This is a genomic window from Methanobrevibacter sp. V14, from assembly GCF_963082475.1.
In the GTDB taxonomy this organism is placed as follows: domain Archaea; phylum Methanobacteriota; class Methanobacteria; order Methanobacteriales; family Methanobacteriaceae; genus Methanocatella.
Map to the genome: position 1 here is coordinate 1 of NZ_CAUJAM010000006.1, position 384,479 is coordinate 384,479.

The 384,479-nt window shown below is 30.9% G+C and carries 384 protein-coding genes, 4 tRNA genes and 12 pseudogenes; 248 read left to right on the forward strand and 152 right to left on the reverse strand.

What is annotated here, in order from left to right; all coding sequences use genetic code 11:
• The 3 genes from Q9968_RS02020 to Q9968_RS02030 all read right to left on the reverse strand — a co-directional run.
• On the reverse strand, positions 1–1,348 hold a 1,348-nt coding region (locus Q9968_RS02020; RefSeq protein WP_305512981.1), incomplete at its 3' end, for a hypothetical protein.
• Between the two features lie 85 nt (positions 1,349–1,433).
• Positions 1,434–2,921, reverse strand: coding sequence for a hypothetical protein (locus Q9968_RS02025; RefSeq protein ID WP_305512983.1), 1,488 nt, complete (start codon positions 2,919–2,921; stop codon positions 1,434–1,436).
• Between the two features lie 432 nt (positions 2,922–3,353).
• The gene (locus Q9968_RS02030; RefSeq protein WP_305512985.1) at positions 3,354–3,827 is read right to left on the reverse strand and encodes a transposase; all 474 of its coding nucleotides are present in this window, start codon (positions 3,825–3,827) and stop codon (positions 3,354–3,356) included.
• 79 nt (positions 3,828–3,906) lie between these two features.
• Between Q9968_RS02030 and Q9968_RS02035 the strand changes: the two genes are divergently transcribed.
• The 13 genes and pseudogenes from Q9968_RS02035 to Q9968_RS02100 all read left to right on the forward strand — a co-directional run bounded on the left by Q9968_RS02035 (position 3,907) and on the right by Q9968_RS02100 (position 20,664).
• Positions 3,907–5,142: a uracil-xanthine permease family protein gene (locus Q9968_RS02035; RefSeq protein ID WP_305512986.1), complete on the forward strand. Its 1,236-nt coding sequence runs from the start codon at positions 3,907–3,909 to the stop codon at positions 5,140–5,142.
• Positions 5,143–5,673: 531 nt separating this feature from the next.
• On the forward strand, positions 5,674–6,636 hold the full coding sequence (locus tag Q9968_RS02040) for a class I SAM-dependent methyltransferase (protein ID WP_342765940.1): 963 nt from the start codon (positions 5,674–5,676) through the stop codon (positions 6,634–6,636).
• Positions 6,637–7,112: 476 nt separating this feature from the next.
• Positions 7,113–7,814, forward strand: coding sequence for a type II CAAX prenyl endopeptidase Rce1 family protein (locus Q9968_RS02045; protein WP_305512990.1), 702 nt, complete (start codon positions 7,113–7,115; stop codon positions 7,812–7,814).
• A 91-nt stretch (positions 7,815–7,905) separates the two neighbouring features.
• Positions 7,906–8,725: pseudogene (locus Q9968_RS02050) on the forward strand (nicotianamine synthase family protein).
• A gap of 676 nt (positions 8,726–9,401) precedes the next feature.
• Positions 9,402–9,926 carry a nitroreductase family protein gene (locus Q9968_RS02055; protein ID WP_305512994.1) on the forward strand — a complete coding sequence of 175 codons (525 nt, stop codon included), beginning with the start codon at positions 9,402–9,404 and terminating at the stop codon, positions 9,924–9,926.
• 176 nt (positions 9,927–10,102) lie between these two features.
• Complete coding sequence (locus Q9968_RS02060) at positions 10,103–11,992, forward strand: BspA family leucine-rich repeat surface protein (protein WP_305512996.1); 1,890 nt, start codon at positions 10,103–10,105, stop codon at positions 11,990–11,992.
• A 108-nt stretch (positions 11,993–12,100) separates the two neighbouring features.
• A complete protein-coding gene (gene mch, locus Q9968_RS02065) occupies positions 12,101–13,072 on the forward strand; it encodes a methenyltetrahydromethanopterin cyclohydrolase (RefSeq protein WP_305512998.1) in 972 nt (323 codons plus the stop codon).
• A gap of 157 nt (positions 13,073–13,229) precedes the next feature.
• Positions 13,230–14,009 carry a DUF4013 domain-containing protein gene (locus tag Q9968_RS02070; protein ID WP_305513000.1) on the forward strand — a complete coding sequence of 260 codons (780 nt, stop codon included), beginning with the start codon at positions 13,230–13,232 and terminating at the stop codon, positions 14,007–14,009.
• A gap of 111 nt (positions 14,010–14,120) precedes the next feature.
• Complete coding sequence (gene rbr, locus Q9968_RS02075; RefSeq protein WP_305513002.1) at positions 14,121–14,666, forward strand: rubrerythrin; 546 nt, start codon at positions 14,121–14,123, stop codon at positions 14,664–14,666.
• Positions 14,667–14,720: 54 nt separating this feature from the next.
• Entirely contained in the window at positions 14,721–15,053 is a 333-nt protein-coding gene (locus tag Q9968_RS02080; protein WP_305513004.1) for a hypothetical protein, read from the forward strand.
• Positions 15,054–15,171: 118 nt separating this feature from the next.
• Positions 15,172–15,717, forward strand: coding sequence for a rubrerythrin (rbr, locus tag Q9968_RS02085; protein WP_305513006.1), 546 nt, complete (start codon positions 15,172–15,174; stop codon positions 15,715–15,717).
• 113 nt (positions 15,718–15,830) lie between these two features.
• Positions 15,831–17,236 (forward strand): annotated as a pseudogene (locus Q9968_RS09650) (nicotinate phosphoribosyltransferase).
• 200 nt (positions 17,237–17,436) lie between these two features.
• Positions 17,437–20,664: a C1 family peptidase gene (locus tag Q9968_RS02100; protein WP_305513009.1), complete on the forward strand. Its 3,228-nt coding sequence runs from the start codon at positions 17,437–17,439 to the stop codon at positions 20,662–20,664.
• Positions 20,665–20,915: 251 nt separating this feature from the next.
• On the opposite strand, the gene Q9968_RS02105 is transcribed toward Q9968_RS02100, so the two are convergent.
• From Q9968_RS02105 to Q9968_RS02115, 3 genes are all read right to left on the reverse strand, one after another.
• Positions 20,916–21,614 carry a thymidylate synthase gene (locus tag Q9968_RS02105; RefSeq protein WP_305513011.1) on the reverse strand — a complete coding sequence of 233 codons (699 nt, stop codon included), beginning with the start codon at positions 21,612–21,614 and terminating at the stop codon, positions 20,916–20,918.
• A 224-nt stretch (positions 21,615–21,838) separates the two neighbouring features.
• A complete protein-coding gene (locus Q9968_RS02110) occupies positions 21,839–21,976 on the reverse strand; it encodes a hypothetical protein (RefSeq protein WP_305513013.1) in 138 nt (45 codons plus the stop codon).
• A 23-nt stretch (positions 21,977–21,999) separates the two neighbouring features.
• On the reverse strand, positions 22,000–22,185 hold the full coding sequence (locus Q9968_RS02115) for a hypothetical protein (RefSeq protein ID WP_305513015.1): 186 nt from the start codon (positions 22,183–22,185) through the stop codon (positions 22,000–22,002).
• 581 nt (positions 22,186–22,766) lie between these two features.
• Between Q9968_RS02115 and Q9968_RS02120 the strand changes: the two genes are divergently transcribed.
• The 15 genes from Q9968_RS02120 to Q9968_RS02190 all read left to right on the forward strand — a co-directional run bounded on the left by Q9968_RS02120 (position 22,767) and on the right by Q9968_RS02190 (position 39,127).
• Positions 22,767–23,339, forward strand: coding sequence for a helix-turn-helix domain-containing protein (locus Q9968_RS02120; RefSeq protein ID WP_305513017.1), 573 nt, complete (start codon positions 22,767–22,769; stop codon positions 23,337–23,339).
• A 157-nt stretch (positions 23,340–23,496) separates the two neighbouring features.
• Complete coding sequence (locus tag Q9968_RS02125; protein WP_305513019.1) at positions 23,497–25,161, forward strand: AMP-binding protein; 1,665 nt, start codon at positions 23,497–23,499, stop codon at positions 25,159–25,161.
• Positions 25,162–25,510: 349 nt separating this feature from the next.
• Entirely contained in the window at positions 25,511–26,032 is a 522-nt protein-coding gene (locus Q9968_RS02130; protein ID WP_305513021.1) for a hypothetical protein, read from the forward strand.
• A gap of 102 nt (positions 26,033–26,134) precedes the next feature.
• A complete protein-coding gene (locus Q9968_RS02135; RefSeq protein WP_305513022.1) occupies positions 26,135–26,494 on the forward strand; it encodes a hypothetical protein in 360 nt (119 codons plus the stop codon).
• A 457-nt stretch (positions 26,495–26,951) separates the two neighbouring features.
• Positions 26,952–27,275 carry a hypothetical protein gene (locus Q9968_RS02140; protein WP_305513024.1) on the forward strand — a complete coding sequence of 108 codons (324 nt, stop codon included), beginning with the start codon at positions 26,952–26,954 and terminating at the stop codon, positions 27,273–27,275.
• A complete protein-coding gene (locus Q9968_RS02145) occupies positions 27,272–27,799 on the forward strand; it encodes a hypothetical protein (RefSeq protein ID WP_305513025.1) in 528 nt (175 codons plus the stop codon). The genes Q9968_RS02140 and Q9968_RS02145 overlap by 4 nt, the downstream gene beginning before the upstream one ends.
• Positions 27,800–27,854: 55 nt before the next feature.
• A complete protein-coding gene (locus tag Q9968_RS02150) occupies positions 27,855–31,451 on the forward strand; it encodes an ATP-dependent DNA helicase (RefSeq protein WP_305513028.1) in 3,597 nt (1,198 codons plus the stop codon).
• A gap of 154 nt (positions 31,452–31,605) precedes the next feature.
• Positions 31,606–34,164: a transglutaminase domain-containing protein gene (locus Q9968_RS02155; protein ID WP_305513030.1), complete on the forward strand. Its 2,559-nt coding sequence runs from the start codon at positions 31,606–31,608 to the stop codon at positions 34,162–34,164.
• 67 nt (positions 34,165–34,231) lie between these two features.
• Positions 34,232–34,651: a thioredoxin family protein gene (locus Q9968_RS02160; protein ID WP_305513032.1), complete on the forward strand. Its 420-nt coding sequence runs from the start codon at positions 34,232–34,234 to the stop codon at positions 34,649–34,651.
• Entirely contained in the window at positions 34,652–35,251 is a 600-nt protein-coding gene (locus tag Q9968_RS02165) for a cytochrome c biogenesis CcdA family protein (RefSeq protein ID WP_305513034.1), read from the forward strand.
• Positions 35,252–36,011: 760 nt separating this feature from the next.
• The gene (locus Q9968_RS02170) at positions 36,012–37,460 is read left to right on the forward strand and encodes an NAD(P)/FAD-dependent oxidoreductase (protein WP_305513036.1); all 1,449 of its coding nucleotides are present in this window, start codon (positions 36,012–36,014) and stop codon (positions 37,458–37,460) included.
• Positions 37,461–37,469: 9 nt separating this feature from the next.
• The gene (locus tag Q9968_RS02175) at positions 37,470–38,192 is read left to right on the forward strand and encodes a hypothetical protein (RefSeq protein WP_305513037.1); all 723 of its coding nucleotides are present in this window, start codon (positions 37,470–37,472) and stop codon (positions 38,190–38,192) included.
• Between the two features lie 136 nt (positions 38,193–38,328).
• Positions 38,329–38,766, forward strand: coding sequence for a hypothetical protein (locus tag Q9968_RS02180; RefSeq protein ID WP_305513039.1), 438 nt, complete (start codon positions 38,329–38,331; stop codon positions 38,764–38,766).
• Between the two features lie 10 nt (positions 38,767–38,776).
• Positions 38,777–38,941, forward strand: coding sequence for a hypothetical protein (locus Q9968_RS02185; RefSeq protein WP_305513044.1), 165 nt, complete (start codon positions 38,777–38,779; stop codon positions 38,939–38,941).
• A gap of 27 nt (positions 38,942–38,968) precedes the next feature.
• Complete coding sequence (locus Q9968_RS02190; RefSeq protein WP_305513045.1) at positions 38,969–39,127, forward strand: hypothetical protein; 159 nt, start codon at positions 38,969–38,971, stop codon at positions 39,125–39,127.
• A gap of 13 nt (positions 39,128–39,140) precedes the next feature.
• Here Q9968_RS02190 and Q9968_RS02195 read toward each other — a convergent pair whose 3' ends face one another.
• Both Q9968_RS02195 and Q9968_RS02200 read right to left on the reverse strand, forming a co-directional pair.
• Positions 39,141–40,100, reverse strand: coding sequence for a PLP-dependent cysteine synthase family protein (locus Q9968_RS02195; protein WP_305513046.1), 960 nt, complete (start codon positions 40,098–40,100; stop codon positions 39,141–39,143).
• A 358-nt stretch (positions 40,101–40,458) separates the two neighbouring features.
• The gene (locus Q9968_RS02200; RefSeq protein WP_305513047.1) at positions 40,459–41,238 is read right to left on the reverse strand and encodes a class I SAM-dependent methyltransferase; all 780 of its coding nucleotides are present in this window, start codon (positions 41,236–41,238) and stop codon (positions 40,459–40,461) included.
• A gap of 291 nt (positions 41,239–41,529) precedes the next feature.
• On the opposite strand from Q9968_RS02200, the gene Q9968_RS02205 reads away from it, so the two are divergent.
• From Q9968_RS02205 to Q9968_RS02265, 13 genes are all read left to right on the forward strand, one after another.
• Positions 41,530–42,375 carry a pyridoxamine kinase gene (locus tag Q9968_RS02205; protein WP_305513048.1) on the forward strand — a complete coding sequence of 282 codons (846 nt, stop codon included), beginning with the start codon at positions 41,530–41,532 and terminating at the stop codon, positions 42,373–42,375.
• A 205-nt stretch (positions 42,376–42,580) separates the two neighbouring features.
• The gene (gene surE / locus Q9968_RS02210; RefSeq protein ID WP_305513050.1) at positions 42,581–43,396 is read left to right on the forward strand and encodes a 5'/3'-nucleotidase SurE; all 816 of its coding nucleotides are present in this window, start codon (positions 42,581–42,583) and stop codon (positions 43,394–43,396) included.
• 354 nt (positions 43,397–43,750) lie between these two features.
• Complete coding sequence (locus Q9968_RS02215; RefSeq protein ID WP_305513052.1) at positions 43,751–44,581, forward strand: hypothetical protein; 831 nt, start codon at positions 43,751–43,753, stop codon at positions 44,579–44,581.
• A gap of 696 nt (positions 44,582–45,277) precedes the next feature.
• Positions 45,278–46,108 carry an amino acid ABC transporter substrate-binding protein gene (locus Q9968_RS02220; RefSeq protein WP_305513054.1) on the forward strand — a complete coding sequence of 277 codons (831 nt, stop codon included), beginning with the start codon at positions 45,278–45,280 and terminating at the stop codon, positions 46,106–46,108.
• A gap of 31 nt (positions 46,109–46,139) precedes the next feature.
• Positions 46,140–46,790 (forward strand): amino acid ABC transporter permease, encoded by a 651-nt coding sequence (locus tag Q9968_RS02225; protein WP_305513056.1) that lies wholly within the window; start codon positions 46,140–46,142, stop codon positions 46,788–46,790.
• Between the two features lie 8 nt (positions 46,791–46,798).
• Complete coding sequence (locus Q9968_RS02230; RefSeq protein ID WP_305513058.1) at positions 46,799–47,482, forward strand: amino acid ABC transporter ATP-binding protein; 684 nt, start codon at positions 46,799–46,801, stop codon at positions 47,480–47,482.
• A gap of 160 nt (positions 47,483–47,642) precedes the next feature.
• Complete coding sequence (locus tag Q9968_RS02235) at positions 47,643–48,287, forward strand: zinc ribbon domain-containing protein (protein ID WP_305513060.1); 645 nt, start codon at positions 47,643–47,645, stop codon at positions 48,285–48,287.
• A gap of 285 nt (positions 48,288–48,572) precedes the next feature.
• Positions 48,573–49,622: a glycosyltransferase family 2 protein gene (locus tag Q9968_RS02240; RefSeq protein WP_305513062.1), complete on the forward strand. Its 1,050-nt coding sequence runs from the start codon at positions 48,573–48,575 to the stop codon at positions 49,620–49,622.
• Positions 49,623–50,080: 458 nt separating this feature from the next.
• Entirely contained in the window at positions 50,081–51,373 is a 1,293-nt protein-coding gene (locus Q9968_RS02245) for a UDP-glucose/GDP-mannose dehydrogenase family protein (protein ID WP_305513064.1), read from the forward strand.
• Between the two features lie 96 nt (positions 51,374–51,469).
• Positions 51,470–52,183 carry a glycosyltransferase family 2 protein gene (locus tag Q9968_RS02250; RefSeq protein WP_305513066.1) on the forward strand — a complete coding sequence of 238 codons (714 nt, stop codon included), beginning with the start codon at positions 51,470–51,472 and terminating at the stop codon, positions 52,181–52,183.
• Positions 52,184–52,721: 538 nt separating this feature from the next.
• Entirely contained in the window at positions 52,722–52,874 is a 153-nt protein-coding gene (locus Q9968_RS02255) for a hypothetical protein (protein WP_305513068.1), read from the forward strand.
• Positions 52,875–54,072: 1,198 nt separating this feature from the next.
• Positions 54,073–54,348, forward strand: a complete 276-nt coding sequence (locus Q9968_RS02260; protein WP_305513070.1) for a hypothetical protein — start codon at positions 54,073–54,075, stop codon at positions 54,346–54,348.
• Between the two features lie 14 nt (positions 54,349–54,362).
• A complete protein-coding gene (locus Q9968_RS02265) occupies positions 54,363–55,100 on the forward strand; it encodes an adenosylcobinamide amidohydrolase (RefSeq protein ID WP_305513072.1) in 738 nt (245 codons plus the stop codon).
• Here Q9968_RS02265 and Q9968_RS02270 read toward each other — a convergent pair.
• Complete coding sequence (locus Q9968_RS02270) at positions 55,084–55,305, reverse strand: exodeoxyribonuclease VII small subunit (protein ID WP_305513074.1); 222 nt, start codon at positions 55,303–55,305, stop codon at positions 55,084–55,086. The genes Q9968_RS02265 and Q9968_RS02270 overlap by 17 nt on opposite strands.
• Entirely contained in the window at positions 55,305–56,696 is a 1,392-nt protein-coding gene (gene xseA, locus Q9968_RS02275) for an exodeoxyribonuclease VII large subunit (protein ID WP_305513076.1), read from the reverse strand. Before xseA ends, Q9968_RS02270 begins: the two co-directional genes overlap by 1 nt.
• A gap of 172 nt (positions 56,697–56,868) precedes the next feature.
• On the opposite strand from xseA, the gene Q9968_RS02280 reads away from it, so the two are divergent.
• Together Q9968_RS02280 and pyrE are read left to right on the forward strand one after the other, a co-directional pair.
• A complete protein-coding gene (locus tag Q9968_RS02280; protein WP_342765941.1) occupies positions 56,869–57,045 on the forward strand; it encodes a PRC-barrel domain-containing protein in 177 nt (58 codons plus the stop codon).
• Positions 57,045–57,569 carry an orotate phosphoribosyltransferase gene (gene pyrE / locus Q9968_RS02285; RefSeq protein WP_305513080.1) on the forward strand — a complete coding sequence of 175 codons (525 nt, stop codon included), beginning with the start codon at positions 57,045–57,047 and terminating at the stop codon, positions 57,567–57,569. Before Q9968_RS02280 ends, pyrE begins: the two co-directional genes overlap by 1 nt.
• Positions 57,570–57,586: 17 nt before the next feature.
• Here pyrE and Q9968_RS02290 read toward each other — a convergent pair whose 3' ends face one another.
• Genes Q9968_RS02290 through Q9968_RS02310 form a run of 5 tightly spaced genes read right to left on the reverse strand, consistent with a single transcriptional unit; the run spans position 57,587 to position 60,011 of the window.
• Positions 57,587–58,093, reverse strand: coding sequence for a molybdenum cofactor biosynthesis protein B (locus Q9968_RS02290; RefSeq protein WP_305513082.1), 507 nt, complete (start codon positions 58,091–58,093; stop codon positions 57,587–57,589).
• Positions 58,094–58,104: 11 nt separating this feature from the next.
• Entirely contained in the window at positions 58,105–58,410 is a 306-nt protein-coding gene (locus tag Q9968_RS02295; RefSeq protein ID WP_305513084.1) for a winged helix-turn-helix domain-containing protein, read from the reverse strand.
• 22 nt (positions 58,411–58,432) lie between these two features.
• Positions 58,433–58,651, reverse strand: a complete 219-nt coding sequence (locus Q9968_RS02300) for a transcriptional regulator FilR1 domain-containing protein (RefSeq protein ID WP_305513086.1) — start codon at positions 58,649–58,651, stop codon at positions 58,433–58,435.
• A 5-nt stretch (positions 58,652–58,656) separates the two neighbouring features.
• A complete protein-coding gene (locus Q9968_RS02305) occupies positions 58,657–59,223 on the reverse strand; it encodes a winged helix-turn-helix domain-containing protein (protein ID WP_305513088.1) in 567 nt (188 codons plus the stop codon).
• Positions 59,220–60,011, reverse strand: coding sequence for a winged helix-turn-helix domain-containing protein (locus tag Q9968_RS02310; protein ID WP_305513089.1), 792 nt, complete (start codon positions 60,009–60,011; stop codon positions 59,220–59,222). Before Q9968_RS02310 ends, Q9968_RS02305 begins: the two co-directional genes overlap by 4 nt.
• Positions 60,012–60,230: 219 nt before the next feature.
• On the opposite strand from Q9968_RS02310, the gene Q9968_RS02315 reads away from it, so the two are divergent.
• Genes Q9968_RS02315 through Q9968_RS02325 form a run of 3 tightly spaced genes read left to right on the forward strand, consistent with a single transcriptional unit; the run spans position 60,231 to position 62,841 of the window.
• The gene (locus Q9968_RS02315) at positions 60,231–60,737 is read left to right on the forward strand and encodes a ribonuclease VapC (RefSeq protein ID WP_305513091.1); all 507 of its coding nucleotides are present in this window, start codon (positions 60,231–60,233) and stop codon (positions 60,735–60,737) included.
• On the forward strand, positions 60,734–61,849 hold the full coding sequence (locus Q9968_RS02320) for a DUF2117 domain-containing protein (RefSeq protein WP_305513093.1): 1,116 nt from the start codon (positions 60,734–60,736) through the stop codon (positions 61,847–61,849). The genes Q9968_RS02315 and Q9968_RS02320 overlap by 4 nt, the downstream gene beginning before the upstream one ends.
• Before the next feature lie 14 nt (positions 61,850–61,863).
• On the forward strand, positions 61,864–62,841 hold the full coding sequence (locus Q9968_RS02325) for a methanogenesis marker 2 protein (protein WP_305513095.1): 978 nt from the start codon (positions 61,864–61,866) through the stop codon (positions 62,839–62,841).
• A gap of 45 nt (positions 62,842–62,886) precedes the next feature.
• Here Q9968_RS02325 and Q9968_RS02330 read toward each other — a convergent pair whose 3' ends face one another.
• Together Q9968_RS02330 and Q9968_RS02335 are read right to left on the reverse strand one after the other, a co-directional pair.
• On the reverse strand, positions 62,887–63,615 hold the full coding sequence (locus Q9968_RS02330) for a thermonuclease family protein (protein WP_305513097.1): 729 nt from the start codon (positions 63,613–63,615) through the stop codon (positions 62,887–62,889).
• Positions 63,612–67,256, reverse strand: a complete 3,645-nt coding sequence (locus Q9968_RS02335) for a hypothetical protein (RefSeq protein WP_305513098.1) — start codon at positions 67,254–67,256, stop codon at positions 63,612–63,614. Before Q9968_RS02335 ends, Q9968_RS02330 begins: the two co-directional genes overlap by 4 nt.
• Positions 67,257–67,899: 643 nt before the next feature.
• Here Q9968_RS02335 and Q9968_RS02340 point away from each other — a divergent pair.
• Both Q9968_RS02340 and Q9968_RS02345 read left to right on the forward strand, forming a co-directional pair.
• Positions 67,900–68,466, forward strand: a complete 567-nt coding sequence (locus Q9968_RS02340) for a hypothetical protein (protein ID WP_305513099.1) — start codon at positions 67,900–67,902, stop codon at positions 68,464–68,466.
• Positions 68,467–68,501: 35 nt separating this feature from the next.
• Positions 68,502–69,104, forward strand: coding sequence for a hypothetical protein (locus tag Q9968_RS02345; protein ID WP_305513101.1), 603 nt, complete (start codon positions 68,502–68,504; stop codon positions 69,102–69,104).
• On the opposite strand, the gene ung is transcribed toward Q9968_RS02345, so the two are convergent.
• The 8 genes from ung to Q9968_RS02385 form a co-directional block, all read right to left on the reverse strand.
• Entirely contained in the window at positions 69,101–69,760 is a 660-nt protein-coding gene (gene ung, locus Q9968_RS02350) for a uracil-DNA glycosylase (RefSeq protein WP_305513102.1), read from the reverse strand. The two genes, Q9968_RS02345 and ung, sit on opposite strands and share 4 nt — an antisense overlap.
• Positions 69,761–69,772: 12 nt before the next feature.
• Positions 69,773–70,243: a pyridoxamine 5'-phosphate oxidase family protein gene (locus tag Q9968_RS02355; protein ID WP_305513104.1), complete on the reverse strand. Its 471-nt coding sequence runs from the start codon at positions 70,241–70,243 to the stop codon at positions 69,773–69,775.
• A 15-nt stretch (positions 70,244–70,258) separates the two neighbouring features.
• Positions 70,259–70,702 carry a hypothetical protein gene (locus Q9968_RS02360; RefSeq protein WP_305513106.1) on the reverse strand — a complete coding sequence of 148 codons (444 nt, stop codon included), beginning with the start codon at positions 70,700–70,702 and terminating at the stop codon, positions 70,259–70,261.
• 1 nt (position 70,703) lies between these two features.
• Positions 70,704–71,846, reverse strand: coding sequence for a toxic anion resistance protein (locus Q9968_RS02365; protein ID WP_305513108.1), 1,143 nt, complete (start codon positions 71,844–71,846; stop codon positions 70,704–70,706).
• Between the two features lie 12 nt (positions 71,847–71,858).
• The gene (locus Q9968_RS02370) at positions 71,859–72,434 is read right to left on the reverse strand and encodes a zinc-ribbon domain-containing protein (RefSeq protein WP_305513110.1); all 576 of its coding nucleotides are present in this window, start codon (positions 72,432–72,434) and stop codon (positions 71,859–71,861) included.
• 8 nt (positions 72,435–72,442) lie between these two features.
• Complete coding sequence (locus tag Q9968_RS02375; protein ID WP_305513112.1) at positions 72,443–73,345, reverse strand: hypothetical protein; 903 nt, start codon at positions 73,343–73,345, stop codon at positions 72,443–72,445.
• Positions 73,346–73,420: 75 nt separating this feature from the next.
• Positions 73,421–73,861 (reverse strand): D-aminoacyl-tRNA deacylase, encoded by a 441-nt coding sequence (gene dtd, locus Q9968_RS02380; protein WP_305513114.1) that lies wholly within the window; start codon positions 73,859–73,861, stop codon positions 73,421–73,423.
• Complete coding sequence (locus Q9968_RS02385) at positions 73,862–74,818, reverse strand: malate dehydrogenase (protein WP_305513116.1); 957 nt, start codon at positions 74,816–74,818, stop codon at positions 73,862–73,864.
• 166 nt (positions 74,819–74,984) lie between these two features.
• Here Q9968_RS02385 and Q9968_RS02390 point away from each other — a divergent pair, with 166 nt between their 5' ends.
• On the forward strand, positions 74,985–75,629 hold the full coding sequence (locus Q9968_RS02390; protein ID WP_305513118.1) for a hypothetical protein: 645 nt from the start codon (positions 74,985–74,987) through the stop codon (positions 75,627–75,629).
• A 24-nt stretch (positions 75,630–75,653) separates the two neighbouring features.
• Here Q9968_RS02390 and Q9968_RS02395 read toward each other — a convergent pair whose 3' ends face one another.
• Positions 75,654–75,914, reverse strand: coding sequence for a zinc ribbon domain-containing protein (locus Q9968_RS02395; RefSeq protein WP_305513120.1), 261 nt, complete (start codon positions 75,912–75,914; stop codon positions 75,654–75,656).
• 78 nt (positions 75,915–75,992) lie between these two features.
• On the opposite strand from Q9968_RS02395, the gene Q9968_RS02400 reads away from it, so the two are divergent.
• Positions 75,993–76,790 carry an amidohydrolase family protein gene (locus tag Q9968_RS02400; RefSeq protein WP_305513122.1) on the forward strand — a complete coding sequence of 266 codons (798 nt, stop codon included), beginning with the start codon at positions 75,993–75,995 and terminating at the stop codon, positions 76,788–76,790.
• A gap of 230 nt (positions 76,791–77,020) precedes the next feature.
• On the opposite strand, the pseudogene Q9968_RS02405 reads toward Q9968_RS02400, so the two are convergent.
• Positions 77,021–77,338 (reverse strand): annotated as a pseudogene (locus Q9968_RS02405) (NUDIX domain-containing protein); the annotation flags it as partial.
• 80 nt (positions 77,339–77,418) lie between these two features.
• On the opposite strand from Q9968_RS02405, the gene Q9968_RS02410 reads away from it, so the two are divergent.
• Positions 77,419–79,107, forward strand: coding sequence for a hypothetical protein (locus Q9968_RS02410; protein ID WP_305513124.1), 1,689 nt, complete (start codon positions 77,419–77,421; stop codon positions 79,105–79,107).
• A 1,006-nt stretch (positions 79,108–80,113) separates the two neighbouring features.
• Entirely contained in the window at positions 80,114–80,314 is a 201-nt protein-coding gene (locus tag Q9968_RS02415; protein ID WP_305513126.1) for a hypothetical protein, read from the forward strand.
• Between the two features lie 208 nt (positions 80,315–80,522).
• Here Q9968_RS02415 and Q9968_RS02420 read toward each other — a convergent pair whose 3' ends face one another.
• The 4 genes from Q9968_RS02420 to Q9968_RS02435 all read right to left on the reverse strand — a co-directional run bounded on the left by Q9968_RS02420 (position 80,523) and on the right by Q9968_RS02435 (position 81,988).
• Positions 80,523–81,029 (reverse strand): transposase, encoded by a 507-nt coding sequence (locus Q9968_RS02420; protein WP_305513128.1) that lies wholly within the window; start codon positions 81,027–81,029, stop codon positions 80,523–80,525.
• A 21-nt stretch (positions 81,030–81,050) separates the two neighbouring features.
• On the reverse strand, positions 81,051–81,374 hold the full coding sequence (locus Q9968_RS02425) for a transposase (protein ID WP_305513130.1): 324 nt from the start codon (positions 81,372–81,374) through the stop codon (positions 81,051–81,053).
• The gene (locus tag Q9968_RS02430) at positions 81,347–81,499 is read right to left on the reverse strand and encodes a hypothetical protein (protein WP_305513132.1); all 153 of its coding nucleotides are present in this window, start codon (positions 81,497–81,499) and stop codon (positions 81,347–81,349) included. Before Q9968_RS02430 ends, Q9968_RS02425 begins: the two co-directional genes overlap by 28 nt.
• Before the next feature lie 117 nt (positions 81,500–81,616).
• Positions 81,617–81,988 carry a transposase gene (locus Q9968_RS02435; RefSeq protein ID WP_305513134.1) on the reverse strand — a complete coding sequence of 124 codons (372 nt, stop codon included), beginning with the start codon at positions 81,986–81,988 and terminating at the stop codon, positions 81,617–81,619.
• A gap of 1,320 nt (positions 81,989–83,308) precedes the next feature.
• On the opposite strand from Q9968_RS02435, the gene Q9968_RS02440 reads away from it, so the two are divergent.
• From Q9968_RS02440 to Q9968_RS02515, 16 genes are all read left to right on the forward strand, one after another.
• A complete protein-coding gene (locus Q9968_RS02440; protein WP_305513136.1) occupies positions 83,309–91,981 on the forward strand; it encodes an Ig-like domain repeat protein in 8,673 nt (2,890 codons plus the stop codon).
• Positions 91,982–92,174: 193 nt separating this feature from the next.
• Entirely contained in the window at positions 92,175–94,361 is a 2,187-nt protein-coding gene (locus tag Q9968_RS02445; protein WP_305513138.1) for a right-handed parallel beta-helix repeat-containing protein, read from the forward strand.
• Positions 94,362–94,505: 144 nt separating this feature from the next.
• On the forward strand, positions 94,506–99,674 hold the full coding sequence (locus Q9968_RS02450; protein ID WP_305513140.1) for an Ig-like domain repeat protein: 5,169 nt from the start codon (positions 94,506–94,508) through the stop codon (positions 99,672–99,674).
• Between the two features lie 202 nt (positions 99,675–99,876).
• Positions 99,877–100,290 (forward strand): DUF371 domain-containing protein, encoded by a 414-nt coding sequence (locus Q9968_RS02455; RefSeq protein ID WP_305513142.1) that lies wholly within the window; start codon positions 99,877–99,879, stop codon positions 100,288–100,290.
• Positions 100,291–100,348: 58 nt separating this feature from the next.
• A tRNA-Leu gene (locus Q9968_RS02460) sits at positions 100,349–100,432 on the forward strand.
• 242 nt (positions 100,433–100,674) lie between these two features.
• Positions 100,675–103,113 carry a hypothetical protein gene (locus Q9968_RS02465; protein WP_305513144.1) on the forward strand — a complete coding sequence of 813 codons (2,439 nt, stop codon included), beginning with the start codon at positions 100,675–100,677 and terminating at the stop codon, positions 103,111–103,113.
• Positions 103,114–103,209: 96 nt separating this feature from the next.
• Positions 103,210–104,061, forward strand: a complete 852-nt coding sequence (gene galU, locus Q9968_RS02470; protein WP_305513145.1) for a UTP--glucose-1-phosphate uridylyltransferase GalU — start codon at positions 103,210–103,212, stop codon at positions 104,059–104,061.
• Between the two features lie 2 nt (positions 104,062–104,063).
• Positions 104,064–105,032, forward strand: coding sequence for an NAD(P)-dependent oxidoreductase (locus tag Q9968_RS02475; RefSeq protein WP_305513147.1), 969 nt, complete (start codon positions 104,064–104,066; stop codon positions 105,030–105,032).
• A gap of 1 nt (position 105,033) precedes the next feature.
• Positions 105,034–105,714, forward strand: coding sequence for a glycosyltransferase family 2 protein (locus Q9968_RS02480; protein ID WP_305513149.1), 681 nt, complete (start codon positions 105,034–105,036; stop codon positions 105,712–105,714).
• Positions 105,715–105,716: 2 nt separating this feature from the next.
• Complete coding sequence (locus Q9968_RS02485) at positions 105,717–106,937, forward strand: aldo/keto reductase (protein WP_305513151.1); 1,221 nt, start codon at positions 105,717–105,719, stop codon at positions 106,935–106,937.
• Between the two features lie 58 nt (positions 106,938–106,995).
• Positions 106,996–107,205: a TIGR04165 family Cys-rich peptide gene (locus Q9968_RS02490; RefSeq protein ID WP_305513153.1), complete on the forward strand. Its 210-nt coding sequence runs from the start codon at positions 106,996–106,998 to the stop codon at positions 107,203–107,205.
• 2 nt (positions 107,206–107,207) lie between these two features.
• On the forward strand, positions 107,208–108,335 hold the full coding sequence (locus Q9968_RS02495) for a TIGR04083 family peptide-modifying radical SAM enzyme (protein ID WP_305513155.1): 1,128 nt from the start codon (positions 107,208–107,210) through the stop codon (positions 108,333–108,335).
• 801 nt (positions 108,336–109,136) lie between these two features.
• Entirely contained in the window at positions 109,137–111,185 is a 2,049-nt protein-coding gene (locus tag Q9968_RS02500; RefSeq protein ID WP_305513156.1) for a cation-translocating P-type ATPase, read from the forward strand.
• 148 nt (positions 111,186–111,333) lie between these two features.
• A complete protein-coding gene (locus Q9968_RS02505; RefSeq protein WP_305513158.1) occupies positions 111,334–112,236 on the forward strand; it encodes a CBS domain-containing protein in 903 nt (300 codons plus the stop codon).
• 8 nt (positions 112,237–112,244) lie between these two features.
• Positions 112,245–113,168, forward strand: a complete 924-nt coding sequence (locus Q9968_RS02510) for a deoxyhypusine synthase (RefSeq protein ID WP_305513161.1) — start codon at positions 112,245–112,247, stop codon at positions 113,166–113,168.
• On the forward strand, positions 113,169–113,696 hold the full coding sequence (locus tag Q9968_RS02515) for a hypothetical protein (RefSeq protein WP_305513163.1): 528 nt from the start codon (positions 113,169–113,171) through the stop codon (positions 113,694–113,696). It abuts the gene before it with no gap.
• A gap of 45 nt (positions 113,697–113,741) precedes the next feature.
• Here the strand turns inward: Q9968_RS02515 and Q9968_RS02520 are convergent, their stop codons facing one another.
• From Q9968_RS02520 to Q9968_RS02550, 7 genes are all read right to left on the reverse strand, one after another.
• Positions 113,742–113,957 carry a DUF5654 family protein gene (locus Q9968_RS02520; protein WP_305513165.1) on the reverse strand — a complete coding sequence of 72 codons (216 nt, stop codon included), beginning with the start codon at positions 113,955–113,957 and terminating at the stop codon, positions 113,742–113,744.
• A gap of 105 nt (positions 113,958–114,062) precedes the next feature.
• Entirely contained in the window at positions 114,063–114,716 is a 654-nt protein-coding gene (pyrF, locus tag Q9968_RS02525; RefSeq protein ID WP_305513167.1) for an orotidine-5'-phosphate decarboxylase, read from the reverse strand.
• Between the two features lie 190 nt (positions 114,717–114,906).
• Positions 114,907–115,905 (reverse strand): GGGtGRT protein, encoded by a 999-nt coding sequence (locus Q9968_RS02530; protein WP_305513169.1) that lies wholly within the window; start codon positions 115,903–115,905, stop codon positions 114,907–114,909.
• 1 nt (position 115,906) lies between these two features.
• Positions 115,907–116,599, reverse strand: a complete 693-nt coding sequence (locus tag Q9968_RS02535) for a hypothetical protein (RefSeq protein WP_342765942.1) — start codon at positions 116,597–116,599, stop codon at positions 115,907–115,909.
• A gap of 249 nt (positions 116,600–116,848) precedes the next feature.
• Complete coding sequence (locus Q9968_RS02540; RefSeq protein WP_305513173.1) at positions 116,849–117,088, reverse strand: 4Fe-4S binding protein; 240 nt, start codon at positions 117,086–117,088, stop codon at positions 116,849–116,851.
• 54 nt (positions 117,089–117,142) lie between these two features.
• On the reverse strand, positions 117,143–118,108 hold the full coding sequence (locus Q9968_RS02545; RefSeq protein ID WP_305513175.1) for an alpha/beta hydrolase: 966 nt from the start codon (positions 118,106–118,108) through the stop codon (positions 117,143–117,145).
• 92 nt (positions 118,109–118,200) lie between these two features.
• Positions 118,201–118,743 carry a flavodoxin family protein gene (locus Q9968_RS02550; RefSeq protein ID WP_305513177.1) on the reverse strand — a complete coding sequence of 181 codons (543 nt, stop codon included), beginning with the start codon at positions 118,741–118,743 and terminating at the stop codon, positions 118,201–118,203.
• 353 nt (positions 118,744–119,096) lie between these two features.
• Here Q9968_RS02550 and Q9968_RS02555 point away from each other — a divergent pair, with 353 nt between their 5' ends.
• On the forward strand, positions 119,097–119,804 hold the full coding sequence (locus tag Q9968_RS02555; protein ID WP_305513179.1) for a PD-(D/E)XK nuclease family protein: 708 nt from the start codon (positions 119,097–119,099) through the stop codon (positions 119,802–119,804).
• A gap of 97 nt (positions 119,805–119,901) precedes the next feature.
• On the opposite strand, the gene Q9968_RS02560 is transcribed toward Q9968_RS02555, so the two are convergent.
• From Q9968_RS02560 to Q9968_RS02575, 4 genes are all read right to left on the reverse strand, one after another.
• Positions 119,902–120,597 (reverse strand): class I SAM-dependent methyltransferase, encoded by a 696-nt coding sequence (locus Q9968_RS02560; protein ID WP_305513181.1) that lies wholly within the window; start codon positions 120,595–120,597, stop codon positions 119,902–119,904.
• Positions 120,594–121,079 carry an isoprenylcysteine carboxylmethyltransferase family protein gene (locus Q9968_RS02565; RefSeq protein WP_305513183.1) on the reverse strand — a complete coding sequence of 162 codons (486 nt, stop codon included), beginning with the start codon at positions 121,077–121,079 and terminating at the stop codon, positions 120,594–120,596. The genes Q9968_RS02560 and Q9968_RS02565 overlap by 4 nt, the downstream gene beginning before the upstream one ends.
• A 67-nt stretch (positions 121,080–121,146) precedes the next feature.
• Positions 121,147–122,883 carry a Na+/H+ antiporter NhaC family protein gene (locus tag Q9968_RS02570; protein ID WP_305513185.1) on the reverse strand — a complete coding sequence of 579 codons (1,737 nt, stop codon included), beginning with the start codon at positions 122,881–122,883 and terminating at the stop codon, positions 121,147–121,149.
• 197 nt (positions 122,884–123,080) lie between these two features.
• Positions 123,081–124,523 (reverse strand): GNAT family N-acetyltransferase, encoded by a 1,443-nt coding sequence (locus Q9968_RS02575; protein WP_305513187.1) that lies wholly within the window; start codon positions 124,521–124,523, stop codon positions 123,081–123,083.
• Positions 124,524–125,274: 751 nt separating this feature from the next.
• On the opposite strand from Q9968_RS02575, the gene Q9968_RS02580 reads away from it, so the two are divergent.
• Genes Q9968_RS02580 through Q9968_RS02590 form a run of 3 tightly spaced genes read left to right on the forward strand, consistent with a single transcriptional unit; the run spans position 125,275 to position 126,828 of the window.
• On the forward strand, positions 125,275–126,258 hold the full coding sequence (locus Q9968_RS02580; RefSeq protein WP_305513189.1) for a beta-ribofuranosylaminobenzene 5'-phosphate synthase: 984 nt from the start codon (positions 125,275–125,277) through the stop codon (positions 126,256–126,258).
• A 37-nt stretch (positions 126,259–126,295) separates the two neighbouring features.
• Positions 126,296–126,496 carry an RNase H family protein gene (locus Q9968_RS02585; protein WP_305513190.1) on the forward strand — a complete coding sequence of 67 codons (201 nt, stop codon included), beginning with the start codon at positions 126,296–126,298 and terminating at the stop codon, positions 126,494–126,496.
• Between the two features lie 20 nt (positions 126,497–126,516).
• Positions 126,517–126,828, forward strand: coding sequence for an RNase H family protein (locus Q9968_RS02590; protein WP_305513192.1), 312 nt, complete (start codon positions 126,517–126,519; stop codon positions 126,826–126,828).
• Between the two features lie 342 nt (positions 126,829–127,170).
• Here the strand turns inward: Q9968_RS02590 and Q9968_RS02595 are convergent, their stop codons facing one another.
• From Q9968_RS02595 to Q9968_RS02660, 14 genes are all read right to left on the reverse strand, one after another.
• The gene (locus tag Q9968_RS02595; RefSeq protein ID WP_305513194.1) at positions 127,171–127,602 is read right to left on the reverse strand and encodes an acetolactate synthase; all 432 of its coding nucleotides are present in this window, start codon (positions 127,600–127,602) and stop codon (positions 127,171–127,173) included.
• An 8-nt stretch (positions 127,603–127,610) separates the two neighbouring features.
• A complete protein-coding gene (locus tag Q9968_RS02600; RefSeq protein ID WP_305513688.1) occupies positions 127,611–128,882 on the reverse strand; it encodes a phenylacetate--CoA ligase family protein in 1,272 nt (423 codons plus the stop codon).
• An 868-nt stretch (positions 128,883–129,750) separates the two neighbouring features.
• A complete protein-coding gene (locus Q9968_RS02605) occupies positions 129,751–130,236 on the reverse strand; it encodes a hypothetical protein (RefSeq protein ID WP_305513196.1) in 486 nt (161 codons plus the stop codon).
• Between the two features lie 13 nt (positions 130,237–130,249).
• Positions 130,250–130,933, reverse strand: coding sequence for an NADPH-dependent F420 reductase (npdG, locus tag Q9968_RS02610; RefSeq protein ID WP_305513198.1), 684 nt, complete (start codon positions 130,931–130,933; stop codon positions 130,250–130,252).
• A gap of 9 nt (positions 130,934–130,942) precedes the next feature.
• Positions 130,943–131,494: a DUF2284 domain-containing protein gene (locus tag Q9968_RS02615; protein ID WP_305513200.1), complete on the reverse strand. Its 552-nt coding sequence runs from the start codon at positions 131,492–131,494 to the stop codon at positions 130,943–130,945.
• A 220-nt stretch (positions 131,495–131,714) separates the two neighbouring features.
• A complete protein-coding gene (locus Q9968_RS02620) occupies positions 131,715–131,945 on the reverse strand; it encodes a hypothetical protein (RefSeq protein WP_305513202.1) in 231 nt (76 codons plus the stop codon).
• Positions 131,946–132,052: 107 nt separating this feature from the next.
• On the reverse strand, positions 132,053–133,405 hold the full coding sequence (gene cca / locus Q9968_RS02625) for a CCA tRNA nucleotidyltransferase (protein WP_305513203.1): 1,353 nt from the start codon (positions 133,403–133,405) through the stop codon (positions 132,053–132,055).
• A gap of 4 nt (positions 133,406–133,409) precedes the next feature.
• Positions 133,410–133,967: an RNA 2',3'-cyclic phosphodiesterase gene (gene thpR, locus Q9968_RS02630; RefSeq protein WP_305513205.1), complete on the reverse strand. Its 558-nt coding sequence runs from the start codon at positions 133,965–133,967 to the stop codon at positions 133,410–133,412.
• Positions 133,968–133,975: 8 nt separating this feature from the next.
• A complete protein-coding gene (locus Q9968_RS02635; protein WP_305513207.1) occupies positions 133,976–135,106 on the reverse strand; it encodes a 3-dehydroquinate synthase II in 1,131 nt (376 codons plus the stop codon).
• A 9-nt stretch (positions 135,107–135,115) separates the two neighbouring features.
• Positions 135,116–135,907: a 2-amino-3,7-dideoxy-D-threo-hept-6-ulosonate synthase gene (locus tag Q9968_RS02640; protein WP_305513209.1), complete on the reverse strand. Its 792-nt coding sequence runs from the start codon at positions 135,905–135,907 to the stop codon at positions 135,116–135,118.
• Between the two features lie 188 nt (positions 135,908–136,095).
• Positions 136,096–136,602, reverse strand: coding sequence for a class I SAM-dependent methyltransferase (locus Q9968_RS02645; protein WP_305513210.1), 507 nt, complete (start codon positions 136,600–136,602; stop codon positions 136,096–136,098).
• Positions 136,595–137,440: a pantoate kinase gene (locus tag Q9968_RS02650; RefSeq protein WP_305513212.1), complete on the reverse strand. Its 846-nt coding sequence runs from the start codon at positions 137,438–137,440 to the stop codon at positions 136,595–136,597. Before Q9968_RS02650 ends, Q9968_RS02645 begins: the two co-directional genes overlap by 8 nt.
• Before the next feature lie 63 nt (positions 137,441–137,503).
• Positions 137,504–138,010, reverse strand: coding sequence for a flavodoxin (locus Q9968_RS02655; protein WP_305513214.1), 507 nt, complete (start codon positions 138,008–138,010; stop codon positions 137,504–137,506).
• Between the two features lie 297 nt (positions 138,011–138,307).
• Positions 138,308–139,531 (reverse strand): FprA family A-type flavoprotein, encoded by a 1,224-nt coding sequence (locus tag Q9968_RS02660; RefSeq protein ID WP_305513216.1) that lies wholly within the window; start codon positions 139,529–139,531, stop codon positions 138,308–138,310.
• 62 nt (positions 139,532–139,593) lie between these two features.
• On the opposite strand from Q9968_RS02660, the gene Q9968_RS02665 reads away from it, so the two are divergent.
• On the forward strand, positions 139,594–140,259 hold the full coding sequence (locus Q9968_RS02665) for a histidinol phosphate phosphatase domain-containing protein (RefSeq protein WP_305513217.1): 666 nt from the start codon (positions 139,594–139,596) through the stop codon (positions 140,257–140,259).
• The gene (locus Q9968_RS02670) at positions 140,256–140,723 is read left to right on the forward strand and encodes a DUF2115 family protein (protein WP_305513219.1); all 468 of its coding nucleotides are present in this window, start codon (positions 140,256–140,258) and stop codon (positions 140,721–140,723) included. Before Q9968_RS02665 ends, Q9968_RS02670 begins: the two co-directional genes overlap by 4 nt.
• Here the strand turns inward: Q9968_RS02670 and Q9968_RS02675 are convergent.
• From Q9968_RS02675 to Q9968_RS02690, 4 genes are all read right to left on the reverse strand, one after another.
• The gene (locus Q9968_RS02675) at positions 140,704–141,675 is read right to left on the reverse strand and encodes a glycosyltransferase family 2 protein (RefSeq protein ID WP_305513220.1); all 972 of its coding nucleotides are present in this window, start codon (positions 141,673–141,675) and stop codon (positions 140,704–140,706) included. The genes Q9968_RS02670 and Q9968_RS02675 overlap by 20 nt on opposite strands.
• Positions 141,676–141,923: 248 nt before the next feature.
• Positions 141,924–143,054 (reverse strand): glycosyltransferase, encoded by a 1,131-nt coding sequence (locus Q9968_RS02680; protein WP_305513222.1) that lies wholly within the window; start codon positions 143,052–143,054, stop codon positions 141,924–141,926.
• A gap of 863 nt (positions 143,055–143,917) precedes the next feature.
• Positions 143,918–144,886, reverse strand: a complete 969-nt coding sequence (locus Q9968_RS02685) for a glycosyltransferase (RefSeq protein WP_305513224.1) — start codon at positions 144,884–144,886, stop codon at positions 143,918–143,920.
• A 332-nt stretch (positions 144,887–145,218) separates the two neighbouring features.
• Positions 145,219–147,585 (reverse strand): CDP-glycerol glycerophosphotransferase family protein, encoded by a 2,367-nt coding sequence (locus Q9968_RS02690; protein ID WP_305513226.1) that lies wholly within the window; start codon positions 147,583–147,585, stop codon positions 145,219–145,221.
• Positions 147,586–147,762: 177 nt separating this feature from the next.
• Here Q9968_RS02690 and Q9968_RS02695 point away from each other — a divergent pair, with 177 nt between their 5' ends.
• The 9 genes from Q9968_RS02695 (at position 147,763) to Q9968_RS02735 (ending at position 155,231) form a co-directional block, all read left to right on the forward strand.
• Entirely contained in the window at positions 147,763–148,878 is a 1,116-nt protein-coding gene (locus Q9968_RS02695) for an ABC transporter substrate-binding protein (RefSeq protein ID WP_305513228.1), read from the forward strand.
• 22 nt (positions 148,879–148,900) lie between these two features.
• Positions 148,901–149,362 (forward strand): methyltransferase dimerization domain-containing protein, encoded by a 462-nt coding sequence (locus tag Q9968_RS02700; RefSeq protein ID WP_305513230.1) that lies wholly within the window; start codon positions 148,901–148,903, stop codon positions 149,360–149,362.
• Positions 149,320–149,469, forward strand: coding sequence for a hypothetical protein (locus Q9968_RS02705; protein ID WP_305513231.1), 150 nt, complete (start codon positions 149,320–149,322; stop codon positions 149,467–149,469). The genes Q9968_RS02700 and Q9968_RS02705 overlap by 43 nt, the downstream gene beginning before the upstream one ends.
• Before the next feature lie 196 nt (positions 149,470–149,665).
• Positions 149,666–149,947 (forward strand): hypothetical protein, encoded by a 282-nt coding sequence (locus Q9968_RS02710; protein WP_305513232.1) that lies wholly within the window; start codon positions 149,666–149,668, stop codon positions 149,945–149,947.
• Between the two features lie 75 nt (positions 149,948–150,022).
• Positions 150,023–150,994, forward strand: a complete 972-nt coding sequence (locus tag Q9968_RS02715; RefSeq protein WP_305513234.1) for an iron ABC transporter permease — start codon at positions 150,023–150,025, stop codon at positions 150,992–150,994.
• A gap of 8 nt (positions 150,995–151,002) precedes the next feature.
• The gene (locus Q9968_RS02720; protein ID WP_305513235.1) at positions 151,003–151,761 is read left to right on the forward strand and encodes an ABC transporter ATP-binding protein; all 759 of its coding nucleotides are present in this window, start codon (positions 151,003–151,005) and stop codon (positions 151,759–151,761) included.
• Positions 151,762–151,998: 237 nt separating this feature from the next.
• Positions 151,999–152,253 carry a TfoX/Sxy family protein gene (locus tag Q9968_RS02725; RefSeq protein ID WP_305513237.1) on the forward strand — a complete coding sequence of 85 codons (255 nt, stop codon included), beginning with the start codon at positions 151,999–152,001 and terminating at the stop codon, positions 152,251–152,253.
• 294 nt (positions 152,254–152,547) lie between these two features.
• Positions 152,548–153,018 carry a flavodoxin gene (locus Q9968_RS02730; protein ID WP_305513238.1) on the forward strand — a complete coding sequence of 157 codons (471 nt, stop codon included), beginning with the start codon at positions 152,548–152,550 and terminating at the stop codon, positions 153,016–153,018.
• A 725-nt stretch (positions 153,019–153,743) separates the two neighbouring features.
• Positions 153,744–155,231: a sodium-dependent transporter gene (locus tag Q9968_RS02735; RefSeq protein WP_305513240.1), complete on the forward strand. Its 1,488-nt coding sequence runs from the start codon at positions 153,744–153,746 to the stop codon at positions 155,229–155,231.
• On the opposite strand, the gene Q9968_RS02740 is transcribed toward Q9968_RS02735, so the two are convergent.
• A complete protein-coding gene (locus Q9968_RS02740; protein ID WP_305513241.1) occupies positions 155,228–155,431 on the reverse strand; it encodes a hypothetical protein in 204 nt (67 codons plus the stop codon). The genes Q9968_RS02735 and Q9968_RS02740 overlap by 4 nt on opposite strands.
• 96 nt (positions 155,432–155,527) lie before the next feature.
• Between Q9968_RS02740 and Q9968_RS02745 the strand changes: the two genes are divergently transcribed.
• The 8 genes from Q9968_RS02745 (at position 155,528) to Q9968_RS02780 (ending at position 162,645) form a co-directional block, all read left to right on the forward strand.
• Positions 155,528–155,902: a flagellar protein, FliL gene (locus tag Q9968_RS02745; protein WP_305513243.1), complete on the forward strand. Its 375-nt coding sequence runs from the start codon at positions 155,528–155,530 to the stop codon at positions 155,900–155,902.
• A 1-nt stretch (position 155,903) separates the two neighbouring features.
• Complete coding sequence (locus Q9968_RS02750; protein WP_305513244.1) at positions 155,904–156,191, forward strand: hypothetical protein; 288 nt, start codon at positions 155,904–155,906, stop codon at positions 156,189–156,191.
• A 76-nt stretch (positions 156,192–156,267) separates the two neighbouring features.
• Positions 156,268–156,996 carry a phosphoribosylaminoimidazolesuccinocarboxamide synthase gene (purC, locus tag Q9968_RS02755; protein ID WP_305513246.1) on the forward strand — a complete coding sequence of 243 codons (729 nt, stop codon included), beginning with the start codon at positions 156,268–156,270 and terminating at the stop codon, positions 156,994–156,996.
• A complete protein-coding gene (gene purS / locus Q9968_RS02760) occupies positions 156,996–157,262 on the forward strand; it encodes a phosphoribosylformylglycinamidine synthase subunit PurS (protein WP_305513248.1) in 267 nt (88 codons plus the stop codon). Before purC ends, purS begins: the two co-directional genes overlap by 1 nt.
• A gap of 8 nt (positions 157,263–157,270) precedes the next feature.
• On the forward strand, positions 157,271–157,915 hold the full coding sequence (gene purQ, locus Q9968_RS02765; protein ID WP_305513250.1) for a phosphoribosylformylglycinamidine synthase subunit PurQ: 645 nt from the start codon (positions 157,271–157,273) through the stop codon (positions 157,913–157,915).
• A 9-nt stretch (positions 157,916–157,924) separates the two neighbouring features.
• Positions 157,925–158,641 carry a uroporphyrinogen-III C-methyltransferase gene (gene cobA, locus Q9968_RS02770; RefSeq protein ID WP_305513252.1) on the forward strand — a complete coding sequence of 239 codons (717 nt, stop codon included), beginning with the start codon at positions 157,925–157,927 and terminating at the stop codon, positions 158,639–158,641.
• 5 nt (positions 158,642–158,646) lie between these two features.
• On the forward strand, positions 158,647–160,431 hold the full coding sequence (glmS, locus tag Q9968_RS02775; RefSeq protein WP_305513256.1) for a glutamine--fructose-6-phosphate transaminase (isomerizing): 1,785 nt from the start codon (positions 158,647–158,649) through the stop codon (positions 160,429–160,431).
• A gap of 345 nt (positions 160,432–160,776) precedes the next feature.
• A complete protein-coding gene (locus Q9968_RS02780; protein ID WP_305513259.1) occupies positions 160,777–162,645 on the forward strand; it encodes a hypothetical protein in 1,869 nt (622 codons plus the stop codon).
• Here the strand turns inward: Q9968_RS02780 and Q9968_RS02785 are convergent.
• The gene (locus Q9968_RS02785; protein ID WP_305513261.1) at positions 162,642–163,850 is read right to left on the reverse strand and encodes an MnmC family methyltransferase; all 1,209 of its coding nucleotides are present in this window, start codon (positions 163,848–163,850) and stop codon (positions 162,642–162,644) included. The two genes, Q9968_RS02780 and Q9968_RS02785, sit on opposite strands and share 4 nt — an antisense overlap.
• Before the next feature lie 1,045 nt (positions 163,851–164,895).
• On the opposite strand from Q9968_RS02785, the gene Q9968_RS02790 reads away from it, so the two are divergent.
• The 8 genes from Q9968_RS02790 to Q9968_RS02825 all read left to right on the forward strand — a co-directional run bounded on the left by Q9968_RS02790 (position 164,896) and on the right by Q9968_RS02825 (position 171,909).
• Positions 164,896–165,576: a hypothetical protein gene (locus Q9968_RS02790; protein ID WP_305513263.1), complete on the forward strand. Its 681-nt coding sequence runs from the start codon at positions 164,896–164,898 to the stop codon at positions 165,574–165,576.
• A gap of 156 nt (positions 165,577–165,732) precedes the next feature.
• A complete protein-coding gene (gene tgtA / locus Q9968_RS02795) occupies positions 165,733–167,712 on the forward strand; it encodes a tRNA guanosine(15) transglycosylase TgtA (protein WP_305513265.1) in 1,980 nt (659 codons plus the stop codon).
• A 4-nt stretch (positions 167,713–167,716) separates the two neighbouring features.
• Positions 167,717–168,388: a class I SAM-dependent methyltransferase gene (locus Q9968_RS02800; protein WP_305513267.1), complete on the forward strand. Its 672-nt coding sequence runs from the start codon at positions 167,717–167,719 to the stop codon at positions 168,386–168,388.
• Between the two features lie 76 nt (positions 168,389–168,464).
• A tRNA-Gly gene (locus Q9968_RS02805) sits at positions 168,465–168,538 on the forward strand.
• A gap of 9 nt (positions 168,539–168,547) precedes the next feature.
• Positions 168,548–168,621 (forward strand) — tRNA-Gly (locus Q9968_RS02810).
• 132 nt (positions 168,622–168,753) lie between these two features.
• Entirely contained in the window at positions 168,754–169,791 is a 1,038-nt protein-coding gene (locus Q9968_RS02815) for a hydroxymethylglutaryl-CoA synthase (RefSeq protein ID WP_305513269.1), read from the forward strand.
• Between the two features lie 12 nt (positions 169,792–169,803).
• Positions 169,804–170,961 (forward strand): thiolase domain-containing protein, encoded by a 1,158-nt coding sequence (locus Q9968_RS02820; protein WP_305513271.1) that lies wholly within the window; start codon positions 169,804–169,806, stop codon positions 170,959–170,961.
• Positions 170,962–170,985: 24 nt separating this feature from the next.
• Complete coding sequence (locus Q9968_RS02825; protein WP_305513273.1) at positions 170,986–171,909, forward strand: DUF1848 domain-containing protein; 924 nt, start codon at positions 170,986–170,988, stop codon at positions 171,907–171,909.
• 40 nt (positions 171,910–171,949) lie between these two features.
• Here the strand turns inward: Q9968_RS02825 and rhuM are convergent, their stop codons facing one another.
• The 13 genes from rhuM to Q9968_RS02890 form a co-directional block, all read right to left on the reverse strand.
• Positions 171,950–172,993, reverse strand: coding sequence for a RhuM family protein (gene rhuM / locus Q9968_RS02830; RefSeq protein ID WP_305513275.1), 1,044 nt, complete (start codon positions 172,991–172,993; stop codon positions 171,950–171,952).
• Between the two features lie 28 nt (positions 172,994–173,021).
• Complete coding sequence (locus Q9968_RS02835) at positions 173,022–175,124, reverse strand: DUF1565 domain-containing protein (protein WP_305513276.1); 2,103 nt, start codon at positions 175,122–175,124, stop codon at positions 173,022–173,024.
• Between the two features lie 316 nt (positions 175,125–175,440).
• The gene (locus Q9968_RS02840; protein ID WP_305513278.1) at positions 175,441–175,932 is read right to left on the reverse strand and encodes a hypothetical protein; all 492 of its coding nucleotides are present in this window, start codon (positions 175,930–175,932) and stop codon (positions 175,441–175,443) included.
• A 155-nt stretch (positions 175,933–176,087) separates the two neighbouring features.
• Positions 176,088–178,676 carry a DUF5814 domain-containing protein gene (locus Q9968_RS02845; RefSeq protein ID WP_305513279.1) on the reverse strand — a complete coding sequence of 863 codons (2,589 nt, stop codon included), beginning with the start codon at positions 178,674–178,676 and terminating at the stop codon, positions 176,088–176,090.
• Positions 178,677–178,731: 55 nt separating this feature from the next.
• Positions 178,732–179,550, reverse strand: coding sequence for a DUF368 domain-containing protein (locus Q9968_RS02850; protein WP_305513690.1), 819 nt, complete (start codon positions 179,548–179,550; stop codon positions 178,732–178,734).
• 131 nt (positions 179,551–179,681) lie between these two features.
• Entirely contained in the window at positions 179,682–180,455 is a 774-nt protein-coding gene (locus Q9968_RS02855; protein WP_305513281.1) for an MIP/aquaporin family protein, read from the reverse strand.
• Positions 180,456–180,464: 9 nt separating this feature from the next.
• On the reverse strand, positions 180,465–181,964 hold the full coding sequence (locus Q9968_RS02860) for a DUF2193 domain-containing protein (RefSeq protein WP_305513282.1): 1,500 nt from the start codon (positions 181,962–181,964) through the stop codon (positions 180,465–180,467).
• Between the two features lie 210 nt (positions 181,965–182,174).
• A complete protein-coding gene (locus Q9968_RS02865) occupies positions 182,175–182,513 on the reverse strand; it encodes a P-II family nitrogen regulator (protein ID WP_305513283.1) in 339 nt (112 codons plus the stop codon).
• A gap of 16 nt (positions 182,514–182,529) precedes the next feature.
• On the reverse strand, positions 182,530–183,741 hold the full coding sequence (locus tag Q9968_RS02870; protein ID WP_305513692.1) for an ammonium transporter: 1,212 nt from the start codon (positions 183,739–183,741) through the stop codon (positions 182,530–182,532).
• A gap of 119 nt (positions 183,742–183,860) precedes the next feature.
• Positions 183,861–186,749: an excinuclease ABC subunit UvrA gene (uvrA, locus tag Q9968_RS02875; RefSeq protein ID WP_305513285.1), complete on the reverse strand. Its 2,889-nt coding sequence runs from the start codon at positions 186,747–186,749 to the stop codon at positions 183,861–183,863.
• A 232-nt stretch (positions 186,750–186,981) separates the two neighbouring features.
• Positions 186,982–188,946 (reverse strand): excinuclease ABC subunit UvrB, encoded by a 1,965-nt coding sequence (gene uvrB, locus Q9968_RS02880; protein WP_305513287.1) that lies wholly within the window; start codon positions 188,944–188,946, stop codon positions 186,982–186,984.
• Positions 188,947–188,950: 4 nt separating this feature from the next.
• The gene (locus tag Q9968_RS02885) at positions 188,951–189,241 is read right to left on the reverse strand and encodes a hypothetical protein (protein ID WP_305513289.1); all 291 of its coding nucleotides are present in this window, start codon (positions 189,239–189,241) and stop codon (positions 188,951–188,953) included.
• 1 nt (position 189,242) lies between these two features.
• Positions 189,243–190,157, reverse strand: a complete 915-nt coding sequence (locus Q9968_RS02890; protein ID WP_305513291.1) for a ribose-phosphate diphosphokinase — start codon at positions 190,155–190,157, stop codon at positions 189,243–189,245.
• 89 nt (positions 190,158–190,246) lie between these two features.
• Between Q9968_RS02890 and Q9968_RS02895 the strand changes: the two genes are divergently transcribed.
• Entirely contained in the window at positions 190,247–190,759 is a 513-nt protein-coding gene (locus tag Q9968_RS02895) for a hypothetical protein (RefSeq protein WP_305513293.1), read from the forward strand.
• 10 nt (positions 190,760–190,769) lie between these two features.
• Here Q9968_RS02895 and Q9968_RS02900 read toward each other — a convergent pair whose 3' ends face one another.
• Both Q9968_RS02900 and Q9968_RS02905 read right to left on the reverse strand, forming a co-directional pair.
• Positions 190,770–191,138, reverse strand: a complete 369-nt coding sequence (locus Q9968_RS02900) for a zinc ribbon domain-containing protein (RefSeq protein ID WP_305513294.1) — start codon at positions 191,136–191,138, stop codon at positions 190,770–190,772.
• Between the two features lie 30 nt (positions 191,139–191,168).
• Complete coding sequence (locus Q9968_RS02905) at positions 191,169–191,678, reverse strand: GNAT family N-acetyltransferase (RefSeq protein WP_305513296.1); 510 nt, start codon at positions 191,676–191,678, stop codon at positions 191,169–191,171.
• A gap of 79 nt (positions 191,679–191,757) precedes the next feature.
• On the opposite strand from Q9968_RS02905, the gene Q9968_RS02910 reads away from it, so the two are divergent.
• Together Q9968_RS02910 and Q9968_RS02915 are read left to right on the forward strand one after the other, a co-directional pair.
• Complete coding sequence (locus tag Q9968_RS02910; RefSeq protein ID WP_305513298.1) at positions 191,758–192,663, forward strand: ADP-ribosylglycohydrolase family protein; 906 nt, start codon at positions 191,758–191,760, stop codon at positions 192,661–192,663.
• Positions 192,650–193,132, forward strand: coding sequence for a hypothetical protein (locus Q9968_RS02915; RefSeq protein ID WP_305513300.1), 483 nt, complete (start codon positions 192,650–192,652; stop codon positions 193,130–193,132). Before Q9968_RS02910 ends, Q9968_RS02915 begins: the two co-directional genes overlap by 14 nt.
• On the opposite strand, the gene Q9968_RS02920 is transcribed toward Q9968_RS02915, so the two are convergent.
• Both Q9968_RS02920 and lonB read right to left on the reverse strand, forming a co-directional pair.
• On the reverse strand, positions 193,122–194,552 hold the full coding sequence (locus Q9968_RS02920; RefSeq protein ID WP_305513301.1) for a Mur ligase family protein: 1,431 nt from the start codon (positions 194,550–194,552) through the stop codon (positions 193,122–193,124). The genes Q9968_RS02915 and Q9968_RS02920 overlap by 11 nt on opposite strands.
• Before the next feature lie 220 nt (positions 194,553–194,772).
• Positions 194,773–196,752, reverse strand: coding sequence for an ATP-dependent protease LonB (gene lonB, locus Q9968_RS02925; RefSeq protein WP_305513303.1), 1,980 nt, complete (start codon positions 196,750–196,752; stop codon positions 194,773–194,775).
• 343 nt (positions 196,753–197,095) lie between these two features.
• Here lonB and Q9968_RS02930 point away from each other — a divergent pair, with 343 nt between their 5' ends.
• Complete coding sequence (locus Q9968_RS02930; RefSeq protein ID WP_305513305.1) at positions 197,096–197,575, forward strand: hypothetical protein; 480 nt, start codon at positions 197,096–197,098, stop codon at positions 197,573–197,575.
• A gap of 210 nt (positions 197,576–197,785) precedes the next feature.
• On the opposite strand, the pseudogene Q9968_RS09655 reads toward Q9968_RS02930, so the two are convergent.
• Positions 197,786–199,074 (reverse strand): annotated as a pseudogene (locus tag Q9968_RS09655) (DUF4143 domain-containing protein).
• 577 nt (positions 199,075–199,651) lie between these two features.
• On the opposite strand from Q9968_RS09655, the gene cobQ reads away from it, so the two are divergent.
• Both cobQ and Q9968_RS02950 read left to right on the forward strand, forming a co-directional pair.
• The gene (gene cobQ, locus Q9968_RS02945) at positions 199,652–201,187 is read left to right on the forward strand and encodes a cobyric acid synthase CobQ (RefSeq protein ID WP_305513311.1); all 1,536 of its coding nucleotides are present in this window, start codon (positions 199,652–199,654) and stop codon (positions 201,185–201,187) included.
• 97 nt (positions 201,188–201,284) lie between these two features.
• Positions 201,285–201,527 carry a hypothetical protein gene (locus Q9968_RS02950; RefSeq protein ID WP_305513313.1) on the forward strand — a complete coding sequence of 81 codons (243 nt, stop codon included), beginning with the start codon at positions 201,285–201,287 and terminating at the stop codon, positions 201,525–201,527.
• Between the two features lie 405 nt (positions 201,528–201,932).
• Here the strand turns inward: Q9968_RS02950 and Q9968_RS02955 are convergent.
• The 5 genes and pseudogenes from Q9968_RS02955 to Q9968_RS02975 all read right to left on the reverse strand — a co-directional run bounded on the left by Q9968_RS02955 (position 201,933) and on the right by Q9968_RS02975 (position 206,232).
• Positions 201,933–203,131, reverse strand: a pseudogene (locus Q9968_RS02955) (ATP-binding protein).
• A complete protein-coding gene (locus Q9968_RS02960) occupies positions 203,125–203,700 on the reverse strand; it encodes a hypothetical protein (RefSeq protein WP_305513315.1) in 576 nt (191 codons plus the stop codon). The pseudogene Q9968_RS02955 and the gene Q9968_RS02960 overlap by 7 nt, the downstream one beginning before the upstream one ends.
• Positions 203,697–204,293: a DUF6891 domain-containing protein gene (locus Q9968_RS02965; RefSeq protein ID WP_305513316.1), complete on the reverse strand. Its 597-nt coding sequence runs from the start codon at positions 204,291–204,293 to the stop codon at positions 203,697–203,699. The genes Q9968_RS02960 and Q9968_RS02965 overlap by 4 nt, the downstream gene beginning before the upstream one ends.
• 4 nt (positions 204,294–204,297) lie before the next feature.
• Complete coding sequence (locus Q9968_RS02970; RefSeq protein WP_305513318.1) at positions 204,298–204,990, reverse strand: DUF6882 domain-containing protein; 693 nt, start codon at positions 204,988–204,990, stop codon at positions 204,298–204,300.
• A gap of 9 nt (positions 204,991–204,999) precedes the next feature.
• Positions 205,000–206,232 carry an LL-diaminopimelate aminotransferase gene (locus Q9968_RS02975; protein WP_305513319.1) on the reverse strand — a complete coding sequence of 411 codons (1,233 nt, stop codon included), beginning with the start codon at positions 206,230–206,232 and terminating at the stop codon, positions 205,000–205,002.
• A 302-nt stretch (positions 206,233–206,534) separates the two neighbouring features.
• Here Q9968_RS02975 and Q9968_RS02980 point away from each other — a divergent pair, with 302 nt between their 5' ends.
• Positions 206,535–208,013, forward strand: coding sequence for an ATPase (locus Q9968_RS02980; RefSeq protein ID WP_305513321.1), 1,479 nt, complete (start codon positions 206,535–206,537; stop codon positions 208,011–208,013).
• 13 nt (positions 208,014–208,026) lie between these two features.
• On the opposite strand, the gene Q9968_RS02985 is transcribed toward Q9968_RS02980, so the two are convergent.
• Positions 208,027–208,494 (reverse strand): hypothetical protein, encoded by a 468-nt coding sequence (locus Q9968_RS02985; protein WP_305513323.1) that lies wholly within the window; start codon positions 208,492–208,494, stop codon positions 208,027–208,029.
• A 9-nt stretch (positions 208,495–208,503) separates the two neighbouring features.
• A complete protein-coding gene (locus Q9968_RS02990; RefSeq protein ID WP_305513324.1) occupies positions 208,504–210,174 on the reverse strand; it encodes a glutamate--tRNA ligase in 1,671 nt (556 codons plus the stop codon).
• Positions 210,175–210,273: 99 nt separating this feature from the next.
• Between Q9968_RS02990 and Q9968_RS03000 the strand changes: the two are divergent.
• Together Q9968_RS03000 and Q9968_RS03005 are read left to right on the forward strand one after the other, a co-directional pair.
• Positions 210,274–211,280 (forward strand): annotated as a pseudogene (locus tag Q9968_RS03000) (aldo/keto reductase).
• On the forward strand, positions 211,277–212,104 hold the full coding sequence (locus Q9968_RS03005) for a class I SAM-dependent methyltransferase (protein WP_305513329.1): 828 nt from the start codon (positions 211,277–211,279) through the stop codon (positions 212,102–212,104). Before Q9968_RS03000 ends, Q9968_RS03005 begins: the two are co-directional and overlap by 4 nt.
• Here the strand turns inward: Q9968_RS03005 and Q9968_RS03010 are convergent.
• The 3 genes from Q9968_RS03010 to hcp all read right to left on the reverse strand — a co-directional run bounded on the left by Q9968_RS03010 (position 212,101) and on the right by hcp (position 213,923).
• On the reverse strand, positions 212,101–212,217 hold the full coding sequence (locus tag Q9968_RS03010) for a rubredoxin-like domain-containing protein (RefSeq protein WP_305513331.1): 117 nt from the start codon (positions 212,215–212,217) through the stop codon (positions 212,101–212,103). The two genes, Q9968_RS03005 and Q9968_RS03010, sit on opposite strands and share 4 nt — an antisense overlap.
• A gap of 66 nt (positions 212,218–212,283) precedes the next feature.
• On the reverse strand, positions 212,284–212,613 hold the full coding sequence (locus Q9968_RS03015; protein WP_305513694.1) for a cupin domain-containing protein: 330 nt from the start codon (positions 212,611–212,613) through the stop codon (positions 212,284–212,286).
• Positions 212,613–213,923, reverse strand: coding sequence for a hydroxylamine reductase (gene hcp, locus Q9968_RS03020; protein ID WP_305513336.1), 1,311 nt, complete (start codon positions 213,921–213,923; stop codon positions 212,613–212,615). The genes Q9968_RS03015 and hcp overlap by 1 nt, the downstream gene beginning before the upstream one ends.
• 118 nt (positions 213,924–214,041) lie before the next feature.
• Between hcp and Q9968_RS03025 the strand changes: the two genes are divergently transcribed.
• Entirely contained in the window at positions 214,042–214,818 is a 777-nt protein-coding gene (locus Q9968_RS03025; RefSeq protein ID WP_305513338.1) for a TrmB family transcriptional regulator, read from the forward strand.
• A 7-nt stretch (positions 214,819–214,825) separates the two neighbouring features.
• Here the strand turns inward: Q9968_RS03025 and Q9968_RS03030 are convergent, their stop codons facing one another.
• On the reverse strand, positions 214,826–216,331 hold the full coding sequence (locus tag Q9968_RS03030; protein ID WP_305513340.1) for a putative glycoside hydrolase: 1,506 nt from the start codon (positions 216,329–216,331) through the stop codon (positions 214,826–214,828).
• 1,443 nt (positions 216,332–217,774) lie between these two features.
• Between Q9968_RS03030 and mcrB the strand changes: the two genes are divergently transcribed.
• The 4 genes from mcrB to mcrA are packed head-to-tail and all read left to right on the forward strand — an operon-like array spanning position 217,775 to position 222,083.
• Positions 217,775–219,106, forward strand: a complete 1,332-nt coding sequence (gene mcrB, locus Q9968_RS03035; protein ID WP_305513342.1) for a coenzyme-B sulfoethylthiotransferase subunit beta — start codon at positions 217,775–217,777, stop codon at positions 219,104–219,106.
• A 10-nt stretch (positions 219,107–219,116) separates the two neighbouring features.
• Positions 219,117–219,611, forward strand: coding sequence for a methyl-coenzyme M reductase operon protein D (gene mcrD, locus Q9968_RS03040; protein ID WP_305513344.1), 495 nt, complete (start codon positions 219,117–219,119; stop codon positions 219,609–219,611).
• Between the two features lie 17 nt (positions 219,612–219,628).
• Positions 219,629–220,423: a coenzyme-B sulfoethylthiotransferase subunit gamma gene (gene mcrG, locus Q9968_RS03045; protein ID WP_305513347.1), complete on the forward strand. Its 795-nt coding sequence runs from the start codon at positions 219,629–219,631 to the stop codon at positions 220,421–220,423.
• Positions 220,424–220,430: 7 nt separating this feature from the next.
• Entirely contained in the window at positions 220,431–222,083 is a 1,653-nt protein-coding gene (mcrA, locus tag Q9968_RS03050) for a coenzyme-B sulfoethylthiotransferase subunit alpha (RefSeq protein WP_305513696.1), read from the forward strand.
• A gap of 636 nt (positions 222,084–222,719) precedes the next feature.
• Here mcrA and Q9968_RS03055 read toward each other — a convergent pair.
• From Q9968_RS03055 to Q9968_RS03175, 25 genes are all read right to left on the reverse strand, one after another.
• Positions 222,720–223,124 carry a hydrogenase iron-sulfur subunit gene (locus tag Q9968_RS03055; protein WP_305513349.1) on the reverse strand — a complete coding sequence of 135 codons (405 nt, stop codon included), beginning with the start codon at positions 223,122–223,124 and terminating at the stop codon, positions 222,720–222,722.
• 14 nt (positions 223,125–223,138) lie between these two features.
• Positions 223,139–224,278: a Coenzyme F420 hydrogenase/dehydrogenase, beta subunit C-terminal domain gene (locus tag Q9968_RS03060; RefSeq protein WP_305513351.1), complete on the reverse strand. Its 1,140-nt coding sequence runs from the start codon at positions 224,276–224,278 to the stop codon at positions 223,139–223,141.
• Between the two features lie 9 nt (positions 224,279–224,287).
• Positions 224,288–224,878, reverse strand: coding sequence for a molybdopterin-dependent oxidoreductase (locus tag Q9968_RS03065; RefSeq protein WP_305513354.1), 591 nt, complete (start codon positions 224,876–224,878; stop codon positions 224,288–224,290).
• Positions 224,879–225,183: 305 nt separating this feature from the next.
• Positions 225,184–225,318, reverse strand: coding sequence for a hypothetical protein (locus Q9968_RS03070; protein ID WP_305513356.1), 135 nt, complete (start codon positions 225,316–225,318; stop codon positions 225,184–225,186).
• Positions 225,319–225,505: 187 nt separating this feature from the next.
• On the reverse strand, positions 225,506–225,697 hold the full coding sequence (locus Q9968_RS03075) for a hypothetical protein (RefSeq protein ID WP_305513358.1): 192 nt from the start codon (positions 225,695–225,697) through the stop codon (positions 225,506–225,508).
• Positions 225,698–226,177: 480 nt separating this feature from the next.
• Positions 226,178–226,963, reverse strand: coding sequence for an ADP-ribosylglycohydrolase family protein (locus Q9968_RS03080; RefSeq protein ID WP_305513359.1), 786 nt, complete (start codon positions 226,961–226,963; stop codon positions 226,178–226,180).
• Positions 226,964–227,200: 237 nt separating this feature from the next.
• Positions 227,201–228,181 (reverse strand): short chain isoprenyl diphosphate synthase IdsA, encoded by a 981-nt coding sequence (gene idsA, locus Q9968_RS03085; protein ID WP_305513361.1) that lies wholly within the window; start codon positions 228,179–228,181, stop codon positions 227,201–227,203.
• Positions 228,182–228,193: 12 nt separating this feature from the next.
• Complete coding sequence (locus tag Q9968_RS03090; RefSeq protein WP_305513363.1) at positions 228,194–229,537, reverse strand: RNase J family beta-CASP ribonuclease; 1,344 nt, start codon at positions 229,535–229,537, stop codon at positions 228,194–228,196.
• 3 nt (positions 229,538–229,540) lie between these two features.
• Positions 229,541–230,587 carry a type 2 isopentenyl-diphosphate Delta-isomerase gene (fni, locus tag Q9968_RS03095; protein ID WP_305513364.1) on the reverse strand — a complete coding sequence of 349 codons (1,047 nt, stop codon included), beginning with the start codon at positions 230,585–230,587 and terminating at the stop codon, positions 229,541–229,543.
• 3 nt (positions 230,588–230,590) lie between these two features.
• Entirely contained in the window at positions 230,591–231,391 is an 801-nt protein-coding gene (locus Q9968_RS03100) for an isopentenyl phosphate kinase (RefSeq protein ID WP_305513365.1), read from the reverse strand.
• Positions 231,392–231,395: 4 nt separating this feature from the next.
• Positions 231,396–232,358, reverse strand: a complete 963-nt coding sequence (mvk, locus tag Q9968_RS03105) for a mevalonate kinase (RefSeq protein ID WP_305513367.1) — start codon at positions 232,356–232,358, stop codon at positions 231,396–231,398.
• A gap of 9 nt (positions 232,359–232,367) precedes the next feature.
• Positions 232,368–233,216, reverse strand: a complete 849-nt coding sequence (locus Q9968_RS03110) for an MEMO1 family protein (protein WP_305513369.1) — start codon at positions 233,214–233,216, stop codon at positions 232,368–232,370.
• 9 nt (positions 233,217–233,225) lie between these two features.
• On the reverse strand, positions 233,226–233,828 hold the full coding sequence (rpsB, locus tag Q9968_RS03115; RefSeq protein WP_305513371.1) for a 30S ribosomal protein S2: 603 nt from the start codon (positions 233,826–233,828) through the stop codon (positions 233,226–233,228).
• Between the two features lie 15 nt (positions 233,829–233,843).
• Positions 233,844–234,038 (reverse strand): 4Fe-4S binding protein, encoded by a 195-nt coding sequence (locus Q9968_RS03120; RefSeq protein WP_305513373.1) that lies wholly within the window; start codon positions 234,036–234,038, stop codon positions 233,844–233,846.
• Between the two features lie 22 nt (positions 234,039–234,060).
• A complete protein-coding gene (eno, locus tag Q9968_RS03125; RefSeq protein WP_305513376.1) occupies positions 234,061–235,305 on the reverse strand; it encodes a phosphopyruvate hydratase in 1,245 nt (414 codons plus the stop codon).
• 131 nt (positions 235,306–235,436) lie between these two features.
• On the reverse strand, positions 235,437–235,634 hold the full coding sequence (locus tag Q9968_RS03130) for a DNA-directed RNA polymerase subunit K (protein WP_305513378.1): 198 nt from the start codon (positions 235,632–235,634) through the stop codon (positions 235,437–235,439).
• A 61-nt stretch (positions 235,635–235,695) separates the two neighbouring features.
• The gene (locus Q9968_RS03135; RefSeq protein WP_305513380.1) at positions 235,696–235,866 is read right to left on the reverse strand and encodes a DNA-directed RNA polymerase subunit N; all 171 of its coding nucleotides are present in this window, start codon (positions 235,864–235,866) and stop codon (positions 235,696–235,698) included.
• Between the two features lie 47 nt (positions 235,867–235,913).
• Entirely contained in the window at positions 235,914–236,315 is a 402-nt protein-coding gene (locus Q9968_RS03140) for a 30S ribosomal protein S9 (RefSeq protein WP_296784186.1), read from the reverse strand.
• Between the two features lie 17 nt (positions 236,316–236,332).
• Positions 236,333–236,755, reverse strand: coding sequence for a 50S ribosomal protein L13 (locus Q9968_RS03145; protein WP_305513698.1), 423 nt, complete (start codon positions 236,753–236,755; stop codon positions 236,333–236,335).
• 15 nt (positions 236,756–236,770) lie between these two features.
• On the reverse strand, positions 236,771–237,136 hold the full coding sequence (locus Q9968_RS03150) for a 50S ribosomal protein L18e (RefSeq protein ID WP_305513385.1): 366 nt from the start codon (positions 237,134–237,136) through the stop codon (positions 236,771–236,773).
• A 2-nt stretch (positions 237,137–237,138) separates the two neighbouring features.
• Positions 237,139–237,939: a DNA-directed RNA polymerase subunit D gene (locus Q9968_RS03155; protein ID WP_305513387.1), complete on the reverse strand. Its 801-nt coding sequence runs from the start codon at positions 237,937–237,939 to the stop codon at positions 237,139–237,141.
• A gap of 15 nt (positions 237,940–237,954) precedes the next feature.
• Positions 237,955–238,347 (reverse strand): 30S ribosomal protein S11, encoded by a 393-nt coding sequence (locus Q9968_RS03160; protein ID WP_305513389.1) that lies wholly within the window; start codon positions 238,345–238,347, stop codon positions 237,955–237,957.
• 11 nt (positions 238,348–238,358) lie between these two features.
• Positions 238,359–238,898 (reverse strand): 30S ribosomal protein S4, encoded by a 540-nt coding sequence (locus Q9968_RS03165; RefSeq protein ID WP_305513391.1) that lies wholly within the window; start codon positions 238,896–238,898, stop codon positions 238,359–238,361.
• Between the two features lie 60 nt (positions 238,899–238,958).
• A complete protein-coding gene (locus tag Q9968_RS03170) occupies positions 238,959–239,408 on the reverse strand; it encodes a 30S ribosomal protein S13 (protein WP_305513393.1) in 450 nt (149 codons plus the stop codon).
• A 184-nt stretch (positions 239,409–239,592) separates the two neighbouring features.
• Positions 239,593–239,677 (reverse strand) — tRNA-Ser (locus Q9968_RS03175).
• Positions 239,678–239,888: 211 nt separating this feature from the next.
• Here Q9968_RS03175 and Q9968_RS03180 point away from each other — a divergent pair.
• Positions 239,889–240,443 (forward strand): LemA family protein, encoded by a 555-nt coding sequence (locus Q9968_RS03180; protein ID WP_305513395.1) that lies wholly within the window; start codon positions 239,889–239,891, stop codon positions 240,441–240,443.
• A gap of 14 nt (positions 240,444–240,457) precedes the next feature.
• The gene (locus Q9968_RS03185; RefSeq protein WP_305513396.1) at positions 240,458–242,224 is read left to right on the forward strand and encodes a DUF2207 domain-containing protein; all 1,767 of its coding nucleotides are present in this window, start codon (positions 240,458–240,460) and stop codon (positions 242,222–242,224) included.
• 207 nt (positions 242,225–242,431) lie between these two features.
• Here the strand turns inward: Q9968_RS03185 and Q9968_RS03190 are convergent, their stop codons facing one another.
• The 3 genes from Q9968_RS03190 to Q9968_RS03200 form a co-directional block, all read right to left on the reverse strand.
• Positions 242,432–243,394 (reverse strand): RNA-guided pseudouridylation complex pseudouridine synthase subunit Cbf5, encoded by a 963-nt coding sequence (locus Q9968_RS03190; RefSeq protein ID WP_305513398.1) that lies wholly within the window; start codon positions 243,392–243,394, stop codon positions 242,432–242,434.
• Between the two features lie 602 nt (positions 243,395–243,996).
• Positions 243,997–244,464 (reverse strand): hypothetical protein, encoded by a 468-nt coding sequence (locus tag Q9968_RS03195; protein WP_305513400.1) that lies wholly within the window; start codon positions 244,462–244,464, stop codon positions 243,997–243,999.
• Positions 244,465–244,543: 79 nt separating this feature from the next.
• On the reverse strand, positions 244,544–244,711 hold the full coding sequence (locus Q9968_RS03200) for a hypothetical protein (RefSeq protein WP_305513402.1): 168 nt from the start codon (positions 244,709–244,711) through the stop codon (positions 244,544–244,546).
• Between the two features lie 118 nt (positions 244,712–244,829).
• Here Q9968_RS03200 and Q9968_RS03205 point away from each other — a divergent pair, with 118 nt between their 5' ends.
• The gene (locus Q9968_RS03205; protein ID WP_305513404.1) at positions 244,830–245,225 is read left to right on the forward strand and encodes a hypothetical protein; all 396 of its coding nucleotides are present in this window, start codon (positions 244,830–244,832) and stop codon (positions 245,223–245,225) included.
• Here the strand turns inward: Q9968_RS03205 and Q9968_RS03210 are convergent.
• Together Q9968_RS03210 and Q9968_RS03215 are read right to left on the reverse strand one after the other, a co-directional pair.
• The gene (locus Q9968_RS03210; RefSeq protein ID WP_305513700.1) at positions 245,217–246,185 is read right to left on the reverse strand and encodes an Mrp/NBP35 family ATP-binding protein; all 969 of its coding nucleotides are present in this window, start codon (positions 246,183–246,185) and stop codon (positions 245,217–245,219) included. The genes Q9968_RS03205 and Q9968_RS03210 overlap by 9 nt on opposite strands.
• Positions 246,186–246,205: 20 nt before the next feature.
• On the reverse strand, positions 246,206–247,537 hold the full coding sequence (locus tag Q9968_RS03215; RefSeq protein ID WP_305513406.1) for an FAD-dependent oxidoreductase: 1,332 nt from the start codon (positions 247,535–247,537) through the stop codon (positions 246,206–246,208).
• 73 nt (positions 247,538–247,610) lie between these two features.
• Between Q9968_RS03215 and Q9968_RS03220 the strand changes: the two genes are divergently transcribed.
• Positions 247,611–248,243 carry a CatA-like O-acetyltransferase gene (locus Q9968_RS03220; protein WP_305513408.1) on the forward strand — a complete coding sequence of 211 codons (633 nt, stop codon included), beginning with the start codon at positions 247,611–247,613 and terminating at the stop codon, positions 248,241–248,243.
• Positions 248,244–248,429: 186 nt separating this feature from the next.
• Here the strand turns inward: Q9968_RS03220 and Q9968_RS03225 are convergent, their stop codons facing one another.
• The 5 genes and pseudogenes from Q9968_RS03225 to Q9968_RS03245 all read right to left on the reverse strand — a co-directional run.
• Complete coding sequence (locus Q9968_RS03225; protein WP_305513410.1) at positions 248,430–249,167, reverse strand: class I SAM-dependent methyltransferase; 738 nt, start codon at positions 249,165–249,167, stop codon at positions 248,430–248,432.
• A gap of 98 nt (positions 249,168–249,265) precedes the next feature.
• Complete coding sequence (gene radA / locus Q9968_RS03230) at positions 249,266–250,318, reverse strand: DNA repair and recombination protein RadA (protein WP_305513702.1); 1,053 nt, start codon at positions 250,316–250,318, stop codon at positions 249,266–249,268.
• Between the two features lie 28 nt (positions 250,319–250,346).
• The gene (locus Q9968_RS03235; RefSeq protein ID WP_305513412.1) at positions 250,347–252,014 is read right to left on the reverse strand and encodes an OB-fold nucleic acid binding domain-containing protein; all 1,668 of its coding nucleotides are present in this window, start codon (positions 252,012–252,014) and stop codon (positions 250,347–250,349) included.
• 36 nt (positions 252,015–252,050) lie between these two features.
• A pseudogene (locus Q9968_RS03240) lies at positions 252,051–252,907 on the reverse strand (glycosyltransferase family 2 protein).
• A gap of 167 nt (positions 252,908–253,074) precedes the next feature.
• Positions 253,075–253,596: pseudogene (locus Q9968_RS03245) on the reverse strand (glycosyltransferase family 2 protein); the annotation flags it as partial.
• A 104-nt stretch (positions 253,597–253,700) separates the two neighbouring features.
• Here Q9968_RS03245 and hemB point away from each other — a divergent pair.
• The 5 genes from hemB (at position 253,701) to Q9968_RS03270 (ending at position 258,521) form a co-directional block, all read left to right on the forward strand.
• A complete protein-coding gene (gene hemB / locus Q9968_RS03250; RefSeq protein ID WP_305513413.1) occupies positions 253,701–254,705 on the forward strand; it encodes a porphobilinogen synthase in 1,005 nt (334 codons plus the stop codon).
• Positions 254,702–255,580, forward strand: coding sequence for a triphosphoribosyl-dephospho-CoA synthase (locus tag Q9968_RS03255; RefSeq protein WP_305513415.1), 879 nt, complete (start codon positions 254,702–254,704; stop codon positions 255,578–255,580). Before hemB ends, Q9968_RS03255 begins: the two co-directional genes overlap by 4 nt.
• Before the next feature lie 150 nt (positions 255,581–255,730).
• Entirely contained in the window at positions 255,731–256,114 is a 384-nt protein-coding gene (locus Q9968_RS03260; RefSeq protein ID WP_305513417.1) for a putative zinc-binding protein, read from the forward strand.
• Positions 256,115–256,206: 92 nt separating this feature from the next.
• Positions 256,207–257,748: a phenylalanine--tRNA ligase subunit alpha gene (locus Q9968_RS03265; protein WP_305513419.1), complete on the forward strand. Its 1,542-nt coding sequence runs from the start codon at positions 256,207–256,209 to the stop codon at positions 257,746–257,748.
• On the forward strand, positions 257,748–258,521 hold the full coding sequence (locus Q9968_RS03270; protein ID WP_305513420.1) for an exodeoxyribonuclease III: 774 nt from the start codon (positions 257,748–257,750) through the stop codon (positions 258,519–258,521). The genes Q9968_RS03265 and Q9968_RS03270 overlap by 1 nt, the downstream gene beginning before the upstream one ends.
• A gap of 10 nt (positions 258,522–258,531) precedes the next feature.
• On the opposite strand, the gene Q9968_RS03275 is transcribed toward Q9968_RS03270, so the two are convergent.
• Positions 258,532–259,227, reverse strand: coding sequence for a TIGR02253 family HAD-type hydrolase (locus Q9968_RS03275; RefSeq protein WP_305513422.1), 696 nt, complete (start codon positions 259,225–259,227; stop codon positions 258,532–258,534).
• Between the two features lie 36 nt (positions 259,228–259,263).
• Positions 259,264–259,947, reverse strand: a complete 684-nt coding sequence (locus tag Q9968_RS03280; protein ID WP_305513424.1) for a DNA polymerase domain-containing protein — start codon at positions 259,945–259,947, stop codon at positions 259,264–259,266.
• A 187-nt stretch (positions 259,948–260,134) separates the two neighbouring features.
• On the opposite strand from Q9968_RS03280, the gene Q9968_RS03285 reads away from it, so the two are divergent.
• The 7 genes from Q9968_RS03285 (at position 260,135) to Q9968_RS03315 (ending at position 264,122) form a co-directional block, all read left to right on the forward strand.
• Positions 260,135–260,482, forward strand: a complete 348-nt coding sequence (locus tag Q9968_RS03285; protein WP_305513426.1) for a hypothetical protein — start codon at positions 260,135–260,137, stop codon at positions 260,480–260,482.
• Positions 260,483–260,838: 356 nt separating this feature from the next.
• Complete coding sequence (locus tag Q9968_RS03290) at positions 260,839–261,114, forward strand: hypothetical protein (protein ID WP_305513428.1); 276 nt, start codon at positions 260,839–260,841, stop codon at positions 261,112–261,114.
• Between the two features lie 17 nt (positions 261,115–261,131).
• Positions 261,132–261,371 (forward strand): hypothetical protein, encoded by a 240-nt coding sequence (locus Q9968_RS03295; protein ID WP_305513430.1) that lies wholly within the window; start codon positions 261,132–261,134, stop codon positions 261,369–261,371.
• A gap of 192 nt (positions 261,372–261,563) precedes the next feature.
• A complete protein-coding gene (locus tag Q9968_RS03300; RefSeq protein WP_305513432.1) occupies positions 261,564–261,938 on the forward strand; it encodes a 30S ribosomal protein S8e in 375 nt (124 codons plus the stop codon).
• A 99-nt stretch (positions 261,939–262,037) separates the two neighbouring features.
• Complete coding sequence (gene hypE / locus Q9968_RS03305) at positions 262,038–263,057, forward strand: hydrogenase expression/formation protein HypE (protein ID WP_305513433.1); 1,020 nt, start codon at positions 262,038–262,040, stop codon at positions 263,055–263,057.
• Between the two features lie 9 nt (positions 263,058–263,066).
• Positions 263,067–263,468, forward strand: coding sequence for an RDD family protein (locus tag Q9968_RS03310; protein WP_305513435.1), 402 nt, complete (start codon positions 263,067–263,069; stop codon positions 263,466–263,468).
• A 15-nt stretch (positions 263,469–263,483) separates the two neighbouring features.
• Positions 263,484–264,122: a hypothetical protein gene (locus tag Q9968_RS03315; protein WP_305513437.1), complete on the forward strand. Its 639-nt coding sequence runs from the start codon at positions 263,484–263,486 to the stop codon at positions 264,120–264,122.
• On the opposite strand, the gene Q9968_RS03320 is transcribed toward Q9968_RS03315, so the two are convergent.
• Positions 264,123–264,587 (reverse strand): thermonuclease family protein, encoded by a 465-nt coding sequence (locus tag Q9968_RS03320; protein ID WP_305513438.1) that lies wholly within the window; start codon positions 264,585–264,587, stop codon positions 264,123–264,125. It abuts the gene before it with no gap.
• 111 nt (positions 264,588–264,698) lie between these two features.
• On the opposite strand from Q9968_RS03320, the gene Q9968_RS03325 reads away from it, so the two are divergent.
• Positions 264,699–265,559 (forward strand): radical SAM protein, encoded by an 861-nt coding sequence (locus tag Q9968_RS03325; RefSeq protein ID WP_305513440.1) that lies wholly within the window; start codon positions 264,699–264,701, stop codon positions 265,557–265,559.
• 35 nt (positions 265,560–265,594) lie between these two features.
• Positions 265,595–266,869: a DEAD/DEAH box helicase gene (locus tag Q9968_RS03330; protein WP_305513441.1), complete on the forward strand. Its 1,275-nt coding sequence runs from the start codon at positions 265,595–265,597 to the stop codon at positions 266,867–266,869.
• Here Q9968_RS03330 and Q9968_RS03335 read toward each other — a convergent pair whose 3' ends face one another.
• From Q9968_RS03335 to Q9968_RS03355, 5 genes are all read right to left on the reverse strand, one after another.
• Positions 266,870–267,673 (reverse strand): winged helix-turn-helix transcriptional regulator, encoded by an 804-nt coding sequence (locus tag Q9968_RS03335; RefSeq protein ID WP_305513706.1) that lies wholly within the window; start codon positions 267,671–267,673, stop codon positions 266,870–266,872.
• A 61-nt stretch (positions 267,674–267,734) separates the two neighbouring features.
• Positions 267,735–269,144, reverse strand: coding sequence for a single-stranded-DNA-specific exonuclease RecJ (gene recJ / locus Q9968_RS03340; protein ID WP_305513707.1), 1,410 nt, complete (start codon positions 269,142–269,144; stop codon positions 267,735–267,737).
• Positions 269,145–269,146: 2 nt separating this feature from the next.
• A complete protein-coding gene (locus Q9968_RS03345; protein WP_305513443.1) occupies positions 269,147–269,416 on the reverse strand; it encodes a signal recognition particle subunit SRP19/SEC65 family protein in 270 nt (89 codons plus the stop codon).
• An 8-nt stretch (positions 269,417–269,424) separates the two neighbouring features.
• Positions 269,425–270,519: a UDP-galactopyranose mutase gene (gene glf, locus Q9968_RS03350; protein WP_305513445.1), complete on the reverse strand. Its 1,095-nt coding sequence runs from the start codon at positions 270,517–270,519 to the stop codon at positions 269,425–269,427.
• A 3-nt stretch (positions 270,520–270,522) separates the two neighbouring features.
• Positions 270,523–271,287 (reverse strand): uroporphyrinogen-III synthase, encoded by a 765-nt coding sequence (locus tag Q9968_RS03355; protein ID WP_305513447.1) that lies wholly within the window; start codon positions 271,285–271,287, stop codon positions 270,523–270,525.
• Between the two features lie 316 nt (positions 271,288–271,603).
• On the opposite strand from Q9968_RS03355, the gene rplJ reads away from it, so the two are divergent.
• The 3 genes from rplJ to mfnA all read left to right on the forward strand — a co-directional run bounded on the left by rplJ (position 271,604) and on the right by mfnA (position 275,745).
• A complete protein-coding gene (gene rplJ, locus Q9968_RS03360; protein WP_305513449.1) occupies positions 271,604–272,086 on the forward strand; it encodes a 50S ribosomal protein L16 in 483 nt (160 codons plus the stop codon).
• 164 nt (positions 272,087–272,250) lie between these two features.
• The gene (gene ppsA / locus Q9968_RS03365; protein WP_305513451.1) at positions 272,251–274,533 is read left to right on the forward strand and encodes a phosphoenolpyruvate synthase; all 2,283 of its coding nucleotides are present in this window, start codon (positions 272,251–272,253) and stop codon (positions 274,531–274,533) included.
• A 54-nt stretch (positions 274,534–274,587) separates the two neighbouring features.
• Positions 274,588–275,745, forward strand: a complete 1,158-nt coding sequence (mfnA, locus tag Q9968_RS03370) for a tyrosine decarboxylase MfnA (RefSeq protein WP_305513453.1) — start codon at positions 274,588–274,590, stop codon at positions 275,743–275,745.
• Here mfnA and Q9968_RS03375 read toward each other — a convergent pair.
• Genes Q9968_RS03375 through Q9968_RS03390 form a run of 4 tightly spaced genes read right to left on the reverse strand, consistent with a single transcriptional unit; the run spans position 275,742 to position 278,798 of the window.
• Positions 275,742–276,113, reverse strand: a complete 372-nt coding sequence (locus Q9968_RS03375) for a dihydroneopterin aldolase family protein (RefSeq protein ID WP_305513709.1) — start codon at positions 276,111–276,113, stop codon at positions 275,742–275,744. The two genes, mfnA and Q9968_RS03375, sit on opposite strands and share 4 nt — an antisense overlap.
• The gene (locus Q9968_RS03380; protein WP_305513455.1) at positions 276,113–276,832 is read right to left on the reverse strand and encodes a sortase; all 720 of its coding nucleotides are present in this window, start codon (positions 276,830–276,832) and stop codon (positions 276,113–276,115) included. The genes Q9968_RS03375 and Q9968_RS03380 overlap by 1 nt, the downstream gene beginning before the upstream one ends.
• Before the next feature lie 36 nt (positions 276,833–276,868).
• Positions 276,869–278,044: a DUF515 domain-containing protein gene (locus Q9968_RS03385; RefSeq protein WP_305513457.1), complete on the reverse strand. Its 1,176-nt coding sequence runs from the start codon at positions 278,042–278,044 to the stop codon at positions 276,869–276,871.
• A gap of 58 nt (positions 278,045–278,102) precedes the next feature.
• The gene (locus Q9968_RS03390; protein ID WP_305513459.1) at positions 278,103–278,798 is read right to left on the reverse strand and encodes an archaetidylserine synthase; all 696 of its coding nucleotides are present in this window, start codon (positions 278,796–278,798) and stop codon (positions 278,103–278,105) included.
• A gap of 385 nt (positions 278,799–279,183) precedes the next feature.
• Here Q9968_RS03390 and Q9968_RS03395 point away from each other — a divergent pair, with 385 nt between their 5' ends.
• The 26 genes and pseudogenes from Q9968_RS03395 to Q9968_RS03520 all read left to right on the forward strand — a co-directional run bounded on the left by Q9968_RS03395 (position 279,184) and on the right by Q9968_RS03520 (position 299,470).
• A complete protein-coding gene (locus Q9968_RS03395; RefSeq protein ID WP_305513461.1) occupies positions 279,184–279,822 on the forward strand; it encodes a hypothetical protein in 639 nt (212 codons plus the stop codon).
• A gap of 2 nt (positions 279,823–279,824) precedes the next feature.
• Positions 279,825–280,898: a rod shape-determining protein gene (locus tag Q9968_RS03400; RefSeq protein WP_305513463.1), complete on the forward strand. Its 1,074-nt coding sequence runs from the start codon at positions 279,825–279,827 to the stop codon at positions 280,896–280,898.
• A 46-nt stretch (positions 280,899–280,944) separates the two neighbouring features.
• Positions 280,945–281,559 (forward strand): ribonuclease HII, encoded by a 615-nt coding sequence (gene rnhB, locus Q9968_RS03405; protein ID WP_305513711.1) that lies wholly within the window; start codon positions 280,945–280,947, stop codon positions 281,557–281,559.
• A 136-nt stretch (positions 281,560–281,695) separates the two neighbouring features.
• Positions 281,696–282,535: a MotA/TolQ/ExbB proton channel family protein gene (locus Q9968_RS03410; RefSeq protein WP_305513465.1), complete on the forward strand. Its 840-nt coding sequence runs from the start codon at positions 281,696–281,698 to the stop codon at positions 282,533–282,535.
• Positions 282,536–282,543: 8 nt separating this feature from the next.
• Positions 282,544–282,957, forward strand: a complete 414-nt coding sequence (locus Q9968_RS03415) for a biopolymer transporter ExbD (RefSeq protein WP_305513467.1) — start codon at positions 282,544–282,546, stop codon at positions 282,955–282,957.
• Between the two features lie 13 nt (positions 282,958–282,970).
• Positions 282,971–283,597 carry an IMP cyclohydrolase gene (locus Q9968_RS03420; protein WP_305513469.1) on the forward strand — a complete coding sequence of 209 codons (627 nt, stop codon included), beginning with the start codon at positions 282,971–282,973 and terminating at the stop codon, positions 283,595–283,597.
• A 26-nt stretch (positions 283,598–283,623) separates the two neighbouring features.
• Complete coding sequence (locus Q9968_RS03425; RefSeq protein ID WP_305513474.1) at positions 283,624–284,397, forward strand: coenzyme F420-0:L-glutamate ligase; 774 nt, start codon at positions 283,624–283,626, stop codon at positions 284,395–284,397.
• 8 nt (positions 284,398–284,405) lie between these two features.
• Positions 284,406–285,311, forward strand: coding sequence for a 2-phospho-L-lactate transferase (gene cofD / locus Q9968_RS03430; RefSeq protein WP_305513476.1), 906 nt, complete (start codon positions 284,406–284,408; stop codon positions 285,309–285,311).
• A 17-nt stretch (positions 285,312–285,328) separates the two neighbouring features.
• Positions 285,329–286,090, forward strand: coding sequence for a GTP cyclohydrolase III (locus Q9968_RS03435; protein ID WP_305513478.1), 762 nt, complete (start codon positions 285,329–285,331; stop codon positions 286,088–286,090).
• 31 nt (positions 286,091–286,121) lie between these two features.
• Complete coding sequence (locus tag Q9968_RS03440) at positions 286,122–286,832, forward strand: tRNA-dihydrouridine synthase (RefSeq protein ID WP_342765943.1); 711 nt, start codon at positions 286,122–286,124, stop codon at positions 286,830–286,832.
• Between the two features lie 73 nt (positions 286,833–286,905).
• Positions 286,906–288,504 carry a methyl coenzyme M reductase system, component A2 gene (gene atwA / locus Q9968_RS03445; protein ID WP_305513482.1) on the forward strand — a complete coding sequence of 533 codons (1,599 nt, stop codon included), beginning with the start codon at positions 286,906–286,908 and terminating at the stop codon, positions 288,502–288,504.
• Between the two features lie 199 nt (positions 288,505–288,703).
• Positions 288,704–290,194: an IS1182 family transposase gene (locus Q9968_RS03450; protein WP_305513484.1), complete on the forward strand. Its 1,491-nt coding sequence runs from the start codon at positions 288,704–288,706 to the stop codon at positions 290,192–290,194.
• 191 nt (positions 290,195–290,385) lie between these two features.
• The gene (gene ribC, locus Q9968_RS03455) at positions 290,386–290,844 is read left to right on the forward strand and encodes a riboflavin synthase (protein ID WP_305513486.1); all 459 of its coding nucleotides are present in this window, start codon (positions 290,386–290,388) and stop codon (positions 290,842–290,844) included.
• 11 nt (positions 290,845–290,855) lie between these two features.
• A complete protein-coding gene (locus Q9968_RS03460) occupies positions 290,856–291,560 on the forward strand; it encodes a glycosyltransferase family 2 protein (protein ID WP_305513488.1) in 705 nt (234 codons plus the stop codon).
• Positions 291,561–291,569: 9 nt separating this feature from the next.
• A pseudogene (locus Q9968_RS03465) lies at positions 291,570–291,919 on the forward strand (DUF2304 family protein).
• Positions 291,919–292,590, forward strand: coding sequence for a (Fe-S)-binding protein (locus tag Q9968_RS03470; RefSeq protein WP_305513490.1), 672 nt, complete (start codon positions 291,919–291,921; stop codon positions 292,588–292,590). Before Q9968_RS03465 ends, Q9968_RS03470 begins: the two are co-directional and overlap by 1 nt.
• Complete coding sequence (locus tag Q9968_RS03475) at positions 292,577–293,770, forward strand: LUD domain-containing protein (protein WP_305513492.1); 1,194 nt, start codon at positions 292,577–292,579, stop codon at positions 293,768–293,770. Before Q9968_RS03470 ends, Q9968_RS03475 begins: the two co-directional genes overlap by 14 nt.
• 122 nt (positions 293,771–293,892) lie before the next feature.
• The gene (locus Q9968_RS03480; RefSeq protein WP_305513494.1) at positions 293,893–294,606 is read left to right on the forward strand and encodes a (5-formylfuran-3-yl)methyl phosphate synthase; all 714 of its coding nucleotides are present in this window, start codon (positions 293,893–293,895) and stop codon (positions 294,604–294,606) included.
• Between the two features lie 14 nt (positions 294,607–294,620).
• The gene (gene guaB, locus Q9968_RS03485; protein ID WP_305513496.1) at positions 294,621–296,105 is read left to right on the forward strand and encodes an IMP dehydrogenase; all 1,485 of its coding nucleotides are present in this window, start codon (positions 294,621–294,623) and stop codon (positions 296,103–296,105) included.
• A 222-nt stretch (positions 296,106–296,327) separates the two neighbouring features.
• Entirely contained in the window at positions 296,328–296,597 is a 270-nt protein-coding gene (rpl37A, locus tag Q9968_RS03490; protein WP_292874571.1) for a 50S ribosomal protein L37Ae, read from the forward strand.
• A gap of 3 nt (positions 296,598–296,600) precedes the next feature.
• Positions 296,601–296,732, forward strand: coding sequence for a DNA-directed RNA polymerase subunit P (locus tag Q9968_RS03495; protein WP_292608962.1), 132 nt, complete (start codon positions 296,601–296,603; stop codon positions 296,730–296,732).
• Between the two features lie 42 nt (positions 296,733–296,774).
• Positions 296,775–297,260: a Brix domain-containing protein gene (locus Q9968_RS03500; protein WP_305513503.1), complete on the forward strand. Its 486-nt coding sequence runs from the start codon at positions 296,775–296,777 to the stop codon at positions 297,258–297,260.
• Complete coding sequence (locus Q9968_RS03505) at positions 297,253–297,519, forward strand: KEOPS complex subunit Pcc1 (RefSeq protein ID WP_305513505.1); 267 nt, start codon at positions 297,253–297,255, stop codon at positions 297,517–297,519. Before Q9968_RS03500 ends, Q9968_RS03505 begins: the two co-directional genes overlap by 8 nt.
• Positions 297,520–297,546: 27 nt before the next feature.
• On the forward strand, positions 297,547–297,894 hold the full coding sequence (locus tag Q9968_RS03510; protein ID WP_305513507.1) for a prefoldin subunit beta: 348 nt from the start codon (positions 297,547–297,549) through the stop codon (positions 297,892–297,894).
• Between the two features lie 30 nt (positions 297,895–297,924).
• Positions 297,925–298,209 (forward strand): DUF3194 domain-containing protein, encoded by a 285-nt coding sequence (locus Q9968_RS03515; protein WP_305513508.1) that lies wholly within the window; start codon positions 297,925–297,927, stop codon positions 298,207–298,209.
• Positions 298,210–298,780: 571 nt separating this feature from the next.
• On the forward strand, positions 298,781–299,470 hold the full coding sequence (locus tag Q9968_RS03520) for a HisA/HisF family protein (protein WP_305513510.1): 690 nt from the start codon (positions 298,781–298,783) through the stop codon (positions 299,468–299,470).
• Here Q9968_RS03520 and Q9968_RS03525 read toward each other — a convergent pair.
• Complete coding sequence (locus Q9968_RS03525) at positions 299,462–299,641, reverse strand: hypothetical protein (protein ID WP_305513512.1); 180 nt, start codon at positions 299,639–299,641, stop codon at positions 299,462–299,464. The genes Q9968_RS03520 and Q9968_RS03525 overlap by 9 nt on opposite strands.
• A gap of 375 nt (positions 299,642–300,016) precedes the next feature.
• Positions 300,017–300,151 carry a hypothetical protein gene (locus Q9968_RS03530; RefSeq protein WP_305513513.1) on the reverse strand — a complete coding sequence of 45 codons (135 nt, stop codon included), beginning with the start codon at positions 300,149–300,151 and terminating at the stop codon, positions 300,017–300,019.
• A 267-nt stretch (positions 300,152–300,418) separates the two neighbouring features.
• On the opposite strand from Q9968_RS03530, the gene Q9968_RS03535 reads away from it, so the two are divergent.
• The 4 genes from Q9968_RS03535 (at position 300,419) to Q9968_RS03550 (ending at position 311,047) form a co-directional block, all read left to right on the forward strand.
• Positions 300,419–301,228, forward strand: a complete 810-nt coding sequence (locus Q9968_RS03535; RefSeq protein WP_305513515.1) for a PfkB family carbohydrate kinase — start codon at positions 300,419–300,421, stop codon at positions 301,226–301,228.
• A gap of 333 nt (positions 301,229–301,561) precedes the next feature.
• Positions 301,562–308,641 carry a DUF3320 domain-containing protein gene (locus Q9968_RS03540; RefSeq protein WP_305513517.1) on the forward strand — a complete coding sequence of 2,360 codons (7,080 nt, stop codon included), beginning with the start codon at positions 301,562–301,564 and terminating at the stop codon, positions 308,639–308,641.
• 9 nt (positions 308,642–308,650) lie between these two features.
• On the forward strand, positions 308,651–310,402 hold the full coding sequence (gene uvrC / locus Q9968_RS03545) for an excinuclease ABC subunit UvrC (protein WP_305513519.1): 1,752 nt from the start codon (positions 308,651–308,653) through the stop codon (positions 310,400–310,402).
• A gap of 102 nt (positions 310,403–310,504) precedes the next feature.
• Positions 310,505–311,047 (forward strand): zinc ribbon domain-containing protein, encoded by a 543-nt coding sequence (locus Q9968_RS03550; protein WP_305513520.1) that lies wholly within the window; start codon positions 310,505–310,507, stop codon positions 311,045–311,047.
• On the opposite strand, the gene Q9968_RS03555 is transcribed toward Q9968_RS03550, so the two are convergent.
• A complete protein-coding gene (locus Q9968_RS03555) occupies positions 311,044–311,340 on the reverse strand; it encodes a hypothetical protein (RefSeq protein ID WP_305513521.1) in 297 nt (98 codons plus the stop codon). The two genes, Q9968_RS03550 and Q9968_RS03555, sit on opposite strands and share 4 nt — an antisense overlap.
• 84 nt (positions 311,341–311,424) lie before the next feature.
• Here Q9968_RS03555 and Q9968_RS03560 point away from each other — a divergent pair, with 84 nt between their 5' ends.
• The 28 genes from Q9968_RS03560 to Q9968_RS03695 all read left to right on the forward strand — a co-directional run bounded on the left by Q9968_RS03560 (position 311,425) and on the right by Q9968_RS03695 (position 335,930).
• Entirely contained in the window at positions 311,425–313,128 is a 1,704-nt protein-coding gene (locus Q9968_RS03560; RefSeq protein WP_305513522.1) for an ATP-binding cassette domain-containing protein, read from the forward strand.
• A gap of 3 nt (positions 313,129–313,131) precedes the next feature.
• Positions 313,132–313,557 (forward strand): universal stress protein, encoded by a 426-nt coding sequence (locus Q9968_RS03565; protein ID WP_305513523.1) that lies wholly within the window; start codon positions 313,132–313,134, stop codon positions 313,555–313,557.
• A 124-nt stretch (positions 313,558–313,681) separates the two neighbouring features.
• Positions 313,682–313,849 carry a 4Fe-4S binding protein gene (locus Q9968_RS03570; RefSeq protein ID WP_305513524.1) on the forward strand — a complete coding sequence of 56 codons (168 nt, stop codon included), beginning with the start codon at positions 313,682–313,684 and terminating at the stop codon, positions 313,847–313,849.
• 2 nt (positions 313,850–313,851) lie between these two features.
• Positions 313,852–315,030 carry an NAD(P)/FAD-dependent oxidoreductase gene (locus Q9968_RS03575; protein WP_305513526.1) on the forward strand — a complete coding sequence of 393 codons (1,179 nt, stop codon included), beginning with the start codon at positions 313,852–313,854 and terminating at the stop codon, positions 315,028–315,030.
• Between the two features lie 8 nt (positions 315,031–315,038).
• A complete protein-coding gene (gene galE, locus Q9968_RS03580; protein WP_305513528.1) occupies positions 315,039–316,007 on the forward strand; it encodes a UDP-glucose 4-epimerase GalE in 969 nt (322 codons plus the stop codon).
• 10 nt (positions 316,008–316,017) lie between these two features.
• Positions 316,018–316,908: a hypothetical protein gene (locus Q9968_RS03585; protein WP_305513530.1), complete on the forward strand. Its 891-nt coding sequence runs from the start codon at positions 316,018–316,020 to the stop codon at positions 316,906–316,908.
• Positions 316,909–316,972: 64 nt separating this feature from the next.
• Positions 316,973–318,394, forward strand: coding sequence for an amidophosphoribosyltransferase (gene purF / locus Q9968_RS03590; protein WP_305513532.1), 1,422 nt, complete (start codon positions 316,973–316,975; stop codon positions 318,392–318,394).
• Positions 318,395–318,400: 6 nt separating this feature from the next.
• Positions 318,401–319,636, forward strand: a complete 1,236-nt coding sequence (locus Q9968_RS03595; protein WP_305513534.1) for a peptidase U32 family protein — start codon at positions 318,401–318,403, stop codon at positions 319,634–319,636.
• Between the two features lie 13 nt (positions 319,637–319,649).
• A complete protein-coding gene (locus tag Q9968_RS03600) occupies positions 319,650–320,144 on the forward strand; it encodes a CDP-alcohol phosphatidyltransferase family protein (protein WP_305513536.1) in 495 nt (164 codons plus the stop codon).
• Positions 320,144–320,941, forward strand: coding sequence for a Ni-sirohydrochlorin a,c-diamide reductive cyclase ATP-dependent reductase subunit (cfbC, locus tag Q9968_RS03605; protein ID WP_305513537.1), 798 nt, complete (start codon positions 320,144–320,146; stop codon positions 320,939–320,941). Before Q9968_RS03600 ends, cfbC begins: the two co-directional genes overlap by 1 nt.
• Positions 320,942–320,993: 52 nt before the next feature.
• Complete coding sequence (locus Q9968_RS03610) at positions 320,994–321,494, forward strand: hypothetical protein (protein WP_305513538.1); 501 nt, start codon at positions 320,994–320,996, stop codon at positions 321,492–321,494.
• The gene (locus tag Q9968_RS03615) at positions 321,491–323,098 is read left to right on the forward strand and encodes an FAD-binding protein (protein WP_305513540.1); all 1,608 of its coding nucleotides are present in this window, start codon (positions 321,491–321,493) and stop codon (positions 323,096–323,098) included. The genes Q9968_RS03610 and Q9968_RS03615 overlap by 4 nt, the downstream gene beginning before the upstream one ends.
• Positions 323,091–323,765 carry a 2Fe-2S iron-sulfur cluster-binding protein gene (locus tag Q9968_RS03620; protein WP_305513541.1) on the forward strand — a complete coding sequence of 225 codons (675 nt, stop codon included), beginning with the start codon at positions 323,091–323,093 and terminating at the stop codon, positions 323,763–323,765. Before Q9968_RS03615 ends, Q9968_RS03620 begins: the two co-directional genes overlap by 8 nt.
• 82 nt (positions 323,766–323,847) lie before the next feature.
• Positions 323,848–324,330, forward strand: coding sequence for a methylated-DNA--[protein]-cysteine S-methyltransferase (locus tag Q9968_RS03625; protein ID WP_305513542.1), 483 nt, complete (start codon positions 323,848–323,850; stop codon positions 324,328–324,330).
• 146 nt (positions 324,331–324,476) lie between these two features.
• Positions 324,477–324,698: an HAD family hydrolase gene (locus Q9968_RS03630; protein WP_305513544.1), complete on the forward strand. Its 222-nt coding sequence runs from the start codon at positions 324,477–324,479 to the stop codon at positions 324,696–324,698.
• A 4-nt stretch (positions 324,699–324,702) separates the two neighbouring features.
• Positions 324,703–325,119 carry an HAD family hydrolase gene (locus Q9968_RS03635; protein WP_305513712.1) on the forward strand — a complete coding sequence of 139 codons (417 nt, stop codon included), beginning with the start codon at positions 324,703–324,705 and terminating at the stop codon, positions 325,117–325,119.
• Between the two features lie 75 nt (positions 325,120–325,194).
• Complete coding sequence (locus tag Q9968_RS03640) at positions 325,195–325,575, forward strand: arsenate reductase family protein (protein WP_305513546.1); 381 nt, start codon at positions 325,195–325,197, stop codon at positions 325,573–325,575.
• Between the two features lie 348 nt (positions 325,576–325,923).
• Positions 325,924–327,201 (forward strand): serine--tRNA ligase, encoded by a 1,278-nt coding sequence (gene serS / locus Q9968_RS03645; RefSeq protein ID WP_305513547.1) that lies wholly within the window; start codon positions 325,924–325,926, stop codon positions 327,199–327,201.
• 235 nt (positions 327,202–327,436) lie between these two features.
• On the forward strand, positions 327,437–328,984 hold the full coding sequence (locus Q9968_RS03650) for a methanogenesis marker 3 protein (RefSeq protein WP_305513549.1): 1,548 nt from the start codon (positions 327,437–327,439) through the stop codon (positions 328,982–328,984).
• Positions 328,956–329,426, forward strand: a complete 471-nt coding sequence (locus tag Q9968_RS03655) for a methanogenesis marker 6 protein (RefSeq protein WP_305513551.1) — start codon at positions 328,956–328,958, stop codon at positions 329,424–329,426. Before Q9968_RS03650 ends, Q9968_RS03655 begins: the two co-directional genes overlap by 29 nt.
• An 8-nt stretch (positions 329,427–329,434) precedes the next feature.
• Positions 329,435–329,893, forward strand: coding sequence for a methanogenesis marker 5 protein (locus Q9968_RS03660; RefSeq protein ID WP_305513552.1), 459 nt, complete (start codon positions 329,435–329,437; stop codon positions 329,891–329,893).
• On the forward strand, positions 329,894–331,135 hold the full coding sequence (locus Q9968_RS03665) for a methanogenesis marker 15 protein (protein WP_305513554.1): 1,242 nt from the start codon (positions 329,894–329,896) through the stop codon (positions 331,133–331,135). It abuts the gene before it with no gap.
• 18 nt (positions 331,136–331,153) lie between these two features.
• A complete protein-coding gene (locus Q9968_RS03670; RefSeq protein WP_305513556.1) occupies positions 331,154–331,714 on the forward strand; it encodes a methanogenesis marker 17 protein in 561 nt (186 codons plus the stop codon).
• 66 nt (positions 331,715–331,780) lie between these two features.
• The gene (locus tag Q9968_RS03675) at positions 331,781–332,647 is read left to right on the forward strand and encodes a radical SAM protein (RefSeq protein ID WP_305513558.1); all 867 of its coding nucleotides are present in this window, start codon (positions 331,781–331,783) and stop codon (positions 332,645–332,647) included.
• Positions 332,648–332,749: 102 nt separating this feature from the next.
• Positions 332,750–333,244: a metallophosphoesterase gene (locus tag Q9968_RS03680; protein ID WP_305513560.1), complete on the forward strand. Its 495-nt coding sequence runs from the start codon at positions 332,750–332,752 to the stop codon at positions 333,242–333,244.
• Positions 333,245–333,251: 7 nt separating this feature from the next.
• Positions 333,252–334,172, forward strand: coding sequence for a manganese-dependent inorganic pyrophosphatase (locus Q9968_RS03685; RefSeq protein WP_305513561.1), 921 nt, complete (start codon positions 333,252–333,254; stop codon positions 334,170–334,172).
• 236 nt (positions 334,173–334,408) lie between these two features.
• Positions 334,409–335,338: an S-methyl-5-thioribose-1-phosphate isomerase gene (gene mtnA / locus Q9968_RS03690; RefSeq protein ID WP_305513563.1), complete on the forward strand. Its 930-nt coding sequence runs from the start codon at positions 334,409–334,411 to the stop codon at positions 335,336–335,338.
• Between the two features lie 331 nt (positions 335,339–335,669).
• A complete protein-coding gene (locus tag Q9968_RS03695; protein WP_305513565.1) occupies positions 335,670–335,930 on the forward strand; it encodes a hypothetical protein in 261 nt (86 codons plus the stop codon).
• Between the two features lies 1 nt (position 335,931).
• Here the strand turns inward: Q9968_RS03695 and Q9968_RS03700 are convergent, their stop codons facing one another.
• Positions 335,932–336,966, reverse strand: a complete 1,035-nt coding sequence (locus Q9968_RS03700) for a class I SAM-dependent methyltransferase family protein (RefSeq protein ID WP_305513566.1) — start codon at positions 336,964–336,966, stop codon at positions 335,932–335,934.
• 314 nt (positions 336,967–337,280) lie between these two features.
• Here Q9968_RS03700 and dph5 point away from each other — a divergent pair, with 314 nt between their 5' ends.
• From dph5 to Q9968_RS03720, 4 genes are all read left to right on the forward strand, one after another.
• Positions 337,281–338,072 carry a diphthine synthase gene (dph5, locus tag Q9968_RS03705; protein ID WP_305513568.1) on the forward strand — a complete coding sequence of 264 codons (792 nt, stop codon included), beginning with the start codon at positions 337,281–337,283 and terminating at the stop codon, positions 338,070–338,072.
• A gap of 781 nt (positions 338,073–338,853) precedes the next feature.
• Positions 338,854–339,009, forward strand: coding sequence for a hypothetical protein (locus Q9968_RS03710; protein WP_305513570.1), 156 nt, complete (start codon positions 338,854–338,856; stop codon positions 339,007–339,009).
• Between the two features lie 80 nt (positions 339,010–339,089).
• The gene (locus Q9968_RS03715; protein ID WP_305513571.1) at positions 339,090–340,010 is read left to right on the forward strand and encodes a hypothetical protein; all 921 of its coding nucleotides are present in this window, start codon (positions 339,090–339,092) and stop codon (positions 340,008–340,010) included.
• Positions 340,007–340,429, forward strand: coding sequence for a hypothetical protein (locus tag Q9968_RS03720; RefSeq protein WP_305513573.1), 423 nt, complete (start codon positions 340,007–340,009; stop codon positions 340,427–340,429). The genes Q9968_RS03715 and Q9968_RS03720 overlap by 4 nt, the downstream gene beginning before the upstream one ends.
• Here Q9968_RS03720 and Q9968_RS03725 read toward each other — a convergent pair.
• Positions 340,421–341,164, reverse strand: a complete 744-nt coding sequence (locus tag Q9968_RS03725; RefSeq protein ID WP_305513575.1) for an archaeosine tRNA-ribosyltransferase — start codon at positions 341,162–341,164, stop codon at positions 340,421–340,423. The genes Q9968_RS03720 and Q9968_RS03725 overlap by 9 nt on opposite strands.
• Positions 341,165–341,346: 182 nt before the next feature.
• Here Q9968_RS03725 and hdrC point away from each other — a divergent pair, with 182 nt between their 5' ends.
• The 7 genes and pseudogenes from hdrC to Q9968_RS03760 form a co-directional block, all read left to right on the forward strand.
• Positions 341,347–342,309 carry a CoB--CoM heterodisulfide reductase subunit C gene (gene hdrC, locus Q9968_RS03730; RefSeq protein ID WP_305513577.1) on the forward strand — a complete coding sequence of 321 codons (963 nt, stop codon included), beginning with the start codon at positions 341,347–341,349 and terminating at the stop codon, positions 342,307–342,309.
• A gap of 22 nt (positions 342,310–342,331) precedes the next feature.
• Positions 342,332–343,228 carry a CoB--CoM heterodisulfide reductase subunit B gene (gene hdrB / locus Q9968_RS03735; protein ID WP_305513579.1) on the forward strand — a complete coding sequence of 299 codons (897 nt, stop codon included), beginning with the start codon at positions 342,332–342,334 and terminating at the stop codon, positions 343,226–343,228.
• 189 nt (positions 343,229–343,417) lie between these two features.
• Positions 343,418–343,684: a DUF749 domain-containing protein gene (locus Q9968_RS03740; RefSeq protein ID WP_305513581.1), complete on the forward strand. Its 267-nt coding sequence runs from the start codon at positions 343,418–343,420 to the stop codon at positions 343,682–343,684.
• Positions 343,681–344,208 carry a DUF2096 domain-containing protein gene (locus Q9968_RS03745; RefSeq protein ID WP_305513583.1) on the forward strand — a complete coding sequence of 176 codons (528 nt, stop codon included), beginning with the start codon at positions 343,681–343,683 and terminating at the stop codon, positions 344,206–344,208. Before Q9968_RS03740 ends, Q9968_RS03745 begins: the two co-directional genes overlap by 4 nt.
• A gap of 12 nt (positions 344,209–344,220) precedes the next feature.
• Entirely contained in the window at positions 344,221–344,910 is a 690-nt protein-coding gene (locus tag Q9968_RS03750; RefSeq protein WP_305513585.1) for a metallophosphoesterase, read from the forward strand.
• A 102-nt stretch (positions 344,911–345,012) separates the two neighbouring features.
• The gene (locus Q9968_RS03755) at positions 345,013–345,903 is read left to right on the forward strand and encodes a 2-phosphoglycerate kinase (RefSeq protein ID WP_305513587.1); all 891 of its coding nucleotides are present in this window, start codon (positions 345,013–345,015) and stop codon (positions 345,901–345,903) included.
• Position 345,904: 1 nt separating this feature from the next.
• Positions 345,905–346,072, forward strand: a pseudogene (locus Q9968_RS03760) (CBS domain-containing protein); the annotation flags it as partial.
• On the opposite strand, the gene Q9968_RS03765 reads toward Q9968_RS03760, so the two are convergent.
• The 3 genes from Q9968_RS03765 to Q9968_RS03775 are packed head-to-tail and all read right to left on the reverse strand — an operon-like array spanning position 345,992 to position 349,445.
• On the reverse strand, positions 345,992–346,720 hold the full coding sequence (locus Q9968_RS03765; protein WP_342765939.1) for a cation diffusion facilitator family transporter: 729 nt from the start codon (positions 346,718–346,720) through the stop codon (positions 345,992–345,994). The pseudogene Q9968_RS03760 and the gene Q9968_RS03765 overlap by 81 nt on opposite strands.
• A complete protein-coding gene (locus Q9968_RS03770; RefSeq protein WP_305513591.1) occupies positions 346,713–347,831 on the reverse strand; it encodes a pyridoxal phosphate-dependent aminotransferase in 1,119 nt (372 codons plus the stop codon). Before Q9968_RS03770 ends, Q9968_RS03765 begins: the two co-directional genes overlap by 8 nt.
• A 60-nt stretch (positions 347,832–347,891) precedes the next feature.
• The gene (locus Q9968_RS03775) at positions 347,892–349,445 is read right to left on the reverse strand and encodes a radical SAM protein (RefSeq protein ID WP_305513593.1); all 1,554 of its coding nucleotides are present in this window, start codon (positions 349,443–349,445) and stop codon (positions 347,892–347,894) included.
• A 472-nt stretch (positions 349,446–349,917) separates the two neighbouring features.
• Between Q9968_RS03775 and Q9968_RS03780 the strand changes: the two genes are divergently transcribed.
• From Q9968_RS03780 to fwdF, 6 genes are all read left to right on the forward strand, one after another.
• Positions 349,918–351,738 carry an Ig-like domain repeat protein gene (locus tag Q9968_RS03780; protein ID WP_305513595.1) on the forward strand — a complete coding sequence of 607 codons (1,821 nt, stop codon included), beginning with the start codon at positions 349,918–349,920 and terminating at the stop codon, positions 351,736–351,738.
• Positions 351,739–351,970: 232 nt separating this feature from the next.
• Positions 351,971–352,099: a hypothetical protein gene (locus Q9968_RS03785; RefSeq protein ID WP_305513597.1), complete on the forward strand. Its 129-nt coding sequence runs from the start codon at positions 351,971–351,973 to the stop codon at positions 352,097–352,099.
• A 126-nt stretch (positions 352,100–352,225) separates the two neighbouring features.
• Positions 352,226–352,864 (forward strand): transglutaminase domain-containing protein, encoded by a 639-nt coding sequence (locus Q9968_RS03790; protein ID WP_305513599.1) that lies wholly within the window; start codon positions 352,226–352,228, stop codon positions 352,862–352,864.
• A gap of 239 nt (positions 352,865–353,103) precedes the next feature.
• Positions 353,104–353,562 (forward strand): phosphopantetheine adenylyltransferase, encoded by a 459-nt coding sequence (locus Q9968_RS03795; RefSeq protein WP_305513601.1) that lies wholly within the window; start codon positions 353,104–353,106, stop codon positions 353,560–353,562.
• Between the two features lie 87 nt (positions 353,563–353,649).
• Entirely contained in the window at positions 353,650–353,841 is a 192-nt protein-coding gene (locus Q9968_RS03800) for a 4Fe-4S binding protein (RefSeq protein WP_305513602.1), read from the forward strand.
• An 8-nt stretch (positions 353,842–353,849) separates the two neighbouring features.
• Positions 353,850–354,860: a tungsten-dependent formylmethanofuran dehydrogenase subunit FwdF gene (gene fwdF / locus Q9968_RS03805; RefSeq protein ID WP_305513604.1), complete on the forward strand. Its 1,011-nt coding sequence runs from the start codon at positions 353,850–353,852 to the stop codon at positions 354,858–354,860.
• Positions 354,861–354,879: 19 nt separating this feature from the next.
• On the opposite strand, the gene Q9968_RS03810 is transcribed toward fwdF, so the two are convergent.
• Positions 354,880–355,062 (reverse strand): class III signal peptide-containing protein, encoded by a 183-nt coding sequence (locus Q9968_RS03810; RefSeq protein ID WP_305513606.1) that lies wholly within the window; start codon positions 355,060–355,062, stop codon positions 354,880–354,882.
• Entirely contained in the window at positions 355,055–355,261 is a 207-nt protein-coding gene (locus Q9968_RS03815) for a class III signal peptide-containing protein (RefSeq protein WP_305513608.1), read from the reverse strand. Before Q9968_RS03815 ends, Q9968_RS03810 begins: the two co-directional genes overlap by 8 nt.
• Before the next feature lie 184 nt (positions 355,262–355,445).
• Between Q9968_RS03815 and Q9968_RS03820 the strand changes: the two genes are divergently transcribed.
• The gene (locus Q9968_RS03820) at positions 355,446–356,612 is read left to right on the forward strand and encodes a hypothetical protein (protein ID WP_305513610.1); all 1,167 of its coding nucleotides are present in this window, start codon (positions 355,446–355,448) and stop codon (positions 356,610–356,612) included.
• A complete protein-coding gene (locus tag Q9968_RS03825) occupies positions 356,612–357,331 on the forward strand; it encodes a metal-dependent hydrolase (RefSeq protein WP_305513612.1) in 720 nt (239 codons plus the stop codon). The genes Q9968_RS03820 and Q9968_RS03825 overlap by 1 nt, the downstream gene beginning before the upstream one ends.
• Here the strand turns inward: Q9968_RS03825 and rqcH are convergent.
• A complete protein-coding gene (gene rqcH / locus Q9968_RS03830; protein WP_305513614.1) occupies positions 357,306–359,333 on the reverse strand; it encodes a ribosome rescue protein RqcH in 2,028 nt (675 codons plus the stop codon). The two genes, Q9968_RS03825 and rqcH, sit on opposite strands and share 26 nt — an antisense overlap.
• Before the next feature lie 84 nt (positions 359,334–359,417).
• On the opposite strand from rqcH, the gene Q9968_RS03835 reads away from it, so the two are divergent.
• Entirely contained in the window at positions 359,418–359,690 is a 273-nt protein-coding gene (locus Q9968_RS03835) for a hypothetical protein (protein ID WP_305513619.1), read from the forward strand.
• On the opposite strand, the gene Q9968_RS03840 is transcribed toward Q9968_RS03835, so the two are convergent.
• Positions 359,685–361,505: a DUF2070 family protein gene (locus Q9968_RS03840; RefSeq protein WP_305513621.1), complete on the reverse strand. Its 1,821-nt coding sequence runs from the start codon at positions 361,503–361,505 to the stop codon at positions 359,685–359,687. The genes Q9968_RS03835 and Q9968_RS03840 overlap by 6 nt on opposite strands.
• Positions 361,506–361,613: 108 nt before the next feature.
• Here Q9968_RS03840 and Q9968_RS03845 point away from each other — a divergent pair, with 108 nt between their 5' ends.
• The 3 genes and pseudogenes from Q9968_RS03845 to Q9968_RS03855 all read left to right on the forward strand — a co-directional run bounded on the left by Q9968_RS03845 (position 361,614) and on the right by Q9968_RS03855 (position 363,702).
• Entirely contained in the window at positions 361,614–362,135 is a 522-nt protein-coding gene (locus Q9968_RS03845; protein WP_305513623.1) for a FumA C-terminus/TtdB family hydratase beta subunit, read from the forward strand.
• 89 nt (positions 362,136–362,224) lie between these two features.
• Positions 362,225–362,554 carry a hypothetical protein gene (locus Q9968_RS03850; RefSeq protein WP_305513624.1) on the forward strand — a complete coding sequence of 110 codons (330 nt, stop codon included), beginning with the start codon at positions 362,225–362,227 and terminating at the stop codon, positions 362,552–362,554.
• A pseudogene (locus Q9968_RS03855) lies at positions 362,555–363,702 on the forward strand (TIGR03576 family pyridoxal phosphate-dependent enzyme).
• On the opposite strand, the gene Q9968_RS03860 reads toward Q9968_RS03855, so the two are convergent.
• Together Q9968_RS03860 and Q9968_RS03865 are read right to left on the reverse strand one after the other, a co-directional pair.
• Entirely contained in the window at positions 363,699–364,616 is a 918-nt protein-coding gene (locus tag Q9968_RS03860; RefSeq protein ID WP_305513625.1) for a biotin--[acetyl-CoA-carboxylase] ligase, read from the reverse strand. The pseudogene Q9968_RS03855 and the gene Q9968_RS03860 sit on opposite strands and share 4 nt — an antisense overlap.
• 21 nt (positions 364,617–364,637) lie before the next feature.
• Positions 364,638–366,128, reverse strand: a complete 1,491-nt coding sequence (locus Q9968_RS03865; RefSeq protein WP_305513627.1) for an acetyl-CoA carboxylase biotin carboxylase subunit — start codon at positions 366,126–366,128, stop codon at positions 364,638–364,640.
• A gap of 67 nt (positions 366,129–366,195) precedes the next feature.
• Here Q9968_RS03865 and Q9968_RS03870 point away from each other — a divergent pair.
• The 33 genes and pseudogenes from Q9968_RS03870 (at position 366,196) to Q9968_RS04030 (ending at position 384,340) form a co-directional block, all read left to right on the forward strand.
• Positions 366,196–366,827: pseudogene (locus Q9968_RS03870) on the forward strand (METTL5 family protein).
• Between the two features lie 230 nt (positions 366,828–367,057).
• Complete coding sequence (locus tag Q9968_RS03875; RefSeq protein ID WP_305513629.1) at positions 367,058–367,885, forward strand: putative RNA uridine N3 methyltransferase; 828 nt, start codon at positions 367,058–367,060, stop codon at positions 367,883–367,885.
• A 330-nt stretch (positions 367,886–368,215) separates the two neighbouring features.
• On the forward strand, positions 368,216–369,226 hold the full coding sequence (gene rpl3p / locus Q9968_RS03880; protein ID WP_305513630.1) for a 50S ribosomal protein L3: 1,011 nt from the start codon (positions 368,216–368,218) through the stop codon (positions 369,224–369,226).
• Between the two features lie 2 nt (positions 369,227–369,228).
• Entirely contained in the window at positions 369,229–369,993 is a 765-nt protein-coding gene (rpl4p, locus tag Q9968_RS03885; protein ID WP_305513632.1) for a 50S ribosomal protein L4, read from the forward strand.
• Between the two features lie 23 nt (positions 369,994–370,016).
• Complete coding sequence (locus tag Q9968_RS03890; protein WP_305513634.1) at positions 370,017–370,277, forward strand: 50S ribosomal protein L23; 261 nt, start codon at positions 370,017–370,019, stop codon at positions 370,275–370,277.
• A gap of 13 nt (positions 370,278–370,290) precedes the next feature.
• Positions 370,291–371,016 (forward strand): 50S ribosomal protein L2, encoded by a 726-nt coding sequence (locus tag Q9968_RS03895; protein WP_305513636.1) that lies wholly within the window; start codon positions 370,291–370,293, stop codon positions 371,014–371,016.
• Positions 371,017–371,031: 15 nt separating this feature from the next.
• Positions 371,032–371,442 (forward strand): 30S ribosomal protein S19, encoded by a 411-nt coding sequence (gene rpsS / locus Q9968_RS03900; RefSeq protein ID WP_305513638.1) that lies wholly within the window; start codon positions 371,032–371,034, stop codon positions 371,440–371,442.
• Positions 371,443–371,454: 12 nt separating this feature from the next.
• Entirely contained in the window at positions 371,455–371,919 is a 465-nt protein-coding gene (locus Q9968_RS03905; RefSeq protein WP_305513640.1) for a 50S ribosomal protein L22, read from the forward strand.
• The gene (locus Q9968_RS03910; protein WP_305513642.1) at positions 371,919–372,680 is read left to right on the forward strand and encodes a 30S ribosomal protein S3; all 762 of its coding nucleotides are present in this window, start codon (positions 371,919–371,921) and stop codon (positions 372,678–372,680) included. Before Q9968_RS03905 ends, Q9968_RS03910 begins: the two co-directional genes overlap by 1 nt.
• Before the next feature lie 27 nt (positions 372,681–372,707).
• Complete coding sequence (gene rpmC, locus Q9968_RS03915; RefSeq protein WP_305513644.1) at positions 372,708–372,914, forward strand: 50S ribosomal protein L29; 207 nt, start codon at positions 372,708–372,710, stop codon at positions 372,912–372,914.
• A complete protein-coding gene (gene yciH, locus Q9968_RS03920; protein WP_305513646.1) occupies positions 372,915–373,253 on the forward strand; it encodes a stress response translation initiation inhibitor YciH in 339 nt (112 codons plus the stop codon).
• A gap of 84 nt (positions 373,254–373,337) precedes the next feature.
• Positions 373,338–373,616: a ribonuclease P protein subunit gene (locus Q9968_RS03925; RefSeq protein WP_305513648.1), complete on the forward strand. Its 279-nt coding sequence runs from the start codon at positions 373,338–373,340 to the stop codon at positions 373,614–373,616.
• 11 nt (positions 373,617–373,627) lie between these two features.
• Complete coding sequence (locus tag Q9968_RS03930) at positions 373,628–373,945, forward strand: 30S ribosomal protein S17 (protein ID WP_305513650.1); 318 nt, start codon at positions 373,628–373,630, stop codon at positions 373,943–373,945.
• Positions 373,946–373,950: 5 nt separating this feature from the next.
• On the forward strand, positions 373,951–374,349 hold the full coding sequence (locus Q9968_RS03935) for a 50S ribosomal protein L14 (RefSeq protein WP_292740338.1): 399 nt from the start codon (positions 373,951–373,953) through the stop codon (positions 374,347–374,349).
• Positions 374,350–374,358: 9 nt separating this feature from the next.
• Positions 374,359–374,709 (forward strand): 50S ribosomal protein L24, encoded by a 351-nt coding sequence (gene rplX, locus Q9968_RS03940; protein ID WP_305513654.1) that lies wholly within the window; start codon positions 374,359–374,361, stop codon positions 374,707–374,709.
• 1 nt (position 374,710) lies between these two features.
• Complete coding sequence (locus Q9968_RS03945; protein WP_305513656.1) at positions 374,711–375,439, forward strand: 30S ribosomal protein S4e; 729 nt, start codon at positions 374,711–374,713, stop codon at positions 375,437–375,439.
• Positions 375,436–375,948, forward strand: a complete 513-nt coding sequence (locus Q9968_RS03950; protein ID WP_305513658.1) for a 50S ribosomal protein L5 — start codon at positions 375,436–375,438, stop codon at positions 375,946–375,948. The genes Q9968_RS03945 and Q9968_RS03950 overlap by 4 nt, the downstream gene beginning before the upstream one ends.
• Before the next feature lie 9 nt (positions 375,949–375,957).
• The gene (locus Q9968_RS03955) at positions 375,958–376,101 is read left to right on the forward strand and encodes a 30S ribosomal protein S14 (protein ID WP_292608552.1); all 144 of its coding nucleotides are present in this window, start codon (positions 375,958–375,960) and stop codon (positions 376,099–376,101) included.
• 11 nt (positions 376,102–376,112) lie between these two features.
• Entirely contained in the window at positions 376,113–376,505 is a 393-nt protein-coding gene (locus Q9968_RS03960) for a 30S ribosomal protein S8 (protein ID WP_305513661.1), read from the forward strand.
• An 8-nt stretch (positions 376,506–376,513) separates the two neighbouring features.
• Positions 376,514–377,050 (forward strand): 50S ribosomal protein L6, encoded by a 537-nt coding sequence (locus Q9968_RS03965; RefSeq protein ID WP_305513663.1) that lies wholly within the window; start codon positions 376,514–376,516, stop codon positions 377,048–377,050.
• A gap of 11 nt (positions 377,051–377,061) precedes the next feature.
• A complete protein-coding gene (locus Q9968_RS03970) occupies positions 377,062–377,391 on the forward strand; it encodes a 50S ribosomal protein L32e (RefSeq protein WP_305513666.1) in 330 nt (109 codons plus the stop codon).
• A 103-nt stretch (positions 377,392–377,494) separates the two neighbouring features.
• Positions 377,495–377,950: a 50S ribosomal protein L19e gene (locus Q9968_RS03975; protein ID WP_305513668.1), complete on the forward strand. Its 456-nt coding sequence runs from the start codon at positions 377,495–377,497 to the stop codon at positions 377,948–377,950.
• A 2-nt stretch (positions 377,951–377,952) separates the two neighbouring features.
• Complete coding sequence (locus tag Q9968_RS03980) at positions 377,953–378,534, forward strand: 50S ribosomal protein L18 (protein WP_305513670.1); 582 nt, start codon at positions 377,953–377,955, stop codon at positions 378,532–378,534.
• 2 nt (positions 378,535–378,536) lie between these two features.
• On the forward strand, positions 378,537–379,178 hold the full coding sequence (gene rpsE / locus Q9968_RS03985) for a 30S ribosomal protein S5 (protein WP_305513671.1): 642 nt from the start codon (positions 378,537–378,539) through the stop codon (positions 379,176–379,178).
• 11 nt (positions 379,179–379,189) lie between these two features.
• Positions 379,190–379,648: a 50S ribosomal protein L30 gene (locus Q9968_RS03990; protein ID WP_305513672.1), complete on the forward strand. Its 459-nt coding sequence runs from the start codon at positions 379,190–379,192 to the stop codon at positions 379,646–379,648.
• Positions 379,649–379,663: 15 nt separating this feature from the next.
• Entirely contained in the window at positions 379,664–380,101 is a 438-nt protein-coding gene (locus Q9968_RS03995; protein ID WP_305513674.1) for an uL15m family ribosomal protein, read from the forward strand.
• A gap of 23 nt (positions 380,102–380,124) precedes the next feature.
• On the forward strand, positions 380,125–381,486 hold the full coding sequence (gene secY, locus Q9968_RS04000; RefSeq protein ID WP_305513676.1) for a preprotein translocase subunit SecY: 1,362 nt from the start codon (positions 380,125–380,127) through the stop codon (positions 381,484–381,486).
• A gap of 36 nt (positions 381,487–381,522) precedes the next feature.
• Positions 381,523–382,080 (forward strand): adenylate kinase, encoded by a 558-nt coding sequence (locus tag Q9968_RS04005; protein WP_305513678.1) that lies wholly within the window; start codon positions 381,523–381,525, stop codon positions 382,078–382,080.
• Between the two features lie 8 nt (positions 382,081–382,088).
• Complete coding sequence (locus tag Q9968_RS04010; protein ID WP_305513680.1) at positions 382,089–382,664, forward strand: DUF106 domain-containing protein; 576 nt, start codon at positions 382,089–382,091, stop codon at positions 382,662–382,664.
• A 108-nt stretch (positions 382,665–382,772) separates the two neighbouring features.
• Positions 382,773–383,039: a 50S ribosomal protein L34e gene (locus Q9968_RS04015; RefSeq protein WP_305513681.1), complete on the forward strand. Its 267-nt coding sequence runs from the start codon at positions 382,773–382,775 to the stop codon at positions 383,037–383,039.
• Positions 383,039–383,560, forward strand: a complete 522-nt coding sequence (gene cmk / locus Q9968_RS04020; protein ID WP_305513682.1) for a (d)CMP kinase — start codon at positions 383,039–383,041, stop codon at positions 383,558–383,560. The genes Q9968_RS04015 and cmk overlap by 1 nt, the downstream gene beginning before the upstream one ends.
• The gene (locus Q9968_RS04025) at positions 383,561–383,728 is read left to right on the forward strand and encodes a 50S ribosomal protein L14e (protein ID WP_305513684.1); all 168 of its coding nucleotides are present in this window, start codon (positions 383,561–383,563) and stop codon (positions 383,726–383,728) included.
• A gap of 165 nt (positions 383,729–383,893) precedes the next feature.
• The gene (locus Q9968_RS04030) at positions 383,894–384,340 is read left to right on the forward strand and encodes a helix-turn-helix domain-containing protein (protein WP_305513686.1); all 447 of its coding nucleotides are present in this window, start codon (positions 383,894–383,896) and stop codon (positions 384,338–384,340) included.
• Positions 384,341–384,479: the final 139 nt, after the last annotated feature.

The following is a 384,479-nucleotide window of genomic DNA, read 5'->3' on the forward strand; positions in this document are numbered from 1 at the left end:
CATCAAGTATAATATAAACAAATGAGCTAGAATTATTAACATCAACACTATAAGTCTTATTGAATTTATCATTATAAACAACAATAGATACACTACCATTAACTATTTGTGAAAAATTACCACAAATCTTCTCTTCATCACCATAATAAATACTAACGGGATTCAACATAATATTAGTAGTGTTAAAAGCTAATTCAATTAATTCGAAATTTAATAATGCATTTATTTTATGTTCTGTTGAATTACTAGTGTAAATAGTTCTAAAAGTACCATTAACTAAAGTTACATTTTCACAAATACTACCTGTAGTTGAAGTTAATTTAACAGTCATTGGATTGAAGTTTTCCATTCCATCACTATCATTAGTACCATTCCAAGTTAACCTACCAACAATTTCATACTTATTATCACCTAAATAGTTCTCACACACAGAAAATATAGCATACCTTGAAATAGGAATATCAACGTTAATATAATGACCATTAGGAAGAACTGCATCATGTGAAATAACATATGGAGGAAGATTATTTTGACCAAACCAAACACTATCCATTAAAATATCACAAGGGACAGAAATAGTGGATGCTAACATAGAACCTGTATAATTAAAATTACAATATTTAAATCTGTGAATAGTATTCTTTGCAAATCCATTATGATAATAAAAAAGCTTAAATGAATGGACATCGAAATAACAATTATTAAAATATGAATCATATCTCGAACCACAAATACCACTTAACTGACCATAATTTACAAATGAACAATTATTATATATTCCAGAATTAGCCATGCCACCAAATGGTAAAAACCAACATACCTCATCATAATTGGGTATTGTATAGTTAATTCCATCAAAAATTATGTTAGATATAGTGTAATTCACATTATTATAAGTTGAATCTAATGATTCATAATAATCATAGTCATTATAAAAATTTTTAATAATTACTTTACCATTAATGCCTTTAACATTTAGATTTGGTGTATCAAATTTTAAGTAATGTTTAAATGTGTAGGTTCCATTGAAAATTTTGACTGTAACTTTTTCTTTACCACTTACATTATCACATGCTAATTTCAATGTAGCAAATGGATTGTCATAAGACCCATTTCCATTTTCTGTCTTATTTTGACCAACATAAATCACATAACCCTCATCATCATCTGATAATATTTCAGGATTACTATTTTTCAAATAACTATTATCTAATTCATTTGAAGCATCTTTAACCTTATCAATATCATTTAAAGAATCATGTATTTCGTTGTTAATATTATTGTTAAAATTCAATGTATCATTACTTAATTCAGTAGCTGCAATTGCATTAATTGATAAAAAAATCATTGAAATTAACAATAAAATCAGTAAATATTTCTTATTAAACATATTATCAAGTATATTAATTCGATTTCTACAAAATTTTAAATTTTTATGTATTGTTGCTAACTACGACATTAGATGGTGCAGATACGGCATTATTACCAGTATTAGTATTATTTCCATGTGTTGCAATTAAATTATTATACCTAACAAAGCCAGAAACAAAATTACTATTAATTAAATAAATTGCATAATCCGCATTAACTACAGTGACATTATTATGATGAATATTATAATAATGATACTTTGGAGTAGATTGAGCATAGCTAATACCAAATGCATAGTTACCTGCAGCATAAGGTGCAATATTATTTACAAATATTTTGTTGCTATATACTACTGCATTAGTATCTTGTAGTTCCATTCCAGATACAAGTGACCATGGATCACTTCCAGCCTTACCAGTTACATTAATCTTATTACCGTATACTGTTAAATATGTATCACCATTATAGTTTTGGGAATAAATTCCTAAGTTAGGACCTTTATTTTTTGTAGTTAAAGTGTTATTAGATACAACAACACCAGTATAAGAACCAGTTAGTTGTATACAGTAAGCTGCTCCAGTACCGTTACCGCTATAAGTTCCACCTGAATTATTACCATTCATATTTACAGTATTGTTGTTAATAATCGTATTATTGCATCTGTAAACATCAATTCCATAGATATAACTGTATTGGTTATCTTGAGTTATAATGTCACTTTCATAGATTCTATTGTCTTCGACTTTGACATTATTAGAATCTGCAATCATTACCGCATCTAATGTAGGGAAGCTACCAACACGACGATTAGCTGTTATAGTTAAATTGTTTCTTTTAAAGTTTAAGTTATTACAATTTTGTATTGCCACACCCGCTACATAATCAGCTGAAATACCTGGATTACTCCAACTTACAGTTTTTAAAGGTAATGTTGCAATAATATTATTCCAATCAATTATTAAATTTTTACTATTTATAGCTTTAATTGCATAATTATAGTTTGCAGCATTATCATATGCACAGGCGTAGGTAATAGTTGTATGTGAAATTTTCACATTATTTGAATTTACCACATTAATTGCATAACAATCTGCATTGTTAGGTGCATTGAAAACAAAGTTTCCACCATCTAATTTTACACCACTAGTTAACATGTCAAAACCAATATTGTTAAATGTTGCATTATAAGCTTTTAAATAAACATTTTGGTTAATTTTAAAATTACCAAAAGGTTTTAAATTAAAATCTCCAACAAAATTTAAATTATTTTGTGAAGTTGTATAACCATTACTATCAAAGAAATTTCCATAGTTATCGTTTGTAACATTAACATAGGTTACTAATGGCATTACATTAACAGAATAATTCTGATAATCCATATTTTTTCGTTCAACCTTATCTACTGAAACTGAAACATCACCCTCTTCAATGACTGTTCCATCATCAGGTACGGCAATATCATTTACATCTGTTGCACTAGATGCACTAATACAACAAAGTAAAATACCTAATATTGCTAAATATAATACTATTTTATTTTTATTTAGCATTTATATCATACTCCTAATTTTTTGTTAAATGCAAATTTTTTTCTAAAAATCTGTAAAAAAACACATATTTATTCAAAAAGAATTCAAATACTAATTTTCAAATAAATAATATTTTATTTCTTTTTATTTTGAATAAACATAAATTTAAATAAAGATATTTATAAATTATTTAAATTAAATTTATTATAAATAAATCTTATTTACAAAAATATTTTTAATTTTCACATATATAAATTTTCCTAAAAGAGGATCATATTATAAACAAAATGCTATTTATTTTATTAATGATTTTTTTAATTCAATGAACTTTATTCATGGAAATAATACTTTTAGAGTCGATTTATTATGATAATAAAAAAAGTTAAAAATGAATAAGAATCTCTTTTTTAGTATTGCTATTATAAAACTTTAATTAGCAATTATAGTGTATTACTAAATATTTATACCTAGATATTCTTTGACCCAGTTTTTGTAGAATGATGTTAAATCAACTATTTTGTAGTATTCTCGTTTAAATATTTCTATTAATTCATTTAAATTTTTATATATTGATTTATATATTGTAGACTTAATTTTACGCCATACATCTTCGATTGGATTTAAATCGGGACAGTATGGTTGTAAAAATATTAAGTTTATATTTAATATTTCGCATGCTTTTTCAACGATTTTAGCATGATGTATTCTTGCATTATCTAAAATAATGTTTATTTTCTTTTCTTTTGAGTTTATTTCAGTTATTTTGGGATTTAATAGATTATTTAATAATCTGGATCTTTTTTCATGCCATATTTTTCTGGAGTTGTTATTGTCTTCTTTATTGCAGATTTTTTGAATTTTTTCAATGGATGTTTGTTGTGAATTGTCATTATATAGTTCATTATTGATTTTATTAATTAAATCCATTTTATTTAGTGATTTAGAGGATAAATAGTTTTTTTATTTCGTCAATTTAAAATACAATATTGAAGACAAACCTCCAAAGATGGAAATGTTTCTTTATGGTATTCAGTGGCTTGCAGTTACAATGCCTATAATATTGATAATTGGAAATGTGGTAGGTAATATAATTCCAGGTACAAATACAGTATTTTATATTCAAAGCTTATTTTTAATGATCGGTCTTGCACTGTTACTACAAATAAGTTTTGGGCATAAACTTCCAACTATTTTAGGTCCTGCAACTGTATTATTGATAGCGGTTCTTGCAACAATGGATCAAGGAATGGGGTCAATAAATTTTTCATTTGTAATAGGTGGTGTCCTTTTATCTATCCTAGCTTTTACTGGAGCAATTAAACATATTCAAAAGCTTTTTACATCTAGAGTCATAATTGTTATACTGCTTTTAATAGCTTTTACGTTAACTCCAACTATTTTAAATCTGATTTTAGTTGATAATGGTGTGTCCTCATCATTAAATTATGTTTTTGTTCTAGCAAGTTTAGTTATAGTTTTAATTGTAAGCAGACATTTAAAAGGTTTGTGGAACTCAACACTCCCATTATGGATAATGTTATTCGGAAGTGCAGTTTATTACTTGATTTTCAATCCAACAAATTTTGGAAATCTAAATCTTTCGCTAATAGCTGTTCCAAATATACATCCTAACTTAGCGGTTCCAGATATTGGAATAATTTTAGCTTTTATTATCTGCTTTTTAGCTTTAACTATAAATGATATTGGTTCAATACAAAGTATAGGTTCTATTGTTAATCTTTCTGAAATGGAGAAAAGAATAAAAAATGGGCTGGGAGTTACAGGTATAATGAATGTTTTTTCAGGAATTATAGGAGTTATTGGTCCGGTGAATTATTCAATGACTCCTGGAGTAATAGCTGCAACCAGCTGCTCATCAAGATATCCTCTTTATATAACTGGAACTGCACTGATCTTAATTGCTTTTTCACCATTTTTAGTGGCTGCAATAAGTTTAATACCTTCACCAATTATTTCAGTGGTCTTGATATATATTATGACTGCACAAATTGGAGCGGCTATTCTTTTAGCTAAAGAAAATAATTCTTTCATTGACATGGACGATGGAATAATTGTTGGCTTGCCTATAATTTTAGCTACCATCATTACTTTCTTACCTGACACATTAACAAGTCAATTGCCATTGTTAGTACGTCCATTATTATGTAATGCATTTGTTATGGGCGTGATTTTTGTTTTGTTATTGGAACATTTTGTATTTAAAAATCAGAACAATAATTAATTGATTTAGCATCATTATCACTGATTTTGGAAGCTATAAAAACAATGAAATGGATTTGGTAGTCATGGTTTTGGAAAAATTACTTTAATCCCACTTCAAAACTAATATTAAAATTCAATTTTTATATTTTCCGTCATTAATCCAAAAACAAATCGTGTACAGGAGTTATTAAATATTAATGCTTCTTCATCTTCACTAGCTCCCATAAGTATGCTAGTTAGATTTTCATGCCCTAAATACTGTGGGCATCATTTATTCCTTTATATCGATATTCATGTTGTGCATCTCTTTATTTTACCATGATTTTTAATTTAGTCTATTCAATGAGGATACAATTAAACAATACCTGTATCGGATTTGGACATCTTTTAGATTATGCAATTAGATAATCTGTGCTGATTGTTATTTTAAGAATCCAAATGAAGAATTTTATAGAATATAGCAAATATTTTTATATGATGAAATTAAATTTAGGTATACCTAAATATCGATGGTGATTTTAATGGATGAAAATATTAAAAAACTGGTCAAATATTCCTATTTGAATATGTATTCTCATGTTTTAATAGCGCATTAGATTTGAATTTATTTTCAAATTTAAAAGATTTCAAAACTAGTAGCCAAATAGCTAAAATGATGGATCTGCATGAGGACAATACAAAATATTTCCTAAATGCATTATACAGTATGGATTTTATAACTAAAAATGATGACAAATATAAAAATACTAACGCTACATCAAAATATCTTATTGAAGACAGTCCATATTATATGGGCAACTTAATAAAAATTTTTTCCAAATTAAATGATTTTTCTAATGTAGATATTCAAAATCTAGTTAAAAATGGCCCCGATGAAAATTTTCAGTCTGGAGATGACGTTTCATTTGAGGAATTTTATAATGAGTTAAAGGATTCAGAAACAGGAATTCGTCAAGTTGAAATAATAGACATTGTAAAAAATCTTGAGGAATATCCAAAAATAAAAAATATACTTGATTTAGGATGTGGAGCTGGACTTTTAGGTTTGGCAGTTGTAGCATCAAGAGAAGACATTACAGCTACATTATTTGACATGCCGCCGATGGCTAGTTTAATAGAGGAATGCATATCTGAAAATAATCTTGAAGACAGAGCTGAAATAAAACTTGGAGATTATACAACAGATGATATAGGTTCTAATTATGATTTAATATTTGCAATTAATACATTAAGCCTTGCTAAAAGCGACATGGAATCAATTATCAAAAAAATTCATGATAGCTTAAATGATGGTGGAGTATTTATTGCAATTTCAGATGAAGTAGAAAGTGATTTTTCAAAACCTAAAGAAATAATTGTATCCTGGCTTCCATATGTCCTTAATGGAATGAATTATTATTTGATAAAGGATCACGTCAGGAATATTGCATTAGATGTTGGGTTTGAAGAGATTAAAGTTGAAGAAAGATTTTTGTCTTCAGGACCTATGAGAATAAATATATTTAAAAAATAATGCAAAATATCATTAGACTAAATTGAACCCTTCAATTGTAAATACTAATTTCATTGTTTAAGGATTTTCAACTTAGTTGGTTAGTTTCACGAGTTTTTGAAATTATTTGTACTTCTTGCTAACTCATTATTCAGTAGCAAGTTAATAGGTATTTTTGGGTTTTCAATTTCAATTATTTCGTTGCTGGTTCTATATAAACAAGTAGGAATTATAAAATTAAACCTTGCAGAAACCATGTTAAAATTTAGAGGAGTATCCGAATTTTTAGTTTGTTTTATTTATATAATCATTTATTTAAATATTGTTTAAATTGTTCAATGAATTCATTTGTTGATTTTTGTATAAAATAGTTTTTTTTAATTCTTGCATTTTCGTAAATATGAACTTTTCTTTTTCATCAATCTTGTTTATTTTACCTCATATTAAAATACAACTTCAATATAAAATAATATTAACAATAAATTGATGTGAATATAATGAGTGAATATTTTAAATTTGAAAATAATAAAAGAGATTTTCCTTACTATAAGCATAATCCAGAACTTTCAAAAACAGCTTGGTTTGTATTATTATTAATGGTTCCTGTTTCATTTTTAGTTTATACTCTGCTCAGCGAAAAATCGGAAATTATTGGAAGTTTAGCATTTTGTTTAGTTTTATTAATACCTTTAATGTATTATTCCAAATGGGATTTTTCTTTAATGTTTTATAAGCCAACAAAAAGTGAAATTAAACTTGCTTTTCTCCTTTTTATTGGTTATTTAATTTATGCAACAGTTGTTGGAGAAATTTTAGAACTTTTAATCCATACCCCCTCAGTTGTTGGTGGGGATTCTGCTGTTGTAAACTTAGAAACATTTAGTTCATTAATCTTCTCAATGATGGCTGAAGAATTAGTTAAATTTATCCCATTCATGTTTTTTATGAGATTTATCTTCAAATATAGTCATAATCGTAAATTATCCGTAATCATATCTATGATTATTGTTTTAATATTTTTTGGATTGCTACATTATGATCCTGCTACAACATCATTGATTTCTATATTATTAATTCAGGGGCTGGGTTCTATATTTGAGTTATACGGTTATATTAAAACTAAAAACATATTAGTTTCATATTTAAGTCATCTTTTAACTGATGGGGTGATTTTTTTATTAATATTGATAGGAGTTTAAAAGATTATTTAAATATATTGTTGTGATGAGAGTTAAGATTATAAACTCAAGTTATCAAATATTACAATAAAGTTTATATTTTGGTGATATGATGAGTTGTTATAAATATTGGGGCAAACTTGAAGAAATTGCTGATAAATTATCATCATGGTGATTTAGATAAATATGGTGATTCTGCATTAGACAATGTGGATATTAATGATATTATTGAAATTTTAGATGATGTTGAAATCATTGCTCATGACAGAACAATAGATTTTGATTCTGCAAAGCACATTCTTGATGATGAAAAGATGAATAAAGCTTTAAAATTAATTAGAAAATTTTATGTTTATATTGGTGCAAGACTTGAAACAGAAAATGCATTGGAAATTTTAAAATCTGAAAATGTTGATGAGACTTTAGATTCATTTCAATTCTATGATCGTTATGTTGGACTATTAAATAATGAAAGTCAATTAGCTAAATTTAATGAAAATAAAACATTTGTATTTTTAGGGTCTGGTCCTCTTCCAATAACTTTAATCATGTTTAATAAATTATTTGGATGCAAATGTATCGGAATTGAACAGCAAGAAAATGTTGCCGAACTTTCAAGAAAAGTTTTAAAGAAATTAGGACTTGAAAATGAAATTGAAATTGTAGTTGGGGATGAAACTGTCATCAAATCATTAGAATATGATATTTTAATGGTTGCCGCTTTAGCTGAACCAAAAGAAAGAGTATTTTCAAATATCTGGCAATATGTCGATGAAGGAACTCCTGTTATTTATAGAACTTATACTGGAATGAGAGCGATTTTATATTCTCCGGTTTTAGATAAGGATACAAGAGGATTCCATAAAGAAGTAATGATACTTCCAACAGGCAATACAAATAACACTTCTGTTTTAATTAGAAAAATTCTTTAGTAGTTCTGTCCAATGACTGATTTTTTAAAATTTGTGATGGTTTATTTAATGTTCGAAGTGCTTACACTTAAAATAGTACACTTCGAAAATATATTTTCCATAAATTGGTATTCTTTTAATGATATTTTGATGGAAAAGTCGGTTAATTATTAATGGTTTTTACGTAAATGTATTGTTTTTACTTGTGTTGATCTTAATTTAAATAAGTGTTGCATTTATTTTTCATGTATTTTCATATGTTACATGCAGGTCACCTAAACCAATGGTGTGTTTTCCATTATTATTTTGCTTTTAAAACATTCCAAAAATCAAGAACCTAATCCTAATCCTCCATATTAATTAAACCTGTTTTCAGAAGGATTAATTTTTCTTGTTTTTTTTATTTTGTTGAAATATCTGTGGATTTTGTACAAACTTTGTGACAATTAAATGTTTGGTTTTGTTTAGTATTTTAGGTGTTTTGATATTATGAAAGTTTTATGGATTATATTTTATTCCTTTTAAAAATTTAAATATTATTAATGGTATAATTTACTGTGAGGTTTTTTGTCTGTAATTTTTGTTTGACTTTTTAAGAACATTAGGTTTCATTGATTTTTAATATTTTTTTAAATGACAAAATGTATCCTCAAAAAGCATTGAAAGTAGAACAAATATTGCCATATTAGGTGATTAAATGAGTGTAATTTTTAAAAGACAGAGTATTCGAAAATTTAAAGATGAGCCGGTTGAAAAGGACAAAATTATCAAATTATTAAAAGCGGGTATGCAAGCACCTTCAGCTTGTAATCAGCAGGCTTGGGAATTCATCGTTGTTTCAAAACTGGAAGATAAGATAGCTATTTCTGCCATGCATCAGTTTGCAAAACCTGCAGCTAATGCTTCACATTTAATCATCACTGTAGGTAATTTAAATAAAGCCAAAATTGTTAGAATGGTAGAACAGGATCTTGGAGCATGTAATGAAAATATTTTACTTCAAGCAACTCATGAAGGTTTAGGTGCTGTTTGGTTAGGTTTCCATCCAATTGAAGAACGTACATTAAAATTAAAAGAATATTTAAATATTCCTGATTACTGCATTCCATTTTCTGTAATTTGTGTGGGATATCCTGTTTGTGAAAGCGATATAAAACTTAGATATGATGAATCTAAGGTTCATTATGATAAATATTGGGATGGTGTTCATGATAACTTGTAGTGTTTGCGGACATTTAAATGACCCTTCAAGTGGTATGTGAAGAATGTGGGTCTGATTTATCAGATAGTCCGGATTTATTTGATTATGACGATATGTATTATGATGATTAAGCTTTTTTATTTGAATATTTTATATACTTTGTAATACATATTATTTTTTATAATTGGGGGGTTAATATGGCTAAGATTCACTTATATGATTTTGAACATTTCAACACTACTACAAGCAGTATTTACGAATTAGGGGAGTTTAATACACTTATTATTCTTAAAAATGGTGTAAATTTAACTAGTTGGGATGATGTTGAAAATAAGGAAGAAATTGTATATGTCAGTGAAGATTTGTTCGGTATAACCTCACTTGAAGGAAGATATGAAGGTTTAAAAAATTTAAAGGCTATTGTTACAATAGGTGTCGGGTATGTTGAAAGCTTAAAAAAAATGTTTGCTGGTTGTGAATCATTACAGGAAATCTCTTCACTTGGTTCATGGGATGTTTCAGGTGTTAGGGATGTTAGTTTCATGTTTGAAGACTGCAAAAGTTTGGAAGATATTTCTGCTTTGGTAAATTGGGATTTGTCGCATGTAGAAGATGCTTCTAACATGTTTTCTGGATGCGGCAGATTAACAGACATTACAGCTCTTGCAAATTGGAATGTATCTAATGTAAGACATATGTCTCGCATGTTTGCTGATTGCAGTAATTTAGTTAGTGTCTCTGCATTGTCTACATGGGATGTTAGCAAGGTAAGTGAAATGTATTATTTATTTGCTTATTGTGCTAAATTAAGGGATATTTCAGGACTGTCTTCATGGGATGTTAGTAATGTTTTGGACATGGGATGTTTATTTGATTTTTGCACATCTTTAGAAGATATTTCTCCTATTGCAAATTGGAACTTATCAAATGTATTCAATATAACTGCATTATTCAGGGGATGTAGTAGCTTAAAGGATATTTCACCATTATCTAATTGGGATTTAACTATCATGCATAGAAATTCGGCTCTTCTTGCAGTATTTTCCCATTGCATTTCTCTTAAAAATATTTCTCCTTTGAAAAATTGGGATGTTTCAGGTATAGCTCGCATGAGTGGTCTTTTTGAAGGTTGTATTTCTCTTAAAAATATTTCTCCTTTGAAGAATTGGGATGTTTCCAATGTTGTTTCTCTGGATTATTTATTTAGGGATTGTAATGCTTTAATGAATATTTCTCCTTTGAAAAATTGGGATGTTTCTAATGTTGAATATATGAGGGGAATGTTTGATAGCTGCATTTCTTTAGTAGATATTTCATCATTAAGTAAATGGGATGTTTCTAATGTTAAAGCTATGAATAAAATGTTTTATGGTTGTTCTTCACTTGTTGATGTTTCTAGTTTAAATGATTGGAAAGTAGCATATGGCACTTCAATCACATCTATTTTTAATAATTGCGGAGCTATTGAAAAGTATCCTGACTGGTTTAAGACGGAAATGATTAAGAATATTGAGGAATTCGACAATAAATCTAAACTTATCAATAGTTTAGATGAATCGTTTTTTAAAAAGTTCAATTTAAATGATTTTGATGAAAAAACCCAATTATATTTAGTTGAATTTCTAACTAATCAATCAATTCTAGCATTCATTGGTGATAGGTCTGAATACAGGTCGGTTCAGGAACTTGCAGTTGAAAAAATAACCGATGAAGTTGTATTGGCAAGTATTGCTATTCACAATCACAATTATGATGTTTTACCTGGGGAGGGCAATTCAAATTATAAATTCCATTTCTACAATAGAGAAAACGCATTGATAAAAATTAAAAATAAGGTCATGCTTGTTAAGGTTGCCTGTGAAGTACCGCACATCCTTGACAATATGGATCACATTGTAAAATTCATTGATTTAGAAAAAGAATGGGCAGATATTGTTATTAATGCTAAATGTGATGATGTTCGTTTGTTTGCTATGAGGCATATTAAAACAGACAATGCTCTTTTAAGAATTATTGATAAAAGTCAAGATAAAGGAATTGTAAAAATCGCCAAAGTAGTAAGAGAAATCAATGCCTCAAAACAATGATTTAATCTATTTTATTAAGATTCATTTAGGCAAATATAAATAATAATAAAAATAAATTTTTACTCAATAACTTAATATTTAAGTTAAATTTTTTTAGAGGTTAAAACTATGGTAAGTGTAAACTTAGAAGCTAAAAAAACCGTAGATGTAATGATTGAAAAAGCAGATGAAATAAACATCGCTGTTGCAACTTTAAAAAATGGTGCTACAGTTCTTGATTGTGGTGTTAATGTAGATGGAAGTTTTAAAGCCGGAGAACTTTATACTAAAGTTTGTCTTGGTGGAGTTGCCGATGTTGGAATTTCAATTCCTGGAGATTTATCTGAAAAATTCGCACTTCCTTCAGTAAAAATTAAAACTGACTCACCTTCTATTTCAACCTTAGGTTCTCAAAAAGCGGGCTGGTCTGTTTCTGTGGGTGATTTCTTTGCATTAGGTTCAGGACCTGCAAGGGCAATCGCTTTAAAACCAGCAGAAACTTATGAGGAAATTGGTTATGATGACAAAGATGCAGAATTAGCAATTTTAACTCTTGAAGCTGATGTATTGCCAGGTGAAGATGTTGCTCAATATATTGCTGATGAATGTGATGTTAATGTTAAAAATGTTTACTTGCTTGTAGCTCCTACTTCTTCTCTTGTTGGATCTATTCAAATTTCAGGCAGAGTAGTTGAAAACGGAACTTACAAAATGTTGGAAGCTATTAAATTTGATGTAACTAAAGTAAAACATGCAGCAGGTATTGCACCAATAGCACCAATTGACCCAAACGGATTAAAAGCAATGGGTAAAACAAATGATGCAGTATTGTTCGGTGGAAGAACCTATTACTATATTGAATCTGATGAAAATGATGATATTGCTGATGTGGCAGCTAAATTACCATCTTCTGCAGCTGATGGGTATGGCAAACCGTTCTTCGACGTATTTAAAGAAGCTGAATTTGACTTCTATAAAATCGATAAAGGAATGTTTGCTCCTGCTGAAGTAGTAATTAATGATTTAACTACTGGTAAAATTTACAAAGAAGGTTTTGTTAACGTGGATTTGCTTAAAAAATCCTTTGGGGTAGATGGATAATTTTTCATCTATTTTTTTTAATAAACATTTTAATGTTAATTTTGTATTACATTTTTTAAACAATTTATTCATTGTTTATTTTTCTTCACTATTTTAGAAACTATCTATAATTTATATAAAACTAGAATAAAATTTATAATATTTAATGGTGAATATTATGGAAATATTTGAAATTTTAAAAAATTCTATTAGATATCCATTTACAGACATTAAAACATTTTTAATTATTGGTGTGCTATTTTTTGCGAGTTTTATTTCTAATTTTCCCGGCACATTTCTTAAAAATGAGTTTATGGTTATAGTTGGAGGTATTGTTTCATTAATAATTACAATAATTGTTATTGGTTATGAATTAGATGTTTTAAAATTTGGTATTGAGTTAAAAGATGAATTACCTTCTATTGATATTAAAAGAAATCTTAAAAATGGAATTAAATTGTTTATTGTAGATATTATATATTATTTTATTCCACTGGTTGTTATTACCATAGCATTATTTATTTTCACTGGAATTGCTGCAACAAAGGTGACTAATCTGGAGTTTGTAGGTAATGTAACTCCTGTTGATTTGTTAAATACTATTTTAACACCAGATTTTGCTGCATCTATAATTATTGTTGCTATTGTTTTAATAATAATGTGTATAATGTTTTCATTATTGGCATTAATGGGACAATCTAGACTGGCAAAAACAGGCAGTATTGATGATGCAATACGTTTTGGTAAATCTTATAGGGATTTAAAAGAAATTGGTGTTGGAAAAACATTAGCTTTAATAATTTTGCTATATATTTTAATATTGGTTATTTTTTTAATAATGGCAGTTATCAGTTTGATTCCAGTTATTGGTATAATTATAGCATTTATTGTTGGCGATACATTTATTGCATTTGTACAATATAGGGCATTTGGTTTATTATACTCAGAAATAGCTTAATTTTTAAGCTATTTTTTATTTTTTTTAGGTTTGCCTAAAATTATGTTCATTTTTTTTAAAAAAGTTTTTAAATAATGAAACTAATATCATATATTATTGGAGATGTATATCATGACTGATTTAAAAGGTACTCAAACTGAAAAAAATTTGGAATACGCATTTGCTGGTGAGTCTCAAGCTCACACAAAATATCAATACTTTGCTAATAAAGCAAAAGAGGAAGGATATGTTCAAATCCATGATATTTTCATGGAAACTTCTAAAAATGAAAGGGAACATGCTAAAATCTGGTTCAAATTATTACACGATGAAAAAATTCCAGACACAATAGCTAACCTCAATGCAGCAGCAGATGGTGAAAACGAAGAATGGACTTCAATGTACAAAGGATTTGCAGAAACCGCTAAAGAAGAAGGTTTCCCAATGATTGCATTCTTATTTGAAAAGGTTGGAGCAATCGAAAAAGAACATGAAGAGAGATACAGAACATTACTTGCTAATGTAGAAAACAATTCTGTATTTGAAAAAGAAGAAGAAATTGAATGGAAATGTGAAAATTGTGGATTTGTTTTCAAAGGTCCTAATGCGCCTGAAAAATGTCCAGTTTGCGGATTTCCAAAAGCACACTTTGAAGAAAGAGCTACTAACTTTAAATAAGTGCTCTACTTTTTTTTATTTTTTTTAGATATTTATCATCTATTCGGTGATTAAATGAATAAGATGGTTGTATTTTTCATCAAACACCCTAATCATCCAGATGTATCAATTAAAGGATTAATTGATGGGGATTACTTATTAGATGAAGAAGCTATGCAATATGCAGGTGGAATTATTCAATATTATCAAGGAGATAATCTTAGATGGGATTTTCCAGTTAATCCATTTATGAAAAACTCTATTAAATGGAATGATTTTGAGGAATTAAAAGGAATTATCTCAAGAGATGAGAAATCTTTTGCTTTCATGGTATTTGAAGGTGATGAGAATGTATCTAATTTTGGTAATGATGAAATGATAATTGAAAGAGAAGTCATTACTTGGTGATTTTAGAGTAGAAGAGTCTTCATTGTTTAATTATTTAGTTGTGACTAAATTTTTTGCACAGTAAAAGGCAATATTTAAATATTATATTAAAAATAAAATTACTAACGGAGATGTTATTATGGCAGATTTAAAAGGAAGTAAAACTGAAGAAAATTTAAAAACTGCACTTGCAGGAGAATCTCAGGCACGTGTAAAATATGAATTTTATGCTTCTCAAGCTAAAAAAGATGGTTATGTTGAAATTAAAGAAATTTTCCAAGAATCATCTGACAATGAAAAAGAACATGCAAAAATTTGGTTTAAATTATTAAACGGTGGAAAAGTGCCGGACACTGAAACCAATCTCGCAGATGCGGCAGCGGGTGAACATGAAGAATGGACTTCAATGTACAAAGGATTTGCTGAAACCGCACGTGAAGAAGGTTTAGAGGATATTGCAGATTTATTTGATGCAGCCGGTGCAACTGAAAAAGCACACGAAGAAAGATATAATGCATTATCCTCTAAAATCAAAGCAGGTAAAGTATTTAAAAAAGATGAAGAAATTGCATGGAAATGTAATAATTGTGGATACATCCATTATGGAAAGGAAGCTCCAGAAGTATGTCCATTATGTGATCACCCACAAGCACACTTTAGAAAACAGGATACTAGTTATATCTAAATCTTTTTTTCTATTTTCTTTTTTTTTATTAACCGTCCCTCACCAATTTTAAAACAACTTTTTAGTTAAATATATATTTCATAATAATCTAATAACCTTTTAAAAGTGATATTATGATTGAAAACAATATTTGCCTTTTAACAGATAGTTATAAAGTAACTCATCACTATTTCTACCCAGAATGTACTGAAAAAATGTATTCCTATCTTGAAAGTAGATTAGGTGCTGAATTTAATAAAACTATCTTTTATGGGCTTCAATATATAATTAAAAAGTATTTGGAAGGTCAAATTGTTACACAAGAAAAAATTGATGAAGCAGATAAATTAATCACCGCTCATATTGGTGATGATATTTTCAATAAAAAAGGTTGGGAGTATATTCTTGATAACTGTGATGGTAATTTGCCTATTGAAATCAAAGCAGTAGCTGAAGGAACACCTGTTGAGGTAGGCAATGTTTTAATGACTATTGAAAACACTGATAAAAAATCTTTTTGGTTAGTAAATTATCTTGAATCATTATTATTGTAAGTTTGGTATCCATCAACAGTTGCAACATTGTCTGCGGAGGTTCGTAAATTATGTACTTTTTATTTAAATGTTACAGGTTCTAGCTTGGACAATTTAAATTTTATGTTGCATGATTTTGGATATAGGGGAGCTACATCTACTGAATCATCACGATTAGCTGGTTCTGCTCATTTATTGAGTTTTTCTGGAACTGATACTATTCCAGCATTAGCAATCCCCGATAACTATTACAATGATCCAGATGTATATGGTTTCAGTGTTCAAGCAACAGAACATAGTGTCATGAATTCTCTTGGTCCTGATGGTGAATTAACACAGGTTCTTAATGTGATTGATAATGTTAAAGATGGAATCTTATCTATGGTTATTGATTCTTATAATTATAAGAATTTTTTAACTCAGGCGGGAATTAAAGGTTCTATTTTAAATAATGCCATCAATAATTTCTTAAAAATCAAAGGCAATAAAATAGTTTTCAGACCGGACAGTGGAGAACCGGTATCTACAACTATTGATTGTTTAAATATCTTGGAGAAAGTTTTGGATCTCATTTGACAGATAAAGGATATAAGGTATTCGATGCCAATATTGGACTGTTATGGGGTGATGGACTGGACTATCATAAAATCCGTGATATACTATTCGCCATGAAAACTAATGGATGGGCGGCTGAAAATATTATATTTGGAATGGGTGGTGGATTACATACTTCTGTTAATCGTGATACTCAGAGAAACGCTTTTAAATGTTCCGCTCAATTATGCAATGGTGAATGGAAGGATATATTTAAAAACCCATTAGACTCAAGCAAAAAGTCTAAAACAGGTGGATTCAAATTAATAAATGAAAATAATTCATTTAAAACTATTCCAATTGATAATGATGGTGAAAACATGTTGCGCACTGTTTTTAGAAATGGGGAACTATTAATTGAGGATAAATTTTCATATATTAAAGATAGAACGTTAAATTATTCGAGCAGGTAGTTATTCTTCATATTTCAGGTTCTGCCAAATAGTGGAAGGATTATACATATTTATTGATTGATGATGAATTTAACTTCATTAATCAAATTCTTTTTTTTTCAAACCAACATTATTTATATTATAGTAAACTTAAATACAAATACTTTACACATTTTACCAAGTTTTTGTGTTTAATTTGGTATAATGGAGGAAATTATTATATGAAATTTAAATTTATAGCGATTATATCAATATTTATATGTTTATTAATTCTAATTCCATCAAGCTTTGCAGTTGATAATGAAACAAATAATAATGGGGGTAATGTTTTAACCGCAGATTACTATTTTAATGCAAATATCGAAAATGACACTGGAAATGGAACTGCAGATAACCCTTACAAAAATTTGAATTATTATAACCTTAAAGATGATTCAATTATTCATTTAGCTAGTGGTACGTATGATTTTAATGGCCACAAAACAATTAGAAATGTAACGATTATTGGTGAAAATGCAAGTACAACATTTGTTAAAAATGCAATGTTTATCTCTTCAACTTCATTAGCTATTTATAATGTCACGTTTGTTTCATCAACTATTATTAGTAAAGTTAATTTTACAGCCGTCAATACAGTATTTAGGGACTCATCATCTACAAATGGTGGTGCAATCAGTTCTAATGGCAATGTTAATTTGGATAGTTGTAGTTTTATAAACAATACAGCTAAATTTGGTGGGGCAATTTATATTAAAGGTGGTGTTTTGAATATTTCAAATTCTGAATTTATTAACAATAGTGCAACACTTTTCGGAGGAGCTATAATTTCTATAAGTTCAAATTCATCTTTAAGTAACATATCTTTTAAAAATAACAAAGCTGGTTATTATGGTGGTGCAATATATTCGCTGTACTCTTTATTTAACCTAACCAATTCTTATTTGGATAATAATTCTGCAAAAGAAGGGGGAGCATTGTTCATTGATGATGCGGATTCATGTCATATTTACTTAAATACATTTTCAAACAATAATGCAAGTACTGTTGGAGCTATCTATTCAATATCTAACAATGTTGTAAGTTCTCTTGAAAATGGCAATACATTTATTAATAACTTCGGTTATTTTGCAAATGATGTTTTTGAAACTGATACTCCAAATATGACAATTTCTAATGGAGAATATCTTTTAGTTTATTGTAATTCAACATATAATGGTCATTTGCCAAGAAGTTATAATCTAAAAACTTTAGGTTACGTAACTCCAGTTAAAGATCAAAAGACTGGAGGTAACTGTTGGGCATTTGCAACATTAGCCGCACTAGAATCATGTATCCTAAAAGCATCAAACGTTACTTATGATTTGTCTGAAGAGAATATGAAGAATTTAATGTCATATTATTCAGATTATGGTTGGGATATGAAGCCTAATAATGGCGGATTTGATGATATGGGTGTTGGTTATCTTGTAAGTTGGTTAGGTCCTGTAAATGAAAGTGATGATATTTATAATCCTTCAGGATTCTTATCACCAGTATTAAATAGTTTTTATCATATTCAGAATGTCCTGTATTTGTCAAGAAGTTCATATACTGATAATAATGCAATAAAAATGGCTATTATGAATTATGGTGCTGTTGCAACAAGTATTCATTGGAATGGTTTTTATGTAAATAATACTAATCACTATTATTATGGATCTTCAGGTGCAAATCATGCTATAACTATTGTTGGATGGGATGATAACTATTCTAAATATAATTTTAAAACTGCCCCGCCGGGTGATGGAGCATGGATAATTAAAAATAGTTGGGGGACTGATTCTGGAGATAAGGGATATTATTATGTTTCTTATTATGATACCAAATGTGCTCAACCTGGAAGAGTGGATATCACTTATACTTTTATTTTAAATGACACTATTAAATATGATAAAAATTATCAATATGATATTCCTGGAAAAACTGACTACTTCTTAAACTCCTCAAGCACTATTTGGTATAAAAATAAATTCACTGCAACTGATTATGAGTATTTAGCGGCTGTTTCAACTTATTTCAAAAGGGTAACTAATTATACATTTTATATTTATGTTAATAATGTTTTAAAGCATGCACAAAGTGGAATTTCTAATATGGGTTATTATACTTTGAATTTAAATCAATTTGTATCACTTAGTAAGGGAGATATTTTTGAAGTTGTCTTTAAAATTACTGTAGATGGCGAAGCGGAGTTTCCTATATCCGAAGCCGTTTCTTTAAATAAAGTATTATATTCAAAAAACACCTCATTTTTAAGCTATGATGGGAAAAACTGGGTAGATATATTTAATTTAACTTGGAATTACTCATCTCATACTTATACCTCACAAGTAGCTTGTATTAAAGCATTCACTGTGTTAAATCTTATAAACACTACAACTAATTTAATTGTTAATATTTCTGGTGATAATTTTTATATTGCAGCAAATGTTTTAAATCAATATAACCGACCAGTAACTGGTGGAAATGTCACATTTAACATTAATGGAGTGGAATATGAAGTTCCAGTGGTAAATGGATTTGCCGTTCTTAATCTATCCAAACCTCCTTTGGAGGTCAATATTACTGCCATTTATGAAAATAATGGTTATATCTCATCAGATGATAATGATAACTTTGTGATTAATTTTTTAAATACTACAATTTCTTTAATATCCAATCATTATAATCCTGTCAATATTACTTTTACAGTTTTAGACCAAAATGGGGATTTAGTTAATGCAGGTAATGTTACTATTAAAATTGATTCTAAAGAGTATACTGTTAAGGTATTTAATGGTACTGCTAGTTTAAATCATGTTTTTGAAACTTTTGGACTACATAATGTTTCAGCTATTTATAATGGGGCATATGCTTATAATTCATCAAGTATTAGTTCAAATGTCACTGTTTATTCATCAATAATTTCACAAGATGAAGTCAAAACTTTAAATTCACAATATATATTTCAATTACTTGATAGATATAGTGTTCCTTTAAATAATGCTAAGGTATCTGTTATTATTAATTCTAAGTATTATCATCTGGGCACTGATGGAAATGGAATTGTTAGGTTAACTATTGGTTTAATTCCTAATAATTATGTTATCCATATTATCAATCCAGCTACTGGAGAGATTAAAACTCAAAATATTAAAGTTGTAGCTAGAATAACCGAAAATGCATATTTAAAAATGTATTATGGGGAAGGTAAATATTATAAAGTTAAAGTTGCAGATGATAATGGAAAGGTTGCAGCAGGTGTTAAGGTAAAATTCAGCATAAATGGAAGAACCTATACTAAAAAAACTAATAGTAATGGCTATGCATCACTTAAAATATCTATAAATCCTGGAAAATATACTATCAAAACTACTTATAGGGTTATTGTGTTTCAATACAATCAATGTCAAAACCACCATAATCACTAAGGATCAGAGTGTTAAAAAAGGTGAAACCTTAAAATTCAAAGTTAAACTTTTAAACAAAAAGGCAAAATCCTGAAAAAGAAAATGTCAAAATAAATTTTAAGGGGAAAACCTATAAAGTAAAAACTAATTCTAAAGGAATAGCTACTTTAAAAATTAAAATCAAATATAAAATTGGAAAATATAATATTAAAACTAAATATGAAAGTTTAATAGTTAAAACAAGATAAAAATTAAAAATAAGGTTTCAAACCTTATTTATTTGTTTTAATTAATTTACGAGCTGCTTTTAAATCAGTATTATATATGTGGCCTGAGGTTGAGTGGTAGTGAACTCCACTGAAGTTTAATTTTTCACTCATAATTTCTTTGTTTACTTCATCTTTCATTTTAATTCCCAAATAGGCGATGAAAAACATGTTGGAGTAAAAAGCACCAAAAATATCATTACTTCTAAATAAACAATGGATGGTTAATTCCTTATTTCGAACAATACATTGTAAAAATTGAAGGCATGGGATATCTTCTCTGTCTGCATCTAAGTGTGGGTCAATTGTAACTGCAACTGCACGATTTGAACCGGTGGCAGTTAAAATTCTTTCTTTCATGGTATTGAATTGGTCAATATCAAAATGAGCAAAAATCCTGTTTGGATAAGTATAAACAAATCCTTGGTCATCTGGATTTTCTGCTGATTTAACATATTCGTATAGTGCATCGCTTTTAATTGGGCAAGCATCAATATCAAATTTCCCGGATTTAATATCTGCTAACATCATGTCGGTTGTGTAATGTTGATATTTTGCTTTGTATTTTAAGTTTAACGGGTCATCAATGATGTAAAAGTTCCCTAAACTTTCAATCAAATGATGATTTGAATCTTTGTATGTTTCTTTTCCAGTTTTTAAGATTTTATCAACAAAATCTAGGTAGCATTGATTAATACTTAACATATAAAACAGTCCTTAAAATTATTTAAAGTTTTGTTTGTATTAATATATATTTTTAATTAATAAATAAATCCTATTAAAATTAATAGTTGATGTACTTAATACTATTTCAAAGTTAGTATTTTTATTTTAAATGCTGTTAACCCAATTGTAGCTATTGTAATTTCAATACTTTCAATATTGACTATACTTTTAGTTGGTCATTAAATTGATAATCTGCAAAGTTATCATTCATCTATTTTTTTAATAATTTTTGCAGGAACACAGCCAACAATACTATTGGATGGAACATCATTAGTTACAACAGCTCCAGCAGCAACAACAGAATTTTCACCAACTCTCACTCCCTGGAGGAATTGTGACATTAGAACCTACCACACATGATTTTCTAAATGAATTGGAGCAGGTAGAAGATTGGCATGTTTTTTGGGTTTAATTCATAATTTAATGTTAAAAGACAAACATTATGTCCAATAAGAACCTCATCACCAATATAAATTCCGCCTTGATCTTGCATAGAACAATTTGAATTAATAAAAACATCACATCCTATGTGGATATTTTTACCACCCATTTTTTTACTAATAAGTCAAATAATTTTTTTAGGTCTATTTGTTGAATCCTGGGAGGTTATATTTTCTGGAATTCATATGAGGATGGTCTTTTTCAACTTTGGCAACTTGACTAAAATCAGATCAAACAATTTTATTTTAAATAATTATTAAATGAAATATGGATTATGTATAAATTTCTATTAAAAATAATAAGGTTGGATAATCCAAACCTTATTTTTCCTCATTTACTAATATAGATTTTTCTACATAATGAATTGTAAAGAAACGGGGAAGATTCTCTACATTAATTCATTAATCCTCAAAGTATATATTATTTTTCTTTTATTTAAATCCAATATTTTCTTTTAAAGTCAATTCAATAGACGTGTGGCATTTAATATTGGCAATTGTATATTTGTATGAAATTCAAATCTTTTTTATCTGATCATGTTTCTATTCAAGTTTTTATATTATTTTTTTAATCAAAAATTAAAATTTTTAATTAAAATGCTTGAATTCAGATACTTTTAAATATATTATTAATGATAATTATACATACTTAAATATTTTTAAGTGAAAAAATCCAAAAAGTGAGAAAAATATGACAAACGAAGATTTTGCACAAAAAATCAAAGATATTAGAACTAGACAAGACATGTCTATAGATGAACTTGCTGAGACAAGTGGGGTAAAACTTGAAGTTTTACAAGCCATGGAAGAGGGAGAAGTAATTCCATCCCTTACACCATTAACTAAAATGGCAAGGGCATTAGGTGTACGTTTAGGAACATTTTTAGATGATACTCCTGAACTTGGCCCTGTTATAACTCGTGGTGGAAAAACCGAAAATTCATTATTCTTTTCCGGCAGGGAAGATGTTACAAATGCAACTAATTTAGAATTCCACTCTTTAGGGGCAGGTAAGATTGATAGAAACATTGATCCATTCTTAATTGATATTGAATATGAAGAAGGAGAAAAGGAACTGTCCTCTCACGAAGGTGAAGAATTCATTTATGTTTTAGAAGGGGAAATTGAAGTCATCTATGGTAAAGACACTTTTACAATTGGTGAAGGCGACACAATATTTTATGACTCAGTAGTGCCGCATCACCTTCATGCAAGTGATAAAAATAAAGCTAAAATACTCGCTGTATTATATACACCGTATTAAGGAGAATGAAAAAATGAATAAAATAACTTATAGGCCAAAAATTGATAGATTTTTCACAGCTAGTTTGGATTTGAGCTTAAAAAGATTGCAATTGAGGTTGCATTAATGAATTGTATTTTGGTTAGTTATTTTATTAAATAAATTTTGAGGTGAAAATATGAGCGAATTATTTACAGAACTGTCATTAGGCAAGTTCTTTGAATCAATGGTTGAAAAACAACCAGATCATGAATTCATTGTTTATCCAGATAGAAATTTAAGATTTACTTATAAAGAATTTGATGAAAGGGTGGATAATCTAGCAAAAGGAATGCTGGCTATTGGAATTGAAAAAGGTGACCATGTTGGTATTTGGGCTAAAAACGTCCCTGAATGGTTAACTTATATGTTTGCAACTGCTAAAATTGGAGCAACTATTGTAACGGTCAATACTGCTTACCAATCACATGAATTAGAATATGTGATTAAACAATCAGATATGAAAGCATTAGCTATGACTGAAACATTTAGAGATACAAATTATTTTGATATTATACATGAACTTGTACCTGAGATGAAAACTTGTGCTCGTGGAAGGTTAGTTGCTGAAAAATTCCCACATTTAAAATTTTTATTCCATGTAGGTCAAGAAAAACACCGTGGAATGTATAATACTAATGAATTATTATTGCTTGGAATGAATTATGATGAAGAAAAGTTCCAATGTGTTAAAGATTCTGTTTCCCAGCATGACGTAATAAATATGCAATATACTTCCGGTACAGAAGGATTTCCTAAAGGAGTAATGCTTACTTCTCGCAATATTGTAAATGATGGATATTATATTGGAGAAAACATGAATTACACTAACAAAGACCGTTTACTCTTACAGGTACCTTTATTCCATTGTTTTGGAACTGTGCTTGGGGTAATGGCTGTCATAACTCATGGTTCAACAATGGTTGTTCTTGAAGAGTATGATCCATTACTTGCTATTTCATCAATTCAAAAAGAAAAATGCACATCAATTTATGGGGTTCCTACAATGTTTATTGGAATGATGAACCATCCAATGTTTGACATGTTTGACATGTCTTCATTACGTACAGGTATTATGGCTGGTTCAACTTGTCCTGTTGAAACAATGAAAGATGCTATTGAAAAAATGAATATGAAAGAGATTACAAGTGTATATGGGCTTACTGAAGCGGCACCGGGTTTTACACAAACTAATGCTTCTGATTCATTTGAGAAAAAAATCAACACTGTTGGTCGCAAATTCCCTAATATTGAAGTTAAGATAGTTGATCCGGATACTGGTGAAGAGTTAGGGCCTGGTCAAAAAGGAGAGATCATGTGTAGAGGTTTCAATGTTATGAAAGGATATTATAATATGCCTGAAAAAACCGCCGAGACAATTGAGCCTGATGGATGGTTACACTCAGGAGACCTTGCAATAGTTGATGAAGAGGGATATTATTCTATTGTAGGCCGTATTAAAGACATGATTATTCGTGGTGGGGAAAATATTTATCCCCGTGAAATAGAAGAATTCCTATTCACTCATGATTGTGTTCAAGATGTTCAAGTAGCTGGAATTCCTGATGAGAAATATGGTGAAATAGTTGGTGCTTTTATTATTAAAGATGATGGCTTTGATGATGTTACTGAAGCGGATATTCGTGATTTCTGTATTGGGTCTATTGCAAGGTATAAAGTTCCTAAATATGTATTCTTTGTTGATGAATTCCCGCTTACAACTAGTGGCAAAATTCAAAAATACAAATTAGGAGATTTAGGTCTTGAACTGTTAGATGAAAGGCGCAAAAATGGAGAATTATAATTCTCCCATATTATCTTTTTTTAATTTACCTCAATTTTGGGTCATAAAAACAAAAACTTTATATATTATATGAAAATAATATGTAAATGTACTTTGAATTATTGATATACATAAAGACCATACCATTATATTAAATTTCAAATTAAAATCTATATGAACTTCTCAAACATTAGGGGTTGATAAAATGACACCACAAGTTAAATTAACTGCATACTGGAATGCAGTATTCTTTTAGATTTATTTATAGTTACTTAGTTTATATTTAGCTAATTCTAGACTAGTGACTATTATTATTCAGCCAAGGATTTAATCCTAAAACTTATAACCTATCATCATTTAGAGGAATAAAATGGAAATTAAGAAAAATTGTACTATAAATGTTAAAAAGACAGTTGAAAACTCAGTATGTGGAAATGATGAATTTCATTTCTTTGTAGATGAACTCACATCAAATAATTACATGCCGACTTATGCAGGTATGGCAGATGAAAAGTATGATTTTGATGAAATGAATGTGAACTTCTTTGAATTTTTGAATCGCAAAATCAATGAAGATGGAGCATACATTCGTCTTGTATATGCTACTGCTTGTAAAATTGATGGTGAGGCTGTATTTGAACTAGAGTATGGTGGAACCAGTGAAAAATTTAAAACAAGTGACATTGATAAAGTATTGGTATTTGAATTTGCAGATTTTGGTATAAAAGTTAAAGGAAATGAAATAACTTTTGGAGCTACAATTGATGGAGATTGTTGTCATACTCCTTACTTTGCTGAATTTGGATCCAGTAAAGCAAGTGAGGAATTTATATCACTTGAAAATCCTTTAAACAGAAGAATTATTGAGATTATGAGGGAAATGATTAAATGATTGTCAGAATATAACTGTTTTCATTGATTTTCTTATCACTAATACTTAAACTTTAATTTAGATGATATGCTCATGTAATGCTAATAATTTAAAGAGGTTTCAATGAAGCTTGATTTGTTTAAATATTCAGAAGAGGTTGTTGAATTTTTAAATGTTGAGACATTAAGAAAAATTGATTATGGAATCTTGGACTTATCAAAAATCAAGAATTCTGAACTGAAAGAAATTTTTCTATATTATGAAGAACTTCTCACATTGGAATTAAAATTTAATTATATGGATAATGATACGGGAATATTTAGAGTTCGTATAATTGGAGATGTGTATTGTTATGAGGAATCTGCCTATGTAATAAAAGCAGATTCTCTTGTTGAGTTAAAAAAATTAGTATTGGAGGAGAATAGGATATGGTATGTATTTGATGATATTTCAGCTAGTAAATTAGCAAAATCTCATCAATAATACTTTTATTTGGATTAATTGAATTTAGAGAGCATTATTTAAAATAATTATGATGGCCGATGTTTGTTTATTGTATTCATTTTCTATTTACCTATAATTTTTTATTTAAATATCTTAATTATAGGATTCAATTCAGTATTTATCAAAAAAATAGCACTACACCTATATTAAACTAATATATCTTCCACCAGACTCTCCAACTTAAATCCAATCGAACAAATATGGAGACAAATAAAAAGAAAAATAAAACATTATTGCCTAGAATCTAAAGGATATTTGCAAAATTAACTATTACAACACATGTTGAGTCGATTTCAAAACAGAAGTTCATTACAAATGGCTCGAAACATTTATGCCGAAAGTTTGATAATTAACTATAAAAACATATTCACTTTGATTTTTAAAAAATTCGGCTCCCTAAATTATTTATCTTATTTTAGATAAATTATAAACAAATATGATTAATGAAGTTATTATAAATAGATTAGATGAACTTATAGGTGATTATGATACTCCTTTTTTTAATTACTTGCTTTATTCTTATGATTTAAGTTTAAACGAATGTGAACTTATTATTGAAGAGTTAAAAAGTGATATTGACTCTAATAAATTTGTTTCAGACAATATTGTAGCTACATTAGATGATTACTTTAACAGGAGAGTTACAAGTTTAGAAAAACAAGATAAAATTGAGTATTTATCTAAACTCCTCCAGAAAGACAGTCCATTTTATATCAAATGCCTGAAAAATATGATCTTTCGGATGAAGATGTTAATTTGATTTATTCTAGGGTTGAATCTAAAATTTATGATGATAATATTAGTGATTTTGAAATTAAAAGGTATTTGGAGTATTATTTTGATAATTCAGTTAAGCAAGTTTCATATCTCAATGAATTAGATAATATTGTAGGAAGGGATTATGATACTTTATTAATAAGCAGGGTTAAAAAGAAATATCCGATTTTACAGGACAGGGACATTGTTGGAATTATTTTCAATATTCATGGGGAAATAATTGAAGCTAAAGAATTTAAAAAAGGTATTAAACATGAATTTAAACGTCAATGCTTACTTAAAAGTGAAGATAAAAAGGCTAAATGTCGTTTAAATTTAAATAAATTTGTTGAGGGTAGTGGGGATTCATTTTCTAAATTAATCGAATTTAAAAAACTTTCTAAAAAAGACGGCATGATTATTGTATCTCAAATAGAAGAGGATATTTCAAAAGGATTGATTCAGCCTGAATGGATTGATAGTGTTTTTATAACTAAATGTTTTAATGATTATAATGAGAGAGAGTAGTGTTTTTACTTTTCTTAAACCTAAATTTAAGAAGTTGTATGACTTGTGCAGTGTCATGGAAAAATTGATTGTAGTTAAAAAATACAAACTAGCTATGGCTACGGCTAAAGTTATTTTAGATTTATTTTGCAGACAAACTAAAAAGGAACTTGTCTTTACTATTGATGTTTTCAACGACCCTTCTTTAACATTAACACTAAATGATATTGAAAGTGTTCATAAAATATTATTTGAATATATCTATGAAGATTATTTCGTTGGTTTTGAAGAGTTTTTACAAGTTGACTATGAGTTCGATTTCACATTTTTAGGTCATAATCCAAAAATAACAAATGAAGATATTTATTTGATATTTGATAGTCTTGAAGTAGACTCCATCATGCCTTCATTGATTAATCAGGAAGGTGACGATTTAATACTGATTGAAGATTTGTCCCCTAAGGATAAAGTGGATGTTTTAAACTTGGTTGAAGGCAATTTAAATAATTTTATTAATGAAAACATTTTAAATCTTAAATTGTTTGATAGTGAAGGAAATCTCCTTTCACATAATCTAAATTTTCAGGCTGTTAAAAAAACAGATAAGTGTATTGTTCGTGAAATCCCACCGTTAGTTGAATTGGATGATTATCAAAAAGAAGCTGTTGAGTATATTGGAAAACCTTTACTAATTAATGCAGGTCCTGGAGCTGGAAAAACACGTGTAATTATTGAAAGAGTATTGTATTTAATTGAAAATGGAGCAGTTCCCGAATCGATTCTTGTAATTACATTTACAAATAAAGCCGCTGAAGAATTGAGGGAACGCTTTAAAAAGGACACAAAATTAGAAGTAAATATCATTAACAAGATGAGAATAAGTACAATTCATAGTTTTTGCAGATCAATATTATCTGATTTCTGCGATATTCCATATAATTTACTTAAAAGGGAATCTGAGAGGAATTTATTTTTCAACAAACACAGAACCGACTTAGGTTTTAAGGGCAAGTCATTTTTAAGAAATCATGAATCAGGCCAGGTTCTTAAAAAATATGATGAATATGCATTATTTGAAATTGACTCTGATGCCTTAATTGACTATATTGAGTCAAAATATCAAATTGATGGAGAATATCTGACATATATTGATGAATTTTATAAAACTCACCCAAGTAATCAATATCCTTCTAAAAAAGAAATCAAATCATTAGGTTTTCAATGTGATGTTTACAAGGCAAGGTATCTGCAAATTGCAAAATCATACAGTGATTGGATCGAGCTAATGGAGAGGGAACATGTCTGTGATCAAAATTATCTGCTTGTTAAGGCATTGAAAATTTTATCTAATAAAAATAATTTAAAGCAAGTACAGTATCGCAATGTGTTAATTGATGAGTTTCAAGATACTGATGCTATTCAAATGCAGATTTTTGAACTTTTACGGGACATATCTGACACATTCACTGTTGTAGGCGATGAAGACCAAAGTATTTATTCATTTAGAGCAGCCAGTCCTCAATTTTTCAATGATTATTCAAGAAGTGATGAATTTGAAAATAAGATTCTCGTAAACAACTACCGTTCTACCTCTGATATTGTCGAGTTTAATGAGAAGTATATAACTGAAAAGCGTGTAAGTCCAAAGAGCTTGAAAACGGATAATAAATCTAAAATGCCTGTTTACATGCTTGAAAATACTCGCGATGAAGAGGAATATAAAGGAATAGCATATATTATTAAAAACTTAAAAAGTTCAGGTAAGATATCTAAATATAGTGATGTTTGTGTTCTTTTTAGAAGCCATAAAGATAAAAAAGATATTTTGGAAGAATTTGAAAAAGAGAAAATTCCATATTATCTTAAAGGAATTAATGATTTAATTTACCAGGATGAGGTAAAAGCGATTCTAGCTTTATTTTGGTATATGCTACCATTCAATCCAACTCGTATTGCTTATTATGGTGATGGAGGGCAATGGATTAACTTATCATCATTTACAGATAAATATTATGATTCGTCAAAGATATTTAAACTATCTAATAAGACCCAGGAAATTTTAAATGACATTGAGTTAAAATACCATGCCAATGTGGTTAATTTTAAAAATAACTTTAAACCATTGGTTTCATCATCAAAATCAGTTTCAATAATGGATGTTGTTCGTGATTATTCAGATGAGGATTTGGAGGAAATATTTAAAAAAGTTGGAGTTGCTGATTTAAGCAGTTGTTCTCGCGAGGAACTAAAAGCTATTGGAATTGATGATGAACATGATTTGGATTTTTTTGTTTCTTTAAATGATTTAAAATCATCAATTAAGGAAGCCCGATTAACCTCTCTTCAGATATTTTATGAACTGCTAAAAACAACTGGTTATATGGATGAATTGCTCACCAGAAGTGATTTTGAAGCTAAAAAAGCTACACTTAACTTATCATTAATTTCTGAAATAATCTCTGATTATGAAAATATTATGGGAAAATACGATTTAATTGGTCTATTTAATTATATTTACCGTTCACTTAAGTATTATTCTTGTCCGATTAACGAAGAGGAAGACAATTCAAAAAAAGTTCATATAATGACAGTTCACAAAGCTAAAGGTTTGGAATATCCAGTTGTAATAACTGCATCTATTAAAGATAGAAGTTTTCCATTAAAATTTTCAGCTCAGAGAAAATCGCATATTTATAATAATTATCCGGTTTATCCAACACCTAATAGATTCTTAAAATATAAAATATCCGAAGATAAAGAGCCTTTTGAATTTGATCATGAAGAAGAACGTGTTGTTTATGTAGCCAATACTCGTGCTGAGGAATTATTGATTTTATCAACAGTACTTCCAAGAACAGGTAGTGAGATGCCTATGGTTTTAAGAGATTTTGAAAAGGATTTAGTAAAAATAGAACCATCTGATGTTTTTGACATGAAAAAAATAACTTCTCACATGCTAAGGGATACAAAATTGTTTAACCAAATTGAATTTGAAAACATTCTGGATGATTATCTGGTCTGTCCTTTGAAATACAATCTTGAAAATAACTTGAAGTTTAAAAATCCAAAGAACATTAATAAGTTCATTGATTCAAAGCTTAAAATAATCGTAAATCGATTGCACAATGATAAACTTGTAACTGACTGGGATAGGGAAAGTATAGAAAATCTCATCTCGAAGGTAATCGAATCATATTCTTTTGCTTCAGGTAAAGGCAATTTAAAAAAATTATTCAGTAATTTTGCTGATTACTGGAAAGAGTATGGTGAAAACTTTGAAGCGGTTAACACTTCCTATCCTGTTAGTTTAGAAGTTAATGGATATGATATTAATGGAGTAATTGATTTAATTATTAATGATGGTGATGGTGTGAGTTTAGTTCATTTTATTCGCACACGTGATGATATTAGAAACTACCATTCATTTTACATGGAATTATTAAGCTATTATGCATTGGCTTTAAGTGAAAGGGAAGATGTTTGTGTTGAAAATTTGATTTTATATGTGTTAGATGAAGGAAAACTGTATGAAGAAGAGTATGTTAAAAATGAGTTTATTTTAGAGTATTTAAGTAGTGTAGTGGATAAAATATCAAAAGATAAGTACTCAAAATTTACAACAAATTGTCATTCCTGTGAATTTAATGGATTATTATGCCAATTTGAAAAATAGTTAAATATCTTAATTACCTAAATTAAATTTATGAATATCCAAGAAAGAATTTTAAGTCTAAACCAGGAATATACTCATGAAATTGTTGATATAAAGGATTTGTTATTAACGGTAAAATATTTTGAACAATAAAATATTGCTCACTTCGATTTTTGTGCTGATTACAGCATTATCTATTGGTTCAATATATGGAAGTGATGTAAATACTACAGATTCTTATACTACCAATCTAAATGACAGTTATTCACAAGAATTAACTGTTGAGGCATATGAATCTGCCGTTGATAATGATACATCCGGTGATGTATTACAATCCGATACTTCAAGTAATTTATCAACTAACACTGAGAACAGTAATGTTTTGACAAGTGGTGATAATGATTCATCTATTGATGTGTCTAAAACAGTCATTTCTAAAGATGTTACTAAATATTATAAGGGAAGCACTAAATATACTGCAACATTCCTAGATGCTGATGGAATTGCATTAAAGAATGTCAATGTTAAAATTACGGTGAATAAGGTTATATATAATAAAAAAACTGATAATAATGGTGTGGCTTCCATAGATATTAATCTTAAGCCCGGAACATACAAAGTTGTTGCTTCAAATCCAACAACTGGCTATAATTTAACCACTACTTTTAAAATATTGCCTACAATTACTGCAGATAATGTTTACAAAGTTTATTTAGACAGTAAGAAATTCACTGCTAAATTTTACAAAAGTAATGGTGACGTATTAGCTAAAAAGTATATCAGATTTGAGATTAATGGTAAAAAATACAACGTAAAAACAGATAGTAAGGGAATAGCTAAATTATCATTAAAATATCTTAAAAAAGGAACTTATAAAATTAAGGTTTACAATAGGGATGGATTGTCTATAACTAAAAATGTTAAAGTTATCAAATCAGCAAAAACATCCTTAACCACGAAAACTTATACTTTCCTTAAAAAGGATTCTAAAAAAATTAAAGTGAAATTGCGGGATAACTATGGTTATGAACTAAAGGGTAAGGTTGTTAAGTTTAAAATAAATGGTAAAACCTACACGGATAAAACCAATAAATATGGTGATGCTGAAATTAAACTACCTTCTTCCATTGGTTCTGGTGCATATACTATTAAGTATAAATTTTCAAAATCTGGATATTATAAAGGATCTAGTGCTAAAAACAAGGTTTATATTTTACCAAGTAAAACACCTACTTTCACGATTAAAAGTGCAAGAACATTTGGCCATGGTGCAAGAACTCCATTTAAAGTTGCTTTAACTTCTGGAAGTGTTCCACTTGTTAAAAAAACTGTCATAATTTCTGTAAATAATAATTCATATACAAAAACGACAGACAGTAACGGAATTGTTTCACTTCCGATTAATTTGGCTATTGGTAAATATACAATATATTACACTAATAAGGCTGATTCTAAAGTTAATGCAAAAACCGGATCTGCAACTATAGATGTAGTTGAAAGATGCGCTACTTCTATGTCTTGGAAAAGTCCTAATTCATTTTATCAAGGTACAAAAAGTTGTAAAATATTGTTACTTGACTCTAAGGGTAAAGCTCTTTCAGGTGAAATTGTTAAATTAACTGTAAATTCAAAAACTTATAGTGCTAGGACTTCTTCAGGAGGTTATGCAACATTTAGTATAAGTTTTGCAATTGGTAATTACACTGCTTCATATAGCTTTGATGGGAATGATATGTCAGCTCCAAGTTCAGGTACAACTAGTCTTGTAGTGAAAAAGATATCATCAGTATCTGTTGCTAACATTGTTAAATCAGCAGCTAGTTTAAAATCTTATTATGAACACAATAAGAAATTACCGAGTACGGTTAAATCTGGTGGAATTACTTTTACAGTTCCTGAATTCTTATATTTGATGAATAAAGCCATTTGTCAATTAGGCAATTCTAATAAAAATGATATTGCATATATCAGTAATGTTAATGCACCTGCCTCTCCATTAGGTGACGAAATAAATTCGCAAAGTTTATCTAAAGCTAATTTTTTAAAGGTAGCTAATAATGTTGTAAATTATATAACTGATAATAAACAAGCACCTAATTTTGCTTCATCTGCTGTTGGTAAAATAATATATGATGAATTGGTCGAATCTTCTGCTAGAATTTTAACATTTTATGGAAGCAATAATCGTTTACCAAATTATGTTACAATTAGTTATACTACAGGCGGATCTTCTAGTTCACAATCTGGCACTGGTTTAAATGAGATAAATACTGAAACTAGTTTAAGCAAATATCTTAAGTCAACTACACATTGTGAAGTTGATAATCCAACCATTAAAAAATTAGTAAAGTCTTTAACTAGTGGTCTATCAAGCACTTCAGATAAAGCTGAGGCAATATTTAATTATGTCAAAAAAACAATTTCCTATAGTTTCTATTATAATACTAAATATGGAGCTGTTAAAACATTGAAATTTAAGACAGGAAACTGTGTAGATCACTCACATTTACTTGTAGCAATGTTTAGGACTGCTGATATACATGCTAGATACGTTCATGGTACATGTAAATTCTCAAGCGGAAGTACATTTGGACATGTATGGACTCAAGTGTTAATTGATGGTAAATGGACTGTTGCTGATGCAACAAGTTCAAGAAATTCTTTAGGAAGTATTTCTAATTGGAATACCAAATCATTTAAATTAAAAGGTATTTATACCGGTATCGAATTCTAAATTTACTTTTTTTTCTTTTTATTTTTTTTATATATCATTTAAATAATATTAATGAACATTATTAAACATGAAACATTTAAAATACTTATTGGCAGCCATATTGCTTTTATCTGTACTAATCATATTTGTTAGTGTAGGTGATAATCAAAGTAGTAATGATTTAAATATTACAGATAATGTTACGCAAGCTTTAAAGGATGCTAAATTGCAAAATAAATCAGTAATGTTAGTTTTTAGTCAGGATAATTGTTATTACTGTGATTTGTTTAAAGATGAGGTTTTAGCAAATTCAGATGTTCAAAAACAATTAAATGAAAAGTATATTGTTGTTGAAGCTGATATAAACAAACAAGCATTTCTTGCCAGTCAGTATCATGTATATGGAACTCCATCTACTGTTATTTTAGACAGTAATGGTGATGAACTTTATAGAATTCAGGGTTATGTTTCACTTAATCAATTTTTAGATGATTTAAGGGAGATTTAAATGGAAATTCTTCCATTGATTTCATTTACCACAGGAGTAATATCAATATTGACTCCCTGTATTCTGCCAATTTTACCGATTTTTGTAAGTGTCAGTCTTAATTTAAGAACAAAGGACATTTTATCTTTTCTATTTGGTTTTATAAGTATATTTATAGCAATAATTTTTTTAACCGGATTTTTCACATCACTGATATATTCATATATTTCGTATGTTAGAGTTATTTCAGCTATTGTGCTGTTAATGGCTGGGATTTTGATGTTGTTTGATTATTCGTTTAATTTAAAATCAAAACAAACTAATAATTCATTTTTCCTTGGTGTTTTAACATCTATTGCATGGGCGCCATGTTATGGCGGATATCTGATATCTTTAATTTCATTACTTGTAAGTTCTGCTGATGTTTTTTATGTTGTATTGAATCTTATTGTATACACCATAGGTTTTGCTGTGACATTATTAGTTTTAAGTTATCTAATTTCAAAAATAGATTTGGAAAAGTTGATTTCAAAAACAAGGCATATTCCAAAAATATTTGCCATACTTATTATTGTTGGATCAGTTTATCTGTTATATAATTCGTTAATTGTATTTTTTTAGATATTTTAGGCAATAAAACCGAATAATTATTTTGTTTTATCAAATCAGTTCTCTGAGATAGTTTTCAGGCATAATATGCAACGTCGGATAATCTCTATTTTTTCACTATTCCCTATTTTAATTGGATAAGTAAGTATATATATTTCAATAAATATAATATATGTTATATTTTATTAGAGGTGAAATCATGGACAATATGGCTGAAGCAAGAAAAAAAATGCATGAAGTTGAGAAAAAAGAGAGGAAGAAAAAAATCTAAAACTAAAAAAATTAGAAATTTCTTTTTCGGATGTTGTAGAAACAAATAATTTTTCATTGGAAAATTTGGTTTATGCCAAAATTTTTCTAATCTATTTTTAACATTGTAGAAATCCTATGGAAATTTTTGTTTGTTTTATCTTAATAATCATTTTAAGAGATTTGTTCTTATTTTTAGCATGTTTCCATTAATATTATTTTTCACTTGAACTTTTGCTTTCGCGGAAATTTTTTCATAAAATGTGTGTAATCTCGGTGTGCTATTGCATAATTTCAAGAAATATGCTGTAATTTATCCCTCATAAAAATGGAAGTCAGGAATAAAACTATTATTTTAATGAATCAATTTTTACATTATCCTTAATGTTTTGAAAATAAATAGTATTTATTAAAATGTGAATGTATGGGTTTATCTGTGAACTTATTTCTGATAAAAAAAACTATATTTTCAGATATAATTTTATATCATTTTTGACAGATTATAGATTTAGAGGTTATAATTATGAATTATGATGTTATTTATATTGGAAGTGGAAATGCAGCTTGGCAAGGCGGTCGTTTTCTAAGAAAAGCCGGACTTAAAGTTTTAATCATTGAAGAAAGTTTATATGGAGGGACATGTGCAAATAGAGGTTGCAACTCAAAAGCCATTATAGATTCGCCATATGAAATAAAAGCACTAGCAGATAATTTTGAAGGTTATGGAAAAGCAGGCAACTTTGAGGTTAACTGGCAGGATTTAATGAAATTAAAACGTAAAAAAATAGCCGGCATGTCAATATTTCTAGATAATAAATTCGATGAATATGATCTTGATGTAGCCCATGGGAAAGGTATTATTGTAGATGAGCATACTGTAAAAGTAGGCAATAAAGAATTTACAACAGATAAAATTGTAATAGCAACCGGATTAAAACCCATAATTCCAGATATTCCCGGAAAAGAATATTTGCATGACAGCAATGATTATTTGGATATAGAAGAGCTTCCAAAACATGCAATAATTATTGGCGCCGGTTTTGTTGGAATGGAGTTCGCATCAATTATGGCGGAAGCCGGACTTAGTGCTGATGTAATAATTAGAGGGGATATGGCCTTAAAATACTTCCACCAACCATATGTACAAAAGGTTATTGAAATTCTAAAGGAGAAAAATATTCGTTTCCACTTTAGAGAAAATGTTTCAGAAATAATAAGTAATGTTGAAATTGAAAATCCTGAAGCTAAATTATTAAATGTTACAAGTGCAATGAATTCAGATGAATTCTTAAGAGATCCTGAAGCTAAAATTGATAATGTTGCTTATGAAAATGGATTTACTGTTAACTGTGAAAGTGGATTAAGCTTAACTGGAGATTATGTAATCTCTGCAATAGGCAGAACTCCTAATGTGGAAGATATAGGTCTTGAAAATGTCGGACTGACTTATAAGGGAAGTGGAATTAAGGTAAATGGACACTTGCAAACTGAAGTGCCAAATATATATGCCGCAGGGGACGTTGCAGATGCAAATGTTGCTAAGCTCGTAACCGTTGCAATACATCAGTCTAAATATCTTGCAAAGGAACTGCTGGGTGAAGCTGATGACATTACATATCCTGTAATTCCTGCAGTAGCATACACCATTCCTAGAATTGGAACTGTTGGAGTGCCGGCTTATGTCGGCGAGGAAAGTGATGACTATGAAGTTCACACAATAAAATATGGAAGATCATACTCACCAGTTCTTAAAAACGATTCAACCGCTGAAGCTAAGGTGATTGTTGATAAGGACTTGCAAATTGTAGGTGCTGAAGTATATTCTGCTGAAGCTGAAAACATAGTTAATATGTTTGCATTTATTATTAACAAGAAAATAACCTTGGAAGAGCTTGATTATATGATTTACGCATTTCCTTCAAGTAGTTCTGTATGTTTATATAAATTACACAATATTCATTATGATTTATAGTTGTTGGATATGAAAAAAGAATATATAATTATTACAATACTGATAGTTATAATCTTAATATTTTGTCTGCTCATTATCACTACTCTTAATAATCAATCAAATTCAAATGGTAAATCCTATAGGGAAACTATAGCGAATAATTCAGATGAACCTGGCAGCGTTGAAGTAATAAAAAATATAGGCAATCCAAATTCTAAGAAAATAGCTTATGTGGTTGGAATGCACCCATTAGAACATCTAACCCATGAAACATTAGTTGAAATACTTCCAAATATGTCCAATCTTAATTATTGTTATGATATTTATGTTATTAATATAACGGAAGATGTTGGCTATTATGGTGATGGGCTGGATAATTATGAAAATCCAGGTAGACAAAACGGGCAAAATTTGGCTTATAAATATGTATATCCAGAAATTGTAAATGGCGATTATGAATTGGCTGTTGATGTTCATTCAAATATTGGAGCATACGATTTTAAAACATTTGTATTTTGTCCACTGAAAGAATGTATGGGTGCGGAATATGCAGATAATGTTTCTCAAAACTGTGAAAATATTACATATTATGCTCCACAATCAACAACCAGCGGATCTTATTTAACTATTCCATTGAATGAAAATGGAATACCTGCATTTTACTTTGAAGAATATAGCTTTGCCCCTCAATATGAAAAAGATAGGCATATGTTAGAATTAATAAATGCAGTGGATAATTTAAACCTTAATTAGGATAATATGGATGGAACTGCTAAACGATTAACACTTGGAAAAACATGTTAGATGATGTAAACATATCCTTGGAACACCTCAAATAGCCAAAAATGCAATAATGAATTAAATTTTGAAATATTTTTAGTTGATTGCAATGAAGAGGAAAAAACAATCTCCTAACAGGGACAATACCTATCAATCTAGATTAAACTTTTCAAAAACCTCAAACTTGAATCAATTGATAGCGGAACAAAAATTCAGCAAAGCGTTGAACCTGATAGATGAAATTCTTAAAATTGAAAATGATTATAAAAACTGGAATCTCAAAGCAATAATTCTAGATAATTTATCGAGATATGATGAGTCAATTGAATGTTATGATAAATCATTAATGTTGCATGAATGTGATGAAGTAAAAACAAATAAAGCAAATACATTATATAAATATGCTAAAGTCAGCTATTTTCCAGATGCTGAATATGAAAAGGCCCTAGATTTGATCAATAAATCATTGGAAATACATCCTGAAGGTGAAGATTTAAGTGAATTTTATTTTTTAAAGGCGGAGATCTTAGAAGATTTATGGAGCTAGAAGATATTATTTGATTGCTTTTAAGGAATTTGATAAACTAAAAGAGCTGGAAAATCAAATCGAATATTTAAATAACACGACAGATACTTTGATAAATATTACTGGAAGCTATTTTTATAATTTTACACCTTCAGAAGGCCTTGTTGTTAGTTTGGTTATAGAAGAGGATAATTAACATGATGGTGATGCAATTGCCGTTTGTTTGGATGGTGAAAAAATAGGTTATGTTGCTAACAGCGATTATACATTAATGAGAGGTGCTAAAAGTGCATCTCAAATTAAAAATAAGGTAAATGAAGGTAGAAAAGCAAAAGTATTATTTGTTTTTCTAGAAGAGTATGTTGTTGCTAAAATTATTTAATCTAGCAAAGTGTTCAAATTACTTCAAAATCAATTAGCCTTATTCTATTTGAAATTAATTCCGGATTATCATCAATTTCTTCAGATAATTTAGTGGTAATGTATTTTTTGTTGTCATCTGGAAAAACAGTAGCCATGGTCATATCATCATTATCCATTAATACTCCAGCTAAAAAATTAGCTCCACTGGAAATGCCAATTCCCAAGCCAAATTCTTTAGCTAATCTTTTAGACATATTAATAGCATCATAATCATGAATTAAAACAATATCATCAATTAAATCTTTATCAACTATTCTTGGAATAAAATCATCACCAATGCCTTCAATTAAATGATTCCCCTTTTCCATTCCCATCTTAAGGATTGATAATGTAGAAGGTTCTAGGGCGAACACTTTAGCGTTAGGATTATGCTCTTTGATTCTTTTTCCAATTCCCATAAGTGTTCCACCAGTTCCAATGCCTGATATAAAAGCGTTTACTTCAGGGATAGCATCAGTTATTTCCTGACCGGTTGTTTCATATTGAGCTTCAATATTTAATTCATTATCAAATTGAAGAGGTCTATATGCATTTGTTTCTTTTGCAAACTTGTCAACAAGTTCAAGAGCTTTTTTAAATCCACCTTCATCTCTGGATACAAGATGAACCTGAGCACCATACATTTCAATAAGTTTTCTTCTCTCAATTGATACCCAATCAGGCATGAAAATATGAACTTCATGGCCAAAAAGAGCGCCAATAGCACTGAAAGCAATACCTGTATTTCCACTGGTAACTTCAATTATTGATTGGCCATCAACTAAATTGCCGATTTCTTTTTCTTTTTCAATAATGTATAATGCAATTCTGTCTTTTATACTTCCAGAATAATTGTAGAATTCAAGTTTAGTGTAAATACTGCTTAATCTGCCTTCATATTCATAATTGATTTTTATCAGTGGCGTATTGCCAACTAACTTTCCGATATTCATAACTCTCATCCAGTTTAATAATAAAATAATCTATTGCTATTTATGTAGATGGCCTATAAAATACTTTTTTATTCATTATTTGGAGTTATTTGAAGGAAGTGTTTAATTTGTCCCAATATCATTTAGTTATGATTATTTCAACACAATTAAAGAATTTGAAAAAGCATTTTTTAAGATAATGCAGAAATGGAACCTATTTTCATTAGGACAATCATTTATACAACAGAATTAGATTTAAAAACTACTACATAATATTCATTTAAAAAAAGAATTGGATTAAAACACAACCGGTTCCGGCTAAACTGAGTTTAACAAAATTTTTCTAAAAAATACTGAATAATTGTTTTAAAACAATCATTCATTTTTCTAAAACAGCAATATAATCCATTTTTCTTCTTAAAAATGGTAACCAAGAAACTAACCTGATTATTGGTTTATATTTATCCATTCCTTCAAACAAATTCACATCACGAATCCATTTAAAGTTAGAATTAATATTCAGCAATTCAGAACCTTCAGCAACACCCCACATATATTCAGAATCGGTTTGTTCAAATGATTTAGCCATGTTTTCAAGACAAACCGGAGGCATTATTTCAGCATATATTGTGCAATGTCTGAAATTGTCAGATATTATTTTTAACATATTTGAAATATCATTCTCTTGCAGATACATGGTTAGGCCTTCAATTATTATTAAAACATTGCCGCTTTCTATTCTAATATCATTGGGCCAGCTAGGATCCATTGCAGAGTATGCAAGAGTTTTAACTCTTTCACTATCCCTTATATATTTAAGCCGTAAATTAGCTGAGTTTTCTAAATCAATATTATACCATCTTATTAAACCGTTATCGATTCTATCGAATCTTGTATCCATTCCAGAGGCAATATTGATAATTGTTGAGTGTGGATGTGTTCCAATGTAGTCAGATACCATTTCATCAAGCAATATTGTTCTTGCTATTACGTCATATTTCATAAATCTGTCGTTGTCGGCCAGTGTAAAATCATAATCGATTTTTGATACTACTTCTATTGCTTTTCTGTCGTAAAACTTATGGTTCTTTTCTTTTGAATGCTGTGCTTTTGCAAATAATGTTAAAAACATGGTTTTTTCTACGCCTTCTAAATTCATAATTTTACCTCCTTGTTATTTTGGGTCATATAATAGTATATTTAAATACTATATAAATATTTAGGCATACCTAAATTTTCATAATGCTTAGGACAATAAAATTACAATGGATATTCTTATCAGCAATATTAACAATTAATGTTTTAAAATACTGTCTCCAATTTAATAACACTGTTTTTTTTATAATCGCTTTAATAATTCTTTTTATAAAAATAAAATTAAAAATATATATAGTAAAAGGAAAATAAAAGTATATTACCAATAAAATTAAAAATATTTTAAGGTTAGAAAATGAGGGATAATATAAAAATTTTAACTATACAGGACATATCTTGTTTTGGACAGTGCTCAATAACAGTTGCACTACCTATTGTTTCTGCTTTCGGAATAGAAACTGCTATTCTTCCATCTGCAGTTTTATCTACACACACATCCGGTTTTACAGGATATACAGTTAGAGATTTAACAGAAGATCTCCCAAATATCAAAAAACATTGGGAAAGTGAAGGGATCTATTTTGATGCCATATACACAGGATTTATTGCATCAGCAGAACAATTAGATTATATTAAAGACATTATTGATTCTAGATTAAAACCTGACGGACTCGTGTTTGTTGATCCGGCTATGGCTGACCATGGTGAATTTTATAATGGTTTTGACCAAGATTTTGCAGATAAAATGGCTGAACTTTGTAAATTAGGTGATTATATACTTCCAAACACTACTGAAGCCTGTTATATATTGCATAAACCTTGGAAAGAAGAATTTTCACATGATGAAATGTTGGAAATGGCAAATGAGCTTTCTGATTTTACAAAAAGACATGTTATTCTAAAAGGGGATACTCATAAAGAAGATGAACTAGGAATGGTTATCCTTGATAAAAAAGAACTTAGTTGTGAAATGGTGTATAATGAAAAAATAGATTATGTATCCCATGGAACTGGGGACGTATTCGCTTCATCTTTTGTAGGATCAACAATGATAGGTAAATCTCCAGCTTCAGCAGCAAAAATAGCTGGTGAATTTACTAAACTATCTATTGAAAAAACAATAGGTGATGAAAATCATACCTATGGAGTTAAATTTGAACAAGCAATTCCAAGGTTATATGAATTGTTAAAATCATTTTAGAATTGTTTAATTATAAAAATAGCAATTAAATCTCTAATTAACTATTAGAGATTAAATTTTTATAATTCACGCTAAAAAAGAGTTATTTCAGCATCACTAAACAGGAAAATTTGAATTAAAGTCTGTTAATTCGGCTCCAATAAAAAATAATTTTTTTAACTATAAAATTAAATATAATATTAATACAATTTAAGGTTTTGATATTATGAATATTTTAATATCTAATGATGATGGTATTTTCGCACCAGGGATACTGGCTGCAAAGCAAGCTGTTGAAGATATAGCCAATGTTGTGGTTGTAGCTCCCGATAAAAATAACAGCAGTGTCGGTCGTCGTCTAACATTATTTAAACATTTAAAAATTAATTCCTGCAAACTTGATGATGGTAGTTTGGCTTATTCTGTTTCAGGTAGTCCCGCTGATTGTGTTATTGTTGGTTCAGATTATGTAATGAACGAAAAGCCTGATTTGGTTATAACGGGAATTAATGCTGGAATTAATATAAGTTGCGATATTACTTCATCAGGTACAGTTTGCGCTGCTTTAGAAGCAGTTAGTTTAGGCATTCCTGCAATTGCAACTTCATTATTCATAGATCCTAAAACATCATATAAGAAAGATATGAATGGTGAATGGTATGTGGATTATGATTTTACTTTAGCAAAGAAAGTTCTCCATGATTTAGTTTTAAAAATAATTAATGACGGATTTCCAAAAGAAGTTGATTTGTTTAACTTAAATGTGCCAACAAATTATGAATCGGAAAGTGTTAAAATTACACATTTAGCTCCTAAAATGCTTAATAAAAATGTTATAGATAATAATGATAAGGAAAAAGCGGAAATATTTAATTATCCATTGGAAGAGAATCAAAAAAACGACGATTTAATCATGATTACTTCTGGTCTTGTTAAAGAATATGATGAAAATAGTGATGGGTATGCATTAATAGTTGAAAAAAGACCAAGTTTGACTCCCCTTAATGTTAATATGACTTATCAAGATTTAAAAGATTGGTAAATAATTAAATTTATGGGATTTTAACACAAATATTCTATTTATAAAACTTTCAACACAAATGCTATTGAAAATTGCATTTCATAAATCAATTTACAGACAAAAATATAATAAATATAAACAATAAAATCGAAAAAAACCTTCTTGAAAAACCTACCGAAACCATTAAGAAATTATTTCTTTGTCTATGGATTCTGGATTGGCGTGTTATAGACTCCTAGATCTCATTAGTAGTTGACAGTTCCAATCATTCCGGTATCTGTCTAAATCATCATCAATTATTCCATAAAATTATATTGTGTGTGGCATTCCTTAGACGCTATGAAAAAATAGCCAATGAAAATCAAACTAAAGAAATTGACAGATGAAATTCAACTAAAAGAAGAGATTATAAAAATTCAGATTTTTAAAAAGAGAGATAATAACGAAGATAACTCTTCAGCATATTTCATTGCTGAGTATTTGGTTTATTTATTTGCTGATAAGGTAATTTTTACAAATGAAAATCAAAGAAAAATAATGTTAAATCAGTTTCCAATTGATGTAAAAAATCTTGTTTTAAATAAAAGTGAAGTAAGGATGCATCCTACGCTGCCAAATAAATATTATCAAATTACTGAATCAAATTTAAAATTAGATGATAACTATATAAATATTGCTTATTTTGGTAAGGATTATTATTCAAAAAGACATTTTGAAAGTTTATTTTATGCTGTTGGTGCTTTAAATCATAAATTTAAGTACAGAATTAATGTTTATTTATATTTATCTGAAGAAAAACTTTTAGATAGGTTACTGCCTTCAGATAACTTTATTATAAAAAAACCCCTCGATTATCTTGAATTTTTAAATGTAACAACCAAATATGATGTTTTGATTGTAAATGATATAAATACCAATGATAATTTTGAACTAAATCCTTATTTGCCTTCTAAGCTTTCAGATTATCTTGGTTCTGGAAGCGATATATGGGCATTATATGAGGATAGAAGTGTACTTTCAGAGTTTAATTTAAAGTATAAATCAAATATTAATGATTATGATGCTTGTTTAACCCAATTAGTTAAAATTCTTGATGATTATGGATTTAAAGATGAGAATTATTCCATTAATCAAAATTATCTAAATAATCGATTAACATTTTCAATGAATTGTACGAAAATGAATATAATTCCAAACGTGATTTAAAACGTAAAGTTAAAAAACTTAAAAAAGAAAATAAAGAATTTAAATCATCTAATATTGGTAAAATAAGCAAAGCTTTAGGAATCTTATAAAATAATTTCATCATGTTAAATGTGTGAAACTTCTCTTTATGAGGATTAAAATATCTGAGAACATGTTTATATTCTAGGTAATCAAAGTTTTTGCGATAATTGAAATAAATTGTATTAACGGTTCAACAGATAATCCAATGATTTTTATAATAGTTTAGAATGAGTTTATTTTCTTAAATTGTGCAAATATTAATTTATATCAAATTAACTTCAGATGATTGTTGTTTTAAAAAAGCTAGAAATCAATATTCAAATTTAGAGATTAAAATGAAAAACTGTTAAAAAACATGCTTTAACGGGATATAATCATGTTTTAAAATCAGATGATTGTTGTGAATAGTTAATTAATGACTGTAAATTAAAAATTTCAAAAGAAAAAGAAGAATAAGAAATTAATAAATGAAAATAAAAAATCGAAACAAATTAATGAAAATATTTTATTGTCTTCAAGTTGTAAGATAACAAAACCATTTAGATTTTTAAAAAATATTAAAAAGTAATAATTCATTTTGAACATTAAATAATTAAATTAATATATTTAATTAAATAAAATTAATATTAGTAGATATTTTCTACTGTATAGTTATAACTATTTTGGTGTTTAAAAATGAAAAAGATAGGTATTATATTTGCTTTAGTATTGGTAGCTTTCTTAGTTATGGGTACTGCAAGCGCTGGTTTATTTGACTTTTTGGGTGGAGATGATGCATCTAGTGATGCTTCTGCTAATGATGATAAAACTTTCATTGTTGGTTTTGATGCGGAATTCCCTCCATATGGATTTAAAGACGATAGTGGAAACTACACTGGTTTCGACTTAGACTTGGCAAAAGAAGTTTGTAAAAGAAACAATTGGACATTCAAAGCTCAACCTGTTGATTGGGATGCAAAAGATGCAGAATTAGAATCTGGTTCTATTGACTGTATTTGGAACGGATTCACTATTGATGGAAGGGAAAATGATTACCTTTGGTCTGACCCTTATTTTGACAACAAACAAATTTTTGTTGTAAAATCTGATTCCGGAATTAAAACTATTTCTGATTTAGAAGGTAAAACTGTTGAAACACAAAAAGATTCCTCCGCACTTGCTGCTCTTCAAGGAGATAACAAAACTATTGCAGATACTTTTGCGACCTTAACTGAAGTAGCTGATTATAATACTGCATTTATGGATTTAGAATCTGGTGCATGTAATGCAGTTGCTATGGATATTGGTGTTGCAGAGTATGATATCAAAAACAAAAAAAATCCAGATGATTTTTCTATATTGGATGAGCATATCACAACTGAAAAATATGGTATCGGATTTAAAAAAGGAAATGACGATTTAAAAAATCAAGTACAGGAAACATTGAATGATATGTTTGAAGACGGTACTGTTTTAAAAATCGCTCAAAAATACGGTATTTCTGAAGATGCTTTAATCCAACCATAAATTATTAGTTTGAGAGGGGAGAATTAGTTATATGATATTAGGTAATGTAATTGCCCAATTACTTGGAGGTTTGGTTACCTCAGTTGAAATATTTTTACTTACATTATTATTCTCTCTTCCTCTGGGTTTAGTTGTAGCCGGAGGAAGAATGAGTAAGTTTGGACCACTTAGATGGTTAATGAAGATATATATTTCAATAATGAGAGGTACACCTTTAATGTTACAATTAATTGTTGTATTTTTTGCACCATATTATGTATTTAGTTGGAGTCTTTCTGCTGACTATAGGTTTATATCAGTTATTATTGCATTCACAATTAATTATGCTGCTTATTTTGCTGAAATCTATAGGGGAGGAATTGAATCTATTAACAGTGGTCAATATGAGGCTGCACAAGTACTTGGTTATTCAAAATTAGAAACATTTTTTATAATTATCATGCCTCAAGTATTTAAGGTAATTCTTCCTTCCGTAACTAATGAAGTAATTACACTTGTAAAAGACACTTCACTATCATTTGTAATTGCAATACCAGAAATGTTTACAGTTGCAAAACAAATTGCAGCTGCTGATGCTTCAATTGCAGCATTGCTAGTTGCAGGTATTTTTTATTATGTATTTAATGTTGTAGTTGCATTTGCAATGGAATATCTTGAAAAAAGAATGGATTATTATGAATAGGCGATATTATGAGTTTACTGGAAATTAAAAATCTTAAAAAAAGCTTTGATGATAATGTTGTTTTAAAAGATATTTCATTAAGCGTAGAAAAAGGTGAAGTTTTAGCAATAATTGGTCCATCAGGTTCAGGCAAATCAACATTACTTAGATGCATCACTGACTTAGAACAAGAGGATAGTGGGGATATAAGATTTGATGGAACTTTCGGTTTAGTTTTCCAAAATTTTAATTTGTTTCCACACCATTCTGTAATAAAAAACATTACTAATGCACCATTAAGAGTTCAAAAAAGAGATAAAAAAGAAGTTTATGCCTCTGCAAGAGATTTACTTAAAAAAATGGATTTGGAAGATAAGGAATATGCTTATCCATGTGAGTTATCCGGAGGTCAGCAACAGCGTGTTTCTATTGCAAGAGCACTTGCAATGAATCCAGATATTTTATTCTTTGATGAACCAACATCAGCATTGGATCCTGAATTAACTGGTGAAATTTTAACTGTTATTCGCAATCTTGCCGCTGAACATATGACAATGGTAATTGTTACTCACGAAATGGCTTTTGCTCGTAAAGTTGCTGATAATATTATTTTTATGGACGACGGAGTCATTGTTGAGCAAGGCACTCCTGAAGAAGTATTTTCATCTGATAATTTGAGGATGAAAGAATTTTTAGGAAAATTCTATGATTAAATCATTTATTTAATCTTTTAACTCTTTTTTTACCTTCACTTTTTTTTTGAATTCCTAGCTGAATTGATTTTAATTTCTAGATTTGAATTCAATTACATAACTTTATTAAATATTGTTACTAAAATATTATTATCTAATTAATTTCATTGGTGATAATATCATGCGTTGTCCTAAATGTGATAGTGAAAATAATGATGGTGCTAAATTTTGTAAGAAATGTGGAACTCCTCTTAAGAAGAAGGCTATTAATCATGAAAACATGATTAATTCAATGAATAATAACTCCGGTAATGATAACACTACTAAATATGTTATTGTTGCATTAATTGTTGTAGCTATAGTTCTTGCTGGGGCTTTTGTTTATGTTTATGGATTTGGAGATAACTCTCAAGATGATTTTAAGCCAATAGCTAAAAATAATAATTCTGGTCATGTTTCAGATGATGATTCTGAAAAAACTTCTTCTCAATCCAGTTCTTCTTCTATGAGTATTTTGGGTGGAATTTTTGAAACAGGTGGTGGTCTTAACGATTTAACTTATGCCAGTATTTATGTTGGTCCGCAACACTCTGGCGAGAAAGTGGTAATTCAGATTTTCTACTCTCGTGACGGATCTACTTTAAATGATGGAAATATGGTTCCAAAAACTGTTGATTCTTCAGGATATATTAATGTAAGAAGTGCGGATGCATATAAATACTTCCCGGATTATGCTGAAATTAATTTATATGATGAAGGTGGAACTAAATTATTAGATTCGCAAAGTGTAAATTTATCTCCAGAAAGCGGTACACAGACTTTCTAATTTTTTTTAGAAGTCTTAACTCTTTTTTGGAGTGTCTATCAAATTAATTATTTTGAATTTCAGTATTATTTTTTGAGGTTTATAATAATGTCAACAGTTTTTAGTTAAAATTTTTGATAACAATTTAAATGATTATTTTGATTAAATCATACATAACAATTATTTTTATTTGTAGTTGGTTATGTTATTAATTAAATTCCTTATTTTAATAAATATCTAGTTATCGTTAGTTTATTATTTATGTTTTGAAAATAAAATAAAATTATAAGAATTATATGGTGTATAATGAGCTTAGATAAAAAACCTTTAGTCAGTATTATTGTTCCTGTTTATAATGCTGAAGAATATCTCGAAGAGAGTTTGGATTGTTTAGTTAATCAAACACTTGAAAATATTGAGATAATTTGTATTAATGATGCTTCTAGTGATGGATGTCTTGAAATTCTTGAAGAATATGCTTTAAATGATTCAAGAATTAAAATTTTAAATAATGAAACTAGTTTAGGACCATCTATTTGTCGCAATATGGGTTTGGATATTGTATCTGGTGAATATATTGCATTTTATGATTCAGATGATGCTATTGATTTAGATGCCTATGAAAAATTATACAATTTTTCAGAAAAATATAATCATGATTTTGTTGTATTTAATGCAATAAGAACTAATGATAATGGTAGGCAATTTCCAAGTGTTTTACACTCAAAATCAATCACAGGTGAAACTTTTATAAAAACAAACATCTTAGAACATGAAGAGTTGGTTTATGATACTACTTCATGGAATAAATTTATTAATAGAAACTTTTTTGAAAAATATGATTTTAGATTTGCTGAAGGAAGGGTATATCAGGACATATTATTTTCTATGCAACTGTTCTGTTCAAGTGAATGTATAGGAATTTATCCTGAAGTTGTGTATTACTGGAGAATTCGTGGTAAAAACAGTAAATCAATTACTCAAACAGTATATGATACAAAAAATTTACATGATCGTATTTTTATTATATCCAATACCATACAAGTTATTAAATCAAATGAAAAATATTTGCCATTATTGGATCCGTTATATGTTAAATTAGTTGAAATTGATGTCTTACAGTTTATAAAAGAATTAGATAGATGTAATGATGAATTTACTGATATCATGTTTGGTGAAGTTAAATCATTTGTCGAATCGTTGCCTTCACATGTTTTTAATACAATTAGTGAAGAAGACATGGTCAAATATGATTTATTCTTAAATGATTGTAGGGATAGTTTAAAATTCATTGCGAATAAACAAAGACAAGATAAGATTGAGAATCGAAAAATAAGTCTGAGAAAAGAAAATTAGAAAATAAAGTTACTAAATTAAAAAACAAAAACAAGAAACTAAAAATAAAAAATGAAGATTTAAAACAAGATTTGGAGTATTTAAAAACTCCATATGGTTGGGTCAAGCATAAGATTAAAAAACTTATTTTAAAAATTTACTAATTTTATTTTTCAAAGTTTTATCTCATTTTTCTATGTGAGTTTTACTGCTTTTTCTGTTGAGTTGCTTTTGTGAAGTGAGGATTTTATCATAAAATGATGCATTTCACATCCAAATTAGGATATTTTTTCATAAATATCTTGAGAAATGTCAGTATATTGTCTACAAGATTGCTTCTGAATCTTTTTTTGTTTTATTACAATAGTCATGAATATGTTTCTGTAAATTTTTATAATTTCACAAATTAATATTAACTTATTTATAAGTTAAAAAACTTATTATTAATATTGAGTTTTTTATATTGAATGGTGAAGTTAATGAATATTACTGTTATTGGAACAGGTTATGTTGGGCTTGTAACTGGGGCATGTTTTTCAAAAATGGGAAATAAAGTTTTTTGTGTTGATGTTGATGAATCTAAAATTGAAGGATTGAAAAATGGGATTTTACCGATTTTTGAACCTAATCTCGGAACATTAATTAAAAGCGGGCAAGAAAAAGGAGATTTAATATTTACAACACAAATTAAAGAAGCGCTTGATGAAAGTGATATTATTTTCATCGTTGTCGGAACTCCAATGACTGAAGATGGATCAGCTAATTTAGACTATATTTTCTCAGCGGCATCCGATATAGCCAATAATATTTCCCATGATTCATTAGTTGTTATTAAATCAACGGTTCCAATAGGTACCTGTTTTAAAGTTAAAGAATACATTGATGATATTTTAGCGAAGAAGAATTCCCGAGTTAAAATCGAAATCGCTTCTAATCCTGAATTTTTAAAAGAAGGAAGGGCTATCGAAGATTGCATGCATCCTGATCGTGTAGTGATTGGTGCTGAAAATTATGAAGTTTTTGAAACTTTAAAAGATTTATACTCCTCTTTTATTTTTAACCATGATCGTTTTATCTTAATGGACATTAAATCCTCTGAAATGACAAAATATGTTGCTAATGCAATGCTTGCAACTAAAATTTCATTAATGAATGAAATAGCTAATATTTGTGAAGTTACTGGAGCAAATATCCAGCAAATACGTCTTGGAATAGGTTCAGATAAACGTATTGGGTATGATTTTATTTATGCAGGTTGCGGATATGGAGGAAGTTGTTTTCCAAAAGATGTGCAAGCTTTAAGAAATACTGCTCAAGTTCATGGTTATGAACCAAGGATATTGTCAAATGTTGAAGAGGTTAATTTAAAACAAAAAAAGGTATTAGCAAACAAGGTAGTTGGTAGGTTTGGCAGTAATTTAAATGGACTTACTTTTGGAATTTGGGGATTGTCATTTAAACCTGAAACTGATGATGTACGTGAAGCTACATCACTTGTAGTAATTACTTCACTTATTGACAGTGGTGCAAAAATTAAAACATATGATCCTGAAGCTATGATGGAGTTTAAAAGAACGATTGAGGATAAGTATTTGGATTCAATAGAATTCTGTAAAAATCGTTATGATGCAGTTGAAAATTGTGATGCATTAATCTTGATTACTGAATGGAAAGAATTTAGAAATCCTGATTTTGAGTTATTATCTGATAAATTAAATGAAAAAGTCATATTTGATGGTAGAAATATTTATGATAAAAAAATAAGTAATTAGGATTCGAATTATTCCAAATTGGTTGTTAATTTTTATTTTTGAAAACATGTTTGATTAAAATTTTAAAAAATAATTAGTAGTTAATTAGGTGATTAAATGGTGGAAGTTTCTGTAATTATTCCTGTTTATAACTCTGAAAATTATTTAGATGAATGTTTAGACAGTGTTATTAATCAAACATTTAAAGATATTGAAATAATATGTATTAATGACGGGTCAGCTGATACGTCTTTAGAAATTTTAGAGAAATATGAAAAATTAGATAATAGGATGTCTGTGTTTACACAAGAAAATAGTGGCCAATCAGTTGCTCGCAATAACGGAATAAAAAAATCTAAAGGTAAATATATTTATTTTATGGATTCTGATGATTATTTAGAATTAAATGCACTTGAAGAAATTTATAATATTTCTGAGAAAAACAATCTGGAGTTATTGATATTTAAAATGATTAATTTCAATGATGGAAGTAACAAGAAGTTCACTTCTAGATATTATGAAATGAATTCTTTAAGCCATTTAGATGGTAAAATATTTAATTATGCAGATATTGGTGAAAATGCACTTGATTTTGCTGTTTCCCCTCCAGGTAAACTCTTTAAAAAAACATTGATTGAAAATATTCAATTTCCAGAAAATTTAATTTTTGAAGATAATTTGTTTTTTGCTAAAGCTATGATAAATGCTAATCGTGTATCATTCTATGATAACCATCTGTATAACAGAAGAATTAGAAAGGATTCTACAACTCAGGTCAAGGATATTAGATTTTCAGATTCTATTGTTATAACTAATAAAATAATTGACTAGCTAAAGAACATGGAATTTATAATGATTTTAAATTTGGTCTTGCTAAAAAAAGATTGATAAAGCTTTTTTAAGATATTCTATGGTGGATGAAGAATTTAAAGAAGAATTTTCAAAATAGTTAATGTCGATTTTAAATCATATGAAGAGGAATATGAAAATAAAATTTTTAATGATGGATTTGATAATAGACTTAAATATGTTTTCAGAAGTTTTATTTCATCAAATAATCATGAAGAATTGACTTAAAAATGAAATCTTGATTTGAAAAGAATATCAAAAAAATTAAAAGAAAATAAAAAGTTAAAGAAAGAATTAAAAGATATAAATGAAGATATAAATTCATCTGCAAGTTTAAAAATTAAAAATCTTTAAGAAATATTTTAAATTTGTTTAAATAACGGATAAATATTTTCAATTTTAAATATGATTTATTTTAAATGATTTATATATTTTGGAGATATAATGAATTTTGATGATTGAATTTGACTAAAAAGGATAGCTTATACTTAATGTTTGTATTTTTATTTTCCATTGATTAATGTATATTAAAACTAGGTATGTCATGTCTGGAGGATTGATTTATCCAGATAAAGCACATTATTTAATGAATGCTTTACTTTATAGTGGATTAGACTATTATAATATTGTAAATCACTATGATTTATTTTTAAGTCCAGTTATTGCATTTTAACATCCATATTATTTAGATTAGGCATAGTTAACAATTAGCTATTTCATTAGTATCATCATTTTTTGCATTATTTGGTTTTTTAGGATTATATATTTTACTAAGATATAGGTTTAACTTTATTGTCTTTAACTGGAGTTATTATTTACGGTAGCCTATCTGAACTTTTGATAATTGTCCACTGATTATTAGATGTTCCAGCTATTTCTATTTCTATTTTAATTCTATTTGGAATAATGCTATTGATAAGAATTCAAAATATTTTATCATAGCGTTTCCATTATTTATCCTAGGTTTTTTACAAGGTATACTGTTTATATTTATGCTTCCGACATATTCTTGTATTATGTTATAAAAAGAGATTTCCTTGAAAATTTAGAAGATGTATTATATAATAAATCAGACTTTTGTAAAAGTAAAAAATTATCTAACAAGTAAAGAATTTAAACATATTTTATTATCACTTATTTTAGGTGCTATTTAACTGTTTTAATTTGTAAATTTTTGATTTTTGATTTTGGCAGTTCTTTAATATTTCTTGATAGATTTCATTCAGCAACTAATATTGATATAAGGTTATATGTTATTTATGATAAATTATTTTATGTTATTAATTTTTCACAAATTTTATTTAGGGATTATCGTCGTTTGGATGGAACTTTAAATTTTGTATTGTATTTTATCATTGGTTGCGGATGCTTATTTAAATTGGTTAATGTATTTAAAATCGTAAGTATTATTTTAAATCAGAAATACCTATTTCAAACATAATGCTTATAAAAAATTTATTAAAAATCTCATTGGTAATATTAATGATTTTTGCATTTTTTGCATTTAAAGTACTTTCTAACCATTTGATTACAAATATTTGTTTTTTGGTTTCATGCGCAATATTTTATTCTTTAATTAGAGAATCAAATTTGATGATGATAAAATGGCATTAAATATCCTATTTTTTGCATATTTTGTTATAAATCTCATTTTTATAGCTATACTTCCCACAAAAACGCTTAGATATTCATTACCATTATTGCCTCCTTTAATTTATTTTATTATTTATGGTCTTGAAGAAATTTTAGATATTTTAACTAATTTAAGTATATTTAAAAATAAATCTTATAGAAAGTCTTTAATATCTAAAATTATAATAGTGTTTTTGATTTCACTTTTCATGATATCTGCCTTTTCATTTAGTTCACATATGAAGATACAAGAATGCCATAATGATTTAGTTGATGTGACAGATTATATTATTGAAAATGATGATGATTATCACAATGAATCATTTGGATCTAATAACCGTGATTATAGAATAATTAAATGGTATTTGAAGGATAATGTCACGTTTGATGATAATTATACGGCATTCGATTCAAGTAATATATCTTATGTTATCTCGAATTCTACAGTTGAATTAGAGAATTATACTGAACTTTATAATAAAGGAATGTATCATGTTTATTATAGACTGCTTTAATTACATTAGCTGATATGAAAAATGTAAGTATTGTCACTAAAAAATTTAAAAATCTAGAAGTTACTGCAATTACAACTGCGGGAGTTAGAACAAATGCTTCAAGGGCAGGAGATAAGGCATCATATTGGGAAGATTGCGGCGAATTTCACTTCGGAACAATTAATATTATTTTATTAACAAATGCATACCTTGAAAAATCAGTGCTGACAGAAGCATTCATGACAGTAACAGAAGCAAAAACCGTTGCACTAAATAATTTAAAGATCCCGTCACAATACTCAAATGGATTTGCAACAGGAACTGGAACTGACGGTGTTGCAATATTTTCAAATAAAGATTCAGATAATTTATTGACCAATGCCGGAAAACACTCTAAACTTGGAGAGTTAATTGGAAAGTCAGTAATTGAATCTGTTACAAAAGCCATTGAAAAACAGGTTTGGTTGTCAAACAAATCCCAATCAAATGCATTAGTTCGTTTAAATAGGTATGCCTTAGATATAAATGAGTTTTACGATAATTTAGATTATGATAAATTCGAATTTATTAGTAAATTAAGAATTGATGCTCGAAATCAGAAAAATGTAGCTATTGCATCTTCAATTTTAAATTTATTCGATGAAGTTCAATGCAATTTAATTAAAAAGGAGGATGCATTTGATTTAGCATCCCAAATAAAAGAAAAATGTGATAGTTATCCAATAAAAACGTTATTGGAGTATTGGATTAACTACTTTATTCACAAGAGTTAAATTCAGCGAGATTGCCATTGTCCTGAACAATTTTTGCAATTGATTCTTCAGCAACTTCTAATCTTTCATTACAAACTTTAACTAAATCCATTGCATTTTTGAACTCTTCAATTGCATCGTCTAGAGGAACATCTCCATTTTCTAGTTTGTTAACGATTTCTTCTAATTTGTCTAAACTTTCTTCAAAACTTAAATTTTCTTCCATTATATCACCTTTGTATTTACAAGTCCGTCTTCAAATTCAATATCAACTTCATCTCCAACTTTAACATCTTTAGCTGAAGAAATAACATTATCTTCAGCTTTAGCTATTGCATAGCCTCTTTTCAATGTTAAAAGGGGGTTTAAAATTTCTAATTTTTTAATATTTTTTAAGCATGAATCTTTTTTCTTTCTAGTTATCTCATTTGGATTTTTTAGAATGTGGGAGTTTTCTAATCTAAATAATCTGTTTTTGTTTTCAGTGACGATTTTGTTGGATGTAATATTTAATCTGTTAACTACATTATTTAGGTTGATTCTTTTAAATTTATACATTGATTCAGGGTTTCTAAAAATAGGGGAGTTTTCTAGTCTAATTAGTTCATTTTTGTTTTTTGCAACAATGTTTTTCGATGAAAAACTTAATTTATCTACTAAATTATCTAAAATCATTTCTTGAATTTCATAAATTGACTCTGGATTTTTAAAAATATTTTTCTGTGAAATATGAGTTAATTTAGTTCTATTTAATGTTAATTTATTTTTAATGGATTTATTAACTCTTTTATTCAGTTGTGCTATTTTGTATTCAACTTCCATTAGTTCTGGCACTGCAAGATCTGCCGCCGCCGTTGGTGTTGGAGCTCTCAGGTCAGCTACAAAATCAGATATGGTAAAGTCAGTTTCATGACCCACTGCACTTATAACTGGAATATTGCATGCATAAATTGCCCGTGCAACTTCTTCTTCATTAAATGGCCATAAATCTTCAATACTCCCTCCGCCACGACCTACAATTAGTGTGTCTAAATTAAATTTCTGCGCATGCTTGATTTGCCTTACAATTTGACCGGCCGCTTGGTCTCCTTGAACTAATGTGGAAAATACTAAAATTTCACAAATAGGATATTTTCTGTTTATGGTAGTTATAATGTCTTTAACTGCCGCTCCGGTTTTTGCCGTGATGACTCCAATCCGTTTAGGATATTTTGGTATTTCTTTTTTCACAGTATCGTCAAATAAACCTTCTTTATTAAGTTTTTTCTTCAATTGTTCAAAAGCTATATGTAACTCTCCAACTCCGTCTTCAGTAATTTTTGTGGCATACAGTTGATATCTTCCATTCTTTTCGTAGACTTCAATTTTACCTTTAATAATTACTTTCATACCATTTTCAGGTTGGAATTTAAGAAAGCGATCTTTATTGAATTTGTATATTGCTCCGTCTATCTGACTTTCTTCATCTTTTAGAGTAAAATAGCTATGTCCCCTATAAGAATCTTTATAATTGGAAAGTTCTCCTTTTATGAGGATATTTTTCAAATTGGAATCCATTTTTAGCTTTCGGTTTATGTAAGAATTAATCTCAGATACTGTGAATGTTTTTTCTTCCATATGTTCACCTTGAAATTAATATTGTTATTATATTGTTTGTATTTAATACATTTTTCCTTTTTTTTAGAAACAATTAATTAATATTAAAAACTACCTAATATTAAAAAGGTGTTTTTTTATGAGAATTAAAGATGAATTGTTTGGTAAAGAAGTTCTCGATTGTGATATTTAAATTGTTGGAAAAGTGTCTGATGTTGTTTTTGATAAAGATACATTTGAAATTACAGATTTAGTGCTTAAAAAAACGGGTTTTTCAGAACAAATTAAATCCAGTGAAAATATGGTTCCAATGGAACTTGTAAAGGTCATTGGTGATAAAATTTTACTTAAGGGTGAAGATGATTTATAATGGCTTCAAATGATTATTTAATTGAATTATTAAAGGAAAATAAAGTATTTCTTGAAGGAGATTTTACTTTATCTTCTGGAAAGAAAAGTGATTACTATATTAATATGAAAAAAGCCATTACTGAACCTGAAATCTTATTCACTATCTCAAAATTAATAACTGAAAAGATTGATGGTGAAAATATTGATAAGGTTGCAGGTCCTGCATTGGGAGCAGTTCCAATAGCTACTGCAGTATCTTTAGAGTCCAAATTGCCATTGTTAATGATTCGCAAAGAAAAGAAAGGTTATGGTACTTCTAAACTTATTGAAGGTGAGTTAAACGAGGGTGATAAGGTTATTGTTGTTGAAGATGTTTCAACTACGGGTGGATCACTTCTAAAAGCAATTAAAGCTATTCATGAAAATGGAGGTAATGTTGTTAGGGCATTTGTTGTAGTGGATAGACAAGAAGGCGCTATTGAAGAATTTGAAAAAGCAGGAATTACATTAGAACCTTTAATAAGTGTTGACGAATTCTTTTAAAAAAATAAAGTTCATCATTATTTTTTCAAATGATGAACAAAATGAGGCAATTCCTCTATAATTAAATTTAATGCTGTTTTGACAGCATTTGGAGAACCGGGCATGGAGAATATAATTGTTTTTTTATAAACTCCTGCAGTTGCTCTTGAAAGAAGAGCTGCAGAACCAATTTCTTCAAAAGATTTGGTCCTAAAAAGCTCTCCAAATCCATCTATTTTTTTCTCAAAAAGTGATTCTACTGTTTCAACAGTGATGTCACGAGTATTTAAGCCCGTTCCACCAGTTGTTAGAATAACATCAATTCCATTTGAAATCATATTCTCTATGGTGTTTATCAAATCATCAGCTTCATCGGGAATCAATTTCTTAGATTTTAATGTGTATCTGGCCTCAATTTCCTCAGCTATTAATTTGCCTGATAAATCCAATTTTTCTGATTTTCTACTGTCACTAAGGGTGATTATTCCACATGATAATTCCTTAGACGCTTCTTTTTGATGTTGTGCAGATGTTTCACTTTTCATTTTCAAACCTTTTATATTTGCATTTTTTGCTTAATGGTATAGTATTCATCAATATATTTAATTAACTTGTCGGTAGGGTGGAAGTAAAAAGCTTTGCCAATTTCATTTTTTGTTATAAACTCATATTCTTTCATAATGTTTGTATGATGGATTATTGTGTTATAATCTAAATTGAGTTTGTTTGACAATTGATTGGCATTATGTGGTTTAACCAATATTTCATCAATTATTCTAATTGTTGTTCTTCCGCCATTTCGACCCATTAATAGTATTGATAGTTCTTTGTTTTCTTGCGATATCATTTTTTCATTGTTCATTACTCACCCTCTGTTTTAGTTATTAAATGAAATTTAAAAGGGTTGTTGCCCATTTAATAGCATTGTCGTCTTTTGCAACCAATATTTGTGAATCATCATAATGGCCATCATTAAAGAATAACGTCAATGTCATAAAATCATCCGAACATGTTAAAAATATTTTCAATTCTTCATCAATGCATTTTATGCTAACTTTTTCATTTTTCAAGATAGATTCACTTAAAATATCATTTTTCTTCATGGAATTCAATATTTTTTATTAATTATCAAATTCAAACTATCTAATTTATCTTTTCTTAAAAGTTCTATAAAATACTTTAAGTGATTCTCAGAATAAATTGGTAAAATTATATCTAAATTTTTTGTATTGGAAATTAGATTTATGTATGTATTAAATGCATTTGATAGATTTGTTGTTGTTGAATTAACATATTCGGCATCTTTTAGGAGGTAAATATTTTTTAACAGGTCTTCTGGAAGCTGTGAGATGTCATGGCTATTCCAGAAGGTTTTATTTTTATTCACTGAATTCCAATTTTCAATAAGTTTTATCATGTTGGTCGATAATAAAAAACCATTGGAAGTCAATTCATATGACTTCTGAAATTTTTTAACTAAATTTATTGTTTCAAGTTCTTTTAGGCCATGCAATATTGTTGCTGAAGGTTTTTTAAGTTCATTTCTTAATTCTTCAAGTTTTTTCGGGTGTTTGTAAAGACTTAGAAGTAATTTTGATCTCATTTTCGATGTTAGAATATATTTGATCCCGCTAAATTCTTCTGTTAATTCTTGTTTGGTTTCAGCACTGGTCATTTCACCACCTCTTTTTTCACATATTCAAATAACTCTTTAGCCCAATTATATGATTTCTGATTTTCTGAAATTAAAATCCGATTTTGATCAAAACTGCCGTCGTTTTTAAACAATCCTAAACTAATGTTTTCATCACAAAGGGTTAAATATAAGTTTAAATTGCCTTTATAATTGTAAACTTTTAATTTTCCTACTCTAATGGATTTTTTCCTAATTTTTTCATCAATTTTCAAAATGAACTCTTTAAAAATACATTTTGGAATTATTAATTCAACAGACCCTTGATTTTTTAACACAATTTCCATCAATTTCGGATATTCAGGATGTAAGTATGGGAAAATGGCTTGAATATTGCTGGATTGGATTATCTGCTTTTTAATGGTATTGTGGGTTTTAAATATATCTAGGGATGTTGTTTCGATAATTTCGGAATTATTCAGATTGCTAATATTTTTTATAGATTCAATGCTTAGTTGATTAAGATTATGTTTGTTCCAGAATGCGTCATAATTATAAATCAAATCTACACTTTGTTTAAATTCCATGATTGAGTTGAAGTAAACTTCAGTCATTGGATTTACATGATACTTTTTGTCTATTTTTGTAATGTAGTCTTTTTTCTCTAATTTTCCAAGATTGCTTGAAACAGAGCTATAAGTTATTTTAGTCTTTTTAACAATGCCTTTTACATTATTTGGGTTTTTATATAATTCACTTAAGATTTTTAAGCGAATTTCAGATTTTGCAAGAAATTTAATGTCATTATTAATTTCATTTGTGCTATCCATCTTTTTATCCTCCGTATTTTTTTCAAATCTCGATGAATTTTCAGGTACTATTAAATTTATCATTGGAATTTAAATATTTTTTTCTATAAACTTACAATAACTCTTAAAAAGTTATTCTAAATGTTTTCAGTAACTTTTCAATAAGTCTTCGGTATCTATTCAGTACTTGCATGATGAAATTCTTAAGTTTTATTAATTTGTAAATTCAAATATACCCACATGGAAATTTGTTATATTTTAGATGCATCAGCTTTTATAAATGGATTTAAAATGCTTTCTAATAATAATTTCACTGTTCCCGAAATTACTGCTGAAATTAAAGATTTTGAATCAAGACTAGTCTTTGATATGGCATGTGATGAGGGTAAATTGATTATTCAGGATGCGGATTCTAGTTATGTTAGTGAAGTCGAAAGAATCATATCTTCCTCAGGGGATGTTTTAAGATTATCTCTGCCGGATAAAAAACTGATTGCGTTGGCCGATATGTTGTCTCAACAGGGGAAAAATGTGAAAGTTATTAGTGATGATTATACAATTCAAAATACTTTAAAAATCATGAACATTCCCTATTCCAGCATAATGACTGATGGAATCAAAGGAGTGTACAATTGGAAGAAGGTTTGTCAAGGTTGTAAGAAAGAATATGATGAAGATTATATATTTGATGATTGTGAAATCTGCGGATCTAAAATTTATGAAAAACGGGTTAAGGTGGATAAATGAGAATTGGTGTAGTTGTCCATGGACCTAATATAATTGATTCGGGGTATGCTTTAAAGTTAATTGATATTCTTAAAGGTTATGGTAATGTTAAAGCACGACTTGGTGGGACTATGGGCAGAACTGCCGTTATTGATGCAAGTTTGGAAGATGTTATCGATATTTCCTGTAAACTAGTTCCTAGTGATTCGTTAAAAATATTTCATGATGATGATGTTGATGTAATTTTTTTACTTAATTATGGAAAATCTGATGTAACCGGTCAGGTTTTCGGATATAAAGTTTATAGTCATTATGTTAATAAAATACCTGATGACAATATTCCAATAATTCAAATTGAACGTCCTGGCGAAGCCGATGGCAGTATTATTCCATGGAACCATAATTTGGGCATTGTTAAAGATTTATCTTCAAAGTTAAGTTTGGATATTGTGTCCCCGAAGGAAGTTTATGAACGCCATATTAAACAAGATAATGAAGGTATAAATCAACGTGTTGTTCATGGGGTTAGTCCTGGCGAAAATATAATGGTTAATAGTGTTGTTATTGGTAAAACTAACTCTGATAAATTAGTATTGATTGCAAAAGATAATCATATTGTTGATATAATTGGTGGAGAGCTTAAAAGCCATGGACTGGAAAAATTAGGTGAAGTTAATCTTGACAAGGCAATTATTAAAACTGGACTTTTGAGGCATGTTAAAGTAACTCCAAGGGTTATTGCTCGTGACAAATCCAAGGATTTCAAAGTAACATTTCTTGATCATGCTGGGGAGGATGTTTATCAATTTAAAGATTCCAATCTTGTTATAACTGTTGGTGATGATACAACATTAATATCTTCAGACATTCTTTATAGATTTGATATACCTGTAATTGGAATTACTGATGGAGATTTAGATAAGGTTGTCGAAAAGGGATTTAAAGTTAAAAACTCTATAATATTTGAAGTTGAAAGTGGTTTTGATGATGTCTGTGGTCAAAATATTAAAAAAGAAATATTCGGAGACAATGTGGAGGTATTTGATTTTAAAAATATTGATGAAGTAAAAGTCAGGATTGAAGAAACAATAAAAAATATTAACTGCAAATATAATATTAAATATATCAATTAAACTTTGGAAGTGGAATGTTGGATTTTAAAAATCTCGTAAAGGAAATTCAAGAATTTAAAGGAGTGTCACGTAAAAGCTCAATAGATAATGTAATATCTATTTTAAAAGAATCTTATAATGTTTCTGGAGATGTTGTAATAGATATTGGGGATGATGCTTCAGCTATTGATATTGGAAACAATCAAGTACTTCTTATCGCTGCTGATGGAATATGGGGAGACATAATGAATTTAAATCCTTATTGGGCAGGATATTGTTCAGTACTTGTTAATGTAAATGATATTGCAGCAATGGGTGGAAAACCCCTTGCAATGGTTAATATAATGTCAATAAGCAATGATGAGATTTATGAAGATTTATTAAATGGAATCAAAGAGGGTTGTTTAAAATTTGGTGTTCCAATGGTTGGAGGACACTTGCATCCTGATGGTGATGTGGACTCTTTAGGTGTTGCAATTGTGGGCATTGCTCAAAAAAATAAAATTATAACAAGTTTTGGAGCAGAAGTTGGAGATAAAGTGCTTGTTGCAATTGACCTTGACGGCAAACCTCATGAAATGTTTAGTTTAAATTGGGATACTACTTACGATAAAGATCCGCAACTTGTTCAGGACCAAATTACAGCAGTCCGATACTTGGCTGAACATGATTATATTAAATCCGGTAAGGATATTTCTAATCCTGGAATATTGGGAACTCTTGAAATGCTTTTAGAAACTTCCAATAAAGGAGCTGTTGTTAATTTGGAGGATATTCCTAGAAATGAAAGTGTTGAATGGGTGGATTGGCTTAGGTCATATCCGGGTTCTGGTTTTGTTTTCACAACAAGTGAGGATAAATGTGATTATATAATAGGATATTTGTCCAAATATTCCATCGAAACAGCAGTAGTTGGTGAAATTATTGATTCAAATTCACTTTATTTGAATTATCAATCCAAACAAGAAGAAATATTTAATCGGGAAAAGAATCCAGTATTTATATTTAAATGAGTTTATACATTGAATTTAGCAAGAATTATTTTAAAGAAGTAACAGTTAAGGATTGCAAACCTTACATGGCTGATATCCTTGACTTATTGCATCATTTCTACTGTCAAAACTAACTTTATTATGTTCAGATATTTTTTGAGCCCATCTACAGCCAGCTTCGTGGAATTTTCCAGTATTTACATTAGCAACATAATTTCCACTATCTGAACCGGAGTCAGAACCGATATTTGCAGGGGTATTGTATGAATTCGGAATATGTGTCATGTTATTTGCCCAATCATAGGGATAAAATTCACTTGGTGGTATGTACATCACTTCTGCAAGCCCTTCTTTTAAAAGCATTTCATTAACATTTTTGCCGTCAACAATAACCACGCCTAATGTTCTGCCATATTTGTCTGAGTGTTTTGAATCATCAACATCGATTCCAACTTCCTTGTTTAAGCATAATTTTTGAACAAAATTTTTAGAAGTGATATATCCTTCAACACCTCGCTCGGGAGTATTAACTCCTACAAAACGGATCTTTTTGCCATTGTCTAAATATATGGTATCTCCATCAACTACTTTAGTGCAAACTCCACGTTCTTCAACATTGCATTCGGTGTCGTTGTATTCATTTAAAATATCGGATGCTAATAGATTTGAGTATTTGGAGCTTGGAATATTGTGTGTAAAACCAGTTCCAGTATATGCATTAGCTATTGACATTGCTCCAACTATAATAATCAAAATAACTAGTAAAGAGAAAACCTGCTTTTTTGTAATTTTCATAGTTTTTTTCCCTCCTTGTTATTAACATTATAACTTTGTGTTGCTAATATTGGATTACCTGTAGTTTTTTCAACATTATGTTCTTTTACAATAGGATCTTTAGGATTTTTAGGAGTTTTATTATTACTTTCATTTTTGTGTTTTTTTACAACTTGTGTAGTGTTGTTAACAGTTTTGTTTCCTGTTTCGTTACTGCCTGCCATTATAATATTGGTGAAGTTTCCAGTTTTTGTTGTTTTAAAGAAGATTGTGAAATTTGCGGATTCACCTACATTTAAAATTTTGTTGTAAATAAATTTGTTTCCTATTTTTGTCCATTTTGATCCTTTAAAGGAATCATATTTAAGTCCTTTGTAATTTTTTTCGATTATGAATATTTTGGTTAGTTTGTAGTCTCCGGTGTTGCGTACAACGATTGTAAAACTACATTTTTGTCCTACAGTTACGATTTGGGTGTTGGATAATTTAATAACACTTAGTTTAGGAGTGAATACTTTGGTTGTGTTGTTTGTAGTGCTGTTTGGTGTTTCGTTGGAACCTACGACTACTATGTTTGTGAAGTTACCTGTTTTTATTGTTTTAAATTTAACAATGAAACTGGCTGATTCTCCTATGTCTAAGATTTTGTTGTAAATAAATTTGTTTCCTGATTTTGTCCAATCAGCTCCAATAAAGGAATCATATTTGAGGCCATCATATTTAGTCTCATAAACAAAAACACCGTTTAGTTTACAGTCTCCTGTGTTGGTGACTTTGATTGTGAAGCCTACATAATCGCCAGCAAAAACAATGGGATTATTGGTTAATTTAATTACTTTAATATTAGGTTTATAAACTGTTGTGTTGTTTGTACTGTTGGATAATGTGATATTGTCAAATCCAGAGCTAACGTTGTTTATTAAAGTTCCATTTTGCACAGCTTTGAATAATAGGATTATAGATACGCTTTGACCAGCTTTTAATGGGTTGTTTAAAATCCATTTTTTATGTGTTGCATCATAAGTCCAATTGCCCACAACATTTTTCCAACCATAATAGACAAGACCATTACTATAATCATTATCTTGTATAAAAGCATTGTTAATACTTTCATTGCCTGTATTTTTTAGTGTTATTTTAAATTCGACAATTTGGTTGATTAATACACTTTGGTTTAATGTTTCTTTTGTAAGGTTTTCTGTGATATTAAGGGATCTGAATTTAAATAATACTAAATTTTGCCATAATGATGGTGTGATTAATGATGAGAAATCATAAAAGATTATTGATCTGTTATCTAAAAGTTTAGAAGCATTTTTATTAGGAACTCTCATTCCAGACTCATATAATGCTAAAACTTTTTTAACAATTGTGTTGTTGGAATTTCTAAAATTACCATCAGTAAATTCCCAAACAGCATTATTTAAACCAGTGCCATTTAAGTCTTGTTCTTTGTTTACAAAAGTATAAATCAATATTTTAAGATATTCACTAACATCTTCACCAGTTAATTGATTAAGTGCTAAACTAAGATTATTTAATAAATAGACATAATCTGGGAAGTTTAATGTTCTTTGTAAACAATATCCTTTTAACCCTTCTTTTAAATCAACTAAATAAGTAACATTATTAACATGTTCCACTTTTACTGTAGTAGTGTTAATATCTTCTATTTGATTAGGAGTTAAAGTATTATTGCTTTGATTTAATTCATTTAATACATAAATTTCTTTATTTTTTAATGCATTATTGTTTTTAAACTTATTGTTTTTAATAGTAGCATTTTCAGCATAGATAATTCCATATCCTTTAGAGGTGTTGTTTTCTAAATTACTATTGGTTAAAACTAAATTTCCACTAATGATTGCAGATCCATCGTAGGCATTGTTGTTAGTGAAATTAGATTTATTAATAGTAGCATTGACATAACTAAATAATCCTCCTCCATTTACTGCAGTGTTTGATTCAAAATTGGATTCTTTTATATCTGCATTAGATCCAACAAAAACACCACCACCAGCGTATTTTGCAGAATTATTGATAAAGTTATCATTTTCTGAATTTAACACATCTGCATAAATTCCACCACCATGGTAAATTACCTTGTTGTTAGTGAAGTTATTATTCTTAGAATTTAATTTTGGAGAATATACTGCTCCAGCATATTCTGCACTATTATTATTGAAATTAGAATTATTAGCGATAATTTCATTATAAGCACTTATTGCTCCACCTAAGCTTTTTGCATGATTATTTATAAAATTGGAGTTATCAACTTCAACATCTCTTACAGAAAAGATTGCTCCACCTTCCTCATCAGTAGCAGAGTTGTTAGTAAAAGTTGAATTATTAACAACACTTTTTTTATTGGAGTATATTGCACCTCCATTGCCAGCAACATTGTTGGTGAAATTTGAATTATTAATTTTGACTTCTGATTGTGCATGTACTGCTCCACCACTACCTGATGTAGCAGAGTTGTTGTTGAAGTTTGAATTAACAATTTCAATACTGATTCTAGCATATGCTGCTCCAGCGCTATTTGATGTAGCAGAGTTATTAGTAAAGTTTGAATTAAATATGCGACCAGTGTCATATGATGCAATAGCTCCACCATCGCTGTTTGCTTTATTACCAATAAATTCAGAATTGTTAATTAAGTATTCAACATTGGAATATATTGCTCCTCCACCGTTTATTGAAGTATTATTAACAAAAACAGAATTATTTACAGTAGTATTTTTAGCATATGAAACTCCACCTTGACCTTTTATAGATGTATTATTAGTAAAAATAGAATCAGATATGATTAAATTATAATAAGCTCTTATAGCTCCACCTGAACCATCTGCAACGTTATTGGTGAAATTAGAATGAGTAATACGAATATTATCTGCCAGTACTGCTCCACCATTATCTTCATTTGCATAATTATTTATAAAACTTGTATTAGATATATTCAAATTTCCAGATCTGAGGTATATTGCCCCACCTGAACCATCTGCACTATTATTAAAAAATTTACAATTAATTATAGTAAGATTTCCTGAATTAAAAGATATTGCTCCTCCATTTCCAGTAGTTTTTCCATTTATAAATGTTAAACCATTTATAATAATATTTTTATTATAACCTATTGAAAATACTCTATTTATGCCATTAGCATTGATTATTGCACTTCCACCATTTATAGCCTGTAGAACTAAATTTTTATTTATATTAATATTCTCAAGAATATAAGTTCCATCAAGGAAATAAATTTTATCATTATCATGAGCAATTGAGTATGCATTAGTCCAATTTGTTGGATCACTACTAGACGAACCAGTACCGTTACCATTAGAACTAATATAAAATGTATTGCCTGATCTTGATGGACCTGATTTTAACATTTTATTAATACTATGCTCAATAGTGTTTGTTGAATCATTTTCAAAAGAGGCTGTTTTATTATTAAGAATAGCATTTTCATTAGTATTTATGATGTTTTCACTTGGGTCAGTACCAATATCAGATGTTTTATCAACACTGCCGCTATTGAATCCATCATCATGAATATTACTAATAGCATCATTAGAATTTAGATTATTATCTTCCATCATCACAGTATCATCTGTGTCTAATGCAGATACTGAAGAAATGGTTAAAAATAATGAAAGCATTAATAGTAATATAATTATTTTTTCTTCTTTTTTTTAACTCCTTATTTTTTAGATAGGAATTTCATATACATTTAATTTTAAATAAATCAATGGTGATTCTGTCTAAATTCTTAAAATAAATTTAGCTTAATCCAATTAGACTTATTCTTAAATATATAATATACTACCTTTCTCTAAATTATATTTAAATTGCAAATGAGAAACTATATTTTTAGTAAAATATATTATTCATTTCAACCTAAAGATTTCTCTATGTTAATAATTGATATTAACATATTACAATCTTAGATTTAAACAAAAAACAATTTATTTAAATCATGTTCATTATTATATAAATAATATATATATAAAATTTTTGTTTAATTAATACTCATTTAAAAACTTGTGGGATTTGAATTTTATATATTCAATATATCATAAAATATAATTTAGAATTTTATGTTTAAAAAATAATATGATAATATATTTAATAATTATAATTATAATCTAATATTTAAATAAAATTAGAAAAATCAACTGATAATCTAAAAATATTCATACTTCACTTAAATGAATCCAATATCAAAACAAAAAAATATCCCCATGTTTCCAAAAGAACATGATTTAACAAATTATTTAAATATTTAAAATAAATTAAAAAAATATGGAAATTACAGCTAGTAAAATGAAAAAATCAATTAAAAGGATATATGAAAAACTTGATAAAGTCTCTCCTGTTAATTTTGACTGCGGAAAATTATGTGGGGAAATATGCTGTGTTTATGATTCAGAAGACTATAGAAACGAAGAACTAGCTTTATATCTGCTTCCTGGTGAAGAATTGATGTATGAAGATAGCTCTGATTTTGACCTGTATTATATTGATTCATCTGAAATTAAATATCCCCATTCCTGGAAAGGCAAAATTTATTTAGTTAAATGTAGAAATCCTCCAAAATGTGATAGATCAATTAGACCAATTCAATGTAGAACATTTCCATTAATACCTCACTTAGATAAAAATGGTGTTTTTCACTTAATTTTTGATGACAGCGAATTTCCATACAAATGCCCTATTGTTAATGGTCATATTAAACTAAATGAGGAGTTCATCCAAACTACTTATGAAATATGGACAATGGTTATGGCAAACCCCCTAGTTTATGATTTAGTTGATATGGACTCAAGAATGAGAGATAATAGAAAAACCGATTATGATATTGTTATCTAAAAATATTTTATACAGAATAATCATAAATTGTTATCATGTTTCGAAGAATCTTAATTTTTCTTTTAGTATTATTCATATTAATGAATGCAGTTAGTGCAATTGATTCATCAAATTGGACAACCTCGACTGTCGGATATGAGGAATTTAAAATACCTCCAAAATATGAAAATCCTTATAGCAGTGACTTTAATATGTATGAATACAGCGAAGATATTGATGAATTTACAATAAGATATGTTAACCCCTCAATAATGGAGTTATATGGATATTTCCTTGAACATAACCATGCACAAAAAGTAAAAGTAGATGGCCGTGATGCAGTTCATTTCACTAACTATGACCGGCATGATGGAAAAAATAATTCAAAATTATGGTTTTCAGCAGGTGAAGAGTTCTATTATATTACATGGAGAGGAACTAACATTACAAAAACCGTTGAAGAAGTAGTTAAAAGCGTTTCTGATTCAAAATATTCTCATGATGAGTTTTATGATATTTTAAACAAAGAATATCAAAACTACAAAATTGTACATGGAATTGAATCACAAAGAAACGACTATCCACGCAGTGGTTATAATGAACATCATTCTTTTATATCTGTTGGAAATAACGGAATTAATTTTGGAGTAATGACTTAAAGCTCCCAATTAATTTCATCTACGTCATTTTCACTTAAAAATTCGTTAGCTAACTTAAAATGATTAGACCCAAAAAATCCACGTCTTGCAGAAAATGGAGAGGGATGTGAAGTTATCAAAACTAAATGATTTGAGTTAGTTATTAATTCCTTTTTCCTTTCAGCTTGTTTTCCCCATAATAAAAATACAATAGGTTGTGTTTGTTTATTTAATATTTTAATTACATTATCAGTAAATGTTTGCCATCCGCATTCACTATGGGAGTTAGCATTACCCTCTTCAACTGTCAAAACAGTATTTAGTAAAAAAACCCCTTGTTTTGCCCAGGATTCCAAGCAACCAGATTCAGGAATCGGACAATTATATTCAGCATTGATTTCTTTAAAAATATTTTTAAGAGATCTTGGAATTGGCCTGCCCTTTGGTGTTGAGAAAGCAAGACCGTGAGCTTGACCTGCTTCATGATATGGGTCTTGCCCTAAAACAACCACTTTAACATTACTAAGTGGAGTTAGTTTAAAAGCATTGAAAATCTCATCATATGGAGGATAAATGCTTTTATTTGAATATTCACTATCAACAAAGTATTTAATATTTTTAAAATATTCTTTTTTAAATTCATCATCTAAAACCAAATCCCAATCATTTCCAATCATAATAAACCCCGTTTAATTTTCTTCAACTATTTTACCGCTCATATGCTCAATAGTAATTTCAAAGACTTCAGTTTTATCCAATAGTCTTCTGATTTCATCAGCAGTTTCTTCATGTGCCTTGTTGAATTTATCTCCAAGACAGGTTAATTTTTCAATTTTTTCATCATTATCCTTCAATATTCTGACTCTTCCAAAGACAATAACGCTTTTAAATGTATAAGACCAGCAATCATCATTTAAAACTCCATTGTTCACAACACAATAGGAAACTTTATCACAATGCCTTATAGCATCATTTTTATGTCCTTCCATAGCCCCATGGAAGTATATTTTACCATCAACATATACATGACTCATAGGAACTGCATAAGGATAATCATAATCACCTAAAAGAGCCAATACTCCACGAGGTTGATTAGTTAATATTTCAATGCATTCACTTTCTGTGATCTCTTGACCTTTTCTTCTCATTTTTCTAAACATGACATCCTCTAAAATTCATAAAATAGCACTGATTGCAAATATTAAAAATATTATAATAACACATAAGCAACATGAAAATATAGTAGAATAATTATTGTTTCCTTTAGTTTTATTTGGATTTTTTAACTCAGTTGGATTTAATGCATATTTTTCATTATTATCATATACATTCCAAAGTTTAATCGCAACCCAAAATGACCTTATAATTCCAACAAACATAATCAAAAAAGCAAATAGGAATACCTCATAAATTGGATTTGCAGTGAAATATGGTGGCAATTCATAAATTACTAGATAAATAACATGGAAAAACCATGGCATTTCATAGATTATTCCTTCAATAATCCAATTCTTATTATTATGCTTGGAGCCTATGTAAATAAATCCAAAACCATTTATAAACATTATAAATGAAAGAATAACCCACCACGATTTTAAAAATTTTTCGAATATATTCATATTATTCAATTAAATTATTATTAGATATCTCAATTTTCTCAACGACTTTTTGACCCTCCTGAGCCATGTCTCTAAACATATTTATTGTTTCCTTCATTTGAGGTAATGCTTGAACTTTATAAGTACTTACATCATTAATAGCTTGAATAGCTTCTGCAAAAGAAGTTTTTAGAACTTCAGGTGAAATCATAGTCTCAGCACTGTGTTTTTGAATTTCACTTCCTTGTTCTTTAAGCATATGTGAAGTTGATTCAATGATATTTTCAGTTGTTTGATTTAAAATATTGATTTTATCCATAACAATTTTCTGGTCATATAATGCGCTTGCAACCATAACACCAGTTCTTAAAGCTGAAATGGTTACATTTTTAGCACGGTTGACTCCACGAATCAATTCTTTATTGTTACGTCTTATAACATTTAAAGAAACAATGCCCTGTTGGTTTACAACAATCATTTGCTGCATATCCATAATCCTCTGTCTTAATGGGAATAATATTTCTTCACGAACAAATGCAATTTTATCTTCTGATACTCCTTCAATTTCAGCAGTTTGAATTTGAGCTTCGATTGATTGGTCCATTTGCTTACCAAGTTCAATATCAGCAAGTAATTTATTTGTAACTTCTCTTAAATAATTTTCTTCATTTAAAAGGGTAGTGTTGTCATTTTGTAATACTTTACTGCTTTTATCAAGAGATTCTACAATTTCAGAAATTGCAACTTCCGCTTTTTGGTATTTTGCAAAGTATTTTCTAACTGGGTTCATGAAATTACTTAAAACACCTTTTTTAGCAAAATCAACTTTACTTGGATCTAAATCTTTCATTTGTTTATTAAGTTCCAATAATTGATCTCCAATATTGTCAGCATCTTTTCCACCTTTTGTTAAATCAACAAATCTTGTTGATAGCATTTCATTGTGTGAAGCAGATCTTGACATTTCATTTAAACCAAAATTATCTAATGGTTTTAAAATACTTTCTCTTGCTTGAGGATTGTCTAAGTCTGTTTCAAATATTGCTCCTGCATTATCATTTGCTTGTTTTTTAAGATTAGAATTTTCTAATTTTCCTTTTTCTTCATTTAAAGAAATTTCTACATCTTGTTTTATTCCATCTACATCAAGTGAGAATTCAGCCATTTTTATCACCTACTAATTTAAAAAATCTATACTATTCTTATCAACTTTTTCTCTAAAAGTATCAATAACTTTACCATCTTTAATAATTTCTACAGTCACATGGTCAGGATTAGGCAATTTATAGGTTGTATAATATCCAAAACTAATTGAAAACTCAGATTCATAATAAATATTTTCTAAAGTTTCTATATCATGACCAATTTCCGTATCATTTGAATCATAATACGAAGTTTTTACATTATATCCATCAATATCATCTGGAACACTATTAAATATAGCATTAGCATATAATGTGTAGCTTGCCTTTGAATCACTGTCATTATTATCCCATCCGCCAACTTCAGTTACTGTTAAATCAACATGACCAACATCCTGATTATCATGGTCATCTACATCTGCAAATGAAGTTAAAATAAGTATTCCACCAATAACCAAAACAATAGCGATTAAGATAATAAATATTGAACCATTTGAAAACAAATTAGAATTGAATTTACTTTGCTCATCATCCATACTATATCCGCAATCCATGCAGAATTTTGCATCTTCAGGCAATTGTTTTCCGCATTTTGGACAATTTTTAGTCATATCATCACCTAATACTCTTTGACAGAATCTATTAAAATTTCCATATCATCTAATAAATCATCAACATCATCTTTTGAGTTTTCATCAGAACTGATATTAATAACCAATTCATTTGTCAAATCTTCAATTTGATTGATGATTCTTTTCATAGCATCAATTTTATTATTAATTTCACCCCTAACTCTTGGAGTATCTTCTGCAGCAAAATTAATAATATTTAATGCAGCATTTGATTGAATATTAAATAACTTTTCACAATTATCAATAATTCTGATAAATTTGTCATGAGTAATTTGAGGAGGTTCAAATCGTTTTTTAATTAAATTGCGAACAACATCCTGTTTGACACTAAATAAAACATTCAAATTACTAATTTCATTTTCATATTCTTTAAGAGATTCAAGTCCAACAATTTCATCCACTTCAATTTTATTCGTATCTTTTTTATATGTCTTAGAAGTTGAAGCAATGCCTTTGGTTTGAGCTTCCACATATTTATCTAATTTAAAAATATGATATAAATAGATTAAAGGGATAATAAATAGAATAAGTAAAATTGCCATTAATATTGCATTTTTTGCGAATATAATGGAAATACTTACACAAATTAAAATTACATAATATAATCCTAAAATCCAAGGAATACTCTCATGTAAGTATAATACATCTTGAGTATCACCAAAACTTCTTTTAAGTCTTACTTGTGAAGCCGCTTTTGATAGTGGAGCATATTGTAAAATTTCATCGTCTGTTAAAATACCTTTTTTTGGCTCAACAGTTAATCTAACGTCAGACAAGGTTTCACTATATTTAATCGGTTTTCCATAACTATCATAAGCTTTCAATCCTTCAAACTTTAAAGGCGAAGTTAATCTTTTAATTTCACTTGATTTTGGTGTTTCACTTGTCATTGAATTTTACGTCCATGATTATATAAATTAATATATTGAAATAAATGTTCTTAAATATTTGTATTTAATTTGTTACTAATTAAATTCTTTTTCTAAAAGAATGGTGACAGGACCATTATTTGATAAATTAATTTTCATAAATTCCCCAAACATGCCCGTTTCAACACCGATTAATTCACTACATCTATCTGTGAAGTAATCAAATAGTTCCGTTGCCTTATCAGATGAGAGAGCCTTATGAAAAGAAGGCCTATTTTTCTTTGTATAAGCATATAAAGTAAATTGTGGTACCAATAAAACTTTACCTCCAATATCCATGACAGATTTGTTCATTTTACCATGTTCATCCTCAAAAATTCTTAATTTAGCCAGTTTGCGAGCTAAATAATCAGCTTCCCTAGTGGTATCCATATCACCGAAACCCACTAAAACCATTAAACCTTCATCAATTTCGCCAACTATTTTCCCCTCAACTTCCACACTGGCTGAAGTAACTCTTTGAACAACAAGTTTCACTCAATCACCTAAATCAAGCTCTTTTAAAACTTCACATGTTGCATCTCTAACCGTATGTGCCGCTTCATAAAACTCTTTTTTCTCAATGTCGTTCATGTGAATTTGAACAATAAGAGCAACTCCGTTTTTAGTAATAACCGCCGGAACACCTAAAGATACATCTTCAACCATTTCAATTTCACCGTCTAAAAAGCTGCTAACTGTTAAAACTCTATGAGAATCAGTGATAATAGTTGACATTAAATTTGAAATAGCAAAAGCAGGACCATATTCTGTTGCTCCTTTTTTAGAAATAATTGTATTTCCAGCACGTTTTAGCTGGTCTACAAGTCCCGTAATGTCCAGATTAACATATTCAACGAAATATTTAAGTGGAATACCTCCAATGGTTGTTGAGCTTAAAAGTGGAACCATATGATCCCCATGTTCTCCAATAACCCTAGTGTGGACTTCAGAACTGTTAATATCTATTTGTCTTGAGAAATAATTTTTTAATCTTAAAGAATCTAAGTGGTTTCCGACACCAATAACTTTACTCTTTTTAAATCCGGATGCTTTAAGTGCAATTGTTGTCATGACATCAACAGGATTTGTTGCAACCAGTATTATAGACTCTGGAGAATATTCCGCTATTTTTTTAGCATAATACTTAACGATTTTTGCATTTGGAATAGCAAGGTCTAATCTTTTCATTCCTTTTTCCCTATGAATTCCAGCTGCAATCAATACAATGACCGAACCAGCAATGTCATTAAAATCTGATGATGGGGTTAGCTTACAATCAATATCACGGGCAGCTAATGCATCATACATATCATAGGTTTCCCCTTTTGCTCTTTCAAGACTTTCAGGCCTTGAAAACATGACAATTTCATCAACTGTGTCTTCACGTGCAAGAGTAAATGCAACATTTTTACCTATAACTCCAGTTGACCCTAAAATACTTACTTTAACCATATTGTTATATCTGTTTTCAATATAAAAATAGCTTACTAAAATTTAAAATGATTATTGAACTAAATAAAATAACTTAAAATTAATAAAAATATTAAATTTAATTGACAATGATAAAATTCATTCATTCTACAATAGATTTATATTATTTTAAAATTTAAATAACAACATGGCAGATGAAGATTTGAAACTTGAAACAAAATGCTATGACACTAATGAGTACGGTTATCTTTACGGATTAAATAAAAGAACACCTGACGAAGAATTTGAAAAAGTAAAACCCTATTTCAGAAAATTTAAAAGAAATGACTTTGTAGAAGGCAATGTAGAAGTAACTGGAAGGCCTGAAGGATGGAGATGTCTTGAAAAGAATGTGTCAAAAGTTGAAGAAATTCTTGGAATAACAAACACTTTAGAAAAAAGACAAAATAAAGTAAAAGAAGCATTTAAAGATCCGATTAAAAAAGTAAACCTAATTGATCAATCTTACGAATGGTTAAAAATGTTATTTGAAAAAAGCGGAACAAGACCTGAACAAGACTTATCCAGACTGGCAGTTCACTCTACTAAGATATATGACCCTCAGGATAGTTTTAAAAATGGAGCTAGTGAAGGTGAATTATTCATATACACACCTCATGGCATGTGGTATATAATAAATAATTGTGGAAAATATGCAGATAAATCCCTAAATAATGTTCAAACACCCCAAGGTGGAGCAGTAGGTCATAGATTAATGTATGATGATTTAATTGACAGGCTAATTAGAATATACAGTAAAGAAAACTTGTATTCTGGTGAAAAATTGTATTAACGGTTGATACTCATCTAAATAGTATTATCTAACAAATATAAAATACACCAATATAATAAATAATCCTACACCGACAACTACAGACAAAACCCAATTAAAAAATGAATAAATTAATGCTGCAATTAAAAAAATAATTAAATAGGCAAAAGTCGCAACATTGCTCCTATGATAAATAGAATTGATTCTTTTTACAGAGCGGTTATCCAATTTAGCACCACAATTACTGCAAACAGTCTCCTGAGGTGAAATAATCTTATTGCAATTTGGACATCTATCAACTTTCATGTTAATTAATATATACATTTATACAAATAAATATTTTAGTTATAAACAAGTAAAATTATCTTAAGGTGGTTAAATAATATGAAAAAAATAGTAAACGCACATTGTCATATTTACCCAGAAAAAATAGCAGATAAAGCAGTGAGGGGAATCAGAGAGTTTTATGATTTAGATATGTCATTAAACGGTAAAGTAGATGGTTTACTAGAGGATGGGGCAAAAGTTGGAGTAACCCATTATTTAGTTCATTCTGTTGCAACAACCCCAAAACAAGTTAAATCTATTAATGAATTTATAGCTGAATCAGTTAACAAACATCCTGACAAATTCATTGGATTTGGAACCTTACACCCAGATAGTGAAGATTTACAGGGAGATTTTGATTATTTAATAGAATTAGGCTTAAAAGGTGTTAAACTTCATCCGGATTTTCAATTATTCGCTATGGATGAAGACCGTGCATTTAAAATAGGTGAGATAATTGACAAAGCCAATGTGCCTATGCTTGTTCACTGCGGAGATTTTAGATATAATTACTCAAATCCTGAACAGATTAAAGCATTTTTAGAAAAATTTCCAAACATAACATTCATTGGAGCTCATTTTGCAGGTTGGAGTATTTGGAAAGAAGCAACTGCAAAATTAGCCGGTACGCCTAATTTATATGTTGATTTAAGTTCAAGCTTATATAATTTAACATCAACTGAAGCGGTTGATTTAATCCATGCATATGGAAGTGAAAAAGTACTTTGGGGTACTGATTATCCAATGTGGGACTCTGCAAGTGAAATGGAATACTTTAATAAACTTGATTTAACTGATAAAGAAAAATCACAAATTTTATTTGAAAACGCCTCAAGGATATTAGATATTGATTAAATTTTTTATTTTATAAAATTAAGTTAATAGAAATTCGATAATAAAGATTATTTTAGTACACATATTATCAAACAAAAAAAATCATGAAATAATTGAGAAAATTATATGTTCAATTATGTATTAATCTAAACAACCTATTAGAATTACTTTTATAAATTAATGGGAAAATTTCCATAATTTAATTATAAACAACCTTAATATATTTTGTTTTCTCATGAAAAATAATTTCATCATTTTTTAAATGCATTTACAGCAGGAGGAGTTAGTAAATCATTTTCAATCATTTCGTTAATTTCATCCCTACTAAACCACCCATGCTTATCATGCTCTTTACTAATAGTAACTTCATCACTTTGGCATGTTACTTTCATAATCAACTGGATTGATTTAACTTCTTCATTGGTTTTACATGCAGTATAATCATTTCTAACAACATTATATAATGAATCTACATCAATTTCCAAACCTGTTTCTTCTAGGTATTCCCTTTTTAAAGCATCATCAAAAAATTCACACTTTTTAACTTTACCGCCTGGAATTTCCCATTTACCTGCATCATGAACTGAATGAGATAAAGGAGTATGGTGGGAAAATTATAACTTTTAGTGGTAAGTTCACTGACAAAGGTGTGATTACTATTGATTCTCCTAATACTAAGATTACTGGTAGAAATACATTGTTTAACAATACAGTTTTTAATATAAAAGCTAATGGTGTGTTGTTAACTAATTTAAATTTTGTTTTAAATAAGGAATTTAGTGATAATGATTATGCGGGTGTATTAATTAATGGGGATAATGTCACTGTTTATAATGTTAATATTGATTATCATGTGCCTAAAAATATCACTGGGTTTGGAATTTATTCAAATGGATTAAATAGAGATTTATTTAATGTTAAATTAGTTAATAATACTGTTAAGATGTATGGTAATGCATTAAAAGAAGGTTATAATTATGGTGTTGTTTTAACTAATACTCGTGATGCTATTGTTTCGGGTAATACAATTGATTGTTCTCTTCCTTTGAGGGCAGTTAATTGGATGGCTGAAATTTATGGTGGAATTAGTATGGATTCAGTAGCCGCATTTGCTGCGGATTCCTGTCATGGTTTAAGACTATCTAATAATTATATTCGTTGTGTTGTTAATGGTTTTGCTCAAGGAGAACCTACATTAGATGCTGTATTAATTTATGCATGCCATAACTCAACAATAGAAAATAATAAAATTATTGAAAATGATTACATTACAAAGAAAGGTGATGTTAATTATTTGTATGGTTTAGATTTGTATTTATCTAATAATGTTGTAATTTATGGTAATAATATTCATATTCGCACAACTGGTGGTAAAGAGGCGCAGGGTACTGCTTATCCGATTCAAGTAACTGGTCAAGCTGAAAATATCCTAATTGCATTTAATAATATTAGTAGTTATTGTAATGGTCCGAATATTGGGATTTATTCTCAAAATTATTATGGTAAAACTCAAATTGATATTATTAGTAATTTTATTAATGTTACTGGATTTGCTAGTAAACATAGTTGGGCTTTAGTTGCTGGAATTGAAGTACAAGATTCTAATGATAAAATTATGAATAATACTATCATTGTTAGTACTGTAAATAAGTTTGAGAAAGGTTTTAATGTTTATGGTGTGAGTTATTCTCAAAAAACTAATGGTAATCATAAATATAATATTCAATATAATAATGTTTCAATTAATGGTGATTATGCTGTTGCACTTAAAGGTGGTAGTGGATCAACTGTTAGTGATTCCATTGTTGCTAATAATATATTGAATGGTAGAAAATATGGCGGTAATCGTGCAGTAACTATTATTGGCGGTACTGGAAATCTAGTTATGAATAATACTGATGGTTCCAAACCTGTTCGTAAAATGAGTAGTAATGAATATCCTAATAGTTTGAAAAATTATTTAAATAGTCCTTTTAAAGGAAATGGTTTAGGATTAGGTTGGTTAGATAATGGGGGTAATTCTTTTACTGGAAATAATAGCCATAAAACTGATGTTATTGGAAATAACCTAAATCATAGTAATTCACAATTACATAATGGTGATTTAAATTCAACACATTATTCTCATGGTTCTTCAAATATGGATATTGCTAGCGCTTCTTTATCTTCTAGTGGCGCAGGTTTCGGTGGCCAAGTTGATTCTAATAATCAAAAATCATATGAAGTGACCAAAAATATTGAAACAGAAAATACAAATTACATTCAAATTACTGCAATGATTGTAGTTATATTAGTATTACTAATTATGGGATATAGAATCAAAGAACGCAAGAAATAAGATTGCTAAAAATTAATTAAACTAAATTTAAACAAAAAACAAGCATAATGTCTTGTTTTTTGTAAACTTTTTTTACAGATATTTTAAAAACTTGTTTTATTTAATAATTATCAAATTTTTAATATTTACCTTTATTTTTTATAATTAATATGGATTTGTCATTTTGTTAGTTGGGATTTTATTTTTTTCATCCAGCCATTTTTTCTGTTGGATATCTGATTAAATACTCCATTTTTAGTCCTATATCATTTTTTCTCAGCTTTTGGTAGTGTTGTGTGGAAGTACATTTCAGAATTATTGTTAGTTCTTGTTAATTTTCCTTTAAATTCCTTTTTAAGGAACCATAGGAATTTTTTGATATTCTGGGAAAAAATCTTTTATTAAGTAATTTTTTAGAACTTTGCAGTACTATCAAGTTAAGAGATTTTTCTGATTTTTGTTTTTTGTTAATTTTTGTTTATTTTACTTATATCTATGTATTATTATTTTAATTTTATTTTATTGGGTGTTAATTTATTTATATCTATTTTTAAGTATTATTTATAGTTAATATTATATATTATTTAATTATAAAGTATTATTATCTAATAAAATTATTTTTTTTATTTGAGAATTGTTGTTTTTGGGTGGTGATCTTTGATGGTTTTTGAATATGAATTTTCAAATTTTTTTTTAGCAAATTTTATAATAATTATTGTTGATGAAAAAATATTATATTAAGTGATAATGCTTTTGTTCGTAGTGGAAAATGGAGTTTAGAAACTGCAATTAAATTTCCTTTATTTAATCGTAAGAAAACAAAATTTAATGAAGTTAATAAGGTATTTAAGGAGTCAAACAGGTGATTATTCTTATGAAGATAACAGGTTCTGGTGTTTGTGATAGAATGCAATATAATTAACCCTAAAGTCTATTATAGACATGAATGACGGAGTTATGATGGAAATATACAACAATGTAGAAGAAATGGAAACTTTTAAAGGATTTTCATGTTTTTTGGCAACAGATGGATCCTTATGTTGAAATTCCTGATCATCCACAAGCACGTGAAGAAATGGGAGTTCCACCAAATAATGAAGTTGAAACATTTGCTGCAAATGCAAGAATCTCTTGCACAGTCGATACAAAAATGGACTTTGTAATATCATCAATAATTGAAAATCAAACCGTAAATGAAATAACATTTAGCATTAAGACACTTAGATGATGTAAAAAACAAAATTAATATGAATAATGTAATCACATGCTATTGATAGATTACTTATATATTCCACAGAAAATCATGTTAAAAACAAAAAAAACATTTGAATTCATACTATTTAATCCGTGGAAAAACAAGTACATGAGTGTTGGCAGAAATTATTAGATTTTGAACATTTTTCATTTTATCCTTTAGCTTTTTTTCAATATTTTTTTTAAGTTAGTGATATGAACTTTATTGCACTAATGACTGAATGTAAATCCATTTTATTCTCTTTAATAAGATTAAACAATCTTATTAGGTTGTATGATGCTACGATTGTGAACATTTGGTTTTGTACTCTTTTTAAACCAACTATTGGAAGATAATCATAGTTGTAAATTCTTTTGAAAGTTCCGTTATGTGCTTCTACAGTCTTTGAACGTAATTTATAGTCTTTTATTCCATCTTTAGTAGACATTAATCTTTCAACTTTGTATGTAACTTCGTGGACGTACCTTGTTATTGCTCTATGGTTGGTTGTATAGCATTTCACTTTATATTTGTAATTTTTGCAGGCTAGGTAGTTTGAATAGACTAATTTGATTTTATTTCCTCCTCCTTTTTTTTGTGGGGCAGGATATGCTCCATCAAGAGTTAATTCTTCATTATTGGGACAAATAAAAACATTTTTATATTCCTCAAAAACAAAATAATCTATAGCAAATGGATTGTCAGGCATATTACCTGAATTCTCTCTATTTTACTGTTTTGTTGGAATTAAAGCAGTTATACCTAATTCCTCGAGATATTGTAAATTTGCTAGTGTTGAATAGATTGTATCCGCGCTAATTTTTGTGGGTTGTAATTTTAGATTAACGAGGATTTGATTCATTAATGCAGGAATTTGATAATGATCCGTAGGATTTTGAACTGCATTAACTCCACATATTAACTTCGATTTCGTATCAGTTCCCAATTGAATATTAAATGAAAATTTAGGATACTTTTGTCCATTATCTTTAACTTTCATCAGTCGAGCATCATGATCATTCAAAGCTAACGATACCTGTCCAGAATAGTCCAACAACTGCCACCAATAAAAAAAAGAATTTCAACTTTTTCTTTATCTGATTTTGATTTATCATCTAAAAATTTTCGTACGGTTCTTCTAAGCTTTTTAATTTCATCTTTTGTTAATTCTTCGACCAAATAATGCTTTATTAATAAAATAATATCTTTTTCTTTGATTATATTGAATGAAGAATTGTAAGCATTTTTTTTATTGTTCCATCAATTGCAATATGTTCAAAATCAGTTAATCCAATTCTATTGGCTACAATCAGAATAAAACTCATAATTAATTGGTAAATTTGTTGAAAAATACTTACAATAATCTCGTATTGTTCTGTCACTTGGTTCTATAAAATGTGAAATTAAATTATACAAATAATTGTACTTTGCATTATAAGCTAACTCCACAGTGCTTGTTATTTTATTAATATATCCATAAAAAATTAGTTTTATCATATCTTTGAGGTCAAAAGGTGGTTTTCCAACATTGGAAATTTTTCGTTTGATTTTAAAGAAATTAAACGCACCATCAACGATTGTTGATGCAAGATACATAAGTTGAAATTCATCTTCCATTTCTTCAATTTCCCTACTTTTTTCGCTCAAAATATAGTTATCCAAAATCATATCAATTAAAAACTCCTATATTAAATTAAATAATTATAGAATTAACTATAATTAATTATATATTAGTTATTTCTAATATAAATAGATTTAAATAACTTATAGCTAGAATAATAAGTAATAAAGTATCAAAATTAAATATTAATAATTTTTACAAATAATTAGATTAAAATACTCATAATTATAAGGCCAATATAAAAAAAGTATGAATTTATGGAAAAAAATTTTCACGAATTAAAATTGAACAAAGTTTAATAAAAATAGGAAAATAGGTTAAAAATTAAATAATATTTAAATCTCAATAATTTCTGCCAACACTCTACATTCAAAAAAAAGACAACAAAAAAATGGGCATGGAGAAAAAAATCATGATAATATTAGGATATAAGCTTGTAATAATGCAAAAATAAAAAAAATTTCCACGACGAAGAACTAAAAAAAATTGCAAGAAAGGGTGTCCGCCAAAAATCTAAAATTAATTTTTGAAACTGATTAAAACTACTTCAATTCAAAAACAAAGAAAAATTTGCATCAAAAAAATTACTTTTGGCGAACACCCGAAAACAAAAAAAGGTATTCAAGTTCAGAATTAATTAAAGTAAAATTAAAAACTGGAGAAACAGAAAATACTATTTAACCAATTTTACCAAAAGAAATCGCAACATCCGAAGAATTAAAGCATATTAATAATGGTGAAAGATGGAAAGTAGAAACCGATTATGACATGTTTAAAAAAAACAAATTATACATTGAAAAATTCAGTGGAAGAAGACTAACCATAATGGAACAAGACTTTTACAGCCACATATTCCTACTAAACCTACTAATAGGAATAAAAAACTATGCAGAACTAAAAAAATAACAAGAAAACCAAAAGAAACAGCAAAATACGCCTACAAATACCACTCCAATATCAACACACTCATCGGAGAAATCAAAGACCAACTACCAAGACTCCTAACAAACAACCAAGACGAAATACAACAAGTAATAAAAGAAATAATGGAAATCGGCTCAAAAGAACTTGTAGCAACGAAAATACCTGCACAAACAAATGTAGAAAGAGATAAAGATAAAAATTGGAACAAAAATTGTAAAACAAGCAAAAGCCAGGGATTTTAAAAATCTAAAAAACCTTAACTTGATAGTATTGCTTTTTAGACACTTTCAAAAACTTAGGTGATTTCACTTTAAACAAGTCTTTTACTAAAAACTTTTTCCTGATATTTGGCTTTATTTTTATAATTTAAAGCATATAAAGCTCAGTTTAATTTTTCTTATGTGGGCTTCATAATTTTTAAAATCATTGAATCGAGTGATTGGATGAAAAGTTTGGATAAAAATACGTTTATTTGTATGGTTCTATTCGTATTGATGGTATTTTGCATCGGTACGGTTAGTGCAGAAGATATTACGCACGATACTAACTTAACCAGTGATTATAGTGGGGAAGTTGTAAGTGCGAGTGGAGACACTATCTATGTTGATAGTTCTTCAACAAGTAATGATGAACAAGGGACTGAGGATAATCCTTATAAAACCATTTCTGCTGCTGTTAACTCGGATAAAGTTACTGGTGGGGAAACTATTTTTATAAAAAATGGATTATACTCCGAAAATGTTGTAGTTTCTCCAAAAAAAAGCATGTCTTTTGTTGGTGAAAGCCAAGAAGGTGTAATAATTACTTCTAATTCTTCTAATGCAGGTATTTTTAAAATATCTGAGAATGGAATTGCTCTTTCATTTAAAAATTTAACATTTAAGGATGTAAATGCAGGTAAATTTAATCTTCCTATGAGAATTGGTGGAAACCAAGACTTATATATGGGGGATTGTTCTTTTATTGATTGCTCTAGTAAATTTGGCGCATTCCAAATATATACTTCAGCTGCTGCAACCATTGAAAACATAAAAATACTTAATTTCAAATCTAGCGCCACAGCTGGAACTGGGGGTATTTATTTAACTGGTAATGGTGTTTATAATCTTAAAAATATTTTAATTGATAATTCTACATATTCGGGATCTAGTGGCCAAATGCAGGGAATTGTTTATTTATATGGTAGTGGATCATCCATACCAACCGCATACTTCTCTAATCTTACAATTTCAAATTGTAATGTCATATCAAATTCGATTATTAGATCTTCAGGCAATCTTAATATTAAAAATTCAAGAATTGTTAATAATTCTGTATTGAAGAATTCAAATGGTGCTGCTGGGGATGGAATTTTTTATGATACTCATTCTATAAACATTACAACTTCAGTAATTGCAAACAATTCCTGTCCTAAAATTGCATTATATAAAACGCCTGATAAAGAGTTTACTATGAACTACTGTAACATTAGGGGCAATACTTACGGTACCGGATTTGCTGATGGGGGAGACTATGATGTAAATTATAATTATTGGGGATCTAATAGTTTGCCTGATGGTGTGGTTGCTGATGTTTGGGTTATTGATAACGATGGCACTTACCAATTAAGTAATGGTGAAGATTTAACAGTTGAAATTCCGGAACTTTATAATGCACCTCCTTCCGTAATAATTCATGTTGATGCTATTGCTGGTGATGATACTAATAACGGTAGTGCTGCTGCTCCAGTTAAAACCATAGCAAAAGCTGTAGAATTAGCTCAAGGAGAAGGAAAAAGTGGTAAAATTATTGTTAATGCAGGTACTTATGCTGTAAACAATATTCAAACTACTGCTGCATTATACATATCTTCTAATGGCACTGTCATCTTTGATGGTAAAGGAGGTAGGGCATTATATGTAAAATCTGGTAATTTACATATTTCTGGAATTACATTCACTAATTGTAATGAGTCTAATTCAGGTTCCATTATTCGTATGGATACTAATGCGACTTTAATTGCTGATAATTGTATTTTCACTAAAAATGGTGGTGAAACATATCGCCAATCATTGATATATGTAGATGGTGCTGATTTAACTGTAACTAATTCTGTATTTAGTGACAATGCCGCTCATAAAACTTCTACTAGTTATGGCAGTATTTATGTCAAAAATCAGGGTAAGTTACATGTGGATAATTGTAACTTTACTGATAATTTCTTAAAATATGGGTTATATATTTCAAGTTCCAATGCTGAAGTTTATAATTCAAACTTCTTTAGAAATAAAGGTACTTCCTCAAGTGGAAGTGCGGGTATTGGTATTTATGTAAGTGGTACTTCTTCTGCTTATTCTACAGGAAAATCAGGCAAGGCTATTGTTAAAAATTGTAGTTTTATAAATAACACTGCCATCTCTGGAACTTATTATGGAGGTAAAGGCGGGGCTATTTACGTAAACAATAATGCTTCTATGGATATTGATGGATGTTACTTTGAAAACAATGTTGCTCTTACTGGTGGGGGACCTGGTCAAGGTGGTGCAATTTATGCTTCTGCTGGTGCAATATCTGTTAATAATTCTGTATTCAAAAACAATGTTGCCGATAATGGTTCTGAAATCTATTTAAAATATCATGTTAGTAATTCCTCTAATCCTTTGTCTGCTGCTGGATTGAATAAACTAAACATTACTAATTCCATTATCCTCAGTGACGTAAATGGAGCAATTTATGCCGATAATAAATCATACGTTGCAGATGTTAATGAAAACTTCTGGGGAACCAATGTCGAACCTAGTGATAAGGTATCCGATAATATTGATATTGGAAATTGGATAGCATTAACTGCTAATATTAATCCGGCTGATGCTCAAATTGGTGATGAAGTGACAATTAATGCTGCTTTCAGTTCTTTAGTATATGCTGATGGTAGTGTTGTTAATTATAATAGGGTATTGCCTGATGGTTTAAAGGTAACATTCACTTCTAGTAGCGGTAACTTAAATGAAGAGGTCGATGTTGCAAATGGTGAAGCTTCTACAACTTACACAATTGATGCAAATGATAAGTATATTACCGCTTCGTATAAAGATGCTGTTGCAAAAATTCCATTGGGCACTGAATTTGTTTATGTATCTCCTGATGGTAGCGATGCTAATTTAGGTAGTGAAGCAGAACCTGTTGCAACCTTGGCACATGCTATTGAAATTTCTTCAAAAGGAAAAATCATTGTTTTAGCAGGCACCTATAAAACCGGCAACTTAGGATATATAAGTGAAAACTTAACTATAATTGGTGTTGGTAATGTAATATTTGATGGTGAAAATGCCAACAGGATATTATACTTTGGAGCTGATGCTAAGGGTTTCATAGCTAATGTTACCTTTGCAAATGGGTATGTTACCGGTGAAAGTGGTGCATTAATTGGAAATGCAGGAAACTTAACTATTGAAAATTGTACTTTTGCTAATTCCACTTCCGCTAAAAACGGTGGTGCAATTTACAACGCAGGTATTTTAACTATCAGGAATTCAATATTTGAAAACAACAAAGCTAAGGAAAATGGAGGTGCAATATTCACTCAAAATGCAGGAATAGGTGTAACTCCTGAATTAATAATTGAAGGTACTGTATTTAGTAATAATAGTGCTGTAGGTACAGGCAATTTCGGCGGAGGAGCCATTTTCGTACAACAGGCTAAGAATAATTTATTAATTTCTAACTCCAACTTCACTTCAAACCATGTTGAAAGATCAGGAGGTGGGGCTATTGAAATAGTAAACACCAATAAAGCCAATATTACTTCATGCAACTTTGTTTCTAACACTGCTAAAGGTGAAGATGCTTCAAGTAATCATGGTGGAGCAGCGATAAGTTTTGTTGGTTCATATGAGGATATTAAAGAAACCTTAACAGTTTATAACTCATTATTTGAAAATAACTCTGTTGAAGGTCTTGGTGGTGGAGCCATTTATGTCAGGGCTGCTACTGCGAATATTGCAAATTCCGTATTCATCAATAACTTGGATAATTCAAATTATACAATTTATTCAAGAGTAACTAGTTATACTACTCCTAAAGTAACTGCAAATGATAACTGGTGGGGAACTAACGATTCACCTAAAGGATTTGTTTCAGATAAAGTAACTTTAAACAGATGGGCTATTTTAACAGTTTCAAATGATACTGAAATTGTGGCTGGTGAAAATGTAACAATTACTGCCAATATCAATTCATACAATAATGGAGTTGCTGTTGGAGAATTGGAAAACCCAATTTGCATACCTCGTGATGTAACTATTTCAACATCTAATGGCGATATTAAAGGTAAATTAGAATCCGGTGAATTCAGCTATGTTTATAATGTTCCTTTAACCCTAAAATATATTAAAGTCACTGTCGATAATCAAAGTGAAATGATATACTTGATATCTTCCACTATTAATGTTAAGTTAGAAAATATCACTGTTAAAAAAGGGGATAGGCCAACTTATGTAATTAATGTAACTGATGATGGCGGAACAATCGTAAATCAAGGCAATATAGAATTATTCATTAATAACATCTCTTTTGCCAATTTAACAGTTGCAAATGGTATTGCAAAGGGCAAATTTGTTATTTCGTTAGATGAAGGTACTTATGATGTGGTTGCTAAATACAGGGATAATGGAGGATTATTTGAAGAAAACTTCGGAACAGGTTCTATAAAAGTCAGCGGAAACAATAACAATATTTACGTATCTAACTTCTTCGACTTCTTTGATGAAGATGGATACATGTACACTGATATTCCATTCAATTCTTTAACTTTCAGGGACACATTCAATGCTAAAGATTTAGGAATTAATAAAATAACATTCACAGCACCAATGACATTTAATAATTATGGTAAATTGGGCATATTTAATAATATTACTTTTGATGTTGTATCTCAGGATATTACATTAAGGGATCTTACTTTAATCCTTAATAATGGAATTTCTGGTTCTGCTATTTATGTTGCTGGAGATGATGTAAGTTTAAATGCATTAAAAATTAATTATGAAACTGTTGCAAATAGTGAAGCATATGGAATATTTGCTAATGGTGTAGATAACTTAACCGTATCCGGAATAGTCATTGACATTGTTAGTAATTCTATTGGAAGTGTTGGTTATCACCAATATGCTATTAAAGTTCGTGATTCAACCAATGTTGTTGTAACTGGTGGAAACATAAATGCTAATTTGCCTGCTTGTGATGTGGATTACGAAGAATCCGGCATTGATGCTGATTTAGTTTTAGCTATTGGTATTCAAGGCAGTGAAAATGTAACAATTGCTAATGCAAGAATAAATACTAATGTAATTGGTGCTTATGGAAGTTACCCAACACTTGATTCTATCATGGCTAAGGATGTAACTAATTTATTAATTAGTAAAAACACTATTGCTCAAACCGATTTCATAACTACCGGTGCAGGTTACTCTAATGTTGTAGATTTATACACTTGTAACGATGCTCAAATAATGGGCAACAACATTTTAGTTAACTCCACTGCAGGTACAAACGGTGCAGGCACTGCTTATCCAATTCAATTAACTGGTCCGTACAAAGGTCTTTTAGTTGACGGAAATACTTTAACCGCAATTAGTCGCGGTCCTACTTTAGGTATTTACTCACAAAACTATTATGGTGCATCTTATATTACTGTAACCAATAACTTAATTAATGTAACTGGTTTAGCAACTAATACTAGTTCCTGGTCTTTAGTTTCAGGAATAGAACTCCAAGATACTCTTGCTAAAGTATACAATAACACAGTTTACTCTCAAAGCATTGGTGATTATTATGAAAATAATTATTTATATGGTATAAGCTATGCTCAGAATATAAATGGGAATCATTCATTTGATATTAGGGATAATCAAATATTCACTAAAGGTAAATATTCAGTATATCTATTAAATGCTATTAATTCTAATGTAACCACTAACAATTTGCATGGTCATGAATTATGGGGCGATTCAGCTGCAACTATTGTGTCTGGTAATGGAAATGTTATTAAAAACAATTACCCTCCATATCTGGCTGAAATAATTATTGATGTTCCAAATGTATTTGCAGGATATGATGCTACCATTGTTGTATCTGTTACAAATGCTACTGGAGGTAATGTAACTATCAAAGTAAATAATAAAGAATTTAAAGATTTGCCACTTATTAATGGAAAAGTATCACAATTGGTTGAATTTGCTGATTTAATTGATGTTAACAATGTAACTGTTACTTATAATGGTAGTGAATTGGTTAATGCTGGTGAAGCCAATACTACTTTCAGACTTTTAGACGGAGTCATTACCAATTCCACATTCTTCAACTACTTTGATGAAAATGGATACTTATTGCCTACTCCTGAAGGAGCTACTTTAGACTTCCGGGGACCATTTATAGGTAATACTTACTCAGTATACATTAACTCACCTGTAAATGTTATTTCATCTACTGGGGATGCTGTATTTGACAGTGGAGTAAATCCTGGTAACTGGGTAAAATTCAATGTTGTTGAGGGTGCAAACCACACTAATATCACAGGCATTAGCATTATTAACGGCGATCTATTCATCAAAGGCGCTTCTTACGTAACTGTTGATGATATCTATATGAAAGCTAATATGAGCGGTGTTGGCGCAGGTACAGGATTCTTGTCCATACACTCTAATGCCTACTACACTACCGTTAAAAATTCAAAATTTGAAAACGGCGGCACTGGCTCAAGCTGTGTTGTTTTAGGTAAAGGCGGCAAATATGCAACATTTGACAATAATGAGTTCTTAATTACTGGATCTTCTGGTAATGTATTGTCTTCCAACATATTTGTGGGATCTGGAGAAATTCCTCAATTTGTAAACTACACCAACAACATAATCAACTCCCAAGTTCCCGCTTCCCCATTCATGTACGGAATTACTGTATGCGGACAAGGCAACATTATTGAAAATAACAGCATATTGAACTTTAAAGGCAATGCAATTGTCAATCAATGGGGCGCTACTTCAACCGAAAACATATACAGAAACAACACCATTACCGGCGGAGGATCAATGAGTGTCGGCACTTACAGTTTAGTAGAAAATAACAATATTGCCGAAGGAGCTTTAACTGCAACCGAAGGATGTACTTTAACTGGAAATACCGTTAACTCATTAGCAATTAATGGTAAAAATGTTGTTGCATCCAAAAACACTATTCTGACTACTGTAAATGTTGGATCTGCTGCTAAAAACACAACATTCACAGAAAATAATGTATCAGATCTTGTAACTGTAAACTCAAATGACAATATAATTACTGGAAACTTCATTAATTCTACTACAACAGAATATGCTATAGATCTTAAATCTACTACTAATAACACTGTAGTTAATAACATATTACACTCTAGTGCTTTAACTGGAAATTCTGCTGTAACTTATCAAAATGTGAATAACACAGTTAAAAATAATTTCCCAATTGACCCTAAATTAAGTATTCAGGTTGAGAATATTCTCGTTGGTCAAAATGCAGAAATCCACATTAAATCTGGTGAAAATATATCAATTGCTGTTGAAGTAATTTTAGATGGTAAAAAATACTCTCTTAATCTTGTAAATGGTGAAGCTATATTAATTGTATCTGGATTAAATGCTAATACTTATACTGTATCTGCATACTCTGAAGGTAATTTATTCTATATGCATTCTAATTGCTCTAATCAATTCACTGTTGATAAATTAGCACCTGATGTAAATGTTGCTATTGGTGAAATAAAACTTGGTGAAGACGTTATTGTGTCTATTAACATTCCTCATGCTACTGGCAATGTTAATGTTATTGTTGATGGTGTTGGAGTGGTTGTTTCTTTAGATGTGAATGGAAATGCTACATATACTATTGATAGTATTTCTGTTGGAAATCATAGTGTTGTTGTTGCATATCTTGGTGATAATCATTATCTTCCTAAGGTAGAAAGTATTCATTTCAATGTTTCAAAAGAAATTCCTGAAGTAAATATCATGGTGCCTGGGGATATTAAGGTTGGTGAAGATGTGAAGGTAACTGTTAATATTCCTCATGCTACTGGCAATGTTAGTATTATTGTTGATGGTGTTGGAGTGGTTGTTTCTTTAGATGTGAATGGAAATGCTACATATACTATTGATAGTATTTCTGCTGGAAATCACAGTATCGTTGTGATTTACTCTGGTGATGAAAAACATGATTCAGTTTACAAAGCAACTTCAATCTTTTTAGAAGAATTCAGCACTAAATTTGATAATATCACTGTTGAATGTGGTAAAATAACTGCTACTTTACTTGTTAGTACTGGTGAATCTATTGCAAATGCTGCTATTTCATATACTATTGATGGTGTAAAGTATACTACTACAACCGATGAAAAAGGTACTTTTGCAATTTCTAATGTTACTGATAAATTAGTATGTATTAATTATGAAGGGGGAGATGCTTTGCTTGGATGCAATATCTCAATTTCATTAAAGAATATGGCTAAAGTAACTGATTCTAGTGTGATTACTTCTGAAGATTACACTCAATACTCTTGTGAAGCCATAACTGGTGAAAAAGGAGGATACTACTCACTGCGTCTCACTGATCCTAGTGGCAATCCATTAGTAAACAAATCAGTTGGTATTGGATACAATGGTATATTGGCTTGGTACACTACTGATGAAAATGGTACTGTCAATAAATTAATTGGTTTGCAAAATGCTGGAGTATACACATTTGCATCTGCATTTTTAGGTGATGAAGACAATAATGCTTCATTTGCGGTAAATAGAATTATTATTGTTAAAAAACCTACCTACATTAAAGCATCTTCAAAAGCATACAAAGCAACTGCAAAAACCAAAAAATACAAAGTAACACTTTCGACTGTCAAAAACATTGACGGTAAAATGTATTTAGCTGCTGGTAAGAAGATAACTTTAAAAGTTAACGGTAAAATATACACCGCTAAGACTAATGCGAAAGGTCAAGCAACATTTAAACTTAAACTTACCAAAAAAGGTAAATACACAGCTAAGATTTCTTATGCTGGGCAATACTTGTTGTATGAGGCATCTAGTACAAATGCAAAAATAACAATTAAATAGAAGAGTATTTCACTCTTCTAATTATTTCTTTTTTTATACTCAAATTTAATTAATTTTAAAGATAACTTTATAAACTAATTTTTATATATACTCTATTGCCTTTAAGTGATTTTTAAAAATATATTTTTAAAATCTCTGAAAAAGTAAAACTTTTGAAGGGGTGAAAAATATAGGTTTAAATTGGAAATTGATATTGGGATTAATAATTATATATGGTGTTCTGAGTATTTCTTCACTTTCAGCTACTGAAATTGATGATAATTCATCATTAGAAGGAGTAAGCATTGAAAAAGTTTCAACTATTGCTAATGGCACTGTATTAAATTCTATTGATGAAGAAATTCCCGATGAACCTGATTTGGTAGTTGATGATACCGTATATGTCACATCAAAGAATATTGATGATTATTTTGATAGTGGTGTTTTAAAATCAAGATTTAATGGCAAAACAGTAATTTTTGCTGAGAATTTTGAAAATTTAGGTAAATTAACAATTAATGCAGAAAATGTAACTATTAAAGGTATGGGATATTCCTTAAAAAATTGCGTATTTAATTTAGAAGCAAAAAATATTACTTTGTCTGATTTAAATATCGATCTTGATAGTGAATTTGCAAATAATGATTATGCGGGTGTTTTAGTTTATTCAGATTATGCAAATTTGATTAATCTTAATATTAATTATGTTGTTCCGACTAATGTTCAAGCATATGGTGTTTATGTAGAAGGAATAGGCAACAGAGCTGTTAAAAATCTTCGCATGATTAATTGCAGCATTAATTTTGAAGGACATAATAATAATGTAAAGGTTTATAATTGTGCTTTAAAAATAGTAGATTGTGATAATGCTTTAGTTGCAAATAACACGATTTCATCAGCTTTGCCTCTTAAAGATATTATATTTGGCGCAAATGGTGCAGAACTTGCTTCTGATTTAGTATTGACTGTTGGAATTGGCGGATGTGATAACCTAACATTTGTAGGAAATAAGTTAATATCTGAAGTTAATAAACGCCCTCAATGTGCATATCCATCTTTAGATACAATGTTAATATCTAAGTCTCATAATTCATTAATAGCTAATAACTCTATCTACATGTCTGACTTTTTAACATTTCCGGGAGTAGATAATTATCTTTATGGATTGGATATTTATAATTTGGAAAATCTGACAGTTATTGGTAATAATATTTCAATTATCACAACTGGAGGTAAGTTAGCTGCTGGTACTGCATATCCGATTCAAATCACAGGTCCTATTGCTAATGTAAATATAACTCATAATGATTTGTATTCATTTTCCAATGGTCCAAACATTGGTGTTTATTCACAAAACTTCTATGGTGCAACTTCATTATCAATTACATACAATAAAATCAATGTAACAGGTTTAGCAGGTACACATGAATGGGCTTTAGTGGCAGGTATTGAATCACAAGATACTCACTCTATAATTCAACATAATATAATTGAAGTTCACAGTGTTGGTGATGTTTCAATTAATGATAATTTATATGGGGTTAGTTATCATCAAAGTACTTCTGGAGACCACCAATATGATATTCAAAACAATACTGTATTCAGTGATGGTTATTATTCAGTTAATTTATTAAGTTCTGTTAATTCAACAGTAGCTAATAATTTATTAGTAACTTATAATCCTAAGGCAAATAACACCAATGGATATAAATATGGAGATTTGTCCGCTCATAAAAATATGGAATTTTACAATAATCCGGTAATTTCCGCATTTAATTATTTTGCTAATCATGAAAATAATGTTGATAACGGAGAGGAATTTAATTATAATCCAACTAATAATAATGATATTTCAAATAATATTGACGGCAGTCAAATTTCCAGTGATGAAGATACAAATAATCATCATTACAATCCTTTAATTCCGGGATCTTCTAATCAATCTGGAAGTCATGAGGGTGAAGAAGGTTGGGTGATACCTATTGAGGAAAATGGCAATAATCAACACAATGGCGAGTCTCAGGGTAATAATGATGGAAATGGGAATTCTACCAAGACTATCATGTCTTTAAAGGAATTGATTATGAACTATATTAACTCCAATACTCAAAGTGGTAAAGTTAACAACACTTCCTATAATGGTCATAAGGTTAATGCTGATTCAAATAATTCTGATGATTCCCCATCCGATTCCGGAAGTGAATCAATTGCAAGTCAATCTAAATCAACCAAAAGTGTTGATGAATCTTCAACTGGCGAGTCTTCAAGTGTCAGTAAAAAGATTTACGAAATTGATGAGAAAAACGAGATAAATAAATTTATTCCATCAGTATTTTTCATTATACCTATGCTGATATTATTTGTTATTGGACTTAGACGGAAAAAATTAAATTTTAAATAAAATTAGTCATTTTTGACTGATTTTCTCTTTTTTTTATTTTTAATTTTTATGATACTTTTAAATACCTTGTTATTATATAACTATATCTATCAACGATAAATTATAATTTATAAAGTTAAAATTAAAATAAATGAGGTATTTAATTTGAAATTTAATAAATTGGTATTAATAACTTTCATTGTTTTAGTTTTATTAACAATATCTGCTGTAAGTGCAAATAATGTTAATGTTAATCAAACAGAGGATAGTTTAGACCTTTTAGGTGAAAATCAAAATTCTATTTATGTTGATGCCATATTTGGGTTGGATTCAAATAATGGATTTTCAAATGAATCTTCTGTTAAAACAATCTCCAAGGCTATTTCAATATCCGGTGGTGATGACAATATTTATTTAGCTGACGGAACTTATAGTGGTTTGGAAAATACTAGGTTGAACATTACCAAATCTTTAAATTTCATAGGTTCTGGAAACACGATTATTGATGGGAAAAATAAAAACTATTTATTTATTGTTTCAGATAATATAACTGTCACATTTAAAAATATACAGTTCGTTAATGCTTATAAATCTCCAAATTCTTATTCTGTGCATTATAATCATCAGGTTTATGGGGCAGCTATTGACATTAAAAATTCAAATGTGGTAATTGATAATTGTACCTTTAAAAATAATGTCTTATATTATGATACAATTGACGAGAGTATTTACGGTGGGGCAATTAGTAATTTTGGTGATTTGACTATATTGAATTCTTATTTTGAAAATAATACTGCATTATCTACATCAGGATTATTGTCATATGGCGGTTGTGTTTATAATAAAGGAAGATTATTAATCAACAGTTCAGTTTTAAATAAATCAAAAAGCGTTGATTTTGGTTATGGTGCAGGTATTGGTAACGATGGATATGCTGTCATTGATTCAAGTGTCATTACAAACTCCTACACTGCTCAAGAATGTAAGGGTTCGGCTATTTATAATGCCGGAGAATTAATCTTGACGAATTCGAAAATAGAAAATAATCATATTAAAAGAGCAAGCTTCGACACCATGTTTGGTTCTATTTATAACTCAGGAAACTTTACAGCATATGGCAACATATTTAGAAATAATACTGCACATTATCAAACACCAATGTCAGCATATAAAGGATCTCCTAACATATACAATTGTGGAAATTTAAATTTAACTTATAATGCATTTACGGATAATTTAGGATTTGAAGGCATCTCACAAGATGTTTATATTTATTCTGGTGATGAGTTATGCCTTGATTATAATTGGTGGGGTACAAATGAAAATCCATTCACTGATTTAAATAGAATTAATGTTGACTTAGTTAATTCTTGGTTAATATTTAATTTAATACCGGATTATACAAAACTTGACATTGGAGATGATGTTGAAATTTCTGCATTCTGGTCAAGTAGCAGTAATGTTTTGCCTAAAATTGAGTTATTGCCTATATTTAACGTGACTTTCATGCCGGATAACATTGTAAAAGCATTGACCGGTGGTGAAACCTCATTCATATTCAATCACAGTCAAGTTAAAAGTTCATGGATTGTTACCGCAAGCATAGGGTCTTTTTCTCAAGGCGTAATTGTTGATGTTGGTAAAATTTACACTGATGTAAACATTGCCAGCGATAATAATATAACTTATGGTGATGATTTAAACATTAATATTGAAGTTACCAGTCATGATTCAAGTGTTGTAGAGGGCAATGTCTCTGTAATTATTAATGATAATGTATATACAGTTAGTTTAACAAATGGAAAAGCCAACATCACTGTTTCAAATTTAGTTCCGGGAAAGCATATTGTTAAGGTAAGATATAATGGAAATGACGATTATTTTAAGGCATTTAACAATGAAACAGTTAATGTTGAAAAACAAGATGTTAACATGTCCCTAACAATTCCGGAAATATATATTGATCAAAAAGGAAGGGTGATAGTTACATTACTTCCAAAAGGGGTTCAAGGTCAGGCTTTTTTGTATATTAACGGAGTTCGCAAAAAAATAGTTTATCTATACAATGGCAACACTACTATTTCATTAAGCAACTTTGCTGAAGGGGAATACAACATCACTGTTGAATTTGTTGAAACCATGTATTATAAATCGTTTAATGCAAGTGGTGTTTTAAAAGTCAATAAATATGTTTCAGCTTTAAATCTAAGTGTTGAAGATGTTTATGTCGGTGAAAACGTCACAATTAAAGTCATAGTTTCACCAGATTCACTAAGGGGTGAAGCGACTTTAATAATAAATAATTTTAATACAACAATTAATTTGGATAATGCAACAACCACGGTTAGTTTATCAAATCTTACAGGTGGAACTTATAATGTGATGGTTTTATTTAAGGGTGATTCAAAATATTACCCATCTAATGCTTCAGCAACATTTAAAGTATTAAAAGCAAATTCCAGTTTAAACGTGAAGCTAAATTATGATGAAAATAAATTAAATGGAACAATAACTGTTGAATGTATTCCAAATAATTGCACTGGAGTCGTGGGAGTTTATATTAACTATAAAGAATACAGATTAAACCTTACAGGTGGAAAAGCTACATTCAATGTTAATTATTATAAGGGAACCAATTATATCTATGTTTATTATGATGGTGATAAGTATCACTATGGTTGTAACTGGAATACCACAATTGGCGTGGCTGATGAGTTTGTATTTATAGGAAAAAACGTCACCGGATGGCAATATAATGATTTTAATTATACGGTAAGATTGCTGGAAGTAAATGGTGTTCCTTTACCAAGCAGAACTCTAACAATTACTTTTGAAGGCAAATCTTATAATGTTACCACTAATAGCCATGGATTTGCAGAGTTTAACTTGAATTTGCCTAGTGGGGAATATAGTATAGCTACAACTTATAAAAACACAACAATTTATAATACCATAACTGTAAAGGACATTAAATTTAATTTAACTAGTAAAAATATAATCTATGGTGAAAATGGAGAGTTTAAAGCCAGTTTTGATGAAGGAATCTCAGGTAAAGTTAATTTCATAATAGATGGCATTTTAAATGTCAGTGTAAATATTGTAAATAAAACTGCCGTATTTAATTTATCCGGAATTGATGCAGGTTCATACACTCTTAAAGCTATTTATACAAATGATTTATTTAGTTCAAATGAAGTTTTAACTACTTTCATAGTTAAAAAGGCAGACGCTAGTTATAATTTAGTTGCAAATGATGTAACTCCTGAAATGGATCAAATCATTTCATTAAGTAATCTTGGAAATGCTACAGGCGAAATAACATTCGTTGTTAATGGGACAGTTTATAGAGAATATATTAATAACTCACAGGTTTCTATAAAATTGTCTGGTCTTCAAAAGGGTAATTACTCATTTGTAATTAGTTATGGGGGAGATAAAAATTACAATAATTTCACCATATCCTCAGTATTTTATGTAAAATCTTCTTATTCTAATGTTGTTTTAAAAATTAACAATGCTCATTATGGTGAAAATTTAGCTGCAATAGTTATTTTAGATACAAATGCAACTGGAACTGTGAGATTTAGTGTGGGACATTTAATTAAAGATGTTGAAATCAAAAATGGAATTGCAAAATGGAGCTTCACGGGATTAAATGCAGGAAAATATAATATATCTGCAAATTATTTGGGAAATCATTATTATATATCTTCAGCCAATGTTACCTCATTTGAAGTTCAAAAAGCAAATTCAACAATTGTTTTATATACTAAAGGAGCATATTTAGGAGAAAATATCAGAATCTATGCTAATTTAAGCACTAATGCAACAGGTGTTGTTAGTTTTAGTATGTTGGGATATTATACTCCAAGAGATAAGGTGATTGTTGATTCAACTGCAAACTGGTATATTTCACCTTTAAAAACCGGTTCATACACTGTAATTGCAAAATACAAGGGAGATTCTAATTATTGCCCATCAAATACTACATTTATTTTAAACATTACTCAGAAAAAAGCTATTTTGAATGTTTCAATAAATGATGTTGGATTAAACGATAGGATAATTGCAAAAATTACATTAGTGTCAAGTGAAGGTGAAAAGTTAAATGCAACAATTAAACTAATTGTTAACTCAAAATCTTACTCTGTTACAATTAGAAATGGTGCATTAACATTTGTAATTGGCAAATTAAATGAGGGCAGTTATACATATAGCGGGACTTTTGAAGGTGATGATAATTATTCTTCAAGTTACTGTGAGGGCAATTTTGAAGTGAGTGACAATTTATTAGACGTTAATGTCACGGTTAGCGATATTGAAATGTTTTATAAAGGTAGTGAAAAATTAACTATTTCTCTTGTATCCGCTAAGGGAAAGGTTTTAAGTGGAGAGAATGTTTTTGTAATCATTAATAATAAAAATTATAAACTCACAACAGATGTTTCTGGAAAAGCTTATTTAATTTTAAATTTGACATCCGGAAATTACACAGCATATGTTTATTTCAATGAAACTACTAAGTACAAATCTGCAAATGCCAGTGCAAATGTCATGATATTCCCAACTGTTGAAGGAATTGATGTTGTTAAGCTATATGGAAGTGGAACACAATATTTTGCCGTATTTTGTGATTCAAATGGGAAGGTTCTAGCGAATACCAAAGTTACTTTTAAAATTGGCACCAAAACGTTTACCACAAAAACATTGCCAAATGGTATTTCCAGATTAAATATTAATTTTGCTCCTGGAAGTTACATAATATCAACTGTAAATCCGGTTACCGGTGAAAAGGTTACTAATAAAATATTTATCTATAATTATTTGGTGGAAAATAAGGACATAATCCAATATTGGGGTGCTAAAAAAGTTTATAAGGTGCGTGCTTATGGTCATGATGGCAAACATGTTGGTGCTGGAGTTTGTGTGAAAATTAAAGTAGGTGGAAAAACTTATAATGTTAAAACTGATAAAAAGGGTTATGCTTCTCTAGTAATTAATTTAAAGGTTGGTTTACATACTATTAAATCTACTTATAATAAATATTCAGTATCCAATAAAATCATGGTCAAATCAATCATAATCACTGATAATTTCAAAGTTAAAAAAGGTAAAAAAATTAAGTATGCAGTCAAATTAGTTAATAAAAAAGGCAAAATCCTTAAAGGTAAAAAGATTACTTTTAAATTCAAAGGCAAAAAATACACTTCTAAAACTAATAAGAAAGGAAATGCTATAATTGTCCTTAATATACCATATAAAGTTGGTAATTATAAAATAGTATATAAATATGGCAAATTTAAAATAGCTAAGACCATTAAAGTTATAAATTAAGTTTTGTTAAAATTTTTCATTTTTATTTTTCCATGGTAGATTAACTCTATGCTATGTCCCATTTTTTTCAATAATGTTTTATTTAATTAAAAATACATATTTTTATTTTATATTTTTCATCAAAAACTATTAAAATAATCAACTGAATTTTTAAGCATTCAGTAGGAAAAATTTTATTAGTTTTTCTAACCAATTATTAATCATGATTGTCAAACTTAAAAGTAAAGGTCACAAAAATGTAACTTCACTTCACAAATCTACTTTTGAGATAACAAAAGATGCTGAAATTGGTCCGACTGCAGATTGTATTATTGGCACTGGTGCAGATAGTTCAATGTTGAACTTCCCACAGGAGTTTAAGGATAAAATAGCTAACTCCAATACTAAAATTAAAGTTATATTGGATACAGAAAACGGTCATGATGAAATAAATGGATATGGTCATGAAGATTTAACATTAACTCATCAGACGGATATTGTTTGTAGAACCAGTGATTATACATGCTCACGTACATTGATGATTAGAGCCGATAAAGCGGCATGTGATCTTGATAGCAACTTAATTGAAGATTTAAAAAATGAGAAAATTATGGAAATTTCCATAATATTAATTTAAAATCGTTAAGTTTATATAACTTAATAAACATAATTTTTAATAACTACTTTTGTTTTATGCGGGGGTGGTCGAGCGGTCAAAGGCGCTAGGTTGAGGGCCTAGTGGGTCAGTCCCTTCGCGGGTTCAAGTCCCGTCCCCCGCACTACTTGAACTTATTTTTCGGATCTTTCAAAAACTTAGGTTATTTAAATATCTGCAAGTTTTTTATTAAAACTTTTTCTTTGGAGTTATTTTTATAATTTAAAGCTAATTAATCAGTTGTTTTGAAAATTTTAAAGGAATAGATTAATCGAAAAAACTATTTATCACACAAGTTTTTGAAAGAGACAACATTTATATTATGATTTAATCAAATATACTTTATATATTTTTAAAGGTGATACTTTGTATAAAAAATTAACATTTGTTCTAGCAGTAGTGTCTTTAATATTAATTTGCGCTCCGATTATTAGTGCTGATGAGTTGAATACTACTGATTTTAATGAGTTAGATAGTCAAATTAATCTTGCTCCTGAAAATAACACTTTAATTTTAGAAAAAGATTATCGGTTAACCAATACTTCCCAAAAACATATTGTAATTGAGAAATCGATTACTATTGATGGGAATAATCATACAATTGATGCTCCCGATGTTTCAAGAGTATTTTGGGTTAAAGCAGATAATGTGGTAATCAAAAACATTAACTTTGTCAATTCAAAAGCAGATGGCCTTGCAGGTGGAGTTATTTCTTGGTGGGGGGATAATGGAATACTTGCAAACTGTAATTTCACCAATAACTCTGCTGTATCTGGTGGTGGAGCAGTTTATTGGGGTGGAACCAATGGTGTCATTACCGATTGTAATTTTAAAAACAACTCTGCTGTTACTGGTGCGGATTTAAGCTTGACTTGTGGTGAAGGATTTGATCCTCATCAAATTCACATTGCGACTGTAAACAATGACGGTGGAGCAATATGTTTAAAGGGGAAAAATATTTCAATCAATCATTGTAATTTTGAAAATAATCGCTGCGGATTTTCAGGAGGAGCCATTTCAGTTAAATTTGCTCGCAATATTAAAATTTTAAATTCCAAATTTGAAAACAATAGCTGTGGGGATTTTGGCGGTGCAATAGACTTAAATTCTGATAAAGCGATTATATGCAATTCTACTTTTACAAATAACTCTCCAAAGGATTTATTCAACAACTGTGTGAATACCTCAATTGTTTATTGTAATAAGTTGGCTGTTGACACACGGTATGAAATTAATTATGCTGATTCATTTGACGTGTTAGCTCGGTTAATTGATAATACTCCTGAAGGAGGTATTTTAACACTAACAAATGATTATCAATACGTTGACGGTGCAAATAAAGGTATTTTAATAAACAAATCAATCACTATTGATGGCAATGGCTATACTTTGAATGGTAATCACCTGTCAAGAATTTTTAATATTACTGCCTGTGATGTGGTAATTAGAAATATTAACTTTATTAATGGCAATGCCTATGGAAAATACTATATAAAGTATGTCGGAGGCGGAGCAATCTATTGGAATGGAGCAAATGGAGTTATGGAAAATTGTAACTTCACTGGCAACACTGGACAGGGAATAGAAGATGACCCATTTGTTGAGGATAAAAAATACATCGATAAAAATGGAATTATTGTCCATATACATATTCAGAGACCAGTAGGTGCAAAAACCAATGAAGGTGGAGCTATTGTTTGGAATGGTACAAACGGCACTGTTTTTAAATGTATTTTTACAAACAATAATGTTGGTTATCCTAACAGTGGTGGAGCAATCTGTTGGAGAGGTGATTTTGGCAGAATTTTAGAAAGTCAATTTTATTACAACCATGCTTGGAGTGGAGCTGCAGTCTCTTGGTTTGGGGATAACGGCACAATTCGATTTTCAAAATTCTTCAATGCAGGTTCAATTTTTTCAAAAGACTTAATATGGTTAGGTAAGAATGGAAACATATCCTATTCATTTTTAATATCTTCTAATGGTATAAATTCAATTTATGGAGATGTAGTTGCTGACTATAATTTCTGGGGAGATATATTGGGAAATGCTCCTATTTCTAAAATTGATAATTTAAAAAATTGGATCGTTTTGAATGTGACATATGATAAAGGATTTATAACTAAAGGTAAAACTGTTGTGGTTAATGGAAGCTTTTTGCTTTATGAAAACGGTTCTTTTTCAAATTTTACTGTATTTGATACTCCAAATGCCGTATCTATAAAAGCCAATCAGGACGGTTTTATAAAGGTTGTTTATAAGGATGGTAAAATCACAGTCAGAATTGTTCCAAAGACAAAAATTGTATCTGGGAACCTAAAAAAATATTATAAGCAATCTAGGCATTTTAAAATTCGTGTTTATGGAGCGGATGGAAAATTGGCCATTGGCAAATATGTTAAATTTACACTAAACAGGGAAACTTATAAGGTTAAAACTGATAAAAAAGGTTATGCAACTTTAAAATTAAACTTAAAACCTGGAAAATATAAAATCACTACTCAATTTGCCAATGTTAAAGTCAAAAATAAGATAACTGTTAAAACCACTTTGATAACTAAAGATATTTTCAAAAAAGTTAAGAAATCAGCAGAATTCAAGGTTAAGGTTCTAAATTTTAAGGATAAAAAATCTTCCACTCAATTAGTTAAAGTCAAATTCAAGGGCAAACTCTATAAAATAAAAACCAATAAAAAAGGAGTAGCCATATTTAAACTACCTAAAAATCTTAAAGTTGGAAAATACACTATTAAAACCATGCATGATGGTTTAACAAATAAAAACAGAATTATAGTTAAAAAATAACTATAATTTACTATTTTTTATACTTTCTTTTTTCATAACTTATTTATCTTATTAAATTAAAATCTATAGATAATTAAACTTTATATGGTGATAATTATGAAAGCTGTAATTCCCGCAGCAGGTTTTGGAACTAGATTTTTACCTGCTACAAAGGCACAACCTAAGGAAATGTTGCCAGTTTATGACAAACCCACTATTCAGTATGTTATTGAAGAAGCAGTAGCTTCAGGTATTGATGATATTTTAATAGTAACAGGTAGAAACAAACGTTCAATTGAAGACCACTTCGACAAATCATTTGAACTTGAGCAAACCCTTCAAAGCGCAGGTAAAGATGACCGTTTAAAGCAAGTTCGAGCCATAACTGATTTGGCGGATATTTGTTATGTAAGGCAAAAGGAACAAAGGGGTCTTGGAGATGCTATTTACTGTGCTAAAAAACATGTCGGTGGCGAACCATTCGCAGTACTTTTAGGAGATTCAATTACTAAAGGTCCAACTCCATGCACCAAACAATTAATGGACGTTCATGAAAAATACGGCGCTTCAGCTATTTCCCTTGAAGCTGTACCAAAAGAAAAAGTGGAAAGATATGGCATCATTAAAGGAAGGGAAGTTGAAGATAATGTTTATAATATTGAACAATTAGTGGAAAAGCCATTAGCTCATCAAGCACCATCTAATCTTGCTATTATGGGGCGTTATGTTTTGACACCGGATATTTTTGATAAAATCGATGAAACTGAACCTGGCGTTGGTGGTGAAATCCAGTTAACTGATGCACTTCAAAAATTAGACGCTATTTATGGTGTAACCTTTGAAGGAAAGACTTATGATATTGGTAATAGATTCGAATGGCTAAAAACTTCTATTGAATTTGCAATGTATGATCCGGAATCTAAAGAGGATCTGATTAATTACATGAAAGAAATGATAAATGAGGAGTGAATATGGAAACTCAAAGAATTTTAGTAACTGGAGGAAGTGGGTTTATCGGAACAAACCTTTGTAATGAACTTAGAAGTCGAGGTCATGAAGTTTTGGCTGTAGATTTACTTCACCATGAAGGTGAAGCTGATTTATACTCTGATTCTTATTCGGATTATGTAAGGGGAGATGTGAGGAATTATCGTCAAATGGAACGAATTTTTGAGGATAATGATAAATTTGATTATGTTTACCACTTAGCAGCTGAATACGGCAGATGGAACGGTGAGGGATATTACGAAAACCTTTGGGAAACCAATGTAGTTGGTTTAAAAAACATGATTAAACTTCAAGAAAAATTAGGATTTAGAATGATTTCTTTTTCCTCAGCTGAAGTGTATGGGGATTATGAAGGAATTATGAGTGAAGATGTCATGGAAAACATACCTATTTCCCAAACTTACCAAATGAATGATTATGCTATTTCAAAATGGGCTGGAGAGTTAATGTGTATGAATTCAGCTACTATGTTTGGAACTGAAACAGTACGTGTAAGGCCGGTTAATTGTTATGGTCCTCATGAAGCTTATTCTCCATATAAGGGTTTTATCCCAATTTTTATTTATAAAGCTTTACATGGGCTTCCTTATTCTGTTCACATGGGTCATAAAAGAATCATCGATTATGTTGAAGATACTGTAAGAACTTTTGCAAATATTGTTGATAATTTTATTCCTGGGGAAGTTTACAATGTTGGAAGTAAACAAGAATGGGAAAGGGATATCAAACAATACTCTGATATGGTTTTGGATGCTGTTGGTGTTGATGATTCATTAGTTGCTTATACTCCTGCTGAAGAATTCACAACAAAAGTTAAAACTATTGATTTTTCAAAAGCTATTCGTGATTTAAAACACAATCCTCAAGTTCCACCTGAAGAAGGTATTAAAAGAACTGTTGAATGGATGAAATTTTATTATAGAATAGAATAAAATGAAAACCATTGTTGTTATTCCTGCATTTAATGAGCAGGCAACTATTGGAGGTGTTGTTGAGAAATCACTCCAATATGCTGATGATGTTTTAGTAGTTGATGATGGAAGTAAGGACAATACTTCTGAAATAGCTAAAAATGCTGGTGCATCTATTATAAAACATCCTACTAATTTTGGAAAAGGTGTTGCACTTAAAGATGCTTTTAACAATGTCGATGGCTATGATGTTGTTGTAACTATTGATGGTGATGGACAACATAATCCAGAGGAAATACCTGATTTAGTTAAGCCTATTTTAGAAGGCCGTGCTGATTTTGTAAATGGCAGTAGGTATATTGACGGATTTGAAGAAAATACTCCGGCTTATAGGCGTGTAGGTCAAAGAGTATTGGATATTGCTACTAATGTTACGGCGGGAACTAGTGTAACTGATTCACAAAGTGGATTTAGAGCATTTCGGGGCAATACTATTTTTTGCTATAAATTTAGAGATCCCGGTTTTGGAATAGAAAGTGAAATGATTGCTGATGCAGCTGAAAATAATTTAAGGATTCTTGAAGTTCCGATAACAGTTAAGTATGATGTTGAAAACTCATCTACTAAAGGGCCGGTCAGTCATGGTGTAGGCGTACTTTTAAAAATTGTTAAAGATAAATTTATTAGGATAACTAAAAGATAACTATGCAGAATAGAATTATTCTAAAGACAGGTGAAGAAATTTCCCCATTGGGATTTGGAGCTATGAGATTGCCATTAAAACATGGTAAAATTGACAGGACTAAAGCAAAAGGATTGATTTATCAGGCTATTGATAGGGGAGTTAATTTTATAGATACTGCTTATTTATATGGGGATAGTGAAAGCTTTTTAGGTGAAATTCTCACTGACGAGCATGCTGATGTTAAAATTTCCACAAAATTGCCTACAATCAATGTTAGAAAATACGAGGATATGGAGAAATTTTTAGAAGAACAGCTTGATCGCCTTCAGAGGGATTGTATTGATTATTATTTTATTCATGCAGTTGATTTAAAGGTTGTTAATAGATTACTTAAAAAAGATTTATTTAAATTTATTTCTAAAGCTAAAAGGGAAGGTAAAATAAAATATGTCGGTTTTTCATATCACGGTCCAAAAGAAGAATTCCCATTAATTGTTGATGGTTTTGACTGGGATGCTGTAATGGTTCAGTATAATTACTTTGATGAGGATATCCAAGCCGGCATGGAAGGAATCGAGCATGCTGCATCAAAAGGATTGGGAATTTTTGTAATGGAGCCATTGAAAGGCGGAATTTTAGCTGGAAAAATGCCTGCTGAAGCTGAAGAAATATTTAAAAAGGCAAACCCTAATAAAAGTAATGCTGAATGGGCTTTAGAATGGGTTTTGAATAATCGCAATGTTACTTGCGTGCTGTCTGGAATGAATAGTTCTGAGCAAATTGAAGAGAATTTAAAAGTAGCCGATAATACTCCTCCATTATCTATGAGTTTTGAGGATATGGAAACAGTCGAACTTGTTAAAAGAGTAATGAGAAATTCTTTAAGGATTAATTGTTCAATATGCGGATATTGTATGCCCTGTCCTAGAGGAGTCAATATTCCTGAATGCATGAAAATTTACAATGAAAAATATCTATTTGGCCATAAAGGATTAATCAATCAGTCTTTCCTTGACTATTATCAGTATGTTGGAGGAATCATGGGAAATGCAGGCAATGCGGGTAAATGTAATGGCTGTGGAAAATGTCTAAGGAAATGTCCTCAAAAATTAGACATTATAAAGGAGCTTAAAAAAGTTGAAAAGGAATTTGAATTTCCCGGAAGCAAATTTGCACTTTCTTTTGTAATGAATGTTGGGTTTCCGATTTATAAACATGTAATTAAATTTTTAAATCGTTAATTTCATTTTTATATAAAGTTATATATTTTAAAAATAAAAGTATTATTAAGGTGGAAAAATGAAACTCGAGGAATTATTGGCACCATGTCCTAAATGTGGTTCAAAGGATAAGATTGCTCACAGAAAATTATTAGATAATCACAGGGCTCATGCTGAGATGGATACTGTAAAATGTGAAGAATGTGGTTACATATTTTTCGTAAATGATGAAATGGATCCTGATGAAAAGAAAAAGTTATTAATGGAATTAAATAAAATTTACGGATAAAAATGACATTTCATGTAATGGTTATTCCTACCCTTAACTGTCCATCAAGATGCAAATATTGCTGGGGTTCTGAACATAAAAAAGAAATGATGGATACTGCAATTATTGACCAAATTGCTGATTGGTTAGTTGATTTTAGGGATGATAAAGTTCATTTCACATTCCATGGTGGAGAACCTCTCCTTGCAGGTTATGACTTTTATGAATATGCTTTAGAAAAACTTTCAAGCTTGGATAATTTTGAAGGATTTTCTCTTCAAAGCAATATTTGGCTTTTGACAGAGGAGTTAATTGATTTATTCCTTAGATACAATGTAGTTGTAAGTACAAGTATTGACGGGCCAAAGGAAATTAATGATTTTCAAAGGGGAGTAGGTTACTATGATAAAACTATGCATAATTATGAATTAGCTAAAAGCAAAGGTTTAATCATTAACTTTGTCTTAACAGTAACTGATTATTCTAAAGACTTCTCTGATGAATTATATGATTTTTTCAAAGGAGAAAAAATGAATTTAAAGATTCATGCCGCATTACCTTCTCTAAGGAGAGATAATGCAGATCCATGGGCACTTGATCAGGAGGAACATGGAAAGCTCTTAATCGATTGGTTGGATAAATACCTTTATGACTTAGATAAATTTACAATAATGGATTTGGATCATATCTGCAGAAGCTCACTTAGAAGAAGAGGTACTTTATGCACTTTCGCTGATTGTATTGGAACTACACTGGCTGTAGGTTTTGACGGTTCAATTTATCCTTGCTATCGTTTTGTGGGAATGCTGGAGTATGTTTTAGGCAATGTTGCCACAAATCCTAGTTTCGATGATTTAAAGTCATCAGATGCATGGGCAAAACTTCAGGAATTCAGAGAATATGTTGATGAAAACTGTAAAAAATGCAGGCATGTTAAATATTGTGAAGGGGGATGTCCTTACAATGCTATTGTTGCATATCAAACTCCACAGGCTGTTGACCCTCAATGCACCGCATATAAAATGATTTTCAATGATGTTTCTAAAAGAATGAATAAAGAATTTGCTCGTTCTGCTTTTGGAATGGGAGCTCCGTCTCCTAGAAAAAAAGGAGGTGCATTCAGTATAATGGATTTGGCAATGAAACCTTAATTATTCTATTAGATTAAACTTTTCTTTGAGCTTTGTTTTTTCATGTTGAAGTGTTGTGCTTCTACTATAGTTGAATCTTCTTTTTATTACAAATACTGTGTGTTCTACATTTATCTTTCTTGCATATGACCTTCCAGAAGGTTGTGCTATTTAGCATATAATGTCCGGTTTTCGCAATTTTTTTAAAAGTATTTGGTCAAATGCATCTGTTTTTCATTTATGCATTATATTAGGTTTTTTCTGAATCAGATGATATGTCTGATAATATATAATGTGATTTATATGATTTTAATTGTCTCATGGATGGTATTGTGCATTGTATTTTGGATATTTATTCGCTGCTTAATTTATCATTCTTGTGTCGGATATTCTTAAGAAGAATTTCTGGATTGCTGTAATGGGAGTAGCTTCGTAAGTTTCAAAAATCTGGTTATTTTATCTTAAACTTCCAAAATTTTTATTATTTCAATATAAACGATTTATTGGCATTAGATTATTAAAGTTGCCTTCATATAAATAAAAGTTTTAAATGAAAAATTATTTAAAGTGAAATCACACAAGTTTTTGAAAGAGTCATGATTTCTACAAGGTCAAACTTTATATATTCCTTTTTTTATAATTAATAATAGTAATACTGAGTATTTAAATAAATTCAAAAAAAGTAATACTTTTTGGCTGTGAGTAATTACTTTTTGATTTTTTTAATTGTTTCCTTATTGGTGGGGTTACCTTTAAAAAATTTTAAGTAATACTGAGTATTTAAATAAATTCAAAAAAAGTAATACTAAAGAGGGTGTTAATGTGATTGATGAAATAACAGATTTATTATTTGGATTAAATATGACTATTATTTCAGGTATATTTCTATTGATTGCAATTGTTTTCATGATTTTTGGAATTGACACACCAGTTTACTTAAACCCGGCATGGGGAACAGTAATTATAAGTGGTATTCCAATGTTACTTTTAGCTTTAACAAGATTAATCCGTGAAAGATGGATTTCTTCAGCATTACTTATTGCAATAGCTATGGTAGCTTCACTTTTCATTGGTGAAATATTTGCAGCCGGAGAAGTTGCTTGGATTATGGCATTAGGAGCATTATTAGAAGATTGGACTGTTAAAAGAGCTAAAAAAGGTTTAAGGAATCTTATTGATTTAACTCCGCAAACAGGTAGGAAAATTGTTGGGGGAGTTGAAAAAGTTGTTCCTGTTGAAGATATAAAAATTGGGGATACTTTAAGAATACTTCCTGGTGAAAGTGTACCTGTTGATGGGGAGATAATAAATGGCGCTTCTTCACTTGACCAATCAATTATGACTGGAGAATCTTTACCGATTGATAAGGGAATGGGTGATGAAGTATTTTGTGGAACCATGAATATGTATGGAGCTATTGATATTGAAGCTACAAGTTTAGGTGAAAATTCATCACTTCAAAAATTAATTGATCTTGTAAAATCTGCTGATGAAAAACAAGCTCCAACCCAAAGAATTGCAGATAAATGGGCAACTTGGTTAGTTCCTGTTGCATTAATGATAGCTATTGTTGCATGGTTGGCAACTGGCAATATTGAAAGGGGAGTGACTGTTTTAGTAGTATTCTGTCCATGTGCACTGATACTTGCTACACCAACAGCAATCATGGCCGCTATTGGTCAGGCAACAAAATATGGGGTATTAATAAAGTCTGGTGAAGCTTTAGAAACCTTAGGTGGATTAAATACTTTGGTATTCGATAAAACTGGTACTTTAACTTATGGGGATTTGGAAGTTTCTGATGTTATATCTGTAAATGTTGATTTAAATGAATTTGATTTGCTTAAGATTGCTGCATCATGTGAGAAATTAAGTGAGCATCCATTAGCTAAAGCAGTTGTCAATAAGGCTCATGAAGCGAAAATTGATATTGAAGAGCCCCAAAGCTTTAAAATGTATCCTGGAAAGGGTGTTGCATGTCTAAATTCTTACGGCAGTATATATGCTGGAAACTCCAAATTCTTATTGGAAAATAAAATCGATGTTGATGTGGATAGTTATTTGGATGCACTAAAAAACGAAGGGAAAGCTTCAATTATCATTGCATTAAATGGCCAAATTGTTGGATTAATTGGTTTGTCTGATGTAATTCGTGAAGATTCTAAAAGCATGATTGATAAGTTACATGAATTAGGTACTGAAACTGTAGTGCTTACAGGAGATAATGCGGAAACTGCTAATTATTTTGCTTCACAGGTGGGAATTGGTAAAGTTTATGGAAATTTACTTCCAGAAGAAAAACTTGAATGGATTGAAAAACTTAAAAGTGAAGATAAAAAAGTCTGCATGATTGGTGACGGTGTTAATGATGCACCTGCACTTAAAACTGCTGATGTAAGTGTAGCTATGGGGTCTGTTGGAAGTGATGTAGCTATTGAAGCAGCAGATATTGCTCTTTTAGGTGATGATATAGGAAAAATCTCCTATCTTAAAAAGTTGTCCAATTCCACATTATTTACAATTAAGGTAAATATTGCACTTTCAATGACAATTAATGCATTGGCAATTATATGCTCTATTCTTGGTTTGCTGAATCCAGTTACAGGAGCAATTGTTCACAATGCAGGGTCATGTCTTGTAGTTTTAAATGCAGCATTGTTGTATGACAGGCATTTTGATGATTCAATTAAAAAAATCGATTCAGAAAATGTAGAACATAATCATTATCACTATCACAATGATGGTGAGCACACTCATTCTCATGAAGGTATTGAGATATTGGATGAAATTAAAACTGAAAATGGAATAAAACATATGCATTTTCATAAACATGCTTTAAACAGAGAAAGTTGTGAATTATATCACAACTAATTTTTATTTTTTATACTTTTTTACATATTTTATTATTTTTTTTATTAATTGTTCATTTGTAAAATTTAAATATCATTATAATTCATTAACATTTATAAAGTATGCTTAACATAAATAGTTACATTATTTTATTTAATGGGGATAAAACATGTTAACATCTGTTCAAAAAGAAATTTTACAAACATTAATTAATTTATATCAATCTTCTAAGGGTAAGTCTATTAAGGGTGAAGATATTGCAGAAGTTATGAGTAGGAATCCAGGTACGATTCGCAACCAGATGCAATCTTTAAGAAGTTTAAGTTTAGTTAAAGGAGTTCCCGGTCCCAGAGGAGGATATAAGCCAACAATTGAGGCATATCATGCTTTAAATATTTCAGTTTCTGATAATGATTCTACTGTTCCTATTTATATAAATGGTGAAAGATTGGATGATATTTCTGTTGCCAAAATCGAGTTTACAAGTATCCCTCAACCTACCGAATGTGAAGCCGCAATAAAAGTTTTAGGAAGTATTAAGGACTTGCATTTGGGGGATGAAATAAGAATCGGCCCCACACCTGTTAATAACTTAGGGGTACTAGGTACAATCGTCGGTAGAGATGATATGGACAATATCTTGTTGGTTGATACAACAACCATAAGAAGCATCCCTAAATTAACTGTTGGAGATATTGCAAGTCGTAGTGTAATCTCATTCACTGTAGATTGCTCTATTAAAGATGCGGCGAAAAAATTATCTGAAAATAAAATTGATGGCGCACCGGTTATTAAAGACGATAAGGTAGTGGGCGTGTTTACTTTAACTGATTTGGTAAATGCAATAGCTAATGATGAAGAAGAGAGTACTGTTGGTGATTTGATGTCAACAAATGTAGTTATTGTTAATGAAAATTTAAAGATAGCAAATGCTATTGAGGTAATGCTTAAAAAATCTATTTCTAGATTAATCATCGCCGATAATAATCAGGTTTTACTCGGAATTGTCACAAGAACAGATTTAATTGACAGCATAACAAATTTAAAACAATTTCCAATTATTACTAATTAAGTGATTTAATGAAAGTTAACCAAATAAATGTTGCTCAAGATATGAAAATATCTGATTTAATTAGCCAATTTGATAAATCCGGTGTTTTAGGTGCAGGCAGAGTTGGAAGAGCTTGTAATATTTTAACCGATATGATTCAAGATGATGAAATGAAGGTATTCATGAGTCTTGGAGGTCCTTTAATTCCTGGAGGCATGAGAAATATTGTAACTCAAATGATTCGTGAAGGGCATGTTGATTTAATTGTATCTAGTGGAGCAAATATTACTCATGATTTGCTTGAAGCTTTTGGAGGAGCACATTATCGCCATGAAGGAAAAGACGATGAAGAGTTAAATGAAGAGGGTATCGGAAGAATTGCCGATATTAATGTCGGATCCGATGATTTCACTGTTTTTGAAAGTGAAATAATTAAGATATTTGATAATATATCCTCTACTAAAAGCCATATTTCAATTCAGGAAATGCTCTATGAAATCGGATTATTAATAAATGATAATTCTTCATTTGTCGCAACCGCTGCAGAAAATAAAATTCCTATTTTCGCTCCGGGTTTGATTGATTCTATGATGGGTTTGCAATTATGGATATTTAATCAGGATCATGACTTTGTAGTTGATGCGGTTGCCGATATGCATTATTTGTCGGATATTGTTTTCGAAGCTCCTAAAGTTGGAGCAATCCTTTTAGGGGGAGGTCTTACTAAACACTACACCTTGGCATCTAATGTTATAAAAGGCGGTTTGGATGCTGCTATTCAAATTACAATGGACAGACCAGAAGCGGGTAGTTTGGGAGGTGCTCCTCTTGAAGAAGCCAAATCATGGGCTAAGGCAAGATGTGGTTCTAGTCTAGCAAGTGTTGTTGGAGATGTAACTGTAATTTTCCCATTAATATATGCAGCGGCCTTAGATAAAATTTCAAGTGATTAAATGAGTTATATTATTTTAGCAATTTTATTCTTGTTATCCGGATTTTTCATGAAATATTCAGATGATTTATTTGATGTAAATCATGATGTATTGTTAGCCAGTGTCTATGGCATATTATGTGGTTTGGTTTCAGCTTTTGCAACTGTAAGTGATGCTGGATCAGCTTACGTGTTTATGGCGATTCTGATAGGTAATTTAATCGCCTTTAAAGTTGATGGCATTCATCATATTATTACACTTATTGTATTTATAATAATTTGTCTGATATGTGGAATTCCAGATTTAAGTTTAGTTATTTTATTAACTTGTATTCTAGCGGCACTTTCAGATGAAGTAGGTCATGAAACTATTTCTAAAATCTCAGATAATGTTTTTTTAAATCTATTTTTTGAATATAGATTTGTAATGAAAATAATAATATTTCTACTTGGAGTTTTCGGAGCATTTGATATTTCAGTATTTATTTACTTCATATTCTTTGAAGTGGCTTATGAAATTGCAGCGATTGTTTTTGAAAATTTAAATTAAAAAAAGTTAAAAAAGGAATTAAAAAAATTAATTTATAATTCTTATTTATTCAATTTCAATACCCATTCTACCAGCTACTCTTGCGAGTAATATGGTAATAATTACCGCTACAATAGTCACTACAATAGCATAAGTGAATAAACTTGGAAGAGCATCTCCAGCTCCGATAACGGATTCAATTAATTTTTGAATTGCTTCATTCCATGCTAAACCTGCAACGAATGCAAATGCAGTAGTAATTAAAGTAAGAATGGTTTCCATAATTAATTTTCCTACTTCTGATGCCGTATTTCTGCCTCCATTTAATAATTTTTTATAAAGTTCTAAAGAACATTAATACTTTTATTTTTCTTAATTAAAATAGGTTTACTTTTGTTCAAGTGATTTAATTAAATTTTCACATGCAAGTTTCGGATTGTCTGATTCATATATGCTTCTTCCAACGATTATTGCATTTGAATATTCTAATGTTTTTTTGCCGTCCCCTCCTTGTTTTCCAACACCTGGTGAGATTATATATGCATCTTTTCCAACAATATTTCTAATGTCGGATAAACGATCTAGTCTTGTAGCAGGCGCAACATAATTTTTAATTCCCATTTTCACACCCATTTTAGCTATTTCATCGGCATTTTTTTGTAAAAACATTATAGCACCTGGATGAGACATTTCTGTTAATAAAAATAACTCTTTTTCGTGTTTTTCTGCCATATCCAAACATGCCTGGACACTATCTTTTCCAACAAATCCATGGCAAATTATTGCATCGGCTCCTGCTTTAAATGTTTCGTCGCATATTTTTGAGTTTGTTGCATTGATATCGGCTACTTTAAAATCACATATCACTTTAAATCCAAATTTATCTTTTAATTTAGTGATTATTTCAAGTCCTTCAGCAAGTGCTAGTGGGTAACCAACTTTAATGGTGTCAATATGGTCTTTAACATTGCCACAAATTTTTATTGCATCTCTTTCATTCATTACATCAAGAGCCAAAATTAAGTTATTTTTTATAATCATAGTATCAGCTTTCTTTTTTTTAACTAATAATTTTTTAAGTTCGCCTAATTTTTCTTAAATTATTAAACAATATATTTATATGTAATAAGTAATAAAATATTGTTATTATACTCACAAATTCCTCTTGCAGTTAAACCCCACATTATGCTCATAAAATCACCAAAAAGTAAATTTAAGAGAATTTATCCTCTTATTTCATTGATTTTTCAATAGCCACTGCAACAGCTACGGATGCCCCCACCATTGGGTTGTTACCCATTCCAATTAATCCCATCATTTCCACATGGGCAGGAACTGATGAGGAACCAGCAAATTGAGCATCTGAATGCATACGACCTAAAGTATCAGTCATACCATATGAAGCAGGTCCGGCCGCCATATTATCTGGGTGTAATGTTCTACCAGTCCCTCCACCTGAAGCAACTGAGAAGTATTTTTTACCTTGTAATATACATTCTTTTTTGTATGTTCCTGCCACCGGATGTTGGAAACGAGTTGGGTTAGTTGAGTTGCCTGTGATAGATACATCCACACCTTCCAAATGCATAATGGCTACACCTTCACGTACATCATCAGCACCATAACATCTTACTTTTGCTCTTTCACCATCAGAATATGCTTTTTCTTTAACGACTTTTACTTCTCCTGTGAAATAATCAAATTCAGTTCCAACATGAGTGAATCCGTTAATTCTTGAAATAATTAATGCAGCATCTTTTCCAAGACCGTTTAATATAACCCTTAATGGTTTTTCTCTAACTTCATTTGCTGAGTTTGCAATACCTATTGCTCCTTCAGCAGCTGCAAAACTTTCATGTCCTGCTAAAAAAGCAAAACATTTACTTTCATCACTTAATAACATGGAAGCTAAGTTACCATGACCTAAACCTACCTGCCTATCATCAGCGACACTTCCAGGAATACCAAATGCTTGTAAACCTTCACCAATAGCTTTAGCAGCATCAGATGCTTTCACATAACCTTGTTTAATAGCTATTGCTGCCCCAAGTGTATATGCCCAACATGCATTTTCAAAACAAATAGGTTGAACACCTTTTACAATATTATACGGGTCAAAACCTTTGTCAAGACATATTTGTTTTGCATCTTGAAGGTCTTTAATAGCATATTTTTCAAGTACAAGAGTGATTTGGTTGATTCTCCTTTCATAACTTTCAAATAAACTCATATTATTCACTCCTCGGATCTATTTTTCTAACTGCATAGTCAAATCTACCATATTGACCCGTTGCTTTTTCAATAGCTTCCATTGGATTAACACCCTCTTTAATGGAATCTAACATTACTCCTAAGTTAATATATTTATAACCTATGATTTCATCATCTTCATCAAGACCAATTTCAGTAATATAACCTTCCGTAAGTTCTAAATATCTCGGACCTTTTGCTTTTGTTGAGTAAATTGTTCCAACCTGACTTCTGTGACCTTTTCCTAAATCTTCAAGTCCAGCACCAATCTGAAGTCCGCCTTCTGAGAACGCAGATTGAGTTCTTCCATAAACAATTTGTAAGAATAATTCACGCATTGCTGTGTTAATTGCATCACAAACAAGGTCAGTGTTTAATGCTTCGAGGATGGTTTTTCCAACAAGTATTTCACCAGCCATTGCTGCTGAGTGTGTCATTCCAGAACAACCTAATGTTTCAACCAATGCCTCTTCAATAATCCCTTCTTTAACATTTAAAGTCAATTTACAACATCCCTGTTGCGGTGCACACCATCCAATTCCATGAGTAAAACCAGAAATATCTCCAATTTGTTTTGCTTTTACCCATTTTCCTTCTTCAGGTATTGGAGCAGGGTCGTGATTTGCACCTTTTCTTACAGGACACATATTTTCAATTTCAGTTGAATATATCATCATTTTTCTCCAAAATTTTTTATTAATATAATTATATTTGTTTTTTTATTTAGTATTTTTGCAAAATAACCGATTTAAGAAAAATACTAATGTAGGACGGAGTATGGATGTGGCATTTCTAAATTAATTGATAAAGCAAATGTTGGAATAAATGCCAGACCTTAAGGTCATCTAAGCTAATTCAATCAGATAATTATCATGTTAAAAATTGAATATATCTTAATTAATCCCAGAAATAGCTAAAAAATATTAATTAATAGTAATGCACTCATTTGGACAAATTGCCATGCATATTTTACAGTTCTTACATACTCTGGAGTCACGAACAGAACAGGCATTCTTATTTATTTGTAAAACATTATTTGGACAAGCGATTGCACACTTTTCACAAGCATCACAATCCTCCATTCTAATATTAATATGGCAATCCTCAATTACTTCTTCCTTTTTACTCTCTTTACCTCTCTTAAAAAATGAACCTAAACCCATATTAAATAATATCTCAAAAGTAATATAAAAAAATAGTAGTTAGTTAAAAACTAGCTACAAATATTTATTGTAAAACTCTGCAATTTTGTCAAATGGAATTACATCAGTTTTATAGTACAAATCAGTGTGAACCGCATTTGGGATAATCATTAATTCTTTATTGTCTCCAGTTAATTTAGCAAATTCGTCTTCTGAGAAATACCTAGAATGCGCTTTTTCACCATGAATCATCAAAACAGGAGATCGAATCTCATCTGAATATGCAATTATCGGTTGGGATATAAAGGACATGCAGCCAATAACATTCCATCCGTCGTTTGAACCAGGAGATCTTGGATGATATCCTAACTCAATATAGTAATCATGATAATCTTTTGCAAATTTCGGCATATCATCAGTTACTTCTTTTACAACTCCACCTATTCTTGTATACTCACCATTTTTAAAGTCTTCAGTTCTTTGATTGTTCAGGGCTACTTTCATTTCATATCTTGCATCAGCATTATCCGCCTCATCATAATATCCTTTTGCAATTTGGCGAGTCATGTTATACATGGTTGAAGTTACAGTTGCCTTAACACGAGTATCTAGACTTGCAGCATTTAAAGCCATTCCACCCCATCCACAGATTCCACAAATGCCAATTCTTTCGGCATCAACATCACCATTTGTAGCTAAAAAGTCTATTGCAGCCTGGAAATCTTCAGTGTTGATATCCGGAGACGCCATGAAGCGTGGTTCGCCTCCGCTTTCACCTGTAAATGATGGATCAAATGCAATGGTTAAAAATCCCATTTCGGCTAATTTTTGTGCATATAATCCTGAAACCTGTTCTTTAACAGCACCAAATGGTCCGGAACATGCAATTGCTGGTAATTTAGAATCATTATCTAATGGTTTGTATAAATCAGCAGCCAATTCAATACCGTATCTATTTTTGAATGACACCTTCTCATGACATACATTTTCAGATTTAGGAAACACCTTATCCCATATGTTAGTTAATTTCAATTCTGTCATATCATCAACCACAATTTAATAGTTAATAACTAGTTATAGAAATAACAATATAAATAATGTTGTATTCTACAACAAAAAATAGTAAATCAGGTTTAAAATTTTAAACCTAATTCGTAAGCTTCTTTTAATTTATCAGGTTGTTCGCTAGCAACAATACCTGCAGGGCCTGCACTACCGGCATCTACATGACCTATAACATCATATCCCATAAATGTAAATGGTGAAAACTTTGTAAGTTCAATATAATCAGCATAGGTTCCTTCCGGTTGATTTTCAGTAAAGATCAATGCAGCTTTACCTGATAAACTTTTATTAGGGTTTTGACCAATTGCATAAAATCTATCAATGATAAGTTTACCTTGTGCTGTCATTTGACCGTAATAGATTGGTGTTGAAAATATTACGCCATCTGCAGCTGCTAATTCATCAATAATCTTGTTTCCATCATCTCCACGTACACATTCCAGGTTTTCAGCGCAGTGCATACATGCTTTACAAGGTGCAATTTCACATTTTTCCAAGTAATATTTAACTACATCTCCACCATTTTCCTCAATACCCTTAATCATTTCGTCCATTAATACATCGCAGTTTCCATCTACACGAGGACTTGCTTGAAGTGCTATAATTTTCATTTTTTAACTACTCTCCTAAAAATTATGATTAATACTATATACTTTAAAATTTAAATAAGTTATTATTCAAGTGATTAATGTTTAAAATATCTGCAATCGTAGCTGTTTATAATGTTGATAAATATTTAAATGAGTGTAGACAGCATTTTAAATGAAACATTTGAAGATATGAATCATTGTTTAGATAGCTCAACTGATATAACTTAAATGCTCTAAATGAATAAAAAGAGATTATCTTAAAGTAAAGACATGGAGAAATGATTCTTATTTTAAAACATAGTTTAACTGTGCAATAATCAGAAGTTCGAATCGTGTCTTGATAGCTATTCTAAAAGATTAAGGAAAAAATTACTATGAAATTATCAAAATCAAAGATTAATACTTATTTAAAATGCCCTCTTGAGTTTAAATTCCAATACATTGATGGAATAGAGGTTGAACCTAATAAATACATGGCATTGGGAACAGATGTTCACCTAATCGCTGAAACTTTTGCTGATAGATTTGGAGATAATCTCGATAATGTTAATATTGAAAATGAATTATATAAAATAGCTCATGAAATAAATTTAAATTATGATTTAGATAATCATATCGAAAATTTGGGCTCATTTTTTAAAGAAGTATTTGTTGATGGCAATTATAAACTTTACAGCCAAGAAGACTATTTGATTGATGAAACTCATCGTTTTTCAGGAATATGTGACATAATTCTTGAAGATGAAAATGGAGATTTAGTAGTGATTGATTATAAAACTAGTAATTCTAATTCTTTTTCTAAATATAGGCGTGAATTATGTTATTACAAATTACTTGTAGAAAATGTTTATGAAAAAAATGTTGCTACTGTAGGAGTGTTTTTTACTAAAAACGGTCGTTTAAGACTGCTTGATGTTTGTGATGAAGAAAATAAACGTAAATTTTTACATTCACGTGAAATCGCTGAAGCCATTGATACCTTTTATCATGTAAGATGTGAAGTGAATAAAGGTAATTTTTATCCTAAACAACAATTTTTATGCAAATATTGTACTTATAAACATATCTGCGAGAAATATTAACAGTTATAACTTTAAATGCAATATAATATCTTACCTGTGCAATATGCATGCAGAAGACATCTTTCGATGGTTATCTGAATAGATTTAATTCAATATTTCACTTTCTTGCAACCACACTCATCCATTCGACAAATCTGTCTGAAAATGAAAAATGGCCATAATCATCAGCAATCCGTTTAGTTTCACCATTAGATTTTACAATCTCTTGTTTATTTTTTGCATCCCTTAAATATACTATAATTTCACTATAGTCATTATTATGTAGATATTTATTTAATTGCCTGTCATTATAGGCAGTCATATTAATTAATTTTTCAAATATCTTCATGATTAGATTATCTGATCCATTAGATTCAAGCACTATTAGAAATATTCCTCCCGGTTTGAGGATTCTTTTTACCTCATTAAATGATTTTTCAATTTCCGGCCAAAAATAAACAGTTTCGAATGCGGTTATAATATCAAATGTATTATCCTCAAAAGGCAAACATGCAACATTGCCTTCAAGAACTTCAACTTTACCCTGTTTGATATAGTCATCATTAACTTCACGTGACAATTTTACACTTTCAATACTGTAATCAACACCATAAACCTTTTTAGCATTTTTAGCCATACGATTTATATTTATTCCACCACCACATCCAATATCTAAGATTAGATCTTCTGGTTGAATATCTAGGTGTTTTAAACCCCATAAAGCAACAGGAGTGTGTTCTTTATTCATGGATCTTAACTGAAAATTACCAAGTTTTCCTTTTGGTTTTCTCATATTTTCAAAAATACCCATCATTTCACCATTTTCGGAATGAATCTATTAACATTTTTTGAATAATCGAGGTAATCCTGACCATATACGGAAATCAACATTTTTTCTTCAGTATTCTTCAATACAACTGAAAAAAATACCCAGTATACTATAGGTAAGACAAATAGGTAAATATTATTTGAAATTAAAATTAATCCTGTTGCAAAATATAAAAAAGCAGCATAAATAGGATGTCTAACAATTCCATAAACACCAGTAGTTACCAATATAGTGGATTTTATTTTATGATAAATGCTTGATGTAACTGCACTAATCCAATATACAGCACCATTGATAATAATTAAAAACCCTAAAATCATCAATAACCAATTTAAAGAGATTATTTCATATTTGGGAATGAAATTATAAAAATTAAGAACAAATATTAAAATAACTGTAACCATGACTGGAGTAACCATAAGTGGTCCAATACCAAAAACAGACATATGCTTATTATTATCAATCATGATAATAATATTATCAATAAGAATATAAATATTTTGTTACACCTAAAAATTAAAAAAAATAATGAAGCTATTGGGAGGCTTCCTCAACTTCATCAAAATCTACTTTTTCCCCAAGGAATCTAAGACCAACAAACATTACTATAACACCTAATGGAATACAAATGTACCAAGGTACACCTAATCCTGCTGGAATGTAACCAATAAATAAAGATAAAATAGCTACAAATATCGCATAGTAAATTTGTGTTTGAACATGGTCAATATGGTTACAACTAGTACCCATAGAAGATAGGATTGTTGTATCTGAAATTGGAGAGCAGTGATCTCCGAAAATAGCACCTGTTAATACTCCACTTGTACAAACAATTGTAAAGCTCATGTCACCAGTACTTACAGCCCATCCTAATGGAATAGCTAATGGCATTAAAATACTCATAGTACCATAAGCAGTACCTGTTGCAAATGAAATTAAAGCACCTAAAACGAAAATTAATGCAGGTACGATAAATGTAGGAATCGTATCACTTAGAACACCAACTAAATAATCAGCAGTTCCAACTTCACCAATTACTCCCCCTAAAGACCAAGCAAGAAGTAAGATTACACCTGTGATAACGATGGTTTTCATACCTCCAATCCATTCAGAAATTGCATCTTCAATTGTTAATATTTGTTCACCAACAGCCATTACAATCGCAACGATAGATGCTAAAAGTGCTGCTTGGAATAAAGCTACAGAAGCATCAGAAGCAGATAATGCCTCAAAAATACCATTAAATGATAATGGAGAGTTATGCATTAAATTAATAAGTGCTTGATCTTTACCAGCTAAAATAGAAGTGTATCCACTCCAGTAAAATGCGATTAATGCTCCAATAATTAATGTTCCAATAGGAATAATCGCATTCCATATTGATAATTTAATTCCCTCAACAGGTTTAACTTGATCAAAACCAGGTGCCTCCGGAACAATTATTTCTTCATCATCTTTTCTGGAACGAGCTTTTTGTTCTGCTTTTTTCATTGGGCCGAATTCATATAATGTTAATGCAGATATTACAATGAAAAGTAAAATAAAAATATTATAGAATCTATATGGAATTGTTTGTAAGAATATTCCAAACCCAGTTACGTTAGTTGCTCCAACAGATTTAAAACCAGCTGCAATTAAACTAATCTCTAAACCGATCCAAGTAGAAATGATTGCAATACCAGCTACAGGAGCAGCAGTTGCATCTACAACAAATGCTAATTTTTCTCTAGATACTTTAAGTTTATCCATTACAGGTCTCATAATAGGTCCGACAATTAAAGAATTTGCATAATCATCAAAGAACACACATAATCCTAAAATCCAAGTAAATAATTGAGCTTTTCTTGGAGTGTTAGCTCTTTTAGCAAAGGCATCTGCAAGAGCTTTTGCTCCACCCATCTTTGTAATCAATTGAATAACTCCTCCAATAAGTAAACATTGAAGAATAATACCTGCATTCCAAGGATCAGCCATACAAGAAATAACTTGAGAACCTAATTTTAAAAATGCATTAATTATTGTCGAAATAATGTTCAAATCATTACTACATAACATAAATTCTCCAATGAAAACACCAATGAAAAGAGATAAAACTGTTTCTTTTGTTATGAATGCCAAAATAATAGCAACAAGAGGAGGCAATAACGTTAATATGCCTAATCTAACAGAATTATCTGCACCAGCAGGGGTTTGAGAAATTAATAATGACAATACAAAGAGGGCAATAATTGAAACAGCTGCAATTAAACCTAATCTCATATTATTATTCATTTATTATCACACCATTTTCCTATACATTTATTAAAATAATTAATTTAAATTAACATAATTATGTACAGACTAATATTGTTTTTAATAGTATAAAAATATTATATACCTGATAATGATAAAAATCTATAAAAAAGTAGTTTTTTAACTAAAAGTGCTGTTAAAAGTATAATTTTATAATAATGATCATGGTTTATTTATTATTCATGTTTAATTTCATCAATTATCTCTAAAATATAGTCTTCATCACCATATTGCTTTAAAAAATTTAAACATATATCTTTAGGATTTAAATGAGAATGTTCGTAGAAATAACTCTCAAAATCAGTGTAATTAATAATATCCATATGATATTTCTCCCAAAAATGAAGCGGATGTGAATTTAAAAACTCATAACCTTTATTGGTTATTGAATCCTGATTAAAATAATTATTTGAATTTAATATGTGCTTTAAAGTATTATAATTAATGTTATATGTAGTTTCGATTGTATAAATAGAATACTTTAAATCAATCCCCTCATCAACTGACCTTAAAAATTTATATGCAATGAATCGGATATCCTCTCTAAAATCATTTTTTTGAGTGTTGATTGACTTAAATAAATTTTTCTGCATTTCATCAGGATCATAGTCCAAATTAATACCGCAAAAGTGACAGAATTTATCATGGCTGTCAATCGGCATGCTACAATATGAACAAATATCCTCATGGGAAGTTATTGTAGGTTCATGGTTTTCATTAAATAAATAAGCCAATCTGATCAGCAATGAATCATTTAATATCATTCCACTTTCATACTCCTCTTTTATCTGATTTTTAATTTCGAATGCCTTACTGCGAGTTACATGAGCATCATCGATTAAAGATTCAATATAAAAAGAAAATTCACCTTCACCGCCAATCACATCTTCCAAAGACAATTTAACAATTGGAAGGTTATCCTCCAAATCCAAGATAATATTCATCAGTTCAACATCTTGATTTTTAAATAATTGAGTGATTTCACGAAAATAATCATCATCAATATTGTTCCTATTATCAAGACAATCATAATTAACAATATCATAGTTTAAAGGGGCGCTGTAAGCAATATGGGATTTATCAATGTCTAAAATATGAATACTTCCACATATACTTAAATCATAGAAATGAGTTGATAACTCATCATTATCATAATCAAAATTTGAATATACATGATCTCCTGGAATAACAAATTCAATAGCGCTTGCAACAATATTTTCATTAATTTTACTTGCAAATCCATACTTGATTAACAATTCAACAACCAATCGAGTTGGTTCCATAATACTGGGTTTGTTATGTTCCACCATGGTGTTTTCAAGCTCATTTAAAAAGATATGATTGCCTCTAAATTCTGGCAGGACATATACATTATTCAATGCTGCAGTTATAAATTCTCTTGAAAAGTCATAAGAACAGAATCCGACAACTTTATTGTCATAAACTAATTCTTTAAAAAGATTGCACTCCCTATATTTTAAAATTAAATCCTCGTGTTCCATAGAGTCTAAGAGATATTTGTAATACTTTTGTAAAATTTCACAAATATCCAAGGCATTTTCGCTCAAAAATACATTTTGAGTATTATCCTCTTTTATAATATAATCAATTTTGTTCATATTAAAAACCTTCAGGAAAAGTATTATAAATTGGATCAAGAAGAAGATTTGGAATTGGGCGATGAATCTGGAAAAATTAGTGTTCCTGAATCATATTAACAAACAAAGAAAAATTCCAAAAAAAAGACAGTAAGAGAAAATCAATAAAAAAAATCCTTTGAAAAAATGATGGAGACCAAAGATAAATTGAGAGCTTTAAGTAAAAAAAACCTCTTAAAACAATCCAGAAGAAAAATCCTGAAAAAAAAATTTACAAAAAAGCTTGAAAACACTCGAAGAAAAGCTTAAAGAATCCTGGAAAAAATGATGTAATTAAGTATAAATGACCCAGATTCAAATCTTAAAATAAACTCCAATTGAAACCGGAGTTTTTAGTTAGTTCCTGTGTATTAACGAACTTGAAATATTTCTTAATTGTTTTTAAAAATAGCTAAAAATAATCAGGATAGTCTAAAATTTAAAATTGTGGATTTAAAAAATAAATGAGAATATTTAATTCTCCTTGTTTAAATTGAAATAATTAATGCAAGAATTAATGGTATAATTAAGGTTATATAAGCCACTAAAATCACTACATCAATGTCGTTTAAATTTTTAGGAATATTATCTTCAATATTCATAATTCTAATTTCTCATAAGTAGTATAAAATATTTTTTATTTTTCTTAAAGTTCAATTGAAATATTTAAAAAGTATATATAAATTCAAATACAAATATTAAAAAAGACATTATTAATTGAGGAAGTGAAAAAATGATAATTAAAGCACCTTCAAGAATACATATGTCCCTTATTGATATGAATGGGTCATATAGAAGAGTCGATGGTGGTATTGGGCTTGCTTTACAAGAGCCGCAATTCATCTTAGAAATTCAAAAAACAGAAAGCGGTGTAACACTTGAATTTTCAGATGAGGTTACAGATGAAGAAGCAATCGAAGAATGTAGAATAAAAATCCCTGAAGCGGCTAAAGCGGCTATGGATTATTTCAATATCGATTCTGGATTCCATTTTATCGTACATCAAACATATCCTCCACATTCTGGTTTTGGAAGTGGAACCCAAATTTCTATTTCAGCTGCTCATTTGATTACTGAAACTATGGGTATTGAAGTAGAAAGTCGTGAATTAAGCAGTATTGTTGGAAGAGGAGGAACCTCTGGTATTGGTACTTATACTCATGATTTAGGAGGATTTATTCTAGATGGTGGGCACAGTAAAGAAGAAAAACCATTGTTTTTACCATCTGGTGCATCTGAAGCAAAACCAGCAACTTTAATTGCAAGATATGACTTTCCTGAAGAATGGAACATTTTAATAGCTATTCCTGAAATTGAAAAACATATGGAAGGGGATGATGAAGTAGATGTTTTCCAAACTTATTGCCCTCTTCCAAAAGAGGAAGTAGAACAAGTATCTCACTTAATTTTAATGAATCTTGTTCCATTTATGATCGAAAAAGATATTAAAAACTTTGGTTGGTCTATAAGTCAACTTCAAAATGTAGGTTTTAATAAATTGGAACATTCTCTTGATGATAGTTACTTGCCTACAATGAAAGCTATTGAAGATGCCGGCGCATACGGTGTAGGAATTAGCTCATTTGGTCCGGTTTTATATACTATTTTTGATGAATCAAATGAATTCATTGTAGAAAAGACCAGAGAAATCATCGGGGATAATGGTACTGTATTTGTCACTAAAGCTCAAAATCATGGATTTGTTATTGAAAAATAACATTTCTAAACTTTTTTTATTTTAAGGAGAACCGTTTATGGATTGTTATGCTTATTATACTGATGGTGCTGCAACAATGAAGAATAAAAATGGCAAATATCTTCGTGAAGCTGGTGGTTGGGCATTTATTTTACTAAAAAATGGTAAAGAAGTATCAAGACAATCTGGGGGTTGTCCATTAACTACTAACAATGAAATGGAATTATATGCAATTTATGCTTCAATGAGAGATTTTTAGATAATTCTAATTATGGTGATTTGGTCGAAATTTATTCTGATTCTTCATATTGTATAGATATTTTTACAAAATGGGCTGTAAACTGGCAGAAAAAGGGTTGGACGAAATCTGATAATAAACCTATTAAAAATTTAGAGATTATTAAAGAAATTTGGGATTTAATGGCAGATATTGGTTCTAATTTGACTTTTAAAAAAGTAAAAGGTCATTCTAATAATAAATTAAATAATATGGTCGATAAACTTGCTGTTGGAGCTAAAAAAATAGCGAAAAATACAGGAAAAACAATTGGTTATAATAAAAAACCAGATAAATTACTTGGAAATAAATAAAATTAATCTATAAAATTGGAATCAAGAGAATATGTTAAATTCCATTTTTTTTTAGATTTATATATCTTAATGAGCTTATATTTCAAATCCTCTAATATCGCAACAATCTTTTTGAGGGCATATACGAAGAATGGATGAAAAGCGTAATATCTCTAATAAAGGATATTCGACAAAATAAACTATTATGGAAGTACAAAACTTTAAAACAAAGAATCTACTCAATGATGCACTATAATAATATTTACAAAACAATCCAAGTATTTTAAATGAAGTCTAAAGGGGTTTGTTTTTCAATATTTTTTAAAAGAATAAGGAATTTTAAAAAAAGAAGAGGTATGAAGCTTATAATTTATAAACTTCTTGAGCCGGTACGATTTTAATGTTATTTTCCGTTAAAATGGAAATTAATTTATCAATATTATCAGCATGTAATAATAAAATGGCCTTATTGGATTTATCATGTGAAAATGCATAAAGGTATTCTAAATCAATTGAATTTTCTTTAATAATTTCCAGGATGCTGGCTAAACCTCCTGGTGCATCATTCATTTCAACTCCAATGATTTCAGTTATTTTAACTAAAAAGTTATTTTCTTCAAGAGCTTGTTTACCTTTTTCTGGATTGTCAACAACAAGTCTTAAAATTCCAAATTCAGAAGTATCTGCCATGCACATTGCTCTAATATTAACATTTGCAACAGTTAACACTTCTAAAGGTTTTGATAAACTTCCCATTTTATTTTGTAAAAATATTGATAATTGTTTGATTTTCATATTATCACCTAATGCAAGTTTCTTTTATCAATTACTCTTTTTGCTTTACCTTCAAATCTTGGTAAGGTTTTTGGTTCTACTAATGTTATTTTCATTCTGATTCCTGTTTCATTTTCTATCGATTTAGCGATTTTTGTTTGAATTGCCATCATTTCTTTAACACCATCAAAGAAAATATCTTTTGATGCTTCTACTTTAACTTCGATTTCATCTAATGTTTCAGGTCTTGTAACTATAATCATATAATGAGGCTCTGCATCACCAACTTTAAGCAATGCTTTTTCAATTTGTGATGGGAAAATAGCTACTCCTTTAACTTTAATCATATCGTCAGATCTGCCGGTAATTCTATTTATTCTTCCATGTGTTCTTCCACATCCACATTTTTCATAAGTAATTTTAGTTAAATCTTTAGTTCTAAATCTAATAACAGGCATTCCTTCACGTTCAAGATTAGTTAAAACTAATTCTCCAGGTTGATTTTCTCCTAAAACTTTTTCAGTGTTGGGATCAATAATTTCTGGATAGTAAATATCTTCCGCAACATGTAAACCTTCTTGTTGACTGCATTCTACTCCAACGCCAGGTCCCATGAGTTCAGTTAAACCATAGATGTTGTATGCTTTTGCACCGAAGAGTTCTTCTACTCTTTGCCTTATCTCTTCAGTCCATCCTTCAGCTCCAAATCCAATAGCTTTAATGCCTAGTTCTTTTGGGTCAATTCCATCTTCAAGGGCAACTTCAGCAAGGTGGATTCCATAGGATGGTGTAAAAATTAAACCTGTTGTTCCAAAATCGCTCATAATTTCAATTTGTCTGCGAGTTTGTCCTGTTGAAATTGGAATAATTGCTGCTCCGACCTTGTGTGAACCGTAGTGAACTCCAAAACCTCCGGTAAACATTCCATATCCGTGAGTATTTTGTAAAATATCATTTTCACCAATGCCCATCATGGTAAGTCCGCGAGCAATGGTTTCAGCCCAGGTATCTAAATCTTTTTCTGTGTAGCCTGAAACTACAGGTTTGCCGGTTGTACCTGAAGAGGAATGTAGTTCTTTAATTTCACTCATGTCTACTGCAAAAAGTCCAAATGGATAACTTTCCCTTAAATCATCTTTTGTTATATATGGTATTTTTTCAATATCTTTTAAAGTTTGAATATCTTCAGGATAAACTTCTGCTTCACTGTATTTCTTGTTATAGTATGGTATTTTTTCAAATGCTCTTTTTACAGTCGCTTTAAGTTTTTTTAATTGTAATTCTTCAAGATCCTGTCTAATATTTCTATTTGAATTTTTTAAATGTAATGCACTACCTCCAGAAGGAGATATTCCATTTTTAAATGTTATTCCTGATATATTTACATTATTTGCAGATACTGACCAAATACTATATCTATTTGTACCATCCATTATAACTTCTTCACCATTGTATGCTAAGATATTTACAGCTTTATTGATATCTATATTAATATTAGAATTAAAACTAAACCATTTATAATCATTATACGTTCCACCCATAAAGTAAATAGTATCTCCATTACTCGCCCTTTTTAATGCATATTCTAATGTAACAAAAGGATGATGAAATGAACCAAATTGAGGTTCAGGACGATCATGACCATTAAGACTAACATACCAAGTGTTTCCAACTCGAAGTATATCATCAATTGAAGATGCCCCTAAAATGTTGTTTTTATTTATAGTATTATAATTTGAAGAGGAATTATTAAAATATTCATGAGTATTTAAATTATCTTCACTATCAGCAAACATATTCTCACCAATAACACTCTCATTTTGTGGAAAATCGACATTTACACTTCCATCAGATGTTAAATTGTCACCTAATTCAACAGCAACAACAGAATTAATTGACATGAACACTATGAAAAGTACTGAAATAAACACTACGACCCTTTTGTTTTTATTCACATTTTCACCCCCTTTTATATCAATTCGTTTAAAATAGGATATTAATTTTATAATTTACATTATAAAAAAATATCAATATAATTTTTATTAACAAAATATATATGATTACCTAAATTAGGCTCATTGGCACTTTCAAAATATTAATTGATGAATTATTGAAATCACATAAAATTTTGAAAAAATCAGTTTACAGCAACATCATATTTCAATGAACTTAAAAATTACAAAAATTTATTTCATCAAAAATCTTCTGTAAGTATTTCTTTTTAAAAACAAACACTCTTTTATTAGCTAATTTTTTACTATTTGGTTGAGGAATTTTTTCATTTAACCTAGAAGCTCCTAAATACTTAGTATCTCCTTCAGTTAACAAATGAACTTCCCCATCATCAATAGCTTTTTTAATAATAGTATAATCATCAAAAAAAATATCAAAATCGTTACTTAAGTAATAAATTCCCGAATCAGCAATTATATTATCTTCGCCATACAAAACAATTAAAATAGCTTCACGATTAAATAATTGAGAAAAAGAAATTAAGTTAAAAAAGTCAATGTCGGCTATTTTAAATTTATCTTGAGGATAATGTCTACCGCAGTGTTTAGTTGAGTATTTTAATGGTGCAACAAAAAAAGTTATGGATTCATTCAAGGTGACTTCATTAATATTTTTACCAATGACTGCCTCAAATGAATTCATTTTAATCAAATTATTATCTATCTAAAGCTGGAATACCAGTAATTCTTAAACCACCATAATGAGATTTGTATTTAATGTTTAATCCAATTAACAATGGTGTAATTTTTTCAATAATTCTGGCTTTTTCCAACATTCCTGTATCAATTGTTTTAATTCCTGGGATTTTATCGATAATTTCAGCAGCTGTTGCTTTTGCTTCTGCATCATCACCTGCAATTAAACAGTCACAATCTATTTCTTCTGGGATATTTGAGAGGTGAGAGTTTGAAATATTACAGAATGCACAGATTACTTTTGCACCAGTTCCTTCTAAAAGTTTAGCTGTTCTTTCAGCAGCAGAACCTTCCATCAAATCAACAAATCTAAATGGTTTTCCACCAATTGCTGTTTCTAAAGGTACCGTCGCATCCATTACTATTTTATCTGTACAAAATTCTTTTATGCTTTCAACAGTTGGTTTTTGTGCAGCTAATGGTACTGTGAGTATTAAAATATCTCCTTCTTTTGCAGCATCTTCATTTGCCATACCAATCATGTTTAAATCATAGTCCGATAAATCCTCTTTTGCTTTTGCAACCACATCTAATGCTTTTTCTTCTTTTCTAGAACCTACAATCACATCAACACCAGCAATAGCTAATCTTTCTACAATTCCAAGACCTTGTGGCCCAGTTCCTCCAATTACACTTACCTTCATTTTAATCACCTATTTTTTATCATAAAGCAGGCCACCAACGAATATCAAATATTCAGGTAGCCTACCTTCATGAGCATAAATAATTTTATATCCAAAAATATCCTCAACAGTTTTATCTACGTCCCCTCCTAATGCCTCTATTGGATATCTCATTTTAAGAGGCATTTTACATTGCATTCCAAATTCTCTTGTGCATCTCATGCAAAGAGTACATTTTCCCAAAAATAAACCCATTGAATCCTCATCTTCTAAAGCATAAATATCATTCATTAATCTGACTTTAAATCGCTCAAATCTCTTTAAAACCATTTTTAATTGGTCATCAGTGAATGTGGCTTCAAGTTCATCAGCTGAAAATTCAATTTTAAAAGCAATTAATTTAAGTTTATTATATGAATGCCAAAGCTCATCTACATCAAAATCAAATGGAGGATAACTCCAATTATATCCAAGCATCTCTTGCTCTTCCATGCATAATTTTGAAAATTTTTCAAAATCCACATATTTTTCATAATACTCCTCAACATCCACATCGGCCATGAGCTTTTTTATCTCTGACATGATTATCTATCTCTACATTGAATATAATAAAACTTTCTATAATAGTTATTATGCAACGGGAATAATTTTTAAATTTAAATTAAGATTTATTGATTAGCAACTATTAATTAATAAAAATTATCCATTTATTACACGATTTATTCCAATTTTTTAGAATTGTACTTTAATGATTTATTAGTGTCATTAAGTGATTGCTTTAAAGTGGTTACAATTGCATTTCTTAGCTCATCACTAAAATCAATGCAGTTTCCTCCCTAAATTCACAGATTTTTGATATTTTATTATCTTCTAAATATTTAATATATTCCTCCCATTCGCTGGCTATTTCATCAATGAATATCTTAACATCAAGAATTTTATCATTTAATTCGTTTGCTTTTTTGAAAGCTTCTTTTTCAATGTCTTTTAAGTCATTTTCATTCCATTCATATAAATATGTTTTCTCAGCCATAATATCACTTTAGGTATGCATAAATAATAATTATAAATTAATAGTATATAAATCAAATATAAAAAATTAAATAAGTTAGTAATAATGATAGGTAAGTCCGGCTTACTTTACCGCACAATATATTGACCCGGATTTAGAAAATCATCTAAAAATTCCAAATCAACCTCATCAATATCAATAAACTCGTAAGTGTTTATAATATTATTTTTAAGGTTTTTGCCAACCTTTATCAACCCAATATGATCTTCTGTAAAAATATGAGAAATCAAATCTTTTGCATAGACAAATTCCCTTTTTTGAGTGTGAACTAAAAAATCGCCTTGAACATAGCAGTTTTCACGGCCATATTTTTTAGTGAAATTTTCACAAGCACGAGTAATAAAAACTTTTGGCCCAATATTGACTTTAACATTGTTTAGTCTAGAAGAAGCCATCTCTAAAAGAATTATGCAAGTTGTAAGCTCATCACTCCAGTAATCAGCTTTAAATACATTGAATTCCTCATGATTTAATTTCCTCTCCAGTGCCTGACAGGTTTTTCTAAGCTGAGGATGCAATGTATCCAGGGGAATATCTGGAATATTAAATCTGAATGCAATCAATTCGCCATTTCTAGATTTGAATTCATTTAAAATACCTTCCTTATTTAAAGATTTATTTAATGGATAGAAATAATCCTTTTTATTATCAGAAAATATATAATTTCTTGCCGATTGGATAAATTCAGCCATTTTGTCCAATCTTAAAGAAGCACCAACATTCCTATTCTTATCAGTTGGATCGATGACAATTAAATGATCCTTGAAATTACCAGAAGTTCCATAACCTTCTAAATCAATGCTTTGACCAAAACGCCATTTAATGGCTGCATTTAAACAGCTTTCAAAGTCCCCATAATGGATTATTAACAATTCACATAAATAACCTGCGAATCCTCCGACTTTAAACTCAGATCCATAAGTTCCAGTCATTGCCATGAAGCGTTTAAGTAATAAAACCTCATCTTCCTGAGATTTCTCCAAATGGTCTTTGACATAGAGAGTATGCAAAATGCTTCTATCAACCGCTGATTTAAGCTGATTGCCATTTTCAATTTTATAACATGGCACAATATCAACTTCACAATCCTCAATGCAGGTTGTAACATAAGGATGTGAAGCAAAATGATGATTTGGACGAGTATTGAAATAATCACAGCATTTATGTGCTAAATCAAGACCTGTTTCTTTTAAATATTTCTTATCAGCACCCAATGGAAAGGCTATGAAAATATCAATGTCAGATTTACCTTTAAGAGCAGTATTTTTAGCAACGGATCCTACAAGAGTTACTTTTGCATCAATACCTTCCCTATCACATATATCCTGTATGAAATTCATTATTTTCAATGATACATTATTAATATGTTGTTTTTCATCAACTGTTGGCTTAATATCTTTCAGAATATCATCATAATCCATATAATCACAATTCAAATATTTCCATATCTTCATATATCGGTCCAGAGGGTGTTAATGTGGATTTTTTAAAAGAAATGTGTGTCACTTCCATCTCACCAATTTCAAAATCCCCATACTTTTCAATGATTGATTTGACCTTATTTTTATTTTTAGAAGATTTCATTCGCCCAATTGTTAGGTGTGTTGAGAATTTTTTATCCTTTTGAAAACCTAATTTGGCAAATTCCTTATCTAATGCATCATGCAAATTCTTTAAAAGAGCATCCTCTTCTATTCCAACCCAGATAACTTTTATATGATTATTGTTTGGAAAAGCTCGGCAACCTGAGATTTTAATTTTAAATGGTCTAAATTCACTAACCACATTTGATATTGCATTATTAATCAGCTCCAATCCATCTGTATCAATATCGCCGAAGAATTTTAAGGTCAAATGTAGGTTAGTTAACTCCACATATTTAATTTTTGCATCAACAGATTTAAATTCCCTGATGATTTTATTTATTTTTGGTTTTAAATCATCACATAAATCAATTGCAAGAAATGCTCTTACTTGGGACATTGAAACACCTACTGTTCTATAATTGTCTCATCAATAGCAATTCCAAAGTGACGTGCACTTACATCAATGAATACTTTTACCTTGTCCCCTGCTTTTACATCTGCTACTGATAGTGGACGGTTATCCTCACCAACAATCCTGATTGTTTCTGCATTCTGAAGCAAAGTTCTGATAACCTGACCTTCACATTCCGCTTCGATTAAAATTAATGGTCGTCTTTCAATTTTGCTTCTTCCAACATAAGCGGTTCTAGACTCCCCTTCTGTATTGACTATTAGAACCTCGTCACCTGCAACAAGTTCAGATAGATATCTTGTTTTATTTCCAGGCACCATTACATATGCCTGAACAGGTCCCGCATTTACTCTAAATGGACGTGACGCTACATATTCACTTTCTAAACTTTCAGAGTGAACTAAAAATAAAGATTTTGAATATGAACCAATCAACATTCCCTCTCCAGGTTTCATCATGTCTGTTGTATCGACACAAACCCTGTCTCCTGAACCTAAAGGTTTGACATTGGTTACTGTTGCAACTGTAAGCTCATATCTTTCCTGTGATAATTTAATAACCTCTTCGGCTATTTTTTTGGTATTGTTAAAGTCAGATGCTTCAAATATTACTCCATCAGTACCATGTTCCAATGTTTCTAAAGCCACTTTAGCACCCTCACTATCACGTACTGCAGCAATAATTTTAACATCATCTTTTTGCAAATCAGCAATGATGTTTTCAAGTGGAATAATAGTCCAATCAGTACCAACAAGGATTATATAATCTACAATTGAACCTAATTTAACAGCCAGTTGTTCATGTGCTTTATCCGTTATGATTATATATGCACATACTGTTTTTCCTTCGCTTTTTGCCTTTTTTGCATCAGCAATATCAATGGAATCAGTGAAATCTTCACTTAGCCTTAAAACTCCATCACCTTCACCATTAATTCCAACTAAATAGATATCGGCATCATCATTATTGGCAATTATTTTAACGTTACCTAATTTTTTAATGTTTTTACCATCATCTAAGTCAAGAACATGATCTATGCCCGATTCTAATGCTGCAGTAATCATCTCTTTTTTATCATCCCATAATTCATCAGGAGTTGAAATCCAAGCGAATTTGTTTTGCATATTACTCACCTAATCTAAGAATTTTAAAGCATCTTCAACATCAAGATCATTGTGAACAACTTCGGCTATTGCTCTTGTAATTTTTCCAGGGTTTGCTGCTTGGAAAAGATTACGTCCAAATGCAACACCTGCTCCACCAACTTCAAGAGAATCTTTAACCATATTTAACAAATCTTCATCAGTATCTACTTTAGGACCACCTGCAATAACTACCGGTACAATTGCTCCTTCAACTACTTTCTTAAAACTATCGGGATCTCCTGTGTAGTTGGTTTTTACAATATCCACTCCAAGTTCAGAACCAACACGTGCAGCGTGTTTTACAAACTCCACATCATGTTCATTTTCAACTTTTTGACCTCGAGGGTACATCATGGCAAGTAAAGGCATTCCCCAAAAATCACAAGTTTCAGCAATTTGACCTAATTCTTGTAACATTTGACTTTCAGTTTCAGAACCTAAGTTTACATGAACTGATACTGCATCTGCACCAAGTTGAATTGCTTTTTCAACACTGGTGACAGTTACTTTATCATTTGGATCCGGTGCAAGGGAAGTGCTTGCTGATAAATGAACGATTAATCCTATATCTTTACCGTACCCTCTGTGACCCTGTTGTACAATTCCTTTGTGCATCAAAATTGCATCGGCTCCTCCTTGGGAGATACTTTCAACCGTGTCATCTATATCAATGATTCCTGGAATTGGACCACTTGATACACCATGATCCATTGGCGCTATAACAGTTCTTCCAGTGTTTCTGTTAATGATTCTTTCTAAACGAATCTTTTTACCTATCATTTTAATACCTCTAGTCATATTCTCTATTTAATGATATATAATATTTTTTAACAAAAATACATCCTTTTATTGATTAATTTAAATAAGCAATTAAAATCAATGAATAATTATTAAACAAGTTATATTTTAATTTATAAATTTGTTTTAAACTTCCAAAGATTAAGAAAGTATTATACAATTAGTACAACTTATAGTGAAGAAGTCCATAAACTAAACTCTTTTATTTGAGATGGAATTCCCGAATCATGGTAGGACTTTAAATAGCCCCTTTCACTAATGTAATTTTCCCCACTGCCTAAAGCGGAATTGGCAAATTCCAATATTCCACGATTTCTAATTAGCGTATGAGCAGGTTTAAATGTTGATGACCATATGTAAAATACTTTAAAAACAGTATCAGGATGATATCCCCCACCCAAATCAATTGCCAAAACATCACATGACTGAGTGATCTTAAAAACTTCACTTAACACCTCATGCAATCTTACATCTCCGGTTATAAATTTAACATCAAGTTTACTCATTTCACTTTCTGCTTCAGGTGAATTATCTACAGCTATTACATTGCAAGAATTTGAAATTAATTTTGTTGAACCGCCTATATGACATCCTAATTCAATTACAACATCATCAGGTTTAACTATTTCAAGCAAGTCCTTGCGGTAATTTTTAACATCATAACTTAATTTAATCATAACTAATCCCAATATTGTTAATTTTATCAATATGTAAATTTTCAACTTCTAAATTTTTGAAATCATCTTCATTTTCTGCAACTGCAAATACAGTATTTCCAAGCATGGCCATGGAACTGCCTAAAATATCAGAGATAGAATTAAAATAATCAACCAAACCTTTAACTTCATCTGACATTAATTCTGTTTCATAGGAGAATTTATTTGAAAAATCTAAAAAATTTCTCAAACTAGACTTTTCTTCAAAATATTCAAGATATTTCAACCCCACATCAGATATTACCTGTTTTTGATAAGAGTCTTGAATAATGCTTGAAGTTTCAATCCCTCCAAAACTTTTCCATGCAATATAGGCATCTTGTTTAAATGATTTTATCCTGCCAATGCCTGGAGCACCTGATTCAACTCTTAAAACCATACCCTGACCAGTTTGAGCTATTACATCACCTAAACCACCACCAAGATTCACTTCAGTCATATGAGCAATTTGACCGCATAAATCAAGTGAATAACCTAAATCTAAAAATTCATTTAATGATAATGTTAAACTTAAAGCTGAAGCGGCTGAAGTTCCAAAACCAGCACCAATAGGCAATTGAATGTCTTGTGTGATTTTAAAATCATCATCAATTTCTAAAATCTTTAAAACCTCATCAATTACTGTATAATCTCCCCGATTAACACTGATTTCAAATCTGTTTGATGGCGAAACAGTTGTTTTAACACCTCGTGAAAGTAAAAAGCCAGCACCGCAAGATCCCTTTTTTAGGGAAATATCATGGTCTTCAATAGTGAAAAAGCCAGTAATATGGCCAGGTACGAAAACTGAATTTGACATAATATATAATTTGTTTTTTTGTTAATTAAAATTTTTGACAAACCCAACATGCTTCTTAAGGCATTATTCCATAATCCATAATTTTACAGTATTTTTAGAATTGGCCACATTCACCCCTGCAATTGATAAACCATTTTTAATTTCAGCTCCACTGCATAAATTGTTTAAGTCTTTTTGTGATGAAGCAAAACCAGATCCCTCATGAGTTACAAAAGGTTTCACAACTTTGCCTGTGAAATCAAGTCTTTCTAATTGAGTAAACATTGGCATTGGAAGTGTTCCCCACCAATTTGGAAAACCAATATAAATTTTATCGTATGCATCAATATTATCTAAAGGATTCTTAATTTTAGGTCTTAAGTTATCATTTTGTTCTTTTTTAGCAGCATCAATACATTCCATATAATCATCAGGATAATCGTTTACAGGTTCAACTTTAAATAACTCAGCATTATCAATTTCCTGTATAAATTCTGCTATTACTTCAGTGTTTCCTTTTTCAATGTTTTTAAGTTTGCCACCAAAGTAGTTTTCACCATTTCTTGAAAAATAGATTACTAAACTGGACATGATATTAACTCCATTAGTCAATATTTATATAAATATTGTATTTTAATATTGTGATTTGCAACAATTAAAATTTAAAAAATAATATTACAGTTACGACAGTAACAAAATAAATACAATAACCAACATAGTCGAAATATGGTTATTTAGTGTTCAAAATAAATTATAATTTCCAAAATTGATTTAATTATGAATTGTTTAAATAAGGAACCGTATAATTTTATTTAAATAGATTATATGAAATTCTGAAACTTTGACTCATATTCAATCCCAATAAATAAAAAAAGAAGAATAATTAAATTATTCTTTAATAGAACGTGCTAATGCAGCGCCCTTTTCGAATGCTTCAGCAAGAACCTCTTCATCAGGTACAAATAAAACATCCATAGTATCAGTAACTGTAAAACCAGCTTCTTCTAAATCTCTTTGAAGTTTGGCAACAGCACCTCCACCCCATCCTTTAGATGAAAAGATTAAAGCATTTTTCTCACTACCAGTTCCTTTAAAGTTAACACAATCCAACCAATAGACCATATTACCAATTCTTGGGAATGGCTTATTCATCATGGTTGGAGCACCGATAGCTATAGCCTTACTATCTAAAATATCAGTTATTGCATCATCAGGGCCGTCTTCTTGCATGAAGTACATTTCTACTTCTACACCTTCACTCATAATGCCTTCAGCGATTTGATATGCTAATTTTTCAGTTGAATGGTGCATAGTATCATAAATAACAGTGATTTTATCTTTACATACACCAGATGCCCATTCAGAATATTTCTCTACAACAGGACCAGGATTAGTCCAAATTTGTCCATGACATGGTGCAATCATTTTAATTTGTTCAAGTATACCATTATCAGTTAACTCCTGTAATTTCATTCTAAGCATTGGTGATCCAAGAGTTACTAAATTAGCATAGTACTTTTGAGCTTCTTTAAGTAAGTAATCAACTGAGTAATCACTGTCAAACCTTTTGGATTGGCATACATGTTGACCAAATGCATCATTTGAGAACAATATTCCATCTTCAGCTAAAAAAGTAAACATACTATCCGGCCAGTGTAGCATTTGTGCTGAAATGAATTTTAAAGTTCTGCCTCCTATATCAATTTCATCACCAGTTGCTACAGGAATTAATTCTAAATCAGAAAAGTTATGATATTGTGCTTCTAAAAAGTTAATGCAATTTTGAGATGCGTAAATTTCAGCATCAGGATTATATTTGTCAATAGTATCTCTTAAATAAGTGGAATGATCCATTTCAGAGTGGTTCTGTACAAATACGTCTATTTTAATTTCTTTGCCTTCCTGTGCAAATGCATCTTCAATTCTTGCATCTAATTGATCTTGTAATCCCCTATAGGTATTGTCAATCAATACATTTTTTTCTTCTCCAAATACCAAATATGCATTGTATGTGGTGCCTGGAATGCCATATCCATGGAAAGTTCTGCTATTCCAGTGGATAACACCTACCCAATATACTCCTTCTGCAATTTTTACTGCGTTAGCTTTCATGTTATATCTCCAATAATATAATTTATATAACTATATATTAAACATGTTATATAAATTATTACATGAAAAAAAGAATAGATTTACATATGCATAGTTTATTTAGTGATGGGGAACTCCTGCCCTCAGAACTTGCAAGAAGAGCTTTAAAACTTAACCATGAAGTGATTGCTATTACTGATCATGTTGACTGGTCAAATGTTGATACAATCCCTGCAATTCAAGATGCGATTGATGATATTAATTCAAAATGGGACATAACCGTGGTATTAGGTGCTGAAGTTACTCATGCCCCTTGTGAGTCAATAGATGGAATAGCTAAAAGAGCAAAAGACTTAGGTGCGAAAATTGTTGTTGTTCACGGTGAAACATTAAATGAACCTGTTACACCTGGAACAAATAGGGCTGCAGTTGAATCTGAATATGTTGACATTTTAGGTCATCCTGGATTAATTACCCGAGAAGAAGCTGAAATTGCACTTAAAAACAATGTCTATTTAGAAATTTCCGCTCGTAAAGGTCATTGCCTTGGAAACGGCCATGTTGCAAATATGGCACGTGAAGTTGGAAATAAATTAGTTGTTGATACAGACACTCATGCACCAGGTGATTTGATAACATTTGAAAAATCATATGAAATAGCATTAGGCGCTGGTTTAAGTCATGAAGAAGCAATGAAGGCACTTGTTGATAATCCCCGTGAACTTTTAAAAAGCAAAGGCATTTTATGAAAGCATCTAAACTTTTAAAAATCATAAAAGAGGATTTGAAAGACTATCCTATTGATTATTTAAAAAACAAGGCAACAGACCCAAGATATAAAGACCCATTAACTAAAAAACTTGCAAAGTATAACTCCAATGTATATGACAATATATATGACACAGAAATTTTAGATGATTTTGAAATAAAAGATGCAGTGATAAAAAACATGCGCTCAGATATTGGGTTTTATTTTAACAGATATGGTGATGGAGAAAGTGAAACTAAACGATTCACCGAAAACATATCTCTTTATTTAGCATTTATTGTGAAAAAACCTCTTCATCCTTTCACAGATGATAAACGCGACGAAGTGTATTATCAAAATGGGAAATATTTCTGCAAAACTCGAATGACCGCTATTCATGATGAAAAATCACTTTGCAGATATTGTGTATGTAAAAATGTTGGATTTACTGGGATGTTTTTTTAAACTCCTCATAATCTCTTGCATTAATTACGTCTAAAAAAAACTTCCTTTTTACAGGTCCAAGCTCAACTAAAAAGTCATCATAATATTTTGTTGATTTAATTTCTGCGTAGTCTTTTTTTATTAAATCGAACATGTGTTTTTTGTGTTTAAATGGCATGTCCCTCAAAGCAAAACGGGGACCGTTTATTTTATAGGCAAGCAAATCATATTTGTAGCGTTCATACCATCCATTCTGAATAAACATGCCCATCAATATTTGGCCAGCCCTAACCGTGTCGAAGAATTTTTCATCTACACGATTAGTAATTGAATCTGGATGTTTTCTTCTAACATACAACTTCTTTTTAACAATTGAAATTTTACTAGCCTTAAGGAAAACATAATAAAAAAATGGCATGTCTTCAAAAAATATGCCTTCTGGAAATTGCGCATCAATATTTTTTAGAAATTCATGATTGTAGATTTTTTGACAAACACCAACTGACAGGTCGAAAATAGAACCTGGAGTTTCTTGAGGTGTGAAAACTCTATTTTCAAAAGAATCATCAAATGTTTTCATCTCAAACCAATCATTTTCATAGTATCTCTCTCCATCAAAGTTTATCATTTGGAAAAATGTTAAATCAGCACTGAATTTTGTAATTTCCCCATATGCAACTTCTAAAGCATCACTAGTGAAAAAATCATCACTGTCAAGAAACATTATATACTCTCCACTGGCGATTTTTAAAGCTTTGTTTCTGGAAGCTCCAGGACCCTGATTAACTTGATTAATGAATTTAATCCTGTTGTCTCTAAATTCATTAATAATATTTAACGAATCATCAGTTGATCCATCGTTAACAATTATTAACTCGAAATTCGTAAATGTTTGGTTTAAAACACTTTCAATAGCTTTCCTAATATATTTTTCACCATTGAAAACAGGAAGTATTACTGAAATTTTATTCATAGTAATTGTTTATTTATTGAAATATATAAAAAATAACCTTGTAGAAACCAGTAAAATTTTAGGACACTTTAAAGAACTTTGTTGATTTTAAGATTATTCTGTTTTAAAATTTATTTTTAGTCTTACATGAATATTATTTATTTTATATCTAAACCATCCATTTGTCGATTTAACAGTTTTAATTTCATTTTTAGTTTTATGTTATTTTCTGTTAAATTTTTATTTTTTCTTTTAAAGAATCATTTTCATTATCTAAATTTTTCTTTTTGTTCAGCTAGTATTTCGATTTTACTTTTTAAATAATTATTTTCTTCAATTAATATGTTATTTTTATTTTTCAATTCTGAATTTTTAACATTCCATTTTTTATTATTTAATTCATATTTAATTAAATAAATCAAATTTTCTAACTTCCCACTTATTAAAAGATCATATTTAAGTTTAAGTAAATCATCTAAATCATCAAATGCCTCAATATCCATATTTTTTATAACAGGCATAATTTTATTTATAACTATATTAATTATTTCTTTATCTATGAAAGGCAATTGATTAATAATATGTCTATAATCAATTTTTAATAATTTATTATTGAATTCATTAATTAATATTCCATATTTTTCTGATGAATATAGCATATCAAATATTGAGTGGATAATAAATAATCTATCAGCAATATTAGTTGTATCATCATAACTTTGTGTGATGGATTTATTCTCCTTATTTAATCTAACTCTCCAGTAATAATTTACATATGGATAAACACCAACATAATCTGTTGCAAAGAACAATTCCATTGAGAATAATACATCTTCATATACTCTATCTTCAACAAATCTAATTTCATTATCATCTAAAAAAGTTTTTCTGATGAATTTGGAAGTAACCGTTGTGTTATAAATAAATTCATTATTCTTTAAAATATTTGTAGAAGTTATTATATGATCAGATACTGAAATACTGTGTAATTCACTTGACCAAACTTTACCGTCATCATTAAATCTAAAAGCATTAAAAAGTATACAATCTTGATCATTCGTTTTAGCAAAATTATATAATTTTTCACATGCATCCAAATCCATTTTATCATCAGAATCAACAAAAGACAAATATTCTCCATTTGCATTATCTAAACCATTATTCCTAGTTATTGATACTCCTTTGTTTTCATCATTTTCAATTATCTTAATTCTCTTATCCTTTTCACTATATTCTTTAAGTATATCCAGTGAATTATCAGATGACTTATCATCGATGCAAATTACTTCTATATTTTTTAGTGATTGATTTAAAATACTGTCTAAGCACTCCCGCAGATAATTTTCCGTATTATATACTGGAACAATAATACTTACAAAAGGTTTCTTATTTTCACACATAAAAATCAACCCACTAATTTTTTAACAATGAAAATCTCATTATCTTTTTCAAAATCTTTATTTTAAATTTATCGCCATGGATTATTTCATTAGTGAAGTTTTCAAAATGTCTAGACTTTAATTTGAATCTATTTTTATTAATTTCTATATATAGGTTATATAAAACATTTTCATCTAATGAAAATTTCCATTTAAGTTCAAAATCATTACATGACTGACTATCATTATTAATAAAATATACCCGTTCAATTTTCTTTTTATAATCAATAGATATTTTATAGTTTATACTGTCATATTTTTTAGGAATTATTTTTAACCTATCTTTTTTAATGTCTAACTCAAAAATATTTTTAACATCTGCATTTATAAATGATAAGTTGTTAAACTTTAAAAAAACTAAACATTATCATTCTGATTTATAACATCTTCATCTAATTTTTTTGTAAAATTCTTTTATTTATTCTGAAATCTTCTTTTTTTCCATTATATTTAAATTCTAAAAATACATCGTAACTATTAATATTATCAATTTCTTTAATAGGTATTTTAACATTGAATTTATTCTTTTCAACTCGTTTTAAATTAAATTTATAGGTATTCCTATCTTTTGATTCATATATTTTTTAGTTAAACCTTCAAATATAACGTTAGATTCATCTATTTCCAGATTATTTGGTAAGGAAATATCATCCATATAAATATATTTCGAATCAACTTTTATATCACTTATATTAATAAAATTATTATGAATATTATTGATTTCGAATATTTTATCTGGGATATTATATTTTGGATTCCTAAAGTATTCTAAATCCCAATATACTTACCATTTTCAACAAAAGTATCTTTTAAAGTGGTAGAATTTAATAAAAATTTTTTAAATTATCAAATTCCTCATTTAGAATAAAATAAGCACATAAATTATAAACAATATTAATATATTCATTATCATAAATATCTTCAATATTGCTCAATATTTCATATAATTCATTTAAATATATTTTTTCATAAGATGAATTTTTTAAAATCCCAGTAATAGGGAAAAAAAACCTCTCAAGATACAGTTTAATAACCCTATTAAAAAGTTCATCATCGTCACTAAAATAATCCCTCAAAACATAAAAATTATCCATCCTATCTTTTAAATTATATAAATCCAAAATATTTCTTGTAATTGAAGTATTTTTACGACGAGAACGCCAATAATAAACAAGATCTGTAATTAAAGTTATTTTATCTGCTTTGAGATATGCTTTAAAAACAAATGGGGCATCAGCATACAATTTTCCAGGAATCATGTAAATATCGTTTTTTTCAATAAACTCTTTTTTGTAAATTTTATTCCAATAAAAAACATCATAAAAAATATCCAAATCTTTTTTAACATCAACAACTCTTTCTTCATCCCACAGGTCATGCCTTGCACCTACCAGATTAAATAAATAATTACCTGAATATACATAAGGTTTTCCACTTACTATATCTGAATTTGTTTGTTTAGCTTTATTATACATTTTTTCATAAGCATCCCTAACAACAATATCATCTGAATCAATTAAAGTTACATATTCTCCTTTAGCTACTTTAAGACCATTATTGCCTGCAACAGCACCACCTTGATTTTTTTGATTCATAATTTTAATATTATCATATTTTCTAGCATATTTTTTAAGAATATTTAAACTATTATCTGTACTTTCATCATTAACGCAAATTATCTCAATATTATCTAATGTTTGATTAATAAGTGAATCTAAACACTCTTCAAGATAATCCTCAGTATTATAAACTAAAACCACTACAGATAATTTATATTCAAATTCATTCAACATTAAATACATCCCCTATATATTCACATTTTCCAATCTATTAATGATTCGATAACATCTAAATCAAACAAATATTAAGTTTTTTTTTATAGATAATCTTTCAATAAAGGAATCATCAATAATTGATTTAATATTATCCATAAATCTATACTTTTCAGCTATATCATTCAAAACACTTAAAAAATTATTATCATCTAAAACTTGTTTAATTATTTTTTTTGCTGATGTTCCATCACATAATGAACAAAATCTTTCATAAATTCATCATATCTTTCTTCATATTCTTTTAACATTATCAATATTTCTTATTGTATTTATTAACTCATTATTATCTTTTATAATTGGTCCAGGCAATTCTTTTTCATATTTAAATATAATCCCCTTATATTTTCTATGTAATTATTTAAATCTGGTGTGAAAAATAAAATAGGTTTTTTTAAATGAGCATAGTCAAAAAATACTGATGAATAATCTGTTATTAAAATATCTGATAGAAGATATAATTCTTGTATATCATCATAACTTGATAAATCTATTGCAAAATCTTTCATTTTTTCATCAATTTTGAGATTTTCAGAAACTAAATGATGCATTTTTAAAATTATGACATATTCATCTGAAAATTCCTTATATAACCTTTCAAAATCAATTTCTAAATTAAAATAATGTTCCCATGATCCATTTTGTTCATCATCCTTCCAAGTTGGAGCATATAAAATGATTTTTTTATCCTCATCGATGCCTAGTTTTGATTTTAAAGTTTTAACAAAGTCCATGTTATCTCTAAAGAATATATCATTAATAGGATAACCATCCTCTAAAATTTCTTTTTCAAATTTAAATGCTCTTCTAAATATTTTTGTTGAATAATGATTTGATGAAATTAAATAATCCCAGTTTCTAGATTCGTTATAGAAATTTTGCCTTCCTTGAACTTCAGGCCCAGGAATTGTAATATCATAACCCAATTTCTTAAGTGGAGTACCATGCCAAGTTTGTAAATAGACATTTCCAGGCCTTTTTTTATGAATTGGGAAAATAATATTATTAATCCAATATTTTGATAAGGCTAAGTACTTATAATAATCCCCAGATTCGAATCGATCAACTATAATTGGATTACCCGGAATAATATCTTTGTTTTTTCCAGAATAAGCCCATACAAAAGTATATTCTTTATCCATCCCCATTTCAAGCATTGCTTCATATAAATATTTAGGATTGCCTGAATATGATTTGCCGAAAAAGCTTTCAAAGAAAATCATTTTATTATTTAATGGTTTTTTTAAAGTTTTTGAATAAACAGTTCTCCCACATGCAATAGTATATGATTTCAACCATGCAGATTCTGTAGTAATCCATAATGCAAGAGAATGTCTATTTTCAGTTGCATAAAATGAATATACTTTACCATCTTTTTCAAACTTAATTAGAAACCTATCTTCATCATTCTCAAAGTACTTGAATGTTGATAAATCAATTAAAGACTGGTAATAAATATCCTCATCATAAATTCTTAAATAGAAATCCATTCTCAAATTTACAGTTTTTTCATCTAAAACATTTATTTCATCAATAAAACCCTCAAAATTAAAATAATTATCATTAATTTCATTAAAATCCATTTTATAATAATTTATACTGGAATCTGCACGATTTTTACTGAATATCAGTACTTTATCAATATTTTTTATTTCTTCATTTAAAGGTTCAAAATTTCCTTTAATTAATACTCTATCATCACAATTATCCAAATATGTAATATTATGATCAAAATCCATAGTTTGAAGTTTAAAGGACAATTCATTGAATTTTGTTGAATAAGTAGTTAATACAAGATTTTGTTCTTTGAAAAGCAACTTAAAAGATTGATTATTGAAACAATACTTAATTCTTATTTTGTTGTATTCATTATCATCATTAATTTTCATATACAAATCAAATATACCGATTTCATTTATTTCCAACAACTGATTTATAGGAAAGCATGCTGCAGAAGATTTAATTTTTTGTTCTAACCTCAGTCCAGAAGATCTGTGTTTAATTTCAATGAATCTATTGTCTTTTTCATCAACACCATTAAAATTACCTCTCAATACTAATTTATCATCAATTACCTTTAATTCATTAATATAATAATCTTTATTAATCTTTAATGATAAATTGGAGTTGATTGTTTGATAAAATTCAAATAAGGTATCTTCTTTTTTAAAAGATTTCAAGCACTGACTATTTAAGGTATACTTAATTCTGTCTTGGGCATTGAAGGATTCTTCATTAAATTGAAAATAAAAATCGAAAATACCGTTTTCACTTATTTCTAATAATTTATTTATAGGGACACATACTTTGGAAGATTCAATTTTCTCTTCCAACCTCAATCCAGAAGATCTATGTTTAATCACCAAATACCTATCAATACTTTCATCCAAACCCTCAAAATTACCTTTCATTAATAGTTTATCATCAACAACATCTAATTCAGTGATATACGCTTTAGTAATATTTAATGATAAATCAGAATCAACTGTTGAATAAAATTTAAACAACATATCATCTTTTCTAAAAAAAATTGGGCAAGTATTTAATTTATATTTAATTCTTTCATTGATTTTAAATGATGTTATGTTAACTTGAAAATAAAAATCAAAAATACCGAAGTTTGCCAATCCAAATAATTCTTCAAAAGTTAAATAAACCACAGATGAATTAATCTCTTTTTCTAAAACTCTTTTAGATAATCTATGTTCAACACATAAAAATAAATTTTTAATGACTTTATCATTTTGAAAATTAAAAACAATACCATCTACGTATTACTACTATATTGTTTTTATTAATTTTGTAATACTTTAATCCTTTAATATGGTGATGTTGATATGGATAAAAAAATTTATATTGGTATTGTAATTGTTATTGTAGCTATAATTACTGTTTTTGCAGTTAATTACAGTGATAATTCAAATGAAAGCGTAAATGGGATGATAACAATAAAAGATATGGCAGGTAGAACTGTTAATGTCCCAGATAATGTGGAAAATGTTGTAGGTGTTGGATGTACTGCAAGAGAGATTGTTTATCTTGATGCAGAAGATAAAATTGTAGGAATTGAACAGATGGAATCTGATTCTAAAGGAGGATGGGGTAATGAATTACCATACATAAAATCTAATGAAAAATTAATAAAATTACCAATAATTGGCAATGCAAAAACTGACACTGTTGATTATGAAAAATTATCAAGTTTAAAACCGGATGTTGTATTTGCAGGAACTCCTGAACAAGCTAATCTAATTCAAAATAAAACCGGTATTCCAACATTTGTTACATATGTTGGAGCTGTTGGAACAGAACAACAAATGGAAAAGTATGAAAACTCATTAATCCTGATGGGGAAGATTTTAGGTAAAGAAGATAGAGCTAATGAATTAATCGGTTATATGGATGAAATTGAAGATGATCTTGAAAAAAGAGTCGAGCATGCTAAAAAAGATAAAACAGTTTATGTTGCAGGACAAGCATTTTACGGTGTTCATGGTATAACTTCTACTAATCCTTATTATCCTTCTTTTACACATTTAAATACTACAAATGTTGTAAATGGGGTTGGTGGAGATAATGCAACTATACATGCAATCCAAGTTGATAAGGAACAATTAATTAAGTGGAATCCAGATTATATTTTTATTGAAGGTGCAAGCTATCAGGTTATTAGAGAAGATATTTCTAAAAATCCAGATTATAAACATATGTCTGCTATAAAAGATAAAAAAGTTCATAATTTATTAACTTACTGTTTATACAGCTATAATAAAGAAGAAATGTTTTCAAACTCTTATTATGTAGGTAAGGTTTTATATCCTGAAGAATTTAAAGATGTGGATATGGATAAAAAAACAGAGGAGATATTCATTAAATTCAACGGAGATGGCGGTGAAAACGCTGCAAGAAATATAACCTCACATTATAAGGCATTTGAAGCTGTACCGGTTTAATTTAATATTATGGATGGTATTTATGGATATTATGGAGGAACCTTCAGTTTCTGTTTTGGAATTTGAAAAAATTTTAAATTTTGCAACTAAAGGAATTAAAGTATTTAATATTATTAAAACATCATTAAATATAGGATTATTTAATATTTTAGAAGAAGAACATAGCTGTTCAGAACTTTCTAAAAGATTTTCAATTGATCATGATGTAATTTATTATATTTTGGAAGCTTTGGTAAAATTAGAGTTAATAGAAAAAAATAATGGAAATTACAAAAATAAAGAAATTTCTAATATTTATTTAAACTCAAATTCATATTTTCAAAGAAAAACCATTATCGAATCTTTAAACCAACCTTTATCATATTGGAATGATTTGGAAAATATCCTGTATTCTAAAGAAATAAAATATGATGAAAACTTTTTGAATTTATTATTAAAGCAATGGCTGAAGATGCTGTGTCTGGTGAGTTGCAAGAAACTTTAAATATAGTTAAAAAATATGATGAGTTTAAAGATTCTAAAACATTATTGGATATTGGAGGGGGTCATGGTTTGTATGCTATTGGATTTAAAAAATTAAATCCGATTTAAAGGCATTTGTTTTTGACTTTCCAAATGTATTAAATGAAACTAAAAAATTTTGTGATAAATATGATTCGGATATAGTTTTAATTCCTGGAAATTTCTATGATGATGATTTAAAAGGTTCTTATGATGTAATATTTTCTTCTTACAATCCTGGTGGAAAAAATGCGAAAATTGCAGAAAAATTTATGAGTCATTAAATATGAATGGACTTTTTATAAATAAACAATATTTCCCGACAAAAACAGAATTGAATTTAGATGATATTTTAAATAATTTAGAATGGAATTTCACTAATTTTAACATGTCAAATAAAGGAAAAATAAGATACACCTTTAAAAATGATTTGTCTTATGAGTCATATTTAAAGAATTTAGAAGATCTTGGATTTGAAATTTTAGATATATTTCCGATTAATCATCATAATGCTTCTTTTGGAACAACAGCAGAAGATAAAATCATAATTGCAAAAAAAGTGAGATAGTTGAAGTCAAGCACTAAAACATATCAAGAGTATATAAATAGAAAACTTATAATTATTTTAATTTTATCTATATTATTGGCAATAACAGCTTTATGTTCAATAAAAGTAGGAGCTACTAATTTAAGTTTTAAAGAAATATTATTATCTATTTTTTTAGAAACTAAAGATTCATCAATAATTTGGAATATTCGGATATCAAGAATTGTCGTTGCGATAGTTGCAGGGATTTTTATGGGGGTTGAAGGTACAATACTGCAATGTGTACTTAGAAATCCTCTTGCAAGTCCTTATACAATGGGCATTTCTCAGGGTGCTGCTTTTGGAGCTTCATTTTCCATAATTGTTTTAGGTGCTGGAACATTATATAGTTCCCAAGCAGATGCAGTAATACTGAATAATCCTTACCTAACTGTTTTTTTCGCGTTTATAGGTGCTTTAATTGGTGTAATTGCAATAATTATAATTTCAAAAATTCGGAATTTGACTCCGGAAGTAATGATACTTGCAGGAGTTGCAATGAGTGCATTATTTTCAGCAGGAACTATGTTTTTACAGTATTTTGCAAGTGATACTCAAATTGCTGCAACTATATTTTGGACATTCGGTGATGTAAGCAGAGCTGTTTGGAATGATTTTTGGATTATGTTAATAATACTTATTCCATCAATTTCCTATTTTATTTATCATTCTTGGGATTATAATAGTCTTTCTGCAGGTGAAGTTACAGCTAAAAGTTTTGGATTAAATACTGAAAAAATTCGTTTAACTGCTTTATTATTGTCATCATTCACGGCAGCTTTAACTGTTGCTTTTTTAGGAGTAATTGGATTTGTAGGATTAATAGCTCCACATATTATGAGAAGAATTCTTGGTAATGACCATAGATTTTTAATCCCGGCATCTGGATTGTTGGGAGCTTTGATTTTACTAATTTCAGACACATTGGCTAAGTCAATTCTGGCACCAATCATTCTTCCTGTCGGTATAATAACTGCATTTATGGGCGGTCCTATGTTTCTTTATATAATTATAAAAATGAGGTATTAGGTGATTTTATGATTTTATCAGTTAATGATGTATTTTTTTCTTACAAGGATATTGAAGTACTAAGTGGAATAAATTTTACAGTTGAAGAGGGCGATTTTGTTTCTATTTTAGGGGTTAATGGTTCTGGGAAATCTACACTTTTAAAATGCATAAATAAAATATTAAACTATAAAAAAGGTTCTATTTTATTAAATGATGAAGATATTGTGAGCATGGATAATTCAGAACTAGCACAAAAAATCGCTTATGTTCCTCAAAAAGTTCCCATTGAAAGATCAACAGTTTTTGATGCTATATTGCTAGGAAGAAGGCCATATATAACATGGAATGTTTCTGAAAGTGATATAAAACTAACAAAAAATATAATGAAGCTGTTAAATATAGAATCTTATGCACTAAGATATGTTAATAATCTTAGTGGTGGGGAATTACAAAAAGTTGTTTTGGCTCGTGCACTTGTTCAAGACCCTAAAATTCTTCTTCTCGACGAACCTACAAGTGATTTAGATTTGAAAAATCAATATGAGGTAATGAATTTACTTAAAACAATTGCAAAAGATAAAAAAATAACTCCAATAATTGTTTTACATGATATAAACTTAGCACTAAGATATTCTAATAAATTTATTTTACTAAAAGATGGGAAGGTTTTTAGTTGTGGTGGTGAAGATACTATTAATAGTGAGAGTATAAAGGAAGTATATGGTATTGATGCTTATGTTAAATATTTAAACGGTATTAAAACAGTTATTCCAAAACCATATTAATTAAAAAGCATTATATGTCCATTATTGTATTAATTTTTCATTTTCCACTAATTGAATTAATACATAATGGTTTGTTTAGGCATTTTTATTTCCGATAATTATTATTTTCTTTTAGCTCTAGTAATTTCTGAATAATTGCATTGAAAACATTCAGTATTGACATTAATTTTGCAAACCATAACTATAAATCTTAAAAATGCTAAATTTCTTAAAGAGATAATTATTGGAGGTATTGAAATGGGTGAACTGTCTAAACTTCCGAATATTGGTAAAGTATTAGCGGGACAATTAAATGAAGTTGGAATAAACACTGCCGATGACTTGATTGATATTGGCAGTAAAGAAGCATGGTTAAAAATTAAAGGGATAGATGAAAGTGCATGTATAAATAGATTAATGGCATTGGAAGGAGCTATACAGGATATTCGTTGGCATGACTTATCTGAAGATGATAAAAATAATTTAAAAGATTTTTATAATAACTTTAAATAAATGTGGACTAACGTTAGTTTTCATAACTTATGTTTGTTTTTAATAATTCAACGGAAAACATTCAGTATTGACATATTTTTTTTTAGATAAAATTAAGAAAGGATTTTTAAAAATCCAGGTGAATATCGAATTTTTAGTTTGTTTTATTTATATAATCCTTTATTTGCATAAAAATCAAATTATTTAAGATAAGGGGTTCTACAAGGTTATCTTTTTAGATTTACTCTTTTCCATGAATTTTATTATTGTGAATGTAAACAATTATATAATATGAGAGATTATTTTTTTTATTAGGTGATAATTATAAGTAATGTATTAGTTGCTTATTTTTCAGCTAGTGGAGTTACCAAAAATGTAGCTGAGAAAATAGCTAATGAAAATGGATATGATGTATTCGAGATAGTGCCTGAAGAGTTTTATACTGTTGCAGACTTAGATTATACCAATAAAGACTCAAGATCAACAATTGAAATGAACGATAAATCATTCAGACCTCCAATTGTTGAAAATTGTGATGTGAGTGGATATGATACTGTTGTTATCGGATTTCCTGTATGGTGGTATACAGCACCTGCAATCATCAATACATTCATTGAAAGTGTAGATTTATCTGGAAAAACAATCAAGGCATTTTACACTTCTGGATGTTCTGGTATTGATAAATGTGTAAGTGATTTACAAGCAACTTACTCTGGACTTGACTTTGCAAAAGGAACACGCTTCACGGGGGATGTTTCAAAAGCAAAAGATTGGATTGAAGGATAAACTTAAAAAAATAAAATTAGGAAAGAACTAATCTTTCATATCCATTATATGGGATTCATCATTGATTTTGACTGTAAGATTCTAAGAACTGCCAAAACTTAATTCCGTACTGTCTAAATTAATTGTATGATCAGTGTTGATTATGGGAATGATGCGATGCTGTAGCTGGAGAATCTTCAGCTATTGGGAGCTTGAAGTTTGTTTGATGGATGTAGAAGTTCCAACATCAGCATTTCCACTCATATTTTGATAGATAAATGCTCCACCTAAATCAAGATATTCGCTTCAGGGGTCTATTTCAACCACTTGTCCAAGTTAGATAACATTGGTTAATTCAATGCTATTTTTGCATTGGATTCAGTTGAACATTTAATGTTGCTTTTCCATAATTGCTGCATTGTGTTGAACTGCTACTTTCACTATTTGCTTCACAATCAGTTATAAAATATTCCTAGATCATTTATTGTTTGTTATTGCATAAGCTCTTATACGAAATTATTTAATAGCTATAATTGCAGTTGTTACTTTTCTTCATAATATATTTTATACAGTATATTAAAAATCAGTCAAAAATTTAAATTTCGTTTTAAAATTTTTTTTATAAATTTAATTTAATGTGTTTATTCAAATGTTCGTTTAAACATAATTTAAATTCTAAATGAAACTAAAGATATTTAAAACTTTAATTACATACTGTTTAATATAATTTATAGGAATATAGAATTATGGCAGACAAAAACGAATGGGGCAGTAACATGTCATTCATACTTGCAATGATAGGTTCTGCAGTTGGTCTTGGAAACATTTGGAGGTATCCTTATGTACTTTATTCAAATGGGGGTGGTGCATTTTACATTCCGTATATTGTAGCTATCCTTTTAATGGGTATTCCATTTTTAATTTTAGAGTATGGTGTAGGATATAATTTCAAGTCTTCTTTTGCAAAGGCGGTAAAGAAGATTAACTCTAAATGTGAGTATATTGGCTGGTTTTTACCAGTTGCGGTTTTTATGATTATGATTTATTACTCAGCTATTTTAGGTTGGGATGGAATTTACATTATTTTAAGTTTCTTTAAGGGTTGGGGAGCAGATCCTAATTCTTATTTCATAACTTCTGTTCTACAATCTAGCGACTCTTATTTAGGATTATTACAGTTCGTTCCATTAGTTGCAGTTGCAATGCTTGCTGGTTGGGTAATTATTTGGTTTATTTCACATAGGGACTTAGAAGCGGGTCTTGGAAAGGTATCCAAAGTTTTAGTGCCTTTATTATTTATTATAATGGTAATCATTGTTGGATTTTCACTGACTTTGCCTGGTGCTTCAATTGGTCTATCTGAGCTATTTAATCCTGATTGGTCTTTACTTACACATTTTGAAATTTGGATGGCTGCATTTGGTCAGATTGTTTTTTCGTTGAGTTTGGGAATGTCGATTGCATTTACATTTGCAAGTTATACTAAAGACGATTCTGATTTGGTTACAAACACTATTTCAATTGTTCTTGCAAATTCTTTGTTTGAAAACTTTGCAGCATTGGGTGTTTTCTCAATTTTAGGTTATATGTCTTTGCAATCCGGTACAGCAGTAGTTGACCTTGTAACTCAGGGAACTGGACTTGTATTTATTGCATATCCTACAGTATTTAATGTACTGGGCAATTGGGCATTTATTTTAGGTCCACTGTTCTTCTTAACAGTTTATCTGGCGGGCCTTACAAGTATTTTATCTACTATTGAGCCGTTGTCTTTTTCAATTCAGAATAAGTTCGGTCTTTCAAGAGGAAAAACAATGACAGTATTGATTGTTGTTGGTGCAGCAGTGTCTATGCTTTATGCTACTGGATATGGTGGATCTCTTCTTGGATTTGTAGATACATTTATTAACCAAATTGCATTGTTGTTGGGTGTAGTTGCTGAATGTATCATATTTGCTTGGATATTCAAAGCCGAAAAACTAATTGACTTTTTAAATTCACACAGCAAAACAATTAAACTTGGTAAATGGTGGTTAGTGATTGTTAAATATATTCTTCCAGTTTTCATAGCTGTTATTTGGATTGGTGGAATGATTGACGTATTTAATAACGGTTCTATCGACCAATTAAATTTCACGATTATTTCAGCGTTGATATTGGTAATAGCAAGTTTAATGTTCACAATTCTTCCGGCACGTAATCCTGAATGGGATAATGCTAAAGAAAGAGTTTAAGTAAAATATTTGCTTAACTCATTTTTTTCTTTTTTTTCTAGGGTAACGGTTTCAACACCATTTTTTTCGTCATAAATCCTTTCATAATTATTTTCATGAGAATCAGCATTGCCGGCCTCTTCTGTGTAGTATACTCCCAGTATCAACCCTAATACTGAAAGTAAAAATATAATGAGGATAACGGTGTTTTTTATATTCATGATTAATAGTAACATTTTTATAATATATAAGTGCAACAGAAAAATATTTTAACAGCTATATTCAAATATCTATTGAAAGTTTAATGAGGTGAAAATATGAAAGGCTTTATTTTATTAATAATTGCAATCATTGCAGCAATATTGCTCGTTGGTGGTGCAGCCGCATTCTATTTTATTAAGAATGCAGGAATCAGTACTGATGATGCGGATTCAGATGCGGTAAATGATGTGGTAGATAAAGTAAGTAATGTTACATCTTCTGGAAGTTCCAACTCTTCATCAGATGATTCAGACAGCATTGTTGATGATATTGTAAGTGAAGAAGTTAAATTCAATGCTCAAAATGGTGAAGGATACTATCGTGAAGTAACATATAAGGATGGAGGATTTAGACAGTATGATACTGATTCCGGCAAATTGATAGGTTCATCCTATGGTTCCGATCAGGGTAAACTTCCAAGCATGGAATGAGATGATGATTTTTGAAGAATTGTTAAATCATTTTGAAATTAGGGAAACTTTCCCTAATTACCTTTTAAATCAAACATTCAACGATGTCTTTTTAGAGGGAGATATAACTAAAAAAGATAATATTTATGAAATAACAGTTACAACTCGCCAGGACTTGACCCATATGATGTTTATCAAACCGCGCGAGGAGTTTCCGGTTGTTATAATGTCTATTCTTCCTAACGGGCTTTTAAATGGAATGAAGTTTGGTCAAAATAAAGGTGATGAAATTCCGATTAATAAATTATAACACTATTTTTAACTATTTTTATATAATATTAACTTCTAAAATTACATTATAGTAATTTAATAATTTTGTTGATATCATGGACAAAAAAGAGTTAATTAACAGTGGAAAAGTAAAAAGCGTATTTGCTACTGATAAAGATGATGAAGTCATAATCGAGTTTAGAGATGATATGACTGCTGGTGATGGTGAGAGAAAAGAGGTTATGAATGATAAAGGAGCTTATAATGCTGTGATTTCTGCTAAAATCTTTAAAGTTTTAGATGAAAATGGCATTGCAACTCAATTTGTCGACTTAATCGAACCTAATGTCATGCTTGCAAAAAAGCTTGAAATGATTCCAATCGAGGTCATTGTAAGAAATATCGCAACTGGTAGTCTAGTTAGAAAATATCCCCTTGAAGATGGCACTAAATTAGAACCTCCCATTTTACAAATGGACTTTAAAGCAGATGAATACCATGACCCGATGCTTAATGATTCCATTATCAAATCCTTAGGAATAGCTACTCAAGAAGAAATTGATATTTTAACCGAAGAAGCTTTGAAAATCAATGAAATATTAATTGAATTCTTTGAAGATGCAGGAATTATCCTAGTTGATTTTAAGGTTGAATTCGGTAAGGATGTTAATGGAAACATTCTTTTAGGTGATGAAATATCTCCTGACAGTTGCAGATTATGGGACAGTAAAACCCTGGACATGCTTGATAAAGAATTGTTCAGAAAAGGTAAGGATGATGAAGTAATGGATGCTTATATTGAAGTATATAATAGAATCCTCACAGATGAAGAAAAGGTGATTTAATGTTATTTGATATTGAAGTTAAAATTTCACTTAAAAGTGGCATGTTAAACCCTGAAGCCACTACAATTGAGAGATCTTTAGAATTATTAGGTTATAATGTTAAGAATGTAAGGACTAAGGAAATTCTCACATTCCAAATGGAAGGGGAAGACCGGGAGGTAATAAGAGCTAACGCTACTGACATGTGCGAAAGATTGCTCTGTAATCCGGTTATTCATAATTATAAAATCAGCGTTATTCCACAAAACTCCGCTTGCGGTAAATAGGTGTAAAAATGAAAATTGGAGTAATCAGATTTCCGGGAACCAATTGTGACCGTGATGTGGCACAAGCATGTGAACTTGCAGGTCTCACACCTGAATATGTCTGGTGGAGTGAAGAAAAATTAACAGACTATGATGGCATTGTCATTCCTGGAGGATTTTCATATGGGGATTACCTAAGGGCAGGTGCAATTGCATCTATCACTCCGATCATTGATGGAATCAGGCAATTGGTAAAGGAAGAAAAACCTGTTTTAGGAATATGTAACGGTGCACAGATTTTAGGTGAAATTGGACTTGTTCCAGGCATTTTCATTACAAATGAAACTCCCAAATTCAATTGTGAATGGTCTAGATTAAAAGTCGCCACCAATAGGACTCCATTTACAAAAGCATTTAAGAAAGACCAGATTATTGACCTTCCGATTGCACATGCTGAAGGGAGATTTTACACAGAGGACATTGATTTGTTAAAAGACCAAGACCAAATCGTTTTACAATTTGAAGGTAAAAACCCTAATGGTTCTATGGAAGCTATTACAAGTGTCTGCGATGAATCAGGTCTTGTCTGTGCAATGATGCCTCACCCTGAAAGAGCATGTGAGGAAATATTTGGTTCAGATGATGGTTTGAACTTCTTTAAAGGATTTTTATAAAGTGATTATATGGTAGTTTATTTGATTGGTGCAGGACCTGGAGATGCTGATTTAATAACTCTTAAAGCTGTAAAAGCTCTAAATAAAGCTGATGTTATTTTATACGATTATTTGGCTAATGAAGAAATATTGGCTCATGCTCCGGAAATAGCTGAAAGAATTTATGTGGGTAAAAAAGCAGGTGAGCATTATAAAACTCAAAATCAAATTAATGAGTTAATAATCGAGCAGGCCCAGACTCATGAAAATGTTGTTAGACTTAAAGGAGGAGATCCTTTTGTCTTTGGACGAGGTGGAGAAGAAATATTGGCTTTAATGGAACATGATATCAAATTTGAAGTAATTCCAGGTGTAACTTCCGCTATTGGAGCGCCAACCTCTCTTGGACTGCCTGTAACTCACAGAGCATTAGCAACCTCAGTCACTATTGTAACAGGTCATGAAGATCCAACAAAACCTGAAAGTCAAGTGCACTGGGATTATACTGCTGATACTTTAATAATATTGATGGGTATTGGAAATATTAAAGAGAATACCTCGGAAATCATGAGATATCGTTCAGCTGACACACCGGTATGTGTTGTTGAAAATGGAACATTGGCTAATGAAAATCTTTTATTTGGAACATTAGAGGATATTTCGGATAAAAAAATCAACACTCCAGCCATCATGATAATTGGAGAGGTTGTAAATTTGTATAGGGATATTTACGATTATCAAAGGTGATTTAAATGTGCGGAATTGTAGGATGTATATTGAAAGAGGATAATGATGTAGCTCCTATTCTTTTTGAGTCCATATCCAAATTAGAATATAGGGGATATGATTCCATTGGTTTGGCTACATTTTTTGAAGATAAGATACATATTAAAAAGGATGAAGGCAAAATAGAAGAAGTTGACAAAAAATTAGATCTTGAAGACATGCCGGGAAGTTTTGGAATTGCACATGTAAGGTGGGCAACACATGGAAATCCATCCAAACTCAATTCACACCCTCATGTTGATGAAGACAATACTGTAGCTGTTGTTCATAATGGTATTATTGAAAATTACTTGGAAATTAAAGAAAAATTAATTCTTGAAGGTCATGTATTCAAATCAGACACCGATACAGAAGTCATTGCACATTTGATTCAAAAATTCATGAACGAGAAATTTGATTTGGAACATGCTGCTAGAAAAACAATTGATGTTATTGAAGGATCTTATGCAATTGCCGCAATATCCGTTAACGAACCTGATAAAATTGTTGCAACACGTAAAGACTCACCATTGATTGTTGGAATAGGTGAAGACGGTTATTATCTTGCATCTGATTCACCAGCTATTTTAAAATATACTCGTGATATAATTTTTCCTGAAAAAGGAGAAATAGTCATTTTAGATAAAGAAGGTTTTGTTGTTCATGATGAATTTGATAATATGGTCAACAAAGAGATAGTCACCATTGATTGGACTCCTGAAATGGCTGAAAAAGAAGGTTATGATCACTTCATGATTAAAGAGATTAATGAACAGGCAATAGCTGTTAAAAACACATTAACTCAAAAGGACAACATTCAAAAGATCATTGATGATGTGGGTGATGTTCAAAGGATTTGTTTTGTAGCATGCGGAACCTCTTATCATGCATCTTTGACAGGCAAATATTTAATCGAATCTCTTGCAGGCATTCCGACTGATGTTATACTTGCATCTGAATTCAAATACTCCGCCAATACTTTAAATGACAAAACATTAGTGATATTCATATCACAGTCTGGTGAAACTGCAGATTCTCTTAAAGCTTTAGACATGGCCAATCAGACTTCAAAAACATTAGGTGTTGTTAATGTTGTGGGATCATCAATTACTAGACGTGCAAAATATGTTATTCAAACTCAAGCGGGTCCTGAAATTAGTGTGGCGGCAACAAAAACCTATGTTGCACAGTTAACCGCAATTTATTTATTCGCAGCACTGTTGTCTAAAAATGCCGGACTTTTAAATGAGATTTATAGGGTGCCTGAATTCATTGATGAGGCGTTGGAGAGTGTTGAGTTAGTAAAAGACTTATCAAAAAGATATAATTATGCTCGTGACTTTTTCTATTTGGGTAGAGGATATTCATACCCTACAGCATTGGAAGGTGCTTTGAAACTTAAAGAAATCACCTATATTCATGGTGAAGGTTATGCTGCAGGAGAACTTAAGCACGGTCCTTTAGCTTTAATTGATAAAGACATTCCGGTGGTTGTTGTTATTCCTCCTGGAGAAAGTTATAGAAAAACAATGAGTAATTTGGAGGAAGTTAAGTCTAGAGGTGCTAATGTATTGGCTATTGGTTCTTGTGATGATGAATCTCTTAAATCAAAGGCCAATAATGTAATTGGAATAAATGGCAACGTTAAAGAAATTATTGCGCCATTGGTTTATATTGTGCCTTTGCAGCTGATAGCATATTATATTACTCTTGAAAAGGGTCACGACCCGGATAAACCTAAAAACTTGGCTAAATGCGTAACAGTAGAATAACCATTTTCTACTTTCAATTTTTATTTTAAATGTTTAAATTACTTTTTTTTATCTAATCTGGGCTGATTTAATTCAAATTACTTTAAACAATATATTTTTTAAAATAATCATTTATAATTGCCAGATGCATGTATTCACTTTGCAATACTTTAAAGCTATAATTTTCAATCGAAATCAATCTTTTGTTATTAATTTTAAGTAATATGAGCTTTTTATTATATTTATATTCTTTATATGGATTATTTTTTATGAATTAGGCTTATTTGAGCTTTTTTTAAAAATCAAAAGCTTTTTATACAAAAAAGTAAAATAGAGTATAATACAAAAATATATGTGGAGTTATATATGTTTGATAAAAAATGCAAATTAGTTTTAATGATATTAGTTTTCATGTTGTCTTTAAGTGCTGTTTCAGCAATTGATTCAAATACAACAGATGATATGGAAGTTAATGATATGGAGGAGGAACCTCCATCGGCGATTAATGAGGATTTATCTGCAGATGAAGTTCTGGCCACTTCAAATTCTTCTGGAAATTATAGTTTAAGTGGTAATGATGTAAAAATGTATTATGGTGGAACTGCTAACTATGAAGTGGTTTTATCACAAGATGGAAAACCTGTCAATAATACTCCAATCACTGTAAATATTGATGGGATTAATTATAATGAGACCACTGACGATAAGGGTAAAGTAGCTATTTCTTTAAATTTGAATGCTGGAAATCATGTTGTTTTTGCCTTTTATGGTAATTTAACTAATGTAACTAATAATGTTGAGGTATTGCCGGTTATCAAAGCTAGTGATGTTGTAAAAACTTATAAAAGTTCTAAAGAATACTCAGCAAAATTCCTAGATAGTAACGGTAATTTATTAAAAAACACCAAGGTCAAATTCAAACTAAACGGCAGAACATATAATAAAAAAACCAATTCAAAGGGAGTGGCCAAACTTTCTTTGAATCTCAAAGCAGGGAAATATATTGTTACGGCGATTCATCCTAACGGATATCGGATGTCAAATAATATTGTTGTAAATTCTTCTATTAAGACATCAAACCTTAAAAAGTATTATAGGAGCTCTAAGAAATTTAAAGCTACTTTTTATGGTAAGGATGGTAAAGTCTTAGCTAAAAAATATATTAAATTCAAATACAACGGCAATACTTTTTATAAGAAAACCAACAGCAAAGGGAAAGCTAGTTTAAACATTATCACTAAGCCTGGTTCTTATAAAATATATTCTATTAACACAAAAACTGGTGAAAAAGTTAAAAGTGAAATTAAAGTGTTACCAACATTGTCTGCTAAAAAAATGACTGTTTTTACAGGTTCAACCTCTAAATTCAAGGTTACATTGTATGTAAACGAAAAATTAGCCAATAATAAGAAAGTTCATATTTATATTAATGGAGCAAAGAAAAAAGTCAAAACAAACAGTAATGGAGTTGCAACTGTAAATTTTAAGTTGAATAAAGGAAATTATGTCTTCAAATCAGTTGATCCCTACACAGGTTACGTTTTGAAAACAAAAGTCAATGTTAAATTGGCTTCTATTAAAGCACATGATATTGCTGCAATAGAAAATGAATCTTCAACCTTTGAAGCTACACTTTTAAAGCAGAATGGTGCTGTTGCTAAAAATACCAATATGGAAATTACCATAGCCGGAGTTGCCCATACTGTTAAAACCAATTCTAAAGGTGTTGCTAGTATTGCTTTTAAATTGCCAAAAGGACAATATGGTGTTGTCTGTAAGGATTTAAATACGGGTTATACCTTAAAGGTTAAAATTACTGTTGTTGAAGATCGTCTAGGTCGTTCCTATAATCAATATGGTATTTCAGAGGACGGTTCAACAATTTTAGCTATTGGCAGGCCATCTGCCAGTGGTGAAGAATCTAAATACGGATATTCCTTTTATATGGTTGAGCTTGAAAGAACCTGTCCATACTGCGGAAGTCATGAGCTTTACTGGGGTATTTTCTGGGCAGGTGATGAAAAAACTGACAGGGGAATATTCCCTGCTACCGGTCATAAGGAAGGTTCTTCAGCTGAAGGGGCAATTTTCTGCGCTCACTGCGATAGTGATTTTTCAATATTTGGACATAATCATGGCGGTATCGGAGGAAATTTGACTCCAATTACCCAACCTGTAAAGACCACTAAAGAAATGGCTTATTTACTTAAAAGTGGAAATTATGTAATGGTTTAATTTCCTTCTTTAATTTTTTTTAATCTTTTTTTCATCTCTAAAATCCGATTTCTGGAATTATTTTCAATGTCTTGTTTTTCAGTGTAGGCATTTTCAACTTCAACAATATAATTTGCTTCAGCAGAAGTTGTTGATGGAATGTTCATTTTAACTAGATTGCGCTCAACACGCCTTTTTATTTTTTCATCATCCATTTCCTGACCTAAAAATATTGGTGTTTTAACTGCTGAAGATATTTTGGTGTTGTGGCGTGCAGCATGTCTTTTTTCAGCTCTATTCTCAAGAATGAATTCACTAGAATTGTTTAAACCGGGGTCTCTAAATGGTATTCCAACATCAGAGAGAGCTATTCTTATCTCATCATTTTTTGGAAGTGAATAATCAAGCATTAATGGATTTGGACTAGCCAGTGTTCCGCCTTGTTTTCTTCCAAATATTGGACCTAAACCAATATAAAATCCGGCTTCAATAAAGCCTTCTCTGACAGGTGCTGATGAGGTGTAAGTTGCTATTATTCCATTGTCTTTAATTATGCGTCTGAATTCTTTGAAAAATTCAAGTGAAAATAACTCGGGAGCCATGTTTTGACTAAACGGATCTAAAAATATTGCATCATAAGAATTGCTTTCAAGTTTTTGAACTGTTTGTCTTGCATCTTCAACAAAAACATTAATGCTGATGTTTTCTGGAATTTCTGAAGTTTCTAAACTTAATCCTGCATAGTCTTGAGCGACTAATTCATCTTCAATTGCTTTTTTAGTAATGTCATGCTCTGGAATTGGAGATGGCACTAATAGTCCGCATGCCAGAGTCGGTGCGGATATTTCGACCATGTCAATGGTCAGATCAGATTCCGAATTTTTAATGAAATCCGCTATTGCCGCTGAGGAATTGTAACCTAGTCCGGCACAAATATCTAAAATGACTATGTCTTCTGCATAATCGAATTTCATAGGTTTAATAAATTTCTCAAAAGACTCACTTATTGCACCGGTAGATGTATGTAATGTTTCAACTTTATGATTTATTTCTTTTGAATTAATAGAATAAGATCCATCATCTGTTAAAACAAAATAATTCTTATAACTATTAAAAAAATTGAGTCTGTATTCATTATTTCGACTACTTTTTTCCTGAGCAAAAGTTTCGTTTATCAAATCAAAAATATCATCATTAATTATTCTGGCATCATTTTCATAACTCATTTTATCTAGATGTTATTTAGTTGTTGAAACTTTAAATATTTGGTTGTTGGAATATCTGTAATGTTATTTCTATTGAAACATTGCCTATTTGGTCATTTCCATTTAAATTCTATCTAAATCCTCTTAAATAATTATTATTGACTATTTCTTATATGTTAAATCTGATTAGTTACTGCATTGCTTTTAGGAGCAATAATATTTGAAGACAGGATTTTGCATGGCGAATGGATTAATATTTTCAGATTTATCACTAAAATTTGTTAGAATCATATATTTCATAGTGTATTTTATTTTTTTAGGTTAGATCAGTTCTAAAAGGGATATTAAAAAATAAAGCTTGATATTATCGTTATTTTTTATAGTTTCACTTTAAATTTAAATTCCATTTTAAGCTTGAATTTTAGAGTAAAAAGATGCCTAACCATTTTTTATGATTAAAAAGACATAAATTAAGCTTTTTAATTGCCTGAGAATCAATTTCTTTAATTTTCACTTTAACTTAAGATGTTCAAAGTATATTATTTATGGCTTAATTTTATTAATACTCATTAATTTTGCTTATTTTAGAGTTTAGGAATATATATGGGATTTTCAAATTTTAATCCTTTTTTAATATTATTGGGTATTTATCGGGCATATTTTATTAAATGGAGCCATTATCTATTATATTTTATTTGAAATAGAATCACAATACAATATCAGGCATACTTAAAATTTATTTATCCTGCTTTGTATAGGTGAAGTTTCAAAGTGGTGAGTTGAATTTCATTTTAATTCAATTGAAAAGAAGGGATTTGGACTGGTTTTAGCCATTTAAATTTTGTCTGAAAATTCTTTTTTTAACTATATCATTTCTATTTTCACTTATTTTTTAATAAAAACATTTATATATGACCTGTTTTAAAATACTTACTGTCAATCTTGAGTATTGTTGAATATTACTGATATTTGATGTAATATTTTTTTACATCAGCTTGAGGTTGACAAAAAGCGAGATGAGAATATGAATTTCAATAAGAATATTATTACAATATTTTTGTTTGTTATGTTATCTTTCGCTATAATCTCTGAAGTTTCAGGGAGTAGTGGCGCTGAAACTGATGAAATGGAATTTGATCAGTCAGTATATCCAGTCAATATAACCCAACTGGATTTGCCAAGTGAAAGTGATGCTAACAATCATGATTTCAACAAAGATGTCAAATTCCAAAATGAACACGACTCATTTAAAAACTCTTCTAAATTTGATATAGAGTTGGATGGGGATGCAAATGGGCATACTCCTGATAATTTATCAATAGTTCATAATTTCAATGATGATGGTAAATATTTTGATGGTAACTGCCTTATAGAGAATTTCACTAATAAAAATACGACTCCTGAGGTTTTCTCGATTAGTTCCAATTTCTCCAATGAAGATACTCCTATGATGGATGGAGGATATAATGATTTCATGAAGGCTCCTACAGGCCAATTAATGAATAATATCCTTTCTAGTCTATTAGGATTAAATAATATCGCACCAAATTTCAAAAAATATAATTATGAATCTAAAAGTTATAATAAGTATAATGCTATAATTCAGCCGTGCTCTGATATAAAAAACACAGCTACTGTGGCTGATGATATTAAAATCATAAAACCTCAAGTGAAAAAATCTATTAAAAAACACTCCCTTAAAAATAAATTGAAGTTGATTAAAATATTGAAACTTCGATTAGGTTAAGTTTAACTTAACCTCAATTTTCCTTTTTTTTAAATTAAATTTTGCAGATTAGCTATTTTTTTATAAAGGATTTACATTTTTTAAGTCTTTTATGAGCAAGATTTATATAATTTCTAATTTAAATCTTATTTTAACAAATAGAATATGGTTGAATAAATGTTTGAGATTAAAGCAAAAGATGGAAAAGGCCGTGTAGGTGTTTTAAAAACCAAACATGGTGATGTAAAAACTCCTGCATTAATGCCTGTTATTCATCCTCGAAAACAAGCACTTGATGTTGGTAAATATGGTGCGGATATCGTAATTACTAATGCGTATTTAATTTATAAAGACCATGAATTAAAACAGAAGGCAATTGAGGAAGGTCTTCATAGATTGATTAATTTTGACGGTCCAATAATGACTGATTCGGGTTCGTTTCAATTATCTGTTTATGGGGATGTTGAAATAACGAATAGGGAAGTCATTGAATTTCAAGAATTAATTAAAACTGACATTGGAACAAGTTTAGATATTCCAACCGCTCCGTTTGTGGAAAGGGAAAAAGCAGAATGGGATATGGAAATCACTCTTGAAAGGGCTCGTGAAGCGGTTGAGTTTAAAAAAGATAATAATATTGAAATGCTTTTAAACTCTGTTGTTCAAGGATCGACCTTTCTGGATTTAAGACGTGAATGTGCAAAAGAACTGTCAGCATTAAATGCAGATTTATATCCGATCGGGGCTGTAGTGCCTTTGATGGAATCATATCACTACAAAGATCTTGTAGATGTTGTAATGAATTCCATGAAGGAGCTATCCGACACTGTTCCTCGTCATTTAATGGGAGCGGGGCACCCGATGATTTTTGCATTATGTGTGGCTATGGGCTGTGATTTGTTTGATTCGGCAGCTTATATATTATATGCAGAGGATGATAGATTATTGACAAACAGGGGAACATTCAAACTGGAAAACTTACAGGAAATGCCCTGTTCTTGTGAAGTATGTACTAAATACACTCCAGATGATTTAAGGGCAATGCCCAAGGATAAAAGACGGGATTTAATAGCGCAGCATAATTTGCATGTTTCATTTGCAGAAATTAGATTAATCAGACAGGCAATTTATGATGGAAACTTAATGGAACTTGTTGAAGAGAGATGCAGAGCTCATCCTGCACTTCTTGAAGCTCAAAGGCAGCTTGGAAACTATACTGGGGATTTGGAAAAATACGAACCGAGAAGCAAGAAATCAGCATTTTTCTACACCGGTCCGGAATCTCTCTGCAGACCTGAAGTCTTGAGGCATATGCAAAAGTTACGTCAAATGCCTAAAAAACGTGATTTGGTAATATTACCTCCAACAAGAAAGCCTTATTCCAAATTCATTTCAGGAAAACTTGGGGAGTTCTATATCTATGGATCTGAACAGGATTTGGATTTAGATGATTCTGATTTCATGGTTTTGGATATTCCATTTGGATTGATACCTCTTGAAATTGATGAGATATATCCCTTAAGCCAAAATGATGCTCCTAAAACTCGTGATGTAGACAGTATTGAATTTATTGAAGATTTTATAAATGAATTTGTTGAATATTATGATCAGGTTTTAATACATTCAAGAATCATTAAGGACTTGGAAATAGGCCTGTACAATAAATGCACTTCCTCAGATGAGATAAGATATAAAAAAGATGATGTTAAAAAGATTAAAGCTATTGCAGATTATCAATTTGGTGTTGGAGCAGGTGATGTGCTATTTACAGGCAATATCAACATTGAAAAAAGCAAAAAAACAGGCAAAATCCGACATATATATGACGGAAAAGTGTTAATTGTAAATATGAGGGCATCTGATTCTTATTTGATTTTATCAAAAGAAGGTGCAAAAAGACTTCACAATGGAATTCCTTATCCGAAAAATAGGGTAGTTGTAAATAAAGACGCGGAACCATTTGCACTTGACGGAAAAAGCGTATTCTGCAAATTTGTAGTTGAATGTGATGAGGATATCCGCTCTAAAGATGAAGTTTTAATTGTCAATGAGGAGGATAAATTACTTGCTTATGGAAAAGCACTACTTGGAGCATGTGAAATAGAACAATTCGAAACCGGCCAAGCAATCAAAACCCGTAAAGGAATGAAACAGTGATATTATGAATGATAATGATAATAATGTGAATACCGGACGTCATGTTGAAAATAAGGAATTAATTAAAAATGCCAGAAACCCTGTTGGTGAATTGGGTCATCAAATACTTGATAGGATGAATAAATCCCATGAATCAATGGCGCAATGGGGAGTAACACATTTTGATGTTAAGAAAGATTCAAAAATCTTGGACATTGGATGCGGAGGTGGAAGAAATCTTGAAAGATTTGCCGCACTGGTGTCTGGCGAAGGCAGAGTTGTTGGAATTGATTACTCCGAAGTAAGTGTTGAAAAATCCATTGCATTGAATAAGGAAGCTATTGACAATGGAATTGTCAACGTGTTAAAAGAATCAGTTTCTGACATGCCATTTTATGATGAAACCTTTGATATTGTAACCGGTTTTGAGACTATATACTTCTGGCCAGATTTTATCAATGATTTAAAGGAAGTTAATAGAGTTTTGAAGAAAGGAGGTTTAGTATTTTTCTGTAATGAAGCTGTCTATAAGGAAGGCGAAATGGAAAAATATGATGATTTGGTAGAATTGCTTGACATGAAGATATATTCCGAAGACGTTTTAAGGGAATCTCTTGAAAGGACAGGGTTTAAGGATTTCAAAGCATTTGTAAATGAAGAAAATGATTGGATTTGCATTACTGCAATAAAAATCTAATTTCTTTATTTTTTTAGATTATAACGAAACCTTTATATATCATTAAAACATAAGTTTATTTGTTGTTAGTTTTCATGCGGTGTTAGTCCAGCCTGGTTAAGACTCTAGCCTGCCACGTTAGAGACCCGGGTTCAAATCCCGGACGCCGCATTTTTATATGCAGTTGTGGTATAGTCTGGCTATTACTTGGGCCTTCCAAGCCTACAACCCGGGTTCGAATCCCGGCAACTGCATTTGGATTATAATTTTTTTTAAAGTTCTTACATTGTTTAATTAATACTTATTTTTTAGTTACTTTTATATAATAATAGGAATATAATATTTATAATTAAATTAATTTTTAAGATTATAATTAAGGTGATTTAATGGTAGGAATAGTAGGATATGGGGCACATGTGCCATCATATAGAATAAAGGTAGAAGAAATTGCTAAAGTATGGGGGGATGACCCTATAGCTTTATCAAATGGTTTAATTGTTAATGAAAAATCTGTTCCTTCTCCTGATGAAGACACTGCAACTATTGCAGTAACTGCTGCAAGATATGCACTTGCAAGAGCTCAAATTGATCCGTCAAAAATCGGGGCTGTTTATGTTGGTTCCGAATCACATCCATATGCGGTAAAACCAACTGCTTCCATTGTTGCTGAAGCAGTTTGTGCGACTCCAAAATTGACTGCCGCTGATTTAGAATTTGCTTGTAAAGCTGGAACTGCAGGCATTCAAATGTCAATGGGATTAGTTAAATCCGGTATGGTTGACTATGCATTAGCTATTGGAGCAGATACTTCACAAGGGGCTCCGGGTGATGCTTTGGAATACACCGCATCTGCTGGTGGAGCCGCTTATATTGTCGGTGAAAAAGACACAATTGCTGATATTAATCATACTTGTAGTTATACAACAGATACTCCTGATTTTTACAGAAGGGAAGGTCAAGATTATCCGTCTCACGGTGGACGTTTTACAGGAGAACCTGCTTACTTTAAACATGTTTTAAGTGCAGCAAAAATGTTATTTGATGAAACTGACTCAAAACCTGAAGATTATGATTATGCATGTTTCCACCAACCTAACGGTAAATTTTACTTGAGGGCGGGTAAAAAATTAGGATTCGGTTCAGAACAAATTAAACAAGGATTATTAACTCCTAATATTGGAAATACTTATTCTGGTGCTGTACCATTAGCTTTATCTAATATTTTAGACGTGGCTGAACCTGGAGATAACATATTTGTCATTTCATATGGATCCGGTGCTGGAAGTGATGGTTTTACAATAACTGTCAAAGATGAAATTGTTGAAAGAAGAGAATTAGCTCCAAAAACAGAAGATATCATCAGTAAAAAAACCTATGTTGATTATGCTGTATATGCTAAATTCAAAGGTAAAATTAAAATGTAAGGGGGCTTAAATATGAGAGATGTTGCGATTATAGGAGTTTCACAAACAAAATTCGGTGAATTATGGGATTCATCATTTAGAGATTTAATTGCTGAAGCAGGTGTAAAAGCGTTAGTAGATGCTGAAATAGATGGTGCAGACATTGAAGCAATGTTTGTTGGTAACATGTCATCTGGACTTTTTGTACAACAGGAACACATTGCTGCTCTTATCTCTGATCATGTTGGTCTTAATCCAGTTCCAACAACAAGAGTTGAAGCTGCCTGTGCATCAGGAGGTCTTGCATTAAGACAAGGTATTATGGCTGTTGCATCAGGATTCCATGATGTGGTAATTTCTGCAGGTGTGGAAAAAATGACAGATGTCGTTGATGCTACTCCGGCTATTGCCACCGCATCTGATCAGGAATGGGAAGCACAGCAAGGTGCTACTTTCCCATCATTATATGCAATGATTGCAAAAAGACATATGTATGAATACGGAACCACTCGTGAACAGCTGGCACAATTTTCTGTAGTGAACCATAAAAATGCATCTAAAAATCCAAATGCACAATTCCCCTTTGAAGTAAGTGTTGATAAAGTGATTAACTCAACAATGGTTGCAGATCCATTAACACTCTTGGACTGTTCCCCTGTAAGTGACGGAGCAGCAGCAATTGTAATGGTTCCTGCTGAAGATGCTAAAAAATATAGTGATACTCCAATTTATGTAAAAGCTTCCGCACAAGCTTCTGGAACCTTAACTTTACATGACAGAAAAGATTTAACTATCATTGAATCTACTAAAGTTGCATCCAGAAAGGCTTATGAAATGGCAGGGGTTACTCAAAAAGACATTGACTTGACTGAAGTACATGACTGTTTCTCAATCAATGGGCTTTTGGCTGTAGAGGATTTAGGATTTGCCGAAAAAGGTAAAGGTGGAGTGGCTATTGAAGAAGGACAGACTGAAATTGATGGGGATTTCCCAATCAACACATCAGGCGGTCTTAAGGCACGTGGACACCCATTAGGCGCCACAGGCATTGCTCAAGCTGCCGAAGTCATATGGCAACTTAGAGGAGAAGCCGGTAAACGTCAGGTGGATGGTGCTGAAATAGGTATGACTCACAACATTGGAGGTACTGGCGGTACTGCAGCTGTACACATTTTCGGAAGAGATTTATAAATCTCTTAAATTTTTATTTTTTTCATGATAATTAACACAGGTTCCAGAACTGATATTCCCGCTTTTTTTAGTAAATGGTTTTATAACAGGATTAGTGAAGGATTTGTTTGCACCCGCAATCCTTATAATAATGACATTTATAAATATCCGCTGAATTCTAAAATAATTGACTGCTTATGCTTTTGCAGTAAAAATCCAAAACCTATGCTTAATAATTTGGATAATCTTGATGATTTCAATCAGTTCTGGTTTGTAACTATTAATCCTTATGATAAAGACGTTGAAGTTAATGTCCCTAATTTTAAAAATGTTATTAAATCTTTTAAAAGGTTATCTGACTGTGTGGGAATTAATAAGGTGTCTTGGAGATATGATCCTATTTTTATTTCAGAAAAATATGATTTAGATTTTCATATTGAAATGTTCACTAAAATTGCACATGAACTTAGAGGTTACACTACTGACTGCACAATCAGTTTCATTGATTTGTATCGGAAGGTTTTAAGAAATTTTCCAGATGCGGTGGATGTTGCAACTGAAGAGAGATTAATTATTGGCAGTGAATTTTCAAAAGTTGCAAATGACTGCAATATTAAGATGAAAACTTGTGTTGAAGGAACTCTTCTAGATAAATTTGGTTTTGATTCAAGTGGATGTATGACTCAAAATGTGATTGAGAAAGCTATTGGTAAAAATTTAAAAATCCCTAAAGGAAAATATAGGATTCGGGAATGTGATTGTATATTTGGGAGGGATATTGGAGCATACAATACCTGCCTTCATGGATGCAAGTATTGTTATTCAACCGTAAATCCAAAACGGGCTCAGAAGAACTATAAGCTACATAACTCATGCTCTCCACTTTTGATTGGCAATATTAAGGATAGTGATATTGTGAAAGAAGTTAGGGAGCCAAGTTATATAGATACTCAACAAAAACTACTTTAAATGCTCTTTTTTTAAACATGCTCAATTAAATATGCATTATTTATTTTCCCTCTAGTCGTTTTATATCTAAAATCATTTGATCAAAGTCAGAAATGAAGTTCTTATCTTGTACAACTCGGAATTTTTCATATTTTTCAAGAACATGTTCTCTGGCTTCTTCGGCAGAGATTTTACCTTTGTCAACTAGGATTGGCAGCCTTCGAAGTTTAAGGTAATCATCCAGCAGTTCCTTCCAATCCTTCATGCCCATTGGGATTCTATCTTCTGCACGTGATTCAGCTAAATTTAAAAAACCTTCTACTAAACTGTTTAATCTAGATAATTCCTTCTGATTTAGATAATTTTTTGATATGACTACATCACTTTGGAGTATTTTTCCATTTGGTGCTTTTTTCCAAGTTGTCAATCCCATATGCGTTTTTTCAATATCGCTTCGTGTTTCTATGATTTCAGCAGCAGTATGGTTGCTTATTGCATATATCAGTTTGTTCTGCACTGTAGCAAAGAATTCTTTTGTGATATCTGCATTTTTGTCATAATCAAAACTTGTTGCATAAATGTCAGTGATTTTTTGATTGAATCTTCTCTCTGAAGCCCTTATCTCACGAATTGTTTCTAATAATTCATCAAAATAGTCTTCTGTAAATCTTCCACCTTTTTTCAGAAGTTCTTTATCTATGACAAATCCTTTTACCATATATTCCTTTAAAATTTTATTGGCCCAACGACGAAACTGGGTTGCTTCTTTACTGTTGATTCTATATCCTATTGATATGATTGCATCAAGATTATACCATTTTTGGGGCCTACCTCGATTATTTGATTTTTTTAAGGATTTCTTAATAAAATCAGAATTATCTTTAAAAAGGTCTTTAGAAGATATGCTTACTTCTTTTTCATTTAGCTCACCTTCCTGAATGATATTTGAGAAATGCATTGAAATATTGGCGGAAGTTGTTCCAAATATTTCTGCTATGACTTTTTGACTTGACCATAATGTTTCGTTACCAATTATGAATTCAGCTTCTATATCGTTCTGTTCACTTTTGTATAATAACTTTTCAATAAGTTTGAATTCTGGCATACATGTCCTCCTTGGTTTAATTTAAAAATTATATGATTGGTTTTATATGGACAGTATAGGTATTGGCTAAAATTAAAATTCCAGTATTGCTTTTGAAATTTAAATTACTTGCTTCAACTGTGCCTCCACTCTCAATTAATGCAGATTCATATGAATTTGATTCGAAAGTGCAATTTTTCAATTTTAAAAATCCTCCTTCATGATTAATAATTCTCTCATCAGACGAAACAGCCTTTTTACAATTTCTAAATACCCCATTTACAATTTCAAACTCAAAATTGCCAATATTGAAAATATTCCCATTGGCAGAAATTACAACATTATTTTCACAAATAATTGATAGGTTGTAATTAACATTAAGATTTGTCTCTGAAAATGTTCCATCCAATATTTTTATATTTCCAGTTGAATTTGCAAGTTCAATAGCTTTCGAGATTGTTGCAACCGGATTATCTTTAGATCCATTATTGTTGTTATTACCTGATTTTTGTGATACATGAATATACTCTTTCGGTAAACCTACAGAAACTTCATTACTTGTACTATTAGATATGGATGGAACCACATAAACTTGAGCTTTTATGATGTTTTTTATATTCAGTGTGAAATCTGTGGAATTTACTGTTTTAATATATTCGCCATCCATGTAAACATCATAAGTGGCTTTGTCTAAAATGTCAGAATCATAATAATTTGCATTTTTTAAGCTAGCATCAATATGTAGAGTTACTTCATTCCCTATCCTATCATCTGCTGTGAGTTTGAGTTTTGAAAATTCAATTGAGTTTCCAGAATAATAATTATCCTGCAATATGCATTTTGAATAATGCGCTAATCTGATAACTAATGCATCACCTACACGAGTATGATTAATAAACCTATTACCAATCAAAGTAACATCAGGTGAACCATGATCAACATGTTGAATTGCACAGATGGCAGTGCCAATAGATGCACTGTTAGATATGAAAGTGGTATTTAATACAGTAATGCCTCCTTCATCCATAATTGATATAGCACCACCACGACCAGTACCGGTAGTTGATAGTTCATCCAAACTCCAACATAAGTTCTCATTATGATTAAATAATGAATCTTTAATATAAATATATGGATCATGTAAATATTTACAGGCACCTATTGCACCACCGCCATTATTAGTAGTGCAATTATTACCTACAAATATAGTATTATAAATCTGCAAGTAACTATATGTATATAGTGCACCACCATTCCAACCAGCCACATTATCAGTGAAGTTAGAATCATATATCGTTGTATTTGCACCGCCATGAGTATGTATTGCACCTGCCCACCAAAAAGCGGCGTTCCTGTAAAAAGTGGAATTTCTCACAACCAGTATTCCGCAATTATTAATGCATCCAGGTTCGGTTCTAGCGTAATTACCTTCAAAGTAACAATTATTTACCTCACCTCTAGCTCTTGTGCATAATGTTGTAGGATCATCATCGGGATTATATACACTCAAGCAACCGAAATCAGTAGTGCAGTTTGTAAAAGAGCAATTTGTTAAAACAACATCCCCTTTCATAATATGCAGGATAGAAGAGTGACCTCCAGTCATGGAAATATTATTAAAAATACAATTTTCAACAGTGTTAGTTACATTTCCTCCCATCTGTAAAAATATTGCATTAGGTTCAAATTTTGAGGAAATCCATTTAAATGTGACATTTTTTAAGGTTATACCATGACCTGAGTTTTCAGATACACTAATAGCCAAATATTTAATTGAACGTGCATTAGCAGAGGCATCTCCAAAATAAGCTCCGGAACTTCCAATGATTGTAACATTATTATTTACCTGTATTTGATAACTAACATCGTCAACGTCAGTCGGATAAAAATTGGTATTCTCTTTAAGTTTTAAAACATAATTCCCATCATTTAAATAACAATAATACTGCAATTCATCCCAATTATTTACAGTAATCTCTTCCAAATTATCTCCAATAACATTTTCAGCACTGTTTGATAAAATAGAAGACGAATTATCATTCCCATTTACTTGATTTAAAGTTGAATTATCCAAATCCTCTGCACAAACACTACCAATACTTAAAATAAGTATTAATAATGAAATACCAATTAAAAAGTTTTTTGTTTTCATAAAAATACAACCTAATTGATATGAATTATCATATAGATTTATTGATAAAAATATATAAAGTTTTAAAGTATATTTGAAATTAAATAAAATAATGTATAAATAAAGTGTACATCAGCATTATAATTTGAGTTTTAAATGAATATAAAGTGTTTTTAATCTAGATTCCCTCTAAAATGATTAACAAACACATTTTACAGATGTATCCATCAAAACAAAGTCCTAAGGCATGGTGGTGATTTAAAATATGAAGATTTTAAAAATAGAAAATAAAGCTATTGAGAATGTTGAAAATATTTTAACCCAATAGCTATGGAATTTAAAATATAAACCCTTGATTCTTCTTGTGTTTGTATGAAATTTCAAACGAATTCAATGCTAGATTTTTTAAAACTTCAATATCCTTTTCATTGAAACCTGCAACTTCTTCCCATTGACATTCAAGGCGATTAATCTCTTCTAAAATTTCAATTCCCTTATCCGTCAAACAACAATCATATGCAAGGCCATTTTCAGGATTTTCATCAATTTCGATTAAATCTTTTTTAGCAAGTTTTTGGTATTTTTTTAAATATAGCTCTGAATGTAGATTGAATAAATCATTTTTATCTGCTTTTTCATATTGTCTAATTCTGATACGCTTGTGATGAGGTTTCTCATGTTTTTTAACCTGTTTTAATAGTTTAATTTGACTTTCATGTAAAAACACACTTAAATTTTCACGAACGTATGTAACTTTAGATTCTTCAATTATTCCCACCAATGAGGAGGGACTCATGTTTTCTATAGCTTTTTTATGTGGATGTGGCATATTATCACCTTATTTCATTTGTCCAAAGATTCCCATTATGATACTCAGGCAAGTTCACATGCAGCAGTATTCATTGCTTGAAAAACTGCTTTTTCGACTGCCATATACATCAGTATTGTAATTGCAACCAATTAATATTTTTCATCAGCATTACATCACCCATTTTCTATTTTCCTAATTAAGTAATTAGTTTTTTTAACTACATTCCCATTACCATATGCATTTGCAATTCTTTTGACTGCATCCAAGTTCTTGACAAAATTATCTAGCCATGAGAAAATATCTCCCGGATAAACTTGAATCTGATATTTTTTAAATAGTTTGTTTGAAATATCTTGAGGATCTCTACCTTTAAGCCTTTCATGGACAATTACTTCTGAAATTCCCCTTTGCATGCAACTGCAAAATGGCCTATCCTGACATCTGCATTGCATAAAATCACTTTGAAGAGCTATTAATGCCTCTTGGAATTTTTTATCAATTTTGTCAATTGCTTCTCCTGAAGATATTATATCCAAGGTTGATTCTGCAAATAATCTTGTCGAGAATTTGATTTTTAAAGCATTTGAGATTTGATTGTGAATGACGCTTGACAAATATACATTGTCAAACATTTCCAAATCCAGCGCTATTGCTAAAATTAAAACTTTAAGCTTGTCATACTTGTCTTTTTTCTTATACATTGGAGATATGCCAACATATCTTTTCAAGTAATTTCCATCATGAAGTGTATTTTTAATAAACTCCGCATCATCAATTGATAAAAATGATACCGATGTTGCCCTTCCATATTTAGTTATTTTTAATCTGTTTGAAACCCTATCAATTAACCCTAAGTCTTCCATTTCCTCAATAGCTATTTTAATGCTAATCGGAACATCGATGCTTTTATAAAATTTATTTAACTCATCAACAGAGCCGATAGAAGTTGATGAAATATCTGCAAGGATCTGTTCGTAAGATGACTCCTCATCATATTCAATATAAACATCTTCACTGTTACTTTCTAAAAGGTCTAAGGCCATTGCTTCTTCAGATTCTCCTTGAAAATCATTTCCAACTTCAGGAATTAAATAAACAATGCCTCTATCATGATAAGACGGCCTTCCAGCACGCCCCAACATTTGTGAGAATTCATTTGGATTGATCCATTTATTGCCCATCACTAATGAGTCAAAAATTACTTGGGAAGCTGGAAAATCCACACCCGCAGCAAGAGCTGCAGTAGTTACAACACAAGAAATCCTGCCCCTATCAAAGTCCTTTTCAATTCTTTCTTTTTTATAATAAGATAATCCCGCATGGTATGCATGAGCATTGATACGTTTATTATTTAAATAATTAGCAATTTGGTGAGTTTTACGCCTTGAATTAGTAAATATGATAGTCTGTCCACGATATCCTTTCTTAGATTTGGTATTGAATTCCATTTTAACAAGTTTCTGCATGATGTGTCTTTTTTGGGATTCGTTTCTTACATAAACTAAATGACGCTCCAAAGGCACTGGGCGCTCAGCATACTCCACCAATTTCATGTTAAATTCAGAAGCTAAAAATTCAGGATTTTTAACAGTAGCTGACAAGCCTATAATTTGAGTTTTAGGATACAAATGTTTTACACGCTTAATTAAACCATTGAGACGTGTTCCCCTATCCTCATCATCAATCATGTGAATTTCATCAATTAAAACTACTCCCAACTTAGACAAGGTATCCGAATTTCCATTACGCAAAAGGTAATCAATTCCCTCATAGGTTGCAACAACAATGTCTGCTTTGGATATGTCCGAATCCGGCAGATTGAGTTCCCCTTTTGCTTTTACGCGATTTCTTCCAACTTTAATAGATACTTTTAAACCTAGTTTTGAGTATTTCTTTTTAAAATCACGATATTTTTGATTTGCAAGAGCAACTAATGGAGTCAGGAAAACAAATTTCTTGCCATTCAGGGCTTTTGCAATTCCTGCAAGCTCCCCAACTAAAGTTTTGCCCGAACCCGTTGCACTAACAACCAGCAGATCCTCACCTTTTAGAAGTCCCTCTTTAATGGCCAAATATTGAACTGGCAATAATTCAGTGCTTCCAGAATCTAAAAGAACCTTTTTAAAGTTTTTAGGAATTTTTAAACGTTTCATATCCACCGGCGGAATGATATGTTTGGATTTGCGGGTTTTATCAAATAATGTTAATCTCCTATTTTTTAAGGGGTCGAAATGAGGATCCAGGATTGATAAAGTTTTTTCTAAACTATTTGTTTTTTCTAATGTTTTTTTAAGATTTCTAAAAATCTTTTTATCAAATCCTTGAAGCTTCAACTCTTCTTTAATAGTATCATGAGCACAATCTTTACAAATTAATTGATTGTGATAACCATATGAATAATCTGAATTGACAACAGTAATATTTCCCTCATAAGCACAGTAATCGCATACCCTTGTGCGCCTAACTTTAATATTAAGTGATGTTAAAAATTTTTCAACATTCTCATCAGGTGTTGCAAGAAAAACCGCTTGAGAACGCAATAGTTTAATTACCTCTCCTGGAGGAAGTAGTGTTTCATTTAATGTGGAGGTATCTTTAAAATTATAATCAGCTACAAAGCGAGAAATAGACAGCGAATCTCCATCTTGACTAAATTTAATATTGCCTACAAAGTCAGGTTCTCTTTTATGATTCAATGCGCCTTTTGGTGAGCCGACAGGATACAGTTTCCACTGTTTTTTAATCTTTTTTAAAACTAGCATTGTTTATAATTATATTGTTAATTGTTAATAAACATTAAAAAAGTGAAAAATTTGATTATTCTTTATAATCAAATTTAGTTTCCAATACAATAATAATTACAAAACCGATTACTGCAACAATAAGGCAGGGGATAAAACCTGAAAAGTCCATACCCACTGAACTGACGATTTCCACACATGGAACTTTTAGTGAACCAAGCATTATGCCAATTAGAAATGCCATAGTTACTTCTTGATGATTTTTTAACAAGAAATTAAGGATTTTTGAAAATCCAAGAATTCCTATTACTGCACCAACTACAAATGTGACTATTTCAGTTATCTGAAGTTGATGAAGTGCATTTAACATATACTTATATTGTCCAAGCAAAAATAACAGGAAAGATCCTGAAATGCCCGGTAAAATCATGGCACAGATTGCAATTATTCCTGAGAAAAATATTACAATTAACGAGTGATTTGCAGCTATTGGATTTAAACTTACAAAGATGTAAGTTAAAATAGCTCCAACTATTGCAAAAATTAAATTTTTCATGTTTAATTCATCGAGTTTTTTAAATAATATTACAGCTGAAGCTATAATCAATCCTAAAAAGAATGCATAAGTTACTGTTGTGTGGAAATCCATACAATAAGTTACAACTTTTGCAAGTGTTAAAAAGGCAACTCCAATACCTAATATCAGAGGTATTAAGAATTTAAAATCGATTTCTTCCAATAATTTTGACCAAAAACCACTGAAATCCCCTTTAATCAATGGTTTTAAAAATCCAAAACGAATATTACTTATTGCTTCTACTAAATGTCCATATATCCCAGTAATTAATGCGATTGTTCCTCCGGAAACTCCGGGAATAATATCCGCCGAACCCATAAGAATTCCACGAATAAATATTAAAATTGCTTCTCCGATATCAAAACTCAAATTATCACCATACAACATTATTAGTTTAATATATGTTATATAGCTTTCTAAAAAAAGAAAAATAGAATAATTCAAAAGAATTATTCATCCCTAAACGGTTGCGGGAGTTCACAAACTCCACTATCTTTTGCTAAGTATGCATAAGCAAATGCTGCACAGATTGCACCTAAAATTGATCCAATCAAGTATATTGGGTAATATGCCCAGAGATTTTGACCACCAAGTAACATATCCATTAAGTATGGCCCAAATGTACGTGCAGGATTAATTGAAGCACCAGTGAATGCACCTAAAACTGCAATTACTGCTGCAACAGTCATACCAATTGATATTCCAGCGAAACCAGGTTCTGCTTTTTTATCAATTGCAACACCCATTACAACCATCATTAAGAAGAATGTGCCTAAGAATTCTGCAAACATAGCTTGCAGGTAACTTACACCAAGTCCCGGAGCTGTTGCACCTAACCCTCCAATTGCTACAGCCGGAGCACCTAAACATAGGTATAATGATAGGCTTCCCAAACATGCGCCGATTACTTGAGCAACAATATAGTAAATACTGTCCTTTAAAGCAATGTTTTTAGTTACAAGCAAACCAATAGTAACAGCAGGATTTAAATGTGCACCAGATATCTTACCGAACACATAAATACATATCATTACAGTTAGACCAAATACTAATGCTATTGCAATCCAGTCTCCAAGACCTCCTAAAATACCGATTCCAACATTATTAGGGTCAATGCTTTGTGAAATTAAAAGTGTCACAACAGCTGAGCCAGTACCGAACAATACGAGAAAAAATGTTCCCAAAAGTTCTGCAACGAATTTTTTTCGTATATTGCAAGTCATTTTACCCTCCTATACAGACTCTCTCCACTGACAATATTCATGTCTATTATCCACTAGAGAAGCGGATGCGCAGTTTTTACATCCCCTTACCGGAGAACCAGCCACTTCCTTGTTAAGAGCAATTAGGTTGGTCATCATTGTTGCAGTAATCGGTTCTGAGGTTAAAAGACATGGATAGTCTGCCAATCTCATAAGTGATGAGAATCTGACAGTTATTGCGCATGCAGGATAAGTGTATAATTGCGGATTCATTACAATTTCATTAGCTAAAACCGGACTTAAATCAACATCCAATCCACTGATTTTAGGCACCAGGTCTTTTTTAAGTCCTGCCCTTATTTTTCTGGCTTCACTTATAGAATTAAATCCTCTGTAGATCATGTCCATAAAGTCACAGTTGTGCAATTCGGCAGCAGCCCCTCTAGTAGGATACAGCTGTACATAATTGTGGAATCTTTTTGAAAATAAGTCAACTACCATTGGTGCATTAAATCCATCCAATTCTAAAATAAATTCTGTTGCACATGCAGATGAACCAGTAGCGAGATTTAACACATTTGATGGAGATTGATACTTATCCAAATTATTTCTTAATGTTGACTCAATAACATCAGCTGTTGCCTGAACAATAGCTAATGTCACATCATCTTTACACATGTTATAAGTAGATTGACCAATATGATGTCCAATGTCCCCAACACAATATGCAGGTACGGTTACAATGTTTCCATAGTGTACACCATCATTCATCGCAGCTTTAACAGATTTTGTCATGGCTTTTTTATATTTGGTCATGTAATCTCTTACATCAAAAGATGAATGTTCAGCATCATCCATTAAAGTACCTTGTCCTTCAATAGGAGTCTTATAAATCATTTGCAAGGTTGCAACTTCTTTTTCAGTTGCTTCTGCAGCGGTTGCACCATCTTCTAAAGCATTAGCAAATGCATCACCAATACCATAGGAAGTATTCATACCCCATGATTTTGCAGATAAAATTGCTTGCTTGTGAGTTACGGGAATGTCAGTTTTTTGTAAAATTTGATTTACAACATTACTTGTACTTCCAGGCATTAAAGCAAAGTCTACAACACAAGTAGGTCCATAGAATCCCCCATATCTTCTAATTGCTTCTTTTGACACAATAGCTTCTGAATCTGCAATAGCTTGTATAAATTTATCAACACTGTCTGCAAATTCCCCATCTTCATCACATAATATTTCTAAAACTGGAGGAGTTTGAAAATGTTCAATGAAAGGATCATCTTCACATTTTAAAGTATCAGCAATAGAAGATAAAATCTCAAAATGGTTTTTAACAGAGTCCTTGTGTAAATTTATAACAGATTCCGCCTGACCATCAAATACTGTCATATTTGAAACAGCATCAGCATATGGTTTTGCATCAACAATTTTAAAGTTTTTGTATCTATTTTCTGATATAACAGCAACATCTGCTTTTTGAGCAGCCATTGCCTCGTCAATCATTTTTTCATATAACTCTCTCATATTATCACCTAGGCAATAAGTGTATCCAAGCATAAACTTTCAATACACCTAAATAATAATAAATTATTCAACATATTATATAAATCTGTTTAAATAATCAGAGAAAATGAAAAAAATCAAAAAAAATGTTTATATAAACAGATTAAAAAATGAATAAATTTAAAAAAAATAATGAAAAATAAGAGGTTAATATAAATTATAATTAATAAATTAAACAGCGTCAGAACCTCTCTCACCAGTCCTGATTCTGATGACCTCTTCTACATCTGAGACAAAAATTTTACCATCCCCAACATCTCCGGTTCTTGCACTTTCAACAATAACATCAATAATTCTATCCAAATCATTCTCATTGACAATTAATTCAACCCTTGTTTTTGGAATTAAATCAATGCAATAACTAGAACCTCTGTAAGATTCTCTAATACCTAACTGTCTTCCCCTTCCTTTTACAGCAGAAACATTCATTCCCTCACAACCTGCTTCTAAAAGTGCCATTTTAACATTTTCAAACATTTCTTCTCTTATTACTGCGATAATTCTTTTCATAATATCCCAAACATTGTTAAAGTCTGTATCCTGATTCCTGATGTAGTGCTGAATCAAGACCTGTAATTTCTTCCCTATCGTTTACTCTCAATCCCATAATAATATCTAATGCTTTTGCTATTAAAAGACTTACTGCAAATGCATAAATTGCAGTTGCAGCAACAGCTATTATTTGAAGTGTTAGCTGACTTGGATTTCCATAAAAAAATCCCGCCACCCCATTTATTGCAGGAGATGCAAATAAACCAGTGGCAATCAATCCCCAAACGCCAGAAAGTCCATGAACACCAAATACATCCAATGCATCATCATAACCAAATCTTGCTTTAAGATTGTAAACAGCAAAGTAAGAAATTAAAGATGCACCTAAACCTATTACTATTGAACCTGAAAGAGAGACATAACCTGCAGCAGGAGTAATGGCGACCAATCCTGCAACTGCACCAGTGATTGCCCCTAAAACTGTTGGCTTTCCAACTTTGAAATAATCCAAAGCCAGCCAAGTAAGCATTGCAACAACTGCAGCAGTATTAGAAACTAAAATTGCAGAACCTGCTAAACCATTAGCTGCAAGTGCAGATCCTCCATTGAATCCCATCCATCCGAACCATAAAAATCCAGCTCCTAAAATCGAATAGCCTAAATTATGGGGAAGTAATGAAACATCTTTTCTTTTTCCCAATATCAATGCTAATGCAAGAGCTGAAAAACCAGAGTTAACCTCAACTGGAACTCCTCCTGCAAAATCAACCGCACCTAAGTTCATTAACCATCCACCACCCCATATCCAATGGCAAATTGAAATATAAACCAAACTAACCCATAAAATTGTAAATATAATCCATGCTTTTGTTTTCATCCTTCCAACAACTGCACCAGCTACAATAGCTGCGGTTAAAGCTGCAAATGTTAGTTCGAATCCTGCAAAAACCAATGTTGGAATGGTTCCTGTTAATGAATCAACTCCAATTCCATCCATAAACAAACTAGCAGGCATTCCAATAAAACCTCCCAAACTTGAGGTTGAAAATGAAAATTGATAACCATACAAAATCCAAATTAAGCTAGCCATTGCAAATGCAATCAATGATAAAAACATTGAGTTTAGAACCTTTTTTCTTTTTGATAAACCGCCATAAAAAAATGTTATTCTCGGAACACTCATCAATAAAACCAATATTAATGAAACTAGCATCCAAGCAGTATTTCCTGTACTTAAAACCATAATAATCACTGAATAATTTAACGGAAGTATAATGTCGGAATATACCTTCCGATAATATATTATAAAAAAATACTATATAAATGTTAATGAAAATTTAAAAAAATAATAATAAAAAGAAGAAATTATTTACCAATATCCTCTACTAATTCTTTAGCATAAGGAGTGATATTTTCATCAAGCATGCGCTCTAAAAACTCACCTGTGTAAGTTCCAGCCTTAGCAATCTCTTCAGGAGTTCCAGTAGCAATAACCTCTCCACCACCATCTCCCCCTTCAGGACCAAGATCAATAATATGATCCGCAGTTTTAATAACATCCAAATTATGTTCAATAACAACAACAGAGTTACCTGCATCAGTCAATCTATAAAGTACATCCAAAAGTCTTTTAATATCATCAAAGTGAAGACCGGTAGTTGGTTCATCAAGAATGTATAATGTTTTACCAGTGCTGGTTCTTGATAACTCTTTAGACAACTTAATTCTTTGAGCTTCCCCACCAGACAATGTTGTTGCAGGTTGACCTATCTTCATATATCCTAATCCAACATCATATAATGTTTGAAGTTTCTTAGTGATTTTAGGAATGTTTTCAAAGAATTCTAAAGCTTCTTCAACAGTCATTTCTAAGACTTCATAAATATTTTTACCTTTATAACGAATATCTAAAGTCTCTTCATTGTATCTTTTACCACCGCAAACTTCACAAGGAACATAAACATCAGCTAAAAAGTGCATTTCAATTTGAACAATACCATCACCAGAACAAGCTTCACATCTTCCTCCTTTAACATTAAATGAGAACCTTCCAGGTTTATAACCTCTTGCTTTTGATTCAAGAGTATTTGCAAATAACTCACGAATATCAGTAAATACACCAGTGTATGTTGCAGGATTTGATCTGGGAGTTCTTCCAATAGGTTTTTGATCAATTGCAATAACTTTATCTATGTTTTCAAGCCCTTCAATTTCTTTATATTTTCCGGCGAACATGAATTTTTTAGATAATTTGCCCTGAGCTCCCTTGTATAGGATTTCATTAATCAAACTACTTTTACCAGAACCACTAACACCAGTTACACAAGTAAATTTACCTAGAGGGATTTCAACATCAATATTTTTAAGATTGTTTTGTTCAGCTCCAATAATTTTAATAAATTTCCCATTCCCATGTCTCCTCTGTTTTGGTATGTCAATTTTTTTAACCCTTGAGATGTATTGGCCTGTAACTGAATCGGGATTATTCATTATATCCAATGGTGTTCCTTGAGCTACGACTTTACCGCCATGCTCACCAGCTCCCGGACCAATGTCTACAACATGATCTGCTGATAAAATGGTTTCTTCATCGTGTTCGACAACCACTAAAGTATTACCTAAGTCTTTAAGTCTTTTTAATGCATCAATAAGTTTGATATTATCCCTTTGATGAAGACCTATACTTGGTTCATCTAAAATGTATAATACTCCAACAAGTCCAGAACCTATTTGAGTAGCTAATCTAATTCTTTGAGCTTCACCACCTGATAATGTACCTGATGATCTTGACATGGATAAATAATCAAGGCCCACTTCAACTAAAAAACTTAAACGCTCTTTAATTTCTTTTAAAACTTCTTTTGCGATGAAATTTTCTCTTTCACTTAATTCCAAATCTTGGAAAAATTGATATGAATCTTTGATTGCTAAATCACACACATCAATGATTGATTTTCCGCCAACAGTGACTGCTAATACTTCAGGCCTTAAACGCTTACCGTCACAGACATAACATTTCCTATCGGACATGAATTTTGAGAGGTATTTTCTTGAATAGCTTGATTTAGTTTCAAAGTATAATCTTTGCATTCTTGGAACGACACCCTCAAATTTACGATTAACCATATAAGATTTATTTCTTCTTTTAAAATTGAATGGGATCTTCTCATCACAACCAAAAAGAATTATGTTTTGATATTCCTTATCAAGTTCATTAAATGGAACATCCATGCTGAAATTAAAATGTTTAGAAACGGCATCAAGCATTTGGAAGTAATAATTTTCTTTTTTAGCCGAACTTGCCCATGGCACAATAGCTCCTTCATTTAAAGTTAATGACCTGTCCGGAACTACCAAATCCGGGTCAATTTCTAATTTAGAACCAATACCATTGCATTCTGGACATGCTCCTTGTGGAGCATTGAAGGAAAACATCCTTGGAGTCAATTCTTCAAAGTTTATTCCACAATCAACACAAGCAAAATGTTCAGAGTATTTTTTCTCATACTCCCCATCATCACCGTCAAATAACACACTAATTAATCCGTCTGTGAATTCCGCTGCAGTTTCTAGAGAATCAACCAATCTCCTTTTAAAATCAACATCTTTTCTAATTTTTAATCTGTCAACAACAACATCAATATTGTGCCTGTAAGTCTTTGCAAGACCAATATCCTCATCTAAATCACGGATTTCACCATCAACACGAACCCTTACAAATCCTTTATTTCTAAGGTCCTCAAAAACATCTTTGAATTGACCTTTTTTATCACGAACTACAGGAGATAAAATTTGAATTTTAATTCCTTCCCCTTCTTCAATGATAGTCTCAGCAATTTGACCGATAGTCTGTTGTGAGATTTCTTTTCCACAATTAGGACAATGCGGAATACCTATTCTTGCAAATAATAATCTTAAATAATCGTAAATTTCAGTAATTGTACCTACAGTAGATCTTGGATTTTCCCTTGTAGTTTTCTGGTCAATTGAAATGGCTGGAGACAAACCCTCTATGGATTCCATTTCAGGCTTTTTCATTTGACCTAAAAATTGCCTTGCATAAGCTGATAATGATTCAACATATCTACGCTGTCCTTCAGCATAAATTGTATCGAAAGCAAGTGAAGACTTTCCAGACCCGCTTAGACCAGTAATTACAATAAATTCATCACGGGGGACACTAACATCAATATCTTGTAAATTATGTTCACGTGCACCTTTGATGATAATTTGCTTTTTATCTTCATTAGTCATAATAAAACTCCATAATATTATTAGATCTGATTATATATAAAATAATTTAGACAGAGCATTTGGAAAGTAAAAATTAACATATGATTGATAATCAATAATTTATTTAAAATCAATATTGTTTAATGTCCTGCACTTAATTGAGAAATTATCCGGTAAATCCCAATAGAATGGCATTGTTTCATCTCCCAATAAGGACATCTTCAGTGATGCCGTTATCTAAATAAATTAAAAACTACCTATCAAATCCTTTCAAGGCATAAAGCTTGTTTCTCAAATCAGCTGCCCTTTCAAAGTCAAGTCTTGCAGCCGCATCTTTCATATCTTTTTCCAGATCATTAATTAATAAACGAAGCTCATCTTTTGGCATACTATTGACATCAGCACCAATGACTTTGTATTTGTCATCTTCTTCAGCTAACTTCTCTTTTAATGTTCTTTGAGTGGATTTTGGTGTGATGCCATGAATTTCATTATATTTCATTTGCAATTTGCGCCTTTTAAGTGTAGTGTCATATGCATTTCTAACAGAATCGGTCATGTCATCCACATACATTATTACACGACCGTTAACATTTCTTGCGGCACGGCCGATTGTCTGTATTAATGAAGTTTCATTTCTTAAAAATCCTTCCTTATCTGCATCTAAAATAGCTACTAAAGAAACTTCAGGAAGATCCAAACCTTCCCTCAATAGGTTTACACCAACTAAAACATCAAATTTGCCGCGCCTTAAATCATCAACAATATCAATTCTCTCTAATGTATCAATTTCAGAGTGCATATATCTTACTTTAATACCAATTCTCGCATAATAATCTGTTAGGTCTTCTGCCATTCTTTTTGTTAAAGTAGTGACTAAAACTCTTTCGTCCTTCTTGGCAGTTAATCTAACCTCTTTAAGCAAATCTTCTACCTGGCCGGTTACTGGTCTTATTAAAACTTCCGGGTCCACTAAACCAGTTGGCCGGATAATCTGTTCAACAACATTTCTTGATTTTGCAAGTTCATATTTGCCCGGTGTTGCCGATACATAAATAACCTGATTTATTGATGATTCAAACTCATCGAATCTTAAAGGCCTATTTTCTTTAGCGGAAGGCAATCTGAAACCATGCTCTACTAAAGTCTCTTTACGCGCTCTGTCTCCATTATACATTCCTCTAATTTGAGGAACAGTAACGTGAGATTCATCAATGATGGTCAAATAGTCATCTGGAAAATATTTCAATAGGGAATATGGCTTTTCTCCCCATTTACGTCCTGATAAATGCATTGAATAATTTTCAATTCCCGGACAATACCCCATTTCCTGAAGCATTTCAATATCAAAGCGAGTCCTCTGCTCCAGTCTTTGAGCTTCCAATAACTTTCCAGTTGCATTTAGCTCAGACAATCTTTCATCCAATTCAGTATTAATTTTTAAAAGAGCGGTATCCATCTTATCCTGGCCAACGACAAAATGCTTTGCAGGGTAAATCATGTATCTTTTAAGGGATTCCTGCTTTTTTCCAGTGACCTTGTCAATTATGCTAATTGCATCTATTTCATCACCAAACAATTCAATTCTAATCGGCGGCGTTCCATGAACAGGATTAATTTCAATGACATCTCCTCTGACCCTGAACTGTCCACGGTCGAATTCAATATCATTTCTCTCATACTGCATGAAAATCAATCTTTTTAGAATTTCAGACCTATCATAAATGTCGCCAACATGAATTCCGAAAGCAAATTCGCCATAATCCTCAGGAGACCCAATACCGTAAATACAACTTACACTACTTACAACAATAACATCATCTCTTGAAAGGAGAGATTGGGTTGCTGAATGTCTCATTATATCAATGTCTTCATTAATTGAAGCTTCCTTATCAATGAATGTATCCGTTCTTGGCACATATGCTTCAGGCTGGTAATAATCATAATAGCTAACAAAGTACTCAACAGCGTTGTCTGGGAAGAATTCTTTAAATTCTTCATATAATTGTGCTGCCAATGTTTTATTATGTGAAATGACAAGTGTAGGTTTTTGGACTTTTTCAATGACATTTGCCATTGTAAAAGTCTTACCAGAACCGGTTACACCTAAAAGTGTTTGTTCTTTTACATCATCATTTATTCCTTGAGCTAAAGAGTTAATGGCTTTTGGTTGATCGCCTAATGGATTATAAGGTGATTTTAATTTGAATTCCTTCATAATATCAGTTGGAAATTGAAATATTGAAACTAATATGTATGTATCTCGGAGCACAGCAAGGAACAACTTTTTCATCCCTTATTGATAAATCCCCATAATTTTTAAATCTTTTTTCTAAATCCTTTTTAATATTACCTACAACATCTTCATTGTAAACCCTAAGAGAACCTAAAAATACTGTTTTTGAAGACATATTCATTACAGAAACCCCATCAACAACATCAGGTTCACTATACTTAGCCAAAATATTATTTGATTCCTCAGTTAATTCTTTTTTAATAGTTTCTTTATCCATTTTACTGCCTCAATGCATCTGCAATCGCTTTTGCAATAGATACCCGTGAAGTGTCAGAAGATAAGGTGTTAGTTCCAATGATTTTATCAGCACCAGCAGAATAAATTCTGGTAGCTCCGTTATTGGTTAAAATTGGATGTACGCAACATACATCGATTGATGAAGCGCCATATTGTTTTAAGATGTTAATAGCATTAACAATAGTTCCTCCAGTTGCTATAATATCATCAATAATAATTGCATGCATTCCCTTTACGCTATCAACATTAACAGTGTTTTCACTCTCACTATCACATCTAACATCAACTATTTTAGTTTCGACTTTATCAGGCCCCAAACGGACTTTAGTTAAATAAGTGCATTCACATCCGATAATTTCAGATATCTCCTGTGCAAAACCGTAGGCCCCTTTATCCGGTGCGATAATTAATGGTTTTTCACCACTTTTTTTAAAGTATTTTTTATCCAAGTATTCTGCAATAGCAGGCATGGCTGATATGTTTCTTGCAGGGATGTCGAAAAAGTTTAAAACACATTCTTCATGAATATTGAAAGTGATAAACTCATCAGCACCGGCCGCTTGAATTAAATCACAGACGATTTTAGCTGAAATTGTTTCGCCGGGATTGAATCGTTTTTCTTGTCTTGCATAACCCATATAAGGAACAACGACTTTGACTTTTTTTGCTCCCAAATCCTTAAGGTTTGAAATTATAAATAATAATTCCATTAAATTTTCATCTTGAGGATATCCTGTTGATTGAATAATTGTTACTTCGTCTTCAATTTCTCCAATAATTCTTAAATATCTTTCTCCATCTGGAAATTTTCGAGTTTCAACATAACATAACTCTTCTGAGAGTTCTTTTGCAACATTAGCTGCTAAGTCTTGTGAAGATGAACCGCCTATAATCACATTATCACCAAAATTTCTATGAATTTATATATGTTTTAATTCATTAAAAAAGTTAAGTATTAATATTTAAAATTCTTAAAAGAATAATTATGAAAAAGATACATTTTATCCTTATAGGAATTGTAGTGATGGTCTTGTTATTATCAACAATTACTATAAATAGTCCTGTGATAGTGGTTGCAGAAGATGCAGAGGAAGATGCAAGTATCGATATGGCCGCATCATTTTCCATAACTGGATTTGAATGGATTTATCCCGGAAATTCCATTAATTCACAAGGACAAACATTGCATAATGTCCATATAAACAATCCTGAAGATCCATATGGGGCTGTAAAGGAAATTATGGAATACAGTTATAATAAGAGTCCTCATTTAATCGTCAGTGTAAACAATCATGCTGCTCAAGCCATTTTCGGTTTTGGCATAGTGGACAACATTAGGTCAAATGATGCATACAATGGTTATGCAAGCAATGAAAATGTTGCCGGGACCATGTCCAGAGGAGATTCCATGAGTGTTGCAATGCTTCAAAATGGAATTAACGTTCCTATGATTCCAATACAAATATTGTTAGGAAACATCAAATTTATCCCAGTTTAATTATTCATTTTTAATGAAGCATAACATAAAACGAGAGCGCTACACCAAAAAGAGATATTACCATCATAATCATGCCATGCTTTCTTAAGGTTGGATGAGGTGATTGAACCAGATAAAATGGCATGAAAAAACCGAAGAATGTGAAAACTGCCAAATTAGTATGTTTTGAAATAAGACCCACTACAAAACCACACCAAGACAAAAATATAGTTACAATATAAGCTGCAATAAGTGCTTTTTTATTTATTTGAAGTTGATCTGATTTGTAAACATAAATCTGTTTAGGTTTAATTCCTTCAACAAGTGGAGTTCCACATTTAGCACAATAATCATAATCATCCTGATTAACAAAATCACAATTTTTACATATTCTTGTCATTAGTTAAAGTTAATATGTTTTAATATATAACTATTTTTCTAATATCACAGCGATTTCGCGAAAAGGCCTATTCAAATAATCAATATTATTTAATTGGGAGTAGTATTCAAATCCTAATTTTTCTAAAACTCTCTTAGACTGGATATTTTCACTTTTATATGTTGCAAAAATTCGTTTAATGTTTAACTGATTAAAAGCTCTTGAAATTAATGCCTTAGAGGCTTCGCTCGCATATCCTCTACCCTGATATTGACTGCCTATCCAATAACCAAGTTCAGCTGAATCCTCCCCCCACCAATGATTAGTGTCCGGGTGAATTAAAAGCTCGGCACAACCTATTAAATCATCATTTTTAGTTACTGCATAACATTCATCACGAGCAAATACTGTATTAATAATATTCAAGCTATAGTCAATGCTTTTGTGAGGTGGCCAACCTGCAACAGGACCAATGTTTGGATTTTTAGCCAGATTGTAGAGAGATTCGGCATCCGATTTGCGCCAATGCCTTAAACAGAGATTTTTTGTTTTTATAATCATCTATATAAAATTTGTTTTATGAAATTATAAAATTAACCGATAAACACAATTAATTACTATAATCAATAAAGATTTAGACATGAAAGTTCAGGATGGCATAATTGGTTTTATTGTTGGAGATGCACTTGGAGTTCCTGTCGAGTTTAAATCAGGAAAAACACTTAGGAAAAATCCTGTCACTGGCATGAGAGGTCATGGCACATATAATCAGCCTAAAGGAACCTGGTCTGATGATTCTGCAATGACACTTGCTACAATGGACAGCATCGTGGAAAAAAATGGAATTGACCTGGAAGATATGATGATTAAATTCTGTGACTGGCATAATTATGCCAAATATATGCAAGGCAGCGTAGTATTCGATTGCGGGATAACTGTTGGAACGGCTATTGCTAATTATCAAAGAGGAATTCCCGCATTAAAATCCGGATGTGGAGAAGAGCAAGACAATGGAAATGGTTCCTTAATGAGAATTTTGCCGCTATCATACATTGGAGATATTGATTATGAGACTATTGAAAATGTTTCAGCTTTAACCCATGCCCATGCAAGGTCAAAGATTGCCTGCGTACTATATGTCGAAATAGCTAAATCCATGCTTAAAAACAATTTAACAATTGAAGAACACCTTCATTTAGCATATGATAAAATTAAAGAATATTATAAAGATTCCAATCAACTAATATACTTTGAAAAGATATTCAACAATGATTTGGATTGCTTAAGTGGCAAAGGTTATGTGATTTATACCTTTGAATGTGTTGTGCATTCACTTCTTACAACTGACAATTACAAAGATGCAGTACTTGAAGCTGTAAATATTGGCGGAGACACTGATACGAATGCGGCTATTTGCGGCGGTTTAGCTGGAATTTATTATGGTTATGATTCGATACCTGTAGAGTGGATCGGTGAAATTGATAAAATTGAGGAAGTAAAATCATTATGTGAAAAGTTCGAGGCGATTTGTGATGAACATTGGTGAAACTATTAAAAATATTAGAGCTACATGCGATAATTATATTGACCCTAATTTACTTGCTTTTGTCATTGATGATGAAAATTACATGAAAACAAATAATATCCTGGAGATGAAAGGTTATGGAATAACAGATGAGGACTCATATGAAGAGAAACTCATTAAAATCCATGAAAATGAAAATATATTCCTCCCATACGGTATGATGACATTTGTACCTGTTTTGAATGAATGCGACATATTTTCTATTAAAGACTATAACCTACAGCTCACACAGGAAGAATTTGATACATATAGTGACCCTGAAGAAAAATTATTCGGGATCTTAGTTAAAAAAGGCTCCCAAGAATATGTTATCGGGAAAAGTGACATTTGCAGTTGCAACATTGATTCAAACTTTGAAAAAATGGAAGAAAGTGACTGTGAATTTTATAAAACAATTAAAGAAATTATAGATAGCAAAATTATCTATTAACTATATTTCTTTTTATTTTTTCCCACATTGCTTGTTCTTCGCCGCAGCCAGACATCATAACATAATCGTAGTTGGAATGTGTAGCCAACTCTGTTAATTTTTTAATTTTAACATCCATTTCCTTATAACTCAATGGATAAAAATCAACATTATCAAATTCTTTTTTAATCAAATTATAATATTCTTCGGCTTTTTTTACAGATTTTCTTCCCGGAACAACAATTATATGTTCGGGATTTAGACATTCAATTGTTTTTAGATGGTCCTGAAATATTTCTTCCTCATATTCATCAGGAGTAGTATAAATAAATTCCAATGGTTCCTTAATAAATTGACTCATAAACAATCCATTTATTTTTAATGCGTCTCCATTATCTCCCTGACCTAAACCGATGACTTTCTGATTAAATTTGACAACTTCAAATCTTCCAGGTGGAATAAATGAGCTGTCTAAATTGTCAAATACATTTTTAATAGTATTCTCTATATTATCAATTTTTGGTGTGAATGATGCATATGCAGTAATTGCAGCTAATGTATTGTAGATATTGTGAAATCCGAATGGAAGAACATTCAATTCCAATTCAAAAGAAACATTTTCTTTTGCAGGATAATTAAATAAATCACCCTCAATTTCTAATTTCCAATAATCGACTCCGAACTCAATGTCGCATAATTTGACATTTGGTTCTGGACGTTTGAATCCGCATTCACATTCATAAAATCCCCTATGATTCATGAATACTTTAGAGTAATTTAAGTCATGTTCATTACATTTAGGGCATTTTACTGAGCCTACATCATAGATATCTTTTATTTTATCAGTATCAATTCCATAATAATTGATTTTAACTCTATCCTGTTTATTAATACCTATTAATGCAGTTCTTGGATCATCACAATTAGTTACAATCACTCCATGTTCCATATCTTGTGTTAACAATTTTTTCGCATGGTAATATGATAAAAACGGGTTTTTAACCCCATTAACTTGAGTATGTTCTTTAGAAATAGTCGTGTAAACTACACCAATTGGTTTTAGAACATTTTGAACTTTATCGGGAATTCCGAATTCGACATTTCTTATCCCATATTCAAATACACCCAAATCCCCTTTCTGTTTTAAAAGACTAGTTGTGATTGAATTGATTGTATTGCTTTCAAAACTTTTTCTTATTTTCAGATCATTAGATAATAATTTAATTAAAAAAGTTGTTGTAGTTGTTTTACCATTAGTACCTGTTACTAAAATAGAACCTAATTTAAGTTCATTAGCCAATTCCCTCAAAGATTCGATTCCACCAACTTTTAAAAATATATACCCTGGTATAGCTTTACCTTCACCAGAACCATACTTAGCCAATTGTGAAGTAGCTTTACTAGTTAATTTAGCAAAATTAAATCTAAATTTTCTCACCATGTGAGTATTTTAGATTTAAAAAATATATAAAGTTAATTATATGCATAAAATAGATGTCGGAACATGATTATTTCGCGTTCAGAATAAATTATAATTTCCAAATTTTACTTATTTTTGAACTGTTAGAGCAAGGAATCATATAATATTATTCAAATAAGTTATACAAAATTTTGAGCCATGTCACGTCCCCAATATAAATAAAAAAAATAGTTAAACCCAACTAATGAGTAGTTGGATTGTTTAAATTAGTTTGTGGAACTTTTTTAACAACTTTAGACCCGATGTTTTTCATTTTTTCAATTAGTTTATCTTTACTGGATCCGCTAATTAAAATATTTTCCAAAACATCACTTAGAGTTTCAGTTGGGATTATTTCAATCATATCTTCATATTTTTTCTCAATCATAACATCTTTTAGGTTAGATTTTGGAATCAATACTTTTTTCATTCCAGCTTCCGCTGCCGCTTCAATTTTAGCAGTTGCTCCACCAATAGGCATTACATCTCCACGCACATTAAGTGAACCGGTTAATGCTACAGTTTGATCAATCGGGATTTCTTCAATAGCTGAAATTACTGCTGTTGCAATACTTACACTGGCAGAATCCCCTTCCACACCATCATAAGTTTGGATAAACTGAATGTGAATATCATATTGAGAGATATCCTTGTTGGTGTATTTTTTAATTAATGCACTTACGTTTTGAACTGATTCCTGAGCAATTTCACCTAGTTTACCTGTGGCAATGATTTGACCGCCATTTTTAGATTGGGTCGGTGCTGCTTCAGCGGCGATTGGTGATACAATACCGCTTCTGTCTCCAATTACTGCAAGTCCGTTAATAAGACCAACCCTTCCACCTTCAGCAGAAACCATACTATAATCTTTTCTTTGAACAATGGATCTGTCAGCAATTTGTTGTTCCAATGTTCTTGCGTATTTTTTAGCTTCAACCACATGTTCGGCGGTTACAATACTTTCTCCTTTTTCAATAGCCACATCACCTGCAGAACGTACAAGTCCGCCTAAGTCCCTTAACCTTAAAGTTAATGCATTTTGTTTACCTGATCTTCTTTTGGCTTCCATGATAATTTCATCTAAAGCATCAATTGCAAAATGAGGAATCCTTCCATCATTTTTAACTTCCTGAGCTACGAATTGAACTAATTTTTCTCTGTTCTCAGTCGTGTCCTCCATGTAATCTTTCATGAACACTTCGTAACCATATCCCCTAATTCTAGATCTCATTGCAATATGCATTCCTTCAAGAACTTGAAGGTTTCCGGATGCCACTAAAACAAAATCACATGGTGCCGCTTGGGACCTCACCATTGCTCCACTTGAGTTTTCACTTTGACCGGTGATAGAATATTGTTTTTCCTGCATTGCAGATAACAATTCTTGTTGAGTTTTCATGCTCATTGTACCAATTTCATCAATGTATAAAACCCCTTTATTAGCTTTGTGAATCATTCCCGCTTCCACACGTTCATGTGCTGGAGTTCCAAGCCCTCCGGATTGATATGGGTCGTGGCGTACATCTCCAAGGAGTGCGCCAGCATGTGCTCCAGTTGCATCCATAAATGGTGCAAATCTTGATTCTTCATTGTTAACTAATAATTTTGGAGCCATGCTTGTATTTTTTGGTTTTATTTGAATAGATATAAGTAAAATTAACGCTGCTGCAATAATAGATTCCAGCAATCTGCCATACATAAATCCGATTACCAATATCCCGCCAATTACAAACATTGTAATAATGGTTTTTCTTTCTTCATGACCTTTTGCAGACCCTTTTGTTGCTTTTACAATTTTTTTACCTTCCCCAGAAGGAACTGACCTTATAAGTGGATGATTGTTATCTTCCATGTTAGGATATACCAACACGTCCTGAAGACTTTCATGTGGCAAAATTTGCGCCATACCTTTTGCAAGCATTGATTTACCTACACCAGGATCACCTATAAGCAAAACATTCCTTCTTTGTTTAGCTGCCTTTTTAATTGTTTCAATAGACTCTTCATGTCCAATTACCTGATCAATTAATAAGGGTGGAACTTCAATATCTTGTGAACTTTTAATATTATCATAATCTAACATGGGTTGGTTTTCTTCACTTTCACCAGTTTCTTTTATTTCCGGCTCAATAATTTCTTCACTTTGAGAATCTTCAATAGATTCTTGCTCTTCAAATTTCATTAATAAACCTCCCTTTTAATAGAATTCATCATTAAAAAATTAAGTTTGATATACTATTTAAATATTTATTTAAACTTAAGATATATAAAAAGTTTTCTATTTTAGTAAACAAAAGTAACTAAAAGAATTAACATTTCGACATCATGTACAAATATGTACATTTAAAATATTTCTTTTCAAATGCTCTCGGACAACTAAAAAGGTAGTTAAAAATGATATATGAAAATATGAGCGACCCGATAGAAGAATACTGCATAAGCAATGGGTTTAAAAAAAGCAGTACACAATCAATCACCTACATGTTGAAACACCATGAACGGTTCCGGAAACAACATTGGCTGAATTGATTGAAGAAGATAAAGGAGCAAGATGGAAACACAGAAAACTAAAAAGGAGACTGATAAGCTACAACAATCATCTCCAGCAGACAATGATGTATTCATCAGCTGTATTGTATCTCTCAACAGTAAAATCCTTCTACAGGTACTTTGAAATTGAAATCCATACATTATCTGGATTGAACAAAAAGAACAGCAACCTTCCTGTTCAAATTAGCTTTAAGGATTTACCTGACAAGGAGGTTATCAGACAGTTCCTTGAAATCACAACACCTCTGCTTCAATCTGCAATCCTTTTTATGGTCAGCAGCGGATGCAGCGGAAAAGAAACATTGACCCTGACCATACAAGACTATCTCGACAATGTTAAGGAATACACCAAAGGAATAAATTTTCAGGATACACTAAGGTTTCTGGTTGAAAAAGAAAGTGAAAAACTACACGAGACTATTAAATGTTTCAAAGGAAATAAACACGAGTCTTAATTAAATAAAATAAAAAGAGTTGACATTAACATTAACAGCAAGGATTTAACAAATCAATTTTGTTTTCTACTGCGAGGTATATAAATCCTTTCAGAAATTAGTTTGAATAGTTGAACACAATCGTCAATGTAAAAGATGGATGTTATGTTTTCTGTTAGTTTCGGAGTATAGTTTACATTTTGGATTTTCAAAATGTTTTTTATTATGATTTTATCTTAAACATCCTATTGGAATGACTTTTACTCCATCTTCTCTTGTTTTGGCAAATTTTCCTCCAGTTACCACTGCTAAAAATTTTGGCTCTTTAATATATAAATCAGTTTCAGAAATCGTCTTTTTAATGAGACTGTCAAGTTTTAATAAGTTTTTTACTCCTTTTTCGATTTTTGTACTTCCTAATTTAAATTCTATTAATGCATAATCTTCATTTTTTAAAGTTAATACACAATCACATTCCAAGCCGTAACGGTCTCTATAGTAGAATACTTGCCCTCCCATGGATGAAGTGTATGCGGATAAATCTCTCATGCATAAGTTTTCAAATATATGTCCGAATGTGTCTAGGTCGAACAGTAATCCCTCAGGGTCTAAATTTAACAGAGTTGTTGCTATTGAAGGGTCGATGAATTCTCGTTTATCTGATGATTTTATTGCAGATTTTGACCGTATATTCGGATTCCAGGCAGGAATATCTACTGTGACAAATAATTTGGATAGTGCTTTTAGATAATCGTCCAATGTGGAGTAAGCCATGTCGGGATAATTTCCCCTAACATCTTTTAAAATGGTTTGTTTTGTTGCTTCTGTGGAATTGTTTCGTGCATATGATCTTAATATTTTTTTAGCTCGGTTTGGATCTCTTTTAACTCTATCAACTGTGGATATGTCTGATTTACAAATATTATCCACATAATTTTCACCAACAAATAACTGTGCTTCCTTATCAGTTTGTATGATGCTTTCTGGCCATCCTCCTCTACAGGTTGCAAATGCCAAATCTTCAATTGTTAATTCTGATTCAATTCCATCAATGTTCATGTCAGATTCTTGAATAATTCCAAAATGGATATTTTACCGTTAGATTCCTTGCTTTCATATAAACTCATAGGCAGCATTGTCATTCTGCTTACGCGTCCAGTTCCTGTATGCATAATCTCATCATTGTTAATGCTTGTTGAACCTGTTAGGATAAATTGACCGTATCCTGGAGTATTATCTATTTTTGTTCTCACAGCATCCCACAATACTGGTGCGACCTGCCATTCATCAATTAATCGAGGTTTTTCACCTTCTAATAATTTTGAAGGCATTATCTCAGCTAACTCCAAATAGTTCTGCCTATTGTCTGGATCCTGTAGTTGTAAAATACTTTTGGCATGTTGTTTTGCAGTTGTTGTTTTACCGCACCATTTTGGACCTTCAATAATAACTGCCCCCACCATTTTAAGTCTTTTTTCAATTGTTTCATCCAGTATTCTTTCGTAATATACTTCTGACATATTTTTTCAACCTCATTAAACTATATTTTTGTGGTTTTCTACACTATAAATTTGTGCTTTTTTATCATTTTCAAATTTAATCATATTGGATTGATGGTTTTTAATTTCACTTATAAGATAGTTTTTGGGAGTAATTTTATGTTTCCATTAACATAAGGTTGATAATTCAATAGCTACTTTTTTAGATTTGATTTAATGAGGTGACATTAACATTAACGGCCGCCTTTTCACAAATCAATCTTGTTTTTCACTGAGATATGCCAAATCGTTCCAGAAAAGAAGTTTTGAATAATGATGATGAATGTTAATTGAGAGCAAGTAACTTATTTCCCCCCAGTATTCTTTTATCTTTCTCTGTTACTTTATAGGCCATATCCGTTTTGACTTCAGGATTGATGCGTTCAATGAGTACCATTTCCAACAATTGTTTTAACATGTCATGAAAATAGTTTTGTTTACTGATTTTGTATTCCAAAATTATTGACATTCACCAAAATATGCGAAATCCATACTTCAAATAAGATTAAAACTTTCTCATTTTTAAATTATTTATAATATCAACTCAATATATTAATGCATGACAAACTGTATCATGGTTCAAGGAACATCATCAAATGCCGGAAAAAGTATGCTTGTAGCAGCATTATGTAGAATTTATAAAAACAGAGGATATAAAGTAGCACCTTTCAAGTCCCAAAATATGTCTTTAAACTCATACACCACAAAAGAAAATGGAGAAATAGGCATAGCACAAATGCTACAAGCGGAAGCGGCAATGATTGAACCAAGTATACATATGAATCCGGTTTTATTAAAACCAAAAGGAGATTTCACTTCAAATGTAATAATTCAGGGAAAATCCGTTGGAGATATGAACTTTTATGACTACCAGCATAAATACCATGACACGGCACTTAATGCAATAAAAGAAAGTTTTAAGATTTTATCAGACGAATATGACATTATAATCATTGAAGGTGCCGGTTCTCCTGCTGAAATTAATATGCGAGATCAAGATATAGCCAATATGGAAATAGCCCACCTCGCTGATGCAAATGTAATATTGATAGCAGATATTGAAATGGGAGGGGTTTTTGCAGCCATTGCCGGAACTTATGTATTGCTTGATGATAATGACAGGTCCCGCCTAAAAGCAACCGTAATCAATAAGTTCAGAGGAAACCTCGATATCCTAAAACCTGGCCTTGATAGAATTGAAGAGATAACTGGCGAACCCGTTTTAGGAGTATTGCCCTATGACGAAACTTTAAAATTGCCAGAAGAGGATTCGGCATCCCTAACAACCCATGAATTTGCAGAGAATCGGGAAATTACCATTGGAGTAATAAGGCTTCCGAAAATAGCTAATTTCACAGACATCGACCCGTTTGAGTATGAAGATGATGTTTCCCTTAAAATGATTGGCATTAATGATGATATTGGAGATGTTGACGCTATTTTAATTCCAGGTACTCGTAATTCAACAGAGGATATGCATGCACTTCGTGAAAGCGGCCTTGCAGATAGAATAATTGAAAAATCAGCTGAAATTCCCATTATCGGAATTTGCGGCGGCCTGCAAATATTGGGTAATGTAATTAATGATGAAGATAAACGTGAGTCCAGTCATGGGACAATAAATGGATTAAGTCTCCTAGATATTGAATCAAGCTTTTCAAGAGCTGGAAAAATCGTTACACAGTCAATTGCAACAATACCTCAAGACATCAACGGACTTGCAGGTGAAATATTTAAAAACATTGTAGGCGAAGAGGTAAGGGGCTATGAAATCCATGAAGGAACCAGCAAACTTTTAAATTCCACACCACTTTTAAATATTGAAAAAGGTCAGGGAAATAATGATGACGGAAAAATCGATGGGGCATCTAACGACAATGTCTTTGCAACATATTTCCATGGAATATTCCACAATTACAATTTCAGAAGAGAGTTTTTAAATTATATCCGGGTTAAAAAAGGTCTTGAAGCCAAATATGGTGAAGATCCATATGAAACGCAAAAGGACTATTCCCTAAATAGATTGGCCGAAATTGTTGAAGAAAATTTAGATATGGACATTATTGATAACTTAGTATTTGCAAAAAAAGAGTAAAATCCGGAATTTGATACATTATTATTAAATTTAAACCGCATTATTTAAAAACATTAACAAACATAATAATAACTATCAAAAATTGGAGATTAAAACTATGATTTTAAAAATTAATGCAACTAACAAAAATAGTGGCGAAGTTATTTCATACGAATTAGAAGGCGACTCAGATGCAGGTTTCTTTTATGAAGGAACACACATGCAAGAAGTAAAAGATAACAAAATCAGAGAAGTTAACAATAATCTAATTTTACACGGTTCACCTATTTACTCCATTAAATCTGGTCAAACCGAAACTCTTGAAGCAATGACTTTTACTATTGAAGTTACCGCGGAATAATCCTGCTTTGCTTTTTTTATATTAATTTTTGTTGAGTATCAATAAAACTTGGCTCAACAATTTCTTTTACAAAACCATTTTCTTAATATTACAGTTAATGAGAATTGGAATTTTGATTTATTAAAATCTCTGTATCAATTGTTATAATATTTGATTCTTTACATGCTTTTATAATGGACTCGTAGAATAATTTCATGAAACTGAAACGGGTTAATTTTTCCTTTTTAAATTTATCCATTGCTGATAAATCCATGTAAACAACTAAATAATCATCTTTGGACTGTCCAGAAAATAGAGAGCAATTACCTTAAATAAATTCATCCAACAAAAAGTCGGCCAAATTTAAATGCACAATACCAGTGAAATTGCCCCAATTTTTCCATTCATCAGCCAAAACAGGATTCATTAAATTTCATCATCCAATAAGAAATCAAGGATATTTTTATGTTTTATTCCATCCTGAGACATGTCAAATTCATCAGTAGATATGACATATTTCGGATAATTGTCCTTAACTAGAAATAATGGTCTAAATTCTCTTTCAATTGAGTCTTCATGAGATAATTCCCTTGTTACTTGAACATAGAGTTTTTCACCCATTTTTCTGCAAACAAAATCAATCTCATAATCACCAACACATCCAATAGTTATTTCATAACCTCTTCTTAAAAGTTCAAAATAGACTATATTCTCGATGATTCTGCTGTTGTTAACTTGATTTAGCCCAATACGTGCCTGATTAAATCCCTGATCCACACAATAATATTTTTCATTTATGGATAGTATTTTTTTACCTTTCAAATCTTCTCTTTGTACCTTGTATAACAAACATGCATTTGTAAGATAATCTAGATAATTATAGATTGTTTTTGGTGAAACCTTGATTTTTTCTTTTGTGCGCAGGTAGTCAGAGATGCTTTTTGAAGAAACAATTTTTCCAGTATTGTCTAAAATAAAATCAACTATCCGTGTAAGTAAACCTGCATCTCTAATATTGTATCGCTCAATAATGTCTTTTAGAAATATTGAGTTAAAGATGTCAGTTAAATAATCCATCTTATCAATTTCTGTTTCTAGAGACAACAAAAATGGAAATCCACCATATGTCAAATAATCAGTGAATGCATTTTTATTTGGAGGAATTTTTTATAATCCGAATATTCTTTAAATGAAAACGGATACATTTTAATTTCCATGTATCTGCCAGCCAGATGAGTGGATAATTCTCCAGACAATAATTTTGAATTAAAACCTGTCAAGTAAATATCACAATCATAATCTATTCGAAAGCTATTGATTGATTTTTCCCACTCATCAACATTTTGGATTTCATCAAAAAACATGTAAATTTTTCCATCAATGTCTTTTGTCAAATCACTGACAAGAAAATCTAATTCACGAGGATTTGAAACATTTCTGTATTTTGCACTTTCAAAATTAATAAGAACAATATTTTCTTTGTTGATTCCCCTTTTAAGCAATTTGTCTATGATTAAGTTAAACATGTAGGATTTGCCGCATCGCCTTACACCAACAATTATCTTAATGATGTCCTTATCAATCAGTGACGAAATTCTATTTAAGTACAAATCTCTTTTTACCATGAACATATGCACATTGGGTCTTTAATCAAATTTCTTTTCAAATGATAATTTAAGAAATAAAGCATCCAGTCATTTGAAAGGTCTCTTAAAGAGGAATCATCCAGCCTTTCAAAGGGTGTAAAGAAATCCATCTGATTTCCACCTGCAGCAAATGCAACCTCATTAGTTTCAACCAACATGAAAAAATCATTTCTGATGTTGTGGATATTGAAGTCCTCAACTGAAGAAACTGTTTTTTCGCTTTTAAAGTTATAGAAAAACGTGTTTAAATATTCAAAATCAATGAATCTTATTTCTTTTACTTTAAATAATATGTCTTCACTGAGCAATCGGTGTTTATAATTATATTTAGATAAGAATTCTATATCCCAGATGTTATTGTAAAATACTGTGAAAAATGAATCTTCAGCAAAACGAACAGTTAAAGACATTTCATCCCTGTATTTTGAACCGCCCAACTCAATGTCCCTGAACTCCATGTAGATTGAATCCTGAGAGACTTCAATTGAAGTCCATTTGCCTGAATTGATAATGACATCACGAATTAATCTTAAAGACCGTGCATTCATTTTAACACCTGATTAGCTGTAAAAACATCATATGCCCCTTCAATCTCAAATTCCTTATCCCCATCATATAATTTGTCCCACTTGAAAGGATTAATCTCAATTTGGCTGTTAATTGTTTCATCCCAATTGATTGTGAACTCTTCATCTTTTAAATATTTGGATACGGTTTTGCCGATTTCAAGCGCCTTTATTTCATTGTTTTCAAAATCGCCGAAGGTTATCCTTAATTTCTCATCAAAAATTGCCTCTTCCACATCTTCAAAAGTATAGAAGCAAAAACCTTCGGCCTTAAACCTGTTGTTAGCCAAATGAACATTTAATTCAAATGCATCCCCCACTCCTTCCCCAATATCATAACCGCAATTGTGGATCGCTACGATATTTTCAGAAGAAAGCCTTGAAAATGCATTTTCCAGTTTGGAAAAGTTATTATTTGATGAATCGGTCAGGGAAATATTGAAATTCGAAAAATCGATTTCCTCTTCCATAAACTGATCTTCAAGTATCTCCATGATTTCATCGGCTGAAAAAAATCCTGATTTAGCCAATAAATCTATCATGAACTCTATCTCTTCAACTAAATCAGCATCCATATAATCACTCTTCCCCGTCACCGAAAACTAATATCCGTGTGACATTTCCCCTATCAGTAAATCCCGCCATTACACGAGACTCTCCGATCTTTGCAAGGGAAAACTCATCATGAGGTTTGAATTCATAACCCTTAAGTTTGGTATATGCTTCAAATGCGATTTTTGGATAAATATTGAAATTCTTTTGGAAAGTATAGTAAGTATTTCTGAATTTCTCAACAGTATTATTTTCTTTTATCAAATCAGACTTGACGGCTACAAAAATATCGATGCCGTCTTCTGAAACTGCATAATATCCGTCCATTTTTAAGATAGGTACACAGGCTACCGCTAAAGTATGGCAATCATCATAAGTGGAATTTAAAATGGGAGTATTGAACTCGGCAATGCCGAACTTATCTCCAATAGCTTTGATTTCAAGGGCTCCCTGAATTAAATCCCTGCCAAAGATTTCCTCGCTATCCCATGCCCAAGACCACTGTTTGGACTCCTGCATATGGAAACCTAATATCTGAACTGGAAATACTTTTTCGCCAAAGCGAACAGTTCCCTTTTCAATGTCCAAATCTCCAACGGTTTCGCCAATTAATTCGGATAGATTTTCTTGTTTGTCAAGACCTAAAGCACCGTATTTGGACAATACTGTTTTGAATGAATCATCTTCTTCAATACTTATTGCTTTTTCTATTTTTTTCAATTACAACACCTAAAATTCTAATTTTGAAATTCTGTCCATTGCTTCTTTTGTATTTTCTAATGTATTGAATGCAGTAAGCCTCAAATAGCCTTCCCCGCTTGGACCGAATCCGGAACCTGGAGTTCCAACAACATTTGCATCATTTAATAAAATATCAAAGAAATCCCATGAATCCATGTTTTTTGGAGTTTTCACCCAAATATAAGGTGAGCTAATGCCTCCGTAAACTTCCAACCCAATATCAGTTAAACTTTCACGGATAATTTTAGCGTTTTCCATATAATAGTCAATTACTTCCCTGATTTGTTTTTGGCCTTCTCCAGAATATGTTGCTTCAGCCGCTCTTTGAACAGGATAGGATGCGCCATTAAATTTAGTGGTTTGCCTTCTATTCCATAAAGGATTGATTTCTACCTCTTCACCATCTGCAGCATAACCTTTTAGTTGTTTTGGAACAACCGTGTATGCGCAACGGGTTCCGGTAAATCCGGCGGTTTTTGAAAAGCTTTTAAATTCAATAGCTACTTCCTTTGCACCTTCAATTTCGAAAATACTGTGAGGAACGTTATCTTCATTTATAAATGCTTCATAAGCTGCGTCAAATAAGATTAATGATTTGTTTTCTTTTGCATAATCAACGAAAACCTTTAATTGATCTTTTGTCAATGTTGTACCTGTTGGGTTGTTTGGATAGCATAAATAAATTATATCAACGCTTTCATCGGGCAATTCTGGAATAAAATCATTTTCCGCATTACATTTAAGATAAGTTAAACCTTCATACATTCCATCATCAGCCATTTCCCCAGTTCTTCCAGCCATCACATTAGTATCAACATAAACTGTATATACCGGATCGGTTACAGCGATTTTATTATCAGTTCCAAAGATTTCTTGAATGTTTCCAGTGTCGCATTTTGCCCCATCGCTAATGAATACTTCTGAAGTATCCAGCAAAACGCCGTATTTTTTATAATCCTCTACAATAGCTTCAGCTAAAAATTCATAACCCTGTTCCGGACCATATCCTCTGAATGTTTCACCATCCTCCATTTCATCAACCGCTTTTCTGAATGCATCAATTACAGCAGGCACCAATGGTTTTGTAACGTCCCCAATACCCATTTTAATTATATCAGCATCAGGATTATTCTTTACAAATTCTTGTTCTCTTCTAGCTACCTCAACAAAAAGATAGCTGCTTTTTAATTTGAGATAGTTCTCATTAATTTTAACAACCATGATCAATCCTCATTAATATCAATCTAATCTATATTAGATTTTTGAAATATATAAAATGAATGATTATTTAAAATTACCTTTTAACTAAACATTAAATCAGAAAATAATTATTTGAACAGAAATTAGACCAAACAATTATATCGAAAAAAATAATTATTTAAAAAAAGTTATATTAAAATCTAAGTTGTTTAAGATTTTATTTTGAAAAATAGTAATGTCATATTCAAAAGAAATTATATATGAAAATATTTAAATTATCTATATAACATAATTATATACAGACTAAATAAGGGTTGAAAAAAATGAATATGATAACTATTTTAATTTGGATAACTATTGCAATAATCGCTGCAATAGCCATAATAAGTGTTAAACTACATTACCGAGGCGATGAATTAGAACACGAAGAAGGATCAATACTGCCAAGTACAGAAAGCATAAACAATGCATTAAACTTTGGTAAAGAAAAATTAAATACAAATGACGATTATCCAAGCACACACAGTAGTTTATCTCAAAATGACAACAACCCTAACTTATTTAGAAATGATGATGAACCAAATGATGCTCCTATTGTTCCGGAAGTTGAAAATACTGACCTAACAAATTATGAGTACCAATCTGAAAATCAAGTACTTATTAATTACGATGATAATGTTGAAAAATTTCAAGAACCAATTAAACAAAACCAGATGGATATTATGACTCAAAATAATAAAGACACCGGCGAATTAAAAGACTTATTCACAATCGATGAATTAATCAAGGAATCTAAAAGGAAAGATAGTGAAAGAGAAAAAGAATCACAAAAAATCGGCAAAATTGAAGATGACACTGAATTAGATGAAATTAAACAGAGCATTAAAAATAAAACTCAAGAACCACTAATCGAAGAAGTAATTGCTGAAGAGGAGAATAAAGAAACATCAATTGAACACATCATTGACGAGGATAAAAAAGAAAGCGAAATTCCATCTGTTGCATCCCAAAAAGATATTGATGAGGCAATAAATACCGCTTCCAGAGACAGCAAAAAAGAAGAAGTTGAAAGTGTTTCTGAAGAAAACAACATTACTGGTTCATTATTAAATCAAAACGCTCCTAAAATCTCTGAACCTGCCCTGAAAACACCAAACAAAGTTAAAACCAAAGATTATGAACTTGGAGCTTCTATTGATGATGTTGATTTATTTAAAGAAGATGAAAAAGAAGAAGGCATGGATTTAGATTACAGAAAAGATTTAGATAAATTTACAAATAAAATTAAGGAATCAACAATTTTCCAAGAGGTTAAAGACTCTTCAATTTTACAAAATGTCAAAGGCAAATTATCTAGTGAAACAGAGGAATTGCCTCCAAAACAAGATGAAATACCGCAGGACGAATTCATCAGAACCGTTAATGAATATGAGTATGATGAATATGCTCCAATTATTAATGAAACCCATGTTGACTTTGATGCAAGCTATGAAGAATACCACGATCAAAGATTAAGGCAGGAAAATACTAAACGTGTATTTAATATGGCTAAAAACTCACCAGAACCAGAAGTAGCAAAACAAAAAATACCTGAAATCAAAAGCAAACCTGCAAGAGACAACATTAAAGTTAAATTAAATAATGATGAAGTCGTGCTTAAAAAAGGTGATGAAATCATCTTCAACCATGCTGGTGAAACCTATTCAAGCCAAGTTTATGCAATAAACGGTGATGATATCTCAGTTAAGTACAGACGTAAAAATATTATGATTAAACCAAGTGATATTAAAAAGATATATTGAGAATATCTTTTTTTTATTCCTTATTGTTTATTTTATATTCCCCATTTTCAACAATATATTTTGGCCCGCTTATTTTTAAAGAACGTATAATGTTTAAATAGAAATCATCCAATTCCCTATCAGCATAAGGATAAGTGAATTCGAAAAAATAGAGATTATCATCTTTTACATATAAAAATTCATTACGCCTTAGTTCATTTTCACCATCTGAAAATGAAGAAACGACCATATAATAAATATCATCATTTATTGCTATGAAATCTGAATTAATTAACTCTATCTTATCGTTGATGGCGGCATTTTTTTCAATGTCCGCCCTAATCTCTGGAAGTCCCGCAAGAGTCGGTGTTGTTGAAAACTTAATTGACATTGGAATTTTAGTATTTACCAAGTATAACTCAGTAAATTCATTCTTTCCGGGAACCGGTTCAAAATCTTCAGGTATTTGAAGTGTTGAAAATCCATTTGTAAACACTGTCACTTAAATCACCTATTTATGAGCATAATAAAATATTAATTCATCACCTGCAATTTCATCAAGCCTTGCAAATCCCACTCTTTCAAACTGAACAATGTCTCCAACTTTCAAATCTTTAAGTGCACCTTCACCTAAACCTGTTTTAAGAGATGCATCATCCATAACAATTTTAACATTAACATTGTTTTCCACTGGAACCCATTGGATAATTCTGGCTTTGACTTCTCTTGTATCTTCAAATGAAGTTGAATGATAGGTTATCTCATCACCATTGATGTTTACATTAACCGCATCCATTAATCTAAATATTCCCTCAGCAATATCTCCTTGTGCAAGATATGCTTTTCCGTCAAATGGCAAATGACGATTCCCCCTGTCCATATGATCAGCATGCAAAGGTCTTTCAATAACAACTTTGCCGTCACTGTAACCGTCAATTTCGATTAGCTGCGGATTTTCACAGAAGAAATATCTATTAGCTATCGGTTCTAAAAGACTGCGATTTAAACCGTAAATCTTCTTCCAGCTAATTGCAGAGTCGGCCATTTTAACACCAATTTCAATGATTAAATCATAAATGGTTTTAGCTTGAATTCCTCTTCTTTCAATAGCTCTTAAAGTACCAAGTCTTGGATCGTCCCATCCAGAGTAAGTGCCGTTTTCAATACCTTCCTTAGCTTTTGAAGTGCTGAGTGCAATATCTTCCATTTTCAGTCTTCCATAATGGATGAACTCCGGCAAGTCCCAACCCATATGGTCATATAAGTATTTTTGTTTTTCACTGTTTGTTAAATGGTCTTTTCCTCTAAGCACATGAGTCATTCCCATTAAATGGTCATCAACAGCAACTGAGAAGTTCATCATGGGATAAATTCTATATTCTGTACCTAATCTTGGGTGAACTTCATCAACTAACCTCATTGCAACCCAATCGCGAATAGCTGGATTTTTATGATTAATGTCTGTTTTAACTCTAAGTACCGCTTCACCAGTTTCCATTTCGTCGAATTTATCCCATAATTCAAGGTTTTCGCCTACATCATTGTCGCGGCATGGGCAGGATTTGCAATTGTCCTTTAATTCTTTAAATGCTGCACCGTCACAAGTACACATATAAGCTGCACCCTTTTCAATTAATTGGCGAGCATAATCATAATAAATTTCAAATCTATCAGATTGATAAATTATTTCATCCGGATTGACCCCCAACCATTTTAAATCTTCAGGAATCATTTCATAAGCAGGTTCGAATACCCTTTTTGGGTCAGTATCTTCAATCCTTAAAATCAATTTGCCACTATATCTTTTGACATATTCTGCATTTGGCACTGCTGCTCTTGAGTGTCCAATATGAAGCGGTCCACTTGGGTTTGGAGCAAATCTCAATACAATGTTTTCATGAGCTCCAGGGAGTTCTTGAAGTCCTGTTTCTTTTACTTTAGGTTTTTTCTCTTGAACTTCAACCCCGTATTTTTCCATTTCACTAGCCTGCTCTTCTGGTGAAAGTGCATTTACCTGTGCTACAATTTTACCGGACATCGGACCAATTTCTTTAGCCTTGCTCCTAAGTTCAGGTTCGTTTGACATGATTGAACCCATTACAGCTCCAGGATTTGCAGATCCTTTATGTTTAGCTGCATTAAGCAAAGCATGTTTATAGATAATCTTTTCTAAATCATTCATTTAATCATCACAATTCAATAATTCCATTATAAAAATAAGTAATATTATTTATTTAATTGAAGATATATAAACATTAAGAATAATATGGGTATGAAATAAATGAAGCTTGGAAAAACTAATTTGGAAGTTAATAAAAATGGATTTGGAGCACTGCCTATCCAGAGAAGAAATTATGCCGAGTCTATTGAAATATTGAAAACCGCATATGACAATGGCATTGATTTTTATGATACTGCACGTTTTTATACCGATAGCGAATCCAAACTTGGATGTGCTTTTGAAGATGTGCGTAAAAATATTTATATTGCATCAAAAACCGGAACGGAAAGTGTTGAGAATTTTGGAGAGATTTAGAAACATCCCTTAAAGAATTGAAAACAGATTATCTCGATCTTTATCAGTTCCACAATATTTCATTTTGTCCAAAAGAAGAAGATGATTTATACAAAGCCATGATAGAAGCCAAACAAGAAGGCAAAATTAATCATATCAGCATAACTACCCATAAAATTACGATTGCCCATGAAGCACTTGATAGTGGACTTTATGAAACCTTACAATATCCCTTTTCATATTTAAGTGGGGCTGAAGAATTGCAGCTTGTTGAAAAATGCAGGCAATTAGATGTCGGTTTTATTGCCATGAAAGCAATGGGCGGTGGGCTTTTGAAACAATCCAAAGCAAGTTATGCATACATTAATCAATTTGATAATGTATTGCCCATATGGGGAATTCAGCACCTAAGTGAACTTGAAGAGTTCATATCATATCCGAACGATTTACTTTTAGATGATGAAACTAAAAAAATTATTGAAAATGACAAAAAAGAATTAGGTGACAACTTTTGTAGAGGTTGCGGATATTGTATGCCCTGTCCTGAAGACATTAACATCAGTTTATGTGCTAGAATGTCACTTTGGATTAGGCGATTTCCAACAGACCCTAATATGGATGAGAAAACTCAAGAAATTATGAAAAAAACCATGGGTTGTATAGAATGCTATGAATGTGTTGATAACTGCCCATATGAACTGGACATTCCAGAATTATTAAAAGAAAACTATGACAATTATATTGATGTTTTAGAAGGGAGGACAATAATATGAAACAATGCATAGAAAATCCGAATGATGTTGACTGGACAAAATTTTGGGCTGAAAAGCTATCAAAAAAAGTAGATAAAGACTGGGACAAAGCGGCTCCAGGATTTTTTAAAAGAACAAAAAAGGAAGACTATTATAATGCACTATTTGATAGATTAATCCTTGATGAAAACGATACGGTCTTAGATGTAGGTTGTGGTGAAGGATCTGTTACAATACCCATAGCTAAAAAAGTTAAAAAAGTAATTGGAATTGATTCATCCCCGAAAATGTTGGAATATTTGGAAAAAAGAGCTAGAGATGAAGATGCTTCAAATATAGAAACTATATTAAAACCGATTGAAGAGATTAGCTATGATGAAATTGGGGATGTTGATGTTGTTGTCTGTTCAAGATCTCTAAATGGCATTATTCCAATTGAAGATGTATTATGTGAATTGAATAGAATAGCCAAGAAATATGTTTTCATAACTATTTTTGGACCTGAAAATAAAAAAATCGAAAAAGACTTCGATGAAGAATTAGGCATTAAAACTGAGGATTTTCCAGACTATAATTATTTCTTCAATATACTGTTCAATATGGGAATTTATGCAAATATTGAAAGATTTGACTTGCAGAATTACCGTAAATATTCAAGTATTGAAGAAGCAATGGACAATGGCAAATTTAGACTTGATTTATACTCGGATAGTGAGAAAGAATTGTTAAAGGATTATTTAAAAAGAATTTTAACATATGATGAGGAATCTGAAAAATACTATACCATTAAAGATAAGGCCGACTGGATAATTATCTGGTGGTGCAATAAAAATAAAAAAAATTAGTCCTTAATTTCTTCAAAATATTCAGGACCTAACCCACATAAAGGGCAAACATAATCATCAGGCAGTTCATCGCCTTCAAATACATAATCGCAAACTTTGCATCTCCATGCCATATTATCACCTTTAATAAAAAAAATGGGCGATTAATCGCCCACCATATCTAACAACAAATAATGAATTTAATCACTTTTGATCATGGTCAAAATCATTTTGTAGGGAGTATTTTCAGCCTGAAGTGCATGCGGTTCATTTGCAGGCATGATAATAATTTCACCCTTTTTAACAGTGTGCTTTTCACCGGAGATTGTTATTTCAGCTTCACCATCAATAATTTGAACCATCGCATCAAAAGGAGCTGAGTGTTCAGATAATCCTTGACCCTTATCAAAGGCGAAGAATGTTACTGTTCCAAGCTCTTTTTTAATTACTTCCCGGCTTACTACACTGTCTTTTTCATACTGCACTAAATTTTCAATATCCAATGCTTTTGATTTTAAATTTTCCATAATTATTCTCCTAAAATTCTTTTAATGTCGACTAAAGCATTGCCAGAAGTAGGAGTCAAATTATAGTTTTCAACCAAAACATTTATGATATCATCGTTACACCATGCAGGAAGCACAGGCCCAAGCCACATGTCAGTTTTACCTAAGTAAAGTAATGCCCAGAGAACTGCTACTGCTTTTTGTTCCATCCAACTGAGAACAATTGTCAATGGCAGTTCATTTAATTCCATGTCAAATAAATCACATAAAGCAAGTGCAACATCTACTGCTACGATAGTATCATTACATTGACCAACATCCAATAATCTTGGAATTCCTTCAATGTCGCCTAAATCCAAGTCGTTGAATTTGAATTTACCGCAAGCTAAAGTTAAAATAACAGTGTCTTCAGGTAAGTTTTGCACAAAGTCTCTGTAGTAGTCATTGTGTTTTGCTGCTTTGTCACAGCCACCTACTACAAAGAATCTTCTAATTTTACCTTCTTCCACTAATCTTTTAATAGTATCAGCATGTTCAACAATAGCTCCTGCACTCCAACCGGTTGTAACTGCAGTTAATTCTTCAGGCTCCAATCCTCCTAAAGATCTTGCACATTCAATTACTTCTGAGAAATCATAATCTTCTATGGTTTTAACTCCTTCAAGTTTCGCTACATCCATAGTGAACATTCTTTCCTTGTATGCATCAAGTGCTGGCAAAACACAATTACTGGTTCCAACAATAGCTGCATTGTATTTTTTAAAGGTTGTTCTTTGATCATGCCATGCCCCACCTAATTGTCCTGCTAAATTTTTATATTTGTTTAATCCAGGATATCCGTGAGCCGGCAACATTTCAGAGTGAGTGTAAACCTTAATATCAGTTCCTTCTACTTGTTTTAATAATTCTTCCAATGCTTTTAAGTCGTGACCGGTTACAATAATAGCCGGCCCTTCTTGTGCTCCAACTTTTACCTCTACAGGTCTTGGTTCGCCGTAAGCATCAATGTGAGCGTCTTTGAGTAATCTCATTACATCAACACTGATTTTACCTGCTTCTAAAGCTAATGCCACCAAATCCTCAGTATCAAAGTTAACATTAGTTAAAGTAGTATACAAACCTTTAGTTAAAAATGCATCAATTTCAGGATTGTATTTACCTAAAACATTTGCATTGTAGTTGTATGCACTGATTCCTTTCATAGTAAAGATTAAGTTATCCTGTAATCTTGCTACGGTAGGTTTTTTACCACAAACTCCACTGATAGTACATCCAGTACCATGAGCGGTTTGGGAACATTGATAACAAAACATATCTAAGCCATTATCTGCCATAATAATATCTCCTAAATATTTATAATTATAAATTTAACCTAAAGTATATATAAAGATTTTGTCACTTCTCAATGGTGAAAAGTAACAATTTATATATTACATGAGACAATTCATAAACATGGACGAAAATATAAATCTACTTAACAAAATCGGATTAACAATGTATGAATCACAGGCATACCTGGCATTAACATTATTAATTTCAGCAAATGCAGTTGAAATAGTTGAAAAAGCAGAAATACCACGATCAAAAATATATGGCGTTTTAAAAAGACTGGCTGAAAAAGATTTTATTGAAATAGAAAGCGGACGTCCACTGACATACAATGTTAAATCCCCTGTTGAAGTTTTAACACATGAAAAAGAAAGACTTAACAGTGAAATTGATGACGGAATAAGTAGACTAACCAATATTTATGAAAACGGCATGAATCAAGTCCAAGCCCCAATTTGGAGGATTTATGGAGTTGATAAAATTATCGCTCAAGAGTTGGAAATCATTAAAAGAGCTAAAAAATCAATTAACATGAGAATTGGGTTTTTATTTGAAGGTGAAGGGGAAGCATTAGTAAAAGCACTTCGTAAAAGGTCCAATTTGAAAATAAACATCCTAGCTTCACCAACTTGCTACATTAACAATGAAGAATTTGACATTATTTCATTATTTAGAGAAAAAGACATACCTATTCAAAAAGCAGACATCCCATTTGTTAAAGTTATCATATCTGATTCAAGAGAGATGATGCACACATATACTAAATTTACAGAAAATAAGCTTGATGTAGTTCCCGAAACAGCTATTGGAATCTGGAACAAATACGAAGATATTGCTAAAAACTATGATGACCGGTTTATAAACCAATTGAAGAAAATTAAAAATAAGAAAAAGAGTTAAAAAAACTCTATAGTTTTTTAAAGTTTATGAACTTAGTTAATCCCCATCTAAATAACACGACACCAGATGCGCCACCATTCATTGCATTTTTTGCATCTTTAAATAGTGCTTTATAGGATAATTTTTTGATATTGGAATCGGATTTATAAGTTAAGATACCTGACCAAATTTTAGCCCCATTAGATTGTTTTACAAACTTTTTAGTTGTTTTTTTAATCCATTTCGAACCTGCATGGTAATTTCCCTTATAAACCATAGGGACAACAACATCCAGATACTTGGACATTGTAGGAACATCCTGAGCATAATAATGCTTCATACAAGACGGTTCAGGCATGACTGCTGCAGACATGACACATTCTGAGTTTATGCTTCGAACAGAAACACTGGCTTTTTTTATAAAATAATTAACAGCATTAACTGCATTCTTATATTTATAAGCATTTCCGCCAAACCTTATATAATCAAATTGTATTCCGTCAACGCCCTTCAAACCAGCATAGTATTTTGCCTTTTTAATCATTGTATTCATGAATTTGTAATTATAAACACCTTTTTTGCTTACAGGGTGTATGAATTTTCCGTTTTTATAAAATACCGCCATCCATATGTGAACTTTCATTCCATATTTATGGGCTTTCTTAATCCATTTCAAAACGGTACCCTTACCATATTTTGAAAATACTGTGTGAAGTAAGAAAATGTGCTTTGTTCCAAGTTTAGCAAGTTTTTTAAGCTTGACTTTTTTCATGCTCCATTTATCTACCCAATATCCATGTCCTTTAGATAATTTTGATTTGACAAATATCTTAAAAGTGCCTGATGCATTCAAATAAATTCCATTTCCGCAAGAACAGCATTGAATCACATAGGTTCCTTTTTTTAGACTTAAACTAAATGTTGCAATGCCCTTAGAATCTGTTTTGGCAGTGTAAGCTTTACCTCCCACTTTAATAGTGATATTTTTAGAGTAAACCGGGTTTCCATAAACATCGACTAATTTAAGCTGGAATATGGATTTCAATCCCTGGCGATAATTAATATCCTTGTCTACAACATCAAGATAAGTAACCAACTCCGGATAAACTGTTATTGTAGCCGTGCCATTTGATGAAGTATAATTTTCATCACCTTCAAAGGAATAACTCACATTATAAATTCCAGTTGTAAGTTTGAAATTTATAACTATCTGTCCATATGAATCTGTTGTTTTATTATAGACAACATTATTTAGATTAACAACAATTGATTTATTAGCCAAACTACTTCCATTTGAAGTTAATGTGACTTTAAATTCATCACTATAATCAGTGTATGAAGTTTTATTATCTGCGGAAATGTCTGTTGATGATTTATTCACATTACAAGTATCGTTAATGCCTAAAGGTATTGGCATGTCATCTTCAATTGCAGATAAATTATCACAAGTGACATTTTCATTTGCAGAAGTTAGCGAAATTGTTGAAAATAATGCTAAAAGAATAATAAAACAAAATATTATTTTATTGTTCATATTAACAACCACATAATAGTTATATTATCAGATTACTTAAATCTTTCTTAAATCAAAATAAATTTTAATTTGATATTCGTTGGTTCAGTCTCTTTTTTTGTTAATTCGTTCTAAAAATCATACGCCTCCACTGAAAATTTAGTTGGTTTTGTAATTTTTGCTTAACTTCCACATGATCCCGTAATTTTTAACTTCAGGTTAATTAAAATGTTAATATTAACAGAACACTTAAAATAAAAAAAGCTATATGATTTTTAATAATACTTTTTTTAAAAAAAATAATAATTTAATATTATTAATTTATTAATAATTATTACTTTTTGAAAAATTAATAAAAACACGAACATAAATAAAAAAAGAAAAATTAACTGTTAAAATAAAAGGAAATGAAACTTAACAGAGATATGCCTTATTTAAACTCATTATTTTAAATTTAATAATGAATAACCTCAAATACTCAAAAATAAAATATTGTTAAAAATAATATTTAAATGAGTATAAGCACATTTTGAACTTGAATTAATAAATTAAGAAAAAATCAATTACCATATACCTTAAAAAGCGTAAATAATATGATAAAAGAAAAACTGATAAATTTAAACAATAATTAAAATAAGAAACATTTATAGGCTTATTACTATTAACTATTATTTGATTATTATAACAAAATAATCAATTTCTACATCAGTATTAAAAAATAATTAGTAAATCGATTTTATTATCAAACTTTGCCTACGTGATATAATATTATAATTTACTTTTTATTTTTTTAAACAATATAATGAAATACTCAATTTCTACATAATCATTAAAAAGATAATCAACAAATTAATTTTATCCTAAAACTAACATTTTAATATAAAAATTATAATTTACCTTTTATTTTTTAAACAAAAGTTATTTTTATATCAACTATATAATTTATCATTACTAATATTATTATATTTGATAAAAATTTATAAAAAAAATATTATTTAATATAAATTAAATATGTAATAATTAATACATTTTCAAAAAATATTATTCTTTTTTATTTGAGTTGAATCATGTAATAAATGAATTACAATCTTGAAAAAAACAATTCATTGCCCTCCTATTAAATTAAAATTCAAAAAAAGCGCCCCAATTAAATATTTCAATATCCATTTGACCATTATAAAAAAAATTTAAAAATAATACTTTCAATCAGATATTTAAAATTTAAAGTCATTTGGTAAAAATAAACTCAAAAATCATCTAAAAATAAATATTAACAATGAATAAACTTAAAAAATCAATTTAAATAAATTATAAGTGTTTTTAATTATAGTAATCTTTATATGATTATTACTTGTAACTAATAATGATTATTTTACAAAAATAATCAGTATTAATAGTAGTATTAAAATATTGCTTGAAATTGTTCACGAGAATATTTTAATATGAATTTTAAGGAGGTTATTAATGAAAATATATGATGACAATCTAGATTTATATGGTCCAGATGGAAAAATTTTAGAAGAATCTGCACCTCTTGAATCTATTAGTCCCCTTAAAAATTCTGCTATACAAGAGATGATTTATGATATTAAAAGATCATCTGCTGTTAATTTAGCAGGTATCGAAAAAGGTTTAAAAACAGCAGCAATGGGTGGAAAATCCACATATATTCCAGGTCGTGAATTAGACTTGCCGATTGTTGAAAATGCTGAACTTATCGCAAGTAAGATTAAGAAAATTCTTCAGGTTAATGAAGATGATGACACAACCGTCAATATTATCAACGACGGACAACAATTGCTTGTCCAACTTCCAGAAGAACGATTAAAAGTCGCGGCAGATTACTCAGTATCAACACTACAGACCGGTGCTGCAACAATTCAATCTATCATAGATAGCTTTGACATAAATATGTTTGATGCATCAACAATTAAAACCGCAGTAATGGGAGCATATCCCAGAACCGTGGATCTCTCAGGTGCAAACATCAGTGCTCTTTTAGGACCGCCAGTGCTCCTAGAAGGATTAGGATACGGTTTAAGAAATGTTATGGCAAACCATGTAGTAGCAATTACCAATAAACAGACATTAAATGCCGCAGCATTATCCTCAATTATGGAACAAACGGCAATGTTTGAAACTGGAGATGCAACAGGAGCATTTGAGAGAATGCACTTATTGACTATGGCCTATCAAGGTTTGAATGCTAATAATTTAGTTTTCGATATTGTAAAAGAAAACGGCAAAGGAACAGTTGGAACTGTAATCCGTTCATTAGTTGGAAGAGCTATTGAAGATAATGTTATTAGAGTTGCTAAAAAGATGCCTTCAGGATATAACATTTATGAACCTCAAGACTGGGCTTTATGGAATGCATATGCTGCAGCAGGATTGCTAGCGGCAGTTATTGTTAATGTAGGTGCTGCAAGAGCAGCGCAAGCAGTAGCATCAACAGTATTGTATTATAATGACATGCTAGAATATGAAACTGGACTTCCAGGCGTAGATTATGGTAGAACTGAAGGTGTTGGTGTAGGATTCAGTTTCTTTTCCCACTCAATTTATGGTGGTGGAGGACCAGGTACATTCCATGGAAACCACGTAGTAACAAGACATGCAAAAGGAACTGCAATTCCTTGTGCATCAGCAGCAATGTGTTTGGATGCAGGTACTCAGATGTTTTCAGTTAAAAGAACATCAGCATTGATTGGAATTGTATATGGTACAATAGACAATCTTAGAAATCCAATTCCGAATGTGGCTAAAGTTGCAGGAGAACTTAAAAATAAACTTTAAAGGTGTTTTTATGGATGAATCAAAAAAAATTAATGTTATTGACATTAAAATTACCCCAGATAGATATTTGAAACCGGATACTGCCGAAAAAATATTAAATGAAATTTATAAGCTCGAAGGTCAGCAAAGAGTTTTAATTCATGGCCCATCAATTCCTTTAAAAGTATTTTACGGTCCTGGAAAAGGACATGTCGTTAACCATACCGACCGCAAGAAGATAAGTGTTCATGGAAATGATGTTGAATTAAGAGTGATGGTAGGAGAAATTGTAATTACAGTAGACATGTCTAAATTTAATGAGTTTATGGATGAATTACAATTGATTTTAGATGAAAATGTTCCATGCAATTATTATTTATTAGTAGGTATTTTTACAAGGACAAAATCAACAATTTCTGACTATTTAAAATATGGAAACAATTTTGAAAGTGTTATTGATGATCGCTACATTGGTTTAGTTGATTCACGTGCAAAAACAGCAGAAACCGTGAAAGTTATTAGATAATATTATGTTGGTGAATTATGGAATATAAAGCTCAATATTGCCCAGGTGAAACAAAAATTGCTGAAAATAGGCGAAAACACATGAATCCTGAGCATAACTTTAAAAAAATTAGGCAAATATCTGATGAAGGTTTAGTTAAAATACTAGGCCATAGAAACCCCGGTGAAAGTTATAAAACCGTACATCCTCCTTTAGCAGAAATGGAAGATGATGGAGATATAATTAAAAAAATCGTTGAACCAACACCCGGAGCAAAGGAAGGGATACGTGTTAGATATATCCAATTTGCAGATTCAATGTATAATGCCCCAGCACAACCATATGATAGAGCAAGAACATACATGTGGAGATACAGAGGCGTAGATACAGGTACATTATCCGGAAGGCAAGTAATCGAAATAAGAGAACAAGATTTAGAGAAAATTTCCAAAGAACTAGTTGAAACCGATATTTTTGACCCTGCAAGATGCGGTATGAGAGGTGCAACGGTACATGGACACTCATTAAGGCTTGATGAAAACGGATTAATGTTTGATGGTCTTCAAAGATACATTTACAATGAAGAAGATGGCCATGTTTATTATATTAAAGATCAAGTTGGACGTCCTTTAGATGAAACAATAGATGTAGGTGCCCCTTTAGATGAGGAATATTTAAAAGAAATCACCACCATCTACAGAGAAGACAACATTGGTATGAGACAAGACAAAGAAGCAATTGAAGTCATTGAAAATATTCACACTGCACGTACTGAAGGGGGATATGGTATGGGAGTATTTTCTAAGGATTTGAAAAAAAAATTAGGTGAATAAAATGGGTTTGGAGAATAAAAAGTTTTTAAGCGCATTAAACCAGAAATTTAAAGGTGAAGACCAGGAAAGTGATCACACCAGTTTCTATTGTTTTGAGGGATGGAAACAATCAGAAAGAAAAAGAGAATTTAATGATGCTGCTGAAAAATTAGCAAAAGAAAGAAACATGCCATTTTATAATCCGGACATAGGTGTGCCCTTAGGCCAAAGGCAATTAATGGCATATAAAATTTCAGGTACCGAAGATTATGTTGAAGGTGATGACCTACACTTTTGTAACAATGCAGCAATTCAGCAACTGGTTGATGACATTAAAAGAACCATCATTGTAGGAATGGATACAGCCCATTCAGTATTGCAAGAAAGATTAGGTGTAGAAGTTACTCCTGAAACAATCAATGAATACATGGAAAACATTAACCATGCACTTCCAGGAGGTGCAGTTGTTCAAGAACATATGGTTGAAGTGCACCCAGGCCTTGCTGAAGATTGCTATGCAAAAATCTTTACAGGAAACGATGAATTAGCTGACGAACTTGATAAAAGAGTTTTAATTGACATTAACAAAGAATTCCCAGAAGACCAGGCAGAAATGTTAAAAAGATATGTTGGAAATAAAACTTATCAGGTAAGCAGAGTTCCAACACTTGTTGTAAGGGCTTGTGACGGAGGTACCGTTTCCAGATGGTCAGCTATGCAAATTGGTATGAGTTTCATTAATGCGTATAAATTATGTGCAGGTGAAGCAGCTATTGCAGATTTCTCATATGCAGCAAAACATGCAGATGTAATTGGAATGGCATCATTTTTACCAGCCAGACGTGCAAGAGGCCCTAATGAACCTGGAGGTGTGGCATTTGGTACTCTAGCAGACATGGTTCAGACTTCAAGAATTTCTGATGATCCGGTTGAAGTAACTTTAGAAGTTATTGCAGCTGCTGCAGTACTATATGACCAAGTATGGCTTGGATCATATATGTCTGGAGGAGTAGGATTTACCCAATATGCAAGTGCAACATATACAGATGACATATTAGATGATTTTGCATATTACGGTAAAGATTATGTAGATAAAAAATACGGCTTATGTAATGCAAGTTTAGACATGGAAACTGTAAGAGACATTGCCAGTGAAGTGACACTTTACGGATTAGAACAATATGAAATACCAACACTTTTGGAAACACACTTTGGAGGTTCTCAAAGAGCATCTGTAATATCTGCCGCAGCAGGTTGTTCAACTGCATTTGCTACTGGAAACTCAAATGCCGGTGTGAATGGTTGGTATTTAAGTATGATTTTACATAAAGAAGCTCATTCAAGGTTAGGATTTTATGGATATGACTTACAAGACCAAGCAGGTGCTTCCAATTCATTATCAATAAGAAGTGATGAAGGTTTAATCCATGAATTAAGAGGACCGAACTATCCAAACTATGCTATGAATGTAGGTCACCAGCCTGAATATGCAGGTATTGCTCAAGCACCACACGCCGCAAGAGGAGATGCCTTCTGTACAAATCCGTTGATTAAAATTGCATTTGCAGATCCGCATTTAACCTTTGACTTTAGACATCCAAGAAAGGAAATCGCAAAGGGTGCCTTAAGAGAATTCATGCCATCCGGTGAAAGGGAAATTATTATCCCAACAAAAGGATAATATATTTTCATTTTTAAAGGCATGGAAATTTATTAACCATCACCAAATATGTTATCAAAGACATGGAACAATTTCATGGATAAAACAACTTTTAATTAAATTGAAGTTTGTTTATTCTATAGTTTACAGCAGAACTAATGAATTTAACTAATCAACTATCATTAAATCAGCAATAGTTTTTAATATCAAATTGCTATAATGAAGAGCAGTCACATCTTTACATTATCATAATGACAAAAATATGTCTCTCTCGGTTTAGATTAATAAATATTGTAAAATAAGCTTTATAAAAAATAATCATGAAAAATTAAAATAGCTATTAAAGATAAACTCAAATAGCTATTCTAGACAGTGAAAAGAAACCTATATGATTTTCCATATATCTCTCTTTTATTTTAATTAATTATTTTATATCGATGGAGAGAAAGGATAACTACCAATATGCTGAGTATTGGTAGTTATCGGCTAATGATGATTTATCAACATAATATAATTAATTTGAAAAATAATCAAACATTCTCTATTTAACTATCTTTCTAAGGTTAGTAACAACTTACTAATCTTAGAAAGGCAATTAGAAGTGAGTGTAAATAGCTATTGAAATAATAGCTATTTACATATGGCTTGATATCTTAATCATTCTAATTCTAATGGACCTAGTTTAGATAATGTTTTATGAAATTCCTCCATTGTTGTTTGGAATTTTTCACCTTCTGAAGCTGAAATCCATTCGTGACGGAACCTTTCTTTTTCAATTCCAAACTCTTCAAGAATATCTTCAACAATTTTAGATCTTCTAGACCATTTGTAATTACCTGCATCATAGTGGCAGTCACCAATATGGCACCCTCCTACAAATACTCCATCAGCACCCTCCTTAAATGCTTTAAAAATCATTGAAGGATTTATTCTCCCAGAACACATTACACGAATAATCCTAATGTTTGGCGAATATTGCATACGAGCAGTACCTGCAGTATCTGCACCGCCATAACAACACCAATTACATAATAAACCTACGATTTTTAAATCATCAGACATTAAAAACCACCTCCTTATAATTCTGTTTTTTCTGGACTGTATAATGGAGGTTTAACCTCATCAGAAACTCCAGCAACATAACCAGTTCTTTCATAGTATTTTTTCTGCAATTTATCAAAAATCAATGAAACCGGAATATCCATCGGACATACATCGTCACATTGACCGCAATCAACACAACTGAAACTCATGTGAGATAATCTGACACCATGAAATGCTATCGGACTTGGAGGAACAGTTGCCTCATCATTAAAGTAAGACTTGTTTAATTCACAATTTTCAAAACAACCACAGACTGGACAGATATCACGACAAGCATAACATCCAATACAACGATTCCATTCATCCATTTCACTGACTAACGGATAAGAGGCTTGTTGATTCTTTTTAGCCATGTTAATCATGATTTTTTCAACTTTTGCTCTTGCTTCCACAGCAGCGTCACCAGGTGATTTTATTTCAAGAATACCTGCGTTTTTAGCACCATCGATTAATTCCTGACCTTTTTCATCATTAATTTCAATGAATGTCCATCCATCTTCTGCACCCCAATTTCCACAGGCAATATTTGCTTTTCTTGGGATTTTTACATCACATCTTTGACAATTACCACGACGGCCATAACCCTCTTTTTCAAGGTCATGGATTTTTACTGCTTCTTCAGATCCATTAGCTAATTTGATGATAAACTTGCCCTTATCGATTTCTTCACTAACAACATCATCAGGATTAGCTTCATAGAATAAATCAATCATTTCTCTACCACTAACCGGTGAAACAGTTCCGCCACAGTTTAAACCTATGAAATATATATTATCCTTATCAATTCTGTGTCGCATAACAAGTTCCTCAATAGCTCTCATATCACATGGTTTAACTGTAATTGCAATTTTTTTATCAGATAAATATTTTTGAACAAGATCCCCCACCATTGTAGGAGCGCAGTGATAAGATCCAGCTGTTTTTAATAAATCTTTAGAATCAGTTATATACACAGGCATCGCATCATAAATATCATCATGTGGACTTAATGCTAAAACACCTTCAACTATTCCTTCATCAAGCAAATACTTAAGGATGCTTGTTACTGCCCCACCACATTCACCTGCATCAAGAATGTCATCATTTCGAGATTTTGCTAAAACATAACTCATATTATCCCTCTATTCATTTAATTTATCAATAATTTCAATTATACTTAAATTATCAGATTCAATGACAGAACTAAAATTTTGCACTTCGCCCATTGCATTGACAAAAGATCCATCTTGTTCCAACCATGTTTTGATAGGAATGACAATGTCTGAAATTTTTGTAGTGTCGTTTTCACAACAAGCAAAACTAATGAGCTTAGATATTCTGGTAAAATCATAATCCAACTTATCAACAACATCATCGAAAACTAATAATGCTTTAGTATTTTCCAATAACTCCACAATTTCATCTAATGATTTAGATTCAACAAAATCAAATGTTCCTTTAGAGTTAGAATTGCTGAATACCGGCAAAACTTTGCACTTAATTGATTCCAATTTATCCAAGTCTTCTTTGGAATCAACATAATTAAATACAATTACAGAGGATTCATCAATTTTTGACTCAATTGCATTTAAAAATTCTTGAACTGAGGAATTGAATGTTTCATCTGCAATATTAAAAGTGACTGACTTTTCGCTTTTACCTAAAGCATAAACCTTTGCACCCTTTTGTTTTGCATGAACTATTCTTCTTCCAATTAATGGATTTTCATACAAAAGATCACCAATTACAAATACGCTACTGGCATTTGCAACTTCTTCATAAGATGCAACCTCCTTAAAATCTTTTAAATCATCAGCATAAAATGCAATATTGTAATTTTTAGATTCTGCGAAATTTTTAATAGCTTCAATTTCTTCAACACTATTATTGCCTAAACAAAGTATTGTAACAGAAGAAGAATCAATTGAATTTAATTCTTTAGATAGATCTGATATAGCAGTATCAATATCTGTTTCATGATTAGATACAATAGCTTTTTTGAATTTGTTTAAATAATAATCTATTGAATTTTTTCCATTTAAACAATTTTTCCAGCATTAATGGGGTGTCTTTTATAAGGAAATGTTCCAACAATTTCTCCCTCGTTTAACACCACATTAATCCCACAACCAACACTACAAGAAGGGCACAATGTATGTTTTATTTTTAACATAATACATCACCAAATTAGTTTTTAAGAGTATTTTGAAAATGTTCACTGCCTATTTTTGAATATTCTTTCTTACTTGATAAAATATGAACAGATTCACGAGTGATAGAAATCATATCCATAAGAACATTACATGCTTGATGAAAAATTAATTGAGAAACCTCTTCATGAATAAATTCTTCAAATACCTCTAGTACAACGATCCTTCAACTTTAAATCTTAAATCTAAATTTCCACATGATTTTAAAATCATGTCAAAATTTATTTCTTCCTGATTAGTATCAGTATATTCAACTGACCAGTCAATATCCAAATTTAAAGTTGCATTTTTAGGATTAAAATTTGGCCTAATCAATCCAATTTTTTGCATATAAATTTCCATTATACTCCCCAACTATTTATTAATATTTAACTCTTAAAATTATCGAATTAAAAACTTTAATTAGATAATCTACTTTAATATAGAAAGTAATAATAATATAAATGTTATTAAATTATTATTTCGTTTTTTGATATATAAATTAAAAATAAAAAAATATAAATAGATTCCAATTAAAAATAATGACAATGAAAGAGTTAAAGAGTGAAAAAATGGTGCTGAGTCTTTAATTGATTAAAAATAATAAAAAGGCAAAAAATCAAAATAAAAATTATGTAGCCTAATTTTAAAAAACAAATTTTAAGGCATTAAAACAATGAATAAATCTTATAAATCAAATATAATTAAAAACTCCAAATAATTTTAAGACCCAGATGAAATTGTCCAAAAATAAGATAATGAAAAAATAAGTAATACTTTTATAAAAATTAATACTACCCAAAGACATAAAAAATTCTAAAAAAGTATTACAGAAATATTTATCTACATGAATTTCTCTTCAAAACCAATTAAAACATTTAGCAAGAAATAATCCAAGCGATGAATGCTTTTATATGAAATATTTTTAGGAACTTCCCAATATGCCGATGCAATACTTCCAGCTATTGCTGCTTGTGTATCCGAATCCCCACCAAGAGATATGGCATTTCTAATGGTATCTTCAAAACTATCCGCTTCTAAAAAGCAAATTATAGCTTCAGGCACACTTCCAGCACATGAAACATCAAAATTGTACCATGGACGAATATGGTCTAACGACCTGGATAAATCATATTCGTATCTCACTTCAACATGATTTTTAATTTCATCTTTACTTGCACCTATTTTTGCAAGATAAATTGCATCTGAAGTTGCAAGAGCGCCTTTTACACCTTCTGGATGATTATGAGTAACAATAGCTGATGTATAAGCTAAATCATGAGCTTCTTCAAAGGAATTAGCTACCCAAGCACAAGGAGATACTCTCATAGCAGATCCATTTGCCCAACTACCATACGGTTCACAGGATTCCTGAGCAAACCAGTTGTTAAATCTTGCCCCGTAACCTGCGCGAGGATATTTATTTCCAAAATATTTTAGATTTTTGATTAAAACCTCTTTAGATGTTTTGTCATCACATAACCATTTTGCAATAGCCAATGTCATTATAGTGTCATCTGTAAATCGAGATCGTTTCTCAAATAGGTTAAATTCTTTTGTTTTTATTGGTTTAAATTCTCTTGTTGAACCTATAATATCTCCACATATTGCTCCAATAATTCCTTTCATATATGTATGTTGCTGCAAAGATATTAAAATAAGTTTTCATTTATAAAAAAATATAGATATTACAACAGAAAGAACAATGAAACATATTGAAACTTCTTGTCAAAATGTTGCAATTGCATTAATAATCTGAGAAAAAAGCATATCTTAATATATAAATCAATATGAAAATTTAGAAATGGTAAAATTCTAAAAAAAGTTCAATATAATGCAAACAAAAAATAAAAAAAAGTGAGAGAATTATGCATTTCTCCCAAGTACAAAATCTGCAATATCACATAATACTTTTTTAAATGAAGAATCAGGCAATATTTCAAGTACTTCTTTAGCTTGATTTACAGATTCAAGTGCGAAATTGCGAGCATAATCTATAGCTCCACAATTTGTTAAAATCTCAATTGCCTCATATATCTCTTCTTGTGAGTTTTCTTCAGCTTTTAAGATTTCAAGGAATCTGCCAGAATCGTCACTAGCTAATCCTTTAATTGCAATAATTGTCATTTTGCCTTTGCCAATGTCAGACCCAATAGGTTTACCTAATGTTTCCTCATCAGATGCAAGATCTAAATAATCATCCTGAATTTGGAAAGCAAGACCAATTAAACGTCCATACTCATACATTGCATCAATGACATCATCATCTGCTCCGCCCATAATAGCTCCTGCTTTTGTAGCGGCCGCAATTAGGGCACCAGTTTTTTTGAAAATCATTTCCATGTATTCATCTTCGCAAACATCAAATCTTTCTTCAAAACCCATGTCTAAAGCTTGACCTTCACAAATTTTAACACATGCATCGGCAACAGTAGCTAATGCTTTGTTGTTCTGTTCTGAAGTAGTGTTTTTTGAAGTGATAATCATTTCAAATGCTTTTGAGAATAGAGTATCACCTGCAAGAATAGCAACATCTTCTCCCCAAACTTTATGAACAGAAGGCATTCCTCTCCTCATATCATCATCATCCATGATATCGTCATGAATTAATGAGAATGTGTGGATTAATTCAATAGCTGCACCCGTTTTAAGAGCAGATTCACGATTTCCTCCAACAGCTTCACTTACAATTAAAGATAAAGCAGGCCTAAGCATTTTTCCACCTGCTTTAGTAAGATAAACTGATGCTTCACCAAGATTATTCGGTGTAATAACAGATAAATCTTCTTCAATTGTTTTAATTACATCTTCTGAATAACTTCCAAGTACCTCTTTTACATCACTCATTTAATTGCCCCCTTAACTTTTAAAAACTTGTGCTTGAGCATTTCTTAAAATATGAATATCATATCCAATTCTATACCCTTCTTCTTCAGCAAGTTCAGCATAAGCTGAAAGCATGGATAAATCTCCGTGTGCCGGAATAATATGCTGCGGTTTTATCATCCGTAGGAATTCTCTGTGATCCTCTCTTCCAGCGTGCCCGGAAACGTGAGCATTAGGATAAATTCTCGCACCATTTAATTTTAATCTTCTTTCCATAATATGCCTATTAGCAGCATTTGTCGGATTTGGAATAATAGGTGCTGAAATAATGACATTATCTCCTTTTTTAATATTGAAAGGAGTTCTGTTGCTAGCAATTCTTGGAAGCAATGCATCAGGTTCACCTTGGTGACCAGTAGTTACAAGTAAGTAATTTGCACGGTCTTTATCTGCTTTCATCAAAGCACGATTAACAGCTTTAGGAGATCCATAAATGCTGGCATTTTTAGGTAATTTTAAGATTCCTAATTTTTGTGCAATACCACAGAATCTCTCCATTGAACGACCTAAGAAAAATATTTCTCTGTGACTTTTCTTAGCAATATCGGCAATGGCCTGTACACGTTCCACATGAGAGGAAAATGTAGTAACTATCATACCTGTTTTTTCATGTAATGGTCCTCTCATTACATCCTCTAAGATATTTCTAGCAATTCTTTCTGAATGAGTTTTAACTTCATCATAATTTTTAGCATTAGTAGTTTCAACTATTAATGCAAGTACTCCTTTCCTACCCAATTCTTTTAATCTTTTATAGTCAGGTGGCGGAGATACCTTTTGATGGTTATCAAATTTAAAATCAAGTGCATAAACAATAACTCCTTCCGGAGTATGCAATACCGGAAATACTGCTTGTGGAATACTGTGTGTAGACTGTACAAATTCCAATGTAATATCTTTTGAAAGTTTAATTTTACTTCCAGGGTTTAAAACCTTAATCGGATTTGTAACTTTAAATTTACGTTCCCCTTTAATTTGTTTTTCAATTAAAGCAGCAGTATATGGTGTTCCAAATAATGGTGCATCATATCTGTGTGCAAGCTTAGCAACAGCACCAATGTGGTCTAAGTGACCGTGAGAGAAAACAATTCCCTTTACTTTACCATCAACATCCTTCATTAATGTATCATCAGGAATAACTCCTCTTTCAATTAAATCTAAACTATGCATTCTGTCAATATCAGTGTCTTCATGCATACTAATTCTGTCTAGGTGAATCCCCATATCAAAAATAACGACATCCTCACCTATGCGGATAGCAGTCATGTTTTTTCCGACTTCCTGATATCCCCCTATAGCGATTACTTCAACGCTCATGTTTTATCTCCTTGAATAATTATTTGTGTTAATACCTCTCTCATTTAACCATTCCCTTGTTTTTCCGCGAATGACTAAACGAGATTGTTTCAATTCTTCAATATTATTTGCTCCAACTAAAAACATAGCAATCCTTAGTGAATCATTAAATCTGTCAATAAATGTGTTTAAAGCATCTTGTGAAGCATGATTTTTTAAGAAAGGCAATGCCATACCAACAGCATCAGCTCCAAGAGCAATAGCTTTAGCAGCTTCAAGACCAGTACGTATCCCTCCAGAGGAAATAACTGGGACATTAACATTTTGAGTAACTTCAACTGTTGAAATTGCAGTTGGGATACCCCAATCCCAAAATATTTCTCCCAAGTACCTGTCTTCAGCTCTGTAAGTCTCAACAGCAGCCCAACTTGTTCCACCGGCACCTTCAATGTCAATGAAATCAACACCTGCATCAACTAATTGTTTAGCTGATTCGGCTGAAATTCCGCAACCTGTTTCTTTTGCAAGAACTGGAATATCAACGCTATCAGTGATTTTGCTAATTAATTCAGTGCATCCCCTAGCATCCAGGTCTCCTTCAGGTTGAATAGATTCCTGAAGAGGATTTAAATGAATAGCCAATATATCTGCATCCAATATTTCAACTGCTTTTTGAGCTAAATTAAGTTGAGGAGCGCCTATATTTCCAACAAGCAAGCAATCAGGTGCATTTTCGCGAACAACACTATAAGTATCTGCCAATTCTGGGTGTTCACATGCTGCTCTTTGAGAACCAACACCTAAAGCAATTCCATTGTTTTCTGCCGCAATTGCCAATTGTTTGTTAACTTCCTTTGCTGCAGGATGGCCTCCTGTAATAGCTGTAATAAATAAAGGTGAGTCTAATTTTTTACCAAAAACACTAGTTGATAAATCAATTTCCTGTTTATCAATTTCAGGCAAAACATTATGAATTAATTCAATATCTTCAAATCCGGTAGTTTTGTCTTTAAACTCAACATCATAATTTTCACAAATTAATAAATGCTCTAATTTTCTATCTGAAATCATGTTCTAATTTCCCCTTGAAATTATAGTTCCTTTAACTTCTCTGTTTTCTAGTACTTTGAAAATATTATCTTTAACTTCAGCATTTATTATTTTAGATTCGATTCCTAAATCTGCTAAATATAAAAGTTCTTTAATTTTTCCAACCATACCGCCGGTTACATCAACATTTGTAGTTCCTTCTAAGGCGTCTAGATCCTCAAGTGATGCGAATTTCTCAAAAAATATTGCATCATCATGTGTTTTGGGATTTTTATTATAAACTCCATCAACATCGGTTCCTAAAATAACCTGACTAGGATTAAGATTTTTAGCTAAAAACTGGATTAATTGATCACCTGAAATTACACAAAATTCAAGACTGCTATCTAAAACCACATCACCATAGATAACCGGAATGAAACCTTTTTCAAGATAATTTTTAAATAAATCAAGATTTCCATTGGTTATTCTTTTATCTGTTGCAGAAATAAAACTAGAAGCTGGAAGTGCAATAACGGGCAAGTCATTTTCAATGAAAACCTCGCAAATAAACATGTTTAATTTTTTAACTTCATTTTGGATTTCGCAAAAACCCAATCTTTTTTGAGGATATAGTGACTTATCAAATTCCTCACCAATTTTATGTTTTTTTGCTGGAGGATGTCCAAAGGACCCCGCTCCATGAACAATGATTAACTGTTTTTCACAAACATCCATTGAAGCTTTTATTTCAGATGCTATTCTCTCAAGACTAGTATAATCAACTTCACTTTCCATTGAATCTTTATTAGTTAATATACTGCCTCCAATCTTTAAAATAATCATTAAATCACTTGTAAACCCTTGAAGAAACTCCTTTGCGAGTAAATCTGATTTTTAAAATATTATCCTCACGACTAATGGCATTTGCAACTTCATCAACTTTATCAGGGCAAAGAGCAATAATACTGCCTCCTCCACCTGCACCAGTAGTTTTAGCACCAATAGCCCCAGCATTTCTTGCATTATAAACCATACGAGATAATTCTAATGTATTTACTCCTAAAACATCTAGAAATCCATGATTAATATTCATCAATTCACCAACTTTTGCAAAATCCCTTTTTAAAATAGCTTGTTTTGCATAATTGGTTAAATTACCCATTGAAGTAATTACTGGATTAATAAGTTTAGGATTTCTTGTTTTGAGATTTTTAACCTCTTTAACCATTTTACCTGTATTTCCATGTTTAGTAGTGTAACCTACAACAAATGGGACATTAAAATTAACTTTGAAATGTTCAACCTGTTTATTTCTTGACAAATAGACAAGCCCTCCGTAAGTTGAAACTAAAGTATCAAGTGGACTTGCAACTCCCTGAACCGCCTGCTCAACCATATGAGCATCATGTGCAAGAGAGTGTTTATTAAAACGAATGTTATGGTATCTGTATAATGCCGCCAATGTGGCAACTGTAACGGCTGCCGAGGAACCAAGTCCTGAACCAATTGGCACATTTGAATTTAAAGTAATGTCGATTGGAGTATGGTCGTGAACTCGATAAAGAGCTTCTAAAATATATCTAATAATACCCGGTTTTCCTTTAAGCAAAACATATTTCTTATAGTTAGTAAGCAATTCAGCTTCAAATCCTATATCCGGAGCTCTAAAAATAGTAATATCATCCTCTGATGGCTTAATTGTTACATAAGCCCTCTTATTGACCGCACCAGCTATGGCAGGTTCATCATAAACAACAGAGTGTTCTCCGAATAATATTGTTTTTGCAGGAGCAGAAGCTTTAGCTATCATAAAAACACCTTATCTAAAAATACCTGAAGCATAACCAACAACTGATGTTAAATCATCAGTAACATCACCACTAGTTCCATAAGCCAATATTTCACTTGTGTGCTTGCCACATCTTTTAGATAAAGACATCACAGTCATTACAGGACCATAACCACACATTGTGATATTATACTGAACAACTTCCTCAAAAAGTTTAAATTCGTTCATCTCATAAATATCTTCCAAAACAAAACCATCAACTGTGTTTGCTCTTTCTTGAGTATTGAAATGGGATAAATCAGTACTTGCAATAACACAATAAGATCTGTTTAATTTGTTTGTAGCTTCAAAAATCGCATTTGACAAATCAGTTGAAGTTACAAAATTCTGTGTTCCCATTGTGATTGGAACTATTTTAAAGTCAGCTGAAAAATATTGTAGGAATGGCAGCTGAACTTCGATACTGTGTTCATGAATATGAGCTGTAAAATCACAAGAAGCATATTCTGAAACATCAACAATAGCTTCTGCTAACTCTTTGTCAATTTCTACATTGCCCAGTGGAGTAACCCACTCCCCTTCATTAAACACAGAAATTTCACTACCAAATCCAGTATGATTAGGACTAATTATAATAAAAACTTCAGGAAAACCTTTTTTAACGATTTCACAATAACCTTTTGAGGCTATTGCACCAGAATATTGATAACCTGCATGAGGAACCATAACATTGATAGGATACTCTTTTCCATCAAATGAATTAAGCTCAGGAATGTAACCTGGGCCAAAATCCTCTAAAAAACAACTTTCAATAAGTTTTTTTAGTGTTTCTGGATCTGCTGGATAAAATGCACCAGCAACAGCAGGTTGTCTTAACATCTAACTCACTTAAAATTTAAGTTCGAATTCAGTAGAATCAATATCTAAGTCACCGTCTTCTGGGATGTCCCCTCTTTCTCTTAAAATTTGTCTTGCAAGTAACCAGTAAACTAAAGCAATAGCTTTTCTACCTTTGTTGTTTACAGGCACTACAATATCAACAAAACTAAGTAAGTTTTCAGTATCACATAATGCAATTACAGGAATACCATTTTGTTTGGATTCTAAAATTGCTTGTGCGTCTGATCTTGGGTCAGTTACAACAATAATTTTTGGTTCAATGAATTTAGCATAATTCGGATTAGTTAAAGTACCTGGAATGAATCTTCCAGGAATAGTTTTAGCACCAGTCACCTCCCCGAATTTTTTAACAGGAGCTTGACCATACTGACGTGTAGCTACTACTAAAATATCTTCCGGGTCATATTTTGCTAAAAGTTTTGCGATTTGTCTGATTCTTTCATCGGTTTTTTGAATATCCAATACATATAACCCATCAGATCTTACTCTGAATATGTATTTTTCCATATCACTAGTTTTTTGCTGGGTTCCGATGTGTAAACCAGCTGCTAAATAATTATCTAAATCTATTAAAAGTTCTTCATTTACCATTTTTTCACCTACAATTTAAAAATCATCTTCAATTATAATACATTCATTTGGACAAACGTCCATACATACTTCACAATAACTACATTCATCTGGGTCAACAATTTCGATTTTGTCCCCACTAAGAACTAATACTTCCATTGGGCAGACATCAGCACATTCTGCACAGTCAGCACCATCACATTTATCGTAGTCGAGAATTACTTTTGCCATAATCTTTCTCCCCAAACCTTATTTAAAATTCACCCATTATTGAATTTGGAAGTTTTTCTTCTATACGGATAAGCTCATTTAATTTAGCTATTCTTTCTCCGCCAATAGCTCCAGTTTTTATCATCGGAGATGAAAAACCAACAGCCAAGTGAGCTATTGTTTCATCAGTAGTTTCACCAGAACGGTGAGAAACAACAGGTACAATACCATTTTCTTTTGCTAATTTAACAGTAGCAAATGTTTCAGATAAACATCCAATTTGGTTAGGTTTAATAATAATAGCATTTGCAGCTTTCATTTCAATACCCTTAGCTAAAAGCTTCCTATTGGTGGTGAATAAATCATCACCACAAATGAGACATTTATCTCCTACTTTAGAAGTTAATTGAGCAAATCCTTCGAAGTCAGACTCGTCAAATGGGTCTTCTACATAAAACATTTTATATGTATCAATAATATCTTTTACGAAATCAATTTGATCTCCGGTATCTCGTTTGATATTATCTTGAGCATAAATATATTTTTGCTCATTTACATCCCATAATTCAGATGCGGCCATATCTAAAGCAGGCCTGATTTCAATACCAATCTCATCACCAACTTCCTCACAAGCTTGTGCTTGGATTTCTAATGCATCAGCATTAGTAATGTTTGGTACCCATCCGCCTTCATCTCCTTTACCTCCGGTAAAAGCAGAATCTTTAGATTGAATTAATTCTTTTAATTTTTTGTGAATAGAAGCATTTGCAAAAATTCCATCAACAATATTAGTGGCTCCAATAGGAACAACAAGGAATTCCTGAATATCTGGAGCATTAACACCAGCATGAGCACCACCGTTCATCATATTACCTAAAGGATATGGCAATTCGTTTGCAAAATTACCTCCAATATATTGATAAAGAGGCATGTTATAAGATGATGCGGCTGCTTTAATAACGGCCATGGAAATAGCTACAGTAGTGTTGCCTCCAATAGCTGATAAATTATCAGTGCCATCTATTTCCTTTAATACTTCATCAATTGTAATGACATCACAAGCATCCATTCCAATAAGTTCAGAAGCTATCAAATCTTCCATTTCACTTACTACAATATCAACTCCACCTTCCGGGAAAGGTACTACTTCTCTTGAACCAGTACTTGCTCCACTTGGTGCAGCAGCTCTTCCAAAACCATTCCAAGTAATTACATCCACTTCAATGGTCGGATTGCCTCTGCTGTCCAAAATCTTGCGAACTTGGACATCTTCTATTATACTATCCAAAAAAACACCTCAGTGTCATTTAATTTGTTACCAATTAATCTATACTTAATAAAAAATTAGTAAGTTTCTTTATAGAGTTATATTGGTATTTTTTATTTTTTTTAAGTAATTGGAGAATAAATAGAATAAATCTATTCATCCCTAATAACATCTAATGGTAAAACTCCAGCTTTGAGTTCTTCGTATGCTATATCAATTGGATCTAATGAATCAGTAATATCTACCAAAGGTTTTGCACCCATAGATATTTGAATTGCTCTAGCACCAAGAAGCCTAGCTCTTTCAAACCTTGTTAATTTCTTTTCAACATCCATGAATATTACTTCCATTTTTTAGGCATATATTTTACCAAGATTATATTTTTAATTAAAAAAATATCCCTACAATCATCTATTCCCAAGTTTCCACATGAGAAATTAACATTCTTCTACAACAGTATCTAGTCAAACCTAAATCATCTAAAACATCTTTAGAATTTTCACCAGCTGCAACTCTTTTATTGTATTCATCAAAGTGAGCTGAAACAGGTTTTCCACAACTTAAGCATCTTATAGGAATCATTTATATCATCTTTTTTTAATTTAAATAAAATATGAAAATTACAGAGTTTATCTGTAACTTTTTTGTTTACGGGCTCTTGCTCCAGGACCGCCATATTTTTTAGGTTCTGAACGTCTTGGGTCACCTACTAACATGGTTCTGTCGTAGTGAATGAATTTTTCTTTTAAATCCATATCTTGAGACCATTGTACAAGTCCTTTTGCAATTACCATACGTGCAGCTTCAGCCTGACCCATTACTCCTCCACCGATAACATGGATATTAATATCCACTTCATTAGCTAAGTCTCCAGCTAAGGTTAATGGTTCTTGTAATTTTAAGTTAGCAAGCTCAGGAGAGTAAAGTTCTAAAGGAACTTTGTTAATTCTAACTTTACCCGTTCCTTCACGAACAGTACCTCTTGCGATAGCTGTTTTACGTTTTCCACTAGTATGAATAACTTTAACCATAATTACACCTTACTTGTCTAAAAGGTAGCTCCTAAAAGTTTGGAGATTTCTCCTAACTCGATACCTTTTTTAATATTTTTGTATTCTACTTCAGGAACTGAAGTGAGTTCAGCATCAGCATATTCAGCAGGTACGCCAACAAAAGCTTTTAAACCTTTGTATGCTGTTTTACCTTTAGATTTTTTGAAAGGCAACATTCCTCTTACAGTTCTTCTAAATATATCATCTGGCCTTCTAGGATATTTAGGACCTAAGTCACGAGGGTTAGAAATACTTGCCCTGTCAACTCTTTGCTTGTATTTAGCATAAGCCCAATCCTTATTACCAGTTAACATGATTTTTTCAGCGTTGAGAATTACAACTTCTTCGCCTTCTAAAAGATTTTTACTAGTTACACTAGCTAATCTTCCTAAAACGCATCCTTCACCATCAATAATCATCATAACACACATCCCCTATTCCATAATCCTTATGTTTGATCCTTTAGGATTACTTTCCATAATTTCCTCAATTGAGATGCATTCTCCGCCTGCAGTTTCAATTTTTTCTTGTGCTTTAGCTGAGAATTTCAATGCTACAACATCTACCTTGTTTTCTAAATCACCATTTGATAAAACTTTACCAGGGACTAAAATAGTTTCACCAGCTTCAGCATGTCTTGCAATGTCAGACAAATTAACTTCAGCGGTTCTTCTATTAGACCTTTCGAGTCTTTGTGCAACATCCATCCAAATAGCTGCATCGTCACTTCTTGATTTTTCATAAAGTTTATTAATAAGTTCAATAAGGTTAGGATTTGTTTTTACAACTTTTTTAACCATTATTAATTTCCTCCTTCTTCACTAAATCTGATAAACTTATCCGCTTTTTCACCTAATACGTCACAAGCTTTTAATAAAACTTCTTTAGGAGGCATTGCTCCATCAGTTTCAATTCTAAATATGAAATCATTTTCATGATATCCCACATTAATGTAACCATTGTCAGAAGCCCTTACACAGCTTTTGCACATGGCACAATCTTCAATATCCAATATTTTGATTTTTTTAGATCTTCTATCTGATTTTAAAATACCTCTGGGACATGCTTGAGCACAATTATAATCTATTTCAACATCTTCATTAAATGTTATTTCTGGATATTGTTTGTATGCACAAACAGTTGTCGGCATCCATTTAGCATGTTCCTTACCATACCCAACTTTAGCAACTGCTTCAATATTGAGTTTTTCGCCTTCTTTAAGTTTTACTAAAGGTATATTGTCGTAAACAGGTTTAATTTTAGAGTCTGAAGATATTAAATCCTTAGAGTAAACAACTTTAGGCCCTTCTTCATCCAAATGGAACATGATCCCATTTGAATACTCTTCCCAATAATCATCTTCAGGCAATGATAAACCTTCAAGAGCATCTAAATCAGAAACTAAAGGAGTTAAACCAAGCCTATGAGCTAGCACCTCATTAAACATTGCAGAATCATTTCTGATAATATTAACGTCTTCAATAGCTATTTTTGGAACATTGACCATAGCAACTCTTCTAATAGCATTAATAAAAGGTACTTCCGCGTCACGAACAATGAATACTATTTCATCATCACTTTGACTTTTTAATTCTATCTCCATATTAAACCCTTCTGTTTAAACTCTTCTTCCTCTTTTACCACCAGGTCTTCCAGTACCATCGTGAGGAATAGGAGTGATATCTTCAATTTTTCCTATTTTAATTCCAGCTCTTGCTAAAGCACGAATTGTTGCTTGTGCACCAGGTCCAGGACTTCTAGGCCCATTTCCACCAGGAGCTCTTACTTTAATATGCAATCCAACAAAACCTTTTTCCTTAGCATCATCAGCTATTCTATTTGCTGCAGCCATTGCTGCGAATGGTGAAGCTTGTTGTCTATCTGCACGAACAACTTTACCACCGGACCATTGAGAAATAGTCTCAGCACCAGTAATATCTGTTACAGTAATAATAGTGTTATTAAATGATGAGTAAATATTAGCTATACCCCATTTTTCATCTTTTGCCATAGTTACACCCTTTATTCTTCTGTATTAGCTTTATTATCCTTACCGTTGTTGTACTCTTCAATTTGTTTTGCTACAGGTGAAGAACTATAGAAACCAACATCATCTTCTTGACCATCCAATACTACATAACTTGGTGAATCGATTTTTTTACCATTTAAAGCTATGTGACCGTGTACAACAAACATTCTTGCTTCTTTAGGAGTACGAGCTAAACCTTTCTTAAATACGATAGTTTGTAATCTTCTTCTTAAGATATCCTCTACATTTAAATCTAAAATATCTTCAAGAGCTGCACCTTCTGGCAAAACACCGGTTCTAGCTAAGTGTCCTAATAATTCTAATTTTTCTTTAACCATTTGATCAGTATCGAAACCAAGTAAGAATCTTGCTTCCCTACTATATCTTCTAACTAAAGTATCAGCTTTCCAAATTTCTTTTTTGTTTTTTAAGCCGTATTTAGTCATTAATTTATTTTCATTTTTAATTCTTTCCGCATTCCAAGGATGTGGTGGTGTATTATACTTTTTCCTTGATTTTCTAGGTTGTCCCATTAAAACATCTCCTTAATAAAATTGAATTTAAATATTTTAATTTACAAAAAAAGCTCTTGCCTAACCTCTTGAACGTTTTACACCAACTGAAGAACTTTTTCTGAAAGTAGACTTGGTTCTTTGACCTCTAACAGGCAAACCAACTTCATGTCTTCTACCTTTGTAGCTTCTGGTCTTTTTCATTCTGTTCAAATCATCCCTTAAAGTCATGTCAAGGTCTGACTCGATTAAGTGAATGTTTTCACCAGTTACATAATCCTCTCTTCTGTTTAACATCCAAGTTGGGATTCCATGATCTAAAGGATTTTCCAAAATTTCTTCAATTTTTAAAACATCTTCGTCAGCAATGTATCCAATTTTAACATCTAAATCTAAGTCCAAAATGCGGCACATAGTTTTAGATAAAGATATTCCAACACCTTTTATTTCAGTTAAAGCTTGTTCGATGGTTTTATTACCATTAACGTCCTTTCTTGAAATACGTACTAAATGTTTGAATTCGTCTTCCATTAAATAACCTCCATTTATAGAGCGAACCTACGAGACGTAAAATATAGATTCGAATGTTTTGAATTACAAAACACAGTTTTTTCAACAGTTATAAACTTAGCATATCAGCTAAGAGTGCAATAAATATCAGTTTAACAAGTATTTTTAATTAAATATCAAAAAAATATAGTTAAAAACTAATAAACGCCGAGACTGGGATTTGAACCCAGGAGGGCTGAACGCCCACGAGATTTCCAGTCTCGCGCCTTACCAGGCTAGACTATCTCGGCATTGAAATAGTTAGCAATACCTGCACATCATATTGTCTAGAATAATATGATATAATAATGTATTTACCTTAACATATATAAAGCTTTGCTTGAATGTGCGATTTTTAAAAAATAATGATTACAGTACATAATTATATTTTAATCATGTGTAAATTTTAAATGACAAAGTATATTTAAACAAAAGTAGTATATATAATTTGTAGGTGATAAAATGGACATACTAATGATAGTAATTATTGTGATTGTAATCATAATTATAGGAACAGTAATTCATATGTACAATAGTCTCGTTGGACTTAGAAACCGTGTAAAAAACAGTTATTCACAAATCGATGTTCAACTTAAACGTAGAAATGATTTAATACCGAATTTGGTAGAAACTGTAAAAGGTTACGCTTCACACGAAAAAGGTGTTTTAGAAGAAGTTACAAAAGCTAGAGCTAGTGTTATGAGTGCATCTTCTGTTGAAGAAGTTAGTGCTGCAGATAACCAATTAACAGATGCATTAAAATCACTTTTTGCAGTTGCTGAAAGTTATCCTGACTTAAAAGCCAATAGTAATTTCCAACAATTACAAAAGGAATTGAGTGACACTGAAGATAAAATTGCATATTCACGGCAATTCTACAATGATATTGTTTTAAAATTCAATAATTCCTGTCAGCAATTCCCAAGTAACCTCATTGCAGGTTTATTTGGTTTTAAAGAAGAAGAATTTTTTAAAGCTCCTGAAACAGAAAAAGCAGTTCCACAAGTTGAATTTTAAATAAGGGCGATTATATGAATGTTAAAAAAACATTTTGTATAATCTTACTTTTTTTAATATTATTTTCAACAATCACATTTGTATCGGCAGACGATGATAGAAGTTACACCATAAATCAAGCATTTATAGATTTAACAGTTGGAAATGATGGTCTACTGCATGTAGATGAAAAGTATGATTATGCATTTGACGGAGCTTTTAATGGAGTTTATAGGGATATTCCCCTAAAATCCGGAGAAAGGATTGAAAATATTAAAGTTTCGGCCAATGGCGCTTATCCTGTTTTAAAAGAAAGTGATGATAACGGTTATAAACATTTAAAGATTTATTTATACTCTGATGCAGCCCACACACAAGGCATAAAAGATTGTGATGTGACAGTTTACATTAGTTATGATATCACTAATGTAGTGACTCTTTTTAATGATGTTGGCGAACTCCAATATAAACTCTGGGGTGAAGAATGGGATGTTGGTGTTGGAAGTTTAACAGCTAAGATACATCTGCCTGGAGATAAAGGGAATGAATATTTCTTAAATCCCCAGGAATATAATAAATCCTCATCAATAAACGGAGATACAATAACAGCACAAACTTCATCTATTCCCAAAGGTGAATTTTATGAATTACTTGTCCTAATGCCATTAAGTGATTTTAATAATGCAACTTATGCAAAACATGTGAATCAAAACGGCCGTGACATGATAATGAAAAATTTGGAAGACAGCGTTAACGGACGTAACTTTTGGAATACCGCTTATATAATTCTAGGATTATTATCTCTTTTAAGTCCCATTGGTGCAATATTCACATATTTAAAATATGGTAGAGAACCTGAAGTAAATTACGATGGAATTTATGAAAGAGATTTGCCAACTGATGATCCGCCAGAAGTTGTTAATGCACTTATTGAAAACAGAACAGATATTGGAACCCCAAATATGAAAGGATTTGAAGCTTCAATAATGAGCATTATTGACAAAAAAGCTATTAATTTAGATACCCAAGAGGATATTCACAGCCAAACAAATGATTTGCTTTTGACATTTAATAGTAAAGAAGAATTAAGTACAAATGAAAAAATTGTATTTGACACATTACATCATTTTTCGGCAAATAATATCTTGAATCTTTCAGCACTTAATGAACAATTATCATCAGAAGACAATGCTAAATGGTTTATGGAGAAAATTGGAGACTGGGAAACATCAGTTAAAAATGAAACAAATCCTGCAAAATACTTTGACAATACTGGTTCTACAATAATTATGGGTATTGGATTAATAGGAATTGTATTCAGTATAATAATTGCTATTCTTGGATTTACAACCCCACTTAAAAATGGACTGTATTGCATAATTGGAGGAATATTTCTATTAATATTTTCAATCGCCATTCTTTTAGTAAACGAAGATATTTTTGGAAAATGGACTGAAGAAGGTAGACTCTACTATCTCAAATGGAAAAATTTGAAGAAATTTTTAGAAGACAGTAGTTTAATTAAAGAATACCCTCCAGAATCTATAATCGTTTGGAAAAAGTACTTGATTTATGGTGCGGCTCTTGGAATAGCAGACAAGGTTTATGACTCCATGAAACTGCAAGTACCAAATATATCCAACTATGATGAAGATGTATTCAGATATCATTATTATGGCGGATACAGTATGATGAGTGCTGCATTCATAACTGGCGAGAGTGCGGCTAATCCTTCATCTGACTCTGATGGATTCGGTAGCCTTGGAGGAGGATCAGGAGGTGGAGGTGGAGGAGCATTTTAGCTTTTCCATTTCTTTTTTTGAGAACATAAAACAGAATTTTTAAAATTAATGCTTTTTTAATTTTTATTATTTTTAGCAGTTATGCGTTTTATTTTAGCATATAATATTATTCCATACCAACATGTGGTTTTTAATATAGATTATTGCATAATAATGATTAAAAGTTTTTAAATTCCATTAAACTGAAAAAAAAATAAAATAAAAACACTACTTCCAAAATCTCGGATAAGTATCTGGTTTCATAAACACTTTAGAAACATTAACAGCAAAACCTGAATCTGCTTCTAAAATCTCGTTAGAAGTTAATAATGAATGACCGGCACCAATTAATTCCCCTTTAAGTGTTTCAATTGCCACAATATCATTTTTTTTAATATTACCTGTTAACTCAGCAATGCCTCCACAAGCTAAGTCTGCACCATGACAAATCGCATCAACAGCAGAATCCTTAACAATTATTTTTGGTAAATAATCCGCAGCCCTCTCCATAGGCATTATAGCTTCACGTAAGAATGATTCATCCCCATCTTCTCTCCAAAAATGATACGCATCAGTTACATCTTGAAGAGTCATTAAATGATTTTTCTCATTGAAAAACCCAATTTGAGTCCTTCTAAGCTCAGCCATATGAGATCCAACACCCAAGGCCTCTCCAATATTATGACAATAGGTTCTAACATAAGTTCCAGCTTCACAACCTATTCTGAATAAAACATCACGACCTTCAATTTCATAAATAGTTGAATAGTAAATATTACGTGTTCTCATTTCACGTTTTACAGCTGATTTAACCGGAGGAAGCTGGAATATTTTACCTGTGAATTCCTCAAAGACTTCATGAATCCTATCTTGTGAAACATCTTGATGGAATGTTAATAAACAAACATATTCCTTCGGAGCTGTTAAAAGAAGTTGTATTGCACGGGTTGCATCATTTAACCCCACTGGCAAAATTCCAGTAACTTTAGGATCAAGAGTTCCTCCGTGCCCAGATTTTTCCAAATTTAAAATACGTTTAATCCATGAGTCAATTTCATGAGAAGTAGGGCCAGAGGGTTTGTCTAAATTAATTATACCTTTAGCTATATGTTCTTCAATAGGTCTTTCATAAGGATTACATCCATATTCAGGATTAGTTTCTGCATTTGACTTAATTAAATAATCTTTCATGGTTAATTCTCCAATAGCTAAAATATAATTTTATCGTATAATATAAAATTAGATTTTTATTATAAATAAATTTAATTAAAAGAGGATATGCTGTCAAGCTAAGGTTTTTGAATTCATTTTTATGAGTTTCGAGTTTTTGGTTGATTTGGATGTGCTCTCAGATGCATTATTGGATTATATGGATTGATTAAAGACGGTTAGACGAAAGAATGCTTGAAGACAACATGTCGAAGAAGACCCAATGGCAGGTACTTCTATTTAGTGGATGCATGCTTGTTATTGCAGTCGCTTTCTTGTCTTTGTGATTATCAGCTGGAACATGCAGGCAATTGTTAGCGATGATGCAACTCCTATTTCTATGGATCAGCAGACTACAGAAATTGACTCCATCAGGAATTGGATGATGTGCCCGATACAAGTAACTCCTCAGTCAAGGTTATAACGAAATGGGAAAAGTGTACAAAATCAGGCACCCTCATATGGCGAAGGGAGGTTAGATATTTGACCTCTCGAATTCTTATTTTCATGATTAATCATTCAAATACTTAATCATATAATTTATTTTTAATTAATCATTAATGGAATAATTTTGATTCTATTTTTTAAGTTTTAATAACTGATTTACTAAGTTTTAAAGTAGTTATCCCTTTTGAATTGGTTTTAACATGATAAATATTATTATTAAGTATAATAGTTACTTTTTTAGATTTAAGTGCTTTTTTACCTTTTAAGGTGATCTTAATTTTAAAGGATTTAGCAATCTTTTTAACATTAACATTACTTACTTTTAAAACTTGTTTGATTTTTAGGGTATTATATATTTTACAGCCTGCATACTCGCTTGTTACTTTATAAGTTTTAGGTGCAAGTGTAACTTTAATGTATGAATAACCATTTTTATCAGTTTTGACTTTGTAAATTTTGCCGTTTACTTTAAATTTAACAATCTCACCAGCACCAACCACCAGTGAATTATCACCATAAACCCTAATTTTAAATACTTCACCTGAAGCATAATCCATTATGACTCTTTTAATAGCTGAATTATCAGTGAAAGAAGTATGCTGCAAGAACAATATGTTTTGTATGTGAACTGCACTATTTATTATTGGAGCAATGATATCATAATCATCAGCCGGAACATATGATTCAAGAACCTGCCCAGCAGCTTGTTAGATAACCTAGGGAAAATAGATACACCCCCCCATTATTTACATCATACCTCCATCCAATATCTGAATAAAAACAAGCAAGGTTTTTTAAATTACCTTCCGACAATATATAAGAATAATAGGAATAAAATAAATTTATTTCCATTAGTTAAAATTTTTTCACCTCAAGCACTACATTATCATCTATGAATATGATATCTAATAAAAGTTTAGTTTTATCTAAATCGAATGATTATATACTAAAAACAATAAACTATAATACAATGAAAATTGAAGAAATCAAACATCCGGAGCTTAAAAATTATATCAACCTAGTATACATGCAAGGAGAAAACGACAACAAAAAAGCTATTTTAAAATTAGAAGAAGAAATCAAAGAATATATTAAAAGTAATGTTTTTATAATCTCAATTGAAAATAATGAGGCTGTTAAAATTCCTTATGGTAATGATGCTGAATATGTAGTTCCTGTTTTTACAGACCTTAGAGAATACACATTAGGTATGCAATATTTCTCTTTAAATGTTATGGATGAAAATAAGGAATACCTCCTTGAAAAATTAGATTATTTTAAAAAATTAAAAGAAGATCCTAAATTCTTAGGATATCTTGTAAATATTAGTAGTGCAAGCTATATTATTAACACCAGTTTACTCTAAAAACTCTTCTTTTATATCATCAACTATTTCTCTAAACCTTTTAGATACCTCATCATTAGAATCAAGTACAGAAATAGTTCCATTTTTATTTGGTGAGTCAGAAACGTTTTCTTCAATCGGCAAATCGCCAAGATAAGTTATACTCATTTCCTCAGCGAATTTTTTACCATTACCTTCACCAAAGATGTTTAATTTTTCACCACAATGCGGACAAATATAGTATGCCATGTTTTCAATTAAAGCAATTTTATCTATATTCATCATTTCAACCATTTTAACACACTTAAGCACATCCTCTTGTGAAACAACATTTGGTGTAGTAACCATTAAAACTAAATCAGTATCCGGAATAGTTTGAAGAACAGTCAATGGTTCATCACCAGTTCCAGGAGGATTATCAATAACCAAAAAGTCAAGCTTGCCCCAGTGTGCATCAGAAATCAATTGTTTAATTGCACCGGTTTTTTGAGGCCCCCTCCAAATAATTGGCCTATCTAAACTGTCAATTAAAAAAGCCATTGACATTACTTTAAGACCACTTTCAGTAACTACCGGAAACATTGAACTTTTATATTCTTCCTGTTTTTCTTCAATGTATTTTTTCTGTTCTTCTTGAGATAAACCTTTCTCAATAATACCCTCTTCAACAATAGCTTTGAAAGCATCAAATTGATATTGGTTGAATTGTTCTTCAAGCATTTCAATTCCAAGCATTTTAGGAATGTTTGGACCATGAATATCAGCATCTAAAATGCCAGTTTTATATCCCATAGCTTGTAATGTTTCAGCAATATTGGCTGCAACAGTAGATTTTCCAACTCCACCTTTTCCACTCATTACAACGATTTTATATTTAATTTGACTTAAATTCTTAGCTAATCTGATTTCTTGTTGCATCATTTGCATTTGTTGTTCGGGAGTCATCTGACCCCCATGACCGTGATGACCATGTTCAGGCATATTTCTCATCTCTCCATTATTTAACTAAATTTTTTACTAACTTCTTCAACAGCAAGGATTAACGGATCTGTAACCATGGATACAGGTGGCGCATAAGCAAATTCCATATTACTTAAATCAAAGCAAGTGAGTCCTTCTGTAATAGCCAAAGTCATTGTATCAATTCTTTCAGCTACTCTTTCTTCCGCAATGATTTGACAGCCGATAATGGTTCCATTTCCATCACAAATAACTTTAATATCCATTGGTTTTGCATTAGGATAATAACGTGCTCTTGTAAGTGCTTGTACTTTTTGAACAACAGGTCTAATGCGATTCTGTTGAGCGAAACTAGTGGTATAACCAACAGCACCAAATTCTAATTTACCTACTTTAGAAACCATTGAATTTAAAACCGGATTAAATCTAGATTTCTTACCACAAATTGTACGAGCCAATGTTTTTGATTCACGAACAGCAGTAGTGCCTAATTGAGAAATAGTATTGGAACCTAAAATTAAATCTTTGGATTCAACACAATCCCCAACAGCATAAATATCATCTACTGAAGTTTCCATTCTATCATTTACAAGTATTGCCCATCTACCAAGTTCACAACCAGCCATACGGGCAAGATCTAATTCAGCTCTAACTCCTGTTGCCATGATAACCATATCAGCATCATATAAATCTTCATCACCAAAGCAAGCTTTTTCTACTTTCCCATCACCAATTAATTTAGTAATTGGTTTGCCCAATACTACTTTAATACCTTCCATTTCCAAGTAATTAACTAATATATCAGACATGTCCTTATCAAGAGACCTGGGAACAATTTGAGGCAACATTTCACTTAAAATTACATCCAAACCTTGTTTTTTAAGAGCAAATGCAATTTCAATACCAATTAATCCTGCACCAGTGACAATTGCACTTTTAGCATCTTTCATTGCTTCTTGTACACGAATACCATCATCAATGTTACGGATTCTAAATACTCCCTCTAAGTCCACACCCTGCATTGGAGGAACAAATGGATTGCCACCAGTTGCAAAGACTAATTTATCATAATCCATGACAATTTCATTACCATCTTGTTCATAAGTAACTGTTTTTTTATCAGAGTCAACTGCGATTACTTCTACTTCAATGATAACTTCAATGTCCTTTTTCTTATAGTCTTCAGGAGTTCTCATAATAATATCATCAAATGATTCTATTGTACCGGACAATACATAAGGAATAGCGCATGGGGAATATGCTACTTTATTATCTCTTGTGAGAACTACAATTTCAATATCTTTGTCAAGTTTACGAATATTTGAAGCTGTAGAGATTCCTCCAGCTCCACCACCAACGATTACTACTTTCATTTTAACATAACCCTATAAGATTTATACAAAGTTATATTTATTTAAAACGATATAAAAAGATTAAGGTTTAACTATGAAAAAAATAGAATTTGATTTAAAAAACAATCCTTTTATTAATTTTCAATCTGCAAGATACTCCGTTTCAGCAAGAATGAATGTGAAAAACTTGTGGGAGTGGTGTCATGAAAACGATAAATCTTTTTTTATTATGAGTTTAAGTTGTTTAATGAATGCTGTAAACTCTGTTTGTCAACTTAAAAGAAGAATAATTGATGGTGAAGTAATTGAATACGATTATCTTGAAGGTTTAACTCCAATTATGGATGAAAACCATGAAATTTACAAAGAAATGAGGGTTAAAACACCCCAGGAATTTAGTGATATTTTAGATTGGCATGATTATGTTAAAAATCTTTCAAGATCTGTTTTAGATGGTGAAAATGAAGGCTTTAACTTAGAAATGGAAAAACGAGACTTAACAAATGTTGCTAACTTTTCATGTATTCCATGGGTTGATTTTGACACGTTAACTAACTGCATTATTGATGGAAAAGCAATTCAACCATTAATCACATGGGGAAAAGTAAATAAAAACTATGAGATGAGTGTTTCCATTACTGTAAGTCATATTTTTGTTAATGGTCGAGATTTAGGATGCTTTTTTGAAAATGCTCAAAAAGAATTTAATAAGTCATTTTGGAAGTGATTCAATATCTGTTGCTTCTACTTTCATCATTATATGTCTTATGAATTGTAATTTTTATTATTATGATTTAAATTATTATTAATCTTACAGAATAGACACTTTCTTTTTGTGTTATATTCATGTCTCTAAAGTGGCCATTAATCTTTTAGATTTTGGGTAATTTTATGAATAACCTCATATACACCATTATAATTTAATATGAATCATTTTAACCATATATAATAAGTCCGATACTGTCATTGACACTTTTGTCATAAATTTCATACCTTTTTTAGAAGTATGATTATAATACCTTTCTTCTTTTAAAAGGGCAGCATCAATTTTATTTGCTAATTTTTCACCGTCATCAACATAAAAATACATTGTAGCTTCATCATGACCTAATTTTTTCATATATCTTTTTATTCCCCGAATTCCTAATTTATTTAATGTATCAAAAACTAGTTCTGCATTTTTAAAGTTTTGCAGTATCTTAAATGTTTTTATTACATCATCATGTGGAAAATAATGGAATACTCCACCTGCAACAAATAACACAGGATTATTTAGGTCAAAATATTCTAACCAATCATCATTTAAAATAGATCCTTTAATCAAAATTTGGTTTTCACCTGGGGGAAGCAAATTTTCTCGATATTCAATTACTTCAGGTAAATCTAATTCATACCATTTTGTTTTTCCATCATAACACCTATTATAAGTTGTTTCAAGTCCACAACCTAACTCTACAATAATCCCATCAGGATTTCTTTTTAAAAAATCTTTTACATACCTATCAATATTCATACTTCTAACAGCACTAGCCATAAAAGTATATTCTGATTGGTCTTTGTTGATATCTGGCAATGTATCTTTTAGTTTTAATGCTGTTTCATCATACAGGATATTAGGGAAATTTTCACTTGAATAAATTCTTCCCATCATAGGTACAAAAAGAGTTTTGGATATTTTATTAAACTTAGACATGAAAATAATTAGGTATAACTAAACTTTAATACTTTTCTATTATGGTGATAAAATGACTAAAATTTTTTTATGTTCCAATAATTTAGTTTTAGCATGATTCTTGTTAAAAGTTCTTGTTTTATCTTCATTGTTCTTTTTATGTGTTTTGGGAATACTTTTTGGAGGATGTTTTCGATTTTATTGTTTGTTGATGGAATATTTGTGTTTTCACATTCACCTTCAGGTAAATGAGGACTATCTACCAAACGTGCAATTCTTTTACCTGCTAATCCTTTTTTAAGCCAAATTCTATAAGTAGACGCATGCCCTAAGACGTGACCTCCAATAGCTTTAGTAGGGCTTCCAAAGAATGAGTCTGGTTTAGCTTGAACTTGGTTTGTAATAAAAATAGCTACATTATAAGTATTAGCTATTTGTTGAAGTGAATGTAAATGTTGATTTAATTTTTGTTGCCTTACAGCTAAAGACTCCCTTCCAACATACTCTGCTCTGAAATGAGCCATTAATGAATCAACAATGACTAATTTAATATTACTTCCTTGTTGAATAAGTTCATTAACCTTATCTGCCATTAAAATTTGATGAGCAGAATTAAATGCACGAGCAACATGAATTTTTCTTAAAACTTCATCAATATCTAATTCAAAAGCATTAGCTATTTGTTCAATCCTTTCTGGACGAAAAGTATTTTCAGTATCAAGGAATACGCATTCTGCATCAAGACCACCTAATTCTTCAGGTAATTGAACTGTAACTGCTAATTCATGAGAAATTTGACTTTTACCCGATCCAAATTCTCCGAATACTTCTGTAATTGATTGAGTTTCAATTCCACCACCAATTAAATCATTGAATTCTTGACTACCTACAGTAATATGACCAACTTCTTTTCTCCTTTCTAATACATCAAATGCTGTTTCAAAATCAATATTTTCAGATTTACGGGCTGCTTCAATAACTTTTTCAGCGACTCCTTCCCCAATTTCTGCTTTAACAGATAATTCTTTAGGAGTAGCAGTAGCTAATCTCATCATATCTGCAAAACCTGCGTCTCTTAATTTTTCTGCTGTTTTTTCACCAACACTTGGCAAATCTTCTAATTCCACCATAATAATCATTCCTCTAAATTAATTAATTTTAAAAAGTTTTGGATAAAATTTTCTTAGGTCTAAGCCTATTTGTTTCATTATATTCATCGAAACTGACATCAGCAATTATTTCTAATGTTAATCCATCTAAATCTTCGACTTTATCTTCAATTCCATATCCGTCTTCAACAATATCAATTACTTCTTCTTTTTTCATCATAATAAGTTCTTCAGCTAATTTTTCAAAGAAAGTGATTGATATATCACCAGTATCATCTTCAAATTTAGCTGGAATCATTAAAATGTATTTTGGTTCTTCAATTTCCTCACCACAATAATCACAAACAATATTTTCTTCAAATTGATCAAGATTATTGTTACAGTGTGGACATTTCCTAAGAAGTGTTCTTTCACCAGAAACTTCTTTAAGGATACCAGTTATACGAACATTTCTATCATCTTCAGTTAATGATTCAATTGTTTTTTCTATATAAATCGCTTCTACTAATTCCTCATGAGAAGGTAGGTTTTCTAATTCTTTCTCAGTTAAATCAAGTATAGAAGTGTTTCTTGAAACTGTTAATTCAAGATGATCATCATTAAAAGTTATACGTGGATTTTGTAATTTAATAGCTTTTCCAATTTCAAAATCTTTTTTAGCATCGTTATTCCATAATACTACCCTAATAGATCCAGTATCATCAGCTATTTCAATATTTCTAACATAACCTTTATCTCCAGAATCTCTATCAAATTCTCTAATATCATAAGACTCAATGACTCTTCCAAAAACTATTATATTTTCTTCATCTTCAATATCTTCAATATCTTCAATTTTCATATTTGTATAAATCATTTTTTCAAGAGTAGACAGTTCTGGAATAAATCTCGCTGAAGCCTCTTCATCAGTTAATTTAATAACTCTAGAAGCAGATCCAATGTTTAAATCCACATCATACATGCCTAATCTAGTTCTTGCGTTTTCAATTTGATAAGCAGCACCCATTTCATAATCTTCTTGAGCTTTAGCATCCCAAAATGAAAGTTGTATTTTACCAGTTTCATCAGCAAAAACTGCTGAACGTACAATACCTACACTTCCATCATCTCTTTGGAATTGATTTTCATCACTTATAGAAATAATTCTTCCAATAACATCAACTTCAATTCCATCTTCATCCATTTCTTCAACTTTACCAATGGAAATAGGCCTTAATTGTTCTCTTAATTTATCAAATAAATCCATTTCTTCAACAGATAAATTATTTGGATTAATAGTTATTTGAGTATTAAAATTAGTATTCATTGAATATCCACTTGAAGTGTAATCATCAAAACGAACATCTCCCCCAATGATTTTTACAACATCACCTTTATTTATTGGTAATTCTGTATCTTTACCCCAAACAGTCACTCTAATAGATCCTGTATCATCTAAAATATCAAAATTTCTTAATTTTCCCTCTGAATCATCAGCTTTTCTTTGAAATGTTTTAATATCTTGAAGTTTAGAAACAATGCCAAAAATTGATACATCCTTTTGTTCTGTTAAATCTGCAATTTTAGAGATTTCTTGAGTCAATTCAGGAACATCATAATCTCCTTTGATTATTCTACCATCCCAATGTGTTAAAGATATTTCTTCATTTCTTTCTCTTGACTGGGCTGCAAGTATTTTAACTGTATCTCCATCATTTAACTCCAAGTCTTCAATCAAATCAACACTTTTATTCCATAAAGTGTAAGATTATAATTAATTTTTCTTTTTGAATAAATTAAAAAATAATTTTAAAAAACATAATAAGATTATTCCAAAATAAACAATAATGTTTATTAAAAAGAAGTTTTCACTTGCTTGGTGTTTTTTATAATATATATACATTGCCTTGTAAAACTCATAAATTAATTTAGATTTTTGTTTTTTACTACTTGCTCCTTTTAAATGTGTTATACTAGATTTTCCATAGTAAATTATTTTCCAACCTTCTTTTTTAATACGATAACATAAGTCTATATCTTCACCATACATAAAAAAGCTTTCATCTAAAAAAGCAGTTTTTCCTAAAGCATTAAATCGCATGAAGATAAATGCTCCTGTTAAACAGTCTATTTCATAAATTTCATCGTCAGCTAAATTATCTAAATTATAATCATCATTTTTACTTTTAATTGGTATGTGAAATAATCTAAAAAATGAGTTTTTTACATTAGGAAAACTTCTTTTACATGCCTTATCAAGTTCTCCATTTTCTAAAAGAACCTTACAACCAATAGCTCCCACATCTAAATGTTTTTCCATGTAATTATAAATATTATTTAAGGTATTTTCCCAAACAATAGTGTCTGAATTTAAAAGTAGGACGTAGCGGCCTTTACAAATATTTAAAGCTTGGTTGTTGCCTGTTGCAAATCCATTATTTTCACTTGAAGCTATAAATTTAACTTTATCTTTAAAATATTCTTGTAATTTAGCTAAACTATCATCACTAGAGTTATTATCAACAACTATTATTTCATGACTAAAAGAATAGTTATATTGAAAATTGAATTTATTATGTTTTTTGTTAGCTCAAATGTTTGATAATTTACAATGACAACTGAAAGATCCATAAAAACTCACTATTTATTTTTAAAAATTTTAAAGTATTAATAATTAATCGATATTCAAGTTTAAAATAATTTTTGTATTTTTAGAATTGAATTTAACTTTATCTATTTTATTTCTAGTTTTTAATCCTTCTTTAATACCTTCTAAATATGTTGGACCAAATCCTTTTTTAAGAAAAATAAATACTTAATAAAAAATCCAAAAATAAAAATATAAAGTTTAAGATTTTTTGAGGAATCGGAAAATTTTTATAAACAACCCAAATATTGTTTCTAGCAGATAATTTCACTTTAAATTCATTATATCTACTTCCACTAGTTGCGCTTCCAATGTGATATACAATAGCATAAGGACATGAAAAATTTTTATAACCATTAATATGTGCTCTTAAACTTAAATCAATATCTTCTGTGTATGCAAAAAAATTACTATCAAAATATCCAATTTCATCTAATAATGATTTTTTATACATTGCAGCTCCAGCACAACTTGAAAAGATTTGCGAAACTTCATTAAAATTAGAAGATTTTTGATTTTCACCTATCTTCTTACTCCATGCTAAAAGATTATATTCATCTCCTGCATCATCTATTAAATTTTTATTATTATATTGTAGCATTTTAGCTTGTACAGAAAAAATATTCTCATTAGATGAAATAATTTTTATTAACTCTTCAATGCATCCTTTTTTAACTTCAGTATCATTAGAAAAATATTAAAAAACAAAATTAATGACAATCCTCATATAAAAATGTTAAGAGAAATCAGTAAGTTACTGATAATTTAGTGATTATTATGGAATTTCCAACTACAAGAATGAGAAGACTAAGAAAAAATGCTAAAATAAGAAATATTGTTCGCGAAACTAAACTTCAAAAGGAAGACTTAATTTATCCGATTTATTTTAAGGAAGAGCTTCAGGGGGATGAAAGGGAAGAGATTTCATCACTTTCAGGGGAATACAGATATTCTTTAGATAGCGGGGTTGAATTTGCAAAACAGTTAGAGGCGAAAGGTTTAAAATCCATTATTGTATTCGGAATTCCAAGAGAGGAAAGTAAAGATGAAATAGCAACACCGGATTACTCTGCAACAGGTATTGTTCAAAAAGCCGTTCGGAAACTTAAAAAGGAAACTGACTTGGTTGTCATCACTGACGTTTGCCTATGCCAATATACTTCTCACGGACATTGTGGCATGATTGTTGAAAACGGGGATAGCGACGATGGAATTGAAATATTAAATGATGAATCCTTACCTTATCTTGCAAAAGTTGCCTTGTCTCATGCTGAAGCCGGAGCGGATATTGTGGCTCCGTCTGATATGATGGATGGGAGAGTTGATGCAATACGTAAAATATTAGACGAAAATGGATATTGTAATGTAATGATAATGTCTTATTCGGTTAAATATGCCTCTGCATTTTATGAACCCTTTAGAGTTGCAGCTTGCTCATCACCTCATGCGGGAGATAGAAAATCTTATCAGATGGATCCGGCTAATGCAGTTGAAGCAATTCGTGAATGTGAACTTGATGTAATTGAAGGATGCGACTTTTTAATGGTTAAACCGGCACTTCCATATTTGGATGTTGTTCGCATGGTTCGTGATGAGTTCATGTTGCCTTTAGTTGCTTATAATGTAAGTGGAGAGTATGCAATGATTGTGGCGGCTATTGAAAAAGGATTTTTAACCGAAAAAGCAATCACCGAATCATTACTTTCAATTAAAAGGGCTGGAGCAGATTTAATAATCACTAATTTCGCATCTTATTTGCTCTTGAATGATGTGATAGAATGAATGCAGATGAGATTGCAAAAATTGCTCAAATTGCATCTGCACTTGAAGTAAGTGGATATCCAAAGCCGGGTAATGTTCATAGAACTCGTAATTATGATGATATGGTTTTTGAAGACTTTTTGATAAGTGGAATTGTAATTGGAGATACTATTCGTGAAGCATGTACAAATGTTGATGTTAAGAATCCACAATTGGGCAAATACATCTTGCAGGCAGTTGGCGAAACTGATGGATGGATTAAAAACAACACAAATTTGGGCATTGTTATGATACTGATGCCAATTGCTGTTGCATCGGCCGTTAGTGATTCATTTGAGGATATACGTGAAAATATTAAATTGCTGATGGGCAATACTTCCGTTGATGATGCATGTGATTTATATGATGCAATCAATATTGCAGATGCCGGAGGGATGGGTGCTCAGGATGAATATGATGTTGCAAGTGATGATGCTAAAAGGGAATTGAGAGAGAATAATCAAAGCATGTTTGATGTGTTAAAAATCTCAGCTCCATGGGATATGATTGCACGTGAAATGACTGATGATATGCCGGCTGTTTTTGAAGTTGGATATCCTGTTTATCACAAGTTGAAACAGGAAAAATCTCAAAATGAAGCTTGTATTTTAACATTCTTAACCATATTGTCCCATATTCCGGATACTTTAATTTCAAGAAAATATGGGTCAGATGAAGCTTTAAAAATATCAATGATGACTCGTGATGTTCTTAAATTAGAAGGTAGCGAAGACTTTATGGATATGGTCAAAGAATTCGATGACTATTTATTTGAAAATCATTATAATCCAGGCACTACTGCGGATTTGACTGCAGCATCAATTTTTGTAAGTTATTTGAAATCAAACTTCAGGTAATTTTCACAAAATCAGTATATGTTGAGTATGTTTTTGGATTTTGTATTGATGAACATGGGATATTGTTGAAACAAATATTGATGGATTATGCTGATAAAAGAGGATTGTACTTGAATTAAGAAATGATTGGCATTATGGGGAGGTTTTAAAATGGCAGAAAAAATAGCTTTAGCGTCATGTAATGGCATGAGTTCAAATGGATTAGTATCACGTGTGGCTGTCGGGGATTGTAAAAAACAGAATGAAGATGTGATTTCAATATGCATGGGTTCAACTTCAGCGGATGTTGATGGATTTAATGATGGTATGCTTAAAAAATTCCCTATTGTTGCCATAAATGGTTGTGCTAATGGATGTGTTAATAAAATTTTAGAAAATAAGGGAATTGATGTAGCTAGGACAATTGGTGTTGGCGAAGTTTTAAAAGATTATGGACTATCTTCAAATAATCCTTTCAGATTAGACTGTGAAGGCGAGGAATGTGTTAAAATTATCGTTGATGAATTAAATAAAATAATTGATTCGATTGATTGATTTTTCTTTTAAAGTGCTTCGATTATCACTATCTTTATAAATCACTTAAAACATAAATTGTCTTGTTATTAATCTTAATATATGGTGTCTAAATGAGTGAGGATATTAAAAAAACCATTAGTGAATTACATATTTATGAAAAAAAACTGTTAAAAGAATTAGAGGCGAATACAGAAGCAACTCCTGGCGAAATTGCTGAAAATTCTGGTATGGATATTAAATCTGTTATGAGCGCATCAGGTTCTCTTGCTTCAAAAGATATTATTGAAGTAAATAAGAATGTTCAGGAAACTTATTTCTTAACTGACGATGGGATTAGATATGCTAACGAAGGCCTTCCCGAAAGAAAAATTTTAGATGTTTTAGCTACCAAAGGCTCAATAGGCATGAAAGACTTAGTTAGTGAAACTAATATCGACAAAAAAGAAAAGGGCATTGCCATTGGTTGGCTGCGCCGTAAAAATTGGGCTCAAATTGATAATGGCGTAGTTAACATTACAGACACAGGTAAGGATTTTGCCTCTAAGGTTGGTGTTGATGAAACGGTATTGGCGTATCTTAAAGCTAATGCTGGAGGGGTAAAAAGTTTCAGTGATGATTTAATTGATGGTTTTAAAAAGTTAAAAGGTAGGAAAAATATTTTAGATATTAAAAAAGAAACCTCACATTCATTTAAAATCTTACCTAATGGAAATGCTATCTTAAAACAAGGTTTTGAACTTAAAAAACAAGCTACTCAATTAACTCATGAACATTTGAAAGAAGGGGAATGGAAAAGTTTAAAATATCGTCCATACGATATCAATGCAGAATCCCCGGCAATATTCGCTGGTAAAAAGCATCCCTTAAGGGTAATTATTGATGAAATTCGTGAAATCTTTTTAAACATGGGGTTTTCAGAAGACAATGGTGAATATGTGGGATCCGCATTTTGGAACTTTGATTCACTTTTCCAACCACAAGATCACGCTGCTCGTGAAATGCAAGATACGTTTTATCTCAAAAATCCATTAACATGTGATTTGCCTGATGATGATTTAGTAAAACTTACAGCTGAAACTCATGAAAATGGAGGCATGACAGGTTCTATTGGTTGGAAATATGATTGGAGTGAAGATATTGCACGTCAAAGTGTCTTAAGAACCCATACAACAGGAATATCTACTAAACATTTATTTGAACATGAACCTCCAATTAAAATGTTTTCAGTAGGAAGGGTATTTAGAAGAGAAACTTTTGATTATAAACATTTGCCTGAATTTCACCAGGTTGAAGGGCTTGTGTGTGATGAGAAAATAAGTTATCAGAATCTTTTGGGCACTTTAAAGGAATTCTATAAAAAATTGGGATTTGAAGTAAGATTCCGGCCTGCTTACTTCCCTTATACTTATCTTTCAACAGAAACCGAAATCTATTTGGAGGAAAAAGAAAGCTGGATTGAACTTGGTGGTGCGGGAATGTTTAGGCCGGAAGTATTAAACCCCTTAGGAATTAATCAGCCAGCTTTAGCATTTGGTTTGGGTATTGAAAGGCTTGCTATGATTAGATATGATGTGGAAGATATCCGTATGCTTTATAAAAGTGATATTAAATGGCTTCGTGAGTTGCCTATTGTCAATGGGGTTCGTTTATAATGTCAATTAAACTAGTTTCTTGGAATGTAAATGGTATTAGAGCAGTTTCCAAAAAAGAAGAATTCTGGGACTGGTTTGACAATACTGATGCAGATATTATTAACTTTCAGGAAGTAAGGGCAACAGAAGATAAAATCCCTAAGAAATTAGCTGATGTTGATGGATTTCATCAGCACTTTAATGAAGCTGAAAAGAAAGGATACAGTGGCGTTGGAACATACTCTAAAATCGAACCTGTTGATGTAGCATATGGTTTAGGGGTTGAAGAGCTTGACCGTGAAGGAAGAATATTGAAAATCGCATATCCTGACTTCATGTTATATAATATTTACTTTCCAAATAGTGGAATGAATGCTAAAAGACTGGATTTTAAGGTTGATTTCTGCAATGCTTTACTAGAACAGTTGGTTGAACTTAAAAATGAAGGTAATAACCTAGTTATCACAGGGGATTATAATATTGCTCACAATCCAATCGATGTATACAATCCTAAAAACTGCGAAGGCAAATCAGGATATTTGCCGGAAGAAAGGGCATGGTTAGACCAACTGGAGAGGGCAGGTTTTGTTGATACTTTCAGGATGTTTGATGAAGGTGAAAATAACTTTACTTGGTGGAGCTATAGAACCCGTGCACGTGAAAGAAACGCTGGATGGAGACTGGACTACTTTTATGTTAATGAAGAAATGAAAGAAAACGTAAAATCAGCAAAAATCCTATCAGACATTTATGGTTCAGATCACTGTCCTGTAACCTTGGAATTGGAATTTTAAGATTTGGCGATTATAAGATTGTGTTTACATCACCAATATTATCTATTATGGTTATATCTAGTTTTTCTTTTTTAATGTAGGCTCTGTCATCTTCAGTAACATCGGAATTTACAAGGATTGCACTTATTCCAGCATTAACGGCGCCAAGTGCATCTTCTTTAAATTTGTTTCCAATCATAAGTGATTTTTCAGGGTTGCCTTTCATTTTTCTAAGTGCTACATCGTAAATTAACTTGTTTGGCTTGTTTTTTCCAACCTCTTCAGATGTAATGACCTCATCGAAAAATGAATGGATGTTGAGCCTTACTAGCTTTTCCCATTGCTTAATGGTTATTCCATTAGAGATTACTGCAAGACGATATCCTTGACTTTTAAGGTAGATTAATGTGTCTATGGTTTCTGGAAATGGCCTTAACAATGCCATTTTAACATTATGGTATGTAACCATCCCAAGAGCAACTAGCATCGGGTCTTCATGGCCTAAAACAACCTGAGTCAGTACATTAAAGTGTTTGCCATAATTGGATCCTTTTTCACGGATAATTGTTTTTAAAACACCATATGCTTCATCTTTATCAAGAGGTAAACCATTGTCTACCATCAATCCTATAGCTGCTTTTCTTGCAGTTTCAGCAAAATCTGAAGTGTCAAGCAATGTACCGTCTACATCGAAAAATACAACACGTTCATCATCATTTTTAATCATATGATTTTAATTATTGTCTTGGAAATATTTAAATTTTTAGAAAAATGCATCTAAGCTTTGCTGGACTTCACCTTTTGCCATGTCCTGCAAGTCTTTTTTACTATATCCAAATGAATACATAATCCTTTCAACTGCTGGAATCAACTGGTTATTGATATAATACTCTTTATCATAGTCATAACCTTCACTGTACTCGTATGGAACTGCTCTTTGACTGATGGTTCCTTTTCCTTTCACAATAATGTATTGGATGATGGTTCCGCGGGATACTTTAACTCCATGTTCCTCAATTCTTTGAGCGGCAACAACATGCGGGCCAATCTGCTTGTATTGGTTTAATGGTTTGGTTATTTGGGTGTGGATGATGAGTTCTTTTTTATCAACTTCACCTTTTCTTATTCGTTTTAAGACTTTTTTAACTTCACCAATAGCTTTATTGGAATCTCCTTCTTTTAAAATGGCCATTAAAATAGATTCCTGGGTTTTCTTTACAATAGGTGCCCAATCTCTTCTAACTAACTCTAATCCCTTAGCTATAATTTCTCCATCTTCAATTACAGCATATCTTTTTTTGCTTACAAAGAATCCTCTTCTGTAAAATCCTTCGTATTCAAGTTCCATGCTTTCGGGAAGAGTTGAGTTAAGATACTTTAAGAATTTTTGAGCTTGTGCTTTAATTTCAGCTTCAAGTTCTAATTGTTCTTTTGTTTCAACAGCCATTTCGACACCTTAATTTTAATATATCTTTTGTTGTTATAATACTTTTCTAAATCAATTTTTTAAAGTAATTTCAATTTAATTGCTTTTATATGGTAATATTGGCCTTAAAAATTTATTTTAATACTTTTAAAATGCTCTAGGGCATTCTTTATAAGTCATGTTGATTATACTATATGTGAGGTTTGATATGATGAAAAAACGATTGATTTCAAGCTATGATAAAAAAAACGACACTTTTGTTGGAAAACTTCAGGAAGAATCTGGATACTATGTGGACTATGAAATCTCTGATGGGATTTACATGGGAATTAACAATTTCAATTTGCCTTCAGCAATATTCATTCCAAATGCATCTAAAGTCCTGAACATTTCCAAATCAGTTTTAGAAAGTCCCGACGTATTGATAAATATTAAATGTGATGATATTTCATTGTCATTTAAGATGTTTATTGAAAATTTAAAAATATTTTCAGCAATATGCAGAAACAACTTTGACATTCCAAATATAAATTATGAGATGGACAGCAACTTTTAATTTGGAGATAATTGTTTTGCGAAAGATTTTAAATTGTAACCTATTTTTCGGGTTATTCCTTTTTTTTATTTTTGGAGATGGCCACAGGATTTGTATATGTCAGTAATATCCAATAATCGTGATGAAATCTGGTATATTTTCCTATTTAAACGCTTGACCACACACATGTAAAATACTAATGATGATGAAACCGAAAATGACCTCCTAAGAATGTTTAAGTCGTTTCAACCTGAAACCACTATTTAAATACCTGATTGATAGCTTCTAAATCACTCAAGTTTTTCAAGAGCTTATCTTTAATTAACTTTTAAATATAACTTAAATTTAATAGTAATATAAGTTAGGAGATGATATAAATGAAAGATCCAAAAATCGATATTAACTCTGGAGATGAAATTGTTATTGTCGTACCTGAAGGAGCTGTTAAAGATGGCGAATTAGAAATAGATTTAGATGAATTGGGTATTGATATAGAACAATTAGATGAAACTGTTAATATTGTAATTCAGGTTGAAGGTGAAGATTTCATTGAAACAGAACTATTAGATGATGACGATTTTCCTGATGAACCGAATGAATGGTACTTTGATGATGACCCATATAGGATTGTTTATTACGAATTTCCGGAATAATGGCGAGGAGTAGTTATATGGCAAAAGAAATTCCATATTATATTCTTGATGGTGAAGACAAATTCGAATGTATTGCTTCAGATGGACAAGCATATATTGATGATGAAGATTTAAGAAATTTATTAATAGATATTTTGGGCGATAAAGTTTCACATGACGACATTCAAAAAATTCTTGATGCTGCATCTGATGAAAACATGTCTGAAAAAGAATTCGATAAGTTAGTTGATGAGTTTATTTTAAAAAATTCTAATTAAAACTTCTATTTTTAGCCAAAAAAATAAAACATTTATATATGATGATGAAGTAATATTTTATTATCATTATTCTTTAAGGCTCTTTTTTGCTCTCAAAAATTAGGCTGTTATCTTTCTTGCTTACGGTTTAATTGAAAAGAGACTTACAGACAGCGATTATTATATTATATATTATATTTATTAGGTGAAATAATGGCAATTTCTCAAGGAAAATCAACAAGAAGTCCATCAGGTGCAAGAAATGTTGCACACCGTGGAAAAAGGAAATCCGAATTAGGAAGAGATCCTGCTGAAACTAGGGTAGATGAAAAAAGATTAAGAAAAATCAGAACCCGTGGCGGAAACGAAAAACTCAGATTAGCTACAGGTAATAAAATCAACGTTACAGATGCCGATGGTAAAACCAAAGTTACAGATGTCTTAGGAGTAATTGAAAACAGAGCTAACCCTAACTACGTAAGAAGGAACATCATTACCAAAGGTGCTATCGTAGAAACTCCTGAAGGCAATGCTAAAGTTACATCTAGACCTGGTCAAGACGGTGTTATCAACGGAATTTTAATTTAAAGATTTTTATCTTTAAATACTCTTTTTTTACTATCTTTTTAAATTTATATACTTGTTTTTACATATATTTCCATGTCAATTATTTAATTGGGAGATATAATGTCAGAAGATAAAATCAATATGAATCATGGTGCTGGCGGAGAAGTGATGGCTAATTTAATAGCCGGCACAGTTCTAGATAATATCACTAAAAAAAGTGTAAATGGTGGAATTAGTCTAGATGACTTAGATGATGGTGCATCAATACCTGTTGGAGATTATGAAATTATTTTTACCACAGACGGACACACAATTGATCCGTTATTTTTCCCAGGTGGAGATATTGGTAGGATTTCAGCATCAGGAACAATAAACGATGTTTCTGTAATGGGTGCTAAACCATTAGCCATTTCCAATGCAATTATCATGCAAGAGGGTTTTCCTATTGAAGATTTGGATAAAATCATGAAATCTTTAGATGAAGCTTGCCGGGAAGTTGATGTGGCTGTAATAACTGGCGATACTAAAGTAATGCCTCAGGGTAAGCTTGAGGGTATTGTCATGGTCACTACAGGCATTGGAATAGCTAAAAAAGGTGAAGTTGTCCGTGATTCTGGTCTTGAAGTTGGCGATAAAATTATTGTCACTGGTAGTTTGGGGGATCATGGAATGAGTCTCATGTCATTTAGGGAAGGTTTTGGTTTTGAAACTGAGTTGAAGTCTGATGTTGCTCCCATGTGGAATATAATTAAAAAAGCTTTAGAGATTGGTGGAGTTACAGCAATGAAAGACCCTACCCGTGGCGGATTTGCAAACGCCATTAATGAAATGGCTTCAAAGGCAGGTGTGGGGGTTGTCCTTGAACAGGAAGCAATTCCAATAAAAGAGGCAGTTCATGCTGTATCTGAAATGTTAGGCATTGATCCATTTGAAGTAGCTAATGAAGGAAAAGTAGTTATGGGAGTTAAAGCAGATAAGGCTGAAGCGGTCCTTGAAGCCATTAAAGGCGAAAAATATGGTGAGGATGCAGCAATAATTGGTGAAGTTGTTGAAGGGAATTATGTTGTTGTCAATACTCCGATTGGTGGCGAAAGAATTCTTGAAGCACCAATAGCCGATCCAGTTCCTAGAGTTTGTTAAGGTGATAAAATGGCAACTATGTTTACAAGAAGAGTTATTTCATATATTTTTGATTTTATTGTGGTTTCAGCATTAATGGGGGTTTTATCTTTCTTTATATTTTCAATTATGGGACCGAAAAATGTTCATTTGGTTTATCAGTATCTGCCTTATGTGGTGCCTTTTGGAATATTTGTTTACTTTGTCCTTTGTGAAAAATTAGCTGGTGCAAGCATTGGCAAGTCTATAATGTATCTTCAGGTTAAATCTAAAAATGGTGCGGATATCTCTTGGCCGCAAGCTATTGTACGTAATTTAACTAAAATTTACTGGATTCCAATAATTTTCGACTGGTTGATTGGTAAAATATTACATACTGATAGATTATTCAACGACATTACAAAAACTATCGTGATAAATGATAACAGATAAATTTGAGACAGTATTATGATTAAAAAAGTTCAGGTTCTTTGGTATTTAAACAAAGAGGATTTGGAGAATTATTGTATAGATTTTAAAGAATACAAATCTCATAAGCTTGAAGGATATGAAATCGTTGAAGTCGATGAGGATTTAATTTATGATTTATGTGATTATAATCCGGATAGATTGGAACCTTTAGGTTATTTTAAAAACAAAAAAGAACTTGAAAACTATTTGGCCGATACAATAACAAATAATGAATATGATTTAGAGCTTGATTCTCCGGAACTTAGAGAAAAAATTGATAAGGCAATTGGTTCTGTCGAATTCAGCGGTGAGGATTATTATATTTCAATCGGTGAATGCATTGGTTGTGAGGATACTCAAATAGCCAGCTGGTATGATTCACTCAGGAAGGAATATGATAGCTCTTCAAGGGACAATGTGTGGGTTTTGGCTGTAACTGGTTATGATCCTTATGAATTGTCCTTAACCGGAAGAACCTTATCTTATGTTCTTGCGGATATTTTAAATGTTACTGAAGCATCACTAGATAATTTAATACCGAATAAAGGCCATATCACTGTTGAAGAATGGAATGAAATTTTAGACAAGGTATATAAGAAAAACAAAATCTATTTGGGTTTGGATAGGGTTGTTTGACTATACTTCGCCATTTTCAAACTCACTTGGACTAAAATAAGTGGCCTTTGCTAGATTATTGTCCAGCAATTCTTTATTGATGTCCATATTGTCAGTATATACAATAGCTAATGTGCGGCCATATCTGTCTTTTGGCTGTTCATCATCAATATTTAGATATACGGTTTTTCCAAGGCAATTGTCACTAACAAAATTCTTTGCCTGACTTAATCCCGGTTCATCCTCGGGTGTTTTTACTTGTGTTAGTTGCACCCTTCCGACACCATAAACTTGAATCGTGTTTCCGTCAACAACCTCAAGACATTTTCCCACTTTTTCATAGTGTACTGTTTTGCTGTTTATTGTTAATGTTCCAGTTTGGTTTTCTTGAGTGCTTGTGTCTTCTATAAATACGTTTGCAACGGTCACTATCGTTGTCATTATGAATATGATTAATAGGATAATGGATATTGTTTTCTTATTCATTCTTCACTTCCTCCTTGCTGTTAACTCAACTTATGAGGAAATTTATATGTTTAGTTATTCTTTTGTTAATTTTAGTATAAATTAATTAATATTGAAATTCAAATTAATTTCATGCATTATGTGAATTCTAAAAGTATATTGTCCGGTCAAAATGGGATGAATCTTTATAGGGGATGTAGTCACGGCTGCATATATTGTGATTCTAGAAGCGAAATTTACGGCATGAATCATTTATTTGAGGATATTGAAGTTAAAGAAAATTCACTAGAATTGCTTAAAAAGGAATTGATTAAACGTCCCAAATCCATGATTGGATGCGGTTCCATGAGCGATCCATACATTCCTCTTGAAAAAAACATTAAATTTACTAGAAAAGCATTGGAATTGATAGATAGATATGGGTTTGGATTTACATGCATTACCAAGTCTGACCTGATTTTAAGGGATTTGGATTTGCTCAAAAAAATCAATGAAAAATCCAAAGTCGTTGTTCAAATTACCTTAACAACCTCTGATGATGAGTTGTGCCGTATTTTAGAGCCAAATGTTTGCGACACTTCAAGACGTGTTGATGTCCTAAAAATTTTAAATGATAATGATATTCCAACAGTAGTGTGGCTATGTCCAATTTTGCCTTTCATTAATGATAATGAGGAAAATATAAACTCTATTTTAGATTATTGCATTGATAATAATGTTCATGGAGTGGTATGCTTTGAAATGGGACTTACTTTAAGAGATGGAAATCGCGAATATTTTTATGAAAAATTAAATCAACATTTTCCGGGCCTTAGAGAAAAATACATCACAAAATATGGCAATAATTATAATTTGTTAAGTCCCAATAATCATAAATTAATGAATATTTTTAAAAAAAGAACAATTGAACATGGTATTTTGAATAATAATGATGAAATATTCGGGTATTTATCCGATTTTCCTCAAAAATCTGTTCAATCGAAATTAATCTAAATTATTAAATAACTTGTTTTTCATAACTAATACTTATGAATTTTGATGATTTAAATATTTCAGATGAAATTAAAGATGCAATAAATGATATGGGGTTTGAAAGGCTAACTCCAATTCAGAAATTGTCAATACCTGAAGCTTTAAAAGGAACTGATGTAACTGGTCAGGCACAAACTGGTTCAGGTAAAACTATAGCTTTTACAATTCCTATACTTTCAAAAATATTTATTCCAGACAGATCGCCTCAGGCCATTATCTTATGTCCAACAAGGGAGTTATGTATGCAAGTGGCATCGGAAATTGCAAAAGTTGGAAATAATATCCGGAAACTTAAAGTTTTAGCGGTTTACGGAGGCCAACCGATCGGCAAGCAAACACGTGTTCTTAAAAAAGGGGTTCATATTGTTGTTGGAACACCGGGTCGTGTAATTGACCATATTGATAGAGGCAATCTTGATTTGATAGGTGTTGAAAGTGTTGTTTTGGATGAGGCTGATGAAATGTTGGATATGGGTTTTAGAGAGGATATTGAGACAATTTTAGAAAGTACTCCTCATCAAAGACAAACTTTACTTTTCTCAGCAACAATGCCAAAGGATGTTATAAGAATTGGCAAAAGCTATCAAAAGAATCCTAAATTTATAAAAATTGCCAATAAAAAGAAAAATATTCCAAAAATAACTCAATATGCATTTAAATGCAATATCAAAGATAAGTTTGATGGATTGACCAGATTGATTGAATCATATGATGTCAGGTTGGCTTTGATTTTCTGCAATACTAAAAAGAGTGTTGACTTTGTAGCTAAACACTTGAGAAAACAGGATTTCAATGTGGATAGCCTTCATGGAGACATGAAACAAGTGGTTAGGGATAAAATTATGAATAAATTTAGAAACGGCAACATTAATATATTGGTTGCAACTGATGTTGCTGCCCGTGGTTTGGATGTTGTTGATGTTGGTGCTGTTATCAATTATGATGTCCCTCAAAACAGCGACGATTATGTTCATCGTATTGGAAGAACTGCAAGGGCTGGAAAAAGTGGTTTAGCTTTCATGTTAGTTTCAAAAGATGAAATTCAAAGGTATAATAAGATTAAAAAGGACAATAACATTAAAATAACAGAAAAAGAATTGCCAACTTTTCAGGATATTGAATACATTAAAAACAAGCGAGTTTTAAATAATGCAAAATCACTGATTGAAGAGGGCAATTTAGATGAATATTTAAAAATAATTAAAAATGAGTTGGAATGCAGCGGTGTTGATATGGCCGCCGCATTATTAAAGATGATTAGGGAAAATTAATTATTTTCCACCATCAATAATATTAAATTTAATTTTTTGGTTTTCAAGTTCACGAGTAAATGCCTTGCTCATGTCCCCAACGCAAATTGCAAGGACATTTAAACCTTTACGGGCAGCATTTGCAGTTGCTTGTGGTGCAGCATATTCAATTGATATTGGCATGCCTAGTTTTAAAGCAACAGCACGTGAAACAGTGCCGGCAATGGCAATTCTATCTATTTTTTCACCAGTGTTGGTTCCTTTTTCATATATGTTTTTAATGAGTTCAAAATCACAGGATTTAGATCCTCCATCTTTTATAGTAGGAACATTGATTACAGTAACTTCACCAAGTCCCATGTCAATTATTCCAGTTAAATTAGTTAAAGCAACATCCATTCCTTCTTCTGCATCGTCCAATACTACGCCTGTTGCATTTTCTTCTTTTTTATGAGCATATAAAACTCCATCTTCCATAAATAATCCAACAATATCATCTTTATCAAGATTTTCTTTTGCTATTGCCGGCCAGATGGTTTTATAATGATTCATAGTTTCTAAAACAGAATCCGAATATTTTCTTAAATTAATTGCATCTTTTTTAACTTTGTCAATACCGTCTTGGGTAATTTTATATGGGGATCTACCGTCTTTTGAAGTTATATAGCCTAATTCCATCAATGTTTTAATATTTTCTGAAACAGCTTGGACAGTGATCCCTAACTTTTCAGCCAAATCTTTCTGTTTGAGATGAGGGTCTTGTTTTGAAATTTCACTTAATATTTGGAAATGTGTTAACGCACCTCTTTTTTTAAATGCTCTCATCATTTTTCATTCCTCAATTAAAGTTGATTAATTACTATTTTTATCTTTACTAATATATATACTATTTTGTTAGTTTGCCTTCAAGAGAATTGTTGAATTGTTTAATAAATTCAGACTTTTTATCAAAAGGTATATATGCACCACATGCCATGGAGTGTCCACCACCACTTCCTCCAACTTTACTTGCAATATTACGTATAATATTTCCAAAGTGAATTCCATCGTATGATAAAAGTCTTGAACATCTAAGTGAAACTTTAATTCCTCCATCATCTGTTTGAGTAAATCCTATAATTGGCTTTTTCCAATTGCAATATCTCAGTATCATTCCAGTAATGGTACCAACTATTTCCGGTTTAATGCCTGTGCCGTCAAAGTATTGTAGGTTTTCAAGTTCAACTATATTTGAGTCTGCATCCTCAGCAACTTGTTCAATAGATTGGGCTAAATTGTGTCTATGGTCGCGGTTTACGACTTCAAGCTCGTCTAAAGCTGCAACTCTATCTCCTTTCAGCACTTCCATTGCTATTTTTTCTTCATGGTTTCTTCCACAAGCATTCATTGCTGTTGAAAATTCAGAAGCATCTCTTAGAAAACTGTCTTTGGATTCTTGTAAAAATGTGTACGAATCACCAATAATCAATTGTGATATGTATTTAACATAATTCCCAGGGACTTCTTTAGCTATCATTCCTGAAAGTTTTTGGTAAAGTTTACCCTTATCTTCCATTGTGAGTTCATTCAGTGTTTTTCTATTATTTTTCTCATCAATGCCAAGTTCTTCTAAAATAGCCATTGTTTCTGAAGTATTGTTGGTTATGGGGAGTTTAACATCATTGAAATAAGATAGGGCGACGAATAACGGACGTGTATTCCTTCCATAAATGTTAATGTCATTTTCAATGACTTCAAGGTATCCTCCATCAATTGCATCTTGCTGAATTATTTTGTTCAATCCTTCAAAATGACCGCTGTGAGTATTTTGCATATCTCCAATAGCAGATAGGACTCCAATCCAACTTAAATCATCATATCCAAATTCTTTTGAAAGGAAATAGCATAATCCTCCTCCACAAACATAATATGATCCGTCAATTCCATGGTGAATAGGATTAATTTCTAGATAAGTGTAGTCTTTATCGTTTTTATAATCCAGGTCTCTTAATGGAGGATGGTGATCTAGAATAATTATTTTCTGACTCTTCTTTGCATTTGTATCTATTAATTGGCCAGAACCTAAATCTGAAAATATTGTTAAATCATGGTCTAAGTCAATGTTGTCCAGCACGTCTAGATTTACAAATTCAATTTCATGGTTCTTGTTCAGTCTGTCTAGTATGGTTGATAATATTGCGCCTGAACAAATTCCATCACAGTCAATATGGGAATAAACTTTAATGTCCTCACTTGATTGGATGATTTTTTTAGCTTCTCTGTACTGTTCAGACATTAATTGTGGTATTTGCATAATAATCAGTTTCTCATTTTTTTAATCTCTAAACTAACTTCACGAATAAGTTCCAGTTTGGTTTTGTCCCATTCAACAAGGGCTCTTCCAGATTTTTCATACCATTTTCCAGGATATGAAAACTCTTTTTGAATAGTGTGGGTTAATCCAAGTCTTTTCAATGCTCTTTCGATGTCATTGAGTGTAGGTTCTTTTACAGCATCTACTTTGGCGATTTTTCGACCTTCTTTAAGTGATAAATTCTTATTTAAATATTGTGGCCAAACAGTTATCATATTTTCACCTATTTAATTTGATTTTCAAAGAGATCTAGTGCATCTTTAACCACTAAATCCATATTATAATATTTATATTTTGCAAGTCTGCCTGCAAAAATCACATTTTCTTCTTTTTCCATTTCCGCTTCGTATAATTTAAACTTGTCCAAATACTCTTTTGTAGGATAAGGGTAACATTTCTCACCGTTAAATCCGGGATATTCTTTCATAATGGCTGTTTTCCCATCAACCTTTTGTTGAGTTAGCTTTTTAAATTCAGTAATCCTTGTAAAGTAGGGATCGTTTGGATAGTTAACAACGCCTGTTTCCTGATAAGAATCTTGGTCCAGTATATCATATACGAAGTTTAAGCAGCGATATAATAATTCTCCATATTTGTAATCATAAAAGTAATCAATTGGGCCGGTATAGATTAAGGTGCTGTAATTGATCTTGTGGATATAATCTTTATAGTCTGAGTTTAGGCCAACATGGATTTCATCTGATTTAATCATGTTTTTACACATTTGGGTAAATCCTTCCTTTGGCATTCCCTGATAGGTATCTTCAAAATATCGTGTGTCATGATTAAATCTAAAAGGAATCCTTGAAATAACACTTGGACTTAAATTGGCGGCAGATGTTCCCCATTGCTTTTCAGTGTAGTTTTTAAATAGTTTTTCATAAATGTCACGACCAGCATTTTTTAAGACAACATCCTGTGAGGATTTTATCTCATCAATATCTTCTTTATGTTCGTCAATCCATTTTTTCATAGATTCTTCATCCAAATCAAGGTCGTAAAGTGCATTTAATGTATCTATGCAAATGGGCATTGGAACTAGTTTTCCATCAACATAGCTTAAAACCTTGTGTTCGTAGTCTATCCATTTGGTAAATTGTGATAAATAATCATGAACGTCTTTATGATTGGTATGGTAAATGTGGGGGCCGTATTTTTGAATTAGAATGTCGTCTTTGTAGAAATCATATACGTTGCCTCCAATATGGTTTCTTTTTTCAATGACTAATACCTGTTCGTCTAATTCATTTGCAATTCTCTCAGCAAGTGTTAAACCAGAAAGTCCAGCACCAACAATCACATATTTGTAATCATCCATTCTTCATTGCTCCTTTAATTTTTCGAATAATAATTCCATCATATCCGGAACTGTGTATGTGTCGGGGTAAATGTAGGCAACATTATATTTTTCTAAAACTTTTGCTGTAATCGGACCAATTGAAACGGTTATTAAATTGTCAGACAACAATTTGGCTATTTTTTCCTTATCTTCAACGATTTCAAAGAAATTCTCAACAGTCAATGGACTTGTAAATGTTATTGCATCGATTTTTTTATTTTCGATTTTTGAAATCAAATCCTTGACTGCTTTACTGTCCATTGGAAATAGGGATTTATATGCTTCAGCTAAAATAACTTCATTTCCAAGTTTTTCCAGCTCTTCAGGTAAAACCGGCCTTGCTGATGCAGTTCTTGGAATTCCAATAACTTTGCCGGTTATTCCATGTTTTTTAAACTCGTCAATAAGGCCTTCTGCGGTAAAGTCAGCAGGTATTAAATCAATAGTTAAACCTTGTTTTTCAAGTAGTTTTCCGGTTTTATTTCCAATGGCTGCCAATTTGCAAGTTATGGATTTGATAAAATCCGGGTAGAACTTGTTGAGTGAAACTATTGTTGTTGGTGAAGTAAATACAATCCAATCAAATTCATCTTTTTTTGCAACAAAATCTTTTAGGGATCGTGTGTTCACAGGTTTTAAATCAAGTGTTGGAGCAAGAATTGCCTCACCACCTAATCTTTCAACAATTTCGCAGGCTTTTTGAGCTCTGTCTTTTGGTCTTGTTATTGCAACAACAGGTTTTGACATATTTCATTACCTTCATTAATTTAATAATGTGATATACTATGTTTTAAGTGTTTAATATTATTTGTCATTGTTATTTTTCAACCTTGTAGAAACCATGTTAAAATTTTTAGATGAATATTGATTTTTAACTTGTTTTATTCAGATAATCATTTATTTACAGAAGAATCCAAGTATTTAAAATGAGTGTTTCTACAAGTTTAATAAAAGGTTTCATCTGAAGTTTCTAGGAATGAAGGTCTCTTTCAAAAACTTGTGTGATTTGAATTTTTACTATTTTTTGATTAAAACATTTTATGTTTAACTCGGAGGAAGAATTATGGTTCGTGCTTATACAAGAAGAGATTATATTAGAAAAACCCCAAATTCAAGAATTGTACAATATGATATGGGAAATTTAAAAGATGAATTTCCAGTATCTGTAAGTTTAGCTGTTAAAAAACCGGCTCAAATTAGACACAACTCTTTAGAAGCTGCAAGGATTGCTTCTAACAGATTAATGCAAAGGGCTGCAGGAAGAATGGGATACCACTTAAAATTAAGAGTATATCCTCATCAAATTGTAAGAGAAAACCCAATGGCAACTGGTGCAGGAGCAGATAGGGTACAAAGTGGTATGAGAAACGCTTTCGGTAAACCAATTTCTGTTGAAGCTATTGTTAAAAAGAATCAAAAAATTGTCACAATAGACTGTCAGGAAAAAAACTTTGAACAAGCTAAAATTGCGCTCAAGAGAGCAGGAATGAAATTGCCGGTTCCTTGTAAAATTGTCGTTGACAAAGGCGCAGATTTAGTTAAATAGATTAATTTAATTAATCTTTTCTACTCTTTTTTTATTAACTTATTTCATGATTAAAATACTTTTTTTTCATTAAATATTTAAACTTTAAAAATCATATTTAATATTAATATTGACTGATTCTTATGGTCAATGTAATATATTTTTAATCTGAGAGGTTATATTTCATGTATGTTGTAAAATTTGAGGATTTATCCAAATCCGATATTAGAATTGCAGGCGGAAAAGGTGCTAATTTGGGTGAATTAACCCAAGCGGGTATTCCAGTTCCACCAGGTTTTGTAGTAACTGCGCAAGCTTATGAAAAATTTATGGATGAGGCAGGAATCAACGATAAAGTTATGAGCATTCTTGAAGAAATTGATATCAATGATACTAAAGCTCTTCAAGCCGCTTCCAAGGAAATCAAAGAACTTATTATTGAAGCACCTATTCCAGAAGATTTAGTTTTATTTATTCGTGAATATTATAATGAACTTTGTCAAAGAGTTGGGGAAGATGACGTTGATGTGGCAATCAGATCATCTGCAACCGCAGAAGATTTGCCTGAAGCGTCATTTGCAGGTCAACAGGATACTTTCTTACATGTTTCTGGGGATGATGAAGTAATTGAATACATTAGAAAATGTTGGGCTTCCTTATTTGAAGCAAGAGCAATCTTTTACAGGGAGGAAAACAACTTTGAACATTCAAAAGTTTTCATCGCTGTTGTTGTTCAGAAAATGGCACATGCAGATAAAGCAGGAGTAATGTTTACTGTAAATCCATCCACCGGTGAAGAAATAGCTTTAATAGAAGGGTCATGGGGTCTTGGAGAAGCTGTTGTATCTGGTGATGTAACTCCTGATAATTACCAGGTTGATAAAAAAGCTAATGAAATTATTAATGTTACAATTAGTGATAAAAAAATAATGTACACTAATGATGATAAAGGCACCAGTATAAAAGTTGATGTTCCTGAAGATTTAAGAAATAAAAGGGTATTGTCAGATGAAGAGCTCATTGAATTAACTGAAATGGGTAAAAGAGTTCAAGCTCATTATGGTGAGCCAATGGATACTGAATGGGCTTTTGAAAATGATAGTTTATTCTTATTGCAAGCTAGGCCAATTACAACTTTAGGTGATATTGGATCTGAAGGAAATGATGATGCATCTTCTGAGTTAGGTGATGTTCTTGTAAGGGGTCTTGGAGCAAGTCCTGGTATGGCATCTGGTAATGTTAAAGTTGTTTTCGACATTGATGAACTAGATAAAATTAAAGATGGTGACATCATGGTTACAACAATGACCACACCGGATATGGTTCCTGCCATGAGAAGGGCAAGCGGCATTGTAACTGATGAAGGTGGAGTAACATGTCATGCATCAATTATTTCTCGTGAACTTGGAATTCCTTGTGTTGTAGGAACTGCTGATGCTACAACAAAATTAGAAGAAAATTTTGGTGTTACAATAGATGGTAAAAAAGGATTGGTATTTGACGGAATCTTTGAGATTAAAGAGGAATCTGCAAATATTGTTACAGGCACTGTTGAATCAGCTCCTATTATTACTGTAACTGAAGTTAAGGCTAATGTTAGTATGCCTGAAGCTGCACAGAAAGCTGCAGCTACCGGTGCTGATGGTGTTGGACTTTTAAGAACTGAACATTTGATGTTGACTTCCGGTGTTCACCCAGGTAAATTTATTGCTGAGAACAGGGAAGATGAGTTAATTGATACAATTGCTGATAATGTTCAAATCGTAGCAGATGCATTTTATCCAAAACCTGTATGGTATAGAACTTTAGATGCGCCTACTGACGAATTCATCACTTTGGAAGGTGGGGAAAACGAACCTATGGAGCATAATCCAATGCTTGGTTGGAGAGGAATTAGAAGAGAACTTGACCAACCTGAAATTCTTGAATGCGAATTTAAAGCTATTAAAAAATTGCATGAAAAAGGATACACAAATATTGGTATTATGATTCCATTGTCACAAAGTCCTGAAGAGCTTATACAAGCCAAAGCGATCTGTTCTGATGTGGGTCTTGAACCTCACAGGGATGTTGACTTTGGAATGATGGTTGAAATTCCAGCAGCTGCGATAATGATTGATGAATATATTAATGTTGGAATAGACTTTGTAAGTTTAGGAACCAACGATTTAACTCAATACACTCTTGCAGTAGATAGAAACAACGAATTTGTTGCAAAACACTACTCTGAAGAACACCCTGCAGTAATGAAATTAATTGAAAGAACAATTAGGAAATGTGCTGAAGCAGGTGTGACCTGCAGTATTTGTGGTCAAGCAGGCAGTGTCCCTCACATTGTTGAAAAACTTGTTGAATTTGGAATTAGTAGTGTTTCTTCCAATACTGACGCTATTGCTGATGTGAGAAAAACTGTTGCTCGTGCTGAACAAAAAATTATTCTTGACGCTGCTCGTAAACGTTTAGAATAATATCTTTTATTTTCTTTTTTTATTTTTATTTTTAACAATAAATTAGGTTATTTTATGGATGATAAACCAGCAGATAAGCAAGTTATTTTAAAGGAATTAGAGGAAATTCATAGTTTGGATCATGATTATGCAGACGGCAGAATTTTAGGCTCAATGTGTACTGAAGCCCATCCTTTTGCTAAAAAAGTTTATTGTGAATTTCTGGACACCAATTTGGGTGATCCTGGATTATTTAAAGGAACTAAACAAATTGAAAATGAGGTTATTAAATCTATTGGGGATTTATTGTCTCTTGACAATGCTTATGGCAATATTGTCACAGGGGGGACTGAAGCTAATTTAATGGCGATAAGGGCTGCAAGAAATCATGCAAGAAAATATAAGGGGATAACTGATGGTGAAATAATTATTCCCGATTCTGCTCATTTTTCATTTAAAAAAGCTGCTGACATGTTAAATCTGGAGATAGTTGAAGCTAAATTAGATGACAATTATAAAATAGATGTTGAATCTGTTAGGGAGGCAATATCTGATAAAACAGTAGCTATTGTTGCTATTGCAGGCACTACTGAATTAGGTTTAATAGATCCAATTGAGGAAATTTCAAAAATCGCTTTGGAAAATAATATTTATTTCCATGTTGACGCGGCATTTGGCGGATTTTCAATTCCATTTTTAAAAGAACTTGGTTATGACTTACCTAATTTTGATTTTTCACTTGAAGGAGTTTGTTCTATAACTGTTGATCCTCATAAAATGGGTTTGGCTCCGATTCCTGCTGGAGGAATTATTTTTAGACACAGTGAATATTTGGATGTAATGGCTGTTGATTCACCATATTTAACTGTTAAAACACAATCCACCATTGTAGGAACTCGTTTAGGAGCTTCATCAGCTGCGACTTATGCAATTATGAAATACTTTGGAAAAGAAGGTTATTTTAAATTAGCTGAAAATTTAATGGAAAATACTAAATTTTTAGCTGGAAATCTAAAAGAGTTAGGTTATGAACTAATTTGTGAACCTGAATTAAACATAATAGCTTTTAATCATCCGGATATGGCCACTAATGATTTAGCTCAAAAATTAGAAGATTTGGGATGGAAAGTGTCTGTTGCTAAATGTCCTGTTGCAATCAGGGTCGTTTTAATGAATCATGTTAAAAAGAATCATTTAAAAGAATTATTGAAAGATTTAAAAGATATTTATTAATCTTTTATGCTTTCAACATACATTAAAGGATAATTCAGTTCTTCATTAAATTCAATTCTAATAATTGCTTTGACATTCTCCACTTTTGTATGGATTTTAACATCTAACATATCGCCGGTTAGGGAGGTGTATTCAAATTCGGTCATTGATTCTTCAAGTTTATCAAATCTTATTTTAGCTTCCACTTTCTCAATTGCAGGTTGCAGGCTTACAGACTCTTCAATAGCTTTTTCTAAACTTTCTTTAGATTTTTTATTTATGGGTGTTCCTACAAACTGATGAAATAATGCGCCCATACTAATAGCACCTTCAAATATGGCTCTTTCTCGGGCAGTTATATTTGAAAAGTATTCCTTATCTACATCCATCATGCTCCTCCATTTAAAAATATTATTTTATCATAAATTTGTTCGGAAGGGATTGGATTTATGAAACAGTAAAATAAAATCGCTGAAATGATTATTACTGTGATTAAAATGTATATTCTGTTGTCTTTAGGATAAAAGAAACTAAATGCCAATCCGACTATTAGAAATATTGACGAAATCATTAACGCATTAAACTCTTGGGGATTGTTTTTAATAATCTTCTCGTTTATGGAACTTATATTATTTAACTCGCCGTAAACTAATAGTCTATTTTCAGTTGACCCAATAGGATCACAGGTGACTAATATTGTACTGTTTGCACCGCCATATTTTAAGTTATATGATGCAGGCACAATTGTTGTATTTGTTACAGTATAGTTTAGCTCACCTACTCCAGGCCATTCTAGTAAGAATGAATCTCCAATTTCAAGTTCATTTAACCTTAAAAATGGTGATCCTTGAAGGGTTCTGTGTCCATACAGTACAACCGTATCATTGGGCGGAACATTTTCACCAGGATCACTTAATACGCCCTGATTTAAGGATTTGTTGTTAATTTTTTCATCAACCCCAATTGAAGGGATTATAATTTTAGGAGAATCAATGTTTTTTTCAATTACTAGTTTTGCTGAATAGTAATTCACTTCTCCCATTGCATATAATCCGATAATAAGCAAACAAATTATCACAATCATTGTTGAAATTTTAGGTTTGTCCATGATATCAATTTTGTAGTATCTCATATAATACTTTTTTTAATTATTATATGTTGAGTTGATTTCAGATACCATCCAATCAGGTGCTTCTGATGTAGGTATCGTCAATATTATATTGTCCATATTTTTCAGGACATAATTAACTTTATCTTGCGGTGTTTCTATTAAAAGCATATATTGGGCATCCAAATCACCTAAATTAATTTCTCGCTCGTAATTAGATAATTTAACCCCATAATCTTTAAGCATTTTAAGGGTCTGTTTTTCATCATAACCTTTGACAATTGCACCTTTTATCATTTCCAACACATCTGATGAGAAACGTTTAGTATTTTCTTTTGGATTGGTATTGTTTCCTTCAACATTCATATTTGATTTTGAGTATTCAGCATCAATTTCCCCATTTTCCTCATATCTCATTATAGATAAAACAGTGCATCCGCTTATTTCAGGAGTGGTGTTGGTGCTTGTGTAATTTTCATCAGTTGAATTGTTACTTGTATAGATGTCTACAACACTGCCTTCTCTAACAAGTCCGGCTCCTGCCTGAAGTCTTGAAACTAAAATGGGGACGGATACAGTATTCGGTTCTTCAAATTTAATTCTTGAAAGAATTGTTGCATCATTTTCGCTAATGATTTCCATAGCTTCTGATGCTGGAATAATTGTGCTTTTACTTTCATTTTCATAAATGGCCATTGTTCTGTTATATTTGTCCATGTTCGAGTTAACTGATTTTTCATGATAGGATTGCCAGTCTTTTGTTGCTGGAGTCAGTATATTTATTACTTGAATTTCCTCGGCTGTGTTAGCGTCGTTTATTTTTTCTTCTAGCATCATGGCATTTGGAGATGTGGTCAAAGCCCCTGAATACAAATCATGGAGTTCATTTAGTTTTGTTGTTTTTGCGATAGATAACTCTTCTTGGGCAGGTTCATATATTATGAAATAATAAGCCGAAATAATCAATGTTAAAAAAATCATTGTTGTTATGATTATTCCAATTTTCCTTTTTCTTTCATTATCACTTATGTCAACGGAATTTGGGGTCAAATAAACTCCTAGCTTATGATTTAATTTTTTTAAAGGAGATAACTCATCTTTTTCTTCTTTTTCTTCAGGCTTTGGAAACTCTTGTGAAATTTGGGTTTTTAATTCTTGAGTTTGTCTGAAACCTTTGGGATATAATGGATCTCTTGGTTTTTCATCTTTCATTTTAGATACTCCTTTTAATTGTTAGATGGTTAATTTAATTATTAGGAGTACTGTGGTATTATCTTTTAATTAAATTAATTATTAGGTAATGTAGACAAAATAGGAGTAACAATAATCCTGCCATGTTAATGTTATATATTGTTAGGTTAATTGGAAGAATTAATAATATAATTAATATAACCGATATTCCAATTAATGGGATATTGTCAAATTTAGGATATCTGATATTACTAATCATTAGTAATGAGACAAGAATACTTAAAATTAATGCTGAAACAGGATTAAATATTCCACTAAGGTATAATGTAGCTATTATAAAGGACATACATGGTATTGGCAAACCAATGAAATCATCAGTTTCAATTTTTCCTGCAATTACATTATATCTTGTTAATCTTAAAACTCCGCAGACAACTATTAATAAACTAACAAGTATTACAATTGTTTGAAAAATGCCATGGGCAGGGTTAATGCAGCTAAAAATAAATATTGCCGGAGCAATTCCAAAGGAAATTACATCTGATAGTGAATCAATATTCTTTCCGAAGTCTAGGTCATCTTGCCTATTTCTTTTTCTTGCTACCCAACCATCTACTGAGTCAAACATGATAGCAATTATCATAAGGATTGCGGATAATTCAAAATTATTGTTAATTGAGCAGATAATTGATAGAAATCCTGAACTCATATTTAACAATGAGATTATATCCGACATTGCTATGAAACTTTCAATTTCTGTGTTTATGCTATCCATATTTTAACTCCAATAATACTTTTATTTTTATTTCTTATTAATCTATTCTTGGATTCAATCTCAATTTTACTTAAATTTTATTATAATTATTTCAACAAGTTATTTCATAGTGATAATATGGTATTGTTGGTTATATTTTTATTTTGCATTGTTAAATAATTTGTTTTTAAATTTTAGATTTTCTTTTAAAATTTCAATGACTTAAAGATAAAATATATATAATAATATTTTTAATAAATATTAATTGTTAGACTTTAAATAATAGCAATAAATTTCATTATTTACGCATTGGATTAGGATATTATTTTTCAAATTTAATAGTTATAAGTTAAATTTATTGTTTATTTTAATAAAGAAGTTATATTAATGAATTGTGAGTAGTTAAATGATTGAAGATAATATACGTGTTCTCAGGCAAGCCGCAAGAATTTCGTCAGACGGAAACTCAAAAATTGAAAAAGACTGGTGTGTTATTGCAGGTAATGTTGGATTGATTGATGATATGGCATATAAAGCCATAGCTTCTAATCATAAAGTTAAAATATTATTCAGAGAACATGTAATTCTTAATGAAGGCAAGCTTGATAAAAAATTTGATTTTATCATGCTTTATGGAAATTCTTTAATCCTTAACGATTTTAAGAATGACACTCAAAAATGTGGTGGGGCGTTTATTCATATTGCAAGAGATTATTTGTCTCAAGAACCAAACTTGATGGTGCTTGTCGGGCCTGATGATGTAATTAGGGACTCTGTATCCAAAATTGAAAAATCAAAGATTCCTGTTGCAATAATTAAAGAATCTCAAACTACCAGTTTCATTGATATTGATTTTAACAGTGATGTTAAATTGCCAAACTTTATTAAGTCTGCTCTTAAACCATTTTATAATGCAAATGAAATTGTTCTATCAACAATTTTGCTTTCTGTTGAAAAAGATGGTGATGTTGGGAAAGTTCAAAGTATAGCTACATCTAATAGAATTTTCGTTATAGATTTCAGAGACATTGTAACGGAGGATTAATCATGAATATTTTTGGAAATGAAGATGAAGAACCACAAACTGAAAACACTAAAGTCATTAGTAACAGTTTAGGAATTGATTTAGGAACTTTAAATACTGTAATTGCAAAACCGTCAGGGGATAAATTTGATTTATACCAGATTCCTTCTGTTGTTGCAGTAAAAAAAGATGATCCTGCTGAAGTTTTAGCTGTCGGTGAAGAAGCTAAAAAAATGTTGGGAAGAACTCCTGAAGATATTCTTGCAGTAAGACCATTAAAAAAAGGAGTCATTGAAAACGTTGTACAGGCACAGGCATTACTCATTAAAGCAATGCAGATAGGTATTAATGAAGGTGAAACTATAGGAAGAATCGTCATTGGCATTCCTGGTGATGCATCTGAAGTAGAAAAAAACGCTGCTGAAGAGATTGGAAGAAAAGCAGGTGCACAAAATATCTTAGTAATCAGTGAAGGATTGGCTGCGGCCATTGGTGCAGGTTTGCCTATAGCAGAACCAAATGGTACTATGGTTGTGGATATTGGTGCTGGTTCAACTGATATTGTAATTATTTCTCTTGGCGGAATTAATGATATTGAAACCGTAAGATGTGGTGGAGACGATATTGATAATAAAATCGTTGAACTTGTAGCAGAAAAATACGATGTAGCAATTGGTATTCATGATGCGGAATCTGCTAAAATGGAAGTTGGCATGGTGCATTGTTCCGAACAACTTGAAAACTTAAGTGTGGAAATAATTGGTAAATCATTAGAAACCAATCGTCCTAAAAAAGTAGTCATTGATTCTATGCTTGTTGCAGATGCAGTAGAACCTTTCATGCAACAAATTGTTGATGGTTTAAATGTTATTTTAGAAAGGCTGTCTCCTGAATTGATGATGGGTGTTTATAACAATTCTGTTGCTGTTGGTGGAAGTTCAAGACTTCGTGGATTAAAAGAAAGAATCTTTGATGAAATTGCCATACCTATAGAAATTTCCGAAGATCCAATGACTGTTGTAGCAAAAGGAACTGCAATCGTAGCAGCCGAACCTTTAGCGTTAGAACCTGAAGTCCGTCTTAGGGCTATGAAATAAATTTATTTTATTTCACTTCTTTTTTTATTATTTTTTTTTGATTTATATGGATATTTTAGGTATTGATGAAGCTGGAAGGGGGTCTGTTTTAGGTCCTATGGTTATTGCGGGAGTTATTGTTCCTGAAAAAATGGAAAAAGTCCTTGAAAGAATGGGGGTTAAAGATTCAAAAAAACTAGCTCCTCATCGCCGCACTATTTTGTCCCGTAAATTAAAGAAAATGTTTGAATATGACATTATTGTAATTACTGCTAGTGAAATTGATGAAATGCGAGCAGAAGGTATTAATCTTAATGAAATTGAAAAGAATGCAATGGAAGACTTGATTCTAAGATTAAAACCTGAAAAAGCTATTGTTGATGCTGTTGATGTAAAAGCTGAGAGATTTCAAGAAAATTTATGCAAAGATACGGGATTCAATGTCATTGCTGAACATAAAGCTGATGATAATTATATTCAGGTAAGTGCAGCATCCATTATTGCAAAAGCTGAAAGGGATGACCAGATAGCTGAGATTAATGAGGAATTTATTAAATCTGGAGGAATCGGTTCCGGGTATCCATCTGACCCAACTACAAAAAAATTCTTAACTAACTATACTTATGATGAAATGCCTGACTTTGTTAGGTTGTCCTGGAATACCGTCGCTAAAATGAAATGATTTAAGTGCACAACTTAATCGGAAAATAATTTACCACACAAGTTTTCGAGAAGTCCTTTTTTAAATAATTTTAAGTATGTGTATTAATAAAAGTATTTTCATAAATAATTTTAATAGATAATTTATAGGGATAAAAATGATTGTTGAATATATTATGCCTTTTATTGATGGGATAATGGATATTTTCGCTCAGGGAGGAATTATCACTTATATAATTCTTTTTGTGGGCATTTATGGTTTTCTTATTTCATTGAGAAAAATTGCATATCTTAGAAAAATAAGTAAAGTTGATACAACTGAAATTTTCGGTGTTGTAACAGCATCTATGGAAAGAGGAGGTGCTGTTGAAGCTTTAAAACAAATTAACGGTTTTAAAAATCCTATTTCTAGAATTATTTCTGAAACTTTAAAGATTGGTTATAAAAATAAAACTGAAGTTGAAGAAAGTATGGAGCAAATATTCATTGTTGAATTAGCTAAAATGACTAAAGGTTTAAGCACAATTAAAACAATTACTGAACTCGCTCCGTTTTTAGGTTTGATCGGTACAGTTATTGGTATTTGGATGACCTTTAAATCTTTAGGCGTTCATCCTGATTCTGCAGCGATGGCGGAAGGTATTTATGTAGCTTTAACGACTACTATCATGGGTCTTTTAGTGGCTATTGTGTTATTGCCATTATATACCTATATTCAAGGTCTTATTGAATCTGAAATGGATAAAATTGAACTTGCTACAAAAATGACCAACTGGGGATATGCAGTAGTAAAAGTTAGAGTGGATTCTAATGTGGAATGTGCACTTGAAGCACTACAGGAAGCTGATGGTGTTGTAAATACCAGACTGATTTCAGACCCTTATGCCAATATTAAAGTTTCTTTTAAACCAAGCATGTTGGATAAAAGTATTGTGAATATTATTTTAGAGAAATGTAATGTCACTGCTGAAATTACTGAAAGTAAACTAAGACAATAGGTGATTAGATGGCTCTTGATGTAAGAAAACATAAAAAGAAATTTTTAGAACAAAAGCCAAGTATCAATTTAGTTCCATTTATTGATATTCTATTTACTATAATGATTTTTTTAGTAGTTACTAGTAATTTTTCAGCTACAGGTGTTCAAGCAGATGTCACTGACCAAGCTGATGATAGTGGGGGGAAGCTTAATGTCACTGATGTTTCTGGAGATCAGGAATATTATGTTATGCCAGTGGCCAATCTACATAAAGTGACTGTTAATGGTCAGGACCGTTCTGATGCGATTGCTGGAAGTTCGGTAGGTGTGCATGCTAATGTCATTGACAAAGGACAGGTTATTATTAAACCTGGTGAAATTGTCATTAAGACACCGCCTGGAGTATCAGCAAATCAGGCTGTTCAACGTCCTGAACTTTAAATGGAGAGAAAAAATGTATAATGGGAGAATTTTATCAATAGGGATGAATGGTGATGGCAAACCTTTTGCAGCATACAGGGTATCAAGTAGGTCATTTCCAAATAGGAAATGTTTAAAATCTGATGATAGGGTAGCTGTTGTCCCGATAGAAGGTTTTGAAAAGGATATCTATAAGAATACTTATATTTCATATAATAGTATTCGTATAGTGGGAGATATGGCTGTTGTGTCTAATGGTTCTCATACTGATGTTATTGCAGATAAGATTGCTTTAGGAATGGGAATTAAGGATGCATTGGCTTATTCCTTACTAACTATGGATTATGAAAAAGATGATTATAATACTCCAAGGATAGCAGCTGTTGTTACCTCAACTACTGAAAAAGAGGATTATGCATGTTATGTTGGTATTGTTAGTGATAAAAAACTATTAGTTGAAGAAGTATCATATGGTGAGGCGGTATTCATTTCAACTTATGGCAATCAATTGCCTGACAAGGTTGATTTTGAAGAGGGTACTTCTAGTGGCGCTGCAAAGTATATTTTTGATGAAGGTGCTTTTGCAAATTATGAGAAACCGGTCACTTCTTGTGCTACCGTTTTTGATGGAGAATGGACTCTGGATGTCTATAATCCATAATTTTTCTTTTTTTAATTTTTTTTTAGATGATTATTATGAGTATTGAATTATTTGGCTTAGAAAATATTCCTATTATTGATGGGGAATGTAACATTTCTCAGATTATTAAAGAGGCTATTGAAAAACAGGGATGTAGGTTAAATCATGGAGATATTGTTTTAATTGCTGAAACATTAATCTCTAAAGCTGAAGAAAACTTCATCAGACTGGATGATTTAATCCCATCCGAATTTGCAATTAGACTTGCAAACGATTCTGGTAAAGATCCACGTTTGGTTGAAGCTATTTTAAATGAATCTAAAGAAGTTGTCCGTATCGGGCATAATTTCATTATAACTGAAACAAAACACGGTTTTGTATGTGCAAATGCAGGCATTGATGAGTCTAATGTCGGAATTGGATTGGCCACTCCAATGCCAAAGGATGCGGATAAATCTGCACAAGCAATTCGTGAATTTTTAGAAAATGAATTCGATGAAGAAATTGCAGTTATAATCACTGATACTCAAGGAAGAGCATTTAGATTTGGAGCCATTGGTACTACAGTAGGTTGTTCTGGAATTTCACCTATTTGGAAACGTGTTGGTGAAAAGGATTTATATGGCAGGGAACTGGAAACAACTGAAATCGCTATCTGTGATGAATTGGCATCTGCCGCTTCTCTTATTATGGGGCAGGCTGATGAAGGACTTCCAGTTGTTATTATACGGGGATTTAGTAGTTTTGATACTTTGAGGAATACTGACTCAAATGTTAAGTCTGTTTTAATGCCTAAAAAAGCAGATGTTTTTAGAAAATAGGGATTGTTATGATTACTGTTTTATCTGGAGGAACTGGAACTCCTAAATTATTACAAGGTCTAAAAGAAATTGTTGACCCAAGGGAGCTAACAATTATTGTAAATACTTTGGAAAACAATTATTTTTCCGGTGTTTATGTTTCTGCCGATATTGACACGGTTTTATACACTATGGCTGACATGATTAATGAAGAAGTTTGGTATGGTGTTAAAGATGATACCTTCATTACTCATGAAAGGCTCAAAGAGCTAGGTCATGATGAATTGCTTAGAATTGGAGATATAGACCGTGCAACCAAAATACAAAAGACTCAGTTGATGAATGAATATGGTCTTTGTAAAGCATGTGAAATTCAGGCTAAAAATATGGGCATTAAATCCAAAATCATTCCTATGAGTGAACAGCATTCCAATATTAAAATTATTTCAGATATCGGGGACTTGGAATTTCATGATTTTTTAATCAAGCATCAGTCAAACCCGGAGGTTTTGGATATCCAATTTTCCGAGGTCGCACCAAGTGAAGGGGTTGTAGATGCAATTAAAAATTCTGATGCAGTAATCATCGGACCGTCTAATCCAATCACTTCAATTTTACCAATATTATCTCTTGAAGGTGTTCGTGACGCTTTAAAAGACACTTACGTTGTTGCGGTTTCACCAATTATCGGTTATGGAGCAGTTTCAGGTCCAGCCAGTAAATTCATGAGGGCTTTAAACATTGAAGTTTCAGCTATGGGTGTAGTATCATTATATAAAAATTTTTTAGACAATATTGTAATTGATAATGAAGATGAACAATTATTATTACAATTAAATCAAATAGTTAATAAGGTAACAATTACAAATACAGTAATGAATAATTTAGGCGTTAAGAAAAATCTGGCACAAATTATTATAGATAGTATTCCTTAATAAGAGGCGATTATCAAATGATACAAATGACTTTAATACAAATAGACAATTATGGGCCTTGGACTGTAACTCCAAAGCCAAGAACTGAATCCGATCTACAAATGCTACAAGCAAATTTGTTTGCAGACTTGAATAGTCATTTTGGAAACAAAAAAGGTTTAGTTTTCTTTACAAGATTTGATAACTTACTTGCGGTTTCAAACGGTTTGGATGAAGAAGACCACTTAAGAATTCAAAGGTCTATTAGAAACAGATATCCAATTACTATAAGTATGGGTGTTGGATCTGCTGAAACTCCTCATGAAGCCCAAAAATTAGCTACTATTGCTCTTCAAAATGCAGGCAGTGCCCAATCAGGAAAAAGAAAAGAAATTTTAGCTATTGATAGTTTAGTTGATGAAAAGGATAGTTTTGTTCAAGCAGCTCATATTGATATTAATAGTGTCACAGAAACCTTAACTGATATTGAATCTGCTTTTGATACAAGTTTCATTGTTAATAAAGCTCAACATTATTTAATGACTAAATTGATTAAAAAAGGAGCATTATTATTCTTCATTGGAGGAGATAACTTCATGGCTCCGTGTAATGGATTATCTGAAAAAGATATAGAAGAGATAATGATTGAAATCGATGAAGAAATTGGCATTAAACTTAAAGCTGGAATAGGCAGAGGTAAAAATGCTGAAGATGCCGCTTATATGGCGGACATTGGTCTTGAAGAAATAAGGGCTCATAATAATGGAATGTGGACTTGGGTAGTCGAAAAAGAATATTGAGGAAATTGTCATGATGAAAGTAGTTGCTCCGATGGCGGGAATAACTGATTCAGAATTTTTAAATAAGGTTATTCCATATGGTTTTGATGTGGCTACTTTAGGGGGGTATAGTTTAGATACGCCCACCATCGAAGCAAGTAGAAAAATCATCGAAAGGGGACGGAATGAATTTTATTTCCCTTTAAATGAAATTTTTACCCATATTGAAAATGAGGTCAAATCAATTAAAAAAGCGCATGCTAATGTAAAAGTCTCAGCTAATGTACGATCAACAACTCCGCAACCGATTATTGATGTTGGAAATATTAAGAATTTGGATATTATTGAAATCAATTGTCATTGTCGTCAAAATGAAATTTTAGCCATTGGTTGTGGTCAAGAAATGTTATTTCGCCCAGATTTGTCTGATTTTATTTCCAATGTTGTTGATAATGTAAAAAGTGAGGTTTCAGTTAAAATCAGAGCTAATGTTGAAGGAACTGATACAATAAGGTTAGCCAATATCATTGAAGAGAGTGGCGTTAATTATTTGCATATTGATGCAATGAAAAAAGGATTTTTCGAAGCTGACTGGGAACTTTTACAAGAAATTTGTAATGCTGTTAATATTAAGGTTATTGGAAATAATTCTGTAAATTCAAATGAAAATCTTTTAAAGATGGTTGATACTGGAGTTGATGGCTTTTCAATAGCTCGTTCACTTATTTCTGGAAATTTAGATTTTAATATTGCTGATTTTTAAAATATTTAAAACAATTGTTATTAGAAAGTGTTATTAATAATTTAGAATAAAAATTAATACAATAGGTGATTTAATGGATTTTATAACTCTTAAGAATATTACAAAAAGTTTTGACGGAGTGGATGTTCTTAAAGATATCAATTTAAAGATTAATGAAGGAGAGACTTTAGGTATATTGGGACGTAGTGGAAGTGGAAAATCAGTTTTAATTAATATGCTTCGGGGAACCAAGGAATACAAGCCAGATGCAGGTAATATTATAATAAATATTGCCGTTTGTCCAGAATGTCTGGCGGTTGAATCACCGGTTCATGTAGGTGAAAAATGTAGTTGTGGAGCTACATATGAAGCTAAAGAAGTTGATTTTTTCAATGCTGAAAGGAAATTATTCGCAAGTATTAAAAGAAGAATTTCAATCATGTTACAACGTAACTTTGCATTATATGATGAGGAATCTGTTATTGAAAATGTTATGAGGGCAATGCCTGATGATGTTGAGTATGAAGAATCGTTATATGCTGCTTTAGAATTGTTAGAAATGGTTCAAATGAACCATAGAATTACTCATATTGCTCGTGATTTAAGTGGGGGGGAAAAACAGAGAGTTGTACTTGCAAGACAATTAGCTAAAAATCCAATGATGTTTTTAGCAGATGAACCGACAGGTACACTGGATCCTCAAACTGCAGTTAAACTTCATAACACTTTGAAAACCGGTGTTAAAGACAAGGGAATTACAATGTTAATTACTTCCCATTGGCCTGAAGTAATGACAGAACTTGCAGATAATGTTATCTGGTTGGAAGCAGGTCAAATCAAAGAAGAAGGTGAACCTGAAGTTGTTGTGAATCACTTTCTGGAAACTGTTCCGATTCCTAAAAAACCAGAAATTCCAGAGTTCGGCGAACCAGAAGTGGTTCTGGAAGATGTTAAAAAACATTATTACTCTATTGAACGTGGAGTTGTTAAAGCCGTTGATGGTGTTAGTTTAACCATTAATAAAGAAGAAATCTACGGAATTGTTGGTTTAAGTGGTTCTGGTAAAACCACCACTACTAGAATGTTAATGGGTTTAACTGAACCAAGCAGTGGTGAAATCAAAATCAAACTTGGTGATGAATGGATTGACATGACAAAAGTAGGTCCTCTTAACCGTGGACGTATCATGCCTTATATTGGTTTATTGCATCAGGAATATTCATTATATCCTCACAGAACAATTTTAGGTAACTTGACTGATGCTATTAGTTTAGATTTGCCTGCTGAGTTCGGTAAGATTAAAGCTATTCATGCATTGACTACAGTTGGCTTTACAGATGATGTTGCTGTAAATATTTTAGACAAATATCCTGACCAACTAAGTGTGGGTGAAAGACATAGGGTTGCTCTTGCACAAGTTTTAATTAAAGAACCTAAACTCATTGTTTTAGATGAACCAACAGGCACTATGGATCCTGTTACAAGAGTCATTGTCACAGATTCTATCTTAAAAGCACGTACTGAATTAGAACAAACATTCATCATCATTTCTCACGATATGGATTTTGTTTTAGATGTTTGTGATAGGGCTTCTTTAATGAGGGGTGGAAAGCTTCTTGATGAAGGAACTCCTGAAGAAATCGTTGAACAATTAACTCCTGATGAAAAAGAGGATATGCTTAAAGATAAATAATCTTCTTATTCATTTAATCTTTTTTTTATTACTTGAGGATGTGACACGAAGTCACAATTTTTTCTAATTTTAATTGACTAATTTTCCTTTAATTTTATATACTATGAAGTACAATCTTTTATTATAGATATTAATATTTATGGTTGTTTTATTCATGGTTTTAAAAGATGATAATATAAATCAGACTATGTTGGTCCCTATGGACTTGCGAAATTTGATTCCTGAAGATCATCCTTGCTATTTTATTAAAAATGTGGTTGATTTAATTGATTGTTCGAAAGCAAACCAGGAATTTCGTGGAAAGCCTGGTGAATTTGCTTATCCTCGAGAATTATTGCTCAGGCTCATTTTAATGAGCGTATTTGATGGAGGATTGTCTTCAAGAGAAATAGAAAGAAAAACAAGAACTGACATTGCATATATGTATCTTGCAGCAATGGAAAAACCATCCTATCGGACAATTGCGCGATTTAAAGTCGATTATGCTGATTTAATCGACGAAGCATTCAAAACAACCATCAAAATTGCAAAGGAAAATGATTTAATAAAAATCCATCATTTGAGCTTGGATGGAACTAAAATCAAAGCAAAAACATCAATTAATAAATTAACTGATGAAAACCAAATTAAAATCATGAAAGAACACCTTGAAAAAAGTATTGAACTTGATCAGCAAGAAGATGATGAACTCGGAGATGAATCTGGAAATTCAGTTCCAGAATCATTAACAGACAAAGAAAAATTCAAAGAAACAGTAAAAGAAATTCAAGAATCTTCTAAAAATAATAGAAACAAAGATAAATTGCGTTCTTCAAGTTTAAATCTTTTAAAACAAGCAGAAAAAAATCCAGAAAAAGTTTTAAAAAAACTCAATGAACTCGAAGAAAAAGTAAAAGAATCACCAAAAGATGTAATCAGCATTAACGACCCTGATGCTCGCTTGATGATGAATAAAAAAGGCAAATGGGAATGGGATTACAATGCACAAATCATTGTGGATGAATACAAAGGAATAATCCTATCTTCATACATTACACAAAATCCAACAGACCATTTCGAGCTTATTCCATCAATAGAACAATTAGAAAACAATTTAACTGGAATCTATGATGAATTGCCTTCCAATTTCCAATTCAGTGCTGATAATGGATATTCAACTGATGAAAACACAACCTATCTTGAAGAAAAAGGCTTAGAAGGATACATATCCACCAGAAAACTCTCAAGAAAAGAAAAGAAATATAATCTGTGGGAAAAACCATTCCAAAAAGACAATTTCTGCTACGATGCAGAAATTGAAACCTACATCTGTCCTTTGGGAGAAATTTTATATCGAAGACGAACATATGAATACAAAAACAAACAAAGAATAACTTATTGGACTAATGAATGTAAAAACTGTGTTATGAAAGAAATCTGCTGCAAAAAAAAGAATTACAGAACAATTCAAGACTATGGCAACCCTTCCAAGATTAGAATGCAACGGAAAATGGAAACAGAATGGGCACAAAAAATCTACAAAAAACGATCAAAAACAGCAGAATTACCATTTGCACACATAAAACAAAACATGAAACTCCATGAATTCACAACAACCGGAATAAAAAACACAAATACAGAATTCAAATTATATACAATCGGACACAACCTAAAAAGAATATACAACGAAATAAACACTAAAAACAACTAAAAATAAGAAAAAATATAAAAAATCTAAAAACACAAAATTCAATTAAAAATTTTGCGTCACATCCTCAATAAGATTTTTTTCATAATTATACTTCCTAAATTATTACTCCAAGTAATATTTCATAATACTTTTTTATTTTAATTAAACATTTATATTATTAGAAACATAATTTTTTTATAAGGTGAATTTACATGAGGATTGGAATTTGTGATACAACATTTGCTCGTTTTGACATGGCTTCTGCAGCTATTGACGAGTTAAAAAAGAATGCTTATGATTTAAAAATAATTCGTAAAACCGTTCCGGGAGTTAAAGACTTGCCGGTCACTGCTAAAATCCTCATTGAAGAGGAAAACTGTGATGTAGTATTGGCTCTTGGAATGCCTGGGCCAATGGAGAAAGATAAGATGTGTGCTCATGAAGCATCGACAGGTTTAATTAACGCACAGCTTATGACAAATACTCATATATTAGAGGTATTTGTCCATGAAGATGAAGAAGAAGACTCAGTTGAACTTGCTAAACTTGCAGAAAATAGAGCACGTGAACATGCTCAAAATTTAATTAAAATGATGTATCATAGAAAAGCAATGAGAAAAGAAGCAGGTAGGGGAATACGTGAAGGAAAAGAGGATGCTGGTCCATTATAAATAGGTGTAAGATGAATTTTGAAATTTCCGATGAAGATAAACATTCAACTTATGTTATTCTTCCAGCATATAATGAGGCAACGAGAATTCAACCGGTCATTGAAGAAATTGCTAAAAAAGGATATAAAATGATCATTGTTAATGATGGTTCTCTAGACAATACATTAGAGGTAGTTAGGGAATCCCAAAGGAAATATCCTAAAAATATTTACATATTCTCCCACATTATCAATCGTGGTGTTGGGGTGGCAATGCAGACAGGTTTTGATGCAGTTTTAAGATATAATCCAAAATTCATTGTTAATATGGATTCGGATGGTCAACATTCAGCCGATGATTTAGAAAATGTTTTAGAGCCATTAATAACTGGTAGGGCTCAAGCCGTAATTGGAGTTAGGCCTCTTAAGGACATGCCTTTAAGTAGAAATATTGCCAATGCTATAATGAATTTGTTAACAAAAATATTTTATAAAGTAGATGTAAGTGACTCACAAACTGGTTTTCGAGCATTGACAATTGAAACTTTAAGAAAAATTAATATTAATGCTAGAGGATATCTTATTTCATCAGAATTCATCCGTGAAGTTAATGATAATGATATTCCATTTGTAGAAGTTCCTATTCAAACAATCTACACTCCGGAAACTCAAGCAAAAGGAACAAATATTAAAGAAGCATTTAAAATATTGCTTCAAATGATTAGACATCAATTTTAAGGTGATTAAATGTTATTATATTCAATATTATTCCCAATAATTTCAGTTATTGCTATTGTTTGGTTTTTAATTAGATATTTAAAGGAAAAACAATCTTTGCTTACAACTGTATTGTGGACTAGTTTATGGCTGTTTGTTATTTTATTTTCAATTTTCCCAAATTTTAGTGAGAAATTTGCAAACCTATTTGGTATAACCGTGGTTTGGATTTTATCATCATTGTTGTCTTTGTAGTGTTGTTTTACATAATCTTTAGATTATTTAATAAAATTGACAAATTACAGGATGATACAAATAAGATAGTAAAAGAGATAGCTCTTTCAAATGAAATATCTCTTGATGATAAAGAGGATGAATAATGCTTTATTTTAGAGGTTGTACTGCAAGAGAAAAACAGACAGATATTTCAAAAGCAACAGAGAAATTATTAAATCTCGCAGGTGTTGGCTATCATATTCTAGAAGATGAAAATTGTTGTGGGTCAGTCTTGCTAAGGACAGGTTTTTTAAAAGAAGCACAGGAACAAATTGAAAAGAATACAGAATGTCTAAAGGATGAAAAAATCATAGCATCTTGTGCAGGTTGTTATAAAACACTAAAAGAAGACTATGAAGGTTTGGATGTTATTCACATTTCACAATTATTGTCTCACTTAATCAAAGAAGGCAAATTTGATTTTAAAAAAAGCGATTTGGATGTTACTTATCATGATTCATGTCATTTGGGTCGTCATATGAATGTTTTTGATGAACCTAGAGAGGTCATTGAAAATGTAGCCAATTTGGTTGAAATGGAAAATATTCGTGAAAATAGTTTATGTTGCGGTGCTGGAGGTGGTGTAAAATCAGCATATCCCGAAATTGCAGCACAAATGGCAAAATCAAGAATTGCTCAAGCTAAAGATACTGATTGCAATGTCTTAATAACTCCTTGTCCGTTTTGCAAACTAAACTTAAAAAACGAAGGGATGGAAGTACTTGATTTAACTGAATTTTTAGTAAAATATGGGGGGTTAGATGAAATCCAATGAACTTGAAACTATGAGAAAATCATTTAACACAGTTAAAAATAGATCAAACTCTATTAAGGATTCGCCCTCCTCTAAAAGACTGATTAAACTGGTCCAGAAAGTTAAAAAGTATTCAATTGAACATAAAAATGAGTTATTTGATGAGATTTGCAAATCATTTAGGCGTAACGATATTGATGTGAAATTTGCAAAAAACTCAAAGGATGCATTAAGTTATATTGATGATTTACTTAATGAGTATGATGCTAAAGTAATTGCTAAGGCAAAATCAAATACATTAGGTGAAATTAATCTTAAAGATCATTTGAATATTGAGGTTATTGAAACTGACCTTGGAGACAGGATCCTGCAGCTTAAAAAAACCGATAATAAACCAGTTCATCCGACAGGGCCGGCTTCACATTTGAATGTACGTGAAATTGCTAAGATTGTCAATGGTTCTCTAGATGCCAATGTTCATGAGAATCCTCGTGAAATTATGGAATTTGTTAGAATTGATGTTCTAAAACGCCTTGAAAATGCAAGGGTAGGTATAAGTGGAGCTAATGCAATTGCTGCCGAAGAAGGTTCTATTGTAATGGCTCACAATGAAGGTAATATTTCAATTGTGTCTCTAAAAGATTTGCATATAATTGTAGTTGGAATTGATAAAATAGTGCCGACATTGGAGGATGCTATTTCTGTTGTAAAACTGGAAGCACTGTTTGCAACAGGAAATTATGTCACTTCATATATGAATGTAATTTCAGGACCATCAAAAACGGCAGATATTGAGAAAAAACTCCTAAAAAATATGTATGGTGCTGAAAGAGTTGTAGTTATTCTTTTAGATAATGGTAGAAGCGAAGCAATCGAAGAATGTTTATATTGCATTGGATGTGGAAATTGCATTGTTCACTGTCCAGTATATAATTCCGTTGGAAACGAATTTGGATTTAACAATTACTTAGGTGGCCGTGGTGTTGCGATGTCTAAATTTATTGAAGATGATGAAACTTGTTTTAACTCAGGACTTTATATGTGCACTTTATGTGGATTGTGCACTTTAAATTGTCCATTGAGCATTCCTACAAATGAAATACTTGAAAATATGAGAAAATTGTCTACTGATATTGGATTTTACCCTAAAGCTCATGGTAAAATTAAAGACAATGTTAGCCAAAATAATTCCCCATATTAGTTATTTTATTATTAATTTTGCCAAACACTCTATTTTATTAAAAATTTCTAATAAAACAATAGTATTTATAAATAATAAAGGAATAATATTATTATATTATAATATAATATTGGAGGAAATACATGCTTCTATTAATTAGTCCTATAAATCGTGAAGAAGCTCTTGAATCTATTGAAGGTGGAGCAGATATTGTTGATGTGAAAAATCCTAAAGAAGGATCTCTTGGTGCTAATTTCACATGGGTGATTCCCGAAATAAGAGAATTGACTCCTGAAGATAAGCTAGTTAGTGCTACTCTAGGAGATGTGCCTTACAAGCCAGGTACAGTTTCACTTGCAGCAATGGGCGCACATGTTTCAGGAGCAGACTATATTAAAGTAGGTTTATATGGGACAAAAGACCATGATGAAGCAGTTGAAGTCATGGAAAACGTTGTAAAAACTGTAAAAGATGTTAGAGAAGATACTATTATTGTAGCAGCAGGTTATGCTGATGCTCACCGTGTAGGTGCAGTTGACCCTATGGAAATACCAAAAGTAGCAAATGATGCAGGTTGTGACCTTGCAATGCTTGACACTGCTGTTAAAGACGGTCATTCTTTATTTGATTATTTGGATTTAGATCAACTCAAAGAGTTTGTATACGAAGCTCACAGTTATGATTTGTTAACTGCACTTGCAGGTTCTGTTAAAAAAGACCAATTGAAACCATTATATGATCTTGGTTGTGATGTGGTTGGTATTAGAGGAGCCGCTTGTGTTGGTGGTGACAGAAATACTGGTAAAATCCACCATACTGCCGTAGCTGAGCTTAAAGAATTAATTGATTCATTTTAAGTAGGTGTTATATTATGTCATTTTCTAAAAAAGTACAAGAAGCTAGAATGTCTTACACTTTTGACGATTTTCTTTTAACTCCTAATGCAAGCTATGTTGAACCAAAAGATATTGATACTAAAATTGAATTAGGAAATGGAATCAAGTTAAATATTCCAATTTTAAGTGCTGCTATGGATACTGTTACTGAAGCAGATCTTGCAATAGCCATGGCACAGGAAGGCGGGGTAGGTGTAATTCACAGAAACATCACACTTGAAAGACAGGTTGAAGAGGTTAAAAAAGTCAAATGTGCTGAAGATTTAACTATTCGTGATGTTGTAACTATTACTCAAGATTCAACTATTGCTGATGTTCAGGCAAAAATGCAAGATGAACTTATCAGTGGCCTGCCGGTTGTTGACGGTGATGAAATCATAGGCATTATCTCTAAAAGAGATATCAGGCCTGTTTTAAAATCAGAACCTGATAAGACGGTTAAAGATATCATGACTTCAGAGGTTGTAACTGTTGAAGAAGGGGTTACTGCCGAAGAGGCTTTGAATATTGCTTATGATAATAAAGTTGAAAGATTGCCTGTTCTTCGTGATGGTAAATTAGTTGGGATTATTACTATTAAAGATATTTTAAACAGATCCCAATATCCTAATGCATCAAGAGACGATAATGGTGATTTTTTAGTTGCCGCTGCCTGCGGTCCATTTGACTTAGACCGGGCAATGGCACTTGACCAAGCTGGTGCGGATATTATTTCAATTGATTGTGCTCATGCTCATAATATGAATGTAGTTAAATTTACGGAGACTATTAAAGATAATATTGATGCTGAATTATGTGTAGGTAACATTGCAACTGCAGAAGCTGCAGAGGACTTAATATCAATGGGTGTTGATGCACTTAAAGTAGGTATTGGTCCCGGTTCAATGTGCACCACCCGTATTGTTGCAGGTGTTGGTGTACCGCAATTAACTGCAATTTCAGATGTTGCTGATGCAGCAGCTGAATCAGGCATTCCAATTATTGCTGATGGAGGTATTAGATATTCTGGTGATGTTGCAAAAGCAATTGGTGCCGGTGCAGATGCTGTAATGCTTGGAAACTTACTTGCAGCTTCATACGAAGCTCCAGGTGATATTGTTGTTATGAATGGTAAACAATACAAAAAATACCGTGGAATGGGTTCAATGGGTGCAATGACCAGTGAATTTGATGGTGGGGCAGATAGATACTTCCAAGGACAAAAAAGTAAAATGAACCATACTAAATATGTCCCAGAAGGAATTGAAGGAGCTGTACCATATAAAGGAACTGTTTCTGAAATATTATTCCAATTAGTAGGTGGTTTAAAATCATCTATGGGTTATTGTGGTGCTGAAAATATTAAAACAATGCAGGAAAAAGCAAACTTTGTTAGAATTACAAGCAGTGGTATAAAAGAATCTCATCCACATGACTTATTAATTACTAATGAAAGTCCTAATTATCCAACACTTGACTAGTTGGATATTATTTTGAATTTTTTTGATGGGAAGTTTGGAATTGACAAAAAGATTTATAGGTAATTATTTTTTTCATCAAAAAATTAATTTTTTACTTAATATGCTATTTTTAAGCAAACATTTAAATATTAGTTAATCTAATATTGTAATATTAGATAGTTTTATGATTATTTTATATAATCAATTTATTTTAAATTATAATTCATTACGGAGAGAATATAAATGGCAAGAACTAAAAAAGTGGGTATTACAGGTAGGTTCGGTGCAAGATACGGAAGAAAAGCTAAAAGATCTGTTAAAATCATTGAAGAAAACATGAAAAAAAATCATGTTTGTCCTAAATGTGATAGGCCATATGTAAAAAGACAAGCTGCTGGAATTTGGAAATGCAGAAAATGTGGTGCAGTATTCACTGGTGGAGCTTATGTTCCTCAAACCCCTATGGCAAAATCTGCAGCACGCAGTATTAGAGATATTAAAGTGGAGGAATAGGCCTTGTATAGGTGTCCACGTTGTGGAGCAGAAGTAGACCATAAAAGCTACATGGAAAATAAATGTCCTAAATGCAGATATAGGATTTTATTTAAAAATGTTCCAGAAACCACAAGAGTTATAAAAGCAAGATAATACCTTTGCTTTTACTAAATTTTTTTACTATTTTTGATTTAAATGTTAATATCAACTTCTAGAAAACCTTCTCAAAAAACTAGAAAGTTTTGTAAAAACTTAGCATATGCTACAGATTCAACCTCAGTTAATAGAGGTAAAATGAATATGCGTGAGTTATTGTTAAAGACAATAGAAGTAGATGAATATAACTTAGCTGTTGTTAATGAGATTAAAGGAAATCCTAGTAGAATTTCTTTTTATTCAAATAAAGGTGAATTATTACTTACGATTCTTATTGGTGTAACATTAGCTAAAGAAAAATCAAATATTGCACCATCTAAATTAAAATTAGTGTCTGAAGTTAAAGAACTCGATGTTTTAAGTGAAATTTTAGACTTAGATTTAGTAGACAAAGCAGAAGATAATTATATTTTAGTTTCTAAAAGCGATGATTCAGTAGCTAGAATTCATTTCATTAATAAGTTTGGAGATAAACGTGAATTCCAAATTAATGTTAAAAAGATTTTAGAGGTCACAAATGATTGATGAAAGTCCTCTGGAACATGTGAAAAGTAATATAGCTGTTGAATTTGAAAGTAGCAATCAAGCTGAAATTATTTATGATGCAATAATTTTAGAATTTGAAACTGCTCCGGATTTTAGATCATCCATGACAATTGAGTTAGATGGATCTAATATTATGATTAATATTGATGCAGATGATTCTACTTCATTTAGAGCTTCTGTTAACTCGGCAATTAAGTGGATTAAATTAGCATTAGAAATAAATACTTTAACAGATTAATTTTATATAATAATTAAAGGTGATATAATGGAGATTCCTGAAAATATTCAAGAACAATTAAACCAGTTTCAACAATTACAACAACAAGCTCAAGCTGTAACTATGCAAATTCAAAATGTTGAAGTGCAAGTTCAAGAAACTGAAAAAGCATTAGAAGAACTTAAAAAAACTGATGAAAATACCGAAGTATTCAAACAAGCTGGTACTTTACTTATTAAAGTAGAATATGCAGATGCTTTAGCTGATATGGAAGATAAGTTAGAAACTCTTCAATTAAGAAAACAAACTATGGCTCGTCAAGAAGAAAGAGTTATGAAAAAACTTGAAGAGATGCAAAGTAATATTCAAGCAGCTATGCAAGGTACGGGCCAATAGGCTTAAACCTTTTATTTTTTTTAGATTTTCATGTCAAAACTTAAAGTATTAACTCAAGATGATTTGGCAACTATTTCTGATGACTTTGGTGAAATTTTAGAAAATGAAGTTTCAAAAGCATTACCTTCAAAGGAAATCGAAGATTTAGATTTGGACATTGTTCTAGATTATAAAGACAATCAATTAGATGTTGATGTTGATGTTGGAGTTAGTTTTGATGAGTTATCTGATATTACTCAAGAACAAATCTTTCAAGCCATTGATGAAGCTTACATAAGATTTGATTCCTATATCGATGATAATTGCAGAGTTTAATTATTTTTAAAATTTTTAGTAATACTTTTATTATATTTTATATTATTATTTGTATTACTTTTTTTAAAAAGTATTTATATTATTAATTCATAATTATTATATAGAGTTTGGAGTAATATAATAGCTTAGCATAAATTGGACAAACACAAAATACTATCTTTCAAATTCCCTCTTCAATTACTTCAAACTTTAATTTATAATGTTATTTTTCAAATAAATTTTATCAAGTTACTTTTATTAATTTTAACCATTTTTAAGGTCTCTAAATTTTCGTGTTTTATTGTTTTAAAATTTTTTATACAATTTGTTAATGAAAATTATTTTTCTTTATATTTATGTTTAATATTGTCATAATTAAGTATAAATGATTTATTCAAGTTCACTTTAATTTTTTTAAATTATGGTAACATTTATATACTATGTAAATTAACTTAATAAGTAGAGGTTCATAACACATATTGTTATTACCGAAAAATTGATCATAAGTTTTATACTTCGGATGGACTGAATAATATTTCAGTTCATCTAACCTCCTTAAGTTTTTAATACTAGTTTTTTCTAATTTTATATCATGATTAAAAAAATTCCAGTAATAGATTTAAAACAACATCAAGCTGTAAGTGGCAAATCCGGAATGAGGGACACTTATCAACTTTTAAATACTGTTTTTGCAAAATCCGCTAGTCCTGTGGAAATAGCTCAAGGTTTAAAACTCAATGGTGCTGATGAAATGTATATTGCGGATTTAGATTTGATTGAATCAAAAGGACACAATATCAATGAGATTAAAATGGTCAACACAATACTTCCAGTAATGTTTGATGGCGGAGTTAAAAATTGCGAAGCATTTGAATTTTTCCTTGATTATGCCTACAAGGTCATTGTTCCAACAGAAACTATTGAAAGCATTGAAGAGATGGAAAAAATCTTTGAAAAATATCCAAAAGAGAGGATTGTTGTAAGTATTGACACTAAAAATAATGAATTGCTTGCTAATCATTTGGATATGACATTGTCTGAATTAAAAGATGTTTTAATAAGACTTGATTCTAATGAAATTATTCTTTTAGATATTAGTAGTGTCGGTACTGAAAAAGGATATAATGAAAAATTATTAAATGAATTCAGTGAACTGAAAGAAAAATTAATAATTGCTGGTGGAGTAAATAAAGATTCTTTAAGTGAATTGGAGTCATTAGGTATAAAAAAAGTATTAATTGGAACTAGTCTTCATTCTGGAGAAGTCAAACTCCTAGATTAGAACACTTAAAACTACATATGGGAAAACACAAGCAATAATAAATAGTATAACTCCTAAACCTAATTTAGGATTATTGTTTTCTAAAGATCCGGAAATTATCAAAATAAATGCGAAAAATCCAAACATCACAGGAAGTATGTGGGAAAATATTGTTGTTCCAATTATTGCCATTTTAAATCACTATTATGATTTTACTTTTTAAATTATATATAATTAACTTAAATTTTCTTTAAAAATCATCCTCAAATTTAAATAACATTTTTATATTTCTTTTTTTAAATAATATATTCATGGGATTAGATACATATTTTCATCACAAGCTGGGTAAAATTTAGCATTTGTATTTTTTCATGAATCTTATTTTTAATATCACTGCCCTCATTTGCAGTCTTGCAACTAACAGTGTGGCAACATTAAGCGATTGTATTCATGATTTATCAGAGATGTCTTTGAATGTGTTGCAATTTTATCTCATGTCCTATATCATAGTTTTGGGTGGCGCTATCAGATTCATTTGCTTCAATTGGAATTGCATTATGCTTTTATTTAATTTAGTGCGTAATTTAATAAATCAATCAAGTTTTGCTTCAAAACACAGGATAATTTTGATGCAGATGAATTTAAATCATTCATCGAATCAATTGGATGTGCAAGTGCAATTGGTGATTCATGTTTGGTCACTAGACGGATCGGTTCTGTTTTAACAGTTAGGGTTTCCGTTGATGAGTGAAATCAAAGATAAAATCAGAAAAGAGATTTATAACATTGTATCTAAATGTCATATTGTTGATAGCACTATTGAATTTGATTAATTCATAGAACATTTCTTTCAAAAATTTAGGTGATTTCACCATATTTGGATTTATTTTTAATAAATCCGTGTCGTGAAAATCCATTCACTTGATTTTTTGAAATTATCTAAAAAAAAATTCGGGATTTAATTTTCACATGACACTAGTTATTATTGGGCCGGTTACTAAAGATTTAGTTATTATTGGAGATGATGAGTTTCACAAAGTAGGTGGAGCAACTTACTTTCAAAGTTTTGTTTTTGAGGAATTTTACAAGGATTACTTAGCTATCACTAACTGTTCAGATGAAAGTTTAGTTAATGATTTTCCGGATTTGGAGAAAGTCAAAGTAATTAAGAAAGAAGATACTCATTTTTTTATAAACAATTATCCCGATAAAGATAATTTGGATATACGTGAGCAATCCAGTAATTTCGCCAATATTCCAATTTCACCTTCAGATTTGGAGGGGATTTTACCTGAAAAAATTGATGGATTTGTTATAAATCCACTTAACAGGTATGATTTTCCAGTTGAAACTATTGAATATTTAAAAAGTTTCGATGTTCCTGTGTTCTTATCAATACAAGGATTTTTAAGACTTCCAGATGTGCAAGTAAATGAAAACTATACCTTAAAATTAGATAGCTTTGATAAGTTGGATAGTATTTTATCAAATGTTAATGCAATATTCATGGATGAATCTGAAGCAAAGATAATCAGTGTTGGCTATGATGTAGATGAAATAGTTATAACTGATGGAAGTCATGGGTCTAGGATTATTTGCGGCCGTGAAATCAAAATAGATGCTGTTGAATGTGAGGATATAGTTGATACTACAGGATGCGGCGATACTTATATGGCCGCTTATGTTTCATATAGGCTTAACAATTATTCTATTGTAAAATCAGGTGATTTTGCTTCTTTAATTGCTAGTGAAAAATTAAGAAATTTTGGCCATTTTTAAAGTTAAATTCATATGCAAACTAAAAAATCATGGCTTAATCAGGCATTATTAAATATTGCTTCTGAAATTTAATTTTCCATAATGTTAATTAATCACTTAAGTAGGAATTTAAATTAAAAACAGCCAATATTCTTTTAAAGTTCAAAAAATAGAAATAGTGCAATGCTAAAATTTAAAAACACTTAGTTTCAGTGAGCATTCATTATTTTACTTTATTTTCAGGCATAAATTTTAGTTATTAGCTTTTTACAACATTTAGAAAACTTTATTAATCAAATAAATTATAGTTATACATACATTCTGAATTTTTTTTACACTTTTTAAAGGGTCATCATGTTAAACAAGTCAAATAATATAATCGAAAAGGAATTTAAAAATTTACGTAGAGAGTTATTGGATTTAACTTTAAGAAATCAACTTCTTAATTTTAAAACAAGGGTTAAAACTATTACTATAGTAAATCAAACACCAATAAATCTTTTTCAAACTTTAGTTTTACAAGACAGTAAAATGTACTTTGTAGCTAATAAAAAGGATAAAATAGAAGATAAATCCTCAGTTTGGGATCATATTCCATTTGATTTTTCAAAGTTTTCAGAAGGAGATAAGAAATTAGCCACTGATTTAACTCCAAAAGAACTCCAAAAAAGGTTATATTACATTAATAACCAAGCAAAAACAATGCTTCAAGAGCAAGGTTATAATATTTTATACTTGGCCATTGGCTTTTTAGAGTGGAAGGATAAATCTAAACCAAAACAAAAGAACAATGCTCCTTTAGTTTTGATTCCTGTTGCAATGGAGAGGAAAAAAGTAGGGGAATCATTTAATCTTGAATGGACTGGAGAGGATATTCAGACAAATATTTCACTTAAAGCTAAATTATTGGAAGCGGGCATTGAACTTCCAGATTTTGAATTTAAAAAATATGGTGAAGTCATTGACCATTATATTGCTAGCGTACGCCGTGCAGTATCTAGGATGGATGGATGGAAAGTTAACAGTAATGTAGCTTTAGGTTTCTTTAGTTTTACAAAATTTGTAATGTATAATGATTTAAACCCGGAAGCATGGGAAGATAATGTTGATTTAACTAAAAACGAATTAATACAAGCTATTTTTAATCCTGCTAAAAATAATCAAGAAGCTTTTAGAGAAGAAGATATTGATACTCAATTAGAATATCAAAACATGTATCAGGTTCTTGATGCTGATTCATCTCAAATTGCAGCTATCCAGGATGTTAAAGCAGGTAGAAATTTAGTTGTAGAAGGACCTCCGGGAACTGGTAAATCACAAACAATCGTAAATTTAATATCTGAATTATTGGCAGAAGGCAAATCAGTTTTATTTGTTTCAGAAAAAATGGCAGCATTGGATGTTGTAAAAGACAGATTGACTGCAGTTGGTTTAGGTAAATTCGTTTTAGAATTACATTCACATAAAACAAGACGTAAAAAATTCCTTAAAGACTTGCAAAAGGCTACAAATGTACGTGCTCAAGAACCTTTAAATATCGATAATACCATTCGCAAATTAGAAACTTTACGTCGTCAACTTGATGATTATTCTCAAATTATTCATAAACCTGCATTTGCAGTTAATTTAACTCCATTCCAATTATATGGGATGAAAGAATCAGCTGATGACCATTTTGCTAGAAAAGATGCTTTAATGCCATTAGTCAGATTTGAAAATCCTGAAAGTGTTACTTTAAAAGATTTGGATGATATGAAAATAGCTTTGGAAAATCTATCTGAATTATATCAAACAATTTCTAAGGAGAATCCATGGAGCAAATGCGCTCCTAAAAGTTTGCTTCCAGCTGATTTAAGAGAAATAGAAATGCTTATTAATGATACTCTTCATGCGCTGGATACTTTCTTGGTGGAACGTGGAAGGGTTTATGATATTTATGGAATTAAAAAACCAAATACTTTAAATGAGTTTCAAAATTCTCTATCTGCCTTTGAAATAATCAAATCTCAAAATGCAGAATTGATTGACGGAAATATAATTAAATCAGGGGCATGGAATAATAATACTGATGATGCATTTAGATTGATTCAGGAGCTTGAAAAATACCAAAGATCCGCACAGGCATTAAATAAATTTAATCAAAGTATCCTACAGGCAGATATTGATAGGTTAATATATGAGTTACAGCATTTATCCACTAAGAAATTCCGTTTATTTAGCAGTAAACAACATATTGAAATTGTTGATAGATATTATGCCATTCAGGTTCCAGACAGTATCAGTGAAATCATAAATGATCTGCAACAAGTAAAAGCCGTAATTCACATGAGAAAAACTTTAGAAATCAATAGTCCTTTAGGTCAAAAATATTATGGAGGATATTGGCATCTAAATGCAAATCCTAATGATTTAAAAGCTATTGCTAGTTGGATGAATGAATTTACTGCATTAGTTAGGGAAGGAACATTTTCACAGAATACCATTGACTTAATGAGTAAAGATTTATTTGATATTAATCCTGAAAGAGATTTATCTGAGTATATTGATTCTGGTGAAGAATTCGTAAGAGTCTTATCAAGACTTAAAGATAAATTAAATCCAAGAAGTAAATTAATCTTTAAACGGGAAACCGGGGATGTACAATTTGAAGCATGGCAAGAACAGTTGTATAATTGGAGAGGACAACTATCAAGTCTTCATTTATGGTCCCAATACTTGAATACTAAAAATGCACTTAAAAGCTCTAATGCTAAAATGTTTGTGGATTCAATTGAAAAGAGAAACATTAAAAAAGAGGATATTGAAGCATTAGTTGAAGGAAACTTCGCAGATTCACTTTTAAATATATTATTCCTTGAAAATCATGAACTTGCAACATTTGTTGGTGAATTACATGAAAATCGTATTCGTGAATTTAAGGATTTAGATAAAAAGATTTTAACACTAAACCGTAAAAGAATTTACCATAAATTAAACAGCAATATTCCAAAGATATTTGGAGGAACAGAAAATCCACAAGCAAAAATATTAGCTGGAGAGTTTACAAGAAAAAGTGGGCACATGCCAGTTAGAAAACTCTTGGAAAAAACTGGTGGAATGATAAAACAAATTAAACCTTGTTTTATGATGAGTCCATTGTCTATTGCCCAATACTTAGATCCGACAAATGAAGAATTGCAATTTGATGTTGTTATTTTTGACGAAGCAAGTCAAGTTAAACCAGAAGATGCATTAGGTGCATTTATGAGAGGAAAAACTGCTGTAGTTATGGGGGATACTCAACAATTGCCTCCAACATCATTTTTCGACCAAATGTCTGATGCTGAAAGCGATGAAGAAGAGGCAACCTCTCTTGACATGGAAAGTATTTTACATTTATGTAAATTATCATTCCCAGTTAAAATGCTTAAATGGCACTATCGTTCACGCCATGAATCCTTAATTTCCGTATCAAATCGTGAATTTTATGATGATGACTTGTTAGTTTATCCTTCACCTTCACATTCAGATCCTGAACTTGGTTTAAAATTTAGATATAATCCAAATACTGTATATTTAAGAGGAACATCATCTAAAAATCCTATAGAGGCAAAAGATGTTGTTGATGAAATATTCAATCACTTTGAAAAGTATGGTGATAGTAAAAGTTTAGGTGTTGGAACATTTTCTGTTGCTCAGAAAAATGCAATCTTAGAGGAATTAGAGGTAAAACGTAAAGAACACCCGGAATATGAACCATTGTTCTCAGATAACAAGGAAGAACGTTTCTTTGTCAAAAACCTTGAAACAATTCAGGGAGATGAAAGGGATGTTATTTTGATTAGTGTAGGTTATGGTTATGACCAAGACCGTAAAATGTCTCTTAATTTTGGTCCACTAAACCAAGATGGTGGAGAAAGAAGATTAAATGTATTAATCACACGTGCAAGAGAGAAATGCGTAGTATTCTCAAACTTTAAAGCTCATGATATGAATCTAACAGCTAACCCACCATATGGTGTCAAATCATTAAAAGAATTCTTGGAATATGCAGAAAACTTAACACTTGGAACTCAAAAGGTTAGTGAATCAACTAAAGAACCTTTTGAAGATGCAATAGCAAGCTTTTTACAAGAAAATGGTTATACTGTTGACAAAAATATTGGTTGTGCGGGTTTTAGAGTGGATTTAGCTATTGTTGATGATGAAAATCCTGGAAAATATATTTTGGGAATTACAACTGATGGAAAAATGTATTCATCAAGTAAAGTAGCTCGGGACAGGGACAGGCTTCGTGAACAAGTATTAACTGGTTTAGGTTGGAAACTATATCACTTATGGTCTACTGATTGGTATAGAAACAGAGACTTAGGTCGTAAAAAATTATTAGAAAACGTTGAAAAATCTATCAAAGCGTCTCGTGAAGAAGAAAGACGTAGGTCTGAAGAAGAGAAAAGATTAGCTGAAAAAAGAAGATTGGAAGCTGAAAAGAAAGCTGAAGAATTACGTATTGCTCATGAAAAAGAAGAAGCTGAAAGAAAAGCGAAAGAAGAAGAGGAAGCTAATGAAATCAACATTGAAGATATTGGACCTGCTGACTTTGTTGAAGTTGAAAAAGTAGATGATGGAGATATTTTAGAAAAGCCTATTGATGTAAGTAAACTTAATCCCTCAGATTTATTAGGCAATGAGGATGAAGTTAATCCATCAATTAATAATGACGAATCAGAAGTTAAAGGGGAATCTGAATTTGTCAGTGTTGAAATGCCTAAAAGTGAATTTGGAGAAGATGACTCGGAATTTGTCAGTGTTGAATCTCCTAGTGATGATGAAGAAATTCAAGGTAGTGATGAGTTATCAGACAGTAGTGAAGTTGAAAATTCTAGCAGTGAGGAAGAAGTTCACAAACGTGATGATTTAGTGGACAGTAGTGAAGTTGAAGCTTCTGGTAGTGATGAAGACACTCCAAAATCAAGTGATAATGCTAAAATAGGTGAATTTAATGAGGAGGTATCTGCAGAAGATAATGCTGATGAAGATGTTGGATCTCAATCTTTAGGCAATAAAATAAAATCATTTATTAATCCTAATTCTGCCGAAGAAGAGGATAAAAAAGTATCATTCTTTGATTCTCTTAAATTCCATAAAGATTTAGGTGATAATTCTAATTTGGATGATGATTTAAAACCTAATTTGGATGAAACTCCCGATATTGATGTTAATTCTAGTGAGGAGTCTATAGTTGATAATAAAGTGGATTTAGGTTCTGATGATGATTATATTCCTGTTGACCATAATGAGGAGGTAGTTGAAAAGACAACAACTAAAGAAGTTCCGAATGTGAAATTTAGCAGTAAAATAGACAAAGATATTAAAGAACCTATTGTTGAAGAAAAACCTAAAAAAGGTTTAAAAACTAATGCTAATAAAAAGTCTTCCTCTAAAAAAGATAAAAATCTTCATATTGTTTCTGATGTTACTCCTGAAAAAGAACATGTAATTGATGATAAAGTGGATTTAGGTTCTGATGATGATTATATTGTTGTTGATCATAGTGATGATGAAGATTTGAGTTTTAATGCTAAACCTGAAGAAAGGGTTGATTTAGGTTCTGATGATGATTATATTGTTATTGATCATGGTGGTAGTGATGTGGAATCTGATATTGATGAAAGGGTTGATTTAGGTTCTGATGATGATTATATTGTTGTTGATCATGGTGGTAGTGATGTGGAATCTGATATTGATGAAAGGGTTGATTTAGGTTCTGATGATGATTATATTGTTGTTGATCATGATGATGTGAGTTCTAATGAAGGAGAAAATTTAGCATCAGATGATAATTCACAGATAATTGATAAACAACCAGTAAATAGCAAATCTAAACATTCAAATTTTGTAAAATCAATTATATCTGATGTTGTAGTCGGAGAAACTAAATTAAAACCTCAAGAAATTAAAACGGTTAAAGGAGAATTCATTGATGATGTCACAGAATTGCACAAACCATCTCCTAAGGAGGATTTTGTTGTAGAAGCTGAAATTGTTAATGATGATGATTCCTATGCTTTGGGAGATGATTCAGAAGATGAATTGAACATATTCAATGATAATTTGCCTGATTGGGATAATGATGATTCCGATGATATTTTAAACATTGTTGAAGATGCTAAAAAAGAGTACATTGATGAAACTTTTGATAATATTGAAATCGATGGTGATAAAAAAGTATTTGATTTGGAAGATGATGATTCCAATGAAGAATATGACATTAACGAATCAGAAAGTGAAACTCCAAAAATAGATAATAATGATGTGGAAATTCAAGATGCTGAAACTTCGGAGGTAGTTGAAGAAACTGATATAAAAGAAGCTACAGGTGATGGAGTTACTTATTATCAGGGTTCAAATGATGTTACAAGTAAACTTAGAAAAAACAATTTCTACTATGAAGATGAAAAGCCTAGAACCGTAAAAGAGTCTATAAAAGGAATTAAAAAAGACATGGCATATATTAATAAATCTTTAAAAGAAATTGAAAACCCAACGCAAATTGATTATGTTTCTGTAGTTGACAGAACTGAAGAATACGATCCTGCTGACTATTTAAATATGCCTGAGGATGATTCTGATTTAATAATTGAAAAGGAAGAAGGATTAACTTTCGCTGAAAAAGAAGAGCAAAGAATTGAAAAAGAAATGAAAATGGAAGCTCTTAAAAAAGAAATTGAAAGCGATGAAGATGTTATTGTTCCGGTTCATGAACAACATAGAAGAGAAGATTTGAAAGACCAAGATTTGGAAGACATTATTCTATCAGCTAATGAAGATTACAAACAAATTGAAAAAGAAAGACACAGACAGGATAATCAATTAAAAGCTTTTGATAATCATAAATTGCCGGGTAAAAAGAAACTCGAATCCAATATTGTTAATTATGTTCAATCTGGAGACATCGGTCTTAGTTCATCAGATGATTTATATAAAAAGTCTATTGATACTGTGGCTGATAGTGTTAAATTAATTGTTGATATTGAAGGTCCAATTCATGTTAATGAAGTAACAAAAAGAATTAAAGATAGTTGCCATATTAAACGGGCCGGATCTAAATTGAAAAAAACTGTTAATGCTGCCATTGATAATGCAGAAAGCACTGGAAGCATTATCAAAATTGGGGACTTTTTATATGATGCTTCAAATAATAATGTAGTTATTAGAAAAAGGGATAAACCAAACATTGAATTAATCTCTGATGAGGAAATAGCTAAAAGTATTGAGCTTGTATTGACTTATAATAAAAATATCACTACTGGTCAAATTGCAAAAAAGACCTCACGTAATTTTGGATTCAAATCAACATCTAAAAAGACAGCTTCAAGAATTAATAGTGTTTTGGATTTAATGATAGCAAATAACACTGTTAAAATCACTGATGATATTGTTGAACTTAATTAGGTGATTTAAATGTCCACCAAAGTTAAATCCCCTGATAATTTGCCGAATAAGCCTGGTGTCTACATAATGCGTGATTCAACAGACACCATTATTTACATAGGCAAAGCAAAAAACCTCATTAAAAGGGTTAAATCTTATTTTAGGGAAAAACTTGACAGACCTAAAACTCAAATTTTAATGAGTCATTTTGATAGTTTAGAATATATTGTAACTAATTCTGAAAAAGAAGCTTTGATTTTAGAAGCTACTCTAATCAAAAAACACAGACCAAGATACAATGTTCAGCTTAAAGATGATAAACGCTACCCTTATGTTAAAATAACTGAAGAGGAGTTTCCTCGTTTAGTTATTACACGAAACATAACTAAAAATGGGATCTATTATGGTCCTTTTACTGATGTTGGTTCTGTAAAACAAACTGTTAAATTTTTAAAATCATTATTTAAAATAAGAACTTGCCGCAATATGGATGGGCCTTGTTTAAATTATCAAATTGATTTATGTTACGCACCATGTGATGGTAAAATCTCTAAAGAAGAATATTCTGAAATTATTCACAAAATCGATTTATTTTTCCAAGGAAAATACTCAACAATTGTTAAAAATTTAAAAAAAGAAATGGTACAAGCTTCTGAAAATGAGGAATTTGAAAAAGCAGCTGTTATAAGAGACCAAATTGCATCAATTGAAGAGATTATGGAAAAACAATTTGTTGATTTGGTTGATGATGATTTAGACCAAGATGTAGTAGCTATTGCACCTGGCGAAAATGAGGTGGTAGTTATTATAATGCCGATTAGAAATGGTAAGATTGTTGGACGTGATGACTTTTTAATGAGTGCATCGGAATATGATTCATCATCTGAAATTATCTCTGCTTTTATCCAACAATATTATGGTTATAATCGCCATATTCCAAAACAAATTCTTTTAGATGAAGATATTGATGATAAGGATTTGCTTCAAGATTGGTTAAGTGATTTAAGAGGAAATAAAGTTAAAATAAAAGTTCCTCAAAAAGGTGTTAAATTAAGGCTTGTTAAAATGGCTAAGAAAAATGCTGAAATCATCAAACATCAAAAGAAAAAGATGGAATCATCATTAATTGAGCTTAAAAAATACCTTAAGCTTGATAAATCGCCTCGTGTAATTGAAGGATATGATATTAGTAATATTTCAGGCAAGTTTGCTGTTGGTTCAAAGGTATCTTTTAAAGATGGCAAACCTAATAAAAAAATGTATAAACATTTTAAGATGCAAACTCCCGGTCCCAACGATTTTGCAATGATGGAGGAATTATTGACTCGTAGATTAAAAATGGTTGATCGTGACCCCGAACCAGATTTAATAGTCATCGATGGGGGTAAAGGACAACTAGGTATGGCATATGGAGTTTTAGAAAAATTAAATCTCACACATATTCCAATTATAGGTCTTGCTAAAGAGTTTGAAGAAGTATTCACTCCAAATTCCAGTCGCCCAATTATTATTCCAAAAAACAATAAAGCATTATACTTGCTTCAGCAAGTGCGTGATGAATCTCATAGATTTGCAATAACCTATCACAGAAAGCTTCGCAGCAAGAATATTTCAGCCTCTTCACTTGATGATATAGTTGGTGTGGGTAAAAAAAGAAAGATTGCTCTTTTAAAAGAATTTGAAAGTATTGAAAACATTAAAAATGCTTCATTGGAGCAATTATCTAAAACAGAGGGCATTAATCAAAAAACGGCTGAAAATGTCTATAATTATTATCACTAACTTCTATGTATTTTTTATGAAAAAATACTAGTTTTGCATTAACTTTAAATATAAGTATTTTTATAATGTTTTTATAATTGATATAAAAAAAGGTTATGGTATATGGTAAAATGTCCGCGGTGTGGATATGAGAATTCATCCACAGCCGTATATTGTGATAACTGTACTTATTTACTTTCCGACTCTGATGGTAATAAAATAAAAAATACAAAAAGAGAAAGTAGTTGGAATATGAGTATAGGTAAAAAAATCGTAATAGTGTTGGGGATTATTGTTATAGCATTTTTATTATTCTCTTTTGTTTATAACAGTACTCAACCGTCAAATCAAGATTCATTAAATATTGTTTCTGATGATGGAAGTAATCACCAGACTTCTTCTTATCCTTATAAAGCAGTAATCCAATATGGAGGCAGTTGGTATGCTGAAATGGGTGATCCAAATTATCTTGTAAAAGAATCAGGTTATGGTAATAAACGTTTTACACTTGATTGTGCTGCATGGGAAAGAGTTTCTCTTGATGTTCAAAAACAGGATTATGGTGAAGGAGAACTTAAAGTTCAATTATTGAGAAATGGTGAGGTGGTAGCTGAAAATTCAACTACTCAATCTAATGGAAGAATTGTAATTAACTACAATTATTAAAATTCCTTAATCCTATCTTCTAGAAGTTCGACTAATTCATCGGTTTTGTAAATCCTGATTTCCTGTGAACCTTTATCTTGAAATATTTTGATAAAGGTAATTAGGTCGTTACATAATTGGTCATATTGGATACTTAGTGTGTTAAAGTTATTTAGTAGTCCAAATGCTTTTTGCTGGTCTAATTTAGAGTTGTCTCTTAAAATCCTTTCAATATTAGCAAAATGTGTTTCAATCATGATTTTTTCTTCTTCTAAACTGTTCATGTATTCTTGAATTTTAGTGTCGCTAGCCATTTTCATCACTTATTTTAATTTTAATTATTAACATATAAATAGTTTCAAAAATATACCTTAATAAAGTATAAAGGGGCATTAATAATGATAAAAGTTGAAAATGTAAGTAAAGAATATGAATTAGCTGATGGAACTAAAGTTCCTGCTCTTAAAGATGTTAGTTTTGAAGTTAAAGAAGGTGAAATTCTTGGAATCATGGGAAAAAGTGGGTCTGGTAAAACAACACTTTTAAGAGCATTAAGAGGTGTTGAACATATTGATGATGGTAGTATTGAAGTTGGTAAAGTGAAAGTAACTTCCACATCTTCTCAATTTTATTATAATAATCTTAAAAAAGAAACTGCAATTCATCTTCAAAGATCTTTTGGGTTATGGCCGGATACAGTACGTGAAAATGTTTTAAGAAAATTATATGCACGTAAATACTTTGATGAAGGAGATACTAATTTTGAAATAGCAGAAAGTGAATTTGGCCATGAAGCTGATGAACTATTGGAATTGGTTTCACTTACTCATAAAGCTGATCATTATGCATCTGTTTTAAGTGGTGGTGAAAAACAAAGGCTTATCATGGCAAGACAGCTTGCAAAACAACCTAAAGCTTTACTTCTTGATGAACCTGCAACTATGGCATGCCCCAGAACAAAACAAGAAATTTTAGATGCGGTTAAAAAAATCAACAAGGAATTAAATATTACAGTTATTATTGTTTCTCATTTGCCTGATGTTCAAAAATACTTAGCTGATAGGGTAATTTTACTTGAAGACGGTGAAATTGCTGATGAAGGTTCAACAGATGAAATCTGTGATAAGTTAATGAGAGATATGGATGATATTGTGGATATTCAAAATATTTCAACTGATGAAGACGTTATTGATGTAAAGGATATTTATAAAAGATTCTACCTATTAACTGGTGGTGAAGTTCTTCAAATTGAAGATATTAACTTTAAGGTACGAAATGGGAATATCTTAAGTATTATTGGTCCAAGTGGAGCTGGTAAAACTGTACTTTTAAGAATGCTTGGAGGATTAGATGATCCTGATGAAGGAGAAGTATTATATAAAGTAGAAGATGGCTGGGCTGATATTGACATTCCGGGATTGAATCGTATGAAAATACGTTCTAAATTAGGTTTCATGCATCAAGAATTTGCTTTAAGTCATTATGCAACGGTTCTAGATCAATTAGCTACACGTCTCGGATATAAAAATCAGGATATTGTTAAAGAAGCAAAAATGAGAGCTAAAAAATTAGGATTAAGTGAAGAGTTGTTAGATTCATTTTATTTATTAACTGATTTGCCTGAAACTGAAGCTAAGGAACGTTTAAGACAAATTAATCTTGATGGTGAAATTTTAAATGATCTGTTCCCAAGATTCCCTGAAACTGCTACAAAAGAAGCTGTTGCGGATATCTTTGAAAGTCTTGACTTAGATATGGATATTTTATTTAGAAAATCCTATGAACTGTCTGGTGGTCAAAAAGTACGTGTAATGCTTGCTTTAATATTAGTTTCAAGACCTAAATTCTTACTTTTAGATGAACCATTTGGAGATTTAGATCCGATTACTTTAAGAGATGTAACTAATGCTTTAAAATCAATTTCAAAAGAATATGATATTACAATAGTCATGATTTCACATAATACTGATTTTATTAAAGAATTATCCGACAGAGCAATATTTATGGATGAAGGTAAAATCATAGAGGATAGTGGAAATATTGATGAAATAGTGGATAATTTCATTGATTTCTGTCATGCAGATTATTTAAAAGGAGATTAATTAATGTTTGATATTATTGCAGTTCCGGTTGATGGTTCTGAATATGGATCTAAAGCGGCTGATGTAGCTATTGAAATAGCTCGGAAATTTAACTCAAAAATAGCCGCTGTACATGTTCTTGAAGAATTTTCATTAAATAGTTACGATTCAGAAGAGGATTCTGGTGATGAACTTTTAGGAAAAATCACTGATAAAGCTTCAAAAGCAGGTGTTGATGTGGTTGAACATTTACTTACAGCAGATCCTTTAAGGGACATGAAATTTGTCATTGACCAAACAAGAGCAGATTTAGTGGTTATCCATGCCCATGGGGCAAATAATAACAGGTTTGTTTCATTTGATAAAAACTGTGTTTCAGATACTCAAATTGGTTCAGTCTCAGAAAGACTTTTGAGAACTTCTGATGTTCCGGTATTGTTAGTAAAATAACACTTTAAAATTATTTTTTTTATTTATATTCTCTTTTTTGCTTATTTCTAACTAAATATTTAAATAATATAAGAATCTATATTATTCATAAAATAAACTATTTATATTGAATGGAGATATTTTTATGATTGTTAAAGATTGGTGTTCATTCTGTGGAGAATGTGCAGGTGTTTGTCCAAAAAATTTAATTCAAGTAAGAGAGTATAGTCTAGTATTTAACGAAGATAACTGTAAAGAATGCTCAATTTGTATTGAAGCATGTCCTATTGATGCTTTAGAAAGGGAGGACTAAGTATGATTGAAACTGATGTAATTGTAGTAGGTTCCGGACCTGCAGGTTCAAGCGCAGCAAAACACGCTGCTTTAGGCGGAGCAAAAGTAATTTTAATGGATAAAAAATCCGAAATTGGATCTCCAAAGAGATGTGCTGAAGGAGTTTCAATTGAAGGGCTTGAAAAATTAGGTATCGAACCTTCTCCAAGGTGGGTTACTCAAGAAATCGAAGGTGTAAGAATACAAACTCCTGATGGAACTGATGTGTGGTTAACTAGTGATGAAGTAAAATTACCTGAAGCTGGATATATTCTTGAAAGAAAAGTATTTGATAAACACATGGCAATGGATGCAGCTAGAGCAGGTGCTGAAATTAAAATTAAAACTTTAGTAACTGGTGTTGAAAAAATCAATGATGGATACATTGTTGAAACTGAATCAATGGGCGAGAAAATAGACTATAAATGTAAAATTTTAATTGCAGCTGATGGTCCTGAAGGACATATTGCAAGATGGGCAGGTCTTAGACCAGCAGCAAAAGCTAAAGAAATGGAATCTGGGGTTCAATATGAAATGTGTAATGTTGAGTTTGAAAGGCCGGGAATTATTGAATTTTACTTAGGTTCATGTGCTCCTGGTGGATACGTCTGGATTTTTCCTAAAGGAGATGACATTGCTAATGTTGGTTTAGCAGTATTGCCTCATAAAGCTGAAAAAACAGCTAAAGAATATTTAGATGATTTTGTAGCTACATGTCCTTACTTAAAAAATGCTCAGGCTGTTGAATTAAATGTTGGCGGAGACCCTGTCGGTGGAATGACTAAAAAATTATACGATGATAATATTTTAGTATGTGGGGATGCGGCAGGACAAGTAAATCCATTAACTGGTGGAGGAATTATCTCTGGCATGACTGGAGGAATGTGTGCAGGTCAAGTGGCAGCTCAAGCTATTAAAGAAGATTGTTCTAAAAAATTCTTAAAACAATATGATAAAATGGCTCATGAAGCTCTTGATCATGATATTAAAAGATATAAAAAAGTACAAGAATACTTACTCACTTTATCTGATAGTGAACTAAATAGTATTGCTCATGCATTCCAAGGTGAAAGCTTTGAGAAAATTTCAACTACTGAAATTGTTCAAAAATTAATTAAAATCTCTCCAAAAGCATTACTTAAATTGGGTAAATTTATTTAGGTGTTTAAATGATTTTAGTTACTGGTGGTGCAGGTTATATTGGTTCTCATACAAATAAAGCATTGCACAATGCAGGTTATGGGACTGTTGTTTTAGATAATCTCTCAAATGGTTATGAAAATTTCGTAAAATGGGGAAACTTAGAAAACTGTGACATTGGAAGTAGTGATTTAAGTGAAATTTTTGAAAAATATGACATAGAGGGAGTTATCCATTTTGCAGGGTTTATATCAGTAGCTGAATCTGTTGAAATGCCTCAAAAATATCTTAAAAATAATTATAAAAATACTCTTAATCTCCTTAGGGTAATGCGGGAGTATAATGTAAATAAATTTATTTTTTCATCAACTGCAGCTGTTTATGGAACTCCGGAAAAGATTCCAATTACTGAAGATTCAGATTTAAAACCTATAAATCCTTATGGGCAGTCTAAATGGTTAGTTGAAAAAGCTCTTGAAAGAGAAGCTCAAAAAGGCGATTTCAATTATGTTGCATTAAGATACTTTAATGCATCTGGATGTGACTTTGATGGTGAGATTGGGGAATTGCATGATCCTGAAACCCATTTAATACCGTTAATATTAGATGCGGCTATTGGAAAACGTGATTGCATATACATTTACGGGGAGGATTATGACACTCCTGATGGAACTTGTATTCGTGATTACATTCATGTAGATGACCTTGCAGATGCACATATTAAGGCATATGAATATTTATGCAATAATGGAAAATCCGATGTGTTTAATTTAGGGAATGGTCAGGGATTTTCTGTTCGTGAAGTAATTGAAATGTGTAAAAAAGTCACTAAAAAAGACTTTGAAGTTAAAGTTGGACAACGTCGTGAAGGAGATCCTGACAGATTAGTAGCGGATTCTTCTAAAATTCAAAATAATCTTGGTTGGACTCCAAAATATGATTTAGAAAAAATTGTAGAGTCCTCTTGGAAATGGCATCAAAAAATTAATGGAATTTAGGTAATAGTATATGGAAAGCGAAACTCATGAATCTAAAATTGATGTTCGTATAATTGTAAGTGGTTTGGATGTTGCACAGCTTGTATCAAAAGCCGTTAACAATATTCAACTTGCAAATGATTACAATATTATTGTTTCATCAATTATACCAACAGTGGAATTGAACATTGTTAAAAAAGTAGCTAGTGGTGCTGATATTTTACTCATTGGCGGTTATGGTCATGATGAAACATATAATATCCTATTTAATGAATTAAAAACTGATTTTAACAATATTGGATTGTTTGATTATAATAATATTATTGTTGAAGACGAATCTATTGATTTTAATTTGGCTGAAAAAGAGATTTTAAATTCAATAATAAAATCAACATTATCCTATTCTTTAAATTTAATTAACATCCATACTTTGGAAAATAAACTGATGAAAGTAACCCATAACTATAATAATCTTTTAGATGATTATAATCAACTTTTAAAAGAACAAGAAGTAATAACTCGTGAAAATAGTGATTTGCGTGAAGATTTTGATGAGATTAAAGCAGATTATTCCGTATTCAAATCACGTTATGAGGATATTTATTCAAGAGAAATTTTAGAAATTTTTAATTTAAATGAATTGTGGCAGGATAATTTTCATCAAGACTTGGTTGATGAGAAAAGGATTGTAATTGCTACAAACAAGTTTAAACCTGATAATATCATTGTTGGACAAGGTTACATTGCTGCGGAATCTAGAAATAAAGCAATTGAATGGTTAAATATTGTTAGAACTGCATTAATATTTGTTGATGATAATAGTGATGATTTAAAAAGAGAATTAAGTTCTGAAGAGACAAAATCTCCTGAAGTTGATGAGGAATATGAAATCCCTAACTCTTTTGAAAACTTTTGGGAATGAAACATTAATTATTTTATACTAGTTTGACTAAAAATACTATTATATTTTAAATTGGAGTTAGCACATGCAAGGCGAAATGGAAGACAAGTGTGGTATTGTTGGATTTCATTCTAAAGATGAATCTAAGGATGTTGCATCATTAGTTTATTATTGTTTATATGCTTTACAGCACAGAGGTCAGGAATCAGCAGGAATAGCTACTTTTAATCCTAAAAAAGGTTTAAATTATTACTGCGGTATGGGTTTAATCACTGATGTTTTCAAAGACTATGAAATTCAAAATTTGTCAGGTAGTATGGCTGTGGGTCATGTAAGATATTCAACCACTGGCCAGTCAAAACTTGAAAACTCTCAACCTTTTGTAACTGATTTTGATGATGGATTTATAGCGATGGCTCATAATGGGGATATTGTTAATTCAGCAGAATTGAGGGAAGAATTAATTGCTGAAGGTTATGAATTCAAATCTGACACTGATTCTGAAGTAATATGTTATATGCTTAAAAATGAGCATTACTATAACAATAAAAGTATCATCGATTCAATAGAATCTGTAACAAAAAAACTTGTTGGATCTTATGCTTTAACAATACTTGTCAATGGTGAATTGTATGGTGTGAGGGATCCTATGGGAATCAAACCTCTTGCAGTTGCTAAGCGAGGTGATGATTATATTCTAGCTTCTGAAACTGTTGCTTTTGACGTAATCAATGCTAAATACATCAGGGATATTGTTCCTGGGGAAGTTGTTTACTTTGACAATAATGAAATTAACTCCCATATGTTAGAAATTGCTGATAAATGTGGTTTGTCACATTGCATGTTTGAATATGTTTATTTTGCAAGACCTGATAGTACCATTGATGGTATTAATGTTTATCAGACTAGGATGAATATCGGCAAGCAATTATATGAATTATATCCTATTGATGCAGATGTGGTAATTCCAGTTCCTGATTCATCAATTCCTGCTGCTATTGGATTTTCTAGAGCTTCTGGAATTCCTTACGGTGAGGGATTAATTAAAAACCGTTATGTTGGAAGAACATTTATCATGCCGACTCAAGAAGAACGGGAATTGGCTGTTAGACTTAAATTAAATCCTATAAAAGAAGCCATTAAAGGCAAAAAGATTATTTTAATTGATGACAGTATTGTAAGAGGAACCACCTCTAAAAAATTATTAGATCTTGTAAAAGAATCCGAACCGGCTGAAATACACTTTTTAGTAGGATGTCCTCCTGTAATTTCTCCATGTTACTATGGTGTTGCAATGGCAACTAAAAAAGAGTTGATTGCAGCTAATTATGGCATTGAAGAAATTAAAGAGCAATTAGACATTGATACTTTAGGATACATTACTTTGCATGCTTTAGTTGAAGCCATTGGTATGCCTGAAGAAAATCTATGTTTGGGATGTCTTAATGAGAGATATCCTACAGAACTTCCTGAGGGTATTGAAGCTGAAACTTATTATAAACCTTAGATAATCATGGTTGAATTATTAGCTCCTGCAGGGAATTTTATTTCGCTACGCGCTGTTTTAGAAAATGGTGCTGATGCAGTTTACTTGGGTCTTGATGATTATAATATGAGGGCCAATGCTAAAAATTTCTCTTTAAATGATTTAAATGAAGTTTCTAAAATTTCTAAAGAATATGGGGCTAAAACTTATTTATGTACAAATATTATTTTAAATGAATCTTTAGCATGTCAATTGGAAGATAGCTTAGAGAAAATCTCCTCATCAGAAATTGACGGACTTATTTTATCTGACATTGGATTGATTGAAGATACTGTTTCACATGGTCTTGAAGCACATATCAGCGTTCAGGAAAATGTTACTAACTCATACACTCTTAAAACCCTTAAGAAATTAGGAGCTAAAAGGGCTATTTTATCTCGTGAGCTTTCCCTGGCTGAAATTACGGATATTACTCGCAAATCTCCAATTGAAACTGAGATTTTTATTCATGGTGCAATTTGCATGGCAATTTCTGGAAGGTGTTTTTTAAGCTATGGGTTGTATGGAAGAAGTGCTAATTGTGGGGACTGTTTACAGCCTTGCCGTAAAAACTGGACATTAACATATGAGGAAGGTGAGGATAATGTTGTTAATTTCTCTGATGTTGAAGATGAGAGTTTTATTATCTCCGGTAGTGATGATGGAAGTTATAGAACCAACTTTTTTTCACCAAAAGACATGTGCATGATCGAATACATTCCCGAGTTAATGAAAAGTGGTGTTGCATCATTTAAAATTGAAGGAAGAGCTAGAAGTCCTGATTATGGTGCTATGGTTACAGGAATGTACAGGCAAGCTATTGATAGCTATTCAGATAATCCAACTGGCTATGAAGTTAGGTCAGAGTGGATGGATGAATTAACAAGTGTGTTCAATCGTGGATTTGACACTAATTTTTACTTCAGCACTCCATTTGAGATAAGTGAGGATAACCAATCGAAATATATTAAAAAAGACATTGGTCAGGTGGTTAACTACTACAATAAAGTTAAGGCAGCAGAGCTTAGAATTTGGGATGATTTGAAGCTGGGGGATAAAATCATAATTCAAGGTAAAACTACAGGATCTATTACTCACACAATCGAATCCATGCAGATTGAAGGAAAATCTGTTGAAAGTGTAAATAAAGGTTGTAATGTGGCAATAGCTATTCCAGATAAAGTTCGCCAAAACGATTTTGTATATAAATTAATTAAAACATAATGAAGGTTTTTTCATGAATAAACTTATTGTAAACTTTCTGTCAGCTTCTAGACTATTTTTCGGATTATCATTTTTATATGTGGTTCTTTTTGAATTTAATATTATAAGTTTAATAATCATATTTGGATTAACTGTGTTAAGTGACATCTTAGATGGTTTTTGGGCTCGAAAACATGATTTGGCTTCTCCTAATGGTGCTCGGATAGATGTTATTTTTGATTTTTTATTTATATTCTTTTCAACATTGTCTTTGGTTTTGATTGATTTGGTGCCATTTTGGTTTTTATTTATTATTATTTTAAAAATACTAGAATTTTTCATAACTTCTGGACGTGATGGGTTAAAGTATGAGAAATTCGGCACTTTTGTAGCACTAATGTTTTATACTTTACCAATCGTAGTAATATTAATAAATTCTAAAAATATAACATTAATATTGTCTTTAATAATTACTATATGTGCAGTTGCATCTTCAGTTTTGAGAATTAAAAACATGAGCGATTTATAATGATTAAAAAAATAGCTATTTATGGAAAAGGTGGAATAGGAAAAAGCACTACAGTAGCTAATCTATCTGCTGTGTGGGCAAGTGATGATTTAAACTGTTTAGTCATTGGTTGTGACCCAAAAGCTGATACTACACGTACTTTATGTGGAAAAAGAATTCCGACTATTGTCAATACATTAAAGGAAAATAGGAATCCTGAAAAGGAGGAATTGGTTTTCAGTGGTTTTAAAGGCATTCAGTGTGTTGAAAGTGGCGGACCCGAACCTGGTGTTGGTTGTGCGGGAAGGGGTGTTATAGTGGCCATGAAAAGGCTTGAAAAACTAGGTATTTTTGATGAAGATTTGGATGTTGTTGTATATGATGTATTGGGGGATGTGGTTTGCGGCGGTTTTTCAGTTCCTTTACGTGAAAAATATGCTGATGAAGTTTTAATTGTAACTTCTGGTGAATATATGGCACTTTATGCTGCAAATAATATTGTTCGTGGTGTTAAAAAGCTTAAAGGTAATTTAAGCGGTATTGTTTGCAATTGTAGGAATGTGGAAAATGAAGAGCAAATTGTTAGTGAATTTGCCAAAAAGATAGGAACTCATGTAATTGGAACAGTTCATAGAAGTAATTTAATTCAAGATGCCGAATTGGATGCAAAAACCGTAGTAGAAAAATATCCTGAAAGTGATGAAACACAAGAATACAAGACTCTTGCTTCAAGTATTATGACAAATGAAAAGGTGTCAACTCTCGAACCTATGAGTGATGAAGATTTTGAAAAGTTCTCCAAATCCTACTTAGATTAAAATGATTCCGCTAAGAAAGATAAACAGTTTATTAGTAATAATCATGATTCTAATGTTTGTAAATCATGCTGTTTTATCTTTATTATTTTTATATGGTTTGATTGATTATTCTCCAAGTTTTAAAATAACCGGTAGAAGATTATTTTATCCCCTAGTTTTGCATATTATAATTAGTTCTTATCTTTATCTGAAAGACAAAATGAGGAAAAATAAGGTGTATCCTAAACTAATTGCCGAAACCACACAACAATTCATCACAGGAATTTGCATTGTCATCTTTGTAGGTTTGCATATTTTTTCATATATGATGCTTCCGATTAATTTCTCTTCAGAGTTTCATTTTAAATTATTGCATTTCTTAATTGATATTTTATTGTTCGCTTCAATTTCCATGCATTTACGTGTAAGTATTCCTCGTTTACTGGTATCTTTCGGATTTTTAGATAATAAAAATTCATTTGTTAATTTTAAAGATAAATTCAATCTCACTATCTGCATTTTGCTTTTAATAGCAATTTTAGCTGAAATAGTGTATTATGGGGTGATATTGTGAATGTTGTTGTTATTGGATCGGGTTTAGCCGGTTTAACATCTGCTATTAAAGCTAGTGATTTAGGTGCAAATGTAACTTTGATTTCACCAACATTCTCTGAATCTAGTCAATCTGTAATGGCAATGGGGGGAATTAATGTTGCACTTAACACCAAAGGTGAAAATGATTCAGTAGATAAACATTATCAAGACACAATCAATAGCGGCTGTGAAATTAACGATTCCAAATCAGTTTTGAAATTAACATATGATGCTTCAAAAATTGTCAAATGGCTGGAAAATATTGGAGTTAGCTTCACTCGTGATGATGGCAACATTGATTTAAGATACTTTGGCGGTCAAAAATTTGCAAGAACTGCTTATGCAGGAGCAAGAACCGGAAAACAAATTGTAACTGCCCTTACAGCATTATGTAGAAAAAAAGAAGCAGAAGATAAAGTTAAAAGGTATGTTGGCTGGAGATTTTTATCTCTAATCTTGGATAATAATCAATGTTTAGGGGTAATTTGTATTAATGAAGACACACAAGAGATTAAGGCTTTTACAGGTTCAGTTATTCTGGCAAGTGGAGGATTGAATAAATTATTTGGAAAAACCTCAGGGTCTGTTTTAAATGATGGATATGTAACGGCAAAAGCATTAATTCAAGGTGTAAGACTAGCTAATCTTGAAATGATACAATACCATCCAACAACTGTTAAAACACCTTCAAAAAGAATGTTAATAACTGAAGCAGCTCGTGGAGAAGGTGGAAACTTATATGTTAATCAAAATGGCGAGAAATACTACTTTATGAAAGAATGGTATCCTGAAATGGCTGAGTTAATGCCAAGGGATGTTGTCTCAAGAAGTATTTACAAGGCATCTCGGGGCGGAAAAAATCAAGTCTACCTGGATATAAGCCATTTAAGTGAAGATACAGTTAAAATCAAATTGGATGAAGTTTATGAGGTTTGCACCCGTTATTTAAATATTGACCCAACTTGTGATGCAATCCCTGTCTATCCTGGGGTTCACTACTTTATGGGAGGTATTAAAACTGATGAAAATCACAAAACCAATATTGAAGGATTATTTGCAGCTGGGGAATGTTCATGTCAGTATCATGGAGCAAATAGATTAGGTGGCAATTCGCTTCTTGGAGCAATCCATGGAGGTTATATTGCAGCTCAAAATGTTGTATTGGAAGAATATTTTAATCCTGATGTTGTTTTTAATTCTCTGAAAAATCAAATTGATTCATTTAATTCATGGAAGGATTCATTTGATGGTGAGTTACTCTCCACAATTGAAGATAAACTTGCAAATATTATGAATACCTCTATGGGAATTTATAGAAATGAAACGGAATTGTATGGGGCTTTAAAGCAATTGGATACTTTAAATTGTGATGTTAATACCAATTCGAGTTATTATGATTATGTGAAAATTAAAAATTTAACTACATTAGCTCGAGCTTGCATACTTTCAGCAATTGAAAGAAAAGAAAGCCGCGGAGCTCATCAAAGGGAAGAATATCTTCAAACTAAAGAGGAATATAGGAAAATAACCTGCATTGACTATGATGGGGAAATAAAAATTTCATTTGAGGAGTTAGATGAGTGAAATAACGGTTAAAATTAAAATTGATGGGGAATTCAAGGAATTTAAATATTCTGGCAATTTAAATATTCCAGTTACAACCATGCTTGATGAAATTGGGGCAATAGTATATCAATGCAGTTGTCTTCAAGGTTTATGTGGGTCTTGTGCAATGGTAATTAACTCACAACCAAAATTGGCTTGCCAAACATTTTTAAACGAAGAAATAATGATTAAAGAATATGGAGAAATAACAATAGAACCATTATCAAAATTCCCAGTTATTAAAGACTTAAAAGTTGATAAATCTAAATTGCACAATGATTTAATTGAATGTGAGCAATGGTTGGAAAGTAACTCTAAAATTAATCAAAACGATATTGATTTTGAATATGAAATGTCGTTGTGTTTAATGTGTGGATGTTGTGTTGAAGCCTGTCCGAATTATGGAGGGGGAGATTTTGTTGGAACTCCAATTGCAGTTTCAGCTTCTAAATTAATATCACAAGAATCTGATTCAAATCATATTAAACGTCTAAAAAGTAAATATAAAGATAAATTCTTCTCTCATTGTGTAAAATCCATTGCCTGTGAAGATGTATGTCCTAAAGGAATAAAAACTCAAAGAGCAATATCTAAAATGAATAAAAAAGCTGTCTGGAACTTGTGGCAATTAATCAGCAGGGATTGAATATTGTTTTCTTTACTTTGAAATTAAATCATATTGTAATTAACTATTTGTAGATAAAGATACATAGATTTGTCATGATAAAATGTATTATTCAACTAATTATGACTCTCCATTAGGGGAAATGTTAATTGTAGGTGACGCTGAATCTATTGTTGGGGTTTGGTTTTATGGTCAAAAATATTTTAAAGCTACAATTAATGAGGACATTATTCAGAAAGATGATTTGACCATATTTAAAAAGGTAATTAATTGGTTTGATGAATATTTCAATGGCAATAATCCCGAAATCGATTTTAAACTAAATCCTCAAGGTAGTGAGTTTAGGCAAAAAGTTTGGAAAATATTATCTGAAATTCCATATGGTGAAACTTTAACATATGGGGAAATTGCATCAATGATTTCTCCAACAATGTCTGCACAAGCTGTCGGGGGTGCAGTTGGTCACAATCCAATATCTATTTTAATCCCATGCCATAGGGTAGTTGGTTCAAATGGAAAATTAACGGGATATGCAGCGGGAATTGATAAAAAAATGGAATTGTTAAAATTAGAAAGAATCATCTAATGAATCTTCTTCCTAAAATTACATTCAAAATAATACATGCTTGTTGATGGATGTGACCGATAAGCGAACCTTTTGTTTCAATGATGTTTTAGAAATAAAAATAATTTATGCATAATTATTTAATTTAGTTAAACAGATGTTAACCTATGAAAAAACTTGCTATTTTTGATTTTGATGGAACACTAATGGATACGGTCAACGATGTTGTAATATGTTTTAATAAAGCTTTAACAATTCATGATCTTCCAACTTTAACTCGTGAGGAATATATTGGTAATTTAGGTGGAAAAATCGATGATATTGTTTCACTTGTTTTAAAAGATAAAAATACTCCTGAAAATATCGAAATGGTTAAAAAACATATTTGAGCTTATATTATCCTTCAAAAAAGAACATTCAGTTCCATTTCCCAAAAGTCATGAGATCTTAAAAAAATTAGAAAAGCAAAATGTAATACTGGCTATTAATTCAAATAGATTCACCGATTCGATTGAAACTTTTATGGATAAATTCTTTGGAGATATTGATTTTATTTTAATAAGAGGTCATGATTTTGACTGCCCCTCAAAACCGGATCCTTGTGGAGTTAATAAAATAATTAAAAAAGCTGGTGTTGGTCTGGATGAAATCCTTTATATTGGGGATTCTAATACAGATATAAAAACTGCTCAAAATGCCAGAATCGACTGTGTTATTGTTAAATGGGGTTATGGTAATCAAAATGATTGGGAAAATGAGTATATTTTAGAATGTATTGATGATTTTTCTCAAATACTCAAATATTTTTAAATATAAATTAATTAGATATTATTAAACCATACTGTCACATTAATTATTTTTAATAGTATACTCATATTATTAATCATGGTAACGAAAAAGCATGAGATAATCAAAGTATTATTTGTACAATACCCTAAATGTTCAACTTGCCGTAAAGCTAAAAAATGGTTAGATGAGCACAATATTGAATATGACTCAAGACACATTGTTGAAGATAATCCGCAATCAGATGAAATCGAAATTTGGTGGAAAAAATCAGGTCTGCCACTTAAAAGATTTTTCAACACTAGCGGCATGAAATATCGTGAATTAAAGCTTAAAGATAGCCTTCCAGATATGTCCGAACAAGAACAATTTGATTTACTTGCAACTGATGGAATGCTTGTTAAAAGACCGATCATTGTTGGAGATGACTTTGTCTTAGTTGGTTTTAAAGTTAAAGAATGGGAAGAAAAATTGTTATAAAAGAAACCTTTTTTAATTCTTTTTTCTTTCTTTGAATGATAACTATTTAAATCATTATTAAGCATTTCTTAACACAATTTCTTTTTATCAAGAGTAAGTTTATATTAAGGGTCTGAAAACTTGTATGATAGATTATTTTTTGATTAATATGCGCTTAATTTATTTCACAATAAGCGATTTATTAGTATTAAATTATAAGAATGCCTCTAAATATCCGGAAAATGTTTTTAATGAAAAATTTATCAAAGTGAAATCACACAAGTTTTTGAAAGAGACATTTTAGCATTAAGTTTAAAAAACAAAAGAATCAAAATTATATTTGTATAAAATATTTTAGGGGACAAAATATTGTTAGATATAAAATTATTCAGAGAAAATCCCGAATTGATTATAGACTCTGAAAAGAAGAGATTTAGAGATACTGAAAATGTTGAAAAAGTAATAGAATATGATACTTTATGGAGGGAAGGTGAAAGAAAACTTAATTCCCTTAGGTCTGAAAAAAATAAATTATCAAAATCATTTAAAAAAGCAAAAGAGGAAGGTAATTTAGATGAGGTAATTAAGAGGTCAAAAGAAGTTGCAGCTGAAATCAAGGAGCTTACTGTAAAAGATGCTGAATGCCTTAAACTTCGTGATGATTTTAGATACAAAGTAGGAAACATAATTGATGATGATGTTCCAATTTCAGACACCGAAGATGATAATGAGGTAGTTAGAACCCATGGGGATATTAAGGAATTTGATTTCGAACCTTTAAATCATGTGGATTTAATTAATAGAATTGATGGTGCCGACCTTGAAACCGCAGCAAGTATTGCTGGAGCAAGATTTTATTACTTGAAAAGAGACATCCTACATTTAAACTTAGCTTTAATTCAATTTGCACTTTCAGAGCTTGAAAGTGAAGGTTATATTCCAATGCAAACACCATTCTTTGTAAAAGGTGAAGTCGCAGCTGAAACTTCTGAATTAGGCGAATTTGAAGAAACCTTATACAAAGTAGAAAATGAAGACATGTATTTGATTGCAACTGCAGAACAAACTCTAGCAGCACTTCACAGAGATGAAATTATCTCCCCTAATGATTTACCACTTAGATACTGTGCCCTATCAACTTGTTTTAGAAAAGAAGCAGGTTCTCATGGGAAAGATACTTTAGGAATCTTCAGAGTTCATCAATTTGAAAAAATTGAACAATTCATTTATTCAACTCCTGAAGATTCAAGAAATCAGCATGATCACTTAATGGAAGTGACTGAAAGGATTTATCAAAAATTAGGCCTTCCATATCAAGTTATAACTATTGTATCGTCTGCTTTAAATGACAATGCAGCTATTAAATACGATTTAGAAGCTTGGTTCCCAGGTTCTAAATCGTTTCGTGAATTAGTGTCCTGCACTAATTGTAAAGATTATCAAGCTCGTAAAACCAAAACACGTTTTGGAAGAGCAGGTTCTGGGGATGCTCAAATACTACACACTCTAAACAGTACAGCTATTGCTACTGAAAGAACCATGTGTTGTATTTTAGAAAACTATCAACAAGCTGATGGTTCTGTTAAAATTCCTGAAGTGTTAGTCCCTTACATGAATGGAATAACAGTTATTGAAGCTAAAAAATAGCTTCGATTCTTTTATTTTTTGCAATATTGAAGTATAATCCTTATTTTCATAAATACTAAATCATAAGTAAGTAATGCATTTTATGGAATAGATTTGCTGTTTATCTGTAAATAATTTTATCTCATATAAATGCATTTGGATTTGGTGGTTATTATTGTATTTCTCAATGTAGTTTTTTTTTAAAATAATATCGTTTCCGTCTCTTTTTGTTTCAAATAATTATATAAGTGATTGTATGTTAGTTAAAATTAATGGAGAAGAGGTTGATGTAGCAGATGCTTCAACAATTCAAGATGTCATTGATGAAACAAATGCTCCTTATACTCCAGGAAGTATTATTTGCTTAATTAAAGGTAAAAAAGAGCTGGAAAAAAATATTAGCAAGTATAAAATTAAAACAAACAAGGGTTCAATAATTATTCAATTAGACGAATCTGATGAGGCCAAACCTCTGGTTGATGTGTGGAAAAATCAATATGGGGAATTTGTCGATTTAGATATAAGATGGTCAACTCCAACTGAGGTTGCTATTGGTCCTATTGTAACTGATTTAGAACCCACTTCTGATGAGTATAAATATTTTGAAGGAGATGTTGTTTTAAGTTTATCTAGTTTTAGTAATGAGTCAACTCATTTAATAATGCTTAAAGAGAATACTACAAATGTCTACAGTGTACCTCAATACAATAAGGGTATTTTTGCCCATATTATTGGTGGTAAAAAAACATTGGATAATTTGACAGATGATGATAAAGTAACTGGTATTGAACCGGTTATCGAAAGAAGCACAACTACTGATAGTGCTTCAGTATCTGATTTAAACACTGTTTTAGAAGAAGGTAATGAATTATATACTTATATTTCATTTAATATTAATGAAGACTCTCCTGTATGTGTCGAACATTTATTCTCGCTTATTAAGGATGGTAGAATAAAAGTTTCATACGATAGTGAATCATTTGTAGGTTTTTATGAACTTGCAGGAATCGAAAAACCTAAAGAGGATAATACTTTAAGAAGTAGAGGAACTATTACGGTTAGAAATACTGGTGTTGGTGTTGGGAGATTATATATTTATCGTGCAAATAGAGTATTGACTCCAAATCACACTACTGTTGGTCAAATTGTAAATGGTATGGAGATTATTGATATTGCAAAGGAAAATGACTTCATAACAGTTAAATCTGAACAACAAAGATTGATGTTATTAAATAAAACTCAACGTGAAGCTAGCGAAATGTTATCTGCCGTTGGTGTTGAGCATATGATTGATGGAATTGTGGATGATAATGCCATCATTGTTGAACAAACTCCAAAGCATACAATTGATATTTTAAGAGAAGGCAAGGTAATAACTAAAGCAGTTAATAAAGAAGATTTATGTACTATCAAATTTAACGAAAATGCGCCAAGATCTGTAAGGTACTTTAAATTCATGTCAGGTCTTTTAGAAAATCCAGTTGGTCAAATTAAAGTTCACTTTGCAGTACCTGGAATGCATATTGTTATCTTTGAAGGTGATAAGAAATTAGCTAAAGGTTTAGTTCCTGAAAACAATCCTGTTGAGAAGGTAATAAGGGGTCAAATTGGAATTTCAAACATGGCTTCAAAAAATGCCGGTTTAATTGGTATTAGATTTGAAGATAATTATGATTTTGGCCCAACTGCGGAGAATTTCGAATCAACAAATATAATTGGAGATATTACTTCTGATTATGATTATATTGAACAATTAAATGAAGGAGTTGTAGTGTATGTCACAGAATCTAACCATGAGTCCTGATTTGGGTACAGAAGATTGGGATCCTGATGTAATCACTCGTATGATTTTTATTGGTCCGGGAGCTCATGTAAGTGAACAGGAAGTTGTAACTGCATTTCATATGCTTGGCCTGCCACTTACAATAAAAAATACATGCTATGGATCTATGATTAGTGGAAAAAGTGAACATGTTTATAAGGCCATTGAAGAGATTAAAAAACTCGACCCACATCATATTTTTACAAAAGAAAGAGGATTTGCTCCAGGTGACCCTAGACGTTGTAGAGGTCACAGATTTGGACCTAGAGAAGGTTTCCACCAAATGGAAAAGGAGTACAGAATACTTGGTTTTGTTTCTAACGCTTTAGAAAATCCTAAAGAAGTTGAAATAGAGGAGAAAAAACCAATTAGTGTTGATGAATTTAAAAAAATCATGAATGAATGTTTAGATAAAGAAGAGTAGGTGTAATTATGGTTAAAATCGGAATATATCCTCCAAATTCATTAATTTTAGCAGATTTACTTGAAAGGAGAGGTCACACTCCTTTAGTTTTACAAAAACAAATTAGACAAAAAATAAAAGATCCGGAGATTGATTCTCCACCAATGAATATTACAGAAGACGATCCAATTAAAGGTCTTAGGTATGCAGCTATCGAAGTTCCTTCAGGCGTTCGTGGAAGAATGTCTATTATTGGACCACTTATAGATGAAGCTGAAGCGGCTATCATAGTTGATAATGCCCCTTATGGCTTTGGGTGCATTGGCTGTGCAAGAACTAATGAATTATCAATATTTTTACTTAGAAATAAGGGAATTCCAGTTTTAGAATTAACTTATCCTACAAATCAAGATGAAACTTATTTAATGGTAAATAAAATCAATGAGTTTGTGGATTCACTTGAAGGGACTGTTAAGGAGGAAGAATAAATGGTTAAAATAGCATTAGTTTCATGTGGAACAGAGTATAGTGGTGTTCAAAAGGAGATTGAAAAAGCAGCAAATAAGTTCGGTGCTGAAATTATTCTTCCAGAAATTGATTTAGATTATATTGATGAATCTTATGAAAAATTTGGATTTTCAGCTCAAAGTTCAAGTTTAAAATTAATGATTGCAAGAGCTATGGCTATTGTTGAAGGCAGATGCAAACCTGATGCAGTATTTATTGCAACTTGTTTTAGATGTGCTGAAGGAGCATTAGTCAGGAATGAAATAAGAAGATTTATACAAAGAAATACACGTATTCCAGTAGTTACTTATTCATTCACTGAAAGAACTAAAGCAGATGAATTATTCATCCGTATGGAAGCATTAGCCACTACTGTAACTCGCAGAAGTATTCTTGCTCGTGAAAAACAAGAAGGACTTACTCTTGGTTTGGACTCAGGTTCAACTACTACAAAAGCCGTTCTTATGGAAAACAACCAAGTTATTGGAACTGGTTGGACAGCTACTAAAGATATTATCGAATCAGCTGAAACCGCTGCAGCAGAGGCATTTAGTGAAACTGATTACAAGTGGGATGATATTGAAGGTATTGGAACTACTGGTTATGGCAGATTCACAATGGGTCAAAAATTCGGAGCGGAACTTGTTCAAGAAGAGTTATCTGTCAATGCTAAAGGTGCGGTATATCTTGCAGATTGTCAAAGAGGTGAAGCTACTGTTTTGGATATTGGTGGTATGGATAACAAGGTAATTACTGTTAATAATGGTATTCCTGATAACTTTACTATGGGAGGTATCTGTGCTGGAGCATCTGGTAGATTTTTAGATATGACTTCCCGTAGGTTAGATGTTGATATTACCGAACTCGGACCTTTGGCTGTTAAAGGTGATTGGAGAAAAGCAATGTTAAACTCTTACTGTATTGTATTTGGTATTCAGGACCTTGTTACTACACTTGCTGCAGGGGGTTTAAAATCAGATGTGGCGGCAGCTGCTTGTCACTCTGTATCTGAACAAGTTTACGAACAACAGCTTCAAGAAATTGATATTCGTGAACCATTGATTCAGGTAGGGGGAACTAGTTTAATTTCAGGTCTTGTTGAAGCAGTAAGTGAGACTTTAGGTGGAATTGAAGTAATTGTTCCGGAATACTCCCAACATATTGGTGCTGTAGGTTCAGCTCTTTTAGTATCTGGAATGGGTCATAGAAATGATGATAAATAATTTTAAAGGATTGATTCGATGTTAGTTGAATGTTATGATGAGCGTGGTGCAGAAGTTTATGAAATCATCATAAAACAAATCTTTCAAGATTTAGTTTTAGGTGCTTCTGTAGAAGATTTAAAAGCTTATGTTAATCCTGATGATCCGGTGTTTATCTTGGCTATTAAAATGAGGAAAACTTCAACTATTATTAAATTTGAGGATGTAGCTAATTTACTTTATGATAAAGAATCAGATGTTACTAGAATTCTTGTTGATGATGAGAACTATCTTCCAAATATCCTGAAGGAGTTATGGAAAAAATTTTCTAGAGATGAAATTTATCAACCAAATAGGTATCAGCTTGAAATCAAAGGGGATTTCACAGATTTGAAAACTATGGTCATTGATAATCCTCACTCTAATTTACAAAGGCGTATTTACGATGCTGTCTTTAGAATATTGCCGGAAGGTTTCAAAATCATTAAAGACTTATCCAGTGGAGATATTGTAGCTGTTGTATCAACTGATGAATTAATTAAAGATGCATGGATTGAAAAAGCTCAAGAATATATCGATGAATTAAATAAGGGTATGTAGAAAGATTTATATATTTGTTCGTATCAATACAAATTAACAGAAGTTATGTTTAAGGAGGGGTAGTATATGAATGAACACAATGGTTCAAGATTTGCACATATAACAAAAGCACATCCATGTTTTAATGAAAAAATGCATGATAAAGTCGGAAGAGCACATGTACCAGTTGCACCAAAGTGCAATATCTTTTGCAACTTCTGTACAAGAGATATTAATAATGAGGAAGATAGGCCTGGTGTAGCTAGTTGTATAATGAAGCCTGATGATGCAATAACTCATATTAATGATGTAACTGCAGATGGTCCAATTTCAGTTGTAGGTGTTGCTGGACCTGGAGATTCACTGGCTAATGAGGAAACATTTGAGTTTTTTGAAAAATTGGCAGCAGAACAACCAGATTTAATTAAATGTATGAGTACAAATGGATTATTGCTTCCAAAATATGCAGATAAACTTGCAGAAATTGGAGTTAATTCTGTCACTGTTACTATTAATGCAATTAATCCGGATATTGCTGTAGATATTTATTCATTCATTAAATATGAAGGAAAAGTTTACAAAGGATATGATGCCGTTAAAATTTTAATCAAAAATCAATTGGATGGTGTTGAAAAAGCAGCGGCTAATGGAATGGTTGTTAAAGTCAATTCTGTTTTAATTCCTGGATTAAACGACGAACACATTGTTGAAATAGCTAAAGAAGTTAAAAAACGTGGTGCTGCTTTAATGAATGTTTTACCATTGATTCCATTAGGTAAAATGAAACATTATCAACGTCCAGACTGTTCTATGATGGAAAAAGTCAGAGAAGAAGTTGAAGAAATTATACCAGTGTTTAGAGCATGCACTCAATGTAGGGCGGATGCTTATGGAATTCCGGGTAAGAAAAGCGAAGACCATCATTTAGGAATGACTCCCCAAAGTCATTACTAAATGCTTTTTTTATTTATTTTTTTTTAGATTTACCTAAATATTTTTAATGTATTATTTACATAATATTAAACATTAAAAATTATTTTAAAAGGAGTTTAATATATGACTAAAATCGGAATTGTTTCAGATACCCATGTTGGTGAAGAGAATATTGAAATTCTTGAAAATGTAAGCAAACATTTTAAAGGTGTAGATTTAATCCTCCATGCAGGAGATGTAACTCAACAAAAAGTACTGAATGAATTGAGTACAATCGCTCCAGTTATTGCGGTTAAAGGTAATGCAGATAGTCTTGATTTAAATTTAACTGAAATTATAATCGTGAATAATTTTAAAATAGCTTTAAATCATGGTATGGACCTTTCAGATAATTATGAGAAATTATATGAATTTGGCAAATCACAAGGGGCGGACATTGTAATTACCGGTCACACCCACAAACCACATTTTAAATTTACTAATAATATGTGTTTAGTTAATCCTGGAAGTTTAAATAAACCTATTGACTCCAAAGCTTCTGTGGCAATATTAAATATTGATAAAGAAGAAAAATTAATAAGTAATATTAAAGTTAATATTATTGAATTAGAGGAGTAGTAATAAGATGGTTAAAACTTACGTTTTTGGACATAAAAGTCCGGATAGTGATTCCATAACATCAAGTATTGTCATGGCTAACTTAGAAAATGAATTAGGTAATACTGACGCTAAAGCGTATAGATTAGGAAATATTAATAAGGAAACGGAATTTATCTTAAATTTTTTAGACATTGATGCGCCTGAACTTTTAGACGATGTTGTAGATGGGGCAAATGTCATATTGGTTGACCATAACTCTCCAGCGGAATCAGTTGATAATTTAGAAAATGCAAATATCTTAAAAGTTGTTGATCATCATAAATTAGCATTAGCTACTTCATATCCATTGTTCTTAAGATTTGAACCTGTAGGTTGTACTGAAACTATTTTATTTAAATTATATGAAGAAAATGAAGTTGAAATCTCAAAAGAAATAGCTACCTTGATGTTGTCTGCTATTATTTCAGACACTTTACTTCTAAAATCTCCAACAACTACTGAAGATGATAAAATTGCTGTTGAAAAACTTGCTAAAATTGCTGAAGTCGATGCTGAAGAGTATGGTTTAGAAATGCTTAAAGCAGGCACTGATTTGAGTAGCTTCACAATTGATGAAATTTTAGCTCTCGATGCAAAACAAATTGATTTTAAAAATGTCAAATCAATTGTAAATCAAGTTAATACTGCAGATATTAATGATGTAATGGCGATGAAGGATGATTTGGAAGAAGGCATTAATAAGGTAATAGATAAGGAAAATCTTGATTTATTCATGCTTTTGATTACTGATATTGTAAATAGCAATTCTCAAGTTATCGCATTAGGTAAAAATGCAGAGTTAGTTGAAAAAGCGTATAATGTGAAACTTGACAATAATACCGTATTGTTGGAAGGTGTTGTTTCACGTAAAAAACAAGTAGTACCTATCATGACTGAAAGCGCTTAATTATTTAGGAACTCCTAAATTAAAGGCTTTTTCAATGGTTGTTTGTAAAAATTTATAAATGAGAATATGAAAATTATTAATTAGGTGTATTTAATATACCTCTCTATTCAATCCATTTTGGATATTAAATGGGAAGCATAATTATAAACAATCTATGCATTTGCATAACAAATTAGAAACTAACACTTAATTATGCTTTTCGTATTTATACTTTTTTTTTAAAATAGGTTGTTAAAATGAAAACACTTGAATGGGAAGACAATAAATTAAAACTTATTGATCAAAGAAAACTTCCAGATGAGTTAACTCAAATGTATTGTGATAATTATCAGGATGTTATTGTGGCAATTAAAAATATGACTGTACGTGGCGCTCCTGTAATTGGGGTGGCCGCTGCTTTTGGAATGGCACTTGCAGATATTCATGGCGTTGATCTAGATAAAGCAGCTGATGAGATTAAATCCGCAAGACCAACGGCGGTTAATTTATTTTGGGCAGTTGATAGGGTATTGCACAGTAAAGATGTGCTGTCTGAAGCATTAAAAATGTATGAGGAGGATATGGCCACAAACAGAGCCATTGGCAAATTTGGTGCTGAAATTATTAATGATGGAGATACTATTTTAACTCATTGTAATGCAGGAGCTTTAGCATGCGTTGATTATGGAACTGCTTTAGGAGTATTTAGAGCGGCACATGATGCTGGAAAAAATATTAATGTAATTTGTGATGAAACTCGTCCGCGTGGTCAAGGTGCAAGCCTTAGTGTTTGGGAAATGCAGCAAGAAAATATTCCTGTAAAATTAATTCCGGATGTAGCTTCAGGATATCTGATGTCACAGGGAAAAATTGATAAAGTTGTCATCGGCGCTGATAGGATTGCTCGCGGCGGTGTTGTAAATAAAGTGGGTTCGTTTATGGTTGCATTAGCTGCAAAACATCATGACATTCCATTTTATGTGGCGGCTCCATATTCTACATTTGATAATGAAATTTCAATTTATGATACTATTATCGAAGAAAGAGATGGAGATGAAGTTAGATATTATGGTGGAGCAAGAATTTGTCCTGAAAATACTGAAGTAATTAATCCTGCATTTGATATAACTCCAAAAGAATTAATCACAGGCATCATTACCGAAAAAGGAATCATCAATCCAATTTAGACAATAATTTTTCTCTTTTTATTAATCACTTTATAGCTGAAATTTAAATAAAAAACATGCAATATTCTTTCAAAGCCTAAAGACTGAAAAATAAGAATACTAAAATTAATTTTAGCTAACGTTCATAACTATTTAAACAATAAAATTTAAATATTTATATAACATTTGATTAATCTCTATTAATAAAATCAAATATTTGATTAAAAGTTACTTTTTGTAATAATATTTAGAAATTATGACTTGTTAAATGATCTGTGAGGGATAATATGGAGATTAAACGTGGAAAAGGAAGGTGTATCCTCCTTTAATTAAGGATTTGGTAACTGAGTTATTGAAAGATGATTTTGTGCATTTCAAAATATTATGCGCTAACGAGGTTCATCATTTTAATAAAGAAGACGAGTCAATTGTCGAATTCGAAGAAACTTATGTAAAGGAAACTTCAGAAAATGGGGACATGTTATATATAGCTTATCCAGATATTTTCAGAGTTAAATTATATAGGGATATAGAACAGTATCTTGAAGACGAAAAGAAATTCAGTGCATTCAATGATGATGATGAGTGGACGAGTAACAGAATCCAATTCTAGTTTAAGAAACTTTCATTTCTTTCTTCTTTAATTTTTTTGAAGTTATTTTTCCATCAATAGCTATATGCCACTCACCGGGGCTTGTTGATTTGACTTTACGGGTATTGACTATTTCAACTTCTTTTCCAACTTCACAGCAAGCATTTTCCAGACGTTTTATTCCCTGTTCATATGAATCAGAAAATTCATAATAATTAATTATTCCTCCGTCTTTAATTAAATTGACACTAACATCAAGGAAAGTATAGGCAAGGCCGGGCAAGTTCATAATAATTCTATCAAATGGTGTTTTTAAATTTTTGCTAACTTCCCTTATATCTCCGCAGTAAGTAGTTATGCTACCTTTTAATTTATTTAACTTGATATTTTCATCCAAATAATAAATGGCATCTTTATTGATATCTACTGCAGTTATATTAACATTTTTGTTTTTTGCAATAACAATAGGAAAAGGCCCAATCCCGCAAAACATATCTAATATCTTTTCACCATTTTCAACACTTTCCATCACTCGTTTTCTTTCAGTTGCAAGCCTAGGTGAGAAATAAACTTCACGAACATCTAATTTTAGCCTAGCGCCATGCTCTTTATGAATTGTTATTGAATCATCATTTCCAGATAAAAATTCCAAATCCCGTACTCTTGTGGTTCCTTTAATTGCGCTTTTTTTCATATAGACTGTTTTTCTTTTTGTAAATTTTAAAGCCGCATCTCCAATGAGCTGTTTTCTATCTGCTAATTCATCAGGAATTTCTAAAATAACAATATCTCCAATCGTATCAAATGAGGTTCTCAAATTCTCAATTTCTTCATGTGATAGCTCTCCTTCAAGCAATTGGGAAAAATTGTGTGGAACTTTTTGTATTGGCTCTAAATCCATATCAACAATTTCATAATTGCTAATGTCTTCAGTTATTGGAATATATCCAAAGTCATCCTGTGATTTTATTCTATACTCCATGCTCATTAGACCTTTTTCCATTAGTTTTATACGGGTGTCATTTAATTGTCTTAATGGAACTTTTACACATTTCATAAGAGTTATTATGTTTAAATTATTATATATGTATAATGGAATAAATGAATTAAATTTTAATTCAAATAAAAATGGGGATGTTTCCTTAAAGAATTTTAATAAATTATGTATTTTAATCTTTTTTGTTTTTTTAAACTGTGCATATGCGGTTTCAGACAATAATTGAAAATGACATATTAGCATCGATTATCAACTGATGAATTGTGTCAGATGCTATTGAGGGTTGTGATAATAATTATATTAATGAAAGAATTGTAAGTATTGGAATGAGTGATTGTAAAAGTTTTATATATTTTTGTACATATATAATGTATATGTTTTATTTAGTGGGTTTGGGATTATTTGATGAGAAGGATATATCTCTTAAAGGATTAGAATGTTTGAGGAATGTTGATAAAATATATGCCGAATTTTTCACATCACGATTATTCGGCTCAAGTTTTGAAGCTATTGAAGAGCTAATAGGTCAAAAAATTGAAATTTTAGTTAGGGGAGAAGTTGAAGAAGAACATAAATTTATGGATGAGGCTAAAACATCTGATGTTGCTTTAATTACAGGAGGAGATCCCCTAATTGCAACAACCCATAGTGATTTTTTAGTGCAATGCTCAAAAAAAGGAATTGATTTTGAAGTAATTCATGGATCATCAATTTTATCATCTGCACCAGCTATTTCAGGTCTTCAAGGATATAAATTCGGTAAAGTCACTACAATTCCCTTTCCAGACTATAATTTCTATCCAAAATCTCCTTATGAAGCTATTGAGGAAAATCTTAAAATGGATTTACACACTTTAGTTTTACTTGATATTCAAGCTCATAACGACAGGTACATGACAGTCAATGAAGGTTTAGAGTATTTGATGAGCATTCATGATGATTTAGAAAGAGAAGGTTTAATTACTGAAGATACTTTAGCTATGGGTATTGCTCGTGTAGGCTCTCGGGACGTTGTTGTTCGTGCAGGTAAAATTAAGGAACTGAGGGATTTTGATTTTGGAGGTCCGCTACATTGCATTGTAATTCCTTCAAAGCTTCATATTGTTGAAGCTGAATATATGGTAGAAATTGCTGGTGCTGACCCAAAAATACTTGATGATGTTTAATTTTTAAAAATAAAGGGGGAGTGGAAGTAGATGTCATTTTCTACTTCCTCGATTCATTTAGTCATTTTGGAGATTATAAAATATTTGACTGACGTTCATCATAGATATGAATTTTTATTCATATCGTTTATTAGTTATATTTTGATAATATATAAATGTTTTTATTTGATTTTCCAATATTCATTTTAAATTGTTATTACTTTGTTTAGGCATACTTTTCAAAAATAATATTTTTGGAAATCAGAACTCAATTTGTTATTTAAAAATGAGTTTTTCATAAAATATTTTGTAGGATTTTTCAACTGGGTATGGTTTTAATTCAGTTTTTAAGAGTAGAATGGGGAGTGGGAAGTAGTAGTGTTTATACTTCCTATAATGAAATATATTCTAAACATTTTGGAGATTATAAAATGTTTGACGTTCACCATAGATATAAATTTTACTTCATATCGTTTGTTAGTTATGTTTTAATATTATTTAAATGTTTTCATTTGATTTTTATAGAATCATCAAATAAGCTAATTATTACTCTTTAAGTATTCAAATATGGGTTCAATTTCTATAATTTGGGATATTATCCAAATAATATTTGGTTTTTAATGTTTTAAAGTATTTTAGACAAAATCAATATCTATATTTTTTCCGGTTTTTCTGAATTTGTCATAGATTGGTGGTGGTGTTTTTTAGATTAATTTAGTTAATTCCAGTATTCAAAATCGAATGCAAAATTGTTCGTAAATGCACTAAAACATTTATTAACTAGTGTGTACAATTTAATTCTATGACTCGAAACAGACGTGTTACAATCAGCATCAATAATGACATTGATTTGGATTTTCGCAGATTAGCCTCTAATAAAATGTTATTTAAAACTGGATGGTATTCAAAGGCAATTGAAGAAGCAATGTTATTATGGATGGAAAAAGAAGATAAGTAAAATTTTTTCTTTTTTTTATTTTTTTTACATTAAGTATTTAAATTAAACGAATCAACTTATTAATATAAAGTGGTGTCCATATGGAAAGTGATGAATTTAGAACTGTTAGGGTGTATACTAAAAAATATACCAGTAAGGACAAAGATGGCAATTCTGTTGAAAAAGAGTCTCAACAAAAACAAGTTAGTCTTAAAAAAGAAGATCCATTTGAAGACGATGATTTGGTAAAAGTTTTATCTCAAAATGATTATCAAAAATTAATAGATAATCAATTTTCCGATGAAAAACTTGATGAATTTCATCATATTATTGAAGCAAAAGATGCTGAAATTGGGCATTTGCAGGAACAGCTTCAAACTCTTAAAGGATCATTTTTCAATGATGTGAATTCTCTAAAAGATCAATTAACAGATAAAGAGGAACTTGTTAAAGCTAAAGATGAAATTCATGAATTGAATAAGGAAATTAAAGCTATTAATGATGAACGTGTTGCTATTTTTAAAGAACTTGATTATAAAAATAAAATGATTCTTGCTTATAATGTTGAATTAAACAAATCTATTTTAAATGCTATTAATGTCGTTATTGATGAAGCAAGGGACAATATTAACAGAAGAAATGCTCTTTTAGTTAAAGATTTAGAAAAATCCATTGAAAAATCAAAACATGATGTAAATGAGAAGAATAAAGCTATAGCATATGATATAAAAAGCACAGTTGAAGACATGAATGAGCAAATAAGAAATACTAGCACTATAAAAATGATACTCAATAAGAATAAAATTAATTTGAGAGTATCTACCGATGATTTACTTAAACCATTTGACTTTGACTTTGATGTTGAACAATTACTTTCAGGTCAGGCATTAGAACTTGATGCAGCAGAAATCCTAAAAGAAGTAATGCCAAAACTTCCAGAACCATTTTCTAAATATATCGACACTATTGATGACTATCCGGAAACAATTGACGTTTCACCTAAAAAAGAGGATGATTTATGAGGATATTTAACACAGGCAAAATCACTTTCGAATATCCTGATACTTGGGAAGTTGAAAAAGCAGACATACTTTCAAATCCGGATTGTATAGCTACTTTATCTAAAGGCCAGAATAATTTAATTAATGCGATCATGTTTCCAACTGCCACTACCCTTGATGATTATAAAATATTTATGGAGGATGCAATTTCAGATGATGGTGGAGTAATTTTAGCATCAGATTTTATACAAATTGCAGGTCTGGATGCTATAAAACTTCATGCAAATATGGATACTCCAGATATTAACTTTGATATGCATACATATGTATTTATTGAAAATAAAATAATATATATTTTTGAATTAAGGACATTAGACATTTCAGGAGAGGCGGAATCTGAATTCATAAATATGATTTCATCATTTGAGATTTTAAAATAGTTGTGTGTATTCTAATAGGTAATCTATATAATTTCTATCAAGTATTTTTAAAGTTGAGATATTTTGAGGAGTTGTTCCAGATCTCTCTTCTACAAGATTTCTCAATGATTTATTTTTCATATGGGCATGAATTTCTTTTATAACAAATTCCATATTTTCAATATTTTTATTTTCCAAATCTTTTTGTGAAATCTCATCATAAATGGGATAAGTATTTAAGTCATATGCTTTTGTTGGAGTTTGTAAGACATTTAAATGACTATAATAATTTGCAGCATCTGCTAAAAATCCATCAATCCCCATATATGTCAATATTGGCATGAATGATAGTTCAGCAAATGGAAAAATAAAATAACTACTTTTTTTAGCTTCTTTTTTAAGAATAACGATTAATTCAACTAATTCTTTGGGATTAGTTAGTAATGCGTCTCCATTGGCTATTATAAATCCATTATATCCAATATTTTCAAGTTGCTTTAAGCATTCAACTCTTAAATCAATATATTTTGAACCTTGAATAACTGCTAAGTCACATTTGTTTGTGTTTTCTTTAGCTAGCTTTAATGTTTCTTTAACATTAAATTCAACAATTTCACGGTCAACATTATGTGCAGAACCTTGAGTTGGTGCAATTTTTAAGTCATCTTTAAAAAATAACTTTGGAGTTAGTTCACCATCAATTTTGCAGATTCTTCCAGGTCCATCATGTGATTTTATTTCAAATTTTTTTATCATTTATTTCTCCCTTTTTTCTTATTAGTTTAATATTGGATTTTTGGGCATATAAAAATTTTTATTTCATGTAACCTTTTTGATTACACCAGCTAAATTTTTAGTAAGCTTTATATATTGTTTTTTAAAGATTATAATTATGGATTTGAGGAGATTTTCCGATGATAATCCGAGGTGTGTTTTCAATGTCTATACTAAATCGTCTAAAATCCTTATTAAAAGAGGATAAAGATGAAACTGACATCAATACTGATGTTTCAAGCACATCTGATGATGTTCAAGTCACATCTTCAATAAAAGAAAATGAACCTGTCGATCTTGAAACCGAAACTGTTGTTGAAGCTGAGGAGACAACTATTGAGGAATTAGAAGACAGCACTGAAGATTTAACTTCCGAAAACATCGAAACTGAAGAAGAAATTATTGAGGATTCTTCTGAAGAAATTGTGAAAGAAGTTGAAACCGTTGAGGAAGAAACTCTTGCTGAAGCTGAAATTGCTGAAGCCGAAACTCCTGCTGAAATTGAAACTGAAGAAGATGTTGAAGAAGTTGAAACAGATTCAAAAAATAATGATACAGAGAGAGATAAAATGACTTTATTGACTGATAAAGAATTATTAAATGATAGTAATCGTGATCCAGATTTCACTGCAGCATTTATTGACGCTGGAATTGAAACTGTAAAACACTGTTTCCAATGTGGTACTTGTAGTGGAAGTTGTCCTTCTGGAAGAAGAACCCCATACAAAGTAAGACAGATTGTCAGAAAATGTTTACTAGGATTAAAAGAAGAAGTTATTGCTGATGACGCATTATGGATGTGTACTACTTGTTATACTTGCCAAGAAAGATGTCTTAGAAGTGTTAAAATTGTGGATATTATCAAAAAAGCACGTAATATTGCAGCACATGCGGGTTACATGGCAAAAGCTCACAAAATGACTGGAGTATATGTACTCAACACAGGTCACGCTGTACCTATTAATGATAAAATTAAAGCTTTAAGAGTTAAAATTGGTCTTCCTGAAGTGCCACCTACAACTCATTTTTATCCAGAGGCATTAGCTGAAATAAAAACATTATGTAAAATCACTGAATTTGATGAATTAATCGGTTACGACGAAGCAACCGGTGGATTAAGAGAATAAATGAATTGAGGAGAGTTATAAAATGGAAATTGCATATTTCTTAGGTTGTATCATGAACAACCGTTATCCTGGTGTTGAAAAAGCTACCAGAAAATTATTCGAAGCATTAGATATTAAATTAAAGGATATGGAAGGAGCTTCTTGTTGTCCTGCTCCTGGTGTATTCGGTTCTTTTGATGAAGAAACTTGGGCTACTATCGCAGCTCGTAACTTAACTCTTGCTGAAGATATGGGTGCTGACATTATGACTGAATGTAATGGATGTTTCGGTTCATTATTTGAATGTAATCATATCTTAAAAGAAGATGAAGAGAAAAAAGCTGAAATTAATGCTAACTTGGCTGAAATTGGTAGAGAATACAAAGGTACTATTGAAGTTAAACATATTGCTCAAATCTTAAGGGATGATGTTGGATTTGAAAAATTAGCATCTTTAATCGAAAAACCATTAGATTTAAATGTTGCTGTACACTATGGTTGCCACTTCTTAAAACCTACCCAAACTATCGGTATCGAAGATCAAGCTGAAAATCCATCTATTTTAGATGATCTTGTAGAAATTACCGGTGCTAAATCTGTAGACTACAAAGACAAAATGATGTGTTGTGGTGCAGGTGGAGGTTTAAGAGCAAGAGATTTAGATGTTACTACTAGTTTCACTAAAGAAAAACTCGAATACATGACTGAAGCAGGTGTAGATGCAATTGTTAACGTATGTCCTTTCTGTCACATGCAATTTGACCAAGGTCAAGTTGAAGTAAACGAAAGATATGGAACTAACTTTTCAATCCCTGTATTCCATTTAGCTCAATTATTCGGATTAGCTATGGGATTGCCTGTTGATGAATTAACTTTTGATGCTCAAAAAATTGATGCAACTCCTGCTGTTCAAAAAGCTTTAGGAGGAAATGCTAAATAAGTTTAAGGATTTTTATCCTTACCTTTTTTATTTTTGAGGCACTGAAAACACATTTCGGATTAGTTATCTTTTTGGATAACTATTTTTTTATAATTAATTTTTTTGTTTGTTCCAATACGAATAATTCGCAATCATGTTTATATATTAGTAATTAAATAAAATAAGATAATAATTAATTGAGGTGTAATTATGTTTGTAGCAACATTAGATGGTATATTTAAATATTCTGACCTTCCAGAAGAATATGAACCTTATGTTCAATTTAAAGCAACTATTGACAAAAGAGAACTTAAACCAAGTGATGAATTAGCAATTTTAAACATTGCCGGGACTTCTACTCATCATGTATTATTCTTAGATTCCTATAAAAATACTCAGGAAATTGAAAATGAATTAAAAGACGCTGATGCTAAAATTAATCATACTACTTTAAAAATCATAGGTGGACATTTATGAGTTTGCCTTCAGAACAAAATTGGTTAATTCTTAATAATCTTTTACAGGATTTAATAAAAAAAGGATACTCAATCCCTAATGGAATAAGTCCGGAAATGGGGATTATTCGATCATCTATTAGTTCATATAAAAGAGATCCCTCACATCCTGAATTAATCAATGGTTTGGCAAATGCTGAAATGTCTTTAAATAATATTCAAGGAACTCTTTTAACAATTGCAGAAGAAGAAGGAGAGGATTATGTCGATCGTTGGATTGATTTATTTAAACAAGCCATGCAAGGAAAAGAAGTATTTGAATTTGCAGATTCAAGATCCAAATTCTTAGTAAATACTCCTCCAGGTTTAACAACTGGTAGGATTAATTTAAGAGTTCCTTTGGCTGAAGAAAGAGTTCAGGAAATTGCAGAGTGGAATGGACTTATCATCGAATTTGATGATGATGTGACTGTTGAATTACATGGAGATAATGAAGATCTCAAAATGGGTCTAAAAGAAATGGGTGGTTTCTTTTTAGAGCAATAATGGGGTGGTAATATGGTTAAAATTTTAGCGATTAGTGATGTTCATGGTGAAGAAAATGAAAATTTATATACTTATTTAACTAATAATGATATTGATTTAGTTTTAATTTTAGGAGACATCACTGATTTTGGACCACTTGAATTTGTAGAAACTTTTATTAATAAAATATATGATTATGATGTAGATGTTATAGCAATTCCAGGCAATTGTGATCCTAATGGAATTTGTAATGCTATTAATGATGTTTCATTCTGTCTTCATAATAATATTATTGCATATGGTGATGCCGTATTATTTGGTTTTGGCGGATCTAATCCAACTCCATTTGATACTCCTGGAGAAATGGATGATGACAAAATCTATAGGAGTGTTTATGACTTATTAGCTAATTATGATTATGTTTACAATTCAGAGATTCCTAAAGTAAAAATATTAGTTACTCATGCACCTCCTTTCAACACTGAAGCAGATAGAGTTGAAAACGGTGAGCATGTAGGTAGTCAGGGTATTTTAAAATCTATTCATGAATTTGAACCTCAAATTAATTTATGCGGACATATTCATGAAGCAAAATCCCTCAGTAAAATCGGAAAAACTACTGATGTAGCAAATCCAGGTATGTTAAAAGATAATGGAGCTGTTCTGATTGACGTTAAAGATGGCTCAAATTATGACATAAGTATTATTTCATTAGACGAATAATCACTTATTTTTTTTTCTTTTTCTGTGAATTTTCAAATCAAATAACAAATTATATTTAATATAATTCTTAGATATTTATTTATATATTTAAGTGTGATTGTCATGATTTGGATTACTGCAGAGGTTGATGGTAAAAAATATAAAGAACCTTTTTCTAAAGGAATTTTATCTCGTTCTCTTAATGTAGCCGATATTGGTGTTGAAAAAGCGCATGACATTGCTAGTGATATTGAAGTTTATTTGATTGTGAACAATATTGCAGAAATTTCCAGTAAGGATTTAGCAGAGGTTGTTTTATATCATTTAGAATCCATTGATTATAATATCGCTGTTAAATATAAAAATTGGAGGTCTTTGAGAAATTCTGAAGAACCTTTAATTATTTTAATTGGAGGGGCATCAGGTGTAGGCACTTCCTCGATGGCATTTGAGCTTGCAAATAGATTAAGATTAAAAAATCTTATAAGTACAGATATGATTCGGGAAGTAATGCGTAAAATTATTTCTAAAGATTTAAGTCCTGTAATTCATAAATCCAGTTTCGATGCTTATGAAAGTATACGAATACCGTCTATTAGAGTAGATCCTATTATTGAAGGTTTCATTAATCATGTGGATGTTGTAAATGTAGGTATTGAAGCAATTATTGAAAGATCTATTAAAGAAGGAATTAGCACTATCATAGAAGGGGTTCATTTAGTTCCAGGGTTTATTAATCCTAAATTAATTGAAGAGAATAATATTATAATGTTTACTTTAATCGTTGGGGATGAAGAATCTCATAAACAAAGATTCTATTCAAGATGTAGACAACCTTGGGTAAGAAGGTCTCTTGAGAGATATATGGATAATTTTGGAATAATAAGGAAAACTCAAGATTTTTTGGTTGAACAAGCAAAAAGTTATGATATACGCGTAATTGATAATGTTGAAATAAATGAGACAATTGAAATTATGGTTGCTGATATCCTTGAAAAATATGGTGGTGAATAACATGTTGAACAAGAAAGTTAAAGACATCATGACAACTGATTTAGTAACAACTACTTCAGATGTTGATGTTGTAAATGCATTTGAAAAATTAATGGAATATAAAATTAGTTCTCTTCCGGTTGTTGAAGATGATAAATTGATTGGAATTATAACTGCAACTGATGTTGGTTTCTAAATCTTGTGAAGGTACTTTTCCCATAATATTATCAATATTTTCTTTTCCAATTTCATAAGCAGTTTTTAAGATTAAAATCCCAATAATTAATCCAATAATTGGATCTAAAATGGGATAACCTATATTGGATATTATTACTCCAATTAATATTGCTAATGAAGAAAATATGTCTGTTTTTTGATGTTTTCCATCAGCAACAATTGCCGGACTTTTTATTTCTTTTCCTATTCCAATGATGTATTCACTTATTGAATAGTTTACAAATATTCCAAAGACGGCCATTAATGCTGCAAATGTATCGGGGATTGTAACTAATTCGGGATGTATTAATTTATCAAAAGCTCCAGTTATAATTTCATAAGCAACCATTCCTAAGAATAAAACAATTATCAATCCGCTGATTGCTTCTGCACGACCATGTCCGATTGGGTGTTCTTTATCTGCAGGTCTTTGACCAATTCTAAATCCTATATATGCTATAACAGATGTTGCAACATCTGAAAGAGTATGTGCTCCTTCAGATACTAATGCATAACTTCCAGACATCAATCCAACAAATATGTTTAAAACAGTTAAAATACAGTTTGAAGTAATTGCTACAGTTGCTGCTTTTTTACCTGCTTTGCCTCTAAATTCATCCATTAACCACACGCTCTTCTAATATATTCATAGCTTTTTCAATATTTTCATAAGAGTTAGCATAAGACATTCTCACATGATTTTTCCCATTTGAACCAAATGCTACTCCAGGCACAGTGATTACTCCTGCTTTTGCTGCTTTCATGACAAAATCTTTGTCTTCAATTTTTGGAAATACATAAAATGCACCTTCTGCATTTACAGTTTCATATCCCATTTCATTTAAACGACTAACAATTAAATCTCTTCTTTTTTTGAATTCTTTAACCATTTCATTTACTTCATCTTGTGGTCCGGTTAATGCTTCGTATGCTCCTCTTTGAGAAGTGGTACTAGCACATGCAATATTGTATTGGTGGATTTTTAGTAATTCTTCACTATAAGTTTCATTTGCAGTTAAATAACCTATTCTAAGGCCGGTCATTGCATAAGTTTTTGAAAATCCATTTAATGTTATAACATTGTCGCTATATTTTCCCGGAGAGTAATGTTTCTTATCATAAATTATTTTTTCATAAATTTCATCAGATATTATTAAAAAGTCATGATCCATTGATAAGTCAGCTATTGCTTTAATGTCCTCTTTTTCCATAACTGCTCCAGTAGGGTTTGATGGTGAATTCAGTATTATTGCTTTTGTTTTTGGAGTTATTTTTTCTAATACCTCATCAGCTTTTAATTTAAATTCATTTTCCATTTTACAATCTACTGGCACGATTGATCCACCAGAGAGGTTAATACATGCTTCATATGATAAAAAACTAGGATTGGACAGTATTACTTCATTACCGGATTCAATAAATGCTTGTGTACAGATATTCAATGCTTCACTAGCTCCAACAGTAACAATTACATTTTCAGGATCAGTATTAATCCCATTATCTCTTTTGAATTTTTTAACGATTTCTTCTCTTAATTCAATATATCCTTTATTTGGAGTATAATGGGTATCATTGTTGTCGATTGATTTTTTCATTGCATCTTTAATGTTTTTGGGAACATTAAAATCAGGTTCCCCAATTCCTAAGTTTATAGCATTAGGATTTGTCACTTCAAACATTTTTCTAATTAATGATAATTCAATTGATTTTGTTCTACTTGCAGGATTAATCATATTTTGCCTCACTAATAATTATATTATATATTATTATAGTAAATTTATTTTTTCCAGTAATTATTTTTCACATACTCCACAATTGTAGCATGGATTTGTTTCACACCAATGTGTTTGTTTTAAATTTCTCAATCGTTTATGTTCTATTTTTAAAAATCTTTCATTTACACCTATGTCAATATTGCTCCAAGGTAATATGTCATCAATATCATATTTTGGAGTCCTTTCCCTCCAGTCTTTAAGTGTAATTTGTTTTGTTAGAGATTTTTCAATAACCTCACCAATGTCACTATTTCCACAAGATAATATATACTGGATAAGTCCTTTTTTAGGACTTTCACATTTAATATTATAATTTTTCATTTCCTTTTTTATATATCTTGTTTTCTTTTTAATGTCTTTGAAATCATAACCTTCCCATTGAAGTGGAGTATGGGGTTTTGGAATTATCGGATTCACACTAAATTTCACTCTTTTAGGATTTTTATGCATATGAGCTATTTTTTTCATATATTCACAAAGTTCATGAATATCCTCCATATTTTCACTTGGTATTCCTATTAAAAAGTATAATTTTATATTAAAATCCAATTCAACAGCATTTTTTATTACCTTAAAAATTTTATCTTCCAGTATGTATTTATTAATCACTTTTCTAAGGTGATTAATTGATTCAGGTGCTAAAGTAATAGTTTTAAGTCCGCTGTTTTTTAAAGTTTCTAAAGTTTCTTTTGTAATGGATTCAATTCTCAGAGAAGGTGTTGAAATTTGAAAGCCCTCATGTTCAAGACCATTAATCAATTTATCTAAATCACTGTAATCTGAAACTGCAGCACCAATTAATGTAATTTTATTTAAACCGGTATTTTTTCTATTTTCAATTGCTATATCAATTAACTTTTTCCAGTTTGTTTGTCGGATAGGTCGATAAAGATACCCCGCCATACAAAACCTACATCCTCGAGTGCAGCCTCTTGAAACATTTAGCATTATTGAATTATTAAAAATACTCTGATAGTTTTCATCATCACTTCTGCTTATTATTGGTTGTGTTATGTGATATGTTTCATTCATATTGTCTATGATAGTCATTTTTGTTTTATTATCGAATTCCGGAATGTAAATCCCATCGAGTTCAAGATATTTTTTCAAATCTTTATTTTGCGAATTTTGATAAACATCTAAAAATTCATTTATTGTGTTTTCCCCTTCTCCGATAATAAACAAATCAATATAGTCAGCTAAAGGCATTGGATTTGCAGTGGCACAAGGTCCACCAGCTATAATTAATGGATAACTTCCATCCCGGTCTTTTCGTTTAAGTGGAATTTTACTTTCTTTCAGCATCTCTAAAACATTAAAATAATCTTCCTCAAATTGAAGTGTAAAACTTATTATATCAAAATATCTGCTTGAAGTGTTTGATTCAATTGAATTGACGTTTGGATAAATTATGCGCTCACACCAAGTGTTTTCACGTTCGTTAATTAAATTATATAGGATATTATAACCTAAAGAAGACATGGCGGTTTTATAAATATTTGGATAGCATAATCCGAACCTTATATCTACATTCTTGTAGTCTTTTTGGAATACATTTTTCTCATATAACATTAAATCAACTTCATGCAATATCTTTTATTTTTTTAGTTAAAGCTTTTTTTAGTCATTAATTTACTTGCATTAATTTATTTTTCTTAATTTAAACAATAATTCCCTTAATTTTCATATAATTAATGAATACTATTTAATTTTTATTATTAAAAATCATCAATTTCAAATTTCTTTTTTCATTGAAGTGTTAAAATTTTATTTTAAATTTAAGATATTTAGTTTTATCTTAGATTATTTCACTATATTTATTATTTTATTTAAAAATTTCATGCATTTATAATCTTTTTTGGCTGATTTGAGCAATTTAAATGGGTTTTTTAAATATTGGGGTTTTAAAAACATTTATATAAGATAATAAATATAATCTTTATCCACTCATTATGAATGCTATATTTTAGTATAACCATATTTTACTATAAAATTTTCGTAATGAGAACCAAGAGGTGGAAAAATTTCGATAAAAAATAAAACATTGTTGTTATCCTTTGTGTTAATGTTGTTCTTTGTTTTAGGAGCTGTTAGTGCAGTTGATTTAACAAATGTTTCAAATTCAGAAGATTCAAATTTAGAAGATAGTGTTGATTCATTATCTACAAACAAATTAGAAATTTCTAGCGAGGATTCTATCTCAGAAACTAATATAATTAATTCTCATGATGATAATTTGAGAGATTATTCGGATGACGAAGTTCTAAATGATACTTATTCATATTATGAGAATAATCAATCAACTTCCGATATTGAAGTAGTCGGGGAAAATACTTTGAATTCATCTATTTCAAGTACTGATAGTGTTATTGCTGCTGATTCAAGTAATAATTTCGTCAGTGCTGGCAATTCAAGTGAATCTGGTATTAAAAATGGTACTCCAATATCTACAAAGTTAACTGTATCTGATACTCACTACAAAAAATCAGCTACATACTTCACTTTAACTTTGAGCGATGCTGATGGCAATCCTTTAACCAATCAAAAAGTTTTCCTAACTGTGAATAAGAAAGCTTATTCTGCATATACCAACTCTAAAGGTATAGCTACTATAAAAACTGCTTCTCTAGCAGTTGGATCATATTCTATTAACTTAAATTATAATGGAAATTCAGATTATTCCCATTATTCAACTACTAAAAAGGTTAAAGTATTATCATCTATAATTGGAAGCGATTTAACAAAAACTTATGGATATATATCTAAGTATAAGGTTAAATTTTGGAAAGCAAATGAGGTATTGGCAAATACTAACGTTACTTTCAAAGTTAACGGCAAAACTTATACTAGAACAACTAATGATTATGGCAATGCCGTACTCAATATAAATTTAGCTGTAGGTAAATATACCATTACTGCAATTAACCCATATTCAAAAGAAATGGTTTCACATAATATTGTAGTTAAAAAAGAAAAAACTAATTTCGATTTTGACAGTAAAAAGTATATTAGTGTTAATAAAAAAGGTTCATTTACTGTTACCTTGAAATCAGCTCATAATATATTGCTTAAGAATAAAAAAATTTCTTTTACTTATGGTAATAAAAAAGTAACCTCAAAGACTAATGCGAATGGGAAAGCTACTGTAACTATTCCTGTTCTTTCTAAAGGTACTCATAAGATTACTTTTAAGTATGGTGGTAGCAAAAATTACAAATCAAAATCAGATTCTGCAAGTTTAGTTATTTTTAAACCAACTACAAAACTGTCCTCATCATATTTGGTTATGAAATATAATGACGGATCTAAATTTAAAGTGAAATTAACTAATGATAAGGGTAAAAATTTAGCAAATAAAACCGTCAATATTAAAATTAATGGAAAATCTACCATATGTAAAACTAACAAATATGGTAATGCTAAATTAAAAATTAAAGATTTAAAACCTGGTGTTTATAAAGTTAGCTATTCTCATTCTAAAAAGGGTTCTAATAGTTATTCACACGGTTCAAGTAAAGTAATTGTCATAAGAGCAGATGCAGTAATAAGTGCTAAAAATTTAAAAATGGAACCTAATGACGGTTCAACTTTTAATGTTGTTGTTAAAGACAAATCTGGAAAAGTTCTTAAAGATATTTACGTTAAATCAATAATTGATGGTAAATCATATCTTTATAAAACTGATTCTAGTGGTGTTGCTAAATTAAAAATAACTAATGGAGCTGGATACTATAAGGTTAAAACTGTAGTGACTGATTCTTGTTATAAATCAACTACACTCAATAAATACCTTACAGTTAAAGGATATAAATTCGTTGCAGAAAATAAATATTCTTCTCCGGAGGCAATACTATATTTTCAGTAAAATTAGTTACTGAAAAAATATAGTAGTTAAAAATGCAGTTGTTAATTTTACTTTTGAGGGTAAAATTATCTCTGGTAAAACCAATTCCAAAGGTATTGCTCAAGTTAATTTAGGTGTTTTATCTAAAGGTACACATAAAATAAAATTTGATCATGAATCAGCTTCTGGTTCAGCTAAAATATTTGTTGTTAATAAAGTAACTATTAAAGATATTGCAACTGCAACCAATTCAGTGACAATTTATTTTTCAAAATATAATAAGGTACCTTCAACTGTTGTTATAGGAGCTATTAATGTTACTACTGCGGAGTCTTTATACTTGGCATCTAAGCTTGTTGTTAACCTAAAATCAGGTGGATAATTTCATTTTACTTTTGATAATATTGATAATCCTACAAATCCAAAAGGGGCAAATAATTTAGGCCATTTATCTAATTACCTTTCTGTTGCAAAAAAAATTGTTAAAACTTCAGAATCCAAAGGTAAATTGCCTAATTCTGTAAGTTCACAAGTTGGAACTATTGGTTACGATGGTTTAGTTAGTGCATTTTCACGTATTCTTGTTTCTTATGATAAATATGGTAAAATGCCTAAATATGTATATGTAAAATCTTTGTCTGGTGGAAAAACAAAAGTCACAGGTAATCTAAACTCTAAAAATACAATTGGTAATTTGGCAGCGTACTTGGCAGCTTCTAAAAACTGTGAAGTTAACGATGCTAAAATCAAAAAGTTAGTTACTAAGCTGACTAAAAATTGTGGTACTGATAAAGAAAAGGCAGATGCGATTTTTAAATACGTAAGAGATGCAATCGGATATAGTTTCTATTATAATACAAAATACGGTGCTGCCGGCACTTTAAAAACAAAATCTGGAAATTGTGTGGACTTATCACATTTACTTGTAGCTATGTATAGAAATGCAGGTTTAGCTGCTAGATATGGTCATGGAAAATGTACTTTTTCAAGTGGAAATACTTATGGACATGTCTGGACTCAAGTATTAATAGGTAATACTTGGACTGTTGCTGATGCTACAAGTTCTAGAAACTCGTTAGGTCATGTGGCTAATTGGAATGTAAAATCATATTCACTTGAGGGTTATTTCTCAAGTATTTCTTTCTAATTAACTACTTTTTATTTTTTTTATCTTTTTTGACTATTTCAAAACTTAAATGATTCTATTTTAACAAGTTTTTCATTGAAAACTTTTTCTTATTATTCAGAGTTGTCTTAAAGCTAATAAATCGCTTATCGTGAAATATTTTTTGCTGTTTTTTTTTTGAAAATGACCTTTTTTTCAATAGCTATAAATTTATACAAGTTTTTATATAATTAAATCATCAAACTAATTGGGATAATAGTATGAATTCTAAAAGATATAATAAAGTTGCTGTAGGGGGAACTTTTGACAAATTTCATGATGGGCATAAAAAGTTGTTATCGACCGCTTTCGAGATTGGAGATTGTATTGAAATTGGTGTGACTTCAGATGCTTTTGGAGGTTTAAAAGGGGATATCGATCCTTGTAAAGAAAGGATGAGTAATCTCAAATCTTTTTTTGATGACAAATCAAATTTTTCAGTTGTTCAATTAGATGATCCTTATGGTACTACAATATTTGATGCAGATTTTGAAGCCATTGTTGTAAGTGAGGAAACTGAACCCACGGCAGTTAAAATTAATGAAATTAGAGTTTCAAAAGGCATGAAACCAATAGATATTGTTGTTGTTAGTTTTGTATTGGCTTATGATGGAACTCCCATATCTTCCACAAGAATTAGGCGTGGTGAGATTAATCAAAATGGGAAATTCATCAAATGATAAAAAAATAATCGATATGTTTATAAGTACAGTTCGATATAATATTAATTGACATAAAAATATTTTTATGTAATGTGAGGTGGTTATATGGTAGTAAAAATAGACTCAAATTTGTGTGGACACATTGAAAATTGCCCAGTACAAGGGTTATGCATTAAACTTTGTGAACAAAATGCAATCATAGAAGAAAATGGTGATGTTGCTATTGTTTCTGAAAATTGTGATGATTGTGATCTTTGCATACAAAATTGTCCAAATCAAGCTATCTCTAAAGCATGAGGGATAAAATGTTTGATATTAAAAGAGAGGGTGAACAACACCGTAACTTATCTTATCAAGATGCAAATTGTCTTGGTTGCGGTATATGTGTTGAAATATGTCCAACTGACTCTTTAAGATTAGGACCAATCGTACCTATTGCTAGAGGGTTAATAGAAATGGATTTAGTTTCTATTAATGCGGACTCTTGTGTATTCTGCGGTTTATGTTCAGTTGCATGTCCGTTTGAGGCATTGTCTTTAAATATTGATGGAATTAATGTTAAAGATATGGAGGAATACCCGATTTGGGAAGTTGAATCAATAGTCGATGATGATGACTGTATTTACTGTGGTAGATGTTATGAAGTCTGTCCTCAGGATTCAATTATTTTCAAAAGAAACCTTCCTGAAACTAAAGATTTAGTTAGGGGAGAAATTGATATTGATGAGGATAAATGTATTTATTGTGCTTACTGTGCAGAATTATGTCCTGTAGGTGCTATTGATATTAAAAATATTCCCACATCAAGCATTGACTTGTTAAATAATTCTATTGATGTGGATTTGTCAAAATGTGTTTTTTGCGGGGTTTGTAAGAGAATATGTCCTGAAAATGCGATTTATGAAGTCTGCGCTACTTGTATGTATAGTGATGAAATTAAAACGCCTAAAATCACTGGCAATACATTTATTGTGGAGGAATCTTGTGTAAGTTGTTCTTGGTGTTCAGAAATCTGCCCATCAGATGCGATTTCTATTGTCAAACCATTTGAGGGTAAATTAGAATTGATTGAAACTGATGAAAAAATATGTAAAGGGGATTCATGCCATGCATGTCAGGATGTTTGCTCCTGTAATGCGGTTTCAATTATTGATGGCAAATCTGTTACTAATTTGGACTTCTGTAATTTATGTGGAGCTTGTGTAACCGCATGTCCTCAAAATATTAGGGTTGTATCTAGAACAACAATGAAATTAAATAATATTAATTCCGAGACTTGGAACAATATATTAAAAACTTTATTGGTGGGAAAATAGAGAGAATTTCTCTCCATTTTCATATTTTATTTATTATATAATCTCTTTCTATTTTTAACAAATTTTGGATGCTAGTTTGGGTTTTACTGGTTATATTTGACATATAACTCCCAACAAGAAGTACAATTACAATTAACCCTCCAATTATTAGGATGAGTTCTGCACTGCCCTGTCCTTTATTATCAAGTTTTTTTCTATACATGTGTTCTGTTATCAAGTATTGTGTTTCTAACATCTATGATGTCATCTTTTGCTTTCAGACTAACATCACTAGTGTTCATGTATGATCTGTATATTGTTAATGCAAGTAATGCGATAACAATAACTCCTCCAAACAGAAGAATGTATTCTGCTGCACCTTGACCTGAATTTTCATTGATGAATTTTTTCATTTTTTTCATTTTTTTCACCAAACTAATTTTATGTTTTTTTACTATATTAATATTACTATATTCTAAAAAAGTATTACTTTACCTCATTTTTCCAGAATTCTTACTTTTTTTATCCAATAACTTTATAAATATTGTTAAATAAATAATTTCATAGTTAAATAATAGTGTGATAATAATTGATAAGGGTGAAAACGTGGGAAATACAATAAAATTAGTTTCAGGTTTTATTTTATTTGTAATAGGTGTTCTCCTTGCATATGAAACAATGGTCTATAACTTATTGGACATTTTGTTAATAGTTGGTATATTCATTTCAGTTGTTGGGATAATAATGATTGTCAGCTATTTTGTTGATTCAAATGCATCTAGAACAACTGATATGATTAAAGAATTTATAGAATCTCGTGAAGATAATTTCCGTTCATTTAACGGTATTGAAAGAAAAACAACTGATGATAAACAGCCACTTAGAGTTCGCAAAGAATTTAATGATTATGATGATGGGGGTTATGAAGACTTTGTAGTTGATGAATATCCAGATTCCTCAACTAGTGAATTTTTTGGGACTTCTTTTGAAGATAATTCAAATGAGGGTTTAAATGCTGTCTCTCAACAGGAGTCAGAAGTAGATTTCAGTAAACAGCTTGATTTTACTCCTCATTATGAAAAACCATTAAAAGTCACTAGAACTCCTAGAAGACGTGAAGAAAGATATGCAGATGAAGTTCCAGAATTCATTGTTGAACCAACTCATAATTCAAATGATATTCAGGATGCTTTAGCATATGAAGATTCCTTAAATGAACCAGCTTTACATACTCCAAATAAGATTGCTCCAGAAGTTCCATCTAGAGATATCAAAATCGATATTAACAATCCTGAGAGTTTACCGGTTCCAAAATCACTTAAAAGTTATGTAATTTCGGATTATGGGGTATTAACTTCTCAAGAGGCTTTTGATAATTTAGCAGTTAATGTTAATAAAGAAATCATGTTGGAAATTCCATCATTGAAAGATTTATCAGACCGTGTTTTATCTTATGTACCAACAATTTATTCTAGGGTAATAATTGATGAATTTGATGTTTCTGACATGTCTTACATGTTTTTAATATCTTCTCTTTTAAAACAGGGAGTTCATATTAAAACAGTTCCGAAAGTACATTCTATAAATTTAATTACAGATGATTCACATGCTATGATTATATCTGAAGGTAAAAATGATTTGGAATATGGTGCTATATATGATGATAGGAACTCTATTTCCAATATAAGGGCTAATTTCGAAAAAACTTGGAATATAGCTTCTAATTTAAATGAAAATATTTTAATGAATAATGCTCATGGTGGTGTTGCATAATGGAGATTAGGTGGTTGGGACACTCTGCTTTTGAAATAATAAGTGATGAGGGTGTTAAAATCCTAATTGATCCATTTATAAGTAATAATCCTGCCTGCCAAATTCCAGTCGAAGAATTAAATCCAGATATAATTTTACTTACTCATGGGCATTTAGATCATTTTGGTGATGCATTAGAAATTTCAAACAGTACTAATGCCCCTATAGCTTGTATCCATGAAATTTCACTCTTTTTAGCAAAACAAGGAATTAGAAATATTAGCGTCAATATTGGAGGTTCATTTATATTTAGAAATATTAAATTCACAATGCTTGAAGCTAAACATTCTTCTGATATTGATCTGGTTGAAGAAATCGTGCCTGGAGGTACGGCCGCAAGCTTTTTAATAACTTTTGAAGATGGAACTAAAATATATCATGCTGGGGATACGGGTTTATTCGGTGATATGAAAACTATAATTGGTTCAATATACAAGCCTGATGTTGTTATGGTTCCTATTGGTGATAAATTCACCATGGGTCCTTTTGAAGCGGCATTAGCTTCAATGTGGATGAATCCTAAAGTGGTTATTCCAATGCATTACAATACATTTCCACCGATTGAACAAGATCCTGCAATTTTCGCTAATTTTGTAAGCCAGTTTAACCCGAATATTGATATTGTGGTTATGAATCCTGGTGAATATTTTGAATTTAATCCTGAAGATTGTCAGGATTAATTTTTTCATATTTTTTTCTTTGATGATATTCTTCATCGATATCGCATTTTCCAGATGGCAATACACGTATAACATCATCTAAATTTATCAAATCATTCTCATTAATTTTGTGAATAATTTTTTTAGCTATTGCTTCTTTTTTAGTAAAACCGGGTTTTATAACAACATAGTTGTCACAATGTGCTTCTAAAGCTTCAACCGGTCCGGCCATTATTCTTTTTCCTTCGTAATTTACGATTCCAATAGCTAATTTAACTCTTGCACTTCGGATATAATTCCTATGGCCCCTAATAACAAATGATCCTTTTGGTAGAAATTCTCCAGATTCAGGTGTTTTTGATACTTGGTCTGGATTGACCCAAAATACATCCTGTGTTGAGTAACCTAATGACCAAGCAGATGAAAATGATGCTGCAAACTCTCCCGATTCTTTAAGGAGATTGTCATTTATTTCACTTCCATTTAATTTTATAGCAGTTGAAGAAGCACCATGTATATCTGCATGCAGGTAGATGTCATTTGGTTCTAAGTATTTCTTAACAATATTTTCATTGGTGTTTGCATCACGACCTCCAACAACCAAAACATCATCAGAGCTTATAAACCATCTTAATTTTTCATACCACTTAAGATTTTTCTTAACTCTCTTTTTTGGAACTGTTACATGTTCCATTGCAATGTCTTTTTTAGATTTAATATCTTCCAGTTGTTTTTTGGTATTTTCAATAGCTATCAATGCACCTTTTGTTTTTCTTTTTGCTTTTTTAGCTTTTTCATAATAATTTTCAGCATTCTCCGGAATTGTTAACTTCGGATCCATGATAAATGAGGTATTGTCAATATTTAAAGTTAAAACGCCTAATTTATCAATTGATTCGTAAATTTGAGCTTCGTCCATACCCTCTTTTTTAGCTTTTTTCAGTATTTTGCCAATTTCTTTAAAAGAGTAATCATTACTTCTAGCCTGATTTACAACTGTTAATATATTTTCAATGGAAGAGTAATTAGAATAAATAATCTCTCCTTTATGTTGGCTGTCCTCGATAGTCTTGGTAAAATTATCAAGTGTTTCTTGCTGTAAATGCAACCTTTTTTCAAACTTATTTACTTTTTTGTTCCAGGCAGATTCTTGGACATTTTTTATATCTGTATTGACCCTTTTTGAGTAAAACTCATCACAAGCTTCATTAAATGTTTTGTAATATGTTTTTTCATAATTTTCATATTTAACAAGGTCAAGAGCAACAACGTCTTCATTGTTATCATTTTTCACAATTTGAGGTTTAATCTTTTCATCTGTTAGGTTAGCAAACAAATCCTTGAAACCGCGGTACAATCCAGATAATTGTTTTTGGGTAATTTCATTATTTGAAGTATTTTTATCTATTTCTATAATTTCATTAGCTCTTTTAATAACTTCTTCAGCATATAAACTTCCAAGCCCGTTTCTTGCAAGAGTTCTTACAACATCACTTTCTCTGTCTTGGAATAAGGATTTAAAATAGTTTTCATTTGCATTTATTGGATTTATGCCTCTTTCTTCTGGGAAAACATATTCTCTTTTAGAACTGATATCTCTTGTACTCATTTGTTTTCTTTTAAGAGGCAAGATAATATTATTTTCATCATCTAGAAGAATAATGTTTCCTTTATCAAATAATTCAACAATGACTGTATAATATTTATCTTTTTTAACTTTAATCTCCACTACACGATCAAAATTGTGCTGCTTAATACTTTCAACATGTGCACCTTTAATTCTTTTTCTTAAAAGCATAGGAAATGTAGGGGGATTAGTTGGATTTTCAAGAGGATATTGGCTAGTATGTATTCTAGAGCCGCATTGCAATACTAAATCAATCCTACCTGTTCCGGGAACATGAAATCGCATAACAACCATGTCTTTTGTTGGTTGAAATGATTTATCGACTCTAGCTCCACTTAATAAATTATTTAATTCATCTGTAATTGTAAAAATGTCTACATTTGACATTGATTTCATTGTTTAACACCTTTTTTATCAATACCTTAATATATTATAACTCATAAAATTATATTAATATATTTAATTTAATGGAGGATATAAATGGACACTACTATCAAGGTTACAAGTATTCATATTATTTTTGGTCTTATTGCAGCTTTATGTTCAGCTGCTTTATCTCTTGGTTGGCTTGGATTTAAGAATGATGTTTTTGCATTTTTTATTGCAGTAATAATATTGTATTTCATTGGCCAATTATCCCAAAAAATTGCAGGAGATGAAATCTCCGGATTTAGCCAATGGTTATGGGATGGAATTTCACCATTTTTCTTTACTTGGATTATTGCATACACATTATTTGTAATGTATTTATAATCCTCCAAAGAAAATCCATATAAAAGATATAAATAATGATGTAATGAGTAAAACTGGAGCTACAATCTTACTAACAGCCACAACGGAACTAATTGTTGAAATCAGTTCTGTTGAATTATTTGGTCCGAATGTATTAAGATTTTTTATTTTTTCGGTTCCAGTTCCAACTTCTACTTTTTCTAAATCTTCAAGTGCTTCAGTAATGCTTAATTTTACATATTCAATAATTTCAGCTCTTTTTGCAACACCAATCGGATTGTATCCTCTGGAAATTGTATTTACAGTATGTGTATCAGTTGTCATTACTTCAATTTCATCGATTTCAAAGTCACTTACAGCATCTATGATCTCTTGTCTAAAACCAATTTCCATGTTATTTGAATCAAATAGGACATATGCGGTTCTTTGATCTCCAACTTCAATGATCATTGTTTTAATGCCGCTTTCACCAACGCCTTCATGTTTATCAAGAGTATCCATGTTATTTGAATAGCATCCAATTTTAATATCATGTTTTTCCTGTTTTGGATTAATTGTATCTATAACTCCAATTAAGTGGAATACCTCAGCATGCCCTGGAAGAACTTCCCCACTTTCTGGATTAAATGAATTGTGACAATCGACGATTATGGAGTCTTTAACACTACATCTGCTTCTACTTTGAGCCATCATAGTAAGTCCAACACCAAATTCAATATCGTCAACAGCTTCAGGGGCAAAAGTGGATAATATCACCATTCCTTCATTGAAAAATTGAACGCCTATTTTTGCTTTTTTAAAGGTATATCTAATAAATTTGCTTGCATCTTTTGAATATTCAATTTTTTCTAAACCTCTTCTAACGGCCGCTTCAATTTTATCGATTTCAGATACTGCAATAGGATTGAAATCGTGTGTTGAAGGGCCATGAGCAACCATTGTAAAATGATTGAATTTATTTGCAAGTAGTGTAGGCATATTAGAACCACCTAAATCGCCTAATGGTCCAGGATGAACAGATGGAGAGATAAATAATGCTTTAATTCCATTTTCACCTTTAAAACTAATAAATGTCACGATGGTTTCAATAGCTTCACTCATATTTTCAAATTCCCCTTCAAGAGAATTTGATCCTTCATTCATATGTGCAATGAATAAACTTAATAAATCTAAGACGCCGATTCCTAAATTTTTATTAAATGGGGATGCGATAATTCTAATAAATGCATAAATGGCCAAAACAAATATTATTCCTGCAACTATTGCTTTAAGGCTTATCTGCACCATTGCAGGCCCAATAAAGCTTGTGTCAGTAAATAAGAATGATATTAAAATGTACATGGATATTATAAGCACTGGTTGGATTAAACCAGTTGTTGCAGCAACAGTGAATCTGACTTTGGAAGTTGCCCAGAAAACTAATGTATTAAATCCATAGATTAAAACACAAGCAAATAACATGAAATTGACAAATATATCTACATTAATCACTCTTGAAATAACATATCCTATAATTATGAATATTCCTAGAATGGTCATTGAAATGGATGATAAAAACATTGAATGTTTTATTTTTAAGTTGATACCATGAAGGGAACTAATAACTTGCTGATTTAGTGCTCCACTCATTATGGAACTAATACCAAGAACAGCCAATCCGAATAATCCTCCAAAAATGAATTCTTCAATTATTCCATGGTTCGGTATTAAATCAATTAAATAGTATATTCCACCAAGAATATAACTGATTATAAGCATTCCTAAAATTGTATATTTTGTTTTTGGCAGGGTTGTGATAAATTTTGACAATCCTGCAACATTACTCATGCTTGACATTTTTTTCCTCAGTTTATCTTTAACCATTAATTTTATTAAAGCAAAAATTTTTATATATTTATTGTTATATTGTTTTTTAATAAATAGATTATGATTATAGGTGTATAAATGGAAAAAAGATTAGATGTTCCAATTAAAGATGAAAGTTTAAATGATTTAAAAGCGGGGGATGTGGTATACCTTACGGGAAATATTATAACTGCAAGAGACCAAGCACATAAACGTTTAATTGAACGTGGTGCTCCGTTAAATATTGATGGTGCTGTATTATTCCATGCTGGACCAATCATAACTAAAAAAGATGGGCATTATCAGATGGTGGCTATTGGACCAACAACTTCGATGAGAATGAATCCTTACCAAAGTGATGTTTTAGATATGGGTCCAAAAATTATCATAGGTAAAGGCGGAATGGATGATAATGTACGTGAAGCATTAATTAGGAATAATGCATTATATGTTGTTGCTACAGGGGGTTGTGCGGCATTATATGTTGATGCTGTTGAAGAAATTGAAAGTGTAGATTGGTTAGACCTAGGAATGCCTGAAGCAATGTGGAATTTGAAAGTTAAGGATTTTGGACCGCTTATTGTTGCAATGGATATTGAAGGAAATAGTCTATATGACTGAAATTTATATAAAAATACTTATATATTAATTAATTTATACTATATTTTAAATTATTCTTACAAATATTATAATTTAGATGAAGTGTTATTATGGCTGATATTAATGAACTTGCTGAAAAGAAATTGAAATCTAGAATGACAAAAATTAGAAAGTGCAACAGAGAAGCTGAAGAAAAATTTAAATTTTCTGAAAAATTAGGCGTTTCTGTTGAAATAGAATTCCAAAACAAAAATCCGGATAAACTTAGTGATGGAATAACCATCATTACAACTCCTGAAGGAAAAGTTTTATTTGCAGACTATTTCTATGGAATTCCTGAAGATGAAGAGTACACTAATGTTGAAATCAATGATAAACAATTAAAATCCATTATTGAATACTTTGAAAACTTTAAATTAGAATTAGATGACTCTGATTAGATGATTGTAAATAGTCCTTTAGATGAAGTCAAAAAAAGAGAAAAAGCTCTTTTGATTATTAAAGACATAGTTGAAACTAAAGGTAGGAATTATCTATTTGATTTAACGGGTTTATCGGGGGGATTTATTGCAAGTCCTTCTGAATTAAGTCTTTTAGAAACCTATGTTGGACCGGCTATTTTTGAAGATGCTCTTCAAGAAGTTGGAATTGGTCATATGGGTGGTGAAAAGGTCCTTCCACTTAACAGAACTTCTTCTGGAATTTTAGCTACTATTTTAACATTAGTCAAAAAAAATTCTAATGTTGTACATTATCTTGCAGAATTGCCAGCACACCCATCAATTCCTCGCAGTTGTAAATTGGTAGGTGCTAATTATTTTGAAACTGATGTTTTTGATGATTTTTCAATACCTGACAATACTTCATTAGTTGTAGTGACTGGTTCTACAATGGATTTAAAAGTCATTGATGAAGAAGAATTTAAAAAAGTAATTGAAATGGCTCATGAGAAAAATATTCTTGTCATGGTTGATGATGCTTCTGGAGCAAGACTTAGAACTGTTGTATTTAACCAATCCAAAGCTTGTGATTTAGGAGCAGATATTGCAATTACAAGTACTGATAAATTAATGTCCGGTCCGAGAGGAGGATTAATGGCAGGTCGTAAGGATTTAATTGATAAAATAAAAATTAAAGTTAATCAATTTGGTCTTGAAGCTCAACCACCTGTGGTACTAGCCATGTTAAATGGTATTAAAAACTTCAATGGGGATAATTTAATAAAAAGTTTTGAAAGAAAAGATCAATTATTTGAATTATTAAGTTCAAAATTCAATAGTTTCGAAAAACACCAAATGGAGTACTTATTTCTCCGGATAATTTATCAAATGAGGTTAATATTCCCCATAATTTGTCTAATGATGATTTAGCATTTGTATTCTCATTTGTTTTATTAAAAGAACATGGCATAATTACAATTCCGGCAGTTGGGATGCCGGGAGCATCAGCTACTATAAGATTTGATTTATCGACTAGCGATGCATTTAATTTTGATTTAAATGATTTGGTTAAAAAAATAGAATCTTCCTTTGAAAAATTACTTGAAGTAATCCAAAATGAAGAAAAATGTAGGGAGATTGTATTTTAGTTTTTAATTATACATTCTCCGGAAATTACTTTTTCTAAGGTTCCATCAATTTTTTCGACAATTAAAGCTCCTTCCTTACTAATGCCAACAACGTAACCATCATAATATTTGTTGAATGGTTCTCTAACTTCTACAATTTTTCCAATAGTGTATGAACGTTTTCTCCATTCTTTCAAGATTTCTTCGAATCCTTCATGGTTGAAAAGTTCTGCAATTTTTTCAAATTCTTCTAAAAATAATCTGATTAGAGTATTTTCATTTTCTTTTCTTCCGAGTTCCTCTTTAATTGTTGTAGTTCCTTCTTTTAAGTCTTCTGGAAAACCAGTAATGTCTACATTAGCATCAATACCAACACCAATAATGACATTTTTGATTGTGTTAAATTGAGTAACTGCTTCTGTTAATATTCCACAAACCTTTTTGTTATTTATGATAATATCATTAGGCCATTTAATCTCAGCAGATTTGATTCCTATTTTCTCCATTGCTTTTGCAACCGCCACACCTGTTGCTAATGTGATAAGTGGGAGTTTTGAGTAATCTACATGTGGTTGTAATATAATAGATAACCATATTCCTCCTAATGGAGATTCCCATGTTTTGCCAGATCTTCCTTTTGCATCGGTTTGTTTTTCAGAAATAACCACACTGCCGTTTTCAACATTGTTCATTGCTAAAAATTTAGCCACGGTATTAGTAGATTTTACTTCATCAAAAACATATAAACTTTTACCTATATATTTCGTATTTAATTCTTTAGAGATTTCAGATGCTTTAATATATTTAGTTTCTTGCTTTCCGATTTCTTGAATAATATTGGCAAAATCGTTTAAATCTGTTTCTTGGAGTTCTTTGATTGTTTCATCAGAAAGTTTATTCTCTTTTTTTAATATTTTAATTATCTCACTTCTCATTTATTAATCTCCAACACAGAATTATTTTTGCATTTGTTGATTTTTAGCCATATTTTGGTATGATCCGACTGCAGCAGAAATTGCAGCTATTTTTTTACCCGGCATGAAAGTAGATTTCATTTTATTTACAAGTTCCAAATCTTCAGCAATTACATTATCCATTTCTATTTCAATACCTTTTTTATATGTATCGATAAAATGCGTATTTAAATCGCCAGAAATAAAGTTAGGGTTTCTTAAAACGGCTTTATGGAATGGAATTGTTGTTTTTACTCCTAGAATGATATATTCACTTAATGCCCTTTTCATTCTGTTAATTGCATCTGTTCTGTCTCTTCCATATGTGATTAATTTTGAAATCATTGAATCGTAAAATGTTGGAATGGTATAATTCATGTATACTCCACTATCTAAACGTACGCCAGGTCCGCCAGGTGATCTGTAACCTGTAATTTTCCCTGGATTTGGTGCAAAGTCATTTAATGGGTCTTCTGCATTAATACGGCATTCAATTGCATGGCCAGTTACTTTAATATCTTCCTGTTCATAGCTTAATTCATCGCCATTTGCAATTTTGATTTGTTCTTTAATTAAATCAGTGTTGGTGATTAATTCAGTAATGGGATGTTCTACTTGGATACGTGTATTCATTTCAAGGAAATAATATTCTCCTTTATCATATAAGAATTCTACAGTACCTGCACTTTTATATCCAATATATTTTGCTGCTTTAACTGCACTTCCGCCCATTTCTTCTCTTAATTCTTCTGTCATAATTGGGGAAGGCGCTTCTTCTAGGAGTTTTTGATGTCTTCTTTGAATAGAACATTCTCTGTCTGCTACATGAATGACATTTCCATGTTCATCAGCTAATAATTGGAATTCTATGTGGCGTGGCTTTTCAAGGTATTTTTCAATAAATACGGTTGAATCTCCAAAGTTTGTTGATGCAACGGATTGTGTAGATTCAATTGCACGTACAAGTTCGTCTTCTTCATAAACTGCACGCATACCAATTCCTCCACCGCCTGCTGAAGCTTTTACAATTACAGGATATCCAATTTGGCGTGCTATTTCTTTAGCTTCATTAATATCAGTCACGCCTTCGGCGGTTCCTTCAATTACAGGAACTCCTGCTTTTTTCATTAAAGCCTTTGATGTAATTTTATCTCCCATTTTGTTAATTACATCTCCACTTGGTCCGATTAGTTTAATTCCATTTTTTTCACATTCTTCTCCTAATTTAGCATTTTCTGCTAAAAATCCATAACCTGGGTGTATTGCATCAGCACCAGATTCAAGAGCAATATTAATAATTTTTCCGATATTTAAATAGGATTTTGCCGGTGAAGGATTTCCTAAAGGATAGCTTTCATCAGCATAATTTGTATAAAGGGAAGTTTTATCAGCATCTGAGTAAATAGCTACACTCTTAATGTCAAGTTCACGACAGGCACGCATTACTCTAATTGCGATTTCTCCTCTATTTGCAATTAATATTTTTTCAAACATTTGAAACCTCAAAGTAATTCTTATCAATATATAATTATATACTAAATAATTTAAATATTTTTATTAGATGAAAATGATTACTCGTAAAAAACATTTGGAAATGAAACTTCAATCTATTCCATCGCACCCAAATCCTAAAGTTGGTCTTGAGCAATATTCAACTCCTTCGGTTATTGCATCTGATTTAATCTGGAATGCTTATTCTCTTGGAGATATTGAGGATAAAAATATCGTTGATTTAGGTTGTGGCACTGGTATTTTTGCCATTGCCTCTTCACTGATGGGAGCAAATTCCTCAATTGGTGTGGATATTGATGAAGATTCTATAAACTTAGCAATAGGTGTTAAAGACAAATTAAAATTAGATAATTTAAATTTCATTGTCAGCGACATTAATGAATTTAATGAAGGATCAATTACAGACACTGTATTTCAAAACCCGCCCTTCGGATCTCAGAGAAATGCTGAGGTTGGTGTTGATTTAAATTTCATTCAAAAAGCTATTGGATTAAATTGCAGTGTATTGTATTCATTTCACATGGCATCTACTGAGGAGTTTTTAATAAAATATTTTGAAGTCAATAATTTAAAAATAACACATATTTTTCGTTATAAATTCCAATTCCTAAGATTTATGATTTTCACACAAAAGAAAATCAAAATGTTGATGTAATCGTAATAAGAGCATTACATAAATAATTAAAATTTCAAAAATCTTATTTTTTACTCCAAATAAACCATATATTTATATAGTGGGTTATTCATATTACTATATTAATATATTCTCTGAGTATAAAAAGTTGGTAGCATATGAGAAGCTACGGATATTATAATTGATATAATATTTTGTAAATGTGTAAGTCTATTTAGTGATAGCTATATAAATGTAGGGTAATCTTTATATAGTTTATATGCCAAATATAAAACTAATGTATAAAGATGAGCTATCTATATTTATTCCAAACTCATTTCTTTCTGAGTCTAGAGATCTTAAAATTCGTACTTATAAAGTGGGGATTATAGCAAGAGCTTTAGCTATTTTTCAAGCAGATAATGTTGTTATTTACAATGACAATCATGATAAAAACGAAGATGGAGAAGAGGATGGAGCTTTTATTGCTGAAGTTCTAAATTATATGAATACTCCTCAATATTTGAGAAGACAAGTTATTCCTATAAAAGCTGAACTTAAGCATGTCGGTATCCTTCCACCGCTTAGGACTCCTCATCATCCTGTTAATAGTCAACCAGATGTGGGTGATTATAGACAAGGTTTCACTGTTAAAAGAAATAAGAAAGGAACTTTTGTTGATATTGGTATGGATAAATTTGCATTCTGTAAAGAGCATCTTACAGTTAAAAAAATTTTTGACTTTAAGATTACTAAAATAGCTAAGAAAGAAGTAATAGTCACACCTGATAAACCAGATGACATTTACTGGGGATATAAAGTTATCTCCTCTAATAAGAGTCTTAAAAATAGCTTAAAATTAATTAAACCTGATCTTGTTGTGGAAACTACAAAATATGGAGATTATATTGATTCTATTTTTGATGAATTAAAATGTAAAGTAGATGAATGTAAAAGTATTGCTATTTTATTTGGTGGCCCTTATTCTTCAATTGCAGAAGATGTTTCAAATCCTAATTGGGATTTATTTAAAGTAAATACTCTTCCTGGACAAGGAACTGAAACTGTTAGAACTGAAGAGGCAGTTGTCGCTACACTTTCTTTATTTAACTTTATGAGATTTTAATTCTCTTTATATATTATTAGTTTAGACGCTAATAGATAACTTGCTCAACTTTTTATACATGAATATTTTTGGGACTCTCCTGAAAATAATCTTAGCACAGGATGATTTATACATTAAATATATTCTTTATTGTGCTTCAATTAGCTTAAACTCAATTGAATATATTGAAATTTGATATTTATCTAGTTGCAGACTTGTTTGTAGCTATTTATCATTTCGATGAATTTATTTCATCAAACTCGTTTAATAGTTGTTCATTTGACTGTTAAACTAAAAAAATTAAAATAATTTAAAAATAAAGGAAAAATATATATTAGGAGGTTAAATTAAATGGTTAGACATCATCAGCCAAGAAAAGGTTCCGTTGCTTTTAGTCCAAGGAAAAGAGCAGCTAAAGAAACCCCTAGAGTTAAATCTTGGCCAAAATCCGATGAACCAAAATTACTCGGCCTCGCAGGTTATAAAGTTGGTATGACTCACGTTTTATTAACTGATACTGATAAAAACTCTCCTACTCAAGGTATGGAAGTTTTCACTCCAGTAACTGTATTGGAAGTGCCTCCGGTCGTAGTAATGGGAATTAGAGCATATGAAAAAACTTCTCGTGGTTTGAAAGTAATCACCGAAGTACTTGCAGACAATTTAGATCAAGAACTTTCAAGGAAGATTTCCCTTCCTAAAGATTACAATAAATCTGAAGCTATTGCAAAAATACAAGGTGCATTAGAAAACACAGAAGAAATTAAGGTCTTAGTACACACAAATCCAAAAGTAACTAGCGTACCTAAGAAAAAACCGGATATATTTGAATGCGGTATTGGAGGAGCAAATCCTGAAGAAAAATTAAATACTGCATTGGAGTTATTAGGTAATGAAGTAAAAGCTAGCGAAATCTTCAATGAAGGTGAATTTGTTGATGCAATTGCAACTACAAAAGGAAAAGGATTCCAAGGTGTAGTAAAAAGATGGGGAATTAGAATTCAATATGGTAAAGCTGTAAGAGCAGGAAAAGGTAGACACGTCGGTTCTATTGGTCCTTGGACTCCAAGAAGAACTATGTGGACTGTAGCTCAAGCAGGTCAAATGGGTTACCACAAAAGAACTGAATTCAATAAAAAAATTTTAAAAATCGCATCAGCTGACGAAGTTGATGAAATCAACCCAGATGGCGGATTTGTAAAATATGGGCTTGTCAAAAACGATTATGTTTTAGTAAAAGGATCCCTTCCAGGACCTTCTAAAAGATTAGTAATCTTAAGACAACCTATCAGACCTAACAATAAAGCTGAGGATATCCCTCAAATTAACTACATTAGTACAAAATCTAAACAAGGGGTATAATCATGAAAGTTAATGTTTATTCTATTAATGGGGAAGTTAAAGATGAAATTGAACTTCCAGCTATTTTTGATGAAGTGTACAGACCGGATTTAATCAAAAGAGCTGTACTTTCAGCACAATCTGCTAGAGTACAACCATGGGGTAATGACCCAATGGCAGGTAAAAGAACCTCTGCTAAAGGATGGGGTTCAGGTAGAGGTACTGCAAGAGTGCCAAGGATTAAAAATGGTTCAAAAGCAGCTTTCGTACCAATGGCTATTGGTGGTAGACAAGCACATCCTACTAGAGCTGAAAAAAATCATCATGAAAAAATCAACATCAAAGAAAGAAGGTTTGCAATCAGATCTGCTGTTGCAGCAACCACTAATAAAGAAATTGTTGAAAATAGAGGTCATGTTGTTGATGATTTAGCTCAAGTGCCTATTATTGTTGAAGATGATATTGAAGAAGTAAAAACTGCTAAACAAACTCGTGAAATTTTCCAAAAATTAGGTGTTTATGATGATGTCATCCGCGCTAAAGAAGGTAAAAGAATCAGAGCCGGTAGAGGTAAAACTAGAGGAAGAAAATACAAAAAAGTAAAAGGACCTCTTGTTGTTGTCGGTGAAGATAAAGGAATTTCCCTAGGTGCGAGAAACCACGCTGGTGTAGATGTTGTGGGTGTTGAAAACTTAAATGCTGAATTATTAGCACCTGGTACTCACCCAGGAAGACTAACTGTTTACACTAAATCAGCTGTTGAAAAATTAGGAGGTTTATTCCAATAATATTGGATAAATAAGGTGATATTATGGATTCATATTCAGTTATTATTAAACCTCATGTTACTGAAAAAACAATGAATTTAATTGATTTGAATAATGAGATTGCATTTGTTGTAAATCGTGAAGTCAATAAAAGGCAAATTAAATATGCTTTTGAGGATTTATACGAAGAAAAAGTAGCAAGAGTTAATACACATATTACTCCTAAAGGTGTAAAAGTAGCATATATTAAATTAATTGAAGAAGGAATGGCAGAAGAACTTGCTGTCAGATTAGGTGTATTCTAAGGAGGAATGAAAAATGGGTAAACGATTAATCCACCAAAGAAGAGGGAGAGGAACTCCTGTTCACCGTGTTGCTTCTCATCGTTTTAAAGACAAAATTAGGTACCGATCTTACGATGCATTAGAAAAAGAAGGAAGTATTAAAGGAAAAGTTATTGATATTGTTCACGATCCGGCAAGAACTGCTCCTATTGCAGAAGTAAAATTCGAAAATGGTGAAAAGAAATTTATCTTAGCACCTGAAACCATTCAAATCGATGATGAAATTGAATGTGGTATTTCTGCTCCTATCAAATTCGGTAATACTTTGCCGCTTGCTGAAATTCCTGAAGGTACTCCAATTTATGATATTGAAAACACTCCTGGAGATGGAGGCCGTTTTGTAAGATCTTCTGGAACTTATGCTTCTGTAGTTACTCATGATGCAAATCAAGCTGTTGTAGAATTACCATCAGGGGAATTAAAATACTTAAATCCTAACTGTCGTGCTAGTATTGGTGTAGTAGCTGGCGGAGGAAGAAAAGATAAACCATTCCTTAAAGCTGGTAAAAAATGGCATGCTTATAAAGCTAAAGGTAAAAAATTCATGACTGTAAGAGGAGTAGCAATGAATGCTGTTGACCACCCTCACGGAGGAGGTAACAGACAACATCCTGGTCGTCCAACTACTGTTTCAAGACATGCACCACCAGGAAGAAAAGTTGGTTCAATTGCAGCTAAAAGAACAGGTTTAAAAAGATAGATAGAGGGTGTTTCATTGGCAAGAAAAATATTTAAATATAAAGGTTATACTCTTGAAGAACTTCAAGGCATGTCTTTAGAGGAAGTAATGGAATTATTCCCTGCAAGACAAAGAAGATCTTTAAAAAGAGGATTTTTACCAAGACAACAAATTGTTTTGGATAAAATGAGAAAATTAAATAAAGAAGGAAGTAAAAATGGCCGTCCTGTTGTAATTAGGACCCATTGTAGAGACATGATTGTAATACCTGAAATGGTAGGGACCACTTTCGGTATTTATGATGGTCAAAATTTTGTAGAAGTCACTATTGAACCTGAAATGATTGGTCATTACTTCGGTGAATTTGCACCAACCAGAAAAAGAGTTCAACACGGAGATCCAGGTATGGGTGCTACTAGATCATCCATGTTTGTACCACTTAAATAAGGAGATTAGAACATGGCTAACAAATATGCTTATAATGAAAAAGTTGATGAGGCAAAAACTGCACGTGCTATGGCAAAATCTCTTAAGATTTCTCCAAAACACAGTGTTGAAATTTGCAGCGCGATTAGAGGAATGGAAGTAGGAAAAGCAAAAGATTACTTGGAAAATGTTATTGATATGAAAAAATCTGTTCCTTTCAAAAGACACAACAAAAAAGTTGGTCACAGAAAAGGACAAAAAGGATGGGCTGCTGGCAGATACCCTGTAAAAGCTGCAGAACAAATTTTAAAAGTTTTAGAAAATGCTGAAGCTAATGCAGAGTACAAAGGTATGGATACTGAAAATTTATTCATCGAACATATTTCATCTCACAGAGGTGTAGTAATCCCTGGTTACATCCCAAGAGCATTCGGTAGAATGACTCCATTCAATACACCTACTACTCATATTCAAATTGTATTACAGGAGGCTAACTAATGATAGAAAAAGATTTCGTTTCAGAAGGCCTTAGAAGAACTAGAATTGATGAATATTTAGAAAAAGAACTCGAAAGAGCTGGATATGGTGGTATGGATGTTCAAATTACACCTTTAGGTACCATGGTCATTGTTTATGCAGAAAGGCCAGGTATGGTTATTGGTAGAGGTGGTAAAAATGTTAGAGCTATTACCGACGTTCTTAAATCTGAATTTGGTTTAGATAATCCGCAAATTGAAGTCAAAGAAGTTGATGTTCCAGAACTTAACCCTAAAATCATGGCATACAAAATCTCTAATATGTTACAAAGAGGTATGCACTTTAGAAGAGTAGCTTACTCTACTATTCGCAGAATCATGGGAGCTGGAGCTCAAGGTGTAGAAATCACTATTTCTGGTAAAATCAGAGGTTCTAGATCTGCTGTAGCTAAATTCGTAGAAGGATACATTAAGAAATGTGGTGAACCTTCAATCAGATTAGTTAATGAGGGTTTTGCTACTGCTGAATTAAAACCTGGAGTATTAGGTATTTATGTAAGAATTATGCCTCCGGAAACTGTATTGCCTGATTCCGTTGAAATCCTTCCTCCAAAAATGACCATCAAAGAAGATGATGGTAATATCATTGAAGAAGATATCGATGTAGAAACCGAAGAAATCATCGAAGAAGAAATTATTGAGGAAATAGAGGATCTCGACGAATTGGAAGAAGTTGTTGAAGAAGAATCTACTGAAGAAGTAGAAAAAGATGATAAATCTTAAATTTTATTATCCAAACGAGTTGGAACAATGGCGATTTTAAGAAGTAAAGAAATTTGGGACATGGAAGTTGATGAGATTCAAGATAAGTTAGTTGAACTCAGAACTGAATTATCCAAAAATGTTTCTAAAAGTGCAGCTGCCGGGGTAGTCGAAAACCCTGGAAAAATTAAAGAATTAAAAAGAACAATTGCTCGTGTTCTTACAATTTTGAATGAAAAACAAAAGGAGAATTAAATGTCAAAAATCTGTGATGTATGTGGGCTTCCTGAAGAACTTTGTGTTTGTGAAGAAATTGCACGTGAAGTTCAAACTCTAAAAGTGTTTACAGTTAGAAGAAGATTCGGAAAACTCATGACTATTATCGAAGGTATTGATGAACATGATATAGATATCAAAGAACTCACTAAAACTCTTAAAGCTAAATGTGCTTGTGGAGGAACCACTAAAAACGGTCAAATAGAGCTTCAAGGAGATCACAAAGTTAGAGTGAAAGAAGTTTTATCTGAAATGGGTTTCTCATCTGATACTATTGAAATCCGAGAATCTAAAAAGAATAATAAGAAAAGGAGATAGTTCATCTGTTCGATATGTTTTTCAATAAAATTTTGTAATTTTTCTGCATAATTTATTGTAAATTTTTATTAAGAGAATGGAAATATGATTACTTCAAATAATTTAGTGCATCATGAATTCATTGGTTTAAAAGTTAATGCAAGAAGTAAAAGGAATACCTCTCTTAATTTAAACGGAACTATTATTGATGAGACAAAGAATACTATCAGAATTGAGGGAATGGATAATACTGAAAAGGTTATTCCAAAGAATGGAACAATCTTTGTATTTGAAATTCCAAACGGGGAAAAAATTGAAGTTGATGGTAATATTTTGTCTATTCGTCCTGAAGATAGAATAAAAAAAAGGTTTAAAAAAATATAAATGGTGATAATATGGTTGGGCTTAACGTTCAAGAACCAGAAACTACATGTAATGATCCTAACTGCCCATTTCATGGAACTTTGCCTGTAAGAGGTCAAGTTCTTGAAGGTGTTGTAGTAAGTAACAGAGCAGAAAGGACTATTACTGTTGAACGTAGTTACTATAAATTCATTAAAAAATATGAAAGATATGAGAAAAGGAAATCTAAAATCAATGTTCACAAACCTGATTGTTTTGATGTGAATATTGGTGATTCTGTTAAAATAGCAGAATGTAGACCATTAAGTAAAACTAAACATTTTGTTTTAGTTGAAGTTAAAGGAGAGTAGTTATTATGAAACCATTAACCTCAAGCATGACTAAAGCATTACCAATTGGAGCAAGACTCCAATGTGTTGACAATACTGGTGCTCGTGAAATCGAAATCATTTCTGTAAAAGGATTTAAAGGTGTAAGAAGAAGACTCGATGTAGCAGGTGTTGGAGATTTAGTTGTTGCATCTGTTAAAAAAGGAACTGCGGATATGAGAAGAGAAGTTGTTAACGCAGTTGTAGTCAGACAAAAAAAGGAATATAGACGTGCTGATGGTCTTCGTGTTAAATTTGAAGATAATGCTGCAGTTATTATTACTCCTGAAGGAATTTTAAAAGGATCCGAAATTAGAGGTCCTGTTGCTAAAGAAGCAGCTGACAGATGGCCTAGTGTAGGTAGTGCAGCAAGTATTTTAGTATAAGGTGAAAATATGTCAATTCAACCAAGAAAACAAAGAAAAGCTCGTTATAATGCTCCTGCTCATGCACGTGGTAAATATTTAAGTGCTTCTGTAAGTAAAGATTTAAGGGAAGAAATAGGTAAAAAATCTTTACCGGTTAGAACAGGAGATACAGTTAGAGTAGTTCGTGGAGATTTTGCAGGTCATGAAGGAAAAATCACTTCTGTCGATTATTCTTCATATAAAGTAAACATTGAAGAAGTTACTTTAGCTAAACCTGATGGAACTAATGCATTTCTCCCAGTTGACCCGTCTAACTTAGTAATTATTGAAGCAGATTTAAAAGATGATAGAAGAATAAAAAATAAAGGAGATAATTAATATGGCTAAAATGGGATCTAGAAAACATCTTAAAAGATATAAAGCACCTAAATCTTGGCCTATTCATCCTAAAGAAGATACTTGGACTGTAAAACCTTCTGCAGGTTCACATTCAATTGAAGATGCTATTCCATTAACATTAGTTATCAGAGATGTTTTGAAATTAGCTGATAATTCCAGAGAAGCAAAAAGAATTATCAACTCTGGTAATATTTTAGTAGATGGGAGAGTTGTTAAAGATTATAAATTCCCAGTTGGATTTATGGATGTTATTGAAATTCCTAAAACTGAGGAAGCTTATAGAGTTCTTTTAGATAGAAAAGGAAGATTACAATTAGATTTAATCAATGAGGGTAGTGCTAAATTATCTAAAATTGTTAATAAATCCACTATTAAAGGTGGTAAAACTCAATTAAACCTTCACGATGGTAAAAATGTTATCATTGATGAAGATGCATACTCCGTTGGAGATGTTATTTGTTTAAAAGTACCTGAACAAGAAATTGTTGATGTATATCCTTTACAGGAAGGAGCTACTGTTCTTGTTACTGGTGGTAAACACACTGGTGAATTAGGTACTGTAAGTGAAATCATTGAAAATAAAGATTCTAATCCAAACACTATTCTTATTGAAAATAGTGCAAAAGATGAATTTTTAACTTTAAAAGATTATGCATTTGTAATTGGAGCTGATGAGCCGGTAATATCTTTATTGGAGGTTAATAAATGAACCCAATGAATGAAGTACGTATCGAAAAAGCCACCATCAGTATTGGTGTTGGTGAAGCTGGTGAAAAATTATCCCGCGCTATTACTTTATTAGAACAAATGTTCGATCAAACCCCGGTTAAAACTTTCTCAACAGTTACTAACCCAGAATGGGGTATTAGAAAACGCCAACCGATTGCATGTAAATTAACTTTACGTGGAGAAAAAGCTGATAAAGCTATTGATATGGTTTTAGAAGGAATTAGTAGAAATATTAAACCTACTCAATTCGATGCTCAAGGAAACCTTTCTTTTGGTATTAGGGAGCATATTGATATTCCAGGCATGAGATATAATCCGGATATTGGTATCTTTGGTATGAATGTTTCCGTTACTTTTGAAAAACCAGGGTATAGGATTTCTAAAAGAAAAATCCAACAAAAGAAAGTTCCTCAGAAACATAGAATTTCTAAAGAAGAAACTATGAAATTTATGGAAGAAAACTTCGAAGTTAATTATGTAACTGAATAAGGTGATATTTTGCCAAGAAAATACGGAAAAGCTGCAAAGAAATGTAGTCGTTGTGGAGATCATTCTGCTATGGTTAGTAGATATGGAATAAATTTGTGCAGACAATGTTTTAGGGAAGTAGCTCCTAAAATGGGATTTAAAAAATATAATTAGAGGTTTTAAATATGAGTCTTATGGATCCTCTTGCTGATGCTTTAACTAATATCAGGAATAATGAATTGCAAGTAAATGATTCTTGTGTTATTTCTCCTGCTTCCAAGTTAATTGGACAAGTTTTAAGCACTATGCAAAAAGAGAATTATATTGGTAATTTTGAGTATATTGATGACAACCGTGCAGGTAAATTTATTGTAGAATTAGAAGGTAACATTAACAAATGTGGTGTTATCAAACCTCGTCACGCTGTTAAAAAAGATGAATTTGAGAAATTTGAAAAAAGATTTTTGCCAGCAAAAAACTTTGGTATTTTAATCGTCACAACTCCTGAAGGAATTATGACTCACTATGAGGCTAAGGAAAGAGGAATTGGTGGACGTTTGTTGGCTTACATGTATTAGGTGATAAAATGGTAGTAGCTGCAGCTATAAGGGAAGAAATTGATATCCCTGAAGGCGTTGAAGTTATAATTGATAATAATGAGGTTTCTGTAAAAGGACCTAATGGAAAGGACTCTAGAAAATTTACTTATCCTAATGTAAGTATTAAAGAAGAGGATAGTGTTGTTATTTTAGAAACAGCATTCCCTAAAAAGAAAGATAAAGCAATGATTGGAACCACAAGAGCACACATTAACAACATGTTAATCGGTGTGACTGATGGTTTTGAATATCATATGAAAATCGTATTTGCTCACTTTCCAATGACTGTAAAAGTCCAAAAAGATACAGTTTTAATTGACAACTTCCTCGGGGAAAGACACCCAAGAACTGCTAAAATAGTAGGATCTTCTAAAGTAGTAGTGAAAGGTGATGAGGTAACAATTACTGGTATCAATAAGGAACATGTTGGTCAAACTATGGCTAACCTAGAACAAGCAACTAAAATTAAAGGAAGAGATCCTAGAGTATTCCAAGATGGAATATATTTAACTAGCAAAGAATAATGGTGATTTAAATGGCTAATAAAAGATTTAAAAGACAAGAATATGCTCGTTATAAAAAACTTGGAATAAAATGGAGACGCCCTAGAGGTAAAACCAGTAAAATGAGAAGATATGAAGCAGGTAAACCTGACATGCCGGCTATTGGTTACAGAACCCCTAGAGCTATAAGGGATTTACATCCTTCCGGATATAATGATGTTCTTGTTCACAATATGCAAGAATTAGAAGACTTAAACCCAGTATCTGATGCTGCAAGAATAAGTGCTTCTATTGGTAAAAGAAAAAAAGAGTTGATGTTGAAAAAAGCATCAGAGCTCAATATAAAAGTTTTAAATAAATAATCATATTTATAAGTTGAATCAATTACGGGGCTTTATTTGAATTGATTTGACTAGTTAAATTTCAAAGGGAATTTAGATTTTATCTAAATGGAGGATTATATACATGAATCTTACAACTCAAAAAAGATTAGCTGCTAGTATCCTCAAAGTAGGTCTTAATCGTGTATGGATTGATCCAGAAAGATTAGAAGAAGTATCTATGGCGATTACTAGAGATGGTGTAAAGCAGTTAATTCAAGATGGAGCTATTAAAGCAAAACCTCAAAAAGGTATTAGTAGCTACAGATCTAAAAAAATTAAAGAACAAAAAGCAAAAGGAAAAAGAAAAGGTAGAGGTAGTATAAAAGGGGCTAAAAAAGCTCGTACTCCTAAGAAAAAGGCTTGGATGACTACTATTAGGGCTTTAAGAAGAGATCTCAAAGATATGCGTGAAGATGAAATCATTGATGCTACCACTTATCGTAAATTATACAAAATGGCTAAGGGTGGCGCATTTAGAAGTAAATCTTACATGAGAAACTACGCCCGTGACCATGATTTAATTAAAGGAGAGGAATAAACATGGCACATGGAACTAATTATAAAGTAGCATTCAGAAGAAGAAGAGAAGGTAAAACTGATTATGCGGCTAGAATGAAATTAGTTGATTACAACAAATCTCGTTTGGTTGTTAGAGTTTCTAATGCTCATGCTACCGTTCAAGTTATTGATTACGCTCCAGAAGGAGATATCACCGTTGCATCTGCAGTAAGCAAACAATTATCACAATATGGTTACTTAGGTGCTACTGGAAACATTTCAGCATTTTACTTAACAGCATACTTATGTGCTAAAAGAGCTTTAGAAGCAGGTGTTGAAAATGCAATCTTAGACATAGGTTTAAAATCACCAATTAAAGGTTCTAAAATATTTGCAGCTTTAAAAGGTGCAGTTGATGCAGGTTTAGAAGTACCTCACGGAGACTTCATTTTCCCAGAAGATGAACGTATCAGAGGAGAAAATATTGCAGAATATGCTGAATCTTTAAATGCTGAAGAAGTTGCTAAAAAATTCTCAAAGTATTTTGAAAGAGGTCTTAATCCTAAAGATTTACCTGAAAACTTTGATGAAACTGTTAAAAATATCGATGAGGCAGAGGTATAACTATGAGTTTTAATATGAATGAATGGGAACCTAAAACCAATCTTGGTAAATTAGTTAAAGATGGGACCATTATTGATATCGATGAAATTTTTGAAAAAGGTCTTCCAATTATGGAATTAGAAATAGTTGATGCCTTAATTCCAGATTTAGAAGAGGAAGTAATGGATGTTAACTTGGTTCAAAGGATGCATAAATCTGGTAGAAAAGTTAATTTCAGAGTAATTGTTGCCGTAGGTAACAAAAATGGTTATGTTGGATTAGGTCAAGGTAAAGCTAAAGAAGTTGGTCCGGCTATCAGAAAGGCTGTTGATAATGCTAAATACAACATTATTAAAGTAAGAAGAGGCTGTGGAGATTGGGGTTGTGTTTGTGGAAGAGAACATACCGTACCTTTCAAAGTACAAGGTAAAACCAGTAGTGTAAGCGTTACTTTAATGCCGGCTCCTGCAGGAGTAGGTTTGGCAGTTGGAGATGTTGGTAAAACTATCTTAAAACTTGCTGGAATTCAAGATGTATGGTCTCAAACTTTCGGACAAACTCAAACCACCATTAACTTTGCTAATGCTGTATTCGATGCTTTAAAAGGATTAAGCAGTGTTAAAGCTAGCCAAGAAAATCTCAAAAAAATGGGAGTTAACTACTAGATGGTGATACTATGTTTTTAGTTATTAGAGTTAGAGGAACTACTGGTGTCATTAAAAATATTGCAGACACCTTAGACATGTTAAGACTTAACAGAATTAGCCATGCAGTATTAGTAGAACAAAATCCTAGTTATGAAGGAATGCTTCAAAAAGCTAAGGATTATATCACTTGGGGGGAAATCGATGCTGAAACTGTTGCAGCAATGATTGCTAAAAGAGGAAGACTTCCAGGTAATGTAAAGGTTACTGATGAGTATGTTGCTGAAAATTCCGATTGTAATAATATTGAAGAATTGGCTAGTGCTTTAGTTGATGGTAAAGTTAAATTAGCTGATGTGGGTATTAAACCTGTATTCCGTTTACACCCTCCAAGAAAAGGTTACGAAGATATCCGTTTATCTGTTAAAGAAGGTGGATCTTTAGGTTACAGGGGAGAAGAAATTAAAGATCTTGCAAAAAGAATGCTTTAAACTCAGGTGTGTAGTATGATTAGAACAAAACGTAAAATCAACAAACAAAGAGGTTCAAGATCCAACGGTGGAGGATGTACCAAAAAACGTAGAGGTGCAGGTAACAAAGGTGGAAAAGGTAAAGCAGGTATGGGTAAACAACACTGGACCTGGACTGTAATCCACGAGCCTAATTACTTCGGTAAACATGGTTTCAAAAGACCTCAAAAAATGATTAAAAAAGTCAATGTTGTTAATTTAAATTACTTGGAAGAACAAGCTGACAAATTAATCGAACAAGGAAAAGCATCTAAAGAAGGAGATGCAATTGTTATAGATGTAACTGAATTGGGTTATGATAAAGTTTTAGCTAAAGGTAAAATCACTAAAGCTTACAAAATTTCAGCACCTCAATTTTCAGCATCTGCTATTGAAAAAATTGAAGAATTAGGAGGAGAAGCTATAATCTTATAGCTCTTCTCTTTTAGGGGAATAAAATGTCATCATTAGAAGTTTTAGAGCCAATTTTTAGGTTTATTCCTGAAGTTAAATCTCCAGTTCACAGAGAGGACTTCAATGAAAAACTCAAATGGACTGCTCTTGTCTTAGTATTATATTATTTTTTAACTTTAATACCATTATATGGTTTAGCTCCTGGGGCTATAGACAGTTTTGCTGCGTTAAGGGCAGTTATGGCTGGAAGTTTTGGTTCAATTCTCACATTAGGGATTGGTCCAATTGTTACTGCTTCTATTGTTTTACAATTATTGGTTGGTTCAAATCTTTTAGATTTGGATCTTTCATCCCATAAAGATAAATCTCACTTCCAAGCAACACAAAAAGTATTATCTATTATCTTCACAATATTTGAAGCTGCTGTTTTAGTATTGACTGGAAATTTAATTCCTATTGATAATTCATATACTTTAGTATTAATTGCACAACTTGTTTTAGGCGCATTTATTATTATTTATCTTGATGAAGTTGTTTCCAAATGGGGATTCGGTAGTGGTATTGGTTTATTCATTGCTTCTGGGGTTTGTCAATCAATCATGGTTGGTACATTCAGTATTTTAAAAGATACTGATGGATTGCTTGCAGGTATTATTCCTAAATTCATCCAACAAGCTTCTATGGGATCACCTGACTTTTCTAATTTAATTCCATTATTTGCAACTATTGTTGTATTCTCAGTTGTTCTTTATGGAGAAGCTATGAGAGTTGAAATTCCAATTTCTCAAGGTAGTGTAAGAGGGCACGGTAGAGTCAGAGGTTCTGTTGGTAAATATCCATTAAAATTTGTTTATTCAAGTAACATGCCAGTTATTTTAACAAGTGCATTGCTTGTGAACGTAACTTTATTTGCTAATGTTTTCCAAAAAATTGGTTTCCCAATTTTAGGACACTTAGATAAAGGTAAAGCTGTTGACGGTCTTGCATGGTTATTATCAACACCAAGCTTGACAATGTTTTATACTGAACCGATACATGTTTTGGTTTATGCAGTATTCTTTATTGCATGTTGTATATTATTCTCATATTTATGGGTTGAAATCAGTGGTTTAAACGCTAAAAAGATTTCAGAACAATTATTCAAATCGGGTATTCAGATACCTGGGTTTAGAAGTAGTAAACGTCAATTATATAAAATTTTGAAAAAATATATTCCTGCACTTACCATTATAAGTGGTGTCTATGTAGGTCTTATTGCTTTCCTTGCAGATTTAACCGGTGCTTTAGGTGGAGGTACTGGAGTATTGCTTACCGTAGGTATTCTTCATAAATTATACGAAGAAATGGCTGAAGAACAACTTATGTCTGCAAATCCAATCCTTAGGAAAGTTTTAGGAGGAGATTAATCTTCTTCTATTTCATCTTTTAAAAGAGGGATTAAAGTGAAATTAGTAGTGTTAACAGGAATTCCAGGTTCTGGAAGTACAACTTTATTAAATAAAGCTTTAGAAGAAGTCGATTATGTGCATTTAAATTATGGAGACATAATGACTGAAATTGCTATTAAAGAAAATATTGTAGAAGATAGGGATGCTTTAAGAAAATTACCTGCAGAAACTCAAAAAGAGATTCAAGCTAAAGCAGCTAAAGAAATTAAAGAACGATCTGAAAATGATAATGTTATTGTAGATACTCATTGTACAATTAATACTCCAACTGGATTTTTACCGGGATTGCCAATTTGGGTATTGGAACAATTACAACCAAATCAATTTATCTTAATTGAAGCTAATCCTGATGAGATTATTTTCAGAAGATTAAATGATGATACTCGTGAAAGAGACCTTCAAAAAGTTAACGACATAGATTTACATCAACAAATGAACAGAGCTACTTCAATGGCTTATGCTACATTAACTGGCGCTACTGTTAAAGTTGTTGAAAATCATGACAATCATTTAGATTCTTCAGTTAAAAAATTAGTAAATGTATTAAAATAGGTGATGATATGGACCCAATGGGAATTATTTATGAAGCGTTGAATGCAATTTTCAATCCACTTTTATCAATGGATCCGAATCCAACTAATCCTGCTTTAACTGTGTTAGTTATTGCATTTATTGTTTCATTAATTACAACTATTGCTAATAAATATTTAGTTGACCAAGATGAAATGAATGAAATCCAAGCTAGAAATAAAGCTTTCCAGAAGGAATTACGTGAAGCTCAAAAGAAAGGGGATGGAAAAAAAGTTGCAGAACTTCAGGCCAAACAGGCTGAAATGATGCAAGATCAGACTAAAATGATGTCTAATTCATTCAAACCTATGATTGTTACTTTTATTCCAATTATTCTAATATTCTTTTGGATGAGGACTTCTGCTATTAGTAATTTAGTTATTATATTGCCGCCATCTGTTTATTGGCTTACATTAACTCCATTCTGGCACTTCCTTGGTGGTTTCTTATATGGTGGTCAAGCTACTATTCCATATGGTATCGGATGGTTATTATGGTATATGATTTGTACTTTTGGTATGAGTCAGATATTAAGAAAATTCTTAGGATTTAAACAAGGGTTCTAAATCAACCCTTTTTCCATACATTTATTAATAATGAAAGAGAAACAGTATAGTATTCTATTTTGAATACGCTATTACACAATTTTATTAAAAATTATTTAAGGTGATTAAATGCCTGCAAATAGGTTTAGATCAAGATCATATAAAAGAGTTCACAAAAACATTCCCGGTGGGGAAAATGTTTTAATATATAAAAAGAAAAAACCATCTAAGCATGTTTGTGCTGAGTGTGGTCAAGTATTACATGGAGTTCCTCGTGGACGTCCATATGAAATCGGAAAATTATCAAAAACAGCTAAAAGACCTAACCGTCCATTCGGTGGTTACTTATGTTCAAGCTGTGCTCGTAAACATTTCAAAAACGAGGCTAGAAAATAATGATAATTACTATCGGCGGATTAGCTGGTACAGGAACCACAACTACAGCTGAGGTTCTCAGTGAAAAGTTAGATGTCCCATATATTTCTGCAGGTTTTGTTTTCAGAGAAATGGCTGCTGAAAAAGGAATGTCTGTTCTTGAATTCAGTGAATTTGCTGAAGGTAATGATGATATTGATAAGGAAATTGATAGAAGGCAAGCTGAAAAAGCTAAATTAGCAGATAACTTAATAATTGAAGGAAGATTGTCAGCATACTTTGTTGACAATGCAGATTTGAGAATTTGGTTAGTAACTCCTCTTGATGTTCGTTCTAAAAGGATAGCTGAAAGGGAAGATAAAACTGTTGACGTGGCAAAAGACGAAATCAGTATTCGTGAAAAAAGTGAAGCCTCAAGATACATGGAAATTCATAATATTGATATTAGTAATATGGATATCTATGATATAATCATAAATACTGATACCTTTGATCCTAAAAGTGTATCAGAAATCATTATTCAAACATTAAAGGTGATTTAAATGGCATCAATTGAAGTAGGTAGAAAATGTATTAAAACTGCTGGTAGAGAAGCAGGTCAAGAATGTGAAATTGTTGCAATTATTGATGAAAACTTCGTTGAAGTAAAAGGCGAAGGGGTTAAAAACAGACGTTGTAACATTCAACATTTAGAACCTTTAGCTGAATAATTCCAGCAACATGTTATTTTTATATTAAAATATAATCTGAATTCATCTATAAACGATGAATTTAATCTTTTTTTTAAATTGAGGATGTGACAGGACTTAAAATTTCAAAATTTTCTATAATTCATCGCCAAAAGTTTATACCTAATGAGTTATAGATATATGCTCATGGAAAAATTTAATAATAAAATTAAGAAACATTTAGAGCTTTCTGAAATTGCAGAAATGTTGAAAGAGTACAGAAAATATTACGATGTTTATAGGCGTCTTTTAGTAATTCACATGGTTGCAAACGGTGAAAGTATTGCTAAAGCCTCAAAAAACATTAATATTTCAAGAAAAACCGGTGAACGATGGGTCAAACAATATAATGAAAATGGCATTGCTGGCTTATTTTCAAATTATTCCAATTGTGGTAGAAAATCTTACCTAACTGACCAACAATTAAATGAATTAAAAGAAATTATCACTGGAAATGAAGAAAAATATAATTTAAAAGATGTGAAAAATCTTATTAAAGAAAAATATGGAATAACATACAGTGAAAAGCAAATATGGGTCATTACAAGACAAAAACTAAATTTAAACTATGGAAAACCATTTCATCAAATATAACACTCGTCCAGAAAACCCCGAAGAAGATCTTAAAAAAAACTAACTTTCATTGATTTAAAAACCGAATATTTTGCTTTTTTGGACGAAACATCATGTCAAAATGTTCCAAATGTTACAAGAGTATTATACACTCCAGGAG

What these genes read in the sequence shown, in the direction of transcription:
- Q9968_RS02025 (WP_305512983.1), bottom strand. Translation starts at nt 2,921, where the DNA reads ATGCTAAATAAAAATAAAATAGTATTATATTTAGCAATATTAGGTATT.
- Q9968_RS02030 (WP_305512985.1), bottom strand. Translation starts at nt 3,827, where the DNA reads ATGGATTTAATTAATAAAATCAATAATGAACTATATAATGACAATTCA.
- Q9968_RS02035 (WP_305512986.1), top strand. Translation starts at nt 3,907, where the DNA reads ATGGAAATGTTTCTTTATGGTATTCAGTGGCTTGCAGTTACAATGCCT.
- Q9968_RS02045 (WP_305512990.1), top strand. Translation starts at nt 7,113, where the DNA reads ATGAGTGAATATTTTAAATTTGAAAATAATAAAAGAGATTTTCCTTAC.
- Q9968_RS02055 (WP_305512994.1), top strand. Translation starts at nt 9,402, where the DNA reads ATGAGTGTAATTTTTAAAAGACAGAGTATTCGAAAATTTAAAGATGAG.
- Q9968_RS02060 (WP_305512996.1), top strand. Translation starts at nt 10,103, where the DNA reads ATGGCTAAGATTCACTTATATGATTTTGAACATTTCAACACTACTACA.
- mch (WP_305512998.1), top strand. Translation starts at nt 12,101, where the DNA reads ATGGTAAGTGTAAACTTAGAAGCTAAAAAAACCGTAGATGTAATGATT.
- Q9968_RS02070 (WP_305513000.1), top strand. Translation starts at nt 13,230, where the DNA reads ATGGAAATATTTGAAATTTTAAAAAATTCTATTAGATATCCATTTACA.
- rbr (WP_305513002.1), top strand. Translation starts at nt 14,121, where the DNA reads ATGACTGATTTAAAAGGTACTCAAACTGAAAAAAATTTGGAATACGCA.
- Q9968_RS02080 (WP_305513004.1), top strand. Translation starts at nt 14,721, where the DNA reads ATGAATAAGATGGTTGTATTTTTCATCAAACACCCTAATCATCCAGAT.
- rbr (WP_305513006.1), top strand. Translation starts at nt 15,172, where the DNA reads ATGGCAGATTTAAAAGGAAGTAAAACTGAAGAAAATTTAAAAACTGCA.
- Q9968_RS02100 (WP_305513009.1), top strand. Translation starts at nt 17,437, where the DNA reads ATGAAATTTAAATTTATAGCGATTATATCAATATTTATATGTTTATTA.
- Q9968_RS02105 (WP_305513011.1), bottom strand. Translation starts at nt 21,614, where the DNA reads ATGTTAAGTATTAATCAATGCTACCTAGATTTTGTTGATAAAATCTTA.
- Q9968_RS02110 (WP_305513013.1), bottom strand. Translation starts at nt 21,976, where the DNA reads ATGTCACAATTCCTCCAGGGAGTGAGAGTTGGTGAAAATTCTGTTGTT.
- Q9968_RS02115 (WP_305513015.1), bottom strand. Translation starts at nt 22,185, where the DNA reads ATGGGTGGTAAAAATATCCACATAGGATGTGATGTTTTTATTAATTCA.
- Q9968_RS02120 (WP_305513017.1), top strand. Translation starts at nt 22,767, where the DNA reads ATGACAAACGAAGATTTTGCACAAAAAATCAAAGATATTAGAACTAGA.
- Q9968_RS02125 (WP_305513019.1), top strand. Translation starts at nt 23,497, where the DNA reads ATGAGCGAATTATTTACAGAACTGTCATTAGGCAAGTTCTTTGAATCA.
- Q9968_RS02130 (WP_305513021.1), top strand. Translation starts at nt 25,511, where the DNA reads ATGGAAATTAAGAAAAATTGTACTATAAATGTTAAAAAGACAGTTGAA.
- Q9968_RS02135 (WP_305513022.1), top strand. Translation starts at nt 26,135, where the DNA reads ATGAAGCTTGATTTGTTTAAATATTCAGAAGAGGTTGTTGAATTTTTA.
- Q9968_RS02140 (WP_305513024.1), top strand. Translation starts at nt 26,952, where the DNA reads ATGATTAATGAAGTTATTATAAATAGATTAGATGAACTTATAGGTGAT.
- Q9968_RS02150 (WP_305513028.1), top strand. Translation starts at nt 27,855, where the DNA reads ATGGAAAAATTGATTGTAGTTAAAAAATACAAACTAGCTATGGCTACG.
- Q9968_RS02160 (WP_305513032.1), top strand. Translation starts at nt 34,232, where the DNA reads ATGAAACATTTAAAATACTTATTGGCAGCCATATTGCTTTTATCTGTA.
- Q9968_RS02165 (WP_305513034.1), top strand. Translation starts at nt 34,652, where the DNA reads ATGGAAATTCTTCCATTGATTTCATTTACCACAGGAGTAATATCAATA.
- Q9968_RS02170 (WP_305513036.1), top strand. Translation starts at nt 36,012, where the DNA reads ATGAATTATGATGTTATTTATATTGGAAGTGGAAATGCAGCTTGGCAA.
- Q9968_RS02175 (WP_305513037.1), top strand. Translation starts at nt 37,470, where the DNA reads ATGAAAAAAGAATATATAATTATTACAATACTGATAGTTATAATCTTA.
- Q9968_RS02180 (WP_305513039.1), top strand. Translation starts at nt 38,329, where the DNA reads ATGAAGAGGAAAAAACAATCTCCTAACAGGGACAATACCTATCAATCT.
- Q9968_RS02195 (WP_305513046.1), bottom strand. Translation starts at nt 40,100, where the DNA reads ATGAATATCGGAAAGTTAGTTGGCAATACGCCACTGATAAAAATCAAT.
- Q9968_RS02200 (WP_305513047.1), bottom strand. Translation starts at nt 41,238, where the DNA reads ATGAATTTAGAAGGCGTAGAAAAAACCATGTTTTTAACATTATTTGCA.
- Q9968_RS02205 (WP_305513048.1), top strand. Translation starts at nt 41,530, where the DNA reads ATGAGGGATAATATAAAAATTTTAACTATACAGGACATATCTTGTTTT.
- surE (WP_305513050.1), top strand. Translation starts at nt 42,581, where the DNA reads ATGAATATTTTAATATCTAATGATGATGGTATTTTCGCACCAGGGATA.
- Q9968_RS02220 (WP_305513054.1), top strand. Translation starts at nt 45,278, where the DNA reads ATGAAAAAGATAGGTATTATATTTGCTTTAGTATTGGTAGCTTTCTTA.
- Q9968_RS02225 (WP_305513056.1), top strand. Translation starts at nt 46,140, where the DNA reads ATGATATTAGGTAATGTAATTGCCCAATTACTTGGAGGTTTGGTTACC.
- Q9968_RS02230 (WP_305513058.1), top strand. Translation starts at nt 46,799, where the DNA reads ATGAGTTTACTGGAAATTAAAAATCTTAAAAAAAGCTTTGATGATAAT.
- Q9968_RS02235 (WP_305513060.1), top strand. Translation starts at nt 47,643, where the DNA reads ATGCGTTGTCCTAAATGTGATAGTGAAAATAATGATGGTGCTAAATTT.
- Q9968_RS02240 (WP_305513062.1), top strand. Translation starts at nt 48,573, where the DNA reads ATGAGCTTAGATAAAAAACCTTTAGTCAGTATTATTGTTCCTGTTTAT.
- Q9968_RS02245 (WP_305513064.1), top strand. Translation starts at nt 50,081, where the DNA reads ATGAATATTACTGTTATTGGAACAGGTTATGTTGGGCTTGTAACTGGG.
- Q9968_RS02250 (WP_305513066.1), top strand. Translation starts at nt 51,470, where the DNA reads ATGGTGGAAGTTTCTGTAATTATTCCTGTTTATAACTCTGAAAATTAT.
- Q9968_RS02255 (WP_305513068.1), top strand. Translation starts at nt 52,722, where the DNA reads ATGTATATTAAAACTAGGTATGTCATGTCTGGAGGATTGATTTATCCA.
- Q9968_RS02260 (WP_305513070.1), top strand. Translation starts at nt 54,073, where the DNA reads ATGAAGATACAAGAATGCCATAATGATTTAGTTGATGTGACAGATTAT.
- Q9968_RS02265 (WP_305513072.1), top strand. Translation starts at nt 54,363, where the DNA reads ATGAAAAATGTAAGTATTGTCACTAAAAAATTTAAAAATCTAGAAGTT.
- Q9968_RS02270 (WP_305513074.1), bottom strand. Translation starts at nt 55,305, where the DNA reads ATGGAAGAAAATTTAAGTTTTGAAGAAAGTTTAGACAAATTAGAAGAA.
- xseA (WP_305513076.1), bottom strand. Translation starts at nt 56,696, where the DNA reads ATGGAAGAAAAAACATTCACAGTATCTGAGATTAATTCTTACATAAAC.
- pyrE (WP_305513080.1), top strand. Translation starts at nt 57,045, where the DNA reads ATGGCTTCAAATGATTATTTAATTGAATTATTAAAGGAAAATAAAGTA.
- Q9968_RS02290 (WP_305513082.1), bottom strand. Translation starts at nt 58,093, where the DNA reads ATGAAAAGTGAAACATCTGCACAACATCAAAAAGAAGCGTCTAAGGAA.
- Q9968_RS02295 (WP_305513084.1), bottom strand. Translation starts at nt 58,410, where the DNA reads ATGAACAATGAAAAAATGATATCGCAAGAAAACAAAGAACTATCAATA.
- Q9968_RS02300 (WP_305513086.1), bottom strand. Translation starts at nt 58,651, where the DNA reads ATGAAGAAAAATGATATTTTAAGTGAATCTATCTTGAAAAATGAAAAA.
- Q9968_RS02305 (WP_305513088.1), bottom strand. Translation starts at nt 59,223, where the DNA reads ATGACCAGTGCTGAAACCAAACAAGAATTAACAGAAGAATTTAGCGGG.
- Q9968_RS02310 (WP_305513089.1), bottom strand. Translation starts at nt 60,011, where the DNA reads ATGGATAGCACAAATGAAATTAATAATGACATTAAATTTCTTGCAAAA.
- Q9968_RS02315 (WP_305513091.1), top strand. Translation starts at nt 60,231, where the DNA reads ATGGAAATTTGTTATATTTTAGATGCATCAGCTTTTATAAATGGATTT.
- Q9968_RS02320 (WP_305513093.1), top strand. Translation starts at nt 60,734, where the DNA reads ATGAGAATTGGTGTAGTTGTCCATGGACCTAATATAATTGATTCGGGG.
- Q9968_RS02325 (WP_305513095.1), top strand. Translation starts at nt 61,864, where the DNA reads ATGTTGGATTTTAAAAATCTCGTAAAGGAAATTCAAGAATTTAAAGGA.
- Q9968_RS02330 (WP_305513097.1), bottom strand. Translation starts at nt 63,615, where the DNA reads ATGAAAATTACAAAAAAGCAGGTTTTCTCTTTACTAGTTATTTTGATT.
- Q9968_RS02335 (WP_305513098.1), bottom strand. Translation starts at nt 67,256, where the DNA reads ATGCTTTCATTATTTTTAACCATTTCTTCAGTATCTGCATTAGACACA.
- Q9968_RS02340 (WP_305513099.1), top strand. Translation starts at nt 67,900, where the DNA reads ATGGAAATTACAGCTAGTAAAATGAAAAAATCAATTAAAAGGATATAT.
- Q9968_RS02345 (WP_305513101.1), top strand. Translation starts at nt 68,502, where the DNA reads ATGTTTCGAAGAATCTTAATTTTTCTTTTAGTATTATTCATATTAATG.
- ung (WP_305513102.1), bottom strand. Translation starts at nt 69,760, where the DNA reads ATGATTGGAAATGATTGGGATTTGGTTTTAGATGATGAATTTAAAAAA.
- Q9968_RS02355 (WP_305513104.1), bottom strand. Translation starts at nt 70,243, where the DNA reads ATGTTTAGAAAAATGAGAAGAAAAGGTCAAGAGATCACAGAAAGTGAA.
- Q9968_RS02360 (WP_305513106.1), bottom strand. Translation starts at nt 70,702, where the DNA reads ATGAATATATTCGAAAAATTTTTAAAATCGTGGTGGGTTATTCTTTCA.
- Q9968_RS02365 (WP_305513108.1), bottom strand. Translation starts at nt 71,846, where the DNA reads ATGGCTGAATTCTCACTTGATGTAGATGGAATAAAACAAGATGTAGAA.
- Q9968_RS02370 (WP_305513110.1), bottom strand. Translation starts at nt 72,434, where the DNA reads ATGACTAAAAATTGTCCAAAATGCGGAAAACAATTGCCTGAAGATGCA.
- Q9968_RS02375 (WP_305513112.1), bottom strand. Translation starts at nt 73,345, where the DNA reads ATGACAAGTGAAACACCAAAATCAAGTGAAATTAAAAGATTAACTTCG.
- Q9968_RS02385 (WP_305513116.1), bottom strand. Translation starts at nt 74,818, where the DNA reads ATGGTTAAAGTAAGTATTTTAGGGTCAACTGGAGTTATAGGTAAAAAT.
- Q9968_RS02390 (WP_305513118.1), top strand. Translation starts at nt 74,985, where the DNA reads ATGGCAGATGAAGATTTGAAACTTGAAACAAAATGCTATGACACTAAT.
- Q9968_RS02395 (WP_305513120.1), bottom strand. Translation starts at nt 75,914, where the DNA reads ATGAAAGTTGATAGATGTCCAAATTGCAATAAGATTATTTCACCTCAG.
- Q9968_RS02400 (WP_305513122.1), top strand. Translation starts at nt 75,993, where the DNA reads ATGAAAAAAATAGTAAACGCACATTGTCATATTTACCCAGAAAAAATA.
- Q9968_RS02415 (WP_305513126.1), top strand. Translation starts at nt 80,114, where the DNA reads ATGGATCCTTATGTTGAAATTCCTGATCATCCACAAGCACGTGAAGAA.
- Q9968_RS02420 (WP_305513128.1), bottom strand. Translation starts at nt 81,029, where the DNA reads ATGCCTGACAATCCATTTGCTATAGATTATTTTGTTTTTGAGGAATAT.
- Q9968_RS02435 (WP_305513134.1), bottom strand. Translation starts at nt 81,988, where the DNA reads ATGATTTTGGATAACTATATTTTGAGCGAAAAAAGTAGGGAAATTGAA.
- Q9968_RS02440 (WP_305513136.1), top strand. Translation starts at nt 83,309, where the DNA reads ATGAAAAGTTTGGATAAAAATACGTTTATTTGTATGGTTCTATTCGTA.
- Q9968_RS02455 (WP_305513142.1), top strand. Translation starts at nt 99,877, where the DNA reads ATGATTGTCAAACTTAAAAGTAAAGGTCACAAAAATGTAACTTCACTT.
- galU (WP_305513145.1), top strand. Translation starts at nt 103,210, where the DNA reads ATGAAAGCTGTAATTCCCGCAGCAGGTTTTGGAACTAGATTTTTACCT.
- Q9968_RS02475 (WP_305513147.1), top strand. Translation starts at nt 104,064, where the DNA reads ATGGAAACTCAAAGAATTTTAGTAACTGGAGGAAGTGGGTTTATCGGA.
- Q9968_RS02480 (WP_305513149.1), top strand. Translation starts at nt 105,034, where the DNA reads ATGAAAACCATTGTTGTTATTCCTGCATTTAATGAGCAGGCAACTATT.
- Q9968_RS02485 (WP_305513151.1), top strand. Translation starts at nt 105,717, where the DNA reads ATGCAGAATAGAATTATTCTAAAGACAGGTGAAGAAATTTCCCCATTG.
- Q9968_RS02490 (WP_305513153.1), top strand. Translation starts at nt 106,996, where the DNA reads ATGAAACTCGAGGAATTATTGGCACCATGTCCTAAATGTGGTTCAAAG.
- Q9968_RS02495 (WP_305513155.1), top strand. Translation starts at nt 107,208, where the DNA reads ATGACATTTCATGTAATGGTTATTCCTACCCTTAACTGTCCATCAAGA.
- Q9968_RS02505 (WP_305513158.1), top strand. Translation starts at nt 111,334, where the DNA reads ATGTTAACATCTGTTCAAAAAGAAATTTTACAAACATTAATTAATTTA.
- Q9968_RS02510 (WP_305513161.1), top strand. Translation starts at nt 112,245, where the DNA reads ATGAAAGTTAACCAAATAAATGTTGCTCAAGATATGAAAATATCTGAT.
- Q9968_RS02515 (WP_305513163.1), top strand. Translation starts at nt 113,169, where the DNA reads ATGAGTTATATTATTTTAGCAATTTTATTCTTGTTATCCGGATTTTTC.
- Q9968_RS02520 (WP_305513165.1), bottom strand. Translation starts at nt 113,957, where the DNA reads ATGGAAACCATTCTTACTTTAATTACTACTGCATTTGCATTCGTTGCA.
- pyrF (WP_305513167.1), bottom strand. Translation starts at nt 114,716, where the DNA reads ATGATTATAAAAAATAACTTAATTTTGGCTCTTGATGTAATGAATGAA.
- Q9968_RS02530 (WP_305513169.1), bottom strand. Translation starts at nt 115,905, where the DNA reads ATGAGTTTATTTGAAAGTTATGAAAGGAGAATCAACCAAATCACTCTT.
- Q9968_RS02535 (WP_342765942.1), bottom strand. Translation starts at nt 116,599, where the DNA reads ATGATATATTCAACTGAAATTGAAAATATGTGTCCTGTAAGAAAAGGT.
- Q9968_RS02540 (WP_305513173.1), bottom strand. Translation starts at nt 117,088, where the DNA reads ATGGGTTTAGGTTCATTTTTTAAGAGAGGTAAAGAGAGTAAAAAGGAA.
- Q9968_RS02545 (WP_305513175.1), bottom strand. Translation starts at nt 118,108, where the DNA reads ATGACAGAATTGAAATTAACTAACATATGGGATAAGGTGTTTCCTAAA.
- Q9968_RS02550 (WP_305513177.1), bottom strand. Translation starts at nt 118,743, where the DNA reads ATGAAAATTATAGCACTTCAAGCAAGTCCTCGTGTAGATGGAAACTGC.
- Q9968_RS02555 (WP_305513179.1), top strand. Translation starts at nt 119,097, where the DNA reads ATGAAATTATCAAAATCAAAGATTAATACTTATTTAAAATGCCCTCTT.
- Q9968_RS02560 (WP_305513181.1), bottom strand. Translation starts at nt 120,597, where the DNA reads ATGATGGGTATTTTTGAAAATATGAGAAAACCAAAAGGAAAACTTGGT.
- Q9968_RS02565 (WP_305513183.1), bottom strand. Translation starts at nt 121,079, where the DNA reads ATGATTGATAATAATAAGCATATGTCTGTTTTTGGTATTGGACCACTT.
- Q9968_RS02570 (WP_305513185.1), bottom strand. Translation starts at nt 122,883, where the DNA reads ATGAATAATAATATGAGATTAGGTTTAATTGCAGCTGTTTCAATTATT.
- Q9968_RS02575 (WP_305513187.1), bottom strand. Translation starts at nt 124,523, where the DNA reads ATGAACAAAATTGATTATATTATAAAAGAGGATAATACTCAAAATGTA.
- Q9968_RS02580 (WP_305513189.1), top strand. Translation starts at nt 125,275, where the DNA reads ATGATAATTAAAGCACCTTCAAGAATACATATGTCCCTTATTGATATG.
- Q9968_RS02585 (WP_305513190.1), top strand. Translation starts at nt 126,296, where the DNA reads ATGGATTGTTATGCTTATTATACTGATGGTGCTGCAACAATGAAGAAT.
- Q9968_RS02595 (WP_305513194.1), bottom strand. Translation starts at nt 127,602, where the DNA reads ATGAAAATCAAACAATTATCAATATTTTTACAAAATAAAATGGGAAGT.
- Q9968_RS02605 (WP_305513196.1), bottom strand. Translation starts at nt 130,236, where the DNA reads ATGAATTCATTTGAGGCAGTCATTGGTAAAAATATTAATGAAGTCACC.
- npdG (WP_305513198.1), bottom strand. Translation starts at nt 130,933, where the DNA reads ATGAAGGTAAGTGTAATTGGAGGAACTGGGCCACAAGGTCTTGGAATT.
- Q9968_RS02615 (WP_305513200.1), bottom strand. Translation starts at nt 131,494, where the DNA reads ATGTCAGAGATAAAAAAGCTCATGGCCGATGTGGATGTTGAGGAGTAT.
- Q9968_RS02620 (WP_305513202.1), bottom strand. Translation starts at nt 131,945, where the DNA reads ATGGCTGAGAAAACATATTTATATGAATGGAATGAAAATGACTTAAAA.
- cca (WP_305513203.1), bottom strand. Translation starts at nt 133,405, where the DNA reads ATGGATTATGATGATATTCTGAAAGATATTAAGCCAACAGTTGATGAA.
- thpR (WP_305513205.1), bottom strand. Translation starts at nt 133,967, where the DNA reads ATGTCCCAAGTAAGAGCATTTCTTGCAATTGATTTATGTGATGATTTA.
- Q9968_RS02635 (WP_305513207.1), bottom strand. Translation starts at nt 135,106, where the DNA reads ATGCAAAACAAATTCGCTTGGATTTCAACTCCTGATGAATTATGGGAT.
- Q9968_RS02640 (WP_305513209.1), bottom strand. Translation starts at nt 135,907, where the DNA reads ATGATAGGTAAAAAGATTCGTTTAGAAAGAATCATTAACAGAAACACT.
- Q9968_RS02645 (WP_305513210.1), bottom strand. Translation starts at nt 136,602, where the DNA reads ATGATTAAATTAAGTTATGATGTTAAAAATTACCGCAAGGACTTGCTT.
- Q9968_RS02650 (WP_305513212.1), bottom strand. Translation starts at nt 137,440, where the DNA reads ATGTCAAATTCAGTTTTCGTACCTGGCCATATTACTGGCTTTTTCACT.
- Q9968_RS02655 (WP_305513214.1), bottom strand. Translation starts at nt 138,010, where the DNA reads ATGTCCAGTTTAGTAATCTATTTTTCAAGAAATGGTGAAAACTACTTT.
- Q9968_RS02660 (WP_305513216.1), bottom strand. Translation starts at nt 139,531, where the DNA reads ATGAAAGCTAACGCAGTAAAAATTGCAGAAGGAGTATATTGGGTAGGT.
- Q9968_RS02665 (WP_305513217.1), top strand. Translation starts at nt 139,594, where the DNA reads ATGAAAAAAAGAATAGATTTACATATGCATAGTTTATTTAGTGATGGG.
- Q9968_RS02670 (WP_305513219.1), top strand. Translation starts at nt 140,256, where the DNA reads ATGAAAGCATCTAAACTTTTAAAAATCATAAAAGAGGATTTGAAAGAC.
- Q9968_RS02675 (WP_305513220.1), bottom strand. Translation starts at nt 141,675, where the DNA reads ATGAATAAAATTTCAGTAATACTTCCTGTTTTCAATGGTGAAAAATAT.
- Q9968_RS02680 (WP_305513222.1), bottom strand. Translation starts at nt 143,054, where the DNA reads ATGTGTGAAAATAAGAAACCTTTTGTAAGTATTATTGTTCCAGTATAT.
- Q9968_RS02685 (WP_305513224.1), bottom strand. Translation starts at nt 144,886, where the DNA reads ATGTTGAATGAATTTGAATATAAATTATCTGTAGTGGTTTTAGTTTAT.
- Q9968_RS02695 (WP_305513228.1), top strand. Translation starts at nt 147,763, where the DNA reads ATGGATAAAAAAATTTATATTGGTATTGTAATTGTTATTGTAGCTATA.
- Q9968_RS02700 (WP_305513230.1), top strand. Translation starts at nt 148,901, where the DNA reads ATGGATATTATGGAGGAACCTTCAGTTTCTGTTTTGGAATTTGAAAAA.
- Q9968_RS02705 (WP_305513231.1), top strand. Translation starts at nt 149,320, where the DNA reads ATGGCTGAAGATGCTGTGTCTGGTGAGTTGCAAGAAACTTTAAATATA.
- Q9968_RS02710 (WP_305513232.1), top strand. Translation starts at nt 149,666, where the DNA reads ATGAATGGACTTTTTATAAATAAACAATATTTCCCGACAAAAACAGAA.
- Q9968_RS02720 (WP_305513235.1), top strand. Translation starts at nt 151,003, where the DNA reads ATGATTTTATCAGTTAATGATGTATTTTTTTCTTACAAGGATATTGAA.
- Q9968_RS02725 (WP_305513237.1), top strand. Translation starts at nt 151,999, where the DNA reads ATGGGTGAACTGTCTAAACTTCCGAATATTGGTAAAGTATTAGCGGGA.
- Q9968_RS02735 (WP_305513240.1), top strand. Translation starts at nt 153,744, where the DNA reads ATGGCAGACAAAAACGAATGGGGCAGTAACATGTCATTCATACTTGCA.
- Q9968_RS02740 (WP_305513241.1), bottom strand. Translation starts at nt 155,431, where the DNA reads ATGAATATAAAAAACACCGTTATCCTCATTATATTTTTACTTTCAGTA.
- Q9968_RS02745 (WP_305513243.1), top strand. Translation starts at nt 155,528, where the DNA reads ATGAAAGGCTTTATTTTATTAATAATTGCAATCATTGCAGCAATATTG.
- Q9968_RS02750 (WP_305513244.1), top strand. Translation starts at nt 155,904, where the DNA reads ATGATGATTTTTGAAGAATTGTTAAATCATTTTGAAATTAGGGAAACT.
- purC (WP_305513246.1), top strand. Translation starts at nt 156,268, where the DNA reads ATGGACAAAAAAGAGTTAATTAACAGTGGAAAAGTAAAAAGCGTATTT.
- purS (WP_305513248.1), top strand. Translation starts at nt 156,996, where the DNA reads ATGTTATTTGATATTGAAGTTAAAATTTCACTTAAAAGTGGCATGTTA.
- purQ (WP_305513250.1), top strand. Translation starts at nt 157,271, where the DNA reads ATGAAAATTGGAGTAATCAGATTTCCGGGAACCAATTGTGACCGTGAT.
- cobA (WP_305513252.1), top strand. Translation starts at nt 157,925, where the DNA reads ATGGTAGTTTATTTGATTGGTGCAGGACCTGGAGATGCTGATTTAATA.
- glmS (WP_305513256.1), top strand. Translation starts at nt 158,647, where the DNA reads ATGTGCGGAATTGTAGGATGTATATTGAAAGAGGATAATGATGTAGCT.
- Q9968_RS02780 (WP_305513259.1), top strand. Translation starts at nt 160,777, where the DNA reads ATGTTTGATAAAAAATGCAAATTAGTTTTAATGATATTAGTTTTCATG.
- Q9968_RS02785 (WP_305513261.1), bottom strand. Translation starts at nt 163,850, where the DNA reads ATGAGTTATGAAAATGATGCCAGAATAATTAATGATGATATTTTTGAT.
- Q9968_RS02790 (WP_305513263.1), top strand. Translation starts at nt 164,896, where the DNA reads ATGTTATCTTTCGCTATAATCTCTGAAGTTTCAGGGAGTAGTGGCGCT.
- tgtA (WP_305513265.1), top strand. Translation starts at nt 165,733, where the DNA reads ATGTTTGAGATTAAAGCAAAAGATGGAAAAGGCCGTGTAGGTGTTTTA.
- Q9968_RS02800 (WP_305513267.1), top strand. Translation starts at nt 167,717, where the DNA reads ATGAATGATAATGATAATAATGTGAATACCGGACGTCATGTTGAAAAT.
- Q9968_RS02815 (WP_305513269.1), top strand. Translation starts at nt 168,754, where the DNA reads ATGGTAGGAATAGTAGGATATGGGGCACATGTGCCATCATATAGAATA.
- Q9968_RS02820 (WP_305513271.1), top strand. Translation starts at nt 169,804, where the DNA reads ATGAGAGATGTTGCGATTATAGGAGTTTCACAAACAAAATTCGGTGAA.
- Q9968_RS02825 (WP_305513273.1), top strand. Translation starts at nt 170,986, where the DNA reads ATGATAATTAACACAGGTTCCAGAACTGATATTCCCGCTTTTTTTAGT.
- rhuM (WP_305513275.1), bottom strand. Translation starts at nt 172,993, where the DNA reads ATGCCAGAATTCAAACTTATTGAAAAGTTATTATACAAAAGTGAACAG.
- Q9968_RS02835 (WP_305513276.1), bottom strand. Translation starts at nt 175,124, where the DNA reads ATGAAAACAAAAAACTTTTTAATTGGTATTTCATTATTAATACTTATT.
- Q9968_RS02840 (WP_305513278.1), bottom strand. Translation starts at nt 175,932, where the DNA reads ATGCCACATCCACATAAAAAAGCTATAGAAAACATGAGTCCCTCCTCA.
- Q9968_RS02845 (WP_305513279.1), bottom strand. Translation starts at nt 178,676, where the DNA reads ATGCTAGTTTTAAAAAAGATTAAAAAACAGTGGAAACTGTATCCTGTC.
- Q9968_RS02850 (WP_305513690.1), bottom strand. Translation starts at nt 179,550, where the DNA reads ATGGGTTCGGCGGATATTATTCCCGGAGTTTCCGGAGGAACAATCGCA.
- Q9968_RS02855 (WP_305513281.1), bottom strand. Translation starts at nt 180,455, where the DNA reads ATGACTTGCAATATACGAAAAAAATTCGTTGCAGAACTTTTGGGAACA.
- Q9968_RS02860 (WP_305513282.1), bottom strand. Translation starts at nt 181,964, where the DNA reads ATGAGAGAGTTATATGAAAAAATGATTGACGAGGCAATGGCTGCTCAA.
- Q9968_RS02865 (WP_305513283.1), bottom strand. Translation starts at nt 182,513, where the DNA reads ATGAAAAGAATTATCGCAGTAATAAGAGAAGAAATGTTTGAAAATGTT.
- uvrA (WP_305513285.1), bottom strand. Translation starts at nt 186,749, where the DNA reads ATGACTAATGAAGATAAAAAGCAAATTATCATCAAAGGTGCACGTGAA.
- uvrB (WP_305513287.1), bottom strand. Translation starts at nt 188,946, where the DNA reads ATGAAGGAATTCAAATTAAAATCACCTTATAATCCATTAGGCGATCAA.
- Q9968_RS02885 (WP_305513289.1), bottom strand. Translation starts at nt 189,241, where the DNA reads ATGGATAAAGAAACTATTAAAAAAGAATTAACTGAGGAATCAAATAAT.
- Q9968_RS02895 (WP_305513293.1), top strand. Translation starts at nt 190,247, where the DNA reads ATGAAAAAGATACATTTTATCCTTATAGGAATTGTAGTGATGGTCTTG.
- Q9968_RS02900 (WP_305513294.1), bottom strand. Translation starts at nt 191,138, where the DNA reads ATGACAAGAATATGTAAAAATTGTGATTTTGTTAATCAGGATGATTAT.
- Q9968_RS02905 (WP_305513296.1), bottom strand. Translation starts at nt 191,678, where the DNA reads ATGATTATAAAAACAAAAAATCTCTGTTTAAGGCATTGGCGCAAATCG.
- Q9968_RS02910 (WP_305513298.1), top strand. Translation starts at nt 191,758, where the DNA reads ATGAAAGTTCAGGATGGCATAATTGGTTTTATTGTTGGAGATGCACTT.
- Q9968_RS02915 (WP_305513300.1), top strand. Translation starts at nt 192,650, where the DNA reads ATGAACATTGGTGAAACTATTAAAAATATTAGAGCTACATGCGATAAT.
- Q9968_RS02920 (WP_305513301.1), bottom strand. Translation starts at nt 194,552, where the DNA reads ATGGTGAGAAAATTTAGATTTAATTTTGCTAAATTAACTAGTAAAGCT.
- lonB (WP_305513303.1), bottom strand. Translation starts at nt 196,752, where the DNA reads ATGAAATTTGAAGAGCAAGAATCTATTGAAGATTCTCAAAGTGAAGAA.
- cobQ (WP_305513311.1), top strand. Translation starts at nt 199,652, where the DNA reads ATGACAAACTGTATCATGGTTCAAGGAACATCATCAAATGCCGGAAAA.
- Q9968_RS02950 (WP_305513313.1), top strand. Translation starts at nt 201,285, where the DNA reads ATGATTTTAAAAATTAATGCAACTAACAAAAATAGTGGCGAAGTTATT.
- Q9968_RS02960 (WP_305513315.1), bottom strand. Translation starts at nt 203,700, where the DNA reads ATGAATGCACGGTCTTTAAGATTAATTCGTGATGTCATTATCAATTCA.
- Q9968_RS02965 (WP_305513316.1), bottom strand. Translation starts at nt 204,293, where the DNA reads ATGGATGCTGATTTAGTTGAAGAGATAGAGTTCATGATAGATTTATTG.
- Q9968_RS02975 (WP_305513319.1), bottom strand. Translation starts at nt 206,232, where the DNA reads ATGGTTGTTAAAATTAATGAGAACTATCTCAAATTAAAAAGCAGCTAT.
- Q9968_RS02980 (WP_305513321.1), top strand. Translation starts at nt 206,535, where the DNA reads ATGAATATGATAACTATTTTAATTTGGATAACTATTGCAATAATCGCT.
- Q9968_RS02990 (WP_305513324.1), bottom strand. Translation starts at nt 210,174, where the DNA reads ATGAATGATTTAGAAAAGATTATCTATAAACATGCTTTGCTTAATGCA.
- Q9968_RS03005 (WP_305513329.1), top strand. Translation starts at nt 211,277, where the DNA reads ATGAAACAATGCATAGAAAATCCGAATGATGTTGACTGGACAAAATTT.
- Q9968_RS03010 (WP_305513331.1), bottom strand. Translation starts at nt 212,217, where the DNA reads ATGGCATGGAGATGCAAAGTTTGCGATTATGTATTTGAAGGCGATGAA.
- hcp (WP_305513336.1), bottom strand. Translation starts at nt 213,923, where the DNA reads ATGGCAGATAATGGCTTAGATATGTTTTGTTATCAATGTTCCCAAACC.
- Q9968_RS03025 (WP_305513338.1), top strand. Translation starts at nt 214,042, where the DNA reads ATGGACGAAAATATAAATCTACTTAACAAAATCGGATTAACAATGTAT.
- Q9968_RS03030 (WP_305513340.1), bottom strand. Translation starts at nt 216,331, where the DNA reads ATGAACAATAAAATAATATTTTGTTTTATTATTCTTTTAGCATTATTT.
- mcrB (WP_305513342.1), top strand. Translation starts at nt 217,775, where the DNA reads ATGAAAATATATGATGACAATCTAGATTTATATGGTCCAGATGGAAAA.
- mcrD (WP_305513344.1), top strand. Translation starts at nt 219,117, where the DNA reads ATGGATGAATCAAAAAAAATTAATGTTATTGACATTAAAATTACCCCA.
- mcrG (WP_305513347.1), top strand. Translation starts at nt 219,629, where the DNA reads ATGGAATATAAAGCTCAATATTGCCCAGGTGAAACAAAAATTGCTGAA.
- Q9968_RS03055 (WP_305513349.1), bottom strand. Translation starts at nt 223,124, where the DNA reads ATGTCTGATGATTTAAAAATCGTAGGTTTATTATGTAATTGGTGTTGT.
- Q9968_RS03060 (WP_305513351.1), bottom strand. Translation starts at nt 224,278, where the DNA reads ATGAGTTATGTTTTAGCAAAATCTCGAAATGATGACATTCTTGATGCA.
- Q9968_RS03070 (WP_305513356.1), bottom strand. Translation starts at nt 225,318, where the DNA reads ATGTTAAAAATAAAACATACATTGTGCCCTTCTTGTAGTGTTGGTTGT.
- Q9968_RS03075 (WP_305513358.1), bottom strand. Translation starts at nt 225,697, where the DNA reads ATGGAAATTTATATGCAAAAAATTGGATTGATTAGGCCAAATTTTAAT.
- Q9968_RS03080 (WP_305513359.1), bottom strand. Translation starts at nt 226,963, where the DNA reads ATGAAAGGAATTATTGGAGCAATATGTGGAGATATTATAGGTTCAACA.
- idsA (WP_305513361.1), bottom strand. Translation starts at nt 228,181, where the DNA reads ATGAGTGATGTAAAAGAGGTACTTGGAAGTTATTCAGAAGATGTAATT.
- Q9968_RS03090 (WP_305513363.1), bottom strand. Translation starts at nt 229,537, where the DNA reads ATGAGCGTTGAAGTAATCGCTATAGGGGGATATCAGGAAGTCGGAAAA.
- fni (WP_305513364.1), bottom strand. Translation starts at nt 230,587, where the DNA reads ATGATTTCAGATAGAAAATTAGAGCATTTATTAATTTGTGAAAATTAT.
- Q9968_RS03100 (WP_305513365.1), bottom strand. Translation starts at nt 231,391, where the DNA reads ATGATTATTTTAAAGATTGGAGGCAGTATATTAACTAATAAAGATTCA.
- mvk (WP_305513367.1), bottom strand. Translation starts at nt 232,358, where the DNA reads ATGATAGCTAAAGCTTCTGCTCCTGCAAAAACAATATTATTCGGAGAA.
- Q9968_RS03110 (WP_305513369.1), bottom strand. Translation starts at nt 233,216, where the DNA reads ATGTTAAGACAACCTGCTGTTGCTGGTGCATTTTATCCAGCAGATCCA.
- rpsB (WP_305513371.1), bottom strand. Translation starts at nt 233,828, where the DNA reads ATGGTAAATGAAGAACTTTTAATAGATTTAGATAATTATTTAGCAGCT.
- Q9968_RS03120 (WP_305513373.1), bottom strand. Translation starts at nt 234,038, where the DNA reads ATGGCAAAAGTAATTCTCGACTACGATAAATGTGATGGTGCTGACTGT.
- Q9968_RS03130 (WP_305513378.1), bottom strand. Translation starts at nt 235,634, where the DNA reads ATGGAAGTAATATTCATGGATGTTGAAAAGAAATTAACAAGGTTTGAA.
- Q9968_RS03135 (WP_305513380.1), bottom strand. Translation starts at nt 235,866, where the DNA reads ATGATTCCTATAAGATGCTTAAGTTGTGGAAAACCTGTTTCAGCTCAC.
- Q9968_RS03140 (WP_296784186.1), bottom strand. Translation starts at nt 236,315, where the DNA reads ATGGTTAAAGTTATTCATACTAGTGGAAAACGTAAAACAGCTATCGCA.
- Q9968_RS03145 (WP_305513698.1), bottom strand. Translation starts at nt 236,755, where the DNA reads ATGATTATTGATGGTGAAGGATGCGTTTTAGGAAGATTAGCTAGTGTA.
- Q9968_RS03150 (WP_305513385.1), bottom strand. Translation starts at nt 237,136, where the DNA reads ATGGTTAAAAAAGTTGTAAAAACAAATCCTAACCTTATTGAACTTATT.
- Q9968_RS03155 (WP_305513387.1), bottom strand. Translation starts at nt 237,939, where the DNA reads ATGGAGATAGAATTAAAAAGTCAAAGTGATGATGAAATAGTATTCATT.
- Q9968_RS03160 (WP_305513389.1), bottom strand. Translation starts at nt 238,347, where the DNA reads ATGGCAAAAGATGAAAAATGGGGTATAGCTAATATTTACTCATCATTT.
- Q9968_RS03165 (WP_305513391.1), bottom strand. Translation starts at nt 238,898, where the DNA reads ATGGGACAACCTAGAAAATCAAGGAAAAAGTATAATACACCACCACAT.
- Q9968_RS03170 (WP_305513393.1), bottom strand. Translation starts at nt 239,408, where the DNA reads ATGGAAGACGAATTCAAACATTTAGTACGTATTTCAAGAAAGGACGTT.
- Q9968_RS03180 (WP_305513395.1), top strand. Translation starts at nt 239,889, where the DNA reads ATGGACATACTAATGATAGTAATTATTGTGATTGTAATCATAATTATA.
- Q9968_RS03185 (WP_305513396.1), top strand. Translation starts at nt 240,458, where the DNA reads ATGAATGTTAAAAAAACATTTTGTATAATCTTACTTTTTTTAATATTA.
- Q9968_RS03190 (WP_305513398.1), bottom strand. Translation starts at nt 243,394, where the DNA reads ATGAAAGATTATTTAATTAAGTCAAATGCAGAAACTAATCCTGAATAT.
- Q9968_RS03200 (WP_305513402.1), bottom strand. Translation starts at nt 244,711, where the DNA reads ATGGAAATAAATTTATTTTATTCCTATTATTCTTATATATTGTCGGAA.
- Q9968_RS03205 (WP_305513404.1), top strand. Translation starts at nt 244,830, where the DNA reads ATGAAAATTGAAGAAATCAAACATCCGGAGCTTAAAAATTATATCAAC.
- Q9968_RS03210 (WP_305513700.1), bottom strand. Translation starts at nt 246,185, where the DNA reads ATGCCTGAACATGGTCATCACGGTCATGGGGGTCAGATGACTCCCGAA.
- Q9968_RS03215 (WP_305513406.1), bottom strand. Translation starts at nt 247,537, where the DNA reads ATGAAAGTAGTAATCGTTGGTGGTGGAGCTGGAGGAATCTCTACAGCT.
- Q9968_RS03220 (WP_305513408.1), top strand. Translation starts at nt 247,611, where the DNA reads ATGAAAAAAATAGAATTTGATTTAAAAAACAATCCTTTTATTAATTTT.
- Q9968_RS03225 (WP_305513410.1), bottom strand. Translation starts at nt 249,167, where the DNA reads ATGATGGGAAGAATTTATTCAAGTGAAAATTTCCCTAATATCCTGTAT.
- radA (WP_305513702.1), bottom strand. Translation starts at nt 250,318, where the DNA reads ATGGTGGAATTAGAAGATTTGCCAAGTGTTGGTGAAAAAACAGCAGAA.
- hemB (WP_305513413.1), top strand. Translation starts at nt 253,701, where the DNA reads ATGGAATTTCCAACTACAAGAATGAGAAGACTAAGAAAAAATGCTAAA.
- Q9968_RS03255 (WP_305513415.1), top strand. Translation starts at nt 254,702, where the DNA reads ATGAATGCAGATGAGATTGCAAAAATTGCTCAAATTGCATCTGCACTT.
- Q9968_RS03260 (WP_305513417.1), top strand. Translation starts at nt 255,731, where the DNA reads ATGGCAGAAAAAATAGCTTTAGCGTCATGTAATGGCATGAGTTCAAAT.
- Q9968_RS03265 (WP_305513419.1), top strand. Translation starts at nt 256,207, where the DNA reads ATGAGTGAGGATATTAAAAAAACCATTAGTGAATTACATATTTATGAA.
- Q9968_RS03270 (WP_305513420.1), top strand. Translation starts at nt 257,748, where the DNA reads ATGTCAATTAAACTAGTTTCTTGGAATGTAAATGGTATTAGAGCAGTT.
- Q9968_RS03275 (WP_305513422.1), bottom strand. Translation starts at nt 259,227, where the DNA reads ATGATTAAAAATGATGATGAACGTGTTGTATTTTTCGATGTAGACGGT.
- Q9968_RS03280 (WP_305513424.1), bottom strand. Translation starts at nt 259,947, where the DNA reads ATGGCTGTTGAAACAAAAGAACAATTAGAACTTGAAGCTGAAATTAAA.
- Q9968_RS03285 (WP_305513426.1), top strand. Translation starts at nt 260,135, where the DNA reads ATGATGAAAAAACGATTGATTTCAAGCTATGATAAAAAAAACGACACT.
- Q9968_RS03290 (WP_305513428.1), top strand. Translation starts at nt 260,839, where the DNA reads ATGAAAGATCCAAAAATCGATATTAACTCTGGAGATGAAATTGTTATT.
- Q9968_RS03295 (WP_305513430.1), top strand. Translation starts at nt 261,132, where the DNA reads ATGGCAAAAGAAATTCCATATTATATTCTTGATGGTGAAGACAAATTC.
- Q9968_RS03300 (WP_305513432.1), top strand. Translation starts at nt 261,564, where the DNA reads ATGGCAATTTCTCAAGGAAAATCAACAAGAAGTCCATCAGGTGCAAGA.
- hypE (WP_305513433.1), top strand. Translation starts at nt 262,038, where the DNA reads ATGTCAGAAGATAAAATCAATATGAATCATGGTGCTGGCGGAGAAGTG.
- Q9968_RS03310 (WP_305513435.1), top strand. Translation starts at nt 263,067, where the DNA reads ATGGCAACTATGTTTACAAGAAGAGTTATTTCATATATTTTTGATTTT.
- Q9968_RS03315 (WP_305513437.1), top strand. Translation starts at nt 263,484, where the DNA reads ATGATTAAAAAAGTTCAGGTTCTTTGGTATTTAAACAAAGAGGATTTG.
- Q9968_RS03320 (WP_305513438.1), bottom strand. Translation starts at nt 264,587, where the DNA reads ATGAATAAGAAAACAATATCCATTATCCTATTAATCATATTCATAATG.
- Q9968_RS03325 (WP_305513440.1), top strand. Translation starts at nt 264,699, where the DNA reads ATGCATTATGTGAATTCTAAAAGTATATTGTCCGGTCAAAATGGGATG.
- Q9968_RS03330 (WP_305513441.1), top strand. Translation starts at nt 265,595, where the DNA reads ATGAATTTTGATGATTTAAATATTTCAGATGAAATTAAAGATGCAATA.
- Q9968_RS03335 (WP_305513706.1), bottom strand. Translation starts at nt 267,673, where the DNA reads ATGAGAGCATTTAAAAAAAGAGGTGCGTTAACACATTTCCAAATATTA.
- Q9968_RS03345 (WP_305513443.1), bottom strand. Translation starts at nt 269,416, where the DNA reads ATGATAACTGTTTGGCCACAATATTTAAATAAGAATTTATCACTTAAA.
- glf (WP_305513445.1), bottom strand. Translation starts at nt 270,519, where the DNA reads ATGGATGATTACAAATATGTGATTGTTGGTGCTGGACTTTCTGGTTTA.
- Q9968_RS03355 (WP_305513447.1), bottom strand. Translation starts at nt 271,287, where the DNA reads ATGTCAAAACCTGTTGTTGCAATAACAAGACCAAAAGACAGAGCTCAA.
- rplJ (WP_305513449.1), top strand. Translation starts at nt 271,604, where the DNA reads ATGGTTCGTGCTTATACAAGAAGAGATTATATTAGAAAAACCCCAAAT.
- ppsA (WP_305513451.1), top strand. Translation starts at nt 272,251, where the DNA reads ATGTATGTTGTAAAATTTGAGGATTTATCCAAATCCGATATTAGAATT.
- mfnA (WP_305513453.1), top strand. Translation starts at nt 274,588, where the DNA reads ATGGATGATAAACCAGCAGATAAGCAAGTTATTTTAAAGGAATTAGAG.
- Q9968_RS03375 (WP_305513709.1), bottom strand. Translation starts at nt 276,113, where the DNA reads ATGGATGTAGATAAGGAATACTTTTCAAATATAACTGCCCGAGAAAGA.
- Q9968_RS03380 (WP_305513455.1), bottom strand. Translation starts at nt 276,832, where the DNA reads ATGGACAAACCTAAAATTTCAACAATGATTGTGATAATTTGTTTGCTT.
- Q9968_RS03385 (WP_305513457.1), bottom strand. Translation starts at nt 278,044, where the DNA reads ATGAAAGATGAAAAACCAAGAGATCCATTATATCCCAAAGGTTTCAGA.
- Q9968_RS03390 (WP_305513459.1), bottom strand. Translation starts at nt 278,798, where the DNA reads ATGGATAGCATAAACACAGAAATTGAAAGTTTCATAGCAATGTCGGAT.
- Q9968_RS03395 (WP_305513461.1), top strand. Translation starts at nt 279,184, where the DNA reads ATGATTGAAGATAATATACGTGTTCTCAGGCAAGCCGCAAGAATTTCG.
- Q9968_RS03400 (WP_305513463.1), top strand. Translation starts at nt 279,825, where the DNA reads ATGAATATTTTTGGAAATGAAGATGAAGAACCACAAACTGAAAACACT.
- rnhB (WP_305513711.1), top strand. Translation starts at nt 280,945, where the DNA reads ATGGATATTTTAGGTATTGATGAAGCTGGAAGGGGGTCTGTTTTAGGT.
- Q9968_RS03410 (WP_305513465.1), top strand. Translation starts at nt 281,696, where the DNA reads ATGATTGTTGAATATATTATGCCTTTTATTGATGGGATAATGGATATT.
- Q9968_RS03415 (WP_305513467.1), top strand. Translation starts at nt 282,544, where the DNA reads ATGGCTCTTGATGTAAGAAAACATAAAAAGAAATTTTTAGAACAAAAG.
- Q9968_RS03420 (WP_305513469.1), top strand. Translation starts at nt 282,971, where the DNA reads ATGTATAATGGGAGAATTTTATCAATAGGGATGAATGGTGATGGCAAA.
- Q9968_RS03425 (WP_305513474.1), top strand. Translation starts at nt 283,624, where the DNA reads ATGATTATTATGAGTATTGAATTATTTGGCTTAGAAAATATTCCTATT.
- cofD (WP_305513476.1), top strand. Translation starts at nt 284,406, where the DNA reads ATGATTACTGTTTTATCTGGAGGAACTGGAACTCCTAAATTATTACAA.
- Q9968_RS03435 (WP_305513478.1), top strand. Translation starts at nt 285,329, where the DNA reads ATGATACAAATGACTTTAATACAAATAGACAATTATGGGCCTTGGACT.
- Q9968_RS03440 (WP_342765943.1), top strand. Translation starts at nt 286,122, where the DNA reads ATGGCGGGAATAACTGATTCAGAATTTTTAAATAAGGTTATTCCATAT.
- atwA (WP_305513482.1), top strand. Translation starts at nt 286,906, where the DNA reads ATGGATTTTATAACTCTTAAGAATATTACAAAAAGTTTTGACGGAGTG.
- Q9968_RS03450 (WP_305513484.1), top strand. Translation starts at nt 288,704, where the DNA reads ATGGACTTGCGAAATTTGATTCCTGAAGATCATCCTTGCTATTTTATT.
- ribC (WP_305513486.1), top strand. Translation starts at nt 290,386, where the DNA reads ATGAGGATTGGAATTTGTGATACAACATTTGCTCGTTTTGACATGGCT.
- Q9968_RS03460 (WP_305513488.1), top strand. Translation starts at nt 290,856, where the DNA reads ATGAATTTTGAAATTTCCGATGAAGATAAACATTCAACTTATGTTATT.
- Q9968_RS03470 (WP_305513490.1), top strand. Translation starts at nt 291,919, where the DNA reads ATGCTTTATTTTAGAGGTTGTACTGCAAGAGAAAAACAGACAGATATT.
- Q9968_RS03475 (WP_305513492.1), top strand. Translation starts at nt 292,577, where the DNA reads ATGAAATCCAATGAACTTGAAACTATGAGAAAATCATTTAACACAGTT.
- Q9968_RS03480 (WP_305513494.1), top strand. Translation starts at nt 293,893, where the DNA reads ATGCTTCTATTAATTAGTCCTATAAATCGTGAAGAAGCTCTTGAATCT.
- guaB (WP_305513496.1), top strand. Translation starts at nt 294,621, where the DNA reads ATGTCATTTTCTAAAAAAGTACAAGAAGCTAGAATGTCTTACACTTTT.
- rpl37A (WP_292874571.1), top strand. Translation starts at nt 296,328, where the DNA reads ATGGCAAGAACTAAAAAAGTGGGTATTACAGGTAGGTTCGGTGCAAGA.
- Q9968_RS03500 (WP_305513503.1), top strand. Translation starts at nt 296,775, where the DNA reads ATGTTAATATCAACTTCTAGAAAACCTTCTCAAAAAACTAGAAAGTTT.
- Q9968_RS03505 (WP_305513505.1), top strand. Translation starts at nt 297,253, where the DNA reads ATGATTGATGAAAGTCCTCTGGAACATGTGAAAAGTAATATAGCTGTT.
- Q9968_RS03510 (WP_305513507.1), top strand. Translation starts at nt 297,547, where the DNA reads ATGGAGATTCCTGAAAATATTCAAGAACAATTAAACCAGTTTCAACAA.
- Q9968_RS03515 (WP_305513508.1), top strand. Translation starts at nt 297,925, where the DNA reads ATGTCAAAACTTAAAGTATTAACTCAAGATGATTTGGCAACTATTTCT.
- Q9968_RS03520 (WP_305513510.1), top strand. Translation starts at nt 298,781, where the DNA reads ATGATTAAAAAAATTCCAGTAATAGATTTAAAACAACATCAAGCTGTA.
- Q9968_RS03525 (WP_305513512.1), bottom strand. Translation starts at nt 299,641, where the DNA reads ATGGCAATAATTGGAACAACAATATTTTCCCACATACTTCCTGTGATG.
- Q9968_RS03535 (WP_305513515.1), top strand. Translation starts at nt 300,419, where the DNA reads ATGACACTAGTTATTATTGGGCCGGTTACTAAAGATTTAGTTATTATT.
- Q9968_RS03540 (WP_305513517.1), top strand. Translation starts at nt 301,562, where the DNA reads ATGTTAAACAAGTCAAATAATATAATCGAAAAGGAATTTAAAAATTTA.
- uvrC (WP_305513519.1), top strand. Translation starts at nt 308,651, where the DNA reads ATGTCCACCAAAGTTAAATCCCCTGATAATTTGCCGAATAAGCCTGGT.
- Q9968_RS03550 (WP_305513520.1), top strand. Translation starts at nt 310,505, where the DNA reads ATGGTAAAATGTCCGCGGTGTGGATATGAGAATTCATCCACAGCCGTA.
- Q9968_RS03555 (WP_305513521.1), bottom strand. Translation starts at nt 311,340, where the DNA reads ATGGCTAGCGACACTAAAATTCAAGAATACATGAACAGTTTAGAAGAA.
- Q9968_RS03560 (WP_305513522.1), top strand. Translation starts at nt 311,425, where the DNA reads ATGATAAAAGTTGAAAATGTAAGTAAAGAATATGAATTAGCTGATGGA.
- Q9968_RS03565 (WP_305513523.1), top strand. Translation starts at nt 313,132, where the DNA reads ATGTTTGATATTATTGCAGTTCCGGTTGATGGTTCTGAATATGGATCT.
- Q9968_RS03570 (WP_305513524.1), top strand. Translation starts at nt 313,682, where the DNA reads ATGATTGTTAAAGATTGGTGTTCATTCTGTGGAGAATGTGCAGGTGTT.
- Q9968_RS03575 (WP_305513526.1), top strand. Translation starts at nt 313,852, where the DNA reads ATGATTGAAACTGATGTAATTGTAGTAGGTTCCGGACCTGCAGGTTCA.
- galE (WP_305513528.1), top strand. Translation starts at nt 315,039, where the DNA reads ATGATTTTAGTTACTGGTGGTGCAGGTTATATTGGTTCTCATACAAAT.
- Q9968_RS03585 (WP_305513530.1), top strand. Translation starts at nt 316,018, where the DNA reads ATGGAAAGCGAAACTCATGAATCTAAAATTGATGTTCGTATAATTGTA.
- purF (WP_305513532.1), top strand. Translation starts at nt 316,973, where the DNA reads ATGCAAGGCGAAATGGAAGACAAGTGTGGTATTGTTGGATTTCATTCT.
- Q9968_RS03595 (WP_305513534.1), top strand. Translation starts at nt 318,401, where the DNA reads ATGGTTGAATTATTAGCTCCTGCAGGGAATTTTATTTCGCTACGCGCT.
- Q9968_RS03600 (WP_305513536.1), top strand. Translation starts at nt 319,650, where the DNA reads ATGAATAAACTTATTGTAAACTTTCTGTCAGCTTCTAGACTATTTTTC.
- cfbC (WP_305513537.1), top strand. Translation starts at nt 320,144, where the DNA reads ATGATTAAAAAAATAGCTATTTATGGAAAAGGTGGAATAGGAAAAAGC.
- Q9968_RS03610 (WP_305513538.1), top strand. Translation starts at nt 320,994, where the DNA reads ATGTTTGTAAATCATGCTGTTTTATCTTTATTATTTTTATATGGTTTG.
- Q9968_RS03620 (WP_305513541.1), top strand. Translation starts at nt 323,091, where the DNA reads ATGAGTGAAATAACGGTTAAAATTAAAATTGATGGGGAATTCAAGGAA.
- Q9968_RS03625 (WP_305513542.1), top strand. Translation starts at nt 323,848, where the DNA reads ATGTATTATTCAACTAATTATGACTCTCCATTAGGGGAAATGTTAATT.
- Q9968_RS03630 (WP_305513544.1), top strand. Translation starts at nt 324,477, where the DNA reads ATGAAAAAACTTGCTATTTTTGATTTTGATGGAACACTAATGGATACG.
- Q9968_RS03640 (WP_305513546.1), top strand. Translation starts at nt 325,195, where the DNA reads ATGGTAACGAAAAAGCATGAGATAATCAAAGTATTATTTGTACAATAC.
- Q9968_RS03650 (WP_305513549.1), top strand. Translation starts at nt 327,437, where the DNA reads ATGTTAGTTAAAATTAATGGAGAAGAGGTTGATGTAGCAGATGCTTCA.
- Q9968_RS03655 (WP_305513551.1), top strand. Translation starts at nt 328,956, where the DNA reads ATGTCACAGAATCTAACCATGAGTCCTGATTTGGGTACAGAAGATTGG.
- Q9968_RS03660 (WP_305513552.1), top strand. Translation starts at nt 329,435, where the DNA reads ATGGTTAAAATCGGAATATATCCTCCAAATTCATTAATTTTAGCAGAT.
- Q9968_RS03665 (WP_305513554.1), top strand. Translation starts at nt 329,894, where the DNA reads ATGGTTAAAATAGCATTAGTTTCATGTGGAACAGAGTATAGTGGTGTT.
- Q9968_RS03670 (WP_305513556.1), top strand. Translation starts at nt 331,154, where the DNA reads ATGTTAGTTGAATGTTATGATGAGCGTGGTGCAGAAGTTTATGAAATC.
- Q9968_RS03675 (WP_305513558.1), top strand. Translation starts at nt 331,781, where the DNA reads ATGAATGAACACAATGGTTCAAGATTTGCACATATAACAAAAGCACAT.
- Q9968_RS03680 (WP_305513560.1), top strand. Translation starts at nt 332,750, where the DNA reads ATGACTAAAATCGGAATTGTTTCAGATACCCATGTTGGTGAAGAGAAT.
- Q9968_RS03685 (WP_305513561.1), top strand. Translation starts at nt 333,252, where the DNA reads ATGGTTAAAACTTACGTTTTTGGACATAAAAGTCCGGATAGTGATTCC.
- mtnA (WP_305513563.1), top strand. Translation starts at nt 334,409, where the DNA reads ATGAAAACACTTGAATGGGAAGACAATAAATTAAAACTTATTGATCAA.
- Q9968_RS03700 (WP_305513566.1), bottom strand. Translation starts at nt 336,966, where the DNA reads ATGAAATGTGTAAAAGTTCCATTAAGACAATTAAATGACACCCGTATA.
- dph5 (WP_305513568.1), top strand. Translation starts at nt 337,281, where the DNA reads ATGTTTTATTTAGTGGGTTTGGGATTATTTGATGAGAAGGATATATCT.
- Q9968_RS03710 (WP_305513570.1), top strand. Translation starts at nt 338,854, where the DNA reads ATGACTCGAAACAGACGTGTTACAATCAGCATCAATAATGACATTGAT.
- Q9968_RS03715 (WP_305513571.1), top strand. Translation starts at nt 339,090, where the DNA reads ATGGAAAGTGATGAATTTAGAACTGTTAGGGTGTATACTAAAAAATAT.
- Q9968_RS03720 (WP_305513573.1), top strand. Translation starts at nt 340,007, where the DNA reads ATGAGGATATTTAACACAGGCAAAATCACTTTCGAATATCCTGATACT.
- Q9968_RS03725 (WP_305513575.1), bottom strand. Translation starts at nt 341,164, where the DNA reads ATGATAAAAAAATTTGAAATAAAATCACATGATGGACCTGGAAGAATC.
- hdrC (WP_305513577.1), top strand. Translation starts at nt 341,347, where the DNA reads ATGTCTATACTAAATCGTCTAAAATCCTTATTAAAAGAGGATAAAGAT.
- hdrB (WP_305513579.1), top strand. Translation starts at nt 342,332, where the DNA reads ATGGAAATTGCATATTTCTTAGGTTGTATCATGAACAACCGTTATCCT.
- Q9968_RS03740 (WP_305513581.1), top strand. Translation starts at nt 343,418, where the DNA reads ATGTTTGTAGCAACATTAGATGGTATATTTAAATATTCTGACCTTCCA.
- Q9968_RS03745 (WP_305513583.1), top strand. Translation starts at nt 343,681, where the DNA reads ATGAGTTTGCCTTCAGAACAAAATTGGTTAATTCTTAATAATCTTTTA.
- Q9968_RS03750 (WP_305513585.1), top strand. Translation starts at nt 344,221, where the DNA reads ATGGTTAAAATTTTAGCGATTAGTGATGTTCATGGTGAAGAAAATGAA.
- Q9968_RS03755 (WP_305513587.1), top strand. Translation starts at nt 345,013, where the DNA reads ATGATTTGGATTACTGCAGAGGTTGATGGTAAAAAATATAAAGAACCT.
- Q9968_RS03765 (WP_342765939.1), bottom strand. Translation starts at nt 346,720, where the DNA reads ATGGATGAATTTAGAGGCAAAGCAGGTAAAAAAGCAGCAACTGTAGCA.
- Q9968_RS03770 (WP_305513591.1), bottom strand. Translation starts at nt 347,831, where the DNA reads ATGATTAATCCTGCAAGTAGAACAAAATCAATTGAATTATCATTAATT.
- Q9968_RS03775 (WP_305513593.1), bottom strand. Translation starts at nt 349,445, where the DNA reads ATGTTATATGAGAAAAATGTATTCCAAAAAGACTACAAGAATGTAGAT.
- Q9968_RS03795 (WP_305513601.1), top strand. Translation starts at nt 353,104, where the DNA reads ATGAATTCTAAAAGATATAATAAAGTTGCTGTAGGGGGAACTTTTGAC.
- Q9968_RS03800 (WP_305513602.1), top strand. Translation starts at nt 353,650, where the DNA reads ATGGTAGTAAAAATAGACTCAAATTTGTGTGGACACATTGAAAATTGC.
- fwdF (WP_305513604.1), top strand. Translation starts at nt 353,850, where the DNA reads ATGTTTGATATTAAAAGAGAGGGTGAACAACACCGTAACTTATCTTAT.
- Q9968_RS03810 (WP_305513606.1), bottom strand. Translation starts at nt 355,062, where the DNA reads ATGTATAGAAAAAAACTTGATAATAAAGGACAGGGCAGTGCAGAACTC.
- Q9968_RS03815 (WP_305513608.1), bottom strand. Translation starts at nt 355,261, where the DNA reads ATGAAAAAAATGAAAAAATTCATCAATGAAAATTCAGGTCAAGGTGCA.
- Q9968_RS03825 (WP_305513612.1), top strand. Translation starts at nt 356,612, where the DNA reads ATGGAGATTAGGTGGTTGGGACACTCTGCTTTTGAAATAATAAGTGAT.
- rqcH (WP_305513614.1), bottom strand. Translation starts at nt 359,333, where the DNA reads ATGAAATCAATGTCAAATGTAGACATTTTTACAATTACAGATGAATTA.
- Q9968_RS03835 (WP_305513619.1), top strand. Translation starts at nt 359,418, where the DNA reads ATGGACACTACTATCAAGGTTACAAGTATTCATATTATTTTTGGTCTT.
- Q9968_RS03840 (WP_305513621.1), bottom strand. Translation starts at nt 361,505, where the DNA reads ATGTCAAGCATGAGTAATGTTGCAGGATTGTCAAAATTTATCACAACC.
- Q9968_RS03845 (WP_305513623.1), top strand. Translation starts at nt 361,614, where the DNA reads ATGGAAAAAAGATTAGATGTTCCAATTAAAGATGAAAGTTTAAATGAT.
- Q9968_RS03850 (WP_305513624.1), top strand. Translation starts at nt 362,225, where the DNA reads ATGGCTGATATTAATGAACTTGCTGAAAAGAAATTGAAATCTAGAATG.
- Q9968_RS03860 (WP_305513625.1), bottom strand. Translation starts at nt 364,616, where the DNA reads ATGAGAAGTGAGATAATTAAAATATTAAAAAAAGAGAATAAACTTTCT.
- Q9968_RS03865 (WP_305513627.1), bottom strand. Translation starts at nt 366,128, where the DNA reads ATGTTTGAAAAAATATTAATTGCAAATAGAGGAGAAATCGCAATTAGA.
- Q9968_RS03875 (WP_305513629.1), top strand. Translation starts at nt 367,058, where the DNA reads ATGTATAAAGATGAGCTATCTATATTTATTCCAAACTCATTTCTTTCT.
- rpl3p (WP_305513630.1), top strand. Translation starts at nt 368,216, where the DNA reads ATGGTTAGACATCATCAGCCAAGAAAAGGTTCCGTTGCTTTTAGTCCA.
- rpl4p (WP_305513632.1), top strand. Translation starts at nt 369,229, where the DNA reads ATGAAAGTTAATGTTTATTCTATTAATGGGGAAGTTAAAGATGAAATT.
- Q9968_RS03890 (WP_305513634.1), top strand. Translation starts at nt 370,017, where the DNA reads ATGGATTCATATTCAGTTATTATTAAACCTCATGTTACTGAAAAAACA.
- Q9968_RS03895 (WP_305513636.1), top strand. Translation starts at nt 370,291, where the DNA reads ATGGGTAAACGATTAATCCACCAAAGAAGAGGGAGAGGAACTCCTGTT.
- Q9968_RS03905 (WP_305513640.1), top strand. Translation starts at nt 371,455, where the DNA reads ATGGCTAACAAATATGCTTATAATGAAAAAGTTGATGAGGCAAAAACT.
- Q9968_RS03910 (WP_305513642.1), top strand. Translation starts at nt 371,919, where the DNA reads ATGATAGAAAAAGATTTCGTTTCAGAAGGCCTTAGAAGAACTAGAATT.
- rpmC (WP_305513644.1), top strand. Translation starts at nt 372,708, where the DNA reads ATGGCGATTTTAAGAAGTAAAGAAATTTGGGACATGGAAGTTGATGAG.
- yciH (WP_305513646.1), top strand. Translation starts at nt 372,915, where the DNA reads ATGTCAAAAATCTGTGATGTATGTGGGCTTCCTGAAGAACTTTGTGTT.
- Q9968_RS03925 (WP_305513648.1), top strand. Translation starts at nt 373,338, where the DNA reads ATGATTACTTCAAATAATTTAGTGCATCATGAATTCATTGGTTTAAAA.
- Q9968_RS03930 (WP_305513650.1), top strand. Translation starts at nt 373,628, where the DNA reads ATGGTTGGGCTTAACGTTCAAGAACCAGAAACTACATGTAATGATCCT.
- Q9968_RS03935 (WP_292740338.1), top strand. Translation starts at nt 373,951, where the DNA reads ATGAAACCATTAACCTCAAGCATGACTAAAGCATTACCAATTGGAGCA.
- rplX (WP_305513654.1), top strand. Translation starts at nt 374,359, where the DNA reads ATGTCAATTCAACCAAGAAAACAAAGAAAAGCTCGTTATAATGCTCCT.
- Q9968_RS03945 (WP_305513656.1), top strand. Translation starts at nt 374,711, where the DNA reads ATGGCTAAAATGGGATCTAGAAAACATCTTAAAAGATATAAAGCACCT.
- Q9968_RS03950 (WP_305513658.1), top strand. Translation starts at nt 375,436, where the DNA reads ATGAACCCAATGAATGAAGTACGTATCGAAAAAGCCACCATCAGTATT.
- Q9968_RS03960 (WP_305513661.1), top strand. Translation starts at nt 376,113, where the DNA reads ATGAGTCTTATGGATCCTCTTGCTGATGCTTTAACTAATATCAGGAAT.
- Q9968_RS03965 (WP_305513663.1), top strand. Translation starts at nt 376,514, where the DNA reads ATGGTAGTAGCTGCAGCTATAAGGGAAGAAATTGATATCCCTGAAGGC.
- Q9968_RS03970 (WP_305513666.1), top strand. Translation starts at nt 377,062, where the DNA reads ATGGCTAATAAAAGATTTAAAAGACAAGAATATGCTCGTTATAAAAAA.
- Q9968_RS03975 (WP_305513668.1), top strand. Translation starts at nt 377,495, where the DNA reads ATGAATCTTACAACTCAAAAAAGATTAGCTGCTAGTATCCTCAAAGTA.
- Q9968_RS03980 (WP_305513670.1), top strand. Translation starts at nt 377,953, where the DNA reads ATGGCACATGGAACTAATTATAAAGTAGCATTCAGAAGAAGAAGAGAA.
- rpsE (WP_305513671.1), top strand. Translation starts at nt 378,537, where the DNA reads ATGAGTTTTAATATGAATGAATGGGAACCTAAAACCAATCTTGGTAAA.
- Q9968_RS03990 (WP_305513672.1), top strand. Translation starts at nt 379,190, where the DNA reads ATGTTTTTAGTTATTAGAGTTAGAGGAACTACTGGTGTCATTAAAAAT.
- Q9968_RS03995 (WP_305513674.1), top strand. Translation starts at nt 379,664, where the DNA reads ATGATTAGAACAAAACGTAAAATCAACAAACAAAGAGGTTCAAGATCC.
- secY (WP_305513676.1), top strand. Translation starts at nt 380,125, where the DNA reads ATGTCATCATTAGAAGTTTTAGAGCCAATTTTTAGGTTTATTCCTGAA.
- Q9968_RS04010 (WP_305513680.1), top strand. Translation starts at nt 382,089, where the DNA reads ATGGACCCAATGGGAATTATTTATGAAGCGTTGAATGCAATTTTCAAT.
- Q9968_RS04015 (WP_305513681.1), top strand. Translation starts at nt 382,773, where the DNA reads ATGCCTGCAAATAGGTTTAGATCAAGATCATATAAAAGAGTTCACAAA.
- cmk (WP_305513682.1), top strand. Translation starts at nt 383,039, where the DNA reads ATGATAATTACTATCGGCGGATTAGCTGGTACAGGAACCACAACTACA.
- Q9968_RS04025 (WP_305513684.1), top strand. Translation starts at nt 383,561, where the DNA reads ATGGCATCAATTGAAGTAGGTAGAAAATGTATTAAAACTGCTGGTAGA.
- Q9968_RS04030 (WP_305513686.1), top strand. Translation starts at nt 383,894, where the DNA reads ATGGAAAAATTTAATAATAAAATTAAGAAACATTTAGAGCTTTCTGAA.